This is a genomic window from Martelella sp. K41-7 (assembly GCF_055808365.1).
This window is the reverse complement of sequence record NZ_CM147867.1, coordinates 636,591-1,094,413: the sequence shown is the minus strand read 5'-3', so window position 1 is coordinate 1,094,413 and position 457,823 is coordinate 636,591. Positions and strand designations below refer to the sequence as shown.

Below are 457,823 nucleotides of genomic sequence, written 5' to 3'. Positions count from 1 at the left end.
CCGGCAATGATCTCGGCAAGTCGCGGCGCCGCCGACATCACCTCCACCATCAGCAGAAGAAGATTCGGATTGCTCTTCAGCAGTGAAAACAACTGGACACCGGCCGGCAGACCGGCGAGGAAGCGGTCGAAGCGCAGCAACGCCTCGTCTCCCCTTCGGCTTGCACCGAAGGCCTTCAGCAGATCCGGCATGATCTCGGTGAGGCGCTGGCGGGCCTTGTCCGTTTGCGTGGCGCGATAGCGTCCATAATGCCATATCCGGATGACCTTGGCGATGTCCTCGGGACGCTCAAACCCGATCTTGCTCAAGGTCTCCAGCGTTCCCGGATCATTGTCTTCGCCGGTAAACACAAGATTGCCAGTCTCGCCTGAAAGGGCCGCCTCCTGCTCGAACAGCCGTGCATAGCGCCGTTCGACGATTTTCAGCACTTCGAGCACGGCTTCTGAAAAGGCTTCAGTCGTCTCAAAGCCGCTCATATGCGCGATCCGCAGCAGATCGGCATTATCGTCCGGCAGAACATGGCTCTGCTCGTCACGCACCATCTGTATCCGGTGTTCGACATTGCGCAGGAACCAGTAGGCAGAGGTGAGTTCGTCGCTCGTGGCCTTGTCAATCCAGCGCGCTTCGTGCAAGGCCTCAAGCGCATCCACCGTCCGCCGGCACCGCAGCTCCGGCATACGTCCACCAGCGATCAATTGCTGGGTCTGAACGAAGAACTCGATCTCGCGGATCCCGCCGCGTCCGAGTTTGACATTATGCCCATTGACAGCAACAAGACCGAACCCCTTGTGCGCATGGATCTGTCGCTTGATGGAATGGATATCGGCGATCGCTGCATAATCGAGATATTTGCGAAAGATGAACGGGATCATTTCGCCCAGAAAAGCCTCGCCCGCGGCCAGATCGCCGGCGATCGGCCGCGCCTTGATATAGGCGGCCCGTTCCCAGTTCTGGCCACGGCTCTCATAGTAGAGAAGCGCTGCCTCGACCGGAATAGCCAGCGCGGTCGATCCGGGATCGGGTCGCAGCCGCATATCCGTGCGGAACACATAGCCATCACCGGTACGCTCCTGCAGTATCCGGATGAGGCGACGCATGAGACGCGGAAAAAGCGACCTCGGGTCGTCTGTCTCGCTGACGATTCCGGCCTCAGGGTCGAAGAAGACGACAATGTCGATATCGGAGGAGTAATTCAGCTCGCATGCGCCCAGCTTGCCCATACCCAGAACCACGACACCCGATTGCTCAGAGGGTGCATCGGCATTTTTCAGCGTCAGCTTGCCCTCCCGCGCGGCTGAAGCTAGCAGATGATCCACCGTCGCAGTGACGGCAGCACTCGCAAATTCACTCAGCAGCGAGGTCGTCTTTTTGGGCGCGATTATGCCCGCCAGGTCGGCAAGTGCTGTCAGAAAGGCGATGCGGCGCCTTGAAACCCGCAGGCGCACCATAATATCGTTGTCGCTGATCTTTCCGTCCGCATCGCGCCAGGCAACTCGTGCAGTTTCTATCTCGCCCTCAAGCTGCGGAATAAACGGCTCCTCGATACGGAGAAGCAATTCCGGATGCGCGCGGAAGCTGTCGAAAAGGAAAGGTGAAAGCGAAAAAGAGGCCGCGAGGAAGGCCGTCAGCGGGTCATCGCGATCAGCAAGAAATTGAGGGAGATCGTGCTTATCGACGCCGGCTGCCATCTCGTCGAAGGCAGACAGCGCCAGTTGGTCATTCAGCGGAAAGACGGGCTCTCCCGAAATATCCCGCAATGTAACGGCTACCCGATCGCTCATCATATCCTCCGCAATGGTTTTATCTGCCTTAACATCGTGGGACGCCGGCTTAAAGCCAAAGAGGAAGAGATGCAGGCCTCGGAAATGAACTGCTCACTGATATCTTTGAGGGAAGAAGGTAAGTGCGCCAACCCGAACCGCTCAGTCCAGGCTTCCTTTTTGACGGGCGAGCGGAAAGCTCAGGACCGCCCCCAGACCAGTATAGTTTTCCAGCAGGCATTTTGCTTCGGTAAGCGAAAACACACCTCCATGCATGGAAGCGACAGCATCGACCAGCGAGAGACCAAGCCCCGTGCCAGGCTTCGAACGGCTTTCATCGAGGCGGAAGAAGCGCTGCTTGACGTCGTCCATTCGCGAGGACGGAATGCCGGGCCCGTTATCAGCCACAACGAAAACCGCACGCCCGTCTTCGCGCTTCAGCGACAGATGTATCGACTGTCCACTGCCTTCGGAATACTTGATGGCGTTGTCGAGAAGATTGAAGATCGCTTGGCCGATCAGTTCGCGATTGCCGTTAATCGAAATATCCGGCTCGATTGCACAGTCGAGCGAAAGGCCGGCCTCTTCGGCAACGGGACCGTAAAGCTCGGCGCTGTCCTCAACAATCGCTGACAGACAGACGACTGACATTTCGGCAGCGACAGCACCTGCCTCAACGCGAGATATCATTAAAAGCGCGTTGAAGGTTCGGATCAACTGGTCCGATTCGGCGATGATCCCTTCAAGCGCAGCACGGCGCTCGTCGGGGCTTTCGGTGGCACCAGCATCAGCCGCCTTATTGCGCAGGCGTGTCAGCGGGGTTTTGAGGTCGTGAGCGATATTGTCCGAAACCTGTCGTAGCCCCTCATTCAGCCGCACGATCCTGTCGAGCATCAGGTTAAGCGAGTTGGAAAGCCGGTCAAACTCATCGCCGGATCCCGTAACGGGAAGACGCTGGGAGAGGTCGCCAGCCATGATCTTGCCGCTGGCACTCGACATCCGGTCCATGCGCTTCAAAGCATTGCGCCCGATCGCGAACCAGATCACGAGAGCGCCAACGCCCATGATGATGAGCGCAAGCAACAGAGCCTGCCTGACAACGATATGCAGGCGTTCCGGGTCGCCAAGATCTCGCCCGATCAGCAGCCTGATGCCGTTGTCAAGCTCGATGACATAGCCTGCCGCGAGGTTCTGGTGCGATCCGCTGTTGTTTTCTGCAAAACCCTCGTAACGGAAAGGTGGCTCGATCCAGCCGAGCCGGTTCAAGACACCCGGCTGCAGCGACGCGACGTTGCTGGCCAGTATCTCGCCCTGAGGACTGGCGATGACATAAAGATTGGCACCGGGCTGACGGGCACGTCTCTCGATAATATTGAACACCCGCCGAATGCCGCCCTTTTCATAGGTAAGGTCGAGTTGGGCAACTTCTTTTTCGAGCGAATCCCGCGTCTGACGCAGAACAAGATCCTCAGACACAGCTGTGACATAGAACACCATGACGGCAGCACAGAGGCCGAACAGCAGGATATAAACAGCCGAAAGACGGACAGCGGTGGATTTGAACAGCAGCCGCAGACGATCTCTCACCTGAACCGCTCTAGGCATCATTTTTGATCATATAGCCGGAACCACGGATCGTCTTCAGCAAGGGCTTGTCAAACTCCTTCTCGATCTTGGAGCGCAGCCGCGACACATGCACATCGATCACATTGGTCTGTGGATCGAAGTGGTAATCCCAGACATTCTCCAGGAGCATGGTGCGCGTGACCACCTGCCCGGCGTTTTTCATGAGATATTCGAGCAGTCTGTATTCGCGCGGCTGGAGCGTGATCTCGCGGCCCGCCCGGCGCACCTCGTGCGAGAGGCGGTCGAGCTCCAGATCGCCAACCCGGTAGACGACATCCTGATCCGGCATGCCCTTGCGCCGCCCAAGCACCTCCACCCGCGCCAGAAGTTCGCTGAACGCATAGGGTTTTGGCAGGTAGTCGTCGCCACCGGCCCTCAAACCCGTCACCCGGTCATCGACCTGCCCCAGCGCTGAAAGAATAAGGACCGGCGTGTGGATGGCTTTGGATCTGAGCGCAGATATCACCGACAATCCGTCGCGGCGCGGCAACATGCGGTCGACCACCAGCACGTCGTATTCGTTTTCGCTCGCCATGAACAAACCGCTCTCGCCATCGCCCGCATGCTCGCAGGTGATGCCGGCCTCACGAAAGGCCTTGGTCAGGTAGGCGGCGGCCTCGAGATCGTCTTCAATTACCAAAATACGCATGGTGGCGACCATATCGCCATTGCGATCAGCGTTACAAGCGATCTCACGGGTTTCATCGACAGACATTGTGGGTACTCCGCAACAGGTGCAGAATGAAAGAGGCGCACGGATATTCCCGTGCGCCTTTTTTCATCTTGTCAGGGCCGGTCAGCCGGCATCCTCGTTCTCGTTGCCGGTCGGCAGAGCAGTAAACATGCTGCCGTTTTCAGTCTCGACCTGAAAGAGCGCCTGCTTTCGTCCATTGCCGGCGGCTTCTTTAACCTGTTTGAGAATGTCGTCGGCCGAGGCAACCGCTTTGTTGTTGACGCTCAGGATCTTCTGGCCCTCGGTCAGCCCCTTGGATGCTGCATCAGAGTCAGGGTTTACGGCCGTCACAGTCACACCCGCGCCATCATCCGACGGGCGCACTTCGATCCCCATCCGGCTCATCAGCGAGCTTTCTTCTGGGCCGCTAATGCCTTCGACGGCTGCCAGTTGATCTTCGGTCGGAAACTCGCCGAGCTTGACGTCGATCGTCTGGGACTTGCCATCCCGCCAGACCGAAAGCTCGACATCATCGCCCGGCTCCATCATGCCTATCATCCGTGACAGCGAACGGGCATCCTCGATGACATCGCCATTGACGGCAGTAATCACGTCACCCTGAAGAAGGCCCGCCTTCGCACCGGGGCTATCGGAGGTCGGTTCGGAAATCAGCGCGCCTTCCGGCTTGGCAAGGCCAATCGATTCGGCGATATCATCGGTCACCGGCTGGATGCGAACACCGAGCCAGCCGCGCTCGACCGTGCCATCATCAATCAGATCGTTGACAACATTCTGGGCTAGATGTGCGGGAATGGCGAAGGCAATGCCGACATTGCCGCCCGACGGCGAGAAGATCGCAGTGTTGATTCCGACAACCTGACCATTGAGATCGAAAGTCGGACCACCGGAATTACCGTGATTAACCGCGGCATCGACCTGAATGTAGTCGTCATAGGGGCCGGAGGCGATATCGCGGCCAAGTGCGGAGACAATCCCCGAGGTAACAGTGCCGCCAAGGCCGAAGGGATTGCCGACGGCAACCACCCAGTCACCAACGCGCAGCTTGGAATCGTCGGCGAATTTCACATAGGTAAACTCGTGATCGGCGTCGACCTTCAAAACGGCCAGATCGGTGCGCGGGTCTGTTCCGACCAGCGTGGCAGCATATTTGGTTCCGTCGTCCATCAAAACGGAGAAGGTGTCGCCTTCGCCCACGACGTGGTTATTCGTCACGAGATAGCCATCTCCTGAAACGAAGAAGCCCGACCCTTGCGCGACCGGACGCGGGCCACCACTGCGAGGCTTTGGCGGCTGCTGGGGCTCGACCGGCGCGCCGAAATCACGGAAGAAACGCTTCAAAGGATGATCGTCGGGAAGATCATCGAAGCCGCGACCACCAAAGCCAAAGCCGAAGCCTTCATTCTGGGCAACCGGCTGGACATTGCTTTCTACAACGACGGAAACGACGGCAGGCGACACCGCTTCAACGACGTCAGCGAAGCCCGGAACCTTGGGGGCTTCGACCTGAACCGGATCGGCGAGCGCTTCGGGAACCGTAAGCGGCGCACCTGCCGAAAACAGAACTGCGGCAACGCCGGCAACCGCCGAGGCTTTCAAAATCGGCTTGAACTTGTTGTGTCCGGAAGTCTGGTCCAACATCTGGTCTACCTTTTCCTTTAGTGACGTTTTTGAAGCTGTCTTCAAACTTGATAAAGGCACTATAAAGGTTACGACCTTACGGAAATCTGTCCACAAAATGACGGATTGTTAATCCTCGGCATCACCAGAAAGAAGCCGATCGAGCCGGGCCTCTTCGTCCTTCGAAAGCGGGCGATCCTTCGTATGACGGTTTGCAGAAAGCCGCCATAGCACCAGAGTTCCGAAAAGAATCAGCACAGCCGGCGCGCCCCACAAAAGCCATGTCTTGGGCGAAAACTGCGGTTTCAGAAGCACAAATTCGCCATAACGCGAGACCACATAGTCAATGACTTGCGCATTGCTGTCACCGTCTACCAGACGGATCCGCACTAGTAGTCTTAGGTCGCGTGCAAGTTCAGCGTTCGAATCATCGATCGACTGGTTCTGGCAGACCATGCAGCGCAATTGTGCGGAAATCTCGCGAGCGCGTATCTCAAGGGTCGGATCGTCCAGCACCTCATCGGGCATCACCGCTCGAGCGGTCGCCAATGGCAACAGTATCAAAAGCGCAATCAGAAAAACGCGGAGCCTCATTCAGCCGCTCCCGCCTGAGTGGCTGCGGACAGGCGGCGCTTGCGACTTCGCTCCGGAGCTCCGACGCGAAGCCGGCGATCCGTAATCGAAGCCACGCCGCCAAGTGCCATGGCAACGCCACCGAGCCAGATGCAAAGGATGAACGGCTTCCACCACACCCGAACAACCCAGGCGCCATCGGTCCGCTCGTCCCCGAGCGAAACATAGAGCTGGCTCAGGCCGAATGTGGAAATACCGGCTTCAGTCGTGGGCATGTTGTTGGAGAGATAGACCCGCTTTGCCGAATAGCTGTCCCGGATCACCTGGCCGTCTTGCGAGATCTTGAACAGACCGCGTTCATCAACATAGTTAGGCCCCGTTACCGGCGTCGTGCCCTCGAAGGTTACCGTATAACCACCTGCATCGACAGTCATGCCGGGAGACATCTCCAGAACTGCCTCGGTCTCGTAAAGCGAAACGGCGACAATGCCCAGTACCGTCACCCCGAGACCGAAATGGGCAAGCGCCGCCCCGAAGGCCGAGCGCGGCAGGCCGGCGAATCTCGGCCAAACCCTGGACAGCGGCATCCGGCCGAAGCCGGAGCGGAACAAAAGGTCGCTTGCCGCACCGAAGATCAGAAAAAATGCAATTGCCACTGCAAAAACGGCAAGCACCGGTCCGCCGGAATGATAATAAATGAAAGCAACCGCCAGAACGATGGCGAGAAAACCTGCGGCCAGCAGACGTTCGCCTGCGGCCTTCAGGTCCCCCCGTTTCCATGACAGCATCGGGCCGAAGGGAACAGCAAGCAGAAGCGGGATCATCAAAACCCCGAAGGTCATGTTGAAGAATGGCGGACCGACCGAAATCTTGTCGCCCGTCAGGGTCTCAAGCACAAGCGGATAGAGCGTGCCAGTCAGCACCGTTCCCGTTGCCACCGTCAGGATCAGGTTGTTGAAGACCAGGGCACCCTCGCGCGAAATCGGCGAAAACAGGCCGCCGGCGCGCAAAAGCGGTGCCCTCCAGGCAAAAAGCGCCAATGATCCGCCAACGAAGAGAGCGAGGATTGTGAGAATGAAGATGCCACGCGTGGGGTCTGTTGCGAAAGCATGTACTGAAGTCAAAACACCGGATCGGACAAGGAACGTACCGAGCAATGACAGCGAAAAGGTCAGGATCGACAGCAGCACCGTCCAGATTTTGAGCGCTTCGCGTTTCTCCATCACCAGCGCGGAATGCAGAAGCGCCGTCCCCGCCAGCCAGGGCATGAAGGAAGCGTTTTCTACCGGATCCCAGAACCACCAGCCGCCCCAACCGAGTTCGTAATAGGCCCAGTAAGATCCCATCGCGATGCCAGCGGTCAGAAACAACCACGCCAGCAATGCCCAGGGCCGCACCCAGAGCGCCCAGGCCGCATCAATCCGCCCGCTGATCAGAGCAGCCACGGCAAAGGAAAAGCAGACTGAAAACCCGACATAACCGAGGTAAAGAAGCGGAGGATGGATAGCCAGGCCAAAGTCCTGAAGAATCGGGTTGAGGTCCTGACCCTCACCAGGTACCGGAAACACCCGCATGAACGGGTTCGAAGTCAAAATGATGAACAGCAGAAACGCCGTCGCAATCAGGGCCTGGACGGACAGGACATTGGCGCGCAGATCATTGGGAAGGTTCCGGCTGAAAGCTGCAACGAGGGCACTGAACAGCGTCAGGATCAGCAGCCAGAGCATCATCGACCCCTCGTGATTTCCCCAGACACCGGAAAACTTGTAGACAAGCGGCATCATCGAATGCGAGTTTTCCCAGACATTGCGCACGGAAAAATCGGAAACTAGGTGGCTGCGGATCAACACGCCGAAGGAGAGTGCCACAAGCGCAAAGAGTGTTAGCGTTCCGCTGACGGCAACCGTCATCAATTGCGGACTGTTGCGCCTGACCCCGACAGCGGGCACAACAAAGGTAATCGCTGCCACCGCCAGCGCGAGAACAAGCGCGAAGAGACCGAGTTCAACAGTCACGGGCTGGCCTCCCCTTCCCAGACACCATCCTCCTTCAGACGGTCAGCAACTTCCTTGGGCATGTAGTTTTCGTCATGCTTGGCCAGCACCGTATCAGCGTGGAACGCGCCGTTGCCGTCGAACCGGCCTTCGGTAACCACGCCTTGCCCCTCACGAAACAGGTCAGGCAATATCCCCGCATAGCGGACCTCGACGGTGCCTGAACCATCGGTCACGGTGAAAAGAACATTGGAATTTTCGGCACGCCTGATCGAGCCTTCTTCGACCAGCCCGCCAAGTCTGATGCGCGTTCCTTCACCAACTGGCTTATCGGCAAGATCTGACGGCATGTAAAAATACGAAACACTGCGGCTGAGCGCGAACATCACCAATAGCACAGCAACGGCGATAAACCCGACACCGCCTGCAATGACAGCCAGCCTTTTCTGTTTGCGATTCAAGGCTCTGCTCCCGATATCTCAAGCGAGTCTCCAAACGCTGCCAAACGGGTGCCCTGCTCGCTGCTCACCCCATAATAACCGATGGCCTGCTCCAGTGCCAAAGCCGCTTTTCTCTGTTCCCCAAGAACGGAATAGGAGCGTATCAGGCGCATCCAGCCGTCGATGTCATCGGGCTCTTCGTTCAGCCTTTGCTCAAGACCTGAAATCATGCCAGCGATCATATCGGCGCGCGCTTCAGGTGCAAGCTCGGCCGCTGCCGCGACGGCCTGTTCATCCGGTCCGTTCTCAACAACGCCGCCATCGGCCAGGCGCACGCGGTTCAGAGCGATCTGGCGAGCCACCATTTCATGCCACGGCGAGTTGTCGGGGAGCGCAGCTTGCAGGCGTTCAAAACGCTCTATAGCAAAGACACTGTCACCCGATTGTTCGGCGGCTAGGGCGGTAAAATAGAGCGTTCGGAGATTTTCCGGATCGATCGCCTCGGCCTGTTTGAACACGTCCAACGCTCCATCTGTCACAATTCCGGAATTCTGGACGACGATCGCCTCACCCAGTCCGGCAAGACGATCAGCCGTCGGGCCAGAAACCCGTATCGCATTGGCGTAGGCGTTCTGTGCCGCCTCGAAACGATTTTCGCGCAGATATATCGGTGCGATCACGTCCCACCCCCGTCCGTCATCGGGGTTTACCGCCAGATGCTGCTCGACACGGGCCACGAGCACGGCAAGATCCGGTTCGTCGGCATTGATGCGGTCGGCAAGCGGCTGGTCCGGAGCTCCAGGCGTTCCAACAAATGGATAGATAAAGCCTGCCCCCAGCAGGACAATCACAATAGCAACAGCAGCGCCCCACCGAGACGTGCGGCCATTGCGGCCGCGCAAGGCCGTTCCGTTCGTTCGATCACTGACGGCCAGCAGTCGCCTGCCGATTTCGGTGCGCGCCGCCTCGTATTCCGGTTCGCTGAGAAGCCCTTCCCTGCGTTCACGCTCGATTTCCCGCAGTTGATCGCGATAGACTGCGGCCTGGCCGGCCATGATATGGTCTGCACTCGAGCCTGACGTCTGCAATAGAGGCAGTGCAACCACGAAGGCTGCAACAACGAACATGACAAGGGCAACGGTCGCGAAAATCATAATGGCATCTTCGTACGCTACCGCAGCGAAATAGCCAACACACTAAAGTTCTATTGTGTTTCATCTGCCGCAAAAGGTCGCAGCGCGGCAGACGCCATAACCGACGGCAAAATTTGCAGCTAGTTCAAAAGGGTCCAGACACCATCCGGGCCACGACAGGCTGCGCCGCGGCCGACATATTCAGCGTCCTTAACGGTCACCCTTTGGGTGTATTGGCGGCAGTTCTGGTCTCCGACCTGATAGGGACTTGCAACCTTGACGTCTCCACTCGCAGCCTTGCCTTGCCAGTTTACCGACTCACCGGCGGGAACTGCCGAAAGCGCATATTGCTCAGCCCGTAGCGCACGTGCACGATCGGCCGGTGAAAGCGTAACGCCGGTTCTTTCAACCAACCCACCATCAAGCGACGTGGTCTGAACCGACTGTGCCGGAGCGACGCTTTGCCCAACAGACGGCGGCGCGGCCTGCTGCCTCAAAGAACAACCTGCAACGACCAGAGCGAGACCAATAAGCAGCACATTACTTTTCACGACGGCTTCTGAACCCTGAATTCAAACAATATCGCGGTTTATCAGCGACGATAAACCGAGCGGTTTCTCTCAACGATCTGCAAAGACCAAACGTTCTGACGCAAGATTGGTTCGGTCGTAGAGGCAGATTATGGCCAGATTTCGCCGCACCGGACAAACCGCCAGTCACGCAAATACTACTTCTTGCACTTTGCCGGCAGAACGACCCGGGCATGCAGGCCGGAACCATTCAGACCGGTCAGCTCAAAGCGTCCACCATAGGCCTGCACAACGTCATCGACGATGGACAGGCCCAATCCGGACCCAGAGCCGCTCTCGTCAAGGCGCTGCCCGCGCTTCATTGCTGTGCGGATTTCCTCCGGCGTCAGACCCGGCCCGTCGTCAACAACAATGATCTCCGCCCAATCTCCGGTTTCGTCAGCCCCCTCAAGCCACTGTGCACTGACGCTGACCTGACGTTTGGCGAAACGGGCTGCATTCTCGAGCAGGTTTCCAACGATTTCCTCAATATCCTGCTGCTCAGCAGCGAGTACAAGGCCACCGGCGCACGAAAGCGAAAATACCGTTTCGGGATTGAGCCTTCGCATGACCCGGACAAGCCGTTCCAGCACGGGCTCGATTTCGCAGCGTGTGAGCACCGATTCAGTTTGCGCAGCAATTCTTGCACGGTTCAGATAAGCCTGTACCTGCGCTTGCATCATGACAACCTGCGAGGCGATGAGTTTACCGCCCTGCCCACCCATGCTCTGGGCTTCGTTCAGCAGCACCGCGATCGGGGTCTTCAGCGAATGGGCAAGATTTCCCACTTGCATGCGGGCACGCTCGACGATGGCTCGGTTGTTGGCGAGAAGCGCATTGATTTCATCAGCGAGCGGTTGGATCTCGACGGGGAAAGCCCCCTTCATTACGCCCTCGCCCTCGTCGGAAATCTGCCTGAGTGCAGCACGCGCGCTGTCGAGTGGCCGAAGCGCAAAGAGAATGATCAGCCCGTTCAGCAGTACGCTCGCAACTCCAAAAAGAGCAAGAGCGATATAGAGACGCTCTGAAAACCAGCGAACGTCATTATCGACCGCATCAAGATTGCCCGAGACCCGCACTCGGGTGGCCCGATCATTTTCGTCGATCACAACCACCGTTTCGATTACGGCCAGTTCATTGCCGTGATCATCCCTGACGAGATAGGTCCGCTTGAAATCACCGTCATAGGGGACTTCGCTTTCAGGCTTGATCGGCAACTCGGTGGCCCCAAGAGACGGCGACCGCAGTGTTTCCTTTGACGCATCATAGAGCGGGTCGACAACCCAGTACCATCCCGTCTGCGGTTGTTGGTAGCTCAGGTTGCCTGTCTGCGGCGATCCCTGAAGATCACCTTGCTCATTGATCGAGACAGAGTTGACGACGTTGAACATCTCCGCCTGAAGCAATTGCCTGAAGCCCCGTTCAGCGGCGTTGCGGTAGAGTGCAGAAATCACCACGGCTATGACCAGCAGAGCGATGACAAACCACATGGTCGTCAGGGCCAGGGAGCGCAACGTGAGTGAATTGGCCCATTTCATTCGGGTGCCCGCATAAGGTAGCCGAGCCCGCGAACCGTTTCTATCCATTCGGGGCCGATTTTTTTACGCAGCCGTCCGACAAAGACTTCGATCGTATTGGAATCACGATCGAAGTCCTGATCGTAAAGATGTTCAGTCAGTTCGGTTCGCGAAATAACCTCGCCCTGATGGTGCATCAGATAAGACAGCAATCGGTATTCGTGAGAGGTAAGGCGCAGTTGTTGGCCGCCAAGGGTTGCCTTCGAGGCCTTGACGTCAAGCTCGATCGGCCCGCATCTTATCGTGCCCGCGGCATGGCCGGCCGCCCGCCGGATCAGGGCGCGGATACGGGCCATCACCTCCTCGATATGAAAAGGTTTGGTGACATAGTCATCCGCGCCGGCGTCGATACCGGCAACCTTGTCGCTCCAGCGGTCGCGCGCCGTCAGGATCAGCACAGGCATATTCCGACCGGCCGCACGCCACTTCTCGAGAATTGTCACACCGTCCATCGTTGGAAGGCCAATGTCGAGGATCACCGCATCGTAGGGTTCTGTATCGCCAAGGAAATATCCTTCGTCCCCATCATAGGCGCAATCGACCACGTAATCGGAATCCCGAAGCATCTGTGCAAGTTGCCGGTTGAGGTTTTCGTCGTCTTCGATGAGGAGAATACGCATCTGTATCTATTCACTGGTTGCGGGACTGCCTTGCATCTTCATTCTGCGGCTGCCACCACTGCTTCAGCTTACGGGAACACGCCGCGTGATCTTACGCGGTGGATTGCCAGCGTTCGCCGGTACAAAAACAGTTACAAGGCAATCTTTACCATCGGGCGCCGCTAAAGCCGACAAAAGCTCACCACCCGTACTTGCGATAACAGCCCTTGCAGCCGCGGCGCAGTCGGCCGCATCTGACGCGCCAGTCGAGCCTATAACAAGCGGAAGGCCCGCGATCAGGATCCGCACCCCATGTTTCGCTCTGGACATAACACGATTTTCCCCACGAGTTCCATTCACCACTAACCTCTTAAAGATAATAGGCTGAACTGCAAATGAATAGCCCGTCAAATGCCGCCCACCGGCATTGAGTGGAGCCGGCGGGAATCTTGAAGCGACGATAGTCAGCGAGTCAGCATTCCCTTGGCCGAAAGCCGTCCCAAAAGCGCAATCATCCCGCCTGAAGCGCCGACAAGTGTCGTGATCGACGCAGCCAGTTCATGCTGCATGCCTTCATCGAGATATATGCCGCAAAGCTGAAACAGCGGAGCGAGGATCGCCAAAAGGGCACCCCATACGGTTTTCGACAGATACCATTTTTTCGCAAAGTCCATGATCAAGTCCTTTCTGTTCAGTTGGGAAGGGAAAGCTGCGCGTTCAGCGCAACACCGAGCGGGACCTTTCGGCCGCGCTGACGTAGCCTGATCGCAAGCAGATCAGGCAGCATGCCGAAATCGGCAATCTGGTCGGCTTCAGAATACGAGTAGAACGGCGACGTCGTTTCAACGCTTCGCAGCAAAGTCTCACCGGAAAAAATCTCCAGACGATAGCTTTCGCTATCCTCGTCCAACGGAATTTCGGCGGCGCTCCAGTCATCCGCATCAATACGGGAGCGCCGGACCCAGGTCAGCACAACATCGCCCGTGTCGAGCCGCCTCGCTCGCAGATGTACCGGCGAAAACGGCGTTTCCGCGCGCAGCCCACCCGCAAAAACGTATGGGGCTTTCGGATCAACCCGACCCTGCGCCGTTTCCGCGGCATAATTGCGCGCAAGCCCTACATCGCGAGCGCTGAGCCCCAGCGGGACCGCCGCCGCATCAAGCACCACTGCGTCGCGCCCGACTGCCGCACCGGCCAGCATTGCATCGTCAGTGCCGTTCAGCCCGCGCAGCAGTCCCGCAAGTCGCCAGCGGCCGGACGAAATTTCAGTAGCCTCCAGGAATCCGATGATCTCGAAAACATCATTGTTGGCGCTGACCGCGATGCGGTTTGCGCCGCTGAGTACGGCAGGCATCGAGGCCGATGACAGTCCGCCAAAATCAAGATCGATCACAAGCTCGTCCGTGAAATCGAAACGACCGATGTTTCCCGGTGAAAGCGCGGCAGCGAGCCGTGCTGTCCCTGCCGGTCTTTCAATGATGGCGCTTGGCTGAAAGCCCTCGCCTGTGGCTGACGACGCAATGACACACCGCCGCCAGGGCCTGGCAAAGACGGCAACGCGCGCAAAGCTTTCGGCAGCGCCCGAGCCATCGCGTGCGAGGTCCATGAACACGACCCTCGGAGCGAATCCGGCCGATGCAAGATCGCCGGCGCCCTGTCGTGTTTGCGCGCGAACACCACCGCCGCCACTCGCGATGAACGAGCGCGCCTCAAACCGGATCGTCTCGGCAACTTCAGCGCGCGTGACCATAAAACGACCGGCAGGCCCGTCGGGCAGGCGTATGACATCCCCGACTTCCAGGCTCTGCTCCTGCGGTGAAAGCTCGAAGCTGATCTCGCGCAACGCGACCCGGTTTTCGCGCAACAGTATTCTCGCCAGTTCGAGCGCGGTCGCCTCGGGCAGTACGGCCGGCAGGCCGTAGCGCAAGACGCGATCATTTGCCTCCAGCGCGCGGCCCGATCGTGCAGACGCCTGCTCATAATCGGTCGCGGGATCGAAATAGGTTATCGACGTCTCACCGGCGAGGTCACTATCATGCCGCCGCGTTTCGCGCCAAAGCCCCGCGCTGTCGTCGCGCTCGGCAAGCACCTCGATTGTCCGCGGCGGCAGGCTGGTCCGGTTGCGTGAACGAAACGTCAGTCTGCCTGCCCTCTCGATACTGTCTGCAGCATAAAGCGAGAGCAACGGCTCGATCAGATCTCGCGCGGAGCTGATATCTGCCTGCTGATAGCCGACCAGATCGCCGCTCAGCAGGGCGGTATCGCAATCGGTAAACCCGTGGTCGGCAAGAAGTGCGCGCACGGTATCTGCAAGTGTTGATGTGCCAAGCCTACCATTCAGCCAGTGGCCGGCTTCCCAGTTTCTGCCATCGCTCCACAGATCCGCGTCCCGGGGAAAGGCCGGGTATGGCCGGATATCCCAGCACCAGAGAAAGATGCGGTCCGGATCCACCATATTGGCCGGAGCTTCCGGGCCAGCCCACCAGTCAAGATGCACCTCCAGAAACCTGCGCTGTTCATCATCCGAACGGCTGCGGTTGGAAAAGTAAGGATAAGCAGATTCAGCCGATTTTGGATCGACGAATACATTCGGCTGGCAACTGCCCTTGTCGACAGCGGGACAGCCAAGTTCGGTGAACCAGATCGGCTTTGACATCGGCGTCCAGGCCGTCGGCGTTGCCATCTCACTGCCCCCGATCCGATCATGATGCGGGTGCGACCACCAGCCGGCGAGATCCTTGTATCGATAGACCCAGGGCTTGCCAGCCAGTCCATCCGTAATCGCCGAGCGCAGGCGAGCGGCCCGTGCAGCGTCATCTTGATAGTACCAGTCATACCCCTCGCCCGACGCGATCTGGCTCCCGAGCGCGGACGGATCTGTCGTGACACGGAAGCCATCGGGATTTTGGGACGCAAGATCGTCGTCCCGCCAGTCGGAAAGCGGCATATAATTGTCGATACCGACAGCGGTGATATCAGGACTTGCCCACAGCGCATCGAGGTTGAAGAAAACATCGCCGCTGCCATCATTCGGGTGGTAACCGAAATATTCGCTCCAATCCGCACCGTAGGTCAGCGCCGTTGACGGCCCCACAATACCGCGCACATCGGCAGCCAGCTCGACCAGCCCCTCGACAAAGGGAAAAGCACCATTGTCATCACGGATGGACGTCAGTCCCCGCAGCTCAGAGCCAATGATGAACCCCTCGACACCGCCTGCGGCCGCCGCGAGATGCGCATAATGCAGGACCAGTCGCCTGTATCCCTCGTCAGAACCCGCGAATGCAACACCATCGGCAGCCGGGGTAAAATGATGCGACTCAGCGGTGCCGAGAAATGCCTCGACCTCCGACCGCGCTGCCACGCTCCGGTCGCTCGTGCCCGGCCAACCGGCAGCCGGATGACATGTAATGCGCCCGCGCCAGGGATAGACCGCCTGCTCGGCACCGCCATAAGGGTCCGGCAAACCATTGGCAGAAGGGACATCCATCATGATGAATGGGTAGAGATAGACCTCAAGGCCCCGCGCCCTGAGATCGGCAATCGTCGCCATCAACCCGGCATCGTTGGGCGTACCGCCATAGGCCGGGCCACCATCAATGGTGGACACAACATAGGCCGACGCGCGCGCGATCCCCGAAACCTTCCAGGGGGTGCTTTCCTCGCTGCGAAAGGATGTCTCCACACCCGGACGGATCCGGCATTCTCCCGCCCTGAGGTCCGAGCCGAACCACGTGACCACCAGGGCCACGCGTTCCAGATTGGGACAAAGCGCCATCAGTTCGTCAATCGAGGCCTCGAAATCCGTTACCCCGACAAGCGTGTTGCGGTTCAGTATCCTCTGTTGTCCGCTGCCAAGCGCCTCGGTTACAGGAAACGGGCACAGCCCGTGCTCGGTCGCACCGGGGATCACGGCAATCGCCTTTATCTGGGTCTCAAGTTTTCCCGTCGGCCTCAACACCTCGAACTGAAACACCGGTATCCGGTTTCCGAAACCATCCAGCGGCAGCCGATCGAAAACCACATAGCAAAGCCCACGATAGGCCGGGGCAGCGCCCATACCCTGCTTTGCCTCGATCAGCGGATCCGGCAATTGCCCCTCATCACCGGGATAAAACCGCATCTGGATCGTGGTCAGATCCAGTTCGCGGCCATCGGCCCATACCCGTCTGATCGCGGCAACCGGCCCCTCGCAAATACCGAACGCGAAATTACCGAAATAGGCAAAACTCTCCACCGTCGGTCCCGTCGCCTTGCCGCCCGAGCGTTCCTCGGTCACTTGCTCCTCGAACCGTGTCGCCCAGATCAGCGTACCGCCCACCCGCGACGTGCCGTAGACCCGCGGGATAACGGCGCCCTCTTCGGCTCCGCCAACCCGCGCAGTCGCCAGATGCTGCCCTTTGACGCTGCGCCCGCCGGAGAAGATCGAGCCGTCAAACGCGGCACCGGCCAGCCCGCCGACTGCCCTGCCGGCAATCGCCCCGAAAGGGCCCAGTATTCCTCCGATGGCAGCGCCGGCGGCCTGAAAAACGATTGTCGCCATCTCTTCGCCTCAACGTAAATGCAAGGCGCGCGCCGGTTTCGGTAGCGAGGCCTGCTCTGGTTTCAGATGTCCTGGTGCGGATGCACGGTTTCCCGCGCTCACTGCATGGTGCTGGCGGCTTATGCCGGAAAGCGGAACACGCCGGCGATCCTTCGCCGCCATCCGGGCACAAGCGCCGAACGGATGACACCGGCCTGTTCGTAGGCGTGGATAAAATAATCCGGTGCGCTCAGAATACCGGCGTGCTTGGCGGCGAACTGTGATCGCCAGCGAAACAGCAGAATATCGCCCGGCTCCATGCAGTTTGGGGCAATGGCCGTTCCGCAGTGGTGCAGGGCGGCCTCGAGCAACCGCTCGGTTCCGGTCCGCTCGGCCCAGTCGGCAGCATATGGTGCGCCGACACGGGGGACCTCACCGTAAAGAGCGCCCCAGACGCCACGCACAAGCCCAAGGCAGTCGCATCCGACCCCGATCTCGCAGGCCTGGTGACGGTAGGGCGTTCCGATCCATTTCTCGGCCTCTGTGACCGCCCGCTCCCCCAGCACCGTCATTTGAACAACGGACTTCCGTCATGCGCGCTCTCGCCATTCACATAGGAATAAGCAAAATCGGCGCCCGGAACATGGGGGAACCCTCTGAAATTGAGATGATTTCCGAACTTCTCCCTGCAGGTGGTAAAGGCCTTGTCACAGCCTGCCGTCAGCCGCACCTGATCACTGGCATCCGGCATTTTTTCCAGAGGCAACCAGAGATCGATGCGGATCGTACCTGCCAAAAGACCACTGGTTTCAATTTCGAAAGCGCGTCCGGAAAGGCCTCCGCTCTCGAACGTTAGCAAGCCGTGGGAAAAGAAGCCTTCGGCGGCAGTTCCATCCGCCGCAATAACAAGCCGGGTTTCGCTTTCGGCGGCTACAATCGTCCCCGTCTTGAAAAATCCCGGGCTCTGCCGATCAAAACCGCAGGCGGCATCGCCGAACACCGCGTCGCAACGCCGCGTGATACTGCGCCCCTGCGGTTGCGATAGGCGGTGCGTGATCGCACGCAACTCCGCACCGAAACCACCGCCTTCGCGTGAAACCTCTCCAACCTCACTCACCTGAATGATCTGGTGCTGACCAGGTTCCTGCCAGTTCACGATAAAGATCTCCACGCGGGCGCCATCATAGTCGCCAGCCGCCAGCGCTTCCTCGGTGATCGCGTCATGCGAAAACCCGCCAACAACCTCATTGGTGCTGGCCGCAAGCCCCTCCTCGACCTCAAAACCTGACGCAACAAAACCGCTGGCCGCCAGAAAAAGCGTAGTGGCGAAAAACAGATCGCGGTCATGCTCGGTAAAGCCAAGCACTGCGCCGTTCTTCATCGTCAACCGCCAGCAGTAACAAACCGTTGTGGTGTCCTGTGAAAGGTGCGCCTCGAGCGCAGCATTCATCACTCTCATGGCATAATCTCCATCAACGGGACCGAAGGAACGCTGCCGGCGTTGAAGGCTTTCATGTTGATATCGATGCGGTCGGTATCGAACCGCACGGGAACATCGAAGGCATATCCGGCGAATATTTCGGCCCCGATCGCCGGGATGGCTCCACCAGAAAATGTCACGATCCCGGTTGTTGCATCGACAGAAAAGTCGATGTCCGGCGCCTCGATCCCGTCGACCGAAACCCGCACGCTACCGACCACCGGCTTTCCGATGACCCTCTCAAAGGAGGCCGCCGCGTCGCCATAGATCTTGATGAGCTGGAACTGGGTGTTCTCGCCATCACCTGTCCCTATCTGCTGGTCAAAAGGGCCGGGTTCGGCAAGCGGCCCACAGGACTTGAAGTCCACCGGATCGCGGAAACGGAAACCGTGAAGCTGGCCGCTCCGCGCCTCGAAGAATTCGGTCAACTCATAAAGGTCGGCAACCGAACGCACGGCGGAACCGGCATCATAAGCGCGCCGCGCATTGCGCCAGCGCTGGTTGCGGTTCTCCCGTCCGTTGGAAAGGCTGACAATATCGGTGCGGCGCACCGGTCCGCCGCTGACGGCGAGCGAAAGCCGCAACGGAAAACGCACTTCGTGAAAACTCGCGCTCATAGTGCCTCCTCAGATGTTGCGCTGGCCTGAGCGCACGGCTCTCGCCAGCATCGCCGAAATCTGACCCTGGCTCTTCTGAAAACTTGCCGCGTCCTGGGCTGTCACATTGAAGACGATATGCGGGCTGCCTCCCCCTGAAGCGGAAACACCAAGCGAACCGTCCGGTCCACGTTTCAGCGGCATGATCGCCTCGCTTCCCGCCTCGCCCATCAAACCGAGGCCGCCACTCATCGGAAAATAGGTTGGCCGCGAAACAACGCCGCCTGAGGCAAACGGCGTGATCCGGCCCGGAACGCCACCATCGGCATGCGCGAAGACCTGCAACAGCCCATCGGTCAGATTGCCGATCTGGCCGGAAATCGCGTTTTCGAGAGGCTTGATGGCAGAGTTCAGTGCCAGTTCGCTCAGCCGTCGCCCGAGGCCTCCCAGCACGCTTTCCAGACCCTTGCCGGAAAGCGTTGCATCTTTCAGCGCGCCGGTGATCGCCGACGAAAACCGGTCGGACTGCGCCTCAAGATCGGTCAGAACATCATAGAGCGCGCTCGCCCCGCTGACCGCCTCGGCATACGTGTCGCTTGCATCAGGTTCCATCACCATTCCTCGTTTTGTCGGGATAGCGCATCATCAAATCTTCCAGGCCTGCGCGTGTGGGATAGGGCGCGGCCGGCGCGAAAGTGCCCGTCATCGATGCGAATTCGACCGGCGAAAGCGCCCAGAAATCATCGGGTTGCAGCCGCAGCAGGCAAAGCCCTGTGTGAAGCACCGAACGCCAGGGAAAGGGTTCGGCGCCGGGAGGCTCGGGGCCTGCCGCTGCGGCTAGGAAGGGTCCGGCCTGGTTGCATCCGTCACCGGGCCAACGGCCTCCCCTCCCGAAAACGTCACGGTCAGAAGTTCCCCGACAAGCTTTGCATAGGCGGCCACGCCGCCCTCCATGCTCATCGCTGCCACCTCGTCATCGTCGATAGCATTGCCCCCACCGCGCAGGCCCGCCCCAATGATGGCAATCAGGTCATGCGCTTTCAGTCGCCCGGCTGCGAGCCGCTTTCCAAGATCACCGAGACCATCGGCCGAAAATGCCGTCTCAAGCTCGGCCAGCGCCCCGAGTGTTAGGCACAGAATGCGGCGCTCGCCGTCAATCACCGCCTCCACTTCGCCCCGATAGCGATTGGCGCGGCCTGCTGCATTGCTGCGTGTCATGCGCTGGCTCCAAAGCTGATTGCCCCGCCAGATTCCAGCGCAACCTCAAACTGCAGCTCTCCATTATGCTGGCCGGAATATTCGAGTGACGTAAACTGGAACGGACCGGCAAGCGTGCCGAACCCCGGAATGACAATCTCCGCACTCACAAGCGCGCCGGCAAAAAATGCCGCACGCACCGTTTCATCGGAGGCAGCATCCTTGAAGATGCCGCTTGCCGTCATCGAAGCGCGCTGAACACCGGCGCCACTGAGAAGCTCACGCCAGCGTCCCGCACTTTCCGAATCGGTAATGTCCACCGTCTCGGCGTTGAATGCCAGCCGCTTCGATCTCAGCCCGGCAACGGTCTCATAGGTACTTCCGTTATGCAGCTTCAGCAGCAGATCCTTGGCCTTCTGGGCTGTCATCACACTCTCCGTTCAGAATTGTAAAAACTCGGTTCAAATGGGTTCGCTCACCGCGCGAAACCGCATTTCGGCCAAGAAATAACCGGTCCTCGCGACCCGCCGCACCCGCGTGGAACGGTGCCTCAGGTTCACAAGGGCAAAACCGGACAGGGCAAGCTCGGCGTCATGAAGCAGCGCTTTGACCCGCGCTTCGATTGCCTGCAACGCCTTGCGCCCATGTGCCTCAGACCAGATTTCGAGGGTCAGAAAATGCTCGTTTCCGCTCTCGGTTACCGTTGAATAGTCGCGCGTCTCGCATTCGCCGAAGACGATTGCAGGTAGTTGCGGCCGGCTCAGCAGCCGGTCGAAAATGGCATCCGGCCCGATCAGCGCAGACAGCGCCGCGTCAGACGACAGAGCCATATGGATTGCGCCCAACAGCGCATTTTCAGCGGAACTCATGACGCCACCTCCTCGCAACGGCAGACCGTGTAGCGCGCCGTCTCATCCGGGTCGCGCCAGCCTGCAAGTCTGAAAACCCGGCTGCCGCGCTGCAGCCGCATGCCGGGCACGAGATCGGTCCGCGCCCGCAGCCAGATCTCATGGCTCACCTGAAATGTCTCGCCATTGGCCTCTTCGCTGAAACGGATCGAGACCGGCTCGATCCTGGCCCAGGCCTTGGCCACAAGCGCATAGGTGATGGTCGCTCCGCCCTGCCCGTCCGAAACAGTTTCGGGCGTCATCAGATCGAGGCGCGCCGAAAAAGCGCCGGGGTCGAGTGTCAGCATCAAAGCCTCCAGGCTTTCAGCGGTGCAATCAGCAGGTCATAGCCATCCGGCGTCGCGGCAGGCTGTAGATCGGATTGCACAACACCGCGAAACGCAAACATGTGGGCGACGTGGCGCAGGATCGCCTGTTTCGCGACCTCCGGCACATCCCCAGCAGCCCCGAACCCCGTTGTGAAATCCACTTCGATCCCGTTCATGCCCGCTTTCCGTCCGGCGAGTTCCGGCAGGCAGAAACGCGCCGGCCGTGCCCGGCCATCCAGCCGCGCATGATCGAGCGAAACTAAAGAAGCTAAGCCTCTGCCATCATAAGCCGTAACGGTATCGACCGATTGAACCGGACCGCGCGCAAGCGACACCATGCCGCTAGAAGGCCAGTCATCGCGGTAAAGCCGCCACGCCTGAGTGACGAGAGAGAGACCGCTGACCGTTTCCAGATAGTCCCGCGCCGCGGTGAGAAGATCGCCGAGCAGCGCATCCTCGTCACCGCTGTCAATACGCAAAAAATCCTTGACCTCGGCAAGTGTCACAGGCTCTTCCGCCGCAGGCGTTATCAGCGCATAGCTCATCGCTTTTTATCCTTTTGCCATCAAAAAACCCCGGCAAAAACTGCCGGGGTTGTATCTATTTCGCGTTGTAATCGCTTACATTTCGCCGAACTTGACCAGTTTGATGGCTTCGAAGTTCTGAACGCCGCCGCCCACGCGCTTGGTGGTGTAAAACAGCACATAGGGTTTGGCGGAATAGGGGTCGCGCAGGATCCGCACGCCCGCCCGGTCCACGACCAGATAACCGGCAGCGAAATCACCGAATGCGACAGACATGCTGTCTGTTCCGATATCCGGCATGTCCTCGGCCTCGGTCACCGGAAAGCCCATCAGCGAGGCTGGCTGGCCGAGACTTGCCGGTGGCTGCCAGAGATAATTGCCATCATCGTCCTTGAACTTGCGGATCGCACCTTGCGTCTTCCGGTTCATCACAAAGTGGGCATTCTGGCGGTGGGCCGCCTTCAGCGCATAGATGGTTTCGATCAGCGTATCAGACGGGTCGGCCGCCTTGAAACCGCCGTCGACGCCGGTCGCGATGTATCCCAGCTTTTCCCATTCCCAGGCGCTGTCAGCCACCGTCGTATAGCTCAGAAAGCCCTTCGGTGTGCTCGCCGTATTGCCGCTCACAAAGGCCGCACCTTCCTGTTCGGCGAAGGCAATATCGATCTCCGAGGCGATCCAGCTCTCGACATCGACGGCCGCATCGTCAAGCAGCGAGGCGCTTGCCGCCGGCATGGCGTAAAGCTCCATCGTCGGGAAGGTGAGTTCGGAAATATCCGGCGTTGCCGTCTGGTCGCGATCGGCAATCTCTCCGACCCAGCCGGCGGTGAACCCTGAAGCGATGAACGGTTTCTTCAGCACGGCGCCTGAAACCTGACGCACCGTTGCCAGCCTTCGGATCGGAGAGACGGCGGAAAGCCTGCGGCCGATTTCGGTGTCGGTCTCATCCGGCACCAGGTAGCCGCCATCGCTTTCCGTGGTGGAGATCGCCTTGGCCTCAAGCGCCCGCAAGCCATGCTCATCGCCGCGGCGGATATAGTTTTCGAATGCGGCCTTGTGCTCGCTCGCCGCAAGGCTCGTGCCATGTCCAAGTGCCGGGCGTGCCTTCTTCAGTTGCATCTCGTCGAGCTGGCGGGCCTGGAGATCCATGGCGCGGTTGATGCGGTCGACCTTTTCGCGGGTCACCACATCCTCGCCCATCTTGCTCTCGATTTCGCCGAGCCGGCGGTCATTGGTATCCTTGAAACTCTCGAAGCTGGACATGAAGGCTTCGAAAGCCTCGGAAATGCCTGCGGGCCCGCTCTTGATCTCGGGCGCTGTTTTCATCTTCGTATTGGTCACGGTGCATTCCTCTCAATGCGTGAAAAACTCAGGACGACATCAACCGGCGTGCGCGGTTCAAAAGCCCGAGCAGCCGTTCGTCGTCCATATCGTCGCCGCCGGCCGCGTCCCGCCCGCCGACAAGCGTGGTATAGCCGCCGGCAAGAAACCGGCGTGCTGCCTTTCGGCTCAGGCCGGCGTCCCGCGTCAGCCATCTCTCGAATTCCCGGATCGTGGGAAAAGCGTCACCCGCCTGCTTCACGCTGGTGATGCGTGCCGAAGGCAGCATCGGAAAGGTGACGATCGAAATTTCCCAGAGGTCTGCCTCCAGCACCCGGCGCACGCCGGTTTTGGCATCCGTCTTGGCGCGCACGGTCTGAAATCCGATGGAAAGCCCGTCGAGCCCGCCCGATTTCATCAGCGCGTGCACCTCGCGGGCCCGCGCCACATCGGCAGAAAGCACGCCCTCTACATAAAGCCCGCGACCGTCCTCGCGGATCTTGCGCCAGGCCCCGATCGGCTCCGAAGGGTCGTGCTGAAACAACATCCGGACCCCTTCGGCACCGCGCTTTTGCAGCGAGCGGGAAAACGCGCCGCGCTCAATCATGTCCTTGCCGAGATCGATTTCGCCAAACAGGCTGGCATAGCCGGAAAACGAACCATCTCCGGCCAGGTCCGTCAGCGAAAGATCGGCATATTTCATTTCATCGGCCAGCATGGTTTTCCCGCCCATATCCGCTCCTGTTTCAGGGTTTTTCTGTTTCATGCGCTAATACCCCACAGCCTCGCGCTTCTCTTCGTCAGTCAGGAAATCCGCCGCCGAAACACGAGCCCACAGCGCGTCGCGTTCAGCGGCCAGAGCGGACACCTGGTCGAGATCAGGCTCGAGCTTCAGCCCGTCGCCATAGATCGGCTCCAGCCATGTGGTCAGCGAGGCGGCGGTGCGGGCAATCAGTGGCAAGACCGTGAGACGGTAGAAGGCGCGGTTGGCCTCCTGATAATTCGAATAGGTGTTGTCTCCGGGAATGCCCAGCATCATCGGTGGCACGCCGATGGCGAGTGCGATGTCGCGGGCCGCCCCGTTGCGTGCCTCGGTGAAATCCATGTCGCGCGGGGTCAGGCCCATCGCCTTCCAGTCGAGCCCGCCCTCCAGAAGCAGCGGCCGCCCGGCCTTCATGGGGCCGCTATAGCCTTCCTCAAGCTCCTGCTTCAGCCGCTCATACTGTTCTTCGGTGAGATTGCCGCCATCCTTCGGCTGATAGACCAGCGCGCCGGAAGGCCGCGCCGAATTATCGAGCAGCGCCTTGTTCCAGACGGATGAAGCATTGTGCAGGTCGAGCGCCACCTGGGCCGCGGCCAGCGGCGAGAAACCCGTCTGGTCGTCAAGCGGATGAAACAGCCGCATGTGTAACAGCGAGAGCCCGTCACCTTCGCTGCTAAACCGGGTCACATGATTGCCGGTGCGGTATTCATAGGCCTCCGGCCAACCGTCGCGTCCCTCGATCACGCGGATGCGGTCGGGCCTTAAAAGATGCAGTTCCCTCAAGTCCTCGCCAAGGGTGATCGGCTCAATATAGGCGTTGCCAGATAGCAGCAGCCCGCCGAACAACGCCTCCAGGAAATCGGCACCGCACATTCGCCGGTTTGGCCGCCTGAGAAGTGCAAGCAGCGGATGATCGGAGACCAGCGTGCCATTTTCGAACAATTGCCAAGGCATGCTACCGGCGGCTTCCGCAATCAGCCTGACGGCTCGGTGGGCAACCGGGTTTTTCATAAAGCCTTCGCGAGAAAGGGCGGCATAGGACCGACCGGACCAGCGCGCCTCGCCACTGAGCGCAATCGCGGAAATCATTGTCGCCGCCTTTTTGTCAGACACGCCAACGGCGTCGGCCGGGCGCCTGCCCGGCAGATGAAAGGGCATTTTCATGCCTCACCCCTTTTTCCTCGGCTTGAAACAAAAAAGCCCCGGAAAACCGGGGCTTCGTCAGTCGAAATTCAGTCGGGATATCAATCCCGGTAGCGCGAATGTCGTAGCGCAGATGCCGTGTCATAGTCGGCGGCGATGCGCATCTCCCGGATCGGCCGGACCACGGTAGTCGACTTCTTGTAAAGCGGGTGGGCGCGATAAGCAGCCAGCGCTTCCTCGTCCTCGAACTCACCATAGACCACGAACTCGACCTTTTCGTCATAAAGGTCGCTGCGCGCATTACGGCCGATTTCCAGCACGTTCGCATGCGGGTTTTCCGTCAGGATCGAAAGACCGGCCTCGACCGCATCCGCGTCGCCGCCCTCCGGTACCGAAAAGAAAACGATATGTCTGATCATGCGAAAACCTCTTGCAGTGCCGAAATAGCCGATAGCGGCAATCGGCTAGCATGGTGCGGTGCAAGCTGCAATAGCGTCTCAAACCCTGCGCACGCGCGGCACCCCGTCCCCCTCCAGAAGCAGTGCCGTCAACGCCCACACCAGCGCATCCAGACGGTCGGGTGATCTCCCGGCGGAAAGCCCGTCCGGCCCGAAATCGCACATCTGGTCGACAAGCCGGGCAAAATAGCCGGCATGGCGCACCCTGCCCTGCTCGTAGAGGGCTGCGACCGGCTCGGCGCGCAGAAACTTGCCGCGCACTGGCGCGCACCGTTGAAACCGGCAGGCGCTCGTCGACGCTCTTGAGCATCGCGGTGACCATGTCCCCTCCTTGGTTGATCTCGGCCACCACCCGGTCGGCATCGAACCGCCGGAAAGCCTCGACCACCGCCCGCGCCCATTGCGCCGGCGTGCCGCCTTCAACAGAACAATCGGCCAGAACCAACGCACCGCCGTTTTCCATTCCTCCGGCAACCACGATACCGCAGACGGATTTGCGGCCGGAGCCGGACGGCGGATCCACGGCCACGACTATACGCCCCGTCGCCATCGCATTGCGAGAAACCGCTGTCTCAAGCTCCACGCGCCGCCACAGTCCATCCTCACGATCCTCGATCAGCTCGCCATCAAGCTCCTGACGGCCAAGACGCGTGCCGCCATAGCGGCTTGAAAGCGCCTTGATGAAACCCGGCGCCAGATTGGCACGGTTATCCGCCGTCGCTATCCGCGTCAGCGCCGTGTCACTCTCCGCGATCAATTTCTTCAGCAACGGCACCGCACGTGGCGTGGTCGTCACCATTTGAGATGGCGCAGCGCCAAGGCGCAGCCCAAACTGCAGCATATCCCAGCATTCCTGACCGTAGCGCCATTTCGCAAGTTCATCGCACCAGGCATAGTGAAACTGGGGCCCGCGCAGCGCCTCCGGGTCCTCGGACGAAAACAGATAGGCCATTGCGCCATTCGGCCAGACCAGCCTGCGCCGTGTGATCTCGAAAACCGGCTTCATCCGCCGCGCCACCCGGCAGATGCCGGAAACCCCGTCAATCATCACCTCGCGGGCATCGCCGAGCGTTTCGGCCACCAGAGCAATGCGCAGATCGCTTTTCGGGCCGGCTGCCAGTGCGAGGCCCTGAACCCATTCCGAACCGGCCCGCGTCTTGCCGGAGCCGCGCCCGCCCATCAACAACCAGGTGCGCCAGTCGGCCTTCGGCGGCAGCTGTTCGGGCCGCGCCAGAAAGGACCAGTCACGCGAAAGCGCGCGAACAAAGGCGTAAGGATCATTGTTCGCCTGACCGTTCGGCAATCCGCCTTTCCGCAAGTTCCCCGGCCCGCTTTTCGATAAGGTCGAGGAAATGGGCTTTGGCATCATCATAGTCCCTGAGGTTGAGGTCGCGCTCGTCCGCATTGCGGCGGTTTTCGGCAAGCCGCCGCTGCATCTCGTCGGCCTTTTCCAGCGTGCGGATGATCAGCGACACCGCATCGGCCGCCGCCTTGACCTCGCCGCGCACATCTGCTGCCTCGCCCCCACGGCTCTTTTTCACAGCCGCCATCCTGAGCTTGCGGAAAAATGCAAACTGGGCCCGCATCTCGGATGTCAGGTCATTCAGCAACAGCCTGAGATCGTCATCGGCATCGCCGGGCCGCGCCTTCGGCTCGATCTCATGATAGGCCGCATCAACCCGCCGCCCGGCAGGGTCGCCGTCATAGCGCGGGCTGCGCGGCCAGAGCCCGAACAGCGCAATATCGATTGTCTCATGGTCAACCATAAAACCCTCCTGCCAACCGCCCGGAGAGCCGTTCGGCAACAAAAAAGCCCGGTCGAGAACCGGGCTTGGAAAAATCTGGCAAAAAATCTGAAACCATAACGGTCACTATCGACCGCCGCAGATTTCCGACTGTAGACAAAACTTACCAGACGACCGTTACGCCGTCAAGGACTATTTTCCTATAATAAGATTTTTTTCTTATTTTGCGGAAAACTGGTCGAAAGCCTCCATGGCATGCGCGGCATACATCAGCCCCGGACCGCCATCCATATAAATGGAAACGCCCAGAACCTCCTCATATTCCGCACGGGTCACGCCAAGCTTGACCAGCGCCTTGGCATGAAAGGCAATGCAGGGCTCGCAGCGCAGCGCCACGGCAATGCCGAGCGCAATGTATTCCTTGGTCTTGGCATCAAGAGCGCCGGCCTTGCAGGCCGCACCCGCCATCGCAGAGAACCCGCTCATGGTGTCGGGAAGATCCTTGCGCAGCACGGCAGTCTGCTTGGAGATATCGGCGGTCATCTGAAGGTAATCGGTAGCCATGGGAACATCCTTTATATTCATACTTACGATGATGAATATATAATTTCCGTCGCTCCGCCTTGCGCTGAATCAAGCCTGCCCGGCACGGACGTCAATAGCAGACACCCGAATCAGCCGGTATTCTCCCCCGTCAGCACCGGCCATTCGATGATGTAATCCTCATAGTCCTCGACTGGCACCTCCATCTCGCTCACGGTCCGATCGCGCGCGGAAATACCAGCCTGATGCACCGTTTCGCGGTCGCCGGAGACAAGGTGATGCCACCAATAGAGGTCATGGCCTTCATGAACGAGCCTGTAGGCGCAGGTCGGCGGCAGCCAGGGGATTTCCTTCACACCTTCGATATCGAGCTGGATACATTCCGGCACGGTCTTCCAACGCTCCTCATAGTCAGAACACTGGCAGCTGTGACCATCAAGCAGGCGACAGGCGACCGAGGTGAAGGCCACCTCGCCTGTCTCCCAGTCCTCAAGCTTGTTAAGACAACAAAGCCCGCAGCCGTCGCAGAGGCTTTCCCATTCCTGATTGCTCATCTGGTCGAGCTGTTTTGCCCGCCAGAATGGCTCTCTTTCTTCTGTCTTGTCGACCATGTGCGGATCACCTTCGTCCTGAAGGACGCTATATGCGCTGCCGCGCCGTGCGGTTCAACCCGTCACCCTCGCAGCAATTGAAGAGCGTAAGTCTCCGCTACCTTCAACAAAGGTCTTATCACTTTCGCTCAATTGCGACAATTTGACTGCTTGTTACTGTCTCCCATGCGCTTTGGAGGAAAGCGCCTCTGCGCCCTTAAGGAGCGCGCAGCCTTTTTCAGACGACTTGGGAGGAGTCCGATGTCGAAATTTATCATGAACAGGCGCAGCCTGTTGAGAGCCGGCGCCGCCGCCGGTGTAACGCTGGCCGCCCCGATGCACTTCATGCGCGGGGCCTATGCCGCCGACATGTCGTGCAACATGCCAACCGGCAGTACCGTCACCCTCGGTTTCAATGTCCCGCAGACCGGGCCATACGCCGATGAGGGTGCGGATGAAATGAAGGCGCTGCAGCTTGCCGCCAAACACCTGAACGGCGAAGGCGACGGCGGCATGCTCGCCACTTTCTCGTCCAAGGCGCTGAAGGGCAACGGCATTCTCGGCAAGAAGGTCAACTACGTCACCGGCGACACCCAAACCAAATCCGACGCCGCCCGTGACAGTGCCAAGCGCATGATCGAAAAGGAAGGCGCGGTCATGATCACCGGCGGTTCTTCCTCCGGCGTTGCGGTTGCAGTTCAAAGCCTGTGCCAGGATATGGGCGTCATCTTTATGGCTGGCCTTACCCATTCCAACGACACCACCGGCAAGGACAAACGCCGCTATGGTTTCCGCCACTTCTTCAACGCCTACCAGTCCGGCGAAGCGCTGGCACCGGTGCTCCAGCAAGAATACGGTTCAGATCGTCGCGCCTATCACCTCACTGCCGATTATACTTGGGGCTGGACCCAGGAAGAATCGATCAAGAATGCCACCGAAGGCCTCGGGTGGGAAACCGTTCAGGCCGTCAAGACACCAGTCGGCGCTGGTGACTTTTCGCAGTACATCACCCCGGTTCTCAACTCCGGCGCCGATGTGCTGATTCTCAATCACTATGGCGGCGACATGGTCAATTCGCTGACCCAGGCCGTCCAGTTCGGCCTGAAGGACAAGCAGGTCAACGGCAAGAACTTCGAAATCGTGGTGCCGCTGTTCTCGCGTCTGATGGCGCAAGGCGCCGGTTCGGCCGCTGAAAACATCCTCGGCTCGGCCAACTGGAACTGGTCTCTGGATGATGCGGGCAGCCAGGCTTTCGTCAAATCCTTCGGGGCCGAATACGGCTTCCCGCCGTCACAGGCCGCCCACACCTGCTACGTTCAGGCGCTGCTTTATGCCGATGCGGTGGAACGCGCCGGCACCTTCTTCGCACCGGCAGTCATCAAGGCGCTGGAAGGCTTCGAATTCGACGGCATGGGCAATGGTCCAACGCTTTACCGTGCCGCTGACCATCAGTGCATGAAGGATGTGCTCGTGGTGCGCGGTAATCCGGATCCGCAAAGCGAGTTCGACCTCTTGAAAGTCGTCAAGGTCGTGCCGCGCACCGACGTCGATTACGACCCGGCGATCTTCGGCGGCGAGCTCGGCCCCGACACCGCCAAGACCTGCTGATCTGAAGCGATCACTGCACTTTCGGCCGGGCGTTCGAAAAGCGCCCGGCCCTTCCGGCAACAGTGGAAATGCGGTCAATGGACGCCATCATCATTCAATTCCTGAACGGCCTCGACAAGGGCGCAGCCTATTCGCTGATCGCCCTTGGCCTGACGTTGGTCTTCGGCACGCTGGGCGTAGTCAACTTCGCCCACGGCGCGCTGTTCATGCTTGGCGCGTTTTGCGCCGTCACTTTCAATGCTCTTCTGACATGGCCGGTCCAGCCGCCAAAGGTGGAAGGCGCGCTGTTTGCGCCCCGCCCCGTGCCCTACATGGAATACGCCTTCGGCGATTTGGGTGTTGCCATCATCAACTGGTCGGTGCCGCTTTCGATACTTCTGGCGATCCCGGTCATGCTGATCATCGGCCTCACCATGGAACGCGGGCTGATCCGGTTCTTTTACAAGCGTCCGCATGCCGATCAGATTCTGGTGACCTTCGGGCTGGCCATCGTGCTGCAGGAGATCATCAAGAAAATCTACGGTGCCAACCCCATACCGCAGGCTGCCCCCGACGCCTTTGCCGGTACCGCCAATATCGCCGCATGGTTCGGCATGGCCGATGCCTTCATCGTCTACCCCTGGTGGCGACTGATCTATTTCCTGTTTGCCTTCCTGATCATCGGGGCCGTGTTCGCCTTCCTGCAATTCACCACCTACGGCATGGTGGTGCGTGCCGGCATGCGTGATCGCGAAACCGTCGGCCTGCTCGGTATCAACATCGAAAAGCGTTTCACCGTCGTCTTCGGCATCGCCGCTGTGGTCGCGGGTATCGCCGGCGTGATGTACACCCCGATCCTGCCGCCGAACTACCATATGGGCATGGATTTTCTGGTCCTGAGCTTCGTCGTCGTCGTTGTCGGCGGCATGGGCTCGCTGCCAGGCGCTGTGGTTGCCGGTTTCACCCTCGGCATCCTGCAGTCCTTTGCCTCGATGAACGAGATTAAGGCCATCATTCCCGGTATTGACCAGGTGATCATCTACCTCGTTGCCGTCATAATACTCTTGACCATGCCGCGCGGCCTCATGGGCCGCAGTGGCGTGATGGAGGAATAGCCCGCATGTTTGCCAATCTTTCGCGCAACGACTGGATCCTGTTCATCGTGTTTTCGGCGATTGTGCTGCTGGCGCCGATCCTGTTCATGCCGCTTGGTGCTGCCTATCCCGCCCTTCTGCAGAAATTCGCGATCTACGGGATCTTCGCCATCGGCTTCAACCTGCTGTTTGGTCTGACCGGCTATCTCTCCTTCGGTCACGCAGCCTTTCTGGGAGTCGGATCCTATGCGGCCGTCTGGTCGTTCAAGCTTTTCACCATGAACGCCATTCCGGCGATTGTCTTCGCGGTCATCTGTTCAGGGCTGTTTGCAGCGCTTATCGGCTATGTCAGCCTGCGCCGCTCGGGTATCTATTTCTCGATCCTCACACTCGCCTTTGCACAGATGAGCTACAATCTCGCCTATTCGGTGCTGACGCCGATTACCAACGGCGAGACCGGGCTGCAGCTTTCACAAAACGACCCGCGCATCATCGACCACATGTTTCTGACGCCGGGTGAAGGCCTGCCTTCGCCTGACTTTTTCGGGATCCAGCTGCAGGGCTATGCCGGGTTCTATTTCTGCGCCATCGCCCTTCTCATCTGCTTTTTCCTGACACTCAGGATATTCCGTTCGCCTTTCGGCATGATGCTGAAGGCGGTAAAAACCAACCAAAACCGGATGATCTATACCGGCTTCAACACGCGACCCTATCTGCGCTCCGCCTTCATCATCTCGGGCATGTTCGCAGGGCTTGCCGGCGCGCTGATGGCCGTCACAGATCCGCTGGCGGGCGCCGAGCGCATGCAGTGGACGGCCTCGGGTGAAGTGGTTCTGATGACCATTCTCGGCGGAGTCGGCACGCTGCTTGGCCCGGTCATCGGGGCGGTCGTGATCAAATATTTCGAGAACATTTTCTCCTCGTTCAATGATCAGGCGCTGCACAGTGCACTGTCATTCCTGCCGGACTTCATCGAGACCCCGCTGGTCGGGCTTCTATCGCTGTTTGTCGGCGATGGCTGGCATCTGACACTCGGGCTGATCTTCATGGCCATCGTTATCTTCCTGCCCGGCGGCATCATGGAAGGCGTCAAACGCCTGCGTGCCCGCTTCGGCGGCGGCGGCGGCGGTCGCAAGGCACAGTCGGCCGCCAAAATTCAGCCAGCGGAGTAAAACCATGGCAGACAACAACATCGTCCTGCACGTTGCCGACGTCCACAAGAGCTTCGGCGGTCTGCGCGCCCTTTCCGATGTCAATCTCGAGGTCGAAAGCGGCAAGGTTCACGCCATCATCGGCCCAAACGGCGCCGGAAAGTCGACACTGCTCAATGTCTGCATCGGGCGCATCAAGCCGAGCCACGGCCATGTGATCTTCGACGGGCAGACGCTTGACGAGCACGAACCGCACGAGATCAACCAGATGGGGGTTTCGCGCGTATTTCAGACACCTGAAATATTTCCGGACCTGACGCTGATCGAAAACGTCATGATCCCGGCCTTTGCCCGGCGCGACGGTGCCTTCCGGCTCAATGCCATCAAAGCGCTTGCCGGCGAAAAGGAAATCCGCGACGAGGCAGAATTCATGCTCGAGGATATCGGCCTTTCCGCGCGTCGTCATCATGAAGCCGGATCGCTGTCACGCGGCGACAAGCGCCGGCTGGAACTGGCCATGTGTCTGATCCAGAAACCGAAACTGTTGTTGCTCGACGAGCCGACAGCCGGCATGGCCCGCCATGACACCAACATGACCATCGAGCTTTTGCAGCGGATCAAGGCCCGCGGCATGACCAAGGTCATCATCGAGCATGACATGCATGTCGTATTCTCTCTGGCAGACAAGATCTCGGTTCTTGCCCAGGGCCGCATTATCGCGGAAGGTTCTCCCGATGAGGTACGCGGCAATCCGAAGGTCAGGGAAGCTTATCTCGGGGAGGCCCACGAATGAACGTGGTCACGGAAAAACGCAATTTCGCCGGGGAGCAGGTCAACGTGTCGGAAACAGTCAATGATGCATTTCTGTCGGTTCGCGACATCCATGCCTGGTATGGTGAAAGCTATATCGTGCAGGGCGTGTCCTTCGACATCAAGAAAGGCGAGGTCCTTTCACTACTCGGCCGCAATGGCGCCGGCAAAACAACAACGCTTCGAACCCTTGCCCGTCTCGACAGTCCGGCGCTCAGTCAGGGCGAGATCTGGCTCGATGGCGAGCCGCTGCACAACAAACGCGCTTTCCAGGCCGCATTGTCAGGTGTGCAGCTGGTGCCGGAAGACCGGCGGATCATCGGTGGGCTTACTGTGGAAGAAAACCTGATCCTTGCTCAAGTCGCCGGCGAAAAGGGCTGGTCGATCGAGGAGGTCTACGACCGTTTTCCGCGCCTTGCCGAACGGCGCAATCAGGAAGCTATCACGCTTTCCGGCGGCGAACAGCAGATGCTGGCCGTGGCCCGCGCGCTTGCCCGCAAGATCAAGATCCTGTTCCTCGACGAACCCTATGAGGGGCTGGCTCCGGTCATCGTGCAGGAAATCGAGAAGATAGTCGGCCAGATCCGCGATCTCGGCATCACCACAATCATCGTCGAACAAAATGCGGTGGCCGCCCTCAGGCTATCCGACCGCGCAGTGATCATGGATACCGGTGAGGTTGTTTTCTCCGGCAGCGCCCAGGACGTGCTCGATAATGCAGAACTGCGTGAGGAATATCTGGCGATCTGATCTCCGGGCGTGAAGATCGCACCGCACCGGGCGGCCGATGCAAACAATGCTCTATGGTTAACATCTTTCTAACGATTTGCTCCTAACCTCTTGTCAGAATGAAGACATTGGAGCGTCGGCAAAAAAGGCGGCTGCCGTTTTTTCGACAATCCGATGTATCAGAGGAAGAACGCGATCATCAAGCGGAACCCGCGGGATGATCCAGTCGGGGAGTACGGCCTTGGTCGATCGTTACCGGGAACTTGAAGGGCTGAAAAACGCGCGCAAGCTCGACGTCGTGTTGATGGCGACGGTATCGAGTTTCGGGGCTCTGGAAAAACCCAGTGACGCCGAACGTCGCCGGTTTGTAGAGCTGTTTCCGCCGGTCTACGAGGCCTCCACGCCGGAAGCCCGCCGGCAGGCGGTTGCAGCCCTGTCCGGTCATCCGCACGTGCCACAGGAAATCTGCCGCTATATCGGCGCGCAGGACATCGCCATCGCCGCGCCCTTTCTGGCCCGTTCCCCTGCCATGTCCGACGAAACCCTGACCACGCTCATCGAGACCATGGGCGAGGAACATGTCCGCGCGATCATTCACCGCGCTGACCTGTCACAAAAGGTCATCCAGGCATTGATCGGCTGCCACCGTCCGCAACACAGCGAAATCCCCCAGGGTAATTTCGAAGTGCGCGACGGCAGCCGCGACGAAAGCGAGATCCTGCGACAGACCCTGAAGGCAATGGCGGCAAAGGCAGGAAGCGAGGCGGAGGACAGGCTTGGCCTCTCGACACTCACCGAACTTCAGACCGCCCTTCTTGTGCGCTTTGCACGGCGCGGCGAAAGGGCGCTGTTTCTGGAAACATTTGCCCGCGCGCTTGGCGGCGACCGGGTTCTGGCCACAGATATCTTGTCGGAAACCAGCGGACGGCGGCTCGGTATCGCACTTATCGCACTCGGAATGACCAAAGACGACACATCCTACGTTCTGCCGCGCATCGCACCCGCTATAGCGAACGAAAAAATGAGTGTCGAAGAGGCAACGGAAAAGCTTGTCCAGAGCCTCTCACCGACAGCCTGTATCGAGGAATTGCTGGCCTGGCAAAGCATCCGCACCGAACAGCAGGCAGCATCCGAAAAAGGTCCCACGCGACGCCAGACGCGCCGGTCCGCCTGAGCGCTAATGATGCGCGCTGCTGATACGCGCTACTGGGCGTCATCCTCGCTGGCCACAGCGAAAAGGCCCTCGACGCTCTCGGTTTCCAGAACGACGATCCAGAGATCGCTGTCATAGCGGATCTCACGTTCAAGCCGGCTCTCGACCTCTTCAGCCGGTGCCAGATCCAGTCGCTTTTCAAAAAGCCGGTCTTCGGCGCTTTCTGCCGAAAAATACTGCGGCGCCGGCATGAACAGGCATTCCCGCCCGCCCCGCATCACCTGCCGGATCGCGATCGCGCCAGCATCTTCCGCGCCTTTTCGCTCCACAACGGCAAAATCACCGCTGGAAAACACCCGGCGCACCAGAGCAGAAACAAAAATATCCGATTTGAGGCGCATGGCCCGGCATCCTGTTGATAGGAAAGTTCGCCCGGTGCTCAGAGCGCACCGATTTCCTGAAGCTTGTCACGCACTGCGACACTCGGCTCGCCTGTTTCCGGCAAGCGGTAATGTTTCTGGAACTGAAGGATCGCGGCATGGGTATTGTCGCCCGCCACGCCGTCAACGGTCACGTCATCATATGCGATATTGACGAGGCCGCGCTGGATTTCCACAACCATTGGATCGGCAACCGGCACGGACCCCGCCGCATCCGCCGTTTCCTGCAAGGTAGCGACCGTATCCGAGGTTTCAGCGCCAGACACCGTTTCGGCGCGCGGTGTCGGCACCGGCGGCCGACCGTCATTCCCGCTTTTAAGGATCGCCAGCAGCCCGGAATCTGCAACACCGGTTCTGGCAAGCCCCTGATCGCCCTGGAAAGCGCGCACGGCCGCTTCTGTCAACGGACCGGTGACACCGTCCGGCTTACCCTTGTAATAACCCGCTGCGGCAAGCTGCTCCTGAACCTGGCGGACAATGATCCGGTCATCAACGACAACCATCTTGAACGGCTGTGGCAGGGGCACGGAAGACGACCCTGGCGGCGCAGTCTGGACGGCTTCGAGTATCGCCATCAGGTCGTCACCGCCGCCGGACCTGTCAACGGCCGCGACCTCGACCGCGGCGCCGTCATCGTCTTGCTCCATCTCGATCCGGAACGTTTCGAAATTCTCTTCGCTTGCCATCCTTCGTCCCGGAACGACATAAGGATCGGAAGATTGCCGGGTTTTCATCAGCGGCTCGGGATGTGGACCCGGCTGATACCATAGCGCATTCGCAGACACGAAACTGAGAACGATGCCGAAAACCAGCGGCCCACCGACCCAGGAGGGGTGCCGGCCGATGAAAGCCCCCGCCGAAGACAGACCGCGCGTCATAACCGACGGTGTCTTCTTCTTGCGCCTGGTCGGTGTTTTCTTTGCCTTCGCCATTGATCATCACTCTTCAGTCATACCCCGGAAAACCAAGGGCATCGCTCGCCCTCCGGATTCGCGCCAAAGTAACCGGCGCGACTTAACGAAGGGTAATGGAATGAACGTGCCCCGGCCAGATACATACGATGTGTAGTTGTACCTAAAACAGGTAATATGGTTAATAATCCTTGGCAGGCACCGACCTTCCCCTGCCCTTATATTTCAATCCAACATATTGTATTAAAATACCTTTTTATGAAAACAGCAGAGACGCGAACCACATCTTCCGCAATGGGCGGCAACCGCCACCCTTTTAGCAGCTCATTTACCGTCCTATGATAGTGTTTGAAAGCGTGGCCGCCCGGACACGCTTAGATGGAACCGATTAGCGGGCAAGAACGCAATGAGATTTCTGCTGAAATCAGCATTCATGATTTTTCTGCTGTTGCTGATCGTGCCGTTCTTCGCGCCCGTCCTGCTGGGTGACAAGGCCGGCCGTGGCCAGGCCGTGCTGCCGAGCGGCGAAGATATCGGCAGCGCCGTTTCCGCTGCGCGTGGCACGATCGATTATATGAGCGGCATGTGTGACGAGCGACCCGATGTCTGCGATGACGGCGCCGGCCTGCTGGGCTTCCTCGGCAAGCGGGCCCGCCAGGGCGCAGAAATTGTCTACCTCTATCTCGGCGAACACTTTTCCGAGGACAAACCGGCACAGGCACCAGCGTCAGCCACCGACAAGACCGCGCGTCCGGCAGTCCCTGCTCCCACCGAGATCTCACCGGCAGCCCGCATGGCAGAAATACCGCCGGCGGCGACCGATCTCATCCGCACCGGCGCAATTGTGCCCGAATCCGAAATGCCGGAGCCTCAGCCGGCAGCAGACGTGGTTCGCATTTCCGGCCTGCCGGAAAACGTGCCCCTTCCCACGCCACGCCCGCGCTGACCGCAACGGCCAGCAAACAGGAGCGCAGCCGTTTCAATCGGCCGCACATCGGTTTATATGAAGCGCGACACAAGACGAGAGGCGCCTCATGAATGAGAAACTCGACCAGATCATCGACGATTTTACCTTTCTTGACGACTGGGAAGACCGCTACCGCTATGTGATCGAACTCGGCAAGGCACTACCTGACCTGCCCGATGACGAGAAGATAGAGGAAAATCGCGTCCACGGATGCGCAAGCCAGGTCTGGCTCGTCAGCGAAAAACAGGCAGGCGACGATCCGGTGATTCTGTTTCGCGGTGATTCGGATGCCTTTATCGTGCGCGGCCTGGTTTCCATCGTACTGACCGTCTATTCCGGCCAGAAGGCATCGACCATTGCACGCACGGATGCGATCGACATCTTTCGCCGCATCGGGCTTGTCGATCACCTCTCCGCCCAGCGCGCCAATGGGCTGAACGCCATGGTAACGAAAATCCGCGAAACGGCCGCCAGAACGCTGGCGACCTGACGCGCGCTAGTCATCGGCAAACATTGCCGAGATATCGGGCCTGTAGCCTTCGGCACCCCAATGGCGTGACATTCGGCGCATCTGTGGCGGGGTATAGTGGCGCGCAAGTGCCATCAACGCAGTGCGCACCATCAGCTTGGCCGATCTGACCGGCCACTGCCGCTCGCGCTCCATCTGCTCCAGCCCCTTCTCGAAACAGACAAAATCGAGCGCCACATCGGCAAGTTCCGGGCCGACAGATTTCAGGGCCATGCCGACACGCTGCCGGGCATCCAGCGCTGTATCGGAACATCCCGCATCACGTTGATGCAGGCCAGAGCGGCGGCTTTCCAGGCGCGGCTCCAACGAGGCGGTAATCCTGGGCTGCATCTGCGCCCGCACAAAATCCGAAAACAATCGCTCTCCGGCGTCACAGGCCTCATGCGGCAGGAACCGCGAACCATCGCGCGCCTTCAGCCGGGACAAGGTCTCCAATGGCGTCTTTTCTGCGGTGCGGCATGCCGCACGCTGGGTTCTGCCTTCAACCATCACACCTGCCCCCCGCAGCAACGATCACGTTATAGGCCAACCGCTCGACCGAGGCGACAAATCCGTCAAACCGGTTGTCGTCGCGCCGGTCTTCGATCACCCGGCATGAATAGGCAACTGTGGTCCGGTCACGCCCGAATGCCACTCCGATTTCGCTGAGCGATAACTGCAGCGTCACATGGCACACATACATCGCGATCTGGCGGAAGTGCGAAATGGAACGCCGGCGCTCATTGCTGATCGCAGACCGTTCGCCCGCGACTTCTGCCATCTCCCTGGTGATCATCAAAACGATACGGCAGGCCGTGCGAATATTCGTCATCTGTGTTGCCCGCAGCGGATCCCATTCACACCTGCCCGCGTGCTTGATGAAATTGGCCTGATCTCGCACCATGCCCGAAAGGGCTGCTTTTGGCTCGCTCATGTTTACTCCCGGATTATTAGGAATATATTCTCTCATCTGTCCGGCAACCGGGGATAGAATGTGAAATGCGCAAAAGACCCAATATTGTTTTTATTTGTTTATTTACAACTGAAATAGGATTATTTTCCTATTTCAGTCAACCACGTCGTTTTACGGGCATAACGATGAATATACGATTAATAATTGCATTTGGTTTGAATTCCCCTTTCAAAGCAAGGTGAGAAGGGCAGCGTTTTCAGGCATAAAAAATGCCAGCACGCATATGCGGCTGGCATTATTTACAGGAGTGTCACTGGACCTTCAGCGCTTGCGCCGCTGTCCAAGTCCCATTTCCTTGGCAAGGCGCGAGCGAGCCTCGGCATAGGACGGTGCGACCATGGGGTAATCGACAGGAAGGTCCCATTTTTCGCGATAGGCATCCGGGCTCAGTTCATGGTGAGTCATCAGGTGACGTTTCAGTGACTTGAACGTCCCACCGCACTCAAGGCAGACGAGATGATCGCCGCTGATCGACTTGCGGACCGATACAGCTGGCTTCTGCTTTTCAGCCAAAGACACACTGGCTTGCGGCCGAGCGGTATTGGCCAAAGCGGCGTGCACTTCTTGAATCAGCCCCGGCAAGTCAGAGGTTTGGATCACATGGTTGCTGACATAGGCCGCAACGATATCGGCAGTCAGCTCAACCAGGTTCTGGGTGTCCTGTTCGACCACAGTTTCCGTCATTATTCACTCCTATTTTTTTTGTTATTACGCCTGTAATTAGAGATCGCCGAAAGCTCTATGTCGCCTTCACCAGATATAACACCGCCTTTAATTGCAGATATATATAGGTTGCAATCTACGAATCGATCCTGAAATCATGCCTGCAAAAGCAAGTTTTCAACTTATCCAATCCGCAATCCCATCAAAACAGGACAGATATTGCCCTATATTCAGACAAGCCTCGTCAGAAAGGCATCGAAGAGGGGATATCATTCCAAACGAAAAAGTAAAGTTACAAACCGAACAAAACTAACTTTCTCTTTAGAGAAAATCACCGATACTCCGCAAAAAGACGCTTGCTCCAACACTAAAAAAGGCAAAATACGCTTCAAAGCTGACCATCTTCGCTGCTTTGCAGTTCATCCTGAACTGTATTCTCGTGCAGTGGATAGCCGACCTGATGCGCGGCGCGCGCAAGCAGATGCGCGGAGATCGGAGCTGTAAGCACAAAAAATGCGATGCCTGCGCAGGCGCGCACAAATGTGGTGATCTCACCATCATGGAAGCCAATCGCCAAGAAAATCAGACCGGCGCCTACCGTCCCCGCTTTCGAGGCCGCATGCATACGCGAATAGAGATCGGGAAGGCGCAGAACTCCGATTGCGGCCGTAAGTGCAAACAGTGCGCCCGCCAGCATCAATGCAGAAACGAAAAGGGCCAGTAAATACGCCGTCACGGTATCACTCCTTCTTGTCCCGATCCGCGGAAACCACCGGCACATCTTCGCCGCTGGCGCCCGAATCATAGGCCATCGGATGCGGCTTCACGCCGAATCCGGTTTCCGTTTCATCGCGCATGCCACTTGAACGGATGAAGCGGGCAAAGGCCACCGTCGCCAGAAAGCCCACAAGCCCAAGTGCAATCGCAATGTCGATATAAAGCGTGAAACCGGTGCGGATGGCGATCACCACAATAAAGCCCATCGCAACAGCGACAAGCATGTCGAGCGCCAGAACCCGGTCCGGCAGCGTCGGCCCCTTTATCACCCGAAACGCAGTCAATAACAGCGCGAGAGACAGAATTGCGATCGAGAGGTCTGCGGCTACGTCAACAATCATATCAGGTGTCATCAGGCGAAGGCCTCCCTGATCTTCTTTTCGAACCCGTTGGCAATATCACGGCGGATACTGTCGGGATCGGAACAATCAATGGCATGGATAAAGAGATACTTCTTGTCATCCGACACATCGACAGTCAGCGTACCAGGGGTCAGTGTAATCATATTGGCAAGAAGAACGATCTCGTAGTCCTTTTCAAGCGACAGTTCAAAGCGAAGGATGCCCGGCTTCAACTCCATACGGGGCGAGCAGACCAACGTGGCAACCGACCAGGCTGATTTCATCAGATCATAGAGAAATATCAGCAACAGCGCGACGATGCGCCGGGCCTTGGTGAAATATCCAGCCCCGCCAATCTGGTGGCGGACAAGCGCCACCGAGATAGCGCCAATCACAAGGCCGAACACCAGATTGTGCAGCGACGCGCTGCCAGTAACGGCAACCCAGACAATCGCCAGGACAAGGTTCAGGAGCAACATACTCATCTAGAAATCTCCCCCGGGAAAGACCGACATGAAATAGGCCTCAGGCGAGAGAATGCCTGCGACAGCGCGCCCGGCCATGGTCAGGAGCGGTTCGGGATAGACACCGAAGACCACCACCAGCGCCATCAGCGCTACCACCGGCAGGCTCTGCGACAGCGGCAATTTCACTCTGGCTGCGGGCGGCTCTGTGGCAGGCCGCCAATAGGCGAGAAGAAAAATGCGCCCCAGTGCGATCGTAGTACAAAAGCCAGCAAAAAGAATGGCAAAGGTCAGCCACCACGATCCATCATCAAGCGTTGCCCGCACCAGGATCGCCTTCGGCCAGAAGCCGGAAAACGGTGGAAGGCCGGCGGCGGCGAAGAAGGCCGCAAGGCTCAGGCCCGCAAAAGCCGGATTACTGCGATAAAGGCCGCCGATCTCGACCAGAGAGAAACCGCCAGCGAGTTTTCCTGCAAGGCCGACGATGAAATACAGCGCCGTCATCAGCACCATGGAGTGGAGCGCATAGACCAGCGCTCCCTCAAGACCGGACACGCCGCCTACGGCAACACCGGCAAAGATGTTGCCAATGCCCACAATCACCACATAACCAACGGTGCGGCGGATATCGTGCTGTGCGATCGCACCGAGACCCGCAAGCACCATGGTCAGAAATGCACTGATACTGACGAGAGCGCCGAGATTTGCCAGATCAGCGGGCAGGATCATCACCATGACCCGCAGGAGGGCGTAGACGCCAACCTTGGTCAACAATCCGCCAAACAGGCCGGAAACCACCGTACGGGGGGTGTGGTAGGACGCCGGAAGCCAGAAATTGACCGGAAATGCGGCCGCTTTCATGCCGAATGCGAGTACGAACAAGGCACCGATCGTCGCTGTCGGCAGGCCGGGCGCTGCGCGAGCGCGCAGCGCGATATCGGCCATGTTGAGCGTACCAAACACAGCATAGATGTAGGCAACCGCGATCAGAAACAGCGTCGTGCCGATCAAATTCAGCACCGCATACTTCATTGCCCCGTCAAGCTGCTCGTGGGTGGAGCCCAGGATAAGCATGCCAAAGGATGAGATCAACAGAACCTCGAACCAGACATAGAGGTTGAAGATATCACCGGTCAGAAAAGCGCCGGAGACCCCCGCCATCAAAAGCATCAAAAACGGATAGAAGCCGTAAAGCCGTTCGCTCTTCCGGATATCGCCGATAGCGAAAACCGCACCGGCAAGTCCGGCAATCGCGGCAGCAAGAGCGAACAGCGCACCAAGCAGATCGGCCGAAAATGCGATGCCGAATGGCGGCAGCCAGCGGCCGGCCACCATGGTGATCGGGCCGTTGCTGGCAACAGCATAGACCAGCAATGCGTCGACAACGACAAGAACGGCAAGTGAAGGAATGGCAATCACAGGATGCCAGACCGTGTGTTTGCGAACGAGCATCAGCACCGCACCGACAGTGATGCAGATGGCGACGGGCAATATGACGAGCCAGTCCGTCAGCGTTGACGGTTCCATTGTCAGCGCAAGAGACAGATCGACATTATGGGCGGGGGACAGAAGCGGCCATGGAACGGTCTTTTTATATCCTTGTCAGTAGCCGAGCGGCGGCATGGGCTGGTCCTTGGGCTCGGCAGCCCGCATATCGTCGGTATCATCGGTATTGAGATCCTGATACGCGCGATAGGTCAAAACCAGAAGGAAGGCGAAGAACGAAAACGAGATTACGATCGCCGTCAGGATCAGCGCCTGCGGCAACGGATTGGCGGTGCCTGAAGGAAGTGTTTCCATGGCATCGGGAATGATCGGCGGCACAAAGCCGGTGATCCGCCCGGCCGTGAAGATCAAGAGATTGACCGCATTGCCGAGAATGGCGATGCCGAGCATGATCCGCACACTATGACGCGACAACATCAGATAGATGGCTGCAGCGAAGAACAGACCGACAAGGCAGGACAGCAGGAATTCCATCAGACATGGTCCTTTTCTTCAAGGGCCAAAAAGATCGAGGAAATCGACCCGAATACAACGAGATAGACCCCGATATCGAAGGTCGTGACGGTGGAGAGCGGAACCTCGACACCGAAGATCACCGGATAGATCCAGTGCGCAGTCATGAATGGCACATGTGCGAAAATCGAGATCAAACCCGACAGAACCGAAAGCAGAAGACCGGCGCCGGCGATCGCCATGGGATGAAAAAATACTGCGCGGCGGACAGCCGCGACACCTGATGCGATGCCGAAAATCGCAATCGCCGAAGCGGCGATCAGTCCGCCGATAAAGCCACCGCCCGGCGCATTGTGTCCGCGCAACAGCACGAAAATTGAAAACAGCATCATCAGGGCGGACAGGAACGGCGCAGCCGTCCGGAAGATCAGCGTGTTCATCGTGCCTGCTCCTCTGTTGCGACAGGTTGCGTTTTGGTCTTGCCGGCGCGCACGCGGATCAGCGCCAGAATGGCAAGCCCGGTGATCATCACCACGCCAATCTCGCCCAGCGTATCCGTTCCGCGGAAATCAACGATGATGACATTGACGACGTTCTGCCCGTGGGCGATGACCCTCGAATAGGTATTGAAGAAGACCGTAAGCTCGTCATTGAACGGCACCTGGATCGTGCGCATCAAAAGCAGCGCGAAGCCAAGGCCGCAAAGGGCAGCGATGGAGCCGTCAAACAGCTTCTGGCCAAGCGCGCGGTGGTCGGACGGCACAAGATTGAGCCGCGTCATCACCAGGGTGAGAATGACGACCGACAGCGTCTCCACCATGAACTGCGTAAACGAGAGATCAGGCGCGCCAAGCAGCAGGAACAGGACGGCGACGCAGAACCCCTGAATGCCAAGAGTGACGATCGCCGTCAGGCGGTTATGCGCAGTGATTACGGCCACCAGCCCCACCACGGCCAGCCCCAGTATGACCCAATGACTGATATGAACGTCATCGGGAAGGCCCGGCCATTCGGGCATCTCGCCGAAGGATACCAGCGAAACCAGAAGCACTGCAGCAATAATGCAGAACGTTGCCGTGATATAGAATTCAAGCCGTCCGGGTTGGACCGTCTGAGTAACCCGGAAGGAAAGGCGGACGATCCCGCGCATGAAACTGTCGAACCAGGAATCGGGCCCGGGACCGAGCCGGGACAAAAGCCCGGCCATCGCCGCACGCGCTGCATCGAGTTTCCAGTAAATCACCAGCGCTATGGCGACCGTGAGCATGGAAAGGCCCAGCGGAAGGCCGATATGCGGAATCAGCGAAAGGTGGATTTCGACCTCTTCGCCGGCAACCGCACTCGCCATCGGGCCAGAAAAATGGGTGTTGAAATAATGTGAGAAGAACGCCGCCAGAAACGCTGTCAAACCCAGCGCAACCGGTCCGATCCACATCAGCGCCGGTCCTTCATGCGCGTGCTTCGGGGTTTCGGTCTTCGCCCCGATGAAGGGCTTGAGGCCGACACCGAAGCCGATGGCAAACATCAGGGCATTTCCGATAATCGCAATCACCAGGAAGATCGTCGCAAACAGGCTGCCGGCGATCAGCGCCTCATACAGCCCTTCCTTGGCGAGAAAACCAACAAAAGGCGGAAGCCCGCCCATGGAAACGGCACCCGCAAGACCGGCCGCGAATGTGATCGGCATTGCCTTTGCCAGACCGCCGAGCTTGGTCAGATCGCGCGTACCGGTTTCATGATCGACCAGGCCCGCCACCATGAAAAGCCCGCCCTTGAACAGCGAGTGGGCAATCAGGTAGAGCACCGCACCCTCTGCAGCATGCGGGACATCCATGCCCGTCATCATCACCATCAGGCCAAGCGAGGACACCGTCGTGTAGGCCAGCATGAGCTTCAGGTCGGTCTGGCGGATGGCCAGAAGCGTACCGACGATCAATGTCGCAGCGCCGAAGACCGGCAGTACGGTCGACCAGGCCGCCGTATCACCCATCACCGGGTTCAGCCGCATCAGAAGATACACACCCGCTTTCACCATCGTGGCCGAATGCAGATAGGCCGAAACCGGCGTCGGTGCTTCCATGGCATTGGGCAGCCAGAAGTGAAACGGAAACTGAGCGGATTTTGTAAAGGCACCGCCGAGCACCAGAATAAAGGCCGCGAGATAAAGCGGGCTGTCACGCAGCACATTACCAGTCTCGAACAGCGCAGACAGCGAAGTGGCGCCGGTGATGTGCTGGATCAAAAGTACGCCAGCCAGAAGCGCGAGACCGCCGCCGCCGGTAACCACCAGCGCCTGCAGCGCCGCGCGGCGCGAAGCTGCTTTCTCATTGTCAAAGCCGATCAGCAGGAAGGAGGTGATCGAGGTCAGCTCCCAGAAGACGAAAAGCATCAGCAGGCCGTCGGAAACCACAATACCCAACATCGCGCCCATGAACATGAACATGAACGAGAGGAACCGCGCCTGCTGCGGATGCCCCTTCATGTAGCCGCCGGAATAAAGCACGATCAGCGTACCGATGCCGGTGATCAGGATCGCGAATGTCAGGGATAGACCGTCGAGCAGGAAGGAAAAGCGCAAACCCAGGCTCGGCACCCAGTCATAACCACCGGTCAGCGCCGCGCCGTCCGCGATCTGCGGGACCAAACGAACAAACTGGATCAGCGAGAACAGCGGCAACAGCGCAAGAAGCCATGGCGCATATGACTTGAATATCCGGTAGACTATCGGAGAGAGGACCGCGCCCAGAAAAGGCAAGCACAAGGCTAAAAGTACAAGAGCCGTTTCATTGGCAGTCATGGCGTCTCCAAAAACTTGCAATATACAGTCTGGCCCGGACGAAAAGTCCGGACAAGATAGGTGTTACGGTAAGAAAAGCACCGGCTCAAGGGCGAGTGGCGGTTTTTCGCATGCGCAAGATGACGCACCACAGAATTCGTCACTTTAGCCTCACCCGGTGAAGCGGCCATTGCTTTTCTTCGTGCTGCAACCCAACTAAGGCTGCGGACAATCCCATTAAACGGCAAAAGATAGCGGGGCGCGACATTGACCCAGAGCAATAAACAGAAAAAACAGCTGTCAGATTCACAATGGCGTGAAGAACTGACGCCCGAACAATATCATATATTGCGTCAACATGGCACTGAGCGGCCGTTCACTGGCCCTCACTGGAACAGTTTCGAATCAGGTACCTACTATTGTGCCGGCTGCGAAACTGCCCTGTTCCGCTCGGATACCAAATTTGATGCAGGCTGCGGCTGGCCGAGCTTCTTCGAGCCGGTAGCACCCGGTGTTGTTACGGAGTTGCGCGATGAAACACTCGGCATGGAGCGCACCGAAATCCGCTGCGCCAATTGCGGTGGCCATCTGGGCCATGTTTTTCCGGACGGCCCTGCCCCGACCGGTCTGCGGTATTGCATGAACGGACATTCGATGAGCTTCGTGCCGGACCCGGAATAGACGGGCGCCCGCTGTGGCATCGTCCACGCAAGCGCGCCAGCGGCACGGATAAACTAAAAAAGAAAGCGCTAACATAAAGACCGGCCGGTTGATCGCTCGGGCACGAGGAATCCCTATAGCGACCAACCGACCGACCCCACGATTCCAGGAGATGCGGCGGACCTGAGCATCATGGGGTAACTGCCAAAAGGCCGTTACAGTAACTTTGTACGTACTGAAATAATAATCAACCAGTTTCTCAGGCTGTTCCTGAATTCTGTCAATTTTAAGGTTAACAGTTGGGCGTTACTGGCCCTGGCAGCTACGTTTTCCACCGGCTCCGCGCATGTAGAAACCGCCGGCGGGGGCCAACTTGTGTTCTAGCGCGTTTCCTGCGAAACGCGCCCAGACCTTGCGGGAATTCAGTTCACTTCCGTCAAGGCGGTACGGACTGGAGACGGCCTGTGTTCTGCGTTGCTCAACGTACCGGTGGCGGAGTCGGCCGTGCGGCCGGCAAGGCTGGCGTCAAGCCGTAATCGGAGTTGTGCAATCGCGTGTTCGGCATCGTCGCGGTGGCGGTCCGGATAAAGAATGGCAAAAAGCCCCTCCTCCACCAGGCTTGCTGCATCGCGACCGCTCAGATGATACCGGATCAATGAGGCGACGGCTTCGACACGATCTCCGCCAGGGTCATCTGGCACTTTGACAACACCCATATAAAGCGGTTCTCCGGCGGTGCTGGCCTCATGCTTGAGCGTGTTCAGCGTGGAGGCGAAACGCTCGGGCGCCAGAAGGCCAGTCACAGCGTCGGAAGATTCCGGTTCCACTGACACATCATCATCAAGCGCGGCTCCCAGCGCCTCGACGTAGCGCTTGCGGCGCAAATGCAGCAGCGCTCTCAGGACCAGTTCTCCCGTCTCGCCCGGCCATATCATGCAATCATCGGCGCTGCGTGCCGCATCACCCGAAATATCAGGTATGCCACCCGGCTCGCACAGCGCAAACAGCGGAACAAAGCGCATGCCGGGCACACAACGCAGCTGGCCGCAGATCCGCAGGGCATCGGCAAGGACAGCGCCCCCATGAACAAGTACAAGATCAAACCGCTGACTGGAGGCAAGATAAAGGGCTTCGGGCAGGTTCCCCGTCGCCACGGTCGCTGTTAGCGAAAGCATGCTCTTCAACAGGTCCTGCCGCATTGCCGCATCCTCGGCAACGACGAGAACCTTCACCGTCTCATCCGGCACCGCTGCGGCATGTGGCGCCGCACAACCGAAAGCAAGTGCGCCCGCCTCGGCCTGAAGCGTGCGAAAACGCAGAAGCGCTGAAATCCGGGCAGCAGCCGTGCTGAGATTGTGCTCAAGCCCGATTACATCATCGGCGCCCGCGCGCAGGGCGGCCAGCCGCAGCGTCGCATCCGCCCGCTCCGGTGTCACGATCGCCACCGGCGCGCTCACACCCGAATCACGTTCCTTCAGGATGCCACAGCAGGCAAGCGCAGGCCCCGGGGCATCATCATCCACCGCAACAAGAATCAGGCTCGCGGCATCAACCGCCGCCATCGTCGTCTGACTGTCGGAAAAATCGGCCTGGAAGAAACCCACAGACCAGCCGCTCAGCATTGCCGAGAGCGTCTGCGCAACAGCGCCCTCGCCTCCGATCAGAACAATGCTCTCATCCATCGCGGTATTCAAATTCGCCCCCTCAGGCATCACCCAGATAGGTCTTCACGGTCTTGATGAAATTCGGGACCGAAACCGGTTTTGAAAGATAGGCATCGCATCCCGCCTCTCGGATACGCTCTTCATCCCCGCGCATGGCGAACGCTGTCACCGCGACGACGGGGATTTTCGCAAGCGTCCGGTCGGCTTTCAGTTCATGCGCAATTTCGAGGCCGGAAATTTCGGGCAATTGAATATCCATCAAGATCAGATCGGGCCTGAAAAGGCGGGCAAGCTCCACCGCATCCACGCCGGTGCGGCTTTCCACCACTTCATAACCCTGCGCCTCAACGAGATCACGAAACAGCTTCATATTCAAATCATTGTCTTCAACAATCAGAACCTGTTTTGCCATTCGCACTATCCCCTTGCCCCGGCTTGCAACGCGCCGGCAAGGCGCTAGAATCACCCCGGTGTGCCACTGTGAGCGCATCAGCCACCGAGTTTAGGGCGATTTGGTTAAGAAACGGAAATCCTGTTGCAACATTTTCAAAAAGAGCCGGAGAACACTCCCCCGAAAACGAGCTCGCCATCGCCATTCTGGTCTGGCTTTCCCAGCAGCCCGAAATGCTGAGCCGATTTTGTGCTCTTTCCGGCGTTGAGGCCGGCCATTTGCGCGCGCTCACCGAGGATCCGGGCTTCGAGCGCGCCATGATCGGCTTCATCGCCGGCCATGAACCGACATTGATGGCATTCTGCACCGACAATGGCATTGCCCCCCAAACAATATCGCGGGCCTGGCAGAAGCTCGACTATAGCGATGGTTTCGAACAATGACGCAGGCAGCCGAGGTCTTCACACGCGATCTTATAATAGGAGAACGGCCGCTTCTGGTCGTCGACGTGGATGAAGTGGTGCTGCAATTCGTCGCACCCTTCAAGGCTTTTCTGAAAGCCAATGGCCACGAACTGAAGCTTGATACCTTCAGCCTTAACGGCAATGTCATATCGCTTGATGATGGGCGGCGTGTGGACGTTTCAGAAGTCGGCGCACTGCTTTCCGCATTCTACGACAATCAGGAAAACTGGCAGGCTCCCTTCGATACGGCCCGCGATACGCTTGAAGGGTTGACGGATATTGCCGATGTGCTGCTGCTGACGGCCATGCCCCCGCACCACCGCGAAAAGCGGCAGCGGCTTCTGGTCCGTCACGGCTTCGATTTTCCGTTGATCGCCTCGGAACAGCCGAAGGGCGAGGTTCTGCAGGCGCTTTGCAAAACCGCCCCGCCGCTACTGATCTTCGTCGATGATATGCTCTATAATTGCCGCTCGGTGGCCGAATGCCTGCCGGATGCGCTGACGATCAATCTGTTGATCAATGACGACTACCGTGCACTGGCGCCGAAGACCACGCCGCCTTCTGTCCTCGCAACCGGCTGGGATCACGCCGACGAGATCATCCGTCGCCACGTGGCAGAGAACACTTGATGACCGGGAAATTGCGCTTGCCTTGCCTGTCCGGCGGCACTAATTTCGCCGTGTTCAACATTTGTTCCGATCGCCATGGCCCCGATGACTTCTCAGGCAAGCGGATTGTGCCGCGACTGTATTTCCCCGGCACACGGCAGTGCACGACGCTGTAGCCGTTGCGGCAGCCCGCGCCTGCTGCGCCATGACGAGCTTTTTTCGCTCTCCATTGCCCATATCGATTGCGACGCATTTTATGCGGCGATTGAAAAGCGCGACGATCCGTCGCTCGCCGACAAGCCGGTCATCATCGGCGGAGGCAAACGCGGCGTCGTCTCTACGGCCTGCTACATCGCCCGCATCCGCGGTGTGAAATCGGCAATGCCGATGTTCAAGGCGCTGGAGGCTTGCCCCGAAGCCATCGTCATACCCCCGAACATGGAGAAATACGCGGCCGTCGGCCGGCAGCTCAGACAGATGATGCACGATCTGACGCCGCTGATAGAACCGCTGTCGATCGATGAGGCCTTTCTCGACCTCTCCGGGACCGAGCGCCTGCACAAGGCAGCACCTGCCGAAACCCTCGCCCGCTTTGCCACCCGTGTCGAGGCCGAACTCGGGATCACGATCTCCATCGGACTTTCCTACTGCAAGTTCCTCGCCAAGATTGCCTCGGACTTCCAGAAGCCGCGCGGCTTCTCCGTCATCGGTGAAAAGGAGGCCGTGGATTTCCTGGCGGACAAACCAGTAAGCATGATCTGGGGCGTCGGCAAGGCCTTTACCGAAACCCTGAAGCGCGACGGGCTGACGACCATCGGTCAGTTTCAGCGGATGGAAAAGAACGAGCTGTTGCGCCGCTACGGCACGATCGGCCAGCGGCTCTACCATCTGGCCCGCGGCGAGGATACGCGCAGCGTAAAGCCCGAGCGCGCGGCCAAAAGCGTTTCCAACGAAACCACCTTCTTCACCGATATCAGCGATTTCGAAACACTTGCCAGGCATCTGCGGCGGCTGAGCGAAAAAACTGCGCGGCGCGCCAAGGCAGCGGGCCATGCCGGGTACACGGTGACGCTGAAACTGAAAACCGCCGATTTCAAAACCCGCACCCGCAGCCGCCATCTGGAAGCACCAACCCAGCTAGCCGACCGGATATTCGCCACCGGGCTGTCGCTGCTGAAGAACGAGGCTGATGGCACCCGCTTCCGCCTGATCGGTATCGGCATCGGTGAGCTTTGCGACCCGGCGACCGCCGATCCACCGGACCTCGTCGACCCAAAGGCGGCCCGCCGCGCGGCGGCGGAGAGCGCAATGGATGCGCTGCGCGACAAGTTCGGCCTTAGCGCCGTGGAAACCGGCTACACGTTCCGACCGGATGACAAGAAACGAAAGGCTGGCAAAAAAGACGGCAATGTTTGACGCCCGTCACACGCCTGCCTCGGTGTGCGCCTTATCGCCGTCCGCCGCGACCGCCTTTTCGAATTTTGCCAGTGCCGTGCCAGAAAGCCGCCCTTCGCGTATGAAATGTACCTGCATCGGATCGACCTTTCGGCCATTGACGGACATCGCATAGTGCAGATGCGGACCGGTCACGAGGCCACTCTTGCCGACATAGCCGATCACCTCACCCTGATGAACTGTCACGCCTGCCTTGATACCATCGGCAAACCGGCTCTGGTGGCTGTAGGCGCTTTCATAGCCGTGGCCGTGGTCGATAACCGTCATCTTTCCGTCGCCGCCATGCTTGCCAACAGATTTCACCACACCATCGGCAGCGGCATAGATCGGCGTACCGATAGGCGCTGCCCAGTCGACACCGGCATGCATGCGTGAATAACCGAGTACAGGGTGGCGTCTGGTGCCGAAGCCGGAAGTGCGCCGCGCGTCGGGCACCGGATTGCGCAGCAAATATTGGCCAAGGCGATATCCCTTGCCGTCAAAATAGCCGCTACGGCCTGTGTCAGGATCGCGATAGCGGTAGACATCGACTTTGTTATTTCCAAGCTTTACAATCATGTCGAACGCAGATGAAGCAGGGCTCGCTGTCTCCTCCTGTGCATAGGACAGTTTCACGCGGTCATCGGGGCCGGAAACCGCGACCGTCCCTCCCTCGGGCGGACTGACAAAATGATCGATCGCAGCGCTTTCACTGTTGGCTGCGATCATGGAAGTGCAGCCTGACAGCAAAAAACTGGCCACCAGACACGTCACGATAATCGTTTTCACGTTCAGCCTTTCAAATCAATTGAAAGGCGCGCTTGAACGCTGAGAGTGTGACGGAATTGGCACCAGAACGCGGCATTTTGGCAGCGCAGGCCTGAAACTGGGCTGCGCTGCATGGTTTCATTGTCGGCGCTGATCAGGAGGGTTTCCCCGGAAAGACGGCCAGCCCCCGCTCACCACCATTTTTCGGGGGTGAAACGGCCAGCCGCCCGCTCTATGACCGAGGCGGTGCGGAACAAGGTTTCCTCGTCAAAGGGCTTGCCGATGAGTTGCAGGCCAAGCGGCAGACCGTTGGCATCCAGCCCGGCCGGAACCGAGATACCCGGAAGGCCCGCCATATTCACCGTCACCGTGAAGATATCATTCAGATACATCTTCACCGGGTCGTTGGCGAGTTCCTGATCGGCGATGCCAAAGGCTGCCGACGGGGTTGCAGGCGTCAGGATTGTGTCGATGCCCTGCGCGAAGACGTTTTCGAAGTCGCGCTTGATCAGCGTGCGCACCTTCTGGGCCTTCAGATAATAGGCATCGTAGTAGCCGGCAGACAGCACATAGGTGCCGATCATGATGCGGCGCTGGACCTCATGGCCGAAGCCTTCGGCCCGGGTCTTTTCATACATGTCGGCAATGTCCTTGCCGGGCACGCGCAAGCCGTATTTCACGCCGTCATAGCGGGCAAGGTTGGAAGAGGCTTCAGCCGGAGCCACGATGTAGTAGGCCGGTAGCGCATATTTCGTGTGCGGCAGCGAAATGTCGACGATTTCGGCGCCCGAATCCTTCAGCCATGCAATGCCCTGCTGCCAGAGCTTTTCGATATCCTCCGGCATGCCTTCGACGCGGTATTCCTTCGGAATGCCGATCTTCATGCCCTTCACCGACTGGCCGATGGCGGCTTCGTAGTCCGGCACGGGCAGATCAACCGATGTTGTATCCTTGTCGTCGACACTGGCCATGGATTTCAGCAGGATCGCCGCATCGCGCACGTCGCGTGCAAGCGGACCGGCCTGATCGAGCGAGGAGGCAAAGGCAACCACGCCCCAGCGCGAGCAGCGGCCATAGGTTGGCTTGATGCCGACCGTACCGGTAAACGCCGCCGGCTGGCGGATGGAACCACCTGTATCGGTCGCGGTCGCACCCGCACACAGATGCGCGGCAACGGCCGCCGCTGAACCGCCGGAAGAGCCGCCTGGAACCCGCTCGAGATTGGACCCCTCGGCCTTCCACGGATTGATCACCGGACCGTAATAGGAGGTCTCGTTGGACGACCCCATGGCGAACTCGTCCATGTTCAGCTTGCCGAGCATGACCGCACCGTCATCCCAGAGGTTCTGGGTGACGGTCGATTCATACTCCGGCTTGAACCCGTCCAGAATATGCGAGGCCGCCTGCGTGTGGACACCGCGGGTGCCGAACAGGTCCTTGATGCCAAGCGGAATACCCTCAAGTGCACCGCCAGAACCCTGCGACAGCTTCAGGTCCGAAGCCTTCGCCATCGCCATCGCCTTGTCATGGGTGACGGCGACATAGGCATTTAAGGTGCCGTTAAAGTCGTCGATCGCCTTCAGATAGGACACGGTCAGTTCGGTCGCGGTGATCTCCTTCGCCTGAAGCTTGTTGCGGGCCTCGGCGATCGTCAGGGCGGTCAGTTCGGTCATCTGATTCACTTTATCGTGTTGTTATAGCGCCTTGCGGAAGAAGACGGACTGCTTCGTCGGTGCATTGTTCAGAAATTTGTCGGTGCGTTCAAAGCCAGCTTGTTCACAAAACGCAATCGATTCCTTCAGATCGGCGTCAGTCACGATATAGAGTTCGCGAAGACCCTCGCTCTTTGCCAACGAGCTGATGTGCCGCAAAATAGCACGGCCAATGCCATGCTTGCGGTAGGCCGGCTCGGTGAACAGGCGCTTTGCTTCAGCGACACCATTGGGGTGGCGCACAAGCGCACCGGTAGCGACCGGCTTGCCATCCACGCGGGCAACAAAGCTGGTTGCAGCCGGCGTACTGACATCGACGGTCAACTGGTAGTCGATCACATCGGAAGAAGACAGGTGCGTCAGCGATGTCTTCAGTTCAGTGAAAAGCGCCTTCAGGTCATTCTGCTGGGGGCTCTCAATATCGATCTTAGGCTGTACCATCCCTCACTCCACTACTTTTGGCACCAGAAAGAAATTCCGTTCGGTTTCCGGTGCATTGGCAACGATGTCGTCGGCCTTGTCGCCGTCGGTCACATTATCATGACGCTTCTTCATCTCCATCGGCATGACCGAGGTCATGGGCTCGACACCGGCCACATCAACTTCGCCGAGCATCTCGACAAAGCCGAGTATAGCGTTCAGTTCGCCGGTCATGCGATCTGCCGCCTCGTCATCGACGGCGATGCGGGCCAGCTTGGCTACGCGTTTGACGGTCGCAGTGTCTACGGACATGGAAACTCTCCAGCTTCAAGATTTCATCCCACGCTATAAAGGGCGTCGCCGCCCTTCGCAACGGGGCATTTCATCAGAACTCAACCGTTTCACCCGGTTTCGGCGTCAGCACTTCGCCCGGTCCACTGGCCATACCGGTCACAAACGCCTCCGGGGTCTGGTCTATGATCGGAAACGTGCCGTAGTGGATCGGGATCACCGTATCGAAATTGAAATAGCGCTGGCACGCCAGCGCCGCCACCGCGCCGCCCATGGTGAAGCGGTCACCGACAGGCACAAGGCCGATGGCCGGGGCATGCAGTTCGTTGATCAGCGCCATGTCGGCAAAAATGTCGGTGTCGCCCATATGGTAGAGCGTCGGCTCATCATCGATATGCAGCATCAGCCCGTTCGGATTGCCGAGCGCATGCGAAACACCATCCTCGGTGATCAACGCGGAGGAATGCAGCGCATTGGTGAAGGTGACGGTGAAAGAGCCGAAATCAACAGTGCCGCCTGTATTGCCCGGCTGCAGGTTCTCGACCCCCTTGGAGCCGAGCCATGCGGCGAGATCGGCATTGGCAAGCACCGTTGCACCTGTTTCCCTGGCGATCGGGACCGTATCGCCCAGATGGTCGCTATGACCATGGGTCAGAAGAATATGGGTGACACCTTCCGTCACAGCCTTTTTGTCGAGCCCCTCGAAGGACGGATTTCCGGAAAGGAAGGGATCGATAAGGATCGTCGCACCGGCGATCTCGATCCGGAATGCGGAATGTCCAAGCCAGGTTAGCTTCATTTTGCTTTTCTCCCTTCAAAGCGGTAGTTGAGCACGCTTAAGAGAAACGTAATGCGGAAGCCTGCCATTTTCCATCGGCAAGCGGCAAAACCATGGGAAAAGAAAAATGACAGTGCTGACAATCGAGGAACTGGCCGAAAGCTTGCCGCCGCGCACGGCCATTGCCGGCCTTGATCTCGGCACCAAAACCGTCGGCCTTGCCGTATCCGACCTGTCGCGCCGCTTTGCGACCCCGCGCCCGGTCTTGAAGCGCGTCAAGTTCACGAAGGATGCCGAAAACCTGCTGGCCTTTGCCGAAAACGAAAAGCTCGCAGGTTTCGTGATCGGCCTGCCAGTGAATATGGACGGCTCGTCCGGACCACGGGTACAGGCAACCCGTGCGTTTGTACGCAACATGGAGACGCTGACCGCCCTCTCCTTCACCTTCTGGGACGAGCGGCTTTCAACAGTGGCGGCCGAACGGGCGCTTCTGGAAATGGATGTGTCACGGCAAAAACGCGCCGGGCGGATTGATTCGGCGGCAGCCTCGTTCATCCTGCAAGGGGCGCTCGACAGACTTTCGTCACTTTCGCGAAGCTGAACCTACTGCTTGCTCACCGGACCATATTCTGCGGCCGGGTCGCGCAACATGCGCTTCGGGTCGAAAAGGTAATCGACAAACACAAAAGCGAGCAGGATAGCGCCGCTGACGACGAGTTCGACCGGCAGGACGGCCAGAGCGACGCCCATCAACCCGATCTGAAATCGCTGCGTAACCCGGTCCTGCATTGCTTTTCCGCCTCTCCTCCTGTCTTGTCTGACAGCAATTCTTCCTGCATGGCAAGTGACTTTTCGTTGGAAAGTTAACCGGCCGGCAACGAAAACACGGAATACGAGCATGCTGATCATCTTTGAAAGTGTCCTGCCGATCTTTCTCACCGTCGCCCTCGGTGTCGGCCTGAAGCGGCTGCCGATCTTCGATCAGAATTTCTGGAACGGGCTCAACCAGCTCGGCTATTACGTGCTGTTTCCCGCTCTATTGTTCACGACGTTGGCGAGAGCCGATTTTTCAAGCATCGCCACCGGTGACATCGCCTGGGTTTCGCTTCTCGGCGTCGCAGCCATTTCCAGCTTGACGATCGCGCTGTGGCCTTTGCTGAAAGCCATGGGGCTCGGCACCCCGGCTTTTACTTCGGTCTTCCAGACGACGACGCGCTGGAACGGGTTCGTGGCGCTCGCCATTGCCGACAAGCTGGCAGGGCTGGAGGGCATGGCCGTCATTTCTCTGATGATGACCATGACCATCATTCCGCTCAATTTCATCAATGTTCTGGTGCTGGTGTGGTTTTCCGGCGAAAACCGCAATATCGGGATGATGGCCCGCAAGATCGCCACCAACCCTCTGATCATTTCAGCCTTTGTCGGCATTGCGTTCAATGTTCTTGCCATCCCGATCTACCAGCCGGTCTATGACGCGATGAACCTGGTGGCGCGGGCCGCGCTCGGCATGGGCCTGGTCCTTGTCGGTGCGGGGCTTGTTCTCGCCGATGCGCTGAAACCGAAGCCGATGGTGCTGCTGCCGTCATGCCTGAAGCTGATCCTGTTTCCGCTGCTGATCTATACGCTCGCAACCCTGTTCGGCATTTCCGGCATGCCGCTGACCATCATGGTGCTCGGCGCGGGTGTTCCCACCGCAATGAACGGCTATATCCTCGCCCGCCAGCTCGGCGGCGATGCACGGCTTTATTCGGCGGTGGTGACGGTCCAGACGGTGATTTCGTTCTTTACACTGCCGCTGGCGCTTATGCTGGTTTCAGGCGTGTAAGAGAGGAAGACGATGCAAAAGTCAGTCATTTTGCTCGATGGACCGATCGGCGTGGGCAAAACCAGCCTGGGACAGGCCGCAGCCTCCGCCCTGGGATACGGCTTTATCGACGGCGACGATCATTCGGTTCCGGGAGATTGGCTCCGTTCGATCCTACAGACCAGCCGCCGAATCGTTCTGGCAAGCGAACAGGCATTGCAAACCCATGAAGCAGTCATTGTTTCCTACCCCTTGCGATGCACGAACTGGATATTCTACCAGCAGACATTTGCACGCATGGGGATAGCATGCCGCACGATTGGGCTGATCGCCGACATTGCCAGTATTTCGGCGCGGGACCGAATGCTCAGCAAGGGTGAAATCACTCGCAGCGCAGAGATGATCGCGCAAGGGTATGGACAGCGCCGCTTCAGCGATATCATTTTCCGCACAGACGAAGCCGGTTTCGATGAAACGTGCCAGCAGTTGACAGAGAGAATCCGGCAGATTTTGAACTGCTGCTAGGGCTTCGCCCCAGATACTTACCCAAACAAAAAGCCCCGCCGGATCGCTCCGGCGGGGCTTTCAAATATTTTTTCTAACGTTCGAGACTTACTCGACGATAGCGGCCACGATGCCGGCGCCGACGGTACGGCCGCCTTCGCGGATCGCGAAGCGCAGCTTTTCTTCCATCGCGATCGGAACGATCAGCTCGACGTCAACCGTAACGTTGTCGCCCGGCATAACCATTTCCGTGCCTTCGGGAAGCGTGACAACACCGGTCACGTCCGTCGTGCGGAAGTAGAACTGCGGACGGTAGTTCGTGAAGAACGGCGTGTGACGGCCACCCTCATCCTTGGTCAGGATGTAGGCTTCTGCCTTGAACTTGGTGTGCGGCTTGACCGAACCGGGCTTGCAGAGAATCTGGCCACGCTCGACCTGTTCACGCTGGATACCGCGGATCAGTGCGCCGATGTTGTCGCCAGCCTGGCCCTGATCGAGCAGCTTGCGGAACATTTCAACGCCGGTCACCGTCGTCTTCTGCGTATCCTTGATGCCGACGATTTCGACTTCTTCGCCAACCTTGACGATGCCACGCTCAACACGACCGGTCACAACCGTACCACGGCCCGAGATCGAGAAAACGTCTTCGATCGGCATCAGGAACGGCAGATCAACCGGACGCTCAGGCGTCGGGATGTAGTCGTCAACAGCGGCCATCAGCGCGCGGATGGCGTCTTCGCCGATTTCCTTGTTGCTGTCATCGATAGCAGCAAGAGCCGAACCCTTGATGATCGGGATTTCGTCGCCCGGGAACTCGTAAGAGTCGAGAAGCTCGCGGACTTCCATTTCGACGAGTTCGAGAAGCTCTTCGTCGTCGACCTGGTCAACCTTGTTCAGGAACACCACGATTGCCGGAACGCCAACCTGACGGGCAAGCAGAATGTGCTCGCGGGTCTGCGGCATCGGCCCATCAGCAGCCGAACACACCAGGATTGCGCCGTCCATCTGGGCCGCACCGGTGATCATGTTCTTGACGTAGTCGGCGTGGCCGGGGCAGTCGACGTGCGCATAGTGGCGAGCGTCGGTTTCATACTCAACGTGCGCCGTCGAGATGGTGATGCCACGGGCCTTTTCTTCCGGCGCTGCGTCAATCTGGTCATACGCACGGAAGTCACCAAAGTACTTCGTGATCGCAGCCGTCAGTGTCGTCTTGCCGTGGTCAACGTGACCGATCGTGCCAATGTTGACGTGCGGTTTGCTCCGCTCAAACTTTGCCTTTGCCATGAAAATGCTTCCTGTAACTTGGTAACACGGATGACCCGGCGAACCGGTTTAGTGCCGCCGTTTAAGGCTTTCGGAAGCAATAAGCAAGACAAAATCTTGAGCGAGATCCCAATGCGCGCCGCAAGCCCACGGCACCAACCTCACACGTCGGAACAACGCCGCTCGGACAGGAAAGACGCTACATGTCCCTCACCGGCCCGTCCGCCCTAGCCTGCATCAGCCGAACCGCTGACCACGCGGTTGCGACCGAGGCGCTTGGCCTCGTAAAGCGCGGCATCGGCTGCAACATAGAGCGTCTCGTAGCCACGTTCGATATTGACGGTCGCGACGCCAAAGCTGCAGCAGGCAGAAATTTTCCGGTCATAGACGGCGACAACTTTTTCGTCGAGCCGCCTGCGAATACGCTCCCCGAGCGCCCATGCGCCTTCCGCGTCAAGGCCGACGGCCAGAATGGTGAATTCATCGCCGCCGATCCGACCGACAACATCGCCGGCGCGCGAGTGCTCAATCAGCACCGCGCCGACGTGCTGAAGTACCGCATCACCAGCGGGATGGCCGAGCGCATCATTCACCGCCTTGAACTCATCGATGTCTATCAGGAGCAGACTCACAATCACCTGCGTCCGACCGGCATAGACAGCGCTCACAGCGCGCTCAAAACCCGCGCGGTTCAAGACCCCGGTCAGATGATCCCGATCCCTGAGCGTGCTCAGCATCTCAAGCCGTTCGAAGAAATGGGCGGCCAGTATCTCAAGCGTGAGCACCATTGCCAGAAGCAGGATATAGAGCTGCAAAAAGCCCCATATTGCGGACTGCGGATTGGCAATATCCTGTGTGAAAAACACGCCGACAGTGCGAATGCTATGCATCAGGCCGAGTGTTGTGAAGGTCCAGAAGATCAGCTTGTCGTGAATGCTGTCGTCACTGCGGATCCATATGTTTTTGATCGTGGCGATGAAGACCACGGTCAGGCCGAAATTAATGCCGGCCGTGCGAATTTCGATCGTCGTTGTCGCATAGAGTACGACATAGAACGCCGAAAGCCCGAAAAAAGAACCGAGAATGAAGGGCCAGCCAAGGGTCTTGCCCCGCCTCTGCAGCAGGGCCTCCCCGAACGAGACCTGCGCGGCGACAAAGACGATATTTCCCGCGATGCGCGCGAAAGCGTCCGGCAGAAAAGGCTGGAGAAACATGATGATGAAGCCGAGATCGGTTGCCATCAGCGCGACCGCAAACAGCATCAAGTAGCGCTGCCTTCCACCGGTAAACCAGGCTAGGACAAAACTTCCCACCAGGATCGCCAGCCCCCCCGTAACGATCAATGACTGCATGATTTCCACCGGTCGGAGAACCTCACCCTCTTTACCCACACCGTTGCAACCGAAATTACCGACATCCCTCATACGCGCGGAAGCGCAGGGGACGCTACCAACACAGGCCTATCGGTCAGCAGCCCCCCTAAACAGATTGAACTTAGGCCTATTCAAGAGAAAGGGGGCTCCAAGTCAATCCACGCAGAGCGGTTTCCGCCCCGTCCCCCGACACATGTTCTCCCCCGACAGCATGATAAAGTCATATCTGTACGAATTACAGCCTAAGCGCTTCTTGGTGGGAAGCACAACATCAAGAGGAAACATACCCAATCCGTTTCGCCGGCACTCCACAAAAATATACGTATGGAACTGGAATCTGATAGGTTGGAGCGGGTAGCGGGAATCGAACCCGCATATTCAGCTTGGAAGGCTGCTGCTCTACCATTGAGCTATACCCGCCCAAATGTCAGACGCCGGTGGTGGAGGAGGTTGGATTCGAACCAACGTAGACTAAGTCAACGGATTTACAGTCCGTCCGTTTTAACCACTCACGCACTCCTCCAGTACCAGCCTGGACGGCAGTCATGCCTCAGACCGTCTGCCGTCCGCGTTTGCATCGGGCAATATCGATCTGCGCCGCGTATATGACCGCCTCGCCTCGCTCTGTCAACACGGCGCGACAGAAAAAAATGACAGAAAAATCACAGCCCCATGTCGGGCTCGCAGCTTTCGGCTTTCTTGGGCCTGAACGGCCTAGCGTGATGCCGGCTGCGGCTTTATAAGGGGCGCATGAGCAAAAAAGATGACCAGAACGCCTCCCCGAAGGATTCCCACTACGCCAAGCTGAGGCGTGCCCACCGAGACGCCAAACGCGAGCGCGAAGGGACACCGGCAAAAGCCGAAAGACGCGGCACCAGAAAACCGACCGGGCCCCTACCCGTCAGCGGCGATGAAGTGCTGCTATACGGACTGCATACCGTCCGCGCGGCAATCGAAAACCCCGAGCGCACCCTGATTTCCCTCAAGGTGTCCCAGAATGCGCTCGCCCGGCTGACAGACGGCCTCGAATTGCCGAAAGGTCTTGCCGTCGACATCGTCCACCCGCGCGCGATCGACGACATCCTCGGCGAAGACGCCATCCATCAAGGCGTGATGCTGAAGACACGGGCCCTGCCCCTGCGCAAGCTGGACGCGCTGAATGACAGTCCGCTTCTTCTGGTCCTCGACCAGGTGACCGATCCCCACAATGTCGGCGCGATCCTGCGTTCAGCGGTTGCCTTTTCCGCCGGGGCCGTCATCACCACCATGCGCCACAGCCCTGCCGAATCAGGCGTTCTCGCCAAATCGGCCTCCGGCGCGCTTGAGTATATTCCCTATATCCAGATCACCAACCTGGCCAACGCACTGGAAGAGTTGCACGCCATGGGCTTCACCTCGATCGGCCTTGATTCCGAAGGCCCGTCCGCGATGGAAGACACCCTCACCGGCTCCAAGATTGCTCTTGTACTGGGCGCCGAAGGCAAGGGACTTCGCCAGAAGACCCGCGACACGGTGACGGCGCTCGCCCGTCTCGACATGCCGGGCCAGATCAAGTCGCTCAACGTGTCCAACGCCTCCGCGATTTCGCTCTATGCCGCCCGCCAGTTCCTGGCGAAATCGGCCTGACCTGAAAATCAAGCCCGCCGGGCAACAAACTGCGGCGACCGGCGTTTAATGGTCTCAAGCACGAAGGTTCGAAAGGCCTGCTCATGAAAATCGTTTTCACCGATCTCGATGGAACGCTTCTCGATCACGAGACCTATTCGTTTGAACCGGCCCGGCCTGCGCTTGAAGCGCTTAAAGAGCGCGGCATCGTGATCGTTCTGGCGAGCAGTAAGACCGAAGCAGAGATGCGACCAATCGCCGCCGAGATCGGGATCGACGATCCGATGATTGTGGAAAATGGCGCTGGCATCGTCGGGCTTTCCGGCACGGCTAGCGACGAAACCGCGACCTATACGCGGCTGCGAACGGCTCTCGGTGCGATGCCGGCATCGCTCAGGGCGAAATTTGAAGGGTTTGGCGACTGGAGCGACGCAGAGGTTGCCGAAAAGACCGGCATGCGTCTTGAGGACGCCCGGCTTGCCCGAAAGCGGCAGTTTTCCGAGCCGGGCCTCTGGTCCGGCAGCGAGGAGGAGCGCGAAGCGTTCCTCATGCACCTTCGAAAAGGCGGCTTTCAGGCGGTCCAGGGTGGACGTTTTTTCACGCTGATGCCCGAAACCTCGAAAGCAGATGCCATGAAAAAGGTCGCTGCGGCCTATCGCGACAAGACGGGCGGACCCGTTTTCACAATCGCACTTGGCGATGCGCCCAATGACGCGGCCATGCTGGAGACCGCCGACAAGGGCTTCATCATCGCAAATCCCGCCCATGCTCCGCTGGCAGAAACGGCGCGGGAACGCGATGGCCATATCATCCGCTCCGACAAGGCCGGGCCATCGGGCTGGAATGACATGATATTGCAATTATTGGTATAATATAGTTGGTAGGGAATGCCCTTCCCCTTTCGGCCGCCCGTCTTCGGGCCTTGCCGCAACAAAAACACCAGGAGCGCCAGCAATGGCTGATTTTCATCAAAATGGCGTTGTTGCGACGCTTCACAATATGCGCGAGCGCTCGCTGCACCGGGTCGAACGCGAGCTTACCAGTTTCTCGGCAACGCGACCGATCACGCTGATCCTGCCCTCGCTGTTTTCCGAGCTTGAGGCCGAAGCGCTGGATAATATCGTCAATCACCTGACGGAAGTGCCCTATATCTCGAACATCATCATCGGCCTCGATCAGGCTGACGAGGAACAGTATCGCTACGCGCTGAGATATTTCAGCCGCCTGCCGCAGCAGCATGCCGTGCTCTGGAATGACGGCCCGCGCATGAAGGCCATCCATAACCGGCTCGGCGAAGCGGCGTTGGCTCCGGAGCAGCCCGGCAAGGGCCGCAATGTCTGGTATTGCATGGGTTATGTTCTTGGCGCCCGCAATTCCTCGGTGGTCGCGCTTCACGACTGTGACATCGTCACCTATTCGCGCGAAATGCTGGCGCGCCTCGTCTACCCGGTCACCAATCCGGCTTTTCCCTACGTGTTTTCCAAGGGCTATTATCCGCGCATTGCCGATGGTTCACTCAACGGGCGTGTTACAAGGCTTCTGGTCACGCCGCTGCTGCTGAGTCTTGAAAAGACCATCGGTCACCAGCCCTATATCGATTATCTGAAGGCGTTCCGCTATCCGCTGGCTGGCGAGTTCGCCATGCGCACCCACATCCTCCCGGATATCCGCATTCCGTGGGACTGGGGCCTGGAAATCGGCGTTCTTTCGGAGCTGTGGCGCAATTACTCCAACACCGCCATCTGTCAGGTCGACATCGCCGATGCCTATGACCACAAGCATCAGCCTCTCTCACCGGAAGACGCCCAGAAGGGCCTGTCGCGGATGTCGACGGATATTTGCAAGGCTGTGTTCCGCAAGCTCGCAACCGATGGCGTGACCTTCTCCCATGAGACGCTCAGAACGGTGAAAGCAGCCTATTTCCGCACCGCACTCGACCTCGTTGAAGTCTATCACAACGATGCGCGCATGAACGGGCTTTCGACCGACCGCCACAAGGAAGAACAGGCCGTCGAACTGTTTGCCTCAAACCTCATCGACGCCGGTAATTCCTTCCTCGAGACGCCCGACGCCACCCCACTGATGCCACGCTGGAACCGCGTCCTGAGCGCGCTTCCCGACATTCTCGATGACATGCAGGCCGCCGTCGCCGCCGACATGGCCGAATACGGTTAGGTCATCGGGTTTTCCGGGCCGCCTTCTTTGCTTTTCTATCCCACGCCGGACAATGTCGGTTTGTTGTGGCGTGGGAGTTGAAACCACTGAAATCCAGGGTCTTTTACATATAATGATTCGTTAAGTTGCCGGTTTCACCCCCATATGGGGGGCGCGCCTGATGCCCGCCCCCTAGCTTTCCAATTCAACGCCTCATTCGAGGCGCGACTTGAAAGCAAACAATGGAGTTAGGGGTAATGAACAAGATCCTTCTGGCAGCTCTGGCTGGCACAGCAATGATCGCGGTGGCCGGATGCAGCAGCACGTCCGGCAGCAGCTCTCCGGGGGACCCGGGCACTGGTGGTGGCTCGCAGGGAGGCGAACCCAGCGGTGGTGACGGCAACTACACAGTCGGCGGAACCACTGTTCAGCTACGGAATGGATCCGTCACCTCGGTTGCCGGTACGACTGGCGAATTTGCCGAAGATGACAACGGCAATATCTCCCTCAGCTTCACATCCGGCCCTTATGCCGGCCAGAGCCTGTCCTTCAGCGAGAACAGCGACACAGCCGCTCTTGATGGCCAGACAGCGACACTGGAAGCGTTCCTCGGTTCCGACAACGACAACAGCTCTTCAGGTGCCCTTTACATCACCGTGGACGGTGAAAATGACGAAGGCAATGGCAACTTCCTCGCCCTTTACAGCGGAGACACCGTTTCCGATCTGCCGCAGGAGGGTACCGGCACCTACCGGGGCGACTATTTTGGCAGTGCACAGAATGGTGAGGCCGGCGGCCTGGTATCCGGTTCCAGCGAAATCGCCGTCGACTTCCAGAGCGGCGCGGTTTCAGGCGGTTTCAGTGGCCTGACTATCTATGACGGCGATGACGCAATTGGCGCGATGGACGATGTCGGCTTTGCCGGTACGCTCGACAAGAACAGCGCCGCCTATGTTGCCAACAGTGTGACGATCGGTGGCAACGCGGCTGGCGAAGGATCCGTGGTTCAGGGCTCGCTTTATGGCGCCGGAGCAGATTCAACAGCAGGCAGCGTGGCAGCCTTCGACAGTGCCGACAACCCGACCAAGGCGACCATCGGTGTGTTCCAGGCAAATCGGGCAGACTGAGGCTGATGGCCAACCGCAGACATGAACCGCGCGCCGGAAAGCCGGCGCGCGGCCTGTATCGGGGGCTGGCGCGCGCCCAGCGCGCCTGCCTTCTCGCGCTCACTCTTGGTTTGGGTATGATGGGCACCCCGCAAGGGGCTTGGCAAAGCAGTCCACCGTCACCGGCTTTGACGCGGTGCGCGTGCTGGTCGAATACGGCCAGTATGAAAATGCGCTGGCACTGGCGAAAAGCTTCGCCACCGACGAAAAGGGAAAAACGCTGGCGGCCGCCTTCACGCAGGCCCTCATTCTGGAACAACAGGGCCGGTTGCCTGAAGCGGCAAGCGCTCTTCGGGCCATCTTGTCGCAGAACCCCGAGGCCCGCAATGTCAGGCGTGAGCTTGCCAGCGTTCTTTACGAACAAGGCGAAGGCAACGCATCACTGCATCACTTCGAACTGTTGGCCGGCAGTGCGAACAGTGCCGATGAGCGCGCAGCCTATGAACGCCTCGCCGCCAGGGCCCGCACAATCCGCCCCTGGTCGCTCGGTGGCTATCTCTCCATTGCGCCCAGCACCAACATCACCGAAGCGCCCGACGCCGATCTCGTCTATGTCGGCGGCATTCCCATACTGCCGGCCCAAAAAAGAGTGGTATCGGCTATGGCTATGGGCTGAACGGATCCTACCGTTTCGACCTCGATGAGACCTCATCGATCACGGCAGGCGGCGGGGTCAATGGCAACTGGTATCGCGACACCACTTTCAACACCAGCTACTTTGACAGTTTCGTCGACTATCGCCGGGATTTGGGCGACTGGACGGTGACAGGGGGACTTGTCGGCCAATATGTGATGAAGGGTGAAGAACCTTATCGCTGGTCACTCGGCCCGGCTTTCTCGCTGCGGCACAATATGGGCCGTAAGGGCGTCACAACACTGCGCGGCCTGTGGCGCAAACTCGACTACCACGACCGCAATGAACTTGACGGAAGCGAGACCGTGCTGGGGCTCAGCCATCTCTATTCCATCTCGTCGGCAAGTTCGGTGCGTTTTGGCGGAAATGTCAGCTATGTCGATGCTGCCAATGACACCAACAGCTATGTCCGGTTTGCTCTGAATACGCAGTATTTTCGGGAATGGAGTTTCGGTGCGATTTCGGATATCTCATTTTTTGTCGATGATCGCGAATATCAGGACATAACCTATCTCGCTGGCGAAAAGCGCACCGATCAGCGTATTCAGGCCTCGCTCGGCATTACGCTGCGGAATTTTTCCATCAGGGGCTTCGCCCCCGCATCGAATACGCCTACACCCAGAATTTCTCGAACATTGATGTCTACGACTTTTCGAAGAACACGATTTCGACCTATCTGACAAAGAAATTTTAAGGTGCCTTCGTCGGCAGGAGACTGCCAGATAAACGCTGGCGATCCCTGGCCGAAGCACTTTCACCCTGGAGACGAGGTTGAGGGCTACTGGGGAGCCTTGCTGTCATTGCAGCTTCGGATGATGGCATCGAGCCATATTCGCGGGCTTAAGCCCTTTCTGATATCACTGTTCTGTTCGAGCAGCAGTGGCCACCCGAGCCCGACGATGGCGTCATCAGTTTCTCCAGCCAGCCATTTTGCGGAGCAATTCGGCGTCGGCGCTCATCTCAACAAGGGAACGCAGGTTTACCACTGAACCTGGACGACGGTGGTGCTCCATCAGCGTGGTCTCGAACAACCCGACCCTGCCGGAAAACACTGGTGGCCACCGCCACCCTGCTGCACCACGCCCTGGGTCACAATCTCGCTTTGGGATCAATTGCTTGCGCGGCACACTCCGTTGCAGCCATCCGGTCGAGCGGGTGAGCATACGCCTTTTATGAACCAAAGGTAGATGAGGAGCATAAATTGATTTGTGATAGCTCCGGCTGTGCGTCATATTGTCTGATCGAACGGCAACAGAATCCGATTTTAAGTTGCCGTCCGGCCCGGCCTGAGGACTGGCTCCGGCGGAAAACAGAAATAAATGGTCAGAAAGGAAAACGGAGTCTGTCATGAAACATGCGTTCACCGTCCTATCTATCGCACTCTTTGCCACTGCACCTGCCTTTGCAGATGATCCACTACTGAAGGAAGCCGTTGAATTCTCCGGTCAGATCTTCTTCATCGACAAGAACGTCCCTGGAATGGTGATCGCCGCTGTTCGCGAGGACGAAAGCACAGTATTGGGCTTCGGCGAAGTCAGAAAAGGCAGCGGCATCGAACCGAACGGCGATACGCGGATCGGCGTCGGTTCGATCACCAAAACGTTCACCGGACTGTCGCTGGCGCATCTGGTGGCAGACGGCACGGCTCGGATGACGGATACAGTCGGCCCCCACGAGGGCGTGTTCGCAACCCTGCCTTCCCGCGATGGCAATGCCATACGTCTGATCGATCTGGTCACGCATTCCAGCGGGCTCCCGCGGGAACTGGAGCCCGTCGAGGGAGCCGATAAATATTCCGATCAGTCCTTCGCGGCCAACCTCGAAGGCGACCCGCTTTTGTTCACGCCGGGTACGGGAATGTTGTATTCGAATATCGGTTTCGATGTGTTGGCCATGGCCCTGTCGGACCTTGCGGGCATGCCCTATGCGGATTACCTGCAGCAGCAGGTACTTGAGCCGATCGGTCTTCAGGCGACCAGTTACGCCAAACAAGAAGGCCAAAACGTCATGACCGGCTATGACTGGAACGGGAACGAGATGTATCCGGGCGAACCGTTTCCAAACAAGTTTGGAGCCTCGTCTCTGGAAACAACCGCCAATGATATGGTCCGCTATCTGCAATGGAACCTCGACCGCTTCAATGAGCAGGATGCCGAGGTACGCGCATTAAGCCATGCCGCATGGACAATGCGGGACGGTATGGACCCGGTCTACGGTCTGGACGGCTCCGGACATATGAGTGCGCTCGGCCTTGGATGGGTGATCATGATGCCCGAAAAGGATGCCCCGTTGATAATTCAGAAGTCGGGCGGTGCGGACGGCATCTTCAGCTATATCGCTTTCGCGCCATCGCGGGGCGTCGGCGTCTTCATTTCCATCAACAAATTCGACTTCTCTGCCGGAGCGGAGATCGCGACGGTCGCCAATAAGTTGATTACGGCTCTTGCCCCGCGCTGAAAAACCACACCCTGCGGCCGACTGAAACTTTTATGGTCTTCAGTTGTCTGATCGCGTTATCGCGGATGCCCTTGAGGCACTTGGCCGGGCCGACGAAGCCCAACAGTTCAGGTGGCAGTGCTTCGAAACCTCGCTCGAACCACAGCACCTTCGTGACTATCTGAAACGCCTGCCGGATTTCGATGACATTCAAGCCGAGGCGATGGCTTGGGTTGCGACCTATCCTAGCTGTTTGATCCATCAGGCTCTTGTTTTCTTCATGGAATGGCCCGCCCTTCGCGAAGCCAGTGCTCTCATTGTCGACCGATATGCCGAGATCGATGGTAACTATTATGAACTTCTGACGCCGGCGAGCGAAACCTTGCGGGAAAAATACCCGCTAGCGGCAACTGTGCTACTGAGGGCCATGATCGATTTCAGTCTCGGGAATGCCTGCTCCAGCCGCTGCAAGCACGCAGCCAGGCATCTGATCGAATGCGAAGCCCTGGCCCTGCATATTGACGATTTCGGAGCGATCGAACCACATCATGCCTATCTGGCGTGGCTGCAGCGCGACCACGGCAGGAAGTCGGGCTTCTGGTCATAACTGGAACGGCTATATTGATACGCCAGCGTCCTCTGAGCTTGCGTATAGTTGCCTAGGGTCAGGCGTAGGATACCGGTGACGGGGTGCCAAGGGTTAGTTCGGCCGGTCAGCGGACATTTTCGCTTCACCCGTTCATGCCGCACCATTGCTACACATAAACCAATGTCTCCATCAGGTTAGAAGCCCAGGACGGATGCGCAGGCAACACCCGGGGGTTGGGCCATGGCAAACTTGTTTTCGCCGCGGTATTCATGCGCCGTCCCAGTCCGCGATGGTGGATTGGCTGGCCAAGCGCTGGGTTTCTTCGGCGCTGTTCATGGCGTTTGGTTTTATGGCGCTGGCGCCGGCAATCGCCCTCGCCTTTTTCGGTCTCGCGGTGCTGCTCTATCTGCACCTGCCTGCCTATATGTTTCATCAGGTGGAAGAGCATGCCGGCGACCGGTTCCGCCGCTTCGCGAATGAGCAGATGTTTAACGGACGAAAGGTGTTGCGCCCGGTTGAGGTCACCATGGTCAATCTGCCGGTCGTGTGGGGGTAAACCTGTTTGCATTCTATGCGGCGCTGTTCCTTGAGAACGGCGGTGCAAAAGTCGGCCACGAAAGCGGCGGAATAATTCGTCCGCGGGCGGAGTAAAATCCGGCCACCTATCTTCCTTCTGCAATGAGCGCAGGAGGGACAGAGGATTTACACCGTGGATCTTTATCTGAAGGTTCGTCTGGCCGTCTCGGAAGGGATGAGCCGGCGTCAGGCAGCCAAACACTTCAACATATCCCGCGACAGCGTAGCGAAGATGCTGTCGTATTCGACGCCACCTGGCTATCAGCGACAATCACCAGTCCGGCGGCCGAAGCTGGACGCGTTCGTTTCGACGATCGACCACTGGTTGGATGAAGACAGACACGTGCCGCGCAAACAGCGCCATACGGCCAAGCGTGTTTTCGACCGGCTTTGTGATGAGTGCGGGTTCACCGGCGGCTATACGATTATCAAGGACTATATCCGGGAGCGGGAACAGCGCCGTCAGGAAGTGTTCGTGCCGCTTTCTCATCCGCCCGGCCATGCGCAGGCGGATTTCGGTGAGGCGACGGTGGTGATCGGCGGTGTCGAGCAGAAAGCCCGGTTCTTTGTGCTCGACCTTCCGCATAGCGACGGCTGCTACGTGCGGGCTTATCCGGCGGCGGTGGCCGAGGCCTGGGTTGATGGCCACGTCCATGCGTTCGCCTTCTTCGGGGCCGTGCCGCAATCGATCGTCTATGACAATGATCGCTGCCTTGTGGCGAGGATCCTGCCTGACGGCACGCGTAAGCGGGCAACACTGTTCAGCGGGTTCCTGTCCCACTACCTGATCCGGGATCGCTATGGCCGCCCCGGCAAGGGCAATGACAAGGGTAACGTCGAGGGCCTTGTCGGTTATGCCCGGCGTAACTTCATGGTCCCCATCCCGCAGTTTCCGACGTGGGATGCGTTCAATGCCTTTCTGGAAGAACAGTGCCGGAAGCGCCAATGTGACAGGCTGCGCGGTGAGAGCGAGACGATCGGTGAACGGCTGCAGCGCGATCTGGCGGCTATGCGCCCCTTGCCGGCGTCGCCCTTCGATGCCTGCGATCAGGCCAGCGCCAGGGTCACGGCCCAGTCTCTCGTTCGCTACAAAACCCGCGCATCGGCCAGGAGATCGGGAACGATTTCCGTTCGGAACGATGCGCATATTCAAAGTGCCGGATCGTCGCGTGCGCAAAGAGCGCACGGCGATCCGGTGACTATTCCGTGCCTGTCGCCTACGGTCATCAGGACGTTTGGGTTCGAGGCTATGTCGACAAGGTGGTGATTGGTTGCCGCGGCGAGATCATCGCCCGCCATCCCAGGAGCTGGGATCGGGAAGATGTCATCTTCGACCCTGTTCATTACCTGCCGCTGATCGAACAGAAGATCAATGCGCTGGATCAGGCGGCCCCTCTGCAGGGCTGGGCTCTGCCGGAGGAGTTTGCGACACTGTGCCGGCTGATGGAAGGCCGCATGGCAAAGCATGGCCGGCGAGAATACGTACAGGTTCTTCGTCTGCTGGAAAGCTTCGATATGGCTGACCTGCATGCGGCGATCAAGCAAGCTCTGCAACTCGGGGCGATTGGCTTCGACGCCGTCAAACATCTGATTCTTTGCCGGATAGAGCGCCGGCCGCCGCGACTGGATCTGTCGATTTATCCCTACCTGCCGAGAGCAACCGTCGAGACGACATCGGCGAAGGCGTATATGGGCCTCCTGTCATCGGGGAAGGGAGAAGCGGCATGAGCACCGAAGCACCCGAGATCCTGCTTGCCCACGACCTCAAGAGCCTGAAGCTGCCGACCTTCCAGCGGGAGTATCAGAAACTGGCCCGGCTTTGCGCCACCGAGGGCGTCGACCACATCGGGTACCTCAGCCGGCTTGCCGAGCGGGAAATGGTCGAACGGGATCGTCGCAAGGTCGAGCGGCGTATCAAGGCAGCCAAATTCCCGGTCGTCAAAAGCCTCGACAGTTTCGACTTTGCCGCCATCCCGAAGCTCAACAAGATGCAGGTGCTGGAGCTGGCCCGCTGCGAATGGATCGAGCGTCGCGAGAACGTCATCGCTCTCGGCCCCAGCGGAACCGGGAAGACGCACATAGCGCTCGCCCTCGGCCTTTCAGCCTGCCAGAAGGGCCTGTCTGTTGGCTTCACCACAGCCGCAGCCATGGTCAGTGAGATGATGGAAGCCCGTGACGAGCGGCGTCTCTTGCGTTTCCAAAAGCAGATGGCAGGGTACAAGCTGCTGATCATCGACGAACTCGGCTTCGTGCCGCTCTCCAAGACTGGCGCGGAACTGCCGTTCGAGTTGATCTCGCAACGTTATGAGCGGGGCGCCACCCTGATCACCAGCAATTTGCCCTTTGACGAATGGACGGAAACTCTGGGTTCGGAGCGACTGACCGGCGCTCTGCTCGACCGCGTCACGCACCATGTCAACATTCTCGAAATGAATGGCGACAGCTATCGTCTCGCCCAAAGCCGTGCCCGAAAGGCCAGCTGAAACCCTTCAAAATCGCTACGCAGGTATGAGGCCCCCGCTCGGGCTACGCCCTCCCGCGGGCCTCATACCTGCGCCCGAGGTGGCCGACTTTTGCTCCGCCCCGTGGCCGGTTTTTACACCGCCGTTGACAAAAGAGATTTTGAACCGCTGAAAGTATGCTTGCGAAGTGCTGTAGCGCGCCTGGTGAGCGGAACCGCTGCATAACCCGCGCCCGTTTCCGAAGCGGCAGATGGGAGTTTTCGGCTCGGTTGTTCAATCCCTTGTGTGATCGATGTTCGACCGTGGACATTAGCTGTCGCGGTGCGGCGCCATAGGAGGCAAGCTTGTCGGTGACGATGCGCTTCGGCAGGCATCCCTGCATCCTCATCAGTCGGATCAGTAGGCGTTTGGCTGCCTTGGTGTTGCGGCGCACCTGGATGATTTCGTCCAGAACGTAACCGTCCTGATCGACGCAGTGCCAGAGCCAATGTTTGCGGCCGCCGATCGTCACCACGACCTCGTCGAGATGCCAGACATCGCTCAGGCTCGGCGCTTTGCGGCGCAAGCGGCCGGCATAATCTGGCCCGAACTTCTTCGCCCAACACCAGATCGTCTCATAGGAAACCATAATGCCGCGCTCCAACAGAAATTCTTCGACCAAGCGCAGGCTCAACGGAAACCGGAAATACAGCCAGACCGCATGTGCGATCACCGAAGCCGGGTAACGATGGCGTTTGTAGCTGACGGCACATTTGCGCATAACAGTGAAATAGCCGCAAACTTTTCTGCTCAAGTTAACCTGACATCACCGATGAAGCGGACCTAAGAGCCGGATTCAAAAGTTCATGATGGGAAACAATATCGTGCGAGGCGTCTGGTCATCACCCTGATGCTGGCGATGTTGACCCATGCTGTGGCGCTTGCGATGGACTTTTCCCAATCTTTGGCCAACCGACGGCATCGTCCGAACCAGCCGAAGGTGCGCTCCACCACCCATCGGCGGGGCAGAACCTCAAAGCCTTTCGCTATGTCGGAGCGCTTGATGATTTCAAGGTTCCATTGGCCGCATCCGCGCAGCGCTTTTCGCAACTTCTGCCCGGCATAGCCGCCATCTGCGAAGACATGGCGCAACCAGGGGAAACGGTAGCGGATGGCTTTCAGGACATCGGGCGCACCGTCGCGGTCCTGGATATCGGCAGCATGGACAAGCACGAACAGCATCAGCCCGATCGTATCGGTGATGATGTGGCGCTTGCGGCCCTTGATCTTCTTGCCGGCGTCGTAGCCCGAAACCCCGCCGCTTTCGGTGGTCTTGACACTCTGGCTGTCGATGACACCGGCTGTGGGCGAGGCCTCGCGCCCCTCCAGTTCGCGCGTAGCGCAGACGAGCAGATGATTGATGGTCTGCCAAAGGCCGATGTCGCGCCAGCCATAGAAATAGCCTCGCACCGTGGAGACCGGAGGGAAGTCCTTCGGCAGAGCCCGCCATTGACTGCCGCTGCCCGCAATATAAAGGATCGCGTTCACCACTTCCCTCATATTCGTTTTCCGTGGCCGCCCGCCGGGCTTGGCCAGCGGTATCAGTGGAGCAATTACAGCCCACTCACGGTCCGTCAAATCGGTTGGATAGCGAAGGCGATCCCGGTTATGCTGCAGGCGGGTGATATCATTCCAGGGCATGCGATCCTCCACGTTCTTGGCAGAGGTGGTTGAATCACATCCTTCTGATATCACTCAACAACTTTTAAATCGGGCTCTAACGGCCGCCGCTTATCAGCATTTTGCCAGAAGGCGGCCAGCAATTCTTGGTGCCATCAAACATAAGAAAATTTCTTCTTCGAGTGCGGCGGCCACTAGGTCTCTCGGTCCCTAAATGTCGTGGCTGATGTCAGTCTATTCATTAAATGTATGGAAAACAGCTACTTACGTATTCGATGGGTGATATCTCCGGTTCGAACCCTTTCAAGACCGACGCTGTGCATCAAAATGGACCACGTCACTCAAATCCAGCCTTGGTGTTTCATGACATCCATTCTCCAGTTTCTCGGTCAGGATCTTATCTCAATGTCCACGAACCCGGTATCAGCCCAAAGCGATATGTCCTGACGATCGTCGGTTCAACGGACGACGTTTAAGCCTGCCTTAAGGTTCCGGGACGAGCACACGTCAAACGCATTGAAGCAGGTGCTCTCGTGATCGGGTTCGCGATTATGTCCGGACATACCATAACAGCAGGTTCGCCAAGCTGTCGTTTTGCAAAATGGCCCGGCGGGGTGGCGTTTTGCCGGCTGTTTTGCGTGGCTCTGACCTTCTTGACCACAGCCGCTCTCGCGAGCTGCGCAGTATTGGAAGAACAATACGCCCCGGCAACGCTTTCCAACAGCGATACCAGACGTGCGCCGGAAACCGGGTTTTATGTTCCCTCGATTGTCCCTGCTTCCATAAAAACAGATGATCGCCGCCGGTCCGTGGCGTTTGAAACCACGGAAGACACCGGAACGGTCGTTGTCGATATGGCCGCAGGTTCCCTCTATCTGGTGACAGGCGAAGGGCGTGCAATGCGTTATCGCATCGAACCGCTTGATTTCAAAGGTGCGGCGGACGGGGCTGCGCGCGCTGAAAACTGGGCGGTCGGTGACCTGCAGCCGACGCTCGGCGCCATGATCAGAATGAAAAATCCAAAAGACGCCGAAGACCTGCACCAGCGGTTGTCTGCCGGCGGAAAGGTAGTGTTTTTGTCATCATCGAAGTGAAGCCTGAGAGATAATCCAGCGCGAAAATCAGGGGCTTGTTTGAACCGTATAGAGCTGTCATCTGGCAGGTTTATGCGGCATTTTCCGTGCGCGTATTTCTGAGTAATATCCGTAAATAAAATAATAAAACCAATAATTTAGCCATGATTTCATGATGCAGATCAAGTGCTCCCGTACTTGGCTATGGTCAAAGATGGCGTCGGAAAACAAAACGGCCGCGAAACATGCCGAAAGCGGCCAAAAAACTCCAATGCTGAAAGGAGCACCGCTGTGCAGACTATAAAAACAACAGGCGACGGGCAGTCAATCGGCCCCTCGGTCTGGCAGCTGATCGGGGCTGCGATTCTCGCCAACCGGCTTGTCATCGGATGGGTTTACTGGGGCGGTTTTTCGCGCCGTTTCATTTACGCAACGCAGAAAATCGATCCGGAATCGCCCGGATATCTGGCTAACAAGCTGGTCCATGCAGCACCCGGCGTGCCTTTTGGCTTCGAAAACGTGGTTCACTGGATGCTCGATCACGGGCTGCTTTTGCATATTTCCGTTATCGGCTTCAGCCTTGTGGAACTTGTCGTCGGCGTCGGGCTTCTGCTGGGCTTTGCCACGCGTTTCGTGTCGCTGATCGGCATGGGGCTTTCCGTGGTGCTGATGATCATATTCGGCTGGATGGGCACGACATGCCTTGACGAGTGGACGATGGCGGCCTGCAGCTTTGCCATGACCTCGGTGACGCTGGTGACTGGTAGCGGGCCGTACTCGATCGACAATCTCTTTGTAAAATCGGGCCGTATTGCGAAAAAGCCCTGGCTTGCCTGGTTTACAAGCGGCCCGCTTCCGATAACGCCCAGCCGCTTTGTGACGATCTCCGCACTTCTGGGGGTTCTGTCCTTCGTCTTCACGGTGTTTTTCTATGGCTTCTTCTTCGATGCCATTTACAGCCCGCTCGGCAAGCGCTTCGACAACCTGCATCCGCGCGTTACGATGAGCGAGGGCGTGCTGACCAAGGATACGGCTTCGGTGCATGTTTATATGGATCGCGGGCCGGATACGCAGGGGGCTTACATTGTCCGTGCCACCCTTGCCGACAAGAACGATACCGATCAGCCAGTCTTCGATTACGGCGTCGATGCGCTTACGAACAAGGACATTCTCAATATCTCGGATAATCGCTTTGCGCCTTATTCGACCTGCAAGGCGCTGGCTTACAGTGTTCGCTGCCAACTCGGCAGTCAGGCTTCATTGAATTTTGCGGTTCCCGCAGGCGCCGACATCAACAGTGATATGGTGTTGACGCTGACCGATGTTGAAGGAAAGACCTTCTCTGCCCCGCTTTCCGAGCGCTGATTTTAAGATATAGGTAAACTGTTCGAATGTGGCGCGGCTGAGGAGGTCGCGCCATTTCTGTATTCGGGAATGAGGAGCAAATCAGAGCGGTCCAACCGATACGCGAAAGCCTTGACCGTCCGGCAGGTTCTCGAATGTGAGGGACGCGCCGAGCCGTTTCGCTGCCATGGAGGCAATTGTCAGCCCAAGCCCCGTGCCGGATGCCTTGTTGTCGCGGCCGCGATAAAATCGGCGGGTCAGGAGGTCGATATCCTCCTCCCGCACGCCCGGACCGTTATCTTCAACGGTTAGTCCATCTCCCTCAGGTGTCATGCGCCAGCGCACCTCGCCATTCGCGCCCGCGTGCTGAACCGCATTTTCCTGCAGGTTTCGCAAAATCAGATGCAGTGTTTCGGCATTTGTCTCGGCGCTGAACTGGTCCAGAGCCGGATCGATGATCATTTTGCCGCCTTCGGGCAGCCCCGCGATCACATCGCGCAACACCGCACCGATAACCGTCGGCTCCCGGCCGATCTGCTCTGACCCGGCTTCGAGTCTCGCCAGTGTCAGCAACTGGCGGACCAGACGGTCTGTGCGGTCGACTGAAACAAGGATCTGTCTGAGGGCTTGGTCGCGCATCTTGTCGTCTTTTGCAGCGCGCGCGACCTGCGCCTGCATGCGCAAGCCCGCAAGCGGCGTTTTCAGTTCATGGGCAGCAAAGGCCGTCAATTCGCGTTCGTGCCTTCGCGCTCTATCCACCTTGCCGAACAGGCCATTCAGCGCGTCCACCAGAGGCCGGACCTCAGACGGGGTATCTTTGGCGTCAATCGCGCGCATATCCTCAGCCTCGCGGGCAGTGATGTCGCTGGCGATACGGTTCAGCGGACGAAGACCGCGCCCGAGGCTGAACCAGATGAGAAAGCCGAACACCGGAAGCACCAGCGCTGCCGGGACCAAAAGCCCGGCGACAAGGTCGCGGACGAGACGGTCGCGAAGGCCGACGCGGTCGCCGACGACCACCCGCACGCCTTTCTCGGGGTCGATGATGGTATAGACCCGCCACGCCTCGCCATTCACCTCGCGATCGCCGAAACCCTCCTCATTGAGCGCGATGCTCTCATCCGGTGCCCCGCTGGAGCGGGCCACAAGATCTCCGTCGAGCGACCAGATCTGGCATGACAACTGTTTCTCGTAATCAACCGGGGCGAATGCTCCGTTCTCACGCGCTGCATCAATATTGCTGCTGGAGACCAGCGAGTGAACCATGCGGGCGGCCTCCTGAAGTCGGGTATCGAGAACATGCTGAACCTCGAAACGGCTCCAGCTCGAAATCCAGACCACTGCGGCAAACCATATGATGCCGGACGCGACAACAAGCAGAATGAAAAGACGGCGACGCAGGGAGTTCATCGGTCTGGCCTCATACGGTAGCCAAGCCCGCGCACCGTGTCGATGCTGGTTTTGCCGATCTTGGCGCGCAGGTTGTGGATGTGGACTTCAATGGCATTGCTCTCGACTTCTTCCTGCCAGCCATAGAGCCGGTCTTCCAGTTGCTGCCGGGACCGGATAACGCCCGGGCGCTCCATCAGCGCCATCAGGATCGCGAATTCGCGGCGCGAAAGCACGATCTCCCGGCCGTCGACGGTGGCCAGCATTTTCGATGGATCGAGCGCGATGCCGTTGGCGCTCAGAACCGGCCCGGCCTGTCCATGGCCCCTGCGCGTAACCGCGCGAAGACGCGCCGCCAGTTCGTCCAGGTCGAAAGGCTTGCCGATATAGTCATCGGCGCCGACATCGAGCCCGCGAATCCGGTCCTGGGTTTCGTCGAGTGCGGTCAACATCAGCACCGGCGTCCGGTTTCCGGCCTGTCTTACATCTGCCAGCAGATCGAGCCCGGAGCCGTCCGGCAGCATCAGGTCGAGGATGATCGCATCGTAAGCACCGGCTGCAATGGCCGCAATGGCGTCGGCGCATGTCTCCACGGCGTCGACGGTGTATCCGTTGAGCCTGAGGCCGACGGCAAGGCCATCGGCCAGAACCGGATCATCCTCAATCACGAGTATGCGCATGGACTGTCTTTCCGTTTGAACGCGCCTGTTCTTTTCCAGCCAGCTTAAGGCTGACTTAAGCTGGCTGGACGATCTGCGGTCTCGCCTGCATAATCAACAATGGCCAATGACTGCAATGATCCGATTCCTGTTTTCCTTTTCAACGGTCGTCCTGCTGCTCGTCGGCCTGTCGAGCGCGTCCTTCGCGCAGATGCCGCCGCCGGCCGATGAGGTCTTCCGGCTTCAGGCCAGCCGCGATGGCAGCGGCGTGGTGACTCTGGACTGGACGATTGCGCCGGGCACCTATCTCTATCGCGACAGCCTCAAGGCAAGCGACGGCGGCGTGCCGGTTTCACTGGCCTTGCCCGATGGTGTGGAAAAGGACGATCCGAATTTCGGCCACGTAGAAGTCTATCACAACCATGTTGAGGTCGCGCTCCCGCAAGAGCTTGGCACCGACATGCTGACGGTGCACTATCAGGGCTGCGCCGAACAAGGGATTTGCTATCCGCCGGCCGAAAAGACGATCGATCTGGCGAGCCTTTCGATATCGGGGAGCGGTAACCGGCTGAGTGCTGCCGCCGCCCCATCCAGCCCCTGGCAAACGGCCTCACCTGCTCGACCCGCTGCGCTGGACACCGGCATTGCCGAAACCGGTCCGGGTGAGACCGACACGGCGGAATCCTATCTCAACGGCAATGTGTTTTGGATGACAGCGGGTTTTCTTGGCTTCGGCCTGCTGCTGGCGTTGACCCCGTGCGTCTTTCCGCTGATCCCGATCCTGTCGGCTACATTGGCGGGTGCGGGCGCAAAACTCTCCGCCGGTCGTGGATTCTTCCTTTCGCTTTCCTATGTGTTGGCAATGGCCACAGCTTACGGACTGGTCGGTCTGGTCGCTGGCCTGTCCGGCGCCAATCTTCAGGCCGCACTGCAGTCGCCCTGGGTCCTTGGTCTTTCGGCGGCCGTGTTCGTCACCCTTGCGCTCGGCATGTTCGGCCTCTTCGAGCTGCAATTGCCTTCGGCGCTTGCCTCCCGCCTTGCCGGTCGCGGGCGCGGCGGTTCGGTTGCGGGTGCTGCCGTCTTGGGCTTCGGCTCCGCGCTCATCGTCGGCCCCTGCGTCACCCCGCCTCTGGCGGCGGCGATGCTTTATGCCATCAACACGGGCGAGGCCGCCAAGGGGGCTGTAGCGCTCTTTGCCCTCGGTCTCGGCATGGGACTGCCGTTGATTGCCTTCGGCACTTTCGGGGCGCGTATCCTGCCAAAATCCGGCCCCTGGCTTGTCGCGATCCGTCAGGCCTTCGGCGTCGTGTTTCTTGGCGTTGCTGTAATGCTCGTTGCGCGACTTTTGCCGCCGCCCGCCGCTCTTGCCCTTTGGGGCGCGACGGCCATTGGTCTCGCTGTCTTTGCAGGCGCCTTCGATCGCCTTTCAGCCAGAAGCGGCTGGGGAAAACGCGCAGCCAAGGCAGGTGGCCTTGTGGCGTTCATTGCCGGCGCGGTCATGCTTGTCGGTGCTGCTGCCGGCGAGGGCGACCCGCTGCGACCGCTGGCATTTCTGGCCGGCACGCCTGTTCCCCAGCATCAGGTCGCAGAAACGCAGGTCACCTCGTTAGTCGCGTTTGATGAAGCACTTGCCGGTTCCAGGCAAACGCCAGTGCTGGTCTCATTCACCGCGGATTGGTGCACGATCTGCAAGTCTAATGAGAAGATCATGGCCGAGCCGGCGATTGCCGCGCGGCTTCAAGACGTTGCCATGATCACGGTCGACGTCACCCGCCAGAACAGCGAGGCGCGGGCCATGATGGACCGGTTTTCCGTCGTCGGCCCACCAACGCTTTTTCTGGTCGATCGCGACGGCCGGGAGGTCGGCAATTCGCGGATCACCGGCGCCATCACCCCTGAAACCATCGCACAAAACCTGTCCCGGGCCGGTGCCTGAGGACCAATCAAGGAGACCGATATGAAGCGCAGGACCTTCCTGGCCGCTGTCACGCTGGCGGCTTTCGCCTTTGCCGGCTGCATGCCCGCAATGGCCCAGGATATAGACGTTAACGCCATTCTGCACGATCCCGACGCACCCGAGGCGGGCAATCCCGAGGGTGACGTGACCATCGTCGCCTTCCTCGATTACAACTGCCCCTTCTGCAAGAAATCGGCCCCGGACCTCGACCGTATCGTTAAAGAGGACGGCAATATCCGGCTCGTCTACAAGGACTGGCCGGTGCTTTCGGAGGCTTCGGTCTATGGCGCGCAACTGGCGCTCGCGGCCAGCTATCAGGACAAGTATGAAGAGGTCCATCATGCCCTGATGGCCGTTCCTGGCCACAAGGTGACCGAGGAACGGATGCTCGATGCCGTGCACGCCACAGATGTGGACATGCAGCAGCTGCAGAATGATGTTACCGGTCATCACGCCGAAATCGCCGCGCTTCTGGGCCGCACGATGGAGCAGGGTGATGCGCTCGGCCTTGTCTCCACGCCGACCTATCTGATCGGCCCGATGATGACGACCACGCTCGACTATGACGGCTTCAAGGAAACGGTGGCGGAGGCCCGGCGCCGTCACGCTGCGGGAGAACGCGTCGAATGAGAAATCTTATCGTCAAGTTCCTTCCGGTTGTTGTCGTCACCGCGCTCTCGGCCTGTGCGTCGACCGGCAGCCCTCCGCAGCCGCCCGCGCCGAAGCCGGTGCTTGAGGACGGGCGCTACGCCGCTGTCACCAATGAGCCGTTCAATGTGCCGGCCGTCAACCTCAGGCAGTTCGATCCCGAATTCCGGCGTCAGCTTGTCGACGATCCGACCGGCGAGCAGCCGGGCACGCTGGTGGTCGATCCCGAGAACCGGTTCCTCTATCTCGTCATGGCGGACGGCAAGGCCATGCGTTACGGCGTGGGTGTGGGACGTGCGGGCATGGCATGGTCCGGCACGGCGAATGTCGCCTACAAGCGCGAATGGCCAACATGGACGCCGACGCAGAACATGATCAAGCGCGATCCCGACACCTATCAAAAATGGGCGGGCGGCATGGAAGGCGGACCGACGAGATCCGCTCGGCGCACGCGCGCTCTACCTGTTCGAGGACGGCAAGGACACGCTTTACCGTATCCACGGCACCAACGAGCCGTGGTCGATCGGCCAGGCAATGTCGTCGGGCTGTATCCGTATGATGAACCAGGACGTCATGGACCTCTATCGCCGCGTCCCGGACGGCGCAAAGGTCGTCGTTCTGCCCGTCACGGGACAGGAGAAGCCGGTTGCCGGCACAGAAAGCAGCCAGAGCAATGATGATCGGGTGACGAGTGCAAACACATGATCGCTGGCGCCACCTGTATCAGTGAACAGTTGCTCGATATCGAGGACTGCGTTGTGATCGAACAGGCCGGCGAGAACATAGATGGCCTCGCTTTCTGTCGGGCTGACCGGCAAACGCTTTGCGCCCAGGCAGCGCAATATCAAAGACCGGAAACTCCACACGTTCGAGAAACCCGAAGCCTATCCGTCGCTGGCAAATCATATAGGCGCTCCAATCAACACCGCTCTCATCATGGAACATTGGGAAGAATTCCTGCGCCTGCCGATCTCGTCGAGCAGCGCGTGCTTTTGCCGGGACGGAACTCGCCGATGCGCAGGGCGCTCGACCGGGCTTTCGCCAACGCCGAACAGCAGCCTGTCAGTGTAGTGGAAACATCCATGCTCAATTGCTGCCAGTTTGCCGCAGCCGGCATGGGGTCGGTATTGTCGACAGGATCAGTCTCAATGCGGCGGGCACCGGGACGATTTCCAGGCCGTTCGAGCCGGACGTCGAGATTTCATACTTTGCAATCCGTCCCTCGGGCGCACGCGGCATAGCGGTGCTCGACGATCTGATCGAGAGCATCCGTGCGCTTATGGCAAACACGCAGGCGTTTGCCTGATTTCGCTGCCAGCTGGTGCCGCACCGAGCGGGCAACCTCCCGATGGCTCACATCTCGTCGCCGGCGGCGTTCATTTTGAGGGCGCGGGGCGCCGCTTCCCAGCCGAAAATGTAGTGCGCGCGCAGAAGTTCTCGCAGGAGAGGCCCTCGCGATGGACAAGGGCATTGAGGATGTGTGCATGTTTGTGAACGGCGCGGGCCCAGCGCTCGTGATCGCGGTTCGAGGAACTTTGGCCGTACACCGTGTGGATGCACGCGCAGGTGGACCTGTCGCGGTTTGATACCGCTCCTTTGATAGCATTTACTGCAGCAAAGGATATGAATTATGGGACAGAAACGGACGAACGAATTTCGCCAAGATGCGGTGCGTATCGCGCTGACAAGCGGGCTGACGCGCAAGCAAGTGGCCGATGATCTCGGCGTTGGGATGTCAACGCTGAACAAATGGATCACGGCACATCGAGACACTGACGTGGTTTCGCAAGAGGATTTAGACCTCGCCAAAGAGAACGAACGGCTTCGACGTGAGGTTCGGCTTCTCAAGGAGGAGAGGGAAATCCTAAAAAAGGCCACGGTGGGTTCAACCGGTCAACGCAACGGCTCTCTGGAACGTATCAGTTGGCGTCTGGAAACCAAGTGTTTTTCGTGGTCTGGTGTTGAGGCGTAACGCGACTTGATCAAGGTCGTGCTGGGTGTAAACGGACAGGTCCGTTCCTTTCGGAAAGTATTGTCTCAGCAGACCGTTGGTGTTTTCGTTGCTGCCTTGTTGCCACGGGCTTTGCGGGTCGCAGAAATAGACGCTGATATTGGTCGTGACAGTGAACTTGCGGTGGTCGGCCACCTCCGTTCCACGATATTAAGTCAGCGAGGTCATCAGCTCTTGCGGCAGGTTTTTCACTTGCCTGATCAGGGCACCCACGACGCTGTCGCTGTCCTTGCTGTTCACCTTGACCAGCATGACAAAGCGCGAACTGCGTTCAACGAGGGTAGCGATGTGGCTGTTCTTTTAACCGCTCAGGAGATCGCCTTCCCAGTGGCCAGGGATGGCGCGATCTTCAATCTCCACCGGTCTGTCCCGGATCGACACCGCGTCAATGATTTGCCCCCGCTTCTGCCCTGCCGTTGTCGCGGTTCTGCTCCGACGCATTATCCTGCGACTGCGCAGATGGGCCAGCAGCTCTTTCTTGAGAACGCCACGCGCTTGAATGAACAGGCTTTTATAGATCGTCTCGTGCGATACCTTCATTGAAGCGTCTCCGGCATACTGGGCTTTCAGCCATCCAGCGATCTGTTGTGGTGACCATTGGACTGATAGCTTCCCGGCAACCAGTTTGCACAGAGCTGGGTTGAATGCCAGTTGGCAAGGCTTGGGGCGGCGGGCGCGATCCAGTGCACGTTCCTCGGCACGGGTGGCGCGATAGGCCCGGCGCCCGCCATTGCAAGCAACTTCACGGCTGATCGTCGAAACGGATCGCCCCAGATCTCGGCCAAGCTGCCGCAAGGAGTGGCCCTCAGCAAGGCCACGCGAGATTTCCTCTCTTTCCTCCAAACTGAGTGACCCCAGTTTGCGTAGTCGGGGCAAAGGCGCAAAACCACCCTTTGCCGCAACTACACCAAACACCGAAGCCGCATGTTTTCCCAGTGCCCGACCAATTTCACTAAGCGTTTCCCCGGCCCTCCACCGCCGCCAAAGTTCAGCCTTCTGCTCGTGTGACAAGCCAAGGCTGCGGCAAGAGCTCGGTAACTGATCTGCTTGCGAACCTGATCGATGCCGAGATCGGCAAGAAGCGCACTGCCTCTAAAGACGAGCGAGAGCTGGTGATTGCCGCCAAGAACGGCCATGTGCTGGCGTTCGACAAAATGTCGAGCGTCGCCAACTGGTTCTCGGATTCGCTCTGCAGGCTTTCGACCGGCGGTGGCTTTGCGACCCGTGCGCTGCATACCGACAACGAGCAGATCGTGCTTGAAGCACAGCGCCCGGTCATCCTGAACGGCATTCCGGGCCTGACCGGACGAGCCGACCTCTCCGACCGTGCCATCGCCATCCATCTGCCACGCATCCCGGAAGACGAGCGACAGACAGGGCGACATCTGAAGGAAAAGCTGGAGCGGATGAAACCCTACCTTTTGGGCGCACTGTTGGATGCTGTGTCGGAGGGATTGGGTCGTCGAGCATCGATGCGGCTTGCAAACCCACCGCGCATGGCAGACTTCGCCGAATGGATCGAAACCTGCTCTCCGGCTTTTGGCTGGGAACCAAGCCAGTTCCTCGAAGCCTATCGTCTGAGCAGAACGGATGCAGCCAAGGTCGCACTTGAGAATGATCCTTTCCGCAGCGAGCTGACCCGCATCATCAAGCGGCATCGTGTGACCGGCTTCAGCGGGACAGCCACACATCTTCTCGAAGTCCTAAACGAGCATGCAACGCCGGCGATCAAGAACATGAGGGGCTGGCCGTCAACAGCAGCAACGCTCGGCACGCTCGTCCGCCGGGCAGCGCCGCTGCTCAGAAGCGAAGGTTATGCCGTGACAGACAGCCGGACGGCTGAAGGTCGTATGATCATCATCCGGCCGCTCTCGTCTGCGCAGCCGAACGAAGACAACAGAGACTAATCCGACCCTTCCTGCTTCTCCCATAGCCGCCCACAGCTGGCCGTCCCCGGGTAATCCCCCGAAAAATAATGGGCTTCAAAAGTAGAATTTTCTCGGGTTTTATGACTGAGGAGATTTTGATGAAAAAGACGAGATTTAGCGAAGCACAGATTATTGGCATTCTGCGTCAGGCAGAAGGTGGCGTTCCTGTGCCTGAACTTTGCCGGGAGCACGGGATGAGTTCAGCGAGTTTTTATAAATGGCGGGCCAAATATGGCGGCATGGATGCGTCGATGATCAGCCAGATGAAAGCGCTGGAAGACGAGAACCGCCGTCTGAAAAAGATGTATGCGGAGATGAGCATGCAAACCGAACTGCTGAAAGAGGCTTTGGGAAAAAATGACGCGGCCATCTCTACGCCGGGAGGTGGCCGCGCAAGCCGTGGCGATACGTGGGGTGAGCATAGCACTTGCCTGCCGAACGTTCGGTGTCAGCGAAACTTGCTACCGATACAAAGGCAAACGCAATGATGAGAATGAACAGATCGCCGATCTTCTGACCGGCTTGACGCAGGCAAAGAAGAACTGGGGCTTTGGCCTTTGTTTTCTCTATCTGCGGAACGTACAGGGACGGCGCTGGAATCATAAGCGTGTTTATCGCATCTACCGCGCGCTTGAGCTGAACCTCAGGATCAAGCCACGCCGGCGGCTGAAACGGGAAAAACCGGATACACTCAATGTCCCGACAACGCCGAACGCGGTCTGGTCCATGGACTTTATGGCGGATCGGCTGGCCGATGGCCGGCAGTTTCGGCTTTTGAATGTTCTGGATGACTTTAACCGTGAGGGGCTTGGCATTGAGGTCGATTTCTCTCTACCTGCGGAGCGTGTCATCCGTAGCCTGAACCAGATCATTGAGTGGCGCGGCAAACCGCTGGCAATACGTGTTGACAATGGCCCGGAATATGTCAGTGGAAGGCTTATGGACTGGGCTGAAAATCAGGGCATTGCGCTGAATTACATCCAGCCTGGAAAGCCGCAGCAGAACGCTTATGTCGAACGCTACAACCGGACAGTACGACACGAATGGCTTGACCAATACATCATCGAGAGTATCGAAGAGGCGCAGGCGTTCGCCACACAATGGTTATGGAGCTATAACAACGAGCGACCCAATATGGGCATCGGCGGAATGACACCCGCACAGAAACTGAAAATGGCTGCGTGAATTCTACCAAAAAGCCCCGGTAAAAAGGGGAGGATTACCCCCGCGCCCCTTTGTTTTGATCGTCCACACCAGACAGCGGCTGTCATAAGGGGCATGGGTCCTTCCTGTGTCACTCTGCCCTGCGGGTATTTGGCACCGCGCGATCGGCCTAGTCTGAGACCGGATGCAAAGCCTAAAGTCTCAACGCTTCGGGCCGTTTCGGCTAAACTCCATCTCTCTCCACACGTTATACCTGCACGATTGATGAGCGGATCAGCGTCACGCTGGCCCGGCACCTTTCATCTCATCCATGTGAGAGTTACCGCAGCAAAAGCGTCGCCGCAGGCCGCAGCCGAATGCCTGACAGGCGCATGACGGCCATTTGAACGAGGCTGTCACGGTCAACCTATTGAATAGACAAGATAATGACAGTCATGACGGCGATGACAGCACCAATTTTATAGAATCAAAAGGGTTTTTAGGGTTTGGCGACGCAAGCGGTCGTGGAACGGTATCGAAACCGATCCTGCTGCTTACCCCGGCTTACCCGGAAAACAGGTCGAAAAGTTTTCGACAAGATAGAAGCATCAAGTAACTGATTTTAATGAATAAAAATGGCGCGCTCGGGAAGATTCGAACTCCCGACCCCCAGATTCGTAGTCTGGTGCTCTATCCAGCTGAGCTACGAGCGCTTGCCTTTTTGCGAAGCACCGCATGTTGTCTGCGGCGTGCGAGAGGGCTTCTAGAACCTTGCGTTTTGGAATGCAAGTGGATTTCAAAAAAACCTGTCATTTTTCTGAAACACACCTTCGAATGAACCGATGCGGCCAGAAAACATGGAGGAACATGGCCCCGGGGCAGGTACGAAAGAAAGAAATAGAGGTTTATTTTCAACAGGATAAACAAAGGCCCTCCGGCAAAGCGCCCTGTTGGCGCTTTCCGCGCAGGCTCACGCCGTCACAGTCCAGTCTCGTTTTCACCGCGCCAGACATCAAGCGCAACGGGACGGTCGGGCACCTCGATGCGAAACAGCGTGCCCTGCCCTGCCTTTTCCACCAGCGCGATCGTGCCGCCATGCGCGAGCACCAGTTCGCGGGCAATAGCAAGGCCAAGCCCTGTTCCGCCACTGCGCACGCCACCGCGGAAAGCTGCAAACAGGTTCTCACGTGCCTTCTGCGGCATGCCCGGCCCGGTATCGTCGATCGAGAGCGAAACCACGCTGCCGTGACGCTGCGCAGAGACGACAAGACAGTTGAGTGAATCGCGCCGCTCGCCAGCCTGCTGGGTCAGCGCCTGGACGCTATTGCGGCACAGATTGAAGACGATACGGAAAAACTGCTCGGGGTCGGCATCGACAATCAAATTGTCCGGGACACGATTGATCCAGTCGATCGGCACATCTTCTGAAAGCTCCAGATAGTCGTGCACGTCATTGATCAGCTCGAACAGATTAACCTGTTCACGCTTGGGCTCAGCTTCAGAAACCTGTCCGTAGCTCAGAACCGAACGCGAATAGGCAGCAGCCCGGTCGATGGCGCGCAGAAGCTTCGGGGCCACGCGACGGACCACCGGGTCGTCTGTGCCCGCAATCCGATCCGACATCAGTTGCGCCGACGCCAGAATATTGCGCATGTCGTGATTGATCTTCGAGACGGCAAGGCCCAGTTCGGCAAGGCGCTTCTGCTGGCGTAGCGTCTTCTGAAGTTCTCTTTGCATGGAGGCAAGATGGCGGCTCGCAATGCCGAGTTCGTCTTTCGAGTCGGCTGGCTGAAACACGCTCTCCGGTAGATCCGGGTGCTCGGAAAAAGTCTGCATATTAGAGATCTGACGCCGCAGCGGACGCACAAGCAATGAATTCAGCCGGAAGAAGATCAACATCGCCGTAAAGGTCGAAAGCAGGATACTGAGAAGAAAGATATTGCGCGCATGTATCAATAGCGCATGGCGAAGCTCGTCATCGGAAATCACCAGATCGATGATCGCGTCACTGTCACCGATATGGCCGAACACCCGAATAGCCCGGTCGCCGCCGAACAACAGTTCGTCGAATGCGTCAATAACGGCTTCCACCGGACCGACATCGGTCAGGTCATAGGATTTGCTGATTTCCGGCGGCATATCGGCGATGGCAAGGAGCTGGGATATGCCGTCCTTTCTCAGCACAATCGCCTTGGTGCCGGTCGCCATCAGTGTGTCGTCCTGCAGTGCGCGCGGCAGAACCTGCGGCTGGAGGCCGTCAATGACCGTCGCAGCCGCAGCGGCGGTACTCAGCCGGTCATCAAGCCATCTCAGCCGCATGCTGGCCAGCGACGGCACGAAGAACACCACTTCGGCGAACATGATGATCGCGACGGTCAGCGCCAGGATGCGTCCGGACAGGCCCGAAAGGAAACCGGTCACGGCGACACCCTCGCCCAGCGCCTCGTGCTCATTGCGGGGTTTTCCCCATCGCATCGCGTGTCTCCGACAGAAGAAGTTGCTCGACCATAGACCAATCGCAGACTAGACAAAACCGCGTTGTTTGAGGCACTTGAAAACTCCCTCGCCCGGCATGATTGACAATTTACCGCGCTTTCCCTTATAAGCCGCGCAGTTTCCGCGCCCCTGTCCTGCTGAAAAGCGGGATCAATGACGGTAACATAATCCACACGCTTAAACTGCTTCGGCAGTTCACCAAGAAGGGCCGCACACCGCGGTATTTAAACAAATGTCTACCAAGCGTACCTATCAGCCTTCCAAGCTTGTTCGCAAACGTCGCCACGGCTTCCGCTCGCGCATGGCAACGAAAGGCGGCCAGAAAGTTCTCGCAGCCCGCCGCGCACGCGGTCGCAAGCGTCTTTCGGCTTAAGGGCTTCAGCCCTGATGGCCGGGCCGGATAAACAAACCGAAACGGTTGTCGGGCGGCTCAAGACCCGCCCGCAATTTCTGGCCGTTCAAAAAGGCGAACGGCGGAAAGGCCCGCTGTTTCTGCTGGAAGTACTCGACCGACGCGATCCCTCTTCCGGGCCCCGCGTCGGTTTTACTGTGACCAAAAGGCAGGGAAACGCCGTCGAGCGCAACAGAATGCGTCGCCGGCTGAAAGAGGCTGTGCGTCTCAAGGGCGCATTTGCAATGCAACCCGGTTGCGATTATGTCGTTGTGGGCCGTCGGGAGGTGCTTGGCGCCTCCTTCGAGAGGCTCACAGATGAGCTGGAATCACGGATTTCAAAATCGCCGCGAACCGGACGGAGCCGGACGGCGTCCGCACCAGGAAGATAAGATGGAAAATAACCGCAATTCTATCATTGCGATCGCTCTCACGGTCCTGGTCGTTCTGGCCTGGCAATTCCTGTATATGGGCCCGCGCCTTGAAGAGCAGCGCGCCGCGCAGGAGCTGGCCGCACAGCAGCAGGCGGTACAGGAACAGACGGTTTCCACCAACAAAAACACCGGCGCGGGCACCTCCGCCGGGACGCCGGCTGCCGGTGGCGATGCCGTGTTCTCGCAGGCCGGTGCGCAGCAGGAAACCGCACCACGGGTGAAGATCGATACGCCCTCGCTCTCGGGCTCGATCAACCTTGCAGGCGCCCGCATCGACGACATCAAGCTGAAGGATTACCACGTCACCGTGGATCCCAAGAGCCCGATCGTCACGCTGTTCAGCCCGGCCAACACCGAAAACGGTTATTTCGCCGAACTGGGCTTCGTCCAGGGCGAAAACTCGGGCAAAGTCCCAGGACCACAGACCGTGTGGACGCTGAAAAGCGGCGACACGCTGACACCGTCCACGCCGGTCGAAATCTCCTATACCAATGACAGCGGACTGACATTCCTCCGTACGTTTTCCATCGACGATAACTACATGATCACGGTGGACGACAAGGTCACCAACAGCTCCGACAAGCAGGTGACCGTCAACCCCTACGGTCGCATCACCCGCTTCAACCTCCCGGACGAACCGTCGGCCTGGGTTCTGCATGAAGGCTTCCTCGGCGTAATGTCTCCCGATGCCGGCATCACCGAAGACACCTACAAGAATATCGGCAAGGAAAACGAGACCTACAGCGGCTCCAATGGTGGCTGGTTCGGCGTTACCGACAAATACTGGGGAACGGCGATCGTTCCGCAGGCCGACATGAACTACGACGTGCGGTTCTCGCATTTTGAGGACGGGCGCGCGCGCTATCAGGCGGACTATTCCGACAACCAGCCGCTGACGATTGCGGCCGGACAGGCGGCAGATCTGAAGACCATGGTTTTCGCTGGCGCCAAGGAAACCAACGTCCTGACCCAGTATCAGGACCAGCTCAATATCCCGCTGTTCGACCGCATGATCGACTGGGGCTGGCTGTTCTTCATCACCAAGCCGCTGTTCCAGCTGATGGATTACATCTACCGTCATGTTGGAAATTTCGGCGTCGCAATCCTGATCACCACCGTCATCATCAAGCTTCTGTTCTTCCCGCTCGCCTCCAAGCAGTATGCCTCCATGGCCAACATGAAGCGCATGCAGCCGAAGATGACCGAGCTGAAGGAACAGTTTGGCGACGACAAGATGGGCCTGCAGAAGGCCATGATGGAGCTTTACAAAAAGGAAAAGATCAATCCGGTGGCTGGCTGCTGGCCAGTATTGCTGCAGATCCCGATCTTCTTCGCGCTCTACAAGGTGCTCTACGTCACCATTGAAATGCGTCACGCGCCATTCTTCGGGTGGATCCAGGACCTTTCGGCACCTGACCCGACCAGCGTCTTCAACCTGTTCGGCCTGTTGCCCTGGAGCGTTCCGACCGCGCTGATGATCGGCGCCTGGCCGCTGATCATGGGCGTCACCATGTGGGTGCAGATGCGCATGAACCCGACACCGCCGGACAAGACCCAGGCGATGATCTTCAACTGGATGCCGGTGGTCTTCACCTATATGCTGGCACAGTTCCCGGCCGGTCTGGTGATCTACTACGCATGGAACAACACGCTCTCGATCCTGCAGCAGTCGATCATCATGAAGCGTCACGGCGTCAAGATCGAATTGTTCGATAATCTGAAGGGCGTGTTCCGCCGCAAGAAGCCAGCGGCTTCGGAATAGACGCAAGACGCGGTTCCGGCCTTTACCGGGACTGACCGCCTGAATATCTGTATTGCCGGCTCAAGACCGGCAATACTCTCGCCCGGCAGTATTGCCGGGCTTTTTCTTATGATAAGAAACGGACATGACCCAGCCCATCGACCAAGACGCCGCCCTGTTCGCCCGCCCGTGGATCTTCATCCGCGGAGTGCCGTCGATGAAGTTCCTGCCACCGGAGGGCCCACCCGAAGTCGCCTTCGCAGGCCGCTCCAATGTCGGAAAATCATCGTTGATCAATGCGCTTCTGACCCGGAAGGGTCTGGCGCGCACATCCAACACGCCGGGCCGAACCCAAGAACTCAATTATTTCGTCCCCGACGGCTATTCCGGCGACGATCAGGATCTGCCGCCAATGGCGCTTGTGGATATGCCCGGCTATGGCTATGCCAAGGCCCCCAAGGAGCAGGTCGATCTGTGGACCAAGCTTGTGTTTGATTATCTGCGTGGGCGCGCCACTCTGAAACGCGTCTACCTGCTGATCGATGCCCGCCATGGCATCAAGAAGAATGACGACGACGTGCTCGATCTTCTCGACAAGGCCGCCGTTTCCTATCAGATCGTGTTGACCAAGACGGACAAGATCAAGCCACCGGCTGTTGAAAAACTTCTCATCGCCACGGCGGAGAAAACCCGCAAGCATCCGGCCGCCTTCCCCGGCATTATCGCCACCTCCTCGGAAAAGAATGCCGGCCTCGATACATTGCGGCAGGCGATCCAGGAAACCGTGGCCGGTTGAACGCAAAAAAGAACCGCCCGGGGGAGGCGGTTCCAAGTGAGCGGTCCATTGGGCGCTCACCTGCCGGGTCTGATGAGACGCCCGGTCAGGCAGATGGATGTGGGGTGATCAGCTTGCGGGCAGAAGCACCGTATCGATGACGTGGATGACGCCGTTTGACTGTTCGACATCGGCAATCGTGACCTTTGCCGTACGGCCGTTTTCGTCGGTCAGCGTGATCATGCCGTCCATTTCGGTCGCACTCAGCGTGCAGCCGCCGACAGTCGGCACATCATGTGCGCCGCCATCATCAGAAATCATCTGCTGAATGGCAGACGCCATGGCATCGGCGGAAACCACATGGCAGGTCAGCACCTTGGCAAGCGCTTCCTTGTTTCCCGGCATCAGCAGTTCGTCAACCGTGCCATCCGGCAGATCGGCAAAGGCCGCATTGGTCGGGGCAAAAACAGTGAACGGCCCTTCACCCTGCAGCGTTTCGACGAGGCCAGCAGCCTTGACTGCGGCCACCAACGTGGTGTGGTCCTCGGAGTTCATGGCGTTTTCGACGATGTTCTTGTCGGGATACATCTCGGCACCGCCAACCATCGGATTGGCAGCAAAGGCTGCGATGGCAGAGCCACCGATCAGCGTGGCGGCAAGGGCGGTGGTCTTGAAGGTGTTCAGCATGATAGTCTCCTCTAGGTCTTTCATGTCTCCCGGTGCCCTCCTGGCGCCGGGGATGAAACAATTGACGGAGACCTTGGCCAAAGAGTTTCAGTTTTTTTTGAATTTTTCTTCAAGTTATTGATTTTAAGATGTTTTAAAGCGACCTCAGCTCTCCGACCGCAATCACCGGCCCGGTCGCCGTTCCAGTCGGAGACCCGCCATAAGGCTCGATACTGATCGCAAAAAAGTCCCTGCACCGATCCGGTCGCTGATATCACGCGGCACGATGAGTTTACCCTCACCTGTTTGCGGGAGAACGCCAAGGGAGATCGCCGGATCGTCACCTTCGATCAGCCAGAGTTCGAGCGATTTTTCATCCGGCGCGCCGGCGGCAACCGGCGTCAGCGAGACCTGACCGCTACGGGCATTATACCGGGCGACGAGATTGACGGCATTGTCCGGACCGCTGAGCTCGGCAAGCAATGTCGTCTGCGGTGTTGCCATCTGCTCATTGTAGACGGTGAAGGCAACCGCAGCGATGACTGCAATCGCCGCAACCCCGCGCCAGAGCGCCGCAGAGCCCCAGAGACGCGCCGGGAGCGATACGCGCGCGCGTTTGTCTTCTGGAAAGAGCCTGCGTTCGATTTCGCGATAGACCGCTTTCGGCGGCGTTTCGGCGCCATAGGCCGCGTCGAGCGGCTCAAGCTTTTGCTGCCAGTCGCGCACCCTGGCGGCGAAGAGAGGTTCGCTTGCGATCCGCGCCTCAACGTCGCGTCGCTCGGCAGCCGAAAGCGCACCGATGACATATTCGCCGGCGAGCATTTCGTCTTCGGGCTTTCCGCCTTCCTGTTGTGTCGGCCTCTTCATGCTTCCAGACACTCTTTCAGTTTCAGGAGGCTGCGACGCAGCCATGTCCGCATTGTATTAAGCGGCACGTTATTGCGTTCCGCCAGTTCATTATAGCTCAAACCGCGCACATAGGCTTCCCTGACGGCTGAAGCCCATTCCGGTTTCAGCTGCTGCATGCAGCTGTCGATCCGGCGGCCCTCGCCTGCAAGATGGGCATGATCTTCAGGACTGTCATCCTCGTCGGCAAGGTCGTGCACGGTATCGATATCTCGCGCGGCCGGTTTTTTCTGCCGCAAACGATCAATCGCATGGTTTCGCGCAACGGTCGCCAGCCAACCGGCCGACGAACGGCCATCGGCCGCAAATGTGCCGGCGCGCTGCCAGATCCGCACGAAAATGTCCTGGAGGGCGTCTTCCGCTTCACCGCGATCGCCCAGAATACGAAGACAGATCGCAAAAAGTTTCGGACTGGCTGTTTCATAAAGCTGGTCGAAGGACTGTCGGTCCTTAAGGGCAACGCGCGCAAGCAGTGCGCCAAGATCATCATTTGCCATCAATGCCCGGATCCCCTTCCCGTTAATCCAAACGTTATAGGGCGCAGCATACCTTCGGCAAGTCTAGGCCTGCGCAATAGTTCACGGTCGAATATTCACTAAGCCGCCGGGATGCGCTAAAAGGCCGCAAGGATCAAAGCATGCCGGGGTATTCCATGTCATTGTCGGAAAGCGAAGTTCAGGCACGTCTGCTGGTGCAGGCGCTGCCCTATATGCAGAAATACGAGAACAAGACCATCGTCGTGAAATATGGCGGTCACGCCATGGGCGATGCTGAACTCGGCCAGGCCTTCGCCAGCGACGTCGCGCTTTTGAAACAGTCGGGCGTCAACCCGATCGTGGTTCACGGCGGCGGACCGCAGATCGGCAACATGCTGAAGCGAATGGGGATCGAATCCAAATTCGAGGGCGGCCTGCGGGTCACCGATCAGGCGACCGTCGAGATTGTCGAAATGGTGCTTGCCGGTTCGATCAACAAGGAAATCGTCGCGCTGATCAACCAGACCGGTGAATGGGCGATCGGCCTTTGCGGCAAGGACGGCAACATGGTGTTTGCCAATAAGGCCAAGAAGACCGTGATTGACCCCGACTCCAATATCGAGCGCGTTCTCGATCTTGGCTTTGTCGGTGAGGTCGATACCGTCGATACCACCCTGCTCGATCTTCTGGCGAAATCGGAAATGATCCCGGTCATCGCTCCGGTGGCCCCCGGCAATGATGGTCACACCTATAATATCAACGCCGACACCTTTGCCGGTGCCATTGCCGGTGCCTTGCGCGCAACACGCCTGTTGTTCCTGACAGATGTTCCCGGCGTGCTCGACAAACAAGGTGAATTGATCAAGGAGCTTTCCGTTGCCGAGGCCCGCAAGCTGATCCTCGACGGCACCATTTCCGGCGGCATGATCCCGAAGGTCGAGACCTGTATCGAAGCGATCGAGGCTGGTGTCGAGGGCGTCGTCATCCTCAATGGCAAGGTCAAGCATTCGGTCCTGCTCGAAATTCTGACCAAGGGTGGCGCAGGCACGCTGATCGTGCCCTGACCTTCTGCCTCACCGTTTGAATATCAGCGCCCCGCTCATGCAATGTGCGGGGCGTTTTGCTTTGCGGCAACCGGTGCGGCGGGCTTTCGCTCCGAGGTCAAAAGCAGCGTCAACGCAATAACCACAACATATGCCGCGAGATTGTAGATCAGCGCCATGGCAAAAGCGCTGACATAGGCCGGGTGATTGTCCGCGCCAGCCTGCATCATCATGCCAAGGCGGGCAAAAAAGATGCCGCTAACAATCGCGATCCCGAACGCGCCGCCCAGCTGCTGGACGGCCTGAAGCGCGCCGGAGGCCGAACCCGCCTCCTCATGGGGGACGCCTGCCAGCACAAGCTGGAAGATCGAGGCAATCGCGATCCCGAGGCCAAGTCCGGACACGATCAGCGGCATGAACAGCGACCAGCGCGCAACCTCGTCACCAACACCGAGCACGTAGAGCCTGAGCCAGAACATACCGCCCCCAAGCAACGCGATACCGACGATCACCCGAAGTTTCAGGAAGTGCTGGCCGATCCGCCCGCTGATCAGCGAAGCAGCGAAAACGCCAAGCGAGAACGGCACGGTGGTCAGGCCTGATTTCAGCGGAGAGAAACCGAAGCCGACCTGCAAAAACATCGCAAGGCACAGGAAAAACCCCGGCAGCGTTGAAAAGAAGAACAGCGCCATCGATCCGCCAACCATGAAGTTGCGGTTCTTCATGAGCTGAAAAGAGAGCAGCTGCGGCTTGCCCCTGGCATTCTGCCGCCGCTGCCAGATGACAAAGGCTGCGAGCACAGGAACGGCCCCGATCATCATCGCAAAGCACCAGAACGGCCAGCCGAAGGTGCGACCTTCCACCAGCGGAAAGATCAGCATGAACATGGCAACGGCAATCAGCACAATACCAAGATAATCATTGCGCGTATCGGCCCGGCGCGGCGTGGATGGCACAAGCTTCGCACCGGCGATGATCGCAAACAGTCCGATCGGCAGATTGATCAGGAAGATAGCACGCCAGCCAAGGCCGAACAGGCTGTGCTCGACCAGAAACCCGCCGATGATTGGCCCGCTGACAGTGGCAATCCCTGCCATCATGCCGAAAAAGCTGAAAGCCCTGGCGCGTTCGTGCGGAGCAAACATCACCGTCGTCAGCGCCAGCACCTGCGGTGTCATCATTGCCGCCGAAAAGCCTTGAAACAGCCGAGCCAAAACCAGCATCAGCGTCGTATGAGACAGACCGCAAAGCGCCGAACCGAGCGTGAAGCTGGCAACCCCGACCAGGAACATGGTCTTCTTGCCGACGATATCGCCAAGCCTTCCGAACGGCAGCAGCGCAAGCGCGAACATCAGCACGTAGCCGGCGACAATCCATTCGATGGCGGAGTTCGAGGCGTTCAAACCCTCCTGGATCGACGGCAGCGCAACATTGACGATGGTAACGTCGAGCATGTTCATGAACACGGCCGAAAGCAGAACGGCAAGCGCCGTCCATCGACCCGGATGCTGCTCGGCCATCGCGCCTTGCGGCGCGGTTTCCGTCGGACTGGAAGCCAAAGGGTTCTCCGCTTGGTTATTGTGGGTCGCCATCAATTGGGCGAGGATACTGCAAAAGTCAATTGGCACGGCAGGGGTGTTCAGCCGAGCATCATCTCGCCGGCTTCCGGCTTTTCGCCGGACGCCTTGACGACGGGCATGAACAGAGTCGCAACAAACACTGCGGCCATGGCGAAAACCATATAGCCGACGCTTGCGGAAAAACCCGCGACATAGGCATCTGCCGTCGTCGCCCCCGCCTGTTGCCGGGCGGCGATGATGGAGAAGAACAAAGCGCTGGCGATGGCGACGCCAAGCGCGCTGCCCGCCTGCTGGATGGCCTGAAGCGCACCGGAAGCCGAGCCCGCATCGCGCCCCGGCACATCGGCAAGGACGGTCTGAAACAACGGCGATGCCGTCATGCCCAGCGAGAAGCCGCAGATGAAAAGCGGCGGCGCGAAATCAAGAATCGAAAGGTTCTGGCCGGCGCGCAGAACCACGAAGAACAACAGAAGATAACCCGCCGCCATCATCGCCGAGGCACCAAGAATCCGGCCCTTCAGAAAACGGTCGGAAAGGCGGCTGTTGGTGAAGGCGGAGAGAAAGGTACCCAGCGGAAAAGGGATCGTGCTCAGGCCAGCCTCAAGCGGCGTGAAACCGAAACCCTGCTGGAGAAAAATCGCAAAGGTCATGAACAGCCCGGCCGGTGTGGAATAGAACATCAGCGCGATGAACCCGCCGAGCATGTAGCCATGATTGCGCATCAGCGAAACCGGCAAAAGCTGGGAAAGGCCCTGCCTCTCGCGCCGGCGCTCGAACAGATAGAAAGAGGCAAAAACCGGAAAGGCGGCTATCATCATCGCGAAGCACCAGAGCGGCCAGCCGAACCGCCGCGCTTCGACCAGCGGAAAGATCAAAAACACAAAGGCAGAGGCAATAATCAGCACGCCCGTGACATCGAGCGTCGCCCGTTCGCTGGCCGGGATGTCCGGTATCAGGATGCGGCCGGCGATCACGGCGGCAATGCCGACCGGCACATTAATGTAGAAGATCGAGCGCCATTCGAGCCCGAACAGATCGACAGCAATCAGCCAGCCGCCGATCAGGGGACCTGACACAATGGCAACGCCACTTGCGATCCCGAACAGCGAGAACGCACTGGAGCGCTCCTTGGAGGAAAACATGTCCTGAGCCAGCGCCAGCACCTGCGGCGCCATGATCGCAGCCCCAAGCCCTTGGCAAAGGCGAGCAACCACCAGCGTGCCGATGTTGGGGGCAGCACCGGAACAGGCCGAGGCCACGGTGAAGAAGCCGACGCCGAGAAGAAACATCCGTTTCTTGCCGATGATATCTCCAAGCCGCCCGCAGGGCATCAGCGCCAGCGCGAACACCAGCACATAGCCGGCCACGATCCATTCCAGCGACGAGCTGTGGGCATTGAGATCCTTGCCGATGGAGGGAAGCGCGACATTGACGATCGTGGCATCGAGCAGGTTCATGAAAACGGCGGCGATCAGCACCGACATTGCCAGCCAGCGGCCCGGATAGGCTGTCTCCTGCACTTCAGAAGCTTCCGTCATCATGTCCCCGCGCGGATTGGTTGTCCCCTTACCCATCCTTTGCCGCTTGCGGAGGACAAGTCAATCACCGCTAAGCCAGCAGAAGCGTCAGCACGCCGAGCACGACCAGCGCGCAGCCAAGCGCCTCCACCGACGTCATCCTTTCCTTGAACACCAGAACCGACGTTGCGAAGGAAAACAGCATTTCCACCTGCGCCACCGCCTTGACGATCGCGGCCTGCTGCAGCGTCATAGCAACAAACCAGCCAAAGGACGCTGTCGCGCCGACGAACCCGACGGCAAGCGCCGGTCGCCAAGCTTTTGCGACCTTGATGAGCTCGTCCCGGTCGAAGGCGAGCATCCACAACAGCATGGCCAGCGTCTGAATGGCGATGACAATCACCAGGGTGTAGGCGGCCTGCATGATCGCATCGGGTTGCGGCAGGCTCGGCGCAAGCGACAGAGAGGCGGCGCGATAAGACACCGCCGAAAGCCCGAACAGCGTGCCCGACGCGATGCCAACCAGCGCCGTACGGGTCAACAACCCACGGACGAGCCCGCCGAACCCCATGTCATTGCGCGACAGCGAAATCAGCATGACACCGGCAATGGATATGAGAATGGCGGCGATGGCGGCAAACGAGATGGTCGCGCCGAAAAAGACGAAGGCAAGGATGGCCGCCTGCGCCGGTTCGGTGCGCGAATAGGCGGTTCCGACCACGAAATTGCGGAAGGAAAACAGATAGACCAGCAGAAAGGTGGCGCCGATCTGACCGCCCGCGCCAATCAGCGCCCAGAAGGCGAAATCGCCGTTCATCGCCGGCACCGGCCGGTCGAGGCCGAAAGCCAGAATGGCGAAGTAGAGCGCGGCAAAGGGCAGACCGAAGCCGAAACGGGTGAAGGTGGAGCCAAGCGTTGCCATGCGTCCCTTCAGATATTTCTGAAGCGTGGAGCGCATGTTCTGCAAAAAGGCAGCGGCGAATGTAATGCCGATCCAGAGTTCCATGGAGATGAGACCTTGCGAGGTGAGAAACCGAAAAGACGGAGGTCAGTTCACGCTCGAAAGACGCCGTCCGCAGGCGGTCTTGCAGAAGGTTGCGAAAAACCGGGCCGGCAGGCGCTTTCTGTCCTGCAGGATGACCGCGCCGCAATGGCCGAAACAGATCATGCCGGTTTTCATGGCTTCGACTTAGCACAGTCTTGTTGGTCCCGGAAGACAGCAAGCCGTCGGTATTGACGGAAAGCAGTTTCCTTCGCCTGCCTGCTCTGCCATAAGCAGGCCATGACCAAGCCTAAAACACACCCGGAGCTTTCCGATTTCGAGACGATCCGCGACTGGGTCTTCGATCTCGACAATACGCTCTATCCCCACGACGTCGACCTGTTCGCTCAGGTTGATCGCAACATGACCGCCTATGTTTCGGACCTCTTGTCATTGCCGGAAGAAGACGCGCGCATTATCCAGAAGAAGTATTACCGCGATCACGGCACGACTTTGCAGGGGCTGATGATCAACCATGACATTGACCCCAATGATTTTCTCGAAAAGGCGCATGCGATCGATTATTCGGTGCTGGAGCCAAACCCGGTGCTGGGGGCGGCGATCAAGGCACTGCCGGGCCGCAAATTCATCTTCACCAACGGCTCCGTTCCGCATGCGCAGAAGACAGCCGAAGCGCTCGGCATTCTCGACCATTTCGATGATATTTTTGACATCGTCGCGGCCGGGTTTACGCCTAAACCGGAGGCCGATGCCTACGCTAAATTTCTCCGCCGTTCCGGTGTCGATACCGACCATGCCGCGATGTTCGAGGACCTGCCGCGCAATCTGAAACAACCGAAGGCGCTCGGCATGAAGACCGTTCTGATCGTGCCGCCCAATCTGGAATATGGTTTTGCGCAGGCCTTTGAACGGCTTGACGATGAAACCGGCCATATAGACTATATCACCGAGGATATGACCGGCTTTGTCGGCAGCGTGCTCGATTTTTATGGTGAACAGAATATGAATTACCGATAATTCAGCGACCTTTCCAAAAGTTAAGTCGTTTTAACGCTCATGCTCGCTTACCTTTGCTGTTGTCATCACGGCAAAACGAGGAATTGAGCCATGACCGCTAAGCATCTGACACTGACGGCACTTGCAACCACGCTGGCGATCAGCGTGACCGCAATACCGGGAGCCGCCCGCGACTTGCGCGGGACAGCGCCTTCCGAGCGCGGATTTATCTATCTGCTGAAGACGTCGGACGCCAACAAGGACGGGCGGATCACCGAAGACGAGTTCATCGCCTTTCAGGACGGTCGCTTTGCGGACATTGACGTCAACAGTGACAGCGTGATCACGCCCGGCGAATTTTCCGACTACCGCAAGGCAAAGATCGCGGAATACCGCAAGGACAATCCCCGTGCGGAAACCGCTGCCAATAAGAACCAAATGCCCGAAGCGGCCGACGACAGTCGGATGGCGGCCGATGGTAGCAGCCGAGCTGGAAACAGGAATGGCTGGACGCCCCACATGGCGATGCAGGACGGCGGGCACCACAGGATGGGCCCCGACGGCGCGCGCCAGTATGGCATGCGGGACGGTCAACGCCGCGGCGATATGCAGCGGGTCTTCTTTGTCCGCACTGATACCGACCGCAGCGGCCAGATATCAGCGGAAGAATTTTCAGCCATCTCCGCGAAAATGTTCGCTCGCATTGACCACAACGGCGACCTGGTGATTACCGTCGACGACCTGCCAGACCGCCCCATGCACTGGTAGCACCACACCACTTCTGAAGACCGTCTCCATCGGTCGCATCCGATGCGCTTCATCGGCATGCCCTCGCGGTTTCGCGGGGGCATTTGCGTTGTGGCCGCCCTGCGGCAAAGATTGACGCACTGCCACACCTCGCCTAGAGCATGTTGGAAAGCTTAGAGCTCACGGATTCTTCCGCGCATGTTCAGCGCGACTTTCAAAGGACCACCAAATGACCGACCACGCATCGCTTGAAAAAACCATCGACACCGCATTTGAAAACCGTGCAGAAATTTCCGTCTCGACCAAAGGCGAAGTGCGCGAAGCGGTGGAAGACGCGCTCAATCTGCTGGACAGCGGCGAGGCACGGGTCGCCGAGCATCAGGAACATGGTGCATGGAAGGTCAATCAGTGGCTGAAGAAGGCCGTTCTGCTGTCCTTCCGCCTCAACGACATGGAAGTCGTCAAGGGTGGCCCCGATAACGCCACCTGGTGGGACAAGGTGCCGTCCAAGTTCGAAGGCTGGGGCGAAAACCAGTTCCGCGCTGCCGGTTTCCGCGCTGTGCCCAATGCTGTCGTGCGCCGCTCGGCCTACATCGCGCCCGGCGTGGTGCTGATGCCGTCCTTTGTCAATCTAGGCGCCTATGTCGATGAAGGCACGATGGTCGACACCTGGGCGACCGTCGGTTCCTGTGCCCAGATCGGCAAGCATGTCCACCTGTCCGGCGGCGTTGGCATTGGCGGCGTTCTGGAGCCGATGCAGGCCGGCCCGACCATCATCGAAGACAATTGCTTCATCGGCGCCCGTTCGGAAGTCGTTGAAGGCTGCATCGTGCGCGAGGGCTCGGTGCTCGGCATGGGCGTCTTTATCGGCAAGTCCACCAAGATCGTCGACCGTGCCACCGGTGAAATCACCTATGGCGAAATCCCGCCCTACTCGGTCGTTGTTGCCGGGTCGCTTCCCGCGGCGAAGCCGATGGGCAACGGCGCTCCGGGACCCGGCCTTTACTGCGCCGTCATCGTCAAGCGCGTCGACGAGCGCACCCGCTCCAAGACCGGCATCAACGAATTGCTGCGCGACTGATATTCAGAGAAAATCAAGGGCCCGGCCAGCAAATGTCTCGTGTCGGGCCCTTCCCCCCTCGCAACGGCAGAAAAAGCGTCTAGATATCCCTTATGACCGTCACCGATCCCGTCTCAGTCCTCGAAACGCTTGTTCGCTGCCCCTCCGTTACACCGGAAGAAGGCGGCGCGCTTTCAGCCCTTGAGGCGATGCTGACCCCGCTCGGCTTTTCGGTTACGCGCATGACCGGGCGTCAGGATGGCACGCCTGATGTCGAGAACCTTTATGCACGCCGGGGCAGCTGCGGTCCGCACCTGATGTTTGCCGGCCATACCGATGTGGTGCCGCCCGGCAACGCGGCCTCGTGGCGCCATCCGCCATTTTCCGCCGTCATCGAGAACGGGCTTTTGTTCGGGCGCGGCACCGTCGACATGAAGGGCGGCATCGCCTGCTTCATTGCTGCCCTCGCCCGGCTCATCGACAAGGGCCATGCCCTGCCCGGTTCCGTATCGCTGCTGATCACCGGCGATGAGGAAGGCCCTGGCATCAACGGCACTGAAAAGCTTCTCCAATGGGCGAAGGAGCGCGGCGAGCACTGGGATGCAGCCCTTGTCGGAGAGCCTACCAACCCGGATGCGCTCGGCGACATGATCAAGGTCGGCCGCAGGGGATCGCTGACGGCGAAGCTGACGGTCACCGGAACGCAGGGTCATGTGGCCTATCCCCACCTTGCCGATAATCCGCTGCGCGCGATGACGGCAATGCTCGATGCACTGATGGGCGAGCCGCTCGATGGCGGCACCGATCTGTTTCCGCCGTCCAATCTGGAAGTGACCTCCGTCGATACCGGCAACACCGCCACCAATGTCCTTCCCGAAAGCGCGACGGCCACCTTCAACATCCGCTTCAACGACATTTGGAGCGAAGAAACCCTGAAGGCGGAACTCAAGACCCGACTGGAACGCGCGGCGCATGATGAAAAGCTGAGACCCGGACGCGATGCAGCCAGGTTCAGCCTCGAATGGCTCGGTCGTATCAGCCCGGTTTTTCTGACCCGCGACCAGCGCCTGTCGGGCAGTTTGGCCGCAGCCGTCGAAACGGTCACCGGCAATAGCCCGGCGCTTTCCACCACCGGTGGCACATCCGATGCGCGGTTCATCAAAGATTACTGCCCGGTGGTCGAATTCGGCCTTGTCGGCCAGACCATGCACAAGGTCGACGAACATGTGCCGGTCTCTGACCTTGAAATGCTGACCGAGATTTACAGCCATTTCATCGAAAGGTGGTTTAGCCTTGCCCACACCCGGTGAAATCCTGTTTTATATGCGGGGCCTGTGGCTGCTGGTCAAGGGTGACCCGGCGCATACGCGCTATCTCGATTTTTCCGAACGCGGCCTGGCGCGTTCGTTCTGGGCACTCGCCTATTCATTCCCGTTCATGGTGGCCAGCGAGCTCGTCAGTCTTTCGAAACTCGTTCCCCAGGCCTTTCCTCTGGGTGCGCAGAGCATTTTCAGAAGCGCGCTTGTCCAGGGGCTGGGCTGGATGGGGCCAATTGTGGCTCTTGGTCTCGTCTGTATGGTCTCCGGCATGCCGCGCGCGTTCCTGAAAGTCGTCGTCGCCAGCAACTGGATAAGCCTGCCGATCAATATTTTCGCAGCATTGGCAATATTGCTGATTGCGACCGGCCTTCAACCGCTCGCCAGCGTGCTGCTGCTGATCTTCCAGGCGGTTGTCCTTGCCGCGTTCCTGCTCGAAATCAGAATTGTCTACCTGTTGATGGAGCAGAAGGCTCTGCCCACGGCAGCTGCCATCATCGCCTCGACGATCACAGCACTTTTGATCACCGATATGGGCACACGTTATATCCTCGGCGCTTGAACGAGGCTTGACAGGGCTGACTGCTGACCACAATCGTAATTGAGACAGTTTTGGTGGGGACAAGGGTATGAAGGCAAAATCAATTCTTTCCGTTGGCATGCTTGTAGCACTGACGGGATGCCAGACCGGACCGATCGATTTGCTCTACAAGGAAGGTAGCACCCGCTCCGAGCGCCAGCTGGCCTATGATCAGTGCTTCATTCAGGCGCTGAAGGAAGTACCGCAGAACATGGTGACCGAGGTTTCCGGCGGCTATAGCGTCCCCGGCTTCATCGACTGCAATACCGATGGCGACAGAACCTATTGCGGCGAGGTCGGCGGCTATACCACGCCTGTCTCCAGCGTCAGCTATGACACCAATGAGCGGCTTCGAAACCGGATCGTCAATCGCTGCCTTGCCGAAAAGGGATTTTCGACCATCGAACGTCCGATCTGCGAAAGCCGTGAACAGCGCAACGCCTATGCGCTGCTGCCGGCGCAACCCAATGCCGCCCAGATCGCCTGCGTGGCCGGCCAGAGCTTCGAGCCGAACTGAACTGGCCTCACAGGGCGCGCTGGTTGACCCGGCGCGACAAGGCCTCGGCGCTTTCCACGCGTTCGGAATAGCGCTCGGTCAGGTACTCGCTCCTGCCGCGCAGCAGCATTGTGAACTTCATCAGTTCTTCCATCACGTCGACGACGCGGCGGTAATAGGCGGACGGTTTCATGCGCCCGGTCTCGTCGAATTCGGTAAAGGCCTTTGGCACCGATGACTGGTTTGGAATGGTGACCATCCGCATCCACCGGCCCAGGATTCTGAGCTGATTGACGGTGTTGAAACTTTGTGATCCCCCACAGACCTGCATCAGCGCCAGCACCCTGCCCTGGGTCGGCCGCACCGCGCCGTCCGACAGCGGCAACCAGTCAATCTGCGTCTTCATCACCGAACTCATTGCCCCGTGGCGTTCCGGCGAGCACCACACCTGTGCTTCAGACCAGATCGACAGATCTCTGAGTTCGCGCACCTTGGGATGATCATCCGGCTCACTGCCAACCAGCGGCAGGCCGTGGGGATCGAAAATTTGGACATCGGCACCATAGGCTCTGAGAATCCGTGCGGCTTCCTCGGTCAAAAGACGCGAATAGGAACGCTCCCTAAGCGACCCGTAGAGCATCAGCACACGCGGCGCATGCGGATTGTCATCTTTGGCAAAAAGGCGCTCGCGGTCGAGAGGCCGGAACGCCGTCTGGTCCAGCAATGGCATGCTGTCATCAAAGTCTGAACTCATGCGCCCTTGCTCCCGTCCGGGACGACGACCTCACCATCCTCTTTCGAAAATCCACCGATATCCGGGTTATCCAGAATTTCCAGCACAACCTCGGAAGGGCGGCAGAGTTTCGTGCCCTTCGCGGTCACCACGATAGGCCGGTTGATCAGGATCGGGTGATCCATCATCGCGTCGATCAGTGCGTCATAGGAAAGTGCCGGATCATCGAGGCCCAGCTCGTCATAGGGCGTACCCTTGCGCCTCAGCAGATCGCGCACCGAAATCTCCATCGCCGCAATCAACCCGACAAGACGCTCACGACTCGGCGGCGTCTTCAGATATTCTATGATTTCAGGTTCTTCGCCGGACTGGCGGATCATCGCCAGCACATTGCGCGAGGTGCCGCATTTCGGATTGTGGTAGATGGTCACCGGCATTCTGGCCTCCAATATATCCATAAATCTGGAAATATTGATACATAAAACCCACGCAGGACGCAAGTTGCCATCAAGCCGATTACGGATAATCGACCTTGCGGAAAAAAGCCCCTCCGGCGGCGCTACGGTTCCGCAGGCCTTGCGGTCCCGCGCCTCAAGTGCGCGCTCGACATCGTCGGCGCTCAGCTTGCCCTCGCCCGCAAGTTTCAGCGTGCCGGCAAAGGAGCGGATCTGGTTATGCAGAAAGCTCTGGGCCGAAGCGTGAATTTCGATCATCTCGCCCGCACGGGTGACCGCGAGCCGGTCCAACGTGCGCACCGGAGAATTCGCCTGACACTGGACCGAGCGGAAGGTCGTGAAATCATGCCGGCCGACAAGCCGCTGCGCGGCCTCATGCATAGCCTCGTGGTCCAGTGGACGCGGCACCCACCAGGCCCGCATATAGTCCACCGAAAGGTGCGCTCTGCGGTTGACGATACGATAGACATAGTGACGCTTGAGAGCGGAAAACCGCGCGTCGAAATCATCCGCAACCCGCGTGACCTCGGTGACGGCGATACTGTCGCGGGCCATGCGCAGATGTGCGTTCACGGCATTCAGCATGGTGAACGCGCTCCATTCGCGGTCCAGATCGAAATGGCAGACCTGCCCCAGCGCATGAACACCGGAATCGGTGCGGCCCGCCCCGCGGATCGAAACGTCCTGACCGGAAAAGCCCTTCACGGCAATTTCGAGCGAGCCCTGAACGGAGCGGCCTGTCGCCTGACGCTGCCAGCCGACATAGGGCGTGCCGTCATATTCGACTGTGAAACGATAGCGCGGCATCAGACGAAAACCGTGCCGGCAGCGAGCGGATTGCCGCGCAGAAAATCGTCCGCCGACAGCACCTTACCACCAGCCTTCTGCAGCCGGGTGAGGCAGACGGCGCCCGTGCCGCAGGCAATGGTAAGCGGATCGCCATCAAGAACGGCGCCGGCCGGTCCTTCGCCATTGCCGATCCGGCTTTCATGGACCTTGACGCGCTCGGCACGCCGTCCCGCCGGCATTTCGGTCCAGGCACCGGGAAACGGCGCAAGGCCACGAATGTGATTGTGAACCTCTGCGGCCGGACGGCTGAAATCGATACGGGTCTCGCCCTTGACGATTTTCTTCGCATAGGTGACGCCATCTTGGGCCTGCGGGGTCAGCGTCAGGTCACCGTCTTCAAGCTTCTGCATGGCTTCTGCCATCAGCTTCGCGCCCTTCAGCATCAGCCGGTCGTGCAGGTCGCCAGCTGTCATGTTTTCGCCAATCGCGACCTTTTCGGTCATAGCCACCGGGCCGGTATCGAGCCCCTTGTCCATGCGCATGATCATCATGCCGGTCTCGGCATCGCCCGCCATGATGGCGCGCTGGATCGGCGCCGCTCCACGCCAGCGCGGCAAAAGCGAGGCGTGACCATTGTAAGCACCAAGCCGCGTGCCGGAGAGGATCGCTTCCGGCAGGATCAGCCCGTAGGCCACGACCACCGCAACATCGGCGTCGAGCGCCAGAAACGCCTCACGGTCTTCGTCCTGTTTGAAATTGACCGGCGTGCGCACTTGCAGGCCGAGTAGTTCGGCGGCCTGATGGACCGGCGACTTGACCTCCGAAAGTCCGCGGCGTCCGGCCGCGCGCGGCGGCTGGGTGTAGACACAGGTGATCTCATGCCCGGCCTCGCAAAGCGCCCGCAAGGTCGGGACGGAAAAATCCGGCGTTCCCATGAAAATGATCCTGAGCGCCATTGTCCGTCCTTTCGCGATGTTCAGTTCTGTGGTGTGGCAGCCGGTCGCAACCTTAAAGCGTCTGCTGTCGCGCCGCCTTGGTAAATCGCTTGATCACCCGGTCGCGCTTCAACCGTGAAATATAGTCAATGAACAGGGCACCATCGAGGTGGTCGATTTCATGCTGAAGACAGGTCGCAAGCAGGCCATCGGCCTCGAGTTCCTGCTCTTTGCCGTCGAGGTCGGTATAGCGCACCCGGACACTGGCGGGACGCTCCACCTCGGCGAAGAATTCGGGAATCGACAGGCAGCCTTCCTCATAAACCGAACGTTCGTCAGACGACGTCAGAATGGTCGGGTTGATGACAACGAGAGGGTTTTTCGCCCTCTCCTGCTCCGGCGCGCTGTCGTCTTCCTCTTCGTCTCTGGTGGCGACATCAACCACCAGCAAGCGGCGCGGCACACCGACCTGTATCGCGGCAAGCCCGATACCGGGCGCCTCATACATGGTTTCCAGCATGTCGCCAGCCAGTTTTTTCAGGTCGTCGTCGAAACGCTCGACCGGTTCGGAGACCTTGCGCAGCAGAGGGTCCGGCAGAATTATCAAAGGCATCGTGGTCATGCGCCTCCCATAGCGCATGTTGGCAAAAGAGGAAATGGTTTCGTTTCAACGAAGCCCGCCGACAAAACTCATTCCCGGTCAATTTTCCGATGTTCATGTTTTGATCTTTCCATTGGTCGCTTTTATGCTACCCTCACAGGGAATAAAAGGTGGCTCGATGAACAGACTGACAGATGCAATCGCGATGACTGACCCGGTCATTATGATGTTCGGCGGGCTCGCGATATTCATCGTCATTGCAGCAGTCTTTTTTGTGGCGCTTCGATCCGGTGCCAGTCGACGGGCGCGCACTCTTGAGCGCGAACTGCACAATCTGGTCCGCGCCCAGACAGAGATGCAGGGGCGGATGTCAACCATGGCCGAGCTTTTCGGCAGCCGCCAATCGGAGCTGAACGCCTCGCTTGGCTCGCGTCTCGACGGACTATCGCAGCGAATCGGCTCCACGCTGCACCAGCAGCACCAGACCACCCATGAAAACCTGCGCCGCCTTCAGGAGCGGCTGGCGGTGATCGACGCCGCACAGAACAATATCCAGTCTCTGGCCAAGGATGTCGTCGGCCTGCAGGCGATCCTTTCGAACAAGCAGACCCGCGGCGCTTTCGGTCAGGGACGGATGGAGACGATCATTGCCGATGCCCTGCCATCGGGCACATTCCGGTTTCAGGCCACGCTTTCAAACGGCACCAGGCCGGATTGTGTGGTCGACATGCCGAACGGCGCGCCGCCGCTCATAATCGACGCCAAATTCCCGTTGGAAGCGTGGAACGCGATGCGCGATGCCAGGAACGAGGAGGAAACCCGCGCTGCCAGCCAGCGCTTCCGCCGCGATCTGGAGACCCATATCCGCGACATTTCCGGCAAATACCTTCTTCCCGGTGAAACCCAGGATACCGCGTTTCTGTTCGTCCCGTCGGAATCGATTTTCGCCGATATCCACGAACATTTCGAAGCCAGCATTCAGCGTGCCCATGCGGCCCGCGTTGTGATTGTCTCGCCGACGCTGCTGCTGTTATCTATTCAGGTGGTGCAGGCGGTGATGAAGGACCAGCGGATGCGCGAACAGGCGCATCTTATCCAGGGCGAGGTCGCGCACCTGATTGGCGATCTCACCCGCCTGAACGATCGTGTGGAAAAGCTCAACAGCCATTTCTCGCAGGCACGCCAGGATGTCGAACAGATCCGGGTTTCAACCGGCAAGATCGCACGGCGCGGCGAGCGAATCGGCGCGCTTGAATTCGAAAGACGTGGGGATCCCGCGGACAAGGCCGACCAGCCGTCTGCCCCGCCCAGCGAGAACGATCCGGCAAGCTCGGGCGTCGGCCGCATGAAACTGCGTGTTGTCGACGAGGACTGATTGTCTTTCCGTCGTCCCGGCCATAAAACCCCGGGAGGCGGCTTTCCGTTTGAAGCGTTGTTCTTCGCGAAAGCCATGAACGGAATGCGAGGAGACACAGCCATGATCACGGTTTTCGGGTCCATCAACATGGACCTCATCAGCACCACAAAACGCCTGCCGGAACCGGGCGAAACAGTGACCGGGCTGTCGTTTTCCACCGCGCCCGGCGGCAAGGGCGCGAACCAGACGCTCGCCGCCCGCCGCGCCGGCTCCGATGTGGCAATGGTGGGGGCTGTCGGCAGCGATGAATTCGCAACACCCGCCATCGCGCTTCTGGCCGAAGCGGGCGTCGACCTGTCGTCGCTCAGCACCACGAACGGGGCAACGGGCACAGCAATGATCCTTGTCGGCGGCGACGGCGAAAACGTCATTGTGATCAATGCTGCCGCCAACGGCACGCTCACCGAAGAGGATGCCCGTGCGGCCGTAGATCGCATGTCGGCGGGCGATATCCTGATGCTGCAGCTGGAAGTGCCGGCGCCTGCCATTCGAGCTGCACTGGAAGCTGCGCGCAAAAAGGGCGTGACGTCCGTTCTGAACACCGCACCGCTGACCTCTGAGGCCGCAGATCTCAGCACTCTGGCGGATATCGTCATCGCCAACGAGACCGAATTCGAGCGCCTCGTCGGTGCAGAAGAACTCGGCAGCGAAGGCCGCATCGCTATGCTGAAGACCCATCACGACCGCACCGGCCAGACCATGGTGATCACCCTTGGCGGCGACGGCGTCATTGCCATGCACAAGGGATCTTTCTTCAAGATTGATGCGCTGAAGATCGAGCCCGTCGACACGGTTGGCGCCGGCGATACGTTTTGCGGGTATCTCGCAAGCGGCCTGGAACAGGGGCTTTCCTTCGAAGACGCAGCACACCGTGCCTCGGTGGCCGGCGCACTGGCCTGCCTGAAACCCGGCGCCCAGCCCTCGATTCCCACCGCCGATGAGGTCAAGAAGCGGCTTTGAGCGTCACATCCGGTGAAAGCGATGCCACCGTCGCGGCGGCATCGCTTTGCCTTATAGGCGCGACAGACGTTCCGTCAGCAGCGCAAAAAATCCGTCCGCATCCGCCTTGCCGATCACCAGCGCATTGGGTTTGCGATCGGTGACATGCCACCAGTCGATGACGGTTTCGCCAAGCGTGAGCTCCGATACGGTCTCGATCTCGACATTGCACTGCCGCCCGGAAAAAAGCTCCGGCTTCAGCAGATAGGCCGTCACCGAAGGGTCATGCAGCGGGCCACCGTCGGAGCCGTATTTCTCGATATCGAAACGCTCATAGAAGCGCAACATCGCCGCCATGGCTTGCGCCGCAGGCCTGCCGATTGCATCGATGCGATCGACCCGCTCTTTCAGGCAAAGCAACTGATGGGTCACATCAAGCGGCATCATCACGATCGGAATGCCGGCGGCAAACACGGCTTTGGCTGCTTCCGGATCGACATAGATGTTGAACTCGGCCGACGGTGTAATGTTACCACCTTCAAAATAGCCGCCGCCCATCAACACGATTTCCTGCACCCGGCCGACAATTTCCGGCGCCCTTTCAAAGGCGGTCGCAATATTGGTTAGCGGACCGAGCGCACAAAGCGTCACAGTCTTTTCCGGCTCACTCTTCAGCGTCTCGATGATAAAGTCGACGGCGTGCATGTCCTGAAGCGGCATTGCAGGATCGCCGAGTTCGGGTCCGTCGAGACCGGTTTTGCCATGCACATGTTCAGCGGTCACCAGCGGTCGGTGCATCGGCCGGTCGCAACCAGCAAAAACCTTGATATCGTTGCGGCCAGAAAGCTCACAGATAATGCGCGCATTGCGCTCGGTCAGCGCCAGGGGAACATTGCCGGCAACAGCCGTAATGCCGAGTACATCGATCTCCACCGGGCTGGCCAGCGCCAGCATGATTGCGGCGGCATCGTCCTGTCCAGGATCGGTGTCGATTATGATTTTTCGTGCGCTCATTTTGTCTGTCTCTGTATTCATGAAACTCAGGTTGAGTGAATGGACACTGCCCCTGGACTTGTCAAGTTCGCTTGACCTTGCCACGTTCGCCCATATGCCGCATATCGCAAGCGAAAGGACGGGAGGCGCCAAATGCCGAGAATCGATCTGCGTATCAATCCCACAATGCTGGAGAAAAGCGCGCCGGGCGAGGCGCTGAAGGGGGCATCCGGTTACCCGCCCTTTGACGTGGAATGGTTCCCCGACGAGCCTGGCGGCATCTTTCTGAGAATTACGCTCGCCGTCGCCGGTTTCGATGAGGGCGAACTCGACGCCGTGGCGCAGGATAATATTCTTGTCGTCAGCGGCAATCGGGAAGAACGCGAAAGCGGTGAATTCCTGTTTCGCGGCATAGCCGGACGCCAGTTCCGCCGGCAGTTTTCCCTCGCAGACGGAATGGAGGTTATCGGCGCAAAGCTCGATCGCGGCCTCCTGGCCATCGACATTGCAAGAAAGCCGCAAGAGGTACGAAAAATTAAGATTTCGGTTTCAGAATAGCCTTTGAAAACACAAGGTTCGGTTGTCTGCGCAAGCGCAGTGCCGCCCCTGTCGTTTCCCCATACTTAAAGGCAAAGGCAAGTTGATCTCATGACATTTCCGTCCGCGGCAACCTTCTCCGAATCCGATCAACTCGCCGCCTTCGGCGCCGGCCGCCTCGGCTATTTCCGCGTGTTCGAGCGAGAAGAGGCGCTCAGACAGTTCCCTGACGCCAAAGAACTGAGGACGGCCGAAAAGCTCTGGGCGCTTTTCGGCGCCGACGGAACACTTCTCCTGCTGACGGAAAACCGCACAAGTATCTTCTTCAAGGCCATGGAAGAAGACCTGAAGACCGTTACACTCCACTGAAGAGAACAGAGGAACGCCGGGTTCAGATCCTCAAGAAGGTCAGATAGGCGCTGGAGCGCCCTTCCCGGCGCGCCTTGTCCTCATAGCGTGTTCCCGGCCAGTTGTCATAAGGCCGAAGCCAGTCTTCTGAAGACTGCGCCTGCCAGCCAAAGCCACCGTGCCGGCGGCAATGCAGCAATGTCCAGTTGATGTAAGAATCGATGTCGGAGGCGAAACAAAACCGACCACCGGGCTTCAGCACGCGACAAAAGCGGTCGAGATTGACCTGCGACACAAACCGGCGCTTCCAGTGACGGCGCTTCGGCCAGGGGTCGGGATAAAGAAGGTCGATATGGTCGAGAGAGGCCTCCGGCAGCCAATCGAGGATGGCAACCGCATCGTCGTCATAAAGCCGCAGATTGTCAGGCTCAGCGCCTTCCACCTGTCCCAGCAGCTTCGCCATCGAATTGACGAAAGGTTCGATGCCGATGAAGCCGGTCCCGGGGTTCTCGCGGACCCGGTGCAGCAGATGCTCACCACCGCCAAACCCGATCTCGAGGCGGATTGTGCTAACATCTGCGCCAAAAAGTGACCGCAAATCATAAGGTGCGCTTTCATCCGGATTGATCGCAAGACCCGGCAATACCTCGGCAAGATTGCGTGATTGCCTGTCGCGCAGAGGCTTTCCCTTGCGGCGACCGAAAAAGGCCTTTCCGGCTTCATGTTGACTGTTTTCGCTCACGTCGATCGATCAGTTCTTCAAAGCCTGCTTCAATGGGCGCACCAGATCAAGACGCTCCCACGAAAACGAACCATCGCGACCGGCCTTGCGGCCGAAATGGCCGTAAGCGGCTGTCTTGGCATAAATCGGCTTGTTGAGGTTCAGGTGACGGCGAATGCCGGATGGCGAAAGGTCCATGGTCGCGCGGATCGCTTTTTCGACTTCATCCTCACTTATTTTTCCCGTTCCGTGCAGATCGACATACACCGAGAGCGGTTGTGAAACGCCGATAGCATAAGCGAGCTGGATCGTGCATTTCTCGGCAAAATTGGCGGCAACCACATTCTTCGCAAGATAGCGCGCGGCATAGGCAGCGGAGCGGTCCACCTTGGTGGTGTCCTTGCCGGAAAATGCGCCGCCACCATGGGGGCTGCGCCGCCATAGGTATCAACGATAATCTTGCGACCGGTCAGCCCCGCGTCGCCGTCCGGACCTCCGATGACGAATTTTCCGGTCGGATTGATGTACCAGACACAGTCATCGGAAATCGGCAGTCCGCTAAGCGCTTCGCGGATATAGGGTTCGACTACGCTGCGTACCTTTTGGGAATCCCAGCTTTCATCGGTATGCTGTGTGGACAGCACAATGGATGTGACTTCGGCAGCCTTGCCGTAGTGATACCGCACCGTCACCTGGCTCTTGGCATCCGGCCCGAGAAGCGCAACCTCGCCTTCTCCTGCCTTGCGGGCTTCGGAAAGCGTCTGGAGAATGCGGTGAGCGTAATAGATCGGCGCAGGCATCAGATCGGGCGTTTCGCTGCAGGCGAAGCCGAACATGATTCCCTGGTCGCCTGCGCCCTCGTCACCCTGTCTGTCGGAGGCACTGTCGACGCCCTGCGCGATATGAGCCGACTGGGCGTGCAACAGCACATCAATGCGCACTGTCTTCCAGCTAAACCCATCCTGCTCATAGCCGATGCTTCGGATCGCACGGCGCGCCGCAGATTTGAAACGAGACGGGTTGACGATCTCGTTGCCGTTCTTGTCCTTCTTCATCAGGCTCGGCGGCAACCGCACCTCACCGGCAATCACGACACGATTGGTCGTTGCCAGCGCCTCACAGGCGACCCGCACCGACCACGGATCAACGCCGGTTTTGACGGCTTCGCGATATATGAGATCCACGATTTCATCGGAAATCCGGTCACAGACCTTGTCGGGATGTCCTTCGGACACGGATTCGCTGGTGAAGAAATAATTGGTGCGCATCGGGATTCCCACATAGAAATTGGCCCGAATTTGTTAGACGCTTCGCCACAAAATGACAAGCGGACAACCATATAAATATATCTTTATGCCATTTACGTCATAGTCGACGCGACATGGAACGGACCCGGAAGGCAGCATGGCGGCCTTCCGGTTCTCGGTCTTGCGATTGAGAGGCTCAGTCTGCCTCAGCTGCCAGTGTTTTGACGAGATCAACCAGCTTGCGGCGCACTTTCGCGTCGCTGATCTTCACAAAAGCCCGGTTGAGTTGAAGACCTTCAGAAGAAGACAGAAAGTCGACGACATAGCTGGAGCTCGAAGCTTCGGCCATGCCTGCGGCATTCGGTCCCTGATCGCCGGGCGCGTCTTCGAAGAAGAAGGCCACCGGAACGTTCAGAATCGTAGAAATATTCTGAAGGCGGCTGGCACCAACACGATTGGTGCCCTTTTCGTATTTCTGAATCTGCTGGAATGTAATTCCTAGGCTTTCACCAAGCTTTTCCTGGCTCATGCCCAACATGGTACGGCGCAACCTGATCCGACTCCCAACATGAATGTCGATGGGGTTCGGTTTTTTTTTGTTTTCTGTCATTTCTTATCCTACTTTTTCGCAGCCTGGCATCTTCTTTCAAGCCACACCCGATCAAGCTGGACTACAACCATAAGAGTGCGGCAACAAAAAGCCTTGGTTGACGGCCAAGCTGAATCACTATGCAATTTTGCAGTAATCCGGTCAATTATGCGCAAAATATAAAACCATGGGGTGAATAAATAATAGCTTATTTAGTACATTGACCTCAACCATAGATACATCTTTTAGCTATTTTCACAATCGGTGCAATCTAAGGAAGAGCAATCTTGCGGTCGAGCACGCCAGGTCTGTCGAAGGGCAGTCTGTCGAGTATATTGCCCCTGCTATCGATGATAGCGGTAACACCGTTTTCTCCGACACGGATCAACATCTTGCCCGTTTCGACAGCCCGCAAACGCGCCTGCCCAAAATGCTGGTACGGGCCCGGCGTCCGGCCGAACCATGCGTCATAGGTCAGGTTCAACAGAGCCGCAGTCCCGGCGGTCTGGCCAGCGACGAGGCGCGGAAAACTGGCCTCGTAGCAGACCAGTGGAAACAACGTCAGGCCGTCAGGCAGGATCAACATCTGCCGGTTGTCTGCCGGCACATAGCTCCCCGGAAGCGCGGTCAGCGCCGCAAGCCCGATCGAGCGGAAGAAATCCTCGAACGGTAAATACTCGCCAAAGGGTACCAGATGCGTTTTTCCGGCAACCGATACCGTCTGGCCGCTATCATCGAGAACATAAATGGCATTGTAGAATTCCGGCCAGCCATCCGGTTTGCGTCCGGCAAACTGTGCCGCCCCGAGGATCAGTACTTGTCCAGGCTTCAGCATTTCGCCAATCGCCGTCCGCGCGTCAGGCCGTTCCTCAAGAAGAAACGGCAGCGTGCTTTCAGGCCAGACGATCACATCGGGTTCAGGAGCGCCCGGTTCAGCAGGACGGGTGGAAAGCGCGATCAGTCTTGCGAAGATATCAGCACGGCCCTCGCTGCTGCGCCATGCCTGTTCTTCGATAGCGGGCTGAACCAGGCGAAAATTGATGCTTCTTTCCGCATTATCGTCGGCGGTATTGAGCCGATACCAGCCATAGCCGAGATCACCTGCGACCAGCATGAGCGAAACCGACAGCCCGATGAAACGTCCCCTGGGATCGGCAACAAGCACCGGTGATGCGAAGATGAACACAGCAAGACCGCCCATCACATAAAGCCCGGTGAGCCGAACCGACTGCATCAACAGCGGTACCGGAATCGCGGTGTAGGCAATCGCATTCCACGGAAACCCGCTCGCCATATGTCCGCGCAGCCATTCAACCAACGTCAATGCTGCTGCGAGAGCGACGAGACGAAGCGGGCCTTTTGCCCAGAACCGGGCCGCCATGGCACCGGCAAGCCCGTAAAACAGCGCAAGCGCAGCCGGAAAACCCAACACGGCCAGCGGAAGCGCCCAGGCGTAAAGCGAGGCTTCCTTCAAAAGGGCAACACCGAGCCACCAGAGCCCAAAAACGAAATAACCGAATCCAAACCACCAGCCGCAGGCAAAGCCGGCGAGAAGCCGCTGCTGGCCTGTCTTTGCATCAAGCGCACCGTCCATCATCCACACCAGAGCGGGCATGGCGACGAACATGACGGGCAACAGGCCAAACGGCGCCAACGCAAAGGTCGCCAGAGCACCGCAGGCAAAAAGCGCAAAACGCCTATGCCAGCTGCGAAGTGACTGAAAGTAACGCGCCAGCCTCAAAGACGGCCCCACCTTGTCTGGAAACAGCACCTCGGGCCTAGTCTCTGGCCTCGGAGTGCCCATCGACCATGATATCGTCGGCAGCAACTTCGTCGCCCTGCCCCGCCTCTCGAGCCTCATCATGGCCTGGAACACCGGCACGGGCGGCAGCGGCTGAACGACGGCGGGCAGACCCGCGCTTGCGCAGAACCCTGACGCGGCGGATGCGGCGGGGGTCGGCATCAAGAATGTGTACTTCGAATCCGGGCAGTGCCTGGATCACCTCGCCACGGGCGGGGATCCGGCCGATAGCAGAGAAAATCAGGCCGCCGAGCGTATCGACATCCTCGGCATGTTCGCCGATTTCGAAATCGGGACCGATCGCTTCCGCGATATCCTCCAGCTCGACACGGGCATCGGCCAAGAATACATCCTCGGATACGCGCGTGAACATCGCTTCTTCGCTGTCGTGCTCGTCGTCGATCTCGCCAATGACCATTTCCACGATATCTTCATGGGAGACGAGGCCGTCTGTCCCGCCATATTCATCGATCACAAGCGCCATCTGGGTACGACCGGCCTGCATGCGCTGCAGCAGATCGGATGCGAGCATGGACGGCGGCACGAACAGAACCGGCCTGATAATTCCGGCTTCGGCGACTGTCTTGTCAAGATTGACCTTGCCGAGGTCGAGCGGGTTCTGGTGGCCCCGACCCTGCCGTTCGGCGGGCTTGACCTCACCGCTCTTGGCCGCGGTCGACTTTGCCGCATCACGCGCATTGGCGGGCCGCGCGCGACGGCGACCGCGGGCCTGCTTGGAAAGATAGGCCAGAAGATCGCGGATGTGGACCATACCGCGCGGGTCATCCAGCGTCTCGCAGAAGACCGGCATGCGCGAATGACCGCAATTTTCAAAAATCAGCAGCAATTCCCCGATTGTTGTGCCCTGCTCCACCGCATCGATATCGGCCCGGGGAACCATCGTGTCCTCGACCCGGACCTCTCGAAAACGGAGTATATTGTTGAGCATCGCCCTTTCTTCGGGCGAGAAATCATTGTCCCCGGCCCTTTCGGTCGAAAGCGCATCCTCCAGATCCTCACGCAGGCGGGAGGAGCCGTTTCCGTTGCGCTTGAAGCGCAGCAGAAGGCCCCGCAGCGGGGAGCTGGCATGTTTCTGAGGGTTTTTGTCCGAGACCGGACTGTTGGGCTCGTCGAGTGAGGAGCCGTCTTCGGCTCCCTGACCGCTGTCTGCAAGCGGTACTGTTTGTTGCTGGTTCATCGTTCTTTCGGCGTTAGAGAGGGTCGCTGCCCTGATACGGATCAGATAGGTCAAGTGTGGCCAGAATGCGAGTCTCCAGCCCCTCCATGACCTCTGCTTCGTCATTTTCGATGTGATCATACCCCAAAAGATGCAGGAATCCATGCACCAGAAGATGGGTCAGATGATCGTCGAAGCTCTTTTCGAGCACTTCGGCCTCCCGCGCAACCGTTTCAAAGGCAATCACGATATCGCCGAGCATCGGCCCCGGCATGTCGCCAGGGAAGACCGGAAAGGCCGGGAACGACAGCACATTGGTCGCGCTGTCCTTGTCCCGCCACTCCGCATTGATGTCGCGGATGGCCGCATCATCAGAAAAAACAAGCGACAGTTCCGGCGGATTTTCAGGAAACGGCTGCCCTTCCTGTTCGGTAAGGTAAACGGCAGCCGCCCCGATCACGCGCGCAACCTGAGCCTCGAGCTCCTCCTCCTGGGGCCAGCCATCAGCGTCCCGGCTGACCTGATAGTCAAATGCTGGCATCGTCAGCGATCATCGCCGCTGGTGGACGGTACAAGACGTCCCTCATAGGCCGCAACGATGCGGGCGACGAGCGGGTGACGGACGACATCCTTATCGGTAAACCGGTTGGTCGAAACACCTTCCACGCCCTCAAGCACGGACAACGCTTCGACTAGGCCGGATTTGACACCGCGCGGCAGATCGACCTGGCTCGGATCGCCGGTGACAACCATGCGCGAATTTTCGCCAAGCCGCGTCAGAAACATCTTCATCTGCATCGAGGTGGTGTTCTGCGCCTCGTCGAGAATGATCGCGGCATTCGTCAGCGTACGTCCGCGCATGAAGGCCAGCGGCGCAATCTCGATCACGCCCGCCGTCAGGGCGCGCTCCACCCGCTCGCCCGGGATCATGTCATAAAGCGCATCGTAAAGCGGCCTCAGATAAGGGTCGACCTTTTCCTTCATATCGCCCGGCAGGAAGCCGAGCCGTTCACCCGCTTCCACAGCAGGGCGCGACAGAATGATCTTCTCGATTGCACCGCGCTCCAGAAGCTGGGCGGCATGGGCCACGGCAAGATAGGTTTTGCCGGTCCCCGCAGGGCCAACACCGAAGACCAGTTCGTTGCGTTCCATGGCGCGGATATAGGCATCCTGTGCCGGTGTGCGGGCAGCAATCGACTTCTTGCGTGTCGAAACCTGCGACATCGAAAGCCGTGCCTTGCGCTCCAGCGTCGGCAGGGTCAGCTGATCGTCAGCGGCCTGCGCCATGCGGATTGCCCCTTCGACATCGGATTTTTCCAACTGAACGCCTTTCTGAAGCTGCTCATAGAGATAATCGAGCGCGCGTCTTGCCTGATGCGTGGCGAGCGTCGAGCCGCTGAGCGCGACCGAATTGCCACGCGGCACCGCCGTTACGGCAAGCTGCTTTTCCAGCAATTTCAGATGCTCGTCGAACTGGCCGAACAACGCGCTGGCATAGCGGTTGTTCTCGAATGTCAGGACGAAATGGCTGGCCTCGGCGGTCGGCCCGGCCTGGATTTCATGCTTTGCAACCATCTCAGTAGCGTTCAAGCGGTCCGTCTCCTTGACAAAAGCAAATGGCACCACCTGCAGGCCTCAGCCCGGCACATGCAGTGTCTTTGTTGCGATACATAGGAAATCGTTCAGTCAACGACAGAGGTAAAGCGGCAGAAATGTGATTCTTTATTCGCCAATCGCTCTTCATGGAGAAAGGCTAAACGCGATTCTTCGCTTTGTGAAGTGAATTTCAGGCAGCGCCCAAGATTTCACCGCGCTGTCACAGGTCAACTGAGACGAGATCGCCGCCAGGCTATTGGCACTGGCATCTGTCACTTTTACACGCACCATATCGCCGACATTGGCATCACCGGCATCGATCACCACCGATTGCAGCCAAGGCGAACGACCAATCAGCTGGCCGGAATTACGACCGGGCTTTTCCAGCAGAATGTCCATTTCCATGCCGATCCGCGATTGCGCGAACTCGAGCTGATGACGCGTGAGCATCGCCTGCAGCCGCTGCAGGCGCTCGGCCTTGACCGCTTCCGGCACCTGATCGCCAAGTTCAGCACCAGGAGTTCCCGGACGCGGCGAATATTTGAACGAGAAGGCCTGCGCATAACGCACCTTTTCAACCAGGTCGAGCGTGGCCTGGAAATCCTCTTCCGTCTCACCGGGAAAGCCGACAATGAAATCGCCGGACATGGCGATATCGGGCCGCACTTCACGGATACGCTCGATCAGAGCCAGATATTCTTCAGCCGTATGGCGGCGGTTCATCGCTTTCAGAATTCGGTCGGAACCGGACTGTACCGGCAGATGCAGATAGGGCATCAGCTCCGGCAATTCACGGTGAGCCGCCATCAGCCGCTCATCCATATCGCGCGGGTGGCTGGTGGTGTAGCGCAACCGGTCGATACCGTGGATTGCGGCAAGATCAAACAGAAGCGCGCCAAGCCCCCATTCCGCGCCGTCCGGCCCCTCGCCGTGCCAGGCGTTGACATTTTGACCCAGCAGCGTGATTTCACGCACGCCGTTTTCGGCCAACCGGTTCGCCTCATCGACGATCTGTTTGCGCGAGCGGGAGATTTCGGACCCGCGCGTATAAGGCACCACGCAGAAGGTACAGAACTTGTCGCAGCCTTCCTGCACCGTCAGAAATGCGGAAACATTCTTCGGACCGTTGCCGCGCTCTTTCTTTGGCAGGTAGTCGAACTTGTCCTCGACCGCGTATTCGGTATCGACCACGCGCTCGCCGGTCTTGGCGCGGCGCAGCGCTTCGGGAAGCCGGTGATAGGTCTGCGGGCCAATCACGACGTTGACATCCGGCGCACGGCGCAGGATTTCCTCGCCTTCCGCCTGAGCAACGCAACCGGCAACGCCGATCAGGGTTTCACGGCCCTGCCGCTTGCGGTCAGCCTTCAGGTCGCGGTAGCGCCCGAGCGCGGAATAGACTTTTTCCGCCGCCTTTTCACGGATGTGACAGGTGTTGAGTAGAATGAGATCCGCATCCTCGATCACCTCGGTCGGCTGATAGCCGTCAGCGGCGAGCGCCTCGCCCATGCGTTCACTGTCATAGACATTCATCTGACAGCCATAGGTTTTGATGAAAACCTTGCGCTGGTTGGTTGCGGGCGCATCCTGCCGGGTCAATGTCGTGGTGTCCTGTGTCATGGTCGGCCTTTTAACGCGGTTTCAGTTTTGAGAAAATGAAAAAATGCGCGCGACGTAAATGGCTCAGGGCCGAGAGCGGCCGCACAACCGCTCAGAGAGTAGAATACGCATACGCTCTTCGACCTCGACCGCTGCAGCCTTGCGCTTCGTACCCGCCTCGAATGTCACGCTGTCGCCGAAACAGACATCAACGTCCAGTGCGCGCGCCTTGATGACGCCGGCAAGCGAAGGGAGCATATCGACATCCCCCGGCCATGACACAATGGAGCGCATGAAGCGCCCCATCGGTAGTCCATGAATGCCGGTATATGCGAGCGCCACCGGCTGCACATAGACCGTACCGTCCGGCGAAAACGGCACTGCACTCGAAGCCGCGCCGAAGAGTGAGTATTTCAGCGGCAAAAGCCTATTGCCGTCAGAGGTCGTGCCTTCGGGAAACAGGATGATGATCTCGCCGCCTGCCAGCCGTTCGGCAATCGAATTCACCTGACGCCCTGTGCCCCGCCGGTCGGCACGCTCGATGAAGACCGAATTCTGCAGCCGCGCGAACAGCCCGAAAATCGGCCAGGATCGCACTTCCGACTTGGCGATGAAGGCAACATCGGCCACCCGGCCCAGCACGATGATATCGAGCCAGCTGGTATGGTTCGAAGACAGCATCAGCGGCCGCCGGGTCTCGATCCCGCCATGGACGTGAATGCGGATGCCGAGCACGAAACAGGCAACCATGTGCCAGTAGCGCGGCATCCTGCGGGCAAGCGCCCAGCCGCGCCAGAGTGCGATGATCTGCAGGGGAGCGAGCACCGCCGTGGCGAGAAACAGGGCAAGCGCCACATAGGCATAGCGCAGCCATATCATCGCCTTGGGCCTCCCACATTTGCGTTTTGACGTTTCCGGTTAGCCGAGATCACGCCGCAAGACAAGCGCGGTAGAGCGTGTCCCGTCATCATGGGCGTAATAGGCGTTGCGGCGGCCGACCTCGAAAAAGCCGAGCTTGCGGTAGAGGCCGAGCGCTACGCCGTTGTTGGCATCGACTTCCAGAAGCATATAACCCGCGCCGCGTGCGCGCGCCTCCTGCATGGCTGCGACCATCAAACGCCAGCCAACACCGTTGTGGATGTAATTGCGATCGACACAGATGGTGAGAATTTCAGACTCCTCACCCACACTGCGGGCCAGAACGAAACCCGAGGCAGGAGGACTGACAACCCTGTTCATATGCCGCGCAATATGGCCGAACACCGGCTTCTGCCCCAAAAGCTTTCGCAGCTCGCCCGCGCTCCAGGCCGGTGAAAACCGCTTTCGGTGGATATCGGCGGCCAGCCCCAGATGCTCGTCAGACAAAGGAAACAGATCTATTTCCGGCGATCGTCTCAAAAACGGCAACATTGCAAATCCGATCGATCAGCGGCGAGCGACCGCAAAGCCGGTCTGTGGCTTGGCATCGGGCGCGCGCAGATAGAGCGGGCTCACCGGCTGTCCTGGCATCGGTTCACGGCCAAGCCGCGCGATACTATCGATTTCAGCCCCTGTGACATCACCGCCGGTCTCAACCCCGGCCGCAACCGCCCCGGTGCCAAAGGCGACCGCATCATGCTCCCGCAACAGCTCTTCAAGCGCGCCATAGGCATAGGTCGCCGGTGGGTTCAGCGCCCGTCCCTGCGCATCGAAAACCTGAGCATAGGCCTCACCGCGACGGGCATCAATGGTCGCCAGCACAGCGCGGCCAGTGGCAAATCGAAGCGCCTGTCGCCCAATCGCCGACAGCGTCGACACACCCACGCATTCGGCTCCGGTCGCAACCGCCAGCGCACGCGCTGTGGACACTCCGATCCGGACACCGGTAAAGGAACCTGGGCCGATATTGACCGCAACCCGGTCAAAGCCTGACGGCGCCTTTCCGGCCTTTTGCAGCGTTTCGTCTATGACGGCCATCAGCCGCTCGGCATGGCCTTTACCGATGGTCTCGACCGTGCGGGACAGCACCGTGGCGCTTTCCGTTTCAAAGAGGCATGCAGCACAATCCGCCTGAGCCGTATCGAGCGCCAGTATAAGCATTCCGGACCTTTCAGAACCGACGGTAAGCCGCCGTGAAGCCTTTGTCAGACGGCCTCGACATGCTCCACTTCGGGCACGAAGTGATGCAGCAAATTCTGAACACCATGCTTCAGTGTCGCCGTAGACGACGGGCAGCCAGAGCAGGCACCGCGCATATTGAGAAATACCGTTCCCTCGCGATAACCGCGGAAGGTGATATCGCCGCCATCCTGGGCGACGGCCGGGCGCACGCGGGTATCGAGCAGTTCCTTGATCGTGGCGACGATGGTTTCATCGCCGGTATCGAAAAACTCCTCGTCGCTATCAGCGTCCACCTGCGGCGCCTCACCGGCCATCACCGGCGCATCGGACATGAAATGCTCCATGATCGCGCCGAGGATTGCGGGCTTGAGATGCTGCCATTCGGCGTCACCCTTGGTGACGGCTACGAAATCATAGCCGAACATCACGCCCTCAACGCCGGGTACGGCGAAAAGCCGGGTTGCCAACGGCGACACAATCGCGTCATCCGCCGAGCGGAAATCCGCATTACCGCTTTCCATCACGATCCGGCCGGGCAGGAATTTCAGGGTCGACGGGTTCGGCGTCGTTTCGGTCTGGATGAACATATTCATCTCCAAATCATATCGTCGGGGGCGGCTTTGCCTTTATATCGGCGCTTTGACCGTCAATCGCAAGGGCATCAGCAAAGCGCATCGATATCGGCATCGTCCAGCCCTTCGGGCAGAACGGTAACCGGAATGCTGAAGGCCTTGTTGCGTCCGGCCAGCAGCGAGACCAGCGGGCCCGGCCCATCCTTTGCCGAACCGGCAGCAAGCACCAGAATCGCGATATCGCGGTCTTCCTCGACAGCGGCGTTGATCTCATCGGAACGATCACCCTCGCGGATCACGATTTCCGGCTCAACACCGATCGCCTCGCGCGCAGCCTCGGCCGCCTTGTTGACGATCGCTTCTGCTTCCTGCCAGGCCTCGGCCCGCATGAACTCCTGAACGCCGATCCACTGCTGAACCTCATGTTCAGGGATCACATAGCAGAGCACGAGCCCGCCATTGGTGTTCTTTGCACGACGGCCAGCGTAGCGAACTGCGCGGTTGCATTCTGGCGTATCGTCGACAATGGCCATGAATTTTCGGCGATGTCCGGCTTCGCCGGAAAGTCGTTTGGAAACCATGTTTGCGAAACTCCAATTGTCCGGCCCCGAACCGCCTGAAAAGCCCGGCGACAAGCGCCGGACCGGACAGTCACGCCGCCTTGCGGGCGACCGTCTGCCAGCGATCCAGACACCGTATCATAGCATAGATGACGTAAAAGCAAGCGTCAGAGCAGGCCAACGATCTCGTGCACATCTTTCATCGTTGTCTCGGCGATTGCCCCTGCCCGTTCCGAACCATCCTTCAAAACGGCATCGATATGGGCGGGATCATCGATGAGACGGCGCATCTCGGCGTTGACCGGCGAGAGCACAGAGACGGCAAGCTCAGCCAGCGCCGGCTTGAACTGCGAGAACTGCTGGCCACCGTATTCAGCAAGCACATCAGCCTTGGTGCGATCGGAAAGGGCTGCAAAAATGCCAACAAGATTATCGGCTTCGGCCCGCCCCTTTAGGCCTTCGGTTTCGCTCGGCAGTGCATCCGGATCGGTCTTGGCCTTGCGGATCTTGCGGGCCACCGTATCGGCGTCATCGGTCAGGTTGATGCGCGAAAGATCAGAGGGGTCCGACTTCGACATCTTCTTCGAACCGTCCTTGAGGCTCATGACGCGCGGCGCCGGTCCCTCGATCAGCGGCTCGACCATAGGGAAGAAGGCGTTCACCGGCTGATCGCCGACCATGATATCAACACCCTTGCCGATCTCCTTGATCTTCTTGGAAAAATCAAGATTGAACTTCATCGCGATATCGCGCGTCAACTCAAGATGCTGCTTCTGATCATCACCGACGGGCACATGGGTTGCGCGGTAAACCAGAATGTCGGCCGCCATCAGGCTCGGATAGGCCAGCAGGCCGAGCGAGGCGTTTTCACGGTCCTTGCCGGCCTTGTCCTTGAACTGAGTCATCCGGTTCATCCAGCCGATCCGCGCCACGCAGTTGAAGATCCAGGCCAGTTCCGCATGCTGCGGTACGGCGGACTGGTTGAAGACGATGTGCTTCACCGGATCGATACCGGAGGCGAGATAGGCCGCGGTGATCGAACGGGTCTGGCTCTTCAGATCCTCATGGACGAGCTGTGCGGTGATCGAATGCAGGTCTACCACGCAGTAGATGCAGTCCATCTGATCCTGCAGCGCGACGAATTTGCGCAGTGCGCCCAGATAGTTACCGAGATGGAGGTTGCCGGTCGGCTGCACGCCGGAGAAGATTTGCGGCTTGAATTCGCTCATGTGATGGTCTCTTTCGGACGGGTGGAAGGCCCGGTCGGTTGAATTTCGATAGCGCTTATGCACCGCTGGCAGCGGCAGGTCAAACAGCCAGACGCCCTAGCCCTTGCCGCGACGCCTGACAAGACGGCCGATCAGCGCCCGGTTGACGCCACCGGTTGCCAGGACGAGGCCGAAATAGACGACGGCTGCAAGTCCAAGCAGAATGAGAAGCCCACCAAGCTGCTGCAGGAAAGCCGCTTCCGGCGTAAACCAGTCAGACATCCGCCCTGCCGCAAGCCGGACAGCAACCGCCATGGCAACAGCGCTGGCGATGATCAGCGGCCCGCGGCGCATCAGCAGCCGATCGAACCGCAACTGCCCGGTGATGATCAGAGTTGCGGCCAACAGCAGAACATTGGTCCAGCCTGAGACCACTTCGGCCAGCGCGATGCCGCGTTCGGCAAGGATCGGGAACAGCGAGATTGCGAGGATCGAATTGATCACCACGGCCACCAGCGTGAAACGCATCGGCAGCTTGGTGTTTTCGCGCGCGTAAAACGCCGGCTGAAGCGCCTTGGTCAGCGCAAAGGCCGGAAGCCCGAAGGCATAGACCGTCATGATCGCGGACACCAGCGCCGTCGTTTCCGGCCCGAAGGCTCCGCGCTCATAAAGCACGCGGGTAATCTCCGGCGAAATCACCATCAGCCCGAAGGCGGCCGGCACCGTCAGAAACAGCACGAATTCGATTGTCCTGTTCTGGATATGCGAGGCTTCGGAACTGTTGCCGGCCTTGAGCGCCCGCGACAGCTCCGGCAACAGCACGACGCCGCCAGCGACCCCGACGACGCCGAGCGGCAACTGGTAAAGCCTGTCGGCATATTGCAGCGCGGAGATTGCGCCATCCTTGCCCGAGGCGACCGCCTGGCCGATGATCTGGTTGATCTGGATAACGCCGCCGGTGATCGCTGCAGGCACGGCAAGGGCAACCAGACGGCGAATTTTCGGTGTAATCTTCGGCAGGCGGAACGTCAGCCGCATGCCGGCGCGGCGCACATCGAAATAGACAACGGAAAGCTGGATGATGCCAGCGCCCAGCACCCCCCAGGAGAGATTGCGCGCCATCTGCTCCGGGTCCGCGCCGGTATAGACACCGTAGGCCAACACACCGATCAGCACGACATTGAGGAACACCGGCGCGATCGCAGCGGCGAAATAGCGGTGCAGCGAATTGAGCATGCCGCTCATCATCGCCATCAGCGACATGCAGATCAGATAGGGAAACATCACCGAGGCAAGCCGCACGGTCATCTCGAATTTCTCGACATCATCGGCAAAGCCAGGCGCGATGATGAACCGCACCAGAAGCGGCATGGCGAGTTCCATCACCACAGTGATGACGAGGAGAAAGGAAAACAGAACGCCAAACACCTGCTCGGAAAAGCGCTTGGCACCGTCGACGCCGTTTTCCTCGATCTCCTTGGAAAACAGTGGCACGAATGCGGCGTTGAAAGCGCCTTCGGCAAACAGGCGCCGGAACAGGTTGGGAAAGCGGAAGGCCGCGTAAAAAACGTCGGCCATAGCACCGTTTCCGAGAGCGGCCGCCATCATCGTCTCACGCGCAAAACCGAGCAGCCGGCTTGCAAATGTGGCGCCGCCGACGGTGGCGAACTTGCCGACGAGGCTCATCGAGCGTTTCCGTCCTCTTTGACCGTCGTATCCTGCCCGTTTTCCGCCGGCAGCAGCATGCCCTGCGGCATGCCCTTGCGATAGGCGTCTCCCTTGTCTTCCAACACGGCTTTCATCCGCTCCAGGATCGCCGCCTGACGGTTTTCGTTGGTGATCTTGGCACCAACAAGGTCGGTCACATAAAAGCTGTCGATCACCTTTTCACCGAAAGTGGTGATCCGCGCGGTCTGGATATCCAGCGACAATTCCGAAAGCGTCTGGGTGACGTCGGCGAGAAGTCCGGTCCGGTCCAGACACTCGATCTCGATCACGGTGAAGATGTTCGAGAGCTTGTTTGAGACCGATACATGCGTCGAAACGGAAAACGCGCTCGCCGTACGCCGCTCTCGGCTGCGCGCGGCAATCAGATCCGTCAGATGCTTGCGGCCCGTGAGCACATCCTCGATCAGCTTGCCAATCGTGTTGGCGCGCCGCAGCTCATCCGCATCGTCGTCGAACGCGCGGTTGAGCAAAATGGTATCAAGTGCGCGGCCATCCGTGGTGGTGAAGATCTGCGCGTCTGCAATATTAGCACCAGTGGCAGCGCATGCTCCCGCGATAATCGACAAAAGCCGCGGATGGTCGGGCGCCAGAAGCGTGATCTCGGTGATATCGTGGAACGTATTAGTGCGCACCATGGTCGCAAACAGCTTGCGGCCTGTATCAGCCTCGCGAATGAAGCGGGCATGGCGCACCTGATCTTCCAGCGGCACGGAAAGCAGGTAGTTCTGGTATTGCAGATTGGCGTATTTGTGCCGCTCGTTGTCGCCCCAACCTTCCAGAGCATTATCAAGCGATTCGACAGCGTGCTGAGTACGTGCCTTGCGCGAGACCGCAGAAAAGCCGCCGGACAGCAGGATCTCGGTCTCGTAATAGAGCGTACGCAGAAGCTGGCCTTTCCAGCCATTCCAGACATCCGGGCCAACGGCGCGGATATCGCAGACGGTGAGGATCAGCAGCATGTTGAGCCGGTCGAGCGACTGCACCTTGTCGGCGAAATCGACCACGGTCTTGCGGTCGTTGAGGTCGCGGGTCTGCGAAGTCATCGACATCAGCAGGTGATACTCGATCAGCCAGGCAACCAGCTCGGTCTGTTTGACCGAAAGACCAAGCCGCGGGCAGATCTTGCGCGCCAGCCGTGCTCCGGCAATCGAATGATCCTCCTTGCGGCCCTTGGCGACATCGTGCAGCAGCACCGCGACATAAAGCACCGTCCGCTCTTCGACCGAAGTGATCAGGCGGGCGGCCAGGGGATGCAATTCGCTCTCGCCACCGGCATTGTCGAGTTCGGACAACACATCGACCGAGCGGATGAGGTGCTCGTCCACGGTGAAGTGGTGATACATGTTGAACTGCATCATCGAGACGATGCGGCCAAACTCCGGCAGGAAGCGGCCAAGCACGCCCGCCTCGTTCATGCGCCTGAGATAAAGCGCGGGATTGTTGCGCGAGGTCAGGATCGACAGGAACAGCCGGTTGGCCTCCTCGTTTTCGCGCAGATCTCGCATTGATCAGCGACAGCGAACGGGTCACGACCTTCAGCGCATCGGGATGAAATTCGAGATCGTTGATGATCGCAACATAGAAGAACCGAATGATCGCCACCGGGTCCTTCTTGAACACATCCGGCTCCGCAAGCGCTATGCGCCCGCTATCAGAGACAAACTCGATCGAGCCGGGAATGGTCCGCTGCCGCCGGGAGAATTTGGACAGGACTGCGCGCGTCAGCGAGGGCGCGGCCTTGGCCTGCTGCTCTTCAAGGTCCGAGCAGAAAATCCGCGTCAGATCGCCAACATCCTTGGCGACCAGAAAATAGTGTTTCATGAACCGTTCGACAGCCGAAAGGCCGGGCCGATCCTGATAGCCGAGCGCTTCGGCAATCTCGCGCTGAATATCGAAGGACAGCCGCTCCTCCGCCTTGCCGGTGAGAAAATGCATGTGGCAGCGTACCGCCCACAGAAAATCCTCAGCACGGAGAAACAGCTTCAGCTCCTGTCGCGACAGCACGCCGAGGTCAACGAGCTGGGTGGTTTCGGGCACCCGGTAGAAATATTTGGCGATCCAGAACAGCGTGTTGAGATCACGCAATCCGCCCTTGCCTTCCTTGACGTTGGGAACCACGAGATAGCGCGTATCGAATGATTTTTGATGGCGCTGATCGCGTTCGGCAAGCTTTGCAGCAATGAATTCCGGCGCGCTATTGGCGACGATCTCATCATCAAAGCGGCGCTCGAGTGTATTCGCAAGCGTCTTCCGTCCGGCGATATAGCGCATCTCCAGAATCGAGGTGCGGATCGTCATGTCGGATTTGGAAAGCTTGATGCACTCGGAAATGGTGCGGGTGGCATGGCCAACCTTAAGCCCCAAATCCCAAAGCATATAGAGCACATATTCGATCGATTTCAGCGTCTCGGCATGGTCGCCGTCATTGATCAGGAACAGAAGATCGATATCCGAGCCGGGCGCCAGCGTGCCGCGTCCGTAGCCACCAACGGCGGTGATCGTGAATTCATTGCCGGTTTCTGGGTAGATCGTCTGGGTCACGAGCGTATTCAGCGCGATCAGGATCTGATCCTGCAGCCAGGACACCCGGCGGGCGCACTCCAGCCCGCCGCCATTTTCCTTCAGGATATCGTAGGCACGAGCACGGCCAGCGGCATTCACCTGTTTGAGATGGGAAAGAATATCCTGCCGCAGCTGATCGGAATTGTCGGCGTTCTTCTTGGCGATCGCACGCAGAGCGGCCTTGAGCCTTGATGGCTCAAGCACCTCCGTCATTGCATAACGGTCAGGCTGCGCCTTGCGCGCGTTTTTTTGACTGTGTGCTCGGCAGTGCTTTCGCGCTGCTCGCCCGCGGATTTCTGCATAGACTTGCCTTTTCACCTGCGGTTCTTTTGCCGCCATTGGTGTTTTCCTGTGCCACCGGTGGTGTCTTAAGGCAAATCAGCCTTCAATGGAAACATCATCGTGCATTTTCCGCTTCAACGCATATAACGCCTCCAGCGCCTCGCGCGGTGTCATGTCGTCCGGCTTCAGGCTATTGAGCATCGCTTCGACCTCCGACGCATTCGGCTCCGGTTCCGGTGCGCGCATGGAGGCCTGAAACAGCGGCAGATCGTCGATCAGACTTGCCGCCGGGTTCTTGCGGTCGGCATCCTCGAGCCGGGCGAGTACGTTTTTCGCCCGCTTGACCACGGCTGAGGGCAGCCCGGCTAGACGTGCGACCTGAATACCGTAAGAGCGGTCGGCAGCACCCGGACCAACCTCATGCAGGAAAACGACCTCGCCCTTCCATTCCTTGACCCGCATCGTGGCATTGACGAGGCGCGGCAGTTTTTCCGAAAGCGCGGTCAGCTCGTGAAAATGGGTCGCGAACAGGCCACGGCAACTATTGACGTCGTGCAGATGCTCGACCGCCGCCCAGGCAATCGACAACCCGTCGAAGGTCGCCGTACCGCGGCCGATCTCGTCGAGAATGACCAGCGAGCGCGGTCCTGCCTGATTGAGGATCGCCGCCGTTTCCACCATCTCGACCATAAAGGTCGAGCGGCCGCGCGCCAAATCATCTGATGCGCCGACGCGGGAAAACAACCTGTCGACGATGCCGATATGGGCTTTGACCGCCGGAACATAGGCACCGATTTGCGCGAGGATGGCAATCAAGGCGTTCTGGCGCAGGAATGTCGATTTACCCCCCATATTCGGGCCGGTCAGAAGCCAGAGGCAGCCCTTTTCGCCACTTTCGGGCGACAGCGTGCAATCATTGGCGACAAATGGCCCTGCCGATTGCCGCGCCAGCGCCTGTTCGACCACCGGATGACGGCCACCTTCGATTTCAAAGGCGGTGGTGCCGTCCACCACTGGTCGGCAGTAGGCCTCTGCTTCGGCGAGAATGGCAAACCCGGCGGACACATCCAGCACGGAAAGCGCAACTGCGCCCTGTTTCAGCCGTTCCGCGCTGGCAACAACGGCTTGCCTGAGCGCCTCGAAGGCCTCAAGTTCAACTACCAGCGCCTCACCGGCAGCATTGGCGATCCGGCTTTCGAGATCGGCAAGTTCAGCTGTCGTAAACCGCATTGCGTTCGCCATCGTCTGGCGATGGATGAATTTTGCCTTGGCCTCATCGCCCTCCGTCAGAGCCCGTGAATTACCGCTGGTCACTTCGATGAAATAGCCAAGCATATTGTTATGCTTGATTTTCAACGCCTTGACGCCGGTCTCCTCGGCATACTGCGCCTGAAGGCCCGCAATCACCCGCCGTGAGGTGTCGCGAAGGCCGCGCGCCTCATCCAGGCGCTGATCGGCCCCTTCGCGCACGAAGCCACCATCGCGCTTCAGAAGCGGCAGTTCGTCGGCAAGCTTGGCCGCGAGTTGCGCCTCCAGCTCTTCCGGCAGAGCCTCGAGCGCATCAAGCGCTGCGGCAAGCTCTTCGGGAAGCGATGCGGGTTGCAGATCAGCGGCAATCGCACGCGCAACCTCAAGCCCTCTGAGGATCGCACCGAGGTCACGCGGCCCGCCACGATCAAGCGCCAGGCGCGACAGCGCGCGTGGCATATCCGGCAATTGCTTCAGGTGATCGCGAAGGGCTGCGGAAAGACTGACCTCGCCGAGGAAAAAACCGACCGAATCAAGGCGCCGGTGGACATGTTCGGGATCTGTCAGCGGCGACATCAGCCGCTCGCACAAAAGCCGCGCACCGCCACTGGTCACCGTCCGGTCAACGGCCTTGAGCAGCGAGCCGTCGCGGCCGCCATTCATGGTGCGGACCAGTTCCAGATTGGTGCGGGTTGCCGGATCGATGAACATCGAGCCTGACCCGCCGTCCTGCTCGGGAATGCCGAGGGCCGGACGCTCATTGATCTGGGTCTTTTCGACATAGGCAACAGCAGCGGCGGCCGCAGACAGTTCGGGCCGCGAGAACCGGCCAAACCCATCGAGCGTCGCCACCCCGAAGAACCGCGACAGTCGGTCCTTCGCTGTGGCACTGTCGAACAGAACCGCCGGCTGCGGGGCAACCGCACGACCGAGGAGATCGAACACCGGCCGCAGCTTCTGATCTGCAAACAGCGCATCTGAAACCACCAGTTCGCGCGGTTCGACCCGCATGATATCGGCTGCCAGCCGGCTTTCCGATGTCGCGCAGAGCCTGAAGACGCCGGTGGAAATATCGATCCAGGCCAACCCGTAAGCCGCCTCGCCCTCGCCCTTCACCCGCGAAAGCGCCATCAGAAAATTGCTTTCGCCCGGCGCCAGCAGCTTTTCTTCCGTCAGCGTTCCCGCGGTGACAAGTCGGGTGACATCGCGCCTGACCACGGATTTGCCGCCACGCTTCTTCGCTTCCGCCGGGTCTTCCGTCTGCTCACAGACGGCAACGCGGAAACCGAAGGCAATCAGCTTCTGGAGATAATCATCGGCAGCATGAACAGGGACGCCGCACATCGGAATATCACGACCGAGATGCTGGCCGCGCTTCGTGAGCGTGATCGAAAGCGCACGGGCAGCCTCCACGGCATCGTCGAAGAACAGCTCGTAGAAATCGCCCATGCGATAAAACAGCAGGAGATCGGGGTTGGCCGCCTTGATCTCGATATACTGCTCCATCATCGGCGTTGCCGTTGTCCTGCTTTCCTCGGAAATCAGCTCTTCGATCTTGATGCGGTTGTCGTCTGCCACGGTCACTTGCTTGCTTGTGTATGGTTTGGAGCTCTTACCGGCGGAAATGCTTCGCCGGAGACGCTCTCGGCGCCTCGGTTGTCTTTCCATGTCTCACGAAATCGGACCTGCCGAAAGAGCCCGGCAAGAGAAAGCTGGGCAAAACGGTTTTGATGGTGACTGAGTTACACAAAAGGCCGCCGAAGCGGTCAGCTTGCGAAACGGCCAGCGTCGGCGCCGTAGTAATTGATGTAGCGGTCGGAAATCGACGCAATCGGCAGAACCACCAGCACATCGGTGGTATTGAAGGCGTGGTCGACCACGGCCCCCTCGCCAACCATGGCACCAAGGCGCAGATAGCCCTTGATCAGTGGCGGCAGCCCTGTCAGCGCCCGACGTCCGGAAACCTCTTCCGCGCTCATCAGGTTCATGTCGACGGCGAGTTCAGGCCGGGCTTTTACCGCCCATTCGCCGGTGGCGCGGGCGTTGTGATAAAGGAAGGAGAGCGCCATCGCGTGCTCCGCCGAATCCGTGCCATGGAACGAGGCACAGCCGAACATCACCCCGATATTATGCTTCAGCGCATAGGACCAGTTACCCTGCCACAGCAGCTCCACCGTCCGCTTGCTGCGGTAATCCGGCAGCACGCAGGAGCGGCCGAGTTCCATGAACCGGACATCCGGATGACGGGCCACCAGCCTGTCGGTCTGATATTCCGAATCGGAATAGAACCCGCCATGCTCCATCGCCACTTCATGACGCAAAAGCCGGTAAGTCGCGACGATCTGGTCTTCGACATCGCCGTCAAGTTTGGTGTCGAGCACCAGCAGGTGGTCACACATCGCATCCCACTGGTCAAAGTCGCGTTTGGAACGCATCGCCTCTGCCGGAAGGCGGGCCTGCATTTCATCGACGAAAACGCGATAACGCACCGCCTGCGCGGCTTCAATTTCACCGGGGGTGCGTGCGATGCGGGTTTCAAGGCTACCAATGCGGCCGAGAATGCCCTCCTCCAAAAGCGCCTTGGTTACCGCCGGAGCGGCACCGGTGCGTTCTGCGGCCTTAAGAAGGTCGAGCGCTTCCATGGTCATAGCGTGTTCCGGATCGTTCATCTTGGATGTCATAAACCATCTCACTGCGACACGTTCGTGACAGTCGCATACCGCCGCTCTGGAGGTCAATTCGTTTGAAAGAGGTGCTCTCGCGTCAATTCCGCGCCGCCTCTCCTGTGCCGTCCGGGCACCGTTCCAACGGGCTAAACACTAGTACATGGAGAAAGCATGGTCCAGAATCTTTTGACCGTCAAGCGACATGCAACCGCACTGAATATCACCGGACAACCTTTGCAATCCATTGATGTTCAAGCGTTTTCTAATAAAAATTCGAGATGCCCGCCCTAGCGTCCGCCGCTCCCGGGGCTTTTGAACAGAAATTCCTGGACGAAGATCAACACCGCCCCGACCGTGATGTAACTGTCGGCAAGGTTGAAGATCGGGAAGGTCCGCCCACCGATGTCGAAGCGGATGTAATCGACCACATGACCGTAGATGAAATGGTCGAGAATATTGCCGAGCGCACCGGCAACCACCAGCGCAAAACCCAGCAGCGCCCATGTCTGCCCGGGCTCGGTCTTGCGCCACAGATAGATTACAACCGCGACGATCACCAACCGCATGCCGACCAGCGCCCAGCCGTTGGTATCCGACAGAAGCGAGAAGGCGATCCCGGGATTATAGGTCTTGAACAGCCCCAGAAACGGCAGGACGCCGATGGTGCGGTGAAACGGCAGATAAATCTCTACTGCATATTTGATGATCGCATCGATCAGGATTGCTACAATGACGAAGACTGCAGCAGGCAGCGGGCGCGAAAGCGGAGAGGTCAACGTTCAGCCTCCGGCAGGTCAAGCGACAACAGATGACGGCGCGCCTCATAAATCATCACGCCGGTCGCAACCGCAAGGTTGAGCGAATCAGCACGCCCCTGCTGGGGGATACGGGCAAGCCGCCCGGCACCATCTGCTAGTTCTGGCGGCAGGCCCTGTTGTTCATTGCCCATCAGCAGGACAACCGGTTTTATTGCGTAGTTGATGGTGCGGTAGTCAACTGAGCCGGCAAGATGGGTGGCAACGATCTCAACGCCGCTGTTTTTGGCCCAGTCGAGAAAAGCACGCGGTTCTGCGCGCGAAACCGACAGCGCGAACACAGAGCCCATGGTCGCTCGAACAGTTTCAAGCGAAAAAGGATCCGTGGTCTCGCCAACGAGGATCACACCAGACGCCCCGGCGGCATCGGCGGTGCGAATGATCGTACCGAGATTGCCGGGATCGCGCACCCGGTCGAGCGCGACATAGGTCTCGTCCCTGGCCGGGCGGATATCGGAAAGCGGCCTGTAGTGGCTTTCAAACACGCCAACGACCATCTGCGGATTGTCGCGGCGGGTAATCGCCGAAAGCACTTTTTCTGACACCTCCAGCACCAGACCGCCGGAGGCGACCGTCTTGGCGGCGACCTTCTCCACCGGCGCCTTGCCCTTTGCAGCCTTGGCGTAGATCAGCGTGCGGATCGACCAGTTGAGCTCCAGCGCATCGATGACAAGCTTCAGTCCCTCGGCCATGAACGTGCCGGTCTCTTCGCGGTGCTTCTTTTGCGAAAGCGCGCGGATGTCCTTGATGATCGGATTGGAAAGGGATGTGACCTCTTTCACGGTTCCAACGCGCTGGCCGCGCCTTTCGTCTCGCTCGAAGCTCATTGAGGCAACCACCGCGCATAAAGGGATGTTGAAAGGGCGCGGCCCGGTTCATTCCCGGAAAGCCCGGCCTCGCGCATAACCAGTTCGCCCGATTCGACCGTGCCGCCAAAACCGCGCATCGTTTCCATCATCAACTCATGAACGGAATAGAAGCTGGCGCGGATCGAATAGGCCGTCAGCACGAATCCGAGTGCATCCGGTTTCAGAATCGCACGGCAAAGATCCAGCATTTTCGGCAGGTGTTCGAACAACTGCCAGACCTCACCACTGGGTCCGCGCCCGAATTTCGGCGGATCGGTGAGGATGATGTCATAGTGATTGCCGCGCCGCTCCTCGCGTTCGATGAACTTCATCGCATCGTCGCAGATCCAGCGGATCGGCCGGTCATTGAGACCGGACAGTGCCTGATTTTCGCGCGCCCAGCCGATGGCCTTCTTCGAGGCGTCGACGTGGGTCACTTCTGCTCCGGCTGCTGCGGCGACCAGCGAGGCAACACCGGTATAGCCGAAGAGGTTGAGCACTTTCGGCGGATTCGTGCTGCGGCCCGACGTTCGCTCCAGCGTATCCCGCATCCATAGCCAGTGAGCCACCTGCTCTGGGAACACACCGACATGGCGAAACGCGGTGAACCGGCCGAGGAAATCGATATCCATGATCCGAAGCGGCCAGGTCTCGCCGAGCGCGCCCTTCGGGAAGCGCCAGCGCCCCATGCCGTCTTCATCCGTATCGCCGGTGAAGATCGCATCCGCATTGGCCCAGATCTTCTCTTCGAGCAGCGGCGGCCACAGAGCCTGCGCTTCCGGGCGGACAATGCGGTAGTCGCCATATTGTTCGAGCTTGAGACCATGACCGCTGTCGATCAGGTGGAAACCGTCGGCGCAACCGGACTGCAGGATGCTGGGCACGCGCTCGGCGGGACGATCGCCGCTGCGCAGTGCAATCCATTGCGGTTCCGGCTGGCGGCTGCGACGCTCACTCTGCTTTTCAGCCGGACGGTGTCCGGACGGTTCATCGCCTCGGGCAGCTGAGCGAGGGCCTTTGCGCGGTCGGTCCGGCTTAGCCTGCGGCTTCCCGCCCGACGGTTTGCGGCGTGTCTTGTCCTGTCTGGAAGGCGTCATGAAAGGCCATCATTCCGGAGTGATCGAAAGCTGCGGTTTATCAGCCCTGTCCGGAAAATGGCAAGTCTTCTCAGGCAGAGGGTAACTGATCGAGAGGGTGGCTGGCGGAAAGTTCGGCGGACTGGGCTTTCTGCTTGTCGGCCTCCGCGCGCCAGAGCGCTGCCTCGCGCTTGCTGTGTTTTGCTGTTTTTCGGTACTTGCGTTGCGAGATCCAGGTAAACAGCGCGCCAGCCAATATACCGAGAATGAAGGCAATGAAGATGTAAACAAAGAAGGGGGCGGAAACAGACAGGACTTTATCGCCGGCATTGAAGGGATTGAGCGCCATCGTGACCGATTGCCGGTTGGCAACCGAAAGCAAAACGAGCACCACCCCGATCGGCAGCAGAATCAGAATATTGACAAGCTTTGACATCATGCGCCTCGAGCGATTTATCTTTGAATGGTTCCGTCGGCACCCCTACTGGTCGTCCTTCTGGTCGGGATTGAGGCGCTCGCGCAGCTCTTTGCCGGTCTTGAAGAACGGCACCCATTTTTCTTCCACGAAAACGGTATCGCCGGTGCGCGGGTTCCGCCCGGAGCGCGACGGGCGGTTTTTGACCGAAAATGCCCCGAAACCGCGCAACTCGACTCGGTTGCCCGCAGCCAGTGCATCCGCGATTTCGTCGAGAATGGCGTTCACAATATTCTCGACATCACGATGATAGAGATGCGGATTGCGCGCCGCAACAATCTGTACCAATTCCGACTTGATCACGCTCAGCCCCTCAACTCTCTGATTTTCAATGCCAATCAGTCTGCCCCACAGACAGCAAACCGTCAACAAGTCCGGTCTGGTGCAGAGCGTCTTCGCTGACAAACCATCCCAAACCAAGTGATTCGACCAGTTTGGCCCCCAAACTTGCGAAACTGACCCCGAAGCCATCCCTGTTTACGTTATCCCATGTCTTGATTTCAAGGGACTCTGAAACGCCGTTCTCGACCAGATAGGCAGAAATCTGCTCTCGCCCGCCGATTTCATCGATAAGACCGGCCTCAAGCGCCTGCCGTCCGGTCAGAATCCGCCCGTCGGCAAGTGCCAGCGTCTGATCGCGTGGCATGTTGCGCCGCTCCGCGACAACGTCGACAAACCAGTCATAACTGTCCATCACCATGGCGCGCACCATGGCTTCGGCCTCATCGCTCGCATTGTTGAACGGTGACGGCTCTGCCTTCAGGGGGGCGGATTTCACCGAGTCCATCGAAATACCGATCTTGTCGAGAAGATCCTTGGCCTGCGGATAGAGAAAAATCACGCCGATCGAACCGGTAATTGAGGTGTCGCCTGCAAAAATACGCTCACCCGCAAGCGCGATCATATAACCGGCTGAGGCGGCCTGAGTCCGGATTTCGCTGATGACAGGCTTCTTTTCTCCGACTTTGCGCAACGCCTTGTAAAGAGCCTCGCCGCCGAAAGTGGTTCCACCACCGGTCGACAACGATACCACCAAGGCCTTGGCCGAAGGATCCTCACCGATCTGGCGAATGGTTTCGAGCATGATCGGATCATCGTCGATCAAGCCGGAAATCGTGAGCTGCGCGACGTGGGGACGCGACAGCATTGAACCGGCCGAATCCTCGCCATACGCCCGGTAAAGGACAACGACAAACAGAACGGCAATCACCAAAGCAGCCGCACGCCACCATCCCACGCGCCTGCGCAAGCGCCTACGTTCAAGGATGTCCGACAGATTCATGAGAGCCCTCGCAACGTTTTGAACGGCGTTTTCCGCCGTCAAGGTTGGTGAATGTGCGTGCCGCCCACATATGATGTCAACCGGTACTGAACGGTTTCTCGCGGGATCAACTTGTTATGGCCACAAAAACATACTACCGATAAGCCAAGGCTGGCAATGGATCAGGACGCCGCAGGTGCGCCCGCGCCGAAAAGAAACCGCTCATGGAAGCAAGACCAGACGGCACGAATGAGTATTTCAAGCACGGCGCAAAACGAACAAACACCTGCAAGACCGACCATTGAGGAGAATTTTCGGCGCGCGTCACGTCATTCCGGACATGTCCGCCGATTGAAAATCCTGCTGCCCCTTGCTGCCGTTCTCATCACGCTCGGTCTAATCGCAGCGACATTTCTGCGCTCCATTGTGCCTGATAACATTACCCTTGATGCGGCATCGATCGAGGATGGCATGATCGTCATGACCAACCCAGGCATGTCGGGTCGCAATTCGGACGGCATCCGTTACTCGCTGAAAGCCGAGCGGGCACTTTTGCCTGCGACCAATCCCGAGGACACCACTGTCCTTCTGGAAAACGTGGTCGCCTCCGTTCCGGTCGACGAATCCGTCACCGCCGTGGTCAACGCCACCAGGACGCTTTATGACCGCGTGACCGAACGGTTGAGCATCGACGAACCATTCACAATCACTATGTCAAACGGCATGACCGCAGATTTCACCTCCGCGCAGATCGATATCAAGGCGGGAACGCTGACAAGCGATCACCCCGTGTCGGTCAACTCCCCCAGGCTTCAGTGGTTGCTCAAAATGTGAATATCATCGATAACGGTCAGAAGATTCGGTTTGGCGGCGGTGTTCATGTTACGCTCGCTCCAACAGCATTGGCACAGAGCGGTGAATGAGGTTCGTATGGATCTGAGCGATTTGAAAGACTGCGCCACCCGGCTCACTGCGGTATTCGTGCTGGCATCGGCCTCCCTTTTGTCTCTGTCCGTCGCCGACGGGCAAGCGCAATCGACGCAAACCGGCGGGTTCCAGCTGTCCGGCGACCAGCCGATCGACATCGACGCGGACGAGTTCGAAGTCGATGACTCGACCAAGCTCATCACCTTCACGGGCAATGTCGTTGCCGTGCAGGGCGACAGCCAGGTCAAGGCCGGCAAGATGACGGTAAGCTATGCCGGCGGCTCAACAGGCATAGCCTCCGGACAGGGCGATATCGAAAGAATTGACCTGACTGACAACGTGGAATTGCAAACAGCGACCCAGCACGCGACCGGCGACACAGGTTTTTTCGACATGACCGCCCAGCAATTCGTGCTTGAAGGCAAACAGGTGGTCCTCAAGGAAAATGAGAACGTCTTTGTGGGCTGCAAGCTGACCGTCAACATGGCGACAAGCCAGGCCAAGCTCGACGCCTGCGGCGAGCGGGTGCAGATCAGACTCAATCCACAATCGCGCCCGGGCAACTGATCCGCATGCCAAAGCACAATGCAACGAGGACACTATCCTCAGCCGAGCAATCCGATGCCACCGCGACCAAGCCCGAAAATGGCAAGAATGGCCGCTATGACGGCACCCTGATTGCACAGGGATTGACCAAGGCCTATCGCAACCGGCGCGTTGTCAACGGCGTATCGCTTGTCGTGCGCCGCGGTGAAGCGGTCGGCCTGCTTGGACCAAACGGGGCTGGCAAGACAACCTGCTTCTACATGATTACAGGGCTTGTACCGGTGGATGAGGGCAGCATCGCGTTGCATGGCCGCGATGTCACCGGTCTTCCCATGTACCGCCGTGCACGTCTCGGCGTCGGTTACCTCCCGCAGGAAGCCTCGATCTTCCGTGGCCTGACGGTCGAAAACAACATTCGGGCCGTACTGGAACTCACCCCTCTCAAAAAAAACGAGAGGGAAGAGAAACTTGAGACCCTGATGGAAGAGTTCGGCATAGCCAAGTTGCGCAAATCGCCAGCGGTCGCTCTTTCCGGCGGCGAGCGTCGCCGTCTGGAGATTGCACGTGCGCTTGCCACCGATCCCGCCTTCATGCTGCTCGATGAGCCGTTTGCCGGCGTCGACCCGATTTCCGTCACCGACATCCAGAACCTTATCCGTCACCTGACACGGCGCGGCATCGGCGTTCTGATCACGGACCATAATGTCCGTGAAACCCTGGGAATGATCGACCGCGCCTACATCATTCATGCCGGTGAAGTCCTGACCCACGGCAAGGCGGACGAGATCGTTGCCAACAGCGACGTGCGTCGCTTCTACCTCGGCGACGATTTCAGCCTGTAGCGACCGGCCTTGCGGTTCATCATTGAGTGCGGATTAGGGCTTGATAGACAAGCAATTTCTGTGCCAGTCTCCCGAACAGGATCTGACAACCAGAATATTGTGTCAACGGATGCGCGCCAAAGCCGTTCCGTTGCTATGAAGGGGTTTTGCTCTCATCATGGCACTCAGCGCCAACATGTTCCTGCGCCAGAACCAGTCGCTGGTCATGACACCGCAACTGATGCAGTCGATCCAGCTTCTCCAGATGCCGCTTGCGGAACTGGACCAGTTCATCGCGCAGGAAGTGGAAAAGAACCCGCTTCTGGAAGTCGCCAGCGATGACGCAGCGGTCGATGACCGGCCCGACCCCTCCGAAGCGGAGGCTACCGAAGCTTCGGAAATGTCAAGCGACTGGTTTTCCGAGGATCAGCAGAGTCAGGATATGGGCCGGCTGGGAGAAAGCCTCGACAGCAATTATGACAGCGCTTTCGGTGATGATGGCGCTACTGTTAGTCCCGACGCCCCCGAACTGATGAGCCAGTGGAAATCGATGCCCGGCAGCGGAGGTGGAGACGATCATGTCGACCTCGACGAATTCGTCGCCTCCAGGCCCTGCCTGCGCGACCACCTCACCGGCCAGATCGCGCTGACCTTCAAACGTCCCGACGAACAGGCGATTGCCCGCCATCTTGTCGATTATATCGACGAGGCGGGTTATTTCCGTGGTGAGACCGCTGAAATCGCAGAAAGAGCCGGGCTGGAAACGGAGCGGATCGACGCGGTCCTTGATACCCTCAAATCGCTCGATCCACCCGGTGTTTTCGCGCAATCTTTGTCTGACTGCATGTACCAGCAGTTGCTTCAACTCGGCACACTGACGCCTGCCACGGCCAAGCTTGTCGAAAACCTCGACCTGGTCGCCCGACGCGACTTCACCAAGCTGACGAAGCTGTGCGGCGTGGATGAAGAAGACCTGCTCAAAATGGTGCAGGCTCTGCGCCGGCTGAACCCGAAGCCGGCCAGCGCCTTCAGCAACCAGCCACCCGAATCAGTCCTTCCCGATGTCATCGTTTCCGCCCGCAAGGACGGCGAATGGCAAGTCGAGTTGAACCCGGACACATTGCCGCGGGTGCTCGTCAACCGTTCCTACCTCACGCAGATCAAGACATCTTCCGGCCTGTCTGATGCCGATCAGGCCTTCCTCAACACCTGCCTGCAGACGGCAAACTGGCTGACACGCAGCCTCGACCAGCGCGCCCGCACCATTCTCAAGGTCGGCAGCGAAATCGTGCGCCAGCAGGATGGCTTCCTGAAACACGGAGTTGACCATCTGCGCCCGCTGAACCTCAAGACCGTGGCCGAAGCCATAAAGATGCACGAATCCACGGTAAGCCGCGTGACCTCGAACAAGTTTATCCTGACGCCGCGCGGGCTGTTCGAACTACGCTATTTCTTCTCGGTCTCCATTGCCTCGGCCCAGATCGATGGTCAGGCGCTTTCGGCAGAGTCAATCCGCCACAAAATCCGCCGGATGATTGCCGCCGAGCCCCCCGAAACGGTCCTCTCTGACGACGACATCGTTGCAGCCCTCAAACGCGAAGACATCACCCTCGCCCGTCGCACAGTTGCAAAATACAGGGAAGCAATGAATATCCCCTCCTCTGTCCAGCGCCGGCGCGAAAAACGAGCCTACGCCCGGGCTGTCGGCGCGTGAACTTTCGGAATTCCGGGACATGCAAAAGACCGGTATGATTGACTTCACTGGCCATGAACGCTAGAGCATCCGCCGCAAGAGGGATCACCGCATGTGATCGCGAGACGAAATGCGGACCGGCCAGCGCGAGCGAGCAGACGAACCGATGGTGCCTGCAAAAAAACACGCAGAAGAATATTGCTAAAATCCCGCTGGCAAACGGCTGAAAAATGCCCAAATACGTTATGATGACATCGCGTCATTGAAATGCCGTGCCGGTTGCCGGTCGGCCAGCCGTTGAGTTCTTGGAGGAGAACGAGGCTTGGCTTAGACTGGTGGCCGCCAACATAGAAGAAGGGAAGATTCATGAGTGTTCGCGTCTCGGGAAAACAGATGGAAGTCGGCGAGGCTTTCCGTGAAAAAATCGAAGACCAAATCGAGGAAGCGGTCACCAAGTATTTCGACGGCGGCTACTCCAGCCAGGTTACCGTCGAGAAATCCGCAGGTGGCTTTGAGGCTGACTGCAAGGTGCATCTCGACAGCGGTGCTGTGCTTCACGCGGCCGGTAAGGCGCATGATCCCCAGGCCGCCTTTGATGCAGCTTTCGAACGCATCGCCAAGCGGCTGCGCCGCTACAAGCGCAAACTGAAGGATCATCATCAGCATAACGGTCATGCCGATTTCGCCGAAGTCGCCTATTCGGTTATGGATATGCCGCAGGAGGATGAGACCGAAATTCCGGAGGACTATGCACCGGCTATTGTCGCGGAAGCTAAAACCGAAGTGCGCATGATGGCGGTTGCAACGGCTGTCATGGCACTTGATATGACCGACAAGCCGCTGATGCTGTTCCGCAACCCGGACAACAAGACGCTCAACATCGTCTACCGCCGCCCCGATGGCAATATCGGCTGGATCGATACAGCCGGCATTCAGGGCTGACCCCACTTCGGCGGGCGCCGTTTCCGGCGCCCGCCCTTCAAGCCGCAACCCAGGATACCAGGATATGGCCCTTGACGACCTGCTGAAACAGGAGGCGATCATCCCCGCCCTCAAGGCAAACTCCAAGAAGCAATTGCTGCAGGAGCTGGCCGCCAAAGCGGAGGCCGTGACGGGAGTACCCGAGCGCGAGATCTTTGAAGTGGTGCTCCAGCGCGAGCGCCTCGGCTCCACCGGCGTCGGCAATGGTATCGCCATTCCACACGGAAAATTGCCGAAACTTGAGCATATTTGCGGTGTCTTTGCCCGCTTGCAGCATCCCGTCAATTTCGAGGCGCTTGATGACCAGCCGGTCGATCTGGTGTTTCTGCTGCTCGCCCCGGAAGGCGCGGGCGCCGACCACCTGAAGGCGCTGTCGCGCGTTGCCCGGCTTCTGCGCGACCAGGAACTGGTCAAAAAGCTTAGAGCGTCTGATTCGGAAAGTGCGATCTACGCCTTTTTGAATTCCGACCTGGATTCTTCCGCAGCCTGAACCACACCTCCCACAAACATTAAAAAAGGCGTCCCGCATTAGCGAAACGCCTTTCAAAACGATGATCGCGACATCCGCGATTATTCAGGCTTTTCGCCTTCGGCTGTCGACGGGGCGACATCGGCCTTGGGACCGCCCTTGGAGACACCCACCATGGCCGGACGCAGAACGCGCTCGCCAATCATGTAACCGGCCTGGACGACCTGCACTACAGTGTTGGCAGGAATTTCCGGATTCGGCACTTCGAACATCGCCTGATGGAAGTGTGGATCGAATCGCGCGCCGTCAGCTTCGATCTTCTTGACCCCGTGGCGCTCAAGCCCAGTCAGCATGGAACGCTCTGTCATCTCCATGCCTTCGATGAAGCCTTTGATCTCTTCGCTGCGCTTTTCTTCCGGTATAGCGTCCAGCGCGCGGCGAAGATTGTCCGAAACACCGAGCATGTCGCGTGCAAACGCCGTCACCGCATAGGCCTTGGCGTCCTTCACGTCTCGGGCAGTGCGCCGGCGCAGGTTTTCCATTTCGGCAGCAAGCCGGAGCAACTGGTCGCGCTGCTTTTCGTTCTCCTCACGAAGGAGATCGATCGGATCGGGTTCGGCGAATTCGGCCTCCGCGGTCTCGGTTTCTTCAACCGGCGCTTCGGCTTCAAGGTCGACAACCGTCTCGTTGATTTCCTCGTCAGTGCCGTTCTTCTTGGTCTCGTCGGTCATGACGTCTCCGCAAGTTTCATTTTCTTTGAATCTCTCGAGCCCCGATATCGAGGTTCACTCCCGAAAAATCAAGGCCTCACCCAGTATTCGCATGATGTCAGTCAACGAGACCGCGACAGTCTCGACAGGAGATGCGCCGTATAGTCGACCATCGGAACCACGCGGGCGTAATTCAGCCGGGTCGGGCCGATCACGCCGACCGCGCCAACGACCTGATTGTCACTGTCACGATAGGGTGCAACCACGAGCGAAGAGCCCGACAGTGAGAACAGCTTGTTTTCCGAGCCGATGAAAATGCGGACCCCCGACCCGCTTTCGGCCAGGTTGATCAGTTCGATCAGGCTTTCCTTTTTCTCAAGGTCGTCGAACAGCATGCGAAGGCGGTCAATATCGGCGACATCGGCAACACCTTCGAGAAGATTGGCGCGGCCGCGCACAATCAACCGCCCCGGATGACCATCGTCCGAACTGCCGGACCAGATGGCAAGCCCGCGTCCAATGAGATCCTGCGAAAGCTGGTCGAGCTCATGGCGGACCTCATCCTTGAGCTTTGCCAAAACCGATTTCAGCTCCGGCAGGGTCTGGCCGTTCAGATGCGCATTGAGGAAATTCGCCGCCGCCGTCAGTTGCGAGGAGGTCGTGCCTGCCGGAAGCTCGATGATGCGGTTTTCGACTTCGTTGTGCTCACCAACCAGCACGGCGAGCGCCTTTGTCGGCTCCAGACGGATGAATTCGACATGCTTGAGCACGGTATTGCTCTTCGATGTCATCACCAGCCCTGCCCCGCGCGACATGCCGGACAGCATCTGGCTTGCTTCATTCAAAAGCCCGTCGACCGGCTGGCCGTGATCAACACTGCTCATATGGCGGTCGATCTCGGAGCGTTCGTCTTCTGCCAGGTCACCGATCTGCATATAGGCATCGACAAAGAAGCGAAGGCCACTTTCCGTCGGCAAACGGCCGGCGCTGATATGGGGCGCATAGATCAGCCCGAGTTCTTCGAGATCGCTCATGACGTTGCGGACCGATGCCGGCGACAATGACATCGGCAAAAGCCGCGAAAGACTGCGCGAGCCCAGCGGCTCCCCGCTTTCCAGATAGCTCTCGACGATTTTGCGAAACACCTCCCGCGAACGGTCGTCCAGCGCCATAGCCGAATTATCTGCGATTGGTCTGTGATCTGATGTCATGCTCTGCTTTGCCGGATGGTGTGAGGCCTCCCCCTCAATATAGTGTCGGAAGGCGGCTGCGCAATTCGTCTTTGCATCATCGCCGCATGCCGTTTTTCTTTGCAAATACCCCCTCTACCCCGTAGAAAGCCCGCAATTGAAACCGGAAGGATCAGATCATGCGGCCGTCAGGCAGACAACTCAACCAGATGCGCAATGTCTCCTTCGAGCGTGGCTTCTCCAAACACGCTGAAGGCTCCTGCTTTGTGAAATTCGGCGATACGCATGTGCTGTGCACCGCCTCCCTAGAAGAGCGCGTTCCGCCGTGGCTGCGCAATGCCGGCAAGGGTTGGGTCACCGCCGAATACGGAATGCTGCCGCGCGCTACCGGCGATCGCATGCGCCGCGAGGCTTCTGCCGGCAAGCAGGGTGGCCGCACCCAGGAAATCCAGCGCCTGATCGGACGGTCGCTGCGCGCCGTTGTCAATCTCGAGGCCCTTGGTGAACGCCAGATCAGCGTCGACTGCGATGTCATCCAGGCCGATGGCGGCACCCGCACCGCGTCTATCACCGGGGCCTGGATTGCGCTGCATGATTGCCTGAAATGGATGGAAGCGCGCAGCATGGTCAAGACCGACAAGGTGCTGAAGGACCACGTCGCCGCAATCTCCTGCGGCATCTTCGCCGATCAGCCGGTCATCGACCTCGATTATCTGGAAGATCTCGTCCGCCGAGACCGACGCCAATTTCGTCATGACCGGCACCGGCGGCATCGTCGAAATCCAGGGTACCGCCGAAGGCAAGCCGTTCAGCCAGGACGAGTTCCTGACGCTGATGGGCCTGGCAAAGGACGGCATTGCCGAACTGGTTGAACTGCAGAAGAAGACCATCGCCGGCGATTGAGGAACACGCCATGCCGATTGCCGCCGTTCTGGAGACAGCGCTCTATGCCGACGATCTTGACGCCGCCGAGGCGTTTTACGGCGGCGTTCTCGGGCTGGAAAAAATCTCCCGCGTCGGAAACCGGCATGTGTTCTTTCGCGCAGGCTCCGCTGTGCTGCTGATCTTCAATCCGGCCGAGACCGAAAAGCCCGCTGCCCCCGGTTCGCTCCCAGTGCCCACTCATGGCGCGCGCGGCGCGGGCCATGTGTGCTTCCGGCTGGAACGGGATGATTTCAGCGCGGTGATTGCACAGCTTGAAGCGCGAAACATCGCCATTGAGAGTGACTTTTGCTGGCCAAACGGCGCCCGCTCGATCTATTTCCGCGACCCCGCAGGCAACAGCCTGGAATGCGCGGAAGCAAAGCTCTGGGGACTATAGGAAAATATGCGCAAACTCGAAACCAAGACCATTGTCGTCGCCAGCCACAATGCCGGCAAGATTGCCGAGATCGCCGAATTGATCGGCCCGCTCGGCTTTTCGGCAAAATCAGCCGCCGAGCTTTCCTTCGACGTGCCGGATGAAACCGGAACCACATTCGAGGAAAATGCAGCGATCAAGGCGCTGGCTTCTGCGGAAAAATCCGGACTTCCTGCACTGGCTGACGACAGCGGCATCGTTGTCGATGCACTCGACGGCGCGCCCGGCGTCTACACTGCCGACTGGGCCGAGACCGCAGACGGCAGCCGCGACTTCATGATGGCCATGGAGAAGGTCGAGACAGCGCTTGCGGAAAAAGGCGCGGTGACGCCGGAAGCCCGCACCGCCCGTTTCGTCTGCGTACTCTGCCTTGCATGGCCGGATGGCCACACCGAAACCTTCCGTGGTGAAGTGGAAGGCAACCTCGTCTGGCCGCCGCGCGGCGACAAGGGCCATGGTTATGACCCCGTGTTCCAGCCCGCAGGCCATGACAGGACCTTCGGCCAGATGGAAGCGACCGAGAAAGCAGAAGGCGGCCCGGCCGATGGTGGGGCGCTTTCCCACCGCGCCCGCGCCTTCGCGCTCTTCACCGAGACGGGGCTTTCGCGCTGACCACCGACCCGGCAATGATCGCAGCGATCAATGGCGATAACGGCGACCCGGGTTTCGGCGTCTATCTGCACTGGCCGTTCTGCGCGGCCAAATGCCCCTATTGCGATTTCAACAGCCATGTCCGCCACCAGCCGGTCGACCAGCAGCGCTTTGTCGCGGGTTTCCTGCGTGAAATTGGCCATATGCGGGCGCTTTCCGGCCCCCGGACGGTCACCAGCATTTTCATCGGCGGCGGGACCCCCTCGCTGATGGAACCCGATACGCTGGGCGCCATTCTCGACGGCGTCGCTGCCGCCTGGCATGTGCCGGACGGCATCGAGGTAACGCTGGAGGCCAATCCCTCGAGCGTGGAAGCCGAACGCTTTCGCGGCTATCGCGCGGCGGGCGTCAACCGGGTTTCCATGGGGGTTCAGGCGTTGAACGACAGGGAACTGCGCTTTCTCGGGCGCCTGCACAATGTCGAGCAGGCCCTTGGTGCAATCCGGCTGGCGCGCGAGATCTTTCCGCGCATGTCTTTCGACCTGATCTATGCCCGGCCCGGGCAGCGCGCCGAAGACTGGGAGCGCGAGCTCAACCAGGCGATTGATCTCGCCGCAGATCACCTCTCGCTCTACCAGCTCACCATAGAGGAAGGCACGCGCTTCTTCGATCTCCACCGTGCGGGTAAGCTCGTCGTGCCTGACGACGACCATGCCGCCCATCTTTACGAAGTCACGCAGGCGGTCACCGCCGGGCGCGGTCTTCCGGCCTATGAGGTCTCGAACCACGCCCGCCCCGGTGCGGAAAGCCGGCACAATCTGACGTACTGGCGCTATGGCGATTATGCCGGGATCGGCCCCGGCGCCCATGGCAGGCTGAATACAACCTCTGGCAAGGTCGCGACCGCAGCCGAAAAACACCCTGAAACCTGGCTGCAGATGGTCGAAGCGGACGGGCACGGCGTAAGCGAGCAGACAACGCTCTCACGCGAACAACAGGCAGACGAACTGCTGCTGATGGGGCTTCGGGTCAGGGAGGGCATCGATATTGCCCGCTGGTCATCGCTTGCCGGTAAACCGCTGGACAGCGAACGCGAGGATTTTCTGATCAGCCTCGGCCTGATCGAGCGGATCGGCAACAGCCGGCTGCGCGCCACGCCAGAGGGCATGTTGCTCTTGAACCGGGTTGTCGCAGAACTCTCCTGACGTTTTGGTTGCACAGTGCTATTATGCACCCGGAACCCGCATCACATGCTGCGCGTTCAAGACTTGAAACAAATTGAGCATCCAGGGAAGAAAGACCGCAACAGATGGCAAGTTCAAGCTACACCCACAGAATGATCCGCGACCGGCTGAGTGCGGCCATCTGCATCATCTTCGGTGTCTATATGGGCTATCTCGCCCATTCCGACGGTGTCGCGCTGGCGCCCTCGCTATTTTACGGCCTGATCGCCTTTGTGCTGCTCGCCATGCTGCTGATGATCCTGAGGAATTTCGTCTATGGGCTGATCCTTGCCGGGCTGATCGTCTGGCTGGCTGCCTATCTCGGCTTCAGCTGGGCCGATCAGCTGATCGGCTATATCGAACAGCTGCTGCAGCTCGGCTACCAGGAATCGCTGAAGCTGTTCATGGCCGCCGAAAAGCCTATTGCCACCTGACGGCGGCCGCGCTCAGGCGGCCAGTCCCGTCAGCAGGGTCTTGAGCTGCTCTTCCGCATCGGCTGAGCGTTCCGAACGGCTGATAAAGCCGCCGCCGAAGACGCGGGCATCATTGCCGGGCGCATCGTAAAGCACACAGGCCTGACCGCTGGCGATCCCGTCCTCGCCTTCCAGAAGATCGACGTAGACGCCGTCATCGTCGACATGCAGCATCACGGGCAGTGGCGGCCGCGTCGAGCGCACCTTGGCGAAACACGAAAACCCGCTTGCAGCCTCTTCAGCCACCGGGCGGTCCCCCAGCCAGTTGACGTCGCGCAGATAAATACGCCTGGTCTCCAGAGCCTCGCGCGGGCCGACGATGACACGGCGCGAGCGGGCATCCAGATAAACCACATAAAGCGGTTCCCCGGTGGCAACGCCCAGCCCCTTGCGCTGGCCGATCGTGTAGCGGACGATGCCCTCGTGGCGGCCAAGCACGCGACCGTCGAGATGCACGATCTCACCGCCAAGTTCAGCATTCGGCTTCAGCTTGGCGATCACGTCGGAATACTTGCCATGCGGCACAAAGCAGATGTCCTGGCTGTCCGGCTTGTCGGCAACGATCAGGCCCATTTCCTCAGCCAACCGACGGGTATCGGCCTTTGGCAGACCGCCGAGCGGAAATCTGAGAAAATCGATCTGTTCCTGCGTGGTCGCAAACAGGAAATAGCTCTGGTCGCGCTCGGCATCCACAGGCCGGTAGAGGGCGCGGCGCATCGGGTTCTCCGGTGTCGGGTTCGACCGGGAACGGATGTAGTGGCCGGTCGCCAGCGCATCGGCACCGAGTTCCCTCGCCGTCGTCAACAGATCAGCGAATTTGACCGTCTGGTTGCAGGCCACACAGGGGATTGGCGTTTCACCGGCGATATAGCTTTCGGCAAACGGATTGATGACCGTCTCGCGGAACCGGGCCTCATAATCCAGCACATAATGCGGGATGCCGAGCCGCTCGGACACGCGACGGGCATCGTCGATATCCTGCCCTGCACAGCATGAGCCTGCGCGGTGCACAGCCGCGCCATGATCGTAAAGCTGAAGGGTGATGCCGAGGACATCATAGCCCTCGCGCTTCAAAAGCCCGGCCACGACCGAGCTGTCAACGCCGCCGGACATCGCCACAACAACGCGCGTGTCCTCCGGCTTCTTGTCAAAACCGAGTGTATTCATGATCCGCCAGTCCAGTTCAAGGTTGGATGTCAAACCGTTTATTTGGCGCTGATATAGAGGCCCTGCCCGCAAGACGCAAGCAAAGCCTTTGCAAGCCGCTCGCTGCGACCGGGTGCATTGTCCTATATGCGTCAGAAGGGACGCACGGCGCTCTAGTGGAATTTTAAAATTTGACATTTGATGGGCGAGGTCGCTGAAACGGACCTCAAATGTCAAATTCATTCCACTAGGCCGCGATCATGGGCGCGATATAGGCCGTATGCACCCAGCCGGTAACAACGCCCTCTCGGCCGTCCGGGTGTTCGGGCGCGACGAAGGCCCAGTCGCCATCCCGGCTCATGATCTTGAGTTGCGTGCCCTTCAGAAGCGTTCCCGGCGGAACCACCTTCTCAAATTGCGCGCCCGGACCGCCGCGCAGATTGAGCCGCCCGGCGGTAACCACCGCCATCGGCTCCCTGTCGTTGGCCTCACCCAGCGTCGCGCGGAAGCGCTCCATGGGGAAGGCCGGCCCCGGATCGGTCTTCCAGCCGCGCGTGTCAATCTCCTCATGGCTGACGATTGCCTTGATCGGATAGTGGCCGATGAGGGCCTGAACCAGATCGAGACCGGTGGCAAGCTGTGCCTCGGGGTAAAGCGGCCAGGCAAACCGGCCTGTGCCGACGCGCTGATGCGGCGCCATCTGATAGCCGCCGGTCTTTTTCAGCGCACGCTCGGTAAACCGCTTGCCATAAGCGTCGGTGAAATCGCCGAGCCCGTTCGGCCTCAGCCAACCGGCATTGACGAATTCGATGCCGACGGAATAGCTGTTGAGCCCCTCCAGCGTGCCATAGCGCGATGGACCGGCATGCCATGCCTTGCGGTTGAACGGTGCAATCTGCCAGGCCGTGCCGTCGCGGTCGATCACGACATGGGCGCTGGAGCCGCGGTTGGATGAGCCGGCTGCAGCGCCCATCAGCCAGTCGCGGCTTGCCGCACCATTCCAGCCGGTGGTGTAATGCAGCACAATGATGACCGGCGGGTTTTGCCGCCGGGCACCCAGATTGGCGGATTGTCCGTACCAGATCCCTGGAATTTTATGGTTTTCGATCCGCATCGTGCGGCTCCTCCCTGCCTGTGAAAACTGCAGGAATCCTAAGCGCTGTGGCCGGGTCGGGAGCTGACGGGGAAAACCGGGGAACAAAAACGCGCGGCCACAGGGACCGCGCGTCATCAACATGTCAGAAAAGAGAAGCTCAGGCCGAAAGCTTGCCGGCAAGCTTGGCAACATGCGCGCCCTGGAAACGGGCGGCTTCGAGTTCGACCGTCGACGGCATACGCGAGCCGTCGCCATCGGTAATGGTGGAAGCGCCGTAGGGTGAGCCGCCCTTGATTTCGTCGAGACCCATCTGACCGGCAAAGGCGTAGGGCAGGCCGACAACCACCATGCCGTGATGGAGAAGCGTCGGAATGAAGCTGAGAATGGTCGATTCCTGGCCGCCATGCTGGGTTGCCGAAGCGGTGAACACCGAGCCGACCTTGCCGACGAGCTTGCCCTGTGCCCAGAGACCACCGGTCTGATCCATGAAGTTGCGCATCTGCGAGGCGACGGTACCGAAGCGCGTTCCGGCACCGAAGATCACGGCATCATACTGGTCAAGTTCGTTCGGGTCGGCAATCGGGGCTTCCTGATCGAGCTTGAAATGCGATGCCTTGGCAACGTCTTCGGGAACCAGCTCGGGAACGCGCTTGATGGTGACTTCGGCGCCTTCGGCAGCGGCACCCTCGGCAACGGCCTTGGCCATGGTTTCGACGTGACCATAGGCCGAGTAATAGAGAACGAGAACTTTAGCCATTTTGGAAAACTCCACTTGGGTTGGCTCAAAAATTGGTAATCGAGAGATAGGCCTTCCGGCTGGGCGAAGTCCAGACGCCGGACGATAGACGCAGTGTTCACTCATCAGCAGGTTCACAACGGCTTTGCCTCACTTACCGAGCCGCGGGCTTGAAGAAAGCCAAACATGGGTCCAAAACGGAACCGCAATTCCTGCTTCAACAGAACCATGGGTCCGACGACAATGAGCGAAGACGACAATCCGACCGCAGCCATGCTCGCCATCGGCGACGAACTCTTGTCCGGACGGACCAAGGACAAGAATATCGGCCATCTGGCAGAAGCCATGACGCTCATCGGGATCGGCCTGAAAGAGGTGCGGATCGTTGCCGACGACGCGGACGCGATCATTGAGGCGGTCAATACGCTGCGGTCTCGCTATACTTATGTATTCACGTCCGGCGGCATTGGCGGCACGCATGACGACATAACCGCCGACTCGGTTTCCACCGCTTTCGGCCTGCCCTGCATCTACAATGACGAGGCAATGACCCGCCTCACCACGCATTACCAGCGGCGCGGCATCGAATTCAACGCCTCGCGTCAGCGCATGGCGCGCATGCCGGAAGGCGCCACACTGATCGACAATCCGGTTTCCACGGCCCCCGGTTTCGTGATCGGCAATATTTACGTGATGGCCGGTGTGCCGAGCATTTTCCAGGCGATGCTCGACAATGTGATCCCCACACTGAAGGGCGGAGTGCCGCTTATTTCCGAGACCGTGGAATGCCCCTTCGGCGAAGGCGATATCGCCGCCAGACTTGGCGAAATTCAGAAGGCCCATCCCGAAACCTCGATTGGCTCCTATCCTCGTTTTTCAGCAGAAGGCTTCCGCACGCAGCTCGTCGTCCGTGCCCGTGAGAAAGCCGACGTCGAGGCCGCCGCCGCCGATATCCGATCCATGCTGGAGGCGATGACGGCACACTGAATTCCGTTCGGCCTTACCCGAAAGACGCGTTTCCGCCCTTCGCATTTTCTGGCAATAGGAATAGACTGTCGTTGCAGTAACTGCCGGAACCGCCAATCGGTCGCCGGCGACCTATATGGGCAGGGAGCCAAGCCCAAGAGGAGCGTTTCAGATGACCTACAAGACCATTCTCGCCGTCATGGAATCACCCACACAGGCTGGTGGTTTCCTGGATTACACCGTTGAGATCGTTCGCTCATTCGACGCACACCTCATCGGCCTCCATGCAGAAACCGTAAACCCGACACCGATCATCGCGCCGATGGAAATTCCGGACCCGATTTCGATCCAGTCGCTGCAGGACATCGCCGAAAAGCGCAGCGCCGAGCTTGGCGAGATATTCCGCAAACGGGCAGACCGGGAAGGCCTGTCCTACGAATGGCGAAAAATCGTCTCCGCCGCCGGCTTTGCCGGTTCCTCGGTCATCGACAGCGCACGCACCTGCGACCTGATCATCGCTCCGCAAGTCAGCCCCGATGCCCCCGGAGATGCGCGATCCGATTTCGAGAGCTTCCTGTTTGAAAGCGGAAGGCCGGTTCTGCTGGTGCCTCATGTCGACAAGGTCGCCAAGCCGTTCAACCGGGTAATGGTCGCCTGGAATGGCTCGCGCGAGGCAGCCCGCGCCACATTTGACGCCATGCCGTTCCTGCTGAAGGCAAACGAAGTCGAGATTTTCTCGGTCAACCCGCATGACAGCGACGAGCAGGAAAGCGGTCTCACAGGCGCCGAAATCGCCTCGACGCTCGCCCGCCATGGCGTCAATGTGACGGCCACCAGCGCCCATGCCGACAAGGCCAAGGCGGGGACCATCATCGAAAACCGGCTGTCGGATAAATCCGTCGATCTTCTGGTCATGGGTGCCTATACCCATTCGCGGCTGTGGGAGATGCTGTTCGGCGGTGTAACCCGCACCCTGCTGGAATCGATGACAGCTGCGACACTGATGTCGCGCTGATCCAGTCTGCCTGATCGCCAAGGCCCATCTTTCCGGTGCCTGACGCCCCGCCCTGCTTGCCTTTTGACGGTGAATGGGGCTAATAGCGATGCCCAACGGCAGAGCGTCATCTGTCTCGGGCATTGCTTGTCCAGAAAACAAGCGCCGGGGCGGGTTCGCATGCCACAGACCGGAGGGTTTTGACCGCCGGCAAAATCATTCTGCGTCAGCGTGCCCCGGAGCCAAACATGTCCCTTCCCGAAAAAGCCTTTCCCGTTACGTGGGATCAGTTTCACCGCGATGCCCGCGCACTGGCCTGGCGCCTCGCTGGCCTCGAACAGACCTTCACCGCAATCGTCTGCGTGACCCGCGGCGGGCTGGTCCCGGCGGCCGTGATCTCGCGGGAGCTTGAAATCCGCCTGATCGAGACGGTCTGCATCGCCAGCTATCACGACTACTCCAGCCAGGGCCAAACCCAGCTTTTGAAGGGCATTTCCGAGGAACTGATCAAAACCGCCGGTGAAGGCGTGCTGATCATCGACGACCTGACAGATACCGGCAATACCGCGCGGGAAGTGCGTGAGATGCTGCCGAAAGCCCATTTTGCCTGCGTCTATGCCAAGCCCAAGGGCGTGCCGACCGTCGATACATTCGTCACCGAGGTCAGCCAGGACACCTGGATCTATTTCCCCTGGGACATGGGCTTCACCTATCAGGAGCCAATCAAGAAGGGTCCGGCGCAATAAGCACGCGCTGATTTTCGGATCGAAAACAACAAACGCCCGGCCGGCTTCCCTTCCGGTCGGGCGTTTGCGTCACGCGGCAGGGGCTACCGCTTGCGGAGACGCGGTCGCGTGGCGGGCGCGAGATAATGCGTGAGGACGGGGCCGGCGACCCAGGCGATCAACAGAATCACTGGCAGCAGGAAGGCACGGGCGTCGTAAAGCGGTGGCACGATGAGGATCACCGAAACGACCGCGGCTGCACCGATAGCAATGATAAGATAAGCAAGAACACGTGCGGGCAGGTTATCCATTGCAGTTTTCCCTTCTTGTTGCATGGTAAACGCAACCTGAAGAGAAGAGTTCCCGGGGGACCCGCCGAAAAGGCCTCAGCTGTTGTTGCGATCGCGCCGCAACTTGTCCCACCATTGCAGACGCTTGTTGATTTCGCGTTCGAAACCACGTTCGGGCGGGCGATAGAATTGCTGCCTGCCCATCTCGGTGGGAAAATAATCCTGTCCGGAAAAGGCGTCGGGCTCGTCGTGGTCATAGCGATAACCGGCGTTGTAGCCCTCATCCTTCATCAGCTTGGTCGGCGCGTTGAGGATATGCTTGGGCGGCAGCAACGAACCATGGTTTTTCGCCGCGCGCATCGCCGCCTTGAAGGCGGTATAGACGCCGTTGGACTTCGGCGCGGTGGCCAGATAGACGCAGGCCTCAGCCAGCGCCAGTTCGCCCTCGGGTGAGCCGAGAAAGTCATAGGCATCCTTGGCGGCATTGGCGATAACAAGCGCCTGCGGATCGGCGAGGCCGATATCCTCGCTCGCCATGCGCACCAGACGTCGCCCCAGAAACAGTGGGTCCTCGCCGGCATCGAACATGCGGGCGAGATAATAAAGCGCCGCATCCGGGTCCGAGCCGCGCACCGATTTGTGCAACGCCGAGATCAGATTGTAGTGGCCGTCCTGCCCCTTGTCATAAATCGGCGCGCGGCGCTGGACGATATTCATCAGGCTTTGCGGATCCAGACGTTCGTCCTCGCGCGCAGAACGCCAGATCTCTTCGGCCAGCGTCAGGATCGCGCGGCCATCGCCGTCGGCCATCATCACCAGTGTTTCGCGCGCGGCATCATCCAGCGGCAGCGCCCTGCCCTCGGTCTCTTCGGCGCGCTTCATCAGTTCCGTCAGGCTTTCGCCATCATGCGAGCGGAAGGTCAGCACCCGCGCGCGCGACAGAAGAGCCGCATTGAGTTCGAAGGACGGGTTTTCGGTCGTCGCCCCGACAAGAATGATGGTGCCATCTTCCATGACGGGCAGAAAACTGTCCTGCTGGGCGCGGTTGAAGCGGTGTATCTCGTCGACGAACAGCAGCGTCTGGCGCCCGTTCATGCGCCGGGCGCGGGCCGATTCGAACACTTTCTTGAGGTCAGCCACGCCGGAAAAGATGGCCGAGATCTGCTCGAAGGCGAGATTGGCCTCGCCGGACAACAACCGCGCCACAGTGGTCTTGCCTGTGCCCGGAGGCCCCCAAAATACCATCGATCCAAGAGAACCGGAGCCGATCATCCGCGTCAACGCACCATCGGGGCCGGTCAGATGCGGTTGACCGGTGACCTCGGCAAGCGATTTTGGCCGCAACCGATCGGCAAGCGGCCGCTTGTTTTCGATGTCTTCGGGGACGTGCGGGGCAAACAGGTCGGTCATCTGAGTATCTGGTTTATCATCCTGCCGCCGCGATTGACGGAAAAGCGCCACTGGACGGGGGTGTGTCCGGCCTCGCCTTCAAGCGTCCGTGTCGTGTCGATTGCCTCGCCATTGACGGAAACGATCACATCGCCTTTCGCAAAGCCGATACGTGCGGCAGGCGTGCCTTGTTCGATATCGCTCACCACCACTCCATCACTGATGCCGGAAAGGCGCAACTCCTCAGACACACGTGGCGAAATGTTTTCCACCGTCAGACCGGAGAATGGAGAAGCACCGTCGATCACGCGCGTGTCGCGCGGTGGATCTTCCGGCGCAAGCTGCAAGGGCAGTGCCACGTGGGCAATCTCACCATTCCGCTCGACGGTCAGGTCGGCGCTATTGCCGATACCGGCGACCGTCAGCCGGTAGAGCAGAGCATCGGGGTGTTCGACCGGAATATCATTGACGGCAATGATCACAGAGCCTGGTTCGAGCCCCGCCTTTTCCGCCGGACTGTTCGGCCGTATGGCCGAGATGATGGCTCCGCGCGCCGCCTTGAGCCCCAGCGCCTCAGCAATATCCGAGCTGACCGGACCGAAGGACGCCCCGACATAGGGTCGCTGGAAACTGGCATCCCCGTTTTCAGCCGCCGCCAGAAACACTTTCACCATATTCGCAGGAATCGCGAAACCGACGCCATTCGACCCGCCGCCGGAGGAAAAGATCGCCGTGTTGATGCCGATCAGCTCACCATTCATGCTCAACAGCGCGCCGCCGGAATTGCCGGGGTTGATCGCTGCATCGGTCTGTAGAAAAAAGCCGAATTCGCCATCATTGACGGAATTGCGCGCCCGACCCGAAATGATGCCGCTGGTCACCGTCTGGCCGACCGCAAACGGATTGCCGATGGCAAGCGAAAGGTCGCCGACCTCGACCGCATCGGAATTGCCGATCGGCACGGTCGGGAATTCCTCGTCGGCGTCAATTTTCAACACCGCGAGATCGTAACGATCATCCTTCAACAGCACCGTGCTGGAAAATTCGCGTCCGTCGGAAAGCGCCACCCGAACATCATCTGCCCCGGCGATGACGTGGTTATTGGTGATCACCATGCCGTTGCCGGTGACGATCACGCCGGATCCGAGCGAGGTTTGCCGCTCGGAGCGACCCGGCATCTGCTCGCCGAAGAACCGGCTGAAGAACGGATCGGAAAACAAGGGCGACATCCGCCGCTGCACCATGCGCTCGGCATAGACATTGACGACGGCGGGCGCGGTTTCCTTGACCAGCGGCGCAAAGGACAGCATCACTTGTGCCTGTCCTTGTGGCACTTCCCGCTCGGCCAGAGCCTGGCTGCCGCCGCAAAGCGCCAGAGAAAGCGAAAGCGCGCCTGCAACGGCAAAGCGCTTCGATTTCAGCCCCCCGGCGCGGCACTGCACCGGCTCCGGCAGCAAAACTCATCGGCTCTTTCATCATGTCCATTGCCATTCAGAATTCCTTCATGTGTAACGACATAGCCTTTTGGAAGTCCCGGCGATAGAGATGCTTACGCCGGAGGCATGATGCAAGGCTAGAAAGGCTGTTTGGCCAAAGCATGAAATTGCCGCAATTCCGGCTGCACTTTTCAAAACATCTGGCATGCGCCAGTTTCACAAGAGGAGATCGCAATGCCCCGCAAAACCTATCTCGCCTTCGGCAGCCTGCCGGCAACGATGGCACTGGCCCTGACGCTTTCCATGTCCGCCCCCTTCGGCGGCGCCAACGAGGCCAGAGCAGCCAGCTTCGACTGCTCGGCTTCCGGCCTGACCCCGAACGAGAAGACCATCTGCGCCAACCTCACGCTCAATGATGACGATGTAAAGATGGCGACCATGTACACCATGCTCAAGGGCCTCTTCGCCATGGGCGTTTCCGGCAATATGGCCGACGACCAGAAGGCATGGCTGAAGCAGCGCGAGGCCTGCGGTACCGACGTCTCCTGCATCGAAAAGGCCTATCAGGTTCGGATTGGTCAGTTGCAGAAGCTCTATGACGGGATCGACAAGCCTATTTGAGTGTTACCGTATCCAGAGCCACCGCTTTTCAACAGTGATGCAAGCGATCTAGCCATTTCGATTCGCCACACTATTTTTACGGAAAACGAGCAGTTGCCTCAAGGTGATCGGGAGAACCGCTCTGCTAGAAACCGAGCCATGCTTCGACAAACGAAACGATGCCTGACTGTCCTTCTCCTCGCTGCACTTGCGAGTGCAGAAGGCTGCGCGCGAATCCCCGCAGCCGATGTCGACTTTCTTGAGCAGCGGATTCCCGTCGGCAGACAGTCTTCCACAGCCCGTCTCGACCTGGAGAAACGAGGCTTCAGTCAGAGAGAGCTTATTGGTACAACCGATTATAGCTATAACGCTGCAAAGAAGCGGGCTGAAGAGCGGACGGTGGGGCTGCAGGAACTTGCTCGGCAAAATATCGGGTTTGTCGATCTGAAAGGCGAACCTGAAGGGCAGCTCTCCTGCTTCTCCAAAGAGTACAGCGTATTCCTTGGCAGCGGATGGCGACTGATCTGCTGGACCGTCAACGAAGACAACCTAATCACCTGGAGACAGGCGGGCTGGGTGGGCGTAGGCTTGTGACGCTTTTGCCCAGACCATGCTTGAAAACTACCTTGATGCCGGAGGCACCGTATGCGATGTCTTCAAAACGCGAATTCCGCCGGAAAGGCGTTCCTCGGGTGCCAAGCTGAAAAAGCTCAGCCTTGTCGACAGAATCTTCCTTTCTCGCCGCAAGGTCGCGAAAGTGTCGCGAATTGCCGATCACATCACGCTTTACCACATTGTTTCTGATGACTTTCGCTTTGTTGTCAAATTTCGTTACGCCGGCAATGTGCAATACCACAAGTTGACCGACCAAGAGGCACGAACACTCGTCAATGCACTTTCTGAGAGCGATGGGCCCTAAAACTTTTGCCGAGTGTCAATGCGCCAGACTTGCCACGACATGTGCCGTGAGCTTGCCTCATTCGAGCGCGCGTAATTAGCCTCATAGCATCCAGACACAAAAAAGGCGCGGCCCTCAGGGACCGCGCCTTCTGCATCCGTAAACCCAATACCCTCGCCTATTCCGGCAGGATGCGCACAGCGCCCCTATCGGCGCTGGCGGCGAAGGCGGCGTAGGCCTTGAGCGCGGTCGTCACCTTGCGGCGGCGGGGGTGCTCCGGCTTCCAGCCCTTTTCGTCCTGCGCGCTGCGCCGGGCTTCAAGCTCGGCGGGCGAGATGCGCAGATCGATCGTCCGGCCGGGGATGTCGATATCGATCATGTCGCCCTGACGCACGAGGCCGATCGTGCCGCCCTGGGCTGCTTCGGGCGAAGCATGGCCGATGGAAAGGCCGGATGTGCCGCCTGAAAAGCGTCCATCAGTGATCAGTGCGCAATCCTTGCCGAGGCCCTTCGACTTCAGATAGCTGGTCGGATACAGCATTTCCTGCATGCCCGGCCCGCCCTTCGGCCCTTCGTAGCGGATGACGACAACATCGCCGGCCTTGACCTCGTTGGAGAGGATGCCCTTGACCGCCGCATCCTGGCTTTCGAAGACCACAGCGGGGCCGGAGAATTTCAGAATGCTCTCGTCAACGCCAGCGGTCTTCACGATGCAGCCGTCGAGCGCGATATTGCCCTTGAGAACGGCAAGACCGCCATCCTTGGAGAACGGATGCTCGGCATTGCGGATCGCACCGGAAACCCGGTCGAGATCGAGCTCGGACCAGCGGCGCTCCTGCGAGAATGCCTGCTGTGACGGGACGCCACCCGGGGCGGCCATGAAGAAGTTGCGCACGCTTTCGGAATTGGTGCGCACGATATCCCATTGGTCGATAGCGTCGCCCAACGTCGCCGAATGCACGGTCGGACTATCGCGCTTGATCAACCCGGCCCGGTCCAGCTCGCCGAGGATCGCCATGATGCCGCCGGCGCGGTGGACGTCTTCCATGTGAACGTCGTTCTTCGCCGGCGCAACCTTGCACAGGCACGGCACGTAGCGCGACAGCCTGTCGATATCGTCCATGGTGAAGTCAAGTTCCGCCTCATGGGCGGCGGCCAGAATATGCAGCACGGTATTGGTCGAGCCACCCATGGCGATATCGAGTGTCATGGCGTTTTCAAACGCCGCCTTGCTGGCAATATTGCGCGGCAGCGTCGTCTCGTCATCCTGCTCGTAATAGCGGCGGGCGAGATCGACGATCCGGTGGCCAGCTTCCTCGAACAGGCGGCGGCGGTCTGCGTGGGTCGCAAGCGTCGAGCCATTGCCCGGCAGCGACAGGCCGAGGGCTTCCGTCAGACAGTTCATCGAATTGGCGGTGAACATGCCGGAGCAGGACCCGCAGGTCGGGCAGGCCGAGCGCTCGATCGACTGGACGTCGCTGTCGGAATACTTGTCATCGGCGGCGGCGACCATGGCGTCAACCAGATCCAGCGCCTGTTCCTTGCCGTTCAGCACCACCTTGCCGGCCTCCATCGGGCCGCCGGAAACGAAAACGGTGGGGACGTTGAGGCGCAGCGACGCCATCAGCATGCCGGGGGTGATCTTGTCGCAATTGGAGATGCAGACCATCGCATCGGCGCAGTGGGCATTGACCATGTATTCGACGCTGTCGGCAATGATCTCGCGCGACGGCAGCGAATAGAGCATGCCGTCATGGCCCATGGCGATGCCGTCGTCGACGGCAATGGTGTTGAATTCCTTGGCAACGCCACCGGCCGCCTCGATCTCGCGGGCGACAAGCTGGCCGAGGTCTTTCAAATGCACGTGACCGGGCACGAACTGCGTGAAAGAATTGACGACGGCGATAATCGGCTTGCCGAAATCGCCATCCTTCATGCCGGTTGCGCGCCAGAGACCGCGCGCGCCGGCCATGTTGCGTCCGTGTGTCGTCGTTCTGGAACGATAGGCAGGCATGGGTGCTTCCTTTCTTAAATCAGGCGTTCACAGCACATATGACCTATCCGGTCCTCCTCAATGTGCTCCTGCGCCTCACGCAGGTATCGCCGCTTGTGGTGGTGGTATCCCATATAGGCCGGGCTGTCACTATCGGTTAGCGGCAAAACGGTACTCTCCGGTACGGTTACTCCAAAAACCGGAGACCGCCCCATAAGCAATTGCTTACGCGCACCCAGATCAGCCATAAGCAGATGGACGGCTGTGCTTCAAGGCAGCAGATGGGGGCGTTGCGCTCCACATGCGGAGCGTCGTACCAACAGAGGAATTACCATGATCCGTTCACTGATGCTTGCGGCCTCGCTCATTGCCGCCCCCGTCACCGCATTCGCAATGCCCGCCATCGGCGATATCGTCGGCACCACTCCTACGGATGCCGCTACAGCTCTGCAAAAGGCCGGTTGCAACCTCAAGGGCTTTGAGGCCGAGGCTGGCATGATCGAGGCAAAGTGCTACGATGAAAACAATGTGATGCACGAAGTCTATATCAGCCCGAAGACCGGCGCGATCGTCAAAATTTCCGGAAAAGACTGACATGTCGAGGACTGGACAAGCAGGGAAAGGGGCAATGATTGCCCCGCCCAACCCGTGGGACCCGATTGTGCGCCTCAGTCACTGGTTGATTGCCGCCGCAGTCATCATCAACGGTCTGATTTCAGAGCCGGGCGGAGCCATCCACATCTGGATCGGCTGGATCGCGATGGCTGTGCTGATCATTCGTCTTGTCTGGGGGTTCATTGGCCCGAAGGAAGCCCGGTTTGCCGCCTTCCTCCCGGATCCGCGTGCAGCGGCATCGCATCTTTTCTCGCTGCTGCGTGGCAAGCCAAAAGAATACCCCTCGCACAACCCGGCCGGTGCGATGATGGTCTATGCGCTCTGGGCCTGCCTTGCCGCGGTGATCGCGACGGGACTGATCATGACGGACGCCAAAACCCCGATCGCTATCGCAAAGGAGCGCGCTGCGGTCGAACAGGGTGACTGGTCTGTGCTTGTGACGGATGGCGATTCTGATAGCGAGGCATCCTCAGAGAGCGATGTCGTGAAAGCAGTGCATGAAACGGCGGCCAATCTCATGCTAATATTGGCGCTCATTCATGTCGCAGGTGTTGCGGCAGAAAGCTACGCGCTCAGGAGAAATCTTGTCCGCCCGATGATCAAGGGTCCAACCCGTTGACGAGACTTCAGAAAACAACACGGCAAGGGCGGTCACAGACGATCGCCCTTGCGATCTTCATGCTTCTTCAGAGCGTAGCAGCGCTTTTCTTCGTTGCCGATGCTGTTCGCGACCTTGTCTCCGGTCCAGCGGGCGCTGAGTCGATTATCGAGGCGTTGACGGCATTCGTTCTCGTGTTCGGCATATTTATGGCTGGCTGGCAGTTGCGGCTGACGCTGGAACGCATGGCTGCGCAAGGCCGCGCGCTCGATATCGCCAGCGGCGATTTCGTTCGTATCATCGAAACACAATTTGATGTCTGGGGCCTGACGGCGGCAGAGCGGGAAGTCGGCATGCTCGCACTGAAGGGCATGGACATGTCGGAAATCGCCAACCTGCGCGGATCGGCCCAAGGCACGGTGCGCGCTCAGATGGCCCGGATTTATGCCAAGGCCGGGGTTTCGGGCCGCGCCCAGTTTGCCGCATGGTTTGTCGAAGAGCTTCTGGGAGAAGGCATCTCGCACGCCGGGTCTGACGAAAAAGAATGATTGAGACCTGACGGCTGACGCGGCAGGCAGATCGCGCGCCCCTCACGCCCCGAACACAAAAACGTGGTCTCGAAGTTTCTTGTGCAAGCTGAAACTATCGGCGATGTTCCAACGTAATAGTTCATAATGAGCATTACGGGAGACATTTCGATGTCCGCTTACAAGCCGCCCCATATACCTGCATCCGAGATCACACCGGAACATCTTTATCTGAAACGTCGCACGCTTCTGGCTGCGGGCCTTGCCGCCGGCGCCACTTTTGCGACGGGCTTTGGCCAGGCCAGCGCAGCCGCGCTCTCGCAGGGTGAGGACCTGAAGACCGTTCCCGGCCCTTTCCCCAAGCCCGCGCGCGCCGAGACCGGCTTCGAGGACATCACCCACTACAACAATTTCTACGAATTCGGCACAGGCAAGGCTGATCCGTTCAAGAATTCGGAAAACTTCCAGCCCTATCCCTGGACCTTCGAAATCGGCGGCATGGTGCAAAAGCCGCAGACTGTCGATATCGAAACACTGATGACGAAGTTTCCGCTGGAAGACCGCGTCTATCGCATGCGATGCGTGGAAGCGTGGTCGATGGTCATTCCATGGGTCGGCATTCCGCTAAAATCGATCATCGATATGGCGGAACCGACCGGCGCGGCAAAATATGTTGCCTTCGAGGGCGTGGTGCGGCCGGAGCAAATGCCCGGCCAGAGCGGTTTCGGTCAACCCATGCCGTGGCCCTATGTCGAGGGCTTGCGTCTCGACGAGGCCAACCACCCGCTCACCATCATCTCTGTCGGGCTTTACGGCAAGACGCTGCTGAACCAGTCGGGCGCGCCGATGCGCCTGGTCGTGCCGTGGAAATACGGCTTCAAGGGCATCAAATCGATCACCAGGATCACGCTCACAGACAAACAGCCGCCCAATAGCTGGAACCTGCTGCAGCCGAGCGAATATGGCTTTTACGCCAATGTGAACCCGAATGTGCCGCATCCACGCTGGAGCCAGGCGACGGAACGTGTGATTGGCGAAGGCGGCGGGCTTTTCGGCGGCGGCAAGCGGATCGACACGCAGATCTTCAATGGTTATGGCGACGAGGTCGCGAGCCTCTATGCCGGCATGGACCTTGCGAAGAATTACTGACCCGGTGGCGCAAAACATGGCCCAGAAATCTGCAAAAAAACAGGCGCCGCCCGGTGGCGGCCGGCTTCCGTCTGGGCGCTCTATATCGTGGGGCTTTTGCCCGCGCTCTGGTATTTCTGGCTCGGCGCGACCAACAATCTCGGTGTCGATCCGGTCAAGACCTTCGAGCACCTGCTCGGCATATGGGCACTGCGGTTCATCCTGCTGACACTCTGCGTGACGCCACTGAGAGATCTCGCCGATATCAACCTGCTGCGCTATCGCCGCGCCCTTGGCCTGCTCGGCTTCTATTACGTCTCGTTCCACTTCCTGGTCTATTTGGTGCTCGACCAGCAGATGAATATTTCCGTCGTGGTGCAGGACGTTATCAAGCGCCCCTTCATCACCTTCGGCATGATCGCGCTTGTGCTTCTGATCCCGCTGGCGCTCACCTCCAACAACTGGGCGATCCGCACGCTGAAGCAAAACTGGTATCGGCTTCACAAGCTGGTTTATGTGATTGCGGCCCTTGGCACGCTGCATTTCGCCATGGGCCGCAAGGTGATCGGCCCGGAAATCATGTTCTATATCGCCGTTTGCGTCGCTCTCCTCGGCTATCGCCTCATCCGGCCAAAGCTGATGGAGCGCAAGCGCGCGAAGAAAAGGGCAGCTCGGCTGCAGGCGGGCGCCAGATAGCGAGGCGCCGGAGCCGGACAACCGCGCCACAATACATCCATACCGAGCCTCAATATCGCCATTACTCTGCGTCAGTTTCCGCGCACTCAACAGAATGCGCGGGGACATGACCGATTTGGCGGCAGGCAGAAGCACGTGGGCACCCGATCGGTGGCTAACCGACATTGCGCCCGATCCGGCGCTCAGGGGGCTTCGCCGCTTCTGCGTGGAGTTCCTGTTCTTCGGCTTCAAGGAGGCCCGCGCCTGCCTGTTTGCGGGGCTTTTCTTCATCGCGATCTTTGCCGCGCCGCGCGAAGGACTTGCCGGCATTCCCCGCTACGATCTGCTTTTAATCATCGCGCTTGTCATCCAGCTTGCGATGATCCGGTTCGGGCTGGAGACGATGGACGAGTTCAAGGCGATCTGCCTGTTCCACGTCGTCGGCTTTGCGCTCGAGGCGTTCAAGACATCGGGGGCGATTCAGTCCTGGGCCTATCCGGATTTCGCCTATACCAAGCTTCTCGGCGTGCCGCTTTTCTCCGGCTTCATGTATGCCGCCGTCGGCAGCTATATCATTCAGGCCTGGCGCCTATTCGACCTTCGCATCATACACCACCCGCCCTACTGGATGGCGACGCTCGTGGCGCTGGCGATCTATCTCAACTTCTTCACCCACCACTATATCGGCGACTATCGTTGGTATATCGCAGCTTTGGCGATCGGTCTTTATGCCCGCACCACCGTGATCTTCCGCCCCTATGACCGCGATCTCAAGATGCCGATGTTGCTCGCCTTCGTGCTGATCGGCTTCTTCATCTGGCTCGCTGAAAACATCTCGACCTTCTTCTCGGTCTGGCAGTATCCGGACCAGCTCGGCGCATGGTCGACCGTGCATATCGGCAAATGGAGCTCATGGTCCCTGCTCGTCATCATGACCTTCACCATCGTGGCCTCGCTGAAGCATGTGCGGGCGACGATTGATGTGCCGCGTTAGCTTTGCCCTTTGTGTAGCGTAACCCGAAATGCTGACCATTTCTGACAAAACGCTGACAGACCGTCTGTTATCACGGAGTCAGGGTTCAGGACAAAGAACGTCCGATCGTGTCCCTGCATGTGGTGTAGTTGGATCGGTGGTCACCAGTGTTTTCCGCTAGGGTCGGGTTGTCAAAGACCAACCTGATGGAAAGACCACCGATGACCGACGATATGATGAACCTGCGCTCACTGATTGAGAAGAGCGCCGATGCCGATTTGCTCCGCGAGATGATCGGCTTTGCCGCCGAGAAGCTGATGGCGCTGGAAGTGAGCGCGAAGACCGGCGCGGGCTATGGCGAGAAGAACGCGTTCCGGCATGCCCAGCGCAACGGCTACCGCGACCGGGACTGGGAGACGCGAGCAGGGACGGTGGAGCTTCGCATTCCGAAGCTTCGCACCGGCAGCTATTTCCCGAGCTTCCTCGAACCACGGCGCATGGCCGAGAAGGCACTGACGGCGGTGATCCAGGAGGCCTATATCCAGGGCGTCTCGACCCGATCCGTCGATGATCTGGTGAAGGCCATGGGCATGTCTGGCATCTCCAAGAGCCAGGTCTCCCGACTTTGCGAGGAGATCGACGACAAGGTGAAGGCCTTTCTCGAAAGGCCTATTGAAGGAGAATGGCCCTACCTCTGGATTGATGCCACCTACATGAAGGTCCGGCGCGGCGGGCGGATCGTCTCCGTCGCCGTCATCATTGCCGTCGGCGTCAACACCGACGGCCGGCGCGAAGTGCTCGGCATGGAGGTTGGCACATCCGAGGCGGAGCCGATCTGGACGGAATTCCTGCGCAAGCTGACAAGGCGGGGTCTGCGCGGCGTCAAGCTGGTCGTCTCCGATGCCCACGAGGGCATCAAGGCAGCCGTGTCGAAGGTGCTTTGCGCCACCTGGCAGAGGTGCCGGGTCCATTTCATGCGCAATGCGCTCGCCCATGCCGGGAAGAACGGGCGGCGGGTCGTCTCCGCCTTCATCGCCACCGCCTTTGCACAGGACACGCCGGAGGCGGCGAGCACCCAGTGGCGCAATGTTGGGGACTGTCCTGATTTTTGTGCTCTGGCGTGGTAACTGCTCTTTGAGGAGACCCACGTATGAGCATCGACAAAGAACTCCTGGACCGCCTGATGCAAGGGCGCTCGCCCGGTGACCTTTTCGGCAAGGATGGTATTCTGTCCGAACTGACGAAAGCACTGGCCGAACGTGCCCTGAGCACCGAGATTGACGTCCATCTCGACGAAGAGCGGGCTGAGGCTGTGCCCGAAGGCCATAACGAGCCGGCAAACCGCCGCAATGGCAGCAGCAGCAAGACGGTGACCACCGACAGCGGCAAGGTGGTCCTCGACATCCCACGCGACCGCAACGGCACCTTCGATCCGGTGCTGATCGCCAAATACCAGCGCCGCTTTCCCGATTTCGACCGCAAGATCATCTCGATGTATGCCCGGGGCATGACGACCCGGGAGATCCAGGGGCATATCGAGGAAATCTACGGCGTGGAGGCGTCCCCCGGCCTGATTTCCGCCATCACCGATAGCGTGATGGATGAGGTCACGGCATGGCAGAACCGGCCTCTGGAGCCCTGCTATCCGATCGTCTTCATGGACGCGATCCGGGTCAATATCCGCAGCGACGGCGCGGTCTCCAACAAGGCGGTGTTCGTGGCGCTGGCGATCCTTCCGGACGGCACGCGCGACGTGCTGGGCCTGTGGTTCCAGGCCAATGAAGGCGCCAAATTCTGGGCCAGCGTGCTTTCCGATCTGCGCAACCGGGGTGTTCAGGACATTCTGATCGCCGTGGTCGACGGCCTCAAGGGCTTTCCGCAGGCCATCGAGGCAGCCTTCCCGAGGACGCAGGTTCAGACCTGCATTGTCCATCTCCTGCGCCATTCCATGAATTTCGCCAGCTACAAGGACCGCAAGGCCGTCGCCAAGGCGCTCAAGACGGTCTACACCGCCGTGAATATCGAGGCGGCGGAAGAAGCGCTGGCAACTTTCGAGGACAGTGACCTTGCCAGGCGCTATCCGGCGATCGCGCCAAGCTGGCGGCGGGCCTGGAACGAGGTCATCCCGTTTCTCGACTATCCGCCCGAGGTGCGCAGGCTGATCTACACCACGAATTCCATTGAGGCGCTGAACTCGAAAATCCGGCGCGCCGTCAGAACGCGCGGACACTTCCCGAGCGATGAGGCTGCGGCCAAGTTGATCTATCTGGCCCTCAATGCTACCTCAACCGAGTGGAAGCGTTCAGTGCGAGAATGGCACGCCGTCAAAAGCCAGCTCGCAATCATGTTCGAAGAACGTTTCCCTATGTCCTGAAACAACGCCAGGGCACAAAATTCTAGACAGTCTCCAATGTTGCCGACCAGATCAGGCCGAACGTGCCGAAACTCGCCACGCTCATGGACAGCGCCGAACAGGACGTGCTCGCCTATATGACCTTTCCCAGGCAGCATTGGGCCAAGCTTCACTCGACAAACCCGATCGAACGCCTGAACGGCGAGATCAAGCGCCGCACCGAGGTCGTCGGCATTTTCCCCAACGATGACGCCATCGTCAGACTGGTCGGCGCGCTACTCCTCGAACAAAACGACGAGTGGGCCGTCCAGCGGTCCCGCTACATGACCCTTGAGACCATCGCCACAATGAGCGATGATCCGCTCATCAGCCTGCCCGCTGCGGCAAGCTGATCCGTTCCCAGCCCTGTCCGGAAGGCATGGCGAACGCCGAAGCTACACCACGCTGCGGGACACGATCCAACGTCCGGCAACTATACTTCCTGGCGCGCACAGCAACCGCCGGCACCCTAAATTGGGAAAGCCAGAAGTCGACCTCCCTATCATGCCCGCCCTTGAAGCGGCTATTGTGATGATAGATAACAGCACACCGACCTTGCGCCAAATCCACTACCTCTGAAAGTGGGATACGCTTGCCGAAATCAAGGGATCTTCTTCGGTGGCCGCTATCGTAGACAATACCGTTGTCCGGATCAGCAAACACCACGTCACATCCATCAATAGTAGAAAGCAACTGGAGAAACCACTGCTTTCGCCAACTCGATCTATCTGATGCTGGCATAGTCGATGTATCCAAAGCGCGATCGAACACGATACTATCTTGGACAACAGGGACGAGCGAATCGATTGAGCGCGCACCGCGAACCACGCGACGCAAATGCTGGAACAGCTCTGGATCGAACTTCTCCCATAGTTCGGGCCTATCCAGATAGGCTATATGCCTGCCGTCGCCGCCCCGGGTTTCATCTGGATAGCGGTACCAAGCAATTCCCAACTTCTTATCCGCTGAAATAGCTCGCAGCAGACCAAACTTTATATAGTCACCGACGTCCCCGGCATAACGATCCTGCATCGTCGCTTTTCCTAATAATGAACTCGGTTGAATATAGAAAAAGCCGGGCGCTTTCGCACCCGGCTCTCAATTCAGTCCACTTCAGTCAGAAGACCTTAAGCGGCTTCCATTTCCGAGATCGGCTTCTGCGGCCACGCGGGCCTTGTCTTCGGCGCCCTTGGCGTTCACGTCGCGGTCAACGAATTCGATGACGGCGAGAGCCGCGTTGTCGCCGTAGCGGAAGCCGGCACGCATGATGCGCGTATAGCCACCGTTGCGGTCTGCGTAACGCGAAGCAATAACGTCAAACAGCTTCTTGACGGCTTCGACATCCTTGACCTGCGAGATCGCCTGACGGCGCGCATGCAGATCACCGCGCTTGCCGAGGGTGACAAGCTTTTCGACGATCGGGCGAATTTCCTTCGCCTTCGGCACAGTGGTAACAATCTGCTCATGGATGATGAGCGAGACAGCCATGTTTGCAAACATCGCCTTGCGATGGCTTGCCGTTCTGTTCAGCTTGCGGCCTGCAATTTTATGGCGCATTGCTATTCTCCTTCACTTGCAGGCAACAAGCCCGCAGTATGAGTGGTTAGTACTGATCCTCGTACCGCTTGGCGAGGTCCTCGATATTTTCCGGCGGCCAGGCCGGCACTTCCATGCCAAGATGCAGGCCCATCGAGGCCAGCACTTCCTTGATCTCGTTCAGCGACTTCCGACCGAAATTCGGCGTACGCAGCATTTCGGCTTCGGTCTTCTGGATAAGATCGCCGATATAGACGATGTTGTCGTTCTTCAGGCAGTTGGCCGAACGGACGGAAAGTTCCAGCTCGTCGACCTTCTTGAGAAGGGCCGGGTTGAAGGCGAGTTCGGTGACATCGTCTTCTTCCGTATCCTTCTGCGGTTCCTCGAAGTTGACGAAAACGCCAAGCTGGTCCTGAAGAATACGGGCCGCAAAGGCAACAGCGTCTTCACCAGAGACCGAACCATCCGACTCGATCGTCATCAAGAGCTTGTCATAGTCGAGAACCTGACCCTCACGGGTGTTTTCGACCTTGTAGGACACCTTGCGAATCGGCGAGTACAGGCTGTCGACCGGAATGAGGCCGATCGGCGCGTCTTCCGAGCGGTTACGCTCGGCAGGCACGTAGCCCTTGCCGTTGTTGACCGTGAACTCCATGCGGATTTCCGCAGCTTCATCCAGCGTGCAGATAACGAGGCCCGGGTTAAGAATCTCGATATCGCCAACGGTCTGGATATCGCCTGCAGTCACCACGCCGGGGCCCTGCTTGCGGACAACCATGCGCTTGGCTTCATCGCCTTCCATGCGGATGGCGATTTCCTTGATGTTCAAAACGATGTCGGTGACATCCTCACGAACACCTGGGATCGACGAGAACTCGTGCAGCACGCCGTCGATCTGAACGGCGGTGACAGCAGCGCCACGCAGCGACGACAGAAGAACGCGCCGCAGCGCATTGCCGAGCGTCAGACCGAAGCCGCGTTCCAGCGGTTCAGCAACGAGCGTGACCTTCTTGGCCCCGCTGGAAGTGAACTCCACCTTCGACGGCTTGATCAGTTCCTGCCAGTTTTTCTGTATCATGTTTCTACCTTTCGTTCGCCGCACTATCCAATCGTGACGGCCGAGCTTCGTAGAACCGGAGCTTCACACGGAAACGCCGGAGCAAATTGACAGCTGATTAAACGCGACGCTTCTTGCGCGGGCGGCAACCATTGTGCGGGATCGGCGTAACGTCGCGGATCGACGTGATGACGAAACCAGCAGCCTGGAGCGCGCGCAGAGCCGACTCGCGACCCGAACCGGGACCGCAGACTTCGACTTCAAGCGACTTCATGCCATGTTCCTGAGCCTTCTTGGCGCAGTCTTCAGCAGCGATCTGGGCAGCAAACGGGGTCGACTTACGCGAACCCTTGAAGCCCTGGGCACCGGCAGACGACCAGGCAATGGCGTTGCCTTGTGCATCTGTGATGGTGATCATCGTGTTGTTGAACGACGAGTTGACGTGGGCAACGCCCGACGAAATATTCTTGCGCTCTTTACGACGAACGCGTGTGGCTTCTCTGGCCATGATCTTCCTTCCGTTGATCTCTTCACCGCCGTAGTCCCAGCGGCTCCACCGACGAGGCCCCGGTTAAAACCGACACCCTGTCATTCACGCAGAAAGCCGGCGTAAACCGCCGGCTCTGTCCGGATTGGATATAATCCGAAATTACTTCTTCTTGCCTGCAATCGCCTTTGCCGGGCCCTTGCGGGTACGGGCATTGGTGTGCGTGCGCTGACCGTGAACCGGAAGGCCACGACGGTGACGCAGGCCACGGTAGCAACCAAGGTCCATCAGACGCTTGATATTCATCGAGTTCTCACGACGCAGGTCGCCTTCGACCATGTAGTCGCGGTCGATCTTTTCACGAACCTGCAGAACTTCCGCGTCCGTCATCTCATGCACCCGGCGTTCTGCCGGAATGGATGCGGCTTCACAGATTTCCTGTGCGAATTTCGGTCCAATCCCGTGAATATACTGCAGCGCGATTACTACGCGCTTGGCAGTCGGGATGTTGACGCCAGCAATACGAGCCACGCCGATTCTCCTTAGCAATTATCATGGGCAGTTTGCCTAAGTCTGGCACTTGCCGGTTTCTAGCAGACGGACACGCCGCCTCAAATAGCTCTGCTGCAACAAAATTCCGTGGCAAAACCGGTCCCGTTCGAAATCAAAAAGGACTTTGACAGTCTTGCCAAGTGTCGCGAGTTGGAGCGCTCATAGCGGAAACAGCGCCTCAATGCAACTATTTCCTTAATTTTTGTGACAGCCGGAAGCCGCATGCCCGGACGTCAGTTCGCGTTTTCAACACCGGCCCCGCCCCCTTCAAACATCGGGGATACGGCACGGCAAAATCAGATCTTTGCCAGAACCTTCTCGATACTGGCCGTCACGGTGTCCATATCAGACATACCGTCAACCGAGGAAAGCGTACCCTTGGCATAGTAGTAGCCAATCAGCGGCGCAGTTTCCTTGTAATAGGCCTTCAGGCGCTTTTCGACAGTCTCACGGTTGTCATCCGGACGACGCTTGAATTCGGTCGATCCGCACTTGTCGCAAACGCCATCCGCCTTCGGCTTGTGGAAGTCGTCGTGATAGCCCGTGCCACACTTGGCGCAGCTGTAGCGGCCAGCGATTCGCTCTGCCAGCGTCTCGTCATCAACCTTGATCTCGATCACGGCATCGAGTTCGATACCCTTGGTCGAAAGCATTTTCTCGGTAGCATCTGCCTGCACCAGCGTGCGCGGGAAACCATCGAGGATGAAGCCATCCTTACAGTCGTCCTGATCGATCCGTTCGGAAACGATTGCAATCACGATGTCGTCGGAAACCAGTCCTCCGGCATCCATGACAGCCTTGGCCTTCTTGCCAACCTCGGTTTCAGCAGCGACCGCTGCCCGGAGCATGTCTCCGGTCGAGAGCTGCGGAATGCCATGATTGGCTACAATACGCTGCGCCTGCGTCCCCTTGCCGGCGCCGGGCGGTCCCAGAAGTATCAGTCTCATCGTCCCCTCTTGCCTCCCCGCAATTTCGATTTCTTGATCAGCCCTTCATACTGCTGGGCGATCAGATGTCCCTGGATCTGCGATACGGTATCCAGCGTCACACTAACGATAATGAGCAGCGAGGTGCCACCGAGCGCCAGCGAAACACCGGTGCGCGACACCAGGATCTCAGGCAGGATGCACACGAACACCAGATAGATCGCACCGACGACGGTAATGCGAGTCAGAACATAGTCTATGTACTCGGCCGTGCGCTCTCCCGGACGGATGCCCGGAATGAAGCCGCCATGGCGCTTCAGATTGTCCGCCGTTTCCTTCGGGTTGAAGACGATGGCGGTGTAGAAGAATGCAAAGAACGCAATCAGGGCACCATAGGCGACCATGTAAAGCGCCTGACCGTGACCCAGAGCCGCGATAACGCCCGTGGCCCAGCCCGGAAGCTCATTCGACGAAAAGCCCGCCAGTGTCGCCGGCAGCAGCAGCAGCGAGGACGCAAAGATCGCCGGGATCACACCGGAGGTGTTGAGCTTCAGCGGCAGGTGCGAAGTGTCGCCCTGGAACATGCGGTTACCGACCTGGCGCTTCGGATACTGGATCAGAAGCCGGCGCTGCGCCCGCTCTACGAAGACGATCAAAGCGAAAATGGCAATGACGACCACCAAAATGCCGACGGCAACGAATGCCGAGATCGAACCGACGCGGGAGAGTTCAAGCAGATTTCCGACGGCTGAAGGAAGACCGGCCACGATCCCCGAGAAGATGATAAGCGAAATACCATTGCCGATGCCGCGCGAGGTGATCTGTTCGCCGAGCCACATCAGAAACATCGTACCGCCAACCAGCGTGACGACGGTCGACATGATAAAGAACCAGCCTGGATTGGTGACCAGATTGCTGCTCGACTGCAGGCCGATGGCAATACCGTAAGCCTGTGCGGTGGCGAGCACGACCGTGCCGTAACGGGTGTACTGGTTGATGATCTTGCGGCCCTGTTCGCCCTCCTTCTTCAGCGCTTCAAGCGACGGCACCACCGCCGTCATGAGCTGCACGATAATGGAGGCCGAGATGTAGGGCATAATCCCCAGCGCAAAAATCGCCATGCGCTGCACCGCGCCGCCGGAGAACATGTTGAACATGCCGAGGATCCCCTCGGACTGCCCCTGGAAGGCCTGCGCATAGGCATCAAGGTTGATGCCGGGCAGCGGAATATGCGTGCCGAGCCGGTAGACCAGAAGCGCCATCAGGGTAAACCAGATGCGCTTCTTCAGATCCGTCGCTTTCGCGAAGGTCGAGAAATTGAGATTGGATGCGAGTTGTTCCGCTGCAGAAGCCATGCGTATCTCCGCGTCGCCGCACGGCCACCACAAAGGCGCCCGATGCGATTAAATGCCAAATCGCTGGGGTCGACATGCAGCCCTTTACGGGCGCTCGGCAGCCTTCGCGATAAACCACCCGCCGGGCACGAACAAACGGGCCGGCCGGTGGTCGAGGCACATATGGAAGAAAAAACGCCCGGTGTGAAGCACTCCGGGCGATCATTTTTCGAATCTACGCTAATTACTCAGCGTTCTTGGCTTTGGTCTGCACGGTTATGGAGCCGCCAGCCTTTTCAATCTTCTCGATTGCCGACTTGGAAGCGCCAGCAACCTCAAGAGTGAGCTTTGCCTTGAGTTCGCCGTCGGACAAGACGCGAACGCCATCCTTAACGCGACGAATCACGCCAGCTTCCTTGAGCACTTCAGCCGTTACCGTCTTCTTGGCGTCGATCTTCTTGGCATCGACAGCAGCCTGAAGGCGGCCAAGCGATACTTCAGCGAAGTCCTTCGCGAAGATGTTGGTAAAACCACGCTTCGGCAGACGACGGTAGATTGGCATCTGACCGCCTTCGAAGCCGTTGATAGCAACGCCCGAACGCGACTTCTGACCCTTAACGCCCCGGCCGCCGGTCTTGCCGGTGCCCGAACCGATACCACGGCCTACGCGCTTCTTAGCGTGAGTTGCGCCTTCGTGGTCTTTGATTTCGTTCAGTTTCATAGTGTTCTCCCGTCTCACTTCTCGTCGACGACGCGCACGAGATGGGCGACCTTGTTGATCATGCCGCGCACTGCAGGCGTGTCTTCCAGGGTACGGACGCGATGCATCTTGTTGAGGCCGAGGCCGATCAGCGTCTGACGCTGTGAGGCTGGACGGCGGATCGGCGAACCGGTCTGCTCAACGGTGACAGTCTTCTTGGTGCTTGCTTTGGCCATTGATGCTGCTCCCATCACTCGTCGGTGATTGCGCCGGCGGCTTCGCGACGGGCCTGCAGCGTGGCGTATTTCAGGCCGCGCTGGGCCGCGATGTCCTTCGGATGGACCTGGTTCTTCAGGGCATCAAAAGTGGCGCGAACCATGTTGTAGGGGTTGGACGAGGCCGGTCGACTTGGCAACGACATCAGCAACACCCAGCGTTTCGAAAACGGCACGCATCGGACCACCGGCAATGATACCGGTACCGGCCTTGGCAGTGCGCATCAAAACCTTGCCCGCGCCGTGGCGGCCCTTGACGTCGTGATGCAGCGTACGGCCGTCGCGCAACGGCACGAAGATCATCTCGCGCTTGGCAGCTTCGGTCGCCTTGCGGATGGCTTCCGGCACTTCGCGCGCCTTGCCATGGCCGAAGCCAACGCGGCCCTTGCCGTCACCAACGACGACCAGTGCTGCGAAACCCATGCGTCGACCGCCCTTGACGGTCTTTGCAACGCGGTTGATAGCAACGAGCTTGTCAACGAATTCGCTGTCGCGCTCATCCCTGTTGTGGCGATCGTCGCGCGATCCCCTTCTATCCTGTGCCATTGTCCTGTTCCTTTTTCTTTTCCGGGTGCAATCGGCATATGCAAAAGCCGCTTCTGCCATTTCTGACAGGTTGGCGGCCGGTGAAGGGCACAAGGCGACTTGATTCTAAGGGAACAGTATCGCCTTGGCCGAATTTCAGGAGCGCCCTCTTAACAAGGGCGCTCAAAGCTTCATCAGAAGCTCAGGCCACCTTCCCGGGCGCCGTCGGCGAGAGCCTTGACACGACCGTGAAAGATGAATGCGCCGCGATCAAACACGACTTCCTTGACACCTGCCTTGGTGGCACGCTCAGCGACGAGCTTGCCAACGGCTTCAGCTGCTTCACGGTCTGCACCGGTCTTCAGCGAAGTCTTCAGCGAAGCATCGAGCGACGAAGCGGCTGCCAGCGTGCGGCCTGCCGTATCGTCGATGATCTGAGCATAGATGTTCTTCGACGAACGGTGAACCGACAGACGCGGACGACCGTTTGCCACTTTCTTGACCTGGCGGCGCACGCGGGTGGCGCGGCGTGCAATGGTTTGTTTCCTGCTAGCCATAACGCGTGATCCTTACTTCTTCTTGCCTTCCTTGCGGACGATACGTTCTTCCGCGTATTTCACGCCCTTACCCTTGTAGGGTTCGGGACCGCGATATTCGCGAATGTTCGCAGCGACCTGGCCGACAACCTGCTTGTCGATGCCGGTAACGGTGATTTCCGTCGGCTTCGGGCAGGTAATGGTGATGCCTTCCGGCGGCTGATAAACAACTTCGTGGCTGAAGCCGAGCGACAGCTGCAGGTTCTTGCCCTGCATGGCCGCGCGGTAACCAACGCCGTTGATTTCGAGCTTACGCTCGTAACCGCTGGTAACACCGTTGATGATGTTTTCGACCATGGTGCGCGACATGCCCCACTTGGAGCGTGCGTCCTTGGACTGGTTAACCGGGGTAACAACGACACCGTTGTCCTCGAGCTTAAGGCTGACTTCGTCATTGGCGACGAAAGTGAGCTCGCCCTTGGGGCCCTTGGCTGTGATTTTCTGGCCTTCTACGGTCGCAGTTACACCAGCGGGAACCTGAACGGGCTTTTTACCGATACGAGACATTTTATCTACCTGTCTGTTTCGTTAGGAGGGTCGACCCGGTCTTAGAAGACCGAGCAGAGAACCTCACCACCAACATTCTGTTCGCGTGCCTGGTGATCAGCCATCACACCCTTGGGGGTGGAAAGGATCGTGATACCAAGACCATTTGCGATCTGCGGAATGGACTTGACCGAGACATAAACCCGGCGGCCCGGCTTGGAAACGCGGGCGATCTCACGGATCACCGAGGCGTTTTCATAGTACTTCAGCTCGATTTCGATCTCGGACTTGCCGTTTTCGAACTCGGACTGTGTATAACCGCGGATGTAACCTTCAGCCTGCAGCACGTCCAGAACATGGGCACGCAGCTTCGAAGCCGGCGTGGTCACGGAGGACTTGCGGCGCGAGGCACCGTTGCGGATACGGGTGAGCATATCGCCCAGGGGATCAGACATTGCCATTGGACGCCTCCTTACCAGCTCGACTTGACGATACCCGGCACCTTGCCGGTATTGCCAAGGTCACGAAGTGCGATACGGGACATGCCCAGCTTGCGATAATACGCACGCGGGCGACCAGATACTTCGCAGCGGTTACGGATACGCGTCTTGGAACCATCGCGCGGCATGTCCGCCAGCTTCAGGGAAGCGCGGAACCGATCTTCGATCGGCAGCTTCTGATCCTTGATGATCGCTTTCAGCTCGGCACGCTTTCCGGCGTCCCGGGCGACCGTCTTGCGGCGGCGCTTGTTCTTTTCGACTGCGCTTACTTTCGCCATGTCGTTTTCCTTTTCTACGCTCGTCGTTACGGTTACTTGCGGAACGGGAAGTTGAACGCTGTCAGGAGCGCCCGTGCTTCGTCGTCCGTGTTCGCCGTCGTGCAAACGATAATATCCATGCCCCACATCTGATCGACTTTGTCGTATTCGATCTCTGGGAACACGATGTGCTCCTTGATGCCCATGGCAAAGTTGCCACGACCGTCAAAGCTCTTCGGATTCAGGCCGCGAAAGTCGCGAACGCGCGGCAGCGCGATGTTGATCAGGCGGTCAACGAAATCATACATGCGGTCGCCACGAAGCGTAACCTTGGCGCCGATGGGCATGCCTTCACGGACCTTGAAGCCTGCGATGGAATTGCGTGCATGTGTGATGATCGCCTTCTGGCCGGCAATTGCTGCGAGATCGGCAGCAGCATTGGCAGGCTTCTTCGAGTCACCAACAGCTTCGCCCACGCCCATGTTGATCACGACCTTATCAAGGCGCGGGATCATCATTTCATTGCCATAGGAGAAGGATTCGAGCATCTGCGGACGGATCGTCTCTTTGAATACCGACTTCAGACGCGGTTCATACGTTGCTTCAGCCATCGATCACTTCTCCCGAACGCTTTGCATAGCGGACCTTCTTCTCACCTTCGACCTTAAAGCCGACGCGAGTCGCCTTGCCGTCCTTGGGGTCGGCAACAGCGAGGTTCGAAAGGTGAACCGGCGCTTCCTTGGTGATGATACCGGCTTCGGCAGTCTGCGACTGCTTCTGATGGCGGCGCACGACGTTAATGCCCGAAACGACGGCACGGTCTTCCTTCGGGAAAACCTTTACGACTTCACCGGTACGACCCTTGTCCTTACCGGCGATAACGACAACCTTGTCGCCTTTTTTGATTCTCTGCATGTTCCGCGCTCCCTTACAGAACTTCTGGAGCCAGGGAGATGATCTTCATATGGCTCTTGCCACGCAACTCGCGCGGTACCGGCCCGAAGATACGCGTACCAATCGGCTCTTTGTTGTTGTTGATCAAAACGGCGGCATTGCCGTCGAAGCGGATGACGGAGCCGTCAGCGCGGCGGATGTCCTTTGCCGTGCGAACGACAACGGCCTTCATCACATCGCCCTTCTTGACGCGCCCGCGCGGAACAGCCTCCTTGACCGAAACGACGATAATGTCGCCGATCGAGGCATATTTACGCTTTGAGCCGCCCAGAACCTTGATGCACATGACACGACGTGCGCCGGAATTATCCGCCACGTCGAGGTTTGTTTGCATCTGAATCATATCAGGTCGCCTTCTTGTTGTTACCGGACCGGTTGGGCACTCTGCCCCCTAGACCAGCTTAATCGACACGTATCAAGGCGCCCGCCCTGTCTTTCAAAGACCCGGCGGTCGCCTGAATTTCCTGTCCAGCACTTTTCTAACCGTGCAGCCCGAAAAGGATTTCTTTCGGGGGCATGCACCTGTGTGCAAGAGCCAGAGCGTCTTCTTGTAGCGTCTTTCGGGGCGCAAACACCCTACAACAGGGGAAAGCCCTTACGGAAAAGGCCGCCCGTTGCCGGACGCCCCGCATCTCAATGCCGTGCTACATACAGATATTTCGCCAAAGCACAAGAGGCCCGGCGAAATAGCTGTTCAATTTTGCTTTCAAGCCTGGGCGGAAACGACCGTCCAGCGCTTGTCTTTGGAGATCGGTGCGCATTCTTCGATGACGACGCTGTCGCCGATCTTGTACTGATTTTCGGCGTCATGCGCCTTGTACTTCTTCGAGCGGCGAACAGTCTTCTGCATCAGCGGGTGGGCGAAACGACGCTCAACCCGGACTACGACCGTTTTATCGTTCTTGTCGCTTACGACAACGCCTTGCAGGATGCGTTTAGGCATTTTCTTGTCGGTCCTTTAATCTCAAGCCTTAGCGGCAGCTGCCTTTTGGGCAACGATTGTCTTAACACGCGCGATGTCGCGGCGCACTTCTCTAATGCGCGCCGTTTTTTCCAGCTGTCCGGTCGCCTTCTGGAAGCGCAGGTTGAACTGCTCTTTCTTGAGGTTGGCGAGCTCGTCCTTGAGCTGGTCTTCGGTCATGGCGTGTACGTCAGAGGTTTTCATCAGTACCACTCCTTATTCTGCGATACGCTGGATGAAGCGCGTCTTGACCGAAAGCTTTGCCGCGCCGAGGCGCAGGGCTTCACGAGCAATTTCTTCGCTCACACCATCGATTTCGAACATGATCCGGCCAGGTTTAACGCGGGCCGCCCAATAATCGACACCGCCCTTACCTTTACCCATACGCACTTCGGTCGGCTTGGAGGTGACCGGCGTATCGGGGAAAATCCGGATCCACACACGGCCGGCACGCTTCATGTGACGGGTAATCGCGCGGCGGGCCGCTTCGATTTCACGTGCGTTGACGCGGTTGGGTTCCTGCGACTTCAGCCCATATTCACCGAAAGCCAGATCGCTGCCGCCCTTGGCGACGCCATGAATGCGCCCCTTGAACTGCTTGCGGTACTTTGTACGCTTTGGCTGCAACATTTTCTTCTATCTCCGAACTTCGCGGACAGCGCCTTCTCAGGCGTGTTCGCGGCGGCGATTGTTGCCGCTGTTACCCTTGTTGTCGCCCTCGGTCGCGCGACGCTCGGAGGCCATCGGATCATGCTCAAGGATTTCTCCCTTGAAGACCCAGACCTTGATGCCGCAGATGCCGTATGCGGTTTGTGCTTCGGCCGTGCCGTAGTCGATGTCGGCGCGCAGCGTATGAAGCGGAACGCGGCCTTCCCGATACCATTCGGTACGTGCGATTTCAGCACCGCCAAGACGGCCCGCGCAGACAATACGAATACCTTCAGCACCAAGACGCATAGCCGACTGAACCGAGCGCTTCATGGCGCGGCGGAACGCGATACGGCGTTCCAGCTGCTGAGCGATCGACTGGGCGACGAGCGTGGCGTCGGTCTCCGGCTTGCGCACTTCAACGATGTTGAGGTGCATTTCCGAGTCGGTCATCGTCGCCAGCTGACGGCGCAGCTTTTCGATGTCAGCGCCCTTCTTACCGATGATGAGACCAGGACGGGCCGAATGGATCGTCACGCGGCACTTCTTGTGCGGACGCTCGATAACGACCTTGGAGATACCAGCCTGCTTCAGTTCTTTCTGAATGTAGGCGCGAATCTTCAGGTCTTCATGGAGCAACTTGCCGTATTCGTGGTTGTCAGCGAACCAGCGGCTGTCCCATGTGCGGTTGACGCCGAGACGGAAACCGATCGGATTGATTTTCTGACCCATTATGCGGCCTCCTCTTCGACTTCACGGACGACGATCGTCAGATGCGAAAACGGCTTGAGGATGCGCGAAGCGCGACCGCGACCGCGAACCATGAAACGCTTGGCGACAATCGACTTGCCGACATAGGCCTCAGCGACGACGAGCGAGTCGACGTCGAGATCGTGGTTGTTTTCTGCATTTGCGATTGCCGATTCGAGCGTCTTGCGGACGGTATCGGAAATACGCTTCCGCGAGAATTCGAGATCGGCCAGAGCCCGGTCAACCTTCTTGCCGCGAATCATAGCGGCGACGAGGTTGAGCTTCTGCGGGCTGACGCGGATCGTGCGCGTAACGGCCTGCGCCTCGTTTTCCTTAAGCCGGCGTGCGGCTTTTGCCTTGCCCATTGTTACTTCCTCTTCGCCTTCTTGTCGGCGCCGTGACCGTAATAGGTCCGGGTCGGTGCAAATTCACCGAACTTGTGGCCGACCATCTCTTCCGACACGGATACCGGAATGTGCTTGGAACCATTGTAAACGCCGAAGGTCAGGCCGACGAACTGCGGCATGATCGTGGAACGGCGGCTCCAGATCTTGATCACTTCGTGGCGACCGCCTTCACGCACCTTCTCAGCTTTCTTGAGAAGATAGCCGTCAACAAACGGTCCCTTCCATACTGAACGAGCCATTACAGACTACCTCTCTTATTTCTTCTTCTGGTGGCGCGAGCGCATGATGAACTTGTCGGTCGACTTGTTCGAACGGGTGCGCTTGCCCTTTGTGGGCTTGCCCCAGGGCGAAACGGGATGACGGCCACCGGATGTGCGGCCTTCACCACCACCGTGCGGGTGGTCGATCGGGTTCATGACAACGCCGCGAACATGCGGACGCTTGCCCCGCCAACGCGTACGACCGGCCTTACCGTCGTTCGTGTTGGAATGATCGGGGTTGGATACAGCGCCGATGGACGCAAGGCAAGAGCCAGGCACCAGACGCTGTTCGCCGGAATTCAAACGCAGGATCGCCATGCCCTGGTCACGACCGACCAGCTGAACATAGGTACCGGCGGAACGGGCGATTTGTCCGCCCTTGCCCGGCTTCATCTCAACGTTGTGAACAATCGAGCCGACCGGGATGTTCTGCAGCGGCATCGCATTGCCGGGCTTCACGTCGATCGCCTTTTCAGCAGCCATGACCTTGTCGCCAACAGCAAGCCGCTGCGGCGCCAGGATGTAGGCCAGTTCACCATCCGCATAATTGATGAGCGCGATGAAAGCCGACCGGTTGGGGTCATATTCCAGACGCTCAACCGTGCCCTCAACGTCGAACTTGCGACGCTTGAAGTCGATCATGCGGTACGTCCGCTTGTGACCGCCGCCCTGGAAGCGCGCGGTAACACGACCGTAATTGTTACGACCGCCCTTGGACGACAGGCCCTGCGTCAAAGCCTTGACGGGCTTGCCCTTGTAAAGCTCCGAACGCTCGACGATTACCAGTTGGCGCTGGCTCGGCGTTGTCGGATTGAATGTTTTCAATGCCATTTTCTCATTCCCTATTGGGTCTTTACCCTACCGGGTCTGTTTCAAACGCCGGTCGTCACGTCTACGGACTGACCTTCAGCCAGCGTGACGATCGCCTTCTTGACGTCTTTTTGCTTGCCGGAGAAATTCCGGAAGCGCTTGATCTTGCCCTTGCGTACAAGCGTATTCACAGCCTTGACCTTGACGCCGAAGAGTTCTTCGACAGCGGCTTTGATCTGGGGCTTGCTCGCAGTTTTGGCAACGTTGAAGACGACCTGGTTGTTATCAGAAACCAGCGTCGACTTCTCAGTAATGACCGGCGAAACGATCACGTCGTAATGGCGGATATCGCTCATTTGAACCGCTCCTCCAGAGCTTCGACTGCAGACTTGGAAAGCACAAGCTTTCCACGGCGCAGAATGTCGTAAACATTGATGCCCTGAACCGGCAGAACATCGATATTCGGAATGTTGCGGGCGGCTAGCCTAAAATTGCCGTCGAGTTCCGAACCGCCGATGATCAGAGCGTTTTCCAGACCGAGGCCGGCAAACTGTGCGAGAAGCGCTTTTGTCTTGGCTTCCGAAGCGACAAGGTCATCAATGATGATCAGGTCTTCAGATTTCATCTTCGTCGAAAGCGCATGCTTCAGCGCCAGAGCGCGTACCTTCTTCGGCAGGTCATGGCTGTGATCGCGAACGACCGGACCATGAGCACGACCACCGCCACGGAACTGCGGCGCACGCTTTGCGTGGTGGCGGGCGTTACCGGTGCCCTTCTGCTTGTACATTTTGGCGCCGGTCAGAGCGACCTCCGAACGGCTTTTCGTCTTGTGCGAACCCTGACGCTTTGCAGCGAGCTGGTAACGCACCATACGAGCAAGAATATCTTCGCGCGGTTCCAGACCGAAGATCTCGTCCTTCAGGCTGACCTTGCCGGCGTCCTTGCCCTCAAGTGTTTTAACTGTGAGATCCATTACTCGGCTCCATTGGTTTCAGCCGCGCGCAGGCCGGCAGGCCGCGGGGCATTTTCAGGAACACCAGACTTCACAGCGTCACGAACGGTAATCCATGCGCCCTTGGAGCCTGGGACGGCACCCTTGACGAGGATCAGACCGCGCTCTTCATCGGTGCGGACAATTTCAAGGTTCTGGGTGGTGACACGGGTCTGGCCCATGTGACCGGCCATCTTCTTGCCCTTCCAGACCTTGCCGGGATCCTGGTTGGAACCGGTCGAACCATGCGAACGGTGCGAGACCGAAACACCGTGGGTAGCGCGAAGACCGCCGAAATTGTGGCGCTTCATCGCACCGGCAAACCCCTTACCGATGGTGGTTCCGGTCACGTCAACGAGCTGACCCGACACGAAATGGCCAGCCGTAATTTCGGCGCCGATATCGAGCAGGTTGTCTTCGGAAACGCGGAACTCGACCAGCTTGGCCTTGGGCTCTACCGAAGCTTTGGCAAAATGACCGCGCAGCGCCTTGGTGGTGTTCTTGACCTTGGAGTGGCCTGCACCGAGCTGAACTGCCGTATAGCCGTTTTTTTCTTTCGTGCGCGTTGCAACGACCTGGCAGCCGTCCATTCGCAAAACTGTTACAGGGATATGCTCTCCTGCGTCATTGAAGACGCGGGTCATTCCCACCTTTTGTGCTATTACACCTGAACGCATCGGTTCGTTCCTTTTAGAGTTCCGGCCAAGCCCTTGCAGGCCCGGCGTGTCTCTGTCTGGGACTTCAAGCGCCACTCAAGATAAGAGCGCGCATCGATTGGTCCCGTTTAACTGTCTAACTCTGAAACTCAGAGCTTAATTTCAACATCGACGCCGGCAGCCAGATCGAGCTTCATCAGAGCATCAACCGTCTGCGGGGTCGGATCGACAATGTCGAGCAGGCGCTTATGGGTGCGCATTTCAAACTGCTCGCGGCTCTTCTTGTCGATATGCGGGCCACGGTTGACCGTGAATTTTTCGATCCTGGTCGGGAGCGGAACCGGTCCGCGAACATTCGCGCCGGTACGCTTGGCCGTCGATACGATCTCACGCGTGGAGGCATCAAGGATCCGATGATCAAACGCCTTCAGGCGGATGCGGATATTCTGGCCGTTCATGCGACTCGTCCTTGTCTTCTTCTTGTCTCCGCCTTGTCGTCATCGATAAGGCGCATTCATTGAACTTCGACCGCACACTTCAATCTTCAAAAGTAGGGACAGGTTGCCCCGTCCCTACCTTGTTCAAAAGTGCCTGTCGCCCGCCGACTACTCGACGATAGCGGCCACGATGCCGGCGCCGACGGTACGGCCGCCTTCGCGGATCGCGAAGCGCAGCTTTTCTTCCATCGCGATCGGAACGATCAGCTCGACGTCAACCGTAACGTTGTCGCCCGGCATAACCATTTCCGTGCCTTCGGGAAGCGTGACAACACCGGTCACGTCCGTCGTGCGGAAGTAGAACTGCGGACGGTAGTTCGTGAAGAACGGCGTATGACGGCCACCCTCATCCTTGGTCAGGATGTAGGCTTCTGCCTTGAACTTGGTGTGCGGCTTGACCGAACCGGGCTTGCAGAGAATCTGGCCACGCTCGACCTGTTCACGCTGGATACCACGGATCAGTGCGCCGATGTTGTCGCCGGCCTGGCCCTGATCGAGCAGCTTGCGGAACATTTCAACGCCGGTAACCGTCGTCTTCTGCGTGTCCTTGATGCCGACGATTTCGACTTCTTCGCCAACTTTGACAATGCCGCGCTCAACACGACCGGTCACAACCGTACCACGACCCGAGATCGAGAAAACGTCTTCGATCGGCATCAGGAACGGCAGATCAACCGGACGCTCAGGCGTCGGGATGTAGTCGTCAACAGCGGCCATCAGCGCGCGGATGGCGTCTTCGCCGATTTCCTTGTTGCTGTCATCGATAGCAGCAAGAGCCGAACCCTTGATGATCGGGATTTCGTCGCCCGGGAACTCGTAAGAGTCGAGAAGCTCGCGGACTTCCATTTCGACGAGTTCGAGAAGCTCTTCGTCGTCGACCTGGTCAACCTTGTTCAGGAACACCACGATTGCCGGAACGCCAACCTGACGGGCAAGCAGAATGTGCTCGCGGGTCTGCGGCATCGGCCCATCAGCAGCCGAACACACCAGGATTGCGCCGTCCATCTGGGCCGCACCGGTGATCATGTTCTTGACGTAGTCGGCGTGGCCGGGGCAGTCGACGTGCGCATAGTGGCGAGCGTCGGTTTCATACTCAACGTGCGCCGTCGAGATGGTGATGCCACGGGCCTTTTCTTCCGGCGCTGCGTCAATCTGGTCATACGCACGGAAGTCACCAAAGTACTTCGTGATCGCAGCCGTCAGTGTCGTCTTGCCGTGGTCAACGTGACCGATCGTGCCAATGTTGACGTGCGGTTTGCTCCGCTCAAACTTTGCCTTTGCCATTTTAGGCTCCTATTCTTTTCAGACCCCGCGACGGGGTTATGTCATTTATGCGTTACGGGTGTATTCCGGTTACTTCGAACCGGAATACTTCGCCTGAATTTCCTGTGCGACATTCGACGGCACGGGTGCATTGTGATCGAAGGTCATCGTGTACTGGGCGCGGCCCTGCGACATGGAGCGCAGCGTGTCGACATATTTAAACATGTTCGCCAGCGGCACTTGAGCCTCGATAACAGTCGCGTTGCCACGCGGCTCCTGCCCCTGGATCTGACCACGGCGGGAGTTCAGATCGCCGATAACATCACCCACGTAATCTTCCGGGGTAACGACCTCAACGTTCATGACCGGCTCGAGAAGCTGGGCACCTGCCTTGCGGGCAGATTCCCGGAAGCATGCACGCGCGGCGATTTCAAAGGCCAGAACCGATGAGTCGACGTCATGGTAGGCACCGTCGATCAGGGTCGCCTTGATGCCGAGCATCGGGAAGCCGGCAAGCGGACCGGACGACAGAACGCTCTGGATACCCTTCTGAACGCCCGGAATATATTCCTTCGGAACAGAACCGCCGACGATCTTGGATTCGAATACGAAATCCTCGCCATCCGGATTGGGTTCGAAGACGATCTTGACGCGGGCGAACTGCCCCGAACCACCCGACTGCTTCTTGTGGGTGTAATCTTCTTCGTGGGCCTGGGTGATGGTTTCGCGGTAGGCAACCTGCGGCGCACCGACGTTAGCCTCAACCTTGAACTCGCGCTTCATACGGTCGACGAGAATGTCGAGATGAAGCTCGCCCATGCCAGCGATGATCGTTTGGCCGGATTCTTCATCGGACGAAACGCGGAAGGACGGATCCTCAGCAGCCAGACGGTTCAGGGCTATACCCATCTTTTCCTGGTCGGCCTTGGTCTTGGGCTCGATAGCGATCCGGATAACCGGCTCGGGGAATTCCATCCGCTCCAGGATAACAGGCTTCAGCGGATCGCAAAGCGTGTCACCGGTGGTGGTTTCCTTGAGGCCAGCCAAAGCAATGATGTCGCCAGCATAAGCGACTTCAACGTCAGAACGCGAGTTCGAGTGCATCTGCAACATACGGCCGACACGCTCACGCTTTTCCTTCACTGTATTCAAAACACCGGAGCCCTTTTCGAGCTTGCCGGAATAGATGCGGCAGAAGGTGAGCGAACCAACGAAGGGGTCGTTCATGATCTTGAAGGCCAGCATCGAAAGCGGCTCTTCGTCATCAGCATGACGCTCGATATCGGATTCAGTCTTGACGTCGATACCCTTGATCGCCTCGATATCTATCGGAGACGGCAGGAAGTCGACAACGGCATCGAGAAGCGGCTGAACACCCTTGTTCTTGAAGGCCGATCCGCACAGCATCGGATAGAACTGAACGCCAATCGTACCCTTGCGGATAAGTTCGCGGATCTTGTCGTTATCCGGCATTTCGCCTTCGAGATAGGCTTCCATAGCGGCTTCGTCGACTTCGACGATCGTTTCGATCATCGTCTCGCGCCACTCTTCAGCCTTTTCCTTCATGTCAGCGGGGATGTCGGTGACTTCCCATTCGGCACCAAGATGCTCACCGTCCCAGACAAGCGCCTTCATCTCGATCAGGTCGATGACACCGGCAAAGTCGTTCTCAGCACCGATCGGCAGCTGGATGACAACCGGGATCGCACCGAGACGGGATTTGATCATATCGACCGAGCGATAGAAGTCGGCACCGATCTTGTCCATCTTGTTGCAGAAGATCATCCGCGGGACATTGTACTTGTCAGCCTGACGCCACACGGTTTCCGTCTGCGGCTCAACACCGGCATTGGCGTCAAGAAGCGCTACGGCGCCATCGAGCACACGCAGCGAACGCTCGACTTCAATGGTGAAATCAACGTGTCCGGGGGTGTCGATGATGTTGAAGCGACGCTTCTTGCCATCGCGGCCCTGCCAGAAAGTGGTGGTGGCAGCGGACGTGATCGTGATGCCACGCTCCTGCTCTTGCTCCATCCAGTCCATCGTGGCTGCGCCGTCGTGAACTTCACCGATCTTGTGCGACTTGCCGGTGTAGAACAGGATACGCTCGGTCGTCGTGGTCTTGCCAGCGTCGATGTGCGCCATGATACCGAAATTACGGTAATCTTCGATTTTATATTCGCGAGCCATGATATCAGGCCTTCCCTCGTATCAGTATTACCAGCGGTAATGGGAGAATGCGCGGTTGGCATCAGCCATCTTGTGCGTGTCTTCACGCTTCTTGACGGCAGAACCGCGGTTGCTCGCAGCGTCCATGAGCTCGCCGGACAGGCGCTCGATCATGGTGGTTTCGTTACGCTTGCGGGCAGCAGCAATCAACCAACGAATCGCGAGAGCCTGACGGCGCTCGGGACGAACATCGACCGGAACCTGGTAAGTTGCACCGCCAACGCGGCGCGAACGAACCTCAACGTGCGGAGCAACGTTTTCGAGAGCCTGATGAAAGGCCTCGATAGGATCCTGCTTCAACTTACCCTCAACAGCGTCGAGCGCACCGTAAACGATCGATTCTGCGACCGATTTCTTGCCATGAAGCATGATGGCATTCATGAACTTGGTGATCACCAGATCGCCGAACTTGGGGTCCGGATTGATCTCACGCTTTTCTGCACTATGGCGTCGTGACATACTTTTTGTCTCTCAACAGTTGCGGCACTTAAAGCGCGGAGAACCTCGCGCAGCGCCAGAGAAATGAAAACCGAATTACTTCGGACGCTTCGCACCGTACTTCGAACGGCGCTGCTTACGGTTCTTGACGCCCTGGGTATCGAGAACACCACGAATGATGTGATAACGAACACCCGGCAAGTCCTTCACGCGGCCGCCGCGGATCATCACCACGGAGTGCTCCTGAAGGTTATGGCCTTCGCCAGGAATATAGCCGATGACCTCAAAGCCATTGGTCAGACGGATCTTGGCAACCTTACGCAGAGCCGAGTTCGGCTTCTTCGGCGTCGTGGTGTAGACGCGGGTGCAAACGCCGCGCTTCTGCGGGTTCTGCTCCAGCGCGGGAACCTTGTTCCGCTTGACCTGAGGCTGGCGCGGCTTGCGGATCAGTTGGTTTACGGTAGGCATATACCCATCCCTTTAGAATTACGTGTCTCGTCGCCCTTGTGGGGCATTTCAATTCAATGCCGTCACCGGCGAACAGAAGCACACTGAGTGTCTATATGCGCACAAGCACGGCCCGACCCGCCTTCCCGGCAGATGGACCTTAAAGCAGAGGACTCGGGCACCTTGCCGCGTCATGCGTGCAGCATTTGATCTTCAACGTGCTGTATGAGAACCTAGTCTGAGGTGAACTCCGGGACATTTGGCTTCCCGAACGGCCATGCCTCACATGGGTTCTGTTGGCGTCCACATACTCATTTCCCTGTATGCCGTCAAGTCCGATGCCCCGAAATTCTCGAATCCCAGCTGCGGTTCGCGCCCTTTCTGGATCCTTTGACCGTACCGGGCAATTTTCGCCGCCCCTGTCGCGGTATTCACGCAATAATATGTCTCGGCGTCCGGCCTGCACCGGAAAGCGCGATTCTACTGCCAACACCGATTCTCTTCAGAAAAACCGGGTCATGGCTGATGACAAGCAGCGCACCGTCATAGGCCTTGAGTCCCGCCTCGAGCGTTGCGAGCGTTTCGAGGTCCAGGTGGTTGGTTGGTTCATCCAGAATGAGCAACTGCGCGGGCCGCGTGCCGCCGATCGCCACAGCGAGCCCCGCACGCAGCACCTCACCACCGCTCAGTGCCGACACCGGCTTCAGTGCATCATCCGAGCGAAAACGAAAGCGGGCGAGCGCCGCCCGGCAGGCATTGTCATCATCGTGCGGATTAAGCCTCATGAAATTGTCGCGCACGCTGCTTTCCTGTTTGAGCAGCGATACAGTTTGATCGAAGATGGCACAAGGCACAAAGATCTCCGCCGTTCCAGCAAGCGGCGCCAATGCACCTTTAAGGGTTTTGACGAGGCTCGACTTGCCCGTCCCATTTGCGCCTTCAATCACCACTCGCTGTGGCCCGGACATCTCCACTGAAAGATCCACCAACAGCGGGCTCGCAGCCTCATAGCCGACGCTCAGATGGGCCGCCCGCAGCACTCGGCGGTCGGACGCCAGTCCCGATGGCGGCAAGGTAACGGAGAAAGGTGCAATCACCTCAAGGGACGCCCTCGCACTCTCAAGCTCTTCGGATGCCTTTTCGGCCTGCCGCCCGGACAGCGCGGCCTGTCTGGCTGCCGTCGATTCGGCCCTCCCCTTCATTCTATCCAGCATCATTTTCGGCATATCGTTGCGCTTGCGCGTTTTCCGGCCCGCAGCATCTGTGCGCGCCTTGCGTTCGGCCCGCTGTCGTGTGACCTGTGATATCCGGCGCACCTCGTGCCGGGCCTCGATGAGCGCTCTTTCCCGATTTTTCAGTTCCGCCGCCTTTTCCGCAGCGTAGAAGCTGAAATTGCCGCCGTAGCGCTTGAGGCCAAGGCTTGACAGTTCGGCGATGGCCGTCATCGTTTCAAGCAATTCGCGATCATGGCTCACGACCAATGCCCCACCACGAAAGCCGGCAAGGACATCGAGAAGGTGCTTGCGCCCGCTTGCATCGAGATTATTGGTCGGCTCATCGAGGAGAATGAAGTCAGACTCGGCGTGAAAAATTGCCGCGAGTCGCGCCCGTGTCAGTTCCCCGCCCGAAAGCCGGGCTAGCGACGTCGAAAGCGGATAGTCGATATCGAAGCGCCCGAGTGCGGTGACAGCCTTCTCCTCCGCCATCCAGTCGATAGCAGCAAGGTCCTCGACACAGGCTCCGCCATTTTCCGCCGCTTCGGTCATCTCAAGCATGGCGCTGATCCCGAAGCAATCCGCCAGTGTCTCACCGGAGCGCGGCCGGGCCTCCTGAGCAAACATCGCGAGCCTGCCCGAAACATGCACGGCGCCGGAAGACGGACGGACATGACCGGCGATCACTCTCAAAAGCGTGGTTTTACCGGCACCGTTGCGTCCGACCAAGCCGGTAAGACCGGGACCGAAAACGGCGTCGATGTTTTGGAAAAGTGGACGTTCGTCAGTGGTGGTAAGGGACAGACCGGAAAGTGTGATGGTGGCGTGCATGAACAGAGATCTCCTTCGAAGCCAGTGCAATTGCTGTTTCGAGGTGAGAAATCATCGGTGGCACGTCCTTGTTGGTTTTTCGGTTGGTGTCGTTCTACACCTGCCGTGCGACCTTTTCAAGGCGCCCCGCCGGCGATGCGGAGGGCAACGTTCTGTATTCAAACCGACACCGATTGTCCGTTCCCGACCGCCGGTGACGATACGCCGTCGAGCGTGAACTGCCCGAAGTCGGCAAGGCCGGCGGCAATCACGTCGCCGTCATGCGGCAAGGGGGTGGCAATATCCAGCTCGCTCTGAAACAGAGCCCAGCGATCTGTGTCCAGGGTTTTCTGGGTCCCAGACCACCCTGTGGAACCGGCAAGCCAGATCAGTTCGGCATAGCCTGCGTCCTGCATGGTGGCCCCGACCGTCCCGGAACCATAGACCCCCACTCTGTACATCCCGGCAAGGCCTGATGACACCGCCGCGAAATAGGGTTTGATTTTCTGCAGGTCCGCGTCCTCGTAGTAATCGTAATCGACTGAAAAATAGATCGCTGAGCCCGGCGGCTGACCGAGCGACTTTGCCAGCGCCAGAGCTCGCGCAGAATCACTGTTTCCACTTTCGGCATCCAGGTCACTGATCCGCCCGCCCGCGCCGCCGTCCTGCTCGAAGATCACCGCAATCGAAAGCCCGGCGCCGGCCAGAGCCTTGGCTTCGTTTTCACCAAGCTGTTTCTCCGGAAGGGCCGTCGAATTTTGATGATTATAATAGCGGATAACGGCCTCAACACCGCCGCTTATCAGTTGAGGAATGTATGATGTCGTATCCCATGGGGTATCAATCACCGTGTACATCGGCCACCATCCTTGCACGCATTGCCAGATACAACTATTAGTACACAATAAATCACTATGCAATCAAAAAAAGGCGCTGTTCCGGGAGGGAGATATCTGTCCCTCGTTGTGATACTCAAACGAAGCAGCAAAAGTACGACCCAGGAAAGGAGGGGACATGATTGCCATCCCCGGCTACACCAGCGACGGCGAGCGCATGGTTTTCATCATTACCGGCAAGGTCTATCACGAGTGGAACGGCGACACCGAGGTCCATGTGATCATCGCCGCACCCGATGAAGATACTGCCGTGCGCAATACACTGAACGCGCTGGCCAATGAAGGCTACTCGGAAGCTGATCTCGACCAGATCGGCCTGATCACCGAAATCCCGGATGAAGAACCGCATGCTTCCGCCTATCAGACAGCGCTTGAAGGCGAAGTGGCGATCGTCAAGCTCAGCGACTGACTTCCCGGCTGGCCGGCTATCAAAATCGCTACGCGCCACCGCTTGAGAAAGCCCGTTCGGAATTTCGCGCCGTACGGGCAATCCTGCTTGCTTTATCGTCAAGCTTTGCCCACACTTCCCGGCAAAAGAACAGGGGAACTTGAAAGAGCGTTTTCGGTTTGTGCCGAAGATGCCCTTCACCGTCGGCAAGGACGCAGATGTCAATCAAAGCAGCGATTTACCACCTCACACATTATAAATACGACAATCCCGTCAGTCTCGGACCACAGATCATCAGGCTGAAACCGGCAGCCCACTCGAAGACAAAGGTCATCTCGCATTCGCTGAAGGTCACGCCGGAGAACCACTTCGTCAATCTCCAGCAGGACCCTTACGGCAATTATCAGGCTCGTTTCGTGTTCCCGGAGCCGGTCACCGAGTTCAAGATCGAGGTCGACCTGGTCGCCGACATGACGGTCTACAATCCGTTCGACTTCTTCGTCGAAGAACAGGCGACCAAATACCCGTTCAAATATGACGAAGCGATCCACGAGGATCTGTCGATCTACCTGAGGCCCGAGCCGATGGGGCCGCGGCTGAAGACGCTGATGGAGAAGCTCGATCTTTCGCCCGGTCAGGGCACGGTCGACATGATCGTCGGTATCAATGCCAGCCTGCAGCATGACGTCAATTACATTATCCGCATGGAGCCCGGCGTCCAGACGCCGGAGGAAACACTTGAGCGCGCCTCGGGTTCGTGCCGTGACAGCGCCTGGCTTCTGGTGCAAATCCTGCGCAATATGGGGCTCGCAGCAAGGTTCGTCTCCGGCTACCTGATCCAGCTTGAGCCGGATATCAAGGCCCTCGACGGCCCGTCTGGAACCGATCACGATTTCACCGACCTTCATGCCTGGGCGGAGGTTTTCCTGCCCGGTGCGGGCTGGATCGGCCTTGATGCCACATCCGGCCTTCTGACTGGGGAAAGCCATATCCCGCTGGCCGCCACGCCGCATTTCAGCAACGCTGCGCCAATTACCGGCGGCTATGCCGGCAAGGCCGAGATCAGCTTCGACTTCGATATGAAGATCGACCGGGTGGCAGAACATCCGCGCATCACCAAACCGTATTCAGACGAGAGCTGGGATGCGCTCAATACGCTTGGCGCCAAGGTCGACAAGCTGATCGAAGAAACAGACATGCGCCTGACCATGGGTGGCGAGCCGACCTTCGTTTCCATCGACGATTTCGAGGCCGATGAATGGAATACCGGCGCTGTCGGCCCGACCAAACGCGGGCTGGCCGACGAGTTGATCCGCCGGCTGAGGGAGCGTTTCGCCCCCGGCGGCTTTCTGCATTACGGCCAGGGCAAATGGTATCCGGGCGAGAGCCTGCCACGCTGGACCTTCTCGCTTTACTGGCGCAAGGACGGCGTGCCGATCTGGAACAATCAGGACCTGATCGCCGAGGAAGCGCAGGAAATCAAGGTTGACGAGAACGACGCCGGACGATTGTTGCAGGCCATCGCCAACGAACTGGACATCGAGCCGGACGTCGTCGAACCGGTGTTCGAGGATCCCGCGGAATGGCTGATCCGCGAAGGCAAACTGCCGGATAATGTCGACCCGTCCAATTCAAAGCTCAAAAGCCCCGAAGACCGGGCGCGCATCACCAAGGTTTTCGAACGCGGACTGACAAAGCCCGTCGGATATATCTTGCCCGTGCAGGCATGGCAGGGCCGCGCTTCGGGGGGCAGCCGCGCTTCGGGGGTCAAATGGGTTTCCGAAAAATGGACGACACGGCGCGGGCGCATCTACCTTATTCCCGGCGACAGCCCTATCGGCTTCCGCCTGCCGCTCGATTCGCTTGCCTGGATCCCGCCGGCCGAGTACCCGTTCATCAACCCGCTTGATCCTTCGGTCAAACGCGGACCTCTACCCGACTTCAGGCAGGATGAAGGACGAGTTCTGCCGACCTTGCCTTTCGCCTCGTTTCAGTACAAACCGCCGGCGCCGAGGCCCGCAGCCTACGGCCCGCTGGAAGCCAGTCACGTGCGGACCACCATGTCGGTTGAACCGCGAGAGGGGCGGCTGTGCATTTTCATGCCGCCGACCGAAACGCTGGAGGAATATCTCGATCTGGTCGCCTCGGCCGAACGCGCGGCTGAAAAGCTCAACCTCCCCGTCCACATCGAGGGTTATTCGCCGCCACAGGATGAGCGTATCGACGTCATCCGTGTCGCACCCGACCCCGGCGTCATCGAGGTCAACATCCATCCCGCCGCGAACTGGAATGAATGCGTGGAGACCACCACGGCGATCTACGAGGAAGCCCGTGCAACACGGCTGGGCGCCGACAAGTTCATGATCGACGGCAGGCACACCGGCACCGGCGGCGGCAACCATGTGGTGGTCGGCGGCGCCAACCCCGCTGACAGTCCGTTCCTGCGCCGGCCCGATCTGCTGAAGAGCGTGGTCCTGCACTGGCAGCGCCATCCCTCGCTCTCCTATCTGTTCTCGAGCCTGTTCATCGGCCCGACCAGCCAGGCACCGCGCATCGACGAGGCTCGCCACGACGCGCTCTACGAGCTCGAAATCGCCATGGGACATATTCCGCACCCGCAATCCGACACCGAGCCGCCGCTGCCCTGGATGGTCGACCGTCTGTTCCGCAATCTGCTGATCGATGTCACCGGCAATACCCACCGCGCCGAAATCTGCATCGACAAGCTGTTTTCGCCCGACAGCGCCACAGGACGTCTCGGCCTCGTCGAGTTCCGCGGGTTCGAAATGCCGCCGAATGCCCGCATGAACCTGGCCCAGCAGCTTCTGGTACGCGCGCTTCTCGCCCGGTTCTGGAAGAACCCGATCGAGGGCAAGCTGGCGCGCTGGGGCACGGCGCTTGCCGACCGTTTCATGCTGCCGCACTTCATCTGGCAGGATTTCATGGATGTTCTTCAGGACCTGAAGGAAAACGGCCTGGAATTCCGTCCGGAATGGTTCGAGGCACAATTGCAGTTCCGCTTCCCGTTCTTCGGCGAGGTTGAATATGAGGGCAACAAGCTGGAGCTCCGTCAGGCGCTTGAGCCCTGGAATGTGATGGGTGAACAGGGTGCGCCCGGCGGCACGGTGCGCTATGTGGATTCGTCCGTCGAACGCCTTCAGGTCCGCCTCGAGACCCAGGCCCCGGAGCGCTATATCGTGACCTGCAATGGCCGCAAGGTGCCACTAAAGCCAACCGGAGCCAACGGCGTCTCGGTTGCCGGCGTGCGCTTCAAGGCCTGGCAGCCGGCCTCCGGCCTTCACCCCGTCCTGCCGGTCAACTCACCGCTGACCTTCGACATTTACGACACATGGTCAGCAAGATCAGTCGGGGGCTGCATTTATCATGTTGCGCATCCCGGCGGGCGCAATTATGAGACCTTTCCGATCAATGGCAACGAGGCGGAAGCAAGGCGACTTGCACGATTCGAGGCTGCGGGGCACACTGCTGGCGGCTACGCGGTCTTCAACGAAGCGCCGTCACCGGAGTTCCCGCTAACGCTCGATCTCAGGCGCCCGACAGGGCTTTAACACCTCGGCAGCGGGCGACGACACTTCGCCCGGACCGATTTAACGTTTGGCGAACAGGAGCCCCTCATCGTGCTTTTGCGACAGGGGTCTCCAGCGATGCGGGCGGCAGGAAGCGCTGCAAATGGCAGAACCCAAGGCGGAAAGTTTCGCCGAAAAGAATATGGCAGACGAGCACCACGAGGCGGAACCCGCCATCGCCTGGAATGCCCGGGACTATGCTCCCCTACCCGGTGTGCCCGACGAGATGGTCGACGCCGCAGGAAACGTGCGCCCGGTGTGGCAGCCCTTCGTCAACGCGCTTTCGGGGATGACGGCCAGCGAACTCTCGGAACGTTTTGCCCGCGCGGACCGCTACCTTCGCGACGCCGGTGTTTTCTACCGCGCCTATGATGGGCAGGATGACACACGCGCATGGCCATTCTCCCATATTCCGATCATCATCGATGACAATGAGTGGCAGGAACTTGCTGACGGGCTGAAGCAACGCGCCGACCTGCTTGAAGCGATGATGGCGGATTTCTATAGCGACAACCGCCTCGTTTCCGAAGGTTTCATCCCCCCCGCCCTCGTCGCCTCCAACAGCGAGTTCCTGCGGCCGCTCGTCGGCATCGATCCGCCCGGCGGCCATTACCTGCATTTCATATCGTTTGAAGTCGGGCGCGGCCCGGACGGCAAATGGTGGGTGTTGGCCGATCGCGCGCAGGCCCCCTCCGGCGCCGGTTTTGCGCTGGAAAACCGCGTTGCCGCATCACGCGCCTTTTCCGGTATTTACAGCGACATGCATGTGCGTCGCGTGGCAACCTTTTTCGGCGCGTTCCGTGATGCGTTACAGGCGGAGCCGGGCGGAAACGAGGGCCGCATCGGCGTTTTGACCCCCGGCCCCGCAAACGAAACCTATTATGAGCATGCCTATATCGCTCGCTATCTCGGCGTCTCGCTCCTGGAAGGCGAAGACCTTATCGTCATCAACGACCGGCTGATGGTCCGCACCGTCGCAGGACCGATGCCGGTCAGCGTATTGTGGCGGCGCCTCGATGCCAGTTTCACCGATCCGCTGGAACTCAACCAGAATTCGCGCATCGGCACGCCCGGCCTCGTCAGCGCCATCCGCGCGGGCAACCTCACCATGGTCAATGCGCTGGGTTCCGGCATGGTCGAAACCCGTGCCTTTCTCGCCTTCCTGCCGGCACTTTCCCGCCGTCTGCTCAACGAGGACCTCAAGATCCCGTCGATTGCCACATGGTGGTGCGGACAGGAGAACGAACGCCGCCACGTTGCAGAAAACCTGGACCAGATGTTGATCGGCCCGGCCTATTCGCGCATGCCGTTCTTCGACGATTCCGGACAATCCTTCACCGGCGAGCGGTTGCGTGAGCGCAAATGTGGCGCGGTGGCCCGCTGGCTCGAAAAACGCGCGCCCTGGCTCGTCGGCCAGGAAGCCGTCAAGCTTTCGACCGCTCCGGCTTTCGTTGACGGCAAGCTGACACCGCATCCTTTCTCGCTGCGCGTCTTTGCAGCGCGCACCCATGATGGCTGGACGCTGATGCCGGGTGGCTTTGCCCGCATCGGCTCGTCTGATGATGTCGCGGCTATTGCAATGCAGGCAGGCGGGCGCGCCGCCGATGTCTGGGTCGTCAGTCAGACGCCCGTCGAAAAGCCCACGCTCCTGACACGTGAAAGCCGCATTCCGCGCAACAAGCCCGCGAACCTGCCTAGCCGTGCCGCCGACAATCTTTTCTGGCTTGGCCGCTATATCGAGCGTGCGGAAGGTAATCTGCGTATCCTGCGTGCCTGGCACGGACGCTTTGCCGAAGTGGACGATCGCGGACAGGCTCTGCTGACGCAGGTAGAAGACTATCTCGATCAGATCGGGCTCGACCTTTCAGAGGCCGCGCTACCGCCCTCCCTGTTGCGTGATATCGACAGCGCCGTTTATTCCGCCGGCAATATCCGCGACCGGTTCTCGCCCGATGGCTGGCTGGCGCTGAACGACCTCTCCAAGACGGCCCGTCGTTTCGTTGACCGTGTGAAGCCGGGCGACGACGCCGCGCATGCGGTGACGGTGTTGTTGCGCAAGCTTGCCGGTTTTGCCGGTCTGGTGCACGAAAACATGTACCGCTCGACTGGCTGGCGGTTCCTGTCGATCGGCCGCTATCTGGAGCGCGGCCTGCACATGACCCGGCTTCTCGGTGAGCTTTCCGGCGAGGATGCGCCCGACGGCGCGCTCGATATGCTGCTGGAAATCAGCGACAATGTCATGACCCACCGCCGCCACTACAATGTCTACACCGATCATCTAACGATCACCGACCTTCTGGCGCTCGATCCGCAGAACCCGCGTTCGGTTCTGTTCCAGCTGAACCAGGTTCTGGCTGAAGTCGAAAAACTGCCCGAACACGGCTACCCGACCCAGATGTCCCCTTTACACCGCGAAAGCATGCGGGTGCAGTCGGGGCTTGCGGTGATGACCGCCGATACAGTTTCGACCGATTATTACCAGACGCTGGAGCGCGATTTCGAGGCGCTTTCGGACTGTCTTGCCCAGAATTACCTGTGAGGGACAATGCTTTACGATCTGTCTCTCAAAATGGAATATCAATACGACACGCCGGCCTCGCTCGCGCGCCACATTACCCGTGTGATGCCGCTTTCGGTCACCCAGCGTCAGCGGCTGATCGCCGGTCACGTCAAATTTGATCCAGCGCCCAGCGAAGAGCGCGGCTTTACCGATTTCTTCGGTCATCCCGCGATCGCAACTCTGATCAACCCGCCGCATCAGCGCTTCGCCATCATGATGAAGGCCCGTGTCAACGTCGATGCCCCGCGCACCATGCTGGAGTTCACCACCGTACTTTCCGAACTGAAGCGCGAATATGATCGCGTGCTGGATCTCGGCCGAGATTCTCCGCACCATTTCATCGGACCGAGCTCGCGCATTCCGCTTGACCGGGCGATCGGCGCCTATGGTCGGGAACTGGCCCCAGCCGACAGCAGTGTGTACCAGATCGCGAAAGCAATCTGCGCCCGGATCTTTGAGGATTTCTCCTATGACGGCGAGGCGACGACGGTCGACAGCACGCCGGGCGAAGCCTTCCGGATGCGGCGCGGTGTATGTCAGGATTTCTCGCATGTGATGATCTCGGCGCTGCGGATGATCGGGGTACCGGCCGGCTATGTGAGCGGCTACCTGCGCACCATTCCGCCGCCCGGCAAGCCGCGCCTTGAAGGTGCCGATGCCATGCATGCCTGGGTCCGTGTCTGGTGCGGCAACGCAACCGGCTGGGTCGAATTCGATCCGACCAACAATATGGAAGCGGGCTCGGACCATATCGTGGTCGGCTACGGCCGCGATTATGCCGATGTCGCGCCGGTTCTTGGCGTGATGAAGACTTATGGTGAGCACAAGGCGAGCCAGGCTGTGGACGTCACTCCCGTTCAGACAATCCACGGCGCGTTCTGACATCGCCGGCCAAGGTGGCAAAACCCCTGCGATTGGCGCCCGTATCTTCGCGCCTGCAACATGAGCGCCCGACGTCACTCCTCGTGCACGATACCGTAAATACAACTCCGGCCGGTAATCTTACCTGATTCCGTTTTTTCTCTCGGCTTGAAGGCGTCTGGCGCCCATGCGTCTGATACGCCAGCGAGAAATTCGTGCGCCAGCTCATCACTTTGTTGCAAGTGCGTCATATCAGTGCATAAATTGCACGGAAGAATAAGAGTATACCGGTCGCTCCTCGTCGGGGAGACTGTTTTCAGGCGCCGCACTTTTCAGATTTTCCAGCCACTGTTTGACGGAAAAAGCTAATGAGCAAATTGACCCATCCCGATCTGCCCCTGCCGACGCCACGCTCCCTGGACGTCGACGGTCTGGCCGCCGATATTCTCGAAAAGCTGACATATCAGGTCGGAAAGGACACCATTGTTGCCCAGCCGCATGACTGGCTGCGCGCCGTCACCCTGGCAATCCGCGACCGCATTACCGACAAGTGGATGGAATCCACCCGCAAGACATATGAGGCGGGCTCCAAGCGGGTCTATTACCTCTCACTCGAATTCCTGATCGGCCGCCTGATGCGCGACGCCATCTCCAACCTTGAAATGGTCGAAGCCATCAACGGGGCGCTCGCCAAGTTCGACGTCAACCTGGCTGAACTCGCAGGCCTCGAGCCTGATGCAGCGCTCGGCAATGGCGGCCTTGGCCGTCTCGCCGCCTGTTTCATGGAATCGATGGCGACCGTCGATGTGCCCGCCTATGGCTATGGCATCCGCTACGTCAACGGCCTGTTCCGCCAGGAAATCGCCGATGGCTGGCAGGTGGAGCTGCCGGAAAACTGGCTCTCCCATGGCAACCCCTGGGAATTCCACCGACGCGAGAGCACCTACGAAATCAATTTCGGCGGTAAGGTTGATATCATCGAGGCCGCAGGCAAGGAGCCGCGTTATGTCTGGAAGCCGACCGAGCGCATGACCGCCGAGGCCTATGACACCCCGGTGGTTGGCTGGCGCGCCAAACGCGTCAACACGCTGCGCCTGTGGTCGGCAGAGCCGATCGACCCGATCCTGCTCGACAAGTTCAATGCCGGCGACCATATCGGTGCGCTTCAGGAAAGCACCAAGGCGGAGACGCTGACCCGCGTTCTCTACCCGGCGGACGCCAACCCTGCCGGCCAGGAGCTGAGGCTCCGGCAGGAATATTTCTTCTCGTCGGCCTCGCTGCAGGACATTCTGCGCAGGCACATGCAGCAATTCAATGACATCCGTATGCTGCCGGAAAAGGTCGCCATCCACCTCAACGACACCCATCCGGCCATCGCCATTGTCGAGATGATGCGCCTTCTGATCGATATCCACGATGTCGAATTCGACGAAGCGTGGGACCTGACGAACGGCATCTTTGCCTATACCAATCATACGCTTCTGCCCGAAGCGCTGGAAACCTGGCCGGTGCCGCTGTTCGAACGGCTGTTCCCGCGGCATATGCAGTTGATCTACGCAATCAATGCCAAGGTCCTTTTGAAGGCCCGCAAGGAAGCCAATGCCAGCGATGAGGCGATCCGCGAGATCTCGCTGATTGATGAGGGGGGCGAGCGCCGGGTGCGCATGGGCAATATCGCCTTTCTCGGCTCCCACAGCATCAACGGCGTTTCCGCTCTTCATACGGAATTGATGAAGGAAACGGTGTTCTACAACCTCCATCGCCTTCACCCCGACCGGATCAACAACAAGACCAACGGCATCACCCCGCGCCGCTGGCTGAAGGAATGCAATCCGGGCCTGACCGGCATTATTCGCGAGGCGATCGGCGACGAATTTCTCGATGACGCAGAAAAGCTGCAATCGCTCAATGACCTTGCCGAGGATTCCGCCTTTCAGGAGAAATTTTATGCGGTCAAGCAGGCGAACAAGGTCAAGCTTTCCAACCTCATCGGCGAGCGGCTTGGAACGCGCATCGACCCGACGGCGATGTTTGATATTCAGATCAAGCGTATCCATGAATACAAGCGCCAGCTTCTCAACATCATCGAAGCCGTGGCACTTTACGACCAGATCCGCTCGCATCCGGAAATGGACTGGGTGCCGCGCGTCAAACTATTCGCCGGCAAGGCAGCGCCGAGCTATCACAATGCCAAGCTGATCATCAAGCTCGCCAATGATGTTGCCCGTGTCATCAACAATGACCCAGCGGTACGCGGCCTGCTGAAAATCGTGTTCATTCCAAACTACAATGTCTCTCTGGCCGAAGTGATGATCCCCGCAGCTGACCTCTCCGAGCAGATATCGACTGCCGGCATGGAAGCCTCGGGAACAGGCAACATGAAATTCGCCATCAACGGCGCCCTGACGATCGGCACACTCGATGGCGCCAATGTCGAGATGCGTGACTGGGTCGGCGCCGAAAACATGGTGATTTTCGGTATGACTGCCGAAGAGGTTGATCAGGCCCGTGCAAAAGGTCACAATCCCCGCGAGATCATCGAGGGGTCGAAGGAGCTGTCCCAGGCTCTCTCGGCTATCTCGTCCGGCGTGTTCTCCCATGACGATCCGAGCCGGTATGTCGATCTGATCGGCGGACTATACGACCATGACTGGTTCATGGTCGCTGCCGATTTTGATGCCTACGCAGCCGCCCAGCGGGAAGTTGACGCGATCTGGAACGATCAGACGTCATGGAACGTTAAGGTGATAAGAAATACTGCCCGCATGGGATGGTTTTCGTCCGACAGGACGATCAGGGAGTATGCACACGACATCTGGAGCGCTTTATGAAAAAACCGGGATCAGACGATCCGGAACGAGCACGGGGCTATGCCCCGTCGCGGGAGGAAATTAATGCTGTTCTGAATGCAACGCACGGAGACGCATTCTCCGTGCTGGGCATCCAGGATGTCGGCGAGGCCCATGTCACCCGGTGCTTCTTACCCGGTGCGGAGACCGTCGAGACCTTCGACCTTGAAGGTAAACCGCTCGGCAAACTGAAACGCCTTGATGAGTCCGGCTTCTTCGCCGGACCGGTTGATGTGTCCGGCTTCGTGCCGGTCCGTTACCATGCCACACGGGGCGAGACCGAATGGACGGTAACCGATCCTTACAGTTTCTGGCCGGTTCTAGGCCCGATGGACGACTATTACGTCCGCGAGGGCTCGCATCTGAGGCTGTTCGACAAGCTCGGCGCCCATCAGATCACGCATCAGGGCGTTGAGGGGTTTCATTTCGCGGTCTGGGCACCCAATGCCCGCCGCGTCTCGGTTGTCGGTGCCTTCAATGGCTGGGACGGCCGCCGCCACATGATGCGGTTTCGCCGCGATTCCGGCGTTTGGGAAATCTTCGCGCCCGACGTCAAGCCGGGACAACCCTACAAGTTCGAACTTATCGGCGCCGATGGCAATCTCCTTCCGCTCAAAGCTGATCCGTTCGCGCGCCGCAGCGAGCTGCGCCCGCAGACCGCTTCGGTCACAACGGGCGATCTGGTGCAGAAATGGGATGATGACGCCCACCGCGAACATTGGGCGGGCAGCGACCGACGGCGCGAGCCGATAACGATTTATGAGGTCCACGCCGGGTCGTGGCAGCGGCACGAGGACGGTTCGTTTCTTTCATGGGATGAGTTGGCCGACCGCCTGATCCCCTATTGCACCGACATGGGCTTTACCCATATCGAATTTCTGCCGGTTTCCGAATACCCCTATGATCCGTCCTGGGGCTACCAGACAACCGGGCTTTACACGCCAACCGCCCGCTTTGGCGAGCCGGAAGGCTTTGCCCGCTTCATCAATGGCTGCCACAAGGTCGGTATCGGCGTCATTCTCGACTGGGTGCCGGCGCATTTTCCCACCGACGCGCATGGCCTGAGGCAGTTCGACGGCACATCGCTTTATGAGCACGCCGATCCGCGTCAGGGTTTTCACCCCGACTGGAACACGGCGATCTACAATTTCAGCCGCACAGAAGTGGCCTCTTTCCTCCTGAACAACGCGCTTTACTGGGGTGAGAAATTCCATATTGACGGCCTTCGTGTCGATGCAGTGGCCTCGATGCTGTACCTCGACTATTCACGCAAACACGGCGAGTGGGTGCCGAACGAATACGGCGGCAATGAAAACCTCGGTGCCGTACGTTTCATTCAGGAAACCAACAAGGCAGTTTACGGCAATCATCCGGAGATGATGACGATTGCCGAGGAATCGACTGCGTGGCCCAAGGTTTCACAGCCGGTTCATGAGGGCGGTCTTGGCTTCGGCTTCAAGTGGAATATGGGCTTCATGCACGACACGCTGAGCTATTTCGCGCGTGAACCGATCTACCGCAAGCATCACCATCAGGAGATCACTTTCGGTCTGCTCTACGCCTTTGCCGAAAACTATGTCCTGCCTCTGTCTCATGACGAAGTGGTGCACGGCAAGGGATCGCTGATTGCCAAAATGGCCGGCGACGACTGGCAGAAATTCGCCAATCTCAGAGCCTATTACGCCTTCATGTGGGGTTATCCTGGCAAGAAGCTCTTGTTCATGGGTCAGGAATTTGCCCAGTGGAGCGAATGGAGCGAGGCGCGCGGCCTCGACTGGAACCTGCTCGACTACCCGAACCATGAAGGCATGCGCCGGCTGGTACGCGATCTCAACTTCGCCTACCGCGCCAAACCGGCACTGCATGCGCGCGACTGTGAACCCGAAGGTTTCGAGTGGACGATTGTCGATGATGACGAGAATTCCGTCTTCGCCTGGCAACGCAAGGCCCCGGGCGAGAAGCCGATCATCGTGATCTGTAACTTCACACCGATCCCACGCGAAAATTACCAGGTCCCGCTGCCGAAAACCGGCGCCTGGCGGGAAATTGTGAATACCGACGCCGAAATCTACGGCGGTAGCGGCAAGGGCAATGGTGGCCGCGTGCGTGCCGAGATCCAGGGCCATGGCGGCATCTCCGCCACGCTGCTTTTGCCGCCACTTGCAACCATCATGCTGGAACCGGAAGACTGAGAGGGAGGGAAGGATGAATAATAGACGGATCGGATACCCCCTTTCGCGTGACGCCATGGCCTATGTACTGGCCGGGGGACGCGGAAGCCGCCTTAAAGAACTAACCGACACGCGCGCCAAGCCAGCGGTCTATTTTGGCGGCAAGACACGCATTATCGACTTTGCGCTTTCCAACGCGCTCAATTCCGGTATCCGGCGCATTGGCGTCGCCACCCAGTATAAGGCGCACTCGCTGATCCGCCACCTGCATCAGGGCTGGAATTTCTTCCGGCCGGAGCGAAACGAAAGTTTCGACGTGCTTCCCGCCTCCCAGCGCGTTTCCGAAACGCAGTGGTATGAAGGAACCGCGGACGCGGTCTACCAGAACATCGACATCATCGATTCCTATGGTCCGGAATACATGATCATTCTGGCTGGTGACCATATCTACAAGATGGATTACGAGGCGATGCTCCAGCAGCACGTCAACGAGGGCGCCGACATCACCATCGGTTGCCTCGAAGTGCCGGTGGAAGAAGCCAAGGGCTTCGGCGTGATGCATGTTGACGCCACCGACCGGATCGTCGATTTCGTCGAGAAGCCGGCCAATCCGCCAGGCATTCCCGGCAATGAGAGCATGGCGCTCGCGTCAATGGGTATTTACGTTTTCAATACCAAATTCCTGTTCGACTGCCTCTACCGCGATGCCGCCGACCCGACGTCGAGCCGCGACTTCGGCAAGGACATCGTTCCCTACATCGTCAAGAATGGCAAGGCGATGGCGCACCGCTTTTCCGAAAGCTGCGTGCGGTCAAGCTACGAAAAGGAATCCTACTGGCGTGATGTTGGTACGATCGATGCCTACTGGCAGGCCAATATCGATCTGACCGCTATCGTTCCGGAACTCGATATCTACGACAAGTCCTGGCCGATTTGGTCCTATTCCGAGGTCACGCCGCCGGCAAAATTCGTTCATGACGATGAAAACCGCCGTGGTTCGGCCATATCATCCGTGGTCTCGGGAGATTGCATCATCTCCGGCTCACAACTCTACAAGAGCCTGCTGTTCACCGGTGTGCGCGCGAATTCCTATTCCCGCCTCGAAGGTGCCGTCATTCTCCCCCATGTTCACATCGGACGCCATGCGCAACTGAAAAACGTTGTCATTGACCACGGTGTACATATTCCCGAAGGCCTTGTTGTCGGCGAGGATCCGGATGTTGATGCCCGCCGTTTCCGACGTTCGGAAAACGGCATTTGCCTGATTACACAGTCGATGATTGACAGATTGGATAGCTGAAAAATGAAGGTCCTTTCCGTTACGTCGGAAATCTACCCGCTGATCAAGACAGGTGGTCTGGCCGATGTGGCAGGCGCACTGCCGCTCGCTCTTGCCGGTCTTGGCATTGAAACCCGCACCATGATCCCCGGCTATCCGGCGGTCATGAAGGCGGTCGACGGGCATGCCGAAAAGGTTCACGAATTCGATGACCTTTTCGGCGAAAGGGCTACACTTTACGCGGCCAGTCACGAGGGCCTTGATCTCCTGATTCTCGATATACCGGCACTCTTCGGCCGTTTCGGAAATCCCTACAATTCAGCAACCGGGGAAGGCTATTCCGACAACTGGCGGCGCTTCGGCGCACTTTCGAAGGCGGCAGCGGACGTGGCTGCCGGCGTGATGCCGGGCTGGGAGCCAGACCTAGTCCATTGCCACGACTGGCAGGCTGCGATGACACCGGTTTTCATGCGCTACTCGGAGACACCGGAAAAACCGTCGATCCTGACCATTCACAACATCGCCTTCCAGGGCACCTTCGGACCTGACATTTTCCCCTGGCTCGGCCTGCCCGCCCACGCCCTGTCAGTTGATGGTGTTGAATATTACGGCAATGTCGGTTTTCTGAAAGGCGGGTTGCAGACGGCATGGGCGGTGACGACCGTCAGCCCGACCTATGCCCGCGAAATCCAAACCCCGATGTACGGCATGGGACTGGAAGGGTTGATTTCCGCCCGTGCCCACACGGTGCATGGCATCGTCAATGGTATCGATACAGATGTCTGGGACCCGACCGCGGACATGTCCCTCGCAAGCCGCTACACACCAAGCCGACTGAGACTGCGCCAGCCCAACCGACAGGTTTTGAGCGAACGCTTCGGCCTCGATGATGATGATTCCCCGATTTTCTGCGTGGTTTCACGCCTGACCTGGCAGAAAGGCATGGACCTGCTTGCCGAGGCCATCGGTCCACTTGTGGCCATGGGCGGCAAACTGGCAGTTCTGGGCACGGGCGAACACGATCTGGAAGAAGCCTTCCGCAATGCGGTGCGGCTATACCCCGGTCGCGTCGGAACGATTATCGGCTATGACGAAACGCTCTCGCACATTCAACAGGCCGGCGCCGATGTCATCGTCATCCCCTCGCGTTTCGAGCCCTGCGGCCTGACCCAGCTTTATGGCCTGCGCTACGGCTGCGTCCCACTCGTGGCCCGCACCGGCGGCCTTGCCGATACGGTGATTGATGCCAACCCGGCAGCCCTCGACATCAAGGCGGCCACCGGCATCCAGTTTTCGCCCGCTGAAACCTGGGCCCTGGTCCATGCACTGCGCCGCACGGTCAATCTTTTCAAAGACAAGAAAACCTGGATGCATATCCAAAAACAAGGCATGAAGAGCGACGTTTCATGGAAATCAAGCGCAAAACTTTATGCTGATTTATATTCAAGCCTTAATATGACGGTTCCCAAATCATGACGAAAACGATTGCTACCAAACCCTTTGCCGGACAGAAACCGGGCACCTCAGGCCTGCGCAAGAAAGTGCCGGAGTTCGCCCAGCCACACTACGCCGAGAACTTCATACAGTCGGTTTTCGACAGTCTTGAAGACTATCAGGGCAAGACACTGGTGATCGGCGGTGACGGGCGTTACCTCAACCGCGAAGTGATCCAGACCGCGATCAAGATGGCCGCTGCCAATGGTTTCGGAAAAGTGATGGTCGGTCAGGGCGGCATCCTGTCAACGCCGGCAGCCTCCAACATGATCCGCAAATATCAGGCCTTCGGCGGCATCATCCTGTCAGCCAGCCACAATCCCGGCGGCCCGAATGAGGATTTCGGGATCAAGTACAATACCGCCAATGGCGGTCCGGCGCCGGAACGCATTACCGATGCGATCTATGAGCGCACCAAGCTGATCGACCGCTACCGCATATCCGAAGCCGACGACGTGCCGCTTGATGCCATCGGCAGCTATCATGTCGACGATATGGAAGTTGAAGTCTTCGATCCGGTCGCCGACTACGCCGCACTGATGGAAGAGCTCTTCGATTTCGAGGCGATCCGCTCCTATATCGCTGGTGGCTTTCGGATTGCCTTCGATGCGATGAGCGCCGTGACAGGCCCCTATGCCAAGGAAATCATCGAAAACCAACTCGGCGCGCCCGAAGGCTCGGTGCGCAATTTCGTCCCGCTGGAGGATTTCGGCGGTCACCACCCGGACCCGAATCTGGTGCATGCCAAAGAGCTCTATGACGAAGTGATGAGTGCCGACGGTCCCGATTTCGGCGCTGCATCCGACGGCGACGGCGACCGCAACATGGTCGTCGGCAAGGGCATTTTCATCACCCCCTCCGACAGCCTTGCGATCCTTGCCGCCAACGCCCATCTAGCACCGGCCTACAAGATCGGCCTCGCCGGGATTGCGCGCTCCATGCCGACGAGCCAGGCCGCCGACCGCGTGGCTGAAAAACTCGGCATCGGCGCCTATGAAACGCCGACCGGCTGGAAGTTTTTCGGCAATCTTCTCGATGACGGCAAGGCCACGCTCTGCGGTGAAGAAAGCTTTGGAACAGGCTCCAACCATGTCCGTGAGAAAGACGGGCTGTGGGCAGTGCTGCTCTGGCTAAACGTTCTGGCCGTGCGCGGAGAGACCGCGTTCGACATCGTCAAGAAGCATTGGGCCGAATTTGGCCGCAACTACTATTCCCGCCACGACTATGAAGGCATCGAAACCGATGCGGCCAACGGCCTGATGGACGCGCTGCGTGAAAAGCTTGCCACCCTGCCCGGCACCAGTTTCGGCGATCTGACCGTGAAGGAGGCCGACGACTTTGCCTATCACGATCCGGTCGACGGTTCGGTCAGCAAGCATCAGGGCGTGCGCATCATGTTTGAAAGCGGTTCGCGCGTGGTCTTCAGGCTTTCGGGCACCGGCACTTCGGGAGCGACGCTGCGCGTCTATCTGGAACACTACGAGCCGGACCCGGCCCACCACGAGGAAGAAACGCAGAAAACGCTTGCCGGCCTGATTGCCTATGCCGAGCATATTGCCGGCATCAGGGAACATACCGGCCGAGATGCCCCGACTGTGATCACCTGAGCCTGCTGATGAACGACGCAACAGCAAAGCCCGGTGTGAGGGTTCTCGACCGGGGTGTCGAATTTTCCGTCTATTCGGAAAACGCGACTGGCGTGGAGCTTTGCCTGTTCGACGCAGATGGAACGGAGACCGCGCGCCTGCCAATGGCACATGAGCGCGGCAATCTCTTCCGCCTGCTGGTTGACGGCGCAAAACCCGGTCAGCGTTATGGCTACCGCGCCTTCGGTCGCTTTGACCCGATGGCTGGGCACTGGTTCGATTCCTCGAAACTTCTGGTCGACCCCTATGCACGGGAAATCGACAGCCCTTACCGCTATGATGCTCAGCTTGCGCGGCATGGCTCCGATACCAGCGCACTTGTGCCGAAAGGCGTTGTGGTTGCGGACCTTGGCGAAGAGCCGTCTCACGTGGACCTGCCCGAAGGCGGGTTCATCTATGAGGCAGGCATCAAATCGCTGACCACGCTCAACCCGCATATTCCGAAAAGCATTCGCGGCACGGTCGCAGCCCTTGGCCACCCGGCCCTGATCGAACACCTTCAAAAGATCGGCGTCGATGCAATCGAACTGATGCCGGTGACGGCCTGGATCGACGAGCGCCATCTTCAGCCGCTCGGCCTCACCAACGCCTGGGGCTACAACCCGGTCACCTTCATGGCGCCCGATCCGCGCCTTTGCCCGGGCGGCATTGCTGAATTGCGCGGAGCGGTCGCAGCACTCCACGAGGCCGGCATAGCCGTGATCCTCGATCTCGTCTTCAACCATACCGGCGAAAGCGACCAGTTCGGCGGTTCGCTCAGCTTTCGCGGGCTCGACAACCCGACCTATTACCGTTTGGCCGAAGACGATCCGTCGGTATTCATCAATGATACCGGCTGCGGCAACACCATTGCCTGCGATCATCCGATGGTCCGCCAGTATATCGTCGACAGCCTTCGGTTCTTCGTCACAGAGGCCGGTGTCGACGGCTTTCGCTTCGATCTGGCGCCGATACTCGGGCGCACGCGTCAGGGTTTCGATACCCATGCCGAAACACTGGAAGCGATCCTCGCCGATCCCGTACTGAAGGGACGGACGATGATCGCCGAGCCCTGGGATATCGGTCCGGGCGGCTATCAACTCGGCCATTTCCCGGCACCTTTTTTGGAATGGAACGACCGGGCGCGCGATGACCTGCGTAAATTCTGGCGCGGTGACGACTATATGACCGGCCGGCTCGCCGATGCGCTTTCAGGATCCTCGCATATTTTTTCCTTACGCGACCAGCATGTCACCCGCTCGGTCAATTTCATCGCTGCCCATGACGGTTTCTCGCTCCACGACGTGACCGCCTATGTCCACAAACACAATGGTCCCAATGGCGAGAGCAACCGGGACGGCCATGACGAAAACTACTCCTGGAACAATGGTGTCGAGGGCGATACCGACAATGAGGGTGCACTCGCCCGCCGCCGTCAGGACGTGAAGGCGCTGCTCGCTACGCTGTTTGGCAGCCGCGGCACCATCATGCTGAAGGCCGGCGATGAGGGCGGCATGACCCAACATGGCAACAACAATGCCTATTGCCAGGACAATGAGACGACCTGGATCGACTGGGACGCCATGGATAAAGAACTGGTAGCCTATACCGGCGAGCTTTCGGCGCTGCGCAAACAGTTTGCCGTCTTTTCCGGAACCGATTTCTTCACCGAAGACGACGTCACCTGGCTGCGCCCGGACGGCAATATCATGACGGTGGAGGACTGGGAAGCGGCCGGATGCGACAGTCTGAGCATTGTGTTCTCGACCGTCGAACGGGAGACCGGTGAACCGAACCAGCTGGCCATGCTCATCAACCGGAGCCAGGTGGACATGGTATTCCGGCTACCCGAACGCGATGATCACGGCTGGCACAACCTGACAGGCCAGAGCCGCGGCGCCGTCGAGATCGCGCTTGCACCGCGCTCGGTATCGTTTTATGCCGAAAAGCTGTCGAATGCCGGATAGCACTTGAACGAAAGCCTGGCGACAACCGGAAAACCTGAAAGAAGGCCATGGGCAAAGAGATTTCGCTTGCTGAAGTGCAGGACTACATCGGCCATGAAGTCGGTGTATCGCGCTGGTTCACAGTCGATCAGACGATGATAGACACCTTCGCCGACGCCACACTCGACCGCCAGTTTATCCATACCGACCCCGAACGCGCGCGCGAAGAGACACCTTTCGGCGGTACGATCGCGCATGGGTTCCTGACACTGTCTCTCCTTTCGGCCATGAACTACGATTGCGCCCCGCAGGTGCGCGAACAGACCATGGGCATCAATTTTGGCTTCGACAAGGTCCGGTTCGTCGCTCCGGTGAAGTGCGGCAAGCGCGTCCGCGGCCATTTCACCCTGAAGGAAGCCCGCTTCCGGGGCGCGGAACTTCTGGCGATCCATTACACCGTCAGCATTGAAGTTGAGGACGAGCGTAAACCGGCGCTGACTGCCGAATGGATCACGCTTGTCCAGTTCGCCGCCGAAGACCGACCGGAAACGGTTTGAACTGAGAGTCAAAACCTTCAGTCATATCGAATGCTGGTGCTTGTTTGCACCCTATGTCTTCGGCATTCTCGATCTGGGTGCCAAGGATACAGCCTATTGAGGGTGGCCAGTCAGAGATAGAGTTAGCAAAGACTCGATAACTTAAGTCGGCGATGCACTTGGAAATCAATGAAAATTTGAGTTATTTCAGGAAAGTAGTTTTGCAGACCAAAGAACGAAAAAGGGGCATTCCGATGATTCGTGCGACTGTAGCGGTTATTGTTGTCGTGCTTCTTTCTGCCTGTGTACCAGAGGGGACCTTGGAGAACATGGCAAAGGTAGGCGAGGTTTGGCAGCCCACTACCCGTTTCAGCACAACCGAAGTCGCTTATGCGAAAGGCCGTGGAGACAACACCATAATAGGACAGGTCTTCGTTGAAAACGAAGATGGAACCATAAAATACAAACGAGGCTTGAGAGTTTTCCTTGTTCCCAAAACTCCATTTTCTGAGGAGAGGCTTCATTACGAGGCGGATTACGATGGCGGTATATACATTGGGGCGCCACAAGCCTTTTATACCTCAATGCGATATAACAGGGCCGACCGATCAGGTTCGTTCAGCTTTAGCATGATTCCCGACGGCAAATATTATTTGTATGCCTCAACCAGCAAAATTGTTCGCGGTGAAAAGGTACCTGTAACGTTGACCACACCAGTTTCAGTCTCCGATGGAATGACTGTCGAACGTGACCTGTCTGATGAGCAATAAGGGCCCACGTTAATGTCCAAGATTTGCGGTGGATTTTAGGACACTCAGTAGGCAGTGTCCTTCGCTGCCTGGTCGAGAAGGCCGAAGACATAGGGTGCAAACGAGCGCCAGCACTCGATGCGAAACGTGTTCTCTTCCTTGCGGAAAAGCACGATCTCGGCCTTGCCGAGAACGGTACGCACGACCTTGCCGACGGGAAACCGGTCTGGCCTGAGGTCCTGCGGGCAAGCGGCATTGATCGCCGCCGCCGCTCCCGGACCTACAACCGTCACGGCAACGTTTCGGTGGGAGACGTCAACGGCGGAAAACGGCGCTTCGATGCCCTGAAGGCGCGGGATCATTTCCTCGCCATGCTCATTGATCACCAACCACTCATCCGGCCCGAGCCAGAAGGCATAGCCGCCGTCCGTCACCGAAGCAGAAAGCGGCGCACGCGGGAGTTCGATATCCAGCGCACCCGAAAGCGCGCCAAGTGCCTCTTCACCGGCCCTGACCGAAAGCCGGGTCGCATCACCGGCGATCACAAGCCGGGCAAGGCCGGAGCCGCCATAGGTGCCGGATAGCGGAGTTGTGCGTGTCGCAACGAGTTCCTCAACCATGGATGCGCGCTCCTTCCTTGTCGTAGAAAACGGTATCGACCACCTCGACGGCGATATTGCGGTCCGGCATCGGCACATAGAGCGTCTCACCCTTGAGTGCGTGCCCGTTCTTGACCACGGCCATGGCGATGCCGCTCTGAAGTGCCTCCGACCAGTAGGCCGACGTCACATGGCCGAGCATCGGCACCGGCTTGGCCGCATTCGGATCGGCAACGACCTGCGCGCCCTCCTCCAGCACCAGACGCGGATTGTTCTTGACCATCAGACCGACAAGCTGCTTGCGATCCTGGGCCACCAGATCCGGCCGTTTGAGCCCGCGAATGCCGACAAAATCGGTCTTTTTCTTAGACACCGCCCAGCCCATGCCGGCATCGAACGGCGTCACCGTGCCGTCGGTATCCTGTCCGACAACGATATAGCCCTTCTCGGCGCGTAACACATGCATGGTCTCGGTGCCGTAGGCGCAGCCGCCAAAGCTCTCTGCCCGCTCGAAAATACGCTTCCAGACCGACAGGCCGAAGTCGGCCGGCACATTGATCTCAAAGCCGAGTTCGCCGGTAAACGATACCCGGAAAAGCCGCGCCGGCACGCCGCAGACCGTGCATTCGGCAAGGCTCATATGCGTGAACGCATCCGCCGAAATATCCACGCCCTCGACAAAGGGCTCGATGATCTCGCGCGCTTTCGGCCCCTGCACGGCAATCACCGCCCATTGTTCGGTCGCAGACGTCAGCCAGACATTCAGATGCGGAAACTCGGTCTGCAGATAGTCTTCCATAAGGTTGAGGACGCGCGGCGCACCGCCGGTCGTCGTAGTCACATGGAAGCGATCATGAGCAAGCCGGCCAACCACGCCGTCGTCATAGATATAGCCGTCTTCGCGCAGCATCAGGCCATAGCGGCACTTGCCGGGTTTCAGCGTCGACCATGCGTTGGAATACATCAGGTTCATAAAGGCTTCGGCATCCGGTCCGACGACCTCGATTTTGCCAAGTGTCGAGGCATCGAAGACACCCGCGCTTTCGCGCACTGTCCGGCATTCGCGGTTGACCGCGTCGTGCTTGGTTTCGCCGGGCCTCGGGAAATACCAGGCCCGCTTCCAGTTGCCGACATCCTCAAACGCCGCACCGCGTTCTTCCGCCCATCCATTGATCGGCGTCTTGCGGGCGGGGTCGAAAAGCGGACCCCGTGAGTGGCCGATCAGTGTTCCAAAAGTGACCGGCGTGAACGGCTGACGGAAGGTGGTGAGCCCCACCTGCGGGATTGGCCGGTCGAGCATCTCGGCGGCAATCGCCAGACCGTGCATGTTGGAAAGCTTGCCCTGGTCGGATGCCATGCCATTGGTGGTAAACCGCTTGATATGCTCGATGGAGGCCATGCCCTCATGCACAGCCTGGCGGATATCCTTGGCGCAGACATCGTGCTGATAGTCGATGAAAGCGCGCGCGTGGCTGTCGGCGCTCTCATCCTCGCCCAGCATGCCACCGGTCCATTGACGGGCATTTTCCGCCGCAATATCGGCAACGCCGCCGCCTGCAGCCGCCGCCTCGCCGATGATGGCATGAATGGCATCGGTACCATTGCAGGCCCCGACGCAGACGGAATTCTGCGCATGGGTGCCGGGAACGAAACGCTGCTCATCCGCATCGAAGACCAGCTTGCCGCGCGACTGCGAAAACAGGTGCACGGACGGAGTCCAGCCCGCAGATGTGATCAGCGCGTCTATATCGAAACTGCGGGACTTGCCGCTTGCCTTGTCCTTCACTTTCATGGAGGAAATTCTGAGGCGCCCCTTGGTGCCGACGACCGCGTTGTTGGCGAGCACCTTGATGCCGAGTGCCTTGGCCTGCCCTGCCAGACCGTCTCCAGCCTCTGCCCGGCTGTCGACGATGACAGCCACATCGACACCGGCCTTCTTCAGATCGAACGCCGCCTCATAAGCGGAATCATGGGCGCAATAGACGCCAACCCGCTTGCCGAGGGCAACGCCGTAATGATTGAGGTAGGCACGCGCAGCAGAGGCCAGCATGATGCCCGGCCGGTCGTTTTGCGGGAAAACCATCGGCCGTTCGATGGCACCGGTGGCGAGAATCACCTCATCCGTCCGCAGCTGCCAGAGCCGCTCACGCGGACCGTTGGCCTTGGCGTTCGGCAAATGATCGGTGAGGCGTTCGCAAAGCGCGAGAAAATTGTGGTTGTAATAACCAAAGGCCGTGGTGCGCGGCAGGATGCGTACATTATCCATGCCCTCAAGCTCTGCCACGGCGGCAAGCGCCCAGTCATAGCCCGGCATGCCATTCACGGTGGTGCCGCTCTCATATTGAAGCGCACCGCCCGGCTCCGGCTTCTCATCACAGAGGATGACGTCCTTGCCGGCTTTGGCCGCAGAAAGGGCTGCCGTCAGCCCGGCGATACCGGCGCCGACCACCAGAACATCGCAATGTATATAGCGGCAGGCATAGGTGTCGGCATCTTCCTCCGTGGGCGCTACGCCAAGCCCGGCAGCCCTGCGAATCATCGGCTCATACAGCTTGTGCCAGGCAACGCGCGGCCACATGAAGGTCTTGTAGTAGAACCCGGCAATAAAGAACGGCGAGAGGAAATCATTGACCGCACCGGCATCGAAGGAAAGCGAGGGCCAGCGATTTTGCGAGGACGCCTTCATGCCGTCAAAGACTTCCTGAACCGGCCCGCGCACATTCGGCTGACGCCGCGCGCTATCGCGAGCGATATCGAAGAGTGCATTCGGCTCCTCGGAACCGGCCGTCAGAAACCCGCGCGGGCGGTGATACTTGTAGGAACGGCCGACCAGATGCACGCCATTGGCCAAAAGCGCGGAGGCAAGGGTGTCGCCCTCTAGCGCCGAATAGGTCTTGCCGTCGAAGGAAAAGCGGATGGTCTTGGCTGGCGTAAGCCGCCCCTTGCCCGCAATACGCAATCCACCGCTCATCGGCCTTCTCCCTCAAATTCGGCGCGGTCGGGCTTTGGCTCGCCGGTCTTGTAGGTCTTCAAAAACCGGTCAGAGACAGTATCGCGCACCGCATTGAAGAAACGCCCGCAACCATGGATGTGGCGCCAACGCTCGTAATGGATGCCCTTGGGATTGGTCCGCATGAAGAAATATTGCGCAAAGTCCTCGTCGGAAACCTCGGTGATATTTTCCGGACGGGCGATATGGGCCTCGCCGGCGCCGGCAAATTCCAGCTCGCTTCGCGCTTCGCCGCAATAGGGACAATGGATGAGCAGCATGGTCTAGTTCCCTTCCAGTTCGGGCAGGGTCTCGGGTAAGGTCATGATCAGGTCGAGCAGCGGACGCGGCGCCTCAAGTTGCGGCATGTGGCCCACGCCCTCAAGCGCGTGAAGCTGAACACCGATGGCACCGGCAAGCTGATGGCCGCGCGCGATCGGGATCCACGGGTCTTTCTCACCCCAGATGACAGTGACGGGGCATGCGATTGCCTTCAGCCTGTCGGCGAATTCGTCGGTGAAGCGGTCATCGGCCTGGGCGAACTGCTTGTAGAAACTCGCCTGTCCCTCCGGGGTCAGCCAGGGCGAGGCCAGTTCATGCAGCTCGTGCTCGTCGAGTTCACTCACCAGCGCGCCACGAATATAGGCCGAAACGATGGCCGAATGGATATGCGGCGGCAACGGCGTGAAAGCGTCAATATGGCGGCTGACATGATCGAAGAATTCCGAGCCCCAGGGGCTGACAGCAACGACATTCATCAACAGCAGGTCGGTATAGGCGACATCATGCAGGAGGTTGGCGCGCAGCGTCACCGCGCCGCCGAAATCATGGGCGAAGACGCTCGGCCGGTCGAGCGCCCAGAATTCCAGCATTTCCTTGAACACAAGGCCCTGCACATCAAGACCGGTCGCCTGCCCGGCATCCTTCGCCGAGCGACCGAAACCCGGCATATCATACCAGTAGACCGTGTAGGCCTTCGACAGGGGCAGGATAAGCCGGTGCCAGGAAAACGACGACCACGGCCAGCCATGGGCAAGCACCAGCGGCGGCCCGCTGCCGGCCGAGCCCCAGGCAACGGCCCCGGCGCTGGTTTCTGTCTTGTTGTTGACGTTCCAGAGCATGGCGGGCCTCAATGCGCGACGGCGGCAGCAGCAGCCTCGTCGATCAGGCGGCCGGTGCGATAGCGATCAAGTGTCAGGCCCGCAGCCAGCTTGTGGGGTTCGCCCTTGGCAATCAGATGGGCAAAGAGATGGGCCGAACCCGGCGTCGCCTTGAAGCCTCCCGTGCCCCAGCCGCAATTGACGAACAGGCCCGGAACCGGGGTGATGCTCTGGATCGGCGAGCGGTCAGGCGTGTTATCGGTGATCCCGCCCCATTGCCGCATCATCTTGACCCGGCGGAAGATCGGGAACAGCTCGCAGATGGCATCGAGCGTGTGGGTGACGATCTGAAGCCCACCGGTCTGCGAATAGGAATTATACTGGTCGGTGCCAGCGCCGATGACGAGTTCGCCCTTGTCGGACTGGGAGATATAGGCGTGCACCGTGTTGGACATAACCACGCAGGGAAAGATCGGCTTCAGCGGCTCGGACACCAACGCCTGCAGCGGCTGACTTTCCAGCGGCAGACTGACATCGGCCATCGCCATCACCACCGAATTATGACCCGAAGCCGAAACGCCGATCTTCTTCGCGCCGATAAAGCCCTTCGAGGTTTCGACCCCGCTCACGGCGCCATCCGGCCCGCGGCGAATACCCTTGACCTCACAGTTTTGAATGATGTGAATGCCGCGGTCTGATGCCGCGCGGCCATAGCCCCAGACGACAGCGTCGTGGCGGGCCGTGCCAGCGCGCCTTTGCAATGCCGCGCCGTTAATCGGGTAACGTGCCGTCGCGGCAATATCGAGCGGCGGACAGTATTCTTTCGCAGCCTCAGGCGTCAGCCATTCATTGTCGATGCCATAAAGCCGGTTGGCATGGACATGACGCTTGAACGTCTGGCGGTCATGCTCGTTGTGCGACAGCATCATCACGCCACGCGGCGAATACATCACATTATAGTTAAGATCGAGCGCCAGGCCTTCCCAGAGTTTGAGGGAATGCTCGTAGATGTCCATGCTCTCGTCATAGAGATAATTGGAGCGCACGATCGTGGTGTTGCGGCCGGTATTGCCGCCGCCGATCCAGCCCTTTTCGATCACGGCGATATTGGTGATGCCGTGTTCCTTGGCAAGGTAATAGGCAGCGCCCATGCCATGACCGCCGCCGCCGATGATGATGACATCATATTCGGATTTCGGCTCCGGCGAGGTCCAGTGTTTTTCCCAGCCGCTGTGATGCCGCATAGCCTCGCGCGCCAAAGCGAAAACGGAATATTTGCGCATCTGAATGCTCCCTCCGACCGGGTTTGATCGTATTCGTTACCCTATACCAATCGCAAATCGGAAAGTGACGCAACGTCCTTTTTGCGACGCTTTTGCCACCTGCGTTCGACATCGTTTTTCTGAAGGCCTGGATGACCACAGTCACCCGGTCCTCAACGACAGGATTTTGACGCTTCAGCAGAGGGATGTTTCCGGACAATCGCCTGACATCATGGCCAAAGGGGCTGGACTAGCCGGCAAAAACCTGATATCCGCGACGCCAAATGTTGGGCCGAACCCGACGATGACAAGCAACAACGCCTGACGTGCAAGTATTTGCCAGGCCGAACGACACCAACGATTTTAAGGAACGGGATACACGTGCAAGTACTTGTCCGCGACAACAATGTCGACCAGGCTCTCCGCGCTTTGAAGAAAAAGATGCAGCGCGAAGGCATCTTCCGCGAAATGAAGATGCGTGATTTCTACGAGAAGCCCTCGCAGAAGCGCGCCCGCGAAAAGGCCGAAGCGATCCGCCGCGTTCGCAAGCTGGCCCGCAAGCGTGCCGTCCGCGAAGGTCTGGTTTCGCGCTGATTGTCGTTTTTTCGGCACATTGACCATGTTGTGATGGCGGGAGCGTAGGCCCCCGCCTTTTTATTTGCTAGATATTTACCTTGCGCCGGTAAAAACTCCGCGCGTCCGCAATTCGCTGCGCGCCGAATGACACGACATGAGGGACGGAAATGACAGAATTGACCGCTGGCACATTCATAACATGCACCGGCCGGACGCTGAGGACCGCGCTCTTGCTTGGTGCCGTCAGCCTGTTGGCAGCCTGTCAGAGTTCCCAGTCGATGAACCAGAATATCGTTTCGATCGATGCGGCCCAGGGATCCGAGCAGAACATCGCATCTCTTTCCAATGTGATCGCCGCCAACCCGAACGACCCCGAGGCCTATAATGTGCGCGGCGCGGCCTATGGTCGGGCGGGCGACGACCGACGCGCGATGGAAGATTTCAACAAGGCCGTCGCACTCAATCCGAATTATTATCAGGCCTATGCCAATCGTGCGCTGATCGAACGCAGCCTCGGCCGACAGATGGACGCTCTGAACGACTACAACAGGGCGCTACAGATCAACGCAAACTATGATGTCGCCTATATCGGACGCGGCAATCTCTACCGCGAATCCGGCCAGCAGAATGATGCTTTCAACGATTTCACACGCGCCATTCAGCTGAACACCACCGATCCGCGTGCCTACCACAATCGCGGCCTGATCTACCAGCAGCGCGGCCAGCAGGAACTGGCGATCGCAGATTTCACCAAGGCTATCTCGCTCTCGCCCAAATCCGCACAGCCCTATAACGGCCGTGGCGTTTCCTATCTGGCGCTCAACGACGACCAGAACGCCAAGGCCGATTTCGACAAAGCGCTGGCACTTGACCAGCAGAACGCCGAGAGCTGGGCCAATCTTGGCCTGATTTTCGAGCGGCAGGGCGATTTTACCAAGGCGGCCTCCTATTATCAGAAGGCCAAGCAGCTGAACCCGAACTATCAGCCGGCCCTGCAGGGCCTTCAGCGCACACTCGGCACCACGTAAGCGGTATTTTATCGGCGCAGATTGAGATTGATCGGCAGGCGGAATTTATGCCGTGTGCCGGCATAGCTCGCCGGGAACGAACCGAAGGGCCCTGCTGCACGGGCCCTTTGCAGCACGATCGCGTCGACGCTGCTGCTGCCCGACGAACGCACAAGAGACAATGATGCTATCCCCCCCGAACGGTTCAGGGTCAGGTTGACGATCACGGTTGCCTGCAGCGGTCCAAGCCCCCGGTAGGCCCGTTCGGTGGCAACCGCACGGCGCAGCCGCGACCCGACCTTTCCCGCATAATTCGCCATCGCGGCCGCACCATCGCCGGATGAACCGCTGCGCGCTTCCGCTGTCTGTGTTGCCCCGCGCTCAGATGTGCCGCTGACCAAGCCTTTGCGCGCATCGCGGTTGGATTGCCCTCCCGAACCGGCGGACTGGCGCTTTGCGGCTCTCGTCCGCTGGCGGGCGCGTTCGGCCTGCGCCTGCCGGGCCGCGACCTGATCGGCAGGAAGCGGCTCGGATTCCCATGGTGAGCGCTGCGGGATCGGCGGCGCGATATCATAGGCCAGCTCGGGATCGTCTTCCTGGGCGGTGATGGTCTCGGTCTGGGCGGCCTGCGCAGCAAGCCTATTTGTTTCTGGGGGCGCAGCAGCGTCTACCGCCTCAGAACGGGCAGCGTAAGCCATTTCCGGCGGCGGTGCTGCACTACTAGAAGCGGTCGGCGCTGCCGGGGGCACGCGATCAGGAACGACGGCCTCAGTCGGCGCAACCGCGAGCATTTCCGGTTCCGGGCGAGAAAGCGCTGCGACGGCTGCCGGTTCCGCTGTTTCCGTGGGTAATGCCTGAGCCGCCTCAACCGGCGGCGTCAACGCTTCTTCGGGCGCCGGTGTGGGCGCTGCAAGCGCTTTCGCAGGCACCTCGGTCGGCTGTGACTCGGATGTTTCCGGGCTCAAAGTCTCGGCTTCAGGACTGACCGCCTGCTCCACGGGCACCGGTTGCGCCTCGACTTCGGTCGGCTGCGCATCCTCGGCGCCACTTGCAGCCGCATCAACATCGCCGCTGCCGAGCATAACAACATTGACGACCACGCCGCCCTCTTCTTTCGCCGCTTCGGGAAGGACTCCGGAGACATGAAGCGCCATTGCAAAGGCGACGGTGTGAAAAAGAACCGACACCAGAACGGCCATCGGCAGGCGTTTTCCTGCCGACGGGTTCTGCGGGCCGCCGCTGATGCGCGGCAAAGTCACGCTGTCGAGACTTTCATCTTCAAGCGGCAGTTCAGGCGTGCCTTCTGCCGCTTCCTGCTCGGTGTCGATCGGCTTTTCAACGGACGCACCGGCTGCGGCCTTGAGCTCCAGCACAACGCGATCAAGATCGACAGGCACACGGCTTTCCGATGCAATCTCGGATGCGCTTGCGGACGCCGGCTCAGCACGGCGACGATCAGGCTTCACCGGCTCCGCATCGCGTACGCCACCCGGCAACCCCATCGCAAACATTGCCCTGTCATCCATCATCGGCGGCTTCGCTACAGCGTGTCTTATTGGTCTTGGCGCAGAATGCGCGGTGTCCTTTGGCGCAATTAGCCGTCGAAAGGAATTCCAGCCTTCGACCCGGTCTCAAGTGCGGCCATGCAGTCGACGCCGGCGCCATCGCAGACCTTTATATCGTTGAGCAGCAGGCCGCCCAACGCATCGCAGCCCGCGCCCGGCAGTTCGAACTGGCGAACCCGCATCTTGCCGGCGGGCAGAGACAGGAAATCGAGCATGGTCAGCCGGTCTACGATACCGTCCGTGTCAAACAGCGCGACTTCAGCCTGCAGGCTGTCGATCGTCTCCGACAGATCGTTTTCCACAAGGAAGGTCAGCTTGCAGCCGTTATCGGTCGTATCCAGTGCATTGAGCGAGATCGAAAGACCCGCCGGCTCCTTGGCCGGCATCGCGGCGGCACCGGTTGCGGCCTCCTGCGCCAGAAGTGGCTGCGACATGACAAAAAGCGCGACGGCGGCGCATGGGAAAATTCTCATTTCTCAAATCTCCGGCGGTTTCGGATCGGAATTGATCGGTAACGCAAGGGTTACCCGGTAGCGCGTCATCCTACCGCTCACTTTGCAAAACGTCTATTGCATGGATAGACAAAGGTGACTAATAGAGTCAACTTATAAAACCGGACTCTAAAGTTCAAGTTTTAAACACTAACAGACATATCAATCAGAATGAATGACGACAAGACGGCCGGACGGGCCGAAACGCAGATCAGAGAAAACGGCGCGCCGGTGCATGAAAGCGAGGCGCTCTTCAAAGGCGGCCATGAGATCATCATTCGTCACCAGGGCGCCGATTATCGCATGAAAATCACCCGCCAGGGCAAGCTTATTTTGAACAAGTAGACGAGACCGATGACCAAGACACCCGAAGAAATTCGCGCCTTCCGCCGTGACAATCCAAAAATGCGCGAGCGCGACATCGCCGCTCAGCTCGGCATCTCCGAGGCCGCCCTTGTTGCCGCAGAAACCGGCCTGACGGCAACGCGGATTTCGCCCGAACCTGCCCACCTTCTGGCCCATGCCGAGGGTTTCGGCGAGATCATGGCGCTGTCGCGCAATGAAAGCGCGGTCCACGAGAAGATCGGTGTTTTCGAAAACATCAGGAGCGGCAAGAAATCCGCAATCGTGCTCGGTGAGAATATCGATCTCAGGATTTTTCCGAGCCGCTGGATCCATGCCTTCGCCGTCACCAAGATGGATGCAGACGGCAATGAAAAGCTGAGCCTGCAATATTTCGATGCCAGCGGTGCGGCGGTTTTCAAACTGCACTGGCGCCCCGCATCCAACGTCGAGGCCTACCGTAACTTTGTCGAGACCCACAAGCTCGATGACGACAGTCAGACGATTACGACCGGCGAAATCACCGCCCATGATGCCGAGCATTCCCGTGATCCGCGCGCGGTCGATGTCGAGCTGTTGCGCGACCGTTGGAGCGCACTGACGGACACCCACCAGTTCTTCGGCATGCTCAGCGACCTCAAGGTTCATCGCCAGACGGCGATCTCGACGGTTGGCGATGACTACGCCTTCCGCCTTGCCGACGACGCCGTTGCGAACTTGCTTCACAAGGCCTCCGAGATCGAAGACCTGCCGATCATGGTGTTCGTCAACAATAACGGCATCGTGCAGATCCATTCGGGCCCGGTGAAGAAGATCGTCGAGATGGGACCGTGGATTAATGTCATGGACCCGAGCTTCCATCTGCATCTGCGCCGCGACCAGATTGCAGAGACATGGCTGGTCCGCAAACCCACGAGCGACGGCCATGTGACCTCGGTCGAGGCCTTCAATGCTGCGGGTGAGATGATCATCCAGTTCTTCGGCAAGCGTCTGGAAGGCTATGCCGAGCGCCCAGTCTGGCGCGATCTTGCCGAAAACCTGCCGCGCTACAGCGAAACCGCCGCCGCCTGAGGAGATATCATGAAGGCCATCTCATCCGCACTCGTTAAAGCGCTCCTCCTCGCCGGCATGCTGCTTGCCGGCGTCACCGCGGCCAAGGCTCTCGAACCGCTTGAGGATCCATCCCGTCTTGTCACCATTGGCGGTTCCGTAACCGAGATCGTCTATGCGCTCGGCGCAGGCGACAGCGTGATCGGGCGCGACACCACCAGCACCTACCCACCGGAAGCGCTGAGCCTCCCGGATATCGGCTATATGCGTCAGCTCTCGCCGGAAGGCATTCTGTCGGTCAATCCGTCGGCGATCATCACTATCGAGGGTGCCGGACCGCCGGAAACCATGGAGGTTATGACCACCGCCAATGTGGATCTGGCTTTCGTTCCCGAAGACTATAGCCGCGACGGCATTCTCGAAAAGGTCGCGATGATCGGCACGCTGCTTGGCCGCGAAGATGACGCGAAGCAGCTTGCCGATGAAATTACAGCCGAGCTCGATCCGGTTCTGGCCGAAAACGCTGCCCGCGCGCCTGACGAGAGGAAAAGTGCGATCTTCATTCTCAGCCTGCGCGGCGGCAAGGTGATGGGTTCGGGCACCGGCACGGCCGCCAACGGTGTGATCGAGGCGGCTGGTCTTGAAAACGCCTTCGGTGACTTTGAGGGTTACAAGACGCTTTCCGACGAGGCTGTGATCGAGGCCGCGCCCGATGTCATTTTGCTGATGGATGGTGCTGCCGGCAATCACGTACCGACCAATGAGGATGTTGCCGGACAGCCTGCCCTTGCGCTCACGCCCGCCGGTGAATCCATGGCGATCTACAGGATCGACCCGGTCGGCATGATGAATTTCGGCCCGCGCTTTGGGGAAAACCTGGCGGCGCTGACGACGGAAATCTACGGGGATTGATTCGGGCATGGTGGTGATCGACACACTGACCTCGGCCGGACGACGGCTGAACTGGCGGGAAAGCGGCGACCGTTCCTCGGTTGCGGTGTTCACCATACTGGTGCTCGCCGTGGCCTCGGTCTTTGCTGTTCTGATTTCTGTGGCCAACGGCGCCTCGGATGCCTCCGTCTTCGATGTCGGCCGCGCAATACTCACCGGAAACGCGGATGATGCGCTGGCCGCGCGTGACCGCATCATCGTCTTCGATATCCGCTTGCCGCGTGCCATGATGGGCTTTCTGGTGGGCGCATCGCTTGCCGTCTGCGGCACGGCAATGCAGGGCCTGTTCCGCAACCCGCTCGCCGATCCGGGCCTCGTCGGGGTTTCTGCGGGTGCCAGTCTCGGCGCGGTGGTGATGATTGTGCTTGGCGGAACAATCGCCGCACCGATCACCAATCTTATGGGCTTTTACGCGCTGCCTGCCGCCGCGTTTGTCGGCGCTCTGGCTACAACGCTGACGCTCTACCGCATTTCGACCCGTCACGGGCAAACCTCGGTCGCGACCATGCTGCTTGCCGGTATCGCGCTGGCAGCCCTTGCCGGTGCGGCCACCGGTTTCCTCGTCTATCTCGCCAATGACCAGCAATTGCGTGACCTGACATTCTGGTCGATGGGCTCGCTGGCCGGTGCCACTTGGCCCAAGATCTGGGCCATCACGCCGATCATGCTGGCAGCTTTTGCGGTGCTTCCGTTCATGGCGCGCGGCCTCAACGCCATCACGCTCGGCGAGGCGACGGCCTATCACATCGGCATTCCGGTCCAACGATTGAAGAACATCACCATTATTGCCGTCGCAGCGGCCACCGGTGCGGGCGTCGCCGTTTCCGGCGGCATCGGTTTTGTCGGCATCGTGGTGCCGCACCTTCTACGACTCGTCATCGGCCCGGATCATCGCTATCTGCTCCCGGCGTCAGCCCTTCTCGGCGGCGCGCTTCTGGTGCTGGCCGATCTTTTTGCCCGCACCATCGTTGCGCCCGCCGAACTGCCGATCGGCATCATCACCGCAATCGCAGGCGGCCCGTTCTTCCTGTGGATCCTGCTGAAAAACCGCTCGCGCCTGAACCTGTGACAACATGACCATGATCTCGACCAACCGGATTACCGTGGCGCTTTCCGGACGCCCGGTCCTGAACGATGTTTCGCTTGAGGCGCATGCCGGCGAACTGACCGCCATTTGCGGGCCGAACGGCTCCGGCAAGACGACAACACTAAAGGCGATAGCGGGTGATCTGAAGCCGGATACAGGCAGCGTCGCCATCAATGGCACCAACATCGCGGCTCTTCATCCCTGGCAGCTTGCGGAGGTGCGCGGGGTGCTGCCGCAGGCCTCGAACCTCGCCTTCCCCTTCACCGTCACCGAAGTGCTGCGCATGGGGCTTTCGGGCCGCAGTCACCGGGATGGCAATAAAGACCGCCAGACCATGGCGCGGGCACTCAAAGCCGTCGATCTCAACGGCTTCGAAGGTCGCTTTTATCAGGAGCTTTCAGGTGGGGAGCAGCAGCGCGTCCAGCTTGCCCGCGTGCTGTGCCAGATCGAGGCACCAATTGCCGAAGGTGCGCCACGCTGGCTGCTGCTGGATGAGCCCGTGGCAAGCCTCGACATTCTCCACCAGCTTGCCATCATGCGCTTGGCACAAGGCTTCTGCCGAGCCGGCGGCGGTGTGATTTCGGTGATGCACGACCTTAACCTGACGGCGCTGTTCGCAGACCGGATCGTGCTGATGAAAAACGGTGAGGTCGCAGCTTCAGGAACACCGAAGCAGGTGCTGACCGATGACAATCTCTACGCCGTTTTCGGCGCCCGGCTTTCGGTCAATCAGACACCTGCCGACGACACGACCTTCGTCCTGCCGCACAGCGCGCTTTGATCGGAAAATCTAGCTGACCTATGGCTGATAGCGAAGGAAATGCATCCGCGTATCGCCAAATTCCCGCTCTTCCAGCATGACAAAGCCTGCCGGAAGCGTCAGCGTGACGTCTGCGGCTTCCTCCAGAATAACGAGGGCACCCGGTTTCAACCAACCGCCCTCACCCGCCGCAGCAAGCGCCTTTTCGCCAAGTCCCTTGCCATAGGGCGGATCCGCGAACAGCAGGTCATAAGGCTCAATCCGTCCGACGCTTCCAAGTCTGGTGGCATCGCGGCGCATGATTCGGGCGCGCCCTGCCAGACCGAGCGCCTCGATGTTGGCCCAGAGCAGGCCGCGCCCTTCAACGCTGTTTTCAACGAAAAGCGCCGCACGCGCGCCCCGCGACAGGGCTTCAAGGCCGACCGCGCCGGTGCCCGCAAAAAGCTCCAGCAGGCGCGCGCCCTCGACCGCATCGGGATAGCCATGCGCGAGAATGTTGAACAGGCTTTCGCGGGTACGATCCGTTGTCGGCCTGATATCAGTGGACTTGGGCGCGTTGAGCGCCCGTCCGCGAAATTCACCGCCGACGATCCGCATTGCCCCTCGGCCCCTTGCCTGCACCACCACGTGGCCTGTCGCCGCCCGGCTTGTCCCGGCTGCCGCGGCTGTCACTGTCAGGACGTCCACCGCGCTTGTTATCGCCTGAAGGACGGGCGCCGGCGGGGCGGCCTTCACTGCGCGAACGGTTGTCTCCGCCTGGCCGCTTCGGCCCGGAGAAACGCTTGCCCTCACTTGCACCTTCGCCGGCTTCGGCGCGCGGCTTGCGCGGCCCCTTGGCAGCGCTTGCCCCCGGTTTTCCGGCAAAAGGTTTGCCCTTGCCACCGGTGGGCCGTGGTTTACGCGGGGCGTCGCCATCGAGCCTCGGCCGGCCATCACGGCGGGCGTCACGTCGTTCGTCTTCGCGCGCCTTGTCTTCGGCCTTCTTCTTGGCCTTCGGGCCGAGCGGACGGGCGCCCGGCGCCATCCAGACATTCGTCGACCGGTTTCGCGTCACGATGTCCTTGAAGGTCTTTTCGTCGTCGCCCTTGCGCTTGGTGTCGAGGCGGTCACGGCCACGTTCGGCCCGCTCGCCGCGATCCAGCTTGTCCTTGCGCGGTGCGCGTTTCGGCGCTTCCGGCTGTTGTTCCGGTTTTGCAACCGCGGCCTCGCCGTCGTTGTAGATCGGCGCGTCAAAATTGGCGCCGGCCTCCTCGATCAGGCGCGGCCCGAGCTGATCGCGCAGTGTGCGGCCACGCACCTCCAGCGCATTGCCCTCAGGCAGTTCGCCAAGCTGGAAAGGCCCGTAGGAAATGCGGATCAGACGTGAAACCTCGAGACCGAGCGCGCCGAGCACATTCTTGATCTCCCGGTTCTTGCCTTCGCGCAGCCCTATGGTGATCCACACATTGGAACCCTGCTCACGGTCAAGCGTGGCATCGATAGCGCCATAGAGCACGCCGTCAACGGCAATGCCATCCTTCAGCTTGTCGAGGTCCGCCTGCGCGATCCGGCCATGGGCGCGCACGCGGTAGCGGCGCAGCCAGCCGGTCGCGGGAAGTTCAAGCACGCGCGCCAGCCCGCCGTCATTGGTCAAAAGCAGAAGGCCTTCGGTGTTGATGTCAAGGCGACCGATAGAGACAACCCGCGGCAGCTCCTTCGGCAGCTTTTCAAACACCGTTGCCCGGCCCTCGGGGTCGGAATTGGTGGTCACCAGACCGGCAGGCTTGTGGTAAATCCACAGCCGTGTACGCTCGATGCCACGGATTTCCTCGTCATCGACCTCAATACGATCGGAAAGCGTGACGTTAAGCGCGGGGCTCTCCAGCGTCTTGCCGTTGACCTTCACGCGCCCGTCGAGGATCATCCGCTCGGCATCGCGCCTGGAAGCCACGCCGGCCCGCGCGAGAAGCTTCGCAATCCGTTCCGGCGCACGCTCCTCGGCGTCAACCGCCGGAGCATCTTTGCCGGCAGCGGGTGCGGGCTTGCCTGAGGGCTTTCCGCCGCGTTTGGGGAATTTGTCTTTCTGGGTCATTTCGCTTTGCCTGTTGATCCCGATCCTCTATCAGGACAGGAAGAATTGGTTAAGAGGAAACTTGTCAAAATGGCTGCGGGCCAAGATTTCATGGCACTTGCGATTGAACAGGCCGAAGCTGCGGGTACACGCGGTGAAGTTCCGATCGGAGCGGTCATCGTTCTGGACGGCACGCTGGTCGCTGCTGCCGGGAACCGCACACGCGAACTGAATGACCCGACAGCCCATGCTGAAATACTGGCCATCCGTACAGCCTGCGAAACGTTCGACTCCGAACGGCTTCCCGGCGCCCATCTCTACGTCACCCTGGAACCCTGCGCCATGTGCGCGGCAGCGATCTCGTTTGCACGCATCGAACGGCTTTACTACGGCGCGACCGATCCCAAGGGCGGTGGTGTCGATCATGGCGGCCGCTTCTTTGACCAGCCGACCTGTCATCACCGTCCCGATGTCTATTCCGGTTTCTCCGAAACCCGCGCCGCAGCCCTTCTCAGGGACTTCTTCACCACGCGCCGCTAGTTCTTCTCAACGGCCGGCAAAGACCGCAAGCGTCTCGTCTTCCAGCCGGTAGCGGATCCACTCGCTTTGCGGCTTGCCGCCCACGCCGTCATAAACACGGATCGCATCGACATTCCAGTCGAGCACGCTCCATTCCATCCGCCCGCACGTCTTTTCAACAGCGACATCGGCAACCGCGCGCATCAGCGCCTTGCCGAGCCCCGCACCCCGAAATTCGGGCGAGACATAAAGGTCTTCCAGATAGATACCGTTGCGGCCCTGCCACGTCGAAAAGGTGAAATAGTAAAGCGCGAACCCAGCCGGCTTGCCGTCAATCTCGGCAATCAGCGCATCAGTGACCGAACCACTGCCAAAAACCGCCTCGGCCAGACCTTCTTCGGTGGTCTCCACCTTTTCCAGCGCTTTTTCGAACGCGGCCAGTTCGCAGACAAAGCGATAGATGGTTGCAGCGTCGGACCTGACCGCAGGGCGGATCGCGTAATTCATGATGTCCCCCGATGGAAGCGGCTATTGCTGTCCGGCATTCTTGGACGATTCGAGGAAGCTGTCCGACTTACCGCTTTTGCAGTTCAGGAACAGGAAACAACGATCCGGGTCCTTGCCCTCGGCCAGCTTCTGGCGGCGACGTTCCTTTGCACGCTCCGACTCACCAAGATCATTCAGCGCTTCGGAGCTTGAGGGGACACGATACTGTTCCGGCGGATCGATCAGGTAACGGCGCTGGGTGATGTCAATCGAAGTCGCCTCGGACCGCGCCTTTCTGAAGGCTTCCAGCTGTTCCTTCTCGGTCATGGCCTGCGGGTTGTCGCCTGCCAGAAGCGGCGATCGATAGAACGGATTGTCCTTGTTATCCTCCGCTTCCTCATAAAGGCGGCTGCGCTGCTCTTCCGGTGATTCGATCCAGTTCGGATTGTCAACGGAGGCGACCGATTTCTGCGGCGCAATCAGCGGGCGGCCGGAAACATCCTTGCTCGGCGTCACAAGTGTCGGCCGGGCTTCATACTGAAGATCAGGCTGATCCGGGTTGATCACCAGAACGGCTTCTCCGAGATCCTCCACGAGCTGCGCGGTCGCTGATTTGCCGGTGCCATAGGTCGGCGCACTGACGCAGGAGGCGAGCGAAGCAATGCCCGCAAGAGCGATTGCGATCTTCATCGAACGGGGAACAAAAGTCATGCGCTCTACTACCACTCCTTGGTGCCGGTGGACACCCAATCAGAATTTCGGCCATATGCCATTGTTTGGCTATAAATCCGGCGAAAACGCGACATTTCTAACGTAGAACGGTCTTTTTCGCAATTCATCTGCAGCAATCGTCATCTTCAGGCAGCCGGCCACAACAATGTCCGGCTGCCATATCGTGCATCAGGCCTTGCCTGCAAGCTCCCGCAGGGCCGCCGCATCACGCGCGGAGACATCCGGATAGGCGGGATCCGCCCCGACATCATCGGTGATCCGCCAGGAGCGCGCGCATTTGCGGCCCTCGGCAAGTGCGGGAACGACAGCGACATTGGCAACCTCGGGCAGGCGGAAGGCATTGTCCGGCCCCTCGCCTTCCTTCACCGTGATTGCCGAGGTGATGCAGATCTCCTCGAAATCCCGGCCCTCGATCGCGGCCAGCAGGTCTTCGTCATCGATGTAGACAACCGGCGCGGCTTCCAGCGAAGAGCCGATCCGCTTTTCACGGCGCTCGACTTCAAGCGCTCCGGTAACGACCTTGCGGACCTCACGAACCTTCAGCCATTTTTCGGCAAGCGCTTCGTTTCTCCAGTCGGCCGGAACCGCAGGGAACTGTTCCAGATGAACCGAGACGGCTTCCGGATCACGCGAAAGCCAGGCCTCTTCCATGGTGAACGGCAGCATCGGCGCAAGCCAGGTCACCAGGCAATCGAACAGCTTGCGGATGACCACCAATGCCGAACGGCGGCGCAGGCTCGACGGCGCATCGCAGTAAAGCGCATCCTTGCGAACGTCGAAGTAAAACGCCGACAGCTCGATATTGGCAAAATCCGTCAGTGCGCGGGCAATCCGCTTGAAGTCGAAATCATCATAGCCCTTGCGCACCAGCTGATCGAATTCGAACAGGCGATGCAGCATCAACTGCTCGAGTTCCGGCATGTCGGCAATTGCGATTTCCTCGCCCTCGTCGTGGCCAAGCGTCCCGAGCATCCAGCGCAGCGTGTTGCGCAGCTTGCGGTAGCTGTCGATATTGGTCTTGATGATCTGTTCACCAAGCCGCTGATCCTCCCAGTAGTCCGTCGTCATGACCCACAGGCGCAGAATATCGGCACCGGATTTTGCCATTACATCCTGCGGAAAGACCTGGTTGCCCAGCGACTTCGACTGTTTGCGACCCTGCTCGTCCATCGTGAAACCATGTGTGATGACGGCGTTATAGGGTGCACGACCACGCGTGGCACAGCCTTCCAAAAGCGAGGAATGGAACCAGCCGCGATGCTGGTCCGAGCCTTCGAGATAGACGTCCGCCGGCCATTTCAAGTCCGGACGGTCCTCCAGCGTGAAGGTGTGGGTGGAACCTGAGTCGAACCAGACATCGAGAATGTCAGTGACCATATCCCAGTCTTCACTCGCCTTTTCACCCAGGAAACGCTCGCGCGCGCCTTCGGCGAACCAGGCGTCGGCGCCTTCGGCCTCGAAGGCCTCAAGGATACGGGCGTTGACGGCGTCATCGATGAGCACATTACCGGCCTTGTCGGCGAACACGCAGATCGGCACGCCCCAGGCACGCTGACGGGAAAGCACCCAGTCCGGACGGTTTTCGATCATACCGCGCAGCCGATTTTTGCCGCCGGCCGGTACAAACCGGGTATCGTCGATGGCGGAAAGTGCCCGCGAACGCAACGTCGTCGCATCGCCGAGATCCTTGTCCATATAGACAAACCACTGCGGGGTGTTGCGGAAGATGACCTGCTTCTTCGAACGCCAGGAATGCGGATAGTCGTGCTTGATCCGGCCACGGGCAAACAGATTGTTCGCAGCGATCAGCGCCTTGATGACCCGGTCATTGGCATCGCCCTTCTTGCCGTTATCATCCATGACGCGGGCAGCCCCGCCCTCTGCCGACGGACCGAAGCCCGGCGCATCATCGGTGTAGTAGCCGTCATCACCGACCGTGAACGGGATCTTTGCCGAGATGCCGCGCGCGCCAAGTTCGCGGGCTGCATCCATCCACGCGTCAAAGTCCTCGCGGCCATGGCCGGGGGCGGTGTGGACAGAACCGGTACCGGCCTCGTCAGTGACGTGATCGCCAGCGATGAGCGGAACCGCAAATTCATAGCCACCAGCAAGCCCCTTCAGCGGGTGGTCACAAACCATCCCCTCCAGCTCTTCTGCAGCGACATCACGAACAAAAGCAAATTCCAGCTTGGCCTTGGCCGCGCATTCTTCTGCCAACCGCTTGCCGAAAAGAAGACGCTCGCCCGGCTGCGGGCCAAAATCATTCTCAGCAGACGTGACTTCGTAAACCGCACAGGGAAAACGTGACGAGAATGATATCGCCCGATTTCCAGGGATCGTCCATGGCGTGGTCGTCCAGATCACAACGAAGGCGCCGAGAAGGTCTTGCGGACCTTTGGCGACCGGGAACTTCACCCAGATCGTATCCGACTGGACCTCGTGATACTCCACTTCGGCCTCTGCCAGCGCAGTGCGCTCGACCACCGACCACATCACCGGCTTCGAACCACGGTAAAGCAGGCCGGATTTTGCGATCTTCAGCAATTCGCCGGCGATCCGGGCCTCGGCGTGAAAATTCATCGTGGTGTAGGGGTTTTCGAAGTCACCCTCGATACCGAGACGTTTGAATTCGGGGGTCTGGACATCGATCCAGTGCTGGGCGAACTCACGGCATTCCTTGCGGAATTCGTTGATCGGCACCTCATCCTTGTTCTTGCCTTTGGCGCGGTAGGCTTCCTCGATCTTCCATTCGATCGGCAGGCCGTGGCAGTCCCAGCCCGGCACATAATTGCTGTCATAGCCGCGCATCTGGAACGAGCGGGTGATGACATCCTTCAGGATCTTGTTCAGCGCATGGCCGATATGGATGTTGCCGTTGGCATAGGGCGGGCCATCATGAAGCACGAATTTCTCGCGGCCCTTGGCGTCTTCGCGCAGCTTCTTGTAAAGCGCCATCTCCTGCCAGCGGGCAACGATTTCGGGTTCCTTCCTGGGAAGGCCCGCGCGCATCGGAAAGTCCGTTTTCGGCAGGTAAAGCGTTTCAGAGTAGTCGATCGTGTCTTTTGTATCGCTCATGGTTTCGCGGCTTTTTCTCTGGTGCGGCGCCGGATGGCGCGCTCGCAAGTGTCATGGAAATCTGTCGGTGGCAGGGGCGTGGGAAACGCCGAAATCCCGGACCTTCCGGCGCCTCAATTCAGGCTGCGCGGAAAGCCGGGCCAATAATTCGAATGGTGCGAAACCGTATCCCAGTCATCATGGGGCCGTCTTTAAGGCTTTTTGGTCGCAAAGAAAAGAGGGAGTCGACGGCAAGGCTGCGGGCAAATTGCCAATTAGCGCCCGTCACCCAATTCAAAACGCAATCTCCGCGTCGAGCGGCGAGAACGGTTGAACGGCGGACAGCAGTGCCCTGGCCTGGTCGGCGTCGCGGTGCATCTGGGCGACGAGGGCTTCCAGTCCGTCGAACTTCAATTCGTCGCGCAGCCGCCCGAAGAGCGAGACGGAGCCGGTTTCACCGTAAAGATCGCCCTTGAAATCGAAGATATAGGTTTCGAGCAGCGGCCTGCCGTCTTCCACCACGGTCGGGCGGCGGCCGAAGCTTGCCACGCCGTCATGCAGCGTGCCGCAGGGGCGACGGTAGCGCACGGCATAGATGCCGGGACGAAGCTTGGCGTCGGGATCGAACGCCATATTGGCGGTCGGAAAGCCAAGCGTGCGGCCAAGCTTTTCGCCGTGGATCACTTCGCCCAAGACGGTGTAGCGATAGCCGAGCAGGCCGGAGGCTTCCACCACTTCGCCGCGGGTCAAAAGATCCCGGATGCGGCTTGAGGAAACGACATCAGCGTTTTCGTCACGAAACGCATCCATCAGAGTGACACCGAAACCGTGGCGTTTGCCAGCGGCCATCAGATAGGCCGGTCCACCCTCGCGGTTGCGGCCAAAGTGAAAATCGAAACCGGTCACCACCTCGCTTGCAGCCAGCCAGTCAATCAGCACAGAGGTGACGAATTCCTCCGGTGAACGCTGCGAAAAGGTTCGGTCGAAGGGATATTCAATGACGGCATGATAGCCCATCGCCTCCAGCAAACGCGCCTTCATCGGCGCCGGCGTCAGACGGAAAACCGGGGCCTGTTGATTAAAGACCGTGCGCGGATGCGGTTCGAAGGTCAGCACCAGAGCGGGCACGCCGCGCTCCTCGGCAATGGCCAGTGCACTGCGGAGTACGCTTTGATGGCCGCGATGCACACCGTCGAAATTACCGATGGCCACTACCCCGCCCTTCAGCGCCGACGGCAGGGGGTCACGAAATTCGTTGCGGTGAAATACGGTCATTTTATGTTGCTCACGTGAATACGGCCGGCCTCAAGCGAGATCGGGCATCCAGTATTTCGGCTCTGCGTTCCGCTCCGTCAAGAACCGATCGAGCGACGCTTCGTCAACCTTTCCATCGACCGTGTAGTCGGCGGCGTGAATACCTTCGGCGATGAACAGCAGGTCAAGCCCGTAGCCGAGCGCGCCTTTCACGTCTGTCGGCATGCCGTCGCCGATCGCCAGAACCCGGGCCTTGTCGACATTGCCAAGGAGCGAGCGGGCATTTTCAATGGCGGCCTCATAAATCGGCGTGTGCGGCTTGCCGGCAATGCGGGTTTCGCCGCCGATTTCCTCATAAAGCGCGGCCAGAGCACCGGCACACGGGATCAGCCGGTTGCCGCGTGTGACGACGAGGTCCGGGTTGGCGCAGATCAGCGGCGCGCCACGTTTTTGAAAGCCGACAAGCATGTCGCGGTAATCTTCCGGCGTCTCGGTCTCGTCATCGAAAAGGCCGGTGCAGAGAATGCCCTCGGCCTCCGCCTCGCCGACCAGCGACGCACCGGTTCCCTCAGTAAGCCCGGTGTCGCGTTTCGGGCCCAGATGGAACAGCTTGCGCGGACCTTCCACGACAAGTGTTCTGGTAACATCGCCGGAGGTAACAATGGCATCATAGCTTTCCGAAAAGATATCAAGGACCGCCAGCTGTTCAACCACAGAGGCTGAAAGCCGGGGCGAATTGGTCAGCAGGATCACGGTCTTGCCAGCCTTTCGGGCCTCGGCGAGCGCCTGCCTGGCTGCGGGAAACGCCGCAACGCCATTGTGAAGAACACCCCAGACATCACACAGCACGACATCATAATCGGCATAAAGCGCACTGAGAGCAGGAATCGATCGGGGCATAGCGTGTCTTTCTTGTGTCAGATGGGTCGTCCGGCGGCAGGTTCAGCGCTCTTTTGTTCACAACCAGCTGGAGATGGCAAGTCCCGCAAGCCCGGCGGCCAGAAGAAGCGGTACAACGCCGATACGCAGACCGAAAAGCGCGACAGCGGCCATAAGGCTCAAGACCAGCGAAGAGAGATGGAGGCTCGACCAGACCGGCCAGACCGGCCCGGCATCAAATAACGGGCGAAGGGCGAAGAGTTCGATACGCTCCACGCTGCCGAACATCACATGCAGTGCGAACCAGAGCGAAAGGTTGGCGATCACCCCGACAATCGCGGCACCAATTCCGGCCATCGCACCGGAAAGAGCCGGGTTCTTGCGCAAATCCTCGATAAAGGGGGCGCCGGCGAAGATGAAGACAAAGCTCGGCACGAAAATCGCCCAGGCCGTCAACAGGGCACCGATCATGCCGGAGATCAGCGGCGCGGCAAACGCGGGCGCAGCATAAGCACCGAGAAATCCGACGAAGCACAGCACCAGCACCAGCGGGCCCGGCGTTGTCTCCGCGAGCGCCAGCCCGTCGAGCATCTGGGCGGGCGTCAGCCAGTGATAGGTCACCACCGCCTCCTGCGCGACAAAAGACAGCACAGCATAGGCACCGCCGAAGGAAAACAGCGCCACCTTGACGAAGAAGCCGAAAATGTCTGTGAGCGTCCCTGCCGCGCCGAAGACAGCGAGAAAGCCGAGCGGCATCAACCAGACAAGTGTCCAGACCGCGATTGTACCGATCGCTCTCAGGCCTTTTTTTGTCCTGACAGGCCCGATGACCTCATCCTCGCCGACATCTCCAACGCTGCCGCGCATGAAAAAATAACCACAGATACCCGCTGCAAGCACGACAATCGGGAAGGCAACACCAAAGACGAACAACGCGAGGAAAGCCGTCACCGCGAAGCCTACCGAGACCGGTCCCTTCAGCGACTTCCTCGCCATCCGCCAGAGTGCCTGGACAACAATGGCAAGAACCGCGGCCTTCAGCCCCATGAACACCGCCTCCATCCACGAGGTATCGGCAAGCATGGAATAGGCGGCAGCAAGCCCGACGATGACGCCAAGCCCCGGCAGCACGAACAACAGCCCGGCCACGACCCCACCGCGCACACCATGCATCAGCCAGCCGAGGTAGGTGGCGAGCTGCTGCGCTTCCGGACCGGGCAGCAGCATGCAGTAATTCAGGGCATGAAGATAACGGTCTTCCCGGATCCAGCGCTTCTCGTCAACCACGATCCTGTGCATCAAGGCGATCTGTCCCGCCGGGCCGCCAAACGACAGAAAGCCGATGCGGGTGAATACCGCGACCAGTTCAGAAAAAGACGGGGTTGGCTTGATCTCGGCGACTTCCGTCACAATCTCCTCGCATTACTGTTAGAAATCATGGGCCAAGGGTTATCGCCGCAACGTAAAACCTGTATGAACGGCGAAATTCAAGGCTCGCCGCCGCTCTCTGGCGCCAAAAAATCTTTCGTCGATTTCTTGACATGCCGCATATCACTTCCTAAATCAGCGTCATTGGCACTCACCTAACTAGAGTGCTAACACTTATCCAGGCGGCCGCAAAAGCGGCTGCGAATGTCATTTGATCGAGGGTATAGACAATGGCAAGCATTTCTTTCCGCCCACTGCACGACCGCGTCGTCGTACGTCGCGTCGAGTCCGAAGAAAAGACAAAGGGCGGCATCATCATCCCTGACACTGCCAAGGAAAAGCCGCAGGAAGGCGAAATCGTCGCCGTCGGCAATGGCGCCCGTGACGACAGCGGCAACGTTGTCGCGCTCGACGTCAAGGTCGGCGACCGCGTCCTGTTCGGCAAGTGGTCGGGCACCGAGGTGAAGCTCGACGGCGAAGACCTTCTGATCATGAAGGAAGCCGACATCATGGGCGTTGTCGCTTAATCAAGCGCACTCCACCGAGCCACCCTATCCATTCAGCCGGGCTTTAAAGCCCATCAGGTTTTGACAAACCAGGAGTTTTCAAATGGCTGCTAAAGAAATCAAATTCGGCCGCACAGCGCGCGAAAAGATGATGCACGGCGTTGACGTGCTCGGCGATGCTGTCAAGGTCACACTCGGCCCCAAGGGTCGTAACGTCGTTATCGAAAAGTCCTTCGGCGCTCCGCGCATCACCAAGGACGGCGTTTCGGTTGCCAAGGAAATCGAACTTGAAGACAAGTTCGAGAATATGGGCGCCCAGATGGTCCGCGAAGTTGCTTCGAAGACCAACGACATCGCCGGTGACGGTACCACGACGGCAACCGTACTTGCTTCCTCGATCATCCGCGAAGGCAACAAGGCTGTTGCTGCCGGCATGAACCCGATGGATCTGAAGCGCGGCATTGACATGGCCGTTTCGGAAGTTGTGAAGGATCTGCAGGCCAAGGCCAAGAAGATCAACACGTCTGAAGAAGTTGCACAGGTCGGCACGATCTCCGCAAATGGCGAAAAGCAGGTCGGTGAAGACATTGCTGCTGCCATGCAGAAGGTCGGCAATGAAGGCGTCATCACGGTTGAAGAAGCCAAGACCGCCGAAACCGAACTTGAAGTCGTTGAAGGCATGCAGTTCGACCGCGGCTACCTGTCGCCGTACTTCGTCACCAATTCGGAAAAGATGATTGCCGAGCTGGAAGACTGCTACATCCTTCTGCACGAAAAGAAGCTTTCCAACCTTCAGGCTCTCCTGCCGGTTCTGGAATCCGTCGTTCAGTCCAGCAAGCCGCTCCTCATCATCTCTGAAGATGTTGAAGGCGAAGCCCTTGCAACGCTGGTTGTCAACAAGCTGCGTGGCGGCCTGAAGATTGCTGCCGTCAAGGCGCCCGGCTTCGGCGATCGCCGCAAGGCCATGCTCGAAGACATCGCCATCCTGACGGGCGGCACGGTTATCTCCGAGGACATCGGCATCAAGCTCGAAAACGTCACCCTCGACATGCTCGGCACGGCCAAGAAGGTCTCGATCACCAAGGAAACCACCACGATTGTCGACGGCGCAGGCCAGAAGTCCGACATCGAGGCACGTGTTGCCCAGATCAAGGCTCAGATCGAAGAAACCACTTCTGACTACGACCGCGAAAAGCTGCAGGAACGCCTTGCCAAGCTCGCTGGCGGTGTTGCCGTGATCCGCGTTGGCGGCTCCACGGAAGTTGAAGTGAAGGAAAAGAAAGACCGCATCGACGACGCGCTGAACGCAACGCGCGCCGCTGTTCAGGAAGGTATCGTTGCCGGTGGTGGCGTTGCTCTTCTACGGTCTTCCACGAAGATCACGGTCAAGGGCGAAAACGACGATCAGGATGCTGGCGTCAATATCGTTCGCCGGGCCCTTCAGTCGCTCGTTCGTCAGATCGCAACCAACGCAGGCGACGAAGCCTCGATCGTTGTTGGCAAGATCCTCGACAAGAACGAAGACAACTACGGCTATAACGCCCAGACCGGCGAATATGGTGACATGATTGCCATGGGTATTGTTGACCCGGTCAAGGTTGTTCGCACGGCTCTGCAGAACGCAGCTTCGGTTGCTTCGCTGCTGATCACGACGGAAGCCATGATTGCCGAAGCTCCGAAGAAGGATGGCGGCGCTGGCGGCGGCATGCCTGACATGGGCGGCATGGGCGGAATGGGTGGCATGGGCGGCATGATGTAATCAGGCAAAAAGCCTGATTGCAGCATAAAGCACGCCCATCATGTCTTATGGTTTAGCGCGGCAAGCGCGCTAAACTGGCGGCATGATGTAATCAGGTCAGAAGCCTGATTGCGGACAGCCCAACCGGCCATCCGGAATTTAAGAAAGGCGCCTTTCGGGGCGCCTTTTTTTGCGTGATACCCTGAACGAAAGATAACAACTGAGGCCCGAATGCCGCCAGACCTCAAAAACCTGAACAAAAATTAATAATTCGTTTGCGAACGTACGCAATGCCTGCTGAAATCGTTGGAATTCAGAAGAAGCAGCGAAAAGCGTCGAATGGCATGTTCAGGCTTAGACCCCTGCCTGTTTTCGAACGACATGTCATCAGGATGCTGTCGCGCGTTCAGTAAGACAAATATGCAGGGTGAATTGATAGAATGAAGTCTTATTTTCTGGCGATTGTTGCCTTAGCCTCCACAGCAGCCACAGTCCAGGCCGCGGATCCTTTGACCTTACCCGGCCCCGAGGCCGCTGCCTATGACTGGTCCGGCGCGTATTTTGGCGCCCAAGGCGGGTATGGCTGGGTTGCCGGCGAAGTGCCGAAAAACATCTTTGACGGAACAAAGACCGAAAGTGCCGATGGCGCCGCTGCCGCGATCTTCGGCGGTTACAGTCATCAATTGTCCAACAATTTCGTTGTCGGTATCGACGCCGAATTCGGCTATAACTGGAACGACAATTCCTACGCCATCGTATCACCCTTTCCCATCCTGAATGGCCAGAGCGTGACGTTCGGGACCGAATGGCGGGCTAGTGTCGAAGGACGCGTCGGCTACGCCTTTGACCGTATTCTGGTGTTTGCCAGCGGCGGCTGGACGGCAACGCGGCTTGACGGCTCCTTCTCGCTGACCAACCAGAGCTTTGACGAGGTCATGAACGGCTGGACGTTGGGCGCCGGCATCGACTATGCGCTGACTGACAACGTCTTTGCCCGGTTGAAGGCAAGCTACAGCGACTACGGCTCCACAGACATCATTACCAAGGCGACTGGCATTCCCGGGCTTCCCGATGCCAAACTGAGCCAGGCCAGCTTGATGGCGGGTATCGGATTCAAATTCTGATCGTCGGCCGGCCACAAAAAGGGTGGCCGCGCGGCCCTGGCATTTCGTCTACTCCTGAAAAAAGAGGGGCGGACAAACAAAAAGCGCGACCCAAGGGCCGCGCTCTCATCGAGTTCGTCAGGGAGGCGCTTAAACCTCGCCAGGAACCGTAAACCCTTTGACGCTGGCGGGACGATCCGAGCAGCGCTCGGCCCAGACATTGACCGCCTTGAAGTCGGAAAGCTGAAGCACATCGTCTGCCTCGTAGTGGGCAGACAGCCCACGCACCCAGGGAAAGATCGCGATATCGGCAATGCTGTAGTCTGAGGGTTCTTCGCCCATAATGAACTTGCGATCGCGAAGGCGCCCTTCGAGAACGCCGAGCAGCCGCCGGGCTTCATTCTTGTAGCGCTCGACCGGATAGGGATTATTGGCAACCTTGTCGGCGGCATATTTGTAGAAATGGCCGAACTGACCGAACATCGGCCCGACGCCTCCCATCTGGAACATCACCCACTGGATCGTCTCATAGCGCCCGATCGGATCATTGGGGACCAACCGGCCGGTCTTGTCGGCAAGATAGAGCAGGATCGCGCCGGATTCGAACAGGCCGATGGGCATATCGTCCGGGCCATGGGGATCGATGATTGCGGGAATCTTGTTGTTGGGATTGAGCGACAGGAACTCCGGCGACATCTGGTCGTCCGTGCCGAAGGACACGCGATGCGCCTCGTAGGGCAGTTCCATCTCCTCAAGGGCGATCGAGATCTTTACGCCATTGGGGGTAGGAAGCGAATAGAGCTGAATGACGTCCGGATCGTTGGGCGGCCATTTCTGAGTGATCGGAAATTCGGTCAAGCGTGACATGGACGCTCCTGAAAAATTGTTTTTGTATATGTGCCAAATGTGCCTTGCGACGACATAGCACAAGCCCACACTTGTCATTTTTATGGCAAAAAATTGTCAAACGACCAGAAAATGACGATCTTACACAATCATCACTTACTTCGCCGCAACGGTGGCAACCCCATCGCGCAGAGAAAGGTGCAGATATCAGTCGCGCATCGCCGCGAGAATTTCTGCAATCACCGGATCCCCCTCATGCGCAGGCGTCCTGGCACGCACGAAACAGGCTTCCGATTTCAGGATCACACCGTCGGAGAGGGTCTTCAGGTGGTTGGCCCGCAGCGTCGAGCCGGTGGAGGTGATATCGACAATGATATCGGCCTGGCCCGCCATTGGCGCGCCTTCTGTTGCGCCGAGACTTTCGACGATCCGATAAAGCTGGATCCCGTGCTTAGCGGTGAAGAACTGCTGTGTCAGCCGCCAGAACTTTGTGGCAATCGCCAGCCGGCGGCCATGGCGGCTGCGGAATTCCGAGGCGACATCATTGAGATCGGCCATGGTGTCGACATCGAGCCAGATCTCCGGCACGGCGACAATCACATCGGCCTGACCGAAACCAAGACGGGAGACGAACTCGACCCGGGCATCGGCTTCCGGCACGTTCTCGCGCACCACATCCTCGCCGGTCACGCCGAAATCGACCGCGCCATTGCCAACCTCACGGGAAATTTCAGACGCCGACAGGAAGGCAATCTCGATATCCTCACGTCCGCGCACATGGCCGCGATAGGATCGGTCATTGCCATTTGTCTCGACGGGGAAACCTGCGCGTTCCAGAGCCTGTTCCGCGCCTTCCTTGATGCGCCCCTTGGAGGGCAATGCGATGGTAACTGTCATGCTTGTTCTCCGGCGCGTTCGATCCGGTCGAGCCACAGCGAAAAGCCGACGGCGGGAATATGATCGCTGGCGCCCAGCAGCGTCAGCAGACGGTCATAGCGCCCGCCGCCTGCCAAAAGCGCCCCGCGTTCACCGGCTTCCGCGATTTCGAACACCAGACCGGTATAATAATCAAGCGGACGGCCGAAGGCAGCGCGGTAGGTGATCGCCGCAACATCGACCTTGGCGGACCGCAAGGCCGTGATCCGGCGTTCAAACACGCCAATCGCCGCACCGATATCGAGATCGAAATTCTCCGAAAATGCAGACAGTTCGGAAGAGGCCGCATCAAGGCTGACCTCAAGCGACAGAAAGGTTTTCAGCGCTTCCAGCGCATCGCGGTCAAGGCTGGTCACCGAAAGCGCCAGTTTCTCCTTCAGCCGCCGCGCAATTTCCTCAGGGTTGCGGCTGGCATTGGTGGAATAGCCGGTGGCCTGCATGGTCTGGTCGATATGGACAATCAGCCCGGCCTCATCCCCATCGGCGAGGAAGGCAGCGACGCGGCGGTCCAGCCCGGAAACAGGGTTCGGGCGGGCCAGTGTTTCCAGCAGCGCCTCAAGCCGGGCATGGTTGCCGAAGGCCTGGATAAGTCGTTTCTGCCAGCCGCCGGGAAGCCCCAGCGCGCGCACAACCGCCTCGAAAATCGCCTGATCGCCGAGAATAACCGAAAACCGCTGACCGGGCAGACAGGCACCGAGGGCGGCGGTGGCATCGGCAATCGCGCGGGCGTCGGCAGCGGCCACATCCGTGGTGCCGAGATCCTCGATACCGGCCTGGAAGAACTCGTCCGCGCCATCCTCGCGCGACTGGCGGAACACCATGCCGCAATAGGCATAGCGCTGCGGCGTGCCGGCATTTTCCGCGATATGGTGGCGGCAAACGGGGATGGTGAATTCCGGGCGCAGACACAGGCTCTCGCCGGTCTCGCTCTCGGTCATGAAAATACGGCGGCGCAGCGCCTCGCCGGTCATGTCCAGAAACGGAGCGGCGGGCTGGATCACCGGGGTGTCGGTCAAAACCGTATCGCGCGCCGAAAAAGCGGCAAGGATGGCGCCGGCGCAATCCGGCAGGCTGGTGGACGGCATAATTGTCCCATCGTCATTCATTGTGCCGCATCCGATGACCATCCTTTGCACCAAAAGTCAACGATTGCGGCCGCCTTCAGTCCAAAACCTGCATCAGCTCGATCCGGTTACCGAAGGGATCGTAAACATAGGTCCGCAGGAAGCCCTCAAGAGGCTCGTCCGGCTTCACAGCGTATCCCGCCTTTTCTACCGCCGCCGCAACCGCGGCGACATCATCCACGACAAACGCCGGATGCGCCTTTCTTGCGGGCCGGAAATCCTGCTCAACGCCGAGGTGGATGCGCAGGCCTTCAGCCTCGAACCAGCACCCGCCGCGCGCCTTCAGATTGTCGGGCTTCTCGGCCTCGGGAACACCGAGCACACCGGCATAAAATGCCCGCGCATCGACTTCCCCGCCCTCGGGCATGGCAAGCTGAACGTGATGGATGGATTTGAGAATCATCGGAAAAGACCGGCGGGACCGGAAAAGATCACCGGCGCAGCGATCTTCAATGGTTGTGGCGGGCACGCCAAAGCTGGAAGCCAAGCATACCCAATGCCGGAACCAGCAGGATCAGCGGTATCGTGATATAGACCTGTTCAAAACTCATGGCTTACCTCATCGACAGGATTGTCATCCTTGCCGCTATATGTAGCACGATTGCCAGAAAAATCCAGATCAGGAGCCCCAGCACGGAAAAGGACCGGCTGACATCGTTCACGAAAATGCTGGCGACCACCGGTCCCAGAATGCCGATGGTCACACAGGATGTCGAAAGGCGGTCAAGCCAGGACGCCTGAAGCTTCTTCAGTTCGTTCGCGACCGTATCGGAAACATCGCGCCTGAATGGTCCCTTCATTGCCCTCTCCGGCTTGCTATCCGGCCCGGCGCCGATCCTCCGCCTGCGCTTCCAGCATGGCGCGGACTTCCTCGACGAGCGCGCTTTCCGGCACGGTCTTCTGGGCCACGCGGGCCTCGCGCCATTCGGCATTGTCCTCGATCTCGCCGGAAAGCCGCTTGCCCTCGATCAGGTCCTTGATCTGAACCACGCCCTCGGCGCGCTCGTCGCCGCCCTGAATGATGGCGATGGGGCAGCCGCGACGGTCGGCATATTTCAGCTGATTGCCGAATTTCTTCCAGTTGCCCTGATACATCTCGGCGCGGATGCCTTCGCTTCGCAATTGCTGCGTCATCTTCTGATAGCGGCCCATGCTTTCCGCATCGCCGTCCATGACGGTGACCAGCACCGGCTCGAGAACGTCGGATGCACCCAGCTTGCCGAGGTTCTTCAGCGCCGTCATCAGCCGCGACACGCCGATGGAAAAGCCCGTCGCCGGAACCGGCTGGCCCATGAACCGCGACACCAGCCCATCATACCGCCCGCCACCACCGACCGAGCCAAACACGACCTTGTCGCCTTTTTCATTGGTGACGTCGAAGGTGAGCTCGGCTTCGTAGACGGGGCCAGTGTAGTATTCGAGGCCACGGACACAGGAGGGGTCAATTTGTACTCTATCATCGTATCCAGCTGATGAAATCAACGAGGATATTTGCGACAGTTCGTCAATCCCGACATGCGTTGCCTTATGCCAGCCGAACCCGATAAATAGAGCCTGGATCCTTGACAAATTTGACGACGAAAACTGATCAGAACGATTTTCATCCGTTTCGGCTCTCTCACTCCAACTAATCGGATAGCTATCGCCAACTCGTTTGGTCGCTATTCTCGAGTTGGTCCAGTCAACAAGCTTAATAAGCTGTTCTATCTCCTTATCATCGAGCCCAGCGCCCTTGGTAAAGTCCCCACTCTCATCCTTGCGCCCCTCCCCAAGCAGCAGCCGGACGCCGTCGACGCCAAACTTATCGAGCTTGTCGATCGCCCGCAGCACCGTCAGCCGCTGCGCTGCATTCTCCTCGCCGCTGAGGCCGATCCCCTCCAGCACGCCATCCAGCACCTTGCGGTTATTCACCCGGATCACATAATCCCCACGCGGAATGCCAAGCGCTTCCATCGTATCGGCCATCATCATGCACATTTCGGCATCGGTCTGGACGCCGGGCGCGCCGACGACGTCGGCATCGAACTGCATAAACTGGCGGAAGCGGCCCGGTCCCGGCTTTTCGTTGCGAAACACATAGCCGTTGCGATAGGTGCGGTAGGGCAGCTGGATCTCGTTGAAGTTTTCAGCGACATGGCGGGCGAGCGGCGCTGTCAGGTCATAGCGCAGGCTCATCCACTGGTCGTCGTCGTCTGTCAGCGAAAACACACCCTCATTCGGGCGGTCGCTATCCGGCAGGAATTTTCCCAGCGCATCGGTATATTCAAACAGCGGCGTTTCCACCGGATCGAAACCGTAATTTTCATAAACCGCCTTGATCTTCGCCACCATTTCCTCGGTCGCGCGGATATCGGCAGCAGAGCGGTCGCCAAAACCGCGCGGCAGGCGGGCCTTCAGTTTCTGCGGCTTGTTTTTCTTCTTGTCGCTCATGGTGCTCTTCATCATCGAAAGGAGAGGAATTTCGCCCGCTGTCTTAAGTGATCAAGGCCCGTGCGGCAAGTCTTGCAGAACCGTTCACGCCTGCTTGCTGCCCGCAAGCGAAAACGCCACCAGCTCATTCGCCGCCTTGCTGAGGTGGCGTTCCTTATGGCTCAAGAGCTGGAAGGCGCGAGACGGCAGGTCGAAATTGACCCGTTTCAGCTCGCCGGACGCCAGCCATGGGGCTGCAACCGCGCCGGAAATCGCCGTGGCGGCATGGCCGGAGCGCACAGCAGACAGCACCGCTTCATTGGATGGCAGCACCATGACCACATTGAGATCGGCGGGCGCGATGCCGAAATCCGCCATGGCATGTTCGAATTCAAACCGCGTGCCGGATCCCTCCTCGCGCAGCACGAAGGCGACATTTCTGGCAAGTTCGCCGGGCGTCACCGGCTGGTCCTTTGCCAGCGGATGGGTAGGCGCCACCACCACCATCAGCGCATCATCGGTGAGATGGCGCTTGGCCAGAAGCGGGTTGTCAAGCGTGCCCTCGATATAGCCAAGCTCCGCCTCGCCACGGGCCACCGCATCGGCCACCATCATGGTGTTGCCGATGGAGAGCTGCAATTCGATGCCGGGATAGCGCGCGTGAAAGCGCATCAGCACTTCCGGCAGCCAGTAGCTGGCGATTGTCTGGCTGGCGAACACCGAGAGCGCGCCGCGTTCCAGCCCGCCGAGTTCGCCCAGAACGCGTTCGGCTGAACGAACCCGCGCCAGCGTTGCCCGAGCCTCTTCCAGAAAGGCCCTGCCCTCCGCCGTCAGCACGATGCCGCGCCCGACCCGGTCGAAAAGCGTCACGGAATAAAAATCTTCCAGTTTGCGAATGGCGCTGGAAACGGCAGACGGCGTCAGATGCAGGCTTTCCGCTGCGCGCGTCAAATGCTCGCGCTCGGCAACCGCCACAAACACCACCAATTGTTCAAGTGTCATCATGGAAAAACATTCGCTTTAATCGAACGAAACGTCAATTATTATTCGATGGAAGGCGACATTTGAGCATGACATGCTTTGTGCAACACAGGATTCCCCAATGCGCATTGCTCTTCAAAATGAAAACACCCATCCCTGGGCCGCGCCTTTTCTGTCGCTGGCGCCCGGCATTGTGCTGTCATGTATCGTCGCGCTTTCGGCCTTCGGGCTTGAGGCGGTAGAGGTGCACCTCACCGAGCATCGTTTCATCGAAAATCTGGTGCTGGCGATCCTGATCGGCACCGCCATCCGCTCGCTTGTGAACCTGCCGGCAGCGTTCACGCCCGGCATTCGCTTCTGCGAGAAATTCGTGCTTGAGGTCGCGATTGTACTGCTTGGCGCCTCGATCAGCATGCAGGCGCTGAAGGCGGCAGGGCCAGCACTGGTGCTCGGCATCATTTTCACCGTCATCGCAGCAATCGCGATTTCCTATGGAATCGGCCGCGGCCTTGGCCTCAAGCACAAGCTAGCCACGCTGGTGGCCTGCGGCAATTCAATCTGCGGCAATTCCGCCATTGCGGCGGCGGCCCCGGTGATTGACGCTGAGCCGGAGGATGTTGCCTCGGCAATTGCCTTTACCGCCGTTCTCGGCGTCGTCATGGTTCTGGCACTGCCGCTGGCGCTCGTCGGCCTTGGACTGACCGGCACGCAATATGGCGTTCTGTCGGGACTGACCGTCTATGCCGTGCCGCAGGTGCTGGCCGCCGCCCAGCCGGGCGGGCTCATCGCGGTGCAGACCGGCACGCTGGTCAAGCTGATCCGCGTGATGATGCTCGGTCCGGTTCTGTTCGCACTCGGCATGAGCGCACGGGCCGCCTCCAAAGGTTCGGGCGCAAAGGTCCGGCTCAGGCACATCGCCCCGTGGTTCATCATTGGCTTTGCGTTGATGATGGCGCTGCGCTCTTTCGGCGCCATTCCGGAAAACCTCGTTCCGCCGCTGGCCCACACCTCAAACGCGCTCACGGTGCTGGCCATGGCTGCACTCGGCCTTTCGGTCGATATCCGCTCTCTCGGCCGCGCCGGTGGCCGCGTGGTCGCCACCGCGATCCTGTCCATCGGCGTGCTGACGGCAATCGCGCTCAGCCTGATCTTCGTGTTGCAGATCGGCTAGGCCGATCTGATTGCGGGGCGGACCAACTCCGCCCTCAACCTTTCCACCTCGCCCCGGCAGCAACAGCCTTCAATATGGTCATTCACCAGCCCCATGGCCTGCATGAAAGCATAGACGGTGGTGGGGCCGACAAATTTCCATCCGCGCTTTTTCAGGTCCTTCGAAATCTTGACGGAGACCGGCGTCGTCGGATTTGCCACCAGCGTTTCGCGATCGACAATCGCGGGGCGAACCTCAGGTCCCGGCTCCTGCGCCCAGAACCATGCGGCAAGCGTGCCGAATTCACGCTTCATCTCGATGGCGCGGCCGGCATTGTTGATCGTCGCCTCGATCTTGCCGCGATGGCGAATGATTCCGGCATTGCCCAAAAGCCGCTCGACATCGGATTCGGTGTAGCGCGCAATTTTGTGAAAATCGAAACCATCAAAGGCCTCGCGAAAATTCTCACGCTTGCGCAAGATTGTGAGCCACGACAGACCCGACTGAAACCCTTCCAGACAGATCTTTTCGAACAGCCGGGCATCATCAACGACCGGCCGCCCCCATTCTTCATCATGGTAGCGCAGATAATCCGGCAGATTGCCGTGCCAGAAACAGCGTGCGCGCCCATCCTCGCCTGTAATCAACCCGGCTTTTTCAGTCATGCCCCACTCCCTGTTTTTCTCGCGAACCGGATGCTTCTAGCGGAAACACGAGGGACTGAGAACCGGCATGACGCTTCATCTTAGGGGCTGTCAGGCTCATTTCCGCTTTCGCCCGCCGCCGGCTTGTCAGCCGCCGCTGTTTCAGGCGGCAAGGTTGCGGCCTCTTCTGCGGCATCGCCCTCACGGCGCGCCAGCATGGTCTTCGCGCAAACCGCGGCAATGGCACCGAGGCCGAACAGAACAACGGCCAGATTGATGATCCAGCCGAAGAACCACAGATAATGGGTCAGCGACAGGAGAACGAGGCCGGCAGCCGTCGCAAGAAGCTTGTTGAGAAGTGACGGCACAATCGGCTTGATCCGCGAGAGAACGGCCCAGGCCATCGTATAGGTAGCGACCAGATAGGCCAGAACACATGCGGCGAAAATCGCCAGCAGAATAAAGGGAATGAAGACGATCCCGACAACGGTGACGGCGGCAACAGGAACAGCACCGACCAGCATTGAAAGAAAAAGGAAGCCCAGGCACAGAGACGAAAACGGCTTGGCTGCAAGCCGCGCGCGGACCGCTTCGGTGCGTCCCGGAACATAAGCCAGAAAGATTGCCACTATCACCAAATAGATAATCAGGGTCACCAGTAAGCCGGCCAGCAGCGCCCAGAACCCGGCGTCGTCACCACCAAGGAGTTGGTTTTTGGCAACATTGACAGCTGCCTTTGTCGCCACGCCTTCTGCGGTGGTGCGAACCACGCCATTCTCCCGAATTTCGTGGATCGCCCCCCTGCCGCCGACATCTGCGCAAGTGTGGAAAGCGCCGTGCCTGCGAATTGCCGATGAATGACGCGATCCGGCGAAATTACATTTTCAGGAATCTCGATCGACTTCGGCCCGACATAGGTCAGCGTGCCATCGATCCTCGCATCCGGGCCAAATGTAAGTTCAGTGATGCCGATCATGACGTCGCCGGTGATCGGCGCGTTGATGGCGATTTTCTGAGCCACGGCCAGAAAGCTGCCACTCATCGGCGCATCGACTTCAATAGAGCGAGCGGAAACGCGGGAATTGCCGCCAATCGAGGCGTTTTTCTCAAGGGAAACGGAATAGCCGGACGCCGAGAGGTCGCCGCCGATGGAACCGTCGATCGCGACCCAGAAGCCGGCGGCGTAAAGATCGCCGGCCACCGGCGCATCGACACTGACATGACCGCCAGCGATGTGCGCATCCTTGGCCACCGGGCCGTTGATCGAGGCGGAAAAACCGGAAACGAATGCGCTGCGCGGGCTGTCGGTATCGAGATTGGTCGTCTGGCCGCTGACATAGGTGTCGTCGCCGAAGACCATGACATCATCGTCGGCAAACGCCGCTGCCGGGCTCAGCGCCAGCACCCCCGCAATGACCAGCCGCTTTGCTGTTCCAATCATGATATCCCTCTCTTCATGCAATATAGCGCCAGCCCCGGGCGCGTTCACCGCAATCATGCCGTGTCCGTGGAGAAATAGCTATCTCTCCTGACAGGCCGGTGACATGATTTTCGCTTTTTATACGCGTTGTCCCTGTGGCGATGATGTGCCACAGGCCACGACGGCCTGTGAAAGGGCCTCCATATCATCGTCGCGCGCATCCGAACGTCGCCAGGCGAGGCCTATGGCGCGCGCGGGAGCAGGCTCGGCAAAGGGCAGAATCGAAAGCGCGGTGCGTGCAGTCTCTGCCGCAACCGCCATTTCGGGTATCAGCGTCATGCCCATGTCGTTTGCCACCATCTGCAGCAGTGTCGTCATCGATGTGGCCCCGACATTGACAATCGCCCGGCGCGGTGCACGCTCGCAAACCGCCAGCGCCTGATCGCGCAGGCAATGCCCCTCTTCCAGAAGTAGAAGTCGCTCCGGCGCAATGCTAGCCTGCGTCAACGGAGAAGCAAGTACGGTTCTGTTGTTGCGCGCCACGGCCATGAAAAACTGATCCTCGAAGAGCTTTTTCACGCTCAGCCCATCGCGCTCCAGAGGCAAGGCCGCGATCACCGCATCGAGCGTTCCGTCCTGAAGATCATCGAGCAGGCGATCTGTGATCGCTTCCTTCAGCGCAATCTCGGCCTCGGGAAAGTGGTCGTTCAGATACGGCACCAGCCGGGGAATGAGATAGGGGGCGACCGTCGGGATCAGGCCGATGGCAAGCGGGCCGACAAGCGGCGCGGAGGATGGCACTGGCAGCGCGCTCCAGTTCGGCCATAGACGTCAGCACGGTGCGTGCATGGGCAAGAACGCGCTTTCCCTCACGTGTGAGTATGACCTTGCGGCGACCGCGCTCGACAAGACGCGCACCGAGGCTCGCCTCCATCTCCATGATTTGCGCGGAAAGCGCCGGTTGGCTGACATGCACGGATTCCGCCGCGCGGCCGAAATGGCGTTCACGCGAAAGCGCTTCGAAGTAACGGAGTTGCTTGAATGTTATCATAGGTTTTCATTATCGAAAAATTCAGAAATCACAATTGGGAATTATTGACGCAAGGTGCGATAGTTTCAGGATAATCCGAGGCAACCGGCGTTTGCCGCGAAAATGCCGTGTTTGCGGCCAGACAATGTGTCCAGAGAAGGAGGAAACCATGACCGACAAGAAACCGACACTGACGACCACAGCCGGCGCTGCGCTGCCGGACAACCAGAATTCGATCACCGCCGGCCCGCGTGGCGGGGTGATGATTCAGGACTATCAGCTTCTCGAGAAGCTTGCCCATCAAAACCGCGAGCGCATCCCCGAGCGCGTCGTCCATGCTAAGGGCTGGGGCGCATTCGGCACGCTGAAGATCACTGGCAACATTTCCAGATATACCAAGGCCAAGTGTCTCCAGCCGGGCGCGGAAACACCGATGCTCGCCCGGTTCTCGACCGTTGCCGGCGAACTGGGGGCGGCCGACGCCGAGCGCGACGTGCGCGGCTTTGCGTTGAAGTTCTATACCGAGGACGGCAACTGGGATCTTGTTGGCAACAACACGCCGGTGTTCTTTGTTCGCGACGCTTACAAGTTCCCGGATTTCATCCATACCCAGAAACGTCATCCGCGCACCAATCTTCGTTCACCAACGGCAATGTGGGATTTTTGGTCACTGTCGCCGGAAAGCCTGCATCAAGTCACGATCTTGATGTCAGACCGCGGCATTCCCGTCGACCCGACCTTCATGAACGGTTATGGATCGCATACCTATTCGCTCTTGAACGATGCCGGCGAACGCTTCTGGGTCAAGTTCCACTTCAAAACCGAACAGGGCCACAAGCACTACACCAATGACGAGGCCGAAACACTGATCGGCAAGAGCCGCGAGACCTATCAGGAAGCGTTGTTCGAAAAGGTCGAGACAGGCAATTACCCGCGATGGAAGGTCCAGGTGCAGGTGATGCCGGAGGCGGACGCCGATAAGACCTCCTATAACCCCTTCGACCTCACCAAGGTCTGGCCGCACAGTGACTATCCGCCGATAGATATCGGCGTGATGGAGCTGAACCGCAACGCCGACAATTACTTCGCCGAAATCGAACAGGCGGCGTTTTCGCCTTCCAACGTCGTGCCCGGCATCTCGCATTCACCGGACAAGATGCTTCAGGCCAGAATCTTTTCCTATGCAGATGCCCACCGCTATCGTCTTGGCACCCATTATGAGGCGCTGCCGGTCAACGCTCCGAAGTGTCCGGTCCATCACTACCACAAGGATGGCCAGATGAATTTCTTCGGCCAGAAGACCGGAGCAACGGATGCTTACTACGAGCCCAACAGCATGGGGGGCGCGGTTGAGGACAAGTCCGTGCAGGAACCACCGCTGCGCATCGAAGGCGACATGGGCAGGTTCAACCACCGTGAAGGCAATGACGATTTCGGCCAGCCCCGTGCGCTGTTCGAACTGTTCGACGATGGCCAGAAGGCGCGTCTGTTCGACAATGTCGCCGCCGCCATGGGCGGTGTGCCGGGTGAAATCATCGAGCGTCAGCTTGCGCTGTTCAAGCAGGTCCATCCCGCCTATGAGGCCGGCGTGCGCGCGGCACTGAAGGAAGCCCATGGCTACGAGGCCAACGCGATCTCGACGCCCGGCGCCCCGAACGCAGCCGAATAGGCCGCGTTAAGGATACGAACGAACAAGACAAAGGCCGGTGCGGAAAGCGCCGGCCTTTTGCTATTCCGCCGCCATTTTGGCCTCGGAGCGGGCGAAATAGGTCGGCGCGATGCCGCTGTGACGAGTGAAGGCAAGACTGAAGGCGCTGGAGGAACCATAGCCGATACGCTCCGCAATGGCGGCGACCGAAAGCTGGCCCTGGCTCAGGAGGTTTTTCGCCAGAGCCATCCGCCATGCGAACAGATATTCCATCGGCGGCACCCCAACGGCACGGCTGAAGCGCGCAAAGAAGGACGAGCGTGACAGCGCCGCGATCGCGGCGAGATCAGCGACCGTCCAGCCGCGTCCCGGTTCACGATGGATCGCGCGGATAACCTCCGACAGCCGCGGATCCCCAAGCCCGCGTAACAGGCCAGGAGCCGATGCACCGGCAGCCGTCGACCGCAACGCCTCGATGAACAAAAGCTCAAGAAGACGCTCGAGCACGACATCGCGTGCCGGACGCCGCGACAGCGTCTCGCCGCGCACCAGCTTTGCAAGAGCCGTCAGCCGGTCATCTTGCCGGACGATGATGGTTTCGGGCAGCAGCGATACCAGCAGAGCCGCATCCTCAGAACCGAAAACACAGTGGCCAACGAGATACTGGCTGTCGGCGTGACCGTGCGGGCGGCCGAGCCTGAGCGAACCGTTGTCGAGGAAAACGGGCGCCGAGACTTCGCCCGGCGGCAATGATTCCGTCGGGCTGGTCGTCGTAAAGCCGAAAGACGACGGCACCAGCGCGAAATCGCCCTGCATCAGGGTAATCTCCTCGCGGCCGTCTGTCTGAAACCGAATGGAACCCTCAAGCACCAGACAATAGAAAACCTGTCCGGTCTGCTGCCTCCGGATGCGCCATGGGCCTGCCGTTGTCACCCATTTTGAATAAGGCGCGCGCGGCTGAAGAAATGTGACGATATCGGCAAGGGGATCGGTCAAATCCGGACTTCCTATGATGCAAATGCGATCTCCCATTATGGTCCGTCCGGACCTGACTGTCTATATTGGCATTGTCAGCGCGCCACCGCCGTTGACCACCCGATAAACCGACAATTCTGTTCAACGCCTTCCGGCGTCTGGCGCTCGTGCGTCTGTCGCCTTGTGCAAAGGAGCTATCCATGAAAACTGTCCTGATCACCGGTTGCTCTTCCGGTTTCGGCCTTGAGACCGCAAAAATCTTCCTCGACCGCGGCTTCCGGGTCATCGCCACCATGCGTACACCCCGCGCGGAGCTGTTTCCCGCATCCGACAATCTGAAAATCCTGCCGCTCGACGTTACCGATCCACAAAGCATTGCCAATGTGGTCGAAGCGGCCGGGCCGGTGGATGTCCTCGTCAACAATGCCGGTGTCGGCTGGCTCAACGCCCTTGAAGGCACGCCGGTTGATATCATTCGCAAGGTCTTCGAGACCAACACCATCGGCCTCATGGCGCTGACTCAGGCTTTCCTGCCGCAGTTTCGAGCCCGGCGCTCCGGCATGATCGTCAATGTCACCTCGACGGTCACGCTCCGGCCGCTTCTCCTGCTCTCCGTCTATACGGCCAGCAAGGCGGCGGTGAACGCTTTCAGCGACTGCACTGGCGTTGGAACTTGCGCCCTTCGGCGTCGGTGTGCGTGTGGTTCTGCCCGGGCGCGGCCCCACCACCGAGTTTGGCAAGAATGCCGCGAAGCTTTCACCCGATGGCATGGGCGTCGCCGAAGCCTACGCTGAAATCGCCGATGGCGTCTTCAAACAGTGGGCCGCCGAACCCGCCGATCTGGTAACCACACCTGAAGATGTCGCGCAAGGCGTGTGGCGCGCGGCAACCGATCCCTCAACACCGATGCGCCTGCCCGCTGGCGCCGATGCCGAAGCCGGCATGGCCGCGCTCAAGAGCCCGGCGGCGATGGCCTGAGGGGCCGCCTCCCGATGAAGCTCCTCAACGACGAAGAAAAAGGCCGGTGCGCGATGCACCGGTCTTTGCTCTTTGCGAAACCTACCAGCTTGCCGAAATCGGGCCCGACTTCAGCCGCTGTGAGCGCGGCAGTGCCTTGACGTCCAGATCGAAGCCCGGAGCTGCCTCCACGGTGCTGATATTGTCGAGCGAGGCGATGATGTGGTTGGAAAGCGCGGTCGTCAGCGAGGCTGCGGCGCCGGGGCGTTTCATCAGGCCGATCTGTACCGGCGGCAGCGACGGGAAACCGTCGGCCTGCGAGAGCACGCGCATGCCGTTGCGCAGCGCCGATTCCGGCAGGATCGAGATCGCCATGCCGGCAAGCACGGCAGAGGCCACGACGGTTGCCGACCAGCTGGTGAACAGAACGCGGTAATCGCGATCCACACCTTCAAGCGCAGAGATCGCGAGCTGGCGCCAGCGGCAATCACGCCGGCCGACCGCGAGCGGCACCGGACGGTCCACAGGCAGCGCATGGTTGGCAGACGCCACCCAGCACAAGGGCTCGGTGCGCACAACTTCCGAATCGCGCGTTCGCGGATTGTGGGTGACCAGCGCCATATCGAGTTCGCCCCTTTTCAGACGCTCCACAAGGTCGTTGGAATCCTCGCAGACGATGTAAAGCTCGACATTGGGGTGCGATTTGGCAAACCGGTTGATGATGTCCGGCATATAGCGGTCGGCATAGTCATCCGGCGTGCCGATGCGGATCGAGCCTTCAAGCCGATTGTCGTCGAATGCGGAAATCGCCTCATTATTGAGGCGGATGATCCGCCGCGCGTAGTTTAAAAGCTTGTCACCCTCGTCGGTCAGCCGGACGCCGCGACCATCCTTGGTAAACAGTCGCTTGCCGATCCGCTCCTCAAGCCGACGCATCTGCATGGATACCGCCGACTGGGTTTTGAAAACCTGCTCGGCGGCACGCGTAAACGACCCATTGTCCACAATGGCAACGAAGGTCTGAAGCTGATCGATATCCAAAGGCGCAACCATAATACCACCCATCAAGAGTATTGATGTTTGATATTAGAAACATTCGTTGGACTGATCAATAAGAAATCGCCATTTTGTCAAACAACAAGAAGGGCATTCCAATCGCAGTCAATTATGACCCGAGCATGTTTCGGGTGGCTGCGGTACATGAAATCCGGTTTGCTCACATTCAGTCGGACACGACGCGCAAAACAGCGCGAAGGGAATACGTTCGGATCTATTCAATGGGCCGCGGATCAGAATGGTCAAGGCCCGACCGCAGGAGGCGACAATGTCGTTGATGGAAAGAGCATCTGATAGCCGGGCCCTGGCGCACCGGTCCAACTCTTTGATGGAAAGCCTTAGCGCGTTTCGTGCTGCGCTGGCACGGTTCACGAAAAACCGCTCGGCCGTCCGCTATATGGCCGACATGGACGATGCCCTGCTGAAGGATATAGGCCTGACCCGTACAGACGTCGAACAGGCCTATATGGCCTCCATCAAGGAAGATCCGATGGTGGACCTGAAGCGGGCGGCCTGCAACCGCGCCCAGCGTATGGTGATCTGACCACAATTTCCGACAGGTGCGGGCCCGACACCTGCACCGTTTTTTTCGCCGGTCGTTTCGCATAGACGGCATGTATTCCAGAATTTGGCGTTGATTTGACGGTCGTCGTCCCAACCACGGCCTGATGGAAGCGTCATTTTCCCCGCAGGGTGGTTCAGCCTTCACTCTGCATTTTGCCCGGAAACTCGGTTTCCGGGCTTTTTTTATCGAATGGCTTCAGGCTTGATCGGGCTGCCACAGCTCAATCGGGTTTCCTTCAGGATCGTGGATCCGTGCGAAGCGACCAACACCAGGAATATCCCAAGCGGGATCGGTGCTGATTTCGATACCGGCGGTGTGCAGCCGTTCACACATAGCGTCAATATCATCCACTCTCAAATTGAGCATGAAAGCCCTATCGGCTGGAAAATAGTCGCTGGTCTCGGGAAATGGCGCGAACACGGAAGCGCCGGCCGCAGTTTCCCAATGGCCATGTTCTCCGGCACCAACGCCGAGATGTTCACTGTACCAAGCGCTGAGCGCTTCAGGGTTCTTCGCGCGAAAGAAGAACCCGCCAATGCCGGTCACACCCATTCCAATCTCCTCGCTGGAGAAGACAGTAGTGCCTGCTTGAACGAGCGTCCAGACGTTAAAATCAGTACTGGAACTCGGAAAACAACGGATCGACCGAGCCTTTCCAGCGGCCATTGTACAGTGCCAGAAGATCTTCGGCGAAGGTCGCCTTCTTGGCGACGATCTCGTCGAGCGTCATCAGGAACACGGCTTCGCTCTGACCGCTGCTGTTCAGGTTTTGGCGGGCCTTCAGCCCCATGCGCGCGATTTCGATGACATCGCGACCAACATCGAGAAGTGAACGGCCGCCGATCTCGGCCTTCAGCGCAAGGCGGGGAACCTCCTCACGCAGCCGGTGAATATCGGCAATCGTCCAGTCTGAGGTCAGCTGCTCGGCGGCATCCATCGCGCCGGTTTCGTAAAGCAGGCCGACCCAGAAGGACGGCAGCGCGCAAATGCGCCGCCAGGTGCCGCCGTCAGCGCCGCGCATTTCCAGGAAGCGCTTCAGCCGCACATCGGGAAACAGCGTCGAAAGGTGGTTGGTCCAGTCACCCATGGTCGGCTGCCACTCTTCCACCTCGCCCTTAAGCGCGCCAGCCATGAACTGGCGGAAGGTGATGTTGGTGCAGTCGCGATAACGCCCGTCGCGGATGATGAAATACATCGGCACGTCGAGTGCCCATTCGACATATTGCTCGAACCCGAAACCCGGCTCGAAAGCGCAGTCAAGCAGACCGGAACGGTTGTTGTCGGTGTCGCGCCAGATATCACCGCGCCAGGACAACAGCCCGTTGGGCTTGCCTTCGGTGAAGGGAGATGACGCAAAAAGCGCCGTTGCCAGCGGCTGCAGCTTTTGCGACAGCGCCATCTTGCGGCGCATGTCGCTCTCGCACGAGAAATCGATATTCACCTGGATCGTGCAGGTCCGGTACATCATATCGAGGCCCTGAGTGCCGACTTTCGGCATATACCGGCTCATGATGTCGTAGCGCGATTTCGGCATGCGCGGGGTTTCTTCGAGGGTCCATTTTGGGCTACCGCCGATACCCAGGAAGCCGATCCCCATCGGCTCGGCAACGGAGCGCAGCACCGCCAGATGCCGGTTTGATTCCCGGCAGGTCTCGTGCAGCGTCTTCACGGGGGCACCGGACAACTCGAACTGGCCGCCCGGCTCCAGCGAGATCGCGCCCATGCCGGACGGCTCGGATAGGCCGATGATATTGTCGCCGTCCATGATGGCTTCCCAGCCGAGCTTGGCCTTCATGCCCTGCAGAATGGCCGAGATCGAATACTCGCCCGCATAGGGAACCGGGGTATTATCCGCCTTGAAGAACGGAAACTTCTCATGCTCGGTGCCGATGCGGAAATCCGCCTCGGGCTTTGATCCAGCCTCCAGATAGGCAGCAAGTTCTGCCGTATCTGTAATCGGCGTAGCGTCGGAAGTGTCACGGGCCATGGAAGCGTCCTCGATATCGTGTGCCGGCAAGGCCGGAAGTTCCCCCGCTATTGGCGCGGTTTGCCGGAGCGATCAAGTCAATTTCATTGATTAAAGCATAAATGCACGACGACGTGACATGCTCCCAAAGGTCACTTCCTTATTTCCAGTCGCCGATCGTCGCCTGGATTACCGCCAGCGCAGCGACTGCAGCGGTATCGGCGCGCAGGATACGAGGACCAAGCGGAATCGCTGTTACGAAAGGCAGTTCGTGCAGCAAGGCACGCTCCTCATCGGAAAATCCGCCTTCCGGCCCGATCAGCAGCGCCAGCTTTTTCTCTTTGATTTCTCCAAGCGCGGTAACGGGGTTTTGATGCTCGTCCGCCTCGTCGCAGAAGATCAGCCGCCGGTCGGCATCCCAGTTTTCCATCAGTTCGGGAAGCTTGACCGGCTCATCCAGGTCGGGCACGGCAAGCACGCCGCATTGCTCGGCGGCCTCGATGATATTGGCCCTGAGCCGGTCGGATTTGGCAGGCTTACCCTGAACATGCTGCGTCAGAACCGGCTGGATGCGCCCGACCCCCATCTCGACGGCCTTCTGCACCATATAATCCATCCGCCCCGTTTTCAGCGGCGCAAACAGATAGGAAAGGTAGGGCAATGGCGGCTGCGGACGGGTTTGCTCAACCGGTTCAAGGGTGATCTTCTTGCGGGTGGGATATGATAGCCGTGCCAGCCACTCACCATCCCGCCCGTTGAAGAGCAGAAGTTCGCTTCCCTCATCGGCGCGGATGACATGGGCAAGGTAGTGAAACTGATTTTTGTCGGCCTCGATGCTTGCGCCGGCGGCAAGATCGACATCCACAAAAAGGCGCTGAAGGCGGTAGTTGGCGCGCATGGGGGCTCCCGCGATTCGAATGAGATCGCGCGTAACCTAATGCAAATTGCAGTAGATCAGAATGCCCTGACGGCGGGCAAATCACCTGTCGAACCGGTCGACGAAGTCGATCAGCAGGGTTTTCAGCTCGCTTTCCTGCACCAGTCCGGCAGCCTCTTCCGGCGTCGTCCACTTACGTGTCCGCTCGTCCGCTTCGGGAAATTTCGTCTTGGTCTTGCGCACAAGCAGCGGAAAAAGCGCGACAATACAGGGCACGGAGGTGCCGTTATCGAGGCGCTTCAGATAGGAAAAGTTGCCAAGCGGTTTATCGGAGACCTTGCCCCTGATGCCGGCCTCCTCGAATGCCTCTTGCGCGGCAACTTCGTGCGGGGCCTTGTCGGCCATCGGCCAGCCCTTCGGCGTCACCCAGCGTCCGGTATCGCGGCTGGTGATCAACAACACCTCGATGCAAGTCTTCTTTTTTGACTTGATAAGCCTGTAGCACAGGGCTGCATATTGCTGGCGGGCTTCGCTCGTTTCCTTGGTGTCAGCCAACTTACTGTCTGAAGGCATTTCCCGCTGTATTCCTTCCGGCAGGCGAGGCTGCTGGCGTACAGACCCAGAACTCCTGCAAATTTGACAAAGGTTGTTTCTATCATGGCTTGTCTGAATAGAAACTACCCGCAAGTGAAGCTTTTATGAAATTGCCAGGTTGCACGGCCTGTCCGCCTGCCTGCAGCGACTGTTTTCGCTCCGCCTCGCGGAACTTTCCGCCTACGGCGCCGTTTTTATCTCGACTTGCAAAGACGAATTCAGCCCGAAAGGAACACCCATGCTTGAGTGGATTTTGATATTGCTGATTGTCGCCGCAGTGGCGAGCCTTCTCGGCTTTCGCGGCGTAGCGGGTCTTTCGGCCGGCATCGCCCGCATTCTGATCTTCATCGTTCTCATCGTCATCCTGATCTCGCTGGTCACAGGCATATTGATCATTGCGTGACGACAGACTTCACGCCCCCCTGTCCCAATAAGATGCGGGGGCGTAGAGCTTAGCCAGGAAATCGATGAATAGCCGCACTTTTTCGGGCAGGAAATTGCGGCTGGGATAAACGGCGAAAAGTCCGACATCGCCCGGGCTTTCGTAGTCAGCAAGAACCTGCACCAGCCGGCCGCTTGAAAGCTCCGGTCCGATATCCCAGGTCGAGCGCAGGGCAATCCCCATGCCGGCCAGCACCGCCTCACGCACCACCTCGCTGGAATTGGTGACAAGATGGCCCTCCGGGCGCAGCGAGACCGGCCCCTGCAAGCTTTCCAGCCGCCAGTGTTCGCCATTGTGTGCCGGCAGGCAGATATGGTCCTCAAGTTCGGCCAGCGTTTCCGGCAGTCCCATCCGCGCGATATAAGCCGGCGACGCACAGAGGATCCGACGCACCGGCGCAAGCTTGCGGGCCACCAGCGTACTGTCGCTGAGTTCACCGATCCGGATCGCGACATCAAACCCATCCGCGACAATATCGACGAATGAGTCGTTCAAAAGCAGTTCGATCTGCAGCGCCCCATGCGCGTTCATGAACGTGCTGAGGTGGGGCGCAATGTGCATGCGCCCGAAAGATGTGGGCGCTGAGACCCGAAGCCGTCCCCTGACGGCCGCGGTGCGCCCTTCCACAAACGCCCGTGCCTCCTCCGCACCGGCCAGAACCGGCAATATGCGCTCGTGGTAGCCGCGGCCGGTCTCCGTCAGCATCACCCGACGCGTGGTCCTTTGCAAAAGACGGGCGCCAAGTTCTGCCTCCAGCCGTTTGATGCTCTTGGACACGACGGCCGGCGAAAGCCGCAATTCCTGCGCCGCCGCCGTCATGCTGCCGGTGGTTGCCACGCGGGCAAAGATCTCGATGTCTGTGAGGTTCATAGTCGCCGTAATTATTGCCGTTTCGGAATAAGTGTTAGCATTTGTCTTGCCCCGGAGCCAGTGCTAGAACGCATTGGGAGTTTGAAGCGCCTGTAGCGGCGTTTCTATTTGATGCGGAGGCAAGCCCTTGTCAGGTGCGATCGCGTTCAGCGCGCTGAAGGCCGAGATTGTGGCTCGGCGAAACGATATCATTTCCGATCTGCAAGCCCTGCTGCCCAAGGACGCTCTCGTCCACGAGGCGCGCGAGCTTGTGCCTTTCGAGACTGACGGGTTCATAGCCTATACCCGTGTTCCGCTGGCCGTATGCCTGCCGGAAAACACCGAGCAGGTGGCAAAGCTGCTGCGCTACTGCCACGAAAACGGCATTCCTGTTGTACCACGCGGTGCCGGCACCTCGCTTTCGGGCGGCGCCATCGGCCAGGAGGACGCGATCATCCTGGGGCTGTCGCGAATGAACCGCATTCTCGATATCGACCTGCCAAACCGCGCCGCGGTGGTACAGGCCGGCGTCACCAACATCGCCATCTCCGAAGCGGTGAAGCCCGAGAGTTTTTTCTACGCGCCTGACCCGAGTTCCCAGCTTGCCTGCACCATAGGCGGCAATATCGGCATGAATTCCGGCGGTGCTCATTGCCTTAAATACGGCGTGACGACGAATAACCTGCTCGGCGTGAAAATGGTGCTGGTCGACGGCACCATTATAGACATCGGCGGCAAATCGCTGGATTCTGGCGGTTACGACCTGATGGCGCTCGTCTGCGGATCGGAAGGCCAGCTCGGCATCATCACCGAGGCAACGGTGCGACTTCTGGCAAGCCCCGAAGGCGCGCGCCCCGTGCTGTTCGGCTTCCCAACCTCCGAACAGGCTGGCGCCTGCGTCACCGAGATCATTGCCTCCGGCATCATTCCCGTTGCCATCGAGTTCATGGACAAACCGGCCATCGAAATCTGCGAGGCCTTCGCCAAGGCGGGTTATCCGCTCGATGCCGGTGCACTTTTGATCATCGAGGTCGAGGGCTCGGATGACGAGATGGAGGCGATGCTCGCCGAAATCATCGCGATTGCCGAGCGCCACGCGGTGATGGCGATCCGCCGCAGCCAGTCTGCAACCGAAGCTGCACTGATCTGGAAGGGCAGAAAATCCGCGTTCGGGGCCACAGGTCGCATCGCCGATTATATCTGCATGGACGGCACCGTGCCGCTCAGCCAGCTTTCCTATGTGCTGCAGAAGACCAGCGAAATCACTGATCGCTATGGCCTGCGCGTCGCCAATGTGTTCCATGCCGGCGATGGCAACATGCATCCGCTGATCCTCTACAATATCAACGACCCCGAAGATGCCGCACGCGCTGAAGAAGCGGGCGCCGAAATCCTGAAACTCTGTGTCGATGCCGGTGGCTGCCTGACCGGGGAACACGGCGTGGGCATCGAAAAACGCGACCTGATGCGCCATCAGTATTCAGACATCGACCTTCGCCAGCAGATGGCGGTGCGCGCCGCATTCGATCCGGACTGGGTGTTGAACCCCTCCAAGGTATTCCCGCTCGAGGGACGTGATGACTGAACACCTGACACCTGAAAGCGAGACGGAAGCCGCCGGCATTATCGCCCGCCATTTTGAACGCGGCGTAGCGCTTGCCCTTTGCGGCGGCAATACCCGTTCCGGTTTCGGCAATCCGCCACAGGCCGAAATCAGCCTGTCATCTTCGGCACTGTCGGGCATCGTGAACTACGAGCCGTCCGAAATGGTGATGACAGCGCGCGCGGGAACGCCGCTTGCGGAAATCGAGGCGGCGCTTCAGAAAAACGGCCAGTTTCTGGCGTTCGAGCCGATGGACCATCGCGGCATTATGAACAACGAGGGCACGCCGACAATCGGCGGCGTGTTTGCTGCCAATGTCTCAGGCCCCCGCCGGTTTGCCCTGGCAGGGGCTGCGCGCGACCACCTGCTCGGCACACGTTTTGTCAATGGCAAGGGCGACATCATCAAGGCAGGCGGGCGGGTGATGAAGAATGTCACCGGGCTTGATCTTGCCCGGCTGATGGCCGGCTCCCACGGCACCCTCGGGTTTCTGACCGAGGTGACCTTCAAGGTGCTTCCGGCCCCGAAAGCGGCCACCACAATCGTGATCTCGAACCTGACCGATGACGACGCCATTGCCCTGATGGCGGCGGCCATGGCGCTGCCGCTGGAGGTCTCGGGCGCGGCCCACCTGCCCTACAGCGTCCGCTCCGCCTTCCTTTCCGGCGCGCTCGAAGGTGACAGCGCCACTTGTCTTCGGCTCGAAGGGCTTCCGGACTCCGTTGCCGTTCGTGCTGAAAAGCTGAAGGATTATGCAAGCGCGCTTGGGGCGGTCTCGGAACTTGACGGAGCAAAAACCAGAACGTTGTGGCGCGAGATCCGCGATGCGGCCCCTTACGCCGAAAAGTCGATGCGTCCGCTTTGGCGCGTCAGCGTTGCGCCGTCTGAAGCCGCGAAATTTGTCGCAGCAATCCGCCTTGAGGCGGCTGTCGATGCGCTCTACGATTGGCAGGGCGGCCTCATCTGGATGCGCATGGACGGCGCGCCGGAGGCCGAGCGGGTGCGGGCGCTTCTCAAGATCCATGGCGGCGGCCACGCCACACTGATGCGGGCTGCCCCGGCAACACGCGCCCTGATACCCGCCTTTGAACCGCAGCCCGCGGCCATTGCGGCATTGTCCGCACGGATCAAGCAGAAATTCGACCCGAAGGGCATTTTCAGCCCTGGCAAGATGAACACCGAGGAGATGGCAGCATGAGCGAGCCTGAAACAACACCGCCGAAGCGTTTTGGCGACGGTTGGATGGACCCGACCAAAAACAACGTCATTCTGATCTACATCCTCTACCTTATCAGCTGCGCGATCTTCATCGCCGGCATTATCGGCCTGATTTCGGCCTATATGAACCGTGACAAGGCCGAGGACTGGTTGAAGACTCATTACACCTGGGCGATTCGCACCTTCTGGATTGCGCTGCTTTTTTCTGCAATTTCCTTTGTGCTGACATTTGTGCTCATCGGCGTTCTCGGCTTCGTTGCGACGGCCGTCTGGGTCATTGTCCGCGTGATTATCGGTCTGCAGAAGGTCAACCGCTCGGAGCCGATCGAGCGTCCGCAAAGCTGGTTGGTCTAGGCACCCGACATGCAGACCCGTTTTTCAGCCGAACAGCTTGCCGACCCGAAGACCGCCGAAGCCGAGTCGATCCTGCGCAAATGCGTGCATTGCGGTTTCTGCACTGCGACCTGTCCGACCTATGTGACGCTCGGCAATGAGCTCGACAGCCCGCGCGGGCGGATCTACCTGATCAAGGACATGCTGGAAAATGGCAGACCGGCGGATGAGGAGGTGGTCACCCATATCGACCGCTGCCTCTCCTGCCTTTCCTGTGTGACCACCTGCCCCTCGGGCGTCGACTATATGCACCTGGTCGACCATGCCCGCGTCCATATTGAAAAGACCTACAAGCGCCCTTTCATGAACCGCGTCACCCGCGCGGTTCTAGCGGCAGTTCTGCCTTATCCCGCCCGCTTCCGCGCCGCCCTTTCGCTGGCCCGGCTCGGGCGGCCGTTTGCGGGCCTTTTCGGCGGCATTGCAGTACTGAAACCGTTTGAAGCGATGCTGAAGCTGGCGCCAACACGCCTGCCCGCCGCCTCTCCCGTTTCAAAGCCGGCAACGCATGCCGCAACCGCCGAAAAGCGCGGCCGCGTGGCGCTTTTGACCGGCTGCGCGCAATCGGTGCTGGACCCGGCCATCAACGAGGCCACCGTCCGGCTGCTGACCCGGCTCGGCATCGAGGTCGTGGTGCCCGAAGGCGAAGGCTGTTGCGGCTCTCTGGTCCATCATATGGGCCGGGAGGAACAGGCACTCAGCGAGGCCCGGCGCAATGTCGATGTCTGGACACGCGAAATCGAGGCCGGCGGGCTTGATGCCGTCATCATCACCGCATCGGGCTGTGGCACCACGATCAAGGATTACGGCCACATGCTGGCGCGCGATCCCGCCTATCGGCAAAAAGCCGAAAAGGTTTCCGCGCTTGCAAAGGACATCACCGAATATCTGACGGTGCTCGATCTTCCTGACCAGAAGCGGAAAGGCATCACCGTTGCCTATCATTCCGCCTGCTCCATGCAGCATGGCCAGCAGATCAAGGCCGGGCCGAAACTGCTTCTCGAAGCAGCCGGCTTTGCAGTGAAGGAACCGGCGGAGGGGCATCTGTGTTGCGGCTCGGCCGGCACCTACAACATCATGCAGCCGGAAATTTCCGCCAAGCTCAAAACCCGCAAGGTCAACAATATCGAGGCCGTGAAACCGGACGTCATTGCCACCGGCAATATCGGCTGCATCACCCAGATCGCATCCGGCACCGCCATTCCGATCCTGCATACCGTCGAACTGCTCGAATGGGCCTATGGCGGCGAAAAACCCGAGAAACTGAAAGATCTGAAGCGTTCTGCCTGAACCGGCTTTGTCATTCTCGGCTGGGTGACATCTGGCTGACGATCCAGCGGTCGAGCACCGCAACCACATAGGCGATTTCGCGTTCATTGAGCGGGCGCCCCGGTTCAACACCGTGCCATTTCATCAGGCAGCCTCGGCAGCAGGTCGCCGTTGCATGCTGGGCGATAAAGGCCGGGTGGCCGCGCATCGGCGTCTGTTTTCCATCATTGACCGGTGCGGCGGGTGCCAGCCGCTTGCGGATGAAATCCTCGGCATGGGCGTTCACCTCCGCCCGGCCTTTTGAGGCGGCATAGGCGCGGTCCTTCGTCGAAAGCGCAAACCGGCTTCGAAATTTCGAACGCGACAGCCGATCAAAAAGCGGGTCCAGGTCACGACGGGGCATTCCGGTCTCAGTTCAGCCTTGCACCGCTTTCGGTGTCGAACACATGCAGACGCTCGGTCTCAAAGGCAATCTTCACCTTCTGGTGGCGCTCATAGGGCACGCGTTCGGGTGTCAGCAGCAGCACCTGATCGCCGCCCGCTGTCATAGTCGCATGGGTTTCGGAACCGGTCGTCTCGGTGAACTCGATCACGGCTTCGGTTCCACTTTCGGAAAACGACACATGTTCGGGCCGCACTCCGATGGTAATCGCGGCACCAGCCGGAAGCGCTGGAAGGGCCGGAAGCGACCAGAGCGCCCCGCCCTTGCTGCGCAGCACCAATGTGCCGTCCTGCTCCTCAACCGTGCCTTCAATGAGGTTCATGCCCGGCGCGCCGATAAAGCCCGCGACGAAAACATTTTGCGGCCGGTCGTAAAGCTCCAGTGGTGTTCCGGCCTGTTCGACCACACCCGCACGCATCAGCACGATACGCTCGCCCATGGTCATGGCTTCCATCTGGTCATGGGTGACATAAATCATCGTGGTTTCGAGCCGGCGATGCAGCGCCTTGATTTCCGCGCGCATCTGCGCCCTGAGCTTGGCATCGAGGTTCGACAGCGGTTCGTCAAACAGGAATGCTTCCGGATTGCGCACCAGTGCCCGGCCCATGGCAACGCGCTGCTTCTGGCCGCCGGAAAGCTCACTCGGATAGCGCTCCAGTTCCGGCGTCAGCCCCAGCATCTCGGCGGCCCGCTCGACTGCCGCATCGCGCTCGGAGCGGGAAATGCCGGCCATGCGCAGCGCAAAAGCCATATTCTTTCGCACGCTCATATGCGGATAGAGCGCGAAATCCTGGAACACCATGGCAATATTGCGCTGGCGCGGCTGCATCTTGTTGGCAAGCGTTCCATTCACCAGAACCTCACCGCCGGTAATGTCCTCGAGCCCCGAAACCATTCTCAGCAGCGTTGACTTGCCACAGCCGGACGGGCCGACCAGAACGACGAATTCGCCATCGGCGATGTCGAGATCGATCCCGTGAATGACCTGACGTTGGCCGTATTTCTTGACGACGTTGCGCAGCGTGAGACTGGCCATTTTCGTTTCATACCTCCCGGGCGCGCTTCTTTGCGAACCGCATTAGCGCATTTTGGCAGCGGATGAAATTGCGGGAAGCAAGACGGCGGTAGAAAGTTTATCGGATTAAACATCGGCAATGATGAAACCGAGTGCGCAACCCACACGTTGATAGAGGGTCCAGACATGCCAAGGTGCCGGGGTGACCCGGTTGTCTGGACAATCGGGGTGCGTCCCGCCCCGGCACACGTGAGTGTGCCGGGGATGCTTTTCAGGAGGCCGTTGCCGCGCGCGTTACATCGCTGCCGGCCGGCCCGGAATCAAGCCAGTCCCGCAGGGCCGCATTCACAGCATCCGGTCGTTCTACCGGTGCATTGTGGCCCGCTTCCGGGATCATCTGGAGGCGCGATCCCTTCGCGATCTCGTGCATTTCCCGCGAAAATTCAGGCGGCGTGACCGTATCCTGCTCACCACAGATGATGGTGACGGGGCCTTCAAAGGCAGCCAGCGCCGGACGACCGTCAGGACGCGCAATGATGGCGTTCTGCTGGGAGAAGAACGTGTCTATGCCCAGATCGACGCCCATGTGGACAAGGTCGTTCATCAGCGCGGCGGGCACGTTTTCCGGCCGGTAGCAACAGGCTTCAAGGCTGGCGCGATAGGCCACGTCCATGCCCAGCCGGCGTGCGGACATCATCGCTGCCCGGCGTTCCACGGTCCGCCTTGCATTCTCGGGCTGCGCCGAGGTCGCGATCAGCGCGGCACGCGCGATCCGATCGGGATGGGTGGCCAGAAGACGGCAAAGGATATAGCCACCCATGGACCACCCCGCGACGTGCACCCTTTGCGGCAATTGTCCGGCAACGATTTCCGCCATGGCGTTGATCGTATCCGCCTCAAAATGCCCGTCCGGAATAATCACGTCATGGCCGCGCGCTTCCAGAAATGCGGTCTGCAACTGCCAGACCCGGCGGTCGCACTGAAGACCCGGGATCAGCATCACCGGCAGTTTTTCATGTCCGCTCATTGGGCACCTGCGACTTGCTCGCCGTAATGGCAGGCCACTAGACGTTCCGCGCCGATCTGCCTGAGCGGTGGTTTTTCAAGGCATTTATCCGTCGCATAGGGGCAGCGCGGACGAGAAGTGACACCCCTCGGGTGGCTTAAGCGGGCTTGGAAGTTCGCCCTTCATCTGCCGCTCGCGGTTCACAGACGGGGCCGGACGCGGCACCGCCGAAAGCAAAAGCCGCGTATAGGGATGTGCGCTGCCGTAAAAAAGGTCATGCACCGGTGCCAGCTCGACAATCCGCCCCAGATACATCACCGCCACCCGGTCTGCGATATGGGCGACGACTGACAGATCATGCGAAACGAAAACCAGCGTGAGGCCCATTTCCTGCTGCAGTTTCAGGATCAGATTGATGATCTGGGCCTGGATCGAAACGTCAAGCGCTGACACCGGTTCGTCGGCCACGATCATCTCCGGATCGAGCGCGATGGCGCGGGCGATACCGATCCGCTGGCACTGACCGCCGGAAAGTTCATGCGGGAACTTGTCGAGGTGATAGGACGACAGCCCGCAGGCGGCGGCCACCGCCTCGACACGTTTGCCGATCTCCGCCGGGCTGCCATAGCGGTAGTTCTTCAGCGCTTCGGCCAGGATCACCCGTGCCGTCATGCGAGCATTGAGCGAGGCGTAAGGATCCTGAAACACCATCTGGAACCGCCGCCTTGCGGCATGCAGCCTTGATGAGGAAACCGTATTCAGATCCTCGCCGTCAAAAGCGATCGCGCCTTCGGTTGGCTTTTCCAGATGCATGATCAGCCGGGCAAGCGTCGATTTTCCGCAGCCCGATTCGCCGACCAGCCCCAGCGTTTCACCCTTTCTGATCTCTAGATCGACCCCGTTGACCGCATGCAGCAACCGTTGTTTTCCGAAGAGCCCGGCCTTGCCGATGTCATAGGCCTTGCTGACGCCTTCAAGCTTCACCTGCACATTCATTGCCAAGCCCTCACGATTTCATTGTCTCTGAGCGCCGAGGTCACGTTACCGGTATTCAGGCAGGTCGCCCGGTGATTTCGTCCGACGACCTGCCGTTCAGGCACCGCCTGCCGGCAGGCCGATGTCACGAAGCCGCAGCGATCGGCATAGATGCAGTGCTCCACCAGATGGTCGAGCCGCGGCACAGCGCCCGGAATTTCCTTCAGCGGCTGACGGTGATAGGCAGCGCCCGATAGCGGCAAAGCCTCGATCAGACCGGCTGTGTAGCCATGCGCCGGGTTTCCAAGCACCGCGGCGACCGCCCCCTCCTCGACCACGCGGCCGGCATACATCACCATCACCCGGTCGGCGGTTTCGGCGACCACCCCGAGATCATGGGTGATCAGGATCACCGACATGCCGAGGTCGCGCCGCAGATCGGTAATCAGCTCCAGAATTTCGGCCTGCACCGTCACATCGAGCGCTGTCGTCGGCTCATCGGCGATCAGAAGCTCCGGATCGCAGGCAAGCACCATGGCGATCATCACCCTTTGCCGCATGCCGCCGGAAAGCTCGTGCGGATAGGCGCCGATACGGTTCTTCGCATCGGGAATGCGCACCAGATCGAGCATTTCCAATGCACGCGCCATTGCCACCCGTTTCGAAACACCCTTGTGGTGCGAGACGGTCTCTGCGATCTGCATACCGATGGTGTGGACCGGCGTGAACGAGGTCATCGGGTCCTGAAAAATCATGCCGATCTTGCCGCCGCGTATCGCGCGCATCTCACGCTCGCTCTTGGCCAGCAGGTCTTCGCCATCGAGCACAATGCTGCCGGCTGGATACTCAACGCCGTAACGGGGCAAAAGCCGCATCACCGACATCGCCGTCACCGATTTACCGCATCCTGATTCCCCGACAAAGGAGAGGATTTCGCCGCGATCGACATGAAACGAGACATCGGTGAGTGCATGGTGAATGCCTGCCTTTCCGGAAAACGTCAGCGACAGGTTATCGACGGAAAGAAATGTCTCGCCCATCATAGGATTCCCCTTCTGGCCTTGCGCGGATCAACGGCATCGGAGAGCCGGTCGCCCAGAATATTGACGAGCAGCACCAGCAGTGACAGCGCCAACCCTGGATAAAGCATCAGCTCGGGATGAAGCCTGAACATCGATTTGGCCGCTGCCATCATGCCGCCCCAGCTCGGAATATCCGGTGAAACGCCGACGCCGAGAAAGGCCAGCACGGCCGAGGTGATGACGGCAGACGCACAGGCATAGGTCGCCTGCACCAGAACCGGGCCTAACATGTTCGGCAGCACATGGCGGAACACCAGCGGCAGGCCGCGCGTGCCGATCGAAACGGCGGCGGCAAGATAAGGCTGGCGGCGAATGCCGAGCACCAGCGCGCGAACCACCCGCACCATACGCGGAATCTCCGGCACCGTGATAGCGACGATGACGGCGGCAAGCCCCTGCTCCATCAGGGAGGCCAGCGCGATTGCCAGCAGCACCGCCGGGATCGACATCATCGCATCGTTGAGACGCATGACGATGGCGCCGCCGATGCTGAAAAAGCCCGCATAAACACCGATGGCAACACCGATGACAGTGGTGATGCCGGCAACGGCAAAGCCGACGGTCATGGAATTACGCGTGCCATAGATCAGCCGGGCATAGACATCGCGACCGAGTTTGTCTGTGCCAAGCCAGTGCTCCGCCGATGGCGGCCGGTAGCGCATGGCGGGGTTGATCGCCATCGGATCGCCCGCCAGAAGTGGTGCGAACACCCCAACCAGCGCCATGGCGACCAGCATCAAAAGCACGATGGTGACTTCGCGGTGGGCCTTCAAAAACCGCACCCCTTCCCCGAAAAGCAAACGTGTCTCAGAAGCGTGGACGGGCTTTTCGCTCTGTTCCATGATGGCAGTCATCCCCTCACCCTCGGATCGAACAATGCGTAGCTGAGATCGACCATCAGGTTGATGAGGATCAGCGTGACGGAAAAGAACAGGATAATGCCCTGAACCACCGGATAATCACGGCGCACAATGGCATCGACAGTGAGCCGGCCAATGCCGGGAATGTTGAACACGCTTTCCGTCACCACCACGCCGCCGATCAGAGCGGCAAAGCCGATACCGATGACCGTGACGATCGGCACACCGGCCGTCTTCAGCACATGCAGCACCAGGATGCGGCCGGTGCTCATGCCCTTGGCCTTCAGGGTGCGCACGAAATTCTCCTGCAGCACTTCCAGAACGGCAGCGCGGGTGACGCGGGCAATCAGAGCCGCGAAAACCAGCATCAGCGCAATCGACGGAAGCGTCAGCGAAACCAAGGTGGCACCGATACCATCCGACAGCGGTTTGTAGCCTTGAACCGGAAACCAGCGCAGCTTCACCGCAAACAGATAAACCAACAGATAGGAGGTCACGAACACCGGCACCGAGAAGCCCGCCACGGAAAATGCCATGATGGTTCGGTCAACAAGGCCATTTGCACGCCAGGCTGCGATTGTGCCGAGCGGAATGGCGACCAGCACGGTCAGCACCATGGTATAGGCGGCGAGCATGAAAGTGGGCTCAATGCGCTGGGCGATCAGCACGGTCACCGGCTTGCCGGAATAAACGCTCGCGCCGAGATCGAGCTGGATGGCGTTGGAAAACCAGATGACGAACTGCGCCGGCAACGACTGGTCGAGATGAAGCCGCTCGCGGATCTGGTCGACCTGCGCCGGACTGGCATTGTCGCCGGCAATCAGCAAGGCCGGGTCGCCCGGTGCCAGATGCACAAGCAGAAAGATAAAGACGGAGACCAAAAGCAGGGTCGGTATCGCCGCTGCAAGTCGGCCGAGAATATAAGCCGGCACGCGTTCCTCCCGGAATTAATCAGGCAAGATGGGCCGAAGACACACGCTCCGGCCCGTTATCATACTCAGTTTTCGGCGCGCGACACATTCCAGAAGAACGGTACGGGGCTTTCGATATAGCCTTCCAGATCGGTCGACAGACCCTGGCTCGGATAGACCTGGCCGAGCGGCACATAGGGCACCAGATCGTGGGTGATCTCCTGCATGCGGATGGCCAGCGCCTTCTGTTCTTCCGGGTCGTTGGTGGCGGCGAACCGTTCACGCAGCTCCTGCAGTTCCTCCGAGCAGGCCCAGCCGAACCAGCCATCCTCACAAGCCCCGGCGACATAGACATTGGTCATCGGGTTGATCTGGTCGACATAGCCCCAGCCGGTGAAGAACACGTTCCACCCGCCATCGGCGACCGGTTCCTTGGAGGCGCGACGTGTCGAGACGGTGGCCCAGTCTGCGATCTGCTCGTCAACCACAAACCCGGCCTCCTCCAGCATCGGCTTCAATACCGAATAGGCGGCGTCCTGACCGGCGATATCGGTGACATGCATGATGTGGACCGGCGTTCCGTCATAGCCCGCTTCCTCGAGCAGCGCCTTTGCCGCCTCCACGTCGCGGGTCAGCACCCGGTCGGTATTGACGTCGCTCTCAAACGGCGTGTTGCAAAAGAACACCGCGCCGCAGATTTCATAGAGTTCGGTATTGTCACCATTCATGGACTGCATGAACGGTTCCTGCTCCAGCGCCAGCTGCAGCGCATGGCGGATCTTCGGATCGTCGAAAGGCGGGTTGAGGTGGTTGACGACCAGTTGCAGCGAATTGCCCGACTGGAGCGCCGGCTCGGCTACGGCTTCGTCCTGCCCCTCAAACAATGGCAGCATGTCGGCGGGCACTTCCTCCATCCAGTCGATCTCGCCGGTAAGCAGTGCGTCGATTGCCGTTGACGTATCCGGAATGTTGACGATCTCGATGCGGTCGAAATTCGCGAGCTTGCCTCCGGCTGCCATGGAGGCCGGTTCATCACGTGGCACATAGCCCTCGAATTTCTCATACGGCGCAATCGAGCCCGGCACCCATTCGTCGACCAGCAGACGGAAAGGTCCGGAGCCGATCGGCTCGATCACCGGATCGCCCGGATCCTGTTCGGCCAGCCGCTTGGGCATGATCACCGGGATATTGGATGAAATCTTGCCAATGGCCGGCAGCACCTGTGCCCATGGTTCTGCCATGGTAATCACCAATGTCTTGTCGTCGGTCGCAGCGATGCTTTCCATCTTGGAGAACATGATCTTGCCGAGACCGTCGACCTTGCCCCAGCGTGTCAGCGAGGCAACAGCATCTTCTGCCGTTACCGGGCTGCCGTCGTGAAAGGTCAGACCATCGCGCAGCGTGATGGTGTAGACGAGGTCGTCCTCGGAAACTTCGACGCTTTCAGCCATCTGCGGCTGCACCTCGAAATTCTCGTCCAGCGCAAACAGCACGTCATAGATCAGATAGCTGGCATTGCGGATGGTGTAGTTCGTCGTCGAAATAGGGTCGACGGAATTGATATCGCCGTTCATGCGCAGGCGAAGCACGCTGTCATCGGCAAATGCCGGTGCGGCGGCGGTGGCCAGAGCGGCGGTGAGCAACAAAGCAGATTTCTTCAATTTATCCTCCCAAAACACGCAACCTTTCGCATCCTCAACGAACAGGTCGCTTTTCTCCCCGAAATTCCGTATACTAAGAACACGTAACGTTACGTATTTAACGTGAAAACAGACGATGATCAAGCCGATTTGTCTCAGCAGGCTGGCAAAACCGGAATAAGCATGTAAATAGAGTGTATTGGGTCAGGGAGAGACATGTCGACAATCAAGGATGTAGCGAAGGCTGCCGGCGTTTCGGTGACAACGGTGTCGGCCACGATCAATGACAGCGCACCGGTCAGCGCAACGTTACGCGCACGCGTTAACGCAGCGATCGCGGCCGTCGGCTATGTCCCCAATCCGGTTGCCAGAAATCTGAGACTCGGCCGTTCGCGCCAGATCGGCCTGCTAGTGCCGGATATTGCCGCCCCTTATGCCGCCAGCATCGCCCGCAGCATGCAGGTGGCGCTGTCCGACAAGGGCTATTCGATGTTCTTCGCCTCCAATGGCGATGACCCGGTGCGTGAACTGGCCGACATTGCCCGCATGGGCGACCACCAGGTGGCGGGCCTTGTGCTGTTTCCCACCTGCCTTGGCGAGAACTACGCCAGAAACATCATTCCGGCGATCAAGGTTCCAACGGTGATTATCGACCGCGTGATCGAGGGGGCACCGTTTGACTGCGTGGTCGACGACAATGCACTCGGCGCCCGCCTGATCGTCCATCATCTGCTCCAGTTCGGCCACCGCAACATCGCTGTCATTGCCGGGCGCACCGGCATTTCGGTTTCGGACGAGCGGATCGCGGGGATCCGCACGGCAATGGCCGAAGCCGGGCACCCGATCCAAGACGATTTCGCCTACACCCACCACCAGCGCGAGGACCAGGCCTTCCGCGCCGCCCAGGACCTGATGTCGCGCCACAACCGCCCGACAGCGATCGTCACCATCAATACGGTCCAGACCCGCGGCATTCTGCAGGGGCTCAAATCCATGGGGCTGAAGGCACCGGACGATGTCTCGCTGATTTCCTTCGACGGGCTACATTATTCGGCAGGCTTCGATCCCGAAATCACCTCGCTCGATCAGGATATTCCAGCCATCGCGGAAGCCGCCGCCGACATGCTGACGGAGCGGCTGGAGGCGGAGAGCGCGCCGGCCGGCGTCCGCGCCAAACCGCCACGCCAGCTGCGCCTGCCCGCCCGGCTGATCGTTCGGTCGTCCTGCCGCAGGATTGATCAGAGCCAGAACTGAACCTTCAAAGGGCCTTTGGTCTCACCTGAACCAGAAACGGCGGCTCCCGGAAAATCAGACTTTCAGCCATTGCTCCAGTCTGGTTTCGTCAGGAAGCCCACCAGCATGGACAAGCTTGCCATCAACAGAAACTGCGGGCGTCGACATCACGCCCGCCGCTGCGATGGATTGGGCGCTCGTCACCTTTTCGATCTCGACCTCAATGCCCAGTCTCGCGGCCGCATTGCGGATCATTGTTTCGGTTGCTTCGCATCGCTTGCAACCAGGGCCATAGACTTTGACAGTTTTCATAGCGTCTCCTTTCCGGGGGTGACCCCGGTTACAGAAGGAAGTTGAAGAGATAGCCGGTCGCGAGAATACCAACCGAAACAACAGCGATGAATATTGCGATCAACCGCAGCGTCAGAACCTGTTTCAGAATAATCATCTCCGGAAGAGACAGGGCGATCACAGACATCATGAAAGCGAGCGTGGTGCCAAGAGCGGCCCCCTTGCCGAGCAGCGCTTCAACGATGGGAATGACGCCAGCGGCATTGGTATACATCGGCACACCGACAACGATCGCCGCCGGCACCGACCACCAGGCCTCGCCGCCCATGATTCTCAGCATCACAGCCTCGGGAACATAACCGTGGATCAGCGCGCCGATCCCGATCCCGACTAAAACCCAGATCCAGACCTTTCCGACGATTTCACGGACTTGTTCGGCTCCTGTTTTCAACCTCTCAACGAATGTGATCTTTTCCTCGGGCAACGCGTTGACCGGCCCCGTGTTCAGGGTGCGCACCCAATCCTGCAGGTAGCGTTCCAACCCCATCCTGCCCATTGCATATCCCGCAAGCGTGGCAACCGAAAACCCGAATGTGAGATAGATCGTCGCGATTTTCCAGCCGACCAGACCATAAAGCAGCCCGAGCCCGACAGGCCCCACCATCGGGCCCGCGATCAGAAACGAAAACGTGACACCAAGAGGAATGCCCGCAGAAACAAAGCCGATGAAAAGGGGGACGGACGAGCAGGAGCAGAAAGGGGTCAGCACCCCTAACAATGCAGCCAGCGGATACCCCAGGATCTCACGCTTGCCGGCAAGGATCGCCCGGGTCTTTTCGGGGCTGAACCAACTGCGCAACACACCCGTCACAAAGACGATGGCGGTCAGAAGCAGCAACACCTTCGGGACATCGTAGAAGAAAAAGGTAATCGCCTCGCCTGTGTGACTGTCGTGGGCCACGGGAAACAGCGCGGTGACCCATTCGGAAAACGGGATCAGCTGCCCATATACCCACCACCCAAGGATGGCGGCGGCGGCAATGCCAGCAAACCAAACCCAATCCGGTGTTTCACGCTTCCGGGCGTTCCCGGAGATCTGGGTTATCATGACAACTCCTGCTCCAGCATTTTTCCGCATTCAACACGCTTGAGACAACTGCGGCGGCGGCCGGCGCTATATCCGGGTTGCGCCGAAAACGAACCCACTGCGCATCTCGCCGGTCCAAAACCAGGCCGGCTTCACGCAATATCTTCATGTGCCGCGACATGCGGCTCTGGCTTGCGTCGAGGCGCTCCATCAATTCGCAAACGCAATGCTCACCATCTTCCCAGACAATGGAGAGAGCAGCTCGGCGGGTCGGATCACTAAGGGCATCAAGTAATTTTTGCATGAGAATCGCATATGCGCCCTGCCGCATATGCACCTTGACCCATATCAACCGCCGCTTCCGGCGTGGTGCTGACCGCCTGAAGTCATTGATTGCTATACGCAGACCCCAGAAAGCTAGCCCATGCCCTCAAACAGGGAAATTGGCCCCAGACTCAAGTCAAAGGCACAAAAAAAGGGGCAGAACGGAAACCGCCCTGCCCCTTCGGCTTTTCAAAGATGACTTTCGCCGTCAGGCCTTGTTCTTGTTGTAGACGTCGAAGACGACGGCTGCGAGAAGGACGAGACCCTTGATCACCTGCTGGTAATCGATACCGATACCCATGATCGACATGCCGTTGTTCATAATGCCCATGATGAAGGCACCGACGACCGCGCCGACGATCTTGCCCACGCCGCCGGACATCGACGCACCGCCGATGAAGACTGCCGCGATCACGTCCAGCTCGAAGCCGTTGCCGGCCTTCGGCGTTGCGATATTCAGGCGGGCTGCGAAGACGAGACCGGCAAGGGCTGCCAGCATGCCCATATTGACGAACACGATGAAATTCAGCCGTCGGGTATTGATACCGGACAGCGCTGCTGCCTTCTCGTTGCCGCCGATCGCGTAGACCCTGCGGCCAAAAGTCGTGCTCTCGGTGATGAAGGTGTAGATCACCGTCAGGACCGCCATCGAGACCAGAACGTTGGGCAGACCCCGAAAAGACGCAAGCTTCCACGAGACGAACACCAGAACCGCCGCCACGATGATGTTGCGGCCGAGGAAGAAGGAATAGGGTTCATCCTCGATGCCGTAGGCAAGATTGCGCGACCGGCCACGCCAGGCGAGATAGACAATTGTGGCAGCGGCGATAATGCCAGCGGCCAGCGCCGTCATGTTCGGCTTGCCGACCCCGAAGATATCGGGCACGAAGCCGGTGGACAGCAACTGGAAACCGGGCGGGAACGGACCCACCGACTGACCGTTGAGCAGCCACAGCGACAGGCCGCGGAAGATCAGCATGCCCGCCAGCGTCACGATAAATGACGGGATACGCCAATAGGCCACCCAATAGCCCTGCCAGGCACCGATCAGCATGCCAGCGACGATACAGGCGGGAATGGCCACAAGAATCGGCAAGTGCCACTGCACCATCATCACCGCCGCAAGCGCGCCGATAAAGCCGACAATGGAGCCGACGGACAGATCGATATGTCCCGCCACGATGATCATCAGCATGCCAAGCGCCATAATGATGACATAGCTGTTTTGAAGGAACAGGTTGGTAATATTGACCGGACGCATCAATACGCCGTCGGTCATGACCTGGAAGAACGCGATAATGACAATCAGGGCAAGCAGGATGCCGTAGTCGCGCATGCGAAGGGTCAGGTAGGAGCGAATCGACGGCTTGCTCTGGCCCGTAGTTTCCTCAGGAGTACTCATCGTCATCTCTTTCTATTTTCTGACAATGAAGGACATGATGCGTTCCTGGCTCGCCTCTTCGGCGCTCAGTTCTCCCACCAATGCCCCCTCGTTCATGACGTAGATGCGGTCACACATGCCGAGCAGTTCCGGCATTTCGGACGAGATCATCACCACACCGCGGCCTTCGGCTGCAAGCTGGTTCATCAAACTGTAGATCTCGAACTTCGCGCCGACATCGATACCGCGCGTCGGCTCGTCCAGAATGAGCACGTCCGGCTGCGTGAACAGCCATTTGGACAGCACCACCTTTTGCTGGTTACCCCCGGAAAGGTTCACCACTCTTTGCGCGACCGTCGGTGTGCGGATATTCATCGCCTTGCGATAATATTCGGAGGTTTTGGTTTCCTCCGCCGTATTCAGAACGCCATATCTGGAAACGCCGGGAAGATTGGCCAGGGTGACGTTCTTGGTAATCGGTTCGTCAAGGATCAGGCCCAAAGCCTTTCGGTCCTCGGTCACGTAGGCCAGGCCTGCAAAAATCGCCTTCGGCACCGTCGAGACATCGACCTTCTGCCCGCCCAGCGTGACTTCGCCCGAGATGTTGCGACCGTAGCTGCGGCCGAAAATGCTCATCGCAAGTTCGGTGCGACCGGAGCCCATAAGGCCCGCGATCCCGACAATTTCGCCGGCATGGACGTTGAACTCGACGCCCTTGATGACCTGACGATCGGTCTGTTCAGGGTGCCAGACCGTCCAGTCCTTCACAGACATCAGCTCTTCGCCGATATTGCGTTCGCGGTCGGGGTAGCGGTTTTCCATCGTCCGGCCGACCATGGCCTGGATGATCTTGGCTTCCGAAACCTCTTCCTTGTTGCAATCGATATCGGCTACGGAGGAACCGTCACGGATCACCGTGATATTATCGGCTACCTGTTCGACCTCGTTCAGCTTGTGGGAGATCAAGATCGAGGTAATGCCCTGCTGCTTGAGCTCCATAAGAAGGTTCAAGAGCTTGGCACTGTCGCCTTCCGAAAGCGCGGCGGTTGGTTCGTCGAGAATCAGAAGCCGCACGTCCTTGGAAAGCGCTTTGGCGATCTCGACAAGTTGCTGTTTGCCGACGCCGATCTTTTCCACGAGCGTGGCCGGCGGATCCTTGAGGCCGACCTTCTTGAGAAGTGCCTCAGTACGCTGATAGGTATCCGGCCAGCTGATCACGCCGGTTTTGGCGACCTCGTTGCCGAGAAAGATATTTTCGGCGATCGACAATTGCGGAACCAGGGCAAGTTCCTGATGGATAATAATGATACCCTTTTTCTCACTGTCGGAGATACCGCCGAACGCCGCCAGCTCACCGTCATAATGGATCTCGCCCTCATAACTGCCATGCGGATAGACGCCTGAAAGCACCTTCATCAGCGTCGACTTGCCGGCACCGTTTTCGCCTACAAGCGCGTGAATTTCACCTTCTTCGACAGCGAGATCGACATCACTCAACGCTTTCACACCCGGAAAGGTCTTTGTGATTTTTTTCATTTCGAGCAATGTTGTCATGACACCCTCACCCGGCTGGCGCCTGGCACTGTCGCCGACCCTTTCGGCCGGCGGCAGGCCTCGCGCAAAGCTCTCGGGGTTATTCTTCGATCTGCTTCATCGTGTAGTAGCCGCTGTCGTCGACCAGGATCTGCTTCCAGTTGTCCTGGGTTACAGCAACCGGCTCCAGCAGATAGGACGGCACGACCTTTTCACCGTTGTTATAGGTCGAGGTATCATTGATTTCCGGGGCATTGCCTTCGGAAATCGCCTCGACCATTTCAACGGTAACTTCGGCCAACTTGCGGGTGTCCTTGAAGATCGAGGAATACTGCAGGCCTTCGATGATCGCCTTGACGTTGGGCAGGTTCGAGTCCTGACCTGTGATGATCGGCATCGGCATATCGCCCGAACCGTATCCAAGGCTCTTCACCGAGGAAATGGCGCCCATGGCGAGGTCATCGTTGGAGGCATAAACGCCGTGGAGCTGATCCTGCGTGTAATAGGCAGAAAGCAGATTATCCATGCGGGCCTGCGCGGCGGCGTTCGACCAGTTCAGGGTACCGATCTTGTCCATACCCATCTGGCCTGACGGGATGACGATGTCACCGGAATCGATCAGCGGCTGAATCACCGACATGGCGCCATTATAGAAGAAGTAGGCGTTGTTATCGTCGGGCGAACCGCCAAACAGCTCGACATTCCAGGGCTTGGTGTCGGGGAAGCGGGCCTTCAGGCCTTCCACCAGGCTGTTGCCCTGAATCACACCGACCTTGTAATTGTCGAAGGTGGCATAATAGTCGACATTCGGCGTATTGAGGATCAGGCGGTCATAGGCAATGACCGGAATACCGGCGGCCGCGGCATTGGCGAGCGGCGCCGTCAGCGAGCCACCATCAATCGCAGCGATCACGAGGACATTGACGCCCTTGGTGATCATGTTCTCGACCTGCGAGAGCTGTGCAGGAATCTCGTTTTCAGCATATTGAAGGTCGGTCTTGTAACCGGCATCCTCGAACTGCTTCACCATGGACGCACCGTCCTTGTTCCAGCGATCGAGCCCCTTCGTCGGCATCGCGATACCGACATACCCCTTGTCTGCAGCCATCGCCGGCACTGCAAGTGCCGCAACGGCCACGCTTGCAGCAGCAAGCATAGAGATAACGCTTTTCATGTCTCTCTCCCATTTGAAAGCCGGGAACGCCATGTTCCGGCATGTCCTTGAAATGTATGCCCACCGGTTGAAGCGCTGATGAACACCCTACCGGCACCTCCGCAAAGCACCCGGCAATTGCCGACATCGACCATTACGGATGGGGCGACGATACATCGTGAGGCACGTAAGTCAAATCAATTAATTCGATTGAAACCTCTTTGCGCAGTACATTTTTGTACTATCTGATAAATATCATTATTCACCGCGCAGTGCTTTCGAATTAATTTAGTACGTACTTATCACGAAAACTTACAAGTCGTCACTTCTGTTCACTATCAACACTTCAGATTCTATAGATTATTCAATCCAATAACATGAAAAGGCGGAGATTAACCCCGCCTTTTATTTAATTGACGCTCAATTCTGAACTTCTTCGAGCGTATAGTAGCCGCTCTTGTCGACCAGGATTTCTTCCCAGTTGGATCCATCGACAGAGACGGGCGAAAGCAGATAGGACGGCACAACCTTGACGCCATTGTCGTAGGTTTTCGTGTCGTTGATTTCCGGCTCACCACCTTCAAGCAATGCCTCAACCATGCCGACGGTCACACGGGCCAGTTCGCGCGTGTCCTTGAACACGGTGGAGTACTGCTCGCCCATGTTGATCGACTTGATCGAGGGGAGCTCGGCGTCCTGACCGGTCACGATCGGCATTTTCTGATCGCCCGAGCCGTAGCCGACGCCCTTCAGCGACGACAGGATACCGATGGAAAGGCCATCATAGGGCGAAAGCACGCCATGGATGGTTTCGTCGGTATAGTTTGCCGAAAGCAGGTTATCCATGCGGGCCTGAGCCACAGCGCCGTCCCAGCGCAGCGTACCGACCTGGTTCATGCCCATCTGGCCTGAAACAATATCGATCTTGCCTTCGTCAATCATCGGCTGCAGCACCGACATAGCGCCGTCATAAAAATAATAGGCGTTATTGTCGTCCGGCGAACCACCAAAAAGCTCAACATTCCAGACATCCTGCCCCGGGAAGCGCTCCTCAAGACCCTTGACGAGGCTAGAGCCCTGTTGAACGCCGACCTGGAAGTTGTCGAACGTCGCATAATAGTCGACGTCACCGCTCTCACGGATCAGGCGGTCATAGGCCACAACCGGAATGCCAGAAGCTGCGGCGTTGGCAAGCGCATTCGAAAGCGTCGTGCCGTCGATCGAGGCAATAACAAGCGCGTCTACGCCCTTGGTAATCATATTTTCGATCTGCGACAGCTGGTTGGGAATATTGTCTTCGGCATACTGAAGGTCGGTATCGTACCCGGCCTCTTTGAACTGCCGGACCATGGATTCACCGTCGGAAATCCAGCGGGCAGACGATTTCGTCGGCATCGCAATGCCGATCGTGCCCTTGTCCTGCGCAAACCCCGGCACGGCAAAAGATGTCACCGCCATCGCCGCAACGGCGAATGCAGATACTACGAGTTTCATATCTCTCTCCCAATTCACGAAACGTGTATTTCTTCTGTCCTCGCTCCGGAGAAAATTTCCGGCAGCCTCGGCCCTCCCGGCTGGCAAAGATGAGACGATTGCAAGGAGCAGATCGCAATTGGAGGGTGGTAGAACCGACCTGAAGTGTCAAATTGAGAACGCCGAAGCAGATATACCAATTCTGCTATATGTTGCAGCGACCGACCGGTAACAGCATGGCAAAGTTATATTTTCCCGAAACGCCCGATTTAGTTAGCTTTAACTTACTTATACTTTGGTCTAGAGCCACTGGTGCACACGGACCAGGTGAACAGCCTCCCCGCAGCCGAGGCAGTGCGCTTTTTCGAATGCCCGTTTGTTTTTGCGATTGATGCGCGCGGCAAGCTGCGCTAAACAACCCCGCAACGCAGCCGACTTAAACCGGACTGCGACGGGCGCCCGTAGCTCAGCTGGATAGAGTGTTGGATTCCGATTCCAAAGGTCACAGGTTCGAATCCTGTCGGGCGCGCCATTCAAATAATACCTTCAGCACCGCTTCACTTCAAATCCGTGTTGCATCTGAGTTCCCTATGATTTCATCGCAATACGGTGAGTGTCAGCAAATCCATGCGACGTGGACGCGACACCGCGGAAGCAATGAAACAAAAGTCTGACGTCCCCTTTCTGGCGATTCGAAGAAGACTTCACTGAACGGGAAGCAGCCAGGATGCAGAAACGCAATACATCTCGAACGGTCAGATCAAACCTGTTCGTCATGGACCACCACAACAGGTCGCCCAACACCAACCCGGTCATTTAGAGCCTGACCGAAAAGGAGTTGAGTGATATCAGAAGGATGTGATTCAACCACCTCTGCCAAGAACGTGGAGGATCGCATGCCCTGGAATGATATCACCCGCCTGCAGCATAACCGGGATCGCCTTCGCTATCCAACCGATTTGACGGACCGTGAGTGGGCTGTAATTGCTCCACTGATACCGCTGGCCAAGCCCGGCGGGCGGCCACGGAAAACGAATATGAGGGAAGTGGTGAACGCGATCCTTTATATTGCGGGCAGCGGCAGTCAATGGCGGGCTCTGCCGAAGGACTTCCCTCCGGTCTCCACGGTGCGAGGCTATTTCTATGGCTGGCGCGACATCGGCCTTTGGCAGACCATCAATCATCTGCTCGTCTGCGCTACGCGCGAACTGGAGGGGCGCGAGGCCTCGCCCACAGCCGGTGTCATCGACAGCCAGAGTGTCAAGACCACCGAAAGCGGCGGGGTTTCGGGCTACGACGCCGGCAAGAAGATCAAGGGCCGCAAGCGCCACATCATCACCGATACGATCGGGCTGATGCTGTTCGTGCTTGTCCATGCTGCCGATATCCAGGACCGCGACGGTGCGCCCGATGTCCTGAAAGCCATCCGCTACCGTTTCCCCTGGTTGCGCCATGTCTTCGCAGATGGCGGCTATGCCGGGCAGAAGTTGCGAAAAGCGCTGCGCGGATGCGGCCAATGGAACCTTGAAATCATCAAGCGCTCCGACATAGCGAAAGGCTTTGAGGTTCTGCCCCGCCGATGGGTGGTGGAGCGCACCTTCGGCTGGTTCGGACGATGCCGTCGGTTGGCCAAAGATTGGGAAAAGTCCATCGCAAGCGCCACAGCATGGGTCAACATCGCCAGCATCAGGGTGATGACCAGACGCCTCGCACGATATTGTTTCCCATCATGAACTTTTGAATCCGGCTCTTAGAGCCTGACCGAAAAGGAGTTGAATGAGACACGATTTGTGCTTCAGCGCTTCTGTAAAAGTAGTGCTAAAGGGTGGGGCCTTTTGTTGACCGTCATTTGTTCCCGCTCGGGATAGACGCAACAAACGAACGCAGTATATCGTTCCGGCTAAAGACAATGGAGTATGGCAGGGGGGCATGCTGATCCAAACAGTCAGACGATACCTGATCGGGCATTGGCGCGGCGAGCATGGACTTGCATGGTCGTTCTGGATCAATCTTGTCTTAATTCGCGTTTTAGTGTTGCTGTTGCAGGAATGGCTCCGCCCAGGCAAGGGGCAGGATTTCCATGAAACTCAGGTATTAGTCCTGCTTTTAGCTTTGTTTTTTTATGGAATTTTATTCGTCTGGCAGGCCGTTGGAGTCATTCGCGCTGCAGAGCTCTATGGTCGCATCACCGGATATATGGCCCCAGTCTGGGGAACTCAGATGGTCCTGGTATTGGCCTTTTTTTGGGTCATGACCTATGCGATTGATGCTTGGCATATGACACTTCCCGCTCCGGATAGCTCAATACGTCAATCTGAGATTGAAGCTGAACGCGCAAAAAAATACAGCATCGAACCGACATCTGACGGACGGTCATTGACCCTGAACGGTTCGTTGGAGCTTGGAATTACCAGCCATCTCAAACGCCAACTCAAAGCGTATCCGGATGTAAAACAGATCATTCTGGCCAGCACCGGCGGCAATATCTACCAAGCCAGAGGGTTGTCCAATACTATCAGGCAGAATGGTCTGAACACATTGGTCACGTCTGAATGCAGTTCGTCTTGCACGACTGTTTTCATCGGCGGGATAAAACGACAATTGTCGTCTGGCGGCAGGCTCGGGTTCCACCAATACCGGATTGAGGCCGACTATGCCGTCCTGAATGCAGACCCCTTGCGCGAACAAGACCGAGACCGCGCGATCTTCCTTCAGGCTGGGGTTGCTGTCTGGTTCCTCGACATGATGTTCGACAGCATGCCTTCAGACATGTGGTATCCGGAATTACCTGAACTGATTGATGCGCATGTGGTAACAGATGTCGCGCCCTAGACGGCGCTCAAGCTGGATCCAATTGACAGCGAGCACACCGCTATGATCCCAAGAGCTTTTTTGTGGTTCGCCTTAAGAATTGGCACCGAGAAACCCGCTCGTGCCACTTTTGGCGCAGTCAAAGGCCGCACCGAACGCGAACTAACGTCAGGAACATGAAACCAGTTTGAAGATGATCGGGACCGCGCCGTCAGCCTGCTCAAACGCGCTCGCAGAGCGGGCTCACGGACTTGTGTGGTTGCTGCGCCTTGCCGTCGGTCAGCATCCGCCTAGTTCAGATTCCGACGGCAATGATGACGCCAACGCCTGAGGAGCGCACTGTTGAGATTCTCCCCCTTCAAGACCCAGCCCGCTCTGACCTCTGCAGCAGCCGCACTCTGGATATTGCTACCCGCCTTTTCCGTCAGCGCCCAGACACCACCGCTTGCCGTCGAAGAGATCGCATCCGGACTGTCGCACCCCTGGTCCGTCGAACCTCTCGCCGATGGCGCCTACCTCGTGAGCGAGCGCCCCGGGCGCCTGAACCTGATCAGCGCCGACGGGACCGTCCGCGAGATTGCCGGCCTTCCGGAATTTTATGTTGGGGGTCAGGGCGGGCTGCTCGATCTGTCGCTCGATCCCGATTTTGAAACAAACCGGACAATCTATTTCACCGCTTCGATCTCTGGCAAAAATGGGCAGGGCACAGCCGTCTTCCGCGCAGAACTCGACCGGGAGGCCCTTCACCTCGATTCGGTAGCGCAAATCTTCTCGATGAACCGGTTTTCCGGCACAACCCGCCATTTCGGCTCCCGAATCGCCATCGACGATACCGGCCATCTGTTCTTCGGCATCGGAGACCGAGGCGAAGGTGTACGTGCGCAGAACAAGGATGACCATGCCGGCTCGATCCTGCGCATTCACGCCGATGGCAGTGTGCCGGCCGACAATCCGTTCGTCGGCAACACGGACGCCCTGCCGGCACTCTGGTCGATCGGCCACCGTAACCCGCAAGGCCTCACTATCGATCCCCGGACCGGTATTCTCTACACCGTAGAGCACGGTGCGCGCGGCGGCGACGAAATCAACACGCCCGAAGCCGGCGAAAACTATGGCTGGCCCGAGATCTCTTACGGCACGCACTATTCCGGCGCAGAGATCGGTAGGGGCACCCATGCCGAAGGGCTAGAACAACCGCTCTATTATTGGGATCCGTCGATCGCGCCCGGGGCCATCGCGGTCTATCGCGGTGAGATGTTTCCCGAATGGGACGGCGACTTTCTGATCGCCGCACTCAAGGATCAGCTGCTCGCGCATGTCGCCCGCGACGCGGACGGCACCCCGACAGCCGAAACCCGGTTGTTGGAGGATGAATTTGGACGGCTGCGTGACATCAAGGTGGCGCCCGATGGCGCATTGCTGATCGTCACCGACGAGGCGAACGGGCAATTGCTGCGGGTCTACCGCCCCTCTTAGAGCCGGACGCTTATTTAGTCTGTAGCGCGCCGGCTTCGGCAAACCGGCCAACCGCAGACTTCCAGGTGACGGGCCAGTTGTGTGCGCCGACATCATTGCCGTCGCAGGCGCTCTTGGAACGTTCATGGGTCAGAACCAGCGGATTCCCGGAAGCATTCTCGTCGAGGCTCCAGTAATGCGCGAGACCGCAGTCGCCAAGCCCGCGCCCCAGATAGACCGAGGACAGCTTTCTGTTTCTGAGGTCGAAATTCACATTGTAAACCGTATCCAGAACGGTGATCCCCGCCTCACTGACATTGGGAAACGCCGCGCGGTGGAACGCCTGTTCCTTTCCGACATAAAGCTGATAAGGCTGATTATAGGCCCCGGCAGGGCCACACGGGAGCAGGATAATGGTGCTCGAACCGGCATCAAAACCGAAGGCATCGGCCTGATCGAGATGGGTTTCGTCGGTGTAGCAACCGCTTTCCGTATCACCCAGATTCCGCAATATAGACGGTGGAAGCTGATCATAGCGCTCGATCGACCAGACATTGACGCGCTCCGGCGCGGGCGCATCGCCAGCTTCGACCAGCGCATCGACCCGTCCTGCACGCCCCTGCAAGTCATCCACGAAACGGGCACCTTCCAACAGTCCGGCCATACTTATCGTCGCGGAAAACTTACCGAGCCCGCCTGAATAGCTGACGCTTGCCGACGTCCCCACCACCATTTTTTCGAACAATGAATTCAGCGCACCGGGGGCGTTGACGCCAAAGGTGCCAACCGCGTCATCCTTCGAGAGATCGCTCACCGGTACCGAAAAAACCGGGCTACCATCGACACCAATCTGAAACACGCCTTTGGAATCACCCTGCTGATAAAAGCCGGGAGGATAGGGCAGGCTGAGCGTCAGCGGGGCCGATGGCGCTGCATCCCGGTGCCACTGAATAGCGGCCAGTTCCGTGCTCTGGCCCTCTCCGGCAGGCGGATTGAGCGAGATTGTGCAGACATAGGCATTGTTGCAACTGACGGCCCAACCGTCGATCTGACGGTATTCGAAAGCACCGGCGGCAGAACAGGACAGGCCGAGCGCAAGCATGGCTGACGCGGCCATCGGAATTGACATGTGTCGACGCATCGGCATCTCCCGGAATGTTCAGACATGGCAATTGCGCACCACCGGCGTGCACTCTTTGAACGAGGCTTCATCGGTATCCATGCTCCTACACCAGCTTCAAGACAAAAAGCTAGGGCCGATAGCCATCACAGATGCCTCAAACCTGCGTCGGCACGACGCAGCGAACGCGCCCGCCAGCAACGGCTGCAAGTGAGAGCAGTATATCCCTCTGCGCTGTTCTTGTCTTCTGGATGACAAGTGCCGACAAATACAGGATATGGTCGCCTATCGAACCGACGCACCACCGTTCTTCAAAGTTTCGCTTGCCAAAACTGTGTAAACGCAGCATCCTGCCATTGTTCGGGCATTTTGCGAGCACGGGAAGACCATATAATCTCATGCGCGCCGGAAACGCTAACTTTCCGGGCGGTCCTTGAAGGATTTGGCCTGTAAACGTGTCCAGGCCATCCGAAGACTGCGGTAAAAAAGGTTCCTTTCCTTAAAAATTCGAGAAACGCCTGCGCTGTCCATAAGGGCAAACGAGCATCGGAATATCCGCCCATTTTGTGCAAGCGGGGCGGTAAGAAAAGGACCTTGAAGTATGGCCGAAACTGGCACCGTTAAATTTTTCAATACAGATAAGGGTTACGGCTTTATCAAGCCGGACAATGGCAGCGCGGACATTTTTGTCCACATCTCCGCCGTGCAGGCCTCCGGCCTGACCGAGCTGGCGGAAAACCAGAAAGTCAGCTTTGACACCGAGCCCGACCGGCGTGGCAAGGGGCCGAAAGCGGTCAACCTTCAGATCACGGAATAGTTCTCCGGAGCTTTTCGCCGGAAGCACGGCTGATGGTTCCTCACCGTCAGCCTTTCCCGAGCGCGCCCTGGCGCTTCTTGCGTGGCGCCTGGGCTTTAGTGTTTTTTGCAAGGCGTGGCAAACACCAGCTGCTGCAGCGTCGAAGCAAGGTGATTTTCGAGCTTTGCTTTTGTCGCCAGGCTTCGAAGCGGAACTGTTTCATTTCTGCCCGCAACGGCACAAAAAACCCGGCCTTGCGACCGGGTTTTCTAGATTTCGCATTTTCTTGGCTAATCAGCTATCCAGGAAGCTTCTGAGCTTCCGTGAGCGGCTCGGATGCTTCAGCTTGCGAAGCGCCTTGGCTTCGATCTGGCGGATACGTTCGCGGGTGACCGAGAACTGCTGGCCGACTTCTTCCAACGTGTGGTCGGTGTTCATGCCGATGCCGAAGCGCATGCGCAGAACACGTTCTTCACGCGGGGTGAGCGAGGCCAGAACACGGGTCGTGGTCTCGCGCAGGTTCGCCTGAATGGCGGCATCGATCGGCAGAAGTGCGTTCTTGTCCTCGATGAAGTCGCCGAGATGCGAATCTTCCTCGTCGCCCACAGGGGTTTCGAGCGAGATCGGCTCCTTGGCAATCTTCAGCACTTTACGCACCTTCTCGAGCGGCATGGAAAGCTTTTCTGAAAGCTCCTCCGGCGTCGGTTCGCGGCCGATCTCATGCAGCATCTGGCGCGATGTCCGGACGATCTTGTTGATCGTCTCGATCATGTGCACCGGAATACGGATGGTACGGGCTTGGTCGGCGATCGAACGCGTGATCGCCTGCCGGATCCACCATGTCGCATAGGTCGAGAACTTGTAGCCGCGGCGGTATTCAAACTTGTCGACCGCCTTCATCAGGCCGATATTGCCTTCCTGAATAAGGTCGAGGAACTGCAGACCGCGATTGGTGTATTTCTTGGCAATCGAAATCACCAGACGCAGATTGGCCTCGACCATTTCCTTCTTGGCGATCCGGGCTTCGCGCTCGCCCTTCTTGACCATGTGGACGATGCGACGGAATTCGGCAATCGAGATGCCGGTTTCGGTCGCAAGGCTCTGGATCTCGCTGCGCAGCACCTTGATATCGGCACCGTCCTGGCTGGCGAAATCCTTCCAGCCCTTGCCGGACAGATTGCCGATCGACTTCATCCAGTTGGGATCAAGCTCGGCGCCATGATAATGCTGCAGGAATTCATCCCGCGAGACGCCGCGATGGGTCGCCTTGCGCAACAACTTGCCTTCATTCTCGACGAGACGCTTGTTGATGTCATAAAGCTGTTCGACAAGCAGGTCGATACGGTTCTGGTTGAGCGACAGCGACTTGACTGCCCCGATCAGACCTTCCTTCAATTCCTTGTAGCGGCGCTCCTGGGCATTGGTCAGCGTTCCAGTGGCGGCCAGACGGGCTTCCACCTGCTGGTCCTGCAGCTTTCTGAGCTTCACATAGGTCTCGGCGATCAGGTCGAGCGTCTCCATCACCTGCGGGCGCAGCTCCGCTTCCATGGCGGCCAGCGACAGGTTGGATTCGTCGTCTTCCTCGTCCTCTTCGTCCGATTGAACACCCTCGCCGCCAACATCGGTCACATCGTCCGAACGTTTCTTGCGGGCGTTCTCCTTTTCCTCGGCCTTCTTGCGGTCGGCCTCGATCTTTTCCGGGCTCTGGAACTGAGGCGCAGCCTTGGCCTCGGGACCGGAATAGGTGGTCTCCAAATCGATGATCTCACGCAAAAGCGTGGTGCCTTCATTCAGCTCGTCACGCCAGATGATCAGCGCCTGGAAGGTCAGTGGGCTTTCACACAGACCGGCGATCATGGTCTCGCGGCCGGACTCGATCCGCTTGGCGATTGCGATCTCACCCTCACGCGACAGAAGCTCGACCGAACCCATTTCACGCAGATACATGCGCACCGGATCGTCGGTCCGGTCGGTCGGTTCTTTCTTCTTGGTCGCCGCAACAGCCGTGCCGGTCGACGTCGCCACTTCCGTGCTGTCGCTTTCGGAATTGCTGTCGTCGTCGGAATTGCTACCGCTACCGCTACCGCTATCGCTTTCGGCTTCTTCCTCGTCCTCGATAACATTGATGCCCATATCGGACAGCATTGCCATCGTGTCCTCGATTTGTTCGGAGGTCACTTCGGAGGAAGGCAGAACGGAATTCAGCTCGTCCATGGTCACAAAGCCGCGCTTCTTGGCGGCCTTGATCATCTTCTTGACGGCATCATCGGAAAGGTCCAGAAGAGGGCCGTCGGTTCCGCCTTCGCGTTCGGTTTCGGCTTCTTCGTTTTCCTTGACTTTTGTTGCCATAGATTTTGTTTCCTTGACGCTTCTGCCGTAATTCCACAGCGGCAATACCGGCAAATGATTAAAGACCCTTTAGGGGGTCATTCCAGCCGGCCTCAAAATTTTAACCATGAAGAGGACAGAATTCACCGCCGCGGAGCCAGTCACCCCGGGTGAACACTGTCCAGATCATGAAATTTCGCTGCGTTGTGCCATTCAAACTGGTGATTCCCAGATTTTCGCCATCCGTCAAGCGCCAAATAGGGTATCGCGCGATTTCATATCGCAAATGCGCCTTAAAAGCCACCCGCGCGACGCTTCAGTAGATGTCCGAACCGATGCAGCCTTCCTGACGGTCCGCGAGACTACATTTAGAACGAACTCAAAGAAATACAAGTACCGGTCACCTATATCATTCCGAAACCAGCACGCTCTGCTGGACGCTGATCGCTAGCTCGAGGCGCCGGAGCGCCCGCCGCGCCCTGACATCAGCCCGAAACCCTCGATTTCCGCTTCCTGATTGTCGATCCGGCTAATTTCGTTCTGGACAGAAACAAGCGCGGGCATCAGTTCATCAAGCAGCGCCAGATTACCCGCTTCCGTCGCCTCACCGATCTCGCGCTCAATTTCGCCCTTCTGACGGGCAAGCGAGCGGGCCCGGTTATGCAGGGAAAGCGCCTGATGAAACATCTCCCGCACATCCTCAAGGGCGGTGTCAGGACCGGCAATCCAGCTGACATTGCGGCTGACATGCCCCTGCAACTGCTTGATCAGTGGCGCGAACCCGGCATCATCAAGCTTTTGCCGAAGCCGCTCCCGTCCGGCGTCAGGCCGCGATGCCTCGGCAAGAAAAACCGGCCAGAACGCCCGCATTTCGGACGAGATCAAACGAAAGCGTGGCGATGCTGTCGAAATCTTCACGTGCCAGTTCAGGATGGGTCAGAAGAAAAAAGACAAGCTGACACTCACGAAATGACAGCGAGGCGCCTGCCGGACGGAAGCTAGCAAGCGGCGAACGCGAGAGGCGCTCGGAGGCCGAAAAGCCGCCGGCCTGCGGCGCACCGTAGCCCTTGCCCTGACCCTTTTTTGGGGTGAAATTCCGCCCTCCCCGGGGCTGCCCCCCGCGAAAGTGCTGATACAGGCGATTGCGGAAATCCTGCTGGTAGTGGCGACGCACATTCTCATCGCCGATGGTTTGCACCAGCTGATTGATCCTGGCCTCGATGGCCGCCCTTCGTTCGGGCGTTGTGCTCTCTTCGCTGCCCGCCTCGCGCTCGAATACCGTATCGGCAAGCGGTCTTGCCTGACGCAGGATCTGGTCAAAGGCCTGACGCCCGCCATCGCGCACGAGGTCATCGGGATCCTTGCCCTCCGGCATATAGGCAAACTTCAGTGAATGGCCCGGCTTCAGCAGCGGCAAGGCCACACCCGCCGCTCTTTCGGCAGCACGCTGCCCCGCGCCGTCGCCGTCAAAGCAGAGCACCGGCTCGCTGGTCATGCGCCAGAGAAGCTGAAGCTGGTTTTCGGTCATCGCAGTGCCCAGCGGCGCCACCGCGTTTTCAACGCCAGCCTGATGTAGCGCTATGACATCCATATAGCCTTCAACGGCAATCACCGTGCCCGCGCCATCTGCGCCGGAAAGCGCCCGGCGGGCACGGGCGAAATTGAACAGCACATTGCCCTTGTGGAACAGCTCGGTCTCGTTGGAATTCAGATATTTCGCCAGCGCGTCCGGGCGCATGGCGCGACCCCCGAAAGCGATCACCTTTTCGCGCGATGACAGGATCGGAAACATGATCCGGTCGCGGAAGCGATCATAGGAGACAGCGATTTCGGGACCGTGAACGACCAGGCCACAGGCCTCGATCTCGTGTTTTTCAACACCCTTGGAGGCCAGAAATTCTTTCAGCGCATTGCGACTTTCCGGCGCATAGCCAAGCTGGAAGGTGTCTATGGTGCGGGCGGAAAGGCCTCTTTCGCGCAAATAGGCCCTGGCCTTTGCGCCTTCGCTGGCCTGCAACCGGTCCCGAAAGAAGCCGGCCGCCAGTTCCATCACGTCAATCAGGGTGCGACGCTTCTCCTCGCGCTTTTCAGCCTGCGGATCGATCGCCGGCATCGGTACGCCGGCCATGTCGGCAATCCGTTGCACTGCCTCGGGAAAACTCATGCCGTCAAGGTCGGTCAGAAACCGGAAATGATCGCCGGAAACCCCGCAGCCGAAACAATGATAGCGGCCCTTGCGGTCCTCGCAGTGAAAGCTCGGGGTCTTTTCGCCATGAAACGGGCAGCAGGCCCAGAAATCGCCGCGCCCGGCATTGGTCTTCTTGCGATCCCACGTCACCCGTTGACCGATGACGCCCGAAATCGGTACGCGGTCGCGAATTTCATCCAGAAATGATGACGGAAAGCGCATAAAGCCCTCGTTTTCGCCTGAAACCGACCGGCCTGCAGGTCAATCACCTTACGGTGTCCCGCAAACTTCCAGCTCCGCCGGTATGGGTTATCCCTCATATCCACGGAGTTATCCACAGCCTTGGGGCGCGGTTGCTATTTCAGCATTTCCTTGACAACGCCGGAGGCCTTGGAGAAGTCCATCTGGCCAGAATAGCGATCCTTCAGCGTCTCAATGCACTTGCCCATATCGCGAAGCCCCTGCGCACCGGTTTCCTCAACGACGGAAGCGCAGACCTCGCGGATTTTTGCCTCCGGCAATTGCGCCGGCAGGAATTCGCGGATCACTGCCATTTCCTCGCGCTCCTGCGCGGCCAGATCGTGACGTCCCTTCTCCTCGTAGAGACGGGAGGATTCCTTGCGCTGCTTCAGCATTTTCAGAAGAATCTGGCCGATATCATCGTCGCTGACGGGGTCTTTGCCGCTTGCGCGGTGGGCAAGGTCGCGGTCCTTGATGGCCGCTTGGACCAGCCGCAGCGTACAAAAGCGGACGGGATCGTCCGCTTTCGAGCTGTCTTTGAGTGCAAAGGCGAGTTGATCGCGCAACATGAACCTACTCCTGGCAACGCCAGCTTTCAAAACCATTGCCGACACATGTCGACAGGCGGCGGCGTTTACCGAAATCGTGGACTGCAATCAAATTAAAAAACGGGTTCGACATATAATTTGACCAGATGCCACAAGTCTGCACCGAGAGCAATTGACCCGCAAGCCGCGTTTGACTATTTTCCCGCGACCGCATCAAAAAAGGTCTGCCCTTCTCTCCGTCGCCCGGTTCAGACCGGACCGAAAGAGTGAACCCCGTTCGTGCGGGATATATATAGCGCAACGCAGACCTTGTTCAATCGGCTAGACGCCGTCGAGGAACATTATAAGGATTACGATGACGACCTCCTCCGCATGGATTACGGAAAAGCCGACGGCCGTTCTGGTGCTGGCCGACGGCACGACGATTTTCGGCAAGGGTATCGGTGCCACGGGCCATGTGCAGGCGGAAGTCTGCTTCAACACCGCGCTGACCGGCTATCAGGAAATCCTCACCGATCCGTCCTATCTCGGACAGATCGTGACTTTCACCTTTCCGCATATCGGCAATATCGGCGCCAATAGCGAAGATATCGAAGACCTGACGCCAGCAGCACGCCGCGGCGCGGTCGGCACGATCTTCAAGGCCGACATCACCGAGCCGTCGAACTACCGTTCGTCCAGCGATCTCGATGCATGGCTCAAGGCCCGCGGCATTATCGGTCTTTCCGGCATAGACACCCGCGCACTCACCGCCTGGATCCGCGAGCATGGCGCACCCAACGCCGTGATCGCCCACGACCCCGACGGCAATTTCGACATTGATGCGCTGAAGGCGGAAGCCAAGGCATGGGGTGGACTCGAAGGGCTCGATCTTGCCGTCGTCGCCACCTCCGGTCAGTCTTCCAAATGGAACGAGACCCCCTGGGTCTGGGACGAAGGCTATGGCGCACTCGGCGAAACCGACGCAAAATACCACGTCGTCTGCATCGATTACGGTGTGAAGCGCAATATCCTGCGCCTGTTCGCCGGGCTCTCCTGCAAGGTCACCGTCGTCCCGGCAAAGACATCGGCCGAAGACATTCTGGCATTGTCGCCCGATGGCGTGTTTCTGTCCAACGGCCCGGGCGACCCGGCGGCAACCGGCGAGTATGCCGTGCCGGTGATTCGCACGCTGATTGATAGTGGCCTGCCGGTCTTCGGCATCTGCCTCGGTCACCAGATACTGGCGCTGACACTGGGCGGCAAGACCGTGAAGATGCATCAGGGCCACCATGGCGCCAACCATCCGGTCAAGGATTTCACCACCGGCAAGGTCGAGATCGTTTCGATGAACCACGGCTTTGCGGTTGATTCCGAGTCGCTGCCGGACGGTGTCACCGAAACCCATGTCTCGCTGTTCGACGGCTCAAATTGCGGCATCTCACTTGCCGGCAAGCCGGTGTTCTCCGTTCAGCATCACCCGGAGGCCTCCCCCGGTCCGCAGGACAGCCACTACCTGTTCCGCCGCTTCGTCAATCTGTTGCGCGAGAACAAGGGGGAAGCGCTTCTGGAGGAGCGCGCCTGAACGCAAAGGCCTTTCAAAAGGTCTCAAGGGGTCGCCTGTCGCGGCCCTTTTTTGCGTGGATGGCGTGAAAAGGAGTGCTGTTCGCGCGCGGCTTCAGCGTTGGCAATCGCCGTGCCTTTTCGCCCGCCATAGCGCCAGCTCCAAGCCATCATCAGAGCAAAGACGCCGATCCACATCACTTCCGAAACAACCAGAAAAACGCTAACCGGCATCAGCGGAATGATCAGCGCCCGGACACAGGCTTCGCCGATCAGCACCACCGCCCAGGCAAGCGTCATGAAGCGCATCAGCGCGCGATAATCCGGCGAGGCTGCGTAGAGCCGTTTCAGGCGCTTACGCTCCTCTGGATCACCTTCGGTGGCAAAGTGGAAGACCAGCGGGCGCGGCATCAAAAGCGACCCGGCAAAGACCAGTCCGATAAAGCCGGTGATCAGCGAGTTCTTCAACAGCGCCAGATAGGGACTATCGAAATAGAGGCTGCCCACCAGCGAAGCCACGGTTGCGGCAAGCGTAATGACGCCAATCGCCGCAAGCCGGTTGCTGCGGACATAGGCCACAACAATCACCGCGATCGGGAAGATCGAGCCCAGCGCAAGCGCGTGGACTGTCGAATAGTCGAAGTGCTTGGCCAGAAGATAGGTCAACCAGGGCAGAATCGCCCCGAATATGATGTCGTTACGCATGTTTCCCTCCCCCGAGGTGACAGGCCCGGCACTGCGCCGGTCCCGTCAGTATCCGCCTGTTCCGGCCAAAACGAAAGACGAAACGCGCAGCCTTGTCGACTTTATGCGCGTTGCAGCAGGCGCCAGTAGCGTATGCTGAGCATCACGGCCGCAGCACCGAGGCCGCAGAGAAAGCCGATCCAGATGCCGATGCCGCCAAGACCGAAAGGAAACGCCAGCAGCCAGGCGAGCGGCAGGCCGATGATCCAGTAGGCAATCAGCACCAGCACCATGGGGATACGGGTATCCTTCAGACCGCGCAGAAACCCGTTCATGATCACCTGTGCCGTATCGAGCAGCTGGAACAGCGCCGCGATGACGATCAAAGGCGCGGCATAGGCGATCACGGCTGCCGCTTCCGGCAGGCTGACATCGATGAAGAGCGCTGACAGCGCCCGCGGCGCGAACGCAAAGGCCAGACCACTTGCAACGGCAAAACCGATCGCCACCACCATGACCGTTGCGGAGGCCCGCGTCACATTGGCCCGGTCATCCGCACCTTGGAACACGCCGACGCGCACCGTGGCCGCCTGGGACAAGCCCAGCGGCACCATGAAGGTGATCGAGGACAGCTGGATGGCAATGCCATGGGCGGCCAGCGGCACAGTGCCGAACTGGCCCATCAGCACCGACGAAACGGTGAACATCGATACTTCCGCCAGAACGGAGATCCCGATCGGCAGGCCAAGCAGGACCACCTCTCTCAGCGCCTGCCAGTCTGGCTTCCAGAAGCGGACGAAAAGCGCATAACGGGCAAGCATCGCGTCGCGGCCGATATAGGCGACCAGATACAGGAAGCCAAATGCCTGACCGACAAAGGTCGCGATCGCCGCGCCGCGAATGCCGATTTGCGGCATCCCGAAGCCGCCGAGCACCAGACCGTACGCAACCAAGGCATTGACGACCAGCGTCAGAACCGAAACCCACAGAACCACCCGCGCGCGCGCCGTTGCGCTCACCAGCGAACGCAGGACCTGGAACAGCAGCGCCGGGAACAGCGCGAAGCCGACGACAAAAAGATACTGCGCCGCCCTGGCCGCCACATCCGGGTCCTGACCGAGCGCCAGAAGGATCGGTTCGGCCCAGAAGAACAACGGCAGAGACAAGACGCTGTAAATGATCGAAGCCCACATGCCCATGCGCATGGAGCGGCGCACGGCGACCTCATCGCCGCGGCCATAGGCCTGCGCGACCATGGGCATCACCGCAATGGCGAGCCCCATGCCGAAGATGAAGATCGTAAAGTAATATTGGGTTGCAAGGACAGCAGCCGCGAGATCCAGCGCGCTCAATTGTCCAAGAATGAAAATATCGGTGGCATTGATGCCCTGCTGGGCGAGCTGCGCACCGATGAGAGGAATTCCGAGAGCGAAGGTTTCCCTGAAATGGGACAACCACGAATGACCGGCTGCATGCGCAGGAGGCATTGTGACAGACATGATTTCACCAGAAGCTGACACGCCGGAACCAGACAATAGCGGGGCTCCGGCGGCCAGTTTCCCTAGCCCGATTTTTAGGCAATTGCCAGTACGAAGCGCGCACATCTCCCGACAAATGGGCAATACCCCTGCGGTATGCCGGAATGCGAGCGATCCAGGTGGATCAGATCATCACGAAATCGGGTTGCCGCCGTAGCGATAGGCGCCACCGCGTTGCAGCGCTTGCCGATAGGCCGGGCGGGCATGGATGGCGAGAAGATAGTCTAGAAGCGCCTGCGGGCGCTCGTCGAATGGAATGCGCTCAAACCCGGTTTCTACCGGAAAGCTCATCATGATGTCGGCGGCAGTAAAATCCGGCCCGGCGAACCAGCCATCGCGCTGAAGCTCTTTTTCCCAGAAGGCACCGTGGGTTTTAAGCTGCGGATCGGTAAGCTTGCCCATCACAGCCTTCGAGATTGCGCTCAGCAGCGGGCGTAGAAGCTTCGGCCCCTGCTCCGGGATTTTCTGGAACACCAGCTTCATCACCAGGATCGGCATGGCCGAGCCTTCCGAATAGTGCAGCCAGTAGCGGTAGCGCAGCGCAGCATCGGTTCCCGGCTGAGGACGAAGACCGCTGTCGGCACCGTATTTGTCGATCAGATATTCAACGATTGCGGCACTTTCGGCGACGATCACGCCGTCATCCTCAATCACCGGGGACTTGCCGAGGGGATGGATTTTTTTGAGGCTTTCCGGTGCGCTCATGTTTTCGCCGCGCTTGTAGGACCTGACCTCGTATTCGACGCCGAGCTCTTCAAGCAGCCAGAGAATGCGATGGGCACGGGAATCTTCGAGATAGTGAACAATCAGCATGGAGAAGTCCTGTCGGGTACGGGGTATATGATCCGGATGGTTTGCAGACGAGGTCGATACAAGGGACAACGTGGGTGGCGGCCATATGGATCACCGCCGGCCACGCGAATCCGTCATCGCTCATGTAACGGTCAACGCCACCGCACCCGCATAAAGCGCCAGAATGCCCGCACTTTCAAAACCGATCCGGCCCGGACCCGCTTTCTGGCGCACGATCAGGCCGAGCAGCAGGATAGCGGTTGCCGAAAGACCGACCGACAGCCAGATCAGATCATCCTTGGTGATCGCCTGATAGAGCGAGCCCTCACGATAGGCAACATCAGAAAGCGTCAGGAACAGCGTATCGAAGGTATTACCGCCAATGATACCCCCGACGGCAAGCTGAAGCGCGCCACGCCGAACAGCGGCAAGCGTGGTCACCAGCTCTGGCAGCGAGGTCAAAACCGCCGTCATCAGCGCGCCGACCAGCGATGCGGACAGTCCGTAGCGGTCGGTCATCACACCGGCCACGCCTGAAATCGCATAGCCCGCAAGCCCCATCAGCAGCATCAGCACGATGAAAACGGCAAAAATCGTCACATTTCCGCGGGCATCCTGTTGCGCCTCGTCCGGCGTGTCGGTGCGGGTTTCACGCGTGCCGACCGGCCGCCACATCGGATCGTCACGAACACGTTTGGAGGCGACAACACCGGCGATATAGATACAGAACAGAATGAGCGAAAACGGACTGACGGCCAGAAGCGAGATATCGGGTGAAACATAGGCAATCAGCGGAATGGAGAGCAGCAGTACCAGAAGCGCGCCCTGAAACAGATTGGAGAGATCGGCAGCCGCATGTTCCAGATTGACGCGGCGGTAGATCATATCTGCCAGCGCCAGAAACGCCGTCTGCGCGGCAATACCGCCAACGGCGTTGGAGAAGCTCAGAGACGCCCTTCCCTCGAATGCGGTCGTGATCGACACCACTGTGCCGGAAAGCGAGGTCGCAGCGCCCAGGAGCAAGCCGCCGATCAACGCCTCGCCGAGGCCTGTGCGGTCGGCAATGCGGTCGGCAATATCGGTAATCCTCACACCGCATGCGAGGATAACGAGACCGGCACCGGCAAAGATCGCGATCAGCCAGACAAGCGACAGGTTTTCAAAATTCATTCTGTTCTCCGTGTTGTTCAGGCAACGCGTCAGACGCGCCTTTGTTCACTCCTGTGGAGAACGCACCCCGGCGAATTTGCCGATCCGCGGAATACATATTATTGTTCACTTTATGTTCCGACTGAAAGGCAAACAGCATGATTGATCAACATTTGAAATACGCTGCGTTCAAAGCCCTGCACGATGCAGATGGCGCATTCGCGATGCCGAATCCCTGGGATGCCGGAAGCGCAAACCTGCTGGCCAATCTGGGCTTCAAGGCACTGGCCACCACCAGCGCTGGCCTCGCCTTTTCCATCGGCAAACGTGATTCCGCTGCCGTCCTGACGCGTGAAGAGGTGCTCGCAAACGCCCGCGCCATTGTCGAGGCAACCGACCTGCCAGTTTCTGCAGATCTGGAAAACGGTTTCGGCGCTTCGCCGGAAGACTGTGCGGAAACAGTACGGCTCGCTGCGGCAACAGGGCTTGTCGGTGGTTCGATCGAGGATGCGTCGGGTCAGCGCGAAGACCCGATTTACGATTTCGAGGTGGCCGTGAGCCGCATCCGGGCAGCGGCCGAAGCCACAAGGGACCTGCCGTTTTTGCTGACGGCACGCGCGGAGAACTTTCTGTGGGGCAGACCGGATCTTGATGACACCATCAGGAGATTGCAGGCCTTCGAAAAGGCCGGAGCAGACGTGCTATACGCGCCGGGACTTCCAGATCTGCAGGCAATCAAAGCTGTCTGCAGTGCCGTCAGTAGACCGGTCAATGTGGTCATGGGCCTTGGCGGTCCGCTCTATTCTGTCGAAGAACTTGACCGCGTCGGCGTGAAACGCATCAGCGTCGGCGGCTCGTTTGCGCGGGCGGCACTCGGCGCCCTCAAAAGGGCGGCTGATGAAGTAATCAGTGAAGGTACATTCTCGTACAGCACAACTGCGCTTCAGGGTTCAGAAGCCGAGCGCCTGACCGCGGGCCGGGGCTAACGTGTCGATGTTTGCCGTTTCTGGCCAACGGCAAGCGGATCGCGTTGAGCCGCTTCAGACAGACACGATTTTCAGTCGCGCGCCCGCTTGCGATAGAGTTTGCTCGGCGCACGGTGCGAGTTTTCCTGCACAGTGACAAACCGACCGCCGACAATGCGGTAAAGAATGGTCAGTCCGGCGGTGGCGAAGGCGGCCTGAAAAGCGATGAGAGGCAGATATTCAAACATTGTTAACTCCTCTGTTTGGAGTGATAACGAGGCAAACAGGGAAAAAGTTCACATTCACGCTGACGATTGTCACAAAAAACATGGTTGACGGCTGTGTGATCGGTTCATTTTCGGGGTTCCGTTCCACCTCCATCTTCCCTATAAGGCCCACCTAGCCTAAATGATTTCGCATCCTGCACCCGGCCCGGACAACCGCGCCGGCCTTTAATGCAGGATGAAAAGAAGAACCGACGGATAGCACCCATGCCCAAGCGCCAAGACCTCAAGTCCATCCTCATCATCGGCGCGGGGCCGATTGTCATCGGCCAGGCCTGCGAGTTCGATTATTCCGGCGCCCAGGCCTGTAAGGCCCTGAAGGAGGAAGGCTACCGGGTCATACTGGTCAACTCCAACCCGGCCACCATAATGACCGACCCGGAACTTGCCGACGCGACCTATGTCGAGCCGATCACGCCGGAAGTCGTCGCCAAGATCATCGCCAAGGAACGCCCGGACGCGCTGCTGCCGACCATGGGCGGCCAGACCGCGCTCAACACCGCATTGTCGCTGCGCCGCATGGGCGTGCTGGAACGCTATAATGTCGAGATGATCGGCGCCAAGCCGGATGCCATCGACAAGGCGGAAGACCGGGCACTGTTCCGCGAGGCCATGGCCAAGATCGGGCTGGAAACACCGAAATCCATGCTGGCCAACGCCACAGAGATCAAGGACCAGCACCGTCAGGAGCACGAGGCCAAGCGTGCGGAGCTGAAGAAGACGCTGTCCGGCGATGCCCTCGACACCGCCCTCGATGAGCTTGAAAACCAGTGGAACCTCGGCAACACCGACCGCAAGCAACGCTACATGTCGCACGCCATGGCGATTGCCGCACAGGCGCTCGACACAATCGGGCTGCCGACGATCATCCGCCCGTCCTTCACCCTTGGCGGTACAGGCGGCGGCATTGCCTATAACCGCTCCGAATTCTTCGAGATTGTCGAACGCGGCCTCGACGCCTCGCCGACCACCGAAGTGCTGATCGAGGAATCCGTGCTCGGCTGGAAGGAGTATGAAATGGAAGTGGTCCGCGACAAGGCGGACAATTGCATCATCATCTGCTCGATCGAAAACATAGACCCGATGGGTGTCCACACCGGCGATTCGATCACGGTTGCCCCCGCCCTGACGCTGACCGACAAGGAATACCAGATGATGCGCAACGCCTCGCTGGCGGTGCTGCGTGAGATCGGTGTGGAAACCGGTGGTTCCAATGTTCAGTTCGCCGTCAACCCGGCCGATGGCCGCCTTGTCGTCATCGAGATGAACCCGCGTGTTTCGCGCTCATCTGCCCTTGCCTCCAAGGCCACCGGCTTCCCGATCGCCAAGGTCGCGGCCAAACTGGCCATCGGCTACACGCTGGATGAGCTGGAAAACGACATTACCGGCGGCGCCACGCCTGCCTCGTTCGAACCCTCCATCGACTATGTGGTCACCAAGATCCCGCGCTTTGCGTTCGAAAAATTTCCAGGCGCGGAAAACACGCTGACGACGGCGATGAAATCCGTCGGCGAAGTCATGGCCATTGGCCGCACCTTCTCGGAATCGCTGCAGAAGGCGCTGCGCGGCCTTGAACGCGGCCTCTCCGGTCTCGACGAAATCGAAATTCCCGGCATCGAAAACGGCGAGCCGAGCAATGCCATCCGCGCTGCCATCGGCACCGGCACGCCGGACCGCCTGCGCATGGTCGCTCAGGCGATGCGCCTTGGCGTCAGCCTCGAGGAAATCCACGAGCACAGCCATATCGACCCGTGGTTCCTCGACCAGATCAAGGCCATCGTGGACATGGAAGAAAAGGTCCGCACCCACGGGCTGCCGGAAGATGCCGACAATCTTCGCATGCTGAAAGCCATGGGCTTTTCCGATCAGCGTCTGGCCAGCCTCACCCACGGCCGCCCCAAGGAAGTCGCCCAGCTCAGAAACCGGCTTGGCGTTCGTCCTGTCTACAAGCGCATCGATACCTGTGCCGCCGAGTTCGCCTCGCCGACAGCCTACATGTATTCCACTTACGAAACGCCGTTCGACGGTGTGGCCCGCTCGGAAGCCGGGATCTCCGACAAGAAGAAGGTCGTCATCCTCGGCGGCGGACCAAACAGGATAGGTCAGGGCATCGAATTCGATTATTGCTGCTGCCATGCTGCCTTCGCGCTGAAGGAAGCCGGCTACGAATCGATCATGATCAACTGCAATCCGGAAACGGTTTCAACCGACTATGACACCTCCGACCGGCTCTATTTCGAATCGCTGACGGCGGAAGACGTCATCGAGATCATGCGCGCCGAACAGGAAAAGGGCACGCTTGTCGGTGTTATCGTGCAGTTTGGTGGCCAGACACCGCTGAAGCTTGCCGAAGCGCTTGAGAAGAACGGCATCCCGATCCTTGGCACCGCGCCCGATATGATCGACCTTGCCGAAGACCGCGACCGGTTCCAGAAGCTCCTGATCAAGCTTGACCTCAACCAGCCGAACAACGGCATCGCCTATTCGGTGGAACAGGCGCGTCTTGTTGCTGGCGAAATCGGCTATCCGCTGGTGGTTCGCCCGTCTTACGTGCTCGGCGGGCGCGCCATGGAAATCGTTCACAATGATGCCGGTCTTTCGCACTACCTGCTGGAAGTCGTGCCGGAACTCGTGACAGAGGACATCAAGCAGCGTTATCCGAACGACAAGACCGGGCAGATCAATACCATGCTCGGCAAGAACCCGCTGCTGTTCGACAGCTATCTGACGAATGCTATCGAGGTGGATGTCGATTGCCTTTGCGATGGCAAGGATGTGTTCATTGCCGGCATCATGGAGCATATCGAGGAAGCGGGGATCCACTCCGGCGACAGCGCCTGTTCGCTGCCACCGCACTCTCTTTCGCCAGCCATATTGGACGAACTTGAGGAACAGACCCGGGCGATGGCGCTCGCGCTCAACGTCAAGGGTCTGATGAATGTGCAGTTCGCCATCAAGGACGGCGTTGTCTATATTCTCGAGGTCAACCCACGCGCATCGCGCACCGTGCCGTTCGTTGCCAAGACCATCGGCTCCCCGATTGCCAAGATCGCCGCCCGGGTGATGGCGGGCGAGAAGCTCAACGACGTGATAGCCTCTTATGGCGAGCGCCCGAACCCGCGCAACCTGAACCACATCGCCGTCAAGGAAGCGGTCTTCCCCTTCGCCAAGTTCCCCGGCGTCGATACGCTGCTCGGCCCGGAAATGCGCTCGACCGGCGAGGTCATCGGCCTCGACACCGATTTCGCGATCGCCTTTGCCAAATCGCAGCTCGGTGCCAGCGTCGACCTGCCGCGCGAAGGCTGCGTCTTCGTCTCGGTCAAGCAGGAAGACAAGGTGCGCGTTCTGCCAGCCGTCAAACTTCTGGTCGAACAGGGCTTTTCGGTAATGGCGACCGGTGGCACCCGCGATTTCCTGGTCGAAAACGGCATCGAGACGATCAAGATTAACAAGGTGCGCGAGGGACGTCCGCATATCGAGGACGCGATCCGCAACCGTCAGGTCCAGCTCGTGTTCAACACCACGAGCAATGACAAGACGATCTCGGACTCCAAATCGCTGCGCCGCGCAGCACTCACCCAGAAAGTGCCCTATTACACCACCATGTCCGGCGCACTCGCCGCCGCCATGGCTATCAGGGCGTTGAAGAATGGCCAACTCGAAGTCCGGCCGTTGCAGAGCTACACCTGACTGCAAGACGCAAGACAGGAAGGCGGGCCCCAACCCGCCTTTTTTGTCATCTCTGAAAGAGAGCAACCGCGATGGCCAAAACATCGAGATCATCAATAAGCGCACTTTTGCGGTTGACCGGCAGACGCTTTATGGATGCTTTGCCGATCCGGCGACGCTGGCGCGCTGGTGGGGGCCTCACGGCTTCACCAACCGGATAACAGCATTTGATCTTGTGCCCGGCGGCCATTGGCTGATCACTATGACGGCATCGAACGGTACCGATTTTCACAATCGCTGGCGTTTTGAAGACGTGGTGGAGCAACGCTTCATCCGCGCCGTTCATCATGAGCCGGTCCACGTCTTTACACTGGAAATGACCTTCGCGGATGACGCAGACGGCGCGCGGCTGACCTGGCGTATGCGTTTCGAGAAGACAGAGGAAAACGAGGCCATTCGGCACCTGCTGCGGGCTGCCAATGAACAGTATCTTGACCGGCTGGGCGCCATCCTGAAATGAGATGGCAGGTGCCTTTCGGGCACGTCTCCTGATCGGCTGGAGTCTCGGTGAAGATTTGTCCGACCTGCGGCTGCAGTCAATACGCCTCGTACGCCGTGATATAACCTGCCATCTGTCAATTTAACTTGACGACGGCAGTTTACGTTGATGTAAACATCAGCTGCAGTCATCATTGGGCACTGTCGGAGGGCATGATGCAGGGACAATTCATCTGGTATGAGCTTCTGACGACGGACACAAAGGCCGCGTCGGCTTTCTATGGCAGCGTTGCGGGTTGGGTCGCGAAGGACAGCGGCATGCCCGCCATCGATTATACCATATGCGATCTGCCCGGCTACGAGATGGGCCTCGCGGGCATGATGGCGCTGACGGACGATATGTGCGAGCAGAATGTGCCACCGCACTGGCTTGGCTATGTCTATGTTGACGACGTCGACGCAAAGACTGCCGAATTCGCGGATAAAGGCAGCACGACACTGATGCCGCCCCACGACATTCCCGGTATCGGCCGGTTCTCGGTGATGCGCGATCCGCAGAGCGCTGCGATCTGCCTGATGCAGCCGGTCATGCCGGAAGGCCCCATGCCATCATGCCCGCAACCGGGTTCCCCCGGCACTTTCGGCTGGCACGAACTTTATGCGGATGACGGTGCCGAGGCCATGTCGTTCTATTCCGAGATGTTCGACTGGAAACAGCTGTCCGCCCACGATCTCGGCCCCATGGGCACCTACCTGATCTTCGGAACCGGTGACGACGCGATCGGCGGCATGATCACCAAACCACCGCAGGTCGCTCAACCCTGCTGGTCGTTCTACATCATCGTTGACGGCATCGAAGCGGCGGTCGAACGGGTCAGGTCCGGCGGCGGACAGGTGGCCAACGGTCCGATGGCAGTCCCCGGCGGCGACATGATCGCACAGTGCCTCGATCCGCAGGGCGCCTTCTTCTCGCTGGTTGAGCGCAAGCGCTGAGCGAAACGGCAAGCGCCGCCGACGTTATTTTTCGCATTGCCTGGGGTCGAGCTTTGAAGATATTAAAGGCGCGCCGTCTTCTGGTGCGTTTTTGCGCATGTTTGCCCCCATCATGCAGGACTGAACAATGACAGACACCGCCTTGGTACCGGCGAAAGCCACCAGACGCGAGTGGATCGGCCTTGTGGCGCTTTCCGTCGCCTGTCTGGTCTATTCGATGGATCTGTCTGTGCTGTTTCTGGCGATCCCCGCGATTGTCCGCGACCTGGAGCCGTCGGCCACGGAACTGCTGTGGATGAACGACATCTACGGCTTCATGGTTGCCGGCTTTCTGGTCACCATGGGTGGGCTTGGCGATCGTATCGGCCGGCGCAAACTGCTGATGCTGGGCGCAGCGGCCTTCGCAGCGGCCTCCGTTTTCGCTGCATTCGCTCAGAGCGCCGGCATGCTGGTTCTTGCGCGTGCGCTTCTCGGCATCGCAGGCGCCACGATAGCGCCATCCACTCTTTCGCTGATCATGAACATGTTCCCGGACGAGGCCGAACGCAATCGCGCAATCGGCGTCTGGGGCACGGCGTTTGCGCTCGGTGGGCTCGTCGGACCACTGATTGGCGGCCTGCTGCTCCATTTCTTCCATTGGGGATCCGTGTTTCTGGTCAATGTGCCGATTATGGCAACGCTGATTGTCTGTGCGCCCTTTCTTCTGCCGGAATACTGTTCCGGCGAGAGCCCGAAGCTGGACCTGGCAAGCGTCGTGCTTTCGCTCGCGACCGTCCTGCCCGTGATCTATGGGTTCAAGCATGTTGCGGTCTATGGCTTAGACATCATTCCTCTTCTGCCCGTTGCTGCTGGCATCGGCTTCGGCGCGCTGTTTGTACGTCGTCAACGCGGACTTGCCGAACCGCTGGTCGACCTCGCGCTGTTTCGCACGCCGGCCTTTACAGTCTCCATGCTCGTTAATCTCGGCGTCGTGTTCTTTATCTTCGCCATGTTCCTGATGCAGGCCCAGTTTTTCCAGCTTGTGCTCGGCCTGACGCCACTTGAGGCAGCGCTGTGGGCGGCTATTCCAGGTCTGTTTTATACGGTGATGTCGCTGCAGGCCTATCGTGTCACCAACCGGTTCGGTCCTGTCAGCACCGTGCTTGGCGGGTTGGTGATCTTTTCTGCAGGGGCGGCCCTGATGGCAGTTGCGGCCTATGCAGAAAGCCTTGCGGGCATTCTTGTGGCTAATGCAGTTCTGGGCGCGGGCTTCATTCCTGTGGTTTTGACCACGACCGGTCTGATCGTCGGCTCGGCGCCGCCCGAGCGCGGCGGTGTCGCCTCCGCCATGTCGGAGACCAGCGCCGAATTCGGCGGCGCGCTCGGCGTCGGCGTGCTCGGCAGCCTTGCCACGCTGGTCTACCGTCTGGAGATGAAAGCGGCCGACCTATCGAACCTGCCCGGCGAAATCGCAACAGCTGCCAGCCAGACACTTGCAGGCGCTGTCGATGGCGCGCGGGAGCTCGCACTTGCCGACCCGGCATGGCTTGAAACGGCACGGGCCGCTTTCAGCCTGAGTTATGCCATCTGTTCGGCTGTCGCCGCCGTTGCAATGCTTCTGCTCACATTCGCTGCCCGGAAAATCTACAGGGTTGACCAGCCGCGCATTGTCGATGGCGGACATTAGCACCACGCCGGATACGGACCGCACACCCGGAACCTTTTCGTCATGACGGCGGAACGTTTGTCGCAAAGCCCGACCGTCGATTTATCTGGAAATGGCGTCAAGGCTTCTGCTATAATGCGCATCAGGTTCGAAACTGGTTCCGGGGTCAACGCTTCGGAACCTGTTTCTTTTTTATGTGGCAATGCAGCTTGGGACTTCCTAAGTGGAGGGCTGTTTGTCTCACAAACTAACGCTTGCACACATGCGGCGGCGGCAGGAAACGGCCCTTAAGCCTGACCTGCGCCGCCGCTTCGCAAATGACCAAAGGACAAGAATATGGTCGAGAAAGTACCGATGACCAAAATCGGCTCCGAGAAGCTCAGGGAAGAGCTCCGCTGGCGTCAGCAGGAGGAACGTCCTCGCATTATTCAGGCGATTTCCGAAGCGCGCGCCCATGGCGACCTCTCGGAAAATGCCGAATACCATGCTGCCAAGGAAGCCCAGAGCTACAATGAAGGCCGCATAGACGAGCTTGAGGACGTGACCACACGCGCTGAAGTCATTGACCCGACCAAGATGTCCGGTGACACGGTGCGCTTCGGTGCAACTGTGAAACTCATCGACGAAGATACGGAAGAAGAAAAGATCTACCAGATCGTCGGTGACCTTGAAGCCGATGTTAAGTCCGGCCGGATCTCTGTTCTCGTCCCCGATCTCGCGCGCGCTCATCAGCAAGGAAGTTGGTGACAGCATCGAGGTCAATGCACCCGGTGGTTCGCGCGCCTACGAAATTCTTGAGATTTTGTGGCGTTAGGAACCGGCTCTCGGCCATGCTCAGAAAAGCCAACACCCCGATGGCATATTGCTGTCGGGCATTGGCTGCTGGCACCGACGACCTCGTGACTCCGGGTATCGGGAAATCAAAATGACGTCCCTTTCAGACATGCAGGAAGGCCCGTTTCCAGAAGTCGGTCTCTCCGTGCTGACATGGAAATCGCCCAGGACCCTGGAGCGCACCTTGCGTTCTCTTCAGCCTGTAGGCGACCTGTTTTCCCAGCGTACAGTGGTCTGTCAGGAAGGCAGTCCGGAAGAAATGGACATCGCCCGGCGCTATGACTTCGAACCGGTGGCGACCGAGAAAAATCTCGGTATCCAGGAGGGGCTTGCGCGCTGCGCAGAAAGCCTTTCGAGCGAGCGTATTCTGATCGTCGAGAGCGACAATTTCTTTGTGGCGAGCGATCATGCACGCGATCTTCTGAAGCGCGCTGTGTTTCTGTTCGATCAACATGAAATGAAAGCCTTCCAGCTTGGCGAACGCAAGTCCGGTGTCTCACACCGTTTTTTGCGCTACTGGAAGCCCGAAGAACCGCTGCGCAAGACGCTTCGCGGTTATCTGCGGCCGCTCGCAGCTCGATTGCGCGTGCATGAATCAATTGCAATGGCGGATACAATCGAGAACGGAAACCGGTTTATCCGAAAGCTCGAAGATGGATTCTATCTCACCCATTCCGACTGCATAAACTGGTCCAATCGTCCGTTTCTGACGACGCGCTCGTTCTTTCTCGGGCCTCTTATGACCTTTGCACGCCGGAATCCGGGCAAGAAACGGGTCAATGGCATGCCCGATCTGGAACACCCGGTAAACTGCCCGGCCAATCGCAAGTGGTGGTGTGGCCTGCAGGCAAGGGTCGGGCTGGCTTATCCGGGCCTGTTCGAACATTCCCGGCTTGAACGACCGGATGCTGACGAAAAAACCGAACTCTGACGACCGGTCAGTTGAGTTCGGGCTAACCGCGGAACAACCGTGCCAGTCCCAGCACAATGCTGAACAGAGCCGAAAACTCCATGGCGGCGAGCGCCAGAATTCGGTAGCCATCATCCGACCCGCGCCGGAAACATGCCGCGCCCAACGCCGATCCGGCATAGCAGAAGGGCGAGGAAAATAATCCCAACAATACGATATCGAGGCTGAGCGTGCCTCTGATGGCCGCAGTCAGCAGCGCAAACACCGCCATGATCGCAAACAGCAGGATCATCGAGGCCCGCTTCTGGCGCGGTGCCACCTCACGTGCGAGAAAATAGGCCACCACCGGCGGACCGGGTGCTGCCGCCAACCCGCCGAAAAGCCCGGCGAAAAAGCCGACCGCGCCGGTTCTGGCAACACCGAGCTCGGCCTTCAGCGAAAACCGGAAAAACAGCGCTACCGCAGCAGCACCGGCGATCACGCCGATGATGATCTGCGCCAGCCAGAGCGGCACAAAGCCGATGGCTATCAACCCGACCGGCGTCCCAAACAGAGCGGCAACTGCAAGAATGCCGACCGCCTGACGATCGGCAAACCCAAAACACTCCCTCATGTCAAAACTGCTGAGCACGATCTGCACAATCATCAGCGCCAGAATGGCAACGGTCGGTGGCACCAGCAAAATGAGCAGCGGCATCGCCACAAGTGCCATGCCGAAACCGGAAAAGCCGCGAAAAAAAGCGCCAACCGACAGGATCAGCGCAAAGCCCAGATAGACTGGCAATGTGAAGGCAAGATCAGGCATCCGCCCGTCTCCGGGCGCGCTGAAATCTCTGCCTCAGACTTTCCTCCATCATAGATGCGCATCGACCTGGCACGCCGTGACCGCAATCATATCGAGCACATCCTCTGCAGAGCAGCCGCGCGAAAGATCGTTGGCAGGTTTTGCCAGCCCCTGCAACACCGGACCGACTGCGGTGGCACCACCGATGCGCTCGGCAATCTTGTATCCGATATTGCCGGACTCCAGATTGGGGAAGATGAAGATGTTGGCCTCACCGCCGAGCGGCTCACGCGCGCCCTTGGCTGCGGCCACTTCCGGCACGAAGGCGGCATCGAACTGGATCGGACCGTCTAGCAGTAGATCGGGCCGGTTGAGGGACACAAGCTTCACCGCCGCCTCGACCTTGTCTACGGACGGGTGCGAGGCACTGCCGCGCGTGGCGAAGGAGAGCATCGCAATCTTCGGCGTTTCGCCGGTCAGCACTTCATAGGAATGAGCAGCCGCAATCGCGATCTTGCTGAGATCACCGGGATTGGGATCGATGACCAACGCCGGATCGCAGAAGATGAACGCGCCTTTCTTCGGGTGGTGGTCACCTTCCATCAGCATCAGGAAGAAACTCGAGACCAGCCGCGTTCCCGGCGCCGGGCCAATCACCTGGATGGCCGTGCGCACCATATCGGCGGTCGAATGATGCGCGCCGCCGACGGTTCCGTCGGCGTGATCCGCCTTGACCATCAGGGCCGCGAACACATGGGGCTCGCGCGCAGCCGCTGCGGCGTCCTCTTCGCTGATCCCCTTATGCTTTCGGAGCCTGAAATAGAGCGCGGCAAGCTCCTCGAAAAGTGGGGAGGTTTGCGGATCCTCCGTCTCGATCGAGGCCGAAAACGTCAGCCCCAGAATCGAGCATCGTTCCGCGATCTGCTCCCGATTGCCGACAAGCACGATGCGCGCAAGCCCCATTTCGGCCGCTTTGCAGGCCGCCTCCAGAATACGCGGATCGTCGGCCTCGGGCAGAACGATCTTCTTGTCGAGCCGCTTTGCGGCGGCCATGATCTTCTCAAGCGGTTTCATGCTTTCACCTCACAATCACGATTGTGCCCACCAGCACGACCGTGCCGATGAACAGGGTTTCCAGAACGATCAGCAGGATCGCCTGGCCGCCGACCTGCAGCATGCTTTTGAGCGAAGTCTTCATGCCCACCGCCGCCACCGCGAACAGTAGCGCCCAACGGGAAATCTCCGCAAGCAGAAGGCCGAGTGCCTCGGGAACGAGGCCGAATGTGTTTGCTGCTGCCAGCACGAGAAAGGCGATCACGAAAAATGGCAGAAGCGGCGGCCTGCCAGCCTCTTCCACCCGGCCCGCCATCTGGTTACGGATCACCAGCGAGAGCACCAGAATGACCGGCGCCAGCATCGTCACCCGGATCAGCTTCACCAGTGTCGCCATCTCGCCGGCAGGCACCGATACCGAAAATCCTGCACCGACGACCTGAGCGACATCGTGGATCGTGCCGCCGAGAAAGGTTCCCGACTGGACATCGGTAAAGGCAAGCACGCTGGTCAGGATCGGATAGAAAATCATCGCGATCGTGCTCAGGATCGTCACACCCATGACGACGAAGATCAGATTGCGCTCGGAATGCTCATCCTTCGGCAGCACAGCGGCAATCGCCATGGCGGCGGATGCACCGCAGATGGCGACCGAACCGCCGGACAAGGCGCCGAAATGCCAGCTTCGCCCCATCATCCGGGCAACCGCTACACCGAAAAGAATGGTTCCGGCAACCGCCAGCACCAGAGCCAGAACCATCTGCCAGCCAAGCCCGATCAGCATATCAGCACTGATGCGCGCGCCGAGAATGGCAACGCCGAAGCGCAGCACCTTCTTCGCAGTGAGGTCGATGCCGGCAGCGCAGCGGGCATCCTCGGTCAGAAAATGAAAAGCGATGCCGATCAGAAGCGCCATCAGCATGGCCGGCGCGCCGTAATGCTCAGACAGAAACTGCGCTGCGGTCGCGATCAGCGCACAGACAAGAAGACCGTATTTATTGATATCGAAAAAGCTGCGGACACGCGTCAGCGTATCGGCTTTTGGGCCATCATCGGCCATATTCTTCCCTCCCCGGAAGATGACGGAGAGGCCGGAGAACATTTTCCGGCCTCTCATTATCTTGCCGTCACGCGTTGGCGCGCATGTCCGCGGGGTCGATCCCGGCCACGGAAACCGGCTTTTTCATAGCGTCGCGGCGGAAGGGTTCGCCCAACTCCTGATTGAGCACAACCTCGATGAAGGTGGTTTTCTTCTCCTTCATCTGCCGCTCAATTGCCTTGTCGAGCTCGGAGGAAAGCGCATCCATCGTCGTGACCTGAACACCCTCGACACCGCAGGCTTTGGCAATGTCGGCATAGCGCACGTCAAGCGAGAGTTCGGTTCCGACGAAATTATCATCGAACCACAGCGTCGTGTTGCGCTTTTCAGCCCCCCACTGATAGTTGCGGAAGATCACCATGGTGATCGCCGGCCAGTCTTCCCGTTTCAACGACACCATTTCATTCATGGAAATGCCGAAGGCGCCGTCGCCGGCAAAGCCGATGACCGGGGTTTCCGGCTTGCCAATCTTGGCACCGGTGATCGCGGGGAAACCATAGCCGCATGGGCCGAACAGGCCGGGCGCAAGATATTTGCGTCCCTCCTCAAAGGTCGGATAGGCATTGCCGATGGCACAATTATTGCCGATATCCGAGGTGATAATCGCATCTTTCGGCATCGCTTTCTGGATCGCCCGCCAAGCCATACGCGGGCTCATCCGCTCCGGCTCGCGGTCACGGGCGCGCTCGTTCCAGCTTGTCCCGGCATCATCCTCCTCGTGGTCAAGCGAGGTCAACTCCTGCGCCCAGGCCGATTTGGTTTTGGCAATCAGTGCCTTGCGTTGCTCGCGGTCGGCATCACCGGCGGAACCGGAAAGCCGGTCGAGAATGCCGGTGGCGACCTTCTTCGAATCACCGACAATGCCGACCGTCACCGTCTTGGTGAGACCGATCCGGTCCGGATTGATGTCGACCTGAATGATCTCGGCATCCTTCGGCCAGTAATCGATCCCGTAGCCCGGCAGCGTGGAAAACGGATTGAGGCGGGTGCCGAGCGCCAGCACCACATCGGCCTTGGCGATCAGCTCCATCGCCGCCTTGGAGCCGTTATAGCCAAGCGGCCCGGCAAACAAAGGATGCGAACCGGGAAACGCATCATTGTGCTGGTAGCCGACGCAGACCGGCGCATCGAGCCGCTCGGCAAGCGCCTTCGACGCATCGATCGCGCCGCCAAGAACGACGCCGGCGCCATTGAGAATGACCGGGAACTTCGCCTTACTCAAAAGTGCGGCCGCACGGTCAACCGCCTCTTCGCCACCGGCAGGACGCTCGAATTCGACGATGGCCGGCAGGTCGATATCGACAATTTGGGTCCAGAAGTCGCGGGGCACGTTGATCTGCGCCGGACCGCAGGCGCGTTTGGCCTTGAGGATCACGCGGTTGAGCACTTCAGCCATCCGGGTCGGATCGCGCACTTCTTCCTGATAGGCAACCATATCCTTGAACAGCGCCATCTGCTCGACTTCCTGAAAGCCGCCTTGCCCCATGGTCTTGTTGGCGGCCTGCGGGGTGACCACCAGAAGCGGCGTGTGGTTCCAGTATGCGGTCTTGACCGGGGTCACCAGCGAGGTAATGCCGGGACCGTTCTGGGCAACCACCATCGACATCTGTCCGCTGGCCCGGCTGTAGCCATCGGCCATCATCCCGGCATTGCATTCATGCGCACAGTCCCAGAACTTGATGCCCGCTTGCGGGAACAGGTCTGAAATCGGCATCATCGCCGAACCGATAATCCCAAAGGCGTGCTGAATGCTGTGCATCTGCAGGACTTTGACGAAGGCTTCCTCGGTTGTCATTTTCATCGGGTTTCTCCTCTCCGAATTTTCGAACTCTTATTGTGGTTTCTGCGATCAGGCATTCGCGCTGTATTCCTCGCGAATAAGATCACTCAGCTTCTCGCCGATCATGATCGCCGGCGCGTTGGTGTTGCCGGAGACGATTTCCGGCATGATCGAGCAGTCGGCGACACGCAGCCCTTGAACGCCGCGCACTCTTAATCGCTCATCGACAACGGCGCGCTCATCCTGGCCCATACGGCAGGTGCCGGTCGGGTGATATATCGTCGTGGAATAATCGCGCGCCCAGGCCAGCGTGCCCTCGTAGTCATCCATCGCCAGATCACTAGCCGGTCGGAATTCCTCCGAAATCTTGGAGTTGAGCGGCGCCTGCCGTGCGATCCGCCGGGCAATACGCACACCTTCGACGACGGTGCGGCGGTCGGTCTCGGTCGAGAGATAATTGGGATGGATCTTCGGATAAGTGCGCGGGTCCGGGCCATCAAGCACGATCTCCCCCCGGCTTTCCGGCCGCAGCTGGCAGACCGACATGGTGAAGGCCGAAAACGGATGCACCCCCTCGCCCGGGCTGTCCGCCGACCACGGCTGGACATGAAACTGGATATCGGGCGTTTCGACATGATCGCCGGTGCGCAGGAAACCGGTGGCGAGGCTTGCGGCCATGGTCATCGGTCCAGCACGGAACAGGGCATATTTCAGCGCGATCCGGGCCTGGTTGAAAATGCTGCGCACCTCGTCGTTCAATGTCGGCTCGTTACATTTGAACACCAGACGTGCCTGAAGATGGTCCTGAAGATTACGGCCGACATCCGGGGAATGGCGCACGACATCGATACCGTTCTTCTTCAGTTGCTCCGCATCGCCGATGCCGGAAAGCATCAGAAGCTGGGGCGAATTGATGGCGCCGGATGACAGGATGACCTCGCGCCGCGCGGTCAGCAACGCCTCTGTCTCGCCGCGCGCCAAGTAGCTGACACCGGTGGCGCGGCCATCCTCGATCACAACCTTCTGCACCAGTGCGCCGGTGACGACGATCAGGTTGGGCCGCTTGCGCGCCGGCTTCAGGAATGCAACGGCGGAAGAACACCGCCGCCCCTTTCGCGCCGTGAGCTGGAAATAACCAACTCCTTCCTGCGTGGCACCGTTATAATCCGGGTTGAAGGGATAACCAGCGGCATTGGCGGCAGCCACCCAGGCATCGCAGATCGGCCGCTGCAGACGCATGTTCGAGACCGAAAGCTCGCCTTTTGCGCCGTGATACTCATCCTCGCCACGCTCCTGATTTTCAGAACGCTTGAACAGCGGCAGAACGTCCTCCCAGCTCCAGCCAGCATTGCCCATCTGGGCCCAGCGGTCATAGTCCTGGCTCTGGCCGCGCACATAAAGCAGGCCGTTCAGTGAGGATGATCCGCCGAGCACCTTGCCGCGTGGCCAGTCAAGAGAACGGCCATTAAGGCCCGGGTCCGGCTCGGTCCTGTAGCACCAGTCGACAGACGGATTGTGCATCATGCGGAAATAGCCAACGGGGATGTGGATCCACGGATTCCAGTCGGTCGGGCCTGCCTCCAGCAGCACGACACGAACGTTTGGATCCGCACTCAGCCTGTTGGCAATCACACAGCCCGCCGACCCTGCTCCGACAATCACATAATCTGCTTCCAGCCGCTCCATGAGCCCCCCTCAAGCCCTGAATTGCCGCCGAGGCGACGAATATTCCTTGCAAGGACAGTCGATATATGATTGAAATCGATACTGCAAGTCTCATTTTTTCAGAGGGAGGGAAGAAATGTCTGGACTGAACGAGAAGCTGCGCGGCATATCGCGGCGCGATTTATTCAAACTTTCAGGAAAATTCGGATTGAGCTCGACGCTGCTTGCGGCAAGTTCGATGGCAGGCGTCGTTACGCTGCCGCGCCTGGCACAGGCGGTCGAGTCGACCTATGAGAAGCGTTTTTCGAAGGAGCCGAAATACACGCTGAAATACGGTGCATCCGGGTTCAACGCGCGCAATCTTCTGATTGAGCGTGCCGGCTGCCTGGAATTTGCCCGCGACCTCGAATCACGCACCAACGGTCTGGTGCGCGTCGAGTTCATCGGCGACAACCAGATCTGCGGGCAGTTGAACTGCGTGGAGAAGACGCAGCTCGGCATTATCGACCTCTATGCCGCATCGACCCAGAACTCGGCCGGCGGCGCGCCCTATCTGAACGTGTTGGACTATGCCTATATGTTCCCGGGCCGGGCCTCGCAGTATCACTTCCTTTACAGCCCCGGTTCGCAGCGCATCCTGCGGGATCCGCTGGAAAAACGCCACGGGCTGAAATTCCTGTTCTCGCATTGCGAGCTGCGCGGCATCCAGCTCGGCATGAAATATGATGATCAGCCAACAATCACCAAGCTGGAGGAGCTTTTCGGCACCAAGAACCGCGTCACCGGCACACAGCTTGGCCGTATCGCCATGCAGCTCTTGAACCTCAACCCGGTTCCGATCGCCTGGGAAGAAACACTTGACGGTCTCAAGCAGGGACTGATCGACGGCGCGGAAACCTGGGCGTCTGCCGTGGCATATGCGAACATGTCACCGGTTGTCTCACAATCCGTCGACCTCAAATTCTTCTGCGGCACGGAGCACACCTCCATCTCCTCGAAGGCGTTCGACCGGTTCGAGCCGGAGGTGCAGGAAGCGGTGATGGAATCAGCCTATCTGACACAGGTACAGATTCAGGCGGCCAATGAGGCAGCGCTGGTCAAGACGGTCGGCTTCTCCGATCCGCAGCTTCCCGGCACCATCTTCGATGAATACAATGTTCGGCCTGCGTTTCTTGCAGACGACCAGATCAAGATGGCAGAGGAAATGTGCTCGCCGGAATTCAACCCCGGCCCGTGGGAACAGTGGCGCGAGCGGCTCAACAACTGGGCCGGCGGCATTGACACCTACGCTGAAATCAGCGCCATCGCCCGCGAGGTCCCGGCCGACATGAAGCCTGAAAATGTCGAACCGCGCCGCTGGTGGAAAAGCTGATCTAGCGCCAGCGACTATATAAAGACAGCCGGCACTCTGGAGGGATGCCGGCTGTTGCAGACGATCGCCGGACCGCGGCACTGCCTTTCGGCTGAAGCGCGGACGGAAACATCACTTTGGGAGGAGATGACGTTGGATTCGTTGTTTGGCGAAGCCTGGTCGATTGTTGCGGCAATACCAAGCTGGGATAGTTGGACGATAAGCAGTGCGCTTGGCACGAACGGCGCCTGGCTTGTCGGTTTTTTTGCGACGCTTTTTGGCGGCCTCCTCGTTGCCGTTCTGTACGGACGATTTCCAGCACTTGAGCGCCACTTCGAGAAATCGGTGATGATCTGGTCCTATCTGCTGATCGCCGCGATCATCGGGGTCGAGGTCATCCGCCGTTTCGTATTCTCGGTGCAGGCGCCATGGTCGACGACCTTGCCGCCATTCCTGTTCCTGATCATGAGCTGGGCCGGCTGCGCCTATAATCTCAAATTCCGCAACCACCTCAGCTTTGCAGAATTCCGCTCGATGATGCCACGGACCTTCCAGTTTGCCTGCCTGATCGTCGATGCCATTCTCTGGTTCACGTTTTCCTGGATCGTCGTGGTCACCTCGACTCGGGTGGTGTTCAACTCGGCGGCAAATTTCCAGATCCTGCTCGGCACCGACAATGTGATGCAGTGGTGGCTGCTGATCTCCGTGCCCATCAGCTTCATCCTGATCGCCGGACGGGCGATCGAAAATCTCGCGATCGACTATCGCAGATACAAGAATGGCGCCGACCTGATTTCCGCGTCGGCGCAATTCGGCGATTGAGGAAGAACAGATGGCTGACTCTCTTCTGATCACATTGATCTCACTCGGCGCGACCGCCTTCTTCCTGATTGGCGTACCCGTGCTGCTCGTCATCGGCCTTTGGGTCGTTGGCATGAGCCTGATGCTTGGCCTGCCGCTCGACAATCTCGGCTCCGCGCTTTCCGATGTCTTCACTGACGGCTTTGCGCTGCTGGCGATGCCGCTGTTCATCCTGACGGGTGACCTGATCAACCAGTCCGGGATTGCCCGGCGCATGTCCGATTTCGCCTATTCCTGCCTCGGCTGGATGCGCGGCGGCCTGGCCATGGCGGCCATCGGCGCCTGCGGCCTGTTCGCGGCGATCTCCGGTTCCAACTCGGCGACGACGGCAACCATTGGCGCCATGCTGCATCCGGAAATGAAGAAGGGCGGCTATGACGAGCGCTTTTCTGCAGCAACGGCAGCAGCCGGCGGCACGCTCGGCATCATCATCCCGCCGTCGATCATCTTCATCGTCTACGGCTTCCTGATGAATTTGCCGATCTCGGACCTGTTCGTGGCTGGCATCATTCCGGGCCTGTTGATGGGGTTGTCGATGATGTTCTTCTGCTGGCTGATCTGCCGCAGAAATGGCTGGGGCCATATCATCGCGCTTCAGCCCTCTCGCGTCATCAAGACGGCCATCGGCTCATGGCTCGGCTTCTTCGCCATCGGCATCGTGTTGTGGGGGATTTATACCGGTAAATTCTCGCCGACCGAGGCCGCTGCCGTCACCGTCGGCTTCTGCGTGCTGGTCGGCTTCCTGTCGCTGCCGCTTCACCGGATGATGGGATCGCCCTCCGAAGACCGCCCCCCAACGAGCGCAGCTATGGGGAAATGCTGGTGGTGCGCGGCTTCACTCCGCTCGACATCCCCTCAATCACCCTGCGCTCAGCTCAGATCACAGGCATTCTCGCCCCACTGATCGCAATCTCTGTGGTCATGCAGCAGATCCTCTCGGTCATGGGCGCTGAACAGGTGATCGGCGATTTCGTGCGCTCCATGGGCGGCTATTATCCAGTCCTGTTTACAGCGATGGCGCTGGTCTTCATTACAGGCATGGTGCTGGAAAGCCTGCCGACAACGATCATCATGGCGCCGATACTGGCACCGATTGCAGCCTCCATCGGCGTCGATCCGATCCAGTTTGCCGTGGTCTTCCTGATCGGTGCCTCAATCGGCTTCATCACACCGCCCTATGGCCTCAATCTTTACGTCGCATCGGGCGTGACCGGCGTGTCCTATTTCAGGATATTGCGCTATATCTATCCCTATATCGTTGCGCTGGTTGCAGTCTGGTTTCTGGTCGCGCTTGTCCCGTCACTCTCGACAATGCTCATCCCGCAGCGATGAAACGGCGCTTCGCCATCTGCCAGATTTAATGAAAGCGGTTGGAATATACATTGGACGATCAAGTCAAAGACGGACAGATACCGACAAACCTCCGGCTTCTGCTGGTGCTTGAGGCGCTGGCGGAAAAAGGATCGCCGGTCACGCCGACCGAGGTGAACCAGCAACTCGGCCTGCCGAAACCGACCATCCACCGGCTATTCGCCACGCTTGAGGCTGAGGGCTTCATTCAGCGCGAGATCGATGGCCGCGGATATTGTCCGGGCCGGAGACTGCGGGTGATGTCGGCGGGCATCCTGTCGTCCCTGCGTATCAGAACAGCGCGCGTGGCAATCCTGACCGAGCTTGCCGAGGCGATCAACGAGACCTGTAATATCTCGCTGCCGGACCTTGATGCGATGATCTATCTGGAGCGCGTGGAAACCAAATGGCCACTCCGGATCCAGCTGCCCGTCGGCACTCGCGTGCCGTTCTATTGCACAGCCAGCGGAAAGATGTATCTGAGCTCGCTCGACCGCAAGCATCTCGAAAACTATCTGAACGCGACCGAACTGACGGCAGGCGCGGCCAACACCATCACCACACCAGGAGACCTTGTTGCTGAAATCGAACGGGTGGGGGCCTGCGGTTATGCGACGGATAATGAGGAATTCATGGACGGTATGATCGCGGTTGCCGTACCGATCCGCGACAGTTTCGGTCGCCTGGTCTCCGCACTTTCCTTCCATGCACCGCTGCAGCGCCTCTCGCTGGAAGAGGCCCTCGGTCACCTCGGTCTTCTGCATGCTGCCGCCGAAAAGCTTTCGGCGCTGATCAGCAAGTAGACCGGCGCATGAGAAAGCAGACGCAGCCGGTCTTTATGCTCAACGATAGATCGCCGTGACGGCTTCCTCGCCGGCACGGACAAAGCCGCGATACATGCCCTCCGAATTAAACGGCAGGGTTATGTTGCCCTCCCGGTCGACGGCGATGACACCGCCGGAGCCGTCATTTTCGGCAAGATCGACCATCACCACATGTTTCGCCGCCTGTTCGAGGCTTTCGCCCGCATACCGCATGCGTGCCGCGATTTCGGATGCCGCCGTCCAGCGGATGAAGATTTCACCGTGGCCCGTGCCGGAAACAGCACAGGTCGCGTTATCGGCATAGGTTCCCGCGCCGATCATCGGAGTATCGCCGATGCGGCCTGCAGCCTTTCCGGTCCAGCCGCCGGTCGAGGTGGCAGCCGCCAAATTGCCTTCGCTGTCGCAGGCAACGGCACCGACCGTGCCATGTCGTCGCGCCGGGTCATCATTGTCTTCACCAGCTGCCTTCAATTTGAGCGTCTCCTGCAGCGCATCCCAGCGAGCCTGGGTAAAGAAATAGTCCTTGCCACAAAATTCCAGGCCGGCCTTGCGGGCAATCTCCAGAGCGTTCGGTCCGGTCATGCAGACATGCGCCGTCTGTTCCATCACCGCACGAGCAGCACGAACCGGGTTTTTCGGGCCGAAAATGCTGGCGACGGTACCCGCCCTGCGGTCTCGGCCGTCCATGACCGCGGCGTCCATTTCCTGTTCGCCATGGTCCGTGAAAACGGCCCCGCGCCCGGCGTTGAATAGCGGCTCATCTTCCAGCGCGCAGACGGCTTCGGTGACCGCATCAAAGGCACTGCCGGCCTTTCTCAGAACGGCCTCGCCGGCTTCAAGCGCGCGGCGCAGGCCGGCGTGATAGGCCGCTTCCCCTTCCGGCGTCATCTTCGATTTCAGGATGGTTCCGGCCCCGCCATGGACCGCGAGAGAATAGCGCATGTGTTACCCCTTCAGCCCGGATTGTTGTGCACAATAGCGGGCGATATCGGCATGGGTGGCTATCCAGCAATCGCCCTTTGCCGTGATGTGAGACAGAAGTTCTTCCAGAATGAAGATACGTGAACGATAGCCGGTGATATGCGGATGCATGGTCAGAAGGAATAGCCCGCCCTCTTCATAGGCACCGTCAAATTCACGCCGGAAGATATCAAGGACATCGGCGGGCGGCGTATAGGGCCGCTGCGCGCCAAACCGGTTCATCATGAAATAGACGGCGTCATCGCGGATCCACTCGACCGGCAGTTCGACAATTCCCGTTTTCTCGCCATTATCGAGAATTTCATAAGGATCGTCATCGGCAAACAGCGAGCTGTCATAAAGAAGGTCGAGTTCGCGCGCGATTTTCAGCGTCGCATCGGAATAGTCCCATGACGGCGTGCGCATGCCGACGGGCCGGTTGCCGGTGATCTTCTCCAGCGTGTCGGCAGACCGCAGCATCAGTTCGCGCTCCTTGTCGGCCGGCACCTCAGCATTTCGCTCGTGAATCCAGCCGTGAAGCGCGATCTCGTGGCCGTCGTCCGTCAGCGATTTCTGTTCCTCCGAATGGAGTAGAGCGGAAACGGCGGGCACGAAGAAGCTCACCTTCGCGCCATAGCGGTCCAGCACCTTGCGGATACGTGGAATGCCGCGCACTGGCGCCGAACTCACCCCAGCTCAAACGGCCGGGAGACTGTCCGCCATCGCGTAGTTCGTTTGTCTCGTGGTCACTGTCGAAACTCAGAGCCACGGCGCACCGCGCACCGCCCGGCCAGGCCTTTGGCAGCAGATTTTTCCCCGCACGAACCTGATTAACCCGGCCGCGCCAGATCGCCTCGTCCCATTCATAGGGTTCGCTCATGCGTGGCCTCCATCGACCGATAGTATTTGTCCGCTGATCCAGCCCGCCTGCGGCGCGGCCAGAAAGGCCACGGCGTTTGCAACATCCTGCGGCTGACCGAGGCGCCGCATATGAATACCGTCAATCACCGACTTCTGCCGCGCCGCCCCGAAGGCCGACCATTGCGTCTCAGTCGACGGGTTGGACAGAATGAAACCCGGCGCCACGGAGTTGACTGTGATACCGAAGGGGCCGAGTTCGAGCGCCAGTTGTTTTGTCAGCCCGACGAGCGCGTGCTTGGCGCTGGCATAGGCCTGAATGCCGGTGAGGCTCGGCCGCAACCCCGCGCCGGATGAAATGGTGATAATCCGGCCTGCGCCGCGCTCTTTCATGCCCGGTGCCACGGCCTGCGCGCACCAAATGGCGGCATCGACATTGGCCTCAAAGATCACGCGCCAGTCATCGACGCCGATCTCTTCGATGGGCCGCCCGATCTGCCCGCGCACACCGCCAGCCGATGTCACCAGCCCGTCAATGCAGCCAAAATGCGCGATCACGGACTGAATGGACTTGTGCGCACCATCGCGGGTACCGAGGTCGCACTGATGAAGGCTGATGCCAGCCTCGCGTAGCGGTTCCATGCCTGTACCATCGATATCGATTGCCGCGACTTGCGCGCCCGAGTCCTTCAACTGACGGGCAATGGCCGAACCAATCCCCTGCGCCGCGCCGGTCACGGCGAAAACCTTGCCTGAAAGATCTAGCTGCACAGCCGCACCATCTCATCCACCAGCACTGACGATTGCTGGCGCCTGCCATCCTCGATGTCGTGGACAAGCTCGACCATTTTTGCCAGGGCAGGAACCGCCAGCCCGTGCGAGGCAGCCAGCGGAATCATCGTGCCAATCTGCGCATCGATCTCAGTCTTGCGCTTGCGCACGGCAAGGTCGCGCCAGATGCCGGAATGCGTCTTGGCCGTCTTGCGGTTATGCGCCACCATCTTTTCAAGTGCCGCGCGCATTCCTTCGGGGTCGGCGGACAAAAAGGCTTTCGGATCGAAACCATTGAAACCAAGCGGGCTGACGCCTTCGGCTTCGGCCAGTTTCATCACCTCATGGCCGAGCCTTTCATAGACCATCCGATGTTCGGGCCGCGCCATCGCATCAGACATGGAATCAGGCGTCAGAGCAGTGCAAAACAACAGCGAGCCGTAGCCCATCTTGCCCCAGAGATACCCCCAGATATTGTCGGTGGCGACAGCCTCGGGTTCGACCAACGATAAAAGCTGATGGATCTCGGCAACACGCGGTGTCATCCGGCCATCGAGTTCGCCAACAGCAACGGCGGCACGGTTTCCGTAGAGGATACGCCCCGGTTCCAGCCAGTCTGCGCCGAAATTGACAAAGCAGCCGACGGTATTCTCCGCGCCGATCCTTTCGGCAATCACCTTTTCATTCAGACCGTTCTGCGCCGAAACAACATAGCCGCCCGCAGACAGATGTGGCGCGAGCATTTCAAGCGCTGCAGCGGTATGGTGGGCCTTCACCGAAAGAAAAACACGATCGAACCGCCCCTGCAATTCGTCCGGCGTACTTGCCGGCAGGATTTGCGTGAACTCTTCCACCGGACCTTCAATCCTCAGGCCCGTCATGCGCATCGCCTCGACATGCTCCGGCACGATATCGACCATATGCACCTTATGGCCGGCGCGTGCGAAATAGGCACCGAGGACGCCGCCGATCGCGCCAGCGCCCCAGATCAGAATAGTGGAATCACTCATGCCCAGTCGCCTTCCAGCAGGGAACGGGTTTCCTCAACGGCAACCGACCAGACGCGCTCCATGTCCTCATCGGGGCGTTGGTAAAACCCACCGTAATTGCCATCGCCGATCAGTTCGCGCACACCGGCGGAATTGCGGTCGCGCAACCGGTCAAAGTCTACATAGGGCTTCTGTTCGGCAGGCATGGCGCGGCCGGGAAGCCGGGTCCAGGGGAAATTCTCCATCCAGCTTGCGTGGCTGGCGACGGGATCGATCTCGCGCACGGTTGCCATGGTCTTCGGCGCCCGCCACCAATCATGAAAACGGCAGCGCGCGCCCTCATTCTGCTCCATCCACTCCATGGTCACCGGTTGCACCGGCGAATTACCGCCATGGCCGTTGACGATAAGGATGCGACGGAAGCCGGTCGCATAGAGGCTGTCGAGAATATCTGAGATGAGCGCGGCGTAGGTCGTAAGCTTCAGCGTGACGGACCCCGGAAACGCCATGAAATAGGGCGTCAGCCCGTAGGCGACGGCGGGAAACACAGGAACGCCAAGCGGGGCAGCCGCATCCGCCGCCACTTTTTCGGACAGGATGCTGTCGACTGAGAGGCTGAGCCAGGCATGCTGCTCCGTGCTGCCCAGCGGCAGAATGCAGCGATCGTCGTTCTTCAGGTATTCTTCGATCTCAAACCAGTTGCTGTCGGAAATTTTCAACGTTGCCTCTCCGTTTTTTCATGACTTTTGTTCTGTAGGCTTCAATTGTCGGAAGCAGTTCCTTGCGCACCGAATGAATGTCCGGCGTGTGCCGGTATTCGAAAGCGATCTGGTCGGGCCGCAGTGTTTCAAGCAGGTATTCCGCTCCGGTGGCGTAGACCAGAACATCGGCGCGGGTGATCGCCTCCTCAATGCCGGGTTCACCGCGCACCACCATCGTCAGTTCTGTGATATGCGGGCCGAACCGGCGGATACCCGCCTTCATCAGCGTGACGAAGGTATCGAAATAGGAATAGCCGACGACTTCTGCATCGGTTGCAAGCGAGGCGAGCGAAACCCGCGTGGCCTCATCAGGAATGAGAGTAACGCCGGTGATCGGCGTCTCGGCGAAATAATCGCGTGCAGACTTCAGAAGGCTGCGCGGCGAAATCACCAGATCAACACTTTCAGGCGCAACATCCTTCAATGTATCCATGGTCGCAACCGAAAGCACATCGCCATGAGCCAGATGCCGACGCAGGGCCTGCGCATAGGCCTCGGTCGCCTCGATGAAATTGCCGACGATCAGAAGCCGCATATTCATATGCGGCCTGCTGGAAACCATGGAAACGCGCGTTGCGAGTTCAGTGGGCGAAATGCCGCAATCGCGACCGAGATCCACCAGTTCGGCGATCCGCATGTCGAGTTCACGCAGACGGACCTGATTTGCGGCAACCGAAATGCTTTTGACGAATGTGCCTGAACCGACCCGGCCTTCGGTATGCCCGACTTCCTGCAGAGCCGCATAGACCGTGCTGACCGTAACCGGGGAAATGCCGAGCCTGGACGCAAGCGAGCGGACCGACGGCATGCGACCGCCTGCCGGAAGCTCGCCCGAGGCGATGCCGAATTCCAGCGCTCCGCGCAACTGCACCGAAACGGGAACAGAGGACTTGCGATCAATGGCATCGACGATGCGATCCATTGCCTGATCGAATTGCACCTGAGTGTCTATCATAGTGTTATAATGAACAAAAACACCAAGCCTGCCAAGCCTTTGAACCGACAGTTTTTATGTTTTCAAAACGATATTTGTCTCAAATCAGGGTTGACCGTATTAAAAAACCGGGACTATCGTATCAATCAGTTGAAACAAAGGGGAACAATCCTGATGAATAAATCTCTTCTCCGCTCGGCCGTCACTGCTCTTGCGCTCATGGCCGCAGCGCCCGCAGTGCTCGCCGAAGACCTGATCATCGGTCTGCGCGCCGGCCCTGACTCGATCGACCCGCACTGGTCGACGCTCGGAAGCCAGTGCAGAAGCGCTTCGCCACATCTACGACACGGTTGTCGATGTCGATGACAAGCTGCAGCTTAAGCCGGGCCTTGCCGTCAGTTGGGAGCCGATTGACGACACAACCTGGGAATTCAAGCTGCGTGAAGGCGTCAAATTCCATGACGGATCGGACTTTACCGCCGAAGACGTCAAGTTTTCCATCGAGCGCATTCCGGAAGTCACCGGTCCGATGCCGATGACGCTCTACACAAAATATGTCGACAGTGTCGAAGTGGTCGATGACTATACGCTGCGCGTCCACACCAAGGGCATGGCACCAGCCCTTCCCAACGACTTTACCCGCCTTTTCGTCGTTTCCTCCGGCACAGGCATGGAAGCCCGCAACGAGGAGTTCAACTCAGGCGAAGCCGCCATCGGCACCGGCCCCTACAAATTCGTTTCCTGGGAGCCGAAGGGCGATCTCGTGCTTGAACGTTTCGACGATTACTGGGGCGAAGAGCCTGCATGGGAAACGGTCGTCCGCCGCGAAATTCCAGACGATGCAGCCCGCGTTGCAGCACTGCGTTCCGGCGATGTCGACATGATCAACTATGTCCCGGCCTCCGACTATCTGGCTTTCCAGAACGACGACAGCCTGGAAACCTTCATCTCCGACTCGATCTACATCCTCAACATCGCGCCAAGCGTGAAGGACGAAGAGCCGCAGCCGATCACGGTCAACGGCAAGCCGGTTGACGGCAATCCGCTGCAGGATCTGCGCGTACGCAAAGCGCTCGATCTCGCCATCAACCGCGACATCCTGGTTGATGTCGTGCTCGAAGGCCTTGGCAACCCGGCCAACCAGCTTATGCCGGAAGGTTTCTTCGGCTATACTGACAAGCTTGGGGCCCGTGAATACGACATCGAACAGGCCAAGGCCCTGCTTACCGAGGCCGGTTATCCGGACGGGTTCGAGATCGATTTTACCTGCACCAACAACCGCGTTCCCGGCGATGCTGTCGTCTGCGAGGCGCTTGCACAGATGTGGTCCCGTCTCGGCCTGAAGGTGAACGCCCAAGCGCTCAACGGCACGGTCTTCTTCCCCGCAGCGGCACGTGAGGAATACACGATGACGATGTCCGCATGGGGCACGCTCACGGGTGAAGCCGCCTATACCTACGGTGCGCTGGCGCACTCCAAGGATGCGGAAAAGGGTTTCGGCAACTTCAATCGCACCGGATATTCCAACCCGGAATTCGACAAGGTCTTTGAAGAGGGCACTCAGACGCTCGACGCCGACGCACGCCGCAAGCTCTATGAGGAAGCCTCCTTCATCGCCATGGACGACCGCGCTCTGATCCCGACCGTCATTCTGCAGACCGTCTGGGCCGCCGATGCCGACACGCTTGAGATCACGCCTCGTGTCGACCAGGAAACGCGCGCCTACGAAATCAAGCCTGCTGAGTAAGGTGGACCGCTGAACACCCTTGCGAGAGGGTATCAAGTGCTGCGGCCGACACCGGCCGCAGCCAATCATCGGCGAATGACCACCGGCAGGTGCCGGCAACCCGCATTCGTACGATATTCAGCGCGTCGCAAATACGCGCACGCTTAAATCCAAGAGGCTCGGATGCTCGGTTTTCTTGTCCAGCGGCTGCTGCAGGCCGTTGTTGTCATCTTTGCAATGTCGATCATTGTGTTTCTGGGTGTCTACGCCATCGGCAATCCGATTGACGTGATGATTGACCCGGGCGCGACCCAGGCAATTCGCCAGAAGCTGATCGAGCAATACGGCCTCGACCAGCCGCTTTGGCAGCAATACTGGACATTCCTGTCCAATGTCGTCCATGGCGACCTCGGCACTTCGATGGTCTACAATGTCTCGGTGATCAAGCTGGTGTTCTCGCGGCTTCCGGCGACCGTGGAACTGGTTTTCGTCGCTGTGATGATTGCCACGCTGATCGGCATTCCGGCCGGCATCTATGCGGGCTACCGCCCGAACAGCCTACTCGCCAGGGCGATCATGGCGCTTTCGGTTCTCGGCTTTTCGGTCCCCACCTTCTGGATCGGTATGCTGCTGGTTATGGCCTTTGCCGTCAATCTCGGCTGGCTGCCCTCGGGCGGGCGCGGCGATGTCAGCTCGTTCCTCGGCCTGCGCACTTCGCTTGCGACGGTCGACGGCTGGCGGCATGTGATCATGCCAGCCTTCAATCTGTCGCTGTTCATGATGGGGCTTCTCATTCGCCTCACCCGTGCCGGCATGGTCGAGGCGATGCAGACGGACTATGTGAAATTCGCGCGCGCGCAAGGTCTGCCGGACAGGCAGATCGTTTTCAGCCATGTGCTGCGCAACATTTCGATCCCGATCGTCACGGTTTTCGGGCTGGAACTCGGCTCGACGCTCGCCTTTGCCGTCGTCACCGAAAGCGTCTTCAACTGGCCGGGCATTGGCAAGCTGATCATCGACAGCATCCTTCAGCTCGACCGACCTGTTATGGTCACATATCTCATTCTCGTGGTGATCCTGTTCGTGCTCATCAATCTCGTCGTCGATATCGTCTATGCCCAGCTCGACCCGCGTGTTCGGCTGAAAGGAGGCAAGTGATGACCGACGCAACATCTGCGGCAGCCCCGGTGGAAACCCGCCTGGCCCGCTTCCGCAATTTCTGTTCCGACTTCGCCCGTTCGCCGGTCGCCGTGATTTCCCTGATCCTGATCGTGAGTTTGCTGTTCGTGTCGTTTGCGGCCCCTCTGGTCTCCCCCCAGGATCCATACGACATGGCGAAACTCGACTGGATGGACGCGTTTTTAAAGCCGGGAACCGTCGGCTCGGGCGGCTACACGCATCTTCTCGGCACTGACAATGTCGGCCGCGACATGCTGTCGGCGATCTTTTACGGTCTGCGCACCAGTTTCATCATCGGCCTTTCCGCCGGTGCGCTGGCGCTGTTCGTCGGCATCTGCATCGGCCTGTCGGCGGCCTATTTCGGCGGACGGATCGAGGCATTTCTGATGCGTATCGTCGACCTGCAATTGTCGATGCCGGCCATTTTGCTTGCACTGGTCCTTGTCGCCGTTCTCGGTCAGGGCGTGGGCCAGATCATCTTGGCGCTGGTGGTTGCCCAATATGCATACTTCGCCCGCACCACCCATGGCGCCGCAACGGTGGAACGCAGCAAGGATTATATCGAAGCCGCCCGTTCCACGCCGCTCCCCACCAGCCGTGTGTTGTTCCGTCATCTCCTGCCGAACGTGCTGCCACCGCTGATCGTGGTGGCAACGGTACAGGTCGCCAGTGCGATTGCGCTGGAAGCGACCCTCTCCTTCCTCGGCGTTGGCCTTCCGCTCACCGAACCTTCGCTCGGGTCGCTGATCGCCAACGGCTTCAAATACATCCACACGGACCGGTACTGGCTGTCGATCTATCCGGGCCTGTTCCTGATGGTCACCGTGGTAACGATCAATCTGGTCGGCGACCAGGTCCGCACCGTTCTTGATCCGAGGCGCAGCAGATGACCAAAGCACTTGACGTCCGGGGCCTGACGACCCGGTTTGAAACACGCAGCGGCGACGTCACGGCCGTCAACAATGTCAGCTTCTCGGTCGAACGCGGCCGGATCATGGGCCTTGTCGGCGAAAGTGGATCAGGCAAGAGCGTCACTGGCTTTTCCATTCTTGGCCTCGTCGAGGAGCCCGGTCATATCAGCGGCGGCGAAGTGCTGGTGGAAGGCCAGGATCTGCGCGCGCTGAAACCGGAAGCGCTGCGCAAACTGCGCGGTTCCAAGGTTGCAATGGTATTCCAGGACCCGATGATGACACTGAACCCGGTGTTGAGGATTGGCGACCAGATGGCGATGGCCGTGCGCGTGCACGAGAACATGTCGAAACGCGCCGCATGGGAACGCGCCCGCGAAGCCCTTGAAATCGTCGGCATACCCGCCGCCGGTGAACGGCTGAAGGCGTATCCGCACCAGCTCTCCGGCGGCATGCGCCAGCGCGTGGCGATTGCGACGGCACTTCTGCACCGCCCCGCCGTCATCATCGCCGATGAGCCGACCACGGCGCTCGACGTCTCGATCCAGAGCCAGATCCTCGCGGAAGTTCGCCGGCTTGCCGACGAGACAGGAACGGCAATCGTCTGGGTCACCCACGACCTTGCCGTCATCTCCAGCCTCGCAGACGACATCTGCGTGATGTACGCCGGACGGATCGTGGAGCGCGGCACCGCCGAAGACGTGATCGCCGCCCCGCGCCACCCCTACACGGTCGGGCTGATCGGTTCCGTGCCAAGCCTACATGAACCGGGCGCACATCTGCCGCAGATCCCCGGCTCAACACCGCAGCTTGCCAATCTGCCGTCGGGCTGTCCGTTCAGGCCGCGCTGTCCGCGCGCGAGCGATCTCTGTGCCACCGAGCCGCCGCTCATCGAAACCGGCAGTCATTCGGTTTCCTGTCATCGCCCGATGGAGGCCCCATGAACCAGCCACTTCTTAAGATCGAAGGCGTTCACAAGCGCTTTACCCGCAAGTCCGGCCTTGTCATGCAAGGTATTGATCGGCTCACCGGCAGGCCTTCGGGCTCAACCGTTCACGCGCTCTCCGACATTTCGCTGTCGGTAACCGAAGGTGAAGTTCTGGGTCTTGTCGGGGAATCGGGTTGCGGCAAATCCACGCTCGGGCGGATCATATCGGGCATCTATACACCAAGCGATGGCGAGGTTTTCCTCAAGGGAGCGCCCGTTGCCCGCAAGCGCGGGAACAACGTCGAAAAGCTCACCACCAAGGTCCAGATGATCCACCAGGACCCGTTTGCAAGCCTCAATCCGCGCATGAAGGTGGGAGAGACCATTGCCGAGGGGCCGCGCATTCACGGGATCGTCAAGGCCAATGCTGTGCGCGCACGGGTGCGCAGCCTCTTGCAGCAGGTGGGGCTTGAAGCCGCCTATGCCGATCGCCTGCCACACCAGTTTTCCGGCGGCCAGCGCCAGCGTATCGCCATTGCCCGCGCGCTTGCCATGGAGCCGGAACTGCTGGTACTCGATGAGGCCGTCGCCTCGCTTGACGTCTCAATCCAGGCACAGGTGTTGAACCTGTTCATGGATCTGCGCCGCGAACTGGGCCTCACGGCCATCTTCATCAGCCATGACCTTTCGGTCGTGCGTCATGTGTGCGACCGTGTGGCAATCATGTATCTCGGACGCATCGTCGAGCTTGCTTCCGCTGAAGAGCTTTATGCCAGGCCGCTTCATCCGTACACAAAGGCTCTGTTCGCCTCGATCCCAAAGCTTGGCGCCGGACGCGGATCGTTTCAGCCGATCGAGGGGGAGATCCCCTCGCCGCTCAACCCGCCGAAGGGCTGCGCCTTTCATCCGCGCTGTCCGATGGCCGGACCGAGATGCAAAACGGAGCTGCCGCGCCTGAAACCGGCGGAAGCCGGCAGCGCGCAGGTGGCATGCCACCTCAACGACGGCGGCACCGCCGTGACACCGAAAACGGAGGCAGCATGATCGAATTTTCAAACCGCATCGCCGAGATCAACGACATTCTCTGTGCCGTCAACATGCTGCAATGGGATGCGCGCGTAATGATGCCCGCAGGCGGAGCGGCAACCCGTGGCCAGCAGATCGCAACGCTGAAGGCAATGGCGCGTGGATTGTTACTTGACGGAGCAACGGAGGAAACGGCCGAAGCCGTGCTCGCCAGCAACGCCACTGAACGCAACCGCCGTGCTGCCGAAGCCGTTCTTTCAGCCCGCAAGTGGCATATGAGCGTGCCACCCGAACTCCTGAAGCGTCAGGACGAAATCTCGATCATCGCCGGGCGTGTCTGGGCCAGGGCGCGGGCGGAAGGCGATTTCAGCCTGTTCCGGCCGCACCTTTCCGAAATCGTGACGCTGGCGCGGCAAACGGCCGACGCCATCGGCTATGAAGCGCACCCCTATGATCCGATGGTGCAGATCTATGAACCCGGCGAAAGTGCCGCATCGCTAAAGGCGTTGTTCGATGATCTTCGCGATGGCATCAAACCGGTACTGGAGGCAGCCCTCAAGCGACCCAAGCCGCGTACAGATTTTCTCTATCGTGACTATCCGGTCGAAACACAGAAGGCGCTCTGCGCGGAACTTGCCGAGCACCTCGGTCTCGACATGGATCGCAGCCGCCTTGACACCGCCGTCCATCCCTTCGAGATTTCCTTCACCCGTCAGGATGTGCGCATCACCTCGCGCTGGAACCCGAACTATCTTCCGATGTCGATCTTCGGCACCATGCACGAAACCGGCCATGCGATGTATGAACAGGGGGTCGATCCGGAACTGACGCGCTCGGCTCATACCACCGACATGATCGGCCTTTACGCCGTCGGCGGGAGTAGTTTCGGTATGCATGAAAGCCAGTCGCGGCTATTTGAAAATCACATCGGACGCTCGGCTGATTTCTGGGCGCTCCATTTCGACCGCCTGAAATCCCATTTTCCCGATCAACTTGGGGATGTCAGCGAGGCGGAGTTTGTGTGCGCCGTCAACCGCACGGAGCCCGGACTAGTGCGCGTGGAGGCCGATGAGCTGACCTATGACCTGCACATTATGCTGCGGGTCCGCATCGAAATGGCACTGATGGACGGCTCGCTTGCCGTCGACGACGTCCCCGAAGCCTGGAACACCGCCATGCGTGAGGACCTCGGCATCGACGTTCCGCATGACGGACTTGGCTGCCTGCAGGACGTGCATTGGTCGAGCGGCTATATCGGCTCGTTCCCGACCTACACGATTGGCAATGTCACCGCAGCCCAGATCATGGCGCGGCTGGACGAAACCGAGCCCTCGCTGCGCGATGCTGCCAAAATGGGCGATTTGGCCCCACTCAGGGCAAGGCTTGGCGCAATTGTCTGGCAGCACGGCCGCTCCAAAAACCGACGCGAAATGCTGGCGGAGATCGGGGCGGATGCTCAAGACTGCAAACCTTATCTCGACTATCTCAGCGGCAAATTCACCTAGGCCGCAACATCGAGCGGCTAAGGCTCCAGTTGATATACGGGCCATAAATGAGTGCGGGCGCCGGATCACTCCGGCGCCCGCTTATTTCTCCGCTACCGCGCTTCAGTTGTTAAAGTTGCCCATGCTGCGCGGCATCTGCGGCTGACGCTGATTGCCGGCCGGGCCCTGACCGCCAGGCTGCTGCGGTCCCGTGCCCATAACCGACAGTTCGGATACGGCAACCTTGCCGTCGCCGTCGGTGTCGAGATACTGGAAATGACGCGCAAACATTGGCCGGCCGACCTCAACCTGGAAGGCCTCGAATTCGTCCAGCGAAAGGAAGCCGTCGTTATTGGCATCAAACGCACCAAGTTCGCCCATCATCGCCGGACCGTTGCCGCGTGTTCCGTTTCCAGTGCCACGCATGCCGCCGGGACCGAAATCACCCTGCGGCCCGCCCTGCCGGCCGTTCATCGTGCCGGGGCCATAATTGCCCGGGTCATTGTTGCGCATCGCCGTCCAGCCGGTACCATTTCCACCCTGTGCGACGCCGTTCTGGGCGTAACCACGGGCCTGTCCCGCCTGCTGGCGGTCCTGCATCATACCCTGGCGCGCACCCTGCCCTCTCGCGCCCCCCTGCGGGCCGTTGCAATCCGTCATCATCTGCCGCCCGCCCTGACCGCGACCACCCCAATTGTCGTCGGGCCCAGCCGCCAATGCGGGAACGGCGGCACCGCCGATGAGTGCTGCAACCAGTCCTGCTGCGAAAATCGTTCTGCGTTTCATGACATCGCTCCTTTTCGGTTTTTCGATGTCGCCAATCTGCTCCCTCACTGTCGCAGAAGAATGCCGAGACCGCCCTCAATTGTATCCATTGGTCGCAAGGCAGGGCATCTGATACAAAACGTGACACAGTTTTGCGCAACCGGCCCCAAGCCTGCGCTATGATAAGGTCATGAGCAAAGAACCCCACATCCTGATCGTCGACGATCACCGCGAAATCCGCGATGCGGTGTTAAGCTACTTGCAGCGTAACGGCTACCGGGCCACCGCCGCCCGCGACGCGACGGAGATGGACGACAAGTTGCGCGGCGGAAGCTTTGACCTGATCGTTCTCGACGTGATGATGCCGGGCGAGGACGGCATTTCCGTCTGCCGCCGCTTGAGTGCCGACGGCAGCATACCGATCCTGATGCTGACAGCACTCGGCGAGGAGACCGACAGGATCATCGGCCTGGAAGTCGGTGCTGACGACTATCTGCCGAAACCCTTCAATCCGCGCGAGCTTCTGGCGCGCATCCGTGCCATCCTGCGCCGATCGGACCGGCAGCCGCGTTTTTCCGGCGCGCCGGCTGGTGAAAAACTCCGTTTCGCGAACTGGACACTCGACACCGACACACGCCGCCTTGCCGCCGATGACGGGCGTGATGAGGTTTTGACCACGGCAGATTTCCGGCTCTTGACTGTCTTGCTGTCGCGCCCGCGCTTTGTGCTCAGCCGCGAGCAGTTGCTGGACGCGACTTCCGGACGCAGCGCCCATGTTTTTGATCGCACCATCGATAACCAGATCAGCCGTCTGCGCCGCAAAATAGAACGCGATCCCGCAACGCCAGAAATCATCGTGACGGTGCGCGGCGGCGGCTACAGCCTCGCCTGCGATGTGGAGCATGTGCCGTGAGACCGCTTCTTCCACGCACATTGCGCGGCCAGATCATCGCGCTCATCGTTATGGCGCTCGCCATCGCCCAGTCGCTGACGTTGTGGCTGTTTGTGGATCAGCGTGCACTCGCGGTGCGATCGGCGCTCGCCATTGAGGCGGCAGACCGCGCCGGTAACACGACGCAACTCCTGGAAGATGCGCCGCAGGACCTCAGGGCCGAGATATTGCAGGCGGCAAGCTCTTCCCTCGTTCAATTCAGCGTGGGCGAAACTCCACTGGTCACAGATCAGAACGCCAGTGCGCCGAGCTGGATCGAACGGCGGATCCGCTCCGTGTTTGCCCGCGATGATCCACGTACCATCCGCGTCGACCTGCACAGCGATCAATCCCGACCTCCGCGTGTCGGCCCCGTTCCCGGCGCAGTACCGGGTGCAGGCGCAATGCGCGGCATGAACCAGATGCGCCAACCGCCGAACCAGCCACCTGCTAGTGCCGTCGAGCTCAACCTCTCCATTGCGCTTGACGACGGTAACTGGCTGAATGTCACGTCCCGGTTTCGTGACCCGCCCTATCAATGGGTCTGGTCGGAGGTCCTGCCTTTCGCGATTACGGCTATCCTGCTGGTGGTCGTGCTGTGGGCTGCTTTATCCCGACTGATCGGCCCCCTGCGTAAACTTGCCAGAGCCACCGACCGGCTCGGACGGGGCGAAGATGTCGAGCCTCTTGACCTTACCGGTCCCGATGAAATGCAGAAGCTGGCGGCCTCGTTTAACGACATGCAGGCCCGGCTTGATCGGTTCGTACGCGAGCGCACGCAAATGCTCGGCGCACTCGGCCATGACCTGCGCTCACCGTTGACCGCGCTGCGCGTGCGCGCCGAAATGGTGGAGGACGCGGAAACGCGTGTGCGGATGATTGCGACGATCGACGAAATGCAGGAGATGGTCGAGGCAACACTCACTTTTTCCCGGGGCATGTCACTGAGCGGACCGGTGGAAACGGTAAGTCTGCCAGCATTTCTTGGCGCGCTCACGCAAGAGCTGCGTGAAACCGGCGCATCCGTCACCTCCGGTGCAATCGCCGACGTCACACTGCGCGTCAGGACCACGGCTATGCGACGCGCACTCCGCAACCTTCTTGAAAACGCCGTGCGCTACGGGCAGCGAACCACGATTTCCGCAATTGCTGAAAACGGGCAGGCTGTCATTTTCATCGATGATGAAGGCCCCGGGATTCCAGACGAAAGTATGGTCCGCGTCTTCGATCCGTTTGTGCGGCTTGAAAAATCGCGCTCGCGCGATACGGGTGGCGTCGGTCTCGGACTTTCGATCGCGCGAACCACCGTCCTCGCCCATGGCGGCAAAATTTCGCTGAGTAACCGCTCAGAGCAGGGCGGGCTGCGCGTAACCGTCGAACTTCCGCTCAATGAGGGTGAATAGTGCGCGTTCCAGGTAGGCATCAGTGCGTTGCTGCTCACTATGGCGTGCCAAAACCGAACCACAGCATACAGACGGGAAAAATATACTCCATTTGTCATATTTTTCTTCCACACCCCTTGATTCATCTATGGCTATCACTTTACGATAGCGCTGTCTTACGGAAGGCAACCGCTCCAATATCAAAGACAGCACATCTCCTGAAACAACGGCCACGTATCTTCAGATGAAATATTTGCCATCATAGGCGACAGAGCACGAATACAAACACCAATCAAAAAACGTGATTTTGTGTAAAAACACTTCGTTATTTCTTGCGAAGACATTTCTATTTACGATTTTTAAAAACATGAAAAGACTCGAATATGCGGCTTTATCATTGCACTTACTGTGAACATAAGCTTCGATTTCCGCAATCGACTTGCTCAGGTTGCTACCAACCAACTCCCATTTACAATCGTGCACTTTTCTGGGTCGCAGCCATAGGATTAACGGTGCTCGTATTGGCTGCATTGACCGTGCATCTGGTACTCTGATCCCACCGCTGCTCCACGAAGCGATAAAGACACGGCGCTATGTTCGCGTCGGATTGCATCCCGAGCGCTCAGATCGATGGGTCATCTGGCAGATCGCCGCTTGCTTCGATTACAATTTATACTCATATTCTACGAATGCAGAAAAAAACACGACAAATCGTGGACGCTATAAGAACATGGACGGAAGAGAGAATTGCGGCTGCGGAACCGGGAGAGCGCCTGCCGACTGTCCGCCATATCATGCGCGAATTCAGAACAGCGCAGCGAACCGTTGAAACGGCATTGAAGCCGTTCTTCGAAGACGGTCGCATTGTCGCCCGGCCAGGCGCGGGCATCGTCACCGCCGAATGCCTGCCGCAAAGTCCGAGACAGTCTTTCGCCGCGGACCTTCTGATCCTCTATCGCAATTCCGACAGCAGGCTTGCACGGGTCACACTTCAGGAAGTCGCAGCACGGGTGAAGGCTGCCGGCTTTTCGGTCCTGCAGCTGGGGTTTTCCGGCGATGGTCAGGCAATCGATGTGCTGGAGCGGATCGGCCGATTCCGCGCGTGCCTCATCCAGGTCAATTTCGAGATCCTCACGGTCGCGTTTCTGGCTGCCCTACACAGACAGGCCGACCACATCGTTATCGACGGCGTTTCGGCCACCGGTATAGATGTCGATGCCATCGGAACAAACTGGCGCGAGGCACTTTCTATCGCCTTCCGTAAGATCAGAGAGAACGGTCATGAGAAGATTGCCTTCCTGACATCCGCACACAATGCGCGCCAGATTGCCATGGCGCGCCGTGAATTCGAACTGCTCGGCAGTTCGCTGCCCGACCCGACACAACGCTGGCTGATCGAACTCGACGCCCTGCCCGGCAGTTACCAGATCGAGGACATTGCCGAAGCGATCGGCCGGCACGCGAGCACCGACGGGGGCCTTCCGTTTTCCGGCCTGATCGTCTGGGGCGTTGTCGAAGGCTTCATTCTGGAGCGCGCCCTTGCGCAACTCGGACTTGAAGCCGGGCGCGACCTCAGCGTCATCATGCTCGGAAGCACCGATTTCCAGTCAGAGCATCTTGGCCGTTTCGATGTCGTCGGCAACAGCCACGACGAAAAACTTGCCGTGTTCGAACGGATCATCACGGAACGGATCGGCGACAGGTCCGACGAACCGCAGACCCATTACCTGCCGATCTCCCATGTGCACCATGGATCGGTGATCGATCTTACATCAGATTGAGTACATATGATGTTGTAGCCATATTTATACTCAAATAGCATCCGGAGCCAATGATAATGATCAAGTTCAGAGGCGTCGAATGCTCCACCAGCCGGTCCAGCAAAAAACAACAGGTGTGGCAATCGTCGGTGCCGGCGAGCGCGGCATCTACTATGTCGGCTCACGCATGGCCGAGATTGCCGGCGAAACCGGATTTCGCATTGTCGGCGTATTCGACCGGCTTGAAGACCGTGCCGGCTTCGCTGCGGACCACCTGAATGCGCTTTACGGCAAGGCCGGTGTCCGTCACATCGTGCGGGTTTTCGAAACCCTTGAAGCCGCCGTATCCGATCCCGCCGTTGATCTCGTGGTTGTCACCACCCATACCAATGCGCACAGGGCGCCGGTGGAAGCAGCGATCGCTGCCGGCAAGCGTGTCTACCTCGACAAGCCGATCTCGGTGACGCTGGAAGATGCCGAAGCAATTCTGGCAGCGGAAGAAAACGCCGGCCGCCCCATGCTGATGGCATTCACCCGACGCTACGAAAAGCCCTGGGTGGAGACCGTGAAACTTTGCCATTCGGGCCGTATCGGCACCCCGCAGATGATCCTGCTGCGCTCGGTCATTCCCTATTCACGCTACCTCCAGCTCTGGCACCGCAAACAGGCGCTTTCGGGTGGCGCGCTCAATGACAAGTGCTCGCACCATTTCGATGTGCTGAACTGGCTGGCCGCCGCCAAACCGCTCTCCGTCACCGCTGTCGGCGGCCGCAGCAATGTGTTCCAGCCCGACCCGAACGCACCGGAGCGCTGTTCGGTCTGCGACCGCGACTGCCCCTACCGCCGCCATGAAACGCTGGTGGACCGTTTTGAGGGCGCAGGCGCCGTTGCCAACGCAAGCTGGAGCGCGGCGGAACGGATCGAGGACCGCAATGACACCTGCGTCTATCAGTCCGGCGCCGACATCGACGACCACGCCATCGTAACGATCCGCTATGAAAATGGCGTTTCGGCCTGTCTGTTCTTCGCCATTTTCGGCCCCTTTGCCGAGGATCAGGAAACGCTTGAAATCGTTGGCTCGTCCGGCCGTATCCGCATGGAACGCCAATCCGGCGCCATCGATATCGTCGAGGACTACGGCCGCAAGCATGGCACGCTGGCCTTTACCAGCCCGGATCGCACATCGACCCATTTCGGCGCAGATCTCGAGCTTGTGCGCACGCTGCGCCGTTTCATGGACGGGGAAAACCCGCCGGTCGGCGTCGGGGACGGACTGGCGGCGCTGCGTCTCGTACTGGCCGCGCAGAAATCCATGGACAATGGCGGCATGCCGGTCGATCCGAAAACGCAGGAGTTCTTGAAATGACAAGACGTTTTTCGGAGCACCTGACCCCGCTTGCCAATCGCCTCGGCATTCAGCCGCTGTTTGGCGATATCCATAACCACGCGGCGCTTTCCTATGGCCATGGACGGCTGGAGGACGCGCTGGCAAGAGCTGCGCTTCAACTCGATTTCGTCTCCATCACCGGCCATGCGGCATGGCCAGACATGCCGGTCGACGTTCCGGAGGTCGCACATATCGTCGATTTCCACGTCAAGGGTTTCGCGAAGCTCAAGGCCAATTGGAAGGATCACTTCGAGACACTGAGAAGCTACGAGGCTCCGGCGCGATTTGCCGTTTTTCCGGGTTACGAAATCCATTCCTGTGAACACGGCGACTACACCATCGTCTACGCAGACCTCGATGTGGCAGAACCTGAGATCGCCGACACCCCGGCCGACCTCAAGGCCGCCCTTGAAGACGCCAAGGGTGAACGCGCGCTCGCCTTCCCGCATCATATCGGTTACCGGCAGGGCGCACGCGGCATCAACTGGGACACGTTCGACCCTGAACTGTCGCCCTTTGTCGAAATGTTTTCTATGCACGGCTGTGCGGAAGAGTCAGAATCCGATCGTTCCTATCTGCATTCCATGGGGCCGGTGAATGGCGCCTCCACCATGCGGTCGGGGCTGAAACGCGGCGCGGTCTTCGGCATTGTCGGCAATACAGATCACCACTCCGCCTACCCCGGCTCCTACGGCCATGGCCGCATGGCGGTCTATGCCGAAAATGATGACCGGGATGCGATCTTCCAGGCCATGCGCGCTCGGCACACCAACGCGCTGACCGGCGACAATATCCACCTGCTGACAGCAATCGGCGACACGGTTCAGGGCGGCATCGTAGCGCCCTCGGGGGCGGCCACGCTCGAGATCGAGGCAATCGGCGGCGGCTTCATCGACAGTATCGACGTGTTTCGCAACGGCGCGCTGTTCGAACGCATATCGCCCGAATTGCAGCCCGCCCCGGTTGATGCCGGTGACGACACGACAACACCGACCATTCTGTTCGTCGAACTCGGCTGGGGCGCACGTGGCAAAAGCCATGACTGGACCGGTGAACTGAGCCTTGCGGGCGGCGATATCCTCAAAGTCGAGCCCCGGTTCCGCGGTGCCGAGATCGTCTCCCCGCTGGAAGGCGAGGATCAGGCGGCCTCGCTGCCGGAGCTGCAACTGATCGGCGGCATCGTTTCGTTTTCGATCACTGCAGCCGCCAATCCCAACAATGTCACCTCGGCAACACAGGGCTTTGCTATCCACATCAATGCAGGCCCCGAAGCAAGGCTGAAAGCCACGCTTTCCGGCACCGAGCTGGATATTCCGCTGAGAAAGCTGTTCGAAGGCGCGCGCTCGGGCAATCTCGGCCCGATCGACAGCCCGGCTTTTCGTTTTCACAGCCTGCCCCTTCCCCATCAATGGCAATGGCAGGGCGAGATACCGCTGGGGGCGTTTTCAGCCGGCGAAAGTATCTATGTGCGACTGCGCGAGAAAACCGGGCAGATGGCCTGGACCTCGCCGATTTTCTGCAGAAAGGAGACGTAAAAAGGATCAGCAAAACCACCGCCGGCTCGTCATCATCGGACCGGCTGATTGCGGCAGACAAGGCGGATGACCGCCGGAGAGCCACACCGAAAAAACATCCGGCCCCGAAGGGCCTGATTTCAAAAAAGCGGGAACTTCATCAACCCGGTCCGCCAAGGGCCGGAGGGAGAACAGGCAATGAAGCATTTTAGGAAATTCACAGGCGTGCTGCTTGCTGCGAGCGCCCTGATGACGGTATCGGCGAGTGCCGTCGAACTCAATATCGTCCACGGCGCGATCGGCAAGGACAATGAGGTTCTGCGCAAGGAACTCGACCGCTACCAAGAGATGACCGGCAACACCGTCAACATCGTGTCAATGCCGGAATCAACCACTGACCAGTTCGGCCAGTACAAGCTCTGGCTTTCGGCCAAATCGCCGGATATCGATGTCTACCGCATTGACGTTATCGGCGCGCCACAACTGGCCAGCCACTTCGTCGACCTGACGGAGGCAACCGCCGACATCATCGACCAGTTTGTTCCAGCCGCAGTGGAATCGCAGACCGTCGACGGCAAGCTCGTGGCGCTGCCCATGTTCCTCGGCGCACCGGCGCTCTATTATCGCACGGACCTTCTGGAGAAATACGATCAGCCGGTTCCCGAAACCTGGGACGAGATGACCGAGACCGCGCAGATCATCATGGATGGCGAGCGGACCGATGGGAATGAGGACATGTGGGGCTATGTCTTTCAGGGTGCGCCTTATGAGGGTCTGACCTGTGACGGCCAGGAATGGATCTACTCTTATGGCGGTGGCCGTATTGTCGAACTTGACGGCTCAATCGGCATCAACAACCCCAAGGCCGCTGAGGCGCTCAACATGGCCAAGTCATGGGTCGGCACCATCGCCCCGCAGGGCGTCCTCAACTACATGGAAGAAGATGCCCGCGGCGTATTCCAGACGGGCAATGCCGTATTCATGCGCAACTGGAACTATGCCTATGCGCTGGCCGACGGCCCGGATTCGCCGGTCAAGGGCAAGTTCGACGTGACCACGCTTCCTGTCGGAGCGGAGGGCGACAGCTCGGCGGCCACGCTTGGCGGCTGGCACCTTGCGGTCTCGAAATATTCGCCCAACCCGGACGAAGCGATCGAGCTGGTAAAGTATCTCAACAACTTCGAAAACCAGAAGGAACGCGCCATCGAGACCTCGCGTCCGCCGACAGTCACGGCCGTTTACGACGATCCGGAAGTCGGTGAGGCCCAGCCGTTCGTTCCGCGCTGGAAGCCGGTGGTGCTCAACGCCCTGCCGCGTCCCTCGGCTGCGACCAAGCGCAAATATAACGAGGTTTCGTCGGAATTCTGGACTGCCGTTCACGATACGCTTTCGGGCGACGGCACCGCCGAACAGAACCTTGCAAAGCTGGAAGCCAAGCTGAAGCGTCTGCGCGGCAACGGCTGGTAAAATCGGGCGGCGCCGCAGGCAAGACGTCGCGCGGCGCCGTTTCAACGCACGACAGGAAGGGAACGGAACATGGCAGAACCGGTCGAAAAATCGACCCTGTCACATCAGCGGGTTATCTCGGCCTGGATGTTTCTGGCGCCGATGCTGGCGGTGCTTGCCGTGGTTGCGGTCTATCCGCTGGTACGGACGATCTATTTCGGCTTCACCGACGCATCGATCGACTTTCCCGGCGAGGCACAATGGGTCGGCTTCCGCAACTATCTCGAATATCTCGATTATGGCGGAGGCGAAGGCGAATATTACGGCCTACTTGCTGATCCCGACTGGTGGCGGGCTGTCTGGAACACCCTGCGTTTCACCTTCTTCTCGGTTCTGTTTGAAACCATCTTCGGCATGGTCATCGCGCTGGTCCTGAACACGCAGTTTCACGGCCGCTCGCTCGTTCGTGCCGCCGTGCTGATCCCCTGGGCGATCCCGACCATCGTTTCGGCAAAGATGTGGGCGTGGATGATGCATGACCAGTTCGGCATTTTGAACGATATCCTGATGAAACTGCACATCATCGCCGAGCCTGTGGCCTGGACGGCCGATCCCGATACCGCGATGCTTGCCGTGCTGATCGTCGACATCTGGAAGACCACGCCATTCATGGCGCTTTTGATCCTGGCCGGTTTGCAGATGGTGCCGAAGGATATGTATGAGGCGGCCAAGCTCGACGGCATTCATCCGGTGCGCGTGTTCCGCAAGGTCACCCTGCCGCTGATCATGCCAGCCGTCCTGGTGGCGATCGTCTTCCGCGCGCTCGATGCGCTGCGCGTCTTCGACATCGTCTATGTACTGACCCCCAACAATGCCAATACGGCCACCATGTCGGTGTTCGCGCGTGAAAACCTGTTCGATTTCGACAAGTTTGCCTATGGCTCAGCGGCCTCCACGCTGCTGTTCCTGATCATCGCACTGTTGACGATCGGCTTTATCCGCGCCACCCGCATGAACCTTGGAGGCGACAGATGACCATCCCCTCCCCTGTCAAACGCATCGCGTTTTACGCGCTCGTTCTGATCATCCTCGCCCAGGCGCTGTTTCCGTTCTACTACGCCATCCTGACATCGCTCGAAAACGGTCAGGCGCTGTTCGAGGTCAACTATCTGCCCAAAGCGCTGACCTTCGACAATTATGCCCACATGCTGACCGACGGGGTCTTCGGCCACCAGATCTTCAATTCGATCTTCGTTGCCACCGTGGTTGTGATCTTCTCGCTGTTTCTGGGCGTCACGGCGGCCTTTGCGCTCAGCCGGATCCGCTTCACGGGCCGCGGACTTCTGCTGTTCACCATCCTCTCGGTGTCGATGTTTCCGCAGATCGCCGTACTTTCCGGCCTGTTTGAACTGATCCGCACCTTCGGCCTGTTCAACTCGCTGTGGTCGCTGGTGTTCTCCTACATGATCTTCACCCTGCCCTTTACGGTCTGGGTGCTGACCACCTTCATGCGCGACATGCCGATCGAGGTCGAGGAAGCCGCGATCATGGACGGGGCGTCGTCCTTCACCATCATCCGCCGCATCTTCCTGCCGCTGATGTGGCCGGCGATGGTGACCACCGGGCTTCTGGCCTTCATCCACGCCTGGAACGAGTTCCTGTTCGCGCTGACCTTCCTGTCCACCGACAGTCAGCGCACCGTCCCCGTCGCAATCGCGATGATCTCCGGTCTTTCCGAATTCGAAGTCCCGTGGGGCAACATCATGGCGGCCTCGGTGATCGTCACCGTTCCGCTGATTGTGCTCGTCCTCATCTTCCAGAGAAAAATCGTTTCCGGCCTGACCGCCGGCGCCGTGAAAGGATAGTCTCATGGCATCCATCGAACTCAAGAAAATCTGCAAATCCTTCGGCCATGTCGAGGTTCTGAAGGATATCGACCTCAGCCTCGAGAAAGGCGAGTTCATCGTCTTCGTTGGCCCTTCCGGCTGCGGCAAGTCCACGCTTCTGCGCCTGATTGCGGGGCTTGAGGATGTTTCCGGCGGCGACCTGATGGTCGACGGCGAGCGCGTCAACACCGTACTGCCGGCAAAGCGCGGTATCTCCATGGTGTTCCAGTCCTATGCGCTCTATCCGCATATGACGGTCTACGAGAACATGGCCTTCGGCCTCGAGCAGGCGAAGCTCGACAAGGCGCAAGCCGACAAGCGCATCCGCGAAGCCGCCGAGATGCTCCAGATCACCCCCTATCTGGACCGTAAGCCCCGTCAGCTTTCCGGCGGCCAGCGCCAGCGCGTCGCCATCGGCCGGGCGATCACCCGCCAGCCACGTATCTTCCTGTTCGACGAGCCGCTGTCCAATCTCGACGCGGCACTCAGGGTCGACACCCGCATCGAGATCGCCGCGCTGCACAAGCGGATGGAAGGCGTCACCATGATCTATGTGACCCACGACCAGGTCGAGGCGATGACGCTTGCCGACCGTATCGTGGTGCTGAATGCAGGGCGGGTGGAACAGGTTGGCACGCCGATGGAACTCTACATGAACCCTGCCAGCCGCTTCGTCGCCGAGTTCATCGGATCGCCGCGGATGAATGTGATCGAAGGAGAAATCGCCGCAGATTTCGGCGCAGCGGCCTGCGGCATCAGGCCGGAGCATATGACGATTTCGCGCGCCCAGGGCCGCTGGGCAGGCAAGGTTCTGCTGTCGGAAGAACTCGGCAGCGACACTTTCATTCATGTCGAGACAGAAAGCGCCGGCATGCTGAATGTGCGCGCGCCGGGCGCCCAGGATTTTGCCTCAGGCGAGCGGGTCTTCGTAACACCGGATGAGACGGCCCTTCACCGCTTCAACGCAGCGGGTCTGGCAGTTTCCGCTTAGGAGAGCAACATGAACGGCACCCCACCCGCCACCAACCGTCCGATCTGCGTGATCGGCAATGCCAATCTCGATCTGGTGACCGGCAGTATCGATGACTGGCCGGAATGGGGCACGGAGGTTTTTCTGGAAAAATCTGATTTCCGCATCGGCGGTTCGGCGGCCAATACCGCGCTCGTGCTCCAGCGCCTCAATCATCCCTCGGGCCTGGTCTCGGCGACCGGCAGCGATGCGGCGGGCGCGATGATCACCCATCAGTTCGCAGGCCCCCTCGACAGGATCGCGGCGCGCCCGGAACCGACATCGATTTCTGTCGGGGTTCTGCGCAAAGGCGGTGAGCGCAGCTTCCTGTCGACAAACGGACATCTCGACAATCTCGACGCTGCCTTCTTCGCCGACGCGCTCAAGCGCTGGCCGCTCGTGAACGCCCTCACACTTGTGTCCGGCGGCTTCGCCCTGCCGGGCCTTGAGGCCGATCATACGGAGTTTCTGGAAATGCTGTTGTCGCGCGGCGCGAGCATCGCGATCGATCCGGGCTGGCCCGGCCATGGCTGGACAGAGGCCGCTATTGCGGATGCTAGGGCCTGGATCGGTTGTGCCGACCACATCCTTCTCAACGACAAGGAAATCCTTGGCCTGACCGGCGAAGGGACCGTCCACGCCGCCTGCCGCGCGCTTGCGCCAATCATGCGGGCGAATGCCGCACTCGTGGTCAAGCGCGGCCCCGAAGGCGCGGCATGCTACCGGCATCGCAATTTCATCACCGAACACGCGCGCGCGCTCGACGTGATCGACACGGTGGGCGCCGGAGACGCCTTCAACGCGGGTTATCTGAGCGCCGTTGCCGAAGGGGCCTCCGCGCGTGCAGCGTTGAGGCGCGGCATTGATGTCGCTGGCGCAGTGATCAGCGAATTCCCCCGCAGCCACACCGCCATCAGCTTTCAAGAAAGTGCCGAGCCATGCGCAATATCCTCCTTCTGATTGCCGACGATCTCGGACGGATGACCGGCTGCTATGGTGAAAAGGCAATTGCAACACCCAATATCGACCGCCTTGCCGAAAGCGGCACGCGCTTTGACATGGCGTTTACCTCCACCGCCTCCTGTTCAGCCAGCCGTTCGGTGATCTATACCGGGCTGCACACGCACGAGACTGGGCAATACGGCCTCAATCACGATCACCACCATTTCATGACCTTCGATCATGTCGAGACCGCGCCCGCGCTTTTGAACGCGGCAGGCATGCTGACGGGGATCATCGGCAAGGTTCATGTCGGCCCGGATGCGGCCTATCCTTGGCAGGTACGCGCGGAAAGCTGGGAACGTGACGTCAGATGGGCAGCTGACCGCGCCTCGACTTTCTTCGAAAGCGCCGAGGCGGAGGAAAAACCGTTCTTCCTGACCATCGGCTTCATCGATCCGCACCGCGACGAGACAAGGGGCGGTTTCGGCAATGACCGGGCCTATCCCGGTGTTGAGGACCGGGTATTTTCGCCCGAAGCAATCAGCGTGCCGCCCTTCCTGACAGACCTGCCGGAAGTGCGGCAGGAGCTTACCGACTATTACCGCTCGATCTACCGGCTCGATCAGGGCGTCGGCATGGTTCTCGATGAACTGGAAAGCGCAGGCCTTGCTGACGACACACTCGTCGTCTTTCTCTCAGACAATGGTTCGCCCTTCCTCAATTCCAAGACCACACTTTACGACGCCGGCATTCACCTGCCGCTGATCATGCGCAAACCGGGTGGGCGCGCGGGTGTTCATAACCCCAATCTGGTGTCCTTCACCGACCTTTTGCCGACCTTTCTCGACTGGGCGGGCCACGAAGTCCCGTGCGGCCCGCGAAAGGGCCGATCCCTGTTGCCAATCCTCGAAAACGAAACGCTTCAAGATGACTGGCAGGCCGTGTTCGGCTCGCATACCTTCCACGAGGTCACCAATTACTGGCCGACACGCTTCATGCGCACCACGCGTTACAAATATCATCGCAATGTCGCCTGGCAGCTCGATTTTCCGTTTTCCGGTGATCTCTATGGCTCATTGACATGGGAGGGGATCCGCAACGAGGCCCCGGCAATGATCGGCCGGCGTTCGGTGCGGGACTATGTTCGACGCCCGCCGGAAGAACTCTACGACCTTGAGGCCGATCCGCACGAGGTCAAAAACCTAGCCGACGACCCGGACCACCGCGAGCAATTGCTGGCCATGCGGAAAGCAACCGAGGCGTGGCAGCGCGACACCCATGATCCATGGCTTTACCGCGATGGCGTGTCGCTGCGCGCCATCGCAAAGCACCTCGAAAACGGGCTTGCCGTGCCTGAGCGTTTTGACTTCGACCCGGACAATCCGGGCTCGCGCTAGGCTTTGCTATTTACTAAGCCATTGCTTTGAAAAAGCAGGGTCAATATACGGGTTGGACAACACACGATACCCGATAAGCCATGGCACGCGATACTGAAATCCCTCCCGACAGCAACGCTGCAAGCCCCGGATATTTAGCCCGCAGCGCTGACGACCGCATTCTGATGCAGTTGAAAATGCACGGGGGCCTCACAGCCACTGTGCTTGGCAAGCGCCTGGGCACGACCGGTGAGGCCGCACGCCAGCAGTTGATCCGGCGCGACGAGCATATCGTCAGCGGCGGACGACGCTGCGCCTACGTGCTGAACGAGAGCTGACAGCCATGGCGAGGGAAAGCTGCATGCCGCCTGGAATTCGCCAGGCATTGGAGAAACAGGTTACGGCAGGCAAGGACAACGCGCTGTGCCGACTGACCCTTGGCCGTATCGTCTTTGCCGAGGACCGCCATGACGATGCGATTGCCCACTTCACCCGGGCGCTCGCGCTCGACCCGGACTATTCCGCCGCCTATGCCGCACTCGGCAAGGCCTATCAGCGCAAGGGTGAAACTGCACGGGCCATCGAAACCTTCGGCAAGGGTGCAGATATTGCGGCCCGTAATGGTGACCTGCAGGCCGCCCACCAGATGCGGGTTCTCCACCGCAAGTTTTGCAGGGCCGGTGCTTGATCGACACCGGACATTCTGAGCAACGCGGAACCGGATACCGCCCTCAATGTACAGGAGCGTATCAAGACGAACGCCTCAATCGTGCGCGAAGCAAGTCTGACAAGGTCTACAGGATCTCAACAGGCCGTTCCCACTGAATGAAGACAACGCAGCCCTCGTCCGTCCAGACGCTGTGGCGCGTTCCCGGCGGATTGCAGATGACGCTGCCAGTGCCGTAGGTACCGCTCTCATCGCTCTGCACACCGTCAACGACAATGATCGTCTCCAGACCGGTATGCAGGTGTTCCGGCACGCTTGCCCCGGGTTGATAGCGCAGAAACGCCCAGACAGGCCCCTCCTCCACTTGCCAGAGATAATGCACATCAACACCATCTCGAAAGGGCTCGAACGGCAGGTCACGCCAGCCGCCGGAAAGAAGATCGGCAAAGGGCCGGGAGTTAGCCATTGAGCGCCTCCAGAATGTGGTCGGTTTCAGCGGCACAGCCGACAATGCCACCTTGTGCTGTAATCATCGCGATCGTCGCATCCCTGAAGGCTGCGAAATAGCTCTCGGTGGCGTCGGTCGCCAGAATGCCGTCATAGCCGCGGTCATTGGCCTCTCGCATGGTTGTCTGCACGCAGACCTCGGTCGTTACACCGGCAAACACGAGTTGGCGAACATCGCGCGCCTTCAGGATGTCCTGAAGATCCGTTGCGTAGAATGCACCCTTTCCGGGTTTGTCGATGACGACCTCGTCACCGATCGGAGAAAGCTCGGGAATGATTTCCGCGCCCGGTTCACCGGCAACAAGCAAACGGCCCATGGGACCCGGATCGCCGATCCTGAGCGACGGTGCGCCACGGTCGCGCTTGGAAACCGGCAGATCGGAAAGGTCCGGACGGTGACATTCACGAGTATGAACCACCGGCAGTCCGGCCGCCCTGAAGCCATCGATCAGACGGGCTACCGTGGGAATGATCGCGCGCAGCCGTGACACATCGTTGCCGAGTGACGCACCAAAACCGCCTTCCTCGACGAAATCGCGCTGCATATCGATGACGATCAGCGCCAGATGCTTGTTATCGCAGGGAAAATCGAAAGGGTGCGCCTTGATCACTGCCATCACGCATGTCCCGCCATAAAGTGCCCCAGCGCTTTCGGATCAGCGTTCCCGACCGGGGTCTCAAAGGTGATCCGGCCTTCACTCATCACCAGAACACGGTCGGACAATTCAAGGACTTCGTCCAGGTCCTCACTGATCAGCAGCACTGCCACACCGGCATTGCGCGCCTCGATAATGCGGTCACGAATGGCACGGGCTGCCGAAAAGTCCAGACCGAAACAGGGATTGGAAACGATCAGCAGCGCGACATCGCCGGTCAGCTCCCGTGCCAGTGCGGCGCGCTGGACGTTGCCGCCTGAAAGATCACGGATCGGTGCGCGCGGCCCCTGTGTGCGGATATCGAATTCACCAATCAGGTCCGCGGCCCTGCGCATCATCGCCTTTTTGCCGAGGAATATGCGGCTCCCGTCGCCATCGAAATCCCTGAGCGCCAGATTTTCCGCCACACTCATATGCGGCGCGCAGGCATTGACCAGAGGCTCTTCCGGCAGGTAGCGCACCTTGTGGCGCCGGGCCTCGTCGCGCCGGGCGCGATAGGCCTCCCCTCTGACTGTGATCCGACCCTGCTTGAGCGAGCGCTGTCCGGTCAGCATTTCCATCAGCTCGACCTGACCATTGCCAGAAATCCCGGCGATACCGACAATCTCACCGGCCCGAACGGTCAGGCCATCGATATGGATGTCCTTGTAGCCACTGCGATCAAGAGCCGTAGCATTCTCGATGGCAAGCACTGGCTCTCCGGCCTCGCCATGACGCGGCGCAGGCGTGCCGATCTCGGAACGCCCCATCATCATCGCCGCCATATCCTCATTGGTCAGGTCGCTGACCGGCCCCTTGCCCGCCAGCTTTCCCCGGCGCAGGACGGTGACTTCATCCGCAAACGCCCTGACCTCACGGAATTTGTGAGTGATCATCAGCACACTCAGCTCACCGGCTTTGGTCAGCGCGCTGACATGGCCAAGCACCTCGTCGGCTTCCAACGGCGTCAGCACCGATGTCGGCTCGTCGAGGATCAGAAAACGATGACCGAGATAAAGCTGCTTCAGGATTTCCAGCTTCTGCTTTTCGCCGGCGGCAAGACTTTCGACCCTGCGATCAAGCGGAACGATAAAGGGCATGGTCTGCATGAAAGCCTCAAGGGATTTCATTTCCCTGCGCCAGTCAATCATGGCCGGAGTGTCGATCCGGGCAATCACCAGGTTTTCAGCCGCCGTCAGCGATGGCACCAGCGTGAAGTGCTGGTAAACCATGCCGAGCCCGAGATCATGCGCATCCCTCGGGTCCCTGATGGCGACTTCCTTACCGTTCACAGCCACCTGGCCATCAGTGGCCGCGTAAAACCCCATCATACACTTCACAAGCGTCGACTTGCCGGCGCCGTTTTCGCCCAGAAGCGCATGAAACGACCCGGAACGAACCTTCATCGATACGTTATCGAGCGCGGTGAAATCACCAAAGCGCATGGTCATGCCAATCGTCTCGATCGATGGCGCTTTGCGGCTTTGTGTCATTGCCTGAGCCCCGCCAGCAGCGCCCGGCTGGTGGAGACGGCGCCGAACACACCGCCCTGCATCCTGATCATCGAAAGTGCCGCATCATGATTGGCTTCATCGGTGGCCCCGCAGCAATCTTCCAGAAGCACGCATTCAAAGCCGCGGTCATTGGCCTCGCGCATAGTGGTGTGAACACAGACATCGGTGGTGATGCCGGTCAGGATGATGTTTTCGATGCCCTTCAGCCTGAGGATCATTTCCAGATCGGTGGCGCAGAAGGAGCCTTTTCCGGGCTTGTCGATAATGATTTCGCCGGGTTCGGGCGCCAGTTCATCGATGATTTCCCAGCCCGGTTCGCCACGCACCAGGACCTTCCCGCACGGTCCCGGATCACCGATACCCGCGCCAATCTGGCGCGATCGCCAGCGCTTGTTGGCCGGAAGATCAGAGAGGTCGGGGCGATGACCTTCGCGGGTATGGAAAATATGATAGCCAGCAGCGCGCATCGCCGAGAGCACGGCCTTGATCGGTTCGATCGGCGCGCGTGTCAGCGACAGATCATAGCCCATCTTGTCGACATAGCCGCCCTTGCCACAGAAATCGGTCTGCATGTCAATGACGATCAACGCGGTGTTTTCCGGCCTGAGATCACCATTATACGGCCATGCATAGGGGTTGGATTCGATTGCTGTCATCACTCAGCCCTTCTGTTGTTCGCCAAAAAGGCGGGTCGGAGCATCAAACCCGCAGCCGGTTCCATCGGTGACCTTCACCGCGTCTTCCCATGGCAGGCGATATTGTCCGGCGGCAAGATCATGCATGTAGGTATAGGGGCAGTCCTGCGCGCCGCCCTTGACGGCGACGTAACCGCGATGGCCGAACTGATAGATATTGTTCTCCACACCCCAGCCAAGACGCGCCTCGCGCACGAGGTCCGGGCGCACTTCCGCGGTGATGATCTCATCGGGCCGGCCGGTTTTGCCATGGGCCAGAACGGTACCGTCGAAATTGCAGATCATTCCTTCACCCATGGAATCGAATGTTCCATCCGACCCACCCATACAGACATTGGCCGTGACCATCAGGTTGCAGAAAGCGTTGGACTGGTTGGTGAACCGCCAGCTCTCGCGGATCGGCGCGGTGTAGCCAGCCGTGCGGATCATAATGTCAGCGCCCTTGTAGGCGCATTCGCGCGCCATTTCCGGGAACATACCGTCATGGCAGATAATCAGCGCCAGTTTGGCGCCCTTCGGCCCGTCGCAGACCGGGATGCCGGTATCGCCCGGCTCCCACGGTTCAACCGGAACCCAGGGATGCATCTTGCGGTAATAGAGCTTCAGATCGCCCTGATCGTCAAAGATGATTCCGGTATTGTAGGGCATGCCGCCGGGGTTGAGTTCCATGATGGAAAAGCAACCCCAGATCTGATTTTCGATGCAGGCCTGCCGCATGGCCGCCACTTCCGGGCCGTCCATGGTACACATGATTTCCGGATTGGTATCCATCGACAGGCCGTGCAGCGCATATTCCGGAAAGACAACGAGATCCATGCCGGGCTGGTTACGCCGCGCCTTGCCGACAAGCGCAACAACACGCGCCGTCTGTGCTGTCAGATCCGCCTTGGTTTTGACCAACGGAAGCTGAAGCTGCACCAGACCGATGCCGACACCGCTTTCCGAGACATTGAGACCGCCAAGTCCGCTCATGTTTTTCTCCGTTATTTCGTGATGGCAAGTTCGCGCGGTGCGCCTGTGAGCGCGCGCTCGGTGGAAGACGTCGCGATCAGAATGCCGAGGGTCAGCACATAGGGCGCGGCGTAGAACAGGTAGTAACCCTCGGTGACCCCGACAGATTGCAGCGCCGGACCAAGCGCGCCCGCGCCACCGAAAAGAAGGGCCGCCCAGAAACAGTTGATCGGGTTCCAGCGCGCAAAGATCACCAACGCCACAGCCATCAGCCCCTGGCCCGAAGAAATGCCCTCGTTCCAGCTGCCGGGGTAGTAAAGCGAGAGATAGGCCCCGCCGATACCGGCAAAGGCGCCACCGATGGCCGTTGCAAGGATCCGCACACGGATAGGCCGGATCGCCAGCGTGCGGGCAGCATCGGTGCTGTCGCCGACGACACGCACGGTAAGCCCGATGCGGGTGTTGCGGAACATCCATGCCATGACGAAGGCCAGGATGGCACCGGCGATAAACAGAACATTGACCTGAAGCGCCGCCCGCACCTGTGGAATATCGGACCACCAGCCGAAGGGGATGGCGGGCAGCCCGGGGGCAACCGGCTGGACATAGGGCTTGCCGAAATAGAAGGCGAGGCCCATGCCCAGCACCATCATGGCAATGCCGACGGCAATATCATTGACGCCCTTGAAACTGCACAGCCAGCCATGGATCAGACCGAAGAGCAAACCGGCAAAGGCGGCAAAGGCGACCCCAATGAATGGATTGCCGGAATGATAGGACATGGCGTAACCGGTCACAGCACCGATGACGAGCGTGCCTTCGAGGCCGAGATTGATCCGGCCGGCTCTCTCGGTCAGGCACTCGCCGAGCGAGACGAACAGAAACGGCGTCGACACACGGATGGCACCGCCGAAAATGGCGAGCGGCACGCCCCAGAGCCCAAGTGCAGAAGCATCAGCCATCTCAGTTCCTTCCCCGTTCAAACACTTTTTGGATGAGTGAACCCGAGCGCCCGTAAAGCGTCTCGCTCAGAAGAACGATCACAAAAATGGTGCCTTCGAAGACGAGGATCGTCGCATCGGGCAGGTCCATCCGGCGCTGAACCAAACCGCTTGATGCTTCGAAACCGCCAAGCAGCATCGCCATAGGAATGATCGCCAACGGATTATGACGCGCGAGAAACGCGACCAGAATGCCGGTATAGCCAACCCCGGAGATCAGCGAGTCATTGGCCGAACCATAAATTGCGGAAACTTCGAAAAAGCCACCAAGCCCGGCCAGCGCACCACCGAGGGCAGTAAAACCGATCACCAAACGCGCCACAGGAAAGCCCTGAACCTGCGCAGCGCGGATATTGTCACCGGTGACCCGCGCGGCAAAACCGACGGTGGTGCGCTCAATCAGGAAAAAGCAGGCTATGCAGGCCATAACACCAAAAGCAACACCCCAATGTGCATCAATGAAGGGCATATTGCCGATCCTCAGGCCATCCGGCACTGGATAGGTCGCGGGCTTGTTCAGGCTGGAAGGATCGCGAAAGACGCTTTCGACCAACTGATTGAAGAGCGCAGTGGCGATATAGGCCATCAGCAAGGAGGCAATCGTTTCATTGACCCCGCGCAGGATGCGCAGCGCGCCGACGGCACCGATCCAGACGCCGCCGACGATGATCGCTGCCGCAATCATGGCCGCAAAGCCAAACAACGGCGGCAGACCGGCACAGGCCACACCGGCGACCGCAGCGGCGAGACCGCCGAGCACGATTGCCCCCTCGCCGCCGATGATCATCAGGCCGAGCCGCGCCGGAATGGCCACACAAAGGGCGGCCATCAGCAGCGGACTGACCCGTGAAAGTGTGTTCTTCCACGAAAATGCCGACGAAAAACCCGCCTTCCAGACCAGCGCGAAAAACTCGGCCGGAGATTGCCCCTGCGTCAGCAGAAACAGCGAGAACAGCAGGCTGCCCGCCAAAAGGGCGAACACAGGGATCGCCATCGCTTCCAGGCGCGAGACCAGCCAGGCGGGGATGGCCGAGCGGCGGGGTGCAGGCCCCGCCGCAGACGTTTCGTCAGCACTTGTCATGGTCGATCAGTTCGTTGAACCGATCACGCCCTCGACGAGATAATTCATCGATTCCAGCGCGATATCGGTTTCGGGGAAGGACTGTCCGGCGGTCGCGATGACATTACCTGCATTGTCCTTGAGCGGGCCCTTGATAGCCGCGAAGCCGCCGAGCAGGATTTCATCGCGCACGGCATTGAACTGCTTGGCCGCAACATCGGTCACAGCCGGACCGAGCGGCGACATCTTGATAAAGCCTTCGGCCAGGCCACCGCGCACGAAATTCGGGATGTCGCCGCCGGCCAGCGTCGTCTTGACGAATTCGGTATAGACATGCGGCCAGTTCCATTCGGCACCGGTCAGATAAAGCTCGGGCGCGAGCGGGCTCTGGTCGGCGTGGTAGCCGCAGATATAGCAGTCGCGCGCCGCCGCCGTTTCGACCACCACTTTCGGCCCGTCGACATGGCAGGTGATGACATCAGCGCCCTGGTCGGCCAGCGCATTGGTGGCCTCGGCCTCCTTGACCGGCGAAGACCATGCTCCGGTGAAAATCACCTGACAGGTGATGTTCGGATCAACGGCACGCGCACCCAGCAGGAAGGAGTTGATGTTGTTGAGCACCTGCGGGATCGGCTTGGCGGCAACAAATCCGAGCTTTTTCGATTTGGACATATGGCCGGCAACGATGCCGTTCAGATACTGCCCCATACCGATATAACCGAAATAGGAACCGGCATTTACAGGGTCACCCTCCGCCCAAAGACCACCACAATGCTCAAACCGGACATCGGGATAACGCGGCGCGGTTTCCTTCACATAGGGGGCGTAATAGCCGAAAGAGGTCGGGAACAGGAGCGACGCACCGTCGAAATTGATCATCGATTCCATCGTATTGACGACATCGACGGATTCAGGAACATTTTCTTCTTCGACAACGGTCACGCCGTCCATTTTCTTGACGGCAGCTGCGCCTTCAGCATGGGCCTGATTATAGCCGTAATCGTCTTTCGGACCGACATAGATAAAGCCGACAGTGAGGCTGCCAGCAGCCATGGCCTGACGCAGGCCAAACGGCATTGCGGTTGTTGCCGCCAGCGCAGCCGAGGTTTGCAGGAAACGGCGTCGGGAAAATGCTGTCATCTTCTTCATTGAAGCTCTCCAGTTTGGCTGACCGGCGTGCCGATTTTCAATTGCCGGTTTCTTGGCTTGAGGAAAGCCTATCCACATTCATCTGTTCTGACTTCTGCTATTTTTTCCCATGACCGGTGAAAAAAATGCACCACTCGTGACCGTTGCTTGTCAGTCTGCAAACTCTTCCATGGCGGATATCAGGCTTTGGGCGAAACGCGCCGAAGCAATGGGCAGTGTTCTGCCCTTCATCTGTCCCAAAAGCAAAGAGCCCGCAGGCAAGTCGCGGGTCGAAATCGGACGGCTTGTCAGTCCACTGCCTGCGGGGAAACGGAGCCCCACCGGTATCTGAAAGCTCAGCGCGTCCTCAAACTCGATATAATGACGCATGAAATCGAAAGAATCCGATTCAATCACGGGCTGAAGATTGCGCGAGGCCCCGGCAAGCGCCTGCTCCATCATATGCCGGACCGCATAGGCCGAAGACGGCAGAACATGGCAGAAGTCCAGGCATTGTCGCAGCCGGATTTCGCTTTGACCTGCCAACGGATGCCCTTCGCGCATGATCGCATGAACCACCTGAGGCACAGCGGAAAGCACGGTGAAGTCAACCATATGGACCGGTTCCAGCACCAGAGCGAGATCACTTTGAAAGGTGATCAGGTCCTGCTCCGCAGCGGCCCTGTCGCGGATCTTGACGGCAAAGGTAACGCCCGGGTGCTCGGCCCGATAGGCGGCGACACGGGCGGGCAGGAAATACGGACTGAGTGCCTGCGAACAGGCTATCGTGACATGACCGCGCCGTTCTCCGGTAAGATCCGCCACCTGGCCCTGCACACGGCGAAGCTCGGAAAGCTGCGTGCGAAAGTGCTGCACGAGGAGCTCTCCGGCGGGGTTCAGACGCACACCGCGCGGCAATCTTTCGAAAATCTCGTAGCCGAACTCCTCCTCGAAACGCTGGATACGCCGGTTCAACGCCGAAGCCGTGATGTTCATGTCATCGGCGGCCTTGCGGATAGACCCGGCACGCATGACCGCCTCGATATAGCGAAAATCCTGCAGGTGTTTCATGTCGGCGAAAAACCTCTTTCAAATACGCGGTGCAAAAATTGCATCGGATTTGTGAAAATATAGCAATAGCGTTTTCACGCAAAACCGCCAATGACTGTCTGCACAACATGAGGACAGACGAGATGACGACCCCACTGACCTTGTCGGGATTGCGCGCGGCCTATCAGGACGGCACAACGCCGGAGCAGATCATCGGCCAGATCTATGACCGGATCGCAGAAATCAACGACCCCGCCATCTTCATCACGCTTAGGGATCAAGATGAAGTGAAGGCCGAGGCGCGCACATTGGGTGCCTGCGATCCTGAGAAACCGCTTTGGGGTGTTCCCTTTGCGGTCAAGGACAATATCGATGTCGCCGGCCTGCCCACCACCGCGGCCTGCCCGGCCTGGGAATACTTGCCGAAAACAGATGCCTTTGCCGTCGCCAAATTGCGCGCGGCAGGCGCAATCGTGATCGGCAAGACAAACCTCGACCAGTTCGCCACCGGCCTCGTCGGCGTGCGCTCGCCCTATGGTGTTCCAAACAACGCGCTTGATCCCGAAATCGTACCGGGTGGCTCGTCCTCCGGTTCTGGCGTGGCCGTCGCCCACGGTCTTGTCTCCTTTGCGCTTGGCACGGATACCGCAGGCTCCGGCCGCGTTCCTGCAGCACTCAACAATATTGTCGGGCTGAAACCCTCGCTCGGCGCGCTGTCGGCCTCGGGCGTGGTTCCGGCCTGCCGCTCCACCGAAACGATTTCAATCTTCGCCCTGACGGTGGAAGATGCCAGCGCTGCGTTTCAGGCGGCTGCCGGTTTCGATCCGGCCGACGCCTATTCGAAAACGATCGCCACACCGGAGCTTTTTGAGGCACCGGCAGGCCGCGCTATCGGGGTACCGGACGAAAGTAGCATCCGTTTCTTCGGTGACGAAGCCCAGGCACGGTCCTTCCAGCATGCACTCAGCCTGCTCGAACAGGCGGGCCACGTCATCCACCACATCGACTTCACGCCGTTTTATGCCATTGCCGAAATGCTTTACGAGGGTGCCTGGGTGGCCGAACGCCACAGCGTCATCGAAGATCTGATGCAGACCGATCCCAATACGGTCCTGCCCGTCACCCGCAAAATCATCGGCAAGGCGGAAACGCTGAGCGCAACCGACGCCTTCCGCGGTTTCTACCGGCTGAAGGAACTGACACGGGCGGTCGAGCCGGTGCTTGCCGGCCTTGATGCGCTGTGTGTCCCGACGATCCCAACCTTTTACTCACGCGCCGATCTTGAGGCCGACCCCGTCACGCCGAATTCCAATCTCGGCACTTACACCAATTTCGTGAACCTCCTCGATATGTGCGGTCTCGCCGTGCCGTTGGCCGCGCGCGAAGACGGACGGCCGGGAAGCGCTACGCTTCTTGCAAAATCAGGCGAGGATACACTTCTCGCTGCATTGTCCGCACCGCTTGAAATGGCGGGCGAGCGGACGCTTGGCGCGACGGGTTGGGACCGTCCTGCACGTTCGGCGGCGGCGCCCTACCCGTCAGGTTTTGTGAAGATCGCGGTCTGTGGTGCACATCTCTCCGGCCTGCCCCTCAACCATCAACTGACCGAACGGGGTGCATTCCTGCTTGAAGAGACCGTTTCCGCTCCGCTTTACCGTTTTCTCGCGCTGGCCGATGACGGTGTGAAACGACCAGGCATGATCCGCACAGTCACGCAGCAGAAAAATGGTATTGCCCTTGAGATCTGGGCCATTCCGGAACAAAAGCTCGGCTCTTTCCTCACCGGCATTCCATCACCGCTCGGCCTTGGCAAGGTCGAGCTTGAAGGCGGCGAAATGGTCTGCGGCTTTATTTGCGAGGCGAGCGGAGAGAACGGTGCTGAAGACATCACCGAGCTTGGAAGCTGGCGCCGCTATATTGCGCTGGAATGACCCCGACCTCACCCTTTGTAGGCAACACGACTGCGACCCCTCACCTTCATCCAGGGATCTGAGACAGAGCCACATCATGCCTGGCGCGCTGGTACATGCGACCGTCATGGGCAACATGCTGTTCGGGCAACAGCTGAAATATAGACCTTGCCTTTCTTTAGCGTCGACCATTGATCTTTCTCGCGATTTCCTGAAATGTCTGCTGCATGAGACCTCCCCGAATATCCCTGAGGCGGCATCTTTCCCGGCTCGCCGAAATTCCAAGACTGTTCGCTCCGGCGACATTGCCGCGTGGCTGGGACGAGGACGATCCCGCAATCAGGAACGCCCGTCACCAGATCGAGGTTCAGCAGTTCTTCCACACCCGGCTGCCAACCTTTGACATGCCGTGCTGCCTCCTCGATAAGGAAGGCGAGAGCGTGTATTTCGGAGACAGCGACTTTCGGCCGGCAAGGCTGATGTTGCCGGAGGTCAACGAGCACGGCATCTCTATTTCCGAGCATGCAAATCACATAGTTGTCCTGCTCGAACTGCGCCGCTACTGGAACAATCCACCGTCCGGCGCTGCCTGGCTTGCATTGAGCGTGGGGCCAAGGTTTTTCGACGCGATGACATCCGATAGCGGATTGACCAACAGCGAATATCAGTTGGTCACCGGCCTGCTTTCTGGCCTCGATCTCAAACAGGTGGCTGAGCGTCTTAACGCCTCCTATGATACCAAGCGTAAACAGTTGCAGATCATCTTTCAGAAGTTCGGAGTTACCAGTCAGGCGGCGCTGATACGTCTCATCTCCACCCGGCTGATGGGATATTTTATCGAAACGCTGAGCCGGCCGGTCAGCGAAAAGCCCGAACGCAAGCTGCTCGCCCGCCACTACGGCAGTGACGTCCTGGTTCACTCCGTTGCGCTGGAATCCGGCAAGGAGCTGCCGGTCTGGGAATTCGGTGATCGCAGAGGCAGGTCCTGTATCCTGTTTCACGGGCTGATCTCGCCGACGATCCTGTGCGAAGAAAAGGTCGCCATTCTGCGCCAGCACGGATTGCGCTGGATTGTTGTGCCGCGTTTTTTCGTTGCCGGCGCCACAAGGGCCCATCCCCTCGGCTTTCTGGATCGCTACACCGATGCGCTGGCCGAATATGTCAGGCACTTCATCGGCGAGCCAGTGACCTGCGTGGCAGTCAATTCCGGCGTGTCCTGGGCTGTGAAATTCGCGAGCCGTTATCCCGAACTCGCCGACAAAATAGTAATTGCCGGATCGCCCTATCCGCCTTCGCAGGCTTTCGATACGACGGATCGCAGCATACAGGCAGCGCTTTCAAACGCGATCAGACAGCGCCCCTTCGTGCTCACGGCGCTTGTCAGATCCTATGCCATGCTGACGCGCTCGCCGAAACTCGCCGCCCGGGCCTACCGCCATGCCTATCGCGACAATCCGGTCGATCTGGCCACAGTCAACGGCTATATTGAATCGGGCTGGGCGCTCGACTGGCTCCATCTGATCGGTGAACGGGCGACAGCCGCCGTGGTTGCCGATCTCGCCGTCAACGAAAGGGGTTGGGAAAACGAGGCCGTCAACCTGCAATTACCCCTCTTCTTTCTCCATGGCGGACAAGACACGATGTGCCCGCCTGAGGCGGTCCGCCGGTTGCAAGATGGTCTCGCTTCGTCCGATCTGCACGTCATTCCGGATGCCGGCCATCACATCGCGGTAAGTCATTTTGCCCAGCTTTGCGCAATCGCGGCCGACAACACAGAGCACCCCAGTCATCCGGTTTCAACCGGCCTGCCGGACAAGGCCACCGAGACGGCGCGGGAGATGAGCCTTGCCGGACCTGCCCGTCCCAATTAATGCAAAATGGCGCGCCCGAAGCTCAGATTGACTACGGCTTCCTCACGTTCAAGCCTTGCCCGCCGGGTCATCAGCTTACGGCAAAACACGACCATTTGAAGCGCCGGCTACACGTCAGTGACCGGAAGCGTGACGAACCTCTTAAACGAGCACCTATTCGACAACTTACGCCATGCCCACAATCTGTTGGCGGCATGGCGCCACGTCGTCAACCATCACCGCCCGCATTCCAGCCGGGCTGCTCTGACACCACAGGGATATTTCAACCGGTCAATGGAAGGCCCAAGCCAGAACAGGGTAAACTTGTAAACGCGGACTCATTGGGGATCAGGTAAATCGTGTCGTCCGGCTTCTGGTCTTCATGTGTTTGCCCTGCGGGTGTTTCACCAGCGCATCATGAGTCCGAGCTTACCACCAATACTGTAGTTGCCTTGCGTATCTCCGATTCCGGCAAGGCCGGAAAGCTCGCCATAGGTGGCATATTTTCCATTGGCCCATGAATAGGTACCACCCAGACCAACCTCGCCATACCAGCCCTGCATGTCACTATCGAGCGTCACACCGCTGATGTTGACGCCGGTGCCATCAAGGAACTCATGATGGACATTGGCGATGGTGTAGATCCCCGCCGACCGGCCTTGCCCCGCATCATCGGTCCAACCCGTTTTGTTTTCGGCGGAAAGACCAAGGCGTAAGCGCAGGCTATCGTCATTGCCGAGCGAAACACGTTCACCGTAATAGCCGGTAAAGTCATCAAATGATGTCTTGGTATAGATCAGCTGTGCCTGTGGCGTCAGCGAGACTTTATCATTCAGCGCAAACCCCTGGCCGACCTCAAGCGAGGTCGAAAAGCCCGTGCCATTATTGTTGTCGACAAGCGAGCCAAGCGAATTGCTCGTCAGATCACTTTCCGACCACAGGAACTGGGCCTGACCATCGGCATAAAAGCCGTTTTCGCCATACCAGGTCAGCGTGGCACCCAGCCCATAGCCATCGACGGATGTTTTGCCATCACCATAGTCCGACGTGGTTTTGGCAAAGCCATTGGCATATTTGGCGTAAACGCCACCAATCAGCTGGCCGCTGCTGCCATCATAAAACAGACCGTCCAGACCGGTATTCACAGACCAGTGACCGAAATCCGTTTGATATTTCGTGGCCGCTGTATCTGGGGCAAAATGATCATGCGTGCCATCAATGCGGGTCCACAACGCATCCACCTTCGCCGTGTCTCCACCTTCGGAAACGCGCCAGGTCTTGTCGTCATAGACCCCACGCTCGCCAACGCGCTGGCGCAGGGTCGGCAACCGGCCAAGCGCCATGAGGATCTGCGGGTAGGATTCGTAAACCGGAACAGCAGGCTGATACGTGCCATCTGTCGCCAGATAGAAATCATTGGATTTCTGCGCCAGATCATACAGAAAGGCACCGCTACCGATCGGGCCATTGGCAAGGGCAAAATCATCCGCCGCGCTGGTGCCGCCGACATCAACAACAAGCACATCGTCGCCGAGCACATTTCCGGATGTGATATTGTTCACGGTGATCAGCGTTTGACCGCCGAGAATAGAGCCGTTGACCGTCAAAACATCGGATAAGGCACGGCTGAAATCGGTATCAACGGCCAGCCCTCCGGTTCCCGCGTAATGGCCGGAAATCACCAGACCATCACCGTTCCGTCCGTTTTGAAGCGTGATCAGGCCGGCATTTGTGAGGTTGCCATTTACCCTCATAACGCCACCGAAGCCGCCTGCTGCGGTTCCCGGCGCCATCACACCTCCAGCGGCAATCGACGTTTCACCAACAGTGCCGAGACCGGTCAGCAGCGCACCATCGTCTACGGCCATCATACCACCAAGTGTGCCGTTGACCTCCAGCGTACCTCTGGTCACCGAGGAGCGACCGGCAAACGCACTATTGTCAGCCGTCAGGATTGTGCGGCCCGTGCCATCCTGAGAGCCCGATTTAAAAGTTGTTGAGTGATATCAGAAGGATGTGATTCAACCACCTCTGCCAAGAACGTGGAGGATCGCATGCCCTGGAATGATATCACCCGCCTGCAGCATAACCGGGATCGCCTTCGCTATCCAACCGATTTGACGGACCGTGAGTGGGCTGTAATTGCTCCACTGATACCGCTGGCCAAGCCCGGCGGGCGGCCACGGAAAACGAATATGAGGGAAGTGGTGAACGCGATCCTTTATATTGCGGGCAGCGGCAGTCAATGGCGGGCTCTGCCGAAGGACTTCCCTCCGGTCTCCACGGTGCGAGGCTATTTCTATGGCTGGCGCGACATCGGCCTTTGGCAGACCATCAATCATCTGCTCGTCTGCGCTACGCGCGAACTGGAGGGGCGCGAGGCCTCGCCCACAGCCGGTGTCATCGACAGCCAGAGTGTCAAGACCACCGAAAGCGGCGGGGTTTCGGGCTACGACGCCGGCAAGAAGATCAAGGGCCGCAAGCGCCACATCATCACCGATACGATCGGGCTGATGCTGTTCGTGCTTGTCCATGCTGCCGATATCCAGGACCGCGACGGTGCGCCCGATGTCCTGAAAGCCATCCGCTACCGTTTCCCCTGGTTGCGCCATGTCTTCGCAGATGGCGGCTATGCCGGGCAGAAGTTGCGAAAAGCGCTGCGCGGATGCGGCCAATGGAACCTTGAAATCATCAAGCGCTCCGACATAGCGAAAGGCTTTGAGGTTCTGCCCCGCCGATGGGTGGTGGAGCGCACCTTCGGCTGGTTCGGACGATGCCGTCGGTTGGCCAAAGATTGGGAAAAGTCCATCGCAAGCGCCACAGCATGGGTCAACATCGCCAGCATCAGGGTGATGACCAGACGCCTCGCACGATATTGTTTCCCATCATGAACTTTTGAATCCGGCTCTGAGAGAAGGCACCCGCACCGCTGATCATGCCGTCATAGGTCCAGACATCACTGCGATTGACCGCAAGCGTGGCACCGCTGCTGATTGCCGCATCGCCAACAATTGCACCACTTGTGCCGCCATTGCCAAGTTGCAAGATCCCGGCTGTCACCTGCGTGCCACCGGTATAGGTGTTATCAGCCGTCAGGATTGTGCGGCCTGTGCCATCTTGAGAGAAGACCCCTGCACCGCCGATCGTGCCATCATAGGTCCAGACATCACTGCGATTGACCGCAAGCGTGGCACCGCTGCTGATCGCCGCATCGCCAACAATTGCACCACTCGTCCCGCCATTGCCAAGCTGAAGTGTGCCTGCCAGGACCTGCGTATCGCCGGTATAAGTGTTATTTCCTAAAAGCGTGTAGGTGCTGGCGGTGGTGACCGCCATGCTGCCTGTGCCGGAGATGACACCGGCATAGGTGCCGTTGGCAGCAGTCTGGGTCAACATCTGATCTCCCAGAACCGTCGAACCAGCGCCGTTTAATGTGATGATCGACGCACCGGCGGTGGTATCAGCAATATCGAATGTGCTGCTGGTGCCAACATTCACACCGCTGGACGCGGCAAAGCTGCCCGTGCCTGTAAGCGCCAGTGTTCCTTGCTCGATCTGCGTGCTGCCAGTGTAGGTATTGGTGCCGGTCAGAACCGTACGGCCTGTGCCATTTTGAGAAAAGTCACCCGCACCGCTGATCGTGCCGTCATAGGTCCAGACATCACTGCGATTGACCGCAAGCGTGGCACCGCTGCTGATCGCCGCATTGCCAACAATTGCACCACTCGTCCCGCCATTGCCAAGCTGAAGTGTGCCTGCCAGGACCTGCGTATCGCCGGTATAGGTGTTATTTCCTAAAAGCGTGTAGGTGCTGGCGGTGGTGACCGCCATGCTGCCAGTGCCGGAGATGACACCGGCATAGGCGCCGTTGGCAGCAGTCTGGGTCAACATCTGATCTCCCAGAACCGTCGAACCAGCGCCGTTTAATGTGATGATCGACGCACCGGCGGTGGTATCAGCAATATCGAATGTACTGCTGGTGCCAACATTCACACCGCTGGATGCGGCAATGCTGCCCGTGCCTGTAAGCGCCAGTGTGGCACTATCGGTGATAGTGGTGGCGCCGGTATAAGTATTGGTGCCGGTCAGAACCGTGCGGCCCGCGCCTAGAACATTGACGCTGCCTGTGCCTACGCCATCAACCAGGTCGGCATTCAAGGTAAAGGTATCGGCGCTGGCGGGGGCGGCCAGGTTTACCGTGCCATCCAGCTGCGAAACGCCGCCGGATCCTGAAAGGTCCAGCGAAGTGGCGCCACCCAGCGTCATCAGTGGGGCAGATCTGTTGGGAAGAGCGGTTGCATCACCTGCCGTGCCACCGCGGATCGTTGCACCATCGGCAAACGTGATGGCACCGTCAGTGGTAATGGCATTGTCCCCTGCGGCCACCAACGTTGCATCGCCACCAAGCGTAAATTCTGAATCTGCACCGGCAAGAGCGATCGTGGCAACCCCGACCGTAGCATTGGCATCTGAGGCCGTGGCATTGGCCACTTCACCCTCGCGGTAAAGATAGAATGTCCCTTCCGACACATCAAAGGTCGTCTTCCCGGCACCAGTTTGAGTGAATTCATTTTCACCACCCAGAGCCCAGACACCAGCACCGGATTTGGCAATGGCAAGCGTTCCGGCATTACCAGAAAAAATCGACATCGGGTCGCGAATATCGAGCAGCCCGCCGCTTTCCACCGATGTGTCGAGAGTTGTTGTACTGCCCGCCCCCGAAGAGAGCGCAATCGAATTTTCTTCCCCGCCTGAGGTATTGCCGGAAAACAGGCTGACATTGCCACTGGTTGTTACCAGATCGATTGTTCCACCGGCTGCCAAAATTCCGCCGCCGCCAAGGTTGGCCGAATTGCCGGTGAAGCTGCTGTCGGTGATCGACAATATTCCAGAGTTGTATAACGCACCGCCAAACTGCGCTGTATTTTCGGAAAAACTGCTGTTTTTAATCGTTGAAGTGCCGGTGTTGATTAACGCACCGCCAGCGGCTGCACTATTTCCGGAGAAACTACTGCCGGCGACCTGCAATGTGCCAGCGCTATTGTCGACGGCGCCACCCACGCTACCTGCCGTATTGTCGGAAAAGCTGCTGTCTACGACAATAACGGTGCCACCGGCCGTGCTCGCGATGGCTCCGCCTTCCTGGGAGCTCGAATTCTGATCGAAACGGCTGTTGGCAATTGTGAGTGTACTGCCATCGTCATTGAAAACCGTGCCGCTCAAATTACCGTCATTGTTGAAAAAACGACTGTCCACAATCGTCATCGAGCCGCCATCTTGATTGGAAAGCGCCGATCCATTGATACCCGAGGAACCATTGGAGAAGAGGCTATCGACAATCGTCACTGCGCCGCCACCGCTGTGTATCGCTGCGCCTTCACCAGTTGCATTACTGTCAAACACGATCGATGAATTGGCACCAGCATCGGCGAGACTGGTCGTAGCGCTGCCGAAAAACAGATCGCCGCCGCTCTGGACGTCGAACGCTTCACCATTACCCAAGGCACCGGGATCTTGATAGCTTATCGTCGTATTGTCGACGTAAATGACGACTTCGCTGTTCACCACCTCCTTGGTGATGTTTGTGGTCGGCGTTGTGTAGGTCGTCGTAGCATTGGCAGCCACGGCAGCATTGTAGGTGGTGTATGCGGAACTGATCGCCGCCGCATTCGCAACAGTGGGGGCGCTTGCATACGCCTGAATTGCCGCCGTCAGTGCAGCATTGGCATCGGAAACATCGCTGGCTGCGGCTGTGATGGGTACAAGCGCGAGTATGAAGGACAGCGACGCAGCGGAGACAGTCAGCGTAAGGCGCCTTCTTGTCAGTTGAAGCGAGGACAGAAACCTTCCCTCCGTGCTCGAAATCGATTTCAGCATTTGCGCTCGTCAAGTATCGGGTTGAAGATACCCTCATCGTGTAAGCCCTCACCATCACTCAAAATAAGTTTGAACATTTCAAGACAACTGACTATTGACCATATACGAGCATTTTCCAAGTCATATTTTCAACCTTTGGATGAAACAGGGTACCCTCCTTCCAGCTTGTCGATCGTGGCCTGGAGGAGTTCGTTGAACCATTCGCGATCTCACCCCTTTTCGCTTCGTTTAGAGGGGCTATGATGATGAAGTGGCTTGTTTTGTTTGAACAGGCCGGTGCTGGTTCTTAAGTGGTTTCCGGCTTCATTCATGCTACCGCTGATATTGCGGGCAGCGTGTTGAAGTAAGCCTGATCCAGCTATCGGACGAGGAAGACAAGAAGGCGATCTTCGACTGCCTCACAGTGAATTCGGTCAAAGCGCTCGGCCTGGAAGGCTATGGCCTTGAGACCTGAAACGCCGCCAATATCGTGGTCCTGCAAACCGAGGATGGAGAAGAATCGCAGCGTCTGAAGTCGACACGGTTTACCGTCCCGCGCGGCAGTAAGGTGATTGCGGCGACGGGGCCGAAGCTCGCCACGCTTTCGCTTCCGGGACGCCCGGAACAACTCGACAGCGGCTCAACCCATCCGGGCGATCAGCCTGATCTGGTATCTTCTGATACATTGATTAAACGCAGCAATTTCGTCGTCAAAAAGCTTGTGGGGGCGCAGTTTTTTGCTGAAGGCTGAGCGCAGAAAAACCGGCAGAAAACTGCCGGTTCTTCTTTTTAGATCATTGATAACGGTTCCGCCTCATCAGGCGTCAGCCCCTCTTTCGGCTGCCTTGCGTGCCTGTCGGCGTGCCTTGATTTTCGGGCCGATAACGGGGATCGTCAGCGTTAGAAGGGCGATCATGAGGAAGATTGCGCAGACCGGGCTTGTGGCGAAGATCGAGAAGTCGCCATCGGACATGATCAGCGAGCGGCGAAGATTGCCTTCAACCATCGGCCCCAGAATGATGCCGATAATGACCGGCGACATCGAGAAGTCGAGCTTCAGCAATACGTAAGCGCAGACACCGGCGATCATCATCACAAACACATCGATCATCGTATTATTGACCGAATATGCACCCACTGTGCACAGCACGAGGATGATCGGAACCAGCAGATTGCGCGGAACCGACATAACGCGGGTGAACAGGCGGATCGAAGAAAAGCCCAGAATGCCCATCATCAGGTTGGCGACCAAAAGGCCGATGAAAATCGTGTTGACCTCAACCGGATGTTCGGTGAACAGCAGCGGACCAAGCTGAAGGCCTTGCACCATGAAGGCACCCATCATGATGGCGGTTGCGCCGTCACCGGGAATTCCAAGGGTCATCAGCGGCACCATGGCACCACCGGCAACCGAATTGGCCCCCGCTTCAGGAGCAGAAACACCTTCAATCGAGCCTTTGCCGAATTCTTCAGGATGCTTCGACCAGCGCTTGGCCTCTGTATAGGAAACAAAGGACGCAATATCGCCGCCTGTGCCAGGGATGGAGCCGATGGCCGTGCCGATGACCGAGGAGCGGATATAGGTCGGCAGAACACGGCGGAAATCCACCCAGGTCGGCAGCACCCGCGTAATTTTGGTGCGTGGCCGCTTCGGCGCGTTTTCCATGCGCTCTTTCCAGTTTTCCTCAATGCCCAGAAGCGCTTGGGAAAAGGCAAACAGACCGACAAGAACGGGAACGAACGAGATGCCACCCATCAGATAAAAGGAATCGAATGTGAACCGCATTCCGGCCGTCATCGGATCAAGACCGATCGTGGCAATGAACAAACCGACGCAGCCCCCCATCAGGCCCTTGATAACAGATTGCGATGAGACCGAGGTAATGATCGAGATGCCGAAAACGCCCAGTGCGAAGTAATCCGGTGCCGCCAGCCCCGTGGCAACCTTTGCCAGTTGCGGGGCAACGATGATCAACGCCAAGGCAGAGAAAAGGCCACCGAACATGGAACTTGCCGTCGACAGACCAAGCGCGCGTCCGGCTTCGCCCTTCAGCGTCATCGGATAGCCGTCGAGAACTGTTGCAGCAGAGGCGGGTGTTCCAGGTGTGTTGATCAAAATGGCGCTGATAGAGCCACCGTAAATGGCGCCGCAATAAACGCCGAGCAGCATCAAGATGCCTTCCAGCCCCTGGAAGGAGAAAGTTAGCGGCATCAGCAGTGCGATGCCCATATTCACTGTCAGGCCTGGCAGTGAGCCAATCAGAATACCGGCAAGTGTACCCATGAAAACCACCAGAAGCGTCTGGTAGCTGAAGACAATGCCTGCGGCTTGAAGAATATCATGCATGGTTCTGGTTCTTTCCCCGGCGCTATTCCACGAATGCCGGGACCGGCAATGAAATGTTGAAAATGTGAACGAAGAAGAACCAGATGACGCCAATGGCAGCCACAGTTGTGAGGCCGATGACCAACGGACGCCGCTCGCCCATGATCAGCATCACAATCGGCATCGTGACACCACCGGCGATCAGGAAGCCAGCCCACGTCATCAGCGTTGCAAATCCGAAAGCGACGGCTGCCGTCAGATAGGCCCAAAGGTTCCCCGTCCCACCAAGAGTGACTGTGCGATCAGCGTTTGTGGCGGGAAATGCGATGACCTCGATCAGCTGCAAAACACCAAGGCCGATTAAAAGCCATGCAATCATATGCGGCCAGAAAGCTTCTCCGGGAACGCCGTCAGCCGATATTGTCGTCAGACCGCGGGAGAACCAGAAAATGGCAAGGCCCAAAAGAACAGAAGCGCCTGCCACCAGGACATTATATTTTTTCATTGCTTTCCTCCCCGCCCGGGGCCGTGGCCCCCTTTTCTTTTAATAAAGGGGGCCACGGTTGAGCGCAGCAATTATTGCTTACTGGGATTCTTTGATGAGCTTGGCGTACATTTCGTCGTCGCGCATCATCATTTCGGAGACTTCATCACCGACAATCATGCTCGGCATGATGCCCTGGTTTTTCATGGCCTGCTGGAAATCAGGATCGGCAGCAACGGCTGTGAAGACTTCAACCAGCTGAGCCTTGACGTCTTCCGGCATATTGGCAGGACCGGCAATGGCTGCCCATGCACGCAGCTGCGTGTCTGTGCCAGCACCCAGAACTTCATTGAAGGTCGGAACGTCGGGAAACAGGTCAAAGCGCTTGGAGTCCATGACACCGAGCATCCGCAGCGCACCGGCATCAATCTGCGGCTTGGCAGCGCCCGGCGTGGTGATAACGGCATCAACGTGACCACCCACCAGTGCAGCAATTGCCGGGCCGATACCTTCTGAATACGGAATCCGCTTCAGTTCGATCCCGAGCTGCTGTTCCATATTGAGCGTAGCGAGATCAAAGATCGCGCCCGTGCCGGAATTGGCAACCTGAATATCGCCCGGGTTTTTCTTGGCCGCTGCCACAAACTCTTCAAGCGTCTCGTATGGGCTGTTGGCATTGACCACCAGCGAAGCCGGGTCAGCGATCGGAGCATAAAGGCCGGTAAAGTTTTCATAATTGACCGGCGACTTGCCCTGGTGCGGGAACATGGCCAGCTCAACAGTGGTCATCACCAGGGTCTGACCATCGGGCTTGGCGCGTGCAGCCTCGATGAGGCCTGTCACACCGTTGCCGGCAGGCTTGTTTTCCGGAACGAAGATAACGCCTTCCGGAAGATATTTCTTGGCATATTCAAGTGTCAAACGCGCAGACGTATCCGTGCCGCCACCCGGATTTTTCGGGATGATGACAGTGATGTTTTTCTCCGGATATGTCAGTTCCTGCGCGGTGGCCTGAACACTAGCCAGTGCCAGTACTCCACACAGCGCTAAACCTATTGCTTTTAACATTCTCAACTCCCTTGTTATACTGTTGATTTCGGCCTGTTTATTTCTTTTTCAAGCCGGATAACGCGCCATCCTCCAGTGTCAAATGGCAGTAGATAATTGACTTACGATTGTGGGTGTAAGTCAGGTGGAGCTCTTTCCCTTGAGCAATAATCGCCGGATACGAGAACTCGCCCTCTTCAGTTTCTAGGTCGATAACCCGATGAAAAGTTTCGGCATTATCATTTGAAAGCGCCAGGGAAAGAGGCGTACGACGGCCCCAGTTGCCGCCATTGGGGTTAAAGGCCAGCGCCAGAGCGCCGCCTGTGTCGGCAACATCGATGCCGGAATTGTTGTTGACGGTTTTGGTCGGATAGGCTTCTGACCAGGTTCTGCCAAAATCGCTGGAGTCAGATCGGTACAGAAAACCGCGTGTCGAGCGCATCAGCATATGGATGTGGCCTGGTTGGGATTCCCACGCACTTGGCTGGATCACGCCATCCCATTTGAAAACCTTTTGAGGATCGGTTTCCCAAAGGGCGTTTTCAGCCAGACCGCCCCATACGCCGCTGTCGCTCTTTTCTTCAGCGCTGGTTTGATGGGTGAAAGGAACGTCGACCCGGCGCCAGCTTTCGCCTTTGTCCGGTGAAATATCGACAAAGGCGTCCCAGATCTCATTGGTTTCTACTGAGGCCGGGGCCAGCCACTCACCATTCGACATCACGAGAAGCTTGTTCTTGACCGGGCCGCGCGGCGCCTTGTCACCGGCCACAAGTTCTGAAGGCTCGGTCCAACTCACCCCTCCATCATGCGACATGCTCCAGCGGGTGGTCCACTCATGCACTGTCGGACCGACCTTGTAGAAAAGCCAGACCGTATCGCCTTCGTTGAGGAGTACGGGGTTCCAGTGTGCCAGCCCGTCTTCTGCAAACAGTCGCCGTGGTTCTTCCCAATTCGAACCGTCACCCCTGACGGTCCAGATCGCAACATCGCCCTCGCCTTCGCGCTCACCGCCGAAAAAGGCGACCAGTCGGCTATTGTCTTTGAGGACAACGACGGTGGAAGCGTGGCAATTCCTGAAAAGGTCATGGTTGAGCGGAACGACAAATGTCTGGCTCAGAAGTCTTGCTGTCAGCATCGACAAGGTCTCCTCCTCTTCGATGAATTTGGTCGGTTATCTCACTCGGCGGCAACCCGCGTTGCCGAGGCTTGGCCGGAAGGGCGCAGACCCAGTTGCAGCGTTTCGTTCAACCAGTCACCAAGTGAAATCATCTGAGCGACCGTTGACGAAAAGTGGTTATCGAAATATCCGCCGGTGGGAAGTGAGCGGCACTTCATCGTGGAGAAGTTGCCAATTACTTTCTGGTAGTCCTTGGCACAGGCTGGGTAGCTCATGCTTTCAGTCAGTGCGGCCAGCGACAGATAGTTGGAAAGGGTTTCAGCCTTTTCCGGCTCTTTCTGCCAGTTTTCGAACAGCCAGACATAAAGCGCGGGATGGAAATTCGCCATCACACCGCTATAGCCATGGCAACCGGCCTTCAAGCTTTGCAGAAACGTCTGCGCATTGGCATTGGCGATATGCAGGCGTGTACCGGCAGCCAGTTCAGCGCGGCGGGCAAGAATATCAATGTTGCAGCAGGTATCCTTCAGGAAGGTGAACCGGTCGGACTTTGCAGCCCATGAAACCGCCTCGTCACTCAAGAGACGTTTGTAAGGATAGGGGCATTCATAAACGCCAAGTCCGACATTGGTCGGCAGTTTTTCTGTAAGCGCTGAAAGGTTTTCAAGAAAGACGCTGTCTGACTGATCCTGAGCTGCCAGCCGATTGGAAATCATGATAACACTGTCGACACCGCATTCAGCGACAGCCTGAAGCTGCTCAGCCTGATGACTAGGGGCGCTACCGGTGTGGCCGGAAGCAACGACGGGAACCCGTCCATCGACATAATCGACGACAAACCGCGTCAGCTTTCTCGATTCGGCGTCGCCCAGAAAGAACATCTCGCTGGACTGGCAGTTTGCGAAGAGACCATGAACGCCCGAGCCGAGATACCAGTCGATCAGGCTTTCCAGCGAAAACCAGTCGACTTCTAGTTTCTCTGTGAAGGGCGTGAGCATAACAGGCCAGATGCCCGTGTGATGGTCTGCAGCGCCTGTGGTTGCCTTGGTCATTTACTCTTTCCTCACTGCCGAGAACACAGGCTTCATATAAACGAAGCTGAACTCTGAATTACCTGGCCTGATGTGCGCGGCCTGTCTCACGCCTGCAGCATTTACTGCGCTCGGCGCAGCTGCAACGACTTCGCTGACGCGGATTGAAAACCGGCTGCGCAAGAACGCCATACTCCCGTCAACTTCAGAAACTGCAACGGCGCACATCCTCAAAACCCATATGCTATTACGTGTTAGCGTTTTGCGTTTACTCGCTTTTGCATGGTTCGACAAGATATTAAATGATGAATAGTAGTTATTATTAAATGAACAATCAAATAAGTGATTGTATCAGTTGAATTATGTCAAATCTGGGTTACCAACAGCTCCCCAGTGATCGCGCTAGCCTCTTGGTCTTTGCATCGCGCCGGCTGAAGGCTTTGGAAGATGAGAATGCGAAACTGAAACGGATCGTTGCGGATCTGACGCTGGACCGCGAGATGCTTCGAGGCATGTCATCCGCCAAAAGCTCTAGTGCCTGCCCGCACGCGCAAGCTTGTGGATGGGATGCTGGTAGACTGGGGCGTGTCGATCAGACGAGCCTCTCAAGGTTCTGACGTTCGACACCTCGACCTACCACTACAAATCCCGCCACATCGGTCAGGCCGCTCTTGAAAGGGGGATCAAGGAGATATACGAGACACGCGTCCGGTTTGGCTACCGCCGCGTTCACGTACTCCTGCGAAGAGAAGGCTGGACTGTCAATATCAAGAAGACGCGCAGGATTTACAAGGCGTTAGGGCTACAGCTCAGGAACAAACACCCGAAACGTCGGGTGAAGGCAAAGCTGCGCGAGGATCGTCAGGAGGCAATAGGGCCGAACGATATCTGGGCGATGGACTTTGTTCATGATCAGCTCGCGGCAGGCAAGAAGCTGCGGATCCTGACCATTGTGGATATCCATTCCCGCTTCAGCCCGGCGACCGATCCGCGCTTCACTTATCGCGGTGAGGATGTGGTGCAAACGCTGGAACGGATCTGCGGGAAAGACGGCTATCCGAAGACGATAAGGGGCGACAATGGCAGCGAATTTATCTCCCGCGACCTCGATCTGTGGGCCTATGTGAACATAGGTCACACTGGACTTCTCGCGGCCTGACAAGCCGACCGACAACGGCTTCATCGAAGCCTTCAACAGCAAGCTGCGTGCGGAATGCCTGAACGCGAACTGGTTCATGAGCCTTGCGGATGCGCGCGAAAAGTTGGAGGATTGGCGTAGACACTACAATGAGGACCGTCCTCATTCGGCGATCGGATACAACGTCCCGATCGCATTGCATAATCCCGGTGGCACTGCCAGCCCGCCATCGTGATCGGAGCCGGAAAACCCAACATCCGGCGGTCCAATAAATGGGCGCAGTGTAGATGCATGGGGGCAGAGCACTTCGGTTGTGCGGGAGTTGTTTATTGATGAAGCTCCATCGCCAGTGGCCTGCAGACCGTCGCTAATGTTGCGTAGCCGATAAAACAAGATTGAAACCCTCGCCATTCGCGGCGAAATTTGCTTCGGTTTGCAGCTGCGTTGTAAGTGTGTCGGTGATTAAGTTGATTTGCGGTGGCCCGTTGGGAATCCCGCCGAAAGTTGCCAGAACATAGTCGCGCGGCTCGGTAAGCGTTCCAGTAACGACTACGTCAATCTCATTTCCGGCTGGAACGAAACTTCCCATTACCTGAACTTGTGATGTATTGTTGCCGAAAAAGGAAAAGCCCAGTCTGAATTGGTTCCTGCCGTCACCTGCGACTCCGACTGGAAGCACTGCCCCGACAAGATCACCAGGGAAGACTATATTTTGGCCGGGTTGAGCGGCTAGGGCCGTAATAATATCGGCAGCAAGAAAAGAACTCTGCCTGTTTTGGCTGCCTATCGATCCCGCGCCGCGTATTGTGATGCGGTCAAAAATTCCATATGGAATACTATTAGAAAGAGAACCACCAATTGGAGCGGAACTTGTAATATTAAAATTGCATCCAAAGCAATATGTCGTTCCTTCAAAGTCGCTGTTATCTTGATGGTAATCTATGTTGCATTTTCTTCCTTGGCCGAAGCAATTGAAAGACATGATCGAATTCATAGAAGATGCACTGATACGGTTTGTGTATCTATAGGTCGAGTTTGGAGTTAGGGCAAAAATGATCTGGGAGCCGAACGCAGCCGGGAACCCATTTTGAGGGCTACGAAAATTGATTGCGCCGCGCAAATATCCGTTTGCTGGATTAGGGGTCGATCTGTCAAGGTCGACCAAAAGCAGGCTCTCTGGTTCGATGTACGTATTTCCCGCGTAGGATTTAGAGCCAAGGAATTGCACGTATCCTTGGATGCGCATATCAGCGAAAGTGGCGGGTTGATAAATACTTCTTATCTGACCATCGACGATGTCTGATTGAACCTTTAGGTAGTTTGTCGTAGTGGTGGCAACCGAAGGACCTGAAAGCGTGGCGGGATCTGTGCCGCGCGGCAGCACGATGTTACCGCCGGTTAACGTGTATCCACCAGCGACGGCATTTATTGTGAGTGCTTCAATCCCTCCGTCGTCAATCTGAACATTGTAATTCTGGTTGCTCGTGAAATTGGCAGTTGCCTGAGCGCCAGGCCATCTGCCTATCGCTCCGGTAGCCTCGTCACGCCAGTTGACGGCGGTTGTATTCCACACATCGAAATCTGTATTTCTGGCCTGCCATGAGAGTTGTTGACCCGGCGCAACCATACGCGAGGCGATAAGCTCCTGCCCGGTTTCAATTTCGCCGGCCATAACCGGTATCTGTCCGGCTGACAGTATTGCGAGCGCTCCCAAAAGCAACATTGAAGCACATATTAATCGTATAGGTTGTATTGATATGCGCATTTCTTTCTCTCCTTCATATACGTGTCGTGACACCTGCTGGCTAACTTCGGACGCCCGCGCGCCTGCAACAGGTCGCTATTGTTGCGTTGCCGTTAGAATGAGATCTAGGCCTGTATCGTCAGTTGCAACAAGATCGACGTCTATTCGCAAAGTGGTTGTCAGGGATAGAGCCGTGCGGACAATAGCCAGGTTGCCGTTGGGAACATTTCTGAAAGATGCCAACCGATACTCACCCGGCCTGAACAACGACCCGGATAGGTCAACGGTTATACGCCCATCCCAAGGGGAAAAAGCTTCTTCTATGATCAGAGGGGCAAATAAAACATTTTCGTCTTCATTTTCATTCTCTATATTAAATGAAACCCAGGTCTCGTCGTCGCTCGTTTCTGGATCTGCGAGAGGGTAGGTCCTAACAGAGCCGAGAAATGTCAACGCATCGCTATTTCCGGCTATACGTGGCTGTATATTCAGTCCGTAAAATGAACTTTCAATATTATGAGATCCAATGTTTCCGGACCCCGCTATTGTTATTGCTCTCAGATGATCGTCCGATCCTCGGCTTGATAGCGCCCCACCTATGTTTCCCGAGAGTATAAATCTGCAACCGTAGCAAAATGTGTTTCCGTTGTAATCTCCGTTGTCCGCGGTGTATATTACATTACAGATCACCTCGGCCTTGCATGTGAAGGATATTTCGGAGTTTCTGAAAGACGATAAAATGCTCTTGTCGAAAGTAAAATCCGCAGCGGTCAGGTAATATTCCAAAATGCCCCAAGCTTCACCGACAGGACGATGCGTTAGATTAACAAAACCTATATTGCCGTTCAGGTCTGTGAAAGGGGTGTTCTGCTGGACGTCGCCCAACGACAACTCTCCGGGCATATCGATGTACGTATCGCCCTCATAGCTTTTGGTGCCCTTGAATTTCACCGCCCCGCGAACATAGACGTCTGCCACCGGGTATTGCGCCGAAAGGACAGCCCTTGAATCCTTGATGTCACTTTCAAAAACGTTGAAATCTCCAACATGATTATCATCAGCCGATGTGCCTGAGATAGAGGCATCCCCCAGACCGAGTGGTAAAATGATGTCTCCTCCCGTGAAGGTGTAGATGCCTGGTCCGGAAATGGCGATAAAAAGCGCCTTAACTGTGCCTTCTACTGTTACTGTCCCACCCTGGTCACCCTGAAAATTGGCTCCTGCCGGAGGGCCCGGCCATGCCAGATCCCTATTTGTCTCCCGGAACCTCCAGTCCAAGTTGGTCGTGTTCCAGGTGCCCGAACCACCAGTCGGGTCTTTCCAGTAGAGCATGGTGCCGGGATTTTGCGGGACCAGAACAGGGCGGACGGCGTCATGCGTTCCAACCTCGGTTGCTTTCGCCGGCATCCGGACCGACAGAAATGCAGCGATCGAGCCAAGGAATATTCCGCCTAAAAGGGCATACGTTTTCAGCTGTGTTGTTGCATGCATGGGATGCTCCACTTGAATTTGGACGCTTGGTCCATCTGGGCCATAAACCCACATATTTTTAAGCTGCCTGTGGCCGCGCGCTATTGTTGCGTGGCCATCAACACGAGATCAAACCCCTCGCCGTTCGGCAAAAGTTCAACATCTATTTGCAAGGGTATTGCTGTTATGAGGTTGTCGTCGCGGATATGAATTGCCAGCGGCGCGTTGGGCACGCCGCCAAAGGAGGCCAGCCGATACTGGCCAGGCGCAGACAGCGTTCCCGATAAGGTAACGCTTATTTGTCTGTCCCATGGCTCAAAATCTTCGGCTATTCTCAGTGTAGCAAATGAAGTGTTATTGTTGTCGTCTACTTCATCCAATAAAGCAAAGCCGAGGTGCGTCCTATTATCATTCTCGCCGTTCGGCTCCGATTGGTATGTTCTTACGGATCCACGAAATAAGAGTTCGGTCGTGCTTTCCTGGATGGATGGCATGATGACGACACCATAAAATGAGTTCTCAACTCCAGGCTGGCCGATAATACCAGAGCCAGCTATTGAGATATGACTATATTCACCTTCCTCATTGAGGTTTGATAAAGATCCACCAATGTTTCCATCAAGATTAATAGTGCAATCGTAGCAAAATGTTTTTCCAATATATTCACCGTTATCGGAAGAATAATTTATTATGCAAACAACATCTTGCTTGCAAAAGAATTGAATTTCGGATTCCGGAAATGATGATAAAATTGTTTTGTCGAAGTCAAACGCCGCTGCTTCCAGGTAATATTCCAAAATGCCCCAGGCTTCATCTTGAGGATAGGGTATGAGATTTACGAAGCCTATATCGCCATTCAAGTCAGTAAACTCGGTGTCCGGGTCAGCGTCTCCCAGTAGAAGCTTTCCCTGCGCCTCAATATAGGTGTCACCCCGATAGCTTTTGGTGCCCTTAAACTTTACCGCGCCGCGAATATAGACATCCGGGACAGGGTACCGCGCCGCAAGGGCAGCCGCTGTATCCTTGATATCGCTTTCAAAAACGCTGAATTCGTCAATCCCGCTGCCTGCGGTTGGGCCCGCAATAGTGGCATCGCCCAGTCCGCGCGGCAAGGTGATATCGCCTCCCCTGAAAGTATAGCCGTTTGGCGCAGAGGCGGTGATGAAAAGCGCCTGAATCGCACCGGCTACGGTTACGGTCCCGCCTTGGGTGCCATAGAAATTGGCTCCTGCCGGAGGACCCGGCCAAGCCGTAATGTTGTTTGTATCCAGGTCCACCCAGTCGAGATCGGTCGTGTTCCAGGTGCCCGATCCGCCAGTCGGTTCCCTCCAGTAGAGCATGGTATCCGGGTATTGCGGCGCCAGAATACGGGGGCGGCGAGCCGCGGCACACTCTCTGCAGCCGCCACGGAAGCTTTTCCCGTTAGAAATACGGAGATCAGCCCAACAAACACTCCGCATAGCAGATTATAGTCTTTCAACATTTTTATAGCGCGCATAACATGTTCCATTTTTTGCTTCAACACCACGCATAGGTCGCATCAGAAGTGCTTTATGACCTGTTAAAAGAATTATACATATACGTCTGCATGTATTTTTTACTATTTCTAGAGTGGAAAATTCGACACCAACAGAAAATGTGCTTGTTCGTTCTCTTAGAGCCCGATTTAAAAGTTGTTGAGTGATATCAGAAGGATGTGATTCAACCACCTCTGCCAAGAACGTGGAGGATCGCATGCCCTGGAATGATATCACCCGCCTGCAGCATAACCGGGATCGCCTTCGCTATCCAACCGATTTGACGGACCGTGAGTGGGCTGTAATTGCTCCACTGATACCGCTGGCCAAGCCCGGCGGGCGGCCACGGAAAACGAATATGAGGGAAGTGGTGAACGCGATCCTTTATATTGCGGGCAGCGGCAGTCAATGGCGGGCTCTGCCGAAGGACTTCCCTCCGGTCTCCACGGTGCGAGGCTATTTCTATGGCTGGCGCGACATCGGCCTTTGGCAGACCATCAATCATCTGCTCGTCTGCGCTACGCGCGAACTGGAGGGGCGCGAGGCCTCGCCCACAGCCGGTGTCATCGACAGCCAGAGTGTCAAGACCACCGAAAGCGGCGGGGTTTCGGGCTACGACGCCGGCAAGAAGATCAAGGGCCGCAAGCGCCACATCATCACCGATACGATCGGGCTGATGCTGTTCGTGCTTGTCCATGCTGCCGATATCCAGGACCGCGACGGTGCGCCCGATGTCCTGAAAGCCATCCGCTACCGTTTCCCCTGGTTGCGCCATGTCTTCGCAGATGGCGGCTATGCCGGGCAGAAGTTGCGAAAAGCGCTGCGCGGATGCGGCCAATGGAACCTTGAAATCATCAAGCGCTCCGACATAGCGAAAGGCTTTGAGGTTCTGCCCCGCCGATGGGTGGTGGAGCGCACCTTCGGCTGGTTCGGACGATGCCGTCGGTTGGCCAAAGATTGGGAAAAGTCCATCGCAAGCGCCACAGCATGGGTCAACATCGCCAGCATCAGGGTGATGACCAGACGCCTCGCACGATATTGTTTCCCATCATGAACTTTTGAATCCGGCTCTTACAGTCGCAAGCACTCGAAATTTGCGCTCGGAAAGGAAACCAGATGCAGCCGTCGACCACTAAAAGCCAGTGCAGGTCAAATAGACATTGGCCACGTTGTTATCTGTTGTCGATATTTCGGCCTTGCAGTTGCCCTGATCGTCCAGCTGACTGGTATCGAACTTGCCATAGTCCACAGCGGTGGAGCCAAGATAGCCAAATTTTGCGAGCTGATATTGGCCATTCGTCCGCATAGTTCCGGAGATCATAAAGTTGTAATTCCGGGTCGGAATAAAGTAGCCCTCGACCGTCAGGAGGTCGTGGGTGACGTGCCCACCCGTACTCGCATCATTGATTTCCAGATCGATCGATACAGTACCGTCACCGCCGCTTCCATCAGCCGGGACCGCCTTGAATGCCAGCCCATTGAGGGTTAGCTTTCCAATGTTATCTGGCGCGACCCCGCCCGGGCCGATATCTGCGGTCGTGACATAGGTCATGCTGTTTTGAAGGATGCCGACGACCCCCTCGCCGGAAAGCGAAAAAGGGCGCAGATTTCCGGTCATGATGTCCATGCCATAGACATTGCCTCCGATTTTGCCGTCGACTTCCAGGTTGCAGTTCGAAACCAGCGTGCTCCCATTCGCTGTGCTATTATCCGATGTGTAATTGACGATGGTGCTGTCTGCGTCCTGATCTGTACATGTGAGGCCCACGGCACTATTCGTGGGCTGCCCGCTCAGCCGTGTATTGAACTGTGTATTTCCATCGTAGAAAATGGATAGTCTTGGTGCGTCATATATGGAGGTGGTGGTTGCGAAATCCACATTGCCGGAAAAGCCGCCAATCCCGTTTTCATCTCCAAGTTGAAGAAACCCGCCTGCAAGGATTGTCGTGTTCCCGAAATACTGCTTTTCGCCAATATACTTGATGCCCTTGGAGATCTCGATATTGGAGACCACGTTACTCGACAACGCTGCCGGGGCATCGACAATATCGACCTTTAATTCAGCCAGTTTAGGGAGGTTTTCGCCAACTATAGAAGCGGTCTGCCCGCCGCGTGCTATTTGTAAATAGCCACCATATTCCGGGTCAGCTTGCAGAGTGTAATATCCGCTGTGAACTGGATCATCAAACGACATGTCCAGCACGGTTATGGCTGATCTCACGCTGACGGTACCGGCTTGCTGCCCCGCAAAAACGGCCTGTGTGGGTGGCCCCGGCCAGCTCCTGGTGATGTCGCTTTCCGGATCGAACCAATTTACCGCCGTTGTGGACCACGTGCCTGGACCGCCTGCGTCGCCGTTCCAGTTCAACTCGGCCGGAACCCCAAACGAATCAGAACCATTCCCTTCGGTTGCGGACTCCGTTGCCTTTGCCGGCGTGAGCTGCACACCGGCAAGAAATGCGAGAGGCACCATGAGCGCGATTGTCCCTCGCTTAATATATCGTATAGGTTGCATTTCAGCGCGCATTTTTCCCTCCGTCGAGCTCTTCACAGAATACAAATGTGGTAATGGATCGATTGACGCTCTATAGCTTGCGTATTCTGTTCACCCATTTTTTCACGAACTTACGATATTATCGGGTCACGTTTTATTTTGATATATCAATGATATATTGAAAAGAATCATAGATAGAATCTCTAATTACTCGTTAAGCTCCGTAACTGTTAAAATTACTTTTCCATCACTTGCCGATATTTTTCCCTCTTTTCTTGAGTTGCCCTGAATGAGGACAGAGGTTGGAGCGCCACTCGGGTCTCCAGCGTCGGCATCGTAATACATGATGGTATAGTCACCCGGATCCGGGTCCCCGTTGATCGTAAACTGTTTTGCTGCCAAGGTGTTGATTGATCCATTGATACGGACCTGGTCATTTAGGTCGGGGTTGGTCCCTTTGATTGCCACAATGATTGTGGACTGGTCTGATAATATCAGGTTGCCGCCGATGGTAAGCATTCCGGTCGTATCTTCGTCGCCCGGCTGCAGGAAGCCTGGACCGAGAACGAAATCTTTTCCCGCTCCGCCGATCGTGCCGGTTCCTGAAATCGTAGAACCGAACTGCTTGGTTGGATTTATCTCGACATTCACCGCCCCGCCAAGCAAGCCGATGTCACTTATTTCGATATCGCTCTTAATGTAGGAGTTGCCGTGAAATCCGCTAAAGTTTCCAGTCAGATTAAAGCTTTGAGGGCCGGTAAAATAGATTTTAGCCGGCTGCGTATTATCGATGTTACTGAAAACAAAATTACTAAGTGTCGTCGGAGCATCATTCCTGTTCTTATCATAAGAGTAGAAATTGATGCGTGCATCTGACAGCAGTTCAATTTGACCATCGACGCTTGCTGGATTCCTATCCTGTCCTAACGTTAAGGTTGAACCTTTATCGACAACAACCCTCCCTGTGTATGATTTTTTGTTGTAGAAAATCATTTCTCCGGAACCAGAGATGATGAGCTCTTTGTTTGGTGTCGCCAAAGCGCCCATCTGTCGATCAAAATTAACGAAAATTTGGGCATACTGGCTGTCAACGGTCCACGTTACAGAGGGAAAGGGCGCAATACTCAGGGTTCCGATATTGTCATCGCCGTCGGCGGGCGGCTCAATGCTGTAGCTGTCATCTTCGAACGTCAGGCTATATACTTTTAGGTTGTCTGTAAGGGTGACTGTCCCGCCCTTTTCGCTGAACACGCCCAAGGCCGGGGAACTCCATACCGAAGCGATGGTGCCGCATTCGTCTCGTCCAGTTTTGATTAGAGCCGTTCCATTCGCCGCTTCCGCCCTGAGGCCCGGATCCTGGATTTCCGTTGACGACCGAATCTGCGCCGTTCCAGTAAAGGACAACGGTGGTCGAAGCTAACTGTTCAGTGTCTTCGCTGCATGCAGCCATGGCCTTGCTTGCAAGACCAGGGGCGCTGCACAAAAGGCCGGACATGGCAACGCTGAGGTAGAGCTTTCTCGCCAGATCGTGAGCGCGGACGGCGTTCGGAGAGTTTTCGTAAACAGACATGATCAGGCCTCCGAACTACCAGGAACGCTGAACGCGGACGGTGCGCATTTCTTTCCGGAAACATAATTTCCGACCGTGTAGGCGACCTTCGAGACGACCTGGACGCTGGGACGCATCGCCGTTGCGGAAAGATATTGCAGTGCGTTTGACGCGAAAGGCCACGCCTTGCAGAAGAACTTCCGGAGCGAGAAATATTCGACCGCGTTGAGGGCACCCATTTCATCGAGATCCTCGATAAGGATCATAAGAAAATTGATCAACTCTTCTTCAGAAGAGTTTTTGAGCATATCTTCTAAATCAATAACATGTTTCATTTCAATCTCCTATATTTTGGAGATTAAATAATTATTGGATAATTTATTTTTGTAAATATAACATATAATAATAATAAATTCACTTTTAATATTGACGATATCATTTTTTATAAAACTATATACAAAATCGACAACAGAAAGGGTTTATCATGTCCGATTCAATTCCATATGGAACAATTGTCGCATTTTATGGCTCCGGTATTCCTGCCGGCTGGCAAATTTGCGATGGAACAAACGGAACGCCCGATCTTCGGGATCGTTTTATTCTTGGTGCTGAAAGTCTTGATGATCAATTGGGGATCGCTTCAGCCAAAGCAACCGGCACTGGCAAAGACAAGACATATAGCAAAACAACGGCAACCGGGGTCGCGCAGGTAAAAACAAGTGTTAGTGGAACGGCACTTGACACCTCGCAGTTGCCAAACGTGACGTCAAAACTCACTGCCGGGCAGCAAGAAGTGCATACCTATATGTCATTCGAAAACCGGGCGAAATACAAGGATGCGAGCGAGGGGGCCTATTTGTTGTTCGGAACAACGTCAACAACCGCGGAGGCGATATCTGATTGGAATTCGTCAGAAGTCATCTTCCAGGCGTCTGGCGGCGGTCAGGCGCATAGCCATTCCGCGACCTCCAGCGACAGTGGCCACGATCACTCAGTTGACGTTCTGGGGCCATATCTTTTGCTCGTTTATATCATGAAGATGGCCTATGATGACTAGGTTCAGGACTTCGGTAACGGAACAGTTCCAGTCAAGCAAGAAATGACGGCCGCAGTCATGCAGTTGGCTTGGCAATATCCTTGGCGATAGAACTCATTTCGCCGATGCCTGGCTTGGTTTGCCCTTCATCTGAGGCCACCCCGGGTTCATGCTTCGGTCCGTGGTCAGCGCAGCGGCTGCCGACATGATGCTGGTCCAGTGCGGTAATTCCGATGTGCCATGTCGTTGGCGTGCTCGACCTGAAGTCGGCGACAGCCCTGACCACGGCATCATCGGAACCGCGTCCCGGTTGGGACCTCGAAGGTCTGCACTCAGACAGACTTCAACGATATGGGATGTTAAAGCTCAGTCCGTTTTGGCGATCAATAGGGCTGTGGTGGAAAATTCAGTACCATCCCTCCACATCCGGTGCAGGATGGTGCCGATGCGCCTAGCCAAAGCCACCATCGCACGCTTTGAACCTCGGCGCTCTTGGAGATCAAGTCGGCTGGGTACCTAGATTCTCAGTGAAATTCGATCGAGAGTCAAGGCGTTGAAATTAAAGAATTAAAACGAGCATCGGCCTGCTGCGCTACTGTTTCGTGCAACATAGATGCGATGCAAGCTTACTGCAATGGCTAAGAAAATAGTCCGGGTGCACGACAAGGCGCAGACCGTCCTTTCGGAGCGAATCCGAAAGCGTTCACTCGATGACCACACTCGCTCCGATCATCGAAAGTCCCGCGTATTAACCCTGATCTCGCCAATCTGCGCATAGGGGTCGAACATGTCGCGCGGCTTCAGCATACACGCGCCGCCCGAAGCTATGGCGCAAGCTGGTGGACAGTCTATTCAAAACACATATTTTTCAACGTGTTGGGGATTTTCATGATCAATGCGACCTTGAATTTTCCCGAAACACTCCTGCCAGCCTTGCAGCGTTGAAGTCATTTCCTGCGCGAAACACCGCAAGTGTTATATCGACCCGTTTTCTGCTCTGCCTGCATCAATGGCGTACATAAGCCGAAGGGCGCACGGGATGACGGTGGCTCCCGACCATTTTGTCGGATGCATGCTGAAGCGCTAAAGCCGTGCAAGCCAGGTCGCAATCGACGGAAACGCGACGATCAGGGCAAGCGAAACCAGCATGGCGCCGACGAACGGCAAAGCGCCTCTGAAGATATCCGAGACCTTCAACGACTGGTCCGCGATGGCGGACTTGATAATGTAGACGGACAGGCCGAAAGGCGGCGTCAACAGCCCGACCTCCACAGCGACCACCGTCAGCACCCCGAACCAGATCAGATCGAACCCGGCAGCGTCTGCCACCGGCAGCGCAATCGGCAGCAGGATCAGCATGATCGAGATGGAATCGATCAGACAGCCAAGCGCGATGATCAGCAGCAAATAGAGCAGCAGGAAACCATAGGGGCCGATCGGACCGGAGAGCAGGGTTTCGGCCAGAAAACGTGGCACGCCGGAAAGCGCCAGCATGCGGCTGAAAAAGGTCGCGGCCAGGATCAGGAACAGGACGGAGACGGTAATCTGCCCGGTCTCGACCAGAAGCCGCCAGAACGAGCGCGGCGTCAGCGAGCGGCGCAAAAGTGCGATCAGCAAGGCGCCAAGGGCGCCGGCAGCGCCTGCCTCTGTCGGGTTTAAAAAACCGCCATACAATCCGCCGAGCACCAGAACCATCAAGAAGACGATCGGCACCGCCTTGCGAATGAGCGCCAACCAGCCGATTTCTTCGTCCTCTGAGGCCAGTTTTTCCGCCGTAAAGACGAAATCCGGCTTCAGCCAAGCCAAGAGAAATATGGTGATGGAGAAGGCAAAGGCCAGCAGAATGCCCGGACCGACGCCCGCGAGGAACATCCGACCAACCGATTCCTCGGCCAGAACCGCATAGACGATCATCAGCAATGACGGCGGGATCAGCATGCCGAGAACGGACGAGACCGGCGACGACACCGGTTGCGAATTTGGCGGTATAACCATGACGCGTCATTTCCGGGACGGCGACCCGGCTGAAAACCGTGGCGGAAGCAATCGAAACGCCGGTGATCGCGGCAAAGACCGCATTGGCAAAAACAGTCGCGATACCAAGGCCCGCCGTGATCCGCCCCATGAGCTTCTGGAACACGTCGAATGTATCCTTGCCCACCTTCGAAATGGTCACCAGCAGGCCCATCAACACGAAAAGCGGCACGATGGCATAAAGGTATTCGCGCAGTGAATTGTTGGCGACAGCGCCAAGCATACGCATGGAGACCGTCTCGCCCCGGATCGCCGAAACCCCGATAAAGGAAACAAACAGCATGCTGACACCAATCGGCATGCCGACATAGATCAGGATCAGCAGACCGGCGATTGCCAATCCTCCGATTTCAAGCGGGCTCATGAGCGCTCTCCGGGGTTGCGACAGGCGGCGATGTCACTCGCAGCCCGAAAAAGAAACTCTAGCGCGGCAACGGAAACACCGAGGACGATGAAAGCGCGGAACGGCCAGACCTGCAGCGTGGCGATGCCGGAAACACCGATATATTCACCGGACGCCCAGTCCTTCTGGAAAATCAGAATGCTCGACCACGCGATCAGCCCGATCATCACGGCACCCGTCAGATTGAAGAGAGCCGACAGAACGCTGCCCGCGACCGGCCGTTTGAGCCTGAACCCGGGAAAAAATATCTCCGTACGCGCCAGCCTGTCGGCACGGATGGTGGTTGCAAGCTGCAACGAGACGATCATCACCAGAAGAAGCGCGCCGAGTTCGGATACGAGCGGAAGGGATGCACCCAGCAGGTTACGCATGAAGATATCGGCCGAGATGACCAGCATCAGCACCAGAATGAGCACAGTGCCGAGCGCGGCAAGACCGTCGACAAGGATATGCCACGCACGCTCGATGGCATTTGGGGGGCGCCCGCCTGAATGGCGGGCGTTTTCAGTGTTGGATGACATATCCGCAGACCGCCTTACTGATCCCAGTCGCGCATCGGCGTTTCACCGCGTTCGCGCAAACCATCCATATAGGCGCTCAGGAATTCACGCGCAGGAAGGCCCTGTGCTTCAAGACCGTCCGCCCATTCACCGGCCAGATCCGGCAGCATCGCAACCCAGGCCTCGCGCTCTTCCTCGGGCATCGTCACCAGCGTCACCGGCGGGTTCTGCCCGGCTCCCATTTCGACCATGTCCTGAAGGGCGGCCTCGTGGCCTTCCAGGAGCTGCTTGCCGTGGGCTGCGGTGTAATAGGTACCCGCCTCAATCATGGCATCCTGCACTTCTGCCGGTAGCGTATCCCAGACATCACGATTGATGGCGATTGCACCGGAAAACGAAACAGCCGTGTCGAAGCGGTTGAGATAGGGGGCAACCTCGTAAAGCTTCGCCGGCTTGGCGCCGAGCGCAAGTGTCAGAACGCCGTCGGAAACGCCAGTCTGGATGTCGGTGTAAAAGGTCGTCAGCGCGCCGTCGACGGCATTGGCGCCGGTTCCTCGCAGCCAAGTGCCGAGGACGCCCGGGGCCGAGATCTTCATGCCCTCGATGTCGGCGATGCCTGTAATCGGCTCCTTGGTGTAGATATCGTACATATCGGTTCCGGTGAGCCCGAGTACCTTGAGATTGTACTGTTCCCACTCTTCGCGGAAGGCCTCGTTGTTCTCCATCAGGTCTTCCATCACCTCAAGCTGAAGCTGCGGGTTGGCGGTGGAGAACGGCGCATAGCTCGTCGCCTGGCTGAGCGGCAGCTTCGCCGGTTCCAGCAGCGAGAATACCCAGCCGATATCGGTAATGCCTTCTTCAACGGATGAGAGTGTGGCGTTGGCCTTGTAGAGCTGACCGCCGAAGGCCTCGTTCCAGTTGATCTCGTAGTCCCCGGTTTCAGCGAGGATTTCATCGGTTTTGGCCATGAAGTGGGTCTGTATCATGCCCACCCACGGGATCACGGTCGGGTGGCTCGAAGCCACTGTCAGATTGATGGTTTCCTGCGCGAAAAGCGCTGAAGGCATTGCCACCATGGCGACGGTTGTCAGTCTCAGAAAATGACGCATTTTTGTTCCTCCCGAAAGATGCGTTCAGTCCACCACAAATGTCTGTGTCGAATAGTCGAGCCGGATAGACACCCGGCCTTCATTGATCATCCAGGGGCGCACCCTGAAACGCCGGGCGCCCGCTTTATGCATCGGGTCGTTGCGGGCGATCCCGGCTGCCGCTTCGGCATTTTCGGCGCGGATGACCACCATCCCCTCGCCGGCCCAGCTTTCGCCGTCATCGGAAAAGAGCGGGCCTGCGGCATAAAGCACGCCGTCCCTTTCCAAGCCGACCTGATAGGCCAGATGCGCCTCCATGTTTTCAAAAACCGGCCCCATGCCATTCGTCGCTTCGGTGAAGATCGCAAAAAGCTTCTTTTGCAGCATGTCCTTGCTGGCTTCCATCACGGCTGCTGCCGGAACGGTTTCTTCGGTCTTGTGCATGCCGGTCACCTTCTCCCTGTGTCCGCGGCGAAACCTGTGTGTCAGCCCGCTTTCCGACGGGCGATCTCAGCGCGTATTTCCGCGCCATGCTGGTCGAGCAATGGCGGCGCGGCGATGTCGGTTTCGACCTGCTCATCGAAGCTGTAGGGCGCGCGCACGGTCGTGGTCTTTCCCTTTTCGGGATGGTCCATGTCGACCGCAATCTGCAAGTGCCGCGCCTGAGGATCATCGAGCGCCTCATCGGAATCATAGGCCGGCGCATGGGGCACACCGGCCTCAAGCAGCTTTTCGCACCAGCGATCGCGCGTCTCGGCCTTGAAGACGGGCGTCAGGATTTCGATGAGATCGTCCTGATGTTCGATGCGCTCCAGCCGTTCGGCAAAACGCGAATCTTCAGCAAGCTGGCCCTGTCCGGTCGCCGCTAGCAGCCCTTCCCAGAACTTGGCGGGCGAGGACATGTGGATCGCAACCCATTTGCCGTCCGCACATTCGAATGTATAGCTCTGCGAGACCGTCGGGCGGGAAAGCGGCCCCATCACCTCGTCGACAGCAAAATAATGCGTAAAGCTGTCGAGGTTAAAATGGGTCATGGCCTCGAGCATGGAAATGTCGATACGACGCCCCTTGCCGGTGCCCGCCCGTTCCAAAAGCGCGGCAAGGATGGCCATTGCCGCATATTGCCCGGTCAGCGCATCGGCAATTGCGGGCCCGATCACGCGTGGATTGGTCGGCGGGGTTACAAGTCTCAAAAACCCGCTGGCCGCCTGCGCCACGGTATCGAATGCAGGACGATCCCGCGACGGGCCGCTCTGACCGAAGCCGGAGATCGCACAATAGATCAGGTCGGGCTTCACTTTGCGCAGATCGGCCTCGCCGACACCGAGTCGTTCGGCAACACCGGGCCTGAAATTCTGGATAAAAACATCAGCGGTCGAGACGAGATCGCGCAAGAACGCCAGTTCGACCGGATCCTTGGTATCGATCGCGATCGAGCGTTTGTTGCGGTTGTAGGTCTGGTAGTGCGGCGAATACAGCCCGCCCTTGAATGCCCGGAACGGGTCACCGGAACCGGGGCGCTCCACCTTGATCACATCGGCGCCGAGATCGCCAAGATGCATCGCTGCGGCCGGACCCGTGATATAGGTTCCAAGCTCGACAACGCGGATATTTTTTAGAATTTTGACCATCCGGCCTGCTCCGTTCAGTTGCTTTTTCCGGAAGCCTTCCGGCCATCATATTCAATCGAAACATCCGCCTTGTGCGACATGATGAAGCCGATCGAGCGCCGGCTTTCCTCGAAAAGATGCGCGGAGAGACCGGCTGTGCGGGCAAGGATCGGAACAGCCTTCAGGGCATCGACCGGCCAGCCGGCATCGAGGATGGTTGCGGGTATGGCACCGGACACGTTGATCGGCAGCGGTCGTTCGACAATCCCCGGAGCCACCTTCGCCAGCATGTAGAGAGCCTCGATATAGCGGCCGCGAATGCCCTCTTCAGCGGCAACGGCCAGCAGCCTGTTGGCGCGCGGGTCGCCATCGGAATGCTGAGGATGACCAAGGCCGGGCACTTTGCGACGCTCGGCCTTCAGGGCCTTGACGCTTTCAATCGCCGCCTTTTCCAGATCGCCATCCATGCTGTCCGCCGTCTCCACGACGGAGACCAGAAAACGGCCTGCCTGCTCCGATGAGCCCGCCACGACACTGCCCATACCGAGAATGCCAGCGGCCATGGCGCCCTGCCAGGCTTCCGGTCCGGCAGCAAGCGTCATGCGCGCGGCCTGAACGCTCGGCACCAGACCATGCTCGGCGATAGCGACCAGGCAGGAATCCATCATCCGCCGCTGCACCGCGTCCGGCTTTTCGCCGGTCACAAGAAGCCAGAAATAGTCGGTGAAATCGATCTTTCCGATCAGCTCGCTGCAAAGATCGTAGCCACGCACGGTGATGCTTTCGGCATCGGATTCGGCAATTTCCGTAAAGGCGCCATCCTGTTTTCCAATTCGCACAACATACTCCCTTTTCGCTCTGCGAAATAATTTCCTCTTGCCGAAATCGTAGAGAGCAACTAGGCTATCGTCAAGTTGAAAGCGTGTTGGTTGGTCGTCAGGGCCGAGAAGCCGTTTTCACCGGGAGAGAGATCAGGCCCCGAGCGAAGAGGATGAGCCCTTGTCTTGCAGGTGCGGCTCGACCACTCTCCGGCTTTACGGATCTGGTTCTTGAGGAAGATTGACGTGGCTGAAGTTCTGAAAATTATTGAAGAGAGCGAACGACCTTCCGAATTCGTGGAAGCGCTGGCCAAGGGGCTGGCAATCCTCGAATGCTTCGACGCCACCCACCCCGAAATGACGCTGAGCGAGGTCGCGCGCCGGGTCGGCCTTTCACCCGCCGCCGCGCGCCGCAGCCTGATCACGCTGCAAACGCTTGGTTACGTCGGCCAGAACCAGAAGAAATTCCATCTACGCCCCAAGGTCATGACACTGAGTTCGGCGTTCTATTTCTCCGCACATATCGACGAGGTGCTGCAACCGAATCTGAGGGCGCTTGTCGAAGAGTTCGGCGACGCCTCTTCGGTGGGAACGCTCGATGGCGATCATGTCATCTATGTCGCGCATGTCTCGGTCCAGCGCGCGCGTCGTGCGGCGGCCGTCATCGGTGCGCGTTACCCGGCGGGCGCAACCTCGCTCGGCCGCGTTCTGCTGGCCGGACTTTCGGATGAAGCGCTGGAGCACTATTTCAAAACCGCAAAGCTGGAGACACTGACCTCGAAGACGGTCACCGACCCCGACGTGCTCCGCGACAAGGTCATGGCAGTCAGGGCGGACGGTTACGCCACCACTGTCGACCAGCTCGATTACGGCATTACAGCACTCGCCGTGCCAATCAGAAATTTCGAAGGCCGCACCATCGCGGCACTCAACACCTCGGGCTACACCGGCATGGTGACCCCCGAAAGCATGATAGCCGAACGGCTGCCCGCGCTCAGGGAGGCGGCATCGCATATCGCGCATGCCATGAGTCGGTATCCGGTTCTGCAATCGACAATGGGAACCTGAGCGAAAGACAGGTTCCCAGCGCAGGTTCAAGGGAGGAGAAACCATGTGCAGGCTTTGCGACATTTCCAGAGGGCATCTACCCTACCCCGCATTCGGCCCGTCGGCTGGAGGCGGCATGGGAGCAACCGCCTCCCCATCGCCAGTGGCAAGAGGCGTGCCGGAGGCATGCGGGCGAGAGGGCCAGCGCACACTGATCAAAAACGGCATCATCCTGTCTATGGATGAGAGCGTCGGAGATTTTGCCAAGGGCGACGTCCTGACCGAGGGATCACGCATTGTCGAGATTGCCGAAACGATTTCTGCGGACGACGCCATCGTGATCGACGCCCGCGGCAAGATCGTTATGCCCGGCTTCATCGACACCCATCATCACCAGTTCGAAACCGCGCTGCGCGGTCAGCTTGCAAACGCCATCCTCATCAATGACGGTCTGCCGGCCAATGCGCAGAACTATTATGAGACCGTGCTGCAGTCCTTCTCCCTCGTCTACAGGCCGGAGGATGTTTACATCAACGAGCTTTTCGGCGCCCTTTCGCAACTGGATGCCGGCGTGACGACCGTGATGGATGTCAGCCAGATCCACCACTCGCCGGCGCATTCCGACGCAGTGATTTCGGCGTTGAAGGATTCCGGTCGCCGCTCGGTCTTCGGTTATTTCGAAGGCTGGGGCGACGACGCGCAATATCCGGGCGACGCGGCACGGCTGCGCGAGCGGTATTTTTCGTCGAACGACCAGTTACTGACCATGATTATGGGCGGCGAGATCTATCTGCCGTTCCATGAGCAGTCATGGAAGACGGGGCGCGACCTCGACCTGCCGGTCGCGCTCCACGTGGTCGGCACATTCGGAATGCAGCCGACCTTTGACGAGCTTGGTGCCAATGGCGCTTTCGGACCGGATAACATCTTCATCCACATGACCGGCATGTCGGAGGACGGTTGGAAATACGCCCGCGATGCCGGTGCGCATATTTCGCTTTCCGTGCCGATCGAAATGCAAATGCGCCATGGCACGCCGCCGATTCAAAAGGCAATCGACAACAAGATGAGCCTGTCGCTTTCCACCGATGTGGAATGCACGATGACGGCGGACTTCTTCACCCAGATGCGGGCCATGGTCACCATGCAGCGGATGTTCGCCAACGAAAAGGCACTTGCCGGCGAAGAATACCCTGCTCTGCTGACAGCCCGGGAGGCAATCCGCGCAGCAACAATGGGCGGCGCCGAAGGGCTCAAACTCGAGAGCCGCACCGGATCTCTGACGCCGGGCAAGGATGCCGACATCATCCTGCTCGATGCCGAAGCACTCAATGTCGCGCCTCTCAATAATGTCCCCGGCACCGTCGTCACCCTGATGGAGCGCTCGAATGTCGACAGTGTTCTGGTGGCCGGCAAGGTGCGCAAGTGGAAGGGCGAGCTTGTGGGCGCGGACATCGCTCATCTGCGCGACGAGCTGGAAAAAAGCCGCGACTACATTTTCAAAAAGGCCGGCATCACCCGATCGCTGTTCGGCGACTGAAGCCGTAGGCGAAAAAGACGACGACATGATGCCTGCGCAAGCTTTCTGGAGCCGCGCGGGCAATGAGGACATCCGACAGGAGGAGAGAGCATTGGCAAAACTCGTTGCAACACTGGCGTCTACCCACCATCCCTTCTATCTGAAGGCAACCACGGCGCCACCCGAACAGCAGATGCCCGAAGCGCCGACATGGAAGCGCAAGATCGAGGCCTACCGCGAAACGCTTGCGAAGGCGGAACCGGACATTCTGGTGATGGTCGGATCGGACCATTTCCACCAGATCTTCCTCGATAACTGCCCGCAGTTCCTGATCGGAAAGGCCGAGCGCTACGATGCGACCTTCTATAACGAGGAGCGAGAATTCGGCATTCCGAAATATGTGCTGGAGGGCGACGAAAACATGTCGCGCTTCATGCACCAGTCGCTGATGAGCCAGAATTTCGACTTCGCATTTTCCAACGAACTGAAGATCGACCATTCGATCATCTGCCCGATCATCACCGTGCGACCGCAGAACGATCTGCCGGTGGTACCGATCTACACCAACATCTTCGCGCCGCCGCTGCACACGCCGAAGCGCTTCTATGAAGTCGGCCGCGCGATCCGCAAGGCCATCGACGACTTCCCGTCAGACAAGCGCGTTGCCGCGATCGGCACCGGGCACCTTTCGCTTGAACTTGGCGGTCCGCGCCAGTTCATGGAGACCGGCCCCGATCCGGTTTTCGACAAACAGGCAATTGAATGGCTGAAGGCCGGCGATATCGACGCGATCCTAGAAAACGTCACCCATGAGAGCATGGCGACGAGCGGTAACGCCACCCACGGCTTCCTGAATTTCATCCTGATGCTCGGCGTCGCCGGTCCCGAAGGTGCGGACTATGTCGACAATCTCGACCTGTTCCACACCATGGAAGCCTATTTCACCTGGTATCCCAAGGAGGCTGCGGCATGAGCAAATATTACGTCAACAAATTCCTCTACACCGTCGACCGCGACCCCGATCTGTTGCAACGCTATATCGACGAACCGCGCACCTTCGTGGCCACCTGGGAACAGTCAATCGGCCCGAAGCTGCTCGGAAACGAGGTCGAAGCCTCCACCGTCCACACCTTCACCCATGAGGAGCGCGAGGCGTTGGTCAACCATGATTATGCGGCACTGTTCGAGATGGGCGCGCACTTCTTCCTCAACCTGACGATCTTCATCGGCATCTATGACGAGCCCTACGTGGCAAAAAGCGGTCCGCTGTCGTTCCAGCGCGAGTTCGCCGCAAGGCTTCAGGGCTGGCACGGCAAGGACTACCCGAGTGTCGAGACCTAAGGTTCGCCGCCCCCTCAACGCAAGTCGCCCGGCCGAAAAGCCGGGCGTATCTCTCATCCCCACCACCGGCATCCTACGCGTGATTTCAGGCAATCAACCCTGGGAGATCACGATGGCGACGATACGCAAGCTCAGAGGGCGCTGGCAGGCCCTGGTGCGCCGTAGATCAGGACGGTTGAGACTGTCTAAAACTTTGTGCCCTGACATTATTTCAGGACATAGGGAAACGTTCTTCGAACATGATGGCGATCTGGCTTTTGACTGTGTGCCATTCGCGCACTGAACGCTTCCACTCGGTGGAGGTAGCATTGAGGGCCAGATAGATCAACTTGGCCGCCGCCTCATCGCGCGGGAAGTAGCCTCTGGTTCTGACGGCGCGCCGGATTTTCGAATTCAGCGCCTCGATGGAATGTAATCGACAGAATGGTTCGAAGCTGATCGGCGCGATAAGTCATTGAAATGATATAAAGCGTGTGGGGTCTTGCTGCCGCGCCGAATGACAGTTAAGGGCCCGGCTGAAACCGGGCCCTCGGGCAGCGCATCCAGGCGCTATTCTGACACAGTAAGCAACATCTCCTGCTCTTCAGATCTGCCGATCAAAGCGTCAAATTGATGCCAGCTTCGCCATCGGCGAAGACGTGCGTTCTTTCCATAATGAAGCTGAACCGGAAAGGTGTGCCGCGCATGGAATCGTCCAGCATCCTGGAATCATCGGTGGGGATACGTGCTGTAAAGGACAGGCCTTCGATGTCAAAATAGACATAGACTTCATTGCCCATATGCTCGACCAGACGCACGGGACCAATGGCTTCAGCGATCACGGAATTTTCGTTGCGGCGCAGGGCCGCGCTTTCTGGCGTTGCAATATGTTCCGGGCGAATGCCGAACCGCACTTTCTGGCCGATATGGCCGGAAAGCTTTTCCGCATAATTTTTCGGCAGTGTCAGAAGCGTCTGTTCGCCCAGAAGCAGTGCCGGTGTTCCATCATTGGCAACGATGGTGGCGGAATGAATGTTCATTTCCGGAGAGCCGATAAATCCGGCCACAAATGCATTGGCGGGGCGCTCATAAAGGCTTGTCGGAACATCAACCTGCTGGATCGTGCCTTCCTTTAGAACGCAGATCCTTTCGCCCATGGTCATGGCTTCGACCTGATCATGTGTCACATAAATTGCGGTCGATGGCTGCCCGGCGTTACGCAGTTCGCGGTGCAACTCGGTAATGCGCACACGCATCGAAGCGCGCAGTTTGGCGTCAAGGTTTGAGAGTGGCTCATCAAACAGGAAAACCTCGGGCCGTTTGACGATGCAGCGGCCAACGGCGACACGTTGAGCCTGGCCACCGGAAAGCTGCTTGGGATAGCGATCAAGCAGATTGACCATTTCCAGCAGCTCGGCGGCATGCATCACGCGTTTCTTGATTTCGTCCTTCGGAACATGCGCCAGCTTGAGCCCGAGCGCCATATTGTCGAAGACCTTCATATGCGGATAGAGCGCGTAGTTCTGGAATACCATCCCAATGCCGCGCTGCTTCGGCGGAAGCTTGTTGACCACGGTCTCGCCGATACTCAACTGACCATCAGAGATCTGCTCCAGCCCGGCAACCATGCGCAGAATGGTGCTTTTGGCGCAACCGGACGGCCCGACAAACACCATGAACTCGCCGTCGCGCACATCAAGGTCAACCCCGTGAACAGCCTCGAATCCGTTGGGGTAGATCTTCCGGATTTTCTGGAGACTGACATTCGCCATTTACTCACTCCCTTTTCTCTAAACTTTGCCGGTCCTCAATTTATTCCGAACAAAGCCCGCCCCCGGGGTCGGGAGCAGTATTGCTATCTATGTTCTGGTGGAGGCGCAGCCACGGACATACGCTCAACAAGGCTCATGGTCATGCCGACCCGGCTTTTCGAAACCAGCTTTCCGGTCATCTGCTCGACCAGCATTTTGATACCGATGCGCCCCATCTCGCCGCGCTCGATATGCATCGTTGTCAGCGGAACTTCGCAGTGAGCGCTGAACGGAAGGTCATCAAAGCCGATCACGGACACATCGTCCGGCACCCGTAACCCGGCAGAGATCAGTGCTTGAATAGTTCCCATCGCCAGCGTGTCTGAAGCGCAAACAATGGCCGTATGGTCGAAACGTTTCTCGTCGAGCATGCGCTGGATGGCGCCGGCAGCATCATAGCTGGTCAAATCAGCACTGCCGGTATCGAGAAAGTCGCGCTGCTGATCAAATGCGATCCCGGCCTCATTCAGGGCGTGCTTCATCCCGTCCATTCGCTGAACGACGGTATCGCGAAAGATATGCCCGACATGAAGAAAGCGCTTGTGCCCTTTCTCAATCAAATGCCGGGTCGCCATATAGGAGCCGTAATAATGATCCGGGGAGACGCTTGATAAGCGCATCAACGGATCCATGCCATGCACGATAACCGCCGGGCACCCGATTTCGACGGTCGCCTGAATCACTGCCGGCTGGTCGAGGCCCAGAAGGATAACGCTCTCTGGCTTACCGCGCCGGAACAATGTTTTCGGGTCAACGCGGGTGTAGCCTTCGTTGATATGGGCCAGATCGAGTACAAGATCCCATCCCAGTTGGCGGGCCTCGTCCGTGAGGCCGCGCATCGTGTCAACATAGTAATGGTCATTGGCAGCGTAGCGATCGAAAGTGACGATGGTGACCGAGCTGATATCGGGAGCGGACCGGAGTTTCGATTCCGGGCGGCGATAGCCGAGATCCTCGACCACCTGCATCACCCGTGCCCGGTTATTGGGGCTGACCCCGACACGCTCGTTCAACACCTTGGAAACTGTGCTGATCGAAACACCGGATGCTGCGGCAATATCGTGCAGGGTTGCCGATTGCGCGGCTTTTCGCCCTTTGCCTTTGATCATTTCGTCAGCTGCTTGCATCTGCCTAGGTCCACTCAAATCCGCCTCCCGTTTTAACTGCCATACGGCACCAGTTTTTCATGCGGTTGGCAAGCTGGCTGCGTCGCGGAAACTGCGAAGTCTGCGTATAAGCTAGCAACATCACGCGAAAAAGAAAATATGATTTATTTATTTTCTTTTTCTTAAATTAATTTCCGTCAACACAAGGCGCTTTCAGTGAATGAATCTGGCGCAAAAGGCCTAAAAATAAAGCGTGTTGATCACATTTCAGGCCCTTAAATGATAACGAAAGCGAAAATACGCGATTGACGCACGTATGCCATATCTGTATTTTCGCTTCATCGATCGAGTTTTCGCGCCTATTTTCCATTTCTCTATGAATTTTCGTGAAATTCGTGCTGATGCGCGGGAGGCCTGAACGGCACTGAAGGGAGGGTCTTCGCGGAGGATAACCTTACCCGGCATGGTTATGGCGGGTGTTCTTGGATTTCGGTTTCGCGCATGAGCGGCTCCGGGTGGGGCTGGCGATGCGCCGGTGGAGGAAATATCAATGAAATTGTATCGCAAGCTCTCGCTTGGTACTGCGGTTGCCCTTGTGGAGCTGATGGGGGTTGCTCAGGCTGAGACAACCGTTCGTGTGATGGGCATCGAGCCAAACGACCCATTCGAAAAGACGATCAACCAGGACGTGGTTGATGCTTACGAAGCGGAAAACCCCGGCACAAAGATCACCATCGAATATCTTGAAAACTCGGCCTTCAAGTCCAAGCTACCAACGGTATTGCAATCCGACAAGCGTCCGGATCTGTACTGGTCTTGGGCCGGCGGCGTGCTTGAAGAGCAGGCCCGCAATGGTGTGACACAAAACATCACCGAACAGGTCAAGGCCACCTTCGATGAAACCATGCCCAAAGGCGCTGTCGAAGCCTTCAGCTACAAGGGCGAAATCGTCGGTGCACCGAGCAAGGTTTCGCTGATCGTGATTTGGTACAACAAGGCACTTGCCGAGGAAGCTGGCGTTGATGTCAGCCAGATCAAGACCTGGGATGACTTTCTGGCGGCTGCCCTGCAGGCCAAGGATTCCGGCGTGACCCCGATCGTGGCCGGCGGCAAAGACAAGTTCCCTCTGCACTTTTACGTTGCTTACCTTGCCGAACGCATCATGGGCACTGAAGCACTTGCTGCAGCCCGCGCAGGCGAGAATGGCGGCTTTACAAATCCCGATTTCATCAAGGCTCTCGAAGAGTTCAAGCGTCTGGCCGATATCGAGCCGTTCCAGAAAGGCTTCGCCAGCGCCACATTCGCAAAAGAAAGTGGCATGTTCGGTGATGGCCAAGCACTGTTCGAGCTTGCTGGTCAGTGGAACTATTCTACCCAGAAAGCCAACTCCGCCAGCGGCGAAGGCCTGCCGGAAGAAAATCTCGGCATGATGGCATTTCCCGCTGTTGACGGCGGAAACGGCGATCCGTCCGACGTTCTCGGCGGCATCAATGGTTGGGTTGTGACCAAGGACGCTCCGAAGGAGGCCGTCGATTTTCTGAAATACTGGGTCAGCAAACCAGTTGAGGAAAAATACGCTGCCGCCGGTCAATGGATCCCGATTGCAAAAGGCGCTGGTGAGGCTTTGACCAACCCCTACTTCCAGAAGGTTTCACAGATGTCGGGTGATGCTGCCCATATGCAGCTCTATCTCGATCAGGCGTTCGGCCCGAACCTTGGTGGTGCCGTCAATGACATCTCAGTGGATCTCGCCGTTGGAGCCATCACGCCTGAAGAGGCGGCGGAAATGCTCGAAGACTATCGGATGATGGAGTAGCTATCTCCGGACTGACGGCCGGCGGACTTCGGTCCGCCGGTACATTTCTCTTTTCAGTGGCAATCAGCGCACATGTTTTGTCGTGACGGCAAAAGCGTGACCGTTTGCCGTTTTTTGTGACGTCCGGCACTTTCCCAAGTGCGCGGCGCCGCAGGAGGACAGGATGTCGACCCTCGCGCAGACGCAACCGGGCGTCAGGAAAACCTTATGGCGGCCATCAAATGCATTGGTGACCTTTATCGTCTTCATGTTGCCGGCCTTTGTGCTTTTCACCACTTTCGTCATGCTGCCGATGATAGATGCGGCGCATTTCTCACTTTACAAATGGTCCGGCTATGGCGCTCCGACGGATTTTGTCGGAACGCAGAATTTCGAACGGCTAGCCAGTAACCGCATCTTTCTGCATTCACTTGGCAATTCGCTGAAGATCATCGCCGCCTCCATGTTCATTCAGTTGCCACTGGCGCTGGGCCTGGCACTGCTGATTTATGAAAAGCGCTGGTCAAACACCGTTTTCCGGCTGGTTTTCTTCCTGCCCTATATTCTCGCGGAAGTCGCCAGTGGCCTGATCTGGAGCTTCATCTTCGATGGCGACTATGGCCTGGCGGCAGAGATTGCGCGCTGGCTCAACATCGAAAACTTTTACATCCTGGCAAACAGGCAATGGGCATTCACGGCCATTCTGGTTGTCATCGTCTGGAAGTATTTCGGCTTTCACATGATGATCTATATCGCCGGCCTGCAATCAATTCCGAAGGATCAGATCGAAGCGATCACCATTGATGGCGCCGGGCCGCTGCAGGTGATCCGATACGTCAAACTGCCGATGCTGAAGCCAGCGATCATCATGTCAGTCTTCTTCTCTGTCATCGGTGCCCTGCAGATATTCGATATCATCATTCCACTGACAAATGGCGGCCCGTCCAACTCGACACACACCATCGTCAGCTTCCTTTACACCTTCGGCTTGCAACGCATGAACATCGGCTTCGGCAGCGCGGTTGGCATCGTGCTCTTTGTATGCTGCGCGACTTTCGCCTTCACCTACCGTGCGACATTCCAGCGTGAAAAAGGAGCAGCGCGATGATTACGGATAACATGTTCGGGTGGCGCACGGCGTTGCGCATCATATTCCTGCTGATCATGACCGTCGTGATCATGGGACCGCTGTCGATCACGGTTCTGGGCGGGTTCAAATCGCTCGGTGAACTGCGCACCTCGCCAATCGGGCTGCCCGATCACTGGGTGCTCAGCAATTATGCCGGCATCCTGTCATCGGCTGATTTCTGGCGCTATCTGCGCAACTCCCTGGTGATTTCGATGTCCTGCGTAGTGCTGACGCTGATCGTTTCCGGGATGGCGGCCTATTGTTTCGCACAGCTGCACTTCTTTGGAAAAAAGATGCTGTTTGCCTATTTCACAATCGGAATGATGTTCCCGTTTGCCACAGCCATTCTGCCGCTGTTTCTGAAGATTCGAGATCTCGGGCTTCTGGATACACCCGCAGGCGTCATCTTCCCGCAGGTCGCCTTTGGTCTCGCCTTTTCGATGATGCTGTTCCGCGGGTTCTTCGAGCAATTGCCGAAGGAGCTATTCGAGGCAGCCCAGATCGATGGCATTGGATATATGGGATTCTTCTTCCGCTTCACCCTGCCGCTTTCCGTCCCGATCCTGTCGACGGTTGCCACCTTTGTGTTTGTGCAGAGCTGGAACAACTTCCTGCTGCCTCTTGTGGTGCTGAACGAACAGCCCTCCTACACCTGGACGCTGGGAATCATGCAGTATCGCGGTGCCTACATGACCGACTGGAGCCGGGTTCTTGCTTTCGTGACGCTGACCATGACGCCGGCCATTGTCTTCTTCTTTGCCGCGCAGAAATACATCGTCGCCGGACTGACCGGCGGAGCCGTCAAGGGCTGATCAGCGGACACATTGCACATAAGGTTTCTATTATGACGAAAATTCAGAATCCGATCTTGCCCGGCTTCAATGCAGACCCCGCAATCTGCCGCGTCGGCGAGGACTATTATATCGCAACGTCCACATTTGAATGGTTTCCAGGCGTACAGATCCACCACTCTCGTGACCTGAAGAACTGGACCCTGACAAAACGTCCGCTGGACCGCGCTTCGCAGCTGGATATGCGCGGAGAGCAGGATTCAGGCGGGGTGTGGGCACCGTGCCTGACCTATGCCGACGGCCTGTTCTGGCTGATATACACAGACATGAAACGTGCCGAAGGTAACTTCAAGGATGCCTTCAACTATCTGGTTACCGCGCCCTCCATCGAAGGGCCGTGGTCTGATCCCATTTACCTCAATGCCTCCGGCTTTGACCCATCGCTGTTTCATGATGACAATGGTCGCAAATATCTAACTAATCAGCTTTGGGATTATCGTCGCAAGCCGTCAGCTTTTGCCGGTATTGTGATGCAGGAATATTCCCACGACGAGAAAAAGCTGATCGGTGAACCTCGGGTGATCTATCACGGCACATCTGCCGGCATTACCGAAGGACCGCATATCCAGAAGTTCAACGACTGGTACTACATGATCACTGCGGAAGGCGGCACGGGCTACAACCACACTGTTTCCTGCGCGCGCTCAAAAAACGTCGAAGGCCCGTATGAAAACCATCCTGACCTTCATATTCTGACCAGCAAGCACGTTCCCCAGTCACCGATCCAGCGCTCTGGCCACGGCTGCATCGTCGATACACCAGATGGGGAGTATTTCATGACCCATCTGATGAGCCGCCCATTGCCCGGAGTCCAGCGCAGTGTTCTCGGTCGTGAAACCTCGATCCAGAAGATTGTATTTGATGCCGAAGGCTGGCCACGACTGGAAAATGGAGGAATGGCGCCGGCGCTGGAGATAGAGACCCCAAAAGGTGTGACCGTCGGTGATGAAGTCTCGACCGATACGGATACGACCTTTGACAGTGAGACGCTGCCGATCGAATTCCAGTGGCTGAGAACGCCTTATCCTGAGCGGATTTTCAGCCTGTCTGAGCGGCCTGGCAATCTGCGCCTGCACGGCCGTCAGTCTATCGGCAGCTGGTATGAACAGGCTCTCGTGGCCCGCCGCCAAACCGGTTTCAAGTGCATGGCGGAAACCGAGACTGATGTCGCACCGAAATCGTTTCAGCATCTGGCCGGACTGATCGCCTACTATAATCGCTCAAAGTTTCACTATCTGGCGATTTCCGGCGGTGGAAACGACGGACGTGAACTTTCGATCATTTCCTGCGAAGGCGCCTGGCCAGAATCCAATCTCACCTTCTCACTAACTCAGCCGCTGCCTCTGCCCGCGAAAGGCATCATCCGTCTGGGCCTTGATATCGACGGAGTCGTATTGCAATTCCGCTACGCCATTGACGAAGACGAATGGCTGACCTGCGGACCAACTCTTGATGCATCTATGCTTTCAGACGAAAGCGGGCGCGGTGTGAATGGCAGCTTCACTGGCACTTTCATAGGTATGGCAGCCTACGATCTTGCCGGTGGTGAATTCGTTGCGGATTTTTCCAGGTTCAAATATCAGAACCAGTAAAAGTCAGCGCGTGAGCTGCCCCGGCCACGACCTCGTTGCAACCGCATGCTTCACAGCGCCTCGACTCAAGTTTGCCCGTGGTGGAAGACATGCTGTATCGTCGGACAGCAGCTCTTATATCGCCTCAAGAAACACCGAAGTCAAACAACTTGGCCATACCGCAGCGAGCTCTTTTACCTTCTGGAAAGGGGGTAGGAGAGAGGCCGGGGCGAACCGTTGCATCGTGGCTGAAGATTAGTCCATGCGTCTCGCAAGGAGACGGGCCATATATATGGCCGAGTTGAGCGTGTCGCCTCCCAGTCCGCGCCGAAAGGTCCCGCCGTTGACAGTTTGTTGATCGAACGACTGAATTGGGGGCGCTAAGCTATCGTTCCCAGATGCCGCGCCTGTAAACTTCCGGGCGCATCGACACGGTAGGTGGTGTTTTCTGGAGGCTTTGCCCCGTACGCTTTTGGTTTCCCCGCCTTCAAGAGAAGGCGGCAAGAGCTGAACTCTGATTAAAGTCCTAACACGACAGAATCCCGATTTTCATCGTGATCTGATCCAATAAAGCCACAACCATCTGATTTAATTTGATTTTCAAAGGAAATTTGCAAATCAAGAGAAATCGCTTGACTCGGGGTGCACGAGAAATGTCGATTTCGTGCATTCTTATGCTTCATTGTCAGCAGGTGCCGATAAGGCATAAGTGTGCACACCGAATCACTTTGGACACCAAAGTCCGTAATTTATTATTTATATTCAATTACTTAATTGAGCTCTCCTAGGGTCGCGGCATATCGGTGCACATAGGAAGCATAAGCGTGCACACCTCCAAAAACATGGTCATCGCACGGCATGAAAAAAGGCCCGCTCGGAGCGGACCTTCTTGCATTCGGCGTAGAAAAGTATGGATCAGCTATCCTCGTTGAGAAGTTCCAGCAATCTGTCTGGGTCAAACTGCTCCCGATAGTCCGACGCAGTAAACGGCGAGAACTCGCGAGACATGCCGTGCGTTTCGGCATATGCATCGACGAAATGGTCCAGTGAAATATACTTTTCGCCGGCCGATTTACATAGGGTCAAGGCCTCGATGATCAACTCGATAACGAGCCCCCAACGGTTGGCGCAGGCGTAGCACAGGCGTTCGAAGAAATCGTTATTTGAGAGAGGCTCAAAATCGATCTCTGCTTTTTTCCCATATGAGAAAGCAACGCTCTGTACCTCTTCCCAGTCTGCGGCGAAATCGATTGGTTGAAAGCGGACTGGCCGCAGGAGATGCCGCAATTGGCGGCGTTCCTCTGGTCCGGCTCTTTCTACGTGCTGAGCCAGACCGTCGACACCGGACAGAATCAAGATCATTGGCCAGCGCGGCTCCTTGAGCAAAGCCTTGAAGCTGTCGAGCATGGCCCGGTTCATGGCGGCGCCGGTATCCGTGAAAGCATGTTGTGCTTCATCGTAGTGGATGCCGATGACACTGTTTCGCCGTGCCTGCTTGAGGACCATTTCCCAGATTTGATGCGGCTTTGACTTTCCGGAGGCGGGGTAGTCGAGAGCTTCCAATGTCGAACTGCCCAGATCCTTCAATGAGTTCCGCCCCCACAAACGAAGCTGTACAAAGCGCGCGGGCCGACCATCTGGCATCAGAGTGCCGCTTTCATTGAAGGTCCTGATCATGTGGTCAATCTCATGAGACTTTCCGATCCGGGACTTTCCGGTTACGAGAAGCCCACGGGCTTCAAATGGCTTTCCGGTCAATGCCTTCGCATAATAGTCTTCGACACATTTGTTGAATTGCTTCCGCAATTCCTGCGCTCGTGGAAACGGGTAATGACCTGCCTTGAGCTGCGCAGCGAATTTGGCCGTCTCCATATCAATGAACGTGTTCATGATTTCACTCCAGATCCTTGATCTGCGCAGGACGGCCCAGATGCCCGCTATTCTGCTTGTTCGGTTTCTTTCTCTGCGATGCTTCGGGTTTCAATTCAGGAGCCTTCGCTTTTGTCGGCTCCTCGACATGACCAGGAGCGGCAGCTCTTTGTTTTCTCGCCGTATCCTCGGGCGTTATGGTTGCATCCATGACCAGATCAGCTCCCGCGACCTTGTACGTTTGAGGTGAGCCGTCAGTGCTGATGTCCGTGATGGCGTCAGGCGATGCGCCGATATCAAACGCGCCATCGGCTGCGCTCGGAACAAGCTTCGCACCGGCGAGAACCACTTTTGCTTTTTCCTTGGCTTCTTCTGCTGTCACATAACTTCGAGGGAGCCCCTTTTCGACGCCGATCGCCTGCATGAGATCATGGCGCTCCCTGCGCACCTGCATAATGCGTTGTTCGTGAATTTCAGTCGCCGCCGGGCTCTCTTTACGCACCCGAGCTACATAGGCTAGGAACTGCGCCAGTGTCATGCTCTTGAGGAGCGTCATTTGCAGTTGAACTTCGACGACGGTCTCGACCTTGGGCAGGACAACCGTCGCATGTGCCAAATTGTCAGGGTCGACGAACACCGAAACTTTTCCTTGGATCCTGTGTTCTTCCCTGAGGCGCTGCAATTCTGCTGAGTTGAACCAGATACCGGTGAAGACCCTGACGCCCTCATCCGTTGGGGTAACCTTGTCTTCCCAACCCAGGCGGATACGCCGGAGGTTGGGATCAATTGGCGGAAAGCAACCACGTTCACGATTGAGCTTCTTAAAGACTTCGATCGGTCTTTGGCCCCACATGCCGATGCCACAGTGACAGGTGGACGGATATTCATCGATGAAATACCGCGTCAGAATGCCGTAAAGCTGCTCAACGTCGAGCACACCATTCGCTGTCGCATCATATCCGGGCAGCTCTCCGGCCTTTCGGCCCGTATAACCGTGAAGAGTCCTGAGCACAGTGTCTTCCAGGGTGCCGAACATTCGTTCAACAAAAGGCTTATCCGTCGAGGCATAGGTGCGTGCAATCGTGCTTTGTGCGCCCAAACCTACGATGGCCTCAACAACTTCTGCGTTTCTCAGACCGGTGCCATTGTCAGATTTAATATTTCCGAGGCCAATGGCCGGCATCGCGTCACCTCTGCATCCGTAGCGAACCTTTTCTTCGGTCTTGTCGCGCGTTGCCATCCGTAGGAGCGCCATCGTAGCGTCGGCACCTTGCCTCTCAGCGATTACCCACGCCAAGGGCATGCGAGAAGCCACATCGATCATATATAGAAGCTGCCATCGCTTCTGGATTTCGGTGTCGGTCTTTCTCAAAAGGGAACGGTGATCTGATGAAAGGTTCGCCCACAGGCCGTGTACCTTCGCGACGGTGACAAGAGAAAACTTGTATTCATCGATTTCTACATACTCGCCCGGCAATAGTGCTCTGATGTCGGTGCTGCCGCGTCCCCGCGTGTTCCGGGCATGGCGTTCTCCCATCGTTGCCACCTCGTATGCCGTTGGGTCCACCAACAAGTCGCGATGCGCTTTCAAGGTGGCGGCGGACGGCATTACCAGCCCGGGCAGCTCATTCATCTGCCGGAATCGGTTCTTTTCCGCGATGAGCATTTCCAGGTGATTGCTCACACTGGCAATTGAAGGGTTCTTGAGATCAAGTCCGACAGCTTCCCATGCCTGGGTCATGAGTTCGCAGACTTCCTGTCCAAGGCGAGCTTGTCGATTGCCCTTTCGGTCATCACGACATACTAGTGCTTCCAGTGGATCAACGTCTGGCGGAAGGTCTTGATATAGCTGCCAATATTTCCGCAGCGTGCGTCCTTGATACAAGGTCCAGTCAGCACTTTTGCCTCCCAGTCGCGGCTGCAGTCGGATTCTCTCGTCGAAATAACCTTGCGCCACTGCAACAATCTTTTCTCGATTGGCGGGTGCGTTCAGCATCCTGATTGACAGATTCAGACCTGGCCTTCTTTGTTTCTTCACCAGCCGGGCGCGCAGTTCCTCCATGCCTTTACAAAGTGCGTGATGGAACTCGGCTGCTTTTCGTTGTTGCGGCGAGAGAGCCTCGACGGTTTCATATTCACCAAGACGCGAAGCAGAGGTTGAAGCAGACAGGCCACGCATCAACCTGGTGCCGGGTGCCTTGAGGGCTGCAGCAAAGGCTGCGAATGGAATGAAGCGCCCCTCACCGCTTTCGACATCCAGTGCTTCGTAGCCACTTGCGTGGCGTCTGTTCACCTGAAGTGTTCGCTGCCGCACGGTGATTTGTGTCCCCGAGGGCACTGCATATTGCGGTGTAATCGTCATGCCGCCACCCACAAACGGGAATTCTCCCAAAAGACATTGTCCAGGTCCGTTGTCAGCTTGCGTTTTGCGACAAGACGATAGCAGGAACGAAAGACACGATCCCTATCAAGCGGCACATGAGAGAACAGACCCGACATCAACCAAAGCGTCGTCAGGCCTCGCGCCACATCAAGTACGATTTCATCGGCCTCGGGATCCGGGTCGAAAACGAAGTGATGCATCCTGAACAAATTCTCACGCCGCTGCCGTGTGAAGTTGCTAGCGTTTACGACGCACACGTCATCGGCGTCTCGTCTGCTCGTCGCTGCAACAATGGCGTCGATTTGGCGAGCGGTCGCAGGCTTGCTGAGGCTATGCTCGTGACGAACATAAAGAGCCCGGCGGAAGCCGTTGCAGAAAGTGAGCAACAGATCGAAGGTATGATTCCGGGTCCTTCCATCTTCGTCGCGATATTTCACCGTAAACGGCTGGAACTTGAGGTCATAAAGCTCCGGGCAAACCAGAGCTTGATGGGCGCAGGCCGCCTCGGCAGCACTTTCCGCGATGCCCACTGTCGGCCGCCAGTTATTGGCGCGCGTACGATAAGGAAGGTGAATTTTGTGCGACCAGGCACTCCGTCCTGACGGGTTACGGACACCGTCGAAAGGAAGAACCCCGTGGATTGGACCGAGTTTGATATTTGAGGCCGGCGGCAGTTTCGCCAGTCCGGTATTCCAGTGATCATGCTCAATAATGTAATCAGGCATAGCGCCTCCTAGTCCGTACAGCAGGCTGCACAGATTGCGGTTGATATCACGGGGGAGATCGACGCTTGCCCGGCTCCTTTTGAAGCTCTATAATGGCAACACACAAAGGGCGATCTCGCCCCAACTTCTATGCGCACCGGTTTTCCCGGTGCGTTTTTTTTGCCGTATCGCCGGCTGGGCCAGATATAGACGAGCGGGGTCATGGAAGTGAAGACCGTGTAACAACACTTACAAACGACAGTCAATAAGGCATTAATTTCAATGCCTTATGAAAGGAAAGCGCGACTCCATTTTTCGCATTTCCTTAGATATCGCGTAAGTCTTGCGAATGGCCCCGGCTTGCCAGCAAGTACAACGACATTGATGTCGTCGTGCCAACTGAACCTGCCACACGCTTTTCGTATCTCCTTCTTGATTTCTTCGTTCACAACGCCGCGTGAAGACAGCATGTTTCATGGTGCGCGGAGAGCCTCCGCACAGGTTTGACCTTGAACTGAAATGAGAGGTGTGAGATGAAAGAGGCCAATCGTCCAGAACGATTCTTATGGGGCTCGAAGGACTGCAATCCTTCGGGCCTCTGCCTTTTCAGAGCTCGGCTTTTGTCTAGCTCATGAAATGCGCCTCCTTAGTTGGGGTATCGCTCGGGGAACAGGTCTTTCACATCGAGCTGCAAGGCTTCGGCAATATGCTTTTCGATATGTGCCGATCTTCCCTTACCGATGGATACCGCGCTGACAGCGGAAGGTCCGACTTTCGCTTGACGCGCAACATCAGCGAGCGTCAGCCCCCGAACCTCAAGTTCGAATTTGATGCGGGCATGCCTGCTGCGGTCAATCGGTGGATCTTTGTGTTTCATGGTTCCATCACACGAATCGAATCATTCTTGTATCTTCGTCGACAGAATCGCGATTCTACATATTTCTGATTGTTTTTTGGTGCATACACTCCTAATGAGTACAACTTTTATATTTTTCGCATTTTCCATTTTATGCCCAAAACACTATTCCGCCGAACCCCGAGTTCGCGAGAGAATTCGTTGAATAGGCCGCGCCCAAAAGGACCGCGTCCTTGCAGCAATGTTCGGTGCTATCAGGTGAAAGAAGAAAAGACCCCACTCACAGCTGATTTTTCGCATTTAGTGAGCCCGGGAAGAAACCATGAGAAAAACTTGCGACGACAACACCTCTAAAGTGCAGTTATCTCAGTTAAACTATTTAAAGTTTATATTGTTGGCATCTCTTTATCGAGAACCCCACCAAATTACAGAGTGATTTGCCAAATGGGGTTTACTCCACTTGTTGGCCATGACGCGGCTCGTTAGCCTGCGATTCCACACAGCTTGAGGATTTTGCTCTGATGTCTAGCGTCTTGCCCGCGCCTCCGTCGCCCAAATCACGCGAGACAACGATTTCCTACCTTTCACGGCTGGCCGCGTCCAAAGGCGTTAGCGCAAGAGAGTATGCTTCCGATATGGGCGCTTCGCTGAAACGCGTTGTCAATCAGGACGACGAAGCCCTTAAGCGAATGGCCTATTGGGGAAAGCTCTCCCCCGAGCAACTCGACGAAATGAAATCATGGACTGGCTGCCGCGCTGGCAACGTAAGGCTCAAATTTCGCGGGGAACTCTATGTATCACGCTCGCTCAGGAACCCGACCATTCGCGGTTGCCCCGACTGCCTCCGTGAAGATCTTGATAATGACCACGACGACCCGCTCGAAGTTCTTGTCATGCGCGGACACTGGCAATTTCGAGAAGCGCTGATATGCGTGAAGCATCATCGTCAGCTTGTCCCGCTATGGACAATCCAAGCGCCCATAGACCGGTATGATTTCAGCCAGCATCTGCCGGCAATCGCGACTTCCCTGAACGCGGGCGAGTTGAATTCGCAACAGTGCGATCCGACCCCCTATGATATCTGGCTGGACAGGCGTCTTGAAAATGGCGGGGAAGAAACATGGCTGTCCAGCCAGACTGTCTATGCCGTATCAACCTTCTGCCTCTTGCTAGGTGTGCAGCTGCAATCACTTTCAAGATCCCATGTAAATGACGATTGGCAGTCACGACATATGGCGCTGTCGACCGGCTTTGATGTCGTCAAACGTGGAGAAGACGAAATCCTCAACGTACTGAATGGCCTCGTTGCCGAGGCGGACGCAGCGGGTGATGAACCGAAAAGGGCATTTGGCCGGCTGTATGAGAAACTCTCAATCGATTTACTCGAAGATCCGGCATTCGCTTCGTTCCGGACGATACTGCGAGACTGCGTACTGGCACATTGGCCAATCGGCGCCAACGAAACCCTGCTCGGAAAAGCAGTGGAACGCCGGCGTTTACATTCCTTGACCACAGCATCGAAGGAAACTGGCATTGGCCAGCACCTGCTCAACCTGTTCCTCGTGGATGCCGGTGCGTGGAATGCGGACGACCCACGACCGGCGACCAGAAAATTGTTTGACACGGAGAAATTTGCCGGTGTGCTTGCAGAGATACCCACTCTGGTCGGACCGAAGGAATATCGGAAAGCCATTGGCGCCACTCACCATGAGTTTGAGGCGCTGCACAAAACCGGCGTCCTAAAGCCGCGCATTTCAGGCAACACAGTCAAATTCCCATGGAAAATTGACGAAGGCCTTGCCCTTGTCGCCGAGTTACGCGCGAAAGCGACCGATGCAGACGTCAATGACGAGGAATGGGAGACAATCAACCTCGCCGCCCGGCGGAAGGGACTTTCCGTAGACACAGTTATCAACGCCATCCGAACGGGCGAAATCAGAATGGGCCTTATGCAGGGTGAAAAGGGTTATCACGGCATACGGATAAATAAGCGCGCATTCGATGACTGGTTCTCTGAAACGTCAATGGCGACGCCTTTAGCGGGTACAATGTCTTTGCCTGAGTTCGGGCGGGCGATCGGTTTCAGAGACCAATCCTACTTCGCAAAATTGGCCGACAGCGGGCATATATCCGTCATCACTGTAATTCATCCACACAATCTCTACCCTCAAACCCGTATTACGGAAGAGCAAATCGCGGCCTTCCGTGCCAAGTTCGTTACAGTCGCAATGCTGCATGCCGAGCATGGATTGCCATACAATACGATCCACGCAAAACTGAGAGCAGCAGGTGTTGAACGGTTTGCACCGGGTGGACAAGATTTCGGGCCGCTTTGGTTGCGAGAGGAGGTAATGCCCGTTTTCATGCCGGATGATTGATGAGACACATGTTGCTTATTGACTTGCCCCCTCGCGTCCCAAGTTCAATTTGAGAGTCTGCGGATTAGTGCTGCAGTGCGCCCTATTGTTGGACCGCCGGATGTTAGAATTTCCGGCTCTGTGCAGAATTCAGAGCCCCTTCCGCCAAGTCCGCTGGGCGACTAGCACGTGCCGGTCGGGGGCCATCAATTTGACGTAGATTCTCACGGCAGTCGGCCTTCTAGCGTCTTTGGCTCAGAAACGGGTTTTGAAGTACCAAGCTTCGTTTCTCCTTTCGACACTACCTCAGTGACGCGTGAGCCGATCGAGAGCGCGGCTCTGACCGTCGATCCTTCGTTGCAAAATCGACGGATCTGGACCTGCAGCGGCATTATCTCGACGAGAAGGAGCGCATGCGCCGATCAGCCAAAATCGCGTGCAAGCTACAATAGAAGAAATGCTGTTTCGGCGACGATAGAGCAGTCGGAGAATGGTTCTCCGGTGCTCTTTAGAAAGGAACAGTAAAATGAAAACCATCATCGCTTCCATCGCCCTCACCGGGTTGATTGCCGGTCCCGCTCTTGCTCTTCAGCCCATTCGCGGCAGCATCACCTACGGTGAGCAGTACGGTCAGCTCACCAAGGCACCGGTCGGTTCGGCTGTCACGCACGACTTCTACAATGGCGGCCATCGCTATACCGAAACCTATGTCGTCGGTCCGGATCGGCAGTTGGAACTGATCCAGCGCTCTGAATCCAACAGCAACTGATGACAGACTGCAGTCATCGGCGCGGCAATTCCGCGCCGATGACAAAGGCTCTCGCTACTGCCTCAATCCGTTTCTTGAAAAAAACTGGTTGACGGGTCGGGCACCATTTCCCGGACAGATGGCGTGGACAAAGCAGGCCGCCAGCAGAGCCACTTGCCGTCGTAGTCAACTCAAAAAAGGTCTCTGGCGTTTTGGCGGCCAGTCCCCTCACTCTTGACGCCTCGCCGTTCGCGAGACCGGCATGTTCGGCCGGCGCCAGCGATCGGGGCTGGTCCCAACTGCGTGTTTGAACACCCTGCAAAAATGCGCCTGATCGCACATGCCGCAATCCAGCGCGATTTCGCTCAACGGGGCCCTCGTCGCAATCATCAGTTCCTTGGCTCGGGCAACACGCTGGACGAGAACATAATTGTAAGGTGAGTCGCCAAAGCTCTCGCGAAAAGCTCTCGAGAAATGGCTTTTGCTGAGACGCGCAAGCGAGGCCATCTCTTCTATCCGGATTGATCGGCTCAGATTCTCCTCGACATAGGAGACGACCCTGCGTCTCTGCCAGGTGGTCAATCCACCCCGATAGACTGCAGCACCCCCGGCATCGGCAGAATGGGTATTGCGCCGCGCATTCTGGTCTGACGCGTTTTGATGGGGTCTCGCAGAACGGCGCTCGGTGATCGGTAGATCGAAAGACATGGTGGGACTGACAGTCATCGGAGCATTCCTCTATCGATGTTTTCGATGCTTCCAATGATGCCGGGCGCAACCCGCCCTGACGATTGCGCCTAAGGGGGACGCACCCTAAACATAGGTTTGACGTTTCCAGCCAAAGTGTCTTGTATGCTGATACGAGCGTTGCCTGAAAACACGCAAAGAGAGAGGGGCGGCGTTTACGAGGTGCAAGTCGCGGATAACAGGCAATCTCCAAGATTTTGTTGTTTCGGTTCAGGTTTCCAGCGCATGCTATATTGCGCTACAGATTAGGTATTCCTTTCGCCAGAGAAGGTCGGGATAGAAAACATGTCGCGTTCGAACTCCGAAGACACAATCACGAACGGCGTGGTTCTGGTCGTCGATGATGATGCAGACGTGCGCCATGCGCTCGAGCGGCTTTTCCGCTCCGTTGGTCTGAAAACCCAGTCATACGGTTCGGCAAGCGAGCTCGATCAGGCAAGATTTCCCGACGCGCCCTGCTGCCTGGTGCTCGATGTGCGCCTGCCTGGGGCCGGAGGCCTGGATATTCAGCAATCCTTGCGCGCACGCGGCATCGCCGTTCCGCTGATCTTTCTGACGGGCTATGGCGACATTCCCATGTCGGTGCGGGCGATGAAGTCCGGCGCGCTGGATTTCCTGACAAAGCCGTTTCGGGATCAGGACATGCTCGACGCCGTGACCGTGGCTCTCCGGCACGACAGAGAACGTCGTGAGGCCGACAGCGCCAAAGCCGATATTCACAATCGCTATGCGACGCTGACCCCGCGCGAATGCGAAGTCATGCAGCACGTCACAGCCGGGCTCATGAACAAGCAGGTCGCCGGCGAGCTCGGTTTGAGCGAGATAACGGTGAAGATCCATCGCGGCAATGTGATGAGGAAAATGGCCGCGCGGTCCCTGGCCGATCTTGTGAGGATGGCAGAGCTGCTGAAGTCGAGCTGAAGCCACAAACCTATGTATGATTCCATTTCCTTCTCCAGGCGGTATTAATCGCGTCAAAGTCCCACGTCATGGGCCTGCAAAACCGGTTGGAAAATGGCGCCGTGTCGAACTCGGTCACCCTCATAGCGATTATTGATGACGACGCGCATGTGCTGAAGGCGACAGCGCGGCTGCTCGCTATGGAGAACTTTGAGATACAGACATTTCCGACAGCGGAGGCTTTCCTGGAATGGCCGCGGATGGCCTGCACCTCGTGCGTCATCTGCGACCTCAGGCTCCCTGGAATGCACGGTTCGGAGTTATTGCAGGCGCTCAGGATGCAAGGGTTTACAATACCGATCATTTTCATATCGGCACACCATCAGGACATCGCGAGCCGACCGGAGGCCTCAGATGCCGCCTGTATCTTGAAGAAGCCGTTCGATGCCACCGAATTGACGGCCTGCATTAAACATGCCCTTGAGCTTAGGGATTGAAGTCGTCCATCTGGACTGCAACGATAGCTCCCCCGCCCGGTTGAACGGGACTGGCCGCATATCGCCATAACGGTCGGGAGGCCTGTCAGCCGGCCTTCAGGAGGTCAAGCCCGGCAAGGGGGCCGCCAACCTGCTGGATACGTCCGCCATCGGCGAGGCCGCCGAGATCGATTGCGGCGAAGCCGAGCGCGGCGAGAATTGACGACACTTCACCTTTTGCGTCGGCATCATCGCCGGATATGAACACTACGCGTCGCCCACCGGGCTCACGCGGGTTCTTGGAAAGGAGCCTGGCATCCAGTGTATTGAACGCTTTCACAACGCGGGCACCCGGAGCATGTTCGGCAACAATCTCACTGGACGCTCTGCCGCCCAAATCTGCCAGTTCAAAGTTCGGCGCGTATGACAGGAACGCATTTGTCGCATCAATCAGGATGCGCCCATTCCAGTCAGGCAAGCTTTCGAGGAGTTCTTCAACCCGGGTCCAAGGTACAGCGATGATGGTCATGTCGCATGTTGCCGCTTCGTCGGGCGTTCCGGCGGAGACTTTGCTGCCCAGTTCTGCAGTCAACGCCGCCAGAGTTTCGGGGCCACGGCTGTTTGCGATGACCAGCTCGATGCCGACCCCTGAGAGATGGCGGGCCAGGGACTGCCCCAGCCTTGATGCGCCTATAATGCCAATCTTCATGGTGTTCTCTCCAGCGCGATAGTCAGTTCGATGTTAGCAGAACGGTTCCCGTTCGTCCGGGACGCTCCGCATGCGCGACCGCTTCGGCGATCGCGGACAAGTCATATTCGGCAGTCACGGCAAACAATTCCGGCGACCGATGAGCAAGTTCCAGGGCCGTCTGGATGTCTTTGGCGCGCTCGGCCTCTGACAGGCCGGCCCAGCGACCAACCGAGATACCGGACATGCGCAGGCCGCGAACAGGAAAGGCAAGCGGCGGAACCGGAATCGGTTCGCCCGAGAGATCACCGTAGCCGATGAAGGCGCCGCCATCGGCAAGCAGGTCAATCAGTTGTCCCGCAAGCCGGCCGCCGACTGGATCGAGAACGGCGCGAACGGGCCTTTTTCCTGCGATCGCGCGAAGCCGGTCAGGCCAATCCGCCGCCGCAGTGGACAGGATTGTTGCCTCCGGGAACATCGCCTGCAGGCTTTCCGCACCCTGATTAGAGCGGACCAGTCCGATAACGGAAAGCCCCTTGCCCAGCGCCAGCTTGATCGCAAGTCTGCCAACGGCAGAGCCTGCCGCCGAAAAGACAATGACGTCATTGCCCCCCAGACCCGATCTGCTTGCCGCCCGAAGCAGCATCGCGGCTGTCAGCGGGTTTACGTGCAGCTGACTGGCAATAGCATCAGAAACCTCATCCGGTACAGATGTTACGAACTGAACGGGCGCCAGGGCCTGTTCGCCCCAAGCTCCCTTCGCAGGAAAGAACGCGACGCGTGCGCCCGGCGTCAGCCCTTTCGAGACACCTGCGTTGGGTCCGAGCGCCTCGACAATGCCGAACCCTTCGAAGCCCGGACGGCCGCCCTCCACCGGAGCCCCAGCCGCACTGTCCGGAGATCGGTATCCGCCCCTGATCCCGATGAGGTCACCAGGATGGACAGGTCGGGAAAGCACGCGGATAAGCACCTCATTCTGGCCCGGAGGGGGCAGATCGGAAGCGTCCTGAAGTTCGAGAACCTCTTTCGGTTCGCCATATTGCGTGTAAACGATACTTCTCATGTCAGGTCCTTTGAAAAAAGAGCGTTTTCGTTGAAACGGATTGAGGCTGGATCCACTCTATGAGGCGGGCGGAGGTCGAACGCGTTTGCGCCCGACCTCCGGGACGATCGCAAACGTCTGATTTAACGACCTAAACTTGAACCAGGCCGCCATCGACGAAGAGTTCGGCGCCGGTGACGAAACTCGCATCGTCCGAGGCCAGGAAGACAACCGCTTTCGCAATCTCGTCCGGCTCGCCCACGCGCCCGGCTGGAACCTGGCTTGCAAGAAAATCGAGAAAGCCCTTCTGATTGCCTTCGTCGGGGCCGGCCAGTTCAACGAGGCCAGGCGTGCGGGTCGGGCCCGGCGAGACCACATTTACCCGGATATCGCGGCCCTTCAGGTCCAGGATCCAGCTTCTTGCAAGGTTGCGCACGGCGGCCTTCGAGGCGCTGTAGACGCTGAAACTGGCGGTGCCAGCGACGCCCGTCGTCGACCCGGTCAGGATCACCGAACCGCCGTCTGCCATGAGCGGAAGAGCCTTTTGAACCGTGAAGATCAGCCCCTTCACGTTACGGCCGAAAGTGCTCTCATATTGCTCTTCGGTGATTGCGCCCAGAGGCGCCATATCTCCGCCGCCTGCGCTCACGAACAGGACATCGATGCGGCCCTTGCTCGACTTCACCGTGTCGAACAGTGCATCAAGGTCGGCCGTGCTGGCAGAGTCGGCCCTGACACCGGTAGCGTTGGGTCCGATTTCCGCCAGCGCGCGCTCAAGCGTGGCTTCACGCCGACCGGTGATGAAAACATGTGCGCCTTCAGCGGCAAAACGCTTTGCGGTTGCAAGTCCGATGCCCGAAGTGCCGCCGGTGATGACGGCGATCTTTCCTTCAAGTTTCTGTGTCATTTGCTTGTCTCCGTTTGTGTTGCGATTGAGTTCAGTGCTACCGCTTTGCGCATTTTCTCAAAATAGCAATGACTGAAATTCATCATTGCATATATGCAGTACTCTTGATTGCCGACGGCGCCAGGCGGTTGCGGAGGGGACACCCGAGGAGGGACCGCCTGGCGCTGTCGGTTCGAGGTCGCGCGGCACCCGCGGCCTCGAAAGCGTCGAACTCTTGTTTGGGGAGGAGGGATCGGTCTCCCCGTCAGGTTCGGCTTCTCCGACCCATCGGGCTGCTTCCGGGCCGGTGTTCGAACTATCGGGGAAATGCGGGAGAGAGAAAATCACACGAAAGAAGCTGACGACCTCTCTTGGTTGAACAAAGCCAAACCAAAGTATGCCGGAGGCCTTGTGCCGGCATTCATCACCACGCAATATCGAAATGGAACCCAGAGATCATTGCAGAAAAAACACATGTCGAAGATTCCGGATTTCGAAGGCCTGGCCATGTTCGCCAAGGTCGCAGAAGAACGTTCATATGCAGCGGCAGCGCGCGCGCTCGGCGTATCGGTCGCAACCGTGTCACGCGGGGTCAGCCGATTGGAAGACAGGCTGGGCGCGCGCCTCTTCAACCGGACATCGCGGCAATTGGCGCTTACGGAATTCGGGCGCGGACTGGCCGAACGGGCAATACAGGTCTGCCTTGACGCCGAAGAAATCGAAAGCGCGGCGCGCGAACTTTCCAGCCAGCCGCGGGGCACAATACGCCTTGCAGCCCCCATGGCATTCGGCGTGCGCTGGGTCGCGCCGATCCTGCCCAAGTTCTTCCGAATGTATCCCGATGTTGCAGTGGACCTTCACCTGAGCGACGATCTGGTCGATCTCGTCGGAGACGGGTTCGACGCAGCCCTGCGCATCGGCGACCTTCGGGATTCCGCGCTCGTGGCCCGAAAACTATGCCCCGTCAGGCCGATCGTGACAGCCGCGCCGGCTTATATTGCCCGGCACGGCAAACCGCGCCATCCGAGAGAACTTGCGACGCATGATTGTCTCGGCTACGCCTACCGCGCCCGCCGCGATGTATGGCGTTTTTCCAACCATGCCGGGGAAGAGGTGAGCGTCACCCCCAATGGGCCGCTGCGTGTCACCAATGTGGAAGCACTCATACCGACTGTTCTGGATGGTATCGGCATTGCCGAGTTTCCGGATTTTATCGCAGCCGAATATCTGGCCGACGGACGCCTGCAGGCTGTCCTTGAAGACTGGACCCTGCCTGAGGGGGGACTTTATTTTCTGACGCCTACGGCGCGATCCAGGCCCGCCAAGGTCGAAGCTCTGGCGGCGTTTCTGGGCGATCATCTCGCCAGGCCGAGTTGGGCAAACGTCTGATCGAAGCGCTGGCCGGCGCAGGCGAACAGCAGCATTTCACCCCTCTGCATGCCGCTTGATCGGAGGCAGACACACACGGAAGATCGCACCGCCGTTCGGAGCATTTCGGGTGGTTATCGTCCCGCCCAGTCGCTCGATAATGGTACGGCAAATTGCCAGCCCCATGCCGAGGCCCGAAGTTTTCGTGGAGAAGAAGGCATCGAACAGGCGGTCGGCAATCTCGGGAGAAATGCCGGTGCCCTCATCCTCCACTTCGATAGCCACGCGGCCATCAGCTTCGGTAGAGGTCCGTATCATGATGGTTCCGGACGGACGACCAGCCGATTTCGTGGCATCAATGCCGTTAACAATAAGGTTGATGACAACTTGCTGCAGCTGGATCGGATCGCCAAGGATAGGTTCGAGCTCGGCGGCCTGATCCACCTGCAAGGCGACATCCGAGCGCCGGGCCAGCGCTGACACCAGCGACACGGAATCCTCAATGACCGAGCGCACGTCAACGGCGACCGGCTTTATTTCCGAGTTCTGATAGAGGTTGCGAAGCCGCTCGACGACATCGCTGGCGCGCTTCGCCCCGGCCACAGATTCCTCGACGGCCTCAACGACCTCACTCAGGTCAGGTGCACCAGTCGAAAGCCATCGCAACGCGACCTGACCGTTGGTCACGGCGGCCGTCAGCGGCTGGTTGATGTCGTGTGCGATCGAGGCGGTGAGTTCTCCCATCGTGTTGGCGCGCGTGACGCGCGCAAGGTCATTGCGCATCACCTCCAGACGGTCCTCTGCCTTCTTCAAATCATCAATGTCACTGGCAATGCCGCACCAGCGAAGCACAGCACCGTTTTCATCACGCTCCGGCGTCGCGCGGAGAACCATCCAGCGGTAATCTCCCCATGGCTTGCGCACGCGCATGGTCTCTTCATACGCCTTGCCTGTATCGACTGAGGCCTGCCATTGTCTGCGCAATCGCGGGAGATCGTCGGGATGCATCATCACGCCCCAATTGTGGCCGGAGAGATCTTCAAAGGTCCAGCCCAGATCCTGCCAGCGCTGGTTCACATAATCGACGCCGCGCTCCCCGTCCGCAGTCCATATGAGGGCGGGAACAGTATCCGTCAGCGTTTCCAGTTCGAGAAGGCGATCAAGCTCTCTGCTGCGACGATCGAGAAAGACCGCGCTCAGCGCCACACCCAGGAAAGACAACACTGCCGCAGCAACCCATTCTCCGCCTACTCTTTGCTGAAAGGGCACAGCCACAAGAATAAGTGCGGCAGAAAACGTGGAGAGCGCAGCGAGAAACCGGAACAGTTTTGCCTTTAGTATCGCTTGCCCGACAACCATAATGACAATGCAAAAGATGCTTGCGGCGAACGGCAACTGCATCGTTCCGCCCATCCAGCCAATGGAGAATAGCAGAAGAAGGAACGGGGCCGAGAAGAATGCAGCACGAGCGAAGATAAGTGGTGACACGCGCCCTCCTCGAAGGCTTCTTACACAAAGTTCTCCCTATCCGGCCTTTTCGTCGGGCCAAATCGGAAACGGCGCAGTCCTGCTTCGTTCCAGATCGGATATAATCGCGTTGGCCGATCACGCAGTCTGGACCGGTCCTGGTCTTCTAATCGAGCCTTTCGGGTAAACCCTACAGCAACTGATAAAAAGAAAAGCATGACCCTGGCGAAGCCGGATCATGCCTTGAAAGAGATTGTATCAAATACAACGAAACTGAGGTCGTCTCGGTCTTCGGGAACGGTCAACTCTCAATGAAGGCAAGCAGATCCGCGTTCAGAACGTCGGCATTCACCGTCAACATCCCATGCGAGAGACCGGGATAGGTCTTGAGGCTGCCATTCTGCAGCAGCTTCACTGCCTTGTGCGCGGAAGCGACAATCGGAACGATCTGGTCGTCCTCGCCGTGCATGACGAGAGTCGGCACCGAAATGGCCTTCAGATCTTCGGTCTGGTCCGTCTCCGAAAACGCCTTGATGCCATCGAAATGCGCCTTGGCGCCGCCCATCATCCCCTGGCGCCACCAGTTCTGAACGACGCCTTCCTGCATTTCCACGCCATCGCGGTTGAAGCCGTAGAACGGCCCGGCGGGGACATCGCGGAAAAACTGCGCACGGCTGGCGGCAAGGGCCTGGCGGAAACCGTCAAAGACGTCCTTGGGCAGACCTTCGGGATTGGCATCGGTCTTCATCATCAGAGGCGGCACCGCCGCGACCAGTACGGCCTTGGCGACGCGCCCGGCCGGCTGGCCGTGCCTGGCGACATAGCGCGCCACTTCGCCTCCTCCCGTCGAGTGACCGATGTGGACCGCGTTTTTCAGATCCAGCGCCTCGGCCACCGCAAAAGCGTCTGCGGCATAGTGGTCCATATCATGCCCGTGATCGACCTGGGCGGACCTTCCATGCCCGCGCCGATCATGCGCGACTACCCGGTAACCCTTGGAGAGGAAGTAGAGAATCTGCGCATCCCATTCATCCGAGCTGAGCGGCCAGCCATGGTGAAAGACGATCGGACGGGTGTCTTTCGGCCCCCAGTCCTTGAAGTAGATTTCGACGTTATCGGCGGTGGTGACTGTGGACATAGCATAGGTTCCTTTGGAGTGAGGTTGCGTTTGAATGTGAAAGGCCACGAGAAGGCGGCCTCCCCGCTATCCCTGCGCCGTCTTTCGACGCAGGTGAGAAGATGGCTATCGACTAGTTGGTCTCAGCCACTTCGAGGAAATTGAGCAGGTATCCGGTCACGACATCAGGCGCTTCTTCCATGACGTAATGGCCAACACCTTCCAGTTGCTCGATCTGATAGGATTCGGCGTGCGTCTCGAGGAAGTTGGCTATCCAGTAGTAGCCAAAGCCGCCGAGCCCCAGCGTCGGCATCTCGAGATCCGAGTAGACTCGAGCGTCGACGATGTCCTGCGGAAAGGCTTGGTACCAGCCGTTGCCGGCACGGATCGCATCGCGTGAATTATAGGCATGCGCATAGATGGCACGGTCTCGCTCGCTCATATCCAACTGATCAACCATAAGGTAGTTGAAGAACCAGTCTTCATAGAGATGCGCGCGGCCCGCGATCAGGTCTTCTGGCAATCCTTCCACTTGATTAAACGCGAACCACCAGAGAAAGAAATTTTCCGGTGTTGCCTTCTCGGTCATTCCGCCGGGCTCCGGCAGGAGCTTCAGGCCAAGGACCGCGTCATCGAGGCCAGGCACATCAAGAAACGTCGCGGAGAGCGTCGCATCAGGATAGTTCGCGGCAAAGGCGTAGGTTACCTGCGAGCCAATGTCGTGACCGACAATATGCGCCTTGTCGTAGCCAAGGCTCTCGATCAGTTCGAGAACATCGGCGGCCATGTTTTTCTTGTCGTAACCGCCCTCCGGCTTGTCCGAGGCGCCCATGCCGCGGATATCAACGGCAATGACGTGGTAGCGTTCGGCAAGGGCGGGCATGATCTTGTGATAGGCCCACCATGTCTGCGGCCAGCCTGGCAGCAGAACGACGGGCGTCCCCTCGCCGCCCTCGACATAATGAAGGCGAATGCCGTTGACCTTGGCAAAGCCCTCGGAAAACCCGGAAAGTTCGCCGACAAGGGTCGCATCGGAGACATCAGTTCCCGCATAGGGATCAGACTGGGCTTCCGCCCGTTTGCCAGCCGTCGTGGTGACGACCGCTATCAAGACAACCGCAAACATGGCGGTTCGGTTATATCTGCGCATGGGAGACCTTCCTTTCGCTTCGAGACAAAAAGCTGCATCCGGCTCAGGCCAAGCCGCCTTGACGGCGAAGCTCGTCGGCACGCTCAGGCGATACGCAGCGGCGTTTGCCCGAACGACCGGGAACAGGCGAAACATTGCCCGGGCCGGTTCATCTGATCGAATTGTCGGGAATCCCGGGCGCTGCAGGAATCATACATGCGGCCGAACGCGCTGAATTTTGGGGTGAGTGGCCGAAACCTTGGTATGAGTGCGGCACTATCGATCGGTCTGCCGCGCCTTGACCTTTTGCGGTGGCGTGGCTTGACAGGAAGGAGAAGCAACTCGCCGAGCCGCTTCAGCCTTTGCCCAAGGAAAGATTGCAGAGGAAAGTAAAACAGCAGGCTGTCGAGGCGCCGACCGCTCCCGGATTGCCTCAGCCCGTCAGCTTCTCAATTCAAGCAAGCTTCTCGCCGTCGCCAGAATGGTCTCATCCGCGCTGCGCGGAGACCAGCCAAGCGCCTCCCTGGCTTTTGTGTTCGAGGCATTCCGAAACTTGCCGAGTTGCGGCGTCAACTCTCGCAATGGCGGCGAAAACCGGGCCATCACTTTGAAAACCCAATCGGGAAGCTGACGTCGCGGGGCCTTTGCCGCTGCCGGCCCGAGGTGACTGCGCAATATCTGCGCGACGGCAATCATCGAGACGGGCTCGCCGGAAGCGGCAATGAACCGTTGCCCTGCAGCCTCGGGAGCATTCATGGCCAGAAGATGCAGCGCAGCCACGTCCCTGACATCGACCACGCCGAAGAAGATACGCGGAGCAAATGGCATCCGCCCCTCAAGCATGGCATCAATCAGGCTGATGGAACTCGCATAGTCAGACCCCAGAACCGGACCGAAAATTCCGGTGGGGTTGATAACCGACAGCTCAGCAGCTTTGCCCTCCATTTCCGTAAATTTCCATGCAGCGCGTTCGGCCAGTATCTTCGATTTGATGTAGGCGGAAACGTCCGGCGCATCGAGGTTCGACCAATCGGCTTCGGTGAAGGCTTCGCGTCGTGGCGGATGACCGTAACCAATGGCGGCAAACGACGATGTCATCACAACGCGTTTGATGCCGGCCGCACGCGCTGCCTGCAGCACCCGTATGGTGCCGTCTCGCGCCGGGCGGATGAGCGCGCCTTCGTCATCGGGGCTTCCGGCAGGAAATGGCGATGCGACATGCAAGACATAGTCGCAGTCTGCCATCGCTTCCGCCCAGCCATTGTCGTCTTCAAGATCGGCTTCGAAAAGCTCAAGCGCTTCGGAGCGGGCGCCGCCCGCCTGCAGCATTTTCAGGAGTCTGTCTTTCTTGTCCATGCTCCTGATGGTCGCGCGCGCGTCATGACCGGCATTCAGGAGCTGCACCAGTATATGCGCCCCGAGAAATCCCGTACCGCCGGTAACAAGTACCTTGCTCATTTAATTTCGTCTCCATTGGCTCCAGATGCGCCCTCGCAGCAAACCTGAACGCAGGGTTTGATCGCCGACAGGAAGGCTTGTGGTGTCATGCCAGGCTGCTTCCAGCTCAGGCCGCAGAGGAAAAGGACCTGAGCCCGGTTTGCCGCATCCGATGGATCGAAACCGGCCTGCTGGAACGTCTCGGCAAAAAGCTGCATAAGCAACTGCTTGATGCCTTCGACTTCCTTGAAGGACAGACGATCGCCCGCGGCGATCACGTCAAAGGCTTCAGGCGTAAAGGTTCTCAGATGCCGTCCGAACCAGCTATCCATCGCGCCGAGCACGCGTTTATCCAGCGGAACCTCGTGCTGCGTCAGCAGATTTTTGACATCGTCCAGCGCGTCCGAAAGATACTTCTCCATCGCCGCGCGGAAAATCTCGTCCTTACTTGCGAAGTGCAGATAGAGACCAGGCTTGGAAAGCCCCGCCGCATCCGCCAGATCCTGGACAGCTGTTTTCTTGTAGCCGAACCGGCCGAATACCCGCACCGCTTCGGCGAGTATGGCTTCCCGACGCGGATTGTTCGTTGTTTCCATGCAATTCCTACCAGATTTACTAATTTGGACAATATAGTAAAGTTGGTCGATGTCAATTGCGCGAAGACTGGCGAAGCCGCCTGCACGACGGCCGCCGGGCCAACTTTGTGGACCTCACTCTCGCGCACCAACGACCAGGCTCCGCCAAAGGCGTGATGTTCATCACGCTTGAGGACGAGAACTGCCGTGGCCAATCTCGTTGTTTGGGCAAAAGTGTTCGAGAAATACCGCCGCACTGTCTTCGGGTCAGGCATGGACTTCCCCTTCGAAAGTGGAGAGCTTCCGTTGGTATTACCTGACAGGAGTTATGGAACTGAAGCAGCGAGAGTTTACAGAAGAGTTCAAACGGGAGGCGGTCCGCATTCTGACGACGAGCGGTCGTGGGATATCGTCGGTTGCGGCGGCTCTTGGGATTGGGAAATCGACACTTGGTCGCTGGCGTCAGGTTTTCGAGGAGCAGCATCTTCTTGCCGGTCCGCACGAGGACGTGAACAAGGAGCTTGCGCGTCTGCGCAAGAAGAATGAACTTCTTCGACACGAGCGCGACTTGTTAAATAAAAGCGACGGCCTTCTTCGCACGGGAGACAAATCGATAAGGTTCGCCTTCGTCGACACGGAGAAGGCCCACATGTCTCTGTCGCGTTGTGCGCCTTTGCGGGCGTAAGCTTAAGCGGTTGCCATGCCTGGAAGCGGCGGTCTCCCAGTCGCCGCCAGCCGAGAACGCATCGTCGTTCCAGACCTTCAGCGCATCCAACGGCACATGCTCGGGGTTGCCCATGCAGGCAAAGGCGAAATGCAGGCGGGCGTTCAGCCAGTCGTTCTGCACCCGGCCAATGCCGTCATGGGCGCGAAGTTCGATCACATCACTCTCTTCACCGCAACTGGCTGAATGTAGCGCGCAATTCATCGATGAAGATGTCCGGCTGTTCGAACGCCGCGAAATGGCCGCCCTTGTCCAGCTCGTTCCAGTGGATCAGTTGGGGATAGGCCTGCTCCGCCCAACTGCGCGGCGCGCGGTAAAGCTCACCCGGGAAGATGCTGGCCCCCACCGGCAAGTCGATCCGTCCGCCCGAGAAGCTGGACGGGTAGTTTTCCCAATAGATCCGGGCCGAAGACGCCGCCGTCTCGGTGAACCAGAAAAGCGAGATATCGTCGAGGATTTCGTCGCGGCTCAGGACAGTTTCGACGTCGCCGTCATGATCGGCCCAGGCCTGGAATTTCTCATAGATCCAGGCGGCCTGGCCGACCGGGCTGTCGGTCAGCGCATAGGCGACCGTCTGCGGCCGGGTGGACTGCTGCAGGAAATAACCGTACCCGTCGCTGAGGAAGACACCGGCGGCATCGACGGCGCGTTGTTCATCCGCAGACAGCCCCTCGGCCGGAACTTTCTCGGGAAAGACCAGCGGCCAGTTCAGGTGGACGCCCGCCAGACCCGCCGGCTTGATATGGCCGAGCGCGGTGGTCACACCCGCCCCCCAGTCGCCTCCCTGTGCAACCCACTTGTCATAGCCGAGGCGCTGCATCAGCGTACCCCAGGCCGTGGCGATCCGGGCGACGTTCCAGCCTTCCTCGGCCGGTTTGTCGGAAAAACCGAAGCCGGGAAGCGACGGGATGACGACGTGGAAGGCATCCTCGGCCCGGCCACCATGGGCGGTGGGGTCGGTCAGCGGGCCGATCAGGTTCAGAAATTCCAGCACCGAACCGGGCCAGCCATGGGTCAAGAGGATCGGCATCGCGTCCGCGTGGGGTGAGCGGACATGCAGGAAGTGGATCCCCAGCCCGTCGATGCGCGTGCGGAACTGCGGGTAGGCGTTCAGCCGCGTTTGCAACCGGCTCATGTCATAATCATTGCGCCAGTACGCGGCCAGCTCCTGCATCCGCGCCAAGGGAACGCCCTGCGACCAGTCGTCGGTCGTCGCGGCACCGGGCCAGCGCGTCTCTTCAAGCCGTAAGCGAAGATCGGCGATGGCCTCTTGCGGAATATCAACGGTGAAGGGGGTGATAGCTTCGGTTGCCTCCGGTAGAGCGACAGCGCCCGAAACGGCCCACGCCATGCCGGACGGCAGGGCCAATGCCGTGCCGCCGACGGTCAGGCCGACCAGAACAGAGCGGCGGGAAAGTGTGTGATCAGTCAAGATTGCCATGGGTTCGATCCTTTCGATGGGGGGCGTCCGTAATCAACGCAGCGCTTGCAGCGCGCGGCGAAGCTCGGTGACGAAGATTTCGGGTTGCTCGAAAGCGGCGAAATGGCCGCCGCGGTTGACCTCGTTCCAATAGACAAGGTCGGAGTAGGCGCGCTCGCCCCAGACCTTCAGCGGGCGATAGAGCTCGCCCGGAAAGACGCTGACGGCCACCGGCAGGTCCAGCACCTGGGTCGAGAAGTCACTGGCGAAGCTTTCGCCGTAAAGCCGGGCGGACGACGCCGCGGTGTCTGTCAACCAATAGAGCGTGATGTTGTCGAGCATCTCGTCGCCCGACAGAACCTCGGCCGGGTCGCCGCTGCTGTCGGTCCATTCGCTGAACTTCTCGTAGATCCAAGCGGCCTGACCGGCGGGTGAATCATGCAACCCGTAACCCAGGGTCTGCGGTCGCGTTGCCTGCAGCCTTGCATAGCCCGAGCCGACATTGCCGAACTCGATCAATTGGCCGATGGAGGCCATTTCCTCGTCGCTCGGCTGGCCCTCGATGGGGGGCGGGAAGAGGATCGGCAGGTTCAGATGCACGCCCTTCAGGCCGGGCACATGCTGCTTGGCCATCCAGGTGGTTACACCCGCGCCCCAGTCCCCACCCTGGGCAAGCCAGTCGGAATAGCCCAGGCGCTCCATCAGAACGCCCCAGGCACGGGCAATGCGCGGCAAGCCCCAGCCTGCTTCCACCGGCTTGTCGGAAAAGCCGTAGCCCGGCAGCGACGGGATGACGACGTGAAAGGCATCCTCGGCCCGGCCGCCATGGGCGGTGGGGTTGGTCAGCGGGTCGACGACACTCAGGAATTCCAGAACCGAGCCCGGCCAGCCATGGGTCAGGATGATCGGCGTTGCACCCTCGTGAGGTGAGCGGACATGGATGAAGTGGATGCCCAGCCCGTCGATTTCGGTCCGGAACTGCGGGAGGGCGTTCAGTCGGGCTGCCAATCGCCGGAAATCGTAGCTGTCGCGCCAATGGTCGACCAGGGTGCGCACCTCGGAAAGACGAACGCCCTGGCTCCGGTCCGCAACCGTCTCGGCCTGGGGCCAACGGGTGCGGTCGAGACGGCGCTTGAGGTCGGCGATGGCCTCGGGGGAAAAACCGGCTTCAAACGGCGTTACATCACTTGTCGCGGGCGGCAAGGTGAACGTTGCTGAGGCCGCTCTGCCAGGTTGGGTTACGGCCAGGGCTGCGCCCGCGCCCAGTGCGACGGCGCCGAATGTCCGGATTAGGTCGCGCCGCGTGGAGACGGCTTGGCTTGAGGTTTCGGGGTCGTGTTGCATCATTCGTGTCCTCTGATTTGCAGGCCTATTCGGTTATTCAGGTGTCGATGACGGAAGGGGCGGTCGGTTTCACCCGTCCGGCTCTGTGCGCAATCGGCAGCATCAGGGCGATGCCGACGGCTATGGCGAAGATGGCGGTGCGAATGCTGACAGTCAGGCTGTCCGGCGACACCGCCGCACCGACGGGGGCATCTGCCAGTAGGACCAGAACGGCCAATCCCATGGCCCCACCGACCCAAAGCGCCGTTGATGCCATGCCCGACGCGATGCCGTGTTCGTTTTCACGGACCCCGGCAGTCGCGGTAATCCACATCGGCGTCCAAGCCACGCCCTGGCCCACTCCAAGGATCAGGAAGCCTGGTACAAGCGCGCCATAGTCGCCCTGAGGGGTGATCATCAGGCCCAGCAGAGCGGTTCCGACCGCTCCGGTCGCCAGACCGGCCAGCAGCAGTAGACGAACGCCAAGCCGCGATGCCATGCGGCCGCCGATCTGCGTGCCGATCGCGATCGCTATGCTCGGCAACAGGAACGCAAGGCCGGTTTGAAACGGAGTATAGCCATAAACACGCTGAAACAGCTCGGTCGTGAAATAAGGCAGCGCCATGAAGGTGGCCATAAAGGTGAAGGTCAAAGCCATTGCCGTCGGCAGCCCGCCGCTCCGCAACAGGCGCAACGGCATCAACGGGGAGGCGGCCCGGCCCTCGAGCCCCAGGAAAACGGCCAGCAGGATCAGCGCGGCCAGGGCCGAAAACAGGATCGCGGCCGAGGTCCAGCCCCATTCCGGCGCCTGCGCCAGCGTGAAAACCAGCAGCGTGATCCCAAGGGTCGCGGTCATGGCACCGGGCAGATCAAAACTCTGGTCGGTTTCGGCCGGCACGTCCGGGGGAATGGCAATCAAGGCACCCAGCATCGCGGCAAGTGCGATCGGGACATTCACGAAAAACACCGATGGCCAGCCGAACGTGCCCACCAGAATGCCGCCGACCAGCGAGCCGGTCGTCAGTCCCAGAGAACCGGCCAGCGCCCAAATGCCGAGCGCACGGTTCCTCTCAGGCCCCTCCGCGAACAGAGTCGAGATCAGCGACAACGTCGCGGGCACAAGAGCGGCGCCCCCGACCCCTTGGATGGCACGGGCCAGAATGATCTCGCCTGGGGATTGCGCAAACCCGCCCAGCAATGATGATGATGCATACAGCGCCAGTCCCAGAAAGAACATGCGCCGACGCCCCAGAAGATCGGCCGCGCGCCCACCCAACAGAAGCAGCCCGCCGAATGCGACCGAGTAGGCGCTGAACACCCACTGCAGCGATTGCGGAGTGAAACCCAGTTTCTGGCCGATCTCGGGCAGCGCGACATAGACGATGTTATAGTCGATTGACGTGATCAACTGCGCCGTCGCAAAGACGACCAACGCCGATCCTAGGTGGTGGTGGGAGGAGGCGGGAAGTGCAGGTGTGCTGGTCATGATGTCCTCGGCATGGCTGGTCTTGTGGAAACGGAGGCCGGCCGGTCGCGCCGGGCCCATAAGGCTACGGCGTCAGACCTGGGCCATGCCGCCATCGACGAACAACTCGGCCCCGTTGACGAAGGTGGATGCATCCGAAGCCAGGAAGACGACCGCCTCGGCGATCTCGTCCGGTTCGCCACCCGACCCGACGGTACCTGGCTGGCCAGGAAATCATGCAGGCCCTGCTGCGCACTCTCGTCCGTGCCAGCCAGACCGATGCCCGACGTGCCACCGGTGACGAAGGCGATCTTTCCTTCAAGTTTCTTTGTCACTGGAGTTGCTCCGTTGGTGTTTCGTTCCCCCCATGAATACTCGCCACGATTGCCTTGCAAAACAGCAATGACTAAAATTCATCATTTCAAATATGACGTAATATGTAGGCGGCGCCAAGCGACTGCGGGGAGGGTCGGATCGCCTGGCGCCGCTGCATCGTGGCTAGGCCGCTCTCGGGCTATCGGCCACCGACGCATGTGCAACAGCATCGGCTGCGCGGTGCTTTTGCGAAATCACACTTGGGGTTTCACGCACGGTTCCAAAGGATGGCAACCCGATACCAAGGTATCTGGTGAGAGCCATTTAAGCTGCGGTGGACAAGGAATGCAGCGCAAAATAGAAACAGTGTAGGTGTATTGTTGCAGAGAATGCCACGTCCAAGCTCCCGGATCTCGAAGGGTTGGCGATATTCGCAAAGGTGGCGGAGGAGCGCTCTTATGGCGCTGCCGCGCGCTTGGGGTGTCAGTGGCCACGGTCCTCGATAGTCTGGGCATCGCCGAACTGGCTGACTTCATTGCCGCCGAGCATTTTTTGGACGGTCGGCTGCGTTCGTTGCTGATCGACTGGCCCCTGCCCGGCGACGCGCTTTATTGCGTGACGCCGACCGCCCGGTCACGTCCGGCCAAGGTCGAGGCGCTGGTGACCCACCTGACAAACCGGTTTTTCAAGCCCGGCTGGGCCGGATAATAATGCAGCTTGTCAGTCCGGCCCGGTCGCAGCGAGGCCAGCCGTGGTCGCCACCGGAAGCGAGACACTGAACAAAGCGCCACCCCTTGCCGAATTCTCGCCGGTGATCCTTCCGTCCATCCGCTCTATGATGCTGCGGCAAATGGCCAGTCCCATGCCCAGACCCGACGACTTTGTCGAATAGAACGCATCGAACAGGCGCTCTTTGTCCGAGGCAGAAAGGCCGGGTCCGGAATCTTCCACCTCGATGGTGATCCCGTCATCTTTGATCCTGACCCCGATCGAGACCGACCCCGTTTCGGCGCTCGTTGACCTGATCGCATCAATGCCGTTGACGACCAGATTGACAAGCACCTGCTGCAACTGTATCGCGTCGCCCATGACCATGGCGATGGTGTCCGGCTTTTCGACCATCAGAGCGATATCGGAACTGCGCGCCGTCGAGGCGAGCAGCGTGACGGAATCGTCGATGACAGCGGCAATATCGATCGGCACAGGCTCGGTATCGGACTTCTGGTAAAGCTTGCGCAACCTCTCGACCACATCGCTGGCGCGTTTCGCGCCAGCCACGGACTCTTCCACCGCCTCCGCGATCTCCGATGTATCTGGCGTTTCAGCCGCCAACCAGCGCATGGCAACCTGTCCGTTGGTCACAGCTGCGGCCAATGGCTGGTTGATCTCGTGTGCAATGGATGCGGTGAGCTCGCCCATCGTGTTGGCACGCACCACCCTGGCCAGATCGCGGCGCATCCCTTCCAGCCGCTCCTCGGCCTTCTTCAGATCGTCGATATCGTTGGCGACGCCATACCAGCGCCGCACCCCGCCCGTGGCGTCGAATTCCGGTGTGGCGCGGATGACCATCCATCGATACTCGCCCCAGCGTCGGCGCACACGCATGGTTTCCTCGTAGCGCTCGCCGGTTTCCACCGAATGCTGCCACCGTACTCTCAGCCGATCGATGTCACCGGGGTGCATCATATCGCCCCATTTGTCGCCTTCGAGATCTTCGAGGGTCCAGCCCAACTCTTGCCAGACCTGATTAATATAGTTAACGCCAGCGGTCGTCCCATCGGCGGTCCAAAGAAGCGCGGGAACGGTGTTGATCAGCGTTTTCATCTCCATAAACTCATCGTCTCGACTGCCCTGGAGGACCAGAGCCGCCGCACAGCAACAGATGCCCAGGCAGGCCGAAAGGGCAGCGGTGAGCCAAACACCATCGTCCCAAGCTGCGGAGGGCGCGAGTGCGACGCCAAGCATGGCGCATGTGACGACCAGGGCCGCCAGCGCCCGAAACTTTTCGCGTACCAATCTCGGCTTGGCCAGGATCAGGATTAGGAGGTGAAAAACTGACAGCACGAAAGGCAGAAGGCTCGCCGTATTCGACGCCAGGATACTCAGCAACAGCACCAAAGTCGGGGCGGCGAAAAAGGCATAGTCGCCCAGTTTGAAATGCGCCAAGCGAAGTCCTCCTGACGTCCCGGGCCAACGTTTAGTTTGATCCATCTGCTGGGCAAAGTCCAAACCGCATCGACGGGGCGGTTCTCCAAAACGGTTCACTTGGAGATATTCACCGAGATCACTGCTACTGTCCATACAACACTTGTTGCAAGAGACGATTTAGCCCTCGCACCAAGCCCGCAAACAAAGTCTTTGAGGAAGGATAAAAAGAAAGCGCGAGCCCCGGGACCAGGTCGGGATCGCGCTTTCTGGAAATAGCTTGACCTGCTCCCAGTTTTGTCCGCGTCTATAAGTTGGCCGCGGCCTTGATCTTCCAGCTTCAGAAAGGCGTGGAGAACAGTCTTCGCCAGTCGGTCCCCCAGATCGAGCTGCCTGTGCTGAGCATCGGCGATCTCGCAAAACTGAAGGGATCCTCGGCGATGGCGATTCTTCCAATCAGGAAAGACACGGGCGGTGAAATTTCACCTCTCGAAGATCCAGTGATCTTCGCGGTTTATGAAAACGTCGATGGCCCTTTGGGAAGGGCCATCGACCTGTTTCAGGTGTCCAGCGCGGCCCTGCTGTCATTGATTGAGGGCCACGAGACTTTCTGCTGTAGCGGCGATGGTCTCCTCGACCGGCCTCGGGCTCCAGCCCAACACCGTTCTGGCCTTGTCGCTGGAGGCAAGGCGCGGCATTCCAATCCGCGAAACGAACTGGCGCAGCGGTGGCAGGAACCGCGCCATTGCTGGGACGGCCCAATCCGGCGGCTGCCAGACCGGCGCTCTGCTGCCGATCGAACCAAGACCCCGCAATGTTCCTGCAATTTGGATCAGAGATAAGGGCGCCCCTGATACGGCGATGAACCGCTGGCCTGCTGCCTCGGGAGCCATCATGGCAGCTATATGCAGATCGGCGGCATCCCTGACATCCACAATGCCAAACAAGACCTTTGGCGCGACGGGAAGGCGGCCGTCGATCATTGTCTTGATGAGCCCGATTGAGCAGGAGTAATCGGCCCCGAGTACAGGCCCCAGTATTCCCCCTGGATTTATCACGCAAACCTCCATGTCGCCGGCCTCGGTTTCCTTGAACTCCCAAGCGGTGCGTTCGGCCACGATCTTGGATCTGGTATATGCATCGACGTCCGGCGCTGCGGGATCGGACCAGTCGGCCTCGGTGAACGGAGTTTCGCGCATCGGCTGCCCGAACCCTACAGCACCGAAGCATGAGGTCATCACGACGCGCCGAACACCTGCATCCCGCGCCGCCCGAAGCACACGCAAGGTTCCGTCATGTGCCGGACCTATCAGCTGATCCTGTCGCTCGGAGGCCCGGGAGGGAAAGGGCGAGGCGACGTGCAAGACGTGGTCGCACCCCCTTACGGCCTCCTGCCAACCAGCGTCAGCGGTCAGGTCCGCGTGGGTGAATTCAATCGGTGACGGATCTGCGCCACCGCCAAGGAGCAACGATCTGGCGGCGTCCCGTCGGGCCATGTCGCGCAATGTCGCGCGCACCTGGTGCCCCTGGCCCAGAAGCCGGACGATGATGTGACTGGCCAGAAAGCCGGCACCACCGGTGACAAGAACAGTGCTCATCTGAATCCTAACACCATTGCAGGAGCACTGGAACGCATGGCCATGGCAGTGCTGGCGCGAAAACCATGCATTGCCGTGCTGTGTCGCTGGTACCTCGACCAAGGCGACAGTGAGAGCTTTTGTGCAGTAAGTTTCAACCTCATAAACCGCGTCCCCGAGAATCCCACCTCGCATCGCTCGCACCGACGAACCAACCCGGCCGGCGCGACAGTGTGCAAGATTTGCCACTCTATTGGCCGCTACTGCTGTATTGCAATCTGCAAGCGCTGAAGACGTTACAATGATCTTGGGAGAAACTAAAGCTGAAGTGCACCGCAAGAAAATCAATCTTCCAAACACCGGTTCCGGAGCCGGATCTTGAACGCAGGCAAAGTCGTAACTGAGCGTAAATCGGCTGTTCGCCCTAAGAGCGACTTCACTGACCGCTCGGGTCAGTTGCTGAAAGCGCCGGGGCGGCCATGTAGCGCAACGCCGCTTCGATTTCTGCTTCGGAGCACTCGGAACATCCGCCCATTTCCGGCATCGCGCCGATCCCGTTCAGCGCGTTGCTAAGAACCGCATTGAAGCCTTTTTCCAGCCTCTGGCTCCAGGCGCGTTCGTCATGCAGTTTTGGCGATGCTACCATGATGACATGTGGTGCATGACAGGCTGCACAGTGGTGGCCGTAGACGGCAGAACCGATTCTTTCGCCCAGCTTTCCATTTTCGGCCTGGGCATGGAGCGGGCCAAAGATAGTGGCAATCACCGCAAGAGCGCTCAAATATTTCATGCTGTTAACCCTTTGCCGGGACACGAAGCGGGCGCTGGCCCGCCTCGCGATCCGTGTTCAGTTGCTTTCGGTGGAGTTGAACATTTCGGTGGCGTAGAAAATGCCCACCCCGTAGGCGCCGCCATGCTCGACCGCGATGTCGGCGACCCCGGCATAAGTCTCACCACGAGCCCAGTCGCGCTGCAACTCAAGCAGGTACTGCAGCCAGGTGATTGGCGTAGCCCCGCCGGCGATCATGCGTTCGACGGCCATGTCGTGGGCGGCGTCCGAGACCCCGCCTGACGCGTCGACAACCACATAGACCTCGTAACCATCCTCGATCGCTGATAGAGCGGGCAGCAGGATACAAATCTCGGTCCAAAGCCCGGCCAGCACCAGCTTCTTCCTGCCCAGATCCTCGACCACATCGACGACGTTGTCATCTTCCCAGGCGTTCATCGTTGTGCGGTCGATCGGCGCGACGTCCGGATAGACGGCCTGGATTTCAGGGAAAATCGCGCCCGAGAAGCTGTCGGCCGCGACGGTGGTCAGGATGGTGGGTACCTCGAACAGTTTGGCGCTCTTGGTCAGGCCAACCGTGTTGTTGCGCAGTTCGGTAATGTCGATTGACTTGGTGGCAAACGCCATCTGCGGCTGGTGATCGATAAGGATCAGCGTGTGGTTGTCCGCCGTCAGCAGGCTGTCAGCGGGGTCGGCTGCCAGACCGGCATAGGCCGACAGCGTCAGTGCGACGCAGGCAGAGGTCAGGATCTTGAAAGTCATTGGTTTTCCTTTCGTTTCGAGTTTGGTTGGCGGGGTATTGCCTGTCATCAGCCGCAGTTCGATTCAGGGCATTGACAGGAAATCTCGGGGGGTCTTGAGTAGGAAATCGGTCGCGATGAGACTGGTGCCAGCCCCGTTCGCCGAGGTTTCCACCATCGTGACGGAAGGCGGCAGCGGCGCTGTCAGCGAAACGTTTTCAAGCGCGCGAAGGGCAACCAGATGCGAGAACGTGGCTAGCCTTCGCGGCGAAGCTATGCTTCTTGGCTGCACGGTCGGTGACGCTTTGGACGATGTCTCTCGGTGGTTTGACAGCGCAGGCATTGGGTCCTCCATTCTCGATGGACAGACTTGGTTGCAGGGTCTCCAACGACCTGAGCAAGTGTCTGCCTTGAAGGAAGAATCGCGCCTGATGGAGGATGCCACAATCATACGTGACGACCGCGACTAGCCCGTTCCGGCAGTGCTGCTAACGCCAAGGTATAGGCGCTGCACGCAGACGGTTGCCTTGTGAAGGTGCCCGGCTTTGCGAGCGCCAATGGACCACCGATCGAGTTTTCGCCATGCGTCTTTCAAGCTGATGCTCAGGAGTGATTTCGCATCGGATGACGGCCCGTAGCCAAGGGCTGGATCGACGGCTCGAACTAGCGCACAATGCTAAGAACTTGGCGGACAGCGACCATCCGCTCGATCACCAAGCTCTTTTCGGGAAACGACGGTGGGGCCTCTTGAGCGCGAAAAATGCCAATCCTTCCATCGCTCCGCTCTTGGCCGTGACATTCGTTGGCACCCTGGGCTTTTCGATCGTGACGCCGTTCCTCGTGGTTCTGGTAACACAATGGGGCGGGAACGCCGTTGTCTATGGCATCCTCGCGGCGACTTACTCCTTCTTTCAGCTCTTCGGTGCGCCAGCCTTGGGCAAAATGTCCGACCGGATGGGGCGTCGGCGACTTTTGCTTCTCAGCCAGCTGGGAACGTTGTTGTCTTGGATCGTCTTCCTGGTCGCATTCGCCTTGCCGGACGGAGTGTTATTCCAAGTATCGAACCCATGGTTCGGGGATTTTGTTCTGACGCTTCCCTTGCTGGCGTTGTTTTTCGCACGGGCGGCTGATGGGCTTACAGGCGGAAATGTATCCGTGTCCAACGCCTACTTGTCGGACATCACTGCAGAAGAGGATCGCACCAGGAATTTCGGTCGAATGGCTGTCGCCAGCAATCTTGGATTCGTGGTCGGCCCGGCAGTGGCCGGGCTTCTTGGCGCAACAGTCTTGGGCGCGGCATTGCCCGTGATTGCAGCGGTAGTCATCTCCGCGATCGCCTTGGGGTTCATCCAGTTTGGTTTGGTTGAAGCGGTCCCCAAGCCAATTACGAAATTTATTGAAGAGCCGAGCGCGTGTGACCTCTACGGACAGGAAAAGCAGTCCGCTTACAAAGTCGAGGGTGTCGAGTCAGATGGGATAGGCGCAATTCTGGCTCTTCCGCGGATGCCAGTGCTCATGGTTGTCAACTTCCTCGTCATGCTTGGATTCAGTTTCTTTTACGTGGCTTTCCCTGTCCATGCGATCGAAGTTCTGGATTGGGGTGTGACGCAGATCGGCCTTTTCTTTGCGCTTCTCAGTGTCGCAATGATCCTGGTGCAAGGGCCAGTTCTGGCACGTCTCGGCGAAACATCCGGTGACAGGGCGTTGATGAGCTTTGGCGGCGCGTGTCTGGCATTAGGGTTCGCCGCCTTCTTCTTTCCTCGGGCGGAATTTGTGTATGCTGGTGCAGCGTTGATCGCACTTGGAAACGGGCTCATGTGGCCGACCTTCATGGCGGTTCTGTCCAAGGCGGCGTGTGAACGGCTTCAGGGCGCGGTCCAAGGCTACAGGGACTGTCCTGATTTTTGTGCTCTGGCGTGGTAACTGCTCTTTGAGGAGACCCACGTATGAGCATCGACAAAGAACTCCTGGACCGCCTGATGCAAGGGCGCTCGCCCGGTGACCTTTTCGGCAAGGATGGTATTCTGTCCGAACTGACGAAAGCACTGGCCGAACGTGCCCTGAGCACCGAGATTGACGTCCATCTCGACGAAGAGCGGGCTGAGGCTGTGCCCGAAGGCCATAACGAGCCGGCAAACCGCCGCAATGGCAGCAGCAGCAAGACGGTGACCACCGACAGCGGCAAGGTGGTCCTCGACATCCCACGCGACCGCAACGGCACCTTCGATCCGGTGCTGATCGCCAAATACCAGCGCCGCTTTCCCGATTTCGACCGCAAGATCATCTCGATGTATGCCCGGGGCATGACGACCCGGGAGATCCAGGGGCATATCGAGGAAATCTACGGCGTGGAGGCGTCCCCCGGCCTGATTTCCGCCATCACCGATAGCGTGATGGATGAGGTCACGGCATGGCAGAACCGGCCTCTGGAGCCCTGCTATCCGATCGTCTTCATGGACGCGATCCGGGTCAATATCCGCAGCGACGGCGCGGTCTCCAACAAGGCGGTGTTCGTGGCGCTGGCGATCCTTCCGGACGGCACGCGCGACGTGCTGGGCCTGTGGTTCCAGGCCAATGAAGGCGCCAAATTCTGGGCCAGCGTGCTTTCCGATCTGCGCAACCGGGGTGTTCAGGACATTCTGATCGCCGTGGTCGACGGCCTCAAGGGCTTTCCGCAGGCCATCGAGGCAGCCTTCCCGAGGACGCAGGTTCAGACCTGCATTGTCCATCTCCTGCGCCATTCCATGAATTTCGCCAGCTACAAGGACCGCAAGGCCGTCGCCAAGGCGCTCAAGACGGTCTACACCGCCGTGAATATCGAGGCGGCGGAAGAAGCGCTGGCAACTTTCGAGGACAGTGACCTTGCCGGGCGCTATCCGGCGATCGCGCCAAGCTGGCGGCGGGCCTGGAACGAGGTCATCCCGTTTCTCGACTATCCGCCCGAGGTGCGCAGGCTGATCTACACCACGAATTCCATTGAGGCGCTGAACTCGAAAATCCGGCGCGCCGTCAGAACGCGCGGACACTTCCCGAGCGATGAGGCTGCGGCCAAGTTGATCTATCTGGCCCTCAATGCTACCTCAACCGAGTGGAAGCGTTCAGTGCGAGAATGGCACGCCGTCAAAAGCCAGCTCGCAATCATGTTCGAAGAACGTTTCCCTATGTCCTGAAACAACGCCAGGGCACAAAATTCTAGACAGTCTCAGGCTACACGCAAAGCACGGGCGCCGTGGCAAGTATTGTCGGTCTGATCGCCGGAGGATTAGGTTACGTGATGCTGGGACCTGTTCTCTTCATGTGCGCCGCAATTGCAATTGCGGCCTCAACGCTCTTGACACTGACCCACCGACCGCGACCTGCCAACTTCACTGTAAGCAGGTAAGCCTACCCGGACTCTCGAAGCCAACTTAGAGTCTGTTCAAGAAAGCGGATAGCGAGCGAGCCGCTTTGTCATGAGCTTGATCATAGCGGTCTGAATGAAGGCGAGGCTCATTGCTGAGAACCGCTCAAAATCCTTTGTCAAACGGCGGTTTATCCCGAGCCACGCCAATGTTCGTTCGACAATCCAGCGCTTCGGCAGAACCTGAAAACCTGCTTGATTGCGTTTGCCTCTTCCACCCTTCGGCCCTGATAGCCGCCATCACCGCAGATTTTCTCGATGAAGGGAAAACGATTGGCGATTTTGTTGAACACGAGCGCTGCTCCGTCGCGATCCTGAATGCCTGCCGAGTGAACCTCGGCCTTGAGAAGCATGCCGAGCGTGTCGACCAGAATGTGCCGCTTGCGGCCCTTGACCTTTTGCCTGCATCATGGCCGACATCGCGGCGGGCATCCGGGCCGGTCTTCACCGACTGGCTGTCAATGATGGCAAACGACGTCTGCTCCTCGCGCCCCTCCAATCGCCGGGTCCGGCAATAGAGCGCGTCATGAATACGTCGCCATGTCCCGTCCCGGCAGAATCGTTTGAAATAGTGATGGACTGTGCTCTTCGGCGGAAAGTCGTGCGGCAGCAACGCCCATTGGTAATCGGGACTGCAGCAGGTAGAAAATGGCGTCCATCACGGCGCAAAGCGAGGTCTTGCGCCTGCGGCCTCGCAAAGGCTGTGATGGCATAAAAGGGGCGATCATGCTCCATTCCCGATCCGTCAGGTCACTCGCGTAGCGCAGGCGGCTTCTGTCATGGTGACGCCAGGTGAAGGGTGTCCAGGCCATTCGATATCTCCGTATTTGTCGCAAAATACAAAGAATCTGATTGCCGCTCTTCACTCAACCCCGGGCGTCAGCGCAATTCTTGGACAGATACTTAGCCGCGTCGACGTTCGAAGTTGCTGAGAATGGTCCAAAACGTTGCAAGCAAACGTTATCATCCAGAGCAGGGCGTTTATTCCTCCAATGTCCGGATTCTATCTCCCCAAAGAAACCTTTCACCGTGCGTGCTGGCGAAATCGGGATCGACATACACAAACAGTCGTTTGATCAGCTCGCCTTCAAACTCAAAAACATTGCAGAACCGACCTTCAGACCGTCCGGCGATCGGCCATGCTATCCCGTCTTTGGTTACACCGCTCTCGAAGCCTTCTGTGATTACATGGTTGCCGGCCACATGATACTTCATGCTTTCCATGTCGTGAGCGAGGCTCAGAAGGGAAGCCATTAGACCCCGGGCGGCCTCTGCCAGTGCTTCTTTTCCTTTACTTGTTCCAAACTTGGGAAAATAGATTTCCACGTCGTCGGTCATCAGGTCCGGGAGCCTGGGGTCACCATTATCGACATACCGGAAATAATCGGCGGCTATGGTTACACGAACTTTGGCAAGTGCGTCGTCATTCATGTTCAATTTCTCCGTTTGGTTACTTAAGGTGTCATTTACGTAGGCCATTCTCGCGGATTACCGACATCTGGACCGCTGAGCTTCTTGTCCACGCCTCCGCTCCTGACGGTCACCTCGTCTTCAGCTTAGTTTTCGCCATTGAAGACCGGGAACGAACGCGGAGCAGGCTATGGAAGGAAGAAATCGTGCCCAGCCAACGTGGCCCAATTATTTGCATTCGTCCGCCCTTTTGCGAAATCACACTTGGGGTTTTGCCCACGGTTCCAAAGTATGGCGACCCGATACCAAGGTATCTGTCGAGAGCCATTTAAGCTGCGGTGGAGAAAGAATGCTGACCATGAGCGCCGAGCCTGCCTCGAACAGCTGGGGCGAGGCGGTGAACATCCAGATTGTCAATCGGCGTTGCAATGGGGCTCTGACGCAATCTCGATGGCGTCAGGTTGAGCTTCAACAACCCGACCCTACCGGAAAAACACCGGTGACCACCGATCCAGCTACACCACGCCTCGGGACACGATCCCGGCATGTTCAGGCTTCAACCATGCCCCGCATCAAGAGTTCAGCTTCCTGCCCGGCCTCCACCTCCGACGGATAACCAAGCGAAACATTGCGGACGATCGTGTCGCCTTCAACGGCTTCACGCTGTCGATGCGTATGTCCGAACAACCAGGCGTCAGGATCGTGCTTCGTGATCAGTGCCCGAAGATCCGATCCGTAGATCGGATCAAACTCGGTTGGCGTATCTGACAGCAGCTCCGGATGCGGACAGTGATGCGTCACCACGACCGTTTTGCCAGCAAACGGCGACGCCAACTGGTCTTCCAGCCAGCGCCGATGATCACCGTGAACGAGCGCCGTGTCGGAGGGCTGGATCTTGCCGTACCGGGGTGGTTTACGGATATAGCGGTAATCATTCATCCGTGTTCTGGCGAACGCCATGGCCGTAGCAGGCGCGCCATGAAGCGCGAAGTCAGTCCAGAGCGTGCAACACAGAAACCTTGTATTGCCGACCGTGATTTCTGCCTTCTGGGCAAAGTTGGCTCCAGCGTGAGCTGTCAATTCGGCAAGACGGTCATCGCCATCAATGACGTGGTGGTAATAGTCGTGGTTTCCGGGGAACACGTAAATGCGTGCCGGGTCGATATGACGCCCGAGCTGCTGAAGCATTCTTGGCCATCTCGTTTTCGGTTTGTCCGCCAGATCTCCTGCGATGATCAGTGCATCCAATGTGCCGAAGGTTTCAGGAGGCAGCGCGGCGAAGGGATCACGTCCTTCTCCGAGCCATTGGTCGAGATGCAGGTCGGCGGTGACCAAAACGGGCATGATGTTCACATTTGCACAGCGAGAAGCGCGATGGGGTGGAAGGCAGGCAGATCATTTCGACTGCATGTCACACCGAAACCAATGACGGTCAACGTGCCGTTAACCACGATTCACGGAACCTGGTTTGAGCGACCTCTGCCACAGGCCTCAAACGACCCCTGACGATGCGAATGGCATTCTGATTTTCGCATTACCTCTTAGTGTGGCGACGGCTGCTTCGTCAGTTCGATACGCAAATCATACGAAATGCGAAAACCTCAGATGGCCGCTCTTTCAGGGTATGCGTCTGGCCGTGCGATGAGAAATTCCGAACCCGTTTCGGGTATTCGCGCGGCTGTTTCACATGCACGCCGCCCGGGTCTTTGACTGCCAACAAGGCGGAGTTTCCTTTCTCGCATTAAATCAACGTATTCAATTATTTATGTGGAAAAATCAGGACTTTAAAAGCGTTTGATATTGGTGCTATCTCCGCCTCCTGTTTGAAGGCGGCCACACCTGGCCCCGAATATCCGCCCTCCACATTACTGCTCCTCAGTATTCGTCCACGCCTATCACCGTCAGCTTGAGTACCCATGACCCGCATAACCTTTGTCGAAGCCCGGTTCTTCGAGCCCCTCAATACCATCGAGGTCACGCGCCGTTTCGAAGAGCACCTTCGAAAGCTGCGGGAGGCAAAGCTCTCGCCGGAAGAGCGGGAAAAGGAGGACTGGCAGAGAGCCGCTGATACAGTCACCCGTGAGGATCACGCGCGCATCAGGCGCCGGGTCAACAGAATTGAACAAAACCGCCACCGAGCTTCCGGATTTTCGCATCTCAAGGCCGATGACCGTCAGCAGATCGAGATGCTTTCGGGCGGTGTTGAATTGCGCCGCATCGAAACCGAAACAGAGGCCGACGAGATAGCATCCGCACTGCATACGGAAATGCCGTGGATGGCCCCTGCTACTGAGCACGTCTGGTACGCAATGCGAACTCAGGTCCGCCGGGGTGATCCTGGTTTCCGGCTTCCCCCGATGTTGCTGGTCGGTCCACCTGGGATCGGCAAAAGTACCTGGGCGCGCCGGACCAGTGCCGCTCTCGATGTGCCGCTGCGCACGATCGATGCCACCGTGGAGCAGTCCTCGTTTTCAGTCGGCGGCGTGCAGCGTGGTTGGAGTTCCGCTCATGCAGGAAAGCCGGTTGCGACAATAATAACGCACTTGGTCGCCAACCCAATCATTGTCCTTGATGAGATCGAGAAAGCAACTGCGGCCGTATCCACCCGGGGAGAGCGGCACAGCATTGCTGACAGTCTGCTGCCCTTGCTGGAACCAGAAACATCGCGACGATGGGAGTGTCCTTTCTATCAACTCCGCTTCGACATGCGCTGGGTTGGCTGGATCCTGACGGCAAACAGCCTCGACGGAGTGTCGGAACCGCTGTTAAGCCGGCTTGTCACCATCAACCTGACTGAGCTCAGCACACCGGCTCTCACCGCCTTCGCCAGTCAGGAAGGGCGGCGCCGTGGATTGTCGGAGAATTCGATCGAGATCATCACCGAAGTCATCGAGAGGTTTGCCGGCAGAAAACCGGCGCTGAGCCTCAGGTCGGTCATCCGAATGCTTGAGCGAGCAGATAGGCTGGAAAACCGACCGATGCTGCATTGATGGCGTATGACGGCGAAGGGGCCGGGAGCTGTCAGGCAAGTTGTGGCAACAAGGTAGACTAAACGGACCTTGGGAACCAAGAGGCGCCTTGTGGCTTCCGGCCCATCACTGACCTTTAGCAATCTTGCCGATGCTACGCTGCGGCTTTCAAAGAAGACACAGTAGGTGCGCGCGGCCTATATGTTACCTATGCTACTGGTAAATCAACCACATTAGCGACTGGGGTTGTTATGGATGAAATCGTAAGCACTGTTGAACAAGTCCTCGATAATATCGAAACACTCTATCTCTATGGCGAGAGCACCAACGTAAGCGAGAGACGATTTCACGATGCGCGGATCAAAAACGGCAAACTCTTTGCTGTTGTGCAAATTCACGGTAGTTTTCGATTTGCTCCCGGCAAATTCGCTGGATACGTAAACAACGACATTAGCCATGCTGACAATCTTGCTGAACGGGATGGTCGGAAGACAAACATGGTGCTGTCCAGTCTATTCGGCGAAGCATTGGGGCCTAGTGACGAGGGCTATGACGCTATAGATCAAGGCTTCTTGGATTACTGCAATCAAAAAGGTATCTTACCATCCCAGCACGGTCTTAAGCGTCGATATTGGGTGTTAGGTCCTGCTTCGGCAGAAACACCTACAGCGGATCCAAAAGAACTAACTGAACGCGTCGAGCGCGCGCTCAGGCGGATTCACACAAGAAAACCACCAGTCCCAAAAGGGCACCACAAGGTCCCCAAGAGTTCCACCACACTAGAGCGGTATGTTCGAGATCCAGAAGTCATCGCTTGGGTACTCAGAGAAGCCGCTGGAAATTGTGAGAATTGCGGCAGCGCGGCCCCGTTTAAACGCCTAAATGGCGAACCATTCTTGGAAGTACATCACGTGAGGTCACTTGGCGAAGGTGGCCCGGACACAACAGATAATGCAGTTGTGTGCTGCCCGAACTGTCATCGAAAGTTGCATTTTGATAAAGAAAATGACAGCCTCCGCCTCAAATTGATTGCTTCAATCAAACGGCTGAAGGACTTCCCATTGAATGGGTAGCTTCGGAGGCCTCGGTGAGTTAACCGCTATCGGCCCTCTGCAGACCTTCGCACGCGACGTCACGAACGGCAGCTTTTCGGATCAGGTCGGCAATCTCTGGACGTCCGAAATGGGGGCGCTAAGCTGTCGTTCCCAGATGCCGCGCCAGGAAAACTGCGGGCGCATATATGTGGTTGAGGGTGCGTTCAGGATGCTTTGCCCCGCACGCTTTGGGCTTCCGCCTCTTCAAGAAAACCGGGGGCAAGAGCTGAACTCTGATTAAAGTCCTAACATGACAGAATCCCGATCTTCATCGCGATCTGATCCAATAAAGACACAAGTATCTGATTTAATTTGATTTTCAAAGAAAATTTGCAAATCCCGAGAAATCGCTTGACTCGGGGGTGCACGAGAAATGGCGATTTCGTGCATTCTTATGCTTCATTGTCATCAGAAGATCGATATGGCTGGGGTACCTGGATTCGAACCAGGGATGCCGATACCAAAAACCGGTGCCTTACCGCTTGGCTATACCCCAACATGTCCGCTGGAATAACACCTGCGGAACGACATGCCTCTTAGCAAAGCTCACCGCAGGCCACAACGACTAAATCGGTCGCTCGTCCGAGTTTTTATCATCACGCAAGGCCCTGCCCCCCCTCGCCGCACTTGCAATCTGTCGCAACGATGTCAGATAGGTTCCTTCAGGCCGCACATTGCAGGCACGGAGAAGATCATGAACGAGCCTGAGTTTGAACGCGCATTCGATCCGGCCTACGGTCGAACAGTCGCGATTACCGATGGTGTTTCCCGGCTGACCGCTGAAAATCCTTCGCCTTTCACCTTCCATGGCACAAACGGCTACCTCGTCGGCGACAACACGCTGACCATCATCGATCCGGGGCCCGATATCGAGGGCCATTTCGAGATATGGATAAAGGCGATCGCGGGCCGAAGGGTCGAGCACATCGCCTTGACCCATACGCATCTCGACCACACCCCGATGGCCCGCCGCCTGAAGGCTGCAACCGGTGCGCCGATTGTCGCATTCGCCCCGCATACTGCGGCGCGCCCACTGCATGAAGGGGAGCAAAACCCTTTTGCGGAAAGCGCGGATATGAGCCTGGTGCCGGATCTGGAAATCGGTGACGGCGAGCAGCTGACCGTCGACGGTTTTCTACTGCGCGCGCTGCACACGCCCGGCCACACCGCCAACCACCTCGCCTTTGCGCTGGAAGGCACCCCTTTTTTGTTCTCAGGAGACCACGTCATGGGCTGGTCGACAACCATCGTCGCGCCACCCGACGGGTCGATGAATGATTATATCGCCTCGCTCGAAAAACTGCTGACGCGCCCGGAAACCATTTATCTGCCGGGCCATGGCGCGCCGGTGAAATCAGCACATGGTTTCGTCCGCGGCATCCGCTCACACCGGCGCATGCGCGAACGGGCGATCATCGAACGGCTCGCGGTTGGCGATCAGACGATTGCCGAAATGGTGGAGGTGATCTACCGCACCACGGACCGGAAACTTCACGGCGCTGCCGCCCTTTCCGTGCTTGCCCATCTGGAGGCCCTTGTCGAAAGCGGCAGGGCTGCAACTGACGGTCCGCCTGTGTTGGGTGGCCGCTACCGGCTTGCCGGCTGATCGCCGCGGTTTTCCCCGGCCTGCCGGATCGTCGCCTGTGCCGCGGCAAGACGGGCCGTTGGCACGCGGAACGGCGAACAGGAGACGTAGTCGAGCAAAAGCCCCTCGCAGAAGCGGATTGAAACCGGATCACCGCCATGCTCGCCGCAGATGCCGACCTGCAGGTCCGGCTTGGTCTGCCGTCCGCGTTCGGTGGCAAGCTGCATCAGCTCTCCCACACCATCGAAATCGAGTGAAATGAACGGATCGCGCTCGATGATACCCTTTTTCTGGTAGGTGCTGAGGAAGCTTGGCGCATCGTCACGTGAAAGCCCGAAGGTTGTTTGCGTCAGGTCGTTGGTGCCGAGCGAGAAAAAGGCGGCCGTTTCCGCAATCTCGTGGGCCCTGAGGGCGGCGCGCGGCAGTTCGACCATGGTGCCGACGAGATAGGAAATCTCCATCCCGCTTTCCGCCATAACCGCATGTGCAACCTCGTCGATCCGCGCCTTCACATAGTCAAGCTCGGCACGCAGGCTCACAAGCGGGACCATGATTTCCGGTACAACAGGCTCACCGGTCGTGCGCGCGGCGGCGATGGCGGCCTCGAAGATCGCACGCGCCTGCATTTCGGCTATCTCAGGGTAGGAGATCGCCAGCCTGCAACCGCGATGGCCGAGCATCGGATTGAATTCATGAAGCGCGTCAAGCCGATGGCGCAGCGCGTCGGTTTCCATACCCAGCGCCTCAGCGACGTCTTCGACCTCGCCAGCCGTCTTGGGCAGGAACTCATGAAGCGGCGGGTCAAGCAGGCGAATGGTCACCGGCAGGCCGTGCATAATGGCAAACAGTTCCTCGAAGTCGGCTCTCTGCATCGGCAAAAGCTGGTCCAGCGCCTGCCTGCGCCCATCTTCGGTTTCCGCCAGTATCATCCGGCGCATCATATGAATGCGACCACCATCGAAGAACATGTGCTCGGTGCGGCAAAGCCCGATACCCTCCGCACCGAAATCGCGCGCGGCACGGGCGTCACCTGGCGTGTCGGCGTTGGTTCTGACCTTCATGCGCCGGACATCATCGGCCCATTCCATCAGCCGCTGAAAATTGCCCGAAAGTGACGGTTTCTGGGTCGGAGCGGTCCCCTTCATCACACGTCCGGTCGCGCCATCGATGGTCACCGTGTCGCCCGCATGCAGCATCGTTCCGCCAACCCCGTGCAATATGTTGGCGAAGCGGTCGACCCGCATATTGCCGGCGCCCGTCACGCAGGGCACGCCCATGCCGCGCGCCACCACAGCGGCATGGCTGGTCATGCCGCCACGCGTTGTCAAAACGCCAATTGCGGTCGTCATGCCGTGAATATCTTCGGGGCTGGTCTCGGTGCGCACCAGGATGACCTTGCGGCCCTCGGCATGGGCGGTCATCGCCTCTTCGGCGGTAAACACGATTTCGCCGGTCACGGCGCCGGGGGACGCGGGCAGGCCGGAGCCGATCTGATGGCCCTTGTAACCTGGCTTTATGGTCGGATGCAGCATCTGGTCGAGCGTTGCCGGATCGACGCGGATGATTGCTTCCGAACGGGTGATCAGCCCCTCATCGGCCATATCCATCGCAACCTTCATGGCCGCAGCGGCAGCGCGCTTGCCCGCCCGTGTCTGCAGCATGAAAAGCGTGCCGCGCTCAATGGTGAATTCCATGTCCTGCATGTCGCCATAATGGCGCTCCAGCCGGGCAGAAACGGTTTCAAGCTCCCGGAACGCCTCCGGCATCAGCTTTTCCAGCGACGGTTTTTCACCGCCGGAGGCAATGCGACCAGGCTCCGTTACACTTTGCGGCGTGCGAATCCCGGCAACCACATCCTCGCCCTGGGCATTGACAAGGAACTCGCCGTAGAGCGCGTTTTCACCCGTCGAGGGATTGCGGGTGAAGGCAACGCCGGTGGCCGAGTCATTGCCGAGATTGCCGAATACCATCGCCTGAATATTGACGGCTGTGCCCCATTCGAAGGGGATGGCGTGAAGCGCGCGATAGGTGGTGGCACGCGCACTGGTCCAGCTTGAAAACACAGCCGAGATGGCCCCCCAGAGCTGTTCATAGGGGTCTTGCGGAAAGGCGTCGTCAAGCTCGTCCTCAACCAGTTCCTTGTAACTTGTAACGAGGTCTTCAAGCTGGCCGGCCGTCAGCTGGGTTTCATAGGCGTGGCCGAGTTCGGAAAGCCGCTCTTCCAGCAGCTCCTCGAAAAATTCCTGATCGAGCCCCAGTGCCACGTCGCAATACATCTGGATGAAGCGGCGGTAGCTGTCCCACGCAAAGCGCGGATCACCGGTATGGTCTGCGAGAAGTCCAACCGTCTCGTCGTTCAGCCCCAGATTGAGAACCGTATCCATCATCCCGGGCATGGAAACGCGCGACCCCGAGCGCACCGACACCAGCAGCGGGTTTTCACCACGGCCGAAAAGCTTGCCCGTCGCCTGCTCAATCTGCTTCAGGCCTTCGGCAACCTCCTCCTTAAGGCCTTCGGGAAAGGTCTTGGCGTTTTCGTAGAAATGAAGACAGACATCGGAAACCACGGTCAGCCCCGGTGGCACAGGCAGCCCCATGCGCGACATTTCGGCGAGACTCGCGCCCTTGCCGCCCAGCCGGTCCCGGTCAATCTCATGTTCTTCCGCCTCGCTGAAACCGAAACCGTAAACCCAGTTCGCCATCTATCCGCCCGGTTGCCGGATGCGCCGCAACGGCACCCGTTTTCACTGTTGTTTTCCGGGACGTTAGAGCATCGGCACCGAAATGAGAATTGGAGAAAAGAGAAAAATCCAGGTGGGCGCTTCAAGACAGCGCGCGATCAGGCTTCCTCAACGAGTTTTTCGGCCGTTCTCAGATCGACCGAAACAAGCTGCGAGACCCCCTGCTCCGCCATCGTCACACCGAAGAGCCGGTCCATCCGCGCCATCGTGATCGGGTTGTGGGTGATAACGATGAAGCGGGTCTGGGTGGTTTCCGCCATTTCGTCCAGCAGATTGCAGTAGCGCTCGACATTGTGATCGTCGAGGGGAGCATCGACCTCGTCGAGCACGCATATCGGCGCCGGATTGGTGAGGAACACCGCAAAAATCAATGCCATCGCCGTCAGCGCCTGCTCGCCGCCCGACAGAAGCGTCATCGTCTGCGGCTTCTTGCCGGGCGGGCGGGCGAGGATTTCGAGGCCGGCCTCCAGAGGGTCATCCGACTCGATCAGTTGCAGTTCGGCCGTGCCGCCGCCAAACAGATGGATAAACAGCCGCTGGAACTGGTCATTGACCTCATCGAAGGCCGCCAGCAGGCGCTCACGCCCCTCACGGTTGAGGCTCTGGATGGCACCGCGCAATTTGCGGATGGCATCAAGGATATCGTCGCGTTCCCGCACCAGATCCTCGAGTTTCTCGGAAAGCTCGGCCTGCTCTTCTTCCGCACGCAGATTGACCGCGCCCAGGCGTTCGCGCTCGACCTTCAGGCGTTCGAGCGCGCGCTCAACCGCCATCGGATCAGGCAGATCGGCATCGGGCGCAAGGCCGGTCAGGCGGAAGGCCTCATGGGGGGCGACCTCCAGGACTTCGCCAATACGCGCTTCGGCCGCCTCGCGCCGCTCGCGCGCGGATACCAGACGCTCTTCCGCACGCCCTCTTTTCTCGCGTGCCTCGGCAAGGTCGGCAAGCGCCTTGGCGGCATGCCGGTCGGCCTCGCGCTGGGCTTCCTCCGCCTCGGCCAGCCGGTCGGCGGCAGCCGTGCGAGCGGTTTCGGCGGTTTCCAGTTCGCGCGTCAGCTGGCGGCGCTTGTCCTCCAGTTCCTCCGGCGCCTCATCAAGGCCTTCAAGTTCATCACGTGCCTCTTCCTCGCGCGCCCTCAGCGTGGCGATCTGCGCTTCAGCGCCCTTTGCACGGTTTTCCCAACTGGCGCGTTCCTGCCCAATCGCTACGATCCGGCGTTTGCGCGCATCGTTTTCGCGCATCAGCCCATCATGGCGCGCGCGCGCTTCGGCCAGTTCGCCGCGCATCCGGCCGACCTCCGCGCCTTGCGTGGCGAGACGCTGTTCAAGCTGTGAAAAATCGGGCGCTGCGGCAAGCTGAGCTTCGGTTTCCTCGTGGCGAATTGCGACATCCTCAAGCTGGCCGGCGAGCTGGCTGCGGGTTTCAGCCACGACATCGCGGCGGCGCACCAGTTCACCGGACGCCCGCTCGGCTTCGGCAAGAGCCGCGCGCGCATCCGCCACCATTCGACCGGCCATACGGACAGCTTCTCTGGCCGCGGAAAGCGCGCCCTCGACGGTGCGGACTTCGTCGCCGGCCTGCTGCTGGCGCTGATGGACATCTTCTAGCGTCACCTCCGCCTCACGCCGCTCACCCTCGAGCGCAGCCAGCCGGTTTTTCTGGGAGAGCCTGAGAGCTGCCGCACTTGGCGCATCAGCCCCTTTCACATAGCCATCCCAGCGGAAAACGGCACCGTCTTTGGTCACCAGTTCCTGCCCCGGCGAAAGTGAACGCATCAGAGACTGGCCCTCGCCGTCCTCAACGAGGCCAACCTGTTTCAGCCGCCGCATCACTTCTGGCGGCGCATCGACCCTTTCGCTCAACGGTCGGCAGCCAGCCGGCAGCGGCGGATCATCCGCACCATCGCCATTGCCATGCCAATGTGCCTGCGCTTCGGCCTGCAGAGGCGCTTCCAGATCATCGCCCAGTACGGCGCCAAGCGCGGTTTCATATCCCTGTTCGATGCTGAGAAGATCGGCAAGCGGTGTGAAATCACCGGCGGCGGCACTGGCCGAAAGCATGTTTGCAATGGTCCGCGCCTCGGTCTCAATTTCGGAAAGCCTTGCCTTTGCCGCTTCCACCGGTTGACGGGTCAGCGCTTCATTGCGGCGCGCTTCGGCAAGGTTCTCCTCCGCGCTCTCCTGCGCACCATAGGCCTCTTCCTCGGCGTTCTGGGCAGCATCCAGCGCCTCGCGCTTTTCCCCGGGGTCCGGTAGCGCGGCCATGCGGGTAGAAATGCCGTTGAGCTCGCTGTCAGCCTCACCAATCTGTTTTTCCAGCCGCGCCCGCCGGTCGGTCAGATCGGTAATCGCGCGCTCCAGCTGGGCGCGATTGGCAGCGGCCTCGGCCCGCTCGGACGTCAGTGCGGTCAGGGTGGCTTCGCTTTCGGAAAGCCGCGCCGCCGCCTCATCCATGGTTTCGCGCGCACCGGCAACCTCCTCACCGGAAAATTCCAGCAACTCTGAAAGCTCGGCCTCTTCGGTGGCAAGCCGCTCAAGAATGGCGCTGTTGTCTGCGACCATCGCCTCCTCGCGGCGGATATCCTCGGCAAGCTGCAGCAGGCGGCGCGATAGCTCGTCGCGGCGGCGCATCATCCGCGCGGCATCATCTTCAAGCTGGCGGCGGGCAATCTGCAAGCGCTGGAGTAGAGCAGCGGCCTTGACCTCTTCATCACGCAGTTCCGGCATTTTGAGACCGGAAACAGCCTGTGTCTTGGCCGCTTCCATCTGCTCGTTGGCGCGTCCGGCCACAGCAGTCGTCAGTTGATTGAGTGCGCTGGTCGCCTCGGCCTCAACCTTCTTCGCCTCCACCCAACGCAGATGCAAAAGAATGGCGTCATGCGCGCGGATACCGGCAGACAATGACTTAAACCGCGTGGCCTGCCGGGTCTGACGTTTCAGGCTTTCGATCTGGCTGGAAAGCTGGGCGGTGACATCCTCCAGCCGTTCCAGATTGGTTTCGGCACCGCGCAATCTGAGTTCTGCCTCGTGGCGGCGCGAATAAAGGCCGGAAATGCCGGCCGCTTCTTCCAGCAATTGACGGCGGGCCTGCGGCTTGGCCTGGATCAGTTCCCCGATCCGCCCCTGCCCGACCATCGAAGGTGAGCGCGCACCGGTCGAGGCATCGGCAAACAGAAGCTGCACATCCTTGGCGCGGGCCTCCTTGCCGTTGATGCGGTAGAGCGACCCCTGCTCGCGGGTGATCCGGCGTGAGACCTGGATCTCGTCGCTGTCGTTGAAGGCTGCCGGTGCGGTGCGGTCTGAATTGTCGATATGAAGGCCGACTTCGGCCGAATTACGCGACGGACGGTTGCCGGATCCCGAAAAAATCACGTCGTCCATGCCGGAGGCGCGCATATTTTTATAGGAATTTTCGCCCATCACCCAGCGCAGCGCCTCAACCAGGTTGGACTTGCCACAGCCATTGGGGCCGACCACGCCCGTCAGGCCGGGTTCAATGACGAAGTCGCCCACCTCGACGAAGGACTTGAAACCAACAAGACGCAGGCGATTGAACTTCATCGTCTGCCGCCCCACAACATGGCTGCAGACACAAAAAAGCGCGCGCCTTTCCCGGCGCGCGCCAAAATCTCAGCGGACGTTATTTCAGAGCATGCTGTCGATAAGGGCCGACATAGTGTCAACCGACATGTCCCCCGAATATTTCTTGCCGTTGATCAGAAAGGTCGGCGTTGAATTGATGCCGAATTCTTCCGCCCCGCGCTCTCTTACAGCATTTATTTCATCGAGCAGAGTCTGGTCCGTCAAGCAAGCCTGGAAGCTTTCCTGTGTAAAACCGGCCAGTTTCGCCATTTGCAGCATTGCCGCGCTGCCATCCTCGGCCGTTGCCCAGGTCCTCAACTGCGATAACATCATGTCCATGAAGGGCACATATTTTCCGTTCGGGGCACAGCGGGCCAGCATGAAGGCCGCCATGGCGCGCGGATCGAAGGGGAATTCGCGGAAGATGTAATAGACCTTGCCGGTGTCGATGTAGTTTTCCTTGATCGCCGGAAAGGTATCTTCCTGGTAATTGGCGCAGTGCGGGCAGGTCATAGACAGATATTCGATGATCTTGACCGGCGCATCTTCCTCGCCCATCGATATGTCCACAAGAGGTCCGGGCTGCAGCGCCTTTTCCATGTCGACATTGCCCGTGCTTTTGGGAAGTTCAGCGCTCTGGGCAAAAGCGGAAGGGGCAAAGGACAGCCCCGCCACCGCGCCACCGGCAGCAACGCCGCGCAAAAGGGTCCGCTTGGTGATCTCGAATTCAGCCATTTTCATGTCTCTCATCTGGTTTCCCGTTTAACCTTCACTAGCGACCGGCGAACGTTTTCACAAGCCGGCACACCTGCCCGACCTTCAAACATATGTGACTGCGAAATGAGCCATCAACCTCGCTCCTTGCGGCCGACGCTTCCTTTTTTGCGCTTTTCGCTCATCACACCTGCGCCAAGCCGCATGATCGCCGCGCGCAGTTTCTCAGACTCGATGCCTGAAAGCCGCGCTTCCAGGTCACGCGCTTCAGCCGGGGAAAGCTGCGGTGGCGGCCTGCGGCGTCCGCCCGGCGGCTGCACCGGTTTTTGGATCACCTTGATGCGATCGATCGCCGAATAGCCGAAAAAGCCGTTGACCCGATGGATCAGCTCGTCCTGCGCGTGAGTCAGAAACAGAACGCGCGCGCCTTCGCAGGCAATCGTCAGGCATCCGGGCCGGAAGCCGCCATCTTCACTTTCGGAAGGACGTTTCGGCCAGACGATCTTTTCCGGCCGCGAAAAATCAGCATAGGCTGCGCCGGCAATTTCGTCCCAGGCCCCAAGCAGCGCTGTCGAAATGCCCGAGCGACGCGCAAGAATCGGGTCGATGAGGCTGTTGGCCACATCGGCAATCTGGCTGGCATTTTTCTGGCGGAACGAACGCATTTTTCCAAACCTTCACAAAGTCGGCCGCGTCATGCGGCAGAAGGTTTGCAGACCTTAGTGAATTTGTCCCGCAATGAACAGGGAGGACGGAAAAGCACGAGGTAATTTCCGTACATATATTGCCCGGCGAAGGTCTTCCGCGATAAGCGATGAGGACCGCGCATGAAAGCAAGGACATCATGGATCATTTCGCCCGAAAGCTTCTCGTCTGGTATGATCGCCACCACCGGGAACTGCCATGGCGCGTCGGCCCTGCCGATAAGGCGCAAGGCGTCCTGCCCGACCCCTATCACGTCTGGCTTTCAGAAATCATGCTGCAGCAGACCACCGTACAGGCGGTCAAACCCTATTTCGACAAGTTCCTCACGCGCTGGCCAAAGGTATCAGATCTCGCCGCCGCGGACACAGATGAGGTGATGGCCGCCTGGGCGGGGCTCGGCTATTACGCCCGTGCCCGCAATCTGAAAAAATGCGCCGAAGTGCTGGCGCGCGAACATGACGGCGCATTTCCGGAGACTTTCGAAGGGCTGAAAGCACTGCCCGGCATCGGCGATTATACCGCCGCAGCGATTGCCGCCATTGCCTTCGACCGTCCGGAGGCCGTTGTCGATGGCAATGTCGAACGCGTGATCACGCGTTTTTTTGCCATCGAAACGCCGTTGCCGAAAGCCAAACCGGACATCAAAACGCACACCAGACAAATGACGCCCGACCAGCGCCCGGGCGATTTCGCACAGGCGATGATGGATCTGGGCGCCACCATCTGCACACCGAAACGGCCGGCCTGCGTGCTCTGTCCGCTGCGCGATGACTGCATCGCGCTTGCCCGCGACGACCCGCAGCGCTTTCCACTGAAAATGCCGAAAGCCGCACGGCCTGTGCGCCGGGGCGCGGCCTTCATCGCGGAAACGCCAGACCAACGGATACTGCTGAAAACCCGCGAAAACAAAGGTCTTCTCGGCGGCATGGCGGAGGTGCCGACAACCGCTTGGACCGCAAGGATTGACGGTGAAACCGGAGCGGGTGCCGCCCCGTTTACCGCAGACTGGACGGCCAAGGGCGAAGTCGTTCACGTCTTCACCCATTTTGAGCTCAGGCTCGCCATCTGGCACGCAAACCTTGGCGAACGCCCGGTGGCCGGGGCACGCTGGACTAAAATCGCCGCACTTGGTGAAGAAGCCCTTCCCAGTGTAATGAAAAAGGCAATCACGCAGGCTATACCTGACGCATTCAAGGCCCGCAGGGAGAGATCATGACCACTGAAATCCGCCACATCGTCTATGACATCGGCCATGTACTGGTGCATTACGACCCGCTGGTGCCGTTCTCGCGCATCATTCCGGACCCGGAAAAACGCGCCCGTTTCTTTGCCGAGGTCTGCACCGATGCCTGGAACCACGAGCAGGACCGCGGGCGCCCCTGGCCTGAAGCAGAAGCCGAGGCAATCGCCCGTCACCCGCAAGAGGCCGACAACATCCGGGCTTTTCGCGCTCATTGGGAAGAGATGATTCCCTATGTTTATGAAGATTCAGTCGCACTTTACCAGTCGTTGATCGCCTCGGGGCGGGATGTGACGCTGTTGACGAATTTTGCGCCCGATACCTTCAGCATCTGCCGAGCCCGCTACCCGTTTCTCGAAGAGGGCCGTGGCATCACCGTTTCCGGCGAAGTCGGGATGGTCAAACCCGACCGCGATATTTTCGACCGCCACGCCGAGGAATTCGGCCTTGCGCCCGAGGCAACGCTGTTCATTGACGACAAGGCCGTCAATGTTGAAGGGGCAAAGGCTGCAGGCTGGAATGCGGTTCGTTTCACAGATGCCAAGACGCTGAAAGCCGATTTCGCATCTTTCGGCATTACCGCCTGATCCCCTCAAAATAAGACCGGGCCCGATTTATACCGGGCCCGGAATTTGCTGCGTGTTGTCCGGAGGTCCTGAACCGCAACGCTGCTGCAGGGAATAATTCAACCTATATGGGAAACTTATGAATAATTTCTATATATGGTTGACAAAGTCCTAATGTAGACATGCACGAATTCAGGTGCTGGCCATGGCGGCGCGAATGCGCCCGCGCAGCCGGTCAATCGGGTAGCGCTCATCGCCCTCATCATAGTGCCAGTATGTCCAGCCATTGCACGCTTCCGCCCCCTGAACGCGCGCGCCGAGACGATGGATCGAACCACTGTCTTCACCGCTCACAAGGGTGCCGTCTGCCCGAACCTGGGCCGTGAAATCGCCCTTGGGCGAGGTCAACCGGTCACCGGCGGCCAGAAGGCCGCTTTCGATCAGCGACAGGAAAGCCACGCGCGGCAGCGATTTCTTGCTCGGTGTCGGCGCCAGCATGTCATCGGCCAGCGGCTCTACGGCAGCAATACGGGCGGTGGCGGCATCGATATAGTCCTGTTCACGCTCGACACCGACGAAATGCCGGCCGAGACGCTTGGCAACAGCGGCCGTTGTGCCAGAGCCGAGGAAAGGATCAAGCACAACATCACCGGGCTTGGTTGAGGACAGAATGATCCGCGACAGCAGCGCTTCCGGCTTTTGCGTCGGATGTACCTTCTTGCCGTCGTTCCCCTTCAACCGCTCGCCGCCCGAGCAGATCGGGAACAGCCAATCGGAGCGCATCTGCACATCGTCATTGGCCGCCTTCAGGGCGTCATAGTTGAAGGTGTAGCCACGGGAATCGGCAGAAGGACTGGCCCAGATCATCGTCTCATGCGCGTTCTGGAACCGTCGACCCTTGAAATTCGGCATCGGGTTGGTCTTGCGCCAGACGATATCGTTGAGGAGCCAGAAGCCGAGATCCTGCATCTTGGCGCCAACGCGGAAAATATTGTGATAGGAGCCGATCACCCAGATGGTGCCGTTCGGCTTCAAAACGCGGCGGCAGGCCAGCAGCCATGCCCGGGTAAAGGCGTCGTAAACCTCAAAAGAGGCGAACTGGTCCCAGGCGTCATCGACGGCATCGACCTTCGACTGATCGGGCCGGTGGAGAACGCCGCCGAGCTGGAGATTGTAGGGCGGATCGGCGAAAATCGCATCGACCGAATGATCCGGGAGCGCTTCGAGCGCCGCAACGCAATCACCCTTGAGGATGGTGTCAATCCATTCGGCGCGCGCGGGCGATGCCGCCTTCGTCTTAAGGGCAGTGACCGGAACCATGTGTTACTCGCTTGTACAGGTACTCAACAACTGGTGACTGTCCGGATTCTCTCCTGTTTTGGTTACCAAAGGATTGAGATTGAGTGACAAAGCGGAAAAGCCTTGCTCCAATCAGCCGCGTTTGAATGCACCGGCGCGGGCATACCATTCCTTGGCTTCGCCGGGATCATAGGGAACACAAAGCCCGTGTTCATACATAAAACCGAGCTCTTTTAAGGCATCACGATGGTTCTGCTCGGCTGAATTGATCAGCCAGTGCACAGCCTGATCGCAGTCTTTCTCAACGCCATTTCCGTTGCGGTAGAACATGCCTGTGACGAACTGCGCGTCACTCAGCCCCTGACGTGCCGCTCTTTTGTACCAACGGAGTGCTTTGCTGATATCGCGGTCCGTGCCTATTCCATGCTCGTAGAGATAGCCGAAATTGAGTTGTGCCTCAGGCATTTCCTTGTAGGCGGCCCGCTCCAGCCATTCGAAGGCTTTCTGATCATTCTGCTCGACATAAATTCCTTGCAGGAAATATATGCCAACGTTGAACTCCGCCAGCATATATCCCTGTGCAGCGGCGCTATGAAACTGAGTGAAGGCCTCGCCGTCGTCCTGCTCAACACCCCAGCCCTGCTGGTAGAGTACCCCTAGATTATACTGTGCTTGCTTGTGCCCGTTTGACGCCGCCGGACGCAGATAAAGAGCTGCCTTTGAATAGTCGACGGGAACGCCTTCCCCAGACATGTAGAGCGACCCGAGAATGGCCTGAGCAGAGGTAATGTTCTTGGTCGCCGCCTTTTCGAACCAGATGGCTGCATCTTCCGGATCGCGTGGACGGCCAACACCTGTGAGATATTGTATACCGAGATTGTTCTGGCTGGCGCCGTCGCCGAGAAAGGCAGACAGCATCAGCATGAAATCACTGTACCAGCCCCGGGAAATGCTCCTGCGTATTTCCGCATCCAGCTCTATGCCTCTTGTGCTGTCTTCATCTTCGGTCTGCTGGGCCAGCGCCTGGCTCTCGAAGACAAGACCAGCAAAGCCAAGCGGTCCTGCAGAAAACAACAAAACAAGCAGGATAAAAGAAATTTTTCTCAGCAATTCCCCTTCGGCACCAACGGCCGCCTCATGTCACAACACCACGATACAATTTCAGGTTAGCCAGAACACGCCTGAGGTGCAACGATGAAGCCCGCGCGATCTCCTCGCGCTGTTGGCGCGCGGCCAGTATCGGGCAGCCGTCCGCCAAAGCCCGACCCGCCAGAAATTTCTAACAGCCAAGGCCAAGTGTCGCATCTGCGAAAACCTCCTGCTGTGCCGTTCTTATCCATCTTGCCAAGAGGCAGTGGCCCCCAAAATGGGGAACGGCATTCGCGGAAAATGGGAAGCATGCAGCCATGTGGCGATCAGGCAGGGACGACCGCGTCCGCCCCTGCCGCGGAATGCAGCCTTTGCAAAGTGTCGCTGACCGTCTGCCAGACGGTTTGAGCGGCCTCGCTTTCTTTTGTGATCAGCGTCTGCCCTCCGAAGGCAGAGGTCACAGGTTCGAATCCTGTCGGGTGCACCAACAAAATCAATAACTTAGGTGATTGCAGCTTTCCGCTGAAATGCTCCGGGTAGCACCGGGGTAGCACGCCGGGCTAAGACATCGCGCCGTTCTGGCTGTGGCAAAATCCGCCGTTTTCCGCCAATTTCTCTGTCGATCTCCATCCCATCGAAAGCCCGGCCTGATCGGGGTACAACTCTGCGGCCACAAGATAGAGTTAGAGATAGGGATATAAGAGAGTTTGCTTTCCTCGGAGCCGCCTTCGCACAAAGCGAAGGAAGGCGGGTCCGAGGGAGGCAAACGGCGCTTTCCTTGGTGAGCAAGAGCAACCAACGCTAAAATTGCGATAGCCATCCGGCCAGCTCCGTAGGTCCTGCCAGTCCGTTTTGCTCAAGGATTTCTGCGATGTCACGTGCCGATACGACGATGATCGGATGGTCATCGTCCTTAATTTCCTGATAGGCCTGAGCCGCCACAAAGGATGTTGTTATCAGGAGTCCAAATTGCCGATGGCGAAGGCGAGAAATCAGCCTGGATAGTTCCTTCACTCCCACGCTCACGTGAGGGGCGTAGCACTTTGCCTCCATCGCAAACTCAACTTCAACGCCATTGGCCGCACCGCCAATCCGATACTTTCCAACCGCGTCTCGTCCACCATCTTGGGTGGGTCGTGTGATGTCTATTTGCGTCACCTGCCCGAGCAATAGTTCCGCAATCCGGCCTGCACAGCGTTCGAATTTGACCGGTTCGCCTTCAAAAGTTCGCAAGATCGAAGCGATGACCTCTTTTTGTCCCGGCGTTTGCGGCTCCTGTTGCGCTCGTGTCCGATATTTTAGAGTTTTCTCAGCCTTAAGTGGTCGGAACCCGCCTGTCCGCTTCCAGAGCACCCATGCTTCCGGCCCATCGGCAACGCTGTTTGTTGAATCGATAATTGATCGCAACCAAGTCCGGTTAATGCGAGGTATATCCAAAATGGTCATCATCGCCCGATAATTCTGAAACCGGAGACCACCTGCCGATTTCCAGACTGCTACAAGGTCTTCAGTTAAGGGCACTCCGTCTGCTCCCGGAACAGCCAAGCCGAGAAACCTCATATCGCGATGCGTTCCAGCGGCAGAGAAGACAAGAATGGGTGGGACGCGCTGCCGCCCTTCGATGCCGGAATGGGCGTTTTCGAAAACCCACCTGAGAAGCTTGTTTCCATACCGACTTGTCCCGTGAAGGTCTGAACCCGGCTTCTTGTTGTCGCCGTAATAGGTGAAGCGCCCGGTTTCATGATCCAGAAAATCGGGCCAGTCGGCGTCTGCCAGAGATGTGGTCATTACGATCAACCTTGGGGCTTCACGGCTACCAAGTATCCGAAAACCTCCCTGGTTGCTCACACCAAGGAGAGCATTTAGCGGATCATCGCCAGCGTTGCCTCTCCGGCCGCCTTCATAAATACAATCGACAATCAGGTCCGTGTTCTTGAGATCAGCCGTGCGCAGTATGTCGCCTGCGGCCTCGGACTGCATTTTCGATTTCATCGGCACACCGGATACAATCCTTTACGACATCGTGTTCCCAGAATCGCAGCACAAGCCATCCGTCCTGCCGAAGAGCTTCTGAAACTTCGGAGTCCCGACGCTTATTCTTTTCAAGCTTGGCAATCCAGAACTCGCTGTTTGATTTAGGCTGAATGCTATGTTTGGGACACCCGTGCCAAAAACATCCATCGACAAATACTGCAATCTTTAGCCCGTGCATAATTATATCAGGTTTTCCAATGACCTTCGACTTCAGTCGATATCGCAGGCCCCGACTCCAGATTTCACTTCTTAGAAGGATTTCTGGTTTAGTGTTTGAGCCGCGGTTTCGCGACATGCAGTAACTTCTCTGAGAGAGCGTAAGAACGTCAGCCATCAAGAAAATTCCTCTGGAACAAGATGGCACCTGGTCAGCACCCTCGCAACCTGGTACGAGATCGCGGATTGAGTTTTTGTAAGGAGTAGGTCGATCCGGGTTCTTGATATGTTCTGCGGTGGTGGCGGCAGCAGCTTCGGCGCACGTAGTGCCGGGGCCGAAATCGTTTGCGGAATCGATATGTGGGACGTTGCTACGTCCACCTACAAGAATAACTTCCCAAACGCGGTCGTTAAGACGGGTAGGCTTGAGACCTTTTCACCTTCGAAGTTGAGGGATGAGATAGGTGATATCGATCTTCTTCTGGCATCTCCAGAATGCACCAACCACACCTGTGCGAAGGGATCAGCGCCTCGATCAGAGGAGAGCCGAGCGACGGCCATGCAGACCATTCGTTTCGCCAAGGCCTTCAAGCCGAAATGGGTGGTCATGGAAAACGTGGTCCATATGCGCCCGTGGTCTCGGTACGATGAAATGAAGTCAGAACTGGCTGCGCTAGGTTACACAATATCCGAAATGGTCTTGGATGCTTCTGATTTCGGCGTCGCCCAGAGCCGCCGAAGACTTTTTCTTGTTTGTGGGCTTGGGACTGATCCGGTGACTGTTGCCACTCCAAAGCGCAAAAAACGCAAATGTGTGCTGGACATTCTTGACTGCCCGGGAACATGGAGAACCACTGCTCTGCATACCGAAAGACGCGCAAAAGCTACGCTAGAACGCGCTCAAAGGGGCATGGCGGCTGTGGGGGAGCAAACGCCCTTCCTCATAGTTTATTATGGAACGGATGGCTCAGGTGGTTGGCAGCCGCTGAACAGGCCGCTACGGACGATTACAACTGTTGATCGATTTGCATTGGTCGTGCCCTCCGAAGCCGGGCACCAAATGCGCATGTTGCAGGTCCCCGAGCTTACCAAAGCGATGGGCTTTACAAGGAACTACAAGCTCGAAACGGGAACCCGCCGTCAAAAAGTTCACATGTTGGGCAATGGTGTCTGCCCGCCAGTGATGACTGAAATAGTGCGAACTCTCAGCGAAAACTGACGAAACCGGGTCGAGAACCGTGGCTGTGATGCTCGAACGCCAGCGATGCAACTATCTGCTCCTTTAGTCGGCCAATCACCTTGCACCCAAGCTCATCCAGAACCTTTCGAGTAATTTGACATGGAATCCCATGAATGATCTCGAAGTGAAAATCCTTATCGGCAAAGACGCTCTCACAGCACAACTCAGGTGTTTTCCAAACAGTGGCTGGCAGGCCAAGTGGTTCCCCGGCTGCATTGGCCTTCCTTTGATGGTCACTTGGCACTATCGCGGCTAATAGGAAGGGGAGCGGGCCAACATTGCCCTGGGCAAAATCGCACGCAGCCTGGGCTTGGATCAAAACCCAGGCGGGCTTCTTCGGCTTTTCGAGTTTGAGAATGCCACCGCGAACTTGCGATGGCTTTGCCCCAAATCTACGCTCAAATTCTTCATCCTCGCACCAAGCCTCTGGTAGCTCGATTACTGCACCCCTCCGGTAAGCTACAAATGTATCGGAGGCTTCAAAAACGACAGCGGTATTAAGTTTCGATATAGCCGCAGTACCGAGGCCATCTGTTTCATCGTGCTTTGTAACAGCAGTCTTCCAGATACCGTCATCTGACTCCGCATTGAATTGAATGTTCAAGGCATCGCCGAGCAATGGCATCAACGCTTCATTTACGGATTCAAACACATGGGCCTCGACGTGAGCTTTTCCAAACGCATCAACGGCGAGCTTGCTCAGCATTCGATCCATCTTTTCCGACGCACTTGCACCCTCGAACTCAAGGGCCAAACCACTAACGTCCCGTAGGACAGTTTCGCCAGCCCTGCATACCCGCTTTTCCCAATCCAGAAGCGCGCCGAATGGCGCATTCTCTGAAAAAATCTTTTGCACCTCCTCCTTCAGTTTCTCGGGTGCATTGGAATATTCATCCTTGGAAAGAGCTTTAGAATAAAATGGCTGCTTGTGCGCGAGCGAGGCGGTTGCTGCGATCCGCTCGATCAATCGATCATGGAGATCAGTGCTTGACCAAGTGATCAGAGCATAAGGACCATTGCTGTCCGACACGAGCCTATCAATCAAGCTGACTGGCGCGTTAAAGACATTCGCATCTTGGTCCGGCGAAGCACCTCCAATCAGGTTAATATCCAAAAAGAGTACACGAAGCCCTGAGCCATTCGGAAATTCTTCGGGTAGCTCGTCGGGATAGTTATAAGCAATACAGGCCAAGCCCAGCTTGCGGAGGGACGATACAATCTTTTCCAGTTCATCCACTTCATCGTCCACAGCGATGATCTTTGCGCCTGGAAACATTATTTGATTTCCTGATTGAAAATAATTGCAAATGCAGCGCCATCATAGGCTGGGGGAATGCCTACGTCCTCGGGGTCAGGTGATACCACAAGGCGCGCATTATTGAGTTCGCAAACCAGATTTACGTAGTATAGCCCAAGCCCCATCCCATCCGGCTTCATTGTAACGAATGGTTTCAATAGCGAGCTGGTATCCAAGGGGAGGCCAACGCCATTGTCTGC

Annotated in this window: 425 protein-coding genes, 5 tRNA genes and 28 pseudogenes (2 of these 458 cut by a window edge); 180 read left to right on the top strand and 278 right to left on the bottom strand. The window is 58.7% G+C overall.

Annotated elements, in window-relative coordinates; genetic code table 11:
- The 31 genes and pseudogenes from AC0L7L_RS05290 to AC0L7L_RS05140 all read right to left on the bottom strand — a co-directional run.
- On the bottom strand, positions 1–1,781 hold the 5' portion of the coding sequence (locus AC0L7L_RS05290; protein ID WP_473512497.1) for a bifunctional [glutamine synthetase] adenylyltransferase/[glutamine synthetase]-adenylyl-L-tyrosine phosphorylase. The gene continues 1,189 nt to the left of window position 1, outside the view; 1,781 of the gene's 2,970 nt are visible here — the first part of the coding sequence; it begins with the start codon at positions 1,779–1,781; the stop codon falls past the left edge of the window.
- Between the two features lie 141 nt (positions 1,782–1,922).
- Positions 1,923–3,347 (bottom strand): sensor histidine kinase, encoded by a 1,425-nt coding sequence (locus AC0L7L_RS05285; protein ID WP_473512495.1) that lies wholly within the window; start codon positions 3,345–3,347, stop codon positions 1,923–1,925.
- Between the two features lie 10 nt (positions 3,348–3,357).
- Positions 3,358–4,047: a response regulator transcription factor gene (locus AC0L7L_RS05280; protein ID WP_473513787.1), complete on the bottom strand. Its 690-nt coding sequence runs from the start codon at positions 4,045–4,047 to the stop codon at positions 3,358–3,360.
- A gap of 135 nt (positions 4,048–4,182) precedes the next feature.
- Positions 4,183–5,718, bottom strand: a complete 1,536-nt coding sequence (locus AC0L7L_RS05275; protein ID WP_272210675.1) for a Do family serine endopeptidase — start codon at positions 5,716–5,718, stop codon at positions 4,183–4,185.
- A 108-nt stretch (positions 5,719–5,826) separates the two neighbouring features.
- Positions 5,827–6,291 (bottom strand): cytochrome c-type biogenesis protein, encoded by a 465-nt coding sequence (locus tag AC0L7L_RS05270; protein WP_272210674.1) that lies wholly within the window; start codon positions 6,289–6,291, stop codon positions 5,827–5,829.
- Positions 6,288–8,285 carry a heme lyase CcmF/NrfE family subunit gene (locus AC0L7L_RS05265; protein ID WP_473512491.1) on the bottom strand — a complete coding sequence of 666 codons (1,998 nt, stop codon included), beginning with the start codon at positions 8,283–8,285 and terminating at the stop codon, positions 6,288–6,290. Before AC0L7L_RS05265 ends, AC0L7L_RS05270 begins: the two co-directional genes overlap by 4 nt.
- Positions 8,282–8,725, bottom strand: a complete 444-nt coding sequence (gene ccmE / locus AC0L7L_RS05260) for a cytochrome c maturation protein CcmE (protein WP_473512489.1) — start codon at positions 8,723–8,725, stop codon at positions 8,282–8,284. Before ccmE ends, AC0L7L_RS05265 begins: the two co-directional genes overlap by 4 nt.
- Positions 8,722–9,858 (bottom strand): c-type cytochrome biogenesis protein CcmI, encoded by a 1,137-nt coding sequence (gene ccmI, locus AC0L7L_RS05255; RefSeq protein WP_473512487.1) that lies wholly within the window; start codon positions 9,856–9,858, stop codon positions 8,722–8,724. Before ccmI ends, ccmE begins: the two co-directional genes overlap by 4 nt.
- 119 nt (positions 9,859–9,977) lie before the next feature.
- On the bottom strand, positions 9,978–10,388 hold the full coding sequence (locus tag AC0L7L_RS05250; RefSeq protein ID WP_473512485.1) for a hypothetical protein: 411 nt from the start codon (positions 10,386–10,388) through the stop codon (positions 9,978–9,980).
- Between the two features lie 176 nt (positions 10,389–10,564).
- The gene (locus AC0L7L_RS05245; protein WP_473512483.1) at positions 10,565–11,944 is read right to left on the bottom strand and encodes an ATP-binding protein; all 1,380 of its coding nucleotides are present in this window, start codon (positions 11,942–11,944) and stop codon (positions 10,565–10,567) included.
- Positions 11,941–12,603, bottom strand: a complete 663-nt coding sequence (locus tag AC0L7L_RS05240) for a response regulator transcription factor (protein ID WP_473512481.1) — start codon at positions 12,601–12,603, stop codon at positions 11,941–11,943. The genes AC0L7L_RS05245 and AC0L7L_RS05240 overlap by 4 nt, the downstream gene beginning before the upstream one ends.
- Before the next feature lie 443 nt (positions 12,604–13,046).
- Complete coding sequence (locus AC0L7L_RS05235) at positions 13,047–13,256, bottom strand: hypothetical protein (RefSeq protein ID WP_272210664.1); 210 nt, start codon at positions 13,254–13,256, stop codon at positions 13,047–13,049.
- Positions 13,257–13,273: 17 nt separating this feature from the next.
- A complete protein-coding gene (locus AC0L7L_RS05230; RefSeq protein ID WP_473512479.1) occupies positions 13,274–17,125 on the bottom strand; it encodes a baseplate multidomain protein megatron in 3,852 nt (1,283 codons plus the stop codon).
- Between the two features lie 119 nt (positions 17,126–17,244).
- The gene (locus AC0L7L_RS05225; protein ID WP_473512477.1) at positions 17,245–17,676 is read right to left on the bottom strand and encodes an NlpC/P60 family protein; all 432 of its coding nucleotides are present in this window, start codon (positions 17,674–17,676) and stop codon (positions 17,245–17,247) included.
- On the bottom strand, positions 17,673–18,563 hold the full coding sequence (locus tag AC0L7L_RS05220; protein WP_272210659.1) for a DUF2163 domain-containing protein: 891 nt from the start codon (positions 18,561–18,563) through the stop codon (positions 17,673–17,675). Before AC0L7L_RS05220 ends, AC0L7L_RS05225 begins: the two co-directional genes overlap by 4 nt.
- Positions 18,560–19,201: a DUF2460 domain-containing protein gene (locus AC0L7L_RS05215; RefSeq protein WP_272210658.1), complete on the bottom strand. Its 642-nt coding sequence runs from the start codon at positions 19,199–19,201 to the stop codon at positions 18,560–18,562. Before AC0L7L_RS05215 ends, AC0L7L_RS05220 begins: the two co-directional genes overlap by 4 nt.
- A 9-nt stretch (positions 19,202–19,210) precedes the next feature.
- The gene (locus tag AC0L7L_RS05210) at positions 19,211–19,792 is read right to left on the bottom strand and encodes a phage tail tape measure protein (RefSeq protein ID WP_473512474.1); all 582 of its coding nucleotides are present in this window, start codon (positions 19,790–19,792) and stop codon (positions 19,211–19,213) included.
- Positions 19,782–19,970: pseudogene (locus AC0L7L_RS05205) on the bottom strand (rcc01693 family protein); the annotation flags it as partial. The pseudogene AC0L7L_RS05205 and the gene AC0L7L_RS05210, both read right to left, overlap by 11 nt.
- A 47-nt stretch (positions 19,971–20,017) precedes the next feature.
- Complete coding sequence (locus AC0L7L_RS05200) at positions 20,018–20,398, bottom strand: gene transfer agent family protein (RefSeq protein WP_473512472.1); 381 nt, start codon at positions 20,396–20,398, stop codon at positions 20,018–20,020.
- On the bottom strand, positions 20,395–20,805 hold the full coding sequence (locus tag AC0L7L_RS05195; protein WP_473512470.1) for a phage major tail protein, TP901-1 family: 411 nt from the start codon (positions 20,803–20,805) through the stop codon (positions 20,395–20,397). Before AC0L7L_RS05195 ends, AC0L7L_RS05200 begins: the two co-directional genes overlap by 4 nt.
- 33 nt (positions 20,806–20,838) lie before the next feature.
- On the bottom strand, positions 20,839–21,246 hold the full coding sequence (locus AC0L7L_RS05190; RefSeq protein WP_272210653.1) for a DUF3168 domain-containing protein: 408 nt from the start codon (positions 21,244–21,246) through the stop codon (positions 20,839–20,841).
- Positions 21,243–21,572 carry a phage head closure protein gene (locus AC0L7L_RS05185; RefSeq protein WP_272210652.1) on the bottom strand — a complete coding sequence of 110 codons (330 nt, stop codon included), beginning with the start codon at positions 21,570–21,572 and terminating at the stop codon, positions 21,243–21,245. Before AC0L7L_RS05185 ends, AC0L7L_RS05190 begins: the two co-directional genes overlap by 4 nt.
- Positions 21,572–22,138: a head-tail connector protein gene (locus AC0L7L_RS05180; protein WP_473512468.1), complete on the bottom strand. Its 567-nt coding sequence runs from the start codon at positions 22,136–22,138 to the stop codon at positions 21,572–21,574. The genes AC0L7L_RS05185 and AC0L7L_RS05180 overlap by 1 nt, the downstream gene beginning before the upstream one ends.
- A 75-nt stretch (positions 22,139–22,213) precedes the next feature.
- Positions 22,214–23,443, bottom strand: a complete 1,230-nt coding sequence (locus tag AC0L7L_RS05175) for a phage major capsid protein (protein WP_473513785.1) — start codon at positions 23,441–23,443, stop codon at positions 22,214–22,216.
- A 43-nt stretch (positions 23,444–23,486) separates the two neighbouring features.
- Positions 23,487–24,170, bottom strand: a complete 684-nt coding sequence (locus tag AC0L7L_RS05170) for an HK97 family phage prohead protease (RefSeq protein ID WP_473513783.1) — start codon at positions 24,168–24,170, stop codon at positions 23,487–23,489.
- 36 nt (positions 24,171–24,206) lie between these two features.
- Entirely contained in the window at positions 24,207–25,364 is a 1,158-nt protein-coding gene (locus tag AC0L7L_RS05165) for a phage portal protein (protein WP_272210648.1), read from the bottom strand.
- Between the two features lie 80 nt (positions 25,365–25,444).
- Positions 25,445–25,762, bottom strand: coding sequence for a Dabb family protein (locus AC0L7L_RS05160; protein WP_272210647.1), 318 nt, complete (start codon positions 25,760–25,762; stop codon positions 25,445–25,447).
- A 78-nt stretch (positions 25,763–25,840) separates the two neighbouring features.
- A pseudogene (locus AC0L7L_RS05155) lies at positions 25,841–27,167 on the bottom strand (DNA-packaging protein).
- The gene (locus AC0L7L_RS05150; RefSeq protein ID WP_272210645.1) at positions 27,079–27,567 is read right to left on the bottom strand and encodes a hypothetical protein; all 489 of its coding nucleotides are present in this window, start codon (positions 27,565–27,567) and stop codon (positions 27,079–27,081) included. The pseudogene AC0L7L_RS05155 and the gene AC0L7L_RS05150 overlap by 89 nt, the downstream one beginning before the upstream one ends.
- Positions 27,568–27,765: 198 nt before the next feature.
- Positions 27,766–28,110, bottom strand: coding sequence for a carboxymuconolactone decarboxylase family protein (locus AC0L7L_RS05145; RefSeq protein WP_272210644.1), 345 nt, complete (start codon positions 28,108–28,110; stop codon positions 27,766–27,768).
- A gap of 110 nt (positions 28,111–28,220) precedes the next feature.
- Positions 28,221–28,700 (bottom strand): YcgN family cysteine cluster protein, encoded by a 480-nt coding sequence (locus tag AC0L7L_RS05140; RefSeq protein WP_473512464.1) that lies wholly within the window; start codon positions 28,698–28,700, stop codon positions 28,221–28,223.
- 240 nt (positions 28,701–28,940) lie between these two features.
- Here AC0L7L_RS05140 and AC0L7L_RS05135 point away from each other — a divergent pair, with 240 nt between their 5' ends.
- The 6 genes from AC0L7L_RS05135 (at position 28,941) to AC0L7L_RS05110 (ending at position 35,224) form a co-directional block, all read left to right on the top strand.
- Positions 28,941–30,287 carry a substrate-binding protein gene (locus AC0L7L_RS05135; RefSeq protein WP_272210642.1) on the top strand — a complete coding sequence of 449 codons (1,347 nt, stop codon included), beginning with the start codon at positions 28,941–28,943 and terminating at the stop codon, positions 30,285–30,287.
- A gap of 77 nt (positions 30,288–30,364) precedes the next feature.
- A complete protein-coding gene (locus AC0L7L_RS05130; protein ID WP_272210641.1) occupies positions 30,365–31,381 on the top strand; it encodes a branched-chain amino acid ABC transporter permease in 1,017 nt (338 codons plus the stop codon).
- Between the two features lie 5 nt (positions 31,382–31,386).
- Positions 31,387–32,532, top strand: a complete 1,146-nt coding sequence (locus AC0L7L_RS05125) for a branched-chain amino acid ABC transporter permease (RefSeq protein WP_473512462.1) — start codon at positions 31,387–31,389, stop codon at positions 32,530–32,532.
- 4 nt (positions 32,533–32,536) lie between these two features.
- Positions 32,537–33,304, top strand: a complete 768-nt coding sequence (locus AC0L7L_RS05120) for an ABC transporter ATP-binding protein (protein WP_272210638.1) — start codon at positions 32,537–32,539, stop codon at positions 33,302–33,304.
- Entirely contained in the window at positions 33,301–34,071 is a 771-nt protein-coding gene (locus AC0L7L_RS05115; RefSeq protein WP_272210637.1) for an ABC transporter ATP-binding protein, read from the top strand. Before AC0L7L_RS05120 ends, AC0L7L_RS05115 begins: the two co-directional genes overlap by 4 nt.
- A gap of 220 nt (positions 34,072–34,291) precedes the next feature.
- Complete coding sequence (locus AC0L7L_RS05110; protein ID WP_473512459.1) at positions 34,292–35,224, top strand: DUF2336 domain-containing protein; 933 nt, start codon at positions 34,292–34,294, stop codon at positions 35,222–35,224.
- 29 nt (positions 35,225–35,253) lie between these two features.
- Here the strand turns inward: AC0L7L_RS05110 and AC0L7L_RS05105 are convergent, their stop codons facing one another.
- Together AC0L7L_RS05105 and AC0L7L_RS05100 are read right to left on the bottom strand one after the other, a co-directional pair.
- Positions 35,254–35,604: a DUF1491 family protein gene (locus AC0L7L_RS05105; RefSeq protein ID WP_272210634.1), complete on the bottom strand. Its 351-nt coding sequence runs from the start codon at positions 35,602–35,604 to the stop codon at positions 35,254–35,256.
- A 38-nt stretch (positions 35,605–35,642) separates the two neighbouring features.
- Positions 35,643–36,575: a peptidoglycan-binding domain-containing protein gene (locus tag AC0L7L_RS05100; RefSeq protein ID WP_473512457.1), complete on the bottom strand. Its 933-nt coding sequence runs from the start codon at positions 36,573–36,575 to the stop codon at positions 35,643–35,645.
- 385 nt (positions 36,576–36,960) lie between these two features.
- Here AC0L7L_RS05100 and AC0L7L_RS05095 point away from each other — a divergent pair, with 385 nt between their 5' ends.
- Together AC0L7L_RS05095 and AC0L7L_RS05090 are read left to right on the top strand one after the other, a co-directional pair.
- Positions 36,961–37,500 carry a DUF5330 domain-containing protein gene (locus AC0L7L_RS05095; RefSeq protein WP_272210632.1) on the top strand — a complete coding sequence of 180 codons (540 nt, stop codon included), beginning with the start codon at positions 36,961–36,963 and terminating at the stop codon, positions 37,498–37,500.
- An 88-nt stretch (positions 37,501–37,588) separates the two neighbouring features.
- Positions 37,589–38,011, top strand: coding sequence for a SufE family protein (locus tag AC0L7L_RS05090; RefSeq protein ID WP_272210631.1), 423 nt, complete (start codon positions 37,589–37,591; stop codon positions 38,009–38,011).
- 6 nt (positions 38,012–38,017) lie between these two features.
- On the opposite strand, the gene AC0L7L_RS05085 is transcribed toward AC0L7L_RS05090, so the two are convergent.
- The 10 genes from AC0L7L_RS05085 to AC0L7L_RS05040 form a co-directional block, all read right to left on the bottom strand.
- Positions 38,018–38,539 carry a DUF6456 domain-containing protein gene (locus AC0L7L_RS05085; RefSeq protein ID WP_272210630.1) on the bottom strand — a complete coding sequence of 174 codons (522 nt, stop codon included), beginning with the start codon at positions 38,537–38,539 and terminating at the stop codon, positions 38,018–38,020.
- A complete protein-coding gene (locus AC0L7L_RS05080) occupies positions 38,532–38,963 on the bottom strand; it encodes a helix-turn-helix domain-containing protein (protein WP_272210629.1) in 432 nt (143 codons plus the stop codon). The genes AC0L7L_RS05085 and AC0L7L_RS05080 overlap by 8 nt, the downstream gene beginning before the upstream one ends.
- A 300-nt stretch (positions 38,964–39,263) precedes the next feature.
- On the bottom strand, positions 39,264–39,686 hold the full coding sequence (locus AC0L7L_RS05075) for a Ros/MucR family transcriptional regulator (protein WP_473512452.1): 423 nt from the start codon (positions 39,684–39,686) through the stop codon (positions 39,264–39,266).
- A 367-nt stretch (positions 39,687–40,053) separates the two neighbouring features.
- Positions 40,054–40,401 (bottom strand): monovalent cation/H(+) antiporter subunit G, encoded by a 348-nt coding sequence (mnhG, locus tag AC0L7L_RS05070; protein ID WP_473512450.1) that lies wholly within the window; start codon positions 40,399–40,401, stop codon positions 40,054–40,056.
- Between the two features lie 4 nt (positions 40,402–40,405).
- Positions 40,406–40,795: a cation:proton antiporter gene (locus tag AC0L7L_RS05065; RefSeq protein ID WP_272210626.1), complete on the bottom strand. Its 390-nt coding sequence runs from the start codon at positions 40,793–40,795 to the stop codon at positions 40,406–40,408.
- On the bottom strand, positions 40,795–41,268 hold the full coding sequence (locus AC0L7L_RS05060; protein WP_272210625.1) for a Na+/H+ antiporter subunit E: 474 nt from the start codon (positions 41,266–41,268) through the stop codon (positions 40,795–40,797). The genes AC0L7L_RS05065 and AC0L7L_RS05060 overlap by 1 nt, the downstream gene beginning before the upstream one ends.
- On the bottom strand, positions 41,269–42,774 hold the full coding sequence (locus AC0L7L_RS05055) for a Na+/H+ antiporter subunit D (protein WP_473512447.1): 1,506 nt from the start codon (positions 42,772–42,774) through the stop codon (positions 41,269–41,271).
- Between the two features lie 75 nt (positions 42,775–42,849).
- Entirely contained in the window at positions 42,850–43,227 is a 378-nt protein-coding gene (locus AC0L7L_RS05050; RefSeq protein ID WP_272210622.1) for a Na+/H+ antiporter subunit C, read from the bottom strand.
- A complete protein-coding gene (locus tag AC0L7L_RS05045; RefSeq protein WP_473512445.1) occupies positions 43,227–43,646 on the bottom strand; it encodes a Na(+)/H(+) antiporter subunit B in 420 nt (139 codons plus the stop codon). The genes AC0L7L_RS05050 and AC0L7L_RS05045 overlap by 1 nt, the downstream gene beginning before the upstream one ends.
- Positions 43,643–46,003 (bottom strand): putative monovalent cation/H+ antiporter subunit A, encoded by a 2,361-nt coding sequence (locus tag AC0L7L_RS05040; protein ID WP_272210619.1) that lies wholly within the window; start codon positions 46,001–46,003, stop codon positions 43,643–43,645. Before AC0L7L_RS05040 ends, AC0L7L_RS05045 begins: the two co-directional genes overlap by 4 nt.
- A 246-nt stretch (positions 46,004–46,249) precedes the next feature.
- Between AC0L7L_RS05040 and msrB the strand changes: the two genes are divergently transcribed.
- Positions 46,250–46,663: a peptide-methionine (R)-S-oxide reductase MsrB gene (gene msrB, locus AC0L7L_RS05035; RefSeq protein ID WP_272210618.1), complete on the top strand. Its 414-nt coding sequence runs from the start codon at positions 46,250–46,252 to the stop codon at positions 46,661–46,663.
- Positions 46,664–47,064: 401 nt separating this feature from the next.
- Here the strand turns inward: msrB and AC0L7L_RS05030 are convergent, their stop codons facing one another.
- Both AC0L7L_RS05030 and AC0L7L_RS05025 read right to left on the bottom strand, forming a co-directional pair.
- Positions 47,065–48,324, bottom strand: a complete 1,260-nt coding sequence (locus AC0L7L_RS05030; RefSeq protein ID WP_473512442.1) for a hypothetical protein — start codon at positions 48,322–48,324, stop codon at positions 47,065–47,067.
- 22 nt (positions 48,325–48,346) lie between these two features.
- Entirely contained in the window at positions 48,347–48,718 is a 372-nt protein-coding gene (locus AC0L7L_RS05025; protein WP_272210616.1) for a response regulator, read from the bottom strand.
- Positions 48,719–48,786: 68 nt separating this feature from the next.
- Between AC0L7L_RS05025 and AC0L7L_RS05020 the strand changes: the two genes are divergently transcribed.
- The 3 genes from AC0L7L_RS05020 (at position 48,787) to AC0L7L_RS05010 (ending at position 51,185) form a co-directional block, all read left to right on the top strand.
- Positions 48,787–49,140 (top strand): DUF3572 domain-containing protein, encoded by a 354-nt coding sequence (locus AC0L7L_RS05020; protein WP_473512440.1) that lies wholly within the window; start codon positions 48,787–48,789, stop codon positions 49,138–49,140.
- A complete protein-coding gene (locus AC0L7L_RS05015) occupies positions 49,137–49,790 on the top strand; it encodes a hypothetical protein (protein WP_473512438.1) in 654 nt (217 codons plus the stop codon). Before AC0L7L_RS05020 ends, AC0L7L_RS05015 begins: the two co-directional genes overlap by 4 nt.
- Positions 49,791–49,865: 75 nt before the next feature.
- Entirely contained in the window at positions 49,866–51,185 is a 1,320-nt protein-coding gene (locus tag AC0L7L_RS05010; protein ID WP_473512436.1) for a DNA polymerase IV, read from the top strand.
- Between the two features lie 6 nt (positions 51,186–51,191).
- Here AC0L7L_RS05010 and AC0L7L_RS05005 read toward each other — a convergent pair whose 3' ends face one another.
- The 5 genes from AC0L7L_RS05005 to AC0L7L_RS04985 form a co-directional block, all read right to left on the bottom strand.
- Positions 51,192–51,932 (bottom strand): M23 family metallopeptidase, encoded by a 741-nt coding sequence (locus AC0L7L_RS05005; RefSeq protein ID WP_272210611.1) that lies wholly within the window; start codon positions 51,930–51,932, stop codon positions 51,192–51,194.
- 230 nt (positions 51,933–52,162) lie between these two features.
- Positions 52,163–53,644 (bottom strand): Asp-tRNA(Asn)/Glu-tRNA(Gln) amidotransferase subunit GatA, encoded by a 1,482-nt coding sequence (gene gatA / locus AC0L7L_RS05000; RefSeq protein WP_473512434.1) that lies wholly within the window; start codon positions 53,642–53,644, stop codon positions 52,163–52,165.
- Between the two features lie 21 nt (positions 53,645–53,665).
- Positions 53,666–54,124 (bottom strand): GNAT family N-acetyltransferase, encoded by a 459-nt coding sequence (locus AC0L7L_RS04995; protein WP_272210610.1) that lies wholly within the window; start codon positions 54,122–54,124, stop codon positions 53,666–53,668.
- Positions 54,125–54,127: 3 nt separating this feature from the next.
- Complete coding sequence (gatC, locus tag AC0L7L_RS04990) at positions 54,128–54,415, bottom strand: Asp-tRNA(Asn)/Glu-tRNA(Gln) amidotransferase subunit GatC (protein WP_272210609.1); 288 nt, start codon at positions 54,413–54,415, stop codon at positions 54,128–54,130.
- Between the two features lie 73 nt (positions 54,416–54,488).
- The gene (locus AC0L7L_RS04985) at positions 54,489–55,193 is read right to left on the bottom strand and encodes a metal-dependent hydrolase (RefSeq protein WP_473512431.1); all 705 of its coding nucleotides are present in this window, start codon (positions 55,191–55,193) and stop codon (positions 54,489–54,491) included.
- A 106-nt stretch (positions 55,194–55,299) separates the two neighbouring features.
- On the opposite strand from AC0L7L_RS04985, the gene ruvX reads away from it, so the two are divergent.
- Entirely contained in the window at positions 55,300–55,773 is a 474-nt protein-coding gene (gene ruvX, locus AC0L7L_RS04980; RefSeq protein ID WP_272210606.1) for a Holliday junction resolvase RuvX, read from the top strand.
- Between the two features lie 2 nt (positions 55,774–55,775).
- On the opposite strand, the gene AC0L7L_RS04975 is transcribed toward ruvX, so the two are convergent.
- Positions 55,776–55,961 (bottom strand): hypothetical protein, encoded by a 186-nt coding sequence (locus tag AC0L7L_RS04975; RefSeq protein ID WP_272210605.1) that lies wholly within the window; start codon positions 55,959–55,961, stop codon positions 55,776–55,778.
- 109 nt (positions 55,962–56,070) lie between these two features.
- Here AC0L7L_RS04975 and AC0L7L_RS04970 point away from each other — a divergent pair, with 109 nt between their 5' ends.
- On the top strand, positions 56,071–56,997 hold the full coding sequence (locus AC0L7L_RS04970) for an AEC family transporter (RefSeq protein ID WP_272210604.1): 927 nt from the start codon (positions 56,071–56,073) through the stop codon (positions 56,995–56,997).
- A gap of 12 nt (positions 56,998–57,009) precedes the next feature.
- Complete coding sequence (locus AC0L7L_RS04965; protein WP_272210603.1) at positions 57,010–57,501, top strand: nucleoside/nucleotide kinase family protein; 492 nt, start codon at positions 57,010–57,012, stop codon at positions 57,499–57,501.
- An 87-nt stretch (positions 57,502–57,588) separates the two neighbouring features.
- Here the strand turns inward: AC0L7L_RS04965 and tuf (AC0L7L_RS04960) are convergent, their stop codons facing one another.
- The 4 genes from tuf (AC0L7L_RS04960) to AC0L7L_RS04945 all read right to left on the bottom strand — a co-directional run bounded on the left by tuf (AC0L7L_RS04960) (position 57,589) and on the right by AC0L7L_RS04945 (position 60,639).
- Positions 57,589–58,764 carry an elongation factor Tu gene (tuf, locus tag AC0L7L_RS04960; RefSeq protein WP_272210477.1) on the bottom strand — a complete coding sequence of 392 codons (1,176 nt, stop codon included), beginning with the start codon at positions 58,762–58,764 and terminating at the stop codon, positions 57,589–57,591.
- 206 nt (positions 58,765–58,970) lie between these two features.
- Entirely contained in the window at positions 58,971–60,095 is a 1,125-nt protein-coding gene (locus AC0L7L_RS04955; protein WP_473512426.1) for a GGDEF domain-containing protein, read from the bottom strand.
- 367 nt (positions 60,096–60,462) lie between these two features.
- A tRNA-Gly gene (locus tag AC0L7L_RS04950) sits at positions 60,463–60,536 on the bottom strand.
- An 18-nt stretch (positions 60,537–60,554) separates the two neighbouring features.
- A tRNA-Tyr gene (locus AC0L7L_RS04945) sits at positions 60,555–60,639 on the bottom strand.
- A gap of 227 nt (positions 60,640–60,866) precedes the next feature.
- Here AC0L7L_RS04945 and AC0L7L_RS04940 point away from each other — a divergent pair.
- The 11 genes and pseudogenes from AC0L7L_RS04940 to istB all read left to right on the top strand — a co-directional run bounded on the left by AC0L7L_RS04940 (position 60,867) and on the right by istB (position 71,759).
- Positions 60,867–61,742, top strand: a complete 876-nt coding sequence (locus AC0L7L_RS04940; protein WP_473512424.1) for a TrmH family RNA methyltransferase — start codon at positions 60,867–60,869, stop codon at positions 61,740–61,742.
- 83 nt (positions 61,743–61,825) lie between these two features.
- On the top strand, positions 61,826–62,593 hold the full coding sequence (locus AC0L7L_RS04935; RefSeq protein ID WP_473512422.1) for an HAD-IIB family hydrolase: 768 nt from the start codon (positions 61,826–61,828) through the stop codon (positions 62,591–62,593).
- Between the two features lie 82 nt (positions 62,594–62,675).
- The gene (locus AC0L7L_RS04930; RefSeq protein WP_272210597.1) at positions 62,676–63,896 is read left to right on the top strand and encodes a glycosyltransferase family protein; all 1,221 of its coding nucleotides are present in this window, start codon (positions 62,676–62,678) and stop codon (positions 63,894–63,896) included.
- Between the two features lie 236 nt (positions 63,897–64,132).
- Positions 64,133–65,002 carry a HupA family protein gene (locus AC0L7L_RS04925; protein ID WP_473512420.1) on the top strand — a complete coding sequence of 290 codons (870 nt, stop codon included), beginning with the start codon at positions 64,133–64,135 and terminating at the stop codon, positions 65,000–65,002.
- 139 nt (positions 65,003–65,141) lie between these two features.
- The gene (locus tag AC0L7L_RS04920) at positions 65,142–65,657 is read left to right on the top strand and encodes a tetratricopeptide repeat protein (RefSeq protein ID WP_473512417.1); all 516 of its coding nucleotides are present in this window, start codon (positions 65,142–65,144) and stop codon (positions 65,655–65,657) included.
- Positions 65,636–66,355 carry a surface lipoprotein assembly modifier gene (locus tag AC0L7L_RS04915; RefSeq protein WP_473513781.1) on the top strand — a complete coding sequence of 240 codons (720 nt, stop codon included), beginning with the start codon at positions 65,636–65,638 and terminating at the stop codon, positions 66,353–66,355. Before AC0L7L_RS04920 ends, AC0L7L_RS04915 begins: the two co-directional genes overlap by 22 nt.
- Before the next feature lie 667 nt (positions 66,356–67,022).
- Positions 67,023–68,132: a D-alanyl-D-alanine-carboxypeptidase/endopeptidase AmpH gene (ampH, locus tag AC0L7L_RS04910; protein ID WP_272210593.1), complete on the top strand. Its 1,110-nt coding sequence runs from the start codon at positions 67,023–67,025 to the stop codon at positions 68,130–68,132.
- 43 nt (positions 68,133–68,175) lie between these two features.
- Entirely contained in the window at positions 68,176–68,718 is a 543-nt protein-coding gene (locus AC0L7L_RS04905) for a DUF6880 family protein (protein WP_272210592.1), read from the top strand.
- A gap of 271 nt (positions 68,719–68,989) precedes the next feature.
- On the top strand, positions 68,990–69,256 hold the full coding sequence (locus AC0L7L_RS04900; RefSeq protein ID WP_272210591.1) for a hypothetical protein: 267 nt from the start codon (positions 68,990–68,992) through the stop codon (positions 69,254–69,256).
- 153 nt (positions 69,257–69,409) lie between these two features.
- Positions 69,410–71,004: pseudogene (gene istA, locus AC0L7L_RS04895) on the top strand (IS21 family transposase).
- The gene (istB, locus tag AC0L7L_RS04890) at positions 71,001–71,759 is read left to right on the top strand and encodes an IS21-like element helper ATPase IstB (RefSeq protein WP_272210590.1); all 759 of its coding nucleotides are present in this window, start codon (positions 71,001–71,003) and stop codon (positions 71,757–71,759) included. The pseudogene istA and the gene istB overlap by 4 nt, the downstream one beginning before the upstream one ends.
- 43 nt (positions 71,760–71,802) lie before the next feature.
- Here istB and AC0L7L_RS04885 read toward each other — a convergent pair whose 3' ends face one another.
- Positions 71,803–72,498: an IS6 family transposase gene (locus AC0L7L_RS04885; RefSeq protein ID WP_473513779.1), complete on the bottom strand. Its 696-nt coding sequence runs from the start codon at positions 72,496–72,498 to the stop codon at positions 71,803–71,805.
- Between the two features lie 83 nt (positions 72,499–72,581).
- Positions 72,582–73,418 carry an IS5 family transposase gene (locus tag AC0L7L_RS04880; RefSeq protein ID WP_272210312.1) on the bottom strand — a complete coding sequence of 279 codons (837 nt, stop codon included), beginning with the start codon at positions 73,416–73,418 and terminating at the stop codon, positions 72,582–72,584.
- Positions 73,419–74,035: 617 nt separating this feature from the next.
- On the opposite strand from AC0L7L_RS04880, the gene AC0L7L_RS04875 reads away from it, so the two are divergent.
- Both AC0L7L_RS04875 and AC0L7L_RS04870 read left to right on the top strand, forming a co-directional pair.
- Positions 74,036–74,491, top strand: a complete 456-nt coding sequence (locus tag AC0L7L_RS04875) for a hypothetical protein (RefSeq protein WP_473512414.1) — start codon at positions 74,036–74,038, stop codon at positions 74,489–74,491.
- Between the two features lie 270 nt (positions 74,492–74,761).
- Complete coding sequence (locus AC0L7L_RS04870) at positions 74,762–75,835, top strand: TQO small subunit DoxD (RefSeq protein ID WP_473512412.1); 1,074 nt, start codon at positions 74,762–74,764, stop codon at positions 75,833–75,835.
- Between the two features lie 81 nt (positions 75,836–75,916).
- Here AC0L7L_RS04870 and AC0L7L_RS04865 read toward each other — a convergent pair whose 3' ends face one another.
- Positions 75,917–77,224, bottom strand: a complete 1,308-nt coding sequence (locus AC0L7L_RS04865) for an ATP-binding protein (RefSeq protein ID WP_473512410.1) — start codon at positions 77,222–77,224, stop codon at positions 75,917–75,919.
- Complete coding sequence (locus tag AC0L7L_RS04860; RefSeq protein ID WP_473512408.1) at positions 77,221–77,883, bottom strand: response regulator; 663 nt, start codon at positions 77,881–77,883, stop codon at positions 77,221–77,223. Before AC0L7L_RS04860 ends, AC0L7L_RS04865 begins: the two co-directional genes overlap by 4 nt.
- Before the next feature lie 106 nt (positions 77,884–77,989).
- On the opposite strand from AC0L7L_RS04860, the gene dsbD reads away from it, so the two are divergent.
- From dsbD to AC0L7L_RS04845, 3 genes and pseudogenes are all read left to right on the top strand, one after another.
- The gene (gene dsbD / locus AC0L7L_RS04855) at positions 77,990–79,798 is read left to right on the top strand and encodes a protein-disulfide reductase DsbD (RefSeq protein ID WP_272210584.1); all 1,809 of its coding nucleotides are present in this window, start codon (positions 77,990–77,992) and stop codon (positions 79,796–79,798) included.
- A gap of 21 nt (positions 79,799–79,819) precedes the next feature.
- A complete protein-coding gene (locus AC0L7L_RS04850; protein ID WP_272210583.1) occupies positions 79,820–80,449 on the top strand; it encodes a DsbA family protein in 630 nt (209 codons plus the stop codon).
- Positions 80,446–81,172 (top strand): annotated as a pseudogene (locus AC0L7L_RS04845) (L,D-transpeptidase). Before AC0L7L_RS04850 ends, AC0L7L_RS04845 begins: the two are co-directional and overlap by 4 nt.
- Here AC0L7L_RS04845 and AC0L7L_RS04840 read toward each other — a convergent pair.
- Positions 81,157–81,285 (bottom strand): annotated as a pseudogene (locus AC0L7L_RS04840) (Tn3 family transposase); the annotation flags it as partial. The pseudogenes AC0L7L_RS04845 and AC0L7L_RS04840 sit on opposite strands and share 16 nt — an antisense overlap.
- Here AC0L7L_RS04840 and AC0L7L_RS04835 point away from each other — a divergent pair.
- The 3 genes and pseudogenes from AC0L7L_RS04835 to AC0L7L_RS04825 form a co-directional block, all read left to right on the top strand.
- Positions 81,275–81,442 (top strand): annotated as a pseudogene (locus AC0L7L_RS04835) (Tn3 family transposase); the annotation flags it as partial. The pseudogenes AC0L7L_RS04840 and AC0L7L_RS04835 sit on opposite strands and share 11 nt — an antisense overlap.
- A 115-nt stretch (positions 81,443–81,557) precedes the next feature.
- A complete protein-coding gene (locus AC0L7L_RS04830; protein WP_473512405.1) occupies positions 81,558–81,773 on the top strand; it encodes a hypothetical protein in 216 nt (71 codons plus the stop codon).
- 324 nt (positions 81,774–82,097) lie between these two features.
- Positions 82,098–82,343: pseudogene (locus AC0L7L_RS04825) on the top strand (transposase); the annotation flags it as partial.
- A gap of 9 nt (positions 82,344–82,352) precedes the next feature.
- On the opposite strand, the pseudogene AC0L7L_RS04820 reads toward AC0L7L_RS04825, so the two are convergent.
- Positions 82,353–83,489, bottom strand: a pseudogene (locus tag AC0L7L_RS04820) (IS30 family transposase).
- Between AC0L7L_RS04820 and AC0L7L_RS04815 the strand changes: the two are divergent.
- A complete protein-coding gene (locus tag AC0L7L_RS04815; RefSeq protein WP_272210580.1) occupies positions 83,483–84,385 on the top strand; it encodes a hypothetical protein in 903 nt (300 codons plus the stop codon). The pseudogene AC0L7L_RS04820 and the gene AC0L7L_RS04815 sit on opposite strands and share 7 nt — an antisense overlap.
- 119 nt (positions 84,386–84,504) lie before the next feature.
- Positions 84,505–85,591 (top strand): IS3 family transposase gene (locus AC0L7L_RS04810; RefSeq protein ID WP_272209663.1). Its coding sequence is split into 2 segments (ribosomal slippage): positions 84,505–84,761 and positions 84,760–85,591, totalling 1,089 coding nucleotides; the frame shifts between segments, so codons are not numbered across the junction.
- Positions 85,592–86,185: 594 nt separating this feature from the next.
- Here the strand turns inward: AC0L7L_RS04810 and AC0L7L_RS04805 are convergent.
- Both AC0L7L_RS04805 and AC0L7L_RS04800 read right to left on the bottom strand, forming a co-directional pair.
- Positions 86,186–86,262: transfer RNA gene (locus AC0L7L_RS04805), tRNA-Arg, on the bottom strand.
- A gap of 265 nt (positions 86,263–86,527) precedes the next feature.
- Entirely contained in the window at positions 86,528–88,024 is a 1,497-nt protein-coding gene (locus tag AC0L7L_RS04800) for a sensor histidine kinase (RefSeq protein ID WP_272210579.1), read from the bottom strand.
- A gap of 253 nt (positions 88,025–88,277) precedes the next feature.
- Between AC0L7L_RS04800 and rpmH the strand changes: the two genes are divergently transcribed.
- The 4 genes from rpmH (at position 88,278) to yihA (ending at position 91,407) form a co-directional block, all read left to right on the top strand.
- Positions 88,278–88,418: a 50S ribosomal protein L34 gene (gene rpmH, locus AC0L7L_RS04795; protein WP_272210578.1), complete on the top strand. Its 141-nt coding sequence runs from the start codon at positions 88,278–88,280 to the stop codon at positions 88,416–88,418.
- Between the two features lie 14 nt (positions 88,419–88,432).
- On the top strand, positions 88,433–88,828 hold the full coding sequence (gene rnpA / locus AC0L7L_RS04790) for a ribonuclease P protein component (protein WP_473512401.1): 396 nt from the start codon (positions 88,433–88,435) through the stop codon (positions 88,826–88,828).
- A gap of 1 nt (position 88,829) precedes the next feature.
- The gene (gene yidC, locus AC0L7L_RS04785) at positions 88,830–90,632 is read left to right on the top strand and encodes a membrane protein insertase YidC (protein WP_473512399.1); all 1,803 of its coding nucleotides are present in this window, start codon (positions 88,830–88,832) and stop codon (positions 90,630–90,632) included.
- Positions 90,633–90,756: 124 nt separating this feature from the next.
- Positions 90,757–91,407, top strand: coding sequence for a ribosome biogenesis GTP-binding protein YihA/YsxC (yihA, locus tag AC0L7L_RS04780; RefSeq protein ID WP_473512397.1), 651 nt, complete (start codon positions 90,757–90,759; stop codon positions 91,405–91,407).
- A gap of 108 nt (positions 91,408–91,515) precedes the next feature.
- Here yihA and AC0L7L_RS04775 read toward each other — a convergent pair whose 3' ends face one another.
- From AC0L7L_RS04775 to AC0L7L_RS04765, 3 genes are all read right to left on the bottom strand, one after another.
- The gene (locus AC0L7L_RS04775; RefSeq protein ID WP_272210573.1) at positions 91,516–92,073 is read right to left on the bottom strand and encodes a fasciclin domain-containing protein; all 558 of its coding nucleotides are present in this window, start codon (positions 92,071–92,073) and stop codon (positions 91,516–91,518) included.
- A 162-nt stretch (positions 92,074–92,235) separates the two neighbouring features.
- Positions 92,236–92,919 (bottom strand): anti-sigma factor, encoded by a 684-nt coding sequence (locus AC0L7L_RS04770; RefSeq protein ID WP_473512393.1) that lies wholly within the window; start codon positions 92,917–92,919, stop codon positions 92,236–92,238.
- Positions 92,916–93,455 carry a sigma-70 family RNA polymerase sigma factor gene (locus tag AC0L7L_RS04765; RefSeq protein WP_473512391.1) on the bottom strand — a complete coding sequence of 180 codons (540 nt, stop codon included), beginning with the start codon at positions 93,453–93,455 and terminating at the stop codon, positions 92,916–92,918. Before AC0L7L_RS04765 ends, AC0L7L_RS04770 begins: the two co-directional genes overlap by 4 nt.
- A 155-nt stretch (positions 93,456–93,610) precedes the next feature.
- Between AC0L7L_RS04765 and argB the strand changes: the two genes are divergently transcribed.
- Positions 93,611–94,498 carry an acetylglutamate kinase gene (gene argB, locus AC0L7L_RS04760; protein WP_473512389.1) on the top strand — a complete coding sequence of 296 codons (888 nt, stop codon included), beginning with the start codon at positions 93,611–93,613 and terminating at the stop codon, positions 94,496–94,498.
- Between the two features lie 35 nt (positions 94,499–94,533).
- Here the strand turns inward: argB and AC0L7L_RS04755 are convergent, their stop codons facing one another.
- From AC0L7L_RS04755 to AC0L7L_RS04745, 3 genes are all read right to left on the bottom strand, one after another.
- Positions 94,534–96,036, bottom strand: coding sequence for an MFS transporter (locus AC0L7L_RS04755; protein WP_473512387.1), 1,503 nt, complete (start codon positions 96,034–96,036; stop codon positions 94,534–94,536).
- 80 nt (positions 96,037–96,116) lie between these two features.
- Positions 96,117–97,631 (bottom strand): MFS transporter, encoded by a 1,515-nt coding sequence (locus AC0L7L_RS04750; protein ID WP_473512385.1) that lies wholly within the window; start codon positions 97,629–97,631, stop codon positions 96,117–96,119.
- Positions 97,632–97,665: 34 nt separating this feature from the next.
- On the bottom strand, positions 97,666–98,580 hold the full coding sequence (locus AC0L7L_RS04745; RefSeq protein WP_272210566.1) for an EamA family transporter: 915 nt from the start codon (positions 98,578–98,580) through the stop codon (positions 97,666–97,668).
- A gap of 276 nt (positions 98,581–98,856) precedes the next feature.
- Here AC0L7L_RS04745 and AC0L7L_RS04740 point away from each other — a divergent pair, with 276 nt between their 5' ends.
- The 6 genes from AC0L7L_RS04740 (at position 98,857) to AC0L7L_RS04715 (ending at position 103,793) form a co-directional block, all read left to right on the top strand.
- On the top strand, positions 98,857–99,594 hold the full coding sequence (locus AC0L7L_RS04740; RefSeq protein WP_272210565.1) for a pyrimidine 5'-nucleotidase: 738 nt from the start codon (positions 98,857–98,859) through the stop codon (positions 99,592–99,594).
- 90 nt (positions 99,595–99,684) lie between these two features.
- Positions 99,685–100,341, top strand: coding sequence for an EF-hand domain-containing protein (locus AC0L7L_RS04735; RefSeq protein ID WP_272210564.1), 657 nt, complete (start codon positions 99,685–99,687; stop codon positions 100,339–100,341).
- Positions 100,342–100,549: 208 nt separating this feature from the next.
- Entirely contained in the window at positions 100,550–101,401 is an 852-nt protein-coding gene (gene dapD, locus AC0L7L_RS04730; protein WP_473512382.1) for a 2,3,4,5-tetrahydropyridine-2,6-dicarboxylate N-succinyltransferase, read from the top strand.
- Between the two features lie 92 nt (positions 101,402–101,493).
- Positions 101,494–102,690, top strand: a complete 1,197-nt coding sequence (gene dapE / locus AC0L7L_RS04725; RefSeq protein ID WP_272210563.1) for a succinyl-diaminopimelate desuccinylase — start codon at positions 101,494–101,496, stop codon at positions 102,688–102,690.
- Positions 102,674–103,258 carry a hypothetical protein gene (locus AC0L7L_RS04720; protein WP_272210562.1) on the top strand — a complete coding sequence of 195 codons (585 nt, stop codon included), beginning with the start codon at positions 102,674–102,676 and terminating at the stop codon, positions 103,256–103,258. The genes dapE and AC0L7L_RS04720 overlap by 17 nt, the downstream gene beginning before the upstream one ends.
- A 67-nt stretch (positions 103,259–103,325) precedes the next feature.
- The gene (locus AC0L7L_RS04715; protein WP_272210561.1) at positions 103,326–103,793 is read left to right on the top strand and encodes a hypothetical protein; all 468 of its coding nucleotides are present in this window, start codon (positions 103,326–103,328) and stop codon (positions 103,791–103,793) included.
- 7 nt (positions 103,794–103,800) lie between these two features.
- Here AC0L7L_RS04715 and arsH read toward each other — a convergent pair whose 3' ends face one another.
- From arsH to def, 5 genes and pseudogenes are all read right to left on the bottom strand, one after another.
- Positions 103,801–104,526 (bottom strand): arsenical resistance protein ArsH, encoded by a 726-nt coding sequence (gene arsH, locus AC0L7L_RS04710; protein ID WP_473512376.1) that lies wholly within the window; start codon positions 104,524–104,526, stop codon positions 103,801–103,803.
- A complete protein-coding gene (gene arsC, locus AC0L7L_RS04705) occupies positions 104,523–104,942 on the bottom strand; it encodes an arsenate reductase (glutaredoxin) (RefSeq protein ID WP_272214117.1) in 420 nt (139 codons plus the stop codon). Before arsC ends, arsH begins: the two co-directional genes overlap by 4 nt.
- A gap of 79 nt (positions 104,943–105,021) precedes the next feature.
- Positions 105,022–105,767 (bottom strand): annotated as a pseudogene (gene truA, locus AC0L7L_RS04700) (tRNA pseudouridine(38-40) synthase TruA).
- The gene (fmt, locus tag AC0L7L_RS04695) at positions 105,767–106,705 is read right to left on the bottom strand and encodes a methionyl-tRNA formyltransferase (protein WP_272210560.1); all 939 of its coding nucleotides are present in this window, start codon (positions 106,703–106,705) and stop codon (positions 105,767–105,769) included. Before fmt ends, truA begins: the two are co-directional and overlap by 1 nt.
- 52 nt (positions 106,706–106,757) lie before the next feature.
- Positions 106,758–107,306, bottom strand: a complete 549-nt coding sequence (def, locus tag AC0L7L_RS04690) for a peptide deformylase (protein WP_272214116.1) — start codon at positions 107,304–107,306, stop codon at positions 106,758–106,760.
- 157 nt (positions 107,307–107,463) lie between these two features.
- Between def and AC0L7L_RS04685 the strand changes: the two genes are divergently transcribed.
- Both AC0L7L_RS04685 and AC0L7L_RS04680 read left to right on the top strand, forming a co-directional pair.
- Positions 107,464–108,660, top strand: coding sequence for a DNA recombination protein RmuC (locus AC0L7L_RS04685; protein WP_473512371.1), 1,197 nt, complete (start codon positions 107,464–107,466; stop codon positions 108,658–108,660).
- A gap of 102 nt (positions 108,661–108,762) precedes the next feature.
- Positions 108,763–109,662: a ribokinase gene (locus tag AC0L7L_RS04680; RefSeq protein WP_473512369.1), complete on the top strand. Its 900-nt coding sequence runs from the start codon at positions 108,763–108,765 to the stop codon at positions 109,660–109,662.
- Between the two features lie 51 nt (positions 109,663–109,713).
- On the opposite strand, the gene AC0L7L_RS04675 is transcribed toward AC0L7L_RS04680, so the two are convergent.
- Positions 109,714–110,655, bottom strand: a complete 942-nt coding sequence (locus tag AC0L7L_RS04675; protein ID WP_473512367.1) for a nucleoside hydrolase — start codon at positions 110,653–110,655, stop codon at positions 109,714–109,716.
- Positions 110,656–110,787: 132 nt separating this feature from the next.
- On the opposite strand from AC0L7L_RS04675, the gene AC0L7L_RS04670 reads away from it, so the two are divergent.
- Together AC0L7L_RS04670 and AC0L7L_RS04665 are read left to right on the top strand one after the other, a co-directional pair.
- Positions 110,788–111,192 carry an Hsp20 family protein gene (locus tag AC0L7L_RS04670; protein WP_272210555.1) on the top strand — a complete coding sequence of 135 codons (405 nt, stop codon included), beginning with the start codon at positions 110,788–110,790 and terminating at the stop codon, positions 111,190–111,192.
- A 90-nt stretch (positions 111,193–111,282) separates the two neighbouring features.
- The gene (locus AC0L7L_RS04665; RefSeq protein WP_272210554.1) at positions 111,283–111,540 is read left to right on the top strand and encodes a BQ00720 family protein; all 258 of its coding nucleotides are present in this window, start codon (positions 111,283–111,285) and stop codon (positions 111,538–111,540) included.
- A gap of 22 nt (positions 111,541–111,562) precedes the next feature.
- Here the strand turns inward: AC0L7L_RS04665 and trmB are convergent, their stop codons facing one another.
- The 24 genes and pseudogenes from trmB to sppA form a co-directional block, all read right to left on the bottom strand.
- Complete coding sequence (gene trmB, locus AC0L7L_RS04660; protein ID WP_473512364.1) at positions 111,563–112,261, bottom strand: tRNA (guanine(46)-N(7))-methyltransferase TrmB; 699 nt, start codon at positions 112,259–112,261, stop codon at positions 111,563–111,565.
- 9 nt (positions 112,262–112,270) lie between these two features.
- Positions 112,271–113,508 (bottom strand): annotated as a pseudogene (gene metK, locus AC0L7L_RS04655) (methionine adenosyltransferase).
- A gap of 175 nt (positions 113,509–113,683) precedes the next feature.
- The gene (locus tag AC0L7L_RS04650) at positions 113,684–114,097 is read right to left on the bottom strand and encodes a helix-turn-helix domain-containing protein (RefSeq protein ID WP_473512362.1); all 414 of its coding nucleotides are present in this window, start codon (positions 114,095–114,097) and stop codon (positions 113,684–113,686) included.
- A gap of 250 nt (positions 114,098–114,347) precedes the next feature.
- Positions 114,348–115,880 (bottom strand): apolipoprotein N-acyltransferase, encoded by a 1,533-nt coding sequence (gene lnt, locus AC0L7L_RS04645; RefSeq protein WP_473512360.1) that lies wholly within the window; start codon positions 115,878–115,880, stop codon positions 114,348–114,350.
- Entirely contained in the window at positions 115,855–117,075 is a 1,221-nt protein-coding gene (locus tag AC0L7L_RS04640) for a hemolysin family protein (protein ID WP_473512358.1), read from the bottom strand. Before AC0L7L_RS04640 ends, lnt begins: the two co-directional genes overlap by 26 nt.
- Before the next feature lie 13 nt (positions 117,076–117,088).
- Positions 117,089–117,595 carry an rRNA maturation RNase YbeY gene (gene ybeY, locus AC0L7L_RS04635; RefSeq protein WP_272210550.1) on the bottom strand — a complete coding sequence of 169 codons (507 nt, stop codon included), beginning with the start codon at positions 117,593–117,595 and terminating at the stop codon, positions 117,089–117,091.
- 2 nt (positions 117,596–117,597) lie between these two features.
- A complete protein-coding gene (locus tag AC0L7L_RS04630) occupies positions 117,598–118,629 on the bottom strand; it encodes a PhoH family protein (protein ID WP_473513777.1) in 1,032 nt (343 codons plus the stop codon).
- 264 nt (positions 118,630–118,893) lie between these two features.
- A pseudogene (gene miaB / locus AC0L7L_RS04625) lies at positions 118,894–120,267 on the bottom strand (tRNA (N6-isopentenyl adenosine(37)-C2)-methylthiotransferase MiaB); the annotation flags it as partial.
- Between the two features lie 63 nt (positions 120,268–120,330).
- Complete coding sequence (gene olsA / locus AC0L7L_RS04620; RefSeq protein WP_473512356.1) at positions 120,331–121,125, bottom strand: lyso-ornithine lipid O-acyltransferase; 795 nt, start codon at positions 121,123–121,125, stop codon at positions 120,331–120,333.
- A gap of 39 nt (positions 121,126–121,164) precedes the next feature.
- A complete protein-coding gene (locus AC0L7L_RS04615; protein ID WP_272210546.1) occupies positions 121,165–121,611 on the bottom strand; it encodes a GNAT family N-acetyltransferase in 447 nt (148 codons plus the stop codon).
- 60 nt (positions 121,612–121,671) lie between these two features.
- Positions 121,672–122,325 (bottom strand): tRNA (adenosine(37)-N6)-threonylcarbamoyltransferase complex dimerization subunit type 1 TsaB, encoded by a 654-nt coding sequence (gene tsaB, locus AC0L7L_RS04610; RefSeq protein ID WP_272210545.1) that lies wholly within the window; start codon positions 122,323–122,325, stop codon positions 121,672–121,674.
- 44 nt (positions 122,326–122,369) lie between these two features.
- Complete coding sequence (locus tag AC0L7L_RS04605) at positions 122,370–122,933, bottom strand: NifU family protein (protein ID WP_272210544.1); 564 nt, start codon at positions 122,931–122,933, stop codon at positions 122,370–122,372.
- 74 nt (positions 122,934–123,007) lie between these two features.
- Positions 123,008–123,499, bottom strand: coding sequence for a universal stress protein (locus tag AC0L7L_RS04600; protein ID WP_272210543.1), 492 nt, complete (start codon positions 123,497–123,499; stop codon positions 123,008–123,010).
- Positions 123,500–123,645: 146 nt separating this feature from the next.
- Entirely contained in the window at positions 123,646–124,707 is a 1,062-nt protein-coding gene (gene trpS, locus AC0L7L_RS04595; RefSeq protein ID WP_272210542.1) for a tryptophan--tRNA ligase, read from the bottom strand.
- Positions 124,708–124,803: 96 nt separating this feature from the next.
- Entirely contained in the window at positions 124,804–126,372 is a 1,569-nt protein-coding gene (murJ, locus tag AC0L7L_RS04590; RefSeq protein ID WP_473512352.1) for a murein biosynthesis integral membrane protein MurJ, read from the bottom strand.
- Positions 126,369–129,315, bottom strand: a pseudogene (locus tag AC0L7L_RS04585) ([protein-PII] uridylyltransferase). Before AC0L7L_RS04585 ends, murJ begins: the two are co-directional and overlap by 4 nt.
- Positions 129,316–129,354: 39 nt before the next feature.
- Positions 129,355–132,084, bottom strand: coding sequence for a DNA mismatch repair protein MutS (gene mutS / locus AC0L7L_RS04580; protein WP_473512348.1), 2,730 nt, complete (start codon positions 132,082–132,084; stop codon positions 129,355–129,357).
- A gap of 188 nt (positions 132,085–132,272) precedes the next feature.
- Positions 132,273–133,148, bottom strand: coding sequence for a l-ornithine N(alpha)-acyltransferase (gene olsB, locus AC0L7L_RS04575; protein ID WP_473513775.1), 876 nt, complete (start codon positions 133,146–133,148; stop codon positions 132,273–132,275).
- Between the two features lie 311 nt (positions 133,149–133,459).
- Positions 133,460–133,948 (bottom strand): signal peptidase II, encoded by a 489-nt coding sequence (lspA, locus tag AC0L7L_RS04570; protein ID WP_272210532.1) that lies wholly within the window; start codon positions 133,946–133,948, stop codon positions 133,460–133,462.
- On the bottom strand, positions 133,945–134,814 hold the full coding sequence (locus tag AC0L7L_RS04565; RefSeq protein WP_473512344.1) for a TrmH family RNA methyltransferase: 870 nt from the start codon (positions 134,812–134,814) through the stop codon (positions 133,945–133,947). Before AC0L7L_RS04565 ends, lspA begins: the two co-directional genes overlap by 4 nt.
- Positions 134,811–135,932: an RsmD family RNA methyltransferase gene (locus AC0L7L_RS04560; RefSeq protein WP_473512341.1), complete on the bottom strand. Its 1,122-nt coding sequence runs from the start codon at positions 135,930–135,932 to the stop codon at positions 134,811–134,813. Before AC0L7L_RS04560 ends, AC0L7L_RS04565 begins: the two co-directional genes overlap by 4 nt.
- A 70-nt stretch (positions 135,933–136,002) precedes the next feature.
- Positions 136,003–136,350 (bottom strand): LapA family protein, encoded by a 348-nt coding sequence (locus AC0L7L_RS04555; protein WP_473512338.1) that lies wholly within the window; start codon positions 136,348–136,350, stop codon positions 136,003–136,005.
- Positions 136,351–136,392: 42 nt separating this feature from the next.
- On the bottom strand, positions 136,393–136,689 hold the full coding sequence (locus AC0L7L_RS04550; protein WP_272210528.1) for an integration host factor subunit beta: 297 nt from the start codon (positions 136,687–136,689) through the stop codon (positions 136,393–136,395).
- A 25-nt stretch (positions 136,690–136,714) separates the two neighbouring features.
- Positions 136,715–137,668, bottom strand: coding sequence for a signal peptide peptidase SppA (gene sppA, locus AC0L7L_RS04545; RefSeq protein WP_473512332.1), 954 nt, complete (start codon positions 137,666–137,668; stop codon positions 136,715–136,717).
- A 330-nt stretch (positions 137,669–137,998) separates the two neighbouring features.
- Between sppA and AC0L7L_RS04540 the strand changes: the two genes are divergently transcribed.
- From AC0L7L_RS04540 to ptsN, 6 genes are all read left to right on the top strand, one after another.
- Positions 137,999–138,481: a hypothetical protein gene (locus AC0L7L_RS04540; protein ID WP_473512330.1), complete on the top strand. Its 483-nt coding sequence runs from the start codon at positions 137,999–138,001 to the stop codon at positions 138,479–138,481.
- Between the two features lie 96 nt (positions 138,482–138,577).
- Positions 138,578–139,141, top strand: a complete 564-nt coding sequence (locus AC0L7L_RS04535) for an LptA/OstA family protein (RefSeq protein ID WP_473512328.1) — start codon at positions 138,578–138,580, stop codon at positions 139,139–139,141.
- Positions 139,142–139,146: 5 nt separating this feature from the next.
- Positions 139,147–139,962, top strand: a complete 816-nt coding sequence (gene lptB / locus AC0L7L_RS04530; protein ID WP_473512326.1) for an LPS export ABC transporter ATP-binding protein — start codon at positions 139,147–139,149, stop codon at positions 139,960–139,962.
- Between the two features lie 157 nt (positions 139,963–140,119).
- Positions 140,120–141,655 (top strand): RNA polymerase factor sigma-54, encoded by a 1,536-nt coding sequence (rpoN, locus tag AC0L7L_RS04525; protein WP_473512324.1) that lies wholly within the window; start codon positions 140,120–140,122, stop codon positions 141,653–141,655.
- A 345-nt stretch (positions 141,656–142,000) separates the two neighbouring features.
- The gene (gene hpf / locus AC0L7L_RS04520; RefSeq protein ID WP_272210522.1) at positions 142,001–142,576 is read left to right on the top strand and encodes a ribosome hibernation-promoting factor, HPF/YfiA family; all 576 of its coding nucleotides are present in this window, start codon (positions 142,001–142,003) and stop codon (positions 142,574–142,576) included.
- A gap of 64 nt (positions 142,577–142,640) precedes the next feature.
- Complete coding sequence (ptsN, locus tag AC0L7L_RS04515; protein ID WP_272210521.1) at positions 142,641–143,105, top strand: PTS IIA-like nitrogen regulatory protein PtsN; 465 nt, start codon at positions 142,641–142,643, stop codon at positions 143,103–143,105.
- A gap of 80 nt (positions 143,106–143,185) precedes the next feature.
- Here the strand turns inward: ptsN and grpE are convergent, their stop codons facing one another.
- Positions 143,186–143,815, bottom strand: a complete 630-nt coding sequence (grpE, locus tag AC0L7L_RS04510; protein WP_272210520.1) for a nucleotide exchange factor GrpE — start codon at positions 143,813–143,815, stop codon at positions 143,186–143,188.
- A 101-nt stretch (positions 143,816–143,916) separates the two neighbouring features.
- A complete protein-coding gene (hrcA, locus tag AC0L7L_RS04505; protein WP_272210519.1) occupies positions 143,917–145,005 on the bottom strand; it encodes a heat-inducible transcriptional repressor HrcA in 1,089 nt (362 codons plus the stop codon).
- A gap of 158 nt (positions 145,006–145,163) precedes the next feature.
- On the opposite strand from hrcA, the pseudogene rph reads away from it, so the two are divergent.
- From rph to AC0L7L_RS04480, 5 genes and pseudogenes are all read left to right on the top strand, one after another.
- Positions 145,164–145,887 (top strand): annotated as a pseudogene (rph, locus tag AC0L7L_RS04500) (ribonuclease PH).
- 10 nt (positions 145,888–145,897) lie between these two features.
- Complete coding sequence (locus AC0L7L_RS04495; protein WP_473512320.1) at positions 145,898–146,305, top strand: VOC family protein; 408 nt, start codon at positions 145,898–145,900, stop codon at positions 146,303–146,305.
- 6 nt (positions 146,306–146,311) lie between these two features.
- The gene (locus AC0L7L_RS04490; protein ID WP_272210516.1) at positions 146,312–146,956 is read left to right on the top strand and encodes a non-canonical purine NTP pyrophosphatase; all 645 of its coding nucleotides are present in this window, start codon (positions 146,312–146,314) and stop codon (positions 146,954–146,956) included.
- A gap of 14 nt (positions 146,957–146,970) precedes the next feature.
- A complete protein-coding gene (gene hemW / locus AC0L7L_RS04485) occupies positions 146,971–148,140 on the top strand; it encodes a radical SAM family heme chaperone HemW (RefSeq protein WP_473512318.1) in 1,170 nt (389 codons plus the stop codon).
- 104 nt (positions 148,141–148,244) lie between these two features.
- A complete protein-coding gene (locus tag AC0L7L_RS04480; RefSeq protein WP_272210514.1) occupies positions 148,245–148,592 on the top strand; it encodes a hypothetical protein in 348 nt (115 codons plus the stop codon).
- A gap of 12 nt (positions 148,593–148,604) precedes the next feature.
- Here the strand turns inward: AC0L7L_RS04480 and mnmA are convergent, their stop codons facing one another.
- From mnmA to wrbA, 3 genes are all read right to left on the bottom strand, one after another.
- On the bottom strand, positions 148,605–149,798 hold the full coding sequence (gene mnmA, locus AC0L7L_RS04475; protein WP_272210513.1) for a tRNA 2-thiouridine(34) synthase MnmA: 1,194 nt from the start codon (positions 149,796–149,798) through the stop codon (positions 148,605–148,607).
- A gap of 226 nt (positions 149,799–150,024) precedes the next feature.
- Positions 150,025–150,891 carry an N-acetylmuramoyl-L-alanine amidase gene (locus AC0L7L_RS04470; protein WP_272210512.1) on the bottom strand — a complete coding sequence of 289 codons (867 nt, stop codon included), beginning with the start codon at positions 150,889–150,891 and terminating at the stop codon, positions 150,025–150,027.
- Between the two features lie 139 nt (positions 150,892–151,030).
- Positions 151,031–151,630: an NAD(P)H:quinone oxidoreductase gene (gene wrbA / locus AC0L7L_RS04465; protein WP_272210511.1), complete on the bottom strand. Its 600-nt coding sequence runs from the start codon at positions 151,628–151,630 to the stop codon at positions 151,031–151,033.
- 222 nt (positions 151,631–151,852) lie between these two features.
- Between wrbA and AC0L7L_RS04460 the strand changes: the two genes are divergently transcribed.
- From AC0L7L_RS04460 to gpt, 3 genes are all read left to right on the top strand, one after another.
- Positions 151,853–152,596 (top strand): competence/damage-inducible protein A, encoded by a 744-nt coding sequence (locus AC0L7L_RS04460; RefSeq protein ID WP_272210510.1) that lies wholly within the window; start codon positions 151,853–151,855, stop codon positions 152,594–152,596.
- A 151-nt stretch (positions 152,597–152,747) separates the two neighbouring features.
- Positions 152,748–153,590: a universal stress protein gene (locus tag AC0L7L_RS04455; protein WP_272210509.1), complete on the top strand. Its 843-nt coding sequence runs from the start codon at positions 152,748–152,750 to the stop codon at positions 153,588–153,590.
- A 227-nt stretch (positions 153,591–153,817) separates the two neighbouring features.
- Positions 153,818–154,315 (top strand): xanthine phosphoribosyltransferase, encoded by a 498-nt coding sequence (gpt, locus tag AC0L7L_RS04450; protein WP_272210508.1) that lies wholly within the window; start codon positions 153,818–153,820, stop codon positions 154,313–154,315.
- Positions 154,316–154,398: 83 nt separating this feature from the next.
- Here gpt and AC0L7L_RS04445 read toward each other — a convergent pair whose 3' ends face one another.
- The 3 genes from AC0L7L_RS04445 to AC0L7L_RS04435 form a co-directional block, all read right to left on the bottom strand.
- The gene (locus AC0L7L_RS04445) at positions 154,399–154,605 is read right to left on the bottom strand and encodes a hypothetical protein (RefSeq protein WP_272210507.1); all 207 of its coding nucleotides are present in this window, start codon (positions 154,603–154,605) and stop codon (positions 154,399–154,401) included.
- Between the two features lie 75 nt (positions 154,606–154,680).
- The gene (locus AC0L7L_RS04440; protein ID WP_473512314.1) at positions 154,681–155,994 is read right to left on the bottom strand and encodes a replication-associated recombination protein A; all 1,314 of its coding nucleotides are present in this window, start codon (positions 155,992–155,994) and stop codon (positions 154,681–154,683) included.
- Positions 155,991–157,415: a Do family serine endopeptidase gene (locus tag AC0L7L_RS04435; RefSeq protein ID WP_473512312.1), complete on the bottom strand. Its 1,425-nt coding sequence runs from the start codon at positions 157,413–157,415 to the stop codon at positions 155,991–155,993. Before AC0L7L_RS04435 ends, AC0L7L_RS04440 begins: the two co-directional genes overlap by 4 nt.
- Before the next feature lie 228 nt (positions 157,416–157,643).
- Between AC0L7L_RS04435 and AC0L7L_RS04430 the strand changes: the two genes are divergently transcribed.
- The 3 genes from AC0L7L_RS04430 (at position 157,644) to AC0L7L_RS04420 (ending at position 158,928) form a co-directional block, all read left to right on the top strand.
- The gene (locus tag AC0L7L_RS04430) at positions 157,644–158,030 is read left to right on the top strand and encodes a lysozyme inhibitor LprI family protein (RefSeq protein ID WP_272210504.1); all 387 of its coding nucleotides are present in this window, start codon (positions 157,644–157,646) and stop codon (positions 158,028–158,030) included.
- Between the two features lie 138 nt (positions 158,031–158,168).
- Positions 158,169–158,603, top strand: coding sequence for a hypothetical protein (locus AC0L7L_RS04425; RefSeq protein WP_272210503.1), 435 nt, complete (start codon positions 158,169–158,171; stop codon positions 158,601–158,603).
- A 16-nt stretch (positions 158,604–158,619) separates the two neighbouring features.
- Positions 158,620–158,928, top strand: coding sequence for a hypothetical protein (locus AC0L7L_RS04420; RefSeq protein ID WP_272210502.1), 309 nt, complete (start codon positions 158,620–158,622; stop codon positions 158,926–158,928).
- 157 nt (positions 158,929–159,085) lie between these two features.
- Here AC0L7L_RS04420 and ilvD read toward each other — a convergent pair whose 3' ends face one another.
- Positions 159,086–160,921: a dihydroxy-acid dehydratase gene (gene ilvD, locus AC0L7L_RS04415; RefSeq protein ID WP_473512308.1), complete on the bottom strand. Its 1,836-nt coding sequence runs from the start codon at positions 160,919–160,921 to the stop codon at positions 159,086–159,088.
- 312 nt (positions 160,922–161,233) lie between these two features.
- Here ilvD and AC0L7L_RS04410 point away from each other — a divergent pair, with 312 nt between their 5' ends.
- The 9 genes and pseudogenes from AC0L7L_RS04410 to AC0L7L_RS04370 form a co-directional block, all read left to right on the top strand.
- Positions 161,234–161,494, top strand: coding sequence for a PepSY domain-containing protein (locus tag AC0L7L_RS04410; RefSeq protein WP_473512306.1), 261 nt, complete (start codon positions 161,234–161,236; stop codon positions 161,492–161,494).
- Positions 161,495–161,528: 34 nt separating this feature from the next.
- The gene (locus AC0L7L_RS04405; RefSeq protein ID WP_473512304.1) at positions 161,529–162,134 is read left to right on the top strand and encodes a cytochrome b/b6 domain-containing protein; all 606 of its coding nucleotides are present in this window, start codon (positions 161,529–161,531) and stop codon (positions 162,132–162,134) included.
- A complete protein-coding gene (locus AC0L7L_RS04400; RefSeq protein ID WP_272210499.1) occupies positions 162,131–162,661 on the top strand; it encodes a helix-turn-helix transcriptional regulator in 531 nt (176 codons plus the stop codon). Before AC0L7L_RS04405 ends, AC0L7L_RS04400 begins: the two co-directional genes overlap by 4 nt.
- 150 nt (positions 162,662–162,811) lie before the next feature.
- Complete coding sequence (gene msrP, locus AC0L7L_RS04395) at positions 162,812–163,789, top strand: protein-methionine-sulfoxide reductase catalytic subunit MsrP (RefSeq protein WP_272210498.1); 978 nt, start codon at positions 162,812–162,814, stop codon at positions 163,787–163,789.
- A 27-nt stretch (positions 163,790–163,816) separates the two neighbouring features.
- On the top strand, positions 163,817–164,464 hold the full coding sequence (gene msrQ / locus AC0L7L_RS04390; RefSeq protein WP_473513772.1) for a protein-methionine-sulfoxide reductase heme-binding subunit MsrQ: 648 nt from the start codon (positions 163,817–163,819) through the stop codon (positions 164,462–164,464).
- Between the two features lie 106 nt (positions 164,465–164,570).
- The gene (locus AC0L7L_RS04385) at positions 164,571–165,437 is read left to right on the top strand and encodes a DUF817 domain-containing protein (protein ID WP_473512300.1); all 867 of its coding nucleotides are present in this window, start codon (positions 164,571–164,573) and stop codon (positions 165,435–165,437) included.
- Positions 165,438–165,637: 200 nt separating this feature from the next.
- Positions 165,638–166,513: pseudogene (locus tag AC0L7L_RS04380) on the top strand (IS256 family transposase); the annotation flags it as partial.
- Positions 166,514–166,566: 53 nt separating this feature from the next.
- Positions 166,567–167,790 carry an IS256 family transposase gene (locus AC0L7L_RS04375; RefSeq protein ID WP_473512296.1) on the top strand — a complete coding sequence of 408 codons (1,224 nt, stop codon included), beginning with the start codon at positions 166,567–166,569 and terminating at the stop codon, positions 167,788–167,790.
- A 38-nt stretch (positions 167,791–167,828) separates the two neighbouring features.
- A pseudogene (locus AC0L7L_RS04370) lies at positions 167,829–168,161 on the top strand (transposase); the annotation flags it as partial.
- Here the strand turns inward: AC0L7L_RS04370 and AC0L7L_RS04365 are convergent.
- The 34 genes and pseudogenes from AC0L7L_RS04365 to AC0L7L_RS04200 form a co-directional block, all read right to left on the bottom strand.
- On the bottom strand, positions 168,136–168,840 hold the full coding sequence (locus AC0L7L_RS04365; RefSeq protein WP_272210497.1) for a hypothetical protein: 705 nt from the start codon (positions 168,838–168,840) through the stop codon (positions 168,136–168,138). The pseudogene AC0L7L_RS04370 and the gene AC0L7L_RS04365 sit on opposite strands and share 26 nt — an antisense overlap.
- Positions 168,841–168,921: 81 nt before the next feature.
- Complete coding sequence (rplQ, locus tag AC0L7L_RS04360) at positions 168,922–169,365, bottom strand: 50S ribosomal protein L17 (protein ID WP_272210496.1); 444 nt, start codon at positions 169,363–169,365, stop codon at positions 168,922–168,924.
- A 46-nt stretch (positions 169,366–169,411) separates the two neighbouring features.
- Positions 169,412–170,422, bottom strand: a complete 1,011-nt coding sequence (locus AC0L7L_RS04355; RefSeq protein WP_473512292.1) for a DNA-directed RNA polymerase subunit alpha — start codon at positions 170,420–170,422, stop codon at positions 169,412–169,414.
- A gap of 97 nt (positions 170,423–170,519) precedes the next feature.
- On the bottom strand, positions 170,520–170,909 hold the full coding sequence (rpsK, locus tag AC0L7L_RS04350; protein ID WP_272210494.1) for a 30S ribosomal protein S11: 390 nt from the start codon (positions 170,907–170,909) through the stop codon (positions 170,520–170,522).
- 141 nt (positions 170,910–171,050) lie between these two features.
- The gene (rpsM, locus tag AC0L7L_RS04345; protein ID WP_272210493.1) at positions 171,051–171,419 is read right to left on the bottom strand and encodes a 30S ribosomal protein S13; all 369 of its coding nucleotides are present in this window, start codon (positions 171,417–171,419) and stop codon (positions 171,051–171,053) included.
- Between the two features lie 317 nt (positions 171,420–171,736).
- Positions 171,737–172,387 (bottom strand): adenylate kinase, encoded by a 651-nt coding sequence (locus AC0L7L_RS04340; RefSeq protein ID WP_473512288.1) that lies wholly within the window; start codon positions 172,385–172,387, stop codon positions 171,737–171,739.
- Entirely contained in the window at positions 172,384–173,721 is a 1,338-nt protein-coding gene (gene secY, locus AC0L7L_RS04335; RefSeq protein WP_272210492.1) for a preprotein translocase subunit SecY, read from the bottom strand. The genes AC0L7L_RS04340 and secY overlap by 4 nt, the downstream gene beginning before the upstream one ends.
- 223 nt (positions 173,722–173,944) lie before the next feature.
- Entirely contained in the window at positions 173,945–174,421 is a 477-nt protein-coding gene (gene rplO / locus AC0L7L_RS04330; protein WP_272210491.1) for a 50S ribosomal protein L15, read from the bottom strand.
- A gap of 14 nt (positions 174,422–174,435) precedes the next feature.
- Positions 174,436–174,636, bottom strand: a complete 201-nt coding sequence (gene rpmD / locus AC0L7L_RS04325; RefSeq protein ID WP_272210490.1) for a 50S ribosomal protein L30 — start codon at positions 174,634–174,636, stop codon at positions 174,436–174,438.
- Between the two features lie 14 nt (positions 174,637–174,650).
- Positions 174,651–175,221: pseudogene (gene rpsE, locus AC0L7L_RS04320) on the bottom strand (30S ribosomal protein S5).
- Positions 175,222–175,394: 173 nt separating this feature from the next.
- Positions 175,395–175,757: a 50S ribosomal protein L18 gene (gene rplR / locus AC0L7L_RS04315; protein WP_272210488.1), complete on the bottom strand. Its 363-nt coding sequence runs from the start codon at positions 175,755–175,757 to the stop codon at positions 175,395–175,397.
- A gap of 12 nt (positions 175,758–175,769) precedes the next feature.
- Positions 175,770–176,303: a 50S ribosomal protein L6 gene (gene rplF, locus AC0L7L_RS04310; RefSeq protein WP_272210487.1), complete on the bottom strand. Its 534-nt coding sequence runs from the start codon at positions 176,301–176,303 to the stop codon at positions 175,770–175,772.
- 41 nt (positions 176,304–176,344) lie between these two features.
- A complete protein-coding gene (gene rpsH / locus AC0L7L_RS04305) occupies positions 176,345–176,743 on the bottom strand; it encodes a 30S ribosomal protein S8 (protein WP_272210486.1) in 399 nt (132 codons plus the stop codon).
- A gap of 11 nt (positions 176,744–176,754) precedes the next feature.
- Positions 176,755–177,060: a 30S ribosomal protein S14 gene (gene rpsN / locus AC0L7L_RS04300; protein ID WP_272210485.1), complete on the bottom strand. Its 306-nt coding sequence runs from the start codon at positions 177,058–177,060 to the stop codon at positions 176,755–176,757.
- Between the two features lie 32 nt (positions 177,061–177,092).
- The gene (rplE, locus tag AC0L7L_RS04295; protein WP_272210484.1) at positions 177,093–177,650 is read right to left on the bottom strand and encodes a 50S ribosomal protein L5; all 558 of its coding nucleotides are present in this window, start codon (positions 177,648–177,650) and stop codon (positions 177,093–177,095) included.
- On the bottom strand, positions 177,643–177,954 hold the full coding sequence (rplX, locus tag AC0L7L_RS04290; RefSeq protein WP_473512283.1) for a 50S ribosomal protein L24: 312 nt from the start codon (positions 177,952–177,954) through the stop codon (positions 177,643–177,645). The genes rplE and rplX overlap by 8 nt, the downstream gene beginning before the upstream one ends.
- A gap of 13 nt (positions 177,955–177,967) precedes the next feature.
- Entirely contained in the window at positions 177,968–178,336 is a 369-nt protein-coding gene (gene rplN / locus AC0L7L_RS04285) for a 50S ribosomal protein L14 (RefSeq protein ID WP_106313041.1), read from the bottom strand.
- Positions 178,337–178,699: 363 nt separating this feature from the next.
- Positions 178,700–178,936, bottom strand: coding sequence for a 30S ribosomal protein S17 (gene rpsQ, locus AC0L7L_RS04280; RefSeq protein WP_272210483.1), 237 nt, complete (start codon positions 178,934–178,936; stop codon positions 178,700–178,702).
- A 21-nt stretch (positions 178,937–178,957) separates the two neighbouring features.
- On the bottom strand, positions 178,958–179,158 hold the full coding sequence (gene rpmC, locus AC0L7L_RS04275; RefSeq protein ID WP_473512280.1) for a 50S ribosomal protein L29: 201 nt from the start codon (positions 179,156–179,158) through the stop codon (positions 178,958–178,960).
- A 12-nt stretch (positions 179,159–179,170) separates the two neighbouring features.
- The gene (gene rplP / locus AC0L7L_RS04270; protein ID WP_473512276.1) at positions 179,171–179,584 is read right to left on the bottom strand and encodes a 50S ribosomal protein L16; all 414 of its coding nucleotides are present in this window, start codon (positions 179,582–179,584) and stop codon (positions 179,171–179,173) included.
- Between the two features lie 36 nt (positions 179,585–179,620).
- Positions 179,621–180,334: a 30S ribosomal protein S3 gene (gene rpsC / locus AC0L7L_RS04265; RefSeq protein WP_272210482.1), complete on the bottom strand. Its 714-nt coding sequence runs from the start codon at positions 180,332–180,334 to the stop codon at positions 179,621–179,623.
- Entirely contained in the window at positions 180,334–180,717 is a 384-nt protein-coding gene (gene rplV, locus AC0L7L_RS04260) for a 50S ribosomal protein L22 (RefSeq protein WP_272210481.1), read from the bottom strand. Before rplV ends, rpsC begins: the two co-directional genes overlap by 1 nt.
- 2 nt (positions 180,718–180,719) lie before the next feature.
- Positions 180,720–180,998 carry a 30S ribosomal protein S19 gene (gene rpsS / locus AC0L7L_RS04255; RefSeq protein ID WP_024708105.1) on the bottom strand — a complete coding sequence of 93 codons (279 nt, stop codon included), beginning with the start codon at positions 180,996–180,998 and terminating at the stop codon, positions 180,720–180,722.
- Between the two features lie 15 nt (positions 180,999–181,013).
- On the bottom strand, positions 181,014–181,850 hold the full coding sequence (gene rplB / locus AC0L7L_RS04250) for a 50S ribosomal protein L2 (protein WP_272210480.1): 837 nt from the start codon (positions 181,848–181,850) through the stop codon (positions 181,014–181,016).
- Between the two features lie 41 nt (positions 181,851–181,891).
- Entirely contained in the window at positions 181,892–182,185 is a 294-nt protein-coding gene (locus AC0L7L_RS04245; RefSeq protein ID WP_272210479.1) for a 50S ribosomal protein L23, read from the bottom strand.
- Positions 182,182–182,802: a 50S ribosomal protein L4 gene (rplD, locus tag AC0L7L_RS04240; protein WP_272210478.1), complete on the bottom strand. Its 621-nt coding sequence runs from the start codon at positions 182,800–182,802 to the stop codon at positions 182,182–182,184. The genes AC0L7L_RS04245 and rplD overlap by 4 nt, the downstream gene beginning before the upstream one ends.
- On the bottom strand, positions 182,802–183,497 hold the full coding sequence (gene rplC, locus AC0L7L_RS04235; RefSeq protein WP_473512267.1) for a 50S ribosomal protein L3: 696 nt from the start codon (positions 183,495–183,497) through the stop codon (positions 182,802–182,804). The genes rplD and rplC overlap by 1 nt, the downstream gene beginning before the upstream one ends.
- A gap of 128 nt (positions 183,498–183,625) precedes the next feature.
- Positions 183,626–183,934: a 30S ribosomal protein S10 gene (gene rpsJ / locus AC0L7L_RS04230; RefSeq protein WP_018065614.1), complete on the bottom strand. Its 309-nt coding sequence runs from the start codon at positions 183,932–183,934 to the stop codon at positions 183,626–183,628.
- A gap of 147 nt (positions 183,935–184,081) precedes the next feature.
- On the bottom strand, positions 184,082–185,257 hold the full coding sequence (gene tuf, locus AC0L7L_RS04225; protein ID WP_272210477.1) for an elongation factor Tu: 1,176 nt from the start codon (positions 185,255–185,257) through the stop codon (positions 184,082–184,084).
- A gap of 69 nt (positions 185,258–185,326) precedes the next feature.
- The gene (fusA, locus tag AC0L7L_RS04220) at positions 185,327–187,426 is read right to left on the bottom strand and encodes an elongation factor G (protein ID WP_272210476.1); all 2,100 of its coding nucleotides are present in this window, start codon (positions 187,424–187,426) and stop codon (positions 185,327–185,329) included.
- Between the two features lie 27 nt (positions 187,427–187,453).
- Positions 187,454–187,924, bottom strand: a complete 471-nt coding sequence (gene rpsG / locus AC0L7L_RS04215; protein WP_272210475.1) for a 30S ribosomal protein S7 — start codon at positions 187,922–187,924, stop codon at positions 187,454–187,456.
- 75 nt (positions 187,925–187,999) lie between these two features.
- On the bottom strand, positions 188,000–188,371 hold the full coding sequence (rpsL, locus tag AC0L7L_RS04210; protein WP_018065617.1) for a 30S ribosomal protein S12: 372 nt from the start codon (positions 188,369–188,371) through the stop codon (positions 188,000–188,002).
- Between the two features lie 410 nt (positions 188,372–188,781).
- Positions 188,782–190,395, bottom strand: coding sequence for an ABC-F family ATP-binding cassette domain-containing protein (locus AC0L7L_RS04205; RefSeq protein ID WP_272210474.1), 1,614 nt, complete (start codon positions 190,393–190,395; stop codon positions 188,782–188,784).
- 158 nt (positions 190,396–190,553) lie between these two features.
- The gene (locus tag AC0L7L_RS04200; RefSeq protein ID WP_473512256.1) at positions 190,554–191,231 is read right to left on the bottom strand and encodes a glycoside hydrolase domain-containing protein; all 678 of its coding nucleotides are present in this window, start codon (positions 191,229–191,231) and stop codon (positions 190,554–190,556) included.
- Between the two features lie 157 nt (positions 191,232–191,388).
- On the opposite strand from AC0L7L_RS04200, the gene AC0L7L_RS04195 reads away from it, so the two are divergent.
- The 12 genes from AC0L7L_RS04195 (at position 191,389) to AC0L7L_RS04140 (ending at position 211,336) form a co-directional block, all read left to right on the top strand.
- On the top strand, positions 191,389–191,679 hold the full coding sequence (locus tag AC0L7L_RS04195) for a hypothetical protein (protein WP_272210472.1): 291 nt from the start codon (positions 191,389–191,391) through the stop codon (positions 191,677–191,679).
- Between the two features lie 197 nt (positions 191,680–191,876).
- Positions 191,877–195,227: a transglutaminase family protein gene (locus AC0L7L_RS04190; RefSeq protein WP_473512252.1), complete on the top strand. Its 3,351-nt coding sequence runs from the start codon at positions 191,877–191,879 to the stop codon at positions 195,225–195,227.
- A 160-nt stretch (positions 195,228–195,387) separates the two neighbouring features.
- The gene (locus AC0L7L_RS04185; RefSeq protein WP_473513770.1) at positions 195,388–197,784 is read left to right on the top strand and encodes a circularly permuted type 2 ATP-grasp protein; all 2,397 of its coding nucleotides are present in this window, start codon (positions 195,388–195,390) and stop codon (positions 197,782–197,784) included.
- Positions 197,785–197,790: 6 nt separating this feature from the next.
- Positions 197,791–198,687, top strand: a complete 897-nt coding sequence (locus AC0L7L_RS04180; RefSeq protein ID WP_272210465.1) for a transglutaminase family protein — start codon at positions 197,791–197,793, stop codon at positions 198,685–198,687.
- Between the two features lie 347 nt (positions 198,688–199,034).
- The gene (locus AC0L7L_RS04175) at positions 199,035–201,497 is read left to right on the top strand and encodes a glycogen/starch/alpha-glucan phosphorylase (RefSeq protein ID WP_473512251.1); all 2,463 of its coding nucleotides are present in this window, start codon (positions 199,035–199,037) and stop codon (positions 201,495–201,497) included.
- Positions 201,494–203,707 (top strand): 1,4-alpha-glucan branching protein GlgB, encoded by a 2,214-nt coding sequence (gene glgB, locus AC0L7L_RS04170; RefSeq protein ID WP_473512250.1) that lies wholly within the window; start codon positions 201,494–201,496, stop codon positions 203,705–203,707. Before AC0L7L_RS04175 ends, glgB begins: the two co-directional genes overlap by 4 nt.
- Positions 203,708–203,720: 13 nt before the next feature.
- Positions 203,721–204,986, top strand: a complete 1,266-nt coding sequence (gene glgC / locus AC0L7L_RS04165; protein ID WP_473512248.1) for a glucose-1-phosphate adenylyltransferase — start codon at positions 203,721–203,723, stop codon at positions 204,984–204,986.
- Positions 204,987–204,989: 3 nt separating this feature from the next.
- A complete protein-coding gene (gene glgA, locus AC0L7L_RS04160) occupies positions 204,990–206,441 on the top strand; it encodes a glycogen synthase GlgA (RefSeq protein WP_272210463.1) in 1,452 nt (483 codons plus the stop codon).
- Positions 206,438–208,066, top strand: coding sequence for an alpha-D-glucose phosphate-specific phosphoglucomutase (locus AC0L7L_RS04155; RefSeq protein WP_473512243.1), 1,629 nt, complete (start codon positions 206,438–206,440; stop codon positions 208,064–208,066). Before glgA ends, AC0L7L_RS04155 begins: the two co-directional genes overlap by 4 nt.
- 5 nt (positions 208,067–208,071) lie before the next feature.
- Entirely contained in the window at positions 208,072–210,051 is a 1,980-nt protein-coding gene (gene glgX, locus AC0L7L_RS04150) for a glycogen debranching protein GlgX (RefSeq protein ID WP_473513768.1), read from the top strand.
- 47 nt (positions 210,052–210,098) lie between these two features.
- Positions 210,099–210,587, top strand: coding sequence for a MaoC family dehydratase (locus AC0L7L_RS04145; protein WP_473512240.1), 489 nt, complete (start codon positions 210,099–210,101; stop codon positions 210,585–210,587).
- A 158-nt stretch (positions 210,588–210,745) separates the two neighbouring features.
- The gene (locus tag AC0L7L_RS04140) at positions 210,746–211,336 is read left to right on the top strand and encodes a hypothetical protein (RefSeq protein ID WP_272210459.1); all 591 of its coding nucleotides are present in this window, start codon (positions 210,746–210,748) and stop codon (positions 211,334–211,336) included.
- 44 nt (positions 211,337–211,380) lie between these two features.
- On the opposite strand, the gene AC0L7L_RS04135 is transcribed toward AC0L7L_RS04140, so the two are convergent.
- Genes AC0L7L_RS04135 through AC0L7L_RS04115 form a run of 5 tightly spaced genes read right to left on the bottom strand, consistent with a single transcriptional unit; the run spans position 211,381 to position 217,286 of the window.
- On the bottom strand, positions 211,381–211,935 hold the full coding sequence (locus tag AC0L7L_RS04135; RefSeq protein WP_272210458.1) for a sarcosine oxidase subunit gamma: 555 nt from the start codon (positions 211,933–211,935) through the stop codon (positions 211,381–211,383).
- The gene (locus AC0L7L_RS04130; RefSeq protein WP_473512234.1) at positions 211,928–214,885 is read right to left on the bottom strand and encodes a sarcosine oxidase subunit alpha; all 2,958 of its coding nucleotides are present in this window, start codon (positions 214,883–214,885) and stop codon (positions 211,928–211,930) included. Before AC0L7L_RS04130 ends, AC0L7L_RS04135 begins: the two co-directional genes overlap by 8 nt.
- Positions 214,882–215,184, bottom strand: a complete 303-nt coding sequence (locus AC0L7L_RS04125) for a sarcosine oxidase subunit delta (protein WP_272210454.1) — start codon at positions 215,182–215,184, stop codon at positions 214,882–214,884. The genes AC0L7L_RS04130 and AC0L7L_RS04125 overlap by 4 nt, the downstream gene beginning before the upstream one ends.
- A gap of 3 nt (positions 215,185–215,187) precedes the next feature.
- Positions 215,188–216,024 (bottom strand): alpha/beta fold hydrolase, encoded by an 837-nt coding sequence (locus AC0L7L_RS04120; RefSeq protein WP_272210453.1) that lies wholly within the window; start codon positions 216,022–216,024, stop codon positions 215,188–215,190.
- An 8-nt stretch (positions 216,025–216,032) separates the two neighbouring features.
- Positions 216,033–217,286 (bottom strand): sarcosine oxidase subunit beta family protein, encoded by a 1,254-nt coding sequence (locus tag AC0L7L_RS04115; RefSeq protein WP_272210452.1) that lies wholly within the window; start codon positions 217,284–217,286, stop codon positions 216,033–216,035.
- 360 nt (positions 217,287–217,646) lie between these two features.
- On the opposite strand from AC0L7L_RS04115, the gene rpsU reads away from it, so the two are divergent.
- Both rpsU and AC0L7L_RS04105 read left to right on the top strand, forming a co-directional pair.
- Entirely contained in the window at positions 217,647–217,859 is a 213-nt protein-coding gene (rpsU, locus tag AC0L7L_RS04110) for a 30S ribosomal protein S21 (protein WP_272210451.1), read from the top strand.
- Positions 217,860–218,008: 149 nt separating this feature from the next.
- A complete protein-coding gene (locus tag AC0L7L_RS04105; protein ID WP_473512225.1) occupies positions 218,009–218,869 on the top strand; it encodes a tetratricopeptide repeat protein in 861 nt (286 codons plus the stop codon).
- A gap of 8 nt (positions 218,870–218,877) precedes the next feature.
- Here the strand turns inward: AC0L7L_RS04105 and AC0L7L_RS04100 are convergent, their stop codons facing one another.
- Positions 218,878–220,377, bottom strand: a complete 1,500-nt coding sequence (locus AC0L7L_RS04100) for a TonB family protein (RefSeq protein WP_473512223.1) — start codon at positions 220,375–220,377, stop codon at positions 218,878–218,880.
- A 65-nt stretch (positions 220,378–220,442) separates the two neighbouring features.
- Positions 220,443–220,886 (bottom strand): hypothetical protein, encoded by a 444-nt coding sequence (locus tag AC0L7L_RS04095; RefSeq protein ID WP_473512219.1) that lies wholly within the window; start codon positions 220,884–220,886, stop codon positions 220,443–220,445.
- A gap of 189 nt (positions 220,887–221,075) precedes the next feature.
- Here AC0L7L_RS04095 and hemP point away from each other — a divergent pair, with 189 nt between their 5' ends.
- The 5 genes from hemP to AC0L7L_RS04070 are packed head-to-tail and all read left to right on the top strand — an operon-like array spanning position 221,076 to position 225,115.
- Positions 221,076–221,249, top strand: a complete 174-nt coding sequence (hemP, locus tag AC0L7L_RS04090) for a hemin uptake protein HemP (protein ID WP_272210444.1) — start codon at positions 221,076–221,078, stop codon at positions 221,247–221,249.
- Positions 221,250–221,258: 9 nt separating this feature from the next.
- Positions 221,259–222,317: a hemin-degrading factor gene (locus AC0L7L_RS04085; RefSeq protein WP_272210443.1), complete on the top strand. Its 1,059-nt coding sequence runs from the start codon at positions 221,259–221,261 to the stop codon at positions 222,315–222,317.
- 9 nt (positions 222,318–222,326) lie between these two features.
- Positions 222,327–223,208, top strand: a complete 882-nt coding sequence (locus tag AC0L7L_RS04080; RefSeq protein ID WP_272210442.1) for a heme/hemin ABC transporter substrate-binding protein — start codon at positions 222,327–222,329, stop codon at positions 223,206–223,208.
- A 7-nt stretch (positions 223,209–223,215) separates the two neighbouring features.
- Complete coding sequence (locus AC0L7L_RS04075; protein WP_473512213.1) at positions 223,216–224,316, top strand: FecCD family ABC transporter permease; 1,101 nt, start codon at positions 223,216–223,218, stop codon at positions 224,314–224,316.
- 10 nt (positions 224,317–224,326) lie between these two features.
- The gene (locus AC0L7L_RS04070) at positions 224,327–225,115 is read left to right on the top strand and encodes a heme ABC transporter ATP-binding protein (RefSeq protein ID WP_473513766.1); all 789 of its coding nucleotides are present in this window, start codon (positions 224,327–224,329) and stop codon (positions 225,113–225,115) included.
- A gap of 18 nt (positions 225,116–225,133) precedes the next feature.
- Here AC0L7L_RS04070 and rsmD read toward each other — a convergent pair whose 3' ends face one another.
- Together rsmD and AC0L7L_RS04060 are read right to left on the bottom strand one after the other, a co-directional pair.
- Complete coding sequence (gene rsmD, locus AC0L7L_RS04065) at positions 225,134–225,691, bottom strand: 16S rRNA (guanine(966)-N(2))-methyltransferase RsmD (RefSeq protein WP_473512209.1); 558 nt, start codon at positions 225,689–225,691, stop codon at positions 225,134–225,136.
- Positions 225,672–227,165, bottom strand: coding sequence for a pseudouridine synthase (locus AC0L7L_RS04060; protein ID WP_272210439.1), 1,494 nt, complete (start codon positions 227,163–227,165; stop codon positions 225,672–225,674). The genes rsmD and AC0L7L_RS04060 overlap by 20 nt, the downstream gene beginning before the upstream one ends.
- A 69-nt stretch (positions 227,166–227,234) precedes the next feature.
- Here AC0L7L_RS04060 and AC0L7L_RS04055 point away from each other — a divergent pair, with 69 nt between their 5' ends.
- Positions 227,235–227,684: a nucleoside deaminase gene (locus tag AC0L7L_RS04055; protein WP_272210438.1), complete on the top strand. Its 450-nt coding sequence runs from the start codon at positions 227,235–227,237 to the stop codon at positions 227,682–227,684.
- A gap of 6 nt (positions 227,685–227,690) precedes the next feature.
- On the opposite strand, the gene AC0L7L_RS04050 is transcribed toward AC0L7L_RS04055, so the two are convergent.
- From AC0L7L_RS04050 to chrA, 6 genes are all read right to left on the bottom strand, one after another.
- A complete protein-coding gene (locus tag AC0L7L_RS04050; protein ID WP_272210437.1) occupies positions 227,691–228,170 on the bottom strand; it encodes a GNAT family N-acetyltransferase in 480 nt (159 codons plus the stop codon).
- Positions 228,171–228,191: 21 nt separating this feature from the next.
- The gene (locus AC0L7L_RS04045; protein WP_272210436.1) at positions 228,192–228,860 is read right to left on the bottom strand and encodes a hypothetical protein; all 669 of its coding nucleotides are present in this window, start codon (positions 228,858–228,860) and stop codon (positions 228,192–228,194) included.
- A 189-nt stretch (positions 228,861–229,049) separates the two neighbouring features.
- Positions 229,050–231,956: an isoleucine--tRNA ligase gene (gene ileS / locus AC0L7L_RS04040; protein WP_473512199.1), complete on the bottom strand. Its 2,907-nt coding sequence runs from the start codon at positions 231,954–231,956 to the stop codon at positions 229,050–229,052.
- Between the two features lie 273 nt (positions 231,957–232,229).
- The gene (locus AC0L7L_RS04035) at positions 232,230–233,210 is read right to left on the bottom strand and encodes a bifunctional riboflavin kinase/FAD synthetase (protein WP_473512195.1); all 981 of its coding nucleotides are present in this window, start codon (positions 233,208–233,210) and stop codon (positions 232,230–232,232) included.
- Positions 233,211–233,240: 30 nt separating this feature from the next.
- Entirely contained in the window at positions 233,241–234,089 is an 849-nt protein-coding gene (locus tag AC0L7L_RS04030) for a TIGR01459 family HAD-type hydrolase (RefSeq protein WP_272210432.1), read from the bottom strand.
- A gap of 57 nt (positions 234,090–234,146) precedes the next feature.
- The gene (gene chrA / locus AC0L7L_RS04025; RefSeq protein ID WP_473512190.1) at positions 234,147–235,478 is read right to left on the bottom strand and encodes a chromate efflux transporter; all 1,332 of its coding nucleotides are present in this window, start codon (positions 235,476–235,478) and stop codon (positions 234,147–234,149) included.
- A 248-nt stretch (positions 235,479–235,726) separates the two neighbouring features.
- Here chrA and groES point away from each other — a divergent pair, with 248 nt between their 5' ends.
- The 3 genes from groES to AC0L7L_RS04010 all read left to right on the top strand — a co-directional run bounded on the left by groES (position 235,727) and on the right by AC0L7L_RS04010 (position 238,864).
- Complete coding sequence (gene groES, locus AC0L7L_RS04020) at positions 235,727–236,023, top strand: co-chaperone GroES (protein ID WP_272210429.1); 297 nt, start codon at positions 235,727–235,729, stop codon at positions 236,021–236,023.
- A gap of 82 nt (positions 236,024–236,105) precedes the next feature.
- Positions 236,106–237,761 carry a chaperonin GroEL gene (gene groL / locus AC0L7L_RS04015; RefSeq protein ID WP_272210428.1) on the top strand — a complete coding sequence of 552 codons (1,656 nt, stop codon included), beginning with the start codon at positions 236,106–236,108 and terminating at the stop codon, positions 237,759–237,761.
- A 419-nt stretch (positions 237,762–238,180) separates the two neighbouring features.
- On the top strand, positions 238,181–238,864 hold the full coding sequence (locus AC0L7L_RS04010) for an outer membrane protein (RefSeq protein WP_473512182.1): 684 nt from the start codon (positions 238,181–238,183) through the stop codon (positions 238,862–238,864).
- A 129-nt stretch (positions 238,865–238,993) separates the two neighbouring features.
- Here the strand turns inward: AC0L7L_RS04010 and AC0L7L_RS04005 are convergent, their stop codons facing one another.
- From AC0L7L_RS04005 to AC0L7L_RS03975, 7 genes are all read right to left on the bottom strand, one after another.
- Positions 238,994–239,710, bottom strand: a complete 717-nt coding sequence (locus AC0L7L_RS04005; protein ID WP_473512179.1) for a glutathione S-transferase N-terminal domain-containing protein — start codon at positions 239,708–239,710, stop codon at positions 238,994–238,996.
- A gap of 186 nt (positions 239,711–239,896) precedes the next feature.
- The gene (hisG, locus tag AC0L7L_RS04000; RefSeq protein ID WP_473512175.1) at positions 239,897–240,586 is read right to left on the bottom strand and encodes an ATP phosphoribosyltransferase; all 690 of its coding nucleotides are present in this window, start codon (positions 240,584–240,586) and stop codon (positions 239,897–239,899) included.
- A complete protein-coding gene (locus tag AC0L7L_RS03995; RefSeq protein ID WP_473513764.1) occupies positions 240,583–241,710 on the bottom strand; it encodes an ATP phosphoribosyltransferase regulatory subunit in 1,128 nt (375 codons plus the stop codon). The genes hisG and AC0L7L_RS03995 overlap by 4 nt, the downstream gene beginning before the upstream one ends.
- A 76-nt stretch (positions 241,711–241,786) precedes the next feature.
- On the bottom strand, positions 241,787–242,152 hold the full coding sequence (locus AC0L7L_RS03990; protein ID WP_272210423.1) for a VOC family protein: 366 nt from the start codon (positions 242,150–242,152) through the stop codon (positions 241,787–241,789).
- 151 nt (positions 242,153–242,303) lie between these two features.
- Positions 242,304–242,549 (bottom strand): hypothetical protein, encoded by a 246-nt coding sequence (locus tag AC0L7L_RS03985; protein WP_272210422.1) that lies wholly within the window; start codon positions 242,547–242,549, stop codon positions 242,304–242,306.
- Positions 242,550–242,565: 16 nt separating this feature from the next.
- Positions 242,566–244,179 (bottom strand): histidine--tRNA ligase, encoded by a 1,614-nt coding sequence (hisS, locus tag AC0L7L_RS03980; RefSeq protein ID WP_272210421.1) that lies wholly within the window; start codon positions 244,177–244,179, stop codon positions 242,566–242,568.
- An 84-nt stretch (positions 244,180–244,263) separates the two neighbouring features.
- Complete coding sequence (locus AC0L7L_RS03975) at positions 244,264–245,163, bottom strand: LysR family transcriptional regulator (protein ID WP_272210420.1); 900 nt, start codon at positions 245,161–245,163, stop codon at positions 244,264–244,266.
- Between the two features lie 97 nt (positions 245,164–245,260).
- On the opposite strand from AC0L7L_RS03975, the gene AC0L7L_RS03970 reads away from it, so the two are divergent.
- Positions 245,261–246,310: a YeiH family protein gene (locus AC0L7L_RS03970; RefSeq protein WP_473512164.1), complete on the top strand. Its 1,050-nt coding sequence runs from the start codon at positions 245,261–245,263 to the stop codon at positions 246,308–246,310.
- Here AC0L7L_RS03970 and AC0L7L_RS03965 read toward each other — a convergent pair.
- From AC0L7L_RS03965 to AC0L7L_RS03950, 4 genes and pseudogenes are all read right to left on the bottom strand, one after another.
- On the bottom strand, positions 246,307–246,954 hold the full coding sequence (locus tag AC0L7L_RS03965; RefSeq protein ID WP_272210417.1) for a DNA-3-methyladenine glycosylase I: 648 nt from the start codon (positions 246,952–246,954) through the stop codon (positions 246,307–246,309). The genes AC0L7L_RS03970 and AC0L7L_RS03965 overlap by 4 nt on opposite strands.
- Before the next feature lie 80 nt (positions 246,955–247,034).
- Positions 247,035–247,571 (bottom strand): hypothetical protein, encoded by a 537-nt coding sequence (locus AC0L7L_RS03960; RefSeq protein WP_473512158.1) that lies wholly within the window; start codon positions 247,569–247,571, stop codon positions 247,035–247,037.
- A 14-nt stretch (positions 247,572–247,585) separates the two neighbouring features.
- Complete coding sequence (locus AC0L7L_RS03955; protein ID WP_473512156.1) at positions 247,586–248,374, bottom strand: bactofilin family protein; 789 nt, start codon at positions 248,372–248,374, stop codon at positions 247,586–247,588.
- A 117-nt stretch (positions 248,375–248,491) separates the two neighbouring features.
- A pseudogene (locus AC0L7L_RS03950) lies at positions 248,492–249,404 on the bottom strand (hydrogen peroxide-inducible genes activator).
- Positions 249,405–249,552: 148 nt separating this feature from the next.
- On the opposite strand from AC0L7L_RS03950, the gene AC0L7L_RS03945 reads away from it, so the two are divergent.
- Positions 249,553–251,052, top strand: coding sequence for a catalase (locus AC0L7L_RS03945; RefSeq protein WP_473512153.1), 1,500 nt, complete (start codon positions 249,553–249,555; stop codon positions 251,050–251,052).
- 60 nt (positions 251,053–251,112) lie between these two features.
- Here AC0L7L_RS03945 and AC0L7L_RS03940 read toward each other — a convergent pair whose 3' ends face one another.
- Complete coding sequence (locus AC0L7L_RS03940) at positions 251,113–252,027, bottom strand: AraC family transcriptional regulator (protein ID WP_272210412.1); 915 nt, start codon at positions 252,025–252,027, stop codon at positions 251,113–251,115.
- A gap of 179 nt (positions 252,028–252,206) precedes the next feature.
- On the opposite strand from AC0L7L_RS03940, the pseudogene AC0L7L_RS03935 reads away from it, so the two are divergent.
- Positions 252,207–252,984 (top strand): annotated as a pseudogene (locus tag AC0L7L_RS03935) (SDR family oxidoreductase).
- Between the two features lie 81 nt (positions 252,985–253,065).
- On the opposite strand, the gene AC0L7L_RS03930 reads toward AC0L7L_RS03935, so the two are convergent.
- Complete coding sequence (locus AC0L7L_RS03930) at positions 253,066–254,016, bottom strand: LysR substrate-binding domain-containing protein (protein ID WP_272210410.1); 951 nt, start codon at positions 254,014–254,016, stop codon at positions 253,066–253,068.
- Between the two features lie 271 nt (positions 254,017–254,287).
- On the opposite strand from AC0L7L_RS03930, the gene AC0L7L_RS03925 reads away from it, so the two are divergent.
- Positions 254,288–254,563, top strand: a complete 276-nt coding sequence (locus AC0L7L_RS03925) for a DUF1127 domain-containing protein (RefSeq protein ID WP_473512148.1) — start codon at positions 254,288–254,290, stop codon at positions 254,561–254,563.
- Positions 254,564–254,779: 216 nt separating this feature from the next.
- Here the strand turns inward: AC0L7L_RS03925 and AC0L7L_RS03920 are convergent, their stop codons facing one another.
- From AC0L7L_RS03920 to AC0L7L_RS03905, 4 genes are all read right to left on the bottom strand, one after another.
- Positions 254,780–255,136 (bottom strand): VOC family protein, encoded by a 357-nt coding sequence (locus AC0L7L_RS03920; protein ID WP_272210409.1) that lies wholly within the window; start codon positions 255,134–255,136, stop codon positions 254,780–254,782.
- Positions 255,137–255,197: 61 nt separating this feature from the next.
- Positions 255,198–256,571, bottom strand: a complete 1,374-nt coding sequence (locus tag AC0L7L_RS03915) for a glutamate--cysteine ligase (protein ID WP_473512143.1) — start codon at positions 256,569–256,571, stop codon at positions 255,198–255,200.
- A 139-nt stretch (positions 256,572–256,710) separates the two neighbouring features.
- Entirely contained in the window at positions 256,711–257,448 is a 738-nt protein-coding gene (locus tag AC0L7L_RS03910) for a 16S rRNA (uracil(1498)-N(3))-methyltransferase (protein WP_272210407.1), read from the bottom strand.
- An 81-nt stretch (positions 257,449–257,529) separates the two neighbouring features.
- Complete coding sequence (locus tag AC0L7L_RS03905; protein ID WP_473512138.1) at positions 257,530–258,000, bottom strand: NUDIX hydrolase; 471 nt, start codon at positions 257,998–258,000, stop codon at positions 257,530–257,532.
- Positions 258,001–258,259: 259 nt separating this feature from the next.
- Between AC0L7L_RS03905 and AC0L7L_RS03900 the strand changes: the two genes are divergently transcribed.
- The gene (locus AC0L7L_RS03900; protein WP_473512135.1) at positions 258,260–258,424 is read left to right on the top strand and encodes a DUF1328 family protein; all 165 of its coding nucleotides are present in this window, start codon (positions 258,260–258,262) and stop codon (positions 258,422–258,424) included.
- Between the two features lie 9 nt (positions 258,425–258,433).
- Here AC0L7L_RS03900 and AC0L7L_RS03895 read toward each other — a convergent pair whose 3' ends face one another.
- Entirely contained in the window at positions 258,434–259,333 is a 900-nt protein-coding gene (locus AC0L7L_RS03895) for a LysR family transcriptional regulator (protein ID WP_473512132.1), read from the bottom strand.
- A 127-nt stretch (positions 259,334–259,460) separates the two neighbouring features.
- Between AC0L7L_RS03895 and AC0L7L_RS03890 the strand changes: the two genes are divergently transcribed.
- The 4 genes from AC0L7L_RS03890 to glcF are packed head-to-tail and all read left to right on the top strand — an operon-like array spanning position 259,461 to position 263,813.
- Positions 259,461–260,897 (top strand): FAD-binding oxidoreductase, encoded by a 1,437-nt coding sequence (locus tag AC0L7L_RS03890; RefSeq protein WP_473512129.1) that lies wholly within the window; start codon positions 259,461–259,463, stop codon positions 260,895–260,897.
- The gene (gene glcE, locus AC0L7L_RS03885; protein ID WP_272210403.1) at positions 260,890–262,113 is read left to right on the top strand and encodes a glycolate oxidase subunit GlcE; all 1,224 of its coding nucleotides are present in this window, start codon (positions 260,890–260,892) and stop codon (positions 262,111–262,113) included. Before AC0L7L_RS03890 ends, glcE begins: the two co-directional genes overlap by 8 nt.
- On the top strand, positions 262,110–262,487 hold the full coding sequence (locus AC0L7L_RS03880; RefSeq protein ID WP_473512124.1) for a DUF4870 family protein: 378 nt from the start codon (positions 262,110–262,112) through the stop codon (positions 262,485–262,487). The genes glcE and AC0L7L_RS03880 overlap by 4 nt, the downstream gene beginning before the upstream one ends.
- 9 nt (positions 262,488–262,496) lie before the next feature.
- Positions 262,497–263,813 (top strand): glycolate oxidase subunit GlcF, encoded by a 1,317-nt coding sequence (glcF, locus tag AC0L7L_RS03875; RefSeq protein ID WP_272210400.1) that lies wholly within the window; start codon positions 262,497–262,499, stop codon positions 263,811–263,813.
- 10 nt (positions 263,814–263,823) lie between these two features.
- Here the strand turns inward: glcF and AC0L7L_RS03870 are convergent, their stop codons facing one another.
- The 8 genes from AC0L7L_RS03870 to AC0L7L_RS03835 form a co-directional block, all read right to left on the bottom strand.
- Positions 263,824–264,195 (bottom strand): DUF4186 domain-containing protein, encoded by a 372-nt coding sequence (locus AC0L7L_RS03870; protein ID WP_272210399.1) that lies wholly within the window; start codon positions 264,193–264,195, stop codon positions 263,824–263,826.
- A 7-nt stretch (positions 264,196–264,202) separates the two neighbouring features.
- Positions 264,203–265,270, bottom strand: coding sequence for an ABC transporter ATP-binding protein (locus AC0L7L_RS03865; protein ID WP_473512116.1), 1,068 nt, complete (start codon positions 265,268–265,270; stop codon positions 264,203–264,205).
- A gap of 250 nt (positions 265,271–265,520) precedes the next feature.
- Positions 265,521–266,276 (bottom strand): alpha/beta fold hydrolase, encoded by a 756-nt coding sequence (locus AC0L7L_RS03860; protein WP_473512113.1) that lies wholly within the window; start codon positions 266,274–266,276, stop codon positions 265,521–265,523.
- An 84-nt stretch (positions 266,277–266,360) separates the two neighbouring features.
- Entirely contained in the window at positions 266,361–267,251 is an 891-nt protein-coding gene (locus AC0L7L_RS03855) for an ABC transporter ATP-binding protein (RefSeq protein ID WP_473512109.1), read from the bottom strand.
- On the bottom strand, positions 267,248–268,270 hold the full coding sequence (locus tag AC0L7L_RS03850; protein ID WP_272210395.1) for an ABC transporter ATP-binding protein: 1,023 nt from the start codon (positions 268,268–268,270) through the stop codon (positions 267,248–267,250). The genes AC0L7L_RS03855 and AC0L7L_RS03850 overlap by 4 nt, the downstream gene beginning before the upstream one ends.
- A complete protein-coding gene (locus AC0L7L_RS03845) occupies positions 268,270–269,154 on the bottom strand; it encodes an ABC transporter permease (RefSeq protein WP_473512105.1) in 885 nt (294 codons plus the stop codon). The genes AC0L7L_RS03850 and AC0L7L_RS03845 overlap by 1 nt, the downstream gene beginning before the upstream one ends.
- 8 nt (positions 269,155–269,162) lie before the next feature.
- Positions 269,163–270,104: an ABC transporter permease gene (locus tag AC0L7L_RS03840; protein WP_272210393.1), complete on the bottom strand. Its 942-nt coding sequence runs from the start codon at positions 270,102–270,104 to the stop codon at positions 269,163–269,165.
- A 65-nt stretch (positions 270,105–270,169) separates the two neighbouring features.
- Positions 270,170–271,744 carry an ABC transporter substrate-binding protein gene (locus AC0L7L_RS03835; RefSeq protein WP_272210392.1) on the bottom strand — a complete coding sequence of 525 codons (1,575 nt, stop codon included), beginning with the start codon at positions 271,742–271,744 and terminating at the stop codon, positions 270,170–270,172.
- 195 nt (positions 271,745–271,939) lie between these two features.
- On the opposite strand from AC0L7L_RS03835, the gene AC0L7L_RS03830 reads away from it, so the two are divergent.
- Entirely contained in the window at positions 271,940–272,977 is a 1,038-nt protein-coding gene (locus AC0L7L_RS03830; RefSeq protein ID WP_272210391.1) for a LacI family DNA-binding transcriptional regulator, read from the top strand.
- Positions 272,978–273,031: 54 nt separating this feature from the next.
- Here the strand turns inward: AC0L7L_RS03830 and AC0L7L_RS03825 are convergent, their stop codons facing one another.
- The 7 genes from AC0L7L_RS03825 to chvE (AC0L7L_RS03795) all read right to left on the bottom strand — a co-directional run bounded on the left by AC0L7L_RS03825 (position 273,032) and on the right by chvE (AC0L7L_RS03795) (position 280,219).
- Positions 273,032–273,268: a thioredoxin family protein gene (locus AC0L7L_RS03825; protein WP_272210390.1), complete on the bottom strand. Its 237-nt coding sequence runs from the start codon at positions 273,266–273,268 to the stop codon at positions 273,032–273,034.
- A 28-nt stretch (positions 273,269–273,296) separates the two neighbouring features.
- A complete protein-coding gene (locus AC0L7L_RS03820) occupies positions 273,297–274,355 on the bottom strand; it encodes a permease (protein WP_473512096.1) in 1,059 nt (352 codons plus the stop codon).
- Positions 274,318–274,686, bottom strand: coding sequence for an ArsR/SmtB family transcription factor (locus tag AC0L7L_RS03815; protein ID WP_272210389.1), 369 nt, complete (start codon positions 274,684–274,686; stop codon positions 274,318–274,320). Before AC0L7L_RS03815 ends, AC0L7L_RS03820 begins: the two co-directional genes overlap by 38 nt.
- Positions 274,687–274,866: 180 nt before the next feature.
- Positions 274,867–276,060 carry a multiple monosaccharide ABC transporter permease gene (mmsB, locus tag AC0L7L_RS03810; RefSeq protein ID WP_272210388.1) on the bottom strand — a complete coding sequence of 398 codons (1,194 nt, stop codon included), beginning with the start codon at positions 276,058–276,060 and terminating at the stop codon, positions 274,867–274,869.
- A 12-nt stretch (positions 276,061–276,072) separates the two neighbouring features.
- Positions 276,073–277,593 (bottom strand): multiple monosaccharide ABC transporter ATP-binding protein, encoded by a 1,521-nt coding sequence (mmsA, locus tag AC0L7L_RS03805; RefSeq protein WP_473512092.1) that lies wholly within the window; start codon positions 277,591–277,593, stop codon positions 276,073–276,075.
- A gap of 79 nt (positions 277,594–277,672) precedes the next feature.
- Complete coding sequence (gene chvE / locus AC0L7L_RS03800; protein ID WP_272210387.1) at positions 277,673–278,746, bottom strand: multiple monosaccharide ABC transporter substrate-binding protein; 1,074 nt, start codon at positions 278,744–278,746, stop codon at positions 277,673–277,675.
- Between the two features lie 399 nt (positions 278,747–279,145).
- Complete coding sequence (chvE, locus tag AC0L7L_RS03795) at positions 279,146–280,219, bottom strand: multiple monosaccharide ABC transporter substrate-binding protein (protein ID WP_473512087.1); 1,074 nt, start codon at positions 280,217–280,219, stop codon at positions 279,146–279,148.
- Between the two features lie 434 nt (positions 280,220–280,653).
- Here chvE (AC0L7L_RS03795) and AC0L7L_RS03790 point away from each other — a divergent pair.
- From AC0L7L_RS03790 to AC0L7L_RS03775, 4 genes are all read left to right on the top strand, one after another.
- Positions 280,654–280,730: transfer RNA gene (locus tag AC0L7L_RS03790), tRNA-Arg, on the top strand.
- A 364-nt stretch (positions 280,731–281,094) separates the two neighbouring features.
- Positions 281,095–281,931, top strand: coding sequence for an IS5 family transposase (locus tag AC0L7L_RS03785; protein ID WP_272210312.1), 837 nt, complete (start codon positions 281,095–281,097; stop codon positions 281,929–281,931).
- Between the two features lie 196 nt (positions 281,932–282,127).
- The gene (locus tag AC0L7L_RS03780; protein WP_473512083.1) at positions 282,128–283,030 is read left to right on the top strand and encodes a hypothetical protein; all 903 of its coding nucleotides are present in this window, start codon (positions 282,128–282,130) and stop codon (positions 283,028–283,030) included.
- A gap of 318 nt (positions 283,031–283,348) precedes the next feature.
- Entirely contained in the window at positions 283,349–284,485 is a 1,137-nt protein-coding gene (locus tag AC0L7L_RS03775) for a PQQ-dependent sugar dehydrogenase (protein WP_473513762.1), read from the top strand.
- A 10-nt stretch (positions 284,486–284,495) separates the two neighbouring features.
- On the opposite strand, the gene AC0L7L_RS03770 is transcribed toward AC0L7L_RS03775, so the two are convergent.
- Positions 284,496–285,605 (bottom strand): DUF1176 domain-containing protein, encoded by a 1,110-nt coding sequence (locus AC0L7L_RS03770; protein ID WP_473512080.1) that lies wholly within the window; start codon positions 285,603–285,605, stop codon positions 284,496–284,498.
- A gap of 580 nt (positions 285,606–286,185) precedes the next feature.
- Here AC0L7L_RS03770 and AC0L7L_RS03765 point away from each other — a divergent pair.
- Positions 286,186–286,401: a cold-shock protein gene (locus AC0L7L_RS03765; RefSeq protein ID WP_272210380.1), complete on the top strand. Its 216-nt coding sequence runs from the start codon at positions 286,186–286,188 to the stop codon at positions 286,399–286,401.
- A 273-nt stretch (positions 286,402–286,674) separates the two neighbouring features.
- Here the strand turns inward: AC0L7L_RS03765 and rpoD are convergent, their stop codons facing one another.
- From rpoD to AC0L7L_RS03750, 3 genes and pseudogenes are all read right to left on the bottom strand, one after another.
- A complete protein-coding gene (gene rpoD, locus AC0L7L_RS03760) occupies positions 286,675–288,729 on the bottom strand; it encodes an RNA polymerase sigma factor RpoD (protein ID WP_473512076.1) in 2,055 nt (684 codons plus the stop codon).
- A 426-nt stretch (positions 288,730–289,155) separates the two neighbouring features.
- Positions 289,156–291,118, bottom strand: a pseudogene (dnaG, locus tag AC0L7L_RS03755) (DNA primase).
- 134 nt (positions 291,119–291,252) lie between these two features.
- Positions 291,253–291,705: a GatB/YqeY domain-containing protein gene (locus AC0L7L_RS03750; RefSeq protein WP_473512072.1), complete on the bottom strand. Its 453-nt coding sequence runs from the start codon at positions 291,703–291,705 to the stop codon at positions 291,253–291,255.
- A gap of 334 nt (positions 291,706–292,039) precedes the next feature.
- On the opposite strand from AC0L7L_RS03750, the gene carA reads away from it, so the two are divergent.
- Positions 292,040–293,248 (top strand): glutamine-hydrolyzing carbamoyl-phosphate synthase small subunit, encoded by a 1,209-nt coding sequence (gene carA, locus AC0L7L_RS03745; RefSeq protein WP_473512069.1) that lies wholly within the window; start codon positions 292,040–292,042, stop codon positions 293,246–293,248.
- 23 nt (positions 293,249–293,271) lie between these two features.
- Here carA and AC0L7L_RS03740 read toward each other — a convergent pair whose 3' ends face one another.
- The 4 genes from AC0L7L_RS03740 to AC0L7L_RS03725 form a co-directional block, all read right to left on the bottom strand.
- Positions 293,272–293,931 (bottom strand): VC0807 family protein, encoded by a 660-nt coding sequence (locus tag AC0L7L_RS03740; protein ID WP_473512066.1) that lies wholly within the window; start codon positions 293,929–293,931, stop codon positions 293,272–293,274.
- A 101-nt stretch (positions 293,932–294,032) separates the two neighbouring features.
- Entirely contained in the window at positions 294,033–295,409 is a 1,377-nt protein-coding gene (locus tag AC0L7L_RS03735; protein WP_473512063.1) for an MATE family efflux transporter, read from the bottom strand.
- Between the two features lie 171 nt (positions 295,410–295,580).
- Positions 295,581–296,261 carry a glutathione S-transferase gene (locus AC0L7L_RS03730; RefSeq protein ID WP_473512059.1) on the bottom strand — a complete coding sequence of 227 codons (681 nt, stop codon included), beginning with the start codon at positions 296,259–296,261 and terminating at the stop codon, positions 295,581–295,583.
- Between the two features lie 120 nt (positions 296,262–296,381).
- Positions 296,382–297,410: a sodium:calcium antiporter gene (locus AC0L7L_RS03725; RefSeq protein WP_272210373.1), complete on the bottom strand. Its 1,029-nt coding sequence runs from the start codon at positions 297,408–297,410 to the stop codon at positions 296,382–296,384.
- Between the two features lie 137 nt (positions 297,411–297,547).
- Here AC0L7L_RS03725 and AC0L7L_RS03720 point away from each other — a divergent pair, with 137 nt between their 5' ends.
- Positions 297,548–298,375 (top strand): isocitrate lyase/PEP mutase family protein, encoded by an 828-nt coding sequence (locus AC0L7L_RS03720; RefSeq protein ID WP_473512053.1) that lies wholly within the window; start codon positions 297,548–297,550, stop codon positions 298,373–298,375.
- 71 nt (positions 298,376–298,446) lie between these two features.
- Here AC0L7L_RS03720 and AC0L7L_RS03715 read toward each other — a convergent pair whose 3' ends face one another.
- Positions 298,447–298,602: a hypothetical protein gene (locus tag AC0L7L_RS03715; protein WP_272210371.1), complete on the bottom strand. Its 156-nt coding sequence runs from the start codon at positions 298,600–298,602 to the stop codon at positions 298,447–298,449.
- Between the two features lie 243 nt (positions 298,603–298,845).
- Between AC0L7L_RS03715 and carB the strand changes: the two genes are divergently transcribed.
- From carB to AC0L7L_RS03685, 6 genes and pseudogenes are all read left to right on the top strand, one after another.
- Positions 298,846–302,328, top strand: a complete 3,483-nt coding sequence (gene carB / locus AC0L7L_RS03710; RefSeq protein WP_272210370.1) for a carbamoyl-phosphate synthase large subunit — start codon at positions 298,846–298,848, stop codon at positions 302,326–302,328.
- A gap of 43 nt (positions 302,329–302,371) precedes the next feature.
- Positions 302,372–302,827, top strand: coding sequence for an SRPBCC domain-containing protein (locus AC0L7L_RS03705; RefSeq protein WP_272210369.1), 456 nt, complete (start codon positions 302,372–302,374; stop codon positions 302,825–302,827).
- Positions 302,828–303,021: 194 nt separating this feature from the next.
- Positions 303,022–303,798 (top strand): VOC family protein, encoded by a 777-nt coding sequence (locus tag AC0L7L_RS03700; protein WP_473512045.1) that lies wholly within the window; start codon positions 303,022–303,024, stop codon positions 303,796–303,798.
- Between the two features lie 127 nt (positions 303,799–303,925).
- Positions 303,926–305,464 carry an MFS transporter gene (locus tag AC0L7L_RS03695; protein WP_272210367.1) on the top strand — a complete coding sequence of 513 codons (1,539 nt, stop codon included), beginning with the start codon at positions 303,926–303,928 and terminating at the stop codon, positions 305,462–305,464.
- Between the two features lie 315 nt (positions 305,465–305,779).
- Positions 305,780–306,257, top strand: a pseudogene (gene greA / locus AC0L7L_RS03690) (transcription elongation factor GreA).
- A 111-nt stretch (positions 306,258–306,368) separates the two neighbouring features.
- Positions 306,369–307,208 carry a hypothetical protein gene (locus AC0L7L_RS03685; protein ID WP_473512041.1) on the top strand — a complete coding sequence of 280 codons (840 nt, stop codon included), beginning with the start codon at positions 306,369–306,371 and terminating at the stop codon, positions 307,206–307,208.
- A gap of 22 nt (positions 307,209–307,230) precedes the next feature.
- Here AC0L7L_RS03685 and AC0L7L_RS03680 read toward each other — a convergent pair whose 3' ends face one another.
- The 5 genes from AC0L7L_RS03680 to AC0L7L_RS03660 form a co-directional block, all read right to left on the bottom strand.
- Positions 307,231–307,992 carry a sulfite exporter TauE/SafE family protein gene (locus AC0L7L_RS03680; RefSeq protein ID WP_473512040.1) on the bottom strand — a complete coding sequence of 254 codons (762 nt, stop codon included), beginning with the start codon at positions 307,990–307,992 and terminating at the stop codon, positions 307,231–307,233.
- A gap of 48 nt (positions 307,993–308,040) precedes the next feature.
- Positions 308,041–309,045 carry a phosphate acetyltransferase gene (pta, locus tag AC0L7L_RS03675; protein WP_272210364.1) on the bottom strand — a complete coding sequence of 335 codons (1,005 nt, stop codon included), beginning with the start codon at positions 309,043–309,045 and terminating at the stop codon, positions 308,041–308,043.
- A gap of 4 nt (positions 309,046–309,049) precedes the next feature.
- A complete protein-coding gene (locus AC0L7L_RS03670) occupies positions 309,050–310,084 on the bottom strand; it encodes a YeiH family protein (RefSeq protein WP_334313037.1) in 1,035 nt (344 codons plus the stop codon).
- A gap of 67 nt (positions 310,085–310,151) precedes the next feature.
- The gene (xsc, locus tag AC0L7L_RS03665) at positions 310,152–311,924 is read right to left on the bottom strand and encodes a sulfoacetaldehyde acetyltransferase (RefSeq protein WP_473512035.1); all 1,773 of its coding nucleotides are present in this window, start codon (positions 311,922–311,924) and stop codon (positions 310,152–310,154) included.
- 48 nt (positions 311,925–311,972) lie between these two features.
- On the bottom strand, positions 311,973–313,589 hold the full coding sequence (locus AC0L7L_RS03660; RefSeq protein ID WP_473512031.1) for a GMC family oxidoreductase: 1,617 nt from the start codon (positions 313,587–313,589) through the stop codon (positions 311,973–311,975).
- 115 nt (positions 313,590–313,704) lie between these two features.
- Between AC0L7L_RS03660 and dctP the strand changes: the two genes are divergently transcribed.
- From dctP to AC0L7L_RS03635, 5 genes are all read left to right on the top strand, one after another.
- The gene (dctP, locus tag AC0L7L_RS03655; RefSeq protein WP_272210359.1) at positions 313,705–314,940 is read left to right on the top strand and encodes a TRAP transporter substrate-binding protein DctP; all 1,236 of its coding nucleotides are present in this window, start codon (positions 313,705–313,707) and stop codon (positions 314,938–314,940) included.
- A gap of 132 nt (positions 314,941–315,072) precedes the next feature.
- Positions 315,073–315,741: a TRAP transporter small permease gene (locus AC0L7L_RS03650; protein ID WP_473512025.1), complete on the top strand. Its 669-nt coding sequence runs from the start codon at positions 315,073–315,075 to the stop codon at positions 315,739–315,741.
- 10 nt (positions 315,742–315,751) lie between these two features.
- Positions 315,752–316,684, top strand: a complete 933-nt coding sequence (locus AC0L7L_RS03645) for a TRAP transporter large permease subunit (RefSeq protein ID WP_473512022.1) — start codon at positions 315,752–315,754, stop codon at positions 316,682–316,684.
- Positions 316,606–317,112 (top strand): TRAP transporter large permease subunit, encoded by a 507-nt coding sequence (locus tag AC0L7L_RS03640; protein WP_473512019.1) that lies wholly within the window; start codon positions 316,606–316,608, stop codon positions 317,110–317,112. The genes AC0L7L_RS03645 and AC0L7L_RS03640 overlap by 79 nt, the downstream gene beginning before the upstream one ends.
- Positions 317,113–317,162: 50 nt before the next feature.
- A complete protein-coding gene (locus AC0L7L_RS03635; RefSeq protein ID WP_272210355.1) occupies positions 317,163–317,933 on the top strand; it encodes an IclR family transcriptional regulator in 771 nt (256 codons plus the stop codon).
- A gap of 39 nt (positions 317,934–317,972) precedes the next feature.
- Here AC0L7L_RS03635 and AC0L7L_RS03630 read toward each other — a convergent pair whose 3' ends face one another.
- The 6 genes and pseudogenes from AC0L7L_RS03630 to AC0L7L_RS03605 all read right to left on the bottom strand — a co-directional run bounded on the left by AC0L7L_RS03630 (position 317,973) and on the right by AC0L7L_RS03605 (position 323,215).
- Positions 317,973–318,896: an isoaspartyl peptidase/L-asparaginase family protein gene (locus tag AC0L7L_RS03630; protein ID WP_473512014.1), complete on the bottom strand. Its 924-nt coding sequence runs from the start codon at positions 318,894–318,896 to the stop codon at positions 317,973–317,975.
- Between the two features lie 3 nt (positions 318,897–318,899).
- A pseudogene (locus AC0L7L_RS03625) lies at positions 318,900–319,794 on the bottom strand (polysaccharide deacetylase family protein).
- The gene (locus tag AC0L7L_RS03620; protein ID WP_473512010.1) at positions 319,791–320,543 is read right to left on the bottom strand and encodes an SDR family NAD(P)-dependent oxidoreductase; all 753 of its coding nucleotides are present in this window, start codon (positions 320,541–320,543) and stop codon (positions 319,791–319,793) included. Before AC0L7L_RS03620 ends, AC0L7L_RS03625 begins: the two are co-directional and overlap by 4 nt.
- Positions 320,534–321,553, bottom strand: a complete 1,020-nt coding sequence (locus AC0L7L_RS03615; RefSeq protein ID WP_473512008.1) for a ketopantoate reductase family protein — start codon at positions 321,551–321,553, stop codon at positions 320,534–320,536. Before AC0L7L_RS03615 ends, AC0L7L_RS03620 begins: the two co-directional genes overlap by 10 nt.
- Complete coding sequence (locus AC0L7L_RS03610; RefSeq protein WP_473512006.1) at positions 321,550–322,251, bottom strand: creatininase family protein; 702 nt, start codon at positions 322,249–322,251, stop codon at positions 321,550–321,552. Before AC0L7L_RS03610 ends, AC0L7L_RS03615 begins: the two co-directional genes overlap by 4 nt.
- Positions 322,223–323,215 (bottom strand): GntR family transcriptional regulator, encoded by a 993-nt coding sequence (locus AC0L7L_RS03605; RefSeq protein WP_473512004.1) that lies wholly within the window; start codon positions 323,213–323,215, stop codon positions 322,223–322,225. Before AC0L7L_RS03605 ends, AC0L7L_RS03610 begins: the two co-directional genes overlap by 29 nt.
- A gap of 42 nt (positions 323,216–323,257) precedes the next feature.
- Between AC0L7L_RS03605 and AC0L7L_RS03600 the strand changes: the two genes are divergently transcribed.
- The 7 genes from AC0L7L_RS03600 (at position 323,258) to AC0L7L_RS03570 (ending at position 330,499) form a co-directional block, all read left to right on the top strand.
- Positions 323,258–323,593, top strand: coding sequence for a hypothetical protein (locus tag AC0L7L_RS03600; protein WP_473512001.1), 336 nt, complete (start codon positions 323,258–323,260; stop codon positions 323,591–323,593).
- The gene (locus AC0L7L_RS03595) at positions 323,505–324,974 is read left to right on the top strand and encodes an ABC transporter substrate-binding protein (protein ID WP_473513760.1); all 1,470 of its coding nucleotides are present in this window, start codon (positions 323,505–323,507) and stop codon (positions 324,972–324,974) included. Before AC0L7L_RS03600 ends, AC0L7L_RS03595 begins: the two co-directional genes overlap by 89 nt.
- A 162-nt stretch (positions 324,975–325,136) precedes the next feature.
- On the top strand, positions 325,137–326,111 hold the full coding sequence (locus AC0L7L_RS03590) for an ABC transporter permease (RefSeq protein WP_272210346.1): 975 nt from the start codon (positions 325,137–325,139) through the stop codon (positions 326,109–326,111).
- Entirely contained in the window at positions 326,111–327,022 is a 912-nt protein-coding gene (locus tag AC0L7L_RS03585; protein ID WP_473511999.1) for an ABC transporter permease, read from the top strand. Before AC0L7L_RS03590 ends, AC0L7L_RS03585 begins: the two co-directional genes overlap by 1 nt.
- Positions 327,019–327,984 carry an ABC transporter ATP-binding protein gene (locus AC0L7L_RS03580; RefSeq protein WP_272210343.1) on the top strand — a complete coding sequence of 322 codons (966 nt, stop codon included), beginning with the start codon at positions 327,019–327,021 and terminating at the stop codon, positions 327,982–327,984. Before AC0L7L_RS03585 ends, AC0L7L_RS03580 begins: the two co-directional genes overlap by 4 nt.
- Positions 327,981–329,012, top strand: coding sequence for an ABC transporter ATP-binding protein (locus AC0L7L_RS03575; protein ID WP_473511996.1), 1,032 nt, complete (start codon positions 327,981–327,983; stop codon positions 329,010–329,012). Before AC0L7L_RS03580 ends, AC0L7L_RS03575 begins: the two co-directional genes overlap by 4 nt.
- On the top strand, positions 329,009–330,499 hold the full coding sequence (locus AC0L7L_RS03570; protein ID WP_473511994.1) for a carboxypeptidase M32: 1,491 nt from the start codon (positions 329,009–329,011) through the stop codon (positions 330,497–330,499). Before AC0L7L_RS03575 ends, AC0L7L_RS03570 begins: the two co-directional genes overlap by 4 nt.
- Positions 330,500–330,601: 102 nt before the next feature.
- On the opposite strand, the gene AC0L7L_RS03565 is transcribed toward AC0L7L_RS03570, so the two are convergent.
- Positions 330,602–331,264: an EF-hand domain-containing protein gene (locus AC0L7L_RS03565; protein WP_473511992.1), complete on the bottom strand. Its 663-nt coding sequence runs from the start codon at positions 331,262–331,264 to the stop codon at positions 330,602–330,604.
- Between the two features lie 169 nt (positions 331,265–331,433).
- Here AC0L7L_RS03565 and AC0L7L_RS03560 point away from each other — a divergent pair, with 169 nt between their 5' ends.
- The 13 genes from AC0L7L_RS03560 to AC0L7L_RS03500 all read left to right on the top strand — a co-directional run bounded on the left by AC0L7L_RS03560 (position 331,434) and on the right by AC0L7L_RS03500 (position 345,564).
- Positions 331,434–332,156, top strand: a complete 723-nt coding sequence (locus tag AC0L7L_RS03560) for a response regulator (RefSeq protein ID WP_473511990.1) — start codon at positions 331,434–331,436, stop codon at positions 332,154–332,156.
- Entirely contained in the window at positions 332,153–333,577 is a 1,425-nt protein-coding gene (locus AC0L7L_RS03555) for a sensor histidine kinase (RefSeq protein WP_272210336.1), read from the top strand. The genes AC0L7L_RS03560 and AC0L7L_RS03555 overlap by 4 nt, the downstream gene beginning before the upstream one ends.
- A 692-nt stretch (positions 333,578–334,269) precedes the next feature.
- Positions 334,270–335,337, top strand: coding sequence for a GntR family transcriptional regulator (locus AC0L7L_RS03550; protein ID WP_272210335.1), 1,068 nt, complete (start codon positions 334,270–334,272; stop codon positions 335,335–335,337).
- Positions 335,338–335,416: 79 nt separating this feature from the next.
- Positions 335,417–336,682, top strand: coding sequence for a Gfo/Idh/MocA family protein (locus AC0L7L_RS03545; RefSeq protein ID WP_473511987.1), 1,266 nt, complete (start codon positions 335,417–335,419; stop codon positions 336,680–336,682).
- On the top strand, positions 336,679–338,238 hold the full coding sequence (locus AC0L7L_RS03540; RefSeq protein WP_473511986.1) for a hypothetical protein: 1,560 nt from the start codon (positions 336,679–336,681) through the stop codon (positions 338,236–338,238). The genes AC0L7L_RS03545 and AC0L7L_RS03540 overlap by 4 nt, the downstream gene beginning before the upstream one ends.
- A 177-nt stretch (positions 338,239–338,415) precedes the next feature.
- Positions 338,416–339,684 (top strand): ABC transporter substrate-binding protein, encoded by a 1,269-nt coding sequence (locus AC0L7L_RS03535; protein WP_473511985.1) that lies wholly within the window; start codon positions 338,416–338,418, stop codon positions 339,682–339,684.
- 69 nt (positions 339,685–339,753) lie between these two features.
- Positions 339,754–340,698: a carbohydrate ABC transporter permease gene (locus tag AC0L7L_RS03530; protein WP_473511983.1), complete on the top strand. Its 945-nt coding sequence runs from the start codon at positions 339,754–339,756 to the stop codon at positions 340,696–340,698.
- Complete coding sequence (locus AC0L7L_RS03525; protein WP_473511981.1) at positions 340,695–341,528, top strand: carbohydrate ABC transporter permease; 834 nt, start codon at positions 340,695–340,697, stop codon at positions 341,526–341,528. The genes AC0L7L_RS03530 and AC0L7L_RS03525 overlap by 4 nt, the downstream gene beginning before the upstream one ends.
- A 4-nt stretch (positions 341,529–341,532) precedes the next feature.
- Positions 341,533–342,540 (top strand): ABC transporter ATP-binding protein, encoded by a 1,008-nt coding sequence (locus AC0L7L_RS03520; protein ID WP_473511979.1) that lies wholly within the window; start codon positions 341,533–341,535, stop codon positions 342,538–342,540.
- Between the two features lie 9 nt (positions 342,541–342,549).
- Positions 342,550–343,518: a carbohydrate kinase family protein gene (locus AC0L7L_RS03515; protein WP_473511977.1), complete on the top strand. Its 969-nt coding sequence runs from the start codon at positions 342,550–342,552 to the stop codon at positions 343,516–343,518.
- Positions 343,497–344,897 (top strand): sulfatase family protein, encoded by a 1,401-nt coding sequence (locus AC0L7L_RS03510; RefSeq protein WP_473511973.1) that lies wholly within the window; start codon positions 343,497–343,499, stop codon positions 344,895–344,897. The genes AC0L7L_RS03515 and AC0L7L_RS03510 overlap by 22 nt, the downstream gene beginning before the upstream one ends.
- Before the next feature lie 80 nt (positions 344,898–344,977).
- Positions 344,978–345,214 (top strand): hypothetical protein, encoded by a 237-nt coding sequence (locus AC0L7L_RS03505; RefSeq protein ID WP_473511971.1) that lies wholly within the window; start codon positions 344,978–344,980, stop codon positions 345,212–345,214.
- A 23-nt stretch (positions 345,215–345,237) separates the two neighbouring features.
- Positions 345,238–345,564, top strand: a complete 327-nt coding sequence (locus AC0L7L_RS03500; protein ID WP_272210329.1) for a tetratricopeptide repeat protein — start codon at positions 345,238–345,240, stop codon at positions 345,562–345,564.
- 106 nt (positions 345,565–345,670) lie between these two features.
- Here AC0L7L_RS03500 and AC0L7L_RS03495 read toward each other — a convergent pair whose 3' ends face one another.
- The 9 genes from AC0L7L_RS03495 to AC0L7L_RS03455 form a co-directional block, all read right to left on the bottom strand.
- Positions 345,671–346,009 (bottom strand): cupin domain-containing protein, encoded by a 339-nt coding sequence (locus tag AC0L7L_RS03495; protein WP_272210328.1) that lies wholly within the window; start codon positions 346,007–346,009, stop codon positions 345,671–345,673.
- Positions 346,002–346,667, bottom strand: a complete 666-nt coding sequence (locus tag AC0L7L_RS03490; protein WP_272210327.1) for a cysteine hydrolase family protein — start codon at positions 346,665–346,667, stop codon at positions 346,002–346,004. The genes AC0L7L_RS03495 and AC0L7L_RS03490 overlap by 8 nt, the downstream gene beginning before the upstream one ends.
- On the bottom strand, positions 346,667–348,178 hold the full coding sequence (locus AC0L7L_RS03485; RefSeq protein WP_473511967.1) for an ABC transporter ATP-binding protein: 1,512 nt from the start codon (positions 348,176–348,178) through the stop codon (positions 346,667–346,669). Before AC0L7L_RS03485 ends, AC0L7L_RS03490 begins: the two co-directional genes overlap by 1 nt.
- The gene (gene biuH, locus AC0L7L_RS03480; RefSeq protein ID WP_272210324.1) at positions 348,175–348,855 is read right to left on the bottom strand and encodes a biuret amidohydrolase; all 681 of its coding nucleotides are present in this window, start codon (positions 348,853–348,855) and stop codon (positions 348,175–348,177) included. The genes AC0L7L_RS03485 and biuH overlap by 4 nt, the downstream gene beginning before the upstream one ends.
- A gap of 3 nt (positions 348,856–348,858) precedes the next feature.
- A complete protein-coding gene (locus AC0L7L_RS03475; RefSeq protein WP_272210323.1) occupies positions 348,859–349,866 on the bottom strand; it encodes a formamidase in 1,008 nt (335 codons plus the stop codon).
- 11 nt (positions 349,867–349,877) lie between these two features.
- Complete coding sequence (locus AC0L7L_RS03470; protein ID WP_272210322.1) at positions 349,878–350,807, bottom strand: ABC transporter permease; 930 nt, start codon at positions 350,805–350,807, stop codon at positions 349,878–349,880.
- Between the two features lies 1 nt (position 350,808).
- On the bottom strand, positions 350,809–351,927 hold the full coding sequence (locus tag AC0L7L_RS03465) for an ABC transporter permease (RefSeq protein ID WP_473511964.1): 1,119 nt from the start codon (positions 351,925–351,927) through the stop codon (positions 350,809–350,811).
- Positions 351,928–351,933: 6 nt separating this feature from the next.
- Complete coding sequence (locus tag AC0L7L_RS03460; protein ID WP_473511962.1) at positions 351,934–353,055, bottom strand: BMP family ABC transporter substrate-binding protein; 1,122 nt, start codon at positions 353,053–353,055, stop codon at positions 351,934–351,936.
- A gap of 150 nt (positions 353,056–353,205) precedes the next feature.
- Positions 353,206–354,105: a LysR family transcriptional regulator gene (locus AC0L7L_RS03455; protein ID WP_272210317.1), complete on the bottom strand. Its 900-nt coding sequence runs from the start codon at positions 354,103–354,105 to the stop codon at positions 353,206–353,208.
- 122 nt (positions 354,106–354,227) lie between these two features.
- Here AC0L7L_RS03455 and atzF point away from each other — a divergent pair, with 122 nt between their 5' ends.
- The 3 genes and pseudogenes from atzF to AC0L7L_RS03440 form a co-directional block, all read left to right on the top strand.
- Positions 354,228–356,015, top strand: coding sequence for an allophanate hydrolase (atzF, locus tag AC0L7L_RS03450; protein WP_272210316.1), 1,788 nt, complete (start codon positions 354,228–354,230; stop codon positions 356,013–356,015).
- Between the two features lie 206 nt (positions 356,016–356,221).
- Positions 356,222–357,865 (top strand): bifunctional helix-turn-helix transcriptional regulator/alpha/beta hydrolase, encoded by a 1,644-nt coding sequence (locus tag AC0L7L_RS03445; protein ID WP_473511959.1) that lies wholly within the window; start codon positions 356,222–356,224, stop codon positions 357,863–357,865.
- A 141-nt stretch (positions 357,866–358,006) separates the two neighbouring features.
- Positions 358,007–358,174: pseudogene (locus tag AC0L7L_RS03440) on the top strand (integrase core domain-containing protein); the annotation flags it as partial.
- A 74-nt stretch (positions 358,175–358,248) separates the two neighbouring features.
- On the opposite strand, the gene AC0L7L_RS03435 reads toward AC0L7L_RS03440, so the two are convergent.
- A complete protein-coding gene (locus AC0L7L_RS03435) occupies positions 358,249–359,757 on the bottom strand; it encodes an autotransporter outer membrane beta-barrel domain-containing protein (RefSeq protein ID WP_272210313.1) in 1,509 nt (502 codons plus the stop codon).
- Between the two features lie 141 nt (positions 359,758–359,898).
- Between AC0L7L_RS03435 and AC0L7L_RS03430 the strand changes: the two genes are divergently transcribed.
- Complete coding sequence (locus tag AC0L7L_RS03430) at positions 359,899–360,735, top strand: IS5 family transposase (RefSeq protein ID WP_272210312.1); 837 nt, start codon at positions 359,899–359,901, stop codon at positions 360,733–360,735.
- Here AC0L7L_RS03430 and AC0L7L_RS03425 read toward each other — a convergent pair.
- Complete coding sequence (locus AC0L7L_RS03425; RefSeq protein ID WP_473511956.1) at positions 360,689–363,721, bottom strand: beta strand repeat-containing protein; 3,033 nt, start codon at positions 363,719–363,721, stop codon at positions 360,689–360,691. The genes AC0L7L_RS03430 and AC0L7L_RS03425 overlap by 47 nt on opposite strands.
- Positions 363,722–364,268: 547 nt before the next feature.
- Between AC0L7L_RS03425 and AC0L7L_RS03420 the strand changes: the two genes are divergently transcribed.
- Entirely contained in the window at positions 364,269–364,451 is a 183-nt protein-coding gene (locus AC0L7L_RS03420; RefSeq protein ID WP_272210308.1) for a hypothetical protein, read from the top strand.
- Between the two features lie 66 nt (positions 364,452–364,517).
- Here the strand turns inward: AC0L7L_RS03420 and AC0L7L_RS03415 are convergent, their stop codons facing one another.
- The 5 genes from AC0L7L_RS03415 to AC0L7L_RS03395 all read right to left on the bottom strand — a co-directional run bounded on the left by AC0L7L_RS03415 (position 364,518) and on the right by AC0L7L_RS03395 (position 369,726).
- Complete coding sequence (locus AC0L7L_RS03415) at positions 364,518–366,047, bottom strand: tripartite tricarboxylate transporter permease (protein ID WP_473511953.1); 1,530 nt, start codon at positions 366,045–366,047, stop codon at positions 364,518–364,520.
- 22 nt (positions 366,048–366,069) lie between these two features.
- The gene (locus AC0L7L_RS03410) at positions 366,070–366,531 is read right to left on the bottom strand and encodes a tripartite tricarboxylate transporter TctB family protein (protein WP_272210307.1); all 462 of its coding nucleotides are present in this window, start codon (positions 366,529–366,531) and stop codon (positions 366,070–366,072) included.
- A 78-nt stretch (positions 366,532–366,609) separates the two neighbouring features.
- Positions 366,610–367,578: a Bug family tripartite tricarboxylate transporter substrate binding protein gene (locus tag AC0L7L_RS03405; protein ID WP_473511950.1), complete on the bottom strand. Its 969-nt coding sequence runs from the start codon at positions 367,576–367,578 to the stop codon at positions 366,610–366,612.
- A gap of 37 nt (positions 367,579–367,615) precedes the next feature.
- The gene (locus tag AC0L7L_RS03400; RefSeq protein ID WP_473511948.1) at positions 367,616–368,692 is read right to left on the bottom strand and encodes a sialidase family protein; all 1,077 of its coding nucleotides are present in this window, start codon (positions 368,690–368,692) and stop codon (positions 367,616–367,618) included.
- A gap of 41 nt (positions 368,693–368,733) precedes the next feature.
- Positions 368,734–369,726 carry a dihydrodipicolinate synthase family protein gene (locus AC0L7L_RS03395; RefSeq protein ID WP_272210306.1) on the bottom strand — a complete coding sequence of 331 codons (993 nt, stop codon included), beginning with the start codon at positions 369,724–369,726 and terminating at the stop codon, positions 368,734–368,736.
- Positions 369,727–370,130: 404 nt separating this feature from the next.
- On the opposite strand from AC0L7L_RS03395, the pseudogene AC0L7L_RS03390 reads away from it, so the two are divergent.
- Positions 370,131–371,078 (top strand): annotated as a pseudogene (locus AC0L7L_RS03390) (IS3 family transposase); the annotation flags it as partial.
- Between the two features lie 132 nt (positions 371,079–371,210).
- On the opposite strand, the gene AC0L7L_RS03385 reads toward AC0L7L_RS03390, so the two are convergent.
- The 3 genes from AC0L7L_RS03385 to AC0L7L_RS03375 form a co-directional block, all read right to left on the bottom strand.
- A complete protein-coding gene (locus tag AC0L7L_RS03385; protein WP_272210305.1) occupies positions 371,211–372,515 on the bottom strand; it encodes a hypothetical protein in 1,305 nt (434 codons plus the stop codon).
- 168 nt (positions 372,516–372,683) lie between these two features.
- Positions 372,684–374,078, bottom strand: a complete 1,395-nt coding sequence (locus AC0L7L_RS03380) for a hypothetical protein (RefSeq protein WP_473511945.1) — start codon at positions 374,076–374,078, stop codon at positions 372,684–372,686.
- A gap of 80 nt (positions 374,079–374,158) precedes the next feature.
- Entirely contained in the window at positions 374,159–375,397 is a 1,239-nt protein-coding gene (locus tag AC0L7L_RS03375) for a hypothetical protein (protein ID WP_473511943.1), read from the bottom strand.
- 394 nt (positions 375,398–375,791) lie between these two features.
- On the opposite strand from AC0L7L_RS03375, the gene AC0L7L_RS03370 reads away from it, so the two are divergent.
- Entirely contained in the window at positions 375,792–376,628 is an 837-nt protein-coding gene (locus AC0L7L_RS03370) for an IS5 family transposase (RefSeq protein WP_272210312.1), read from the top strand.
- Between the two features lie 78 nt (positions 376,629–376,706).
- Here AC0L7L_RS03370 and AC0L7L_RS03365 read toward each other — a convergent pair whose 3' ends face one another.
- From AC0L7L_RS03365 to AC0L7L_RS03355, 3 genes are all read right to left on the bottom strand, one after another.
- Positions 376,707–378,101 (bottom strand): hypothetical protein, encoded by a 1,395-nt coding sequence (locus AC0L7L_RS03365; RefSeq protein WP_473511941.1) that lies wholly within the window; start codon positions 378,099–378,101, stop codon positions 376,707–376,709.
- 174 nt (positions 378,102–378,275) lie between these two features.
- A complete protein-coding gene (locus AC0L7L_RS03360; protein ID WP_473511938.1) occupies positions 378,276–379,325 on the bottom strand; it encodes a hypothetical protein in 1,050 nt (349 codons plus the stop codon).
- A 315-nt stretch (positions 379,326–379,640) separates the two neighbouring features.
- The gene (locus AC0L7L_RS03355) at positions 379,641–379,952 is read right to left on the bottom strand and encodes a hypothetical protein (RefSeq protein WP_272210299.1); all 312 of its coding nucleotides are present in this window, start codon (positions 379,950–379,952) and stop codon (positions 379,641–379,643) included.
- A 149-nt stretch (positions 379,953–380,101) separates the two neighbouring features.
- Here AC0L7L_RS03355 and AC0L7L_RS03350 point away from each other — a divergent pair, with 149 nt between their 5' ends.
- Positions 380,102–380,674, top strand: a complete 573-nt coding sequence (locus AC0L7L_RS03350) for a hypothetical protein (protein ID WP_272210298.1) — start codon at positions 380,102–380,104, stop codon at positions 380,672–380,674.
- 1,062 nt (positions 380,675–381,736) lie between these two features.
- Here AC0L7L_RS03350 and AC0L7L_RS03345 read toward each other — a convergent pair.
- The 7 genes and pseudogenes from AC0L7L_RS03345 to AC0L7L_RS03315 form a co-directional block, all read right to left on the bottom strand.
- Positions 381,737–382,648, bottom strand: coding sequence for a TRAP transporter large permease subunit (locus tag AC0L7L_RS03345; RefSeq protein ID WP_473511935.1), 912 nt, complete (start codon positions 382,646–382,648; stop codon positions 381,737–381,739).
- Positions 382,649–382,670: 22 nt separating this feature from the next.
- Positions 382,671–382,970: pseudogene (locus tag AC0L7L_RS03340) on the bottom strand (TRAP transporter large permease subunit); the annotation flags it as partial.
- A gap of 77 nt (positions 382,971–383,047) precedes the next feature.
- Positions 383,048–383,611 (bottom strand): TRAP transporter small permease subunit, encoded by a 564-nt coding sequence (locus AC0L7L_RS03335; RefSeq protein WP_473511932.1) that lies wholly within the window; start codon positions 383,609–383,611, stop codon positions 383,048–383,050.
- A 14-nt stretch (positions 383,612–383,625) separates the two neighbouring features.
- Positions 383,626–384,699: a C4-dicarboxylate TRAP transporter substrate-binding protein gene (locus AC0L7L_RS03330; protein WP_473511930.1), complete on the bottom strand. Its 1,074-nt coding sequence runs from the start codon at positions 384,697–384,699 to the stop codon at positions 383,626–383,628.
- Positions 384,700–384,723: 24 nt separating this feature from the next.
- Complete coding sequence (locus AC0L7L_RS03325) at positions 384,724–385,122, bottom strand: YciI family protein (RefSeq protein ID WP_272210293.1); 399 nt, start codon at positions 385,120–385,122, stop codon at positions 384,724–384,726.
- Positions 385,123–385,163: 41 nt separating this feature from the next.
- Positions 385,164–386,309, bottom strand: coding sequence for a CaiB/BaiF CoA transferase family protein (locus AC0L7L_RS03320; protein WP_473511927.1), 1,146 nt, complete (start codon positions 386,307–386,309; stop codon positions 385,164–385,166).
- A 14-nt stretch (positions 386,310–386,323) separates the two neighbouring features.
- Positions 386,324–387,127 carry a citryl-CoA lyase gene (locus AC0L7L_RS03315; protein WP_272210291.1) on the bottom strand — a complete coding sequence of 268 codons (804 nt, stop codon included), beginning with the start codon at positions 387,125–387,127 and terminating at the stop codon, positions 386,324–386,326.
- Between the two features lie 225 nt (positions 387,128–387,352).
- On the opposite strand from AC0L7L_RS03315, the gene AC0L7L_RS03310 reads away from it, so the two are divergent.
- The 4 genes from AC0L7L_RS03310 (at position 387,353) to AC0L7L_RS03295 (ending at position 391,013) form a co-directional block, all read left to right on the top strand.
- Entirely contained in the window at positions 387,353–388,174 is an 822-nt protein-coding gene (locus AC0L7L_RS03310) for an IclR family transcriptional regulator domain-containing protein (RefSeq protein ID WP_473511924.1), read from the top strand.
- A 43-nt stretch (positions 388,175–388,217) separates the two neighbouring features.
- Positions 388,218–389,693, top strand: a complete 1,476-nt coding sequence (locus AC0L7L_RS03305; RefSeq protein ID WP_473511922.1) for an amidohydrolase family protein — start codon at positions 388,218–388,220, stop codon at positions 389,691–389,693.
- 91 nt (positions 389,694–389,784) lie between these two features.
- Positions 389,785–390,645, top strand: a complete 861-nt coding sequence (locus tag AC0L7L_RS03300) for a DODA-type extradiol aromatic ring-opening family dioxygenase (protein WP_473511920.1) — start codon at positions 389,785–389,787, stop codon at positions 390,643–390,645.
- Positions 390,642–391,013 (top strand): hypothetical protein, encoded by a 372-nt coding sequence (locus AC0L7L_RS03295; RefSeq protein WP_272210288.1) that lies wholly within the window; start codon positions 390,642–390,644, stop codon positions 391,011–391,013. The genes AC0L7L_RS03300 and AC0L7L_RS03295 overlap by 4 nt, the downstream gene beginning before the upstream one ends.
- A gap of 211 nt (positions 391,014–391,224) precedes the next feature.
- On the opposite strand, the pseudogene AC0L7L_RS03290 reads toward AC0L7L_RS03295, so the two are convergent.
- From AC0L7L_RS03290 to AC0L7L_RS03280, 3 genes and pseudogenes are all read right to left on the bottom strand, one after another.
- Positions 391,225–391,425: pseudogene (locus AC0L7L_RS03290) on the bottom strand (transposase); the annotation flags it as partial.
- A 184-nt stretch (positions 391,426–391,609) separates the two neighbouring features.
- A complete protein-coding gene (locus AC0L7L_RS03285; RefSeq protein WP_272210287.1) occupies positions 391,610–392,764 on the bottom strand; it encodes an ABC transporter ATP-binding protein in 1,155 nt (384 codons plus the stop codon).
- A gap of 83 nt (positions 392,765–392,847) precedes the next feature.
- Complete coding sequence (locus tag AC0L7L_RS03280; RefSeq protein WP_473511917.1) at positions 392,848–393,912, bottom strand: LacI family DNA-binding transcriptional regulator; 1,065 nt, start codon at positions 393,910–393,912, stop codon at positions 392,848–392,850.
- 547 nt (positions 393,913–394,459) lie between these two features.
- On the opposite strand from AC0L7L_RS03280, the gene AC0L7L_RS03275 reads away from it, so the two are divergent.
- The 4 genes from AC0L7L_RS03275 to AC0L7L_RS03260 all read left to right on the top strand — a co-directional run bounded on the left by AC0L7L_RS03275 (position 394,460) and on the right by AC0L7L_RS03260 (position 399,276).
- Positions 394,460–395,725 (top strand): ABC transporter substrate-binding protein, encoded by a 1,266-nt coding sequence (locus AC0L7L_RS03275; protein ID WP_272210284.1) that lies wholly within the window; start codon positions 394,460–394,462, stop codon positions 395,723–395,725.
- A 163-nt stretch (positions 395,726–395,888) separates the two neighbouring features.
- Entirely contained in the window at positions 395,889–396,812 is a 924-nt protein-coding gene (locus AC0L7L_RS03270; RefSeq protein WP_272210283.1) for a carbohydrate ABC transporter permease, read from the top strand.
- Positions 396,809–397,645 (top strand): carbohydrate ABC transporter permease, encoded by an 837-nt coding sequence (locus AC0L7L_RS03265; RefSeq protein ID WP_473511913.1) that lies wholly within the window; start codon positions 396,809–396,811, stop codon positions 397,643–397,645. The genes AC0L7L_RS03270 and AC0L7L_RS03265 overlap by 4 nt, the downstream gene beginning before the upstream one ends.
- 29 nt (positions 397,646–397,674) lie before the next feature.
- Positions 397,675–399,276, top strand: a complete 1,602-nt coding sequence (locus AC0L7L_RS03260) for a glycoside hydrolase family 43 protein (RefSeq protein WP_473513758.1) — start codon at positions 397,675–397,677, stop codon at positions 399,274–399,276.
- Positions 399,277–400,170: 894 nt separating this feature from the next.
- Here the strand turns inward: AC0L7L_RS03260 and AC0L7L_RS03255 are convergent.
- The 4 genes from AC0L7L_RS03255 to AC0L7L_RS03240 form a co-directional block, all read right to left on the bottom strand.
- On the bottom strand, positions 400,171–401,145 hold the full coding sequence (locus AC0L7L_RS03255; RefSeq protein ID WP_473511911.1) for an AAA family ATPase: 975 nt from the start codon (positions 401,143–401,145) through the stop codon (positions 400,171–400,173).
- A 4-nt stretch (positions 401,146–401,149) separates the two neighbouring features.
- Complete coding sequence (locus AC0L7L_RS03250; protein WP_473511909.1) at positions 401,150–403,486, bottom strand: hypothetical protein; 2,337 nt, start codon at positions 403,484–403,486, stop codon at positions 401,150–401,152.
- Positions 403,483–404,232, bottom strand: coding sequence for a hypothetical protein (locus AC0L7L_RS03245; protein WP_272210273.1), 750 nt, complete (start codon positions 404,230–404,232; stop codon positions 403,483–403,485). The genes AC0L7L_RS03250 and AC0L7L_RS03245 overlap by 4 nt, the downstream gene beginning before the upstream one ends.
- A gap of 625 nt (positions 404,233–404,857) precedes the next feature.
- On the bottom strand, positions 404,858–405,088 hold the full coding sequence (locus tag AC0L7L_RS03240; RefSeq protein WP_106308854.1) for a helix-turn-helix domain-containing protein: 231 nt from the start codon (positions 405,086–405,088) through the stop codon (positions 404,858–404,860).
- A 500-nt stretch (positions 405,089–405,588) separates the two neighbouring features.
- Here AC0L7L_RS03240 and AC0L7L_RS03235 point away from each other — a divergent pair, with 500 nt between their 5' ends.
- Both AC0L7L_RS03235 and AC0L7L_RS03230 read left to right on the top strand, forming a co-directional pair.
- The gene (locus AC0L7L_RS03235; RefSeq protein ID WP_473511905.1) at positions 405,589–407,445 is read left to right on the top strand and encodes a TniQ family protein; all 1,857 of its coding nucleotides are present in this window, start codon (positions 405,589–405,591) and stop codon (positions 407,443–407,445) included.
- Between the two features lie 505 nt (positions 407,446–407,950).
- A complete protein-coding gene (locus AC0L7L_RS03230; protein WP_272210271.1) occupies positions 407,951–408,193 on the top strand; it encodes a hypothetical protein in 243 nt (80 codons plus the stop codon).
- Between the two features lie 207 nt (positions 408,194–408,400).
- On the opposite strand, the gene AC0L7L_RS03225 is transcribed toward AC0L7L_RS03230, so the two are convergent.
- On the bottom strand, positions 408,401–408,898 hold the full coding sequence (locus AC0L7L_RS03225) for a helix-turn-helix domain-containing protein (protein WP_473511903.1): 498 nt from the start codon (positions 408,896–408,898) through the stop codon (positions 408,401–408,403).
- A 306-nt stretch (positions 408,899–409,204) separates the two neighbouring features.
- Here AC0L7L_RS03225 and AC0L7L_RS03220 point away from each other — a divergent pair, with 306 nt between their 5' ends.
- Both AC0L7L_RS03220 and AC0L7L_RS03215 read left to right on the top strand, forming a co-directional pair.
- Positions 409,205–409,840 (top strand): response regulator transcription factor, encoded by a 636-nt coding sequence (locus tag AC0L7L_RS03220; protein ID WP_272210267.1) that lies wholly within the window; start codon positions 409,205–409,207, stop codon positions 409,838–409,840.
- Between the two features lie 68 nt (positions 409,841–409,908).
- A complete protein-coding gene (locus AC0L7L_RS03215; protein ID WP_272210266.1) occupies positions 409,909–410,316 on the top strand; it encodes a response regulator transcription factor in 408 nt (135 codons plus the stop codon).
- Between the two features lie 85 nt (positions 410,317–410,401).
- On the opposite strand, the gene AC0L7L_RS03210 is transcribed toward AC0L7L_RS03215, so the two are convergent.
- The 3 genes from AC0L7L_RS03210 to AC0L7L_RS03200 form a co-directional block, all read right to left on the bottom strand.
- The gene (locus AC0L7L_RS03210) at positions 410,402–411,004 is read right to left on the bottom strand and encodes an NADPH-dependent F420 reductase (protein ID WP_272210263.1); all 603 of its coding nucleotides are present in this window, start codon (positions 411,002–411,004) and stop codon (positions 410,402–410,404) included.
- Between the two features lie 22 nt (positions 411,005–411,026).
- Entirely contained in the window at positions 411,027–412,046 is a 1,020-nt protein-coding gene (locus AC0L7L_RS03205; protein WP_473511899.1) for a zinc-binding dehydrogenase, read from the bottom strand.
- 130 nt (positions 412,047–412,176) lie between these two features.
- Positions 412,177–412,932 (bottom strand): SDR family NAD(P)-dependent oxidoreductase, encoded by a 756-nt coding sequence (locus AC0L7L_RS03200; protein WP_272210261.1) that lies wholly within the window; start codon positions 412,930–412,932, stop codon positions 412,177–412,179.
- A gap of 453 nt (positions 412,933–413,385) precedes the next feature.
- Here AC0L7L_RS03200 and AC0L7L_RS03195 point away from each other — a divergent pair, with 453 nt between their 5' ends.
- Positions 413,386–414,300: a LysR family transcriptional regulator gene (locus tag AC0L7L_RS03195; RefSeq protein ID WP_473511896.1), complete on the top strand. Its 915-nt coding sequence runs from the start codon at positions 413,386–413,388 to the stop codon at positions 414,298–414,300.
- Positions 414,301–414,336: 36 nt separating this feature from the next.
- On the opposite strand, the gene AC0L7L_RS03190 is transcribed toward AC0L7L_RS03195, so the two are convergent.
- The 5 genes from AC0L7L_RS03190 to AC0L7L_RS03170 all read right to left on the bottom strand — a co-directional run bounded on the left by AC0L7L_RS03190 (position 414,337) and on the right by AC0L7L_RS03170 (position 420,025).
- Positions 414,337–415,767 (bottom strand): PAS domain-containing sensor histidine kinase, encoded by a 1,431-nt coding sequence (locus tag AC0L7L_RS03190; protein ID WP_473511894.1) that lies wholly within the window; start codon positions 415,765–415,767, stop codon positions 414,337–414,339.
- A 280-nt stretch (positions 415,768–416,047) separates the two neighbouring features.
- Positions 416,048–416,884 (bottom strand): alpha/beta fold hydrolase, encoded by an 837-nt coding sequence (locus AC0L7L_RS03185; RefSeq protein WP_272210258.1) that lies wholly within the window; start codon positions 416,882–416,884, stop codon positions 416,048–416,050.
- A 112-nt stretch (positions 416,885–416,996) separates the two neighbouring features.
- Positions 416,997–418,013: an alpha/beta fold hydrolase gene (locus AC0L7L_RS03180; RefSeq protein ID WP_272210256.1), complete on the bottom strand. Its 1,017-nt coding sequence runs from the start codon at positions 418,011–418,013 to the stop codon at positions 416,997–416,999.
- Between the two features lie 420 nt (positions 418,014–418,433).
- A complete protein-coding gene (locus AC0L7L_RS03175) occupies positions 418,434–419,450 on the bottom strand; it encodes an SDR family oxidoreductase (protein ID WP_473511890.1) in 1,017 nt (338 codons plus the stop codon).
- On the bottom strand, positions 419,447–420,025 hold the full coding sequence (locus AC0L7L_RS03170; RefSeq protein ID WP_272210253.1) for a TetR/AcrR family transcriptional regulator: 579 nt from the start codon (positions 420,023–420,025) through the stop codon (positions 419,447–419,449). Before AC0L7L_RS03170 ends, AC0L7L_RS03175 begins: the two co-directional genes overlap by 4 nt.
- A gap of 119 nt (positions 420,026–420,144) precedes the next feature.
- Between AC0L7L_RS03170 and AC0L7L_RS03165 the strand changes: the two are divergent.
- Both AC0L7L_RS03165 and AC0L7L_RS03160 read left to right on the top strand, forming a co-directional pair.
- A pseudogene (locus AC0L7L_RS03165) lies at positions 420,145–420,274 on the top strand (OB-fold nucleic acid binding domain-containing protein); the annotation flags it as partial.
- Between the two features lie 46 nt (positions 420,275–420,320).
- A pseudogene (locus AC0L7L_RS03160) lies at positions 420,321–420,739 on the top strand (transposase); the annotation flags it as partial.
- Between the two features lie 158 nt (positions 420,740–420,897).
- On the opposite strand, the gene AC0L7L_RS03155 reads toward AC0L7L_RS03160, so the two are convergent.
- The 4 genes from AC0L7L_RS03155 to AC0L7L_RS03140 all read right to left on the bottom strand — a co-directional run bounded on the left by AC0L7L_RS03155 (position 420,898) and on the right by AC0L7L_RS03140 (position 425,101).
- Positions 420,898–422,169 carry an epoxide hydrolase family protein gene (locus AC0L7L_RS03155; RefSeq protein ID WP_473511888.1) on the bottom strand — a complete coding sequence of 424 codons (1,272 nt, stop codon included), beginning with the start codon at positions 422,167–422,169 and terminating at the stop codon, positions 420,898–420,900.
- A 33-nt stretch (positions 422,170–422,202) separates the two neighbouring features.
- Positions 422,203–423,492: an epoxide hydrolase family protein gene (locus tag AC0L7L_RS03150; protein WP_473511886.1), complete on the bottom strand. Its 1,290-nt coding sequence runs from the start codon at positions 423,490–423,492 to the stop codon at positions 422,203–422,205.
- A 37-nt stretch (positions 423,493–423,529) separates the two neighbouring features.
- Positions 423,530–424,957 (bottom strand): MFS transporter, encoded by a 1,428-nt coding sequence (locus AC0L7L_RS03145; protein ID WP_473511883.1) that lies wholly within the window; start codon positions 424,955–424,957, stop codon positions 423,530–423,532.
- Between the two features lie 72 nt (positions 424,958–425,029).
- Positions 425,030–425,101: a hypothetical protein gene (locus AC0L7L_RS03140; RefSeq protein ID WP_272214089.1), complete on the bottom strand. Its 72-nt coding sequence runs from the start codon at positions 425,099–425,101 to the stop codon at positions 425,030–425,032.
- Between the two features lie 636 nt (positions 425,102–425,737).
- Between AC0L7L_RS03140 and AC0L7L_RS03135 the strand changes: the two genes are divergently transcribed.
- Positions 425,738–425,959, top strand: a complete 222-nt coding sequence (locus tag AC0L7L_RS03135; protein WP_473511881.1) for a LysR substrate-binding domain-containing protein — start codon at positions 425,738–425,740, stop codon at positions 425,957–425,959.
- Positions 425,960–425,971: 12 nt separating this feature from the next.
- Here AC0L7L_RS03135 and AC0L7L_RS03130 read toward each other — a convergent pair whose 3' ends face one another.
- The 4 genes from AC0L7L_RS03130 to AC0L7L_RS03115 form a co-directional block, all read right to left on the bottom strand.
- On the bottom strand, positions 425,972–427,417 hold the full coding sequence (locus AC0L7L_RS03130) for a sensor histidine kinase (protein WP_272210247.1): 1,446 nt from the start codon (positions 427,415–427,417) through the stop codon (positions 425,972–425,974).
- Positions 427,418–427,980: 563 nt separating this feature from the next.
- Positions 427,981–428,994, bottom strand: a complete 1,014-nt coding sequence (locus AC0L7L_RS03125) for an SDR family oxidoreductase (protein ID WP_473511880.1) — start codon at positions 428,992–428,994, stop codon at positions 427,981–427,983.
- Positions 428,995–429,409: 415 nt separating this feature from the next.
- Entirely contained in the window at positions 429,410–429,763 is a 354-nt protein-coding gene (locus AC0L7L_RS03120; protein WP_272210244.1) for a c-type cytochrome, read from the bottom strand.
- A 57-nt stretch (positions 429,764–429,820) separates the two neighbouring features.
- Complete coding sequence (locus AC0L7L_RS03115; protein WP_272210243.1) at positions 429,821–430,525, bottom strand: hydrolase; 705 nt, start codon at positions 430,523–430,525, stop codon at positions 429,821–429,823.
- Positions 430,526–431,250: 725 nt separating this feature from the next.
- Between AC0L7L_RS03115 and AC0L7L_RS03110 the strand changes: the two genes are divergently transcribed.
- Positions 431,251–432,426 (top strand): MFS transporter, encoded by a 1,176-nt coding sequence (locus tag AC0L7L_RS03110; RefSeq protein ID WP_473511876.1) that lies wholly within the window; start codon positions 431,251–431,253, stop codon positions 432,424–432,426.
- Positions 432,427–432,449: 23 nt separating this feature from the next.
- Entirely contained in the window at positions 432,450–433,673 is a 1,224-nt protein-coding gene (locus AC0L7L_RS03105; protein ID WP_473511874.1) for an IS256 family transposase, read from the top strand.
- Positions 433,674–433,921: 248 nt separating this feature from the next.
- Here the strand turns inward: AC0L7L_RS03105 and AC0L7L_RS03100 are convergent.
- The 3 genes and pseudogenes from AC0L7L_RS03100 to AC0L7L_RS03090 form a co-directional block, all read right to left on the bottom strand.
- Positions 433,922–434,715: pseudogene (locus tag AC0L7L_RS03100) on the bottom strand (IS5 family transposase).
- Positions 434,716–434,884: 169 nt separating this feature from the next.
- Positions 434,885–435,334 (bottom strand): nuclear transport factor 2 family protein, encoded by a 450-nt coding sequence (locus AC0L7L_RS03095; RefSeq protein ID WP_272210241.1) that lies wholly within the window; start codon positions 435,332–435,334, stop codon positions 434,885–434,887.
- A gap of 528 nt (positions 435,335–435,862) precedes the next feature.
- Complete coding sequence (locus AC0L7L_RS03090) at positions 435,863–436,657, bottom strand: metallophosphoesterase (RefSeq protein WP_272210240.1); 795 nt, start codon at positions 436,655–436,657, stop codon at positions 435,863–435,865.
- A gap of 572 nt (positions 436,658–437,229) precedes the next feature.
- Here AC0L7L_RS03090 and AC0L7L_RS03085 point away from each other — a divergent pair.
- Positions 437,230–438,303, top strand: coding sequence for an AAA family ATPase (locus AC0L7L_RS03085; protein ID WP_473511871.1), 1,074 nt, complete (start codon positions 437,230–437,232; stop codon positions 438,301–438,303).
- Positions 438,304–438,533: 230 nt separating this feature from the next.
- Complete coding sequence (locus AC0L7L_RS03080) at positions 438,534–439,355, top strand: HNH endonuclease (RefSeq protein ID WP_272210237.1); 822 nt, start codon at positions 438,534–438,536, stop codon at positions 439,353–439,355.
- A 443-nt stretch (positions 439,356–439,798) separates the two neighbouring features.
- On the opposite strand, the gene AC0L7L_RS03075 is transcribed toward AC0L7L_RS03080, so the two are convergent.
- Positions 439,799–439,872, bottom strand: a tRNA-Gln gene (locus tag AC0L7L_RS03075).
- A 198-nt stretch (positions 439,873–440,070) separates the two neighbouring features.
- Between AC0L7L_RS03075 and AC0L7L_RS03070 the strand changes: the two genes are divergently transcribed.
- On the top strand, positions 440,071–440,982 hold the full coding sequence (locus AC0L7L_RS03070) for an MBL fold metallo-hydrolase (RefSeq protein WP_473511868.1): 912 nt from the start codon (positions 440,071–440,073) through the stop codon (positions 440,980–440,982).
- Here the strand turns inward: AC0L7L_RS03070 and ppdK are convergent.
- The 4 genes from ppdK to AC0L7L_RS03050 all read right to left on the bottom strand — a co-directional run bounded on the left by ppdK (position 440,964) and on the right by AC0L7L_RS03050 (position 448,662).
- Positions 440,964–443,663 carry a pyruvate, phosphate dikinase gene (gene ppdK / locus AC0L7L_RS03065; RefSeq protein WP_473511864.1) on the bottom strand — a complete coding sequence of 900 codons (2,700 nt, stop codon included), beginning with the start codon at positions 443,661–443,663 and terminating at the stop codon, positions 440,964–440,966. The genes AC0L7L_RS03070 and ppdK overlap by 19 nt on opposite strands.
- Positions 443,664–443,800: 137 nt before the next feature.
- Positions 443,801–447,262, bottom strand: a complete 3,462-nt coding sequence (locus AC0L7L_RS03060) for a chromosome segregation SMC family protein (protein WP_473511862.1) — start codon at positions 447,260–447,262, stop codon at positions 443,801–443,803.
- An 84-nt stretch (positions 447,263–447,346) separates the two neighbouring features.
- Complete coding sequence (locus AC0L7L_RS03055) at positions 447,347–448,024, bottom strand: DsbA family protein (RefSeq protein WP_473513756.1); 678 nt, start codon at positions 448,022–448,024, stop codon at positions 447,347–447,349.
- Positions 448,025–448,131: 107 nt separating this feature from the next.
- Complete coding sequence (locus tag AC0L7L_RS03050; protein WP_473511860.1) at positions 448,132–448,662, bottom strand: DUF721 domain-containing protein; 531 nt, start codon at positions 448,660–448,662, stop codon at positions 448,132–448,134.
- 179 nt (positions 448,663–448,841) lie between these two features.
- Here AC0L7L_RS03050 and mutY point away from each other — a divergent pair, with 179 nt between their 5' ends.
- Positions 448,842–449,918 carry an A/G-specific adenine glycosylase gene (gene mutY, locus AC0L7L_RS03045; RefSeq protein ID WP_473511858.1) on the top strand — a complete coding sequence of 359 codons (1,077 nt, stop codon included), beginning with the start codon at positions 448,842–448,844 and terminating at the stop codon, positions 449,916–449,918.
- Positions 449,915–450,529 carry an HAD family hydrolase gene (locus AC0L7L_RS03040; protein WP_473511855.1) on the top strand — a complete coding sequence of 205 codons (615 nt, stop codon included), beginning with the start codon at positions 449,915–449,917 and terminating at the stop codon, positions 450,527–450,529. The genes mutY and AC0L7L_RS03040 overlap by 4 nt, the downstream gene beginning before the upstream one ends.
- Positions 450,530–450,700: 171 nt before the next feature.
- Here the strand turns inward: AC0L7L_RS03040 and AC0L7L_RS03035 are convergent, their stop codons facing one another.
- The 4 genes from AC0L7L_RS03035 to AC0L7L_RS03020 all read right to left on the bottom strand — a co-directional run bounded on the left by AC0L7L_RS03035 (position 450,701) and on the right by AC0L7L_RS03020 (position 455,264).
- A complete protein-coding gene (locus tag AC0L7L_RS03035; protein ID WP_473511853.1) occupies positions 450,701–451,828 on the bottom strand; it encodes a DNA methyltransferase in 1,128 nt (375 codons plus the stop codon).
- A gap of 111 nt (positions 451,829–451,939) precedes the next feature.
- A complete protein-coding gene (locus AC0L7L_RS03030; protein ID WP_473511851.1) occupies positions 451,940–452,917 on the bottom strand; it encodes an SEL1-like repeat protein in 978 nt (325 codons plus the stop codon).
- 780 nt (positions 452,918–453,697) lie between these two features.
- A complete protein-coding gene (locus AC0L7L_RS03025) occupies positions 453,698–454,876 on the bottom strand; it encodes a restriction endonuclease (protein ID WP_473511849.1) in 1,179 nt (392 codons plus the stop codon).
- On the bottom strand, positions 454,836–455,264 hold the full coding sequence (locus AC0L7L_RS03020; protein WP_473511847.1) for a very short patch repair endonuclease: 429 nt from the start codon (positions 455,262–455,264) through the stop codon (positions 454,836–454,838). The genes AC0L7L_RS03025 and AC0L7L_RS03020 overlap by 41 nt, the downstream gene beginning before the upstream one ends.
- Before the next feature lie 93 nt (positions 455,265–455,357).
- Between AC0L7L_RS03020 and AC0L7L_RS03015 the strand changes: the two genes are divergently transcribed.
- Positions 455,358–456,305, top strand: coding sequence for a DNA cytosine methyltransferase (locus AC0L7L_RS03015; protein ID WP_473513754.1), 948 nt, complete (start codon positions 455,358–455,360; stop codon positions 456,303–456,305).
- Here the strand turns inward: AC0L7L_RS03015 and AC0L7L_RS03010 are convergent.
- Positions 456,292–457,602 carry a hypothetical protein gene (locus AC0L7L_RS03010; RefSeq protein WP_473511845.1) on the bottom strand — a complete coding sequence of 437 codons (1,311 nt, stop codon included), beginning with the start codon at positions 457,600–457,602 and terminating at the stop codon, positions 456,292–456,294. The genes AC0L7L_RS03015 and AC0L7L_RS03010 overlap by 14 nt on opposite strands.
- Positions 457,602–457,823, bottom strand: partial view of an ATP-binding protein gene (locus AC0L7L_RS03005; RefSeq protein ID WP_473511843.1) — the final stretch only. It continues 1,971 nt past the right edge of the window; only the last 222 of its 2,193 coding nucleotides appear in the window; the start codon falls outside the window, past its right edge; the stop codon is at positions 457,602–457,604. The genes AC0L7L_RS03010 and AC0L7L_RS03005 overlap by 1 nt, the downstream gene beginning before the upstream one ends.

Excerpts from the sequence above, each read along its gene's own strand:
- AC0L7L_RS03825 (WP_272210390.1), bottom strand. The coding sequence starts at position 273,268 with ATGAAAACTGTCAAAGTCTATGGCCCTGGTTGCAAGCGATGCGAAGCA.
- AC0L7L_RS03845 (WP_473512105.1), bottom strand. The coding sequence starts at position 269,154 with ATGGAACAGAGCGAAAAGCCCGTCCACGCTTCTGAGACACGTTTGCTT.
- chvE (WP_272210387.1), bottom strand. The coding sequence starts at position 278,746 with ATGAAAAGCGTTATCTCTATGCTTGCTGCTGCAAGCGTGGCCGTTGCG.
- AC0L7L_RS05055 (WP_473512447.1), bottom strand. The coding sequence starts at position 42,774 with ATGGAACCGTCAACGCTGACGGACTGGCTCGTCATATTGCCCGTCGCC.
- AC0L7L_RS03215 (WP_272210266.1), top strand. The coding sequence starts at position 409,909 with ATGGGCCTGCAAAACCGGTTGGAAAATGGCGCCGTGTCGAACTCGGTC.
- AC0L7L_RS03465 (WP_473511964.1), bottom strand. The coding sequence starts at position 351,927 with ATGACAAGTGCTGACGAAACGTCTGCGGCGGGGCCTGCACCCCGCCGC.
- AC0L7L_RS03270 (WP_272210283.1), top strand. The coding sequence starts at position 395,889 with ATGTCGACCCTCGCGCAGACGCAACCGGGCGTCAGGAAAACCTTATGG.
- AC0L7L_RS03080 (WP_272210237.1), top strand. The coding sequence starts at position 438,534 with ATGGATGAAATCGTAAGCACTGTTGAACAAGTCCTCGATAATATCGAA.
- atzF (WP_272210316.1), top strand. The coding sequence starts at position 354,228 with ATGACGACCCCACTGACCTTGTCGGGATTGCGCGCGGCCTATCAGGAC.
- AC0L7L_RS03285 (WP_272210287.1), bottom strand. The coding sequence starts at position 392,764 with ATGGCGAATGTCAGTCTCCAGAAAATCCGGAAGATCTACCCCAACGGA.
- AC0L7L_RS04495 (WP_473512320.1), top strand. The coding sequence starts at position 145,898 with ATGCCGATTGCCGCCGTTCTGGAGACAGCGCTCTATGCCGACGATCTT.
- AC0L7L_RS04460 (WP_272210510.1), top strand. The coding sequence starts at position 151,853 with ATGAGCGAAGACGACAATCCGACCGCAGCCATGCTCGCCATCGGCGAC.
- AC0L7L_RS03320 (WP_473511927.1), bottom strand. The coding sequence starts at position 386,309 with ATGGTCAAAATTCTAAAAAATATCCGCGTTGTCGAGCTTGGAACCTAT.
- AC0L7L_RS03920 (WP_272210409.1), bottom strand. The coding sequence starts at position 255,136 with ATGGGTGTGACCGGCATTGGCGGGTTCTTCTTTCGCGCGAAGAACCCT.
- rpsJ (WP_018065614.1), bottom strand. The coding sequence starts at position 183,934 with ATGAACGGCCAGAATATCCGCATCCGCCTGAAGGCGTTTGATCATCGG.
- AC0L7L_RS03720 (WP_473512053.1), top strand. The coding sequence starts at position 297,548 with ATGATTGATCAACATTTGAAATACGCTGCGTTCAAAGCCCTGCACGAT.
- AC0L7L_RS03930 (WP_272210410.1), bottom strand. The coding sequence starts at position 254,016 with ATGGTTGCGCCTTTGGATATCGATCAGCTTCAGACCTTCGTTGCCATT.
- AC0L7L_RS04740 (WP_272210565.1), top strand. The coding sequence starts at position 98,857 with ATGACCAAGCCTAAAACACACCCGGAGCTTTCCGATTTCGAGACGATC.
- trpS (WP_272210542.1), bottom strand. The coding sequence starts at position 124,707 with ATGAGCGAATTCAAGCCGCAAATCTTCTCCGGCGTGCAGCCGACCGGC.
- AC0L7L_RS05125 (WP_473512462.1), top strand. The coding sequence starts at position 31,387 with ATGTTTGCCAATCTTTCGCGCAACGACTGGATCCTGTTCATCGTGTTT.
- AC0L7L_RS03425 (WP_473511956.1), bottom strand. The coding sequence starts at position 363,721 with ATGCTGAAATCGATTTCGAGCACGGAGGGAAGGTTTCTGTCCTCGCTT.
- AC0L7L_RS03455 (WP_272210317.1), bottom strand. The coding sequence starts at position 354,105 with ATGAAACACCTGCAGGATTTTCGCTATATCGAGGCGGTCATGCGTGCC.
- glcF (WP_272210400.1), top strand. The coding sequence starts at position 262,497 with ATGCAGACCCGTTTTTCAGCCGAACAGCTTGCCGACCCGAAGACCGCC.
- AC0L7L_RS03245 (WP_272210273.1), bottom strand. The coding sequence starts at position 404,232 with ATGCCTGATTACATTATTGAGCATGATCACTGGAATACCGGACTGGCG.
- AC0L7L_RS03430 (WP_272210312.1), top strand. The coding sequence starts at position 359,899 with ATGCCCTGGAATGATATCACCCGCCTGCAGCATAACCGGGATCGCCTT.
- AC0L7L_RS03275 (WP_272210284.1), top strand. The coding sequence starts at position 394,460 with ATGAAATTGTATCGCAAGCTCTCGCTTGGTACTGCGGTTGCCCTTGTG.
- AC0L7L_RS03605 (WP_473512004.1), bottom strand. The coding sequence starts at position 323,215 with ATGGATCGCATCGTCGATGCCATTGATCGCAAGTCCTCTGTTCCCGTT.
- AC0L7L_RS03305 (WP_473511922.1), top strand. The coding sequence starts at position 388,218 with ATGTGCAGGCTTTGCGACATTTCCAGAGGGCATCTACCCTACCCCGCA.
- AC0L7L_RS03660 (WP_473512031.1), bottom strand. The coding sequence starts at position 313,589 with ATGGAGCGGCTGGAAGCAGATTATGTGATTGTCGGAGCAGGGTCGGCG.
- AC0L7L_RS03380 (WP_473511945.1), bottom strand. The coding sequence starts at position 374,078 with ATGCATGCAACAACACAGCTGAAAACGTATGCCCTTTTAGGCGGAATA.
- hisG (WP_473512175.1), bottom strand. The coding sequence starts at position 240,586 with ATGACAGTTACCATCGCATTGCCCTCCAAGGGGCGCATCAAGGAAGGC.
- AC0L7L_RS03910 (WP_272210407.1), bottom strand. The coding sequence starts at position 257,448 with ATGCGCGCCAACTACCGCCTTCAGCGCCTTTTTGTGGATGTCGATCTT.
- AC0L7L_RS03645 (WP_473512022.1), top strand. The coding sequence starts at position 315,752 with ATGGCTGACTCTCTTCTGATCACATTGATCTCACTCGGCGCGACCGCC.
- AC0L7L_RS03410 (WP_272210307.1), bottom strand. The coding sequence starts at position 366,531 with ATGAAAAAATATAATGTCCTGGTGGCAGGCGCTTCTGTTCTTTTGGGC.
- ileS (WP_473512199.1), bottom strand. The coding sequence starts at position 231,956 with ATGAGCGATACAAAAGACACGATCGACTACTCTGAAACGCTTTACCTG.
- AC0L7L_RS03145 (WP_473511883.1), bottom strand. The coding sequence starts at position 424,957 with ATGACCAGCACACCTGCACTTCCCGCCTCCTCCCACCACCACCTAGGA.
- AC0L7L_RS04850 (WP_272210583.1), top strand. The coding sequence starts at position 79,820 with ATGAAGCGCAGGACCTTCCTGGCCGCTGTCACGCTGGCGGCTTTCGCC.
- AC0L7L_RS04885 (WP_473513779.1), bottom strand. The coding sequence starts at position 72,498 with ATGCGCAAATGTGCCGTCAGCTACAAACGCCATCGTTACCCGGCTTCG.
- AC0L7L_RS03615 (WP_473512008.1), bottom strand. The coding sequence starts at position 321,553 with ATGAGTGATTCCACTATTCTGATCTGGGGCGCTGGCGCGATCGGCGGC.
- AC0L7L_RS04935 (WP_473512422.1), top strand. The coding sequence starts at position 61,826 with ATGAAAATCGTTTTCACCGATCTCGATGGAACGCTTCTCGATCACGAG.
- AC0L7L_RS03035 (WP_473511853.1), bottom strand. The coding sequence starts at position 451,828 with ATGGTTCCGGTCACTGCCCTTAAGACGAAGGCGGCATCGCCCGCGCGC.
- AC0L7L_RS03415 (WP_473511953.1), bottom strand. The coding sequence starts at position 366,047 with ATGCATGATATTCTTCAAGCCGCAGGCATTGTCTTCAGCTACCAGACG.
- AC0L7L_RS04030 (WP_272210432.1), bottom strand. The coding sequence starts at position 234,089 with ATGCCCCGATCGATTCCTGCTCTCAGTGCGCTTTATGCCGATTATGAT.
- AC0L7L_RS05145 (WP_272210644.1), bottom strand. The coding sequence starts at position 28,110 with ATGGCTACCGATTACCTTCAGATGACCGCCGATATCTCCAAGCAGACT.
- AC0L7L_RS03575 (WP_473511996.1), top strand. The coding sequence starts at position 327,981 with ATGAACCAGCCACTTCTTAAGATCGAAGGCGTTCACAAGCGCTTTACC.
- AC0L7L_RS03220 (WP_272210267.1), top strand. The coding sequence starts at position 409,205 with ATGTCGCGTTCGAACTCCGAAGACACAATCACGAACGGCGTGGTTCTG.
- AC0L7L_RS04365 (WP_272210497.1), bottom strand. The coding sequence starts at position 168,840 with ATGCAGGATCGTTATGCCGGGGACGTCGGTGACTATATAAAGTTTGGT.
- AC0L7L_RS04600 (WP_272210543.1), bottom strand. The coding sequence starts at position 123,499 with ATGGTTTCCAAACGACTTTCCGGCGAAGCCGGACATCGCCGAAAATTC.
- AC0L7L_RS04445 (WP_272210507.1), bottom strand. The coding sequence starts at position 154,605 with ATGGATAACCTGCCCGCACGTGTTCTTGCTTATCTTATCATTGCTATC.
- lptB (WP_473512326.1), top strand. The coding sequence starts at position 139,147 with ATGCCAAAGCACAATGCAACGAGGACACTATCCTCAGCCGAGCAATCC.
- AC0L7L_RS04535 (WP_473512328.1), top strand. The coding sequence starts at position 138,578 with ATGGATCTGAGCGATTTGAAAGACTGCGCCACCCGGCTCACTGCGGTA.
- AC0L7L_RS04055 (WP_272210438.1), top strand. The coding sequence starts at position 227,235 with ATGGCTGCGGGCCAAGATTTCATGGCACTTGCGATTGAACAGGCCGAA.
- AC0L7L_RS03460 (WP_473511962.1), bottom strand. The coding sequence starts at position 353,055 with ATGAAGAAGATGACAGCATTTTCCCGACGCCGTTTCCTGCAAACCTCG.
- ppdK (WP_473511864.1), bottom strand. The coding sequence starts at position 443,663 with ATGGCGAACTGGGTTTACGGTTTCGGTTTCAGCGAGGCGGAAGAACAT.
- rsmD (WP_473512209.1), bottom strand. The coding sequence starts at position 225,691 with ATGCGGATCGTCGGCGGTGAATTTCGCGGACGGGCGCTCAACGCGCCC.
- AC0L7L_RS03490 (WP_272210327.1), bottom strand. The coding sequence starts at position 346,667 with ATGGCAGTGATCAAGGCGCACCCTTTCGATTTTCCCTGCGATAACAAG.
- glgB (WP_473512250.1), top strand. The coding sequence starts at position 201,494 with ATGAAAAAACCGGGATCAGACGATCCGGAACGAGCACGGGGCTATGCC.
- AC0L7L_RS04195 (WP_272210472.1), top strand. The coding sequence starts at position 191,389 with ATGATTGCCATCCCCGGCTACACCAGCGACGGCGAGCGCATGGTTTTC.
- AC0L7L_RS04490 (WP_272210516.1), top strand. The coding sequence starts at position 146,312 with ATGCGCAAACTCGAAACCAAGACCATTGTCGTCGCCAGCCACAATGCC.
- rplC (WP_473512267.1), bottom strand. The coding sequence starts at position 183,497 with ATGCGTTCAGGTGTAATAGCACAAAAGGTGGGAATGACCCGCGTCTTC.
- AC0L7L_RS05030 (WP_473512442.1), bottom strand. The coding sequence starts at position 48,324 with ATGGATGAGAGCATTGTTCTGATCGGAGGCGAGGGCGCTGTTGCGCAG.
- AC0L7L_RS04745 (WP_272210566.1), bottom strand. The coding sequence starts at position 98,580 with ATGGAACTCTGGATCGGCATTACATTCGCCGCTGCCTTTTTGCAGAAC.
- AC0L7L_RS04155 (WP_473512243.1), top strand. The coding sequence starts at position 206,438 with ATGACGAAAACGATTGCTACCAAACCCTTTGCCGGACAGAAACCGGGC.
- AC0L7L_RS03115 (WP_272210243.1), bottom strand. The coding sequence starts at position 430,525 with ATGACTTTCAAGATCCTGACCTCTGCCTGCGTCGCACTGACGCTGTCG.
- rplO (WP_272210491.1), bottom strand. The coding sequence starts at position 174,421 with ATGAAACTGAACGAAATCAAAGACCACGAAGGCGCAACTCACGCTAAG.
- dapE (WP_272210563.1), top strand. The coding sequence starts at position 101,494 with ATGACCGTCACCGATCCCGTCTCAGTCCTCGAAACGCTTGTTCGCTGC.
- AC0L7L_RS03500 (WP_272210329.1), top strand. The coding sequence starts at position 345,238 with ATGCCGCCTGGAATTCGCCAGGCATTGGAGAAACAGGTTACGGCAGGC.
- AC0L7L_RS05090 (WP_272210631.1), top strand. The coding sequence starts at position 37,589 with ATGAATGAGAAACTCGACCAGATCATCGACGATTTTACCTTTCTTGAC.
- rplF (WP_272210487.1), bottom strand. The coding sequence starts at position 176,303 with ATGTCTCGTATCGGTAAAAAGCCCGTTCAGGTTCCCGCTGGTGTAACT.
- ruvX (WP_272210606.1), top strand. The coding sequence starts at position 55,300 with ATGACAGTGCTGACAATCGAGGAACTGGCCGAAAGCTTGCCGCCGCGC.
- AC0L7L_RS03630 (WP_473512014.1), bottom strand. The coding sequence starts at position 318,896 with ATGCGCTATTCTCTCGCGGTCCATGGCGGGGCCGGAACCATCCTGAAA.
- AC0L7L_RS03020 (WP_473511847.1), bottom strand. The coding sequence starts at position 455,264 with ATGGCTGACGTTCTTACGCTCTCTCAGAGAAGTTACTGCATGTCGCGA.
- AC0L7L_RS04095 (WP_473512219.1), bottom strand. The coding sequence starts at position 220,886 with ATGAGAATTTTCCCATGCGCCGCCGTCGCGCTTTTTGTCATGTCGCAG.
- AC0L7L_RS03750 (WP_473512072.1), bottom strand. The coding sequence starts at position 291,705 with ATGTTGCGCGATCAACTCGCCTTTGCACTCAAAGACAGCTCGAAAGCG.
- AC0L7L_RS05275 (WP_272210675.1), bottom strand. The coding sequence starts at position 5,718 with ATGTTGGACCAGACTTCCGGACACAACAAGTTCAAGCCGATTTTGAAA.
- AC0L7L_RS04735 (WP_272210564.1), top strand. The coding sequence starts at position 99,685 with ATGACCGCTAAGCATCTGACACTGACGGCACTTGCAACCACGCTGGCG.
- mmsB (WP_272210388.1), bottom strand. The coding sequence starts at position 276,060 with ATGAGTACTCCTGAGGAAACTACGGGCCAGAGCAAGCCGTCGATTCGC.
- rnpA (WP_473512401.1), top strand. The coding sequence starts at position 88,433 with ATGGCCGGGCCGGATAAACAAACCGAAACGGTTGTCGGGCGGCTCAAG.
- AC0L7L_RS03125 (WP_473511880.1), bottom strand. The coding sequence starts at position 428,994 with ATGAGCACTGTTCTTGTCACCGGTGGTGCCGGCTTTCTGGCCAGTCAC.
- AC0L7L_RS04455 (WP_272210509.1), top strand. The coding sequence starts at position 152,748 with ATGACCTACAAGACCATTCTCGCCGTCATGGAATCACCCACACAGGCT.
- gatA (WP_473512434.1), bottom strand. The coding sequence starts at position 53,644 with ATGACCGAACTGACCGCCCTGACGATCGCCGAGGCCCGCAACAAGCTT.
- AC0L7L_RS05040 (WP_272210619.1), bottom strand. The coding sequence starts at position 46,003 with ATGACTGCCAATGAAACGGCTCTTGTACTTTTAGCCTTGTGCTTGCCT.
- gatC (WP_272210609.1), bottom strand. The coding sequence starts at position 54,415 with ATGTCCGTAGACACTGCGACCGTCAAACGCGTAGCCAAGCTGGCCCGC.
- hpf (WP_272210522.1), top strand. The coding sequence starts at position 142,001 with ATGAGTGTTCGCGTCTCGGGAAAACAGATGGAAGTCGGCGAGGCTTTC.
- AC0L7L_RS03085 (WP_473511871.1), top strand. The coding sequence starts at position 437,230 with ATGACCCGCATAACCTTTGTCGAAGCCCGGTTCTTCGAGCCCCTCAAT.
- AC0L7L_RS03055 (WP_473513756.1), bottom strand. The coding sequence starts at position 448,024 with ATGAAAATGGCTGAATTCGAGATCACCAAGCGGACCCTTTTGCGCGGC.
- AC0L7L_RS05195 (WP_473512470.1), bottom strand. The coding sequence starts at position 20,805 with ATGACAGCCCAGAAGGCCAAGGATCTGCTGCTGAAGCTGCATAACGGA.
- rplV (WP_272210481.1), bottom strand. The coding sequence starts at position 180,717 with ATGGGCAAGGCAAAAGCCGCACGCCGGCTTAAGGAAAACGAGGCGCAG.
- AC0L7L_RS03510 (WP_473511973.1), top strand. The coding sequence starts at position 343,497 with ATGCGCAATATCCTCCTTCTGATTGCCGACGATCTCGGACGGATGACC.
- rpsL (WP_018065617.1), bottom strand. The coding sequence starts at position 188,371 with ATGCCTACCGTAAACCAACTGATCCGCAAGCCGCGCCAGCCTCAGGTC.
- AC0L7L_RS04555 (WP_473512338.1), bottom strand. The coding sequence starts at position 136,350 with ATGATGTCAAAGCTTGTCAATATTCTGATTCTGCTGCCGATCGGGGTG.
- AC0L7L_RS03900 (WP_473512135.1), top strand. The coding sequence starts at position 258,260 with ATGCTTGAGTGGATTTTGATATTGCTGATTGTCGCCGCAGTGGCGAGC.
- yihA (WP_473512397.1), top strand. The coding sequence starts at position 90,757 with ATGACCCAGCCCATCGACCAAGACGCCGCCCTGTTCGCCCGCCCGTGG.
- AC0L7L_RS04675 (WP_473512367.1), bottom strand. The coding sequence starts at position 110,655 with ATGAGCGCACGAAAAATCATAATCGACACCGATCCTGGACAGGACGAT.
- arsC (WP_272214117.1), bottom strand. The coding sequence starts at position 104,942 with ATGCCGGTGACCATCTACCACAATCCGAAATGCGGCACCTCGCGCAAT.
- AC0L7L_RS05005 (WP_272210611.1), bottom strand. The coding sequence starts at position 51,932 with ATGATCGCAGCCAACAGTGAAAGCGCTGCGATCGATCATTTTGTCAGT.
- AC0L7L_RS04860 (WP_473512408.1), bottom strand. The coding sequence starts at position 77,883 with ATGCGCATACTCGTGATTGAGGATGATCCGGTTCTGGCCGATGGCCTT.
- mmsA (WP_473512092.1), bottom strand. The coding sequence starts at position 277,593 with ATGACAACATTGCTCGAAATGAAAAAAATCACAAAGACCTTTCCGGGT.
- glgA (WP_272210463.1), top strand. The coding sequence starts at position 204,990 with ATGAAGGTCCTTTCCGTTACGTCGGAAATCTACCCGCTGATCAAGACA.
- rpsN (WP_272210485.1), bottom strand. The coding sequence starts at position 177,060 with ATGGCGAAAGTAAGCGCAGTCGAAAAGAACAAGCGCCGCCGCAAGACG.
- AC0L7L_RS05025 (WP_272210616.1), bottom strand. The coding sequence starts at position 48,718 with ATGGCAAAACAGGTTCTGATTGTTGAAGACAATGATTTGAATATGAAG.
- AC0L7L_RS03735 (WP_473512063.1), bottom strand. The coding sequence starts at position 295,409 with ATGTCTGTCACAATGCCTCCTGCGCATGCAGCCGGTCATTCGTGGTTG.
- AC0L7L_RS03600 (WP_473512001.1), top strand. The coding sequence starts at position 323,258 with ATGAACAAAAACACCAAGCCTGCCAAGCCTTTGAACCGACAGTTTTTA.
- AC0L7L_RS03915 (WP_473512143.1), bottom strand. The coding sequence starts at position 256,571 with ATGGCCCGTGACACTTCCGACGCTACGCCGATTACAGATACGGCAGAA.
- rpsS (WP_024708105.1), bottom strand. The coding sequence starts at position 180,998 with ATGGCTCGTTCAGTATGGAAGGGACCGTTTGTTGACGGCTATCTTCTC.
- AC0L7L_RS03495 (WP_272210328.1), bottom strand. The coding sequence starts at position 346,009 with ATGGCTAACTCCCGGCCCTTTGCCGATCTTCTTTCCGGCGGCTGGCGT.
- chvE (WP_473512087.1), bottom strand. The coding sequence starts at position 280,219 with ATGAAACTCGTAGTATCTGCATTCGCCGTTGCGGCGATGGCGGTGACA.
- AC0L7L_RS03905 (WP_473512138.1), bottom strand. The coding sequence starts at position 258,000 with ATGCCTTCAGACAGTAAGTTGGCTGACACCAAGGAAACGAGCGAAGCC.
- rpsK (WP_272210494.1), bottom strand. The coding sequence starts at position 170,909 with ATGGCCAGAGAAGCCACACGCGTTCGTCGTAAAGAGCGCAAGAATATT.
- AC0L7L_RS04120 (WP_272210453.1), bottom strand. The coding sequence starts at position 216,024 with ATGCTCTGGAACGTCAACAACAAGACAGAAACCAGCGCCGGGGCCGTT.
- AC0L7L_RS04135 (WP_272210458.1), bottom strand. The coding sequence starts at position 211,935 with ATGGTTGAGGAACTCGTTGCGACACGCACAACTCCGCTATCCGGCACC.
- AC0L7L_RS05140 (WP_473512464.1), bottom strand. The coding sequence starts at position 28,700 with ATGGTCGACAAGACAGAAGAAAGAGAGCCATTCTGGCGGGCAAAACAG.
- AC0L7L_RS03095 (WP_272210241.1), bottom strand. The coding sequence starts at position 435,334 with ATGAATGACGACGCACTTGCCAAAGTTCGTGTAACCATAGCCGCCGAT.
- AC0L7L_RS04995 (WP_272210610.1), bottom strand. The coding sequence starts at position 54,124 with ATGGTACAGCCTAAGATCGATATTGAGAGCCCCCAGCAGAATGACCTG.
- AC0L7L_RS05105 (WP_272210634.1), bottom strand. The coding sequence starts at position 35,604 with ATGCGCCTCAAATCGGATATTTTTGTTTCTGCTCTGGTGCGCCGGGTG.
- AC0L7L_RS04670 (WP_272210555.1), top strand. The coding sequence starts at position 110,788 with ATGCCGAGAATCGATCTGCGTATCAATCCCACAATGCTGGAGAAAAGC.
- ccmI (WP_473512487.1), bottom strand. The coding sequence starts at position 9,858 with ATGATTTTCGCGACCGTTGCCCTTGTCATGTTCGTTGTTGCAGCCTTC.
- AC0L7L_RS03235 (WP_473511905.1), top strand. The coding sequence starts at position 405,589 with ATGTCTAGCGTCTTGCCCGCGCCTCCGTCGCCCAAATCACGCGAGACA.
- rpsG (WP_272210475.1), bottom strand. The coding sequence starts at position 187,924 with ATGTCACGACGCCATAGTGCAGAAAAGCGTGAGATCAATCCGGACCCC.
- rpmH (WP_272210578.1), top strand. The coding sequence starts at position 88,278 with ATGTCTACCAAGCGTACCTATCAGCCTTCCAAGCTTGTTCGCAAACGT.
- groES (WP_272210429.1), top strand. The coding sequence starts at position 235,727 with ATGGCAAGCATTTCTTTCCGCCCACTGCACGACCGCGTCGTCGTACGT.
- AC0L7L_RS05095 (WP_272210632.1), top strand. The coding sequence starts at position 36,961 with ATGAGATTTCTGCTGAAATCAGCATTCATGATTTTTCTGCTGTTGCTG.
- AC0L7L_RS04640 (WP_473512358.1), bottom strand. The coding sequence starts at position 117,075 with ATGAACCAGCAACAAACAGTACCGCTTGCAGACAGCGGTCAGGGAGCC.
- AC0L7L_RS03295 (WP_272210288.1), top strand. The coding sequence starts at position 390,642 with ATGAGCAAATATTACGTCAACAAATTCCTCTACACCGTCGACCGCGAC.
- AC0L7L_RS05120 (WP_272210638.1), top strand. The coding sequence starts at position 32,537 with ATGGCAGACAACAACATCGTCCTGCACGTTGCCGACGTCCACAAGAGC.
- AC0L7L_RS05100 (WP_473512457.1), bottom strand. The coding sequence starts at position 36,575 with ATGGCGAAGGCAAAGAAAACACCGACCAGGCGCAAGAAGAAGACACCG.
- AC0L7L_RS04930 (WP_272210597.1), top strand. The coding sequence starts at position 62,676 with ATGGCTGATTTTCATCAAAATGGCGTTGTTGCGACGCTTCACAATATG.
- AC0L7L_RS03985 (WP_272210422.1), bottom strand. The coding sequence starts at position 242,549 with ATGAAGGGACCATTCAGGCGCGATGTTTCCGATACGGTCGCGAACGAA.
- AC0L7L_RS03525 (WP_473511981.1), top strand. The coding sequence starts at position 340,695 with ATGACCATCCCCTCCCCTGTCAAACGCATCGCGTTTTACGCGCTCGTT.
- grpE (WP_272210520.1), bottom strand. The coding sequence starts at position 143,815 with ATGACCGACGAGACCAAGAAGAACGGCACTGACGAGGAAATCAACGAG.
- AC0L7L_RS05130 (WP_272210641.1), top strand. The coding sequence starts at position 30,365 with ATGGACGCCATCATCATTCAATTCCTGAACGGCCTCGACAAGGGCGCA.
- AC0L7L_RS03250 (WP_473511909.1), bottom strand. The coding sequence starts at position 403,486 with ATGACGATTACACCGCAATATGCAGTGCCCTCGGGGACACAAATCACC.
- AC0L7L_RS03540 (WP_473511986.1), top strand. The coding sequence starts at position 336,679 with ATGACAAGACGTTTTTCGGAGCACCTGACCCCGCTTGCCAATCGCCTC.
- AC0L7L_RS03870 (WP_272210399.1), bottom strand. The coding sequence starts at position 264,195 with ATGCCCCGTCGTGACCTGGACCCGCTTTTTGATCGGCTGTCGCGTTCG.
- argB (WP_473512389.1), top strand. The coding sequence starts at position 93,611 with ATGTCATTGTCGGAAAGCGAAGTTCAGGCACGTCTGCTGGTGCAGGCG.
- AC0L7L_RS04340 (WP_473512288.1), bottom strand. The coding sequence starts at position 172,387 with ATGAGACTGATACTTCTGGGACCGCCCGGCGCCGGCAAGGGGACGCAG.
- AC0L7L_RS03515 (WP_473511977.1), top strand. The coding sequence starts at position 342,550 with ATGAACGGCACCCCACCCGCCACCAACCGTCCGATCTGCGTGATCGGC.
- AC0L7L_RS03070 (WP_473511868.1), top strand. The coding sequence starts at position 440,071 with ATGAACGAGCCTGAGTTTGAACGCGCATTCGATCCGGCCTACGGTCGA.
- msrP (WP_272210498.1), top strand. The coding sequence starts at position 162,812 with ATGTCCGCTTACAAGCCGCCCCATATACCTGCATCCGAGATCACACCG.
- AC0L7L_RS03995 (WP_473513764.1), bottom strand. The coding sequence starts at position 241,710 with ATGCCGTCCACCAGCCTGCCGGATTGCGCCGGCGCCATCCTTGCCGCT.
- AC0L7L_RS04770 (WP_473512393.1), bottom strand. The coding sequence starts at position 92,919 with ATGAAGAGGCCGACACAACAGGAAGGCGGAAAGCCCGAAGACGAAATG.
- AC0L7L_RS03010 (WP_473511845.1), bottom strand. The coding sequence starts at position 457,602 with ATGTTTCCAGGCGCAAAGATCATCGCTGTGGACGATGAAGTGGATGAA.
- rpmD (WP_272210490.1), bottom strand. The coding sequence starts at position 174,636 with ATGGCCAAAGCAAGCACCAAGAAGACTGTCACCGTTGAGCAGACCGGT.
- AC0L7L_RS05050 (WP_272210622.1), bottom strand. The coding sequence starts at position 43,227 with ATGGAATTCCTGCTGTCCTGCCTTGTCGGTCTGTTCTTCGCTGCAGCC.
- mutY (WP_473511858.1), top strand. The coding sequence starts at position 448,842 with ATGGATCATTTCGCCCGAAAGCTTCTCGTCTGGTATGATCGCCACCAC.
- biuH (WP_272210324.1), bottom strand. The coding sequence starts at position 348,855 with ATGACAGCAATCGAATCCAACCCCTATGCATGGCCGTATAATGGTGAT.
- AC0L7L_RS03520 (WP_473511979.1), top strand. The coding sequence starts at position 341,533 with ATGGCATCCATCGAACTCAAGAAAATCTGCAAATCCTTCGGCCATGTC.
- AC0L7L_RS03860 (WP_473512113.1), bottom strand. The coding sequence starts at position 266,276 with ATGAGCGGACATGAAAAACTGCCGGTGATGCTGATCCCGGGTCTTCAG.
- AC0L7L_RS04605 (WP_272210544.1), bottom strand. The coding sequence starts at position 122,933 with ATGTTCATCCAGACCGAAACGACGCCGAACCCGTCGACCCTGAAATTC.
- AC0L7L_RS04075 (WP_473512213.1), top strand. The coding sequence starts at position 223,216 with ATGGTGGTGATCGACACACTGACCTCGGCCGGACGACGGCTGAACTGG.
- AC0L7L_RS03700 (WP_473512045.1), top strand. The coding sequence starts at position 303,022 with ATGCAGGGACAATTCATCTGGTATGAGCTTCTGACGACGGACACAAAG.
- AC0L7L_RS05190 (WP_272210653.1), bottom strand. The coding sequence starts at position 21,246 with ATGAGTTCCGCTGAAAATGCGCTGTTGGGCGCAATCCATATGGCTCTG.
- murJ (WP_473512352.1), bottom strand. The coding sequence starts at position 126,372 with ATGAGCCTCGTCGGCAAGTTCGCCACCGTCGGCGGCGCCACATTTGCA.
- AC0L7L_RS04385 (WP_473512300.1), top strand. The coding sequence starts at position 164,571 with ATGACCGATTTGGCGGCAGGCAGAAGCACGTGGGCACCCGATCGGTGG.
- rplP (WP_473512276.1), bottom strand. The coding sequence starts at position 179,584 with ATGTTGCAGCCAAAGCGTACAAAGTACCGCAAGCAGTTCAAGGGGCGC.
- olsA (WP_473512356.1), bottom strand. The coding sequence starts at position 121,125 with ATGATATGGCTGCGCTATGCCTATGTGGCGCTTGCCCTGTTTCTCGCC.
- carB (WP_272210370.1), top strand. The coding sequence starts at position 298,846 with ATGCCCAAGCGCCAAGACCTCAAGTCCATCCTCATCATCGGCGCGGGG.
- AC0L7L_RS03365 (WP_473511941.1), bottom strand. The coding sequence starts at position 378,101 with ATGCGCGCTGAAATGCAACCTATACGATATATTAAGCGAGGGACAATC.
- secY (WP_272210492.1), bottom strand. The coding sequence starts at position 173,721 with ATGGCTTCTGCAGCGGAACAACTCGCATCCAATCTCAATTTCTCGACC.
- AC0L7L_RS04800 (WP_272210579.1), bottom strand. The coding sequence starts at position 88,024 with ATGCGATGGGGAAAACCCCGCAATGAGCACGAGGCGCTGGGCGAGGGT.
- glgC (WP_473512248.1), top strand. The coding sequence starts at position 203,721 with ATGAATAATAGACGGATCGGATACCCCCTTTCGCGTGACGCCATGGCC.
- AC0L7L_RS03925 (WP_473512148.1), top strand. The coding sequence starts at position 254,288 with ATGTCGTTGATGGAAAGAGCATCTGATAGCCGGGCCCTGGCGCACCGG.
- AC0L7L_RS03580 (WP_272210343.1), top strand. The coding sequence starts at position 327,019 with ATGACCAAAGCACTTGACGTCCGGGGCCTGACGACCCGGTTTGAAACA.
- AC0L7L_RS04175 (WP_473512251.1), top strand. The coding sequence starts at position 199,035 with ATGAGCAAATTGACCCATCCCGATCTGCCCCTGCCGACGCCACGCTCC.
- rplX (WP_473512283.1), bottom strand. The coding sequence starts at position 177,954 with ATGCAGAGAATCAAAAAAGGCGACAAGGTTGTCGTTATCGCCGGTAAG.
- AC0L7L_RS04970 (WP_272210604.1), top strand. The coding sequence starts at position 56,071 with ATGCTGATCATCTTTGAAAGTGTCCTGCCGATCTTTCTCACCGTCGCC.
- AC0L7L_RS03025 (WP_473511849.1), bottom strand. The coding sequence starts at position 454,876 with ATGCAGTCCGAGGCCGCAGGCGACATACTGCGCACGGCTGATCTCAAG.
- AC0L7L_RS03090 (WP_272210240.1), bottom strand. The coding sequence starts at position 436,657 with ATGCCCGTTTTGGTCACCGCCGACCTGCATCTCGACCAATGGCTCGGA.
- AC0L7L_RS04865 (WP_473512410.1), bottom strand. The coding sequence starts at position 77,224 with ATGAACTCCCTGCGTCGCCGTCTTTTCATTCTGCTTGTTGTCGCGTCC.
- AC0L7L_RS04200 (WP_473512256.1), bottom strand. The coding sequence starts at position 191,231 with ATGTACACGGTGATTGATACCCCATGGGATACGACATCATACATTCCT.
- AC0L7L_RS04900 (WP_272210591.1), top strand. The coding sequence starts at position 68,990 with ATGGTGGATTGGCTGGCCAAGCGCTGGGTTTCTTCGGCGCTGTTCATG.
- AC0L7L_RS04100 (WP_473512223.1), bottom strand. The coding sequence starts at position 220,377 with ATGATGGATGACAGGGCAATGTTTGCGATGGGGTTGCCGGGTGGCGTA.
- AC0L7L_RS04410 (WP_473512306.1), top strand. The coding sequence starts at position 161,234 with ATGATCCGTTCACTGATGCTTGCGGCCTCGCTCATTGCCGCCCCCGTC.
- AC0L7L_RS03715 (WP_272210371.1), bottom strand. The coding sequence starts at position 298,602 with ATGTTTGAATATCTGCCTCTCATCGCTTTTCAGGCCGCCTTCGCCACC.
- AC0L7L_RS03770 (WP_473512080.1), bottom strand. The coding sequence starts at position 285,605 with ATGCGTCGACACATGTCAATTCCGATGGCCGCGTCAGCCATGCTTGCG.
- lnt (WP_473512360.1), bottom strand. The coding sequence starts at position 115,880 with ATGGGCACTCCGAGGCCAGAGACTAGGCCCGAGGTGCTGTTTCCAGAC.
- rplE (WP_272210484.1), bottom strand. The coding sequence starts at position 177,650 with ATGGCTGAAGCAACGTATGAACCGCGTCTGAAGTCGGTATTCAAAGAG.
- AC0L7L_RS05230 (WP_473512479.1), bottom strand. The coding sequence starts at position 17,125 with ATGGCGACAATCGTTTTTCAGGCCGCCGGCGCTGCCATCGGAGGAATA.
- rpmC (WP_473512280.1), bottom strand. The coding sequence starts at position 179,158 with ATGAAAACCTCTGACGTACACGCCATGACCGAAGACCAGCTCAAGGAC.
- AC0L7L_RS04010 (WP_473512182.1), top strand. The coding sequence starts at position 238,181 with ATGAAGTCTTATTTTCTGGCGATTGTTGCCTTAGCCTCCACAGCAGCC.
- AC0L7L_RS05175 (WP_473513785.1), bottom strand. The coding sequence starts at position 23,443 with ATGAAAACAGCGCCCGAGATCAAGAGCGGGCCCGCAGGCATTTCCGAG.
- AC0L7L_RS05170 (WP_473513783.1), bottom strand. The coding sequence starts at position 24,170 with ATGGGCGGGAAAACCATGCTGGCCGATGAAATGAAATATGCCGATCTT.
- AC0L7L_RS03375 (WP_473511943.1), bottom strand. The coding sequence starts at position 375,397 with ATGCTCTACTGGAGGGAACCGACTGGCGGATCGGGCACCTGGAACACG.
- ampH (WP_272210593.1), top strand. The coding sequence starts at position 67,023 with ATGAAACATGCGTTCACCGTCCTATCTATCGCACTCTTTGCCACTGCA.
- groL (WP_272210428.1), top strand. The coding sequence starts at position 236,106 with ATGGCTGCTAAAGAAATCAAATTCGGCCGCACAGCGCGCGAAAAGATG.
- ybeY (WP_272210550.1), bottom strand. The coding sequence starts at position 117,595 with ATGCCAGCATTTGACTATCAGGTCAGCCGGGACGCTGATGGCTGGCCC.
- AC0L7L_RS03765 (WP_272210380.1), top strand. The coding sequence starts at position 286,186 with ATGGCCGAAACTGGCACCGTTAAATTTTTCAATACAGATAAGGGTTAC.
- AC0L7L_RS04630 (WP_473513777.1), bottom strand. The coding sequence starts at position 118,629 with ATGGTTGCAAAGCATGAAATCCAGGCCGGGCCGACCGCCGAGGCCAGC.
- AC0L7L_RS03545 (WP_473511987.1), top strand. The coding sequence starts at position 335,417 with ATGCTCCACCAGCCGGTCCAGCAAAAAACAACAGGTGTGGCAATCGTC.
- AC0L7L_RS03405 (WP_473511950.1), bottom strand. The coding sequence starts at position 367,578 with ATGTTAAAAGCAATAGGTTTAGCGCTGTGTGGAGTACTGGCACTGGCT.
- AC0L7L_RS04035 (WP_473512195.1), bottom strand. The coding sequence starts at position 233,210 with ATGACCGTATTTCACCGCAACGAATTTCGTGACCCCCTGCCGTCGGCG.
- AC0L7L_RS04190 (WP_473512252.1), top strand. The coding sequence starts at position 191,877 with ATGTCAATCAAAGCAGCGATTTACCACCTCACACATTATAAATACGAC.
- AC0L7L_RS03990 (WP_272210423.1), bottom strand. The coding sequence starts at position 242,152 with ATGATTCTCAAATCCATCCATCACGTTCAGCTTGCCATGCCCGAGGGC.
- dapD (WP_473512382.1), top strand. The coding sequence starts at position 100,550 with ATGACCGACCACGCATCGCTTGAAAAAACCATCGACACCGCATTTGAA.
- AC0L7L_RS04245 (WP_272210479.1), bottom strand. The coding sequence starts at position 182,185 with ATGAGCGATATCCGCCATTACGACGTGATCGTTTCGCCGGTCATTACT.
- AC0L7L_RS05150 (WP_272210645.1), bottom strand. The coding sequence starts at position 27,567 with ATGGTTGACCATGAGACAATCGATATTGCGCTGTTCGGGCTCTGGCCG.
- arsH (WP_473512376.1), bottom strand. The coding sequence starts at position 104,526 with ATGAGTTCAGACTTTGATGACAGCATGCCATTGCTGGACCAGACGGCG.
- AC0L7L_RS05135 (WP_272210642.1), top strand. The coding sequence starts at position 28,941 with ATGTCGAAATTTATCATGAACAGGCGCAGCCTGTTGAGAGCCGGCGCC.
- AC0L7L_RS04080 (WP_272210442.1), top strand. The coding sequence starts at position 222,327 with ATGAAGGCCATCTCATCCGCACTCGTTAAAGCGCTCCTCCTCGCCGGC.
- hrcA (WP_272210519.1), bottom strand. The coding sequence starts at position 145,005 with ATGACATCAGATCACAGACCAATCGCAGATAATTCGGCTATGGCGCTG.
- AC0L7L_RS04685 (WP_473512371.1), top strand. The coding sequence starts at position 107,464 with ATGAACAGACTGACAGATGCAATCGCGATGACTGACCCGGTCATTATG.
- rplQ (WP_272210496.1), bottom strand. The coding sequence starts at position 169,365 with ATGCGCCATAAAATTGCAGGCCGCAAGCTGAACAGAACGGCAAGCCAT.
- istB (WP_272210590.1), top strand. The coding sequence starts at position 71,001 with ATGAGCACCGAAGCACCCGAGATCCTGCTTGCCCACGACCTCAAGAGC.
- AC0L7L_RS05180 (WP_473512468.1), bottom strand. The coding sequence starts at position 22,138 with ATGAGCTATGCGCTGATAACGCCTGCGGCGGAAGAGCCTGTGACACTT.
- AC0L7L_RS04480 (WP_272210514.1), top strand. The coding sequence starts at position 148,245 with ATGGCAAGTTCAAGCTACACCCACAGAATGATCCGCGACCGGCTGAGT.
- AC0L7L_RS03230 (WP_272210271.1), top strand. The coding sequence starts at position 407,951 with ATGAAAACCATCATCGCTTCCATCGCCCTCACCGGGTTGATTGCCGGT.
- sppA (WP_473512332.1), bottom strand. The coding sequence starts at position 137,668 with ATGAATCTGTCGGACATCCTTGAACGTAGGCGCTTGCGCAGGCGCGTG.
- rpsH (WP_272210486.1), bottom strand. The coding sequence starts at position 176,743 with ATGGCAATGTCTGATCCCCTGGGCGATATGCTCACCCGTATCCGCAAC.
- AC0L7L_RS04560 (WP_473512341.1), bottom strand. The coding sequence starts at position 135,932 with ATGACGCCTTCCAGACAGGACAAGACACGCCGCAAACCGTCGGGCGGG.
- rpoN (WP_473512324.1), top strand. The coding sequence starts at position 140,120 with ATGGCACTCAGCGCCAACATGTTCCTGCGCCAGAACCAGTCGCTGGTC.
- AC0L7L_RS03570 (WP_473511994.1), top strand. The coding sequence starts at position 329,009 with ATGATCGAATTTTCAAACCGCATCGCCGAGATCAACGACATTCTCTGT.
- gpt (WP_272210508.1), top strand. The coding sequence starts at position 153,818 with ATGTCCCTTCCCGAAAAAGCCTTTCCCGTTACGTGGGATCAGTTTCAC.
- dctP (WP_272210359.1), top strand. The coding sequence starts at position 313,705 with ATGTCTGGACTGAACGAGAAGCTGCGCGGCATATCGCGGCGCGATTTA.
- AC0L7L_RS05215 (WP_272210658.1), bottom strand. The coding sequence starts at position 19,201 with ATGAGCGCGAGTTTTCACGAAGTGCGTTTTCCGTTGCGGCTTTCGCTC.
- AC0L7L_RS03370 (WP_272210312.1), top strand. The coding sequence starts at position 375,792 with ATGCCCTGGAATGATATCACCCGCCTGCAGCATAACCGGGATCGCCTT.
- AC0L7L_RS04180 (WP_272210465.1), top strand. The coding sequence starts at position 197,791 with ATGCTTTACGATCTGTCTCTCAAAATGGAATATCAATACGACACGCCG.
- AC0L7L_RS03105 (WP_473511874.1), top strand. The coding sequence starts at position 432,450 with ATGAGCATCGACAAAGAACTCCTGGACCGCCTGATGCAAGGGCGCTCG.
- rplR (WP_272210488.1), bottom strand. The coding sequence starts at position 175,757 with ATGGCTAGCAGGAAACAAACCATTGCACGCCGCGCCACCCGCGTGCGC.
- AC0L7L_RS03445 (WP_473511959.1), top strand. The coding sequence starts at position 356,222 with ATGAGACCTCCCCGAATATCCCTGAGGCGGCATCTTTCCCGGCTCGCC.
- AC0L7L_RS03530 (WP_473511983.1), top strand. The coding sequence starts at position 339,754 with ATGGCAGAACCGGTCGAAAAATCGACCCTGTCACATCAGCGGGTTATC.
- AC0L7L_RS03345 (WP_473511935.1), bottom strand. The coding sequence starts at position 382,648 with ATGGTTATACCGCCAAATTCGCAACCGGTGTCGTCGCCGGTCTCGTCC.
- AC0L7L_RS04205 (WP_272210474.1), bottom strand. The coding sequence starts at position 190,395 with ATGCACGCCACCATCACACTTTCCGGTCTGTCCCTTACCACCACTGAC.
- AC0L7L_RS04750 (WP_473512385.1), bottom strand. The coding sequence starts at position 97,631 with ATGGGTAAGGGGACAACCAATCCGCGCGGGGACATGATGACGGAAGCT.
- AC0L7L_RS05015 (WP_473512438.1), top strand. The coding sequence starts at position 49,137 with ATGACGCAGGCAGCCGAGGTCTTCACACGCGATCTTATAATAGGAGAA.
- AC0L7L_RS04955 (WP_473512426.1), bottom strand. The coding sequence starts at position 60,095 with ATGCAGTCATTGATCGTTACGGGGGGGCTGGCGATCCTGGTGGGAAGT.
- AC0L7L_RS04680 (WP_473512369.1), top strand. The coding sequence starts at position 108,763 with ATGATCACGGTTTTCGGGTCCATCAACATGGACCTCATCAGCACCACA.
- AC0L7L_RS05225 (WP_473512477.1), bottom strand. The coding sequence starts at position 17,676 with ATGACGGTGCTGGGGGAGCGGGCGGTCACAGAGGCCGAGAAATGGATC.
- rplN (WP_106313041.1), bottom strand. The coding sequence starts at position 178,336 with ATGATTCAGATGCAAACAAACCTCGACGTGGCGGATAATTCCGGCGCA.
- AC0L7L_RS04470 (WP_272210512.1), bottom strand. The coding sequence starts at position 150,891 with ATGCGGATCGAAAACCATAAAATTCCAGGGATCTGGTACGGACAATCC.
- AC0L7L_RS03280 (WP_473511917.1), bottom strand. The coding sequence starts at position 393,912 with ATGATCAAAGGCAAAGGGCGAAAAGCCGCGCAATCGGCAACCCTGCAC.
- AC0L7L_RS05080 (WP_272210629.1), bottom strand. The coding sequence starts at position 38,963 with ATGAGCGAGCCAAAAGCAGCCCTTTCGGGCATGGTGCGAGATCAGGCC.
- AC0L7L_RS04430 (WP_272210504.1), top strand. The coding sequence starts at position 157,644 with ATGCCCCGCAAAACCTATCTCGCCTTCGGCAGCCTGCCGGCAACGATG.
- AC0L7L_RS03590 (WP_272210346.1), top strand. The coding sequence starts at position 325,137 with ATGCTCGGTTTTCTTGTCCAGCGGCTGCTGCAGGCCGTTGTTGTCATC.
- AC0L7L_RS03355 (WP_272210299.1), bottom strand. The coding sequence starts at position 379,952 with ATGAAACATGTTATTGATTTAGAAGATATGCTCAAAAACTCTTCTGAA.
- AC0L7L_RS04070 (WP_473513766.1), top strand. The coding sequence starts at position 224,327 with ATGATCTCGACCAACCGGATTACCGTGGCGCTTTCCGGACGCCCGGTC.
- AC0L7L_RS04985 (WP_473512431.1), bottom strand. The coding sequence starts at position 55,193 with ATGAAGCTAACCTGGCTTGGACATTCCGCATTCCGGATCGAGATCGCC.
- AC0L7L_RS03785 (WP_272210312.1), top strand. The coding sequence starts at position 281,095 with ATGCCCTGGAATGATATCACCCGCCTGCAGCATAACCGGGATCGCCTT.
- AC0L7L_RS03155 (WP_473511888.1), bottom strand. The coding sequence starts at position 422,169 with ATGGCAATCTTGACTGATCACACACTTTCCCGCCGCTCTGTTCTGGTC.
- AC0L7L_RS04050 (WP_272210437.1), bottom strand. The coding sequence starts at position 228,170 with ATGAATTACGCGATCCGCCCTGCGGTCAGGTCCGACGCTGCAACCATC.
- AC0L7L_RS03565 (WP_473511992.1), bottom strand. The coding sequence starts at position 331,264 with ATGAAACGCAGAACGATTTTCGCAGCAGGACTGGTTGCAGCACTCATC.
- AC0L7L_RS04085 (WP_272210443.1), top strand. The coding sequence starts at position 221,259 with ATGACCAAGACACCCGAAGAAATTCGCGCCTTCCGCCGTGACAATCCA.
- rpoD (WP_473512076.1), bottom strand. The coding sequence starts at position 288,729 with ATGGCAACAAAAGTCAAGGAAAACGAAGAAGCCGAAACCGAACGCGAA.
- AC0L7L_RS03330 (WP_473511930.1), bottom strand. The coding sequence starts at position 384,699 with ATGCGTCATTTTCTGAGACTGACAACCGTCGCCATGGTGGCAATGCCT.
- AC0L7L_RS03585 (WP_473511999.1), top strand. The coding sequence starts at position 326,111 with ATGACCGACGCAACATCTGCGGCAGCCCCGGTGGAAACCCGCCTGGCC.
- AC0L7L_RS04005 (WP_473512179.1), bottom strand. The coding sequence starts at position 239,710 with ATGTCACGCTTGACCGAATTTCCGATCACTCAGAAATGGCCGCCCAAC.
- AC0L7L_RS03895 (WP_473512132.1), bottom strand. The coding sequence starts at position 259,333 with ATGAACCTCACAGACATCGAGATCTTTGCCCGCGTGGCAACCACCGGC.
- AC0L7L_RS03040 (WP_473511855.1), top strand. The coding sequence starts at position 449,915 with ATGACCACTGAAATCCGCCACATCGTCTATGACATCGGCCATGTACTG.
- carA (WP_473512069.1), top strand. The coding sequence starts at position 292,040 with ATGACGACCTCCTCCGCATGGATTACGGAAAAGCCGACGGCCGTTCTG.
- AC0L7L_RS03485 (WP_473511967.1), bottom strand. The coding sequence starts at position 348,178 with ATGACACAAAGCCGCAAAGCGCCATCGATCGAGACGATTGGCATGACC.
- olsB (WP_473513775.1), bottom strand. The coding sequence starts at position 133,148 with ATGGAAGCGCTCGACCTTCTTAAGGCCGCAGAACGCACCGGTGCCGCT.
- AC0L7L_RS03945 (WP_473512153.1), top strand. The coding sequence starts at position 249,553 with ATGACCGACAAGAAACCGACACTGACGACCACAGCCGGCGCTGCGCTG.
- AC0L7L_RS03830 (WP_272210391.1), top strand. The coding sequence starts at position 271,940 with ATGTCGACAATCAAGGATGTAGCGAAGGCTGCCGGCGTTTCGGTGACA.
- ilvD (WP_473512308.1), bottom strand. The coding sequence starts at position 160,921 with ATGCCTGCCTATCGTTCCAGAACGACGACACACGGACGCAACATGGCC.
- AC0L7L_RS03670 (WP_334313037.1), bottom strand. The coding sequence starts at position 310,084 with ATGGCCGATGATGGCCCAAAAGCCGATACGCTGACGCGTGTCCGCAGC.
- AC0L7L_RS03400 (WP_473511948.1), bottom strand. The coding sequence starts at position 368,692 with ATGCTGACAGCAAGACTTCTGAGCCAGACATTTGTCGTTCCGCTCAAC.
- AC0L7L_RS03475 (WP_272210323.1), bottom strand. The coding sequence starts at position 349,866 with ATGAGCGGACTTGGCGGTCTCAATGTCTCGGAAAGCGGTGTCGGCATC.
- AC0L7L_RS03975 (WP_272210420.1), bottom strand. The coding sequence starts at position 245,163 with ATGATGACACTTGAACAATTGGTGGTGTTTGTGGCGGTTGCCGAGCGC.
- AC0L7L_RS03395 (WP_272210306.1), bottom strand. The coding sequence starts at position 369,726 with ATGACCAAGGCAACCACAGGCGCTGCAGACCATCACACGGGCATCTGG.
- AC0L7L_RS05240 (WP_473512481.1), bottom strand. The coding sequence starts at position 12,603 with ATGCGTATTCTCCTCATCGAAGACGACGAAAACCTCAACCGGCAACTT.
- AC0L7L_RS03850 (WP_272210395.1), bottom strand. The coding sequence starts at position 268,270 with ATGGGCGAGACATTTCTTTCCGTCGATAACCTGTCGCTGACGTTTTCC.
- rpsQ (WP_272210483.1), bottom strand. The coding sequence starts at position 178,936 with ATGCCTAAACGCATCCTGCAAGGCGTTGTCGTAAGCGACAAGAACGAT.
- AC0L7L_RS04115 (WP_272210452.1), bottom strand. The coding sequence starts at position 217,286 with ATGCGCAAATATTCCGTTTTCGCTTTGGCGCGCGAGGCTATGCGGCAT.
- AC0L7L_RS05160 (WP_272210647.1), bottom strand. The coding sequence starts at position 25,762 with ATGATCAGACATATCGTTTTCTTTTCGGTACCGGAGGGCGGCGACGCG.
- AC0L7L_RS03060 (WP_473511862.1), bottom strand. The coding sequence starts at position 447,262 with ATGAAGTTCAATCGCCTGCGTCTTGTTGGTTTCAAGTCCTTCGTCGAG.
- AC0L7L_RS05280 (WP_473513787.1), bottom strand. The coding sequence starts at position 4,047 with ATGGTCGCCACCATGCGTATTTTGGTAATTGAAGACGATCTCGAGGCC.
- AC0L7L_RS04375 (WP_473512296.1), top strand. The coding sequence starts at position 166,567 with ATGAGCATCGACAAAGAACTCCTGGACCGCCTGATGCAAGGGCGCTCG.
- AC0L7L_RS03150 (WP_473511886.1), bottom strand. The coding sequence starts at position 423,492 with ATGCAACACGACCCCGAAACCTCAAGCCAAGCCGTCTCCACGCGGCGC.
- AC0L7L_RS03050 (WP_473511860.1), bottom strand. The coding sequence starts at position 448,662 with ATGCGTTCGTTCCGCCAGAAAAATGCCAGCCAGATTGCCGATGTGGCC.
- AC0L7L_RS05065 (WP_272210626.1), bottom strand. The coding sequence starts at position 40,795 with ATGACACCTGATATGATTGTTGACGTAGCCGCAGACCTCTCGATCGCA.
- mnmA (WP_272210513.1), bottom strand. The coding sequence starts at position 149,798 with ATGAATACACTCGGTTTTGACAAGAAGCCGGAGGACACGCGCGTTGTT.
- AC0L7L_RS04355 (WP_473512292.1), bottom strand. The coding sequence starts at position 170,422 with ATGATACAGAAAAACTGGCAGGAACTGATCAAGCCGTCGAAGGTGGAG.
- AC0L7L_RS04650 (WP_473512362.1), bottom strand. The coding sequence starts at position 114,097 with ATGACAGAAAACAAAAAAAAACCGAACCCCATCGACATTCATGTTGGG.
- AC0L7L_RS04975 (WP_272210605.1), bottom strand. The coding sequence starts at position 55,961 with ATGCAGGACCGGGTTACGCAGCGATTTCAGATCGGGTTGATGGGCGTC.
- AC0L7L_RS04185 (WP_473513770.1), top strand. The coding sequence starts at position 195,388 with ATGGCAGACGAGCACCACGAGGCGGAACCCGCCATCGCCTGGAATGCC.
- AC0L7L_RS03240 (WP_106308854.1), bottom strand. The coding sequence starts at position 405,088 with ATGAAACACAAAGATCCACCGATTGACCGCAGCAGGCATGCCCGCATC.
- AC0L7L_RS03180 (WP_272210256.1), bottom strand. The coding sequence starts at position 418,013 with ATGCGCAGATATAACCGAACCGCCATGTTTGCGGTTGTCTTGATAGCG.
- hisS (WP_272210421.1), bottom strand. The coding sequence starts at position 244,179 with ATGAGCGACAAGAAGAAAAACAAGCCGCAGAAACTGAAGGCCCGCCTG.
- AC0L7L_RS04965 (WP_272210603.1), top strand. The coding sequence starts at position 57,010 with ATGCAAAAGTCAGTCATTTTGCTCGATGGACCGATCGGCGTGGGCAAA.
- AC0L7L_RS03730 (WP_473512059.1), bottom strand. The coding sequence starts at position 296,261 with ATGCTGATTGTTCACTATCTCGAAGATTCCCGTGCCCATCGCATTCTC.
- AC0L7L_RS03210 (WP_272210263.1), bottom strand. The coding sequence starts at position 411,004 with ATGAAGATTGGCATTATAGGCGCATCAAGGCTGGGGCAGTCCCTGGCC.
- AC0L7L_RS04940 (WP_473512424.1), top strand. The coding sequence starts at position 60,867 with ATGAGCAAAAAAGATGACCAGAACGCCTCCCCGAAGGATTCCCACTAC.
- tsaB (WP_272210545.1), bottom strand. The coding sequence starts at position 122,325 with ATGCTTATACTGGCGCTCGATACGGCTCAGGCGGATTGTGCTGCATGC.
- AC0L7L_RS03535 (WP_473511985.1), top strand. The coding sequence starts at position 338,416 with ATGAAGCATTTTAGGAAATTCACAGGCGTGCTGCTTGCTGCGAGCGCC.
- AC0L7L_RS03350 (WP_272210298.1), top strand. The coding sequence starts at position 380,102 with ATGTCCGATTCAATTCCATATGGAACAATTGTCGCATTTTATGGCTCC.
- AC0L7L_RS05245 (WP_473512483.1), bottom strand. The coding sequence starts at position 11,944 with ATGAAATGGGCCAATTCACTCACGTTGCGCTCCCTGGCCCTGACGACC.
- pta (WP_272210364.1), bottom strand. The coding sequence starts at position 309,045 with ATGAAACCGCTTGAGAAGATCATGGCCGCCGCAAAGCGGCTCGACAAG.
- AC0L7L_RS03680 (WP_473512040.1), bottom strand. The coding sequence starts at position 307,992 with ATGCCTGATCTTGCCTTCACATTGCCAGTCTATCTGGGCTTTGCGCTG.
- AC0L7L_RS03225 (WP_473511903.1), bottom strand. The coding sequence starts at position 408,898 with ATGACTGTCAGTCCCACCATGTCTTTCGATCTACCGATCACCGAGCGC.
- rplB (WP_272210480.1), bottom strand. The coding sequence starts at position 181,850 with ATGGCATTGAAAACATTCAATCCGACAACGCCGAGCCAGCGCCAACTG.
- AC0L7L_RS03255 (WP_473511911.1), bottom strand. The coding sequence starts at position 401,145 with ATGAACACGTTCATTGATATGGAGACGGCCAAATTCGCTGCGCAGCTC.
- AC0L7L_RS05235 (WP_272210664.1), bottom strand. The coding sequence starts at position 13,256 with ATGGACTTTGCGAAAAAATGGTATCTGTCGAAAACCGTATGGGGTGCC.
- AC0L7L_RS04130 (WP_473512234.1), bottom strand. The coding sequence starts at position 214,885 with ATGAGCGGTGGATTGCGTATTGCGGGCAAGGGGCGGCTTACGCCAGCC.
- hemP (WP_272210444.1), top strand. The coding sequence starts at position 221,076 with ATGAATGACGACAAGACGGCCGGACGGGCCGAAACGCAGATCAGAGAA.
- AC0L7L_RS03955 (WP_473512156.1), bottom strand. The coding sequence starts at position 248,374 with ATGATTGGAACAGCAAAGCGGCTGGTCATTGCGGGGGTGCTGGCGCTG.
- AC0L7L_RS03695 (WP_272210367.1), top strand. The coding sequence starts at position 303,926 with ATGACAGACACCGCCTTGGTACCGGCGAAAGCCACCAGACGCGAGTGG.
- AC0L7L_RS03175 (WP_473511890.1), bottom strand. The coding sequence starts at position 419,450 with ATGAGCAAGGTACTTGTTACCGGCGGTACGGGATTTCTCGGGGCGCAT.
- fusA (WP_272210476.1), bottom strand. The coding sequence starts at position 187,426 with ATGGCTCGCGAATATAAAATCGAAGATTACCGTAATTTCGGTATCATG.
- ptsN (WP_272210521.1), top strand. The coding sequence starts at position 142,641 with ATGGCCCTTGACGACCTGCTGAAACAGGAGGCGATCATCCCCGCCCTC.
- AC0L7L_RS04775 (WP_272210573.1), bottom strand. The coding sequence starts at position 92,073 with ATGCTGAACACCTTCAAGACCACCGCCCTTGCCGCCACGCTGATCGGT.
- AC0L7L_RS05220 (WP_272210659.1), bottom strand. The coding sequence starts at position 18,563 with ATGAGAGTGATGAATGCTGCGCTCGAGGCGCACCTTTCACAGGACACC.
- def (WP_272214116.1), bottom strand. The coding sequence starts at position 107,306 with ATGACCACGATGCCTTTGATAATTCTGCCGGACCCTCTGCTGCGCAAG.
- AC0L7L_RS03880 (WP_473512124.1), top strand. The coding sequence starts at position 262,110 with ATGAGCGAGCCTGAAACAACACCGCCGAAGCGTTTTGGCGACGGTTGG.
- glcE (WP_272210403.1), top strand. The coding sequence starts at position 260,890 with ATGACTGAACACCTGACACCTGAAAGCGAGACGGAAGCCGCCGGCATT.
- AC0L7L_RS04765 (WP_473512391.1), bottom strand. The coding sequence starts at position 93,455 with ATGGCAAATGATGATCTTGGCGCACTGCTTGCGCGCGTTGCCCTTAAG.
- AC0L7L_RS05010 (WP_473512436.1), top strand. The coding sequence starts at position 49,866 with ATGGCCCCGATGACTTCTCAGGCAAGCGGATTGTGCCGCGACTGTATT.
- AC0L7L_RS03195 (WP_473511896.1), top strand. The coding sequence starts at position 413,386 with ATGTCGAAGATTCCGGATTTCGAAGGCCTGGCCATGTTCGCCAAGGTC.
- AC0L7L_RS03725 (WP_272210373.1), bottom strand. The coding sequence starts at position 297,410 with ATGAATTTTGAAAACCTGTCGCTTGTCTGGCTGATCGCGATCTTTGCC.
- hemW (WP_473512318.1), top strand. The coding sequence starts at position 146,971 with ATGATCGCAGCGATCAATGGCGATAACGGCGACCCGGGTTTCGGCGTC.
- AC0L7L_RS03685 (WP_473512041.1), top strand. The coding sequence starts at position 306,369 with ATGACGTCCCTTTCAGACATGCAGGAAGGCCCGTTTCCAGAAGTCGGT.
- AC0L7L_RS03855 (WP_473512109.1), bottom strand. The coding sequence starts at position 267,251 with ATGAATGTGCAGGTGAAGCTTGAAGGCGTCAGCAAGGCCTATGACATC.
- AC0L7L_RS03560 (WP_473511990.1), top strand. The coding sequence starts at position 331,434 with ATGAGCAAAGAACCCCACATCCTGATCGTCGACGATCACCGCGAAATC.
- AC0L7L_RS04880 (WP_272210312.1), bottom strand. The coding sequence starts at position 73,418 with ATGCCCTGGAATGATATCACCCGCCTGCAGCATAACCGGGATCGCCTT.
- tuf (WP_272210477.1), bottom strand. The coding sequence starts at position 58,764 with ATGGCAAAGGCAAAGTTTGAGCGGAGCAAACCGCACGTCAACATTGGC.
- rplD (WP_272210478.1), bottom strand. The coding sequence starts at position 182,802 with ATGGATCTCACAGTTAAAACACTTGAGGGCAAGGACGCCGGCAAGGTC.
- AC0L7L_RS04715 (WP_272210561.1), top strand. The coding sequence starts at position 103,326 with ATGAAGGCAAAATCAATTCTTTCCGTTGGCATGCTTGTAGCACTGACG.
- AC0L7L_RS04145 (WP_473512240.1), top strand. The coding sequence starts at position 210,099 with ATGGGCAAAGAGATTTCGCTTGCTGAAGTGCAGGACTACATCGGCCAT.
- AC0L7L_RS04925 (WP_473512420.1), top strand. The coding sequence starts at position 64,133 with ATGAACAAGATCCTTCTGGCAGCTCTGGCTGGCACAGCAATGATCGCG.
- AC0L7L_RS05270 (WP_272210674.1), bottom strand. The coding sequence starts at position 6,291 with ATGAGGCTCCGCGTTTTTCTGATTGCGCTTTTGATACTGTTGCCATTG.
- AC0L7L_RS05115 (WP_272210637.1), top strand. The coding sequence starts at position 33,301 with ATGAACGTGGTCACGGAAAAACGCAATTTCGCCGGGGAGCAGGTCAAC.
- AC0L7L_RS03505 (WP_473511971.1), top strand. The coding sequence starts at position 344,978 with ATGGCACGCGATACTGAAATCCCTCCCGACAGCAACGCTGCAAGCCCC.
- AC0L7L_RS04125 (WP_272210454.1), bottom strand. The coding sequence starts at position 215,184 with ATGCTGCTCATCCATTGTCCCTATTGCGGCGAAGCGCGAAGCGAGCTG.
- AC0L7L_RS05060 (WP_272210625.1), bottom strand. The coding sequence starts at position 41,268 with ATGAGTATGTTGCTCCTGAACCTTGTCCTGGCGATTGTCTGGGTTGCC.
- AC0L7L_RS03965 (WP_272210417.1), bottom strand. The coding sequence starts at position 246,954 with ATGACTGAAAAAGCCGGGTTGATTACAGGCGAGGATGGGCGCGCACGC.
- AC0L7L_RS04060 (WP_272210439.1), bottom strand. The coding sequence starts at position 227,165 with ATGACCCAGAAAGACAAATTCCCCAAACGCGGCGGAAAGCCCTCAGGC.
- AC0L7L_RS05185 (WP_272210652.1), bottom strand. The coding sequence starts at position 21,572 with ATGCTGACACTCGACCCCGGCGCTTTTTCGGCGCGCCTCGATCTGATG.
- AC0L7L_RS05200 (WP_473512472.1), bottom strand. The coding sequence starts at position 20,398 with ATGACACGCAGCAATGCAGCAGGCCGCGCCAATCGCTATCGGGGCGAA.
- AC0L7L_RS03740 (WP_473512066.1), bottom strand. The coding sequence starts at position 293,931 with ATGCGTAACGACATCATATTCGGGGCGATTCTGCCCTGGTTGACCTAT.
- AC0L7L_RS03265 (WP_473511913.1), top strand. The coding sequence starts at position 396,809 with ATGATTACGGATAACATGTTCGGGTGGCGCACGGCGTTGCGCATCATA.
- AC0L7L_RS03780 (WP_473512083.1), top strand. The coding sequence starts at position 282,128 with ATGCTGATCCAAACAGTCAGACGATACCTGATCGGGCATTGGCGCGGC.
- AC0L7L_RS04420 (WP_272210502.1), top strand. The coding sequence starts at position 158,620 with ATGCTTGAAAACTACCTTGATGCCGGAGGCACCGTATGCGATGTCTTC.
- AC0L7L_RS05085 (WP_272210630.1), bottom strand. The coding sequence starts at position 38,539 with ATGGTTGAAGGCAGAACCCAGCGTGCGGCATGCCGCACCGCAGAAAAG.
- tuf (WP_272210477.1), bottom strand. The coding sequence starts at position 185,257 with ATGGCAAAGGCAAAGTTTGAGCGGAGCAAACCGCACGTCAACATTGGC.
- AC0L7L_RS04440 (WP_473512314.1), bottom strand. The coding sequence starts at position 155,994 with ATGACCGACCTGTTTGCCCCGCACGTCCCCGAAGACATCGAAAACAAG.
- AC0L7L_RS04665 (WP_272210554.1), top strand. The coding sequence starts at position 111,283 with ATGACATTTCCGTCCGCGGCAACCTTCTCCGAATCCGATCAACTCGCC.
- xsc (WP_473512035.1), bottom strand. The coding sequence starts at position 311,924 with ATGAAAATGACAACCGAGGAAGCCTTCGTCAAAGTCCTGCAGATGCAC.
- AC0L7L_RS05075 (WP_473512452.1), bottom strand. The coding sequence starts at position 39,686 with ATGACGGAAACTGTGGTCGAACAGGACACCCAGAACCTGGTTGAGCTG.
- AC0L7L_RS03970 (WP_473512164.1), top strand. The coding sequence starts at position 245,261 with ATGCGCATTGCTCTTCAAAATGAAAACACCCATCCCTGGGCCGCGCCT.
- AC0L7L_RS03120 (WP_272210244.1), bottom strand. The coding sequence starts at position 429,763 with ATGAAATATTTGAGCGCTCTTGCGGTGATTGCCACTATCTTTGGCCCG.
- AC0L7L_RS03470 (WP_272210322.1), bottom strand. The coding sequence starts at position 350,807 with ATGGCTGATGCTTCTGCACTTGGGCTCTGGGGCGTGCCGCTCGCCATT.
- yidC (WP_473512399.1), top strand. The coding sequence starts at position 88,830 with ATGGAAAATAACCGCAATTCTATCATTGCGATCGCTCTCACGGTCCTG.
- AC0L7L_RS03205 (WP_473511899.1), bottom strand. The coding sequence starts at position 412,046 with ATGAGAAGTATCGTTTACACGCAATATGGCGAACCGAAAGAGGTTCTC.
- AC0L7L_RS04105 (WP_473512225.1), top strand. The coding sequence starts at position 218,009 with ATGACAGAATTGACCGCTGGCACATTCATAACATGCACCGGCCGGACG.
- AC0L7L_RS03820 (WP_473512096.1), bottom strand. The coding sequence starts at position 274,355 with ATGATAACCCAGATCTCCGGGAACGCCCGGAAGCGTGAAACACCGGAT.
- AC0L7L_RS03170 (WP_272210253.1), bottom strand. The coding sequence starts at position 420,025 with ATGGAAACAACGAACAATCCGCGTCGGGAAGCCATACTCGCCGAAGCG.
- AC0L7L_RS03325 (WP_272210293.1), bottom strand. The coding sequence starts at position 385,122 with ATGCACAAGACCGAAGAAACCGTTCCGGCAGCAGCCGTGATGGAAGCC.
- AC0L7L_RS03185 (WP_272210258.1), bottom strand. The coding sequence starts at position 416,884 with ATGTCCACAGTCACCACCGCCGATAACGTCGAAATCTACTTCAAGGAC.
- AC0L7L_RS04425 (WP_272210503.1), top strand. The coding sequence starts at position 158,169 with ATGCTTCGACAAACGAAACGATGCCTGACTGTCCTTCTCCTCGCTGCA.
- AC0L7L_RS03200 (WP_272210261.1), bottom strand. The coding sequence starts at position 412,932 with ATGACACAGAAACTTGAAGGAAAGATCGCCGTCATCACCGGCGGCACT.
- AC0L7L_RS03385 (WP_272210305.1), bottom strand. The coding sequence starts at position 372,515 with ATGGCCGGCGAAATTGAAACCGGGCAGGAGCTTATCGCCTCGCGTATG.
- AC0L7L_RS04405 (WP_473512304.1), top strand. The coding sequence starts at position 161,529 with ATGATTGCCCCGCCCAACCCGTGGGACCCGATTGTGCGCCTCAGTCAC.
- AC0L7L_RS03335 (WP_473511932.1), bottom strand. The coding sequence starts at position 383,611 with ATGTCATCCAACACTGAAAACGCCCGCCATTCAGGCGGGCGCCCCCCA.
- AC0L7L_RS05210 (WP_473512474.1), bottom strand. The coding sequence starts at position 19,792 with ATGGAACCTGATGCAAGCGACACGTATGCCGAGGCGGTCAGCGGGGCG.
- AC0L7L_RS04565 (WP_473512344.1), bottom strand. The coding sequence starts at position 134,814 with ATGAGCTTCGAGCGAGACGAAAGGCGCGGCCAGCGCGTTGGAACCGTG.
- dsbD (WP_272210584.1), top strand. The coding sequence starts at position 77,990 with ATGACTGCAATGATCCGATTCCTGTTTTCCTTTTCAACGGTCGTCCTG.
- AC0L7L_RS05165 (WP_272210648.1), bottom strand. The coding sequence starts at position 25,364 with ATGAAAATGCCCTTTCATCTGCCGGGCAGGCGCCCGGCCGACGCCGTT.
- AC0L7L_RS03865 (WP_473512116.1), bottom strand. The coding sequence starts at position 265,270 with ATGGCCAGTCTCACGCTGCGCAACGTCGTCAAGAAATACGGCCAACGT.
- AC0L7L_RS05045 (WP_473512445.1), bottom strand. The coding sequence starts at position 43,646 with ATGAACACGCTGATCTTCCGGACGGCTGCGCCGTTCCTGTCCGCCCTG.
- AC0L7L_RS04045 (WP_272210436.1), bottom strand. The coding sequence starts at position 228,860 with ATGACTTTTGTTCCCCGTTCGATGAAGATCGCAATCGCTCTTGCGGGC.
- wrbA (WP_272210511.1), bottom strand. The coding sequence starts at position 151,630 with ATGGCTAAAGTTCTCGTTCTCTATTACTCGGCCTATGGTCACGTCGAA.
- fmt (WP_272210560.1), bottom strand. The coding sequence starts at position 106,705 with ATGGCGCTCAGGATCATTTTCATGGGAACGCCGGATTTTTCCGTCCCG.
- rpsC (WP_272210482.1), bottom strand. The coding sequence starts at position 180,334 with ATGGGTCAGAAAATCAATCCGATCGGTTTCCGTCTCGGCGTCAACCGC.